This is a genomic window from Rhodococcus sp. FH8, assembly GCF_019266085.1.
In the GTDB taxonomy this organism is placed as follows: domain Bacteria; phylum Actinomycetota; class Actinomycetes; order Mycobacteriales; family Mycobacteriaceae; genus Rhodococcus_F; species Rhodococcus_F qingshengii.
Genome location: NZ_LPNQ01000080.1, coordinates 57482 through 518854 on the forward strand (window position 1 = coordinate 57482; position 461373 = coordinate 518854).

A 461373-nucleotide genomic window follows, 5' to 3' on the forward strand; every position below is an offset into this window, starting at 1 on the left:
ACGGCCGGCCTGCTCGCGCGAGAGCGTTGTCGAGTTCGCGAAGAACGGGGCCGAGTCCGGATCCGCGAACGTGGACGACACGGACGTTGCCGTGCGTGTCGCTCGCTTCGTCCAAGTACGACGGCACACCGTCCTCGGGGATTCGGCCGTCGAGTAAGAGCCCGAAAGCCATGGCGTTGAGTCGAGTTCGCTCGGCCCGCAGGCGAACCGGCTTCTCGAGTTCGAGAGTGAGCAGTGAGACCGCATGCCCGAGCAACACTCTGTCGATATTGCTCAGGGGCCCGGCGCCGGCCATTGCGAGGTAGCCGTGCCAGCTGTCGGTGACGCCGACCGGGGACAGTGTCAGCGTCCGTTCGGGCGTGCTCTGCGAGATCGACGCCGGAGCGTTGGGATCGCGAGTGGTGGCCGCGACCGCGCGAACCTCGGTGATCAACGACTTCTGGTTTGCCGGATGCACCGCGGTGATCCGATCTCCGACAAACGCCACCGAAGTTTTTGTGGCCGTGGCCAGTTCGCGCACGATGGCCGAGACGCCACCGCGCAGTGCAACGCGGGTGATGCGTGTCTGTACTTCTGCCGCGCGGAGTACCGATTCGTATTCCTGCTGGCTCAGACGGGTCATCACCGCGCGCGTGACTGCCGCGAACGGGGTCGTGAACGGCACTTCCAGCAGGGGGAGTCCCCGACTGCGGGCGGCGGCAATCAGGTCTGCGGGCACACTCTCGTGGGAAAGGCCGGTCCCGAAACCCAGAGCCGATACTTCTGCGGCGGCCAGACGGTCGATGTACTCGCTGTAGTCGGTGGCGTCCGCGCCCACCAGTGCCAGCCCGGTGGTGAGCACCAACTCGCCCCCGGAAAGCCACGGTGTGGGGTCCGTCAGCTCTGTGGCCTGCGCGAACGTGACGGGGTGGGTGGCAGCTGCTCGGTCGGTGAGCAGAGCCAGCGAGAGGTGTTTCTGGCGCAAGAGCCACGAGATCGGAACCGTCACCTGATCAAGGCTAGCTGTCGTTGCCGATATGGAGTAGCCCTGGAGCTCCGGGTATCCATTTCGGCAGTGCTTGCGATGCTTCGCGCGTCGCATACTCGAATGCAATACACAACCGAGAGGGTGGTCACATGAGTGCAATCGAATACCGGCTTCCGCAGGAGCGTCGCATCGTCACGGAGTTCCCGGGCCCGCGCTCGGCTGCGCTCGCCGAACGCCGTAAGAAGGTCGTCGGCGCCGGCGTCGCATCCACCCTCCCGGTCTACGTCGCCGACGCAGACGGCGGAGTCATCGTCGACGTCGACGGCAACTCGCTGATCGACCTCGGTGCCGGTATCGCGGTGACCAGCGTCGGCGCTTCCAACCCGGCCGTCGTGTCCGCCGTTCAGGATCAGGTCGCGCACTTCACCCACACCTGTTTCATGGTCGCTCCGTACGAGGGCTACGTCGAGGTCGCCGAGCGTCTCGCCGAGCTCACCCCCGGTGACCACGAGAAGCGTTCCGTGCTGTTCAACTCCGGCGCAGAAGCCGTCGAGAACGCCGTCAAGATCGCCCGTCACGCAACCGGTCGCGACGCAGTCGTCGTCTTCGACCACGCGTACCACGGCCGCACCAACCTCACGATGGCACTGACCTCGAAGTCCATGCCGTACAAGAGCGGCTTCGGTCCGTTCGCCCCCGAGGTCTACCGCGTCCCGATGTCCTACCCGTACCGCGAGGGCCTCAATGTCGACGGCTCCAAGATCACCGGTGAGCAGGCCGCTCAGCGCGCCATCACGATGATCGAGAAGCAGGTCGGCGCTGCCAACACGGCCGCCATCCTCATCGAGCCCATTCAGGGTGAGGGTGGATTCATCGTTCCCGCAGAAGGATTCCTCCCGACGCTCGTCGCGTGGGCCAAGGAGAACGGCGTCGTCTTCATCGCCGACGAGGTTCAGGCAGGCTTCGCTCGTACCGGCGCCTGGTTCGCCAGCGATCACGAGGGCATCGTGCCCGACCTGGTCACGCTCGCCAAGGGCATCGCAGGCGGCATGCCGCTCGCCGCTGTCACGGGCCGCGCCGAGCTCATCGACGCCGTCCACCCCGGCGGCCTCGGTGGCACCTACGGCGGTAACCCCGTCGCCTGCGCCGCTGCATTGGCGTCCATCGACCAGATGCGTGAGCTCGACCTCTGTGGCCGCGCACGCACCATCGAGTCGACCGTCGTCGGCCGAATGAACGCACTGGCAAAGGAACTCGACGTCATCGGCGACGTTCGCGGTCGCGGCGCCATGCTCGCCATCGAGCTGGTCAAGCCCGGTGGGCAGGAGCCGGACGCCGACATCACCAAGAAGATCGCCGCCGAATGCCTCGCTGCCGGCGTCGTGATCCTCACCTGCGGTACCTACGGCAACGTCATCCGTCTGCTCCCGCCGCTGGTCATCTCCGAAGAGCTGCTCGACGACGCGTTGACCGTCCTCGAGACCGCCATCCGCACTGCAGCACAGGGGAACTGACATGTCCAACGTCTCGGATCTTCTCGACTCGGTACCCAAGGGTCTCTGGCTCGGCGGCAAGCTCGTCCCGGCCGAGAAGACCTTTGCGGTCTACAACCCGGCAACGGGTGAGGAACTCGCCCAGGTAGCCGACGCCACCGCTGCCGACGGTATCCGTGCGCTCGACCTCGCCGCTGCGGCGCAGGAAGACTGGGCGGCCACTCCGGCACGTGTACGCGGCGAGATCCTGCGCACCGCCTTCGAATTGCTGCACGCCCGCGCCGAGGACTTCGCGCTGATGATGACCCTGGAAATGGGTAAGTCGTTGGCAGAGAGCCGCGGTGAGGTCAACTACGGCGGCGAATTCCTGCGCTGGTTCAGCGAGGAAGCAGTACGCATCGGCGGACGTTTCACGCAGGCTCCGGCCGGCAACGGTCGCATCCTGGTCACCAAGGAAGCCGTCGGACCGGTCCTCGCGATCACCCCGTGGAACTTCCCGCTCGCCATGGGCACACGCAAGATCGGACCGGCGCTGGCTGCCGGTTGCACCATCATCGTCAAGCCCGCCGAGGACACGCCGCTGACCATGCAGCTCCTCGGTCAGGTGTTCGCCGATGCCGGTCTGCCCGACGGTGTGCTCTCGATCCTCCCGACGTCCGACGCGGCCTCCATCAGTGGACCGCTGATGGAAGATGCGCGTCTGCGCAAGGTCACCTTCACCGGCTCCACTGGCGTCGGAAAGTTGTTGGTGCGCAATGCTGCTGACAAGCTGCTCCGCACGTCGATGGAACTCGGTGGCAATGCGCCGTTCATCGTCTTCGACGACGCCGACATCGACGCAGCTGTCGACGGCGCAATGCTCGCGAAGATGCGCAACGGCGGCGAGGCCTGCACCGCGGCCAACCGCATCTACGTCGCCAACTCGGTGCGCGAAGAGTTCACCGACAAGTTCACCGCCAAGGTTGCGGCCTTGAAGGTGGGCGCCGGTGACGCCGAGGGCACCAACATCGGACCGCTGATCAACACCAAGCAGCTCGCAACCGTCACCGGACTCGTCGACGACGCCGTGTCCAAGGGTGCTCGCGTTCGCACCGGTGGATCGGCACCCGAAGGCCCCGGGTTCTTCTTCACCCCGACGGTTCTCGACCAGGTGCCCGCCGATGCGCGCCTGCTGAAGGAAGAGATCTTCGGACCCGTTGCGGCAGTAGTCGGTTTCGACACCGAAGACGAAGCGATCGCGGCTGCGAACAACACCGAGTACGGTCTCGTGGCGTACTTCTACACTCGCGACATCGACCGTGCAATGCGCGTCTCGGCCAAGCTGGACACCGGCATGGTCGGCGTCAATCGCGGCGCGATCTCCGATGCTGCCGCGCCGTTCGGTGGCGTGAAGGAATCGGGCTTCGGCCGTGAAGGCGGAACCGAGGGTATCGACGAGTATCTCGATACCAAGTACGTAGCGCTCTAACTTGCTGTGCGCCTTTATTAACCGCGGGCGGTTAATAAAGGCGCACAGTTGTCTATTGACCTAACGGAGTCGGGCGGTAGTACTTGCCCTCGTGGTAGAGCAGCGGTGCGGCAGCGGATTCGTCGTCTTCTTCGGCGTGAACCCGCGTGACGAGTCCGATGACCAGCGTGTGGTCGCCGACAGGGATCAACTGGTCGACCTTGACGCGCATCCAGCTGGGGGTGCCGTGCAGCACCGGCTCCCCGGTGTCGAGCACTGCCCACAGTGACTCGTCTGCAAAACGCTGATCGGCACTACGCGCAAAGCGCTGGGCCAGATGCTGCTGATGTTCGCCGAGAAGGTGGATCACCAAGGACTCGGCTGCCTTGAGTGCATTGATGCTCGACGACGTCTCCGCGATGTTGAACGAGACGAGCGGCGGCTCGAGGGAGACGGACGAGAACGAGGTGGCGGTGAAACCCACCGGGCCGGTACCCGAATCGAGGGTCACGACGGTGACACCGGCGGGGTGGCGGCGAAGCGCAGCGCGGTAGTCACCGGCGCAGATGCCGGTGGACAACTCGGGCGTCGCTGCTACTTCGGGGACGTCGGGGGTGGTGTGGCTGGAAACGGCATTCGGCTTGTCAGACAACGGGAACTCTCCGGCTGGAACTCGAGGTGTGCGGTGTGGTCGAGGTGACTGCGCTCGGCATACACAGACAGGCGTCGGTGCGGCACAGATCTACGTGCCGTCGACGCCAGTGGTTGCCGGCCGGGGTCCTGGTTGCAGTGCACATGGTGCGTCCAACTATAGGTGGACGCACGTCTGAGTGGTTTCGGACCGGGTTGGCTGAAGTGCTTCAGTCCATGTCGACGGCGAGGCCGGCGGTGATTCGGAGGAGTTCGGAGTACGTCGTGCGAAAGACCGTGTTGGGGTGCCCGGCGGCTGCCCACAACTCGGGGTACTGCTCGAGGGCGGTATCGACGTACGTCGGCAGGTTGGTGGGATGCCCGAGCGGAGCGACCCCACCGATCGGCTGGCCCGTCGCGGACTTCGCCATCTCCAGCGGCGCCCGCGTGAGCTTGCCTTCGAGGCGTTCGCCGGTGGCCTTCAGATTCACCTGATGCGCGCCGGAGACCAGCAGCAGGACCGGATCGTCGTCGAGAAGGAACACCAGTGACTTGGTGATCGCGCCTACCTCCACCCCGACGGCCGCCGCTGCCTCGGCCGCGGTGTGCGTGGCGTCGGGCTGCGTGACGATGACGCCGTGGTGACCCCGCGAGATCAGTGTTTCGGCGACGTGCGAGGCGTTGGGGTGGAGGAGGCTCGTCATGAGTTCAGACTAGGACTAGTCGGCGTTCGCCACAGCTGGAGTCGGCGTCGTGTCGGTGGACTTTCGGTTACGACGGATCGTGAAGCCGAACAGCATGACCGCACCGATCAGCGCGTACAGGAACAGCGTCAGAGCAGGCTGGCCGACGCCGACGTTGTTGAAGTAGACGATGCTCCGCACGCCTTCGGTGCCGGCGCCAGGTGTGATCCATCGGCCGATGGCGGCATAGAACGAGGGAATCACGTTGGAGCCGAATGCGCCTCCCGCACTGGGATTGCCGAGAATCACGAAGACGGCGATAGCCAGCGGGACTGCCAGAACGCCGATGGCAGCGCGCAATCCGAGTGTGAACATGGCGGTGCCGAACACCACGGCTGTTCCCAGGATCCACAGCGGGAACCAGTGGCCCGCGAAAGTTCCGAGCACGTGTGAGGTGATGAGGGCGCCGAGGGCTCCCGAGATGATCGAGTAGATGGCGATCACGCCCGTGTGTGCGCTTGCCTGGCGGAGGGTCTTCGGCGCACCGATGAACAGTCCGATGGCTGCCGCAAGGAGATAGCCGCCGACGACCCAGCCGACCGAGAGGTAGAAGCCGGAGAGGCCGCGGTTGTCGTGGGCTCCGACGGGGATCTCGTCGCGGACGACGAACTGTCGGTCCTGTGTCGCCTCGACCTTCGTGAACACCGCTTCGAGTGACGTAGCGATGGAGCTGCCGCCCGCGCTCGCGGTGATCAGGGTGTCCGGTCCGGCCGGGTTGATGACAAACGCGCCCTGGATCTCGCGGTCGTTGATCATGCGGCGAGCGGTCGCCGTGCTGTCGACCACCTGAGCGTCGAGCGGGCTGCCGTCGATGGCGTTGAGTTTGTCGGCGATCTGCTGATCCATGCCGTCGGGTGTGCCCTGATCGGCGATGACCGCGATTTCGATGTCTCGCGGAGTCGGCTGATGGAAGGCGGCGACGTAGCTGAGGATGAAGCCCATCTGCAGCAGGAGCACGCCGACGAACAGCGCGGCCATCACCTTGGGTGCGCCGTATTTCACCAGCAGATTGTCGTGGTGGTGTTCGTCGTGGGTGGAGCTGTTGTCTGGTGCGGCGTGTGCCGGATGCGTAGTGGTCACGAAAGAGTCCTGATCTTGTCGAAAGTAAAGAGCTTGTCAATACCCGAGGTATTGAATACTCTAGGTATCGTGACTGAATCTCGTCAACCGGACTGGACGCCGGTAACCCGCCCCGGACGTGACGTGGTGCGGCAAAGACTGCTCGACGCTGCGGCGGAAGAGTTTGCGGAGCGCGGATTCAGTGCCGCACGTCTCACTGAAGTTGCTCGCCGAGCGGGCTTCACCAAGGGGGCTGTCTACTCCAACTTCGAGTCGAAACAAGATCTGTTCGCCGAACTGTTCGCGCAACGGTCTCTCGAACTGGCCGGCCGGGTGCTCGCCGAGATCGCCGGGATGAACCCGTCCGACGCGGCGGGCAAAGGTGGCGAGGCCATTGCCACGTGGATGGTCGACGACCCGGGGTGGTCGCTTCTCGTCCTCGAATTCGGAGTGCTCGCCGGGCGTGATCCGCAGATCGCTCAGGCGTACTTACGTGAGCGTCGCCACTTGCGCAGCCAACTCGTGGAGTTGATCGGCGAACGTGCCCGTGAATGGGGAGTGGACGATTCCTTTGACGTGCGGACAACCGCAATCTCGTTGATGGCGTTGATATCCGGGCTCGTTCTCGAACACTCCGTGGATCCGGAAGAGGTTGATCAGAGTGTCATGGGTGCCGCCGTGACGGCACTCTTCGCCGGCGCCGTCGCACGGGCAGGATTGTCCGCCGTCTGAGTTGCTCGGTTGACAGGCAACAGATTTGAGAACTACCCTCTGGGTGCAGTACCTCGTTAGGTGAGGCTTCTGCACGAACACAGGCCACTGATCTCACGACGTCGAGAGACGCCCAAGGTTAGGACAGATCTCCCCGGCTTAAGGGGTGATCCAAAGTGGCTTCCCGTTCTTGATCGGGACACGTCGTGCAGTGCCAAAACTCGGACGTGGAGGTGTTTTCGCAGCTTGATGCCGGTTTCTTCCGGCGAAGGCGAGAGTACGTCGATATTCGGTTCTCCTGGCGTGTGCTGTGCGCATGTACTTGTGTGGCGTCATCGGACGCCCCGAACTTTCAGGAGGTGACCATCGTGGACGACCCGCCGAGTCGATATTCGACCCATCCTTCAGTTCTTGCCGACGATGCTCACCCCGGTCTTTTGCTCTTCAGTCACTGACTCTTTGCATCCTCGGCTTCATCTGCGCGGCGTTGCCGCGACCGCTGACGACTTCCATTGTCGCTCAGCGCATTCTGCTGCCCTCATGCACTGGCATGGTCCGGCGTGTTCAGGCAGCCGAGGAGATTCGTCATGTCATTTTCCGTTCTCGCATTGCGGCCACGGCCCACGAGAAACATTGCACAACAAACACATTCAACAGTCCTGGCAAAGGAAAGCGCACAGGAATTGGTCGACTTCTCGGCCTCGGACACGCGCACCGTTCTCGCGGATCTGACCACGACGGCCAACGGCCTTCGTGACGATCAGATCGACGATCTTCGTCGGCAATACGGGCGCAACGATGTCCGCCACGACCGCCCGGCGCCGGCAATCGTGCAGTTCGCGGGAGCCTTCAAGAACCCGTTCATCCTGATCCTGGTATTCCTCGCCCTGATCATGGTCGGGACCGACGTGGTCTGGGCGGACCCCGAGGACGGTCCTTCCTACGAGGGCATCATCACTCTCGGGTTGATGATCTTTGTCAGTGTCTCACTGAGGTTCTGGCAGGAATACCGTTCGAGCCGCGCCGCCGAGGCGCTCAAGGCGATGGTTACGACGACCGTCGCGGCCACCCGCAAGATCAACAACACCGTGGTCACGGCTGAGATTCCGATCGAGCAGTTACTGCCGGGGGATGTAGTCCAGCTTGCCGCCGGCGACATGATCCCGGCCGATGTCCGCATCATCCGGGCCAAGGATCTACAGGTCAATCAGTCCATGCTCAGCGGTGAATCGATGCCGGCCGAGAAGTCGGCGGACCCGTCGTCGGGGATCGACGTCGATCGGCTGCTCGAAGCCGAGAACATCGGGTTCATGGGTACTTCCGTCGTGTCGGGCAGTGGCACCGCCGTCGCGGTACACACCGGCAAGCGGACCTACTTCGGTGCCATGACAGCACAATTGGCGTCCAAGCGGCCCGAAACCAGCTTCGACATCGGGGTGCGCAGCGTCAGCTATCTGCTGATCAAGTTCATGCTGATCATGGTTCCCGCGGTGTTCATCATCAACGGGCTGACCAAGGACTGGAGCCAAGCACTACTCTTCGGCGTCGCCACCGCCGTGGGGTTGACTCCGGAAATGTTGCCGCTCATCGTGACGGCGAACCTGGCCAAGGGTGCGCTCCACATGTCGCGCAAGAAGGTGATCGTCAAGCAGATCAACGCGATTCAGAACTTCGGTGCCATGGACGTTCTGTGCACGGACAAGACCGGAACTCTCACCGAGGACCGCATCGTTCTCGGTGAGCATCTCGATACTGCCGGACGTAAGTCCGAGGACGTATTGCGGCTAGCGGCGGTCAATTCCGTGAATCAGACCGGATTGCGCAGTCTTCTCGACGACGCGGTGATCGAGGCCGCCGGTCCCGAAGTGGTCGAGGAGATCTCGCGTCGGCACGGGTTGGTGGACGAGATTCCCTTCGACTTCAAGCGCCGTCGACTCTCCGTGGTGGTCGACCACGGAGACGCCGATCTGATCGTAACCAAAGGTGCAGTGGAAGAGCTCCTTTCGGTCTGTGAATCGGTGGAACTGGACGGGGTGACCCACCAATTGACACCGGGATGGCTGGCCCGAGTCGACCGTCTGGTCGCGGAGCTGAACGGTCAAGGCAAGCGAGTGCTTGCGGTGGCAACCAAGACAGTCGTCGAAGAGCAGCGCCGCGAGTACTCGACGGCCGACGAAGAGGGCATGACCCTGGTCGGTCTGCTGGCCTTCCTCGACCCGCCGAAGGAATCTGCGGCCGGGGCGATCGAAGCCCTCGCGAGCCACGGAGTCGCGGTCAAGGTAGTGACGGGTGACAACGAACTGGTCGCCGAAACCGTCTGCGGCAAAGTCGGTATCGACGTGGGGACCGTGGTCTCCGGCGCCGAGATCGAAGCGTTGAGCGACGACGCCCTCGACGAGTTGGTGCAGCGGACAACCGTATTCGCGAAGACGGATCCGATGCAGAAGGCACGCATTGTCGAATCGCTGCGCCGGGTCGGCCACACGGTTGGTTTCCTCGGTGACGGTGTCAACGACGCACCCGCACTGCGGGCTGCGGACGTCGGCATCTCCGTTGGCACAGCGGCGGACATCGCCCGCGAATCCGCGGACATCATCTTGCTGGAGAAGGACCTCGGTGTACTCGAACAAGGAGTCATCGAAGGGCGTCGTACCTTCGGAAACATCCAGAAGTACATCAAGATGACTGCGTCGTCGAACTTCGGGAACGTCTTCTCGGTGCTCGTCGCCAGCGCCCTGCTGCCGTTCATCCCCATGATTCCCGTAGTTCTGTTGTTGCAGAACCTGATCTACGATCTCTCGATGCTCACGATCCCGTGGGACCGTGTCGACGACGACTTCCTCGCGAAGCCCCGCAAGTGGGAGACCAAGAGCCTTCGCCGGTTCATGGTGTTCATCGGCCCGATCAGTTCGATCTTCGATATCTCGACGTTCGCGCTGATGTGGTTCGTGTTCGCCGCCAACTCTCCCGAGCATGCAGCGCTGTTCCAATCGGGTTGGTTCATCGAGTCATTGATCTCGCAGACGCTGATCGTTCACATGATCCGCACCCGCAAGATCCCGTTCATCCAGTCGCGTGCATCGCTGCCGGTACTGCTCAGCACGGGCGCTGCCTGCGTCTTCGCGCTGGTGTTCCCGTTCACGTCCTGGGGTCATTCCCTCGGGTTGGTTTCACTGCCGTGGAACTACTTCCCGTGGCTGGTCCTCACCCTCGGGGCATACTGCGTCGTCACGCAGGTGGCCAAGGGAATGTTCATTCGTCGATTCGCGACCTGGCTCTAGGAGTTCACCGTGGAAATCCACGTCATCCTTGTGCGGATAGCGCTCGGGCTCGTCCTCGGCGCTGCCGTCGGGATCGAAAGGCAATGGCGCGCAAGGATGGCGGGTCTGCGAACCAACGCGTTGGTGAGCTTGGGTGCGACGCTCTTCGTCATCATGGGCGCGTACGGGTTTCAGGGCCCGGACGCCGATCCGACGCGCGTCGCAGCGCAGATCGTCTCGGGGATCGGTTTCCTCGGTGCTGGAGTGATCATGAAGCAGGGTGCGTCGGTCACCGGCCTGAACACTGCCGCCACTCTGTGGGCCACGGCCGCCGTCGGCGCACTGGCCGGAGGCGGAATGTACTGGGTCGCGGTGTTCGGGGCCGGCGCAATCATGTTGGCGAACACGCTGTTGAGGCCGTTGGGTCGGATGATGGATCACCAGCCTGCCCGAACCGGACGCGAAGAACCGCCCGCGGACTACACCTTCGAGGTGACCTGTCACGGCGACGCCGAAGCTCACATCAGAGGTCTTACCGTGCAGTCCATTTCGAGGCCCGAGTTTCAGCTCCGGTCAGTGCAGTCCTTCGACATCCCGGACAGCGACCGCGTGCGGGTGGTGGCCGAACTGGCTGCCGCGGAGCGTGACGACGGACTCCTGGAATCCGCCGTCAGCCGACTTAGCCTTGAACCGTTGGTGACTCACGTTCGGTGGGAGGTGGAACCGTCGAAGTAGATTCAGGCTCGCTGTCAGTCAGCGCGCATGTTCTTGCGGCGCAAGTGAGTTCCCCGGTGCAATGTTCGCGCAGTTGGACGGTGCAGGCTTGCCGTTCAAGCGGTCGTCGACCCAGGCGAGCGCACCGGGGAGCCAGAGCATGGCGCCGAGGAAGTGGCTGATGGTGTCGTACTGGTCGTACTGAATCGCCAGGCCGGCGTCGCAGTACTTGCGTGCGAGGGTGCGGACGTCGCCCGTGATCATCACGCCGTCTCCCGCTCCGACACCGGGGCCGCCGGGTTGGGTGCCCTCGATGGTGCCGTTTGCCGCCTGCGCGATGAACATCGGAATGGTCGGTGTCGCCGCGGTGCCCATGTTGATCTTGTTCACGACATCGACGTACTCGGGAACCGTATTGGGATCGGCGTACTCGGGTTTGACCAGATCCTGCCAGGTCAGTCCGGGATACTGTGCCAGCACATTGCCGATGGACGCGTCTTCGAGTCGAGCCATGACGTCGCGTCCACGGTCGCTGAGATACTTCCCGAAATCGATGTCGTACGAGCGCGCAACGCCGACGACTGCCATGCCGACCACGCCGCCCCACCCGATGCTTCCGCTCGCGTAGCGAAGGTTGTTGGCCGGATTGACCAGCACGCCTCCCTGCGCGGCACCGATCAAGTTGTCGTTGATCTCCGGTGCATATGCGGGAGCGAGTATCGAAGCCCAGTTGGTGGCGATCGCTCCGCCGGAGTAACCCATCAGCGCGATCTCTGCGTCGTCGGTGATTCCGGTTTCCGGGACATCGCGGGCGGCACGCAGAGCGTCGAGCGTCATCATCCCGTATTCGGGTCCGGCAGCGAAGTTTGCATCCGGCCCCTCGGTGTCCGGGACGACGATCGTGTAGCCCAATGCGAAGAGCGGCCCGAACAGGGCTGCCTCGATGGACGTGAAGGTACCGCCGATGTTGAAGTTGCGTCCGCTGGGAGTCAAGTCGCCGATCGGGGTGTTACCCGCGATGGCTCGCGACGGGCTGTCGTCGGGGTTCAGCGAATCGTAAAAGGACTGGTACGAAACAACTTTGTTCGGTTGGGCGTTGGCCGGGCGCAGGATCGAGGTGACGTTGGCGGACGGCTGTCCCAGGGCGTCGGTTGATCGGTAGAGAACCTGGACTGCCTGTATCGGGGTCGGGATGTTGAGCACGGTGTACGGCACGGTGCGAGTCTCGAGTACCGCACCCGGGGCGTACGACGAGAGGGGTGCCGCGCCGTCGTAGCTGTAGAAACCGTCATCGGGGGACTTGGCAAGGACTGGCTGCGCGAGCGCTACCGGTGCGCCGACGCCTGTCAGTGCAAGCGCGAGTACTCCGACAACTGCGCGAGATAAGACCCTTGACGACATACTCGTCCTCCACATTGTGTGCCACGCCCCACCCTGAGATCGTGGTGTGACGACCACCATATATTACTCGTGGGTAATGTGGGGATCGGTCAGATCGGTCGTCGTATCGAGGTCTCGACGTAGGAAGATTTCGGAGGACTCGCCTGGGAGTAAAAGAACTCCCGCGTCGGTGTATCCCATTGCGCGATAGAAGTTCTGGGCTGATTCGTCGGCGAGTGTGGAGGTGAGGACCTGCGAGTGTCCCGCGCGGCTCATGCGTTTTTCCCAATCTGTGACCAAAGCGCGCCCGATGCCTTGGCCGCGGTTCGAAGACAGGACGGTCAGCATGTTCATGAACGGAATCTCGTCCCAGAACAAGCCCCAGCGCAGCCATCCGATTGGATTACCGTTGTCCTCGGCGATGAGTATCCGGCCGCGTTGGACCACTGACGCGAGTTCCTCGGCAGCGACGTGCGAGTCGTGCTCACGTAAGAACGGCAAGTCTGTCTGCGCTGCGACGCGAATGTTCACCACAGAAGTCAGTATCGCCGTTCAGTCGGAGTTGATGGCGTTCGGCTTGGACAGGTAGACGACTCCGGGGATGTGGCTGGGGTCCGGCGGCAATTGGGAGTAGCCCGCTCGGGTGTACAGGCGAATGTTCCGCAGGCTCCTGCTTCCGGTGAACAGATCGAAACGGGTGATGTGCTCCGGAGCGTTCTGTTCCACGTGCTGCAAGAGGCGTCGGCCGAGGCCGTTGCCCGCCAAGTCCGGCGCCACCATGAGGCGACCGATCTGCCATGCGGTTCCGTCCGCGGTTCCTCGCACGGCCCCGACGAGCCGGCCGCCGCGTCGTGCGGTCCAGACAGTCGACTCCTTAACCCAGGCTCGGACCGTGGGTAGGTCCTCGTGGAGCGGGGGTATGTCCATGCTGTTGTTGGAGATTGCTTCCGAAACCCAGCAACAGCGTTGTAGAACAAGGATTTCCGCGGCGTCCTCGTCCGTTGCGCGCTCTATGACTGTCTCGTTCATGGTTTCCCTTACGAATAGGTTTTTCGCACCCGCAGGGCAATTGTTCACCCGCAGGCTGAATTTGGCGCGCGGCTGAACAATTGGCGCGCGGTTGTGAATGCAGAGCGTTTCAATTCAGGCATAACAAACAAAACGCCCGCGACCAATTGGTCGCGGGCGTTTCGTGAAAAAGAACGTCAGACAGTTGCCGGAGTGTTCTCGTCCAACTTCGGATCTGCATTCGCGATTCGCTTGTTGCGAATGAGGCTGCTGATGAAAGCAGCGCCGATCAAGAAGACACCGACCAGGCCGGTGATGATCTCGTTGATGTGAACGCCGATGGACACCATCAAGATGACGGCCAGAGCGCCGATGGCCCAGTGCGCACCGTGCTCGAGGTAGACGTAATCGGAGAGCGTGCCCTTGCGGACCAGGAAGACCGTGATGGAACGGACGAACATCGCGCCGACGAAGCCGAGGCCGAGGGCGATGATGATCGGGTCTGCGGTGATGGCGAATGCGCCGATGACGCCGTCGAAGGAGAAGGACGCGTCGAGGACCTCGAGGTAGAGGAACAGGAAGAAGCCGGCCTTGCCGGTCGCCTTCGCGAGCTGCGTGGGGCCGCCGGACTTGGCGGTTTCTTCCTCTTCGCCTTCTTCCGGCAGGTTGAACAGTTCACCCAGTCCGTTGACCGCGATGTAGGTGATCATGCCCAGAACACCGGAGATCATGACGGTGGAAACCTTGTCGTCAGCGGCGAGGAACGAACCACTCAGTACCAGGACGATGCCGGCCACGACGACGGAGAGCTGATCGAGCTTGCCGATGCGAGCGAGGGGCTTCTCGAGCCAAGACAGCCAGGTGATCTCACGCTCTTCGAAGATGAAACCGAGGAAGAGCATCAGCAGGAACATGCCACCGAAGGCAGCGATCTGCGGGTGAGCGTCCGTGAGGATGGTTTCGTAGCTCGGCTCGTTCGTGCCGGGGAAGTACGCTGCACCGTCCGGCGGCGGGTTGAGCGCGAGGTCGAGTGCAGCTACAGGACCGAGTCCGGAAGCAGCCCAGACGATCACGAGCGGGAACACCAGACGCATACCGAAGACGGCGATGATGACGCCGATGGTGAGGAAGATCTTCTGCCAGAATTCACTCATTCTTTGCAGAACAGTGGCGTTGATGACGGCGTTGTCGAAGGAAAGCGAGATTTCCAGAATCGACAGGATGATGACGAGGAACAGTGCCTCGGGTCCGCCGTAGATGAACGCAACGATCATCGCGAGGATCGAAATTGCGATGGATAAACCGAATATTCGCAGTACCACGGAGCGTGGCCCTTTCTAGTTGGTCAATGCAGAGTGGTTACTGCAAGCGGTCTCTCACCGCATCCGAACGTGAAAACGGGGAGGGTTCCACAGACTACTGCGGAACCTTCCCCGAGTCAGCTCGTCGAGAGCGAAGATCAGACGTTGACGCCGTAATCGCGCGCGATGCCCGCGAGGCCGGACGCGTAGCCCTGGCCGATTGCGCGGAACTTCCACTCTGCACCGTTGCGGTACAGCTCACCGAAGACCATGGCGGTCTCGGTGGAAGCGTCCTCGGAGAGGTCGTAACGAGCGAGCTCGTTGCCGTTCGACTTGTCGACGACGCGGATGTACGCGTTGCGGACCTGGCCGAAGGACTGCGAGCGAGCTTCTGCGTCGTAGATCGAGACGGGGAAGACAACGCTCTCGACCTCGGCGGGAACCGCTGCGAGGTTCACGTCGATCTGCTCGTCGTCGCCTTCGCCTTCGCCGTCCGTGTTGTCACCCTTGTGCTCGATCGAGCCGTCGGGCGAACGGAGGTTGTTGAAGAAGATGAAGTGCTGGTCGGAGAGGACCTTCTTGTTCGAGCCTGCGCCGATTGCGCTGGCGTCGAGGTCGAAAGCAGCTCCGGTGGTGGAACGTGCGTCCCAGCCCAGGCCGACGACCACTGCAGTCAGGTTCGGGGCCTCCTTCGTGAGAGAGACATTGCCGCCTTTGGTCAAGCTGACGCCCATTCAGGGGTCCTTTCAAGAGGAGAGACAAGGCCCACTACGACGCGAAGTCGTCTTGGGAGTGTGTTTACCTCCACCACCCTAACCGCAGTTCCGGTGTGTTCGCCGTAACAGCAGAATTACGAACCGAGAAGCGAAGTGCTGGACCCGTAGGATTCAATCGTGGTGGGAAGATGGTCGGAGCGCTTCAATCGGGGGGCAAGAGTGGGGGAGTCGGTCAGTCGTGCGCGGGAGGCGCAGACGGCCATGGTTTCGGCGTTCCTCGACATGGACAAGCGGCAGACCATCGCGTCGGCAGCAGTCGACGCTTCCGCCGAGCTGTACCCCGAGCGAGGGCTGCGCGCTGCGTGGGAACCCGTTCGGGATCGGTGCTTCCAGGCTGCGTCGGACTACCTCGACACATCCGAGCGCTATGGCAACGATCAGGTACTTCACCAGAACCCGAACGGTGCTCGGGCGGCGTTCGAAAAGTCGGTAGTCGAACTCGTCGAGGCGGCGAAGGGCGTCGACGCCTTCTACAACGGGCATCGTGCGCACCTCGAGCAGGCGACGGTCACGATGTCCGCCATTCCCGTCCTCGGCCAGCAGGCCCGAACCCTGGCGAACGCCGTCCGGGAAAAACTGGCTGCCACCGATCAGCGCTATCGCGAGTACCCGTCGGTGGTGACGGCCTCCGAACACCTCGACGACGCGGTTGCAGCGCTCGACAATGCGCGCTCATCCGGTCGCGCCGACGCAGTCCGCACGCGGGCCGAGAGTGTCCGCGAAGCGGTATCGGCGCTCGAGGAAGCATTGGCAGAAGCCCCGTCGACCCAGCACCGTGCCGAGATGACGATCTCCTCCGTTTCGACCAGGTTGTCGGCAGTGCGCACTCGAGTGGACCGCCTGGATCCGGCGTACTCCGCATTGCTGCGCGAGTTCAACGCCGCGAGTTCCGCTGACCTCGTCGACAACAGCAGTCGCAGCCGAGCGCATATCGATCAGGCCGACATCGATCTCAAGGAAGCGAAGCAGTCGCTGGCTGCGGGAAACCCCGAACATGCACTGGCTTTGATGGCCGAAGCCCGCGTGCACCTCGCCGACGCCGAAGCGTGTGCCGACGCCGTGACGGACCGTCTCGCTACTCTGCGTGCAGTCCGGGCAGATCCGAGCCAAAAGGAACGTGAGGTTCGTTTCCGGCTGAAAGACGCCCAGATGTTCGCTGTTAACCAAGGGTTGGTGGCGGAGTGGGGCTCCGTACTCGATGCTCAACTAGCAAGGATCGAGCGAGCGAGTGCGTCACTGTCGGGAACTCATCCGGACTACTGGTCGTATGTATTACAGCTGGACTCGGTATCGACGTTCATCACCGAAGTTGTCGAGAAGATGCGGGCGCGAGCCGGCAAAAACTGAATGGTCGGGCCGATCGGGGGATCGGAGTTGCCCGACGCGTTGTCACAGGGGGTCGTTTCATGGACTTGATTGCGGTTACAGAGAGAAGAGAAATGCAGCACTTTCAACATCTCGAGGATGACGTGCGGGAGCAACTGTTCCTGCATGCGCCTCGATCGTTCGCGGATTCCGACGAGAGGGATCTGCTCGCGATTGCTCTGGGTGCAACTCTCTACGTTCCTGCCACCCGGGCCCGGTTGGCCGACATCGTGGTCAAGCGTGCGTCCGAGGGCGTCAGCTCGATGGTGCTCGATCTCGAGGACGCCGTCGCGGATCACGAGGTGGAGTCAGCGCGAGCGAACGCGGTTGACGCTCTCGACAAGATCGCGTCCACCGACGCCGTCGGCATGCTGCTGTTCGTGCGGGTTCGTGAAGTCGCGGACATCCACAAGGTCGCCGCGTCGTTGACCGAGGGGCGCGCCGCGCTCACCGGGTTCGTCATCCCGAAGTTCGGCAGCGAGTCCGGCCCTGTGTTCCTCGACGCCGTCGCGGACGCATCCGAGTTGCTGGGCAAGCATCTCTACGCGATGCCGGTACTCGAATCACCCGCGCTTGTGCACCGCGATACTCGCGATCTCGAATTGCGCACCATCAGTGGGATTCTCGCGCAACACCGCGATCGAATCCTTGCCGTCCGCATCGGCGCCACCGACATGTGCAGCACTTTCGGCATCCGTCGTGACCGCGATCTGACCATCTACGACGTGCGCGTGGTGGTCGACGTCATCGCCGACATCGTCAACTATCTCGGGCGCGCGGACGGTTCGGGTTTTGTCATCACCGGGCCCGTGTGGGAGTACTTCGCCGATCACGAACGCATGTTCCGGCCGATGCTGCGCGCCACCCCGTTCGAGGAACACGACGCCGTCCGGTTCCGTCAGCATCTCGTCAGCCGCGACCTCGACGGTCTGCTCCGTGAGATCGCGCTGGACCGAGCCAACGGAATCCAGGGCAAGACGGTCATCCACCCGTCGCACGTCGCAGCGGTCAATGCATTGTCCGCTGTCACGCACGAGGAATATCACGATGCCCTCGACATTCTCGGTGCCGACGCCGGGGGAGTTCAGGCGTCCGGCTACCGGAACAAGATGAACGAGATGAAGCCGCACCGCAATTGGGCCCATCAGACTGCGCTCCGAGCTCACGTGTTCGGTGTGACCAACAAGGGAATCACGTTCGTCGAGTTGCTGACGGCGTTGGTCGATCGATGACAGAGCTTGTCCAGTCCAAGGACGTTCCCTGGGCTACAGCAGAATTCGGCTTGGACCTCGTTCACGGTGATTCGTCACTCGGGCATTCGGTGCCCGATCTGGTGATCCCGGGACTTCGGCGGAATCCGCGTCGCGCTCATCTGCTGGTGTCCACCGTGCTGGGAAAGCACGTGCCCACCGAGCCGTCCGTGGTCATCGGCGCTGCCGACGACCTCGGCGATCTGGTGCGGACAACCCTCGGTGAGGGTGTCGACGTCGTCGTTCTCGGGTTTGCCGAAACCGCAACAGGTTTGGGTCACTGCGTCGCAGCTCGCCTGCACGCTCACTGCTACCTGCACTCCACGCGCCGAGACGTACCAGGGGCTACGACGCTCGCCGGATTCGAGGAGGGGCACTCGCACGCCACGAGCCATCTGATGCAGCCGACGTCCGCCGAACTGTTCGAGAACGACCTGCCTCTGGTCCTCGTCGACGACGAGATCTCCACCGGCGCCACCGCGATCGATGCCATCCGGGCGCTGCACGGGCAATGCCCGCGAAGCCGCTACGTCGTGGCCTCGCTGGTGGACATGAGAACCGAGGAACACCGAGTCGCCGGCGAAGCCGCGGCGGCAGAGTTGGGTGTGCGGATCGATTACGTCTCTCTCGCTTCGGGTTCGACGGTTCTGCCCGACGGCCTGACCGAGCGCGTCACGGCTCTGGATGCTCCGGACCTCAATCCGATCGGTGATCGCCGCGGCACGCTGTCTCAGATGGATCTGCCGTGGCCGGCACATGTCCCCGACGGTGGCAGGCACGGCTTTCTCGATGGCGACACCGCGGCATTCGAGTCAGCCGTCGAGGCAGCGGTGTCCATTCTCGGATCGTCGATCGACGCGTCGCGTGCTGTGATCGTGATCGGTCACGAGGAGTTGATGTACCTGCCACTGCGCATCGCTGCGGGCTTGGAAAGCTCTGGGCGAGCAGTTCGTTACCAGACCACAACTCGCTCACCCGCGTACGTCGTCGACGTGCCGGGATACCCGCTGCGTCGCGGGTTCACCTTTCCGGCACCCGAACTGGGTGAGAACGACCCTCGATACGTCTACAACGCGCAGTGGCCTGATGCGGCGGTCGACGCCCTTGCGTTGCTGGTCATCGACGAGCCCGCAGACACCGATCGGTTGACGGCGATGGACGGAGTGATCGAGGTGTTGCGGAACTCCGGCACCGACATCCTGGTCGCCACCGTTCGCGGGGCCGATCCGTCGGCGCTGCGAGAATCCAGAGCAGGGAGCTCGTCATGAACGAACCATTGGTCGGGCCCGAATTCGGTTCGTACGCGCCGGGCGAAGTGAAGTGGCTGCTCAAGGATCTTTCGCACGTGGATCTCGAAGCGGATGTATCCGTGCGCGAGAAGCGTATTCAGTCGGGTGAGGCGCACTATGCCGAGTCTCTCCCCATCGAGTACCAACCCGATCAGGCATACCGGGATCTTTTCGAGACGGTGCTCGCCGAGAGCGCTCCACGGTTGGCGCGCGCTGTCGGGACCGTGATGGACCTGGTCTTGGCCGAGCGGGGGAGTGACATCACGCTGGTCTCACTCGCCCGGGCCGGAACACCGATCGGGATTCTGATGCGGCGCTGGGCCCAGCAGACCCGCGGGCTCACGTTGCCGCACTACGCAGTGTCTATCGTCCGCGGCAGGGGCATCGATTCCGTCGCACTCGATTATCTTGCGCACCATCACGACTCGGAGAACGTCGTCTTCGTCGACGGCTGGACAGGTAAGGGCGCTATCGCCCGCGAACTCGACGCAGCGTTGACGGAGTACCACGAGGCGGGTGGAGCCAAGTTCGACTCCGATCTGGCTGTTCTCGCCGACCCCGGGCACTGCGTGCGAACGTACGGAACCCGCGACGACTTCCTGATCGCGTCGGCGTGCCTCAATTCGACGGTGTCCGGCTTGGTCTCACGAACTGTCCTCAACGACACCCTCATCGGGCCCGGCGATTTCCACGGCGCCAAGTTCTACGCCGACCTCGCCGACGTCGACGTTTCCAACAGGTTGCTCGACGTGGTCTCGGCCGAGTTCGATTCGGTTCGCGGCGACGCAGCGGATTCTCTTGCTGCAGTGCTCGATTCCGATCGGACGCCGACCTGGGCCGGTTGGGAGTCGGTGGAGAAGGTGCAGGCCGAGTACGGGATCTCGACGGTCAACTTCGTCAAACCCGGTGTCGGAGAAACAACCAGGGTGCTGCTGCGCCGGCTTCCCTGGAAGGTTCTGGTGCGCGAACTCGAAGCCCCGGAGCACGCGCACATCCGGTTGTTGGCACAGGCCCGTGGGGTCCCGGTCGAGGTCGTCCCGGATCTCGCCTACTCGTGTGTCGGCCTGATCAAGGACATCACGTGAGCCGTGTGGACACCGCTGCGTCCCAGGTCCTGATCGCCACGGATCTGGACCGCACGATGATCTATTCGCAGGCCGCGATCGGCGGCGATCCCAGTGGCTCCGACCTGGATTCGGCACCGAGCCCGCTGTGCGTCGAGTACTACAACGGCGGTCCGCTCTCGCACATGAGCGTCGAATCGATCGAACTGCTGACCGCGCTGAGCTCGCGGGTTCCGGTGATTCCGACAACCACCAGGACCATCGCACAGTTCCAGCGGATCGATCTTCCCGGCGGACCGTGGAAGTACGCCATTACGAGCAACGGCGGAAACATCCTGGTGGACGGCGAAGCCGATCGCGAGTGGCGAAACGAGATCGACCGTTCGACCCGTAAGTCCGGCGCCGAGTTGCCGCAGGTTCAGGCCGAACTGGAATCGCGGATCGACTCGAGCTGGGTCAGCTCCATTCGTGTTGCCGACGACCTGTTTCCGTACCTGGTCGTCGATCTGGCCGTGATGCCGAGTGAATTCGAAACCGAATGGAATCACTGGTGCGTGACGCGGGGCTGGAATGTTTCGCGTCAAGGCCGGAAGATCTACACGATGCCCGACGCCGTGTCGAAGTCACGAGCGCTGGCAGAGGTGCGCCGCAGACTGGTCGAGTCGGGTGATCTGGATCAGTCCGCCGTCGTGATCTCGGCTGGTGACGGCGCATTGGATGCGGACATGCTCGAATACTCCGATTTCGCGATCAGGCCCAGGCACGGTGAGCTGGAAGAACTGAATTGGCAACGGCCGACCGTTACTGTGACAGAAAGGTCCGGTATCGCAGCGAGCGCGGAGATCTTGCGGTGGTTCTCTTCCGCGCTCGGGTAATACACGCTCTCTATGAAGGGGATTTAGTTGTCTGTATCGCTTGCCAAAGGGCAGAACGGCCCGCTGGACGTCTCGGATGTAGTTGTCTCGGTTCAGCTGGCTGCGGCCGCTGACCTGTCTGCACTCCTCGTGACGAGCAACGGAAAAGTTCGTTCCGACGCCGACTTCGTCTTCTTCAACCAGCCGACCGGACCCGGCGTGCAATTGGTACCCAACCCGGGTGGCATTGCCTCACTCCGAGTCTCACTCGCCGGCGTACCCGCCGATGTCGAGCAGGTTCGCGCCGTCATCACGCTCGACGACGCTTCGTCGAACTTCGGGCGCAGCGCTGCACCGACCGCTCGGGTCTCCGATGCGGCCGGGAACGTGTTGTACGAGTACGTGATCGACGGCCTCACCACCGAGTCCATCGTCATCGCGCTCGAGGTGTACCGACGCCAGGGTGCATGGAAGGTGCGCGCCGTCGGCCAGGGGTACGCGGGTGGATTTGCCGCGCTGGTCACCGATCACGGTGTGTCCGTCGACGATGCGCCCGCGCCGCCGCCGCCCACTCCGGTCGCGGCTCCGGCGCCGATCACCCCGCCCTCGTCCGTCGCTCCTACACCGCCGGCGTACAACCAGCCGCCGCAGCAGCAGCCTTCGTACAACGCGCCGCCGGTTCCGCCGGCCCCGCCCGCGTACAACCAGCCGCCTGCCTACAACCAGGGACCGACGCCGCCGGCCTACCCGCCGGCGCAGCAGCCTGCGTACAACCAGCAGCCGACGTACAACCAGGCGCCCCCGGCGCCTCCCGTGCAGAACCAGCCGCCGGCCCAGCAGCCCGAGGTGAGCCTGGTCAAGGGACGCCCCGTCAGCCTGACCAAGGGACAGAAGGTCACACTCCGCAAGGAGGGCGGCGTCGCGCTCACCATGATCCAGATGGGTCTGGGTTGGGATCCGATCAAGAAGAGCGGCCTGTTCGGAAGCCGTACCGCCGACGTCGACCTCGACGCTTCGGCACTCCTGTACGCCGACGGCAACCTCGTCGACGTCTGCTACTACGGTCAGCTGACGTCCAAGGACGGCTCGGTCCGTCACATGGGTGACAACCTCACCGGCGACGGAGACGGCGACGACGAGGTCATGCTCGTCGATCTGCAGCGGGTCCCGGCTCACGTGACCACCGTGATCTTCACCGTGACCTCGTACCGCGGACACACGTTCGAGCAGGTCTCCAACGCGTTCTGCCGTCTCGTGGACAGCACCACCAACTCCGAGCTCGCTCGATACACGCTCCAGGGCGGCATGGCTTTCACCGGAATGGTGATGGCAAAGGTGTACCGCGTGAACGGTGAATGGAAGCTGCAGGCCATCGGTGAAGGTATCCAGGCCAAGCACGCAGGAGAAGCTGCGCCGCAGCTGGGCCGTTTCCTCACTGCTTGAGTCGAGACTGCATAGTCGAGATGAATCCGGTTCGGCGGTAGGTGATTTCGATCGCCGTCCGTCGAACCGGACATCGTTTCCCCCTCTGTGCGTTAACCTCATGCGGCATGTCGAGCCGTCAGTCGAGCGGCCGTGCGCGAGAGGACTTGGCACAGTAGATGATCATTCGAGGGAAACTTCTCGGTCGGGCGGCGGCTGTCGCAGGCGTTGTGCTGGCGCTCGTGAGCACCGGGATCGCGCAGGCTTCGGTGCCGCAGTCGGAAACGCTGTCAGGTGTATCCGGCACCGGGATCAAGTACGTCGCCCTCGGTGACTCCCGCGCCTCCGGCCCAAGGCTGGAACCGATGTACCCCGACGCCTGTTCGCGTTCGTACGAGAACTTCGCGGGCAAGATCTCTCGGGCACTCGAGGTCGCGGAGTTCGCCGACGTCTCTTGCAGCGCGGCACGCGCCGAGAACATCATCGACACTCCACAGCTGATTCCGAACTACTGGCCTGTCCAACTCGATGCCGTTCACCCGGACACCGACCTGATCACCATCTCGATCGGCGGCAACGACTCCAACAGCATCTTCCTCGGTCCCCTGTGCGTCGCTCCGGGGCCAGGAACCGATCGTGGATGCCGGTACGACCCGCTCGCGAATTCCGTCGCCCAATCCGGAATCGACCGGGCTGCCGGAGAATTGGATCGCATCCTGACTGCGGTCACGCAGCGCGCGCCTAACGCTCGCATCTACCTGATCGGAGAGGGCGGCATGATCTCCTCTCGCGGATGCTGGCCGAACATTCCGTTCTCAGACGCCGACGCATCCTGGTTCATGGACTACTTCGCTCGCTACAACACGAAGTTCGACGAGGTCGCCCACGCCCACGGTGTGCGCACTGTCGACATTGCGGCGGCGAGCATCGCCGGCGGGCACGACGCATGTGCGAGTGCAGATCAGCGTTGGTTCGAAGGCCTGTTCTCGGAGTCGACGGCGCAGCGCTTGCACTTCACGGACGCCGGGATGACCGCGGTCGCCGATCTAGTGGTGGCGGACCTGCAAGGCTGACCGAGAGAGCCCGGTCATGGCATAGTTCGCTGCTGTGGGTATGACTTTTGTTCCCGGACAGAACGCGCCGCTGCAGGCGCCCGTGGTGACGTTTCGAGCCGAGAGCCAGACGCCGTTCGACGTGTCGGCGCTGGTAGCGGACGCGAACCTGCGGGCATTGACGTCCGCGGACTTCGTGTTCTACAACCAACCGTCCACCGCTGGAGTGCAACTCGACCAGAGCGGCATCCGGGTGGAACTCGATCGACTTCACCCCGATGCGGCAGCGGTGTTGTGCATCGTGAGCGTGGATCCGGCAGCGACGGCCGCGGGAGCCTTTCGCACGGCCGGGCTCTCCGCCACCCTGAGCGATCAATCCGGTTCGGTCCTGGCCGAATTCGCGATCCCCACCGCAGGTACCGAGACAGCGGTCATCTGTTGGGAGCTGTACCGAAAGTCCGGTGCCTGGAAGATTCGGGCCGTAGGGCAGGGCTATGCGGGGGGTCTGGCGGAACTGATCTCGGTGCACGGCGTCGAGGTCGACGACAAGCCGGCACAACCAGCTCCGACAGCCGCGCCCGCGTGGGACTCCGCCGTGGAACCGTTGGAGGTGGGCCGAGGCCTCGAGCGCGCGTGGATGATCTTCGAGGACGCCTCGCGATCTGCCGCTTCCTTCGTCTCCAGCAGCGAGTACGCGCTTGCCCGTTTGGACGAGGATCTGACCGCAGCCGTCGCAGATCCGTCGTTGCGGAACTCGGCGGCGGGAGTGGCGGCGCGCGATGCCGCACAGAAGCGTCACGACGACCTCGTGTCACTCGCGCGGGACAATCACGCCCGCGACAGCGCTCAGCTTGCGCACGAACTCGGTGTGATCGACGGCGTGCTCCCACGGTCGATGGCGTCGTGGAAGTCGGTGTCGTGGGCGGGTACAACCGATCCGGCCCAGATCACAGCCGTCAGCGACGGAATGCGTCTTGGCGAGCTGTCGGCTCCGGACCGCGGCACACTCACCGTTCCGTACTGCGTCCCGTTGCCATTGCGCCGGCCGATCTGGGTGGACAGTACGTCGAGCAAAGCAGCGCTCGGTCTGATCAGTGCCGTCACCGTGCGTGTCATGGCCGCCGGCCCGATGCCGCTACTCGACGTCGTCGACCTGACCGGCTCGCTCACGCCACTGACCGACCGACTGGCACCGATGCTCGCGGGGCCGGTCATCACCGCTCACACCGAGATCTCGGCGCGCTTGCGGGCACTGGCCGAGGCCGTCGACATGGGCGAACTCGCGCGAATGAGTGGTGTCGCAGATGGCCCGAGTTCCCTGCGCCTGTTGATCCTCAGCGATTTCCCGCACGGATACTCCGCCGAAGACACACAGACCATCATGTTCCTCGCCGAACGCGGACCGGGAATCGGTTTGTCGATACTGATTGTCGGAGAGGATGAGTCGAACTTCGCGGAAGAATCCGTCGCCGCGCTGTCCGAGGGGTGCCAACATCTTTCGGCAGCAGGGCAGACGGAGGTTCACGATCCGTGGACCCGCACGCAATGGCACTTCACCCCGGACGTGCTCGACCCGATCTCCGAGTCGCGAATTCTGGCAGTGTTCGACCGCACCTAGCGGCCGATGGCGGATTGCCGAGCACACAGGCAGAGTGGTGGTACGACCACGCGCGGTGTGTGGCGGCAATACTCGAGGAGACTCATGGCATTCTGGGATCAGTTGAAGGCTAAGGCTCAGGAGATGAACGGCCAGCTCAAGACAAAGACCAGCCAGTTCCAGAACAAGGAATTCAAGAACGCGAGCATGGCAATGTGCGCGTTGATCGCCGCCGCAGACGGTTCGATCGATCCGTCGGAGCGTCAGAAGACCGCCGCGCTGATCATGAGCAACGAGTCGCTCGCGGTCTTCCCGCCGGACGAGCTTCGTGAGCAGTTCGACTGGTACTGCAGCAAGCTGTCCTCGGACTACGAGTTCGGCAAGGTCGAGGCAACCGCGACCATCGCCAAGCTCAAGTCGAAGCAGGATCAGGCCCGCGCGGTCATCCAGATCGGCATCATCATCGGCGGCGCGGACGGCAACTTCGACGAGCACGAGCGCGGCGTCGTACGCGACATGTGTTTTGCAGTCGGAATCTCTCCGGCCGAGTTCGATCTCTGATCGATTCAGAGCATGAAAGCGGGTGCGGCGCGAAAGCGCTGCACCCGCTTTTCTTTTCAGTACTCGGGATAGCCGTCCTCGGGTCCCAGCATCCGCTCGATCCTCGTCCGCGTGATCTTGGCGAGCTCGTCGACGCAGACCTTGCGCTCGACGGACCGTTCGTTGGACATGCGCTGGCCGATGTTCTCGAGCAGGTCGTCGGCGTCATGGCCGTGCGAGCACCACAGATACCGGAAGCCGAAGTTCCGCTCGTACTCCTCGCCGGCGCGATAGATGGTTGCCATGACGGCGTCGTCCGGAACCCAGATCGAGCATTGCTCGAGGTGGGACGGCACGCTGTTCCTACGGACGCCGACCGGTGGATGGCACTGCAGGGCGCGTTCGACGTCGACGTCCGAGAGGTTGAGAATCGCGTCCTCGGCGCGCGAGAGGATCTCCGCGTGGTCGGCGAACGGACGTCCGTCGCTGACCCACCCGGCCCACGTCAGCGAGCAGCAGCACTCGAACAATGCGTGAACCGCCTTCTGCCGCGGTAGTTCGTTGAAGCGCTCCAACCCGATCGATTGATGTAGCAGCATGTGACCTCCCGGCCCGTTGTGCCTTCAGGCGCGCTCGACATGCCGCGCGGTAACCAGATGCGCGACCATATCGATAATTCACTGCTTCACCTGGGAAAGGAAGGTTTGCTCACCGAGTTTTCAGGTTCTTAACGCGGCGTAACGAGCTGACCCACACAACGCAGAAGCCCCACCGGCGACAACCGGCGAGGCTCCAGACCGGGAATCTCTAGAAGGAAAGACCCGATCATGACTGACGCTATTCGCCGGCGGGCCTATATCCAGCCAAGGCGCTCGCGATCGCCATTGCCCTCGGCATCACCGCCTGGCGCATTCGTACATTGCTTCGGCCATCACCGGGACCGGTTCTACGAGCCGCACTCGAGGATGCGTGGAAGACGAGATTGCGGCCACCCACTGCTCCAGGAAACAAACGACGATCATCCACATTTCGCCACCATCGCTGCGGACGAGCGGCAATCGCGCAGATTGTTGCCGACTGCCGCATAGACGCCGTGCTCGACGACCCACGATTCGAGCAGCCCCTACTAGGCGTAGTGGTGCCTGTAGCGTCCATGCCATGGGCTCCCGAAATTCCCGGCGATGGGGATATGCGCTGACGGCATTGGCGGTCATCGCGGCCGGTATCTCGGTCTTCGGCCCACAGAGCTTTCCGGGGCGAGAGCCGACATTCACCGGGGCCACAGCCTGGAACATCGATCCCGACGGCACCATCACTGAGATTACGGATTCGGACCTCGTTGCCGAAACCACGTTCGAGGACCCGCCGCCGCTCCGGGCAAGCGCAGTCGTCCGTGAGTTCCACGCCGAGGAAGGCTGGGGTGTACTCGACGCAGCCGAAATTCCCGGCGGTTGTTGGGTGTTCTACTCCGAGATTGTGGCGACTGGGTACCGCGTCCTGACTCCAGGCCAGCTAGTGGACCTTGAATATGAGGACCTTGTTGCGCAGTACGGTTCCGACGCGCACCAGGATGGCTACCGTTATCGTGCTACGTCCGTCCATCCGTGAGCCGCGCTGGTCTGGTAACGCGGATTTGGACCGCTTTAGATGTGCGAAGTGGAATACCGGGAGTGCACCGACGGCGGACTCAGACATCCAGCATTCAAAGGTTTGCGCTCGACAAGTCCGCTGACGAAGTCAACCCGCCGGGTCGTCACTGTTTCAGTGCAACAGCACAATTGAGGAAGGTTCGTTGTGGACAATTGGTGGTTGTACTGGAGCCCGTTTCCTCAGCCTGTCCGTGAGTGGCTGTGGATGATCGTGCAGCAGGTTTGGCCTAGCTGAAAATGGGTCATGGCCATTATTCACGCCCTGCCCTCGTACAGATCAGCTGCGGTATTGATGGTCAACCCGGAACCGAAGTGCGGTCCACCGCCGAGGTAGTAGATCCCGGAAATCCGTTTGGGATAGGAGTTGGCATCGACGATCGCCTTGGACCAGGCGTCTAGATAGGAGAGCAGTTCGTCGAGGTCGTCGCCGAGCGCATCGAGTCGACAACCTGCGGTGTCGCTTCCATGCGTGGCGAATTGGGTTCGCGCCGTTGCGAAGCACGTGCCGCTTCAGTGCAAGGCCGCGAGGTCGGTAGTGAGAAGGGTAAAAATTACCGGGTGCGCGACAACTGAACTCCGCTGCGCCAGACAACGAACCCAGTGAGCGCTCCGACCGCAGCGCTGGCCAGTGGCCCGACGATGAGATACAGCGTCGGGCTCTCATCACTGCCAGGGCAGAGGGAGATCGTAGGTAAGTTGGTCGGATCCGTGATCTGCGATGTCAGAGGTGCGTACGAAGAGCAATGGGTCGGTTGTCCGAGCCACCAAAGCACGAAGCCAACGCAGATAAGACCGCCAATCAAGAAGGTTGCAGCCCCCGCTGCGATCAACGTACGCATCTCAGCATCCTTCCATGGTCCTCCAACATGAAGGATGATTGTGGAACAGATTTGGTCTGGCTGAGTCTGCAGCCGGTCGGCGGCGGAATACGATCTTGTAACACCCGGCGGCGAGAGGATCACAAGATGTCGGAACGTATCAATTTCGCCTACGTACGGTCCACTCCGCAGTGGGATGCGCACGTACTGCGCAGTGGTCAGGTCTTGCGGCTGGCTGGCGAACAAATTCCGGACCCGGTACTGAGGGAGAAGCTCGATGCCCTGAACCGTCCTGAACGATCTCGTACCGAACAACTGATTCGTAGCCGAGATCTCCCCGACTGGCGGCGACTCCCGCAAGCCGATTCCAACCTTCGCGCTTCATACGACATATCCCTACCGTTCCCCGCCGACCCCAGCTTCGATCTCCGGTTGACCAACCTGCAGCTATTTCGTACTGGGCTCGCATTCCATGTCGTAGCGCACGAACCCACGCCCGAGGAGATGCCCTCCCTCGCCCAGCCGAGCAACGAACAGATGAATTTCGGATCCCGGATCAAACCCGGTGAACCGCACAGAATTCGACTCATTATCGACACCATCACCGGGCCGATTCTCGCGAACTCGACCCACCCCGGCGACTACCCCGACGACCCGAATGAGCCGTGGTTGTACAGTGGCCGTTCGTGGCGTGGTATCGCCGAGAACCTGTTCGGCATCACCACCGGCGGCGAATACTTTCTCAGCCCGCCCCCTCAGGGGCCCTTGTGGATCACCGTGGCATATCCCGAGTTCGGCCTGGCTCCGACAACGATCGAATTCGAGTTACCGCAATTGCTGTGAAGGAATACTGTACGTTTCGAATGCTGCACATCCGCCAGTCAACCTCCCGGGGCCGTAGTCGGAGCGGTCGCGGGCCGCGTTTCATTGCGCGTCGGCTATCGCTTGAACCGTCTTCGTCAGAGGTTCTCCTGTGAGGGTGTTCTCCTGTCCCTCAAGATGACTGGGTTGCTGAGTGCGGCCATGTGACCGGTTCGTGAACGCACCTCTGCGCGGACGAACGTCGAAGTTGGAGGGACAGGACGCGACAGTTCGCAGGTTCCGCTGCCGGGCAACGATTCTGAGTGAATTGGTCCTGCATCGGTGTGAATGGTGACGGTGCCGAACGGCACGCCGTGGACGGTGGCCTGAACCGTGGCCGATTTGCCATGTGTATCGAGCTCGTCGCCGATCTGTGCGCACTGATCGTCAAAAGTTGCCATGAACGACAGGTCGACGGTGGTTGCGGCTGAGATCCAAGTCCGGACAGCTTTGATGGATGTCAGGAGATCGTCTGTGTTCAATCGTTCGGCTGCAACGACATTGTGGGGTAAGCCCATCTGGCTTCTCAGATGCGTATCGCTGTTGCCGATCGCGGGGGTCCAGCGCCCGGCTGGAACGTCGACAACTAACTGACGTGCCCAATGTGCAAGGGCTCGTTCGTTGTCTGCTTGCCACGGTAGATCGGACTCCCAAGTACCGTTCCAGACTTCGACGGCATCGAACCCGACGTGCGAGTAAGCGAAGGTACCTGACGGGTAGGGCGCGTATGGGTGTGCCACGACGCATATTCCTCCGGCGTCGTGGACGAGGTCACGCTGGGCGTGGAGACCGACGACGTCGGCGTACTGCCAGTCAACGAGATGTCCGGGTGGGAGTCCGAGAGCGAGCCAATGTCCGTGAGGGGTGGTGACTTCTTCTCCGAGGATTACTGCGAACTCCTGAGCGATGTTTTCTTGTTGCCACGCGTGGTGAGCCGCGGTTGTGTTGTGATCGGTAGTGGCCACGAAGTGCAATCCCAGTAGACGAGCGGTCTCCGCCAATTCCGGTGGAGTTTGCTCCCCATCGGAGTAGATCGAGTGGATGTGGCAATCACCTCGGAACCACAGAAGCTCAGTGGGCTGTACTGGGTCAACCTTGTCGGTCATCACCACATCGTCGCAGAGGTTGCTCGGCTATAGACCTCTCGGCCATGGCCCTTCTGCTCGATCTCGACAACACTCTCGTCGATCGAGATGGGGCTTTCACGAATCGGGCGTCAAATCTATTGCGCGCCTGGGGTGGTGACGCCACAGACGTGAGTGCGTCCAGACAGTACGTAATCCCTTCCCGCCGTTGGGTCCAGATCGCATGTTCAATCGCATCAGCCACCAACGATGTCATCATCGTCCTAGCCGTCCTAGCCGTCCTAGCCGTCCTAGCCGTCCTAGCCGTCCTAGCCGTCCTCCAGCCCGGAATCTGCCGTGAGTGCACATCCATCACGAACGCGACATAAACCCAACCCGACCACGCCGAAACGTAAGTAAATCGGCGACCCACAACATTTTGGCGTCACAGGGTTGAACCTCACTGCACCAGATCGTCCGCGCGATGTCCTTGTGGATCGGCGATGGCGGTGCGCTTGGTTGGTCATGCCTCTTCGTGCGCATTCGAGCCCGAAGACACCCATCAATCGTGCACCGTGCCACATCAATGCCCTCACTACGCATTTCCAGCCACACCTTGTGTGCACCGTAGACCGAATAATTCTCGGTATGCACACGGCTGACCTCGGCTTGAAGTTCTTCGTCGCGCACAGTCCGCTGGCCCCTCGACTGCAGGAGCGGCACCCGAAGATGGTCGAACCGGTGTACCGGCACCCCCGGTTCGCGCAGAATGGTAGTCGGCGTACACGCGGATGAATCCGGGGAGCGGTGCAATGATCCGACGACGGCTCGGCCAAGTATTGATGGTGATCGCGCTCGCCTTCGCGGCCGTCTCGACCGCGCCCGTCCACGCGCAGGAACCGGCGCCAATCACGACGCCGGGCACAGTGACCGCGGCAACTTCCCTGCCGCACTCCTTCTGGATTCCCGGCGCCGCCAACGCATCAAAGCTCACGTACTGGTCCACGGGACCGCTGAACCGGCCCGCGTTGAGTACGGGCGCGCTCTTCCTGCCCCCCGGCGACCCACCCGAAGGCGGCTGGCCGGTCATCTCGTGGGCTCACGGCACTGTAGGTATTTCCGACCAGTGCGCTCCCACCGTGACCGGGACCGTTGGCAGTCCGTACCTCACGAACTGGCTCTCGCAGGGCTACGCGATCGTCGCGACCGACTACGTGGGGCTCGGCACGCCGGGAATCCACGCGTACCTGGACGGACCGTCGGCGGCGCACAGCGTGATCGACATGGTGCGTGCCGCGCGTGCGGTCGAACCGTCGCTCTCACCGCGGTGGTTGGCACTCGGACAGTCTCAGGGCGGGCAGGCCGCTATGGTCACGGCAGCGATCGCCACACGGTACGCACCCGAATTGGACTATCGGGGCGCGGTCGCGACCGGGGCGCCGTCCAATCTGGAGAACCTTGCACCACTCGTGGGGCCGGACTTTCCCCGCTTGCCACTGACCGGCAGCACCGTGTTCGTCTCGTACCTCTTGGCCGGACTCCGGGCGGCGCGACCCGATCTCGACATCGATCGCTACCTGACACCACGCGGCACGGATGCCCTGGCCCGAGCCGAAACCGACTGCTACCAGGACATGGCATCGGGCCTCGGCGACGTCACGATCGGCGATCTGGTGAACCGGCCCCTCGACGATCCCGCGGTGCTGGCTGCTGCTCGCGGCATGCTGGAGATCCCGACGACCGGGTACGACCGGCCAGTGTTCCTCGGACAGGGGCTGACGGACGAGATGGTGCCGGCACCGCTGGCTTTGAAACTCGCGGCCGAACTCGCCGCCAACCGCCAGCCAGTTACATTCCGCACATATCCGAACGGTCATATCGAGACGATGCGGGCAGCGCTCCCCGAAAGCCTCTCCTTCGTCGGGAATCTCTTCCAGCCGTAGGTGAATCATGCGTTTCGTGAGAGCCTGTCCGACCCACTTTTCATCTTCTCAGCACCGTCAGGAGTGCGCGGCTGACCGAGGATCTGCCGAAGCCGAGCGTTGCAGCTATGGCGTCGAGGCTCTTGCCCCCGCCGCAGGTTGGACCGTCACCGAACATCGGGAGCGAGGCGCGTCAATAACCATAGACCTCAACATCGCATGTCCTGGGGGCCGCGGATCTAGACACGTACAGCGTCCAGGCGATCGACTTCGACGTTTCGGATCGCTTGGGGCCACAGTGCGATGCGACCAGGCGAACCGACTTTGGCCGTTCTGCTGAAATATTCTTCCTGGCAACAAAATTCGACTGAAGCTGGTCAGGAGATGACCTCGATCGCTAGTCCTCGTCCTCGTACTCCGGTTCGGGCTCATCCGCCCATGCCTGATATCCCGGACTCTTCAGATGCAGGTGGATCGCACTGACACCCAGGTTCAGTGTGATGACCGCTTTCGGCAGATCCCACCGGATAGTTGCCTCAGGTTCGGCGCTCGTGGCTGTCCCCAGGAGTGCAGTTAGTGCCACATCGAGGTTCGTGAATCTTTCGACCAGCAACGGACGCACCACGGTCATGGGCGTAGCATCATCTGCCACGTCCGTGACTAAGATCGAGATCGAATCCATTCTATGTTGCCGCCCGAACATGTTCGCCGTCGGCCGGCTGACATGAAAGTTCGTCCGAATCGAGCCGCCAGCATGCCTGAGTTCGACGAGCTCCCATCCAGCCTGTGCGCAGAATGGTTCCAGGTCGTCGACGGCCCAGTCCAGTCGAATTCTGCGGCGAGGCGGGCGATCCGGGTGGCGCCCTCGATGTCGACGTGCATGCGTGGATGCTATCTGCGAGTGTCAACATGACCTGCACCTGGAACGGACGCTCCTAGGAATTACACGCTGTCAGAGAACTCGGCCGCCGCGGAGGTAAACCTGCGCTGAACGCCGAGGTCAGAGATCCCGCGCCGAGTGTCGCAGCGGCGAGAACGCCAGTGTGCCTGCCGCGATTGCGAACACGATGGTGACGCCGATCAGGGTGGGGCGTTCGCCGATCGCGCCGACCAACAGTCCTGCTGTCACGGCACCGAGGGCGGCCATGGTGCGGTTGACGGAACGCCGGGCGGCATTCACGCGCCCGAGAAGCTCATCCGGAGTGAGCGCTTGCCAATAGCCCATCTCGTTCGCGTTCTCCGCGCCTGCTGCCAAGCCCTGCAGGCCAAGAGCTGCGAAGAGAAGGAGATGGCCAACAAGTGTGTCGGTCGCGAAGGTAACGAGAAGCCAGGTGAGGGGATACAGCGAGCGGGCGAGGATGACCGTTCGTCCTGGTCCGATTCGCGTGCCGATCGCATGTGCACTGGACGCTCCGAGGAGGCTTGCGACACCGAACGTCGTCAGAAGCAGGCCGTATGTGTAGGCGCTGAACCCGAGTGAGCGGAGGGCGAAGAGAGACAGCACAGTCAACGCGGCTCCGTTGGCGAGGAACCACACGTGTGTCGATATTGCGAGCGGGTTGAGAGTGCGGTGGCGGTAGGTGAATCTCAGACCCTCACGCACTTCGTTCATCAGGTTGCGGGAGCGAGAAGCGGGTCGCGGCTCGTCTACGTCGAGACCGGAATTGAGTGCGGCATCAGCGAGATAGCTGATTGCGTCGACTGCAATCACCACGGGAGCGCCGAGCAGGCCTACGAGTGCGCCTCCGACCGTTGGCCCCAATGTCGTTGCTGCTGCGTCGGCTTGGTCGAGTCGAGCGTTTGCTTTCACCAGTTGGCTGCGTGGAACCAGCCGGGGTAACAAGGACTGCATCGCAGCGAAGCCGAACACCGAGAATGAGCCGAACAACAGCAACGCGATGACCAGGACCCAGATGTGCAGAAGGCCGGCGAGCCACAGAAGCGGAACAGTGCCGAGTGCTACCGCTCGACCGACGCTGGCCCACACTAGGATTGGCTTGCGCCGCCACCGATCGACGTAAACCCCCGCGAACAACCCGAGCACCGCATAAGGAATCAACTGAGCCGCGTTCACCATACCGACTTCGAAGGGCGTCGCGTCTAGAAGCTGCACTACCAAAATGGGCATCGCCACCGCTGTCACCGACGAGCCGGCTGAACTGATCACCGCGGCCGTGAGGAAGCGGCGAAATGATGAACGATTGACGGCCGGAGAAACCTCACTCATCGCTTCTACTCACGATGCCGCCACATGTCCGACTCCGCAGGTCCGTCCCATGAAGGGAACTGTAGTCGAGCACGCCCGATATGGTGCTGAGCCCGGGACGGTTGTTTGGCATTGCGAAGTTGACAGAAGTACTCGACATGGCGACAGGGGGGCGACTCTACCGATTCGAGGGAAGGCATCACCATGATCGAAACAGGCTCTCCCGCAAGCATTTTCGTGATACCCCGCACTGAAGAACGCGACGGGTACGAGAATGAGTGCTTCACCCATTACGTCCAAGGCATGTTCCACCGCTGGATGTCAGGGCGCCACAGGATCTTCGGCCCTTTTCCTCGCACGCCAAGCCGTCGCCAGCGGCACCGTCGAATGCGCATTGGCTGTCGGCTTCGAGCAGATGAAACCCGGCGCACTCAAGCGGGTCTGGGACGACCGCCCAGCGCCGATGTTCCGTTTCGACGATCTGATGACCGAGATCCAAGGCGTCCACGACGCGCCGCGCACAGCCCAGATGTTCTATCGGAACCATGTCGACAATGCGGTGGCAAGACCGTCCTCGGTGCCTGGTGGGCAGATCTGGTCGGCTGCGGCAAGCACGGAAGCGGGTGCGTGACCCATGGCCACGCCGTGAGCTGCCCAGTCCAGCATTTCCAGATCGTTGATGCCGTCACCGACGGCTTGGGTCCGTGTTGCGGCGACGCCCAGCTCGATGCGCAGCCTTTCCAGCATCGCAGCCTTGCTTACGCCGGCTGCGGTCAAGTCGGCCAGTGGTTCGTCTTCGTAGCACAGGCTTCGAATGCCGGGGAGGTCGAGAGTAGACAAGATTTCGGTCAGCTCCTGCCCGCTGCGTCCAGGCCAGTGGATCGCCAGTCGGGTGGTCGGCGTGGTCGCAAGTTCGTCGATATCGACCAGCTCGACCTCGCCGTGGTGCATATCCGCGTCGTCGACAGGGCCGGTTGCTCTGACCCCGATGCCCGGGTTCTCGGCTACGAAGATCGCGCCGGGTAGTTGTTCGCGTAGTGCCGCGATGGGAGTGCGTAAATCGAAGACCACTTGCTCCGCGATTTTCCCGGTTGCGGCATCGATCAGCACGGCCCCGTTGGAACAGATCGCGAACCCCGTCATGATGTCGAGCTCGAGTAGGAACGGTCGTGTGGCGGGGGCGAGTCTGCCGGTGCACAGCACGACGTGGGCTCCGGATCGAACAGCTGCCCGCACAGCCGATCTCACTGCGATGCTGATCGTTTCGTGCGCGAGCGGATTCGTGTCCTCCGCGACGTGCAGGGTGCCGTCAATGTCGAGGGCAATCATCATCGGGTGGCCGGATTCGAAAACCAAGGGTCATCCTTCGATAGTGTCAACTCGACAAAATTCATCGGTAGACCGTGTGTGGGTCGGCTCGGGTGCAACATACTCGAATCGGTATTCGTCGCCCAAACAGAGACGGTGGGCGCACACAAATCGTGCTGAATAGCGACACCTGAATTTCGCCGGCGAGTCCAGAGCCGTATCGGGGACTGTCTCTAAATCGGTGTTTCGGCCCGACTAGCTGAGTGAATGCTCGGCGAGGAGGTGCCGAGATGACGACACTGGAAGATGTGACGAAGAAGAGGGCCGAGCCCTCCGCGGAAGCTGCGGCGGCCGCGGAGCTGGTCAGGTTGGCGAAGGAGCAAGGTCTGTCGCTGACCGGTCCGGATGGTTTGCTCAAGCAGTTCACCAAAACCGTCCTGGAAACCGCCTTGAACGAGGAGATGACCGAGCACCTCGGGCACGACAAGAATCAAGCCCAGCCGGAGCGGGAATCGTCCAACATCCGCAACGGAACCAGATCGAAAACGGTGTTGACCGAGGCCAGCGGCCATGTTCCGATCGAGGTCCCTCGTGATCGGGAGGGGACGTTCGAGCCGCAGATCGTCAAGAAACGCCAACGGCGATTGAACGGGGTCGACGAGATCGTGTTGTCGTTGTACGCCAAAGGATTAACGACCGGTGAAATCAGTTCTCACTTCGCCGAAATCTATGGCGCCTCGGTCTCGAAAGAGACTATTTCTCGGATCACCGACAAGGTGCTCGAGGAGATGCAGGACTGGTCTGCCCGTCCGCTCGACGAGGTGTACGCGGCGATCTTCATCGACGCGATAGTCGTCAAAGTCCGGGACGGGCAGGTCGCGAACCGGCCGATTTATGCCGCGATCGGCGTCAGTCTCGACGGACACCGTGATGTGCTCGGATTGTGGGCCGGCACCGGCGGCGAAGGCGCCAAATTCTGGATGTCCGTCTTGACCGACATTCGAAATCGGGGCACCCGGGACGTGTTCTTCCTGGTCTGCGACGGATTGAAAGGTCTACCGGAGGTCGTCGAGAACGTGTGGCCGGCCGCGACGGTCCAAACGTGTGTAATCCATTTGATCCGAAACACGTTTCGACTGTCGTCGCGGCAGCACTGGGATGCGCTCAAGCACGATCTCAAGCCGATCTACACCGCACCGACCGAGACGGCAGCGCGGGCAGCGTTCGACGATCTCGCAGACCGTTGGGGCAAGCAGTATCCGGCGATCATCCGATTGTGGAACAACGCCTGGCAGGAGTTCATCCCGTTCCTGGATTACGACACCGAGATACGGCGAGTGCTGTGCTCTACCAACGCGATTGAGTCCTTGAATGCCCGATACCGGCGGGCTGTCAAGGCTCGTGGCCATTTTCCCACCGAGGCTGCTGCGCTCAAGTGCCTCTATCTGGTGACGCGTTCACTGGACCCGACAGGCAAGGGCCAGGCACGATGGATAACGAGGTGGAAGCCTGCTCTGAACGCGTTTGCGATCACGTTCGCCGATCGTTGGCCGGGATCGGAAACTTACTGATGGAAATCCGCCGAAACACCGTTAGCGAGATAGACCCCCGTATCGCGTGGCTGCTCGGCTTATGGTGCGCGGATGATGGCATTCGGGGGATGGGCGCGGTGGTGTCGGTGGGTGTTGTTTGGTGTGGGGTTGGTGTTGGTGGTGGGGCGTTCGGTGCTTTCGCGTTCTTGGGGGTGGGGCGGTGTTCGTATGAGCTGTGTGCAGCCGATTCGGCTGTGGCGTTGGAGAGTGCGTCGAGGGTGTGGCTGCCGGTTGTCGTCTCTTCGTGTACTTATGCGCCGTCCTTCGACCAGAGGGTGGTGATGGTGGTGTTCGATGGTGTGGCGTCGGTGTTCGCGGTCGTCGGGTGGGTGTTGATGGGTGCGGCGCTATATTCGAGGCGGCGACAACCGCCGACTGAGCACAAGTGGTCGATGCCAGTTGATCAGGGGTAGCGGCATGTTCTCCTCGCGTGTGGCCCGGTGGGTGCTTCGTGGCGTTTTGGGCGTTGTATCTGTGCTCGCGCTGATTACCTGCGCCTTGGTGGTGTTCACTGATCGGCTTGTGCCGTCGTGGCTCCCGTGGACGGAATTTGTCGTGGTTGTGGGGTTGATGGGGGTGCTGGCGATTGGGGAGCGGCGGGATTCACCTTCACTATGAGCGGGTATCCGACCTGCGCGTGCCTGAGTGCTCGTTTTGTGGCGTTGAACTGGGGTGATGACACGTCCCCGGTTTGTGGTGGGTGTCGGTGAGCTGCGCACTCGGCTAACAGCGGCGGCGTTTAGTCGGTGAGCACCAGGAAGGAAACTTTTGCTTGGCCGGTCCGCGCGAAGGTGGCTTCGTTGATCAGCTCGCTCAGGGCTTGTGCGCCATAGTTCGCCATCCGTTGGGTGGCCAGCGGTGTTCGTCCGCGTGCTGTCACGACTTTTCCGGCGAAATCAATTGTGTCGGTGATGGTCAGGGTTGATTCGTAGTCGGATGTGTTGCCGCCGTAGGTGTTGACGATTCTGTCCGCGACGAGGCTGACCGTCTCTTCGGAGAACGGGAAGCTGGCGACGATTGTGGGAGTGATGTCTGCGAGATCGCCGCGCGGAACGGATCCGTGTGGTTCGGAACTGAAGGCAATGGCTAGTGATCGGGTGAAGACGATCGTTTTCGTCCACCACAGCGAGCCCACTACGACAACCATCACGGTGAACACGATCAGTATGCGATGGCGATTGGCGTAGCTCCTCATTGGTTAGTTGTACCGCGCGCAGCCCGGTGCCACCGCTGAACGTCCAAATACTGCAGTCGCGTTTATCTGGCCTGTTCGCGAGTTCGGTAGTGGCACAGTCGGGCTCGGTTCTGGTGACGTCGACGCCATTGGGATCGTGTGAGGACGTGGTCGGGGTTTATGCGTTTCCTGCGGGCAGGTTTGCGCCAGATCTCGCTGTGTTGCTCCTTGGCGGCCCTGGTTCGCGTGAGATTCGGGACTACCGGTCATCGCGACCCGCTGGTGGCGTTGTGGTTGTCGTAGCGGCAGATATGTTCTACGGCGAGAGAGACTATTGGGAGGACAAGCATGACTGCCGAGGGCTGGGAGAAGCTGCAGGCCGCGATTCCGGATCTGGTGGACGTCGACTTCGACGATGACGCCGAACCGATCCAGATATCGCAATTCGTCCGCTTGCGTGACAGTGGTACCGGCCGCGACATCACGGTCTACGAGAACGGCGGTGCAGTCGAGGCCACGCTCACGATCCCGTCGGATCCGGATGCCGCGCAGCAGTTGCTGAGCGTGCTACAAACCCAGCCGGTTTGGTTTCAGACCTCCAACGAGCAACGCTTGGAAACCAGCCGGTGGAGCCCGACCCATTCCGAACCCAGCGAACTTCGGGAGATATCGGCTTCGGTCGTCGCCATCATGCGCGACGGGCTCGGGATGGAATTCCAGCGCATCCGCTACACCGCCGGTGACGAAACCGGATACGACACCGGGCCGTGGGCCCTGCGCAACCTGTTGACTGCCGAACAACCGACGAAGCGTGGCGCACCCGACCGATGCACCGACTGGACGGATTTCGCCGAGCGACTGGAATGGGTGGTGCGCATTATGCCCGGCTACGACATCGTGACCCTCGATGCCCCTGCGGTGAAAGACCTCGGCTCGATCCAATTCCAGCAGGACAACGGGAGATTGGAGGCGAGCATGATCACGGCGGACACCGTTCCCGGTTCCGGTGGCCTGGACCTTCGGCTGCGGGCACTCGGCTGGCGGGTAACAGAAGGACCGGGAGCCCCCCACGTGGAATGGCTGTACGGCCCGTTCAGTTCATCCGCCGGTTTCGTCGACCGACGCCTCGACCGAATCCCACAGCTCACGGTCGACACCTTCCGCACTGTGCACGGCGTCAACAGCCCACAAGACCTCGCCGTCAGCGGCCATGAGGAGACCGTTGTCAACGGCCACCAGGCCCATATCAGCAGAGAACTCGGCATACCCTGCCTTCCGTATACTCTGACTCCCCCGTGAGAGGCCTGACGCAGCGACGGCGTAGGTATCCGACCCACAGTGGGGCACCGTCTCTCGGCGGTGCGCACCTGGCTCAAGTGCCTCGCGAACTCGGAGACGTGCTCTAGCCGTGACCCGCGCCTAGGTCGATGCTCAAGCGCATCATTGCGCACGAAGCAACGGAACGCTTCGATTGCGATCAAGGCTGATAGCGCTTAGTGCAGTTAAGAGCCTTCGAGTCGAAATGGGACGGAGTCAGAGCCATCGCCACCACCGGCACCAAACTGCCGCCACTGTGGTCGCGCAACGGCAACAACTAACGCCTCGTTGCCCGAGATCGTCGACGCACTCCGCGCCGTGCTCGACCACCGCGAAACCGTCCTCGACGGCGAGATCGTCGAACTCGGACCCGACGGTGCGAAAGAACTCTCGCCGCGACACCGCCTCTCCGGGTAGCACAGTAATCAACACCGAGCACTGGACGGACTACCCCGTGATCAGGACATTCGACGAGCCGAGGGCAGTGAAAGTCGACATCGGCCGGGCGCTCCCGCTCGGACGTGGGGGAGCATCGCGCGCTGATCATGTGAGCATGCGCGTGAAAACGTCCGCCCTGTACATGTCCGGATACCTGGACGGTATTTTGAAATTCTGGGCGATAATGCACGACGGGCAATGGCTGGCCGGAATACCGTGCGAGTCACCGATGCCGGCAGAACCAATCTCGTCGAGATCGACATGCTCGTGACCGCTGACGCCATCACCGAAGTGCCGTCGGTCGGCTGAGACTTGTTCAGCGTTGAATCCTGCAGCTTGGGTCGTGTCCGCTGGCACTGATGTCGCTGGTTCGCCTTGGTGGATGTGCTTCCTACACTTCGATGGGGCGATTCGGGTGTGGGCCTGTGGTTGGCGCGCTGATATCTGTGCGCCATTGCCTCGACCGCGGTGAGTGGGTAACGCAGCTGTCTGTCGAAGTGGGAGGGGCAGCTGCGTCGCGGGTTGCAGATCGTCAAGCCGCGGCCCTCGACGGCTCGTTGCGGTAACGCGACAGCCGGCCGTCGGTTCCGGTAAGCCGCCAGGACCAGAGGGTGAGCCGGGTGCGCATTCCGTTGGCGTCGGCGAGGCTCCGGACGTCTGCGCAGGACTCTGCAAGGAGTCGCCGGAAATCGGGGTTGCGCATCGAATAGGTCTCGCGCAGAACATTGCGGGGGATACCCAGCAACGTCGCGTCCTGCCGGCTCGGGACGACGATGGACCAAAACCCTATGCGCATGACTACAGGCGTGGTGAGGCCGAGTGTGAGGCGGTTGAATCGGCTCATGCGCGGAGCGTGATGGCGCAACCATGCATGGGCGAACCCGATGTGACGTGCTTCCTCGGCGAGATGGATCTGCATGATGCGGTCGGTGAGCGGGTGAATGCCACCGCCGCGCATGATGCTCTTCTGGATGTGGTCGATCGGCTCCTCTCCAGCGAGGATGATCTGAAAGAAGAAACTGGGCCACAGCGATCCCAGCGAACCGACCAGGGGGAAGGCCTTGACAAGCCACGTTGGGGCACCGTGGACCTCCGGAGCCACCCGGTTGGTGAACTCCTGAAACATCTGGATGTGGTGTGTCTCTTCGGTGAGTTCGTGCATGAAGTAGCGGAATTCGGGGTTCTCGTTCGCCAGGCCCATCAAGAACTGGGTACCGCCGAGAAGGAGCAGTTGCTCGAACTGGGAGCCGGTCTTTGTTATAGATGCGAGCCGAATCCGGGCAACCCGCCGTTGTTCCTGGGGTGAGAGCGCGCGGTACCAGTCGGTGTGGGACAAGGGGTCGACCGCGGGGAGTGTCCATCTTGGGTCGTCCGCGGGGGCGGCGAACTCGGGCGAATTCCAGGCGATGTCTTTGAACGCCTCGAAGTGGAGCCCTGTCGAGGATGCCTCGGACAGTGTGCGCAGAGTGTCGTGGTAATCGCGATGTTCGTTGACGGTATTGCGCCCCGGAGTTAACCGGACAGATGGCGCGTTACGCCGCGTGCGACGAAGTGTTAGGAACTGCATTTCAGGCTCCTTTGTGGCATCTATCTCAGATGTGCCCACAGTAAACTAAGTGTGACTACGCGTCCACAGTAACTGTATGGGTCTGCACGTCCACGGGTAAGTCCGGAAGGGCGAAAGGGGCACTCAATATCGCACCATGCACGCAGCTCTCGGCATTTGATGGTGGTGTGGGTCCTGCTGTCGAGACGACGGCGCTGGACGTGGTCGACGTTAGTCCGTTGTGTGCATCTGCCGACCTATACGGTGGGATAGGTGCAGGACGAGGTTCTCGCGATCTCGTCACGGTCGGTGTCCCGCTTGATCGGGTCGGAACTCACCTTGCCGAACTCGCGTCCCTGCACCGCGACGACATCCGAGGCGGCGCAGACAGTTGATCATGTGGATCGGCCCGCACGTCTCTCGTCATGCGACGGGGATCCGATGGCCCGTGGTTTTTTGCTCGGATGGCGATCGGTAACAGTGGAAATATCTCACCGGTAACTTTCAAGTTGTGTCAGTTCTCTTTCTTAAGTGACTGTGTAACAACCAGTTTCGATGGAAGTCGCTATCTGAATTGAAATTCTGGGCGGAAATGCACGACGACCAATGGCTCTGGCAGGGGTAACTGTGCGCGTCACCGATGGCGACGGAACCAACAGCGTCGAGATCGACATGCTCGTGACCGCTGACGCCATCACCGAAGTGCCGTCGGTTGGCTGAGACTTGTTCAGTGCCGAGCCCTGCAAGAGCGGAGTTTGCGTCGGGCGCTCCCGGCAGATCGGCGGTGGCCTTCATGGTGTGATCGCGCTCTATACGGCACTGGCTTTAGTGGTGGGTGCTGCTGTCGCGGCGCGCCGTCCTGTGGGCGGCAGGAAGAATCTGGCCGACGTGTTCGGCGGGACCGAGCATGAAGCGGTCCAAGCCGGAACGCGTTGGGCTGTAGACGAGGTGGGCGCCCCAGGTGTGCATCGCCACCGCTGTCACTGACGAGCCGGCCGAACTGATCACCGCGGCTGTGAGGGAGCGGCGAAACGGTGAACGATTGACTGTCGGAGAAACCTCGCCCATTGCTTCTGCTCACGATGCCGCCACATATCCGACTCCACAGGAGTGCTGAGCCGTGCCTCGTTTGGTGAGGCGCTATCGCCTTCACACGATTGGAGCTGCGGAACAGGACATTTTCACGGAGAAACTTTCGCGGGGATAAACGAATCGATTCTGGTCGAACCCATGAGGGGAAACATGACTATCTTCTTCGACATCATGCTCGTACTCTGCGTCGTCTCCATAATAGTGTTTTCTGGATACGTTCTTTATCGCTTGGTGACAGACGAATCGAACCTGCGATAGCCAGTCGCTTCGACGTGTGGGTGCAGCGGGGGCCGATCGTCCTATAGATCCGCACCATCGCAATGGGTTTCAGGGCGAGCCTCGCACGCAAGATGTGATATCCGCGAGTTTCGCCTGAATATAGGCACGCAGCACTTCTTTCTGTGCGATCTTCCCTGGTGCATGGCCTGGACCAACCCTCTGCTCATCGTTTGCCGCGTCAACCGACGTGGACGTGGGGCCGTCTGGACTGGTCGGGTTCGGCGCGACGGAGGACCTCACGGGTTACCGGAGCGGTTTCGCCCTCACCGATGAACAGGAACCGGAGCAGGTACATGATCGGGTTTCCCTCCGTCCACTCGAAGTAGACGTCGGGAATCACGCCGGTGATGTCCCTCGTCCGCAGGAGAACCGCCGCAATGGTGTTGGGGACGGCCGGGCTGTCGACCCACAGAATCCGGTGCTCACCGCGCTGTCGTCCGTGGACGAGGAGGTCGGTGCTGAATTCGGAGGAGTCCGTGACGTTTACCTCGATGAAGATGATCGACTCCGCCTCCGGGATGTTGCTTTCGGCGCGCTGCTGCGATTCCTTCCGCCGATACTCGTCCTCGTCGAGACGGTCGACGTCGTGCGCCACCACAGCGAGATAGCCCTTCTCGGCTGCCTCGGTGATGAATTGCAGCGCGGTCTCGTCGAATTCGACGGAGGTTGCCCGAAGTTCGAAGGCTCGCGAGATCCGGGAAAGGAAGGACACCACCATGATCGCGGCGATGAAGAACGACGCCACTTTCACACCGTCTGGACGTTCGAAGATGTTCGCGATCGTCGTGTAGACGAACAAAACTGCCACAAAACTGAACCCCACGAACAGTTTTCGCTGACCGTGCTTACGAGCGGACAGTGCAACCGCGACGGTCGCCGACGAGATGAGCACGAGGACACCGGTTGCGTACGCGGAACTCTGAGCGTCAACACCGGCGTCGAAGTAGATCGTGACGGTGATGGCGATGACGCTGAACACGAGGACCAGCGGACGCACGGCGCGGGCCCACGACGGCGCCATGCCGTAGCGAGGCAGATACCTCGGAACAAGGTTGAGCAACCCGGCCATTGCCGATGCACCGGCAAACCAGAGGATCAGGATCGTGCTGAGATCGTAGACGGTTCCGAAGATCTCACCCAGATAGTCGTGCGCGAGGAAGGCAAGGGCGCGACCGTTGGCAGCGCCTCCGGGCTGGAACTCGTTTTCTGGGATCAGGATGGTGGTGACCAGGCTCGACGTCAGCAGGAATCCACTCATGATCAGCGCCGCTGTGGTGAGCAGGCGCCGTGCGCCTTTGATGCGGCCGTGCGGATTCTGTTCGGTGTCGTGCGGCTCGCCCTTGATCTGCGGCATGACCGCGACCCCGGTTTCGAAGCCGGACAGGCCGAGCGCCAACTTCGGGAAGACGATCAGCGCGATCAGGATCATCATCGCCGGATTTCCGTGCTCGGTGGTCATGGCGCGTGTCCAGTCGGTGACCAACGACGGCGCGGTCGCGATGTGCCACAAACCTACGGAGATGACCACCACGTTCAAGGCGAGGTAGACGGCGACCAATCCGACCGCGATACCTATAGCTTCGGTGAATCCGCGAAGAAACACCGCGGCGAGGAGTGCAAGTAAAACGAGGGTAACGGCGACGGTGTGTCCGGAGAGAAAGGTTGGAGCAAAAGGATTCTCGACGAGGTGCGCCGTGGCATCGGCAGCCGAGAGCGTCATGGTGATGAGGAAATCGGTGGCTGCGAATCCGAGAAGAACGAGAACGAAGATCTTGCCGCGCCACTTGGGCAGCAGCTTCTCGAGCATGGCGATCGAACCCTCGCCGTGCGGACTCTCGCGAGCCACTCGCCGGTAGACCGGCAGCGCACCGAACAGCGTCAGCAGGATCAACACGACTGTCGCGATGGGAGCCAACGTGCCGGCCGCCAGTGCCGCGATACCGGGTTGGTAACCGAGGGTGGAGAAGTAATCCACACCCGTCAGGCACATCACCTTCCACCACGGGTGGCGCTTCTCCTTCTTCGGAGCCATCCGGTGGGGCCCCAGATGTCCGGCGGGTTCCTCGGTGATGTCCGCGAGCAGCCAGGCCTCGGTGCGTTGTTTCACGGACGGAGCCGTGTTTTCGGCCGGGACCTCGTTTTCGGCGGTGGTCACCACGGCGTCACGGCTTCAGATAGACATCGTTGAGCGTGACAGTCCGCAGGTTTCGGCTCCGGATGATGTCCACCAGTTGCGGATACACGTGGGTCACGGGCAGATAGTTGAGGTGTCCGATCACTATGGCCCCCGGATTGAAGTACTGGTTCGCCATCTGCAGGATGTACTCCTCGGTGATCAACGACGAATCCGACAGTGATCCGTACCAGAGGGTGGGCACGGTGTATCCGACACTCGCGGCCACGGAATCGACTGTCGCGTTGTGCCTTCCATACGGCGGTCGAAAATACGGTGCCGCGTCGATGCCGTAGGTGTTGCGCAGGAAAGTGCCGTTCTTCGTCAGCTCGTCGGCGATCTGCTGCTTCGACACGGATGTCAGATCCGGGTGCGAGAAGGTGTGATTGCCGAGCTGAATCTGCCCGCTCTCGACCAGCGGCCTGAGAAGTCCGGCGTTTTCGGTCCACGAGTTGTATTGCCCGTTGACGAAGTACGTCAAACGGATGCCGGTGTCTTTTGCGAACTGCGTGTAGAGGCGGACGACTTCGGAACTGGCCCCGTCGTCAACCGTCAGGGCGAGCAGATCCCCGCCACCGGGCAGGGCGGTCAGCGATCCGCCGGCGGGCAGGGGCACCCGGGCAGACGGCGGCGGAGGCGGCAACAAGGCAGGTGGGAGATCGGGGACAGGGACGAGGTCTGCTGGTTCGTCGGCTGCGGCGACAGCCGTCCCGACCGAACGTGACGAACAAGCGGTTCCCGTGGTCACCGCGGCGGTTCCGGTCAGAGTTGCTGCTGCGAGGGCACTGAGGAAGCGTCGGCGGTCCACAGGGCGGAGCCTAGAGCAGATTTGCCCAATTCGGACTTCATTCTCAGCGTTCTTTCAGCGAAAGACCAGCCGTGTCCGGTATCGACAGGTTCTGCTCAGGAACGGTGGATAGCGTGTCAGCCGTGGAACCGCGACCTCGACACTCGGCAACCAAGCACAGACGTAAGCGTCAACCGCAGCGGTCGACGCTCTCGGTGGGGCGCAAGCTGGCGGCGGCGTCCCTGTCGACGACGATTCTGGTGGGCGTCGGAATCGGCTGGTACGTGCAGTCGGATCTGACGTCGGGGCTGTACCGATCGGACGCGCTCTCCGCCCTCGGTGACGACGCCGGCAGTTCACTCGACGGGGATACCAACATCTTGTTGATCGGGCTCGACAGTCGCAAGGCGATGGACGGCAGCGACCTGCCGGCAGAGTTCGTCACCGACAAGTTGCACGCAGGGGATAGCGATGTGGGTGGGTACAACACGAACACGCTTATCCTGCTCCATGTTCCGGGCGACGGTGGCAAGGCCAGTGCGGTGGCGATCCCACGCGACGACTACGTCGCTGTTCCCGGCTACGGAATGGCCAAGATCAAGGAAGCCTACGGAATGGCGAAGGCTGATGCGGACGCCAAACTCGTAGCGGACGGTGTGACGGATCCTGCTGCACGAGAACAACAAGCACGGGAAGTCGGAAGACGGTCGACACTGACTGCCGTGCAGAATCTGCTCAAGGTTCCGATCGATCACTTTGCCGAAGTGAACCTGATGGGCTTCTACGACGTCGTCTCGGCTATCGGGCCCGTTCAGGTGTGCCTCAACAATCCGGTGCAGGACGACTTCTCGGGTGCCAACTTCTCGGCCGGGGTCCAGACTCTCGATGCGTCACAGGCACTTTCGTTTGTCCGTCAACGCCACGGTCTGGACAACGGGGACTTGGATCGCACGCATCGGCAGCAGGCGTTCATCAGTGCGGTGATCGCCAACCTGAAGAGCTCCGGCGTCATCGGCAACATTCCGAAGATGACGGCTCTGGCCGACGTGGTGAAGAAGGACGTGGTGATCGATTCTGCCATGGATCCCGTCCGATTCGCTTCTCAGGCAAGCGCTCTCGCGGGTGGGAACATCGACTTCTACACCCTGCCCATCGAGGGATACGAGACCGTCGACGGCCAGGACGTCAACATGGTCGATCCGGCCCGTCTGCGTAGTGAAGTGTCGAGGATCTTCGCAGGAGGTGACTCGGCATCCGCACCTGCGATGGACACCGCGATCTCGACCGGGAACGAAGTTGTGGACATCCGCAACGGAACCGCGACGGACGGGTTGGGCGCTGCATTGGCATCGGAGATGAAATCGTCGGGAGTCGAAGTCGGAGAGGTGAGCACCGCAGCTCCGACGGCAAAGTCGGAGGTCAGCTACGGGGTCGGCGCCAAAGCCGTCGCAGAGGCGCTGGCCGAGCAGTTGGGTGTGGTCGCGGTGCCGAACGATCAGGCAGCGGCCGAATCAGTGTCCGTACTGATCGGTGGGGACAACGCGCAGACCGCGTTCTCGGCCGCTCCGGCGCAGTCGGACTCGTCGGTATCCGCCGGCACCGTTCCCGATACGGGAGCACAGGGATCACCCATCCGGGCCGTCGCGAATGGCGGCATCCCCTGTGTGGACTAATTCTCAGGTAATTCGCACGAAACTCACGCTGACTTCTTCGATCCACGGGTCTACATTGGAGAAGTCGAACTCAGTCGGGTACTTCACCTTTGGAGTACCTGACTGAGATTGCGTAGTTGAAAGGATCACCGACATGGCTACAAGTGCAGCGGTACAGAATCCGACAAGCTCACGCGCCAGGACCATGTCCATGGCGGAGTACATCGCCGAGCATCCCGCGCAGCGCGTTTTCCCGCCCACGAGTGAGCGGGCGGCCAGGATGGCGATGCTCATCATGTTCGCCCTGATGGCCGTCACCCTCGTTGTACTGGTACTCGACGAGGCAGGAATCTTCGGATGAAGGCAGCGGTCTTCGGCTGAGCCCGACCTTTAGTTACTCTTGAGTAATGACTGAACAGAAGAGCTGGAATGCGTTCACCGTCGAGCGCGAAGACAACATCGCCCAGGTGACGCTGATCGGGCCGAGCAAGGGCAACGCGATGGGGCCAGATTTCTGGAGTGAACTCCCCGAAATCTTCGCCGACCTCGACGCCGACCCCGAGGTGCGTGCAATCGTCATCGCCGGTTCCGGCAAGCACTTCTCGTTCGGCCTGGACCTGCCCGCGATGAGCGGTGAATTCGGTGCAGTCCTCGCAGACAAGGCTCAGGCAGGTCCGCGCACCAAATTCCACGACATGATCAAGCGCATGCAGTCGGGCATCAATGCCGTCGCAGACTGCCGCAAGCCCGTCGTCGCGGCTGTGCAGGGTTGGTGCATCGGCGGCGGCGTCGACCTCATCACGGCGGCGGACATCCGCTACGCAAGTGCCGACGCCAAGTTCAGCATCCGCGAGGTCAAGGTCGCGATCGTCGCAGACATGGGCAGCCTCGCGCGGCTGCCCGCGATCATCGGTGACGGACACCTGCGTGAGTTGGCTCTGACCGGCAAGGACATCGACGCAGCGCGCGCCGAGAAGATCGGCCTCGTCAACGACGTTTTCGAAGATGCCGACGCGGTACTGGCCGCGGCGCGCGCGACCGCCAAGGAGATTGCGCTCAACCCGCCGCTCGTCGTCCACGGGATCAAGGACGTGCTCGATCACACCCGCAGCGCGAGCGTGAACGACAGCCTTCGCTACGTCGCAGCCTGGAACGCGGCGTTCCTGCCTTCGCAGGATCTGACCGAGGCCATCACCGCCGTCTTCCAGAAGCGCCCGCCGGTCTTCCAGGGTGAGTAGAAACTGCAAGGGTGAGTAGAAACTGCAAGGGTGAGTAGAAACTGCAAGGGTGAGTAGGAACTGCAAGGGCGAGTAAAAACAGCACAAAAATCCCCGCACATCTTCCGATGTGCGGGGATTTTCGTAAGGCCTGAGAACTCGAGCTCAGTGACCGCCGTTGGCAGCGAGACGCTTGATCGAAGCCTCGATCTCGGCCTCTGCCTCGGCGCGGCCGACCCAGTTGGCTGCCTCGACGTGCTTGTTCGGCTCGAGGTCCTTGTAGTGGACGAAGAAGTGCTTGATCGCATCGAGCTCGAACTGTGAGATGTCACCCAGATCCTGGATGTGATCCCAGCGGGGGTCGCCGGCCGGAACGCAGAGGACCTTGTCGTCTCCGCCGGCCTCGTCGACCATCTTGAACATCGCGACTGCGCGAGCCTCGACGATGACGCCGGGGAAGACCGACTCGGGGAGCAGGACCATGGCGTCGAGCGGATCGCCGTCCTCACCCAGGGTGTTTTCGATGAAGCCGTAGTCGGCCGGGTAGCCGAAAGCTGTGTAGAGGTAGCGATCGAGTTTGACGCGACCGGTTACGTGGTCGACCTCGTACTTGTTGCGCTGACCCTTGGGGATCTCGATGGTGACGTCGAACTCCACGCCGATTCCTCGCTGTCGTGTCGGTAATGATTCGTCGGAAGGATATCGGGTCAAGGATAAGGTTGCCTGACCACCCAGTAGGCAGAGCACAGACGGAGGGGCGTTGGCGGGCCAAGGAAAGAAGAAGATCGGCTCGTTGGAAGAGAGTCGACGGCGTAACTTCCGCATCCTTCTGGCGGTCGGTGCAGTGGTTGTACTGGCCGTCGCCGGAGTTGTCGTCGTGAAACTCGGTACGTCGAACGACACCGCGGGCAGCGCGACCGTGACTACGTCGCCGCAGCCGGCGCTCGTGACGCCGTCACCTCAGGTGGTGCCCGTCCCGACGGACGCACCGATCCCGAGCGCGTCGGGAATTGCAGCGGCGATCGGCCCGGCCGTGGCCAACCCGGATCTGGGGAAGTTCACCGGAGTAGTCGCTGATGCGCTCACCGGAAACATTCTCTGGAGCACGGACCCGTCGACGCCGATGACGCCCGCGTCCACGACGAAGGTGCTCACCGCATCGGCGGCACTGCTGAAGCTGCCGCTCGACCACCGGCTGTCCACGACGGTGGTTCCCGGAGCGAGCCCCGGGCAGGTCGTTCTGGTCGGCGGCGGTGACCCGACGCTGACGGCGACGCCGAAGGGGCAGAGCGGGTACTACGCCAACGCAGCGCACATCGCGGATCTCGTCGACCAGATCAAGGCTGCCGGTACGCCGGTAACCAGTGTCGTGGTGGACTCGAGTTTGTTCAAGGGCGACAACATGGCCACCGGCTGGTTCCCCGCTGACATCGCGGCCGGCTACATCACCCCGATCGAATCGGTGATGATCGAAGGTGGTCGGTACGACGGCACTCAAGACGAGTCGCCGCGTTCGGAAACTCCCGCGTTGGACGCGGGCAAGGTGCTCGCTCAGGCGCTCGGTGTCGATCCCGCCAACGTGAGTCTCGGCGCGGCGCCTGCCGGTGCCAAGCCGATCGCCACCGTGCAGTCGGCGCCGCTGAGCGACCGACTGCTGCAGATGATGGAACATTCCGACAACGTGCTCGCCGAGACCATCGGGCGTGAGGTCGCGATTGCCTCCGGAATCGAAGCCTCGTTCACCGGAGCAGTCGACGCGACCGGCAAGACCCTGCAGGCGGCCGGGTTCGACTACACCGGTGTATCGCTGCACGATTCCAGCGGACTGTCCGTCGACGATCTCATTCCCGCTCAGGTACTCGATCGCGTCATGACGGCTGCGGCCGGTGACGGTGATCCGAAACTGCGCCCTCTGCTGGACTACCTTCCGGTGGCCGGCGGAACAGGAAGTTTGTCCGACCGCTACGCGTCCGGAAACCGAACCGGTGCGGGTTGGGTGCGGGCCAAGACGGGAACTCTCTCGACGGCCAGCGCGTTGTCAGGGTTCGTGGTCGATCAGAACGGGCGAGTGCTCACCTTCGCACTGATGTCCAATGACCGGCCGCCAGAAGTGAGCCGTCCTGCCCTGGACGCGATTGCCGGAGCATTGAGGAATTGCGGGTGCCAATAGTGGCCGAAAAGACTCCACAAGATGATGAAGCCTCGGCTCCGCTCGGTGGTGCCGTCGACTGGAGTCTTGCCGCCAAAGCCGGGATAAAACTGGCGCGCGGCGGCCCCGCGATGTCTCGCTACACGGCCGAGACGGCAACCGCAGAACTCGCCGAAGCGTCCAAGCGCGCAGAACTGCCGGTTCGTGAAGTGACCGAACTGGCCGACGGTCTACCGGTCCCGGCCGCTGACGTGCTTGACCGGGCCGGGTGGATCACGGCGGCCTCGCGGTCGATGGCACATCTCACCGGCGCCGACCCTGACGGCAGTGGCAATCTCATCGTCGGAAAGCCGGCGGGCCTGCAGGCCGGTGCAATGCTGGCGTACCTGTCTTCGGCGATCCTCGGGCAGTACGACCCGTTCACCGGCGAGCACGGCACCCTGCTTCTGGTCACACCGAACATCGTCTCCGTCGAACGGTCCCTTCGGCTGAACCCGAGTGACTTCCGGTTGTGGGTCTGCCTGCACGAGGTCACGCACCGGGTCCAGTTCTCGTCCTCGCCGTGGCTAGCGGAGTACATGAAGGAATCCGTCGAAACGCTTGGTGCGACGGTGGACGAGTCGATGACCGACGTTGTCGGGCGCCTTGCTGCAGAACTGCGCTCGCGGAAGGAACCCGACTCCAGTGACGGTGCGACGGCGGGCGGGATCATCGGCCTGCTGCGTGCTTCGCAGGCGGAACCTCAGCGTGACGCGCTGGATCGGATGCTCGTACTCGGCACCCTCCTCGAAGGGCATGCAGACCACGTGATGGACGCCGTCGGCCCCGCCGTGGTGCCGTCGGTGGCAACGATCCGCGCGGCCTTCGACAAGCGTCGGCAGCGCAAGTCCAACCCCGTGCAGCGGATCATCAAGATGCTGCTCGGCATGGACGCCAAGATGGCGCAGTACGTACGCGGCAAGGCCTTCGTCGACGCGGTGGTTCTCAAGGTCGGCATGGAGCAGTTCAACACCATCTGGACCGGGCCCGAGACCTTGCCGTTGCTCGACGAGATCGACAATCCCGACGCGTGGGTAAAGCGCGTTCTCGGCTAGATGCTGCTGCCTGAGACGCCTGCCCTACTGGCGCTGCGACAGGCCGTGCGGGCGTGGACGCTCGCATTCGAGCCACGACGCCGTGTGGTCGTCGCGCTGTCCGGGGGCGCCGATTCATTGGCGTTGACCGCAGCAGCAGTGGCGGAAACCGATTCTGTCGACGCGTTGATCGTGGACCATCGGCTGCAGCCTGGTTCGGATGCCGTCGCACGCTCTGCCGCGGATCAGGCGCTGGCGCTGGGTTGCCGGACCGCGACGGTGCTGACCGTCGACGTAGCCGAAGGTGGGAGTCTCGAAGCCGCCGCGCGTGAGGCTCGGTACAGCGCTCTGCGCGACGCCAGGACTGACCTCCCGGTTCTGCTCGGACACACGCTCGACGATCAAGCCGAGACCGTGCTTCTCGGACTCTCGCGCGGGTCCGGTGGGCGATCGATTCAAGGTATGGCTGCATTCGACGCTCCCTGGGGACGGCCGCTACTCGGCATCCGGCGATCGGTGACCAGGGCGGCCTGCGTCGACCTGGGAATCACGCCGTGGGAGGACCCGCACAACAACAATCCCGAGTTCACTCGCGTACGTCTGCGGCACGAGGCGTTGCCGCTGCTCGAAGAAATTCTCGGCGGGGGAGTTCCCGAAGCGTTGGCCCGAACCGCGACGCAGTTGCGTGAAGACGGCGAGGCGCTCGACGAGTATGCCGAAGCCCTACTCCTACGGGTTGTCGTCGACGGAGAAGTGGAAGTGGACACACTTGCCGAAGCGCCCACCGCAATCCGCCGACGCGCTCTGCGGGCCTGGCTGCTGCAGGGCGGCGCAAAAGCATTGACGGACAAACAGTTACGGGCGGTCGACGCCCTGGTGACCGACTGGCGGGGGCAAGGCGGCGTCGCGATCGGGGGCGGAACACCGGAGGCGAGGTTGGTGGCGGCCCGGCGACGTGGCAGGCTGATCCTCGGATTCGAAGACCGACGAAGGGTTTGACGCGTGTACGAGGGCGACATCGCATCGGTACTGATCTCCGAAGAACAGATCCGTGCACGAACGGCGGAACTGGCTGAGGACATCGCCAAGCGTTACCCGGCAGGCGCCCCCGAAGGGGATCTCCTGCTGATCGGCGTCCTCAAGGGAGCGGTCTTCTTCATGACCGACTTCGCCCGCGCCCTGCCGATCCCGTCGCAGATGGAATTCATGGCCGTCAGCTCCTATGGATCCTCGACCTCGTCTTCGGGCGTCGTCCGCATCCTCAAGGACCTCGACAAGGACATTGCCGGTCGCCACGTGCTGATCGTCGAGGACATCATCGACTCCGGTCTCACGCTGTCGTGGTTGATGCGCAACCTCAAGACGCGTAACCCCGCTTCGCTCGAGGTCGTCACATTGCTTCGCAAGCCCGACGCGGTCAAGATCGACGTCGATGTCCGCGACGTGGGCTTCGACATCCCCAACGAGTTCGTCGTCGGTTACGGCCTCGACTACGCCGAGCGGTACCGCGATCTGCCGTACATCGGCACCCTGGACCCCGAGGTCTACGGCGGCTGAGCCTGCTCGCCGGTTAGAACTCTTCACATTTCGGCACCTCTGCATCAATCCGCCAAACGGACTACAGACAGGTCTCCGAGGCGTCGCTAGATTCACGGAATGCGCTACCGACGGCTTATTCGGTGACCCTTCCGCCGCCACCGCCACCGCCACCACCGCCCCCGCCTGGTGGGGAGCAGCAGTACTGGAGTGCCCAACCGCAGGGCGTTCTGTACCAACCTCCGACCACAAACGGCCTCGCAATTGCCGCCCTGGTCGGGGCGCTCGTGCTGGCGCCGGTCGGCATTGTGCTCGGCCACATTTCGCTGGCGCAGATCAAACGAACCGGTGAGCAGGGGCGAGGACTTCCAATCGCCGGTCTGGTCATCGGCTACATCTTCACCGCGCTTCTGGTGCTGTCGATTGTGTGGATGTTTCTCATTGCCAATGCAGTCACCCGCGCGTTCGACGACTACGACAGCGCGTCTTCTCTCTACTACACATCTGAATCGTCGAGTACGACTTATCCGACGTATGCGACCACCACATCCCGGACGGTGGCGCCGACGTACAGCGGAAGCGACACGGCGTCGGTCATCGCCAATGCCTCGGTAGGTGACTGCGTCGTACGAAGGCTCGGGGCAGACAAGGGCGACGGGACCAGCGAGACATACGTCAGTCCGGTCTCATGCAGCTCGAGCAGCGCCACTCACCGGGTAGTCAGCCGCGGCACGTCCACATCTTCGTGCACCGCCGATTGGGTTCGCAAAGAGAGTCCTGTCGTAGTGCTTTGCCTAGCGGACGAATGATCGACAGAGGGAGACACAACCGATGACGTTGCCGCCCCCACCTCCCCCACCACCCCCGCCTTCACCACCGCAGGCTCCGGTTGCCGGACATCCTCCGCCCTCTCGATCTCGTGGCCGAGGATGGATTGTTGCCGTTGCAGCCCTTACCGCCGTCGCGGCCCTCGCCGCAGGCGCCGTCACCGTTGTCACGATTCTCCGGTCGGGAGACACCGATGGACCGGTGGCAGGCCAGCTGGTCAACACTTACCCGACGCAGCCGACGCCAGGGTGGTCGTTGGACGTTGACGAGGTTCTGCCGGGCGGAAGATTTCTGTGGCCGGATTCGCTCGGTGCGAGCTATGGAACGGCGAGATTCATCGACGTGGGACAGACTCTGATCACTACGGTCGGTCCACAGCAGGGCCAGCAGTCCCAACTTGTTGCAGTCGACGCCGAGAGCGGATCCATTCGATGGCAAACGCCGGTCGCCGGCACGGTGTCGTGTGCGACCGCAGCGATCGATGCAGCCCTACCTTGTGTCGTCAGGAACCCTGGTGGAACAGCTCGAGTCGTTTCCTTCTCGCTCGACTCGGGGGCGATTCGTTCGAGTGTCGACACCGATACGGCCACCTTGGTCGAGGTTTCCGACGGAGCGGTCTTCACTGTCGGCGGTAGCCAGTCCGGGCTGGTGATTTCGCGCGGAACCCCCACCGACCTCGATGCGGCGTGGACAACGACAACTCCACCGGAAACCGACTGCGTCGGATCCGGCGATTCGCATTCGTTCGAGATCGTCGACGGCATCGTCTATTACTCGAGCATCGGATCTACGGCGCTCAACGCGGTCGATGGCGCACTGCTTTCGAATCCGAATCTGGGTGGCTACGAGGCACTTCCAGGACAAGGTTTTGCCGGCGTCCTCTGTGCGATGCCATTTCCGTCGGACGGATACTCCAGCATCGTGTCCGACCGTGACGGTGCCGAGAGATTTAGAGTTGACGAAGACGCACCGGCATCACCGTGGCTTGTCTCGGCATCGAACTCTCGTCCGTACATCGGCTCGCACGGTGCCTACGACATGAACGACGGCACCGAGCTGTGGTCGGTCATCGGCGGAGACCACTTCTCGCTACGCCGGATCATCGGCGACATCGTGTTGGGCAACGACTCGGACACGCTCTCGGCCTACCGAATCGACACCGGGGAACAGTTGTGGTCGACCAAGATCGGCGACTACTTCTCTTACTCGGTCTCGGACGGTGAGCGAATTCTCGTCCATCCTAACGACGGCAGGGTACTCGCCGTCGAACTCGACGACGGCTCTGTCAGTTGGTCCCTCGATTCACACACCAACCACTGGTCTTGGTCGAAGGCCCACGACGGACTCGCCTCGATCTCCAATGACAGATTCCTCTACTACCCACCGACCGGCGGACCGTCAGGAGCACCGGGCAGGCTGCCCGCTGTCCCTGAATTCGACGGAGGCAACGAGTACGTCACGAAATGCGGACGGACACCGACCCTGGCGCCGGTTGAATACCGCACGCAGGCAGAGGGTCTCGTCGTTCTAATGGAAATGAAAGCATCATGTCCCAGCGGAGACATCGTCTCCACCGACGCGCTTCGTGTATCGATCACCGACACCGGCCAGAGCGTTGCATCGGCGGTGTTCGACTTCTCCGATGCGCCGATCTTTCTTCCCCGAACCGATGGGACGAACACGACGAACTCGATCCAGCGCGAGTTCCTGTACGACCTCGGTAGCTTCTGGAGGCTGCCGAACACTCTCGGTGAGTCTTCGAGTCTGACCAATTCGAGAGCGTCAGGTGCTCAACTCGTCGAATGCGAGGACGAGGGGACGAGTGATACCAGCCTGACATCCGGGCCGGCATCGCGAAGTGACACCAATACGCCGATCCGACCCACACGTAGCGCGCAGCCGACAACGGGCGACGTCGAATCTGCGAGTCTCGACGCCCTCCGGGCTCAGGCCGACGCCGATCGCCCCTTTGTGATCGGTGACCTCGCGAACAGGTGGGTGGCTCAGATCTCCTCCAAGCGGGTCGGACTCGATGCGGCGGATATCAATGGCGCTCAGGTGCATTGGACTGCTGCCCAGATCCTGCGACAGCATCTCGAACTTCGTCTCATGTATCCGGAGGTGCGTCTGCTCTGGAGTAACGAATGGCGGACCTTCGATCTCCGGGGTTGGTGGATAACCGTCGCAGGCTTGACGTTTGCGGATGCGGATGCGGCCAACGGGTGGTGCGATTCGAAGCGGATTGCCAACGATCAATGCTTCGCCAAGATCGTCAGCAACGATCGCGATTCGTCGGGGACCACCAAATATCGGCGATAGTGCTTGACCCGTTCGGCGCACTTCCCACATCTGAGGAGCTTGGCGAATGACCGAAGACAACTCGCGTCAACCCGGTGAACCATCAATAAGCAGTTCGCCCCAGTCGCACGGCATGTATCCACCGCCACAGAGCTATTCACCGACGCGATCTGCGTTCGTGGATATTCGGATCGGTGACTACACCCGCGACGGGACAGCCGCGGCACTGCTGTTCGTGTCGCTCTTCTTGCCGTGGAGTGCGACCGTCGGAATAGCCCGCGTCGGTTCGAGTGCTCTTGTGCTGCTTCTGGTTCTGCCGACACTGCTGTCGCTGGCGTCGCTGTTACTGCCGTACGTGGCGCGACTCGGAATGCTCGGGCCGAATTGGAATGTCGGGCAGATACGTGTGCTGCGTCTGGTGGCCAACGGACCCCTCATTGCCACTGTTGTGGGTCTTGTCGTCTACGACGTCATTCGTGGAATGTTCCGATTCAGTGAGAGTTCGAGTGTTTTCACCGGCAACGGGGTTGGCGCTGGAGCGTGGTTCGGGCTTGCCGGCGCCCTGCTCGCAGCTCAACCGCGCGCGGCCGAAATTCGCATCGACCCTCGAACCGCGCCGCGATGGTTGGCGTTGGTGAAGCCGCTTGTGTTTGTGGCTTGGGGGTCGTCAGTGGCCTCGGCGCTACTCGCGCTAATCTACATCCTGGTCTCCGTCAGTCGCTACCGATATTACGACGGGCCGCAGACATTCGAGAGCCTGATCGTTCTCTTCGTGTCGTCGGCCGTTCCGATCGTCGTGGTGGGTGTTGCGGCAGTCGGTCTCGCCAGACGGTTTGCGTCCTGGCGCCTCACCATCGCCGCGCTCGGCATCGCTCTCCTCGCGGCCGGATTACTCCACTCGATCAGCGAGGGCACAAGTGTCGAGCTGTTCCACACGGTCACGGCTAGTCCCTACTACGGCATCACGTTCTTGATTGCCGCAGCCGCAATTACATTCATTCCATTCGGTGTTGCGTCCGTCGGCGACGGGACGCACCCCGGATACGTCTGGCTCGCAGCGGCACGAAACGGCATGCTGTTGATCGCGGTGTGGAGCTTCGGTGTTGGATTCTCTCAGATCGCAATGGCAGCAACGCAATTTGGCATCGTGCCGTGGGGAGATGCGTTAGTGCTCGCAGTTCTCGCGATACTCTTCGGGATTCTTGCCGTTGTCGGAGTCAGATCACTGTCGCTTCGGTATTCTTCGCTCGACCCTCGCCCGTCACGCGAGGTCGGTCTTGGAGTCTGTGTCGGCTTGCTCGTCCTGATGCTCGCTCGTCTCGTGGTGCAGTCGGCCATGTATGGCGAAATATATTATAGTGCATGGATATTCGATCTCGCCATGGTGGTGCTGGTGGTTCTGGTTGCTCTCGCTCTCACAGTCTCACCGGCTGTTCGGAATTTGTATGCGGGGGTGCAACTGTTCGCGTCGGCCACCACGGTTACAGCTGTGGTACCGAATCTCGGACAGCCCGTTCAGCCTTCGGGACGTGCTCTCGAGGCTGCGGATCCGCGGACTCCGGCGGCGGTGCTGTTCGAGATCGCGTCGAGTTCGCCGGAGTTGCGGCCGGCGATTGCTGCGAATCCGTCGACGTACGACGATCTTGTGACGTGGCTCGAAGCGCTGGGTGATCCTGCTGTGGATGCAGCGTTGGACCGAAGGGCTGCTGGGCAATTCGGTCTACCTGAACCTGAACCTGAACCTGAACCTGAACCTGGACCTGGCCGTGTGCCCGTGCCTGCGCCGGTGCCCGTTCAGCCTTCGGGACGTGCTCTCGAGGCTGCGGATCCGCGGACTCCGGCGGCGGTGCTGTTCGAGATCGCGTCGAGTTCGCCGGAGTTGCGGCCGGCGATTGCTGCGAATCCGTCGACGTACGACGATCTTGTGACGTGGCTCGAAGCGCTGGGTGATCCGGCTGTGGATGCGGCGTTGGACCGAAGGGCTGCTGGGCAATTCGGTCTACTCGGACCCGAACCCGAACCTGCGACCGAGACCTTCATCTCGAACGCACCGGAATCCCGCTCCGGTAGCGGCCCCGTGCAACTGGCCGCACCGCCACCGGCCGTGCCGCAACCGAACCCGGGGTATGCGCCGACCGGCGTTCCACTCCCGCCTGGTGGGTTTCGGCCGGCCGGAGCCGGGATACGAGTTGCCGCGCGGTTCATCGATTTTGCCATTCTCGCAGTTGTGTCGGTCGTCGGCGGAATGATCTCCACCGCGACGCTCGGAAACGGATTCGACTTCGATTCCTACCGGACAAGTTCGGGTCTGATTGGCCTGCTGATCGGGATCGGTTCGATCGTGTACTTCGTATGGGGAGAGTCGGCATTCGGGGTAACCCTGGGCAAACTCGCCCTCGGAATAGGCGTTCGCTCGGTAGGAGGTGCGCGTCCGGCCCTGACGCAGTCCTTCAAACGGAATGCATTCGTGATCCCCATGTACCTCGGATCGGCTGTTTCGGCGTTGGCCATGCTCGGTAGTGGTGACGAGCTCGTCGGCATGCTGAATTCGATGTCGTTGGGCAGTGTCGCGAGCATTCTCGGTTCTCTGGTAACAGTCGCTATTTCGATCGCGATCATCGTTTCGATCAGTAGCGCACCGGACGTCCGCGGCTTCCACGATCGGATGGCTGATGCTGTCGTCGTGGTCACCAGGCAGTGAGCGAGCACGCTTCGAGGGAAACAAGCACACCTTCAGGGCGTCAGCAGCTTCTTCTGGACTTTGCCCATAGCGTTGCGGGGCAAGCTGTCCACCAGACAAACCTGACGAGGGCGCTTGTGGATCGACAGTGATTCGGCGACGAAGTCCGAAACCACAGCGCAGTCGGCTACGTCGCCGACGATGAACGCGACTATGCGCTGTCCGAGATCGTCGTCCGGCACACCGACGACGGCGGCCTCGCGAACGCCGGGGTATGCCAGAAGTGCCTGTTCCACCTCGCCGGCACCGATGCGGTATCCACCGGACTTGATCATGTCGACCGACTCGCGACCTACGATGCGGTGGAATCCGCTGTCGTCGATCACCGCGATGTCGCCGGTGCGAAACCAGCCGTCTTCGGTCATGGATTCCGCTGTCTTCGAGGGGTTCCCGAGGTACTCGTCGAAGAGAACGGCGCCCGCAACTTCCAGTTGCCCAAGCTGCTCTCCGTCGTGCGCCGACAGTTCGCCGTTCTCGCCGCGCAACCTCGTCCTGACTCCCGGAACGGCGTGCCCGACCCAACCCGGGCGACGTTCGCCGTCGTGCGTCGTGCTGACGGTGATGAGGGTTTCACTCATTCCGTAGCGCTCGACGGGAGCCAACCCGGTCAGCGATTTCATCCGCTCGAACAATGGAACCGGAAGTGGTGCACTTCCGGACACGAGCAAGCGCGCGGATCGCAATGCTGCTGCCGCCGAGGGATCACCGCACACGCGTGACCAGACGGTCGGAACACCGAAGTACAACGAGCCACCCGCTGCGGCATACGAATCCGGAGTTGGTCTGAAGGTATGAATCAGCGGCGAACCCACGCGCAAGGCGCCCAACACGCCGAGAATCAACCCGTGGACGTGGAAGAGGGGCAGTCCGTGGACGAGTGTGTCCTCTGGCGTCCAATTCCACACATGAGCGAGCGCGTCGAGATCCGCAGCGATCGATGCTCGCGAGAGGACAACGCCTTTCGGAGCTCCGGTGGTTCCCGAGGTGTACATGATCAGTGCAGTAGCTGCCGCACTCGGTTCGGGATAGGACGTCGCGGATCGCGCGTGAATATCGATGGGAATCAACGGGATACTCGAATCCGTCGGCCCTTCTCCGAGTATCAGTTCGGCCTTGGAATCGGCGATGATGTGCTGACGTTCGAGCGGGCCGGAGTCGGGCGGGATCGGGACCACGGCAACACCGGCGATCAGTGCGCCGGCGACGGCGACCACTGTCTCGAGGCCGGCGGCGGCTTGTACTGCCACTCGCTGTGCACCATGTATTTGATCGGCGACCGCGGTGGCGGCGGCAAACAAGTCGGCGCGAGAGAGGGTTGCGCCTTCGCCGAAACTGACCGCCGCTCCGTGATCGTCGAAGATGCGGGGGTCGAGAGAGCGCAGAAGTGTGGATTCGCTGTTCATCGCGAGTTCCCTTTCTTTGAGCGAAGATTCAGACGGACCAGGGAACAACGAACAGCAGCCAGGCGAGAATCGGCGTCACCACCATGATGGTCATGCCCCACCGCATCGTCAGCCCGAACACCACGTCGCGTTCTTCCGGAGCGGCGTTCGCCACCACCAGAGCGCCATTGGTCGAGAACGGACTGCAATCGACCAGAGACGAGGAGATTGCCAGCGCGATGACCAGACCGGTTGCATTGACCTGACCGGTCATGAGGAATGGAATTGCCAAAGGGATGAGTGCGCCGAGGATTCCCGTGGTGGATGCAAACGCCGACACGATCGCGCCGATCAGACAGATCAAGAACGCCGCGAGAAGTGGAATCCCCACGTGTGCAACAGAATCCCCGAGCCACTGGACGGTGTTCTGGTTCTGCAGAAGAGCGACGTACGTGACGATTCCGCCGATGAGGAGCACGGTGCCCCAGCTGATCTTGTCGACGGCGCCGCGGGCGGAGGCCGGGAAGATCAGGGTGAGAAGTACCGCGACGGTCAGTGCGGTGAATCCGACGTCGAGGTCGAACACCAAGGCGCCGAGTGCAAGCGACGCCAGTCCGAGCAGGGTGAGTCGCCGCTCGAGATTGAGCGCTCCCTCGTGCGGAGCGGCCCCACCCGAGGACTTGCCGCCACCCTTCGAGCTGTCGCCGGAACCCGAACCGGTGATGGTGTCGCCACCGCCAGACGCATTGCCGACTGCGTTGACGAGCACGCGTTCGGAGGCGCCGCGCGCAATCAACGCGCGTCCGCCGAACGAGACGTACGCGATGGCAGCAACAACGGCCGCGGCCGCGAAGGTCGAGACGAACAGCAAGGCCGGGCTCGACGGGAGGCCGTTCTGACGCATGACGTCGTTGGTGATCACACCGAAGATTCCGATAGGGGAGAAGCTGCCCGCCGTTGCGCCCTGGACGACCATGAAGCCCATCAGCATGGGGTGGATCCGGTAGCGGGTGGCGAAGCCCATTGCCACGGGCGCGATGATGGCGACGGCAGCGGGACTGACCGCGCCCATGGCGGTGACGGCCGCGCACACCGCGAACATCGCCCACGGCACGAGGGCCACTCGTCCTCTGACCGCGCGGACTGCCGCGTGAATGATCCAGTCGACCGTGCCGTTGTTTCTGGCCAGCGCGAACAGGTAGGTGACGCCGACCAGGATGACGAAGAGGCTGGCCGGGAAGCCGTCGAGGATCTCGCTGGTATCGACGGTGAAGACCAGTGTTCCGACGACGAAGGCAGCCACCAGGGCGAGCGCACCCATGTTCACCGACCTCACGGTGGATATGACGAACACCAGGACAAGTACTGACAGGGCTATGACATTTGCCATCGAACTCTCAATCCGTTCGCGACCAGCTTGTGGTCTGCATCACTTGGAATTGGCCTAGCCTCTCTGCCACTGCTCCATTTGTCAAGTACACTCCGAGGCATGAATTCGACGTCATCGCCCGGCTCGCGCTCGGGCCTGCCCGGACGATTGAAGCGTCCGCGCCTGTACGAGCAGTTGGCCGAGCACATTTCGAATTTCATCGAGGCTCAAGGTCTTTCGCCCGGCGATCGGCTTCCTCCCGAACGCAGCCTGGCTGCCGAACTCGGCGTGAGTCGCGCGTCGCTGGCTCAAGCGCTCGTGGCCCTCGAGATTCGGGGCAGAGTCGAAATTCAGCACGGTAACGGAGCGGTGATTCGCGAAGCTCCCACGCCCGACGCGGGTAGGTCTGCGGATTCGGGAGTGCGGTTGCAAGACCGAACCGTCGACGAACTGACTGTCGCCAGGGAGGCGATCATGGCCGGCCTGGCTCGGGCGGCGGCGTCGAATCCCAACGCTGCGCTTCGGGTCGCGATGTTGACCGACGACGGGACCGCGAGAAACTTCGCCGAGACGTGGCGCTGCGTCAGGCACCTGGCCGGTGGCGGCTTATTGGCTGATCTCGACGACACCATCGCCCAGCAGGCGGACGTGCCCGAGTCCTCGGCGCGACTGTCTGCGCGACTCGATCAGCTCGCCCACCGGATCATCGACGGTGACCAATCGGGCGCCGCTGACGCTGTTGCGGGAATCCTCTCCGACACGGCCTGACGAATAACGACGGACAAGCGTCGGAAAAGCGCACGATAACCACTATGAGCATGTTCGCTCACAGGAAACTGTGCTGCGACGTAGCCCGGGAACCTGATCGGCAATGCGCACGTTGAACACAGTGACGACCGTTCCAACCAAGCGGCACGGCCGCTGGCGGGCATCGATGGGGCCGATCGCGGTAACCTGCAGGTGTCCGGTTGGCAGCCGGAAGGCGACCTGGCAGACCCGCACTCTCGAAAGGACCGGCCACATCGGCCGACCTGTATGAACCGTAAGACTGTGTTCCGTAACGTGCTACTCGTAGCCGTCGTGCTGTTGGTGATCTATGCCTTCAGCTACTTCAGCAACGACACCCGCGACTTCAAGACCGTCGACACCTCGGTCGCGATCTCCCAACTCGACGCCAAGAACGTTGAGTCGGCGCAGATCGACGACCGTGAGCAGCAGGTTCGTCTGTGGCTCAAGAACGGCAACGACGCCACCGACGGTAAGACGCAGATCCTGGCGAAGTACCCCGCGAGTGCGTCGGAGCAGATCTTCGACAAGGTCGAAGGCGCCGGTGCGGACAAGTTCAACACGACGGTCACTCAGGAGAGCTGGCTGACGTCGATCCTTCTGTTCGTGCTGCCGATGATCATTCTGTTCGGCATCTTCTTCTTCGTCATGAACCGGATGCAGGGCGGCGGTGGTCGCGGCGGAGTCATGGGATTCGGTAAGTCGAAGGCCAAGCAGCTCACCAAGGACATGCCGAAAACCACGTTCGCCGACGTCGCCGGTGCGGACGAGGCTGTCGAAGAGCTGTACGAGATCAAGGACTTCCTGCAGAACCCGGCTCGCTACCAGGCGCTCGGCGCCAAGATTCCGCGCGGTGTGCTGCTGTACGGCCCTCCCGGAACCGGTAAGACGCTGCTCGCTCGCGCTGTCGCAGGCGAAGCCGGCGTCCCGTTCTTCACCATCTCCGGTTCTGACTTCGTCGAGATGTTCGTCGGTGTCGGTGCGTCGCGTGTTCGCGACATGTTCGAGCAGGCCAAGCAGAACAGCCCCTGCATCATCTTCGTCGACGAGATCGACGCCGTCGGTCGTCAGCGCGGCGCAGGACTGGGCGGCGGACACGACGAGCGCGAGCAGACACTCAACCAGTTGCTCGTCGAGATGGACGGCTTCGGTGATCGCACCGGCATCATCTTGATCGCCGCAACCAACCGCCCCGACATCCTCGACCCCGCACTGCTGCGTCCGGGACGCTTCGATCGCCAGATTCCGGTCGGCGCCCCCGACCTCGCCGGTCGCCGCGCGATCCTGCGCGTGCACTCGCAGGGCAAGCCGATCGATCCCAACGCCGACCTCGAAGGTCTCGCCAAGCGGACCGTCGGAATGTCGGGTGCTGATCTCGCCAACGTCATCAACGAGGCTGCGCTGCTCACCGCACGCGAAAACGGAACCGTCATCACCGAAGCCTCGCTCGAGGAATCGGTGGATCGTGTTGTCGGTGGACCGCGGCGTAAGAGTCGCATCATCAGCGAGCACGAGAAGAAGATCACGGCGTACCACGAGGGCGGTCACACGCTGGCTGCTTGGGCAATGCCTGACATCGAGCCGGTCTACAAGGTCACGATCCTCGCTCGCGGTCGCACGGGTGGCCACGCGATGACCGTGCCCGAGGACGACAAGGGTTTGATGACGCGTTCGGAGATGATCGCTCGTCTCGTCATGGCAATGGGTGGACGCGCCGCCGAGGAGTTGGTGTTCCACGAGCCCACCACCGGAGCGTCGTCCGATATCGACATGGCGACCAAGATCGCCCGCGCGATGGTCACCGAATACGGCATGAGTGCCAAGCTCGGCGCGGTTCGCTACGGACAGGAGGGCGGGGATCCGTTCCTCGGCCGTTCGATGGGCGTTCAGTCCGACTACTCACACGAGATCGCCCGTGAAATCGACGAAGAGGTGCGCAACCTCATCGAGGCAGCGCACACCGAAGCGTGGGCAATCCTCAACGAGTACCGCGATGCGCTCGACCTCATCGCTACCGAACTGCTCGAGCGTGAGACGTTGACTCGCAAGGACCTCGAGAAGATCCTTGCCGGCGTCGAAAAGCGTCCGCGGATCACGGCTTTCAACGATTTCGGTGGGCGCACGCCTTCGGATCGTCCGCCGGTGAAGACTCCTCGCGAACTCGCGATCGAGCGCGGCGAAACCTGGCCGGAGCCCGCTGCCGCGCCTGTTCTCGTCAAGGCAGGTGCACCCAACAGCGGTGCCCCCAACGGTGGTCTCCCCAACAACGGCAACCAGGGACCCTCGAACGGCTACGCACAGCCTTCGTACCCGCAGCCGAGTGCTCCGCAGCAGACTCCGCAACCGGGAACACCCGACTACGGAGCGCCCGCCGGATGGTCGGCACCGGGTTGGCCTCCGCGTGAGAACCCGTCGCCGACGTACCCCGGACAGCAGTCGGGTGGGTACACCGGTGGACAGAATCCGACCCCGCCGAACCAGTCGCAGGGCCAGTACGGTCAGCCCCAACACGGTCAGCCCCAGCCCGATCAGGGGCAGTACGGTCAACCGCACCCGGGGCAGCAGGCGTACCCGGAGCAGCCGCACCCCGGCCGTCGTTACCCCGCGCAGCCCGACTACCCGGTGCAGTATCCGGACAGTGGACCCTTCGCCGATCCGAACCGGGGAAACCCGTCGGGTGAAAACCAGTGGCAGAGCCCCGCACCGGAACAGCCGCAAACTCCTCCTCCGCATCATTCGGCTGAGGACGAGGGACCGAGCACCGTTCGCTGGGACGGACCGGACGGATCTCGCTGACCTTGCGCCACTAGGCTCTGCGGCGGGGGACCTGTGAACAATTCTCGAGGAGAGTTCGGTTGTCGGTGAATGATGTGGCCAGTGAACTGGTGTCGCTCGGAACGGGCCGCCCGTTCGATCAGGCGCGGGCAGAGGCTGCCGTACGGGAATTGTTGATCGCGGTCGGGGAAGATCCGGAGCGCCCAGGCCTGCTCGATACGCCGGCCCGGGTTGCGCGCTCGTACAAGGAGATCTTCGCGGGTTTGTACTCCGAGCCCGACGACGCGTTGAACACAACTTTCGACGAGGGTCACCAGGAATTGGTGCTCGTGCGAGACATTCCGATGTTCTCGACGTGCGAGCACCACCTGGTGTCCTTCCACGGTGTTGCTCACGTTGGCTACATCCCGGGAAAGTCGGGCAAGGTCACCGGTTTGTCGAAGCTTGCGCGCGTCGTCGACCTGTACGCCAAGCGTCCGCAGGTTCAAGAACGCCTGACCAGTCAGATCGCGGACGCATTGATGCGCAAGCTCGACCCGCGTGGAGCCATCGTCGTCATCGAAGCCGAGCATCTGTGCATGGCGATGCGCGGTATCCGCAAGCCCGGAGCCAGCACGACCACGTCTGCGGTTCGTGGGCTCCTGCAATCCAGCGCGGCCTCACGGTCCGAAGCGCTGGACCTCATCCTGCGTAAGTGAGCAAGATGTCCGCGGCTCCCGTTGCAGGCAGCGATCCGGCCCGGATGGTCGTGATGGGGATTCTGAACGTCACCGCCGATTCGTTTTCCGACGGTGGTCAATTTCTCGATCGTGACGCGGCGATCGCTCGCGGGCTCGAACTGCAACGCATCGGCGTCGACATCGTCGATGTCGGCGGCGAGTCGACGCGCCCCGGAGCCACCCGCGTCGATCCGAAACTCGAGGCGGACCGAATTGCCCCGGTGATCGAAGAACTCGTGGCAGCCGGAATTCGCGTCAGCGTCGACACGATGCGTGCTTCCGTTGCCGCCGCCGCGATCGAAGCGGGCGCAGGCATCGTCAACGACGTATCGGGTGGTCGCGCAGACCCCGACATGGCCTCCGTTGTGGCCGACGCCGGAGTGCCCTGGATCCTCATGCATTGGCGCTCGGCCGGTGACTACGTCCATCGTGGCAGCGCCGATCACTACGACGACGTGGTCCGCGATGTCCGTGACGAACTGCTGTCGCAGGTCGATCTGGCGTTGAAGGCAGGGGTCGATTCGTCGTCGATCATCCTCGACCCCGGCCTCGGGTTCGCGAAGAACGCCGACCACAACTGGGCCCTGTTGCGAGCACTACCCGAGTTCAACGCGACCGGATTCCCGGTACTGGTCGGCGCTTCCCGCAAGCGGTTCCTGGGGTCTCTGCTCAGCGATCCCGACGGCAATCCGCGTCCACCTGGTGGCCGCGAGACTGCGACGGCCGTGGTCTCCGCCCTTGCAGCGCGCGAAGGCGCCTGGGGAGTTCGGGTGCACGACGCACAAGCTTCGCTCGACGCCATTGCCGTGGTCGACGCCTGGAACCGTGGACGAGAAAGGGCCTGACATGGGGGACCGAATCGAATTGCGCGGACTGAAGGTTCGCGGCAATCACGGAGTGTTCGACCACGAGAAGCGTGACGGTCAGGACTTCTTCATCGACATCACCGTGTGGATGGACTTGGCTCCCGCCGCGGCGTCGGACGACCTGACGCAGACCCTCCACTACGGCGAGTTGGCGGAAGCCGCCGCAGCGATCGTCGCCGGCCCGTCGCGCGATCTCATCGAGACCGTCGCCGCTGAGATCGCCGACGACGTCATGAAAGATTCGCGAGTCGAGAGCGTCGAGGTTGTTGTCCACAAACCGTCGGCACCGATTCCGCTGGTTTTTGCGGACGTCGCCGTCGTCGCACATCGGACCCGATCGGCATGACGCGCGCTGTTCTGTCGATCGGTTCCAACATCGGCGACAGTGTGGCTCACCTACAGTCCGTTGTCGACGGGTTGGGCAGCGCCGTCGTTGCTGTCTCACCGGTCTACTCGACCGCGCCGTGGGGTGGCGTCGAGCAGCAGGATTTCTACAACGCGGTGGTGGTGGTCGACGATCCCGAAGCCGATGCCGCTGAATGGCTTCGCCGCTCGCAAGCTCTCGAGGAAGCCGCAGACCGGGTGCGCGAACAGCGGTGGGGGCCACGGAGCCTGGACGTGGACGTAGTCGACTGCGAAGGCGTCGTCAGTTCCGATCCCGTGCTCACACTTCCGCATCCGCGCGCGCATCTTCGGGCATTCGTTCTCGTTCCCTGGCTGGACGTCGAGCCTGACGCGACGCTGATCGTCGACGGCCAGAAGTTGCCGGTGGCACAAATTCTCGACGGCCTCGATAGCACTGAGCGCGAAGGTGTCCGCACTACCGATGTGGTGCTTGCGCGGTGACCGAAAACGACAAGGGTTTGAAGCCGACCCGGATCAGTGAACTCGCGGTACTCGCCGCAGTGGCGGCCGTGGCCACCTGGATTCTGATTCGCGTGTTCTACGGTTCGATGCCGCCCATCCCCGTTTATGCGGGAGCATCGCTCTACTTCGTCGCCGTTGCCGAGGCCGTCTTCGCTTTTGTCATTCGTTCACGCGTCAAGAACCGGCAGGTCGGCGACGGACTCAGACAGCTTCATCCGATCACCGCCGCCCGAGCGCTGGCATTGGCCAAAGCATCCGCTTTGGTCGGTTCAGCTACCGTCGGTGTCTGGGTCGGAGTGCTGGTGTATCTCATCCCACAGCGTTCAGTTCTGCAGGCTGCAGCCTCCGACACGCCGGGCGCGTGGGTGGGGTTGGGCGCCGCAATTGCGCTGGTAGCGGCAGCTCTGTGGCTCGAACATTGTTGCAAGACGCCGGAAGATACACCTGACGAGCCTGCGCACTGACAGCCTGGTCGGCAAATCACCCACCGAGGTACGTGGCGACCCCGGTCTCGGCAAGTACCCTGGCAACCATGACAAATTCTGGTCGATCGAAGTCTGCGCGCCGAAGCAAGCGCAGCGCGAGCCAGATGATCATTGCTGCTCTTCTGGCACTTGCTGTCATTGCTTCGCTGTTTCTGATTTTCAGCAACAGCGTTCAGCTTCTTCGGGTGGGTCTGGTCGTCGCTCTGTGGGCAGCCACCCTCGGCGCTATCGCCATGACCAAGTATCGGCGTGAGTCGGCACTGGACAAAGCCAAGGTTGCCGATCTGCAGACCGTGTACGAACTGCAGCTCGAACGTGAAATTTCTGCTCGACGCGAGTACGAACTGAGCGTCGAAGGGCGCGTGCGACGTGAGGTGACCGCGGACGCGGAGGAACTGGCCGGCCTGCGCGCCGAATTGGTGGCGCTGCGCCGAAACCTCGAAGCACTGTTCGAAGGTGGGCTGCTGCCCGAACAGACCGCGCTCAAGACCGATTCGACGCGAGTGCCGGAACTTGGCGGTAGTTCGTACGGCGCGTACCAGCCGGCACCGTCGGGGTTGTACGTTCCCGGCGCCGGCCAGAGCGGGCCCAGCCAACCGGCACCGAACGTCGGCGGCTTGGCTTCGCCCAACGACGATCCGGTGACTGCTGAGACAACCGTCGTGTTCGCGGAGACGTCGTGGCGTGACAGCAGCTTCGTGGCGCCGCGCGTCATCCCGACCCAGAAGTCTCGAGAGACGCAGAAGCCACAAGAGACGCAGAAGCCCCAGAGCGGGAACCAAGCACCGAGTTCTCCGGTGAGTTCCTCGCCGACACGAACGGTGAAAGACGTTTCGGTGAAGAAGGATTCGGAGCCGGTCGCGCCGGTCGAGCCTGAAGTCAAGGCTCCCGCCCAGGCCCCGAACATCGAAGATGCCGTCATCGAAGACGCTGTCGTCGAAGAGGTGCCCGAGGTTGTTCGCGCGGTTGTTCCCGAAGCTGTCGCGGAAGCTGAACCCGAATCCGCTGCGGAGCCTGACGCGGAGCCGCGACGTCGTCGCCGTGCTGCTCCGGAAGATGCCGCCAGTGGTGCTCATTCCAACGGATTGACCGTCGCCGAAATCATGGCGAATCTGAGTTCGAACAACCCGTCCGAAGGCTCCGGTCGACGCCGTCGCCGAGAGGACTGAGTCGCAGATCACTCGCCCGGCCATGGCATGACGGTTCGGGCGAAGGATATCCTCGGACGCAGAACGTCTGGTACCCGCCGAGCGGGACTGGAACGAACGAGAGGAATCCGGTGACTTCCTTCGGGATCACTAATGGACCTGCACCTGCGCGATTGACGGTAGGAATTGTCTCCGCAGGCAGGGTCGGAACAGCTGTCGGTGCCGCATTGGAGCGAGCCGGTCATGTTGTCAGCGCTTGCTCCGCCGTTTCCAGCGCCTCGGTTGCCCGCGCTGTGAAGCGGCTTCCCGATACCGAAATTCTTCCGGCTGCCGACGTCGCAGCTCGTTCCGAGTTGCTGATTCTCGCCGTTCCTGACGATCAACTTGCGGATCTTGTTCGAGGTCTGGCGGCCACCCATGCCGTCAAGCCCGGCACGCTCGTCGCCCATACGTCCGGTGCCAACGGGATCGCGATCCTGACTCCACTCACCGAACTGGGCGCACTGCCCCTGGCTATCCATCCGGCGATGACGTTCACCGGTCACGACGAGGACACCGCACGGCTGTCGTCGGCCTGCTTCGGAATCACGGCTGCCGACGACATCGGTTACGCGATCGCGCAGTCACTGGTCCTCGAGATCGGCGGCGAGCCCGTCCGAGTGCGCGAGGAGAACCGCGCGCTCTACCACGCCGCACTGGCTCACGGCAGTAATCACCTGGTCACGCTCGTGGTCGACGCCGTCGAGGCACTGCGAGCGTCGTTGCAAGGTGACGAGCTGCTCGGTCAGCAGTTGGTCGACGGCGATCCGGGTGGAGTGGCCGAGCGAGTCCTGCAGCCGCTGCTGTCGGCGGCCTTGGACAACGCGCTACGACGCGGTCCCTCGGCGTTGACCGGCCCGGTGGCACGCGGCGACGCTGCTGCTGTCGACACACATTTGCGCGTACTGACAGACCTGGATCCGGAGCTCGCTGCCGGCTATCGGGCGATGTCCTTGCGATCGGCCCAGCGGGTGGGTGCCCCCACCGAATTGTTCGACATCGTGACTGAAACGGGAGGTGACCGTCGTGAGTGATCTGCAGGGCGGATACAAGCGCGGCGAACTGACGGTGCACCACGATCCGGACAAGCTTCGGCGCGTCTCGCGGGCACTGCGAGGTGTCGGGCGTCAGGTGGCGCTCGTTCCGACGATGGGTGCGCTGCATGCCGGCCACATCGAACTGGTTCGTCAGGCCAAGGTCACCGGCGCCGTCGTGATCGTTTCCATCTTCGTGAACCCGCTCCAGTTCGGTGCCGGTGAAGACCTGGACGCGTACCCGCGCACTCTCGATGCGGATCTCGACCTGTTGCGCGCCGAGGGCGTCGAATTGGTGTTCGCGCCGAGCGCCAAGACGATGTACCCGCGGGGCCAGCGCACCACCATCGTGCCGGGCCCGTTGGGTAGCGAACTCGAAGGCGGAGCGCGCCCCACTCACTTCGCGGGAATGCTGACGGTAGTGGCGAAGTTGCTGCAGATCGCGGCACCCAATCACGCGTACTTCGGTGAGAAGGACTATCAGCAGCTGACGCTCATCCGTCAGATGGTGTGGGATCTCAACTTCGATGTACAGATCATCGGAGTTCCGACGGTTCGCGAGTTCGACGGCCTCGCGTTGTCCTCTCGCAATCGCTACCTCGACGAGAACCAGCGCGCGGCAGCGGTCGCGCTGTCCGCCGCTCTGATCGCCGGTGCACACGCGGCGGCTGGGGGAGCGGAAGCAATCCTGGAAACCGCACGCGCTGTTCTGGCAGCTGTTCCGGAAATCGAGGTCGACTACCTCGAGGTTCGGGGCGTCGATCTGGGCCCCGCACCCGAGCGAGGTGACGGCCGACTGTTGGTGGCCGCCAAGCTCGGAACCACCCGTTTGATCGACAACGTCGGTGTCGCGGTGGGAACCGGCTTCCTCGAGCGTGACACCGACCCATCCGCCGACGCCATCGACGACCTGCTGTCTCACTGAGCACTTTTCACGAGTAAGGACCTGGATATGTTTCGCACGATGATGAAGTCGAAGATCCACCGCGCCACCGTGACTCACGCCGACCTGCATTACGTCGGCTCCGTCACCGTCGACCAGGATCTGATGGACGCCGCAGACCTCCTCGAAGGCGAACAGGTGTGCATCGTCGACATCGACAACGGTGCGCGTCTCGAGACGTACGTCATTGCCGGCGAGCGCGGAACCGGTGTCATCGGAATCAACGGTGCGGCAGCGCATCTGGTCAAGCCAGGTGACCTGGTCATCCTCATCGCCTACGGCGTGATGAACGAGCAGGAAGTCAAGGAGTACTCCCCGCGCGTCGTCTTCGTCGATGCCGACAACAAGCAGATCGAACTCGGTTCCGACCCGGCTCACGCGCCGGAGGGTTCGGGTCTGATCACCCCACGCATGCTGTCGACGCTCGAGGCCTCGCGCGAATCCAGCCTGGTGTAATCCATGCTGCTCACGGTCGACGTCCGGAACACCAACATCGTTCTCGGTCTGTTCTCCGGGACTGGTGAGTATTCGAAGCTGTTGCAGGACTGGCGAATGCGAACCGATCCTCGGATGACTGCCGACGAGTTGGCGTTGACCTTCCGTGGGCTGTTGGGTTCTCATGTCGATCAGATCACCGGCGTTGCGGCGCTGTCGACAGTGCCGTCCGTCTTGCGTGAAATCCGTGTGATGCTCGAGCGGTACTGGGGTCACGTTCCCCATGTGGTGGTCGAACCGGGTATTCGCACCGGAGTGCCACTGCTGGTGGACAACCCCAAAGAGGTGGGAGCCGACCGGATCGTCAACAGCCTTGCCGCTCACCATCTTTACGAGGGGCCGTGCATTGTCGTGGACTTCGGTACGTCGACCTGTGTCGACGTCGTTTCCGCCAAGGGTGAGTTTCTGGGCGGCTGCATCGCGCCCGGACTCGAGATCTCGACCGATGCCTTGGCGTCGCAGTCCGCTGCGCTGCGCAAGGTCGAATTGGTGCGCCCGCGTTCGGTGGTCGGCAAGAATACCGTCGAATGCATGCAGTCCGGTGCGGTATTCGGCTTTGCGGGCCTCGTCGACGGATTGGTCAACCGCGTCCGCGACGAACTACCGGAGTTCGGTGGTGACGACGTCTCCGTGATCGCGACCGGGGACAGCGCACCGCTGATCATTCCCGAGTCCGACACCATCGATCACCTCGAACGGGACCTCACCCTCGAGGGGCTGAGGTTGGTCTTCGAGCGCAATCAGGCGCGTCGTGGATCCGGTCGACGACCCGTCGCCTGATCGATGGTTTCGTTCCAGCGGTTTCGCGATTGCAAAAGTTATGCCACAATGGTGCTCGTGAATCGCTGCATGGGTGCTCAGGAGTGTTGTCGAGGCTGACCGCTGCCTTGACCAATTCACATTCCTTGGAGCTAGCTCATGCTATCCACATATTCTGCAGATCTCTCTGTTTTGGCCCCGACTCTTACTGCTGACCGTGCTGTTTCCGCAGGTCGTAGCGCTAATCGTGGGGCGTCCGGACGCCGCCCGAGTGGTGCGTCGTTGCCCACCCGCCTTCGCCCGGCCGATCTGCTGCGGCTGACCGACGAGGGAGCAAACGGCGTGCTCGACGGCCGTTTCGATCACCTCATCCCCGACACCTTCCCGACGCTCGACCGTTGGTCCACCCGCTTGCACGCGGACGACGACGTCGATGTGTGGCTCATCAGTTGGGTGCCCGAACGCAACACCGAATTGCACGACCACGCAGGCTCGTTCGGCGCCTTGACCGTCCTCAGTGGTTCGCTCACCGAATTCCGTTGGGCCGGTGACGCCCTGGTGGAACGCCAGCTCGACGCCGGCGATCAGGCTTCGTTCCCGCTCGGATGGGTTCACGATGTCGTGCGTTCGACGGATGCTCCCGGTGCTCCGATCGAAATCAGCTCTGATGCACCGACTCTGAGTGTTCACGCCTACTCGCCGCCGCTGACGGCAATGTCCTTCTACGAAGTGACGGATCACCGGACACTTCGCCGCACCCGTACCGAGCTGACCGACCTGCCCGAGGGGGGCACCAAATGACCATCGACCAAATGCTCGACGACGCTCGCGCACAGATCGATCGTATGTACGTCTTCCAGCTCACCGAAGCCTTCCACCGCGGCGCGATCTTCGTCGACATTCGCCCGCAGGCGCAGCGCGCCATCGAGGGAACTCTTCCCGGTGCACTCGCGATCGAGCGGAACGTGCTCGAATGGCGCCTCGACCCCACCAGCAGCGCACACCTCGCGTTGGCCACCGACCACGACGTCGAGTGGGTGATCGTCTGCTCCGAGGGTTACACCTCGAGCCTGGCCGCAGCGTCGTTGCAGCAGTTGGGTCTGCACAAGGCCACCGATCTCGTGGGCGGGTACCAGGCGATCAAGGCCGCCGGCCTGCTCGGTGCGCTCAGCGGAGTTCGTCATTGCTCCCGCGAGTTGGCGGCGGTTTCGGCTCATTGAGGTATTTGCTGTGCGCCTTTATTAACCGCGGGCGGTTAATAAAGGCGCACAGCGGGTCTGGCGGTACATCTTCGGGCTCATTCCGTGATGTCGGGTGAAGGCCGTCGTGAGCGCAAAGGGGCTCGAGTAGCCCACTTCTCGCGCGATCGAGGACACCGTTCGTGCCGGGTCTGCGAGTAGATCCGCCGCCACGGACAGTCGCCACTCGGTCAGATAGCCGACAGGTCCGAGCCCCATGAGGCTGGTGAACCGGCGCGCGAAGGCCGCTCGCGAACAGCCGGTCTCCTGGGCCAGGCTCGCGACCGTCCAGGGGTGCTCCGGCCGATTGTGTATGAGCCGCAAGGCATGCCCGATGACGGGATCCTCGTAGGCCTTGATCCATCGCGGCGATCGATCCGGGTTCGCCGCGAACCAGGTACGGACCGCCGAGATCAGAACCAGGTCGAGGAGCCTGTCCAACAACACTTCCTGTCCTGGCCCGTCCGCGGCGATTTGTTGTTCCAGAAGCGTCGTCATCGGCGTGGTTTCCATGCTGCGACGGACTACCGCGACGGGTATCAGGCTGTCGAGAATCTGCCCGCTGACGTAAGAGTCCAAACGGTATGTGCCCGTGAGCATGACGGTCTGACCACTGGTCGAGTTGCCCCAGGTGCGAACGCCGAGAACCGACATGTCCTCGAGCGGTGTGCCGTCGACCGCAGCGCAATTCTGTGCTTCGTCGATCAGTACGTGGACTGGTGTGTCCGGGTGATCGGCGACCGTATACGGATCGGGGCCGCGCAACAGTGCAACGTCGCCGGCCTCGAGATCTTCTGTCTGTCCGGTGTCGGAGACGACGACCGCGCTGCCTCGAACCAGAACCAGCACGGTGATCGGTGCGTGGTCCTCGATACGTAATGACCACGGTGGATCGAGCAGCGAGCGCAGTAGAAAAGCGCCCTCCGCCCGCGATCCGGCCAGCATCATCGACAATGCATCCATGCTTCGACCGTAGACGCTGGCGTATGTTTCTGCGACCTTCGGCTATGGATCGTATTGGTGCTCCGCGGTCGAATGAGTGCATGACGACAACAAGCGACATTCAATCGGCAGTAGTGATCGGTGGTACCGGTAAGACCGGTGCGCGCGTTGCGCAGAGGCTGACGGCGGTGGGAATCCGTACCCGAATCGCGTCGAGAACATCCGGGACGCGTTTCGACTGGAACGATCAGGCGACGTGGCAGCCAGCAGTGTCCGGCGTCGACGTGGCATATGTGACGTATGCGCCAGATCTGGCTGTTCCGAAATCGAGCACCCACATCGAGGAGTTCGCGGAGCTTGCGTACCGCGAAGGGGTTCGTCGCATGGTGCTCTTGTCCGGGCGCGGTGAACCGGCGGCGCAGAAAGCCGAGCAGGTTCTCGCCGACAGCGGTCTGGAATGGGCTGTGGTGCGGGCCAGTTGGTTTGCCCAGAACTTCAGTGAGGGGTACCTACTCGATCCGATTCGGGAAGGCCACCTGGCACTTCCGGTCGGTGAGGTGGGGGAGCCGTTCATCGACGTCGACGATCTCGCCGACGTGGCGGTGGCCGCATTGACTCGAACCGACCTCCTCGGCCGAGTTCTCGAGGTGACAGGTCCGGAGTTGCTCACCTTCGCGGCGGCGGTGGATGCGATTTCGACGGCGTCGGGTCGTCTCGTGACATTCGAAAGAATTGGACTCAAACAGTTTTCCGACGGCATGGCGGAGGTCGGCGTCCCGAGTGACGTCGTGGAGTTACTCAGGTACCTGTTTGCCGAGGTTCTCGACGGACGAAATCAAAGTGTGACCGGCGTCGTCGAAGAGGTCCTGGAACGACCCGCTCGAGATTTCACCACATTTGCCGCCGAGGCTGCTCGAACGGGGGTCTGGTCGTGAAGAAATCCGAGATCTTCTTGGAGTTGCTCGTCGGCGTGACTGCGCTCGGCGCGCTCGTTGCCGGTGGCGCGTTGTTCGCGTTCTCGGCCTTCGTAATGCCCGCTCTGCGGTCGGTCGATGCACACGCCGCGATCACGTCGATGCAGGCGATCAACGTCGAAGCACCGCGGAGCGCCTTGATGCTGCCACTCGTCGGATCGGCGCTCACCGCGATCGCCGCCGGAATCTGGGCAGCGATCTCCAGACCGGACGGCTGGGTCCTTGCCGTTGTCGGTTGCGTCGGGGTGCTCGCGTCCTTCGCGGTGACAGCGATCTACCACGTCCCCCGCAACGACGCTTTTGCCTCGGTCAGCGCTACCGATGCAGCCGCATGGGCGTCGTACGAGGCGGGTTGGACGGTGTGGAATCACGTCAGGGTTGCGCTGTACTTCCTGTCGGGAATCGTGCTCGCGGTCGCCGCGGTGCTACCAGCAACAAACGCGGTGGACACGGCCCAGTAGTCTTGTACCCCGTGAGTGATGTAGAAGCCCAGCCAGTCGACGACACCCCCGAGCAGCTCCGTATCCGGCGCGAGAAGCGTGAACGGATCCTGGCGCAGGGGCAGGAGGCGTACCCGGTTTCGGTCGATCGCACCCACACGCTCGCGCAGATCCGCGCGGAGTACCCGGAACTCGAGCCGGACACGGCGACTGGTGTGCTGGTCGGCGTCGTCGGCCGCGTCATCTTCATGCGCAACACCGGCAAGTTGTGCTTCGCGACTCTGCAGGAAGGCGACGGTACCCAGCTGCAGGCCATGATCAGCCTCGCCGGCGTCGGCGAAGAGGCACTGGCTGCCTGGAAGTCCGACGTCGACCTCGGCGACTTCGTCTTCATCCACGGTGAGGTCATCAGCTCCCGTCGCGGCGAGCTCAGCGTGATGGCCGACGCGTGGCAGATCGCGTCCAAGTCGCTGCGCCCCCTGCCGGTTGCTCACAAGGAAATGAGCGAAGAGTCCCGGGTGCGTCAGCGCTACGCGGATCTGATCGTTCGCCCCGAGGCTCGGGACAACGCCCGCAAGCGCGTCGCAGTTGTCCGTGCGCTGCGCAATGCACTCGAGAGCCGCGGCTTCCTCGAGGTCGAGACGCCGATGCTGCAGACGCTGCACGGCGGCGCGGCAGCTCGCCCGTTCGTCACGCACTCGAACGCCCTCGACATCGACCTGTACCTGCGTATCGCGCCGGAACTGTTCCTCAAGCGTTGCGTCGTCGGCGGTATCGAGAAGGTCTTCGAGATCAACCGCAACTTCCGCAACGAGGGCGTCGACTCCACCCACTCGCCCGAGTTCGCGATGCTCGAGACGTACGAGGCCTACGGCACGTACGACGATTCCGCGAAGATGATTCGTGAACTCGTCCAGGAAGTTGCGCAGGAAGCATTCGGCACGCAGGTCCTCACCCTCGCCGACGGTTCCGAGTACGACGTCAGTGGCGAGTGGCAGGTTCTCGAGATGTACCCGTCGCTGTCGGCTGCCATCGGCACCGAGGTCACGCCGGATACGACGGTCGACGAGCTTCTCGCTCTGGCGGAGAAGGTCGGCCTCGAGGTTCCCAAGGACAAGGGTTACGGCCACGGCAAGCTCGTCGAGGAGTTGTGGGAACACCAGTGCGGCGATCAGCTGTACGTGCCGACGTTCGTCCGTGACTTCCCGGTCGAGACGTCGCCCCTGACCCGTGATCACCGCAGCAAGAAGGGTGTCACCGAGAAGTGGGACCTCTACATCCGCGGATTCGAATTGGCGACCGGCTACTCCGAACTGGTCGACCCGGTCATCCAGCGTGAGCGCTTTGTCGACCAGGCGCGCCTCGCGTCGGCAGGCGACGACGAAGCGATGGTGCTGGACGAGGAGTTCCTCGCCGCGATGGAACAGGGCATGCCGCCGACCACCGGCACCGGCATGGGAATCGATCGACTGCTGATGGCTTTGACTGGTCTCGGTATTCGCGAGACGATCCTCTTCCCGATCGTTCGTCCGTCCGCTCGCTAGCTTTACTTCGATCAAGGTTCGGCCGCACATGTTGCGGCCGAACCTTTTTCAGTTGGGGCGCTCCCAAGGTATTCGATAGTTCCCAACGACATTCGCCTGCGGCAAAGGATTCATCCATGCGCGGTCGCCCGAGTTTCGGACTCTCGAATTGTTGCGATGATTTGGTCGATCGTGCCCTGGTTGAGTGCGTCAGGTAGTCCCTGATCCGACTGGACAAGGAAGACCATGACCTCGGCTGTGGAGTATCCGGGTGTGGTGACGACATCGAATTGTGCTGAGGGCGGATCGCATTCGTTGTCCGCCGGGATATTTGTGACGGTTGCGGTGTACCGGATCGCAGGGCGTCCGGAGATGGTGAAATTCGTGGGTCCGCTGTAAGCGATGCTGGCGAGAGTGCCGTTCTTGGAGGCGAAGATTGCGCTCGGTAGAGGTCTTTTCTCGAGTCGTCGTCTGTCATGATTCCCCCGTCTGGATGCATCCCCCGATGCGCCGCAAAGAATGTATCGGCACTGTCTTTGTCGCAAGACAAGTCGATCGGCATACCCGGCGGCGAGAAGTCCCAATCATCCTGGCGAGCCAAGACAGGACGTTTGTCCAGGTGCTATTGTCGCTGCTTATCGAAGGATCTGGGGAGGAATGGTCGTGGTGAAAAAGGTTGTTGTCACGATGGTTGACGATCTGGACAATAAATCGCCCGCCGACGAAACTGTGGAGTTTTCCGTCGACGGAGTTGCTTACGAAATCGATCTCACCGCCGCCCACGCCGCGGAACTGCGCGATGCACTGAAAAAGTGGATTCCCCATGCGAGAAAGTCGAATTCCGCAAAATCGGCCAACGGATCGGTGGCCAAGTCTCGCCCAGTTGCCGACCGCGATCAGAGTGCCGCCATCCGCGAATGGGCCAAGGGGGCCGGCTTCGAGATTTCGGCCCGCGGTCGTATTTCCACCGAGGTGCGCCGAGCCTACGAAAAGGCCGTCTGAAATGGATCGCGAATGGATTCGGGCGCATTTTGCCGAAACGGATTGATAACGCGTTCTAGTTTGTTAGCGTCTGCACGGTTCGCATCTCTCGTAGAGGAGTCGGTCGTGCACAGAAACAGGTTGTTCGGGGGCGTGGTTCTTGCCGCTCTGATGCTCGTCGGGTTCACCTCCGTGGCTTCGGCTCAGGCTCCGCTGCCCGTGCCCAATGCCTTCCTTGCCGGTGTTCCTCAGGAGTTGGGAAATCCTGGCGGTTCAGCTCCGGGATCCAATGACTTTTCGTGTAAACCGACTGCCGAACATCCCAATCCGGTTGTGCTCGTTCACGGAACGGGTGGAAACAGGCAGACCAACTGGGCCACCTATGCGCCGTTGCTCGCCAACGAGGGCTACTGCGTCTTCGCGCTGACATACGGCAACTTCCCCGAGCAACCGTGGCCGTTGTCGGCGATCGGCGGAATGCAGGAAATTCCTTCCAGCGCAGCACAATTGTCGAATTTCGTCGATCAAGTACTTGATGCCACGGGTGCTACATCGGTAGATCTGATCGGACATTCCCAGGGCACCATCATCAACGGGTACTACGCGAAGTTCCTCGGTGGTGCCGATAAAGTGGACAACATCGTCTCGGTGGCGTCGCTGTGGAAGGGGACGCTCGGAAACGAGCAGGCAAGTGTCGGCCGCAGCCTTCGCGAACTCGGGGTATCCGAGGCAGCGCAGGCCGGATTCCCGATCTGCAAGGCATGTCTGAACATGGGGGCAGGCTCGGAGTTCATCGAAAATCTCCGTGCGGGAGGCGTTTACGCGCCGGGTGTTCACTACACGAACATCACGACCCGCTACGACGAACTGGTGCTGCCGTATACAAATGGGCTGGAGCCTGGGCCGAACGCCACCAACATCGTCGTCCAGGACGGTTGTGAGCAAGACATCTCCGATCACCTGGCAATCGCGGCATCGCTGCGCGCCGCGACTTTTGCTCTCAATGCACTCGACCCCGCGCATCAGCGGCCGGTACCGTGCAACTCGGTATTGCCCGTCGTGGGTTGATCAATTTGCGGAGGCCTTCGGTGGGGATTCGAACATGCGTGGGCGCTCTCGCTGTGGCGGGGGCCGTGGCCGCGTCCGCGCCGTCTCTTGCGTCGGCGAACGAACCTCTTCCCGTTCCGTCCGGTTTCCTCAGTGGAATCGCCCTCGAAGCGACCAACCCGGGCGGATCGGCCCCTGGCACCAACGACTTCTCGTGCACGCCTTCCGCTGCTCATCCTGATCCAGTCGTCCTTGTGCACGGGACGGCGGCCAACCGTCAGACCAATTGGGGCGTACTCGCACCCGTACTGGTCAACGAGGGACACTGCGTTTTTGCGCTCACCTTCGGGAATCGAACGGACCAGCCGTGGCCGATTTCCGCAGCCGGCGGTCTCGCACCACTCGGAGACAGCGCAGGGCAGCTGTCGGACTTCGTCGACGACGTTCTCTCTGCGACGGGTGCCTCGAAGGTCGACCTGATCGGACACTCTCAGGGGACGACGGTCAGTGCGTACTACGTCAAGTTTCTCGGCGGCGACGCGAAGGTTTCCACGATCGTCTCCATCGCTCCGTTGTGGGACGGCTCGGAGGTCGGGCCGCCGGAAGGCATCGGGGGACCGGATTTCGACAACGCCACCTTCGTCACCGAACTGCGCGACGCGGGCGTCTACTCCGATGACGTCGAGTACACCAACATCGTGACTCGGTTCGATCAAGTGGTCGTTCCGTACAGCAGCGGAATACTGGCCGCGTCGAACGCGTCGAACATAGTTGTTCAGGACGGTTGCGAGCAGGACCTGTCGGATCACATCGCGCTGGTGGCGTCTCAGCGAACGGCGACTCTGACGCTCAACGCGCTGGATCCGTCGAATCCGCGTGAGGTGCCGTGCGCTCGGGTACTCCCGATATTCGGCTGATCAGGCGTCGAAAATCGCTGTTCGCTTCAGGCGTACAGGAACCGGGAAACGATTCCCTCAGCTGCGACGTTGTGAACGGTAAGCAGTCCGGCTTCCGCCGCCAATCGGGTGGAGGAGCAGCAGGTGGACTTCGCGCCCTCTAGAGTAATAAGTGGGGTCGTGCAACCTTTGTCGATTCGTGGACGTCAGTCCGCTGACCGGCGAGGCGATCAGTCTGTAGTGCCGGAGCGAAACGCGGCGACCAGGGACGAGACATCCGGTCTCGAACCTGCCCGCCGGAGAGTGTGAGGGAGAGCGATGTTCGAGAGGTTCACCGATCGCGCGCGGCGCGTTGTTGTCCTGGCTCAAGAAGAAGCCAGGATGCTCAACCACAACTACATCGGCACGGAGCACATCCTTCTCGGCCTCATTCACGAGGGCGAAGGTGTCGCAGCCAAGTCGTTGGAGTCGTTGGGTATCTCCCTCGAGGGAGTCCGCAGCCAGGTCGAGGAGATCATCGGCCAGGGCCAGCAGGCTCCGTCCGGTCACATCCCCTTCACACCGCGCGCCAAGAAAGTCCTCGAGCTGAGTCTGCGCGAAGCGCTGCAGCTCGGACACAACTACATCGGTACGGAGCACATCCTGCTCGGTCTCATCCGTGAGGGTGAGGGCGTAGCAGCCCAGGTTCTGGTCAAGCTCGGTGCCGATCTCAACCGCGTCCGCCAGCAGGTCATCCAGCTGCTGTCGGGCTACCAGGGCAAAGAGCCCACCGAAACCGGTGGCACCCGCGGAGAGGCCGGCACGCCGTCCACCTCGCTCGTGCTCGACCAGTTCGGTCGCAACCTGACGCAAGCTGCCCTCGAAGGCAAGCTGGACCCGGTCATCGGCCGCTCGAAGGAAATCGAGCGCGTCATGCAGGTTCTCTCGCGTCGTACCAAGAACAACCCGGTTCTCATCGGTGAACCCGGTGTCGGTAAGACCGCTGTGGTCGAGGGCCTGGCTCAGGCAATCGTCAACGGTGAGGTCCCCGAGACCCTCAAGGACAAGCAGCTGTACACGCTCGACCTCGGGTCGCTCGTGGCCGGCAGCCGTTACCGCGGTGACTTCGAAGAGCGCCTGAAGAAGGTTCTCAAGGAGATCAACACCCGCGGCGACATCATCCTGTTCATCGACGAGCTGCACACCCTCGTGGGTGCGGGCGCGGCCGAGGGCGCTATTGACGCGGCCTCCATCCTCAAGCCCAAGCTTGCTCGCGGTGAGCTGCAGACCATCGGTGCCACCACGCTCGACGAGTACCGCAAGTACATCGAGAAGGATGCTGCCCTCGAGCGTCGTTTCCAGCCTGTTCAGGTGGGCGAGCCGACCGTCGAGCACACCATCGAGATCCTCAAGGGTCTTCGTGACCGCTACGAGGCTCACCACCGTGTCTCCATCACGGACGGTGCTCTCGTGGCAGCGGCGACGCTGGCCGACCGCTACATCAACGACCGCTTCTTGCCGGACAAGGCGATCGACCTCATCGACGAGGCGGGCGCGCGAATGCGCATCCGTCGGATGACTGCACCGCCGGACCTGCGCGAATTCGACGATCGCATCGCCGACGCGCGTCGCGAGAAGGAGTCCGCGATCGACGCGCAGGACTTCGAGAAGGCTGCGAACCTGCGGGACAAGGAGAAGACCCTCGTTGCTCAGCGCGCTGAGCGTGAGAAGCAGTGGCGTGCGGGCGACCTGGACGTCATTGCCGAGGTCGACGACGAGCAGATCGCCGAGGTTCTGGGCAACTGGACCGGTATCCCCGTCTTCAAGCTCACCGAGGAGGAGACCACTCGTCTGCTCCGCATGGAAGAGGAACTGCACAAGCGGATCATCGGCCAGGAAGAGGCGGTCAAGTCCGTCTCGAAGGCGATCCGTCGTACGCGTGCAGGTCTGAAGGATCCCAAGCGTCCCTCGGGCTCGTTCATCTTCGCCGGCCCGTCCGGTGTCGGTAAGACGGAGCTCGCGAAGTCGCTCGCCAACTTCCTGTTCGGCGACGACGACGCCTTGATCCAGATCGACATGGGCGAGTTCCACGACCGCTTCACCGCTTCGCGTCTGTTCGGTGCCCCTCCCGGGTACGTCGGATACGAAGAGGGCGGCCAGCTCACCGAGAAGGTGCGCCGCAAGCCGTTCAGCGTCGTGCTGTTCGACGAGATCGAGAAGGCACACCAGGAGATCTACAACACCCTCCTGCAGGTGCTCGAGGACGGCCGTCTCACCGACGGTCAGGGACGTACCGTCGACTTCAAGAACACGGTGCTGATCTTCACGTCCAACCTCGGTACGTCGGACATCTCCAAGGCAGTCGGCCTGGGCTTCAGCTCGGGAACGGGCACGGAGTCGAACTACGAGCGCATGAAGCTCAAGGTTCACGACGAGCTGAAGAAGCACTTCCGTCCCGAGTTCTTGAACCGTATCGACGACATCGTCGTCTTCCATCAGCTCACGAACGAGCAGATCGTTCAGATGGTCGACCTGATGCTCGCTCGCGTCGAGGCGGCACTCAAGAACAAGGACATGGCCATGGAGGTCACCGACAAGGCCAAGTCGCTTCTGGCCAAGCGCGGATTCGATCCGGTACTGGGTGCACGACCGCTGCGTCGCACCATCCAGCGCGAGATCGAGGACCAGATGTCCGAGAAGATCCTCTTCGGAGAGATCGGACCCGGCCACATCGTGCTCGTCGACGTCGAGAACTGGGACGGCGAAGGCTCGGGCGAGGACGCGAAGTTCACGTTCACGCCTACCAAGAAGCCGATCGACGTGCCGGACGCACCGCCGATCGAGCTGACCAAGGCCGGCGAAAGCGAAAGCGCAGCAGAGTAGTACAGCAGAGTAGGTAACGAACGGGCGGCACCTCACCGGTGCCGCCCGTTTCGTGTATCACGGGAGAGGGCGTACACATGAACGACATCGAACTGGGTCACCTGCGTCGTTGCATCGAATTGGCAACGGAAGCATTGGATGCCGGCGACGAACCTTTCGGTTCCGTCCTGGCAGCGGCCGACGGAACATTTCTGGCGGAGGACCGAAACCGGATCGCGGGCGGCGACAACACTCGCCACCCCGAGTTCGAGCTGGCTCGGTGGGCGGCTCAGTACCTGACGCCGGAAGAGCGTTCGACGGCAACGGTATTCACCTCGGGAGAGCACTGCGCGATGTGTTCGGCCGCGCACGCGTGGGTGGGCCTCGGACGTATCGTCTACATCTGCTCTTCGGCTCAACTCGGCGACTGGCTCGCGGAGTGGGGTGTGTCCCCGGCGCCGGTGAAGTCTCTGTCCGTCAACGAGGTTGCGCCGAACGTCCCGGTCGAAGGCCCGGTGCCGGAGTTGGTTCCGCTGGTGCGAGAACTGCATCGGAAGTTGCATTCGCCGAGTGCTTGACGGGCACACACAAACGGGCGGCACCTCGCTGGAGGTGCCGCCCGTTTGCGTGTGAAGTCAGGAAACTGCGTCGACCGCTCGAACCTTCTCTCGCAGTTCACCCTTGACGACCTTGCCGCTTGCATTGCGCGGCAGTGCTTCCACGACGACGATGTCCTTCGGGTGCTTGTAGCGCGCGAGACGATCGTTGAGGAAGCTGCTCAGCTCCTCGATGGTCAGGTCCACGGCTGAACCTGGCGCCATCGCGACGATCGCTACCGGCAGCTCGCCCCACTTGGTGTCGGGGCGACCGACGACGGCCGCTTCGACGATCAATTCGTGTTCGTAGAGAACGTTTTCCACCTCCGCGCAGTAGATGTTCTCTCCGCCGGAGATGATCATGTCCTTCTTGCGATCCACGACGTAGACGAAGCCTTCGTCGTCGACTCGAACGAGATCGCCGGAGTGGAACCATCCACCGTGGAAGGCGTCAGCGGTGGCGGTGGGGTTGTTCCAGTATTCGCTCATCATCGTGGGCCCGCGGTAGACGATTTCACCGATTTCACCGGGTGCCACGTCGTCCATGTTCTCGTCGACGACCCTGGCCGAGATGGTCGGGATGACCCGACCGACGGATCCGAGCTTACGAATCGCATCCTCGCCGTCGAGAACGCAAGTGATGGGCGACATCTCGGTCTGACCGAAGACCGCGACATTGAATGCGTCCGGGAAGGTTTCGGCCATTGCCCGCAGGATCGTATCGGACGACGGTGCGGCGCCCCACGAGATGTTCTTCAGCGACAGTGCTCGAGGTTGCGCCTTCTGTACTGCGCACACGGCCTGCCATTGCACGGGCACGAGGAACAAGCTGGTGACCTTCTCGGCTTCCAGAATGTCGAGTAGTTGACCCGGGTCGAATGCGCCGACCGGATGGATCACCGTGGTCGTGCCGAGTTGCAGGCTCGGCGCTATGGAACCGAGGGCTGCGATGTGGAACATGGGCGACGCACAGAAGCCGATGGAATCGGCATTGAACAGGTGGAAGGCCCTGATACAGGTCAATGCTTGCGAAGACAGGTTGGAGTGGGAGAGCACCGAGCCCTTGGGGCGACCGGTGGTTCCCGAGGTGTACATGATGAGTGCAGGAGTGTCGTCCGGGATGTCGACGAACGCGTGCGACTCGCCCTCTTCGCTGATCAAGTCCTCGTAATTCAGGCTGTCACCCTCGGCGGGGGCGCCTACGGTGATGGAGATGTCGATACCCTCGGACGCGGCTCGCGCAGCTCCGGCCAACGGAGCCAACGGTCCTTCGGCGACAATGACTTTGGAGCCGGAGTCGTTTACCAGATAAGCGACCTCGGGTGGTGTCAGACGGAAGTTCACCGGAACAGCGATGGCGCCCAGTGCGTTGGTCGCGAGCACGACCTCGAGGTATTCGGGGCGGTTGAGCATCAGGATGAGCACGCGGTCGCCGAAGCTGACGCCGCGTCGGGCAAGAGCGTCCGCCAGCTTCTCGACGCGTGCGTCGAGGGTGCTCCAGGTGATGGAATCGCCCAGGAATCGCAGTGCGGTGCGATCGGGAATCATCTGCGCATGCCTGGCGATCTGATTGTTCCAGTTGGTGCGGCGTGAACGCTGCGCCTCGGAGACTGCATCGGTGGAGGCCATCGATGGGTTCCTCTCATGCGTGGGTGATTGTGTGACTCAGGCTACAGTGAGCCGTCGATTCGTACAGTGGTTTTGTTAACGAAAATTCGCAGTGATTACTTGAAGTGGGGCGCGCGTTTCTGCAGCATCGCCATCGCGCCTTCTTTGAAGTCCTCGCCAGTGAGAAGTTCTGCCTGACCGGTATTTTCGAGCTCCAGCGCAGCATCGAGGCGGTCCAGTGTCGCCGCATTGAGTGCGCGCTTGGTGAGTTCGAGGGCGCGTCGGGGAGCCTTCGACGTGCGATCGACGACGGAGTCGACGAGTGCGTCGAACGCGTCGTCGGCGACGGTGCGGGACACGAGCCCGAACCGCTCTGCGTCCTCGGCGGAAACTCGCTCGCCCAGCAATGCCATCTCGGCCGCTCGGGCGCGTCCGATCGCTGCCGGTACCAACGCACTGGCGCCGCCGTCGGGCATCAAGCCGATGTTGACGAAGGAGAGGAGGAAATAGGCGCTCGATGCGGCGTACGTCAGGTCCGCGGCTAGAGCGATGGACACGCCGACGCCGGTGGCCGGGCCGTTGACCGCGGCGATCACCGGGACCGGGGCGCTGGTGATGGCGCGAATCAGCGACGTCGCCGCATCCATGACGACTTTCGGGTCTGCGGGGTTGACGGCCGCTGCGGCGAGGTCGGCTCCGGTGCAGAACGCTCGACCGGATCCGGTGATGACGATGGTGCGAACGGCCGGGTCTGCGCCGCCGTCGTGGACGGCAGCTGCGAAAGCAGTCATCGTGGGCAGATCGATCGCGTTCATCCGCTTCGGGCGGTCGAAGGTCAATCGCAGTACACCGTCGGTGATTTCGGAGCGAAAGCCCGTCTCGGCGGTGGCGGTCATGCCGCGCTCACAGCGGTGACGAATCCGGAAAGCCGTGAGGTGATGAGGTGTTCGGCCTCCGAGACCATGCGGTCGATCATGTCGGCGACGGTCGGGATGTCGTTGATCAATCCTTGGCTCTGTCCGGCGGACCAGATGCCTGCATCGAGGTCGCCGTCCTCGAAGACCTTGCGTCCGCGGGCTCCGGCCACCAGATGCTGAATGTCGCTGAACTGCGCGTCGCCACGTGCTTCGATGTCGACGACCTCGGCACTGATCGCATTCGCGGCTACGCGCGCGGTGTTGTGAAGCGTCCGGAAGATCAGCTTGGTGTCGCGTTCGGTGTTTGCGACAATCTGCTCTTTAACCGATTGTGCGACAGGGGATTCCACGGTACACATGAAGCGAGTTCCCATGTTGACGCCGTCTGCTCCGAGCGCAAGCGCCGCGACGAGTCCACGTGAATCTGCGATTCCGCCTGAAGCGATCACCGGAATCGTGAGTTGCTGCGTGGCCGCCGGAATCAGAATGAGCCCTGGTATGTCGTCCTCGCCTGGGTGCCCGGCGCATTCGAAGCCGTCGATGCTGACGGCGTCGACGCCCAGTCTCTCGGCCTTGACCGCATGTCGAACTGCAGTGCACTTGTGGATAACCTTCACGTCCGCGTCCTTGAAATGCGGAAGATGATCGATCGGATTGGAACCGGCGGTTTCGACGATCTTGATCCCGGATTCGATGATCGCCTGGCGGTATTCGGCGTACGGCGGCGGCGTGATCGACGGCAGAATAGTGAGATTGACGCCGAAAGGCTTGTCGGTGAGATCGCGGGTTCGAGCAATTTCCTTGACGAGGTCTTCCGGTGTGGGTTGGGTGAGGCCCGTCAAGAACCCGAGGGCGCCGGAATTTGCCGTGGCCGCAACAAGTTCTGCTCGTCCCACCCACATCATGCCCCCTTGCACGATGGGATGGTCAACGCCGAACATTTCGGTGAAGCGAGTGCGAATCATCTGCTCACAACTACTTTCTTACGGTCGGTCATTCGGCATCGAACCCTCTTGCGGGCGAAGAAAACTTCACGCCGCAGGGAACGAGCCCGCCAGCGGACTACGTGCGAGGTTGTGCGAATCGTCACTAACATAACACCGCTGAGAGAGCGGGTGTCAAGACTCTTTTTCGGAATCCGTCCGCCGCTACAACTGCGTTGTAGGGTTTCGGGTGAAGCAGTACCGGGCGCGAATTGCGACCTTCGCGACGGTTAACATGATCCGTTCGGACTCGCGCCCGTGGAAGTGCGGTGCAGCGGACGAAGGCAGTGCAAGAGAAAGCAACGGAAGTGGAGGGTCAGGTGCCCGGACAGACACGCGTCTCCGTGCGTGGCGGCGACCCTGCACCACGGACGCGTCCGAAGAATCGGAAGGCGCAAATCGCGGCCGCTGCTGCGGAAGCATTCAGCGAACGTGGCTACCACGCGGTGGGCATCGACGAGATCGCAGCGAAGGTCGGAATTTCCGGTCCGGCCCTCTATCGTCATTTCCCCACGAAATACGCCCTGTTCGTCTACACCGTGAACAACCTGACGCAGGCGTTGTTGGATGCCAGCGATCCAGCTGTGCACGGAAACGAAAATCCACGCGAGCAGTTGAACTCCACAATGGTGGGTGTCATCCGCGCGACGATCGAGAATCGGCGCCGGGGAGGGCTCTACCGATGGGAGGGCAGGTATCTGGTCGACGAGGATCGTGAGCAATTGCGGGTGGGAATGCGCACGCTCAATCTTCGGATCGCCGAGCCGCTGGCAGCGGTTCGTCCGGAACTCGACCCGGCGGATGTAGAACTCATCGCGCCCGCCGTGCTCAGTGTGATCGCCAGTATCACCGGTCATCGATCCGCGTTGTCCGCCAAGCAGATCGAAGCGCTGATTCTTGCGGCATGCTGGTCCGTCATCGGCGTCGAATTGCCCGCTGCCGAGGAGGACGGCGCGAGGGCAGGGGCGTCCGAACGCAAAACAGGCCTCGTACGGACGTCGAAACGCGAAGTGCTGCTTCAGGAAGCAGTGTTGCTGTTCTATCAGCGTGGCTACCACGACGTGAGCATCGAGGAGATCGGTGCCGCGGCGGGTATCAACGCGTCGAGTGTGTATCGGCACTTCGCGAGCAAGGCCGACCTTCTTGCTGCGGCCTTCCACCGTGCGTCCGATCGTCTGACTATGACGTTGGGCTCGGCGTTGGCTGAGTCGGAGACTCCTCTCGCGGCCGTCGAGACGTTGGCGAAGATGTACGTCGAGGTTTCGTTCGGAACCAGCGAACTGTTGGCCGTGTACTTTGCCGAGATCGGCAGCTTGCCGGATCGATCACGGACCGAGTTGCGCAACATTCAGCGTTTGAACGTCGAGGAGTGGGCGCACTTGTGTGTCGAGGCGCGTCCGGAGTTGACGATCGTCCAAGCGCGGTTCCTCGTCCACGCGGCGCTCGGACTGGTCTTCGACATCGGCCGAATTGTGCACTTTTCCTCGGAGAACTCCGCGCAGGCCCGCGTCGAGAAACTGCTGTCCGCGACGCTCCTCGGGTAGTCCCGCCCGAAACAGTAGGTGTGACTTCACGTATCGCGGGTAGGTTCGTGATCGCAAGGCGTTCACCGAATCATGTGAAGACGGAAGTAGGGACAGCAATGCCAACTCGTACCGCACGCACCGCCTGGAACGGCACCCTCGAGGCCGGATCGGGACAGGTGGAACTCACCAGCTCGGGCGTCGCCACCTTCGACGTGTCGTTCCCCAAGCGCGCAGCTGAGGAGGCCGGCGGAACCACCAGCCCCGAGGAACTCATCGCCGCGGCGCATTCGTCCTGCTATGCGATGCAATTGTCGGCCCTGATCGCCGAGGCCGGCGGGACCCCGCAGAGCCTCGACATCACCGCGGACGTGTCACTCGGCCCCGACACGGTCGGATTCAAGCTCACCGGAATCAAGCTCACCGTTCGCGCCGAGGTCGACGGCCTCGACGCCGACGGTTTTGCCAAGGTTGCCCAGGCGGCCAAGGAAACATGCCCGGTCAGCAAGGCACTGACCGGCGTCGACATCACGTTGGATGCGGCCCTGGACTGATCATCTCGCGCTCGGGCGCCCCCTCCGGCGCCCGAGTGCGGTTGTGTGTGACGACCAGGTAGCTCGCGAACAGGATCGGGAGCACCCACAGGTCCGAGGGATCGCGATAGACCAGGATCGGCAAGAGATCTCCGCGGAATCCTCCTGCGGTCAGGCGGAGAAACCCGATCACCCACTCGTATGCGTCGCCGATCGGCGGTATCACCTTCACGGCGACGAAGCCGATCCCCGTGACCGCGATGGACCAGGCGATCGCTGCTCGCCCCACCAGACTTCGCCTGAGCACCTCGAGAACCGAGAGCAGAAGCAGGGGAAGCAGGAACACACCGGCGACGTCGGACAGCTTGCCCGTCATCGTGTTCCCGAATGCCCCTTTGAGTACGTGGTCGTTGATCAAGATGACGGCCACCGAGACCAGTGCCCACGGATTCAGCAGCAGATCGCCCGGACGATTCACGACAGGTTGATGGTTGCCGAGCCGGACGAGAACAGATCGCACTTGAACTGAAGGCGCAGACCGGTGGCGGCTTCGGGGACCTCGTACGCCAATTCGCCTCGTTTGGCAGCGCCCGGCGCGAGCTCTCCGTCGACACTCGACGTGCTGCTGTCGGTGAACGTGATGTTGTACGACTTGTTTGCCGAGTCCTGCAGTTCGAAGCACATCATCGACGAGACCGTCGACGGCTTGTCACTGTTGTTGGTGACCTCGGTGTCGACCACGACGTAGCGGTTTCCGGGATCAGCGGTGATGAACTGATTGGTCGAGACGTAGGGATCGACGACGCCGTGTACCTGGACGCGCCAGTCGCCCAGTTCGACGACGTCACCGATTCCGAAGGCGGCCGCAGGTGCGGCGGAAGAACCGTTGTCGTCGACCTTCTTCGCTTCGTCGGTCTCGCCCGAGGCGATGGTTGCGAACAGGGCTGCGCCGACGGCGAGGAGGGCGAGGGGAGTGCGGAGTGATCGCATGATGTGCGCCTTTCGAGAGTTGGTATGGCACAAGTCAACGATGTGAGGACTGCTCACCGCTTCGGTCGAAAGATCGGTCCGCCTCATCCTTTCGGTCGGAGCCTGGCGGTTCGTCCACCCGTTCGGCTGATTCGAGGCGTCGGTGGCGGTGGATACGCTTGCTCGGTGATCACCACCAAAGGAACCGTTGTGCGACGACGCGTATGGACTACCGCCGCTGTCGCGTTCAGCCTTTTCTGTTCCTTCATGACGGTGGGCATCGCAGGCGCGTCGGGAAATATGCCACCGGTATTGGTCGGTATCGGGTTCGTCCTGGGCGTGGCCGGTGGGATATCGCTTGTGTGGCGCCATCAGTATCCCTGGGTGGTTCTGGCGATCACGCTGGTCGGCCCGTTGTTCTTCCCCACCGATGCGACGGCGGCGCTCATCGCATTGTTCGCCGTTGCTCGGATCGCGCGTGGGCCTCGGCTTGCTGCCGCTGCGGCAGCTGTCTTCGTCGCGTGCGGAATTTCGTTGACCTACGACGCTTTTCGCAATCGTGAGTACTCCGTTCTCACGATGGGAACGATGAAACCCAAGGACGGTTCGGCGGTTGTTCAATACGATGTCGCCATCTGGATCCCGTGGCTCGTCGCAGCCGTCATGGTCGGCATCGTCGTGGCGCTCTCGCTCCTGATTCGGACCAGAACCGAACTCGTCGAGGCAGAGCACGTACGGGATCTTGCCACCGAGAAAACAGACGTGATGCGCGACGAGATGATTCGCACCGAGGAACGAACGCGGATCGCGCGCGACATGCACGACACGATCGCGGCCAGTCTGAGCCGGATTTCGTTGTTCGCCGGTGGGTTACAGGTCAGCGCGGCAGACAATCCCGAGAAGGTCGTCAACACCGCTGCGATGATCAGAACCACCGCGCACGAGGCTTTGGACGAATTGAAGGGAATCGTCGGAGTGCTCAGGGGAAGCGGTGATCGCCGCGAACACGGCGGGCACCAGGGGATCGACGCGATCGGCGATCTGGTCAACGGTGCACGCGCCGCGGGCATTCACTGCCGTCTCGAATCGGAGTTGCTCCCGGGTGATGTCGGAATGCTGGCGGGGCACGTCTGTTATCGCGTCGTTCAGGAATCGTTGACCAACGTCCAGAAGTACGCGAGCGACCAGATGCTCGTCGTTTCGGTGACCGGGTCGCCGCACGACGGAATTCGTATCCTCGCACGCAACAAGCTGAGCGAGCTTGCACCCATGACGTCGATCGGTTCGCGGTCCGGCTTACGCGGGTTGGCCGAACAGGCAAGAGAAATCGGCGGCAAGGTGGAGGCAGGCGCGCTGGGGGACGATTTCCTCGTCAGTTGCTGGGTGCCCTGGTCGTCGTAACCCTCCCACCCTCCGACTGTCGGGGGCTCTGGGTAATCTGAGCGCACTATGGACGCTGACTCGCGCATCACAGTTTTGATCGTCGACAACGACGCCTGGGTTCGGCGCGGAATGAAGGACATCCTGGAAGCAGCGCCGGACATCGTGGTGGTTGCCGAGGCCGAGGACGGCGATCAGGTCGCAGCCAAAGTCACTCGGTTTCGTCCGCACGTGGTGCTGATGGATCTGAAGATGGCACGGGTCGGTGGCTTGGAGGCCACCCGAGAGTTGATGACCATGAGCAATCCGCCGAAGGTCATCGCGATGACCGCCTTCGACGTCGACGACATGGTCGTGCAAGCGGTCGAGGCGGGCGCGCACAGTTTCCTGAGCAAGGACGCGGCCCCACAGGCGTTCCAGCAGGCAGTACGGGTGGTGGCGTCGGATCACTCGTTGTTCAGCTCCGATTCTCTACGTGCCATCGTGGCCTCGGCGCCGCGTCGGCAAACACCCGACCTGACTCCCCTCGCTTCGCTCACCGAGCGTGAGCGCGAAGTGCTGACAATCCTGGCGACAGGCGCGGCCAACAGCGTCATCGCGGAGCGACTGTACCTCGGTGAGACCACCGTCAAGACGCATATCTCCTCGTTGTTCGCCAAGCTCGGTGTGCCCAACCGGGTGAGTGCGTCGTTGATCGCGTTCCGGTGTGGTCTGGTCACGTGATTCTGTGACCTCGTGACGCGAGCCGGGACTAATCCCGGCCCTGTTCGTTGTTGCACCTTCGGTGACTGATCAAATCGTGATTGACCAAGACGTGACCATCGAAGTGTGGTCTGACGTCGCTTGTCCGTGGTGCTACATCGGAAAGACCAGGTTCCTTTCGGCGCTGGATCGTTTCGAGAACAAGGACCGCGTCAACGTCATCTGGCGCTCGTACCAGCTCGCTCCGGAGACCCCGGTGGGAGAGGGCCGAACCGAACTCGACGCCTTGGTCGAGATGAAGGGGATGGCGCCTGATCAGGTACGTCAGATGTTCGCCCACGTCAGCGCGACGGCAGCCGAGGTCGGCTTGACCTTGGACTTCGACACCGTGATCGCCGCCAACACCTTTGATGCGCACAGGTTGCTGCATCTCGCTGGTGAGCGGCAGAACGAACTCCTCGAAGCGCTGTTCAAAGCGCACTTCAGCGACGGCAAGGTGATCGACGACCGTGAGGTGCTGGTCGAGCTGGCCGTGAGCGTCGGCCTCGACGCCGACGTCGTGCGCGAGCAACTGGGCTCCGATGCCGCAGCCGAGGCTGTTCGCGAAGATCTGTCCATGGCCCGCCAACTGCAGGTCAGCGGCGTTCCGTTCTTTGTCGCCAACCGTGCGGTCGCAGTATCCGGCGCTCAGCCCGAAGAGGTGTTTCTGCAGTTGCTTACTCAGGCCTCCGAACCGGCCTGAGTAAGGCGAGCGGCACGAACTGCCGGGGCGTTCGAGAACGGCAACAGATGTGCACCGTCGTCGGGGCAGGAAAGCGTGACGTGCGCTGCATCGACGAACCGGTACGGCTGCGCTGCAACAACTCCGGCAAGGTTCTTGCGCAGACGCGACATCTCGGCCCGCGCGGTCACCGTGCGGGCCGGGTCACCGAAAAGATCCTGCGCCAACCGCGATGCGGTCAGTCCACGCCTCTCGGATCCGAGGAGAAACAGAATCTCCGCATGCCGCTGGGTCGGGGAGTAGGCCCATTCGCCCAACCCCGACGTGACGGTCACCGACATGTTCTCGGAATCGCGCAGATCGATATGCACCGTGGGCGCACTGATTTTCTCGCCGGTGACGATCGGCCGGACCACCCACCCGCCGGGAAGTGGATCCAGTTCGCACAGACCCAAAGCGGGGAACCACGTCCTGCCGGGAGCCAAAGCCGCGGGGAGCAGCACGCGCGAGCGATGAGGTAGCGCATCGACCGCCGCTACCCAGCCATGAGTATCGATCACCAATGCCGGTGATCCGCTTCGTGCAAGCATCGGCCCTGCAACAGAACGCAATTGATCGAGATTGTCCCGATGCTTGTCGCGTAGGTGTGATTGCGCGAGGCGTGCGACGGCGTCGACCAGAGCGAGTGTGGTGGGGTGGACGGTCTTGGCGGGACCACTGATGTCGACGACGCCGATGACACGGTCGTCCCGCGGATCGCGGATGGGTGCCCCCGCGCAGGTCCACGGATGATGGCTGCGCGCATAGTGTTCCGCCGAGAAGATCTGAACCGCCTGTCGTGACACCAATGCCGTTCCGATGGCGTTGGTGCCGACGCTGTCCTCGGCCCAGTTCGCACCCTCGACAAATCCCAGACGCGCAGCTTGGTCCAGTACACGATGGGACCCGCTGCGCCACAGAACAGTTCCGCGAAGATCTGCGACGACCATGATGTTCTCACCGCTCGCGGTGACCGATTCGAGTCCACGCGTCACGTCGTCGAGCACGTCGTACAGTCCGGACTCACGACGACGGAGATCGAGTTCGGCGACGTCCATGGACGGTTCGACCCGGTTGTGTTCGGGGTCGATACCTAACTCGCGCAGGCGTTGCCACGATTGGCGGACCACGTCCCTTGGGCGGGCCGGTGCGCGGTCTCCGGCCATCGTCGCGTCGTACACCGCGGCGAGGGTCCTCGCGTAGTCGCGAGGATCCTCGCCGGGCGGCATCGCAGGCTCGGGCAACCGCTTTTTCAGCGAAGACACCGCTTTCAGTGAAGACACCGCTTTCAGTGAAGACACCGCGGTCAGCGGTAGACGAGGCCGCCGTCGATGAGACCGGCCTGACCGGTCATGTAGTCGGAATCGGGCCCGGCAAGGTACGAGACGAAACCGGCGACATCGTCGGGGGTTTCAGCTCGACCCAGCGCAATTCCGCCGACGAACTTCTCGTACGTGGCGCCCTCTGGTGCACCGGTCAATTCGGCGAACCTCTTGTCGATCGTCACCCACATGTCGGTGCCCACGACGCCGGGGCAGTACGCGTTGACGGTGATTCCGTCGGACGCGTATTCCTTGGCTGCAGCCTGAGTGAGGGCCCTGACCGCGAATTTTGTTGCGCTGTAAACACCTAACATGGCGAACCCGTCGTGGCCGGCGATGGACGACGCGTTGATGATCTTTCCGCGCTGACCCAGAGCTTGGAACTTTGCTGCTGCAGCTTGAATTCCCCACAGGACGCCGTCGACGTTGACGCTCCAGATCTTGGAGACCTCTTCCGGCGTCGCGTCGGAGATCGGGCCGACGAGAGCGATTCCCGCGTTGTTGACGATGACGTCGAATCCGCCCAATTCCTGGTGTGCATGTTCGACGGCTGCGTGAACCCGCGCGCGATCGCTGACGTCGGCGACAAACGTCGTTGCACGACGGCCGATCTGTCTGATCTCGTCGGCAACCGCATCCAGCTTGGTTTGGTCGAGGTCGACCAACGCGATGTCGGCGCCGTCGTGGGCGAGGCGGAGAGCGATTCCGCGTCCGATGCCTTGGCCGGCGCCGGTGACCAGTACTACCTTGCCCGTGATGCTCATGCAGTTTCTCCTCGTAAGCAGTGAACCGGTTGCCTGGGAACCGGTGAGTGATTTGTATGTGACGGCGACCACAATGCGGAAGGGTTGCACTGTGTTGCAATTCCGCAGAATGGGGCAGCGGTTGCAACCCTCGGCAACCCTCCCGATGTCCCGCGCGACGGCTCCATAGTTGCGCAACCACTTCGCGAATCATCTTGCGAGACAATCTGGGAGAGGGAACATGACCGCTACAGTCGACACACCCACGGAACCGGCCACGCCGAGCCGACAACCGTCACGCCGCTGGATCGGGTTCGGGATCGCGAACCTCGTGATCGTTCTCGTGCTGGCGGTTGCGAGTTGGTACCTGCTCGCCGATCCGACCACCAGTCCCTGGAGTTTCTATCCTCTGCCGTTCAACGCGGCGCTTTTCTGGGCAATCCTTTTTGTGGTGTTCATCGGCTTCAATTGCGAGTTCGCCGGCTTCGACCGACTCCCGCAGCCGGCGAAAGGCCTGGCGATCATGGTCGCGACCGCGGTCTTCGCCGTCGTGGTGACGTGGCTCCTGGCAAACGGCTTGGGGAGTTTGTACCCGGATTTCGCGGCCGATCGTGAGGGCGGCCTCGGATATTTCGCGGGTGCGCTGTTCGTGCTCTTCGGCTTCGGGACCTGGGTGATGGTGGTCCTGAACTGGCAGCATTGGCCGTGGACTTCCCTAGGGATGAAGCAGCCGTTGGTGGGTTTGTGTGAGATCGCGTTTGTCGCCGTTCCGACGCTGGCGCTGTACTTCGTGTTCGGTCTGCCGTCCGTGTCGCTGTCCGCCACCGATCCGTTGATGACCGTCGACACCGTACTCGGGTGGTTCTACTGCGTCGTGGTGGTCGTGATCCTGACTGGCCAGACGCTCGACAACTGGCCGTGGCGACTGTTCGGCGGCGGCGGTAAGACGGCGCTCGCAGCCACGATCGGTAACTTCGCCGTCGGAACCGGCTTGTACTTCGTGGCACTTCCGGTCGTGAAGGTGTTGGTGGGAAGCGATGCCGTTGCCGAGTTGGGTGGTGTGGTCCATCAGTTCCCGGCGCAGCTCGGTGTGTGCTGGGCCTTCTGGATGATCTTCTGGGCCAACGCCTTCGGTAACAAACCCACGGGCTTTGCGGACGGGGTCAACCTGGCGATCCGCGCGCTGCTCACGTTTGTGCTCGCGGTGGTCACATTCTTGTTCTATTACCGCTTTGCAGCAGAGCACATTCTTCACGAGCCGGCAGTTGTCGACGGATTACACGGCAATGCACTGGGTTTCGTGGATTGGGCCGTGTTGTGGACGTTGTTCTACGTCGTGGGATTTCAGTCGCTGGGACTCGGCAAATTCACGCCTGCTGAGGGGTGAGTCGGTTGCCCGCACATCGGTGCGGGCAACCGGTGTCGGACGCCGGCACCGCGTCCACTGATTGCAACAGACTGCAACGCTTGTGACCGGGGCCACTTATGGGATGTGCTGTGTGTCACATTCACAAACAAGGAGAAGTGATGACGCAAACCATCGATTCCGCAGTCACCCCCGAGGTGAAGTTGACGGCGGTGACACCTCAGGAGCGCGTCGACGCCTGGCTGGCGGATTTCGAGTCGGCCCTCGCGGCTCGTGACATCGAGCGTGTGGCAGGCAAATTTGCACTCGACAGCTTCTGGCGCGACTTGGTGTCGTTCACCTGGAACATCAAGACCGTCGAAGGTCGCGAGCAGATTGCCGACATGCTCTCCGAGCGTCTCGACGACACCGATCCTTCGGGATTCCGGACCACCGAGACACCCGACGAAGCCGACGGCGTCACGTCAGCCTGGATCGAGTTCGAGACTGCAACCGGTCGCGCGCACGGACACCTTCGTTTGAAGGGAGATGAAGGTTGGACCCTGCTGACGTCGCTGCAGGAGTTGAAGGGGTACGAAGAAGGTAAGGGCACTCGTCGTCCGCGCGGCGCCAAGCATGGGGCAGACCCGAACCGCATCACGTGGGCCGAGCAGAAGGAGATCGAAGACCGCGAACTCGGTTACACCACACAGCCTTACGTCGTGATCGTCGGCGGCGGCCAGGGCGGCATCGCGCTCGGCGCCCGGATGCGTCAGCTCGGAGTACCGGCCATCGTGATCGACAGCCACGAGCGACCCGGCGATCAGTGGCGCGGACGCTACAAGTCCCTGTGCCTGCACGATCCGGTTTGGTACGACCACCTGCCATACATGCCGTTCCCCGACAACTGGCCGGTGTTCGCGCCCAAGGACAAGATCGGCGACTGGCTCGAGATGTACACCAAGGTCATGGAGGTTCCGTACTGGAGTTCCACGACCTGCACCTCTGCGTCGTTCGACGAGAAGACCCAGGAATGGACCGTCGAGGTCAACCGCAACGGCGAGAAGCTGACGTTGCGTCCCAAGCAGTTGGTGATGGCGACGGGTATGTCCGGCAAGGCCAACGTTCCGACGTTCCCCGGGCAGGACAAGTTCCTCGGCGATCAGCACCACTCGAGCAAGCACCCCGGCCCGGATCAGTACGTGGGCAAGAAGGTCGTCGTGATCGGGGCCAACAACTCCTCGCACGACATCTGCGGCGCACTGTGGGAGAACGGTATCGACGTCACGATGGTGCAGCGCAGCTCGACGCACATCGTGAAGTCGGATTCGCTGATGGATTTGGGCTTGGGCGATCTGTACTCGGAGCGAGCACTGGCCGCCGGCATGACGACACACAAGGCGGACCTCACGTTCGGTTCGCTGCCGTACCGGATCATGCACGAGTTCCAGATCCCGGTGTACGACGCAATCCGTGAGCGCGACAAGGATTTCTACGATCGCCTCGAGAAGGCGGGCTTCGAGCACGACTGGGGCGACGACGGTTCGGGCCTGTTCATGAAGTACCTACGCCGTGGCTCGGGCTACTACATCGATGTCGGCGCTGCCGAACTGGTTGCCAATGGAGACATCAAGCTCGCGCACGGCAATGTTCGTGAGCTGACCGAGAACAGCGTGATTCTCGAAGACGGTACGGAATTGCCTGCCGACGTGGTGGTCTACGCGACCGGCTACGGCTCGATGAACGGCTGGGTGGCGGATCTGATCGGTCAGGACACCGCCGACAAGGTCGGCAAGGTGTGGGGCCTGGGGTCGAACACCACCAAGGATCCGGGACCGTGGGAAGGCGAGCAGCGCAACATGTGGAAGCCGACGCAGCAGGAAGCGCTGTGGTTCCACGGAGGCAATCTGCACCAGTCGCGCCACTACTCGCTGTACTTGGCGTTGCAATTGAAGGCGCGTTACGAGGGCATCCCGACACCGGTGTACGGACTGCAAGAAGTGCATCATCTGAGCTGAAAAAGAACTGCTGTGCGCCTTTATTAACCGCGGGAGGTTAATAAAGGCGCACAGCAGGTTCAGCGAAGGGCGTACTTCTTTGCTACTTCGGTGTTCTTGGTCGCGCGCTCGGTAAGGAAGGCGAATGCCAACCCGAGTACGAGCCAGAGCGTCGCCTGCGTAGCGAGCGAGGAAAGTCGGAACTCCCACAGCAGAGTTGCCGGGAAGTCCTCGCCCACCTCGTTGATGCCGGGAAGCGAGACGTAACCGATCGTGGCGATCACCAGGAACGCAGCCACCGGAGCAGCGATGCGCACGCTGAGGAACTCGTGCCCGGAAACTGCCTTTGCCGCCGCTGCTGCCGCGGTGACGGACAGCAGCCCGAGAATCACGGCGGCCAGCCACAGCAGTGTGCGCTGGTTGATGGTGTCGGGATCTCCGACGGCCGGCGGATTGGCCGGGTACTTGAAAAAGGGGACAGCCTCGATAGCCAGCCAACCACCGACGGCGATGGTGATCGCCAACAACGGCCCGGACATTCCGGTGAGTCGTCGAGCGTAATTGGCAACGACCGAGAAGATCGCCCCGAGTGCCAGTCCGGCAAGCGCCGTGGCCAGGAACAGCCCGGCGCGCTGTCCGTCGCGGCTCACCAGTGGTTCTTCTTCGTCACCGTGCGAATGCCCAGCGGCTTCGCCGGAAACCTCACCGGTGGCGGTGTTGGCTTCTTCGATCGCAATGGCAGCGTTGACGTGCGGTTCACCCAGCACGAATGCAACTCCGCCGGCAAGGATGCCTGCGATCAGACCAGCCAACAAACCACGAATGAGAAGCTTCGTGAAATTGTCGACTAGTGGCACGGCAGGCCCATCAAGTGTCGACCGTCGTGCATCAATTCATGCATGTACATGCCGGTGCGAGAGATAGCGCCCTGGTCGAATCCGACCAGGTAGAGAGCCAGCATCGCGAACAGAACTACTGCAGCGGCGAGGAAAGCAAGACGAGTCGAATCGATCGACGTATCGGGAGAATAGGCGAGAGCCATCGAAGCCTCCTGGGATTTTCGCGTCCCCTAGGTCCATGCGATGGCCGAAGTGTCTGGCTGTCGAAATTGTCGTGCCGAAAAAGGCACTTCACCTCGAATTACAGTGGCGCGACCGCTCCGGGCTTTCACCGGATTCCTGTCGGACCATCGCGTTTACATGCGAACTTTTGCACTACAGCCCGCACCGTGTCAACGCGTGAAGCCGAGATGACCGTCGATTGTGCCCGCCAAGGCAGGCACAATCGCTCGAGATCAGCTCTTTGCGGCGACGTCCAGGACAACTTCGAATTCGAGCAACGACGCACCCGAAGCGACGGGCTTCGCGCGCTCGCCGGAATGGGCTTCACGGGCGGGGCCGTCACGCCAATCGGCGAACGCCTGCTCGGACTCCCACTGAGTCACCACGAAGTAGCGGCTCTCACCGGCGGTGGGGCGGAGGAGTTGGAATCCGAGAAAGCCCGGGGAGTTCTCGACTGCGTGAGCGCGTGCTGCGAAGCGCTTCTCCAGTTCGGGGCCGGCGCCCTCGGGGACCTCGATTGCATTGATCTTCACGACTGCCATGCAAGCGACATTACCCGCGCACCTTCACCGCGTACCGTGACACTCGTGTTGCATGACGAAGGTGGAACGGGACAACCGATTCTGTTGTTGCACGGCCTCATGGGCAGCTCCCGAACGTGGCGACGCCAGGTGCCGTGGATCCGCGAGTTCGGCCACGTCTACACCTTCGACGCTGCCGGTCACGGCAGGCCGGCGCCAGCGGCACTGACTACCGAGGCATTCGTCGAGGACCTGACATCGGCGGTTGCGTCCATCGAGGAGCCGATGATCGTGATCGGTCATTCGATGGGGGCTCTGCATGCGTGGTGCTTCGCCGCCGCGCATCCCGAAAAGGTTTGTGCGCTGGTCCTCGAAGACATGGCCCCGGACTTTCGTGGACGCACCGCTGCGGACTGGGCGCAGATGATCTCGGCGTGGCCGCAGCCGTTTGCTTCCGAGGAGGCGATGAAGGAATTCTTCGGCCCCGTCGCCGGCCAGTACTTTCTCGATTCTTTCGACCGCCGCGACGACGGGTGGTACCTGCACGGCGACGTGTCGACCTTCCGCGACATCTCGGAGGAGTGGGGCACGAGGCATTTCTGGGATCAGTGGAAGGCGATCGAGGTGCCGACCTTGCTGATCGAGGGAGAGTTCACCATCACCCCCGAGGGACAGATGCGAGAGATGGCCGAGAGGCCGGGAACTCGGTACGTACGTATTGCCGATGCAGGCCACCTGGTCCACGACGATCAACCGCAGCGCTATCGCGAAGTGGTGACGGAATTCCTTCAGACCGTGAGCTGACTTCGGATCGACGCGCCCACCTGCTCCAGCTCGACGGCTCGCCTGGCGAGGAGTCCAGCAGCGAACTTCGCCTTGTCGCCGCGATGGCGGGGGACGACGTGCAGGTGCGAGTGGAACACGGTTTGGCCCGCGGCACGCCCGTCGTTGACGAGAAAGTTGACTCCGTCAGCGGCGATGTCGCAGCGGCGTAGAGCTCCGGCGATGAGCGTGCCGACGCGGAACATCTCTGCGCCTTCGTGACTTTCGAGAGCATCGAGGTTCTCTGCATGACGCTTGGGGACCACCAGGGTGTGTCCGCGACTCACCGGCCGTGCATCGAGGAATGCGAGAGTTGTCTCGCTCTCGTGAACGAGAATCGCCGGCTCGGTCAGCGCGACGATCTTGCAGAAGACGCAGGAATCGGTGCTCATGCCTACAGAATGTAGTCCGAAATCAGATCCGACCCCGGACTACAGCAAGCGCAGTTGGCGTGCCCTCGTGATCGCTTCGTTTCGATTGTGTACGTCGAGCTTCTTGTAGAGAGTGCGCAGTTGAGTCTTGACGGTGTTGACGGACACGTACAGTTTGTCGGCCATCGCAGCCGACCCCATGCCGAGCGCCAGGAGTGAGAGGACTTTCTGTTCGCGTTCGGTCAGCTCCACGATATGTACGAATTCCGGAAAAGATTCCGCAGGAGCCCTTTTCGAGAATTCGGCGAGTGCACGCGATTTCGTTTCGGCCATCGATTCGAGTTTCTCGACGTCCGACGATGCGATGGTCGCGAACGAACGTAGAAGTCCGGTCTGATCCGCGATGCTGCACGCTCTGGACCACTCCTGAGAGGCGAGGCGTGGCTCACCCAGCTCGGAGTGTGCAACCGCTTGCACCAGAAGCGATTCCATCTGTGCCCGCGGATAGGATACGCCAGACCAGTCGAACTGGTGACACAGCGCCACCGCGGCCTCGTTCTGGCCGATCCGCTGACGTAAACGCGCCACCGACGTGAGCGTCCACGGGTTGGCTGCAGGATCGATGATCTCCTTGGCCAGTGCTACGGCATTGTTCCCCTGTCCGAGAGCGAGCAAGAGATCGATCTCTGCGGATTGCAACAGAGGAAGCGCGAAAGATGTAGCCGTGTACTGCTTGGAATGTGCTTCGATCGCATTGTGGAGCAACAGTAGTGCCGCAGTGTGGTCGCCGGAGGTCAAGGCGAATTGGCAATGCGCATAGACGACGAATGCCCACAGTTCCTCGGTGTCGGACGGAAGACCGAGTTCGGTCAATGCGAGACGTGCGTCGTCGAAGTCGAGTGTGTCGAGAGCAGTGAGCGCCCGTGCTGTCAGGCCGGCGATCTTGACCACAGGTTCGAGCCAACCGCCGGGGTCCGGATGCTTCTGTTCGAGTTCGGACCAGTGTGTGGCCTGCCGCGGCTCACCAGCCAGCGCCCAATTCAGGGCGGCACTTCCCGCAGAGTTACGAGCGATGAAGTCGACTCCATGAGACAGGGCGCCGTGGTACGCCATTCGAGCCTTGATCGTGGATTCTGTGAACCTGCCGCTCAATTGAAAATTGATCGCCCATTGAAGTCGCATGAGAGGGAGCTGTGCGCTGACCGCTTCCGGGTTGTTCTCCAGCGCACTGCGACTGAGATGAGACAGGCGCCTGGTGGTTTCTGCTGCGAGCCCGTACTCGCCTGCCATCCTGAGCATGATCGATTGAACGCAGGCAATGCTCAAGGCGTCCTTCGCGCCGGCTTCAGCGCCGAGAGCCCACAGTTCTGCCGGCGATTCGGGTAGCAAGTCGACTACCGTCGAGCGCTCGCTCGGATGCATCGTGAACAGTGCGCGCCCCGCCTCCACGGCAGAGTGTTTGTCCGCAGCTTCCGCCGGAATCCGTTGGAGAGCAGAGCGAACCGAGTCCAGATTGTGGACGATCATCGTCACCCAGTGTTGCTCGACGATGTCTACTGCCAGGGTCCAGTTCTGTGCCTCGACCGCGTAGTCCAGCGCCGACGCGTGATGACCGTGGTCGAGTCGGTTGTGTGCGAGGAACGAAAGACGTTGCGCCGGATCGACTCCAGCGCGCTTTTGGTGCGCGAGTATCGATCGACGAATGGCGGGAGGCAGCTCCCAGGTTTCTTCGGCTTCGGTCTCGACCCGTGACAACAACCCGGCTGTCTCCAGTATCGCCAGGCGCACGCGAATCTGATGAACGGTCTCGCCATCCTCAGGGTGTTGGGACTCGAACAGCATGGCGGCGATGTCGACGGTGATCGATCGCGCAAAGGCCGTCGCGAGCAGGAACTCGAGTTGTTCCACATGATCAGCGGTCATGAGAACGGATTTGTTCACGTAGTCGTCGATCGCCTGCGCGATGTTCTTCCTGATCATCTGCTCGCGGTTGCGGCTACCCGATGTCTGGACGGCGGGAACGGCGACACGAACCAGCGCTGGCAGCCCACCTGTCAGGGATGTGATTTGTTCGGCATCACCGTCAGTCGTGTGTACGTCAGCTTGTGCGAGCAAATGGGCGGTATCGGCTCTCGTGAACAACAGCTCACTCGCGCTTATCACCTCGTGGTCGGTGTCGAGCAGGTACGGCTCGGAGAACATGCCGAAGCCCGAGAGCGTGACCACGAGGTCCAGGTTGTGACAGAGGGCGAGGAGTTCGATCAACTGATCGTCCAACTCTGGTTCCGATATCAGATCCGGCCTGATCAGCACGAGCAGCACGGGGCGGCTGAGGGCGTTCAGGGATTTGGCGACAGCGGTGAAAGGATCGGCGAGATCGTCGACGTCGGGCAGTGCGATTCCGGCAGCGTGGATTCGATCGAGGACAACGGCCCAGAAATCTTCGAGTGTCGACGAGGGCCGTGGGGCCGAGACCCAGACGAGTATTCGTTCGGATGCCAAATGGGCGCGCAGCCACGATGCGATCAACGACGATTTCCCGTGGCCGTTCGGTGCACGGACGATGGTCAGCGCGGCACGTCGGTCAAGTTTGTCGAAGAGCGCTTGCCGGGGAATCGACGTCGCGAGGGTGCGCCTTTCGGGAATAGCTGCCCAGTCGTGGCCGTCCATCCCGAACATCAACGCGGACCCTTTCTGCTTTCGCGCCCCGCAATGATTGAAGAGTTTGGGCGGATTGTCTCGATCCATCTATCTACAGGGAGGAGCGTAGCTGGTGCGAATCCAGAGCGTGCCATCCCGGGCAATTCACCCGGGAATTCACCCCGGCTGAGAGAAGTTCACCCACACAATCACGCCGTCACCATTGGCTTTCGAGTCCCTCGAGCGACTTCTATTGAACGTAGCTCGGGATTCGCCAAATGTGGCCGCGAGCGCCTGTCGGAGGCCCGAGAGTCAGACATCGAAGGAGCGTCGTGAGAACTCGTCTGTCAGAGGTGCGGTCGAAGGCCGTTGTCGTCGGACTCCGGCCGAGAGCGTGGCGCCGAGGAGTGCGAGGTATCGGCATAGTTGTCGTGACCGGAGCTCTGGCGGTCGGCGCTGCTGCGCTCGGCTTGCTGCCGATGCAGTCGGATCTTCGATTGGCGGCCGAGGGAGAGTTCGTGCCTCCCTTCACCGTCGAGCTGACGGCGATTGACGGTGCACCGCCCTTCGATCCCGCTGACGGTCCAGGGCTCGATTCGGGCCCGTCCAACGGCATTGTCCGAGAGGGTGATCCGGTGACGTATGTCATCGACATCGGTGTCCGGGGCAACCCGCTCTCCGACGTGGTCGTGCAACTTCCGGTGCCTCGAGGTTTCGTTCTGCCGTCCGTGCCTGATTACTGCGGAGACGGCTCGGGTATCGACGAGGTCGGATTACATTGCCTGATAGGCAATCTGGAAGCGGACCGGTACTTCACCCGAACGGCGACGATGACTGCGGGAAAGCGGGAAGACGCCGACGGTCTACCGATCGCTGCACTGGTCACCGCAGATCGGGGGGCGGTTCGCGTGCGGTCGGGCGATGTCACGGTGCGGGTGGCGACCACCCCGGGAGTGTGTGATCCGTACGGGATTTCTGTTGGTGGTCAGAGAAGCCAGTGGGCTGCTGTCTCGGCAGATGGACGAATCTCAGGTCTGGTGACATCGGGCATCTCGGAGGCGGTGGTGATCGACGGCGTCGATCAATGCGGGCACGCGACAGCGCGGACGGTGAAACCGTTCGAGGGTCACTTCTCGTTTGTCGGACTGCTACCGGGGACGTATCGCGTCACGGTCGACGGCCGAGCGCCGGTGGAAGTGGTGCTGGAACCAGGTGCAATGGCGGTCGGTGGCCTGACGTTCTGATACAGCTTCGCAGGAATGGCAACACTCGTAACAGTCAGTAGCAGTCAATGGAGGATCCAGTGCGTGAATGCCTGGGCGTTGTATTCGAAAATCAGTCAATTTCAACAGCTCTCGTAGATGCAGACACACCCCTTCTTGGCTCGATCGACGAGTTCCGTCACCCCTGGGGTGCAGACGGGACTGTTCCCTCTCCGCAAGCGTCGGCGCGCGCACTCGCCTCCGCGGCCGAGGTCGCCACCGGTCGAGCTCTGCGCTCGAATCTGTGCCCCACCGTCGTCGGAGTGATGTGCGAGCGTGCGGACGTGCGCGAACTTGTCTCGGATTCGTTGTCCTCCAGTCCTTTCGAGAACATCGAGTTGGTCAACGGTCTCGACGCACGGCTTGCCTACCTGCGGACGGTCGACGCTCTCATTGGTGTTTCGCCGATTCTCGCGTTCTGGCCGGACGGCAGTGAGACCGTGATCGCGGCCGTCGACCCGAGAGCAGGCGTCGTGGACTCGGCGCATCGTTACGACACGGCCGAGTTGCTTGCGGACAGCTCGACATTTGCTGCGACATTGGACCTCCTCGTCGCCGAACGAGACCCTGTGCCCAAGATGCTCGTCGCGATGCTCGTGAAGGAAGACTCTCGGCAGCCGTCCGCGGAAGCCGCTGAACTGGCAGGTCTCGGCTTCCTGTTTCTCGGCGAGCGGACCCAACTGGCGATAGGGGCTGCGCTGGTAGCGGCCGATCGCGGAAGCGAAGTTCGGTCCGGTGACGGCATGGCTGTCCGGCCCGTCAACAGGGTCCGGTGGGCGGCGGCAATAGTGCTGCCGCTCCTGCTCATGCTGACGGGATTGCTGATCGCTCTGTCCCCAGACGGGTCGCGAGCGGTGTCCACTGATCGCCCGAACATCGGCGCCGAGTCGGCGACCTCCACCAGCGGGCCCCCGCCCGGCGCTGCCCTACAGATTCCGACACTTGCGCCTTGCGATCCAGTGGTGCCTGCCGTTCCTGCTGTACTTCGGCGTTCTGATCCGGAAGTCGCACCGCTCCAGACCGACGAACCCACAGCCGAAGAATGCACCCCGCTGCGAGTCGGCTAAGCCGTACCCTCTCCGGCCAGCGCAAACAGGCCGTCGTCGGTCTGCTCGACCAGTCCGTCGACCAGCAGTGAATGCAACGCACGGTCACGCTGACCCGGATCGGCCGGCCAGACGATGTCGAGTTGCGCGCGCTCGACCGGACGGTGACTCTCGCGAAGAACGGCCATCAATTTTCCACGAACCTGGCGATCTGTGCCCGCGAACTTCTGCACCTTCTTGGGTGGTCCGGTGTGTGCCGGTTTGCCCGAAGCGACCCACGCGCAGTTCGGCAAAGGGCAGTTCTCGCAGTTCGGGTTCCGCGCCGTGCAGATCAGTGCACCGAGTTCCATGAGAGCTGCGCTGTAGGTGGCGGCGCGCGCACGCGTCCTCGGCAGCAGCGCCGCCACGTCGGCGAGGTCTCGCGTGTTGGACGGGTTCCCGGGTTCCGCATTGCCGTGGACGGCTCGCGCAACTACGCGTCGTACGTTGGTGTCCACCACAGGCACTCGCTGTCCGTAGGCGAAACACGCGACGGCGCGGGCGGTGTACGAACCGATTCCCGGTAGCGAGAGCAAGGTATCGACGTCTTCCGGGACCACGTCACCGTGCTCGGCAGCCAGGACGCCCGCGCATTCGTGTAACCGCAGCGCGCGTCGTGGATAACCGAGTTTGCCCCACGCGCGAAGCACCTCTGCCTGGCTCGACGCTGCCATCGCCGACGGCACCGGCCAGCGCTCGACCCACTCTTCCCAGATTGGCGCAACGCGCACCACCGGCGTCTGCTGGAGCATGATCTCGCTCATCAGGATCTGCCAGGCACTGACGCCCTCGCGTCGCCACGGCAGGTCGCGAGCCGTCTCGGAGTACCACTTCAGCAGCACCGAAGATTCCACTGCCACTGCTACCGACACACTCCTCGAACCTGCGCTCCCGGTCGACGAAGGAGACGTCGACTTGTGGGGGCCACTTTATCGGCAGTCGCCGACAGTGATTCCTCGTACCCGAAAACCTGGGGTGAGTGGCATCGAGACCACTCACCCCAGGTTGATCATGATGCGTACTGAGCGTTCGCGGTCTCCACACGGGTGCTTGCGACGGTCGGCGAGGTTCCGGAGTATCGGCGAATGATCACGTAGAGGCAGATCAATCCGATAGCACCGGCAGCGGCGAGGAAGGAACCGACCTTCCATGCGTTGTCCGGATTTCCGTTGATCAGCATCACCATGATCATCGGCGCGAAACCTCCGATGATTGCGGAGATCTGATAACCGAGTGAAGCGCCGGAGAATCGAATCTCCGGTGGGAACAGTTCAGCGAATAGTGTTCCCTGCGTGCCAGTTTGGAGGGACATTGCTACTACGCCGACGATAACCGCGGCGGCAAACGGCCAGATCGTGTCCGGGCTGGATCCACCGATCATCAGCCACATCGGGATACCCCAGAGCATCATGGCTGCGGTGCCGAGGCCGAAGACCAGTTTGCGACCGTAGAGGTCGGACAGATATCCCGCCAGCGGAACCAGGGGAATCTGTATTGCACATGCGATCAGGATGTAGGTGAGGACCGTCGAGCGCGGTATTTCCAGGTAGGTGGTCGCGAACTGAACCGAACCGGTGATCATCGTGTAGAAGAAGATCACGCCGATGGCATTGGCGCCTGCTGCAGCGAGGACTGTGCCTGGATTCTTCTTGAGCACTTCGAGAATGGGGGACTTCCGAACGACCGGAGATTCGGCGAGTTTTTCTGCGAGTGCCTTGAACTCGGGGGTTTCTTCGAGATAGCGATGGATGAGGAATGCCACTGGAAGCATGACCAAGCTGATCCAGAACGGGATCCTCCATCCCCAGGAGAGGAACGAATCAGCCGCAAGAGTTGCTGTCAGGACCAGGAACACGATATTGCCCAGCACCACACCGATCGGAACACCCAGTTGGGCGAAGCTGCCGAAGAGCCCGCGGCGGTCCGCCGGTGCGTTCTCGGTGGCCAGCAATACGGCCCCGCCCCACTGTGCTCCCACGGCCAAGCCCTGGCAGATTCGCAGCGTCACGAGGATGGCCGGGGCAAGCCACACGACATTGGTGTTGGGGACGAAACCAACCAAGGAGGTTGCCACAGCCATGAGGACCACGGCGGCAACGAGCACCGGCTTTCGGCCGTACCGGTCACCGAAATGACCGGCGAGCACACCACCGATAGGACGGGCGATGAATCCGACTGCGACGGTGGCAAACGAACTCATTGCAGCGACCACCTCGCTGTCGGTGGCGAAGAACGTCGAGTTGAACACGAGCGCGGCGGCAGTCGCGTAGATGAAGAAGTCGTACCACTCCAGGGAAGTGGAGATAGCGGCTGCAAAGGACGCGCGCCGAGATCTGCCCGGGCGCTCCACCGCAGATTCGGTGTTGTTGGTCATCGCGATTCGCTCTCTGTGGGGTCGTTCAGTTGAGTTCGGTCAGGACGTGAGTTGCGGCAAGTTCGGTGTGCGGCCGACGACGAGCTTGTCCCGAGCGCCGGCACCAGACGGAATCGTGCTCGCCGGGTATTGGGTCGAAAGGTGGTGACGCAATATCCAAGTGCGAGTGGGTTCTTCGATACGAGAAGTCATATCTCGCCGCCATTGCCGTACCGGAGGCGCTCGCAAAGTCGGGTGGCGAAGGTGACCACGTCGAGGCCGCCGGCGACGTGTGCAGCGTCATCTCGTGGCAATGCGGAGGTGGTCATGTGGCCCGCACTCCTTCGTTCCGAATTTGCCAAACGATCGTTCGGCTGCGAGTCATCATTGACCTAGCGATCGTTAAATGTCAATAGCCGGGAAAAGTGCGCTTTTGCAGCGACTTTCTCCGCAAGGAGGGTGCGATTCGAAATCTGTTGCCAAACGATCGTTCGCCTGAGATGATGATTAGTCAGTGATGCAGGTCTCAGGAATGGAGATACCGATTCGAGCGGCGGGGGTGCGGACGAAAGTCGAGGCGCGCTGGTCTCGCACATCGACGGCGTTGAGTGGCTTCAGCCAATGCGACCCTTCAGATCTTCTTTGGCGGAGGTGTCGCCCAGCTCAGCTTGATTCGATCATCGCGGTCGCCAATGCGCAGTACCGAGACGCGATATCTTCCGCATTCATCGGTCCGTCGACGCGCCACCACACACAGACTTGCTGCCCCATGTTGATGATGGCGCGCACGGCATCTCGGGGAAACGGAGTGTGGAAAGCACCTTCTTCAATGCCGCGTTCGACTACGTCGCGAAACATGCTTTCCTGCTCGTCACGCAGGGTTACGACCAGACGGTGACCCGATTCGTCCAAGCTGCGCAATTCTGTCGCTCCTACGAGGGCGTCTTCGCGCCTGGTCGTATGGAACATGACCCAAGCGCGGACGATTGCTTGCAGTTGGTCTTTCGGGTCGCCGCCGGAGCGCAGCAGTGCACTGCGGGTCATGCTGATGGCGTCGTGGAGCGCCCGAATCATGATTTCCTGAAGGATTTCCTGCTTGGATTTGAAGTGGTGGTAGATGGACGCGACAGTGAGATCGGCGCCGGCGGAGATGTCACGCATGGACGTCCCGTGATAGCCGCGCTCGTTCATGTTTCGGACAGCGGAATCGAGTATGAGTTGCCGGACAACGACTGTCTTCGCCCCACTCATTGTTCGGTTTCCTTCTCATTTCCTCGGTGCCTGCGTCTTGCCCAGCTTAGAGCCGAACAGTCGCGGGACACACCTGATGGAAAGGAACCGTCTTGAACTGCCGATATGGGCAGAATACCGATTATCGTTCGCTGATCGCCACCCGGAGAAAGAGGTACCTGTGGAACACATATCGATGAGTATCGAAGACGGTATCGCCGTGATCACCCTCGATCGACCGGACAAGCTGAACGCATTCACCACGACGATGGAAAACGAGCTCATCGAAGCGTTCGACTCCACCGACGCGAACGACGCTGTGCGCGCGGTGATCCTGACGGGAGCGGGCCGCGCGTTTTGCGCGGGGGCAGATCTGTCCTCGGGGGCAGAGACATTCTCCGAATGGAGCGCCGAGTCGAACGGAACTGACGCGGACGGTGACGATCTACGTCGGGACGGTGACGATCTACGTCGGGACGGTGACGATCTACGTCGGGACGGCGGCGGACGCGTCGTCCTGCGAATGTTCGATTCATTGAAGCCGATCATTGCGGCCATCAACGGACCGGCGGTCGGCGTGGGTATCACCATGACTCTTGCGGCCGACTTTCGCTTGGCCGCCGACGACGCCAGGATGGGTTTCGTCTTCAATCGGCGAGGACTCGTGCCCGAGTCGTGTTCGTCGTGGTTGCTGCCGAAACTGGTTTCGCTCCAGCGAGCCCTCGACTGGATCTACTCCGGACGGATCTTCACTGCTGCGGAAGCATTTTCGGCCGGGTTGGTCTACCGACTGCATTCGCGCGAAGATCTTCCAGGGGAGGCGACGGCGCTCGCGCATAGCCTGACCCGTGACAGCGCGCCGGTATCGGTTGCCCTGTCGCGTCAGATGATCTGGCGCATGCTGGGAGTCGAACATCCCATGGTCGCGCATCGCGTCGAGAGCATCGGAATTAATGCTCGCGGTGCTCAGGCTGACGTTCGTGAAGGTGTTGCGGCGTTTCTGGAAAAGCGAGAGGCGGTGTTTCCCGACCGTTGCAGTGACGCAATGCCAGATCTGTTCTCATCCCATCTCCCACGCCCCCGGTGGTGAGCCGCTACGACCTTCGAACCGTCGGCGTTGTAGCTCATGCGGTCAACCAGTGCGGCGGGTAAGTGCCCTCCGCTTCTCCAGGGGCGTTGTGGAGAACCAACGCCTACAGCTTCGAGTGAGGGTGCTCGGTTCGGAATAGCCGAGTTGGCGTGACACTTCGGAGAGGGACACGTCTCTGTTCGAGAGAAGACCGAGAGCAAGTTCGCGTCGTGAATCGTCGACGAGCGATTCGAACGCCTTGCCTTCCAACGCCAATCGTCTCTGCAATGTTCGCGGGTGCAGCATCATCAATGTCGCGACTTGCTTCAGTGTGGCTGCACCCGCAGGCAGGGAACGCACGATCAAAGCCGACACCGCGTCGTGGAACGCGACATCCGGATCTCGACCCGCCATGAAACGCACGGCGAAGTCGTAGGCCAACGGATCCACCCGGGGCAGGTGGCGCTGCATGACTCCGCGCGGAAAGGTCAACAGATTCCGATCCGAGCTGAACTCGACGGAACAACCGAAATGCTCTACGTACCTGCGCATTTCGGAGATACGTGGATGTTGAAACGAGATGTGCGTCGGATGGAAATCCGGGCCGGCCATCATCCGGAACGTCTGAAGCGTTACGCCCATCGCCAGTTCCACGACGTGGGACCGATACGGAAGTCGATGCAGCACGGTATCGAGTCCGTAGGACACCTCGATGTCGCCGACTGTCAGATCGACCGCCAACGCCGGACTGTACACGTGCGCGTATCGGGCGACGTCATGCAACGCATCTCCGATTGTCTCGGCACTGCGGGCCGCGATGGCAACCGGACCGAGAATGTCCGGGTCCTGTCTGCCTGCGAGCCTGAGTGCGAAGTCGGGCGACTCCAATTCATCCGCGCAGAGTCCGAGCAGCGTGGACAAGGCACTGAACGGCAAGAAGTGGTCGTACGCGCCGATGATGGCCGGATCGATGCCCACACGGTCGAGGAATTCGTACGGATCTCCACCGAGTTCGGAGATCAACTCGGGCAGTCGCGTCAGCGACGAGGCACTGATCAGATCTGCCATGTGTCGAAATGTAAATAAATTGGCGCATGATGTCAATTTTCTCGTCGCCTGAGCAGTGATGATCAACACAGGTTGGCTGGTTCAACGTCGAGCGCCATCCCTGGAGGAGCCAGAAATGACAACACTCACCGACCGCACTGCACTGTTCATCGATGGACTGTGGAGAGCACCGGATACTTCCGAAATCATCCGAGCCGTATCACCTTTCACAGAGCAGCAGATAGGCTCGTTCCCCGCCTCCGTATCGACGGATTTCGACGCAGCTGTATCAGCGGCTCGAAAAGCGTTGCGACGGAATGACTGGGCCGATCTTTCCGCCGCAGAACGTGCGCGTGTCATCCGCAGGTTCGCCGACGAACTCGAGAAACGATCCGAAGACCGCGCGTCGGCGGTCACTCACCAGAACGGCATGCCTATCGAGCTCGCCCGTTTCGCCGAGGGGGCCGCACCCGTCCAGCTTTTGCGCTATTACGCAGGCCTCGCCGAGTCGATGCCTACCGAAGAGCGACGGGCCAGCCAACCGATGCCGGGTACGACAATCGTGCGACGCGAGCCGATCGGTGTCGTTGCTGCCATCGCGCCCTGGAACTTCCCGGCTGTGCTTTCGATGTTCAAGATCGCCCCGGCTCTTGCTGCGGGGTGCACCGTCGTGCTGAAACCCTCTCCCGAAACCACCTTGGACTCTTATATATTGGCCGAGGCCGCCATTGCGGCAGAACTTCCCGCGGGTGTCATCAACATCGTGACTGGCGGACCGGAGATCGGTCAGTATCTCGTGGCGCATCCCGGGATCGACAAGGTAGCCTTCACCGGATCCACTGCGGCCGGTCGACACATCGGCACGGTGTGTGGCGGTATGCTTCGCCCCGTTACCTTGGAGTTGGGTGGCAAGTCGGCGGCCCTGGTCCTCGACGACGCGGATGTCGAGGAGACGGTAACCGGTCTGGCAACTGCATCCCTGCTCAACAGTGGGCAGACGTGCTATATGTCGACTCGAATCTTGGTTCCCCGCAGCCATAGTCGGACGTACGTCGACGCCATTACCGCGATGGCCGAGGGTCTGCAGGTCGGCGACCCGATGGAACCGTCGACGTTCGTCGGCCCGATGGTGAGCGCAAGGCAACAGGAACGTGTGCTGTCCTTGATCGACCAGGGACGCTCGGAGGGCGGAACTGTCACCACGGGTGGCGGACGCCCCGCCGACCTCGACACCGGATTCTTCGTGCAGCCCACGGTGTTCGCCGATGTCGACAACGACAGCACCATCGCACGGCAGGAAGTATTCGGGCCGGTGCTGTCAGTCATTTCATACGACGACGTCGATGAGGCTGTCGCGCTTGCCAACAACTCCGAGTACGGCCTCGGTGGGACTGTATGGACCTCCGACGAGGAACGCGGTATCGCAATTGCTCGACGTGTCGAGACCGGCTCGTTCGGTGTCAACACCTTCAACCTCGACTGGGGTTCACCGTTCGGTGGAGTCAAAGCCAGCGGCCTGGGTCGTGAACTCGGTCCCGAAGGGCTCGCGGCGTACCAGCAGCTCAAATCCATTTTCCTCGCATCCTCGTAAGAATCGAGCCACCATGTCCGACGCAGGACTCGCCGGCGCTCGTGCGCTGGCAGAAAACACAGTGAAAATCGCCGAGCAGTTCGGCACGACCGAGTGGGAAGCAGACAGTGCGTGCCACGGTTGGCGCGTCCACGATCTCATCGGTCACATGGCGTTCTTCTTCAACTTCATCGCCGATCCGGATCTGGTGTTCCCGCCGAACCCCAGTGGAAAGTCCGAGCGGCTCAACGATGCTGCCGTCCGCGAGCGTGCCGATCTACCGCACGAGCAGATCCTGGACTACTACCGGGAACAATCCGAAGCGGGACTCGCGACGTTGGCCGCGCTGCAGACAGAGGAGCTTCGCAACAACACACTCGAGATGCTCGACCTCGGGACTTATCGCCTTCATCAGCTCAGTGACGCAGTGTCGTTCGACCATCTCGTCCATTTGACGTCGGATCTTCTGTCGCCGTTCGGACCGTTTCCTCACGGTGAGATCGACGTGGCGGCCGCTGTCGATCCGGCGATCGACTGGATGGTTGCGGGGCTCCCGCAGATGTGCGGCGAAGCTGTCGCCGCCTCCTTGACATCGCCTGTGGCACTGCGCCTCAACGGCGCCACCGAGCGCACTTTCGTCATCTCTCATGGCGATGGGGGAGTGACCGTCACCGAAGCTGACGACGTGCCGGAGAACGTCGCGACCACCCAGGCCACCGAATTCCTGCGGTGGGGGACCACCCGATCTGCATGGCGGTCTGCCGTCGAGGTTTCCGGCGACCGCAAGACCGTCGCCGCAGTCCTCGATGCCATCGACATCGTCTGACCCACAACGAACCCGAGATCCAGAACAAGAGGAAACAGCTATGTCTCAGTACTTGCAGGACAAGGTCATTCTCATCACCGGTGCAGGCGGTGGGTTCGGTCAACTCATCGCCGAGAAGGTGGCAGCGCAGGGCGCCAAAGTCGTCGGCGTGGACATCAACGAGGCGGGCCTGAAGACTGTATTCGACGGTATCGCGGCCGCGGGATTCACCGGTACCTACAAGATTGCCGACGTCACCGACATGGATCAGGTCATCGCTGCGGCGCAGCACGGCATTTCGGAGTACGGAGCGCTCGACGTACTCGTCAACAACGCAGGCGTCATGCCTCTCGCGTATTTCGCCGATCACGAACGTGCGTGGCAGAAGTGGCACAAGGCAATCGACATCAACATCAAGGGCGTCGTGAACGGAATCTCCGCCGTATACGACCAGATGATCGAGCAGGGACGCGGTCAGGTCGTCAACATCTCGTCGATCTTCGGAAACGCAGGCATCGACGGTTCCGGCGTCTACAGCGCGACCAAGGCTGCAGTCACCACGATCTCGGATTCACTGCGAATCGAAGCCAAGGGCAAGATCAAGGTGACGACGGTCAAGCCCACAGGCGTGACAGGAACAAACTTGGCGAGCTGGATCGTCAATGAGAACGCGATCCTGGGTCTCACCGGTCAACGTGCGGGAACCTACATGGAGAACGTCGGGCATCTAACCGACGGCACCCTCAGCCCCGGGCAGAAGGACGTCGACTCCATCGAATACTGGCTGATCAAGCCCGACGATCTGGCCGACGCTGTTGTTCACATCATTGATCAACCATGGGGTATCAGCATCAGTGACATAACCGTGCGCGCCAGCGGCGAGGATTACCTGTACTGACGACCTGATCGAAAACCGCTCCCTGCCAGTGTGGCTTCGCGAACATCGTCGAGGACGACGGCCCGGGGGCGTCCCGCGGGCAGACGCCATTGCCATGGTCTGCCTGTCGCCGTAGAGTCCTACTTAACGATCGTTAAACTGTTGCTACGGCGGATTCCGTTTGTCAACGAAGTCGCCGGGACCAGTCCGAGGAGTTTGAATGAAAGCAGTCCACTTGATGGAGGCGACGGGGCCCGGAGGTCTGTCGTTGGTCGATGTCGACGAACCTGTCGATCCGGCACTGGTGGTAATTGATCTGCACACCGCCGGAGTGAGTTTCCCCGATCTTCTCCAGACCACGGGCAGCTACCAAACGGTGCGCGAATTACCCTGCGCGCTAGGGGTTGAGGGCGCCGGTACCGTTCGGAGCGCGCCACCCGGGTCCGGCTTCACACCCGGGCGGCGCGTGGCCGTGCTTACGGCCGGGGAAGGTGCGTGGCAGCAGACCGTTGCGGTCGCGCCGTCCAATGTCTTTGCTCTGCCTGATGCGGTCTCGCTCTCGGCCGGCTCGGGATTTCTCCTGAATTATCTGACTGCGCATTTCGCCCTCGACGAACGCGCGCGATACCGTGCCAGCGAGACCGTCCTGATTCACGGCGCGGCCGGTGGATTGGGTACGGCCGCGTTGCATGTCGCGTCAGCGCTCGGTCTGGAGACCGTCGCTGTCGTGAGTACAGGCGAGAAGGAGAAAATCGCCGCGGAGTCCGGGGCAACGCACGTCGTGTCGGTCGACGGGTGGAAGGAACGCGTCCAAGGGATTACGAATGGGCGCGGTGTCGACATCATTCTCGATCCGGTCGGTGGTGACCGCTTCACCGACAGCCTGCGCAGCCTTGCGCCGAACGGGCGCCTGGTCGTTTTGGGATTCACCGGCGGTGATATTCCCACGGTCAAAGTCAATCGACTTCTCCTGAAGAATATTTCGGTTACCGGTGCAGGATGGGGTGAATATCTGAAAACTGATCCCAAGTATCTGGCGCGTCAATGGCAGGAGCTCTACCCCCTGCTCGAGTCGGGAGCTCTGAGGGTGCCCGAGCCCACCCTCTACCCCTTGGCGCGTGCCGCCGATGCATTGAAGTCGTTGCGTGAGCGTACGGCGGTAGGAAAAGTCGCGCTGTCTCTCGAATGATCTCTACACGAACAACTTTGTGAACAAACGACCTTAGCGAACGAACCTTGGAGTAAACCATGTATCCCGGAGCGTATGTTGCGACAAACCCGGATAAGGCCGCGGTAATCGTTGCCGAGACCGGTGAAGCGGTGACGTTCGCGCAATTGGAATCGAATTCGATTCGGATTGCGCGAGTGCTCCACGGACTCGGGTTGCGGCGAGGCGACAACCTGGCCGTGCTCGCCACCAATAACGTTCAGGTCTTCGACATCTACTGGGCGGCTATGCGATCCGGTGTCTACCTGACGATGGTCAACTGGCACCTGACCGCTCCGGAAGGTGCATACATCGTTGAGGACTGCGAGGCAAAGGTAGTCATCGTCGATGCTGCTCTGGGCGAGCTGGCAGAGACGCTGTCCGAACTCGTTCCCCGGCAGGTGACCAGGCTTTCCTTCGGCGGTCAACTAGACGGATACGACTCCCTCGACCAGGCTGCTGACATGGAGTCGGACATACCGCTCCCGGATCAACCGCGCGGCGCCGACATGTTGTACTCGTCGGGAACAACCGGCCGTCCCAAGGGCATCAAACCGGCTCTACCGAATCGCCGGATACAGGATCCCGGCGATCAGATGACGACAATGAACCAAAGTGTTTGGGGTGTAACCGAAGACGACATCTATCTGTCCCCGGCGCCGCTCTATCATGCCGCTCCGCTCCGGACGTGCGCGTCGGTCCAGGCGCTGGGTGGCACCGTAGTGATGATGAATCGGTTCGATCCGGAAAAGGCCCTGGAATACATCGAGCGTTATCGCGTCACGTACAGCCAGTGGGTGCCGACAATGTTCGTGCGCATGCTCAAACTGCCACAGGAAACCCGAGACCGTTACGACATATCGTCTCTGCGACTTGCCGTCCACGCAGCCGCACCGTGCCCTGTCGATGTGAAGCGAAAGATGATCGATTGGTGGGGAACGATTCTGGACGAATATTACTCCTCGACGGAACTCAACGGCATGACCATTGTTCACTCGGACGAGTGGCTGCGAAAGCCGGGCACAGTGGGGCGAGCCGCACTGGGAGTGCTCCACGTATGTGGGGAGAACGGCGAAGATCTACCCTCCGGCGAGGTGGGTACGCTGTACTTCGAACGTGACGAATTGCCCTTCAATTATCACAATGCGCCCGAAAAGACCAAGGAAGCACAGCATCCCGCCCACCCGACCTGGACGACTACGGGTGATGTCGGCTTCATGGATGAGGAGGGTTATCTGTTTCTGACCGACCGTAAGTCCTTCATGATCATCTCGGGTGGTGTGAACATATACCCGCAGGAGATCGAGAACGTGCTGATCGAGCATTCCTCGGTATTGGACGCGGCGGTGATCGGGTTGCCCGACGACGAGATGGGGGAGATAGTGATGGCTGTCGTCGAGCCAGTCCCCGAAGCCGAAGCCGGCGATGCGCTTCGCGACGAACTGCTTTCTCATTTGCGCGGACAGATCGCCAAGTACAAGTTGCCGAGGCGACTCGTGTTCAGTACGGATCTACCTCGAACTCCGACCGGAAAACTGGTCAAAGGGAAACTGCGCGAACACTATTCAGGGGAGGTATCCGTCGGATGAGCGGCCCGATGCACGGTGTTCGCGTGCTGGAACTCGCCGGGTTGGGGCCGGGGCCACACGCTGCGATGATGCTTGCAGATCTCGGAGCGGACGTAGTTCGAGTCGAGCGTCCGTCTGGTGGACTCGAGATCTCGCCACGGGAGCAGGACCAACTTTTGCGGGGGAGACGGTCGGTGGAAGCCGACCTCAAGACCGAGTCAGGCCGAGAGCTGGTGAGAGCCCTCGTCTCGAAAGCCGATGTGCTCCTGGAAGGTTTTCGGCCCGGTGTGACCGAGCGGCTGGGTTTCGGTCCCGACGTGTGCACCGAACTCAACAGCCGGCTGATCTACGCACGTATGACCGGATGGGGCCAAGACGGCCCACTCGCGCAGCGGGCGGGGCATGACATTACTTACCTGGCGCTGACCGGAGTCCTGCACGCCATCGGTCCGGCCGAGAAACCCACGGTTCCGCTGAACCTCGTCGGGGACTTCGGCGGTGGCTCCATGTTCTTGATCCTCGGAATCGTCTCTGCCTTGTACGAGCGAGAGAGTTCGGGCAAAGGACAAGTGGTCGATGCCGCAATTGTCGACGGAACTTCGGTGTTGGCGCAGATGATGTGGTCGTTGCGAGGGAGCGGACAGTGGAGTGACTCACGTGCAACCAACCTCCTGGACGGTTCCACGCCGTTCTACGACACCTACGAATGTTCGGACGGCAAGTTCGTAGCAGTCGGTGCCCTCGAACCGCAGTTCTACGCGGCGCTCCTCCAAGGCCTGGATATCGCGCCGGAATCGTTGCCTGAACAGATGGATCGAAGGGGTTGGCCCACAATCCGAGAACGGTTCACGGAGGCGTTTTCGTCGCGCACGCGAGACGCCTGGGCAGCGTTGTTCGAATCGACGGACGCTTGTGTTGCTCCTGTCCTGAGTCTCGCCGAAGCCGCGCTGCACCCGCATCTTGCCCAGCGGGGAACTCTTGTCGAGGCCGACGGAATAGTGCAGGCGGCACCCGCGCCGCGGTTCTCCCGTTCCAGGACTGAGCAGCCGTCAGGTGCTCGGCCACCCGGGGCCGACACCACCGTCGTGACGAAGGATTGGCTGGGCGGCTGAGGGAAGAAGTACAGGTGAGGAATGTCGCGACAGCCTCTCTCGATCGTTCTTACGTTGCCCCCTACTCATCGTCGATGGATCGCGAAGATCAACTTTTGTAGCACAACTCGATCGAGTCTGACTGACAAGGAATTTCAATGACCGAAACGCGACCGGATGTCTACGCGAGCCAAGACGGCGGGGTGCTCCGCATAGTTGTCAACAGGCCAGCGCGAATGAACGCGTTGACTACCGAAACCCTGGAGAGACTTGCCACGATCTTCGTCGAGCACGCACAATCCTCGGACGTGCGGGTGGCGGTTCTCGAAGGAGAGGGCAAGGCCTTTTGCACGGGCGCGGACCTCGCGGACGTGACGTTGTCCGGTCCGCCGTCGGCGGACACGATCGATGCCGCCAATGCCTTGGTGCAGACCATTCGAGAGTTTCCGTTTCCGGTGGTCGCTGCGGTACGAGGCCCTGCCGCAGGTGTGGGTGTTTCGCTGGCTTTGGCGTGCGACCTCGTGCTCGCGGCGGAGTCGAGTTACTTTCTGCTCGCGTTCACCAAGGTGGGATTGATGCCGGACGGTGGAGCTACCGCACTGGTGGCAGCGTCGATCGGTCGCGCGCGCGCGATGCGCATGGCGCTGCTGGCCGAAAGATTATCCGCTCGAGATGCTTTCGACTGCGGCCTGGTCTCACACGTGTGCGAGGACGACGCCTTCGCGGTGGAATTGGCAGACCTGACCCACCGATTGGTCGCCGGGTCGTCCCCTGCTTTTCGGTTTACCAAGAAGGCGATCAACGACGCTACGCTCACCGAACTCGGTGATGCGTTCACACGCGAGCGCGTAGGTCAGATCGACCTGTTGGGTAGTGGTGATTTTGCCGAAGGTGTTGCGGCGTTTCAGGAAAAGCGCGCAGCAGTCTTCGGATAGACGAAGCGAGAACGGCGCTTACAACGACCGTGGTCCCGAACACAGGATGTTCGGGACCACGGTCGTTCTCGGTGCTGATCAACTCTTTGCGATGTCGCGACCGATTATCTCCTTCATGATTTCGGTGGTTCCGCCGTAGATGGTCTGGATTCGGCTGTCTACGTAGGCCCGGGCGATCGGGTACTCCATCATGTAGCCGTATCCACCGTGTAGTTGTACGCAGCGATCCACGACGCGCTTCTGAAGTTCGCTGGCCCACCACTTCGCCTGTGCTGCTTCGACTGCTGACAGTTGGTCGTCGTTGATGGCCAGGACTGCGTTGTCGACGTATGCCTGTGTCACGTCGATCTCGGTCAGCATCTCGGCGAGGGCGAATCGAGTGTTCTGGAAGTCGCCGATCGGCTTGCCGAAGGCGGTGCGGTCGAACGCGTAGTCTTTGGTCCATTCGTAGGCCGCACGCGCGGAACTGATTGCGCTCGCGGCGATCGACAGACGCTCACGGGGAAGACGCTCCATGAGATGAATGAGGCCTCCGCCCTCCTCGCCCAGGAGGTTGCTTGCCGGGACTCTTACGTTGTCGAACGACAACTCGGCTGTGTCTTGACCCGCCAACCCCACCTTGTGGAGTTTGCGACCGCGGGTGAATCCGTCCATCCCGCGTTCGACCACGAGGAGGCTGAATCCCCGCGACCCCGCTTTGCGATCGGTGCGGGCCGCAACGATGACGATGTCGGCGTGAATTCCGCTGGTGATGAACGTCTTCTGTCCGTTCAAGATCCAGTCGTCGCCATCTCGAACAGCGGAGGTCTTGATGCCTTGCAGATCACTGCCGGTACCCGGTTCGGTCATCGCGATGGCGCAGATGAGTTCACCGGCAGCCATACCAGGTAGCCAACGTGCTTTCTGCTCGTCTGTGCCGAGGTCGGCGATGTACGGAATGACGATGTCATCCTGAAGGCCTAGTCCGGCGCCGAACGAGGTGGTGCCGGTACGGGCGATCTCTTCGGCGACCACGTACCGGTACCGGTAGTCGAGTTCACCCGAGCCTCCGTATTGTTCGGGGACGGCCAGGCCGACAATACCCATCTTGCCGGCCGCGAGCCACGCTGATCGGTCGACGAGCCTGGCTTCTTCCCAGCTGTCGTAGTGAGGCGTGATCTCGCGGGCAATGAACTCGCGCACAGTCTCTCGGTAGGCCTCGTGGTCGGCTGTGAACAGTGTTCGACGCATGGGTTGCTCTCCTGTCCTAGACGGAAACGCGTTCGGTCATCGAACGCAAGCGTGCCCCGATGATGGCCTCTGCTTCGGACACCATGCGCTGGACCAACTCGTCGACGGTGGGGATGTCGTGGATCAGCCCCTGTGATGTGCCGACCGTCCAGATACCGGCGTCGGGATTACCGGTTTCGTATACGCTTCGCCCACGCGCTCCTGCTACCAGGTCGCGCACATCCTCGAATTGTCCGCCGCGGGAGAGTATGTCGACAACCTCTCGGCTGACGATGTTGCTTGCCACGCGTGCAGTGTTGCGGAGTGGTCGGAAGATCAGTTCGGTCTGTGTTTCGTCTGCAGCGACGATGGCTTCTTTGATGTTCTGGTGGATCGGAGACTCGGTGGTGCACATGAATCGCGTACCCATGTTGATGCCGTCTGCTCCGAGCGCCAGCGCGGCGACCAGACCACGTGCATCGGCGAAGCCGCCGGAAGCGATCATGGGTATCGAAATCTTTTCTGCGGCAGCGGGAATCAAGACCAATCCTGCGACATCGTCTTCCCCTGGATGGCCGGCGCACTCGAATCCGTCGATACTGATTCCGTCGACACCGAGATCCTGTGCTTTGACCGCATGTCGGACTGTTGTGCACTTGTGGAGCACTTTGATTCCGGCGTCATGGAAGATCGGCAGGTGAGGACCGGGATTGGAACCTGCGGTCTCGACGATCTTCACGCCTGAGTCGACGATCACCTGGCGGTACTCGTCGTACGGCGGTGGCGTGATCGACGGCAGAATTGTGAGGTTGACGCCGAACGGTTGGTCGGTCAGGTCGCGGCATCGGGCGATTTCGTTCGCCAGGTCGGCCGGCGTCGGCTGCGTGAGTGCAGTGATGAATCCCAATGCGCCGGCATTGGCAACGGCTGCGACGAGTTCTGCTCTGCCGACCCACTGCATTCCACCTTGGACGATGGGGTGGCGAACGCCGAACGTTTCCGTGAATGCTGTCGAGATCATGAAAATCCTTGTTGTTCTCTCGGGACGAATGGTCAGAGGTGGGATATTCCGGCGAGGTCACTGACGTATTCGCGTGCCCTCGTCGGATCGAAGGAGCGTGAGATCTGCAGTTTCTCGGCCTCGAGTGATCCTTCTGCGTGCGTGGCCAGGACTGACTGATATCCGCCGTAGTCGCGGGCGGTCAGATCCGCAATGAAGTTGAGTAGACGGAGACGCTTTTCGGCAGGAACTGCTGCAGCGTAGTATTTTTCGAGAACTACACGAATTTCGGGATTCTCCCAGTCTTCACCGCCGGGGCCGGTGGCGAGGAGGCCACCTGAGAGATCGGTGAGGATGGCGACCGCGTTGTGGAATCCATGTGCGAAGTGGTATTTGGCCATGTTGACGGCAAGCGGATCTGGTTGCCTGACACCGTGTGCTCCTGGCTTTGATCGAACGGCGGCGAGTTGAGCCAGTCCGCGCACGGTCTCGCTCCAGGTGATCAGTTCGGTGATCTTGCCCTTCACGTGGCCTGCCTTGTTGATGCCGTTGGCCTCGGCGATCAGTGAAGCTGCTCCGACCATGATGTCGAGTAGGGGCAACTTGTAGTTGATGGCGGTGAAACGGTGGTAATCGACAAACGCCAACGCGAGTGGTCCGGCAAGTTCGGGTTGACGGTTGAGGAAGACTCGATTTTTCGGTACTCGGACATCGTTGAAGACGGTGAGCGATTCGAGGAGTTTGTGTTTCGTGGAGATCGGAAATTCGAAGGAGTTGCGTTCTCCGGCTGCGTAGGGAGAGACGTACAGCTCGAGACCTGGTGTGTCGATCGGGATGGCGAAGGACACTGCGTAGTCGGCGTCTTCGGGGCCCATTGCGCGGGTGGGCAGCACGATCAACTCGTCGGCGTTCGCCGAGAACGAAGTGTGGCACTTCGCGCCGCGCACGGTGATGGAGTCGGCGTCCTCGTCGACGATGTGCAGGTAGAGGTCTGGGTCTGCCTGTTGGCGCGGTCCAAGTGACCGGTCACCCTTGACGTCGGTTTGCGCGACGGCGAGTGCGAGATCGCCGTCGCAGACCCGCTTGTAGAAAGCGCGCGCGTTCTCGAGACCTTCACCGCTGGTTGCACGAAGAAGGGCGAACAGCGCATCGCTGCCCACCTCTTTGAGGACGATGGTTCCGCCGCCGCGCCGCGATACTTCCTCGATCAGGGCGCCGCGACGAATCAGGTCGTCCGCAGATGTCGGCGCCACGTAGAACGCGCTGACTGGGTCGCCGTCGACATCGGTGACCGCGAGGTCGGGTCGATCGTCGGCGATGTCGTAGCACAGTGCTGAATGATCTACTGCGAGAGTCAGTTCGGGTTCGGCGTAGACATCGGAAATCTTCTTGCCTCGGTAGAAGACTCGGCGATCGTCGCTGAGCCCTTTTCGGTACTGGTCACTGGATCGCACGGCCACTGGATACTTCCTTGATCTTCTGTCGCGGTTATTGCATTCAACTTAGATTAACGATCGTTAAGTAAGTGTGCAATCATCATGTGCTCGACGATTTCCGGCCATTGATGGCGCAGGTGACGAATCAGGCCGTGGTGAAGATCGATTTGGTCTGGAAGTATGCGGCCAGGCCTTCCGGTCCAAGCTCGCGACCGATGCCGCTGGCCTTGGTGCCTCCGAACGGTGCCCCGAAATCGAGTGTGTAGCCGTTGATCCCGAACGAACCGGTATCGACTGAGCGGGCTATTTCCATCCCGCGGTCGAAGTCGGCAGTCCACACGGTTCCACCGAGGCCGTACTCGGAGTCGTTGGCGATTGCGATGGCCTGTGCCTCGTCGGTGTATGGAATGACAGAGAGTACGGGGCCGAAGATCTCTTCGGTTGCAATCGTGTGGTTTGCGGAGACGTTACCGAAAACGGTTGGCTCCAGGAACCATCCGCGCTCGAGTGTGCGCGGTCGTGATCCGCCGGTCGTGATCCGTGCGCCTTCCGCAGTGCCTGCGGCGATGAAGGACTCGACACGTTCGCGCTGCCCGGCGCTCACGAGAGGGCCGATAAAGGTGGTGGGATCCAACGGGTCGCCCACCGGCAGCGACTCGACCATTGCGGTGACGGCATCGAGCACTTCCTCGTAGCGTCCGACGGGCGCGAGAATTCTTGTCGAGGTGTAGCAGGTTTGTCCAGTGTTGATCAACGATGCCGTCGCCAAACCTGCCATCGTCGCGTCGAGGTCCGCATCGTCGAGAATGACTGCGGCGGACTTGCCGCCGAGTTCGAGCGATACCGGACGCAGAAGTCGTCCGCAGGTTGCTCCGATGTGTCGGCCTGCCGGTGTAGAGCCAGTGAACGCGACCTTGTGTACACCCGGATGAGCGACGAGGTATTTGCCGATTTCGGGTCCGCCGGTGACGATGTTGAGAACACCGGCAGGAAGACCGGCCTCCATTGCGGCCTCGGCGAGGACGAACGCGTCGAGCAAGGTCTCGGGTGACGGCTTCAGTACGACGGTGCATCCCGATGCGAGCGCGGGGGCGATTTTCATCATTGCGAGAAGAGATGGGAAGTTCCACGGTGCAATCGCGGCAACAACACCGATCGGTTCTTTCCGAACGATGGTGGTTCCCGTTCCGGCCAGCGCGTGACGGGGTTCTTCGAGCTCGGTCGTGCGGGCAAGCGCGGCGTAATAGCTCAAAAGCCCTGAAGGTCCCTGTCCTTCAGCGACAGTGGAGATCGATACGGGCATTCCGTTCTGCTGGCTGACCAATCGGGCTGTGAGGTCGGCGCGACGCCCCAAGGCTGCGGCAAATCGATCCAAGGCGTCGGCTCGGTCGGCAGGCTCGAGTCGCGACCACGTCCGAAAGGCCCGGCCCGCCGCCGCGACGGCAGAATCGACGTCGTTTGTTGCGCTGCCCGGCACGCTGCCGATCTTCTCTTCTGTGCTGGCCGAGTGCACCGAGATGGCGTCCGAAGTCGTCGGTGATTGCCAGGTTCCGTCTATGTAAAGGGCGGAGTGAGTGAGAATCATGCAGGCTCCTTGCGGTGGGTGGGTGTGCGGGGATCGGGGCGCTCACGTGGACGTAGGCAAACCGCCACACTCATGACTTAGCGATCGTTACATAAGTCATTTGACTCACAAGCTATGTTGCTCCGCCTGTGGATGTCAATGGTCGAGGTGTCCGGCCGTGCATGAGAGTGGTGACCTGATCGGCGGCTTCACTCACGAGCTTGCCCAGTGCGGCGATCCGCTCCCCGGTCAGTGGTGACGGGGCATCGACCAAGCAGAGGATCAGCGCCGGTGTCGAGTCCTGGGCGAAGGCGACGGCATTGACGGACAGCAATTGATAATTGCCGTCGAGGTCGAGTGTTCCGACCGCGACATCCGCGGACAGAAGACGTCGCGCTTCTCTCAGTGCGAGTGCTGCCCTCTGGCCGCCGACTCCCGGGCCGCGCATCTCGGCGACGGCGTCGGAAATTGAACGTTCTTGTTGGCGAAGGCATTCCACGGCGAACCCGCGCTCTCGAATGGCCGTGAGGATTGGCTCGTACTCCGACCGTAGAAGTGCGGCCTCCGTGTCCAATGCCTCCTTGCCGAGGAGAAACCATTCGTGGAGGTCGTTCTCGTCGAACCATGCGGCAAGGCCTGCACCCAGTGGAGGTGCCATCAGCACATTGTCGCCGATGCGCAAGCCGAGAGTTCCGCTGCGCCTGGAGATCGGTTGAATTGCCTCGGCGACAACGAGGTCGGCGCCGGATCGGATGAATCCGAGACAGGCCAGTTCGGATGTGTCGGCCAGTTCTTGCATGACGGTGCGTGAAAGATCGACGACATCGATTGCGCGGGAAGCGGCTTGGCCGATGGGGACTAGCGCCGGGCCGAGTTGGTAGGTCTTGCGGATCGGGTGACGGACGAGCCAGCCGGCCTCGGCGAGAGCGACGACCATGGGGTAGCAGGTCGCCTTTGCGACGCCGAGGTGTCGTGCGATATCGGCGAGGCTCCGCCCCGCCGTGGGGTCGGATGCCAGCAGTTCGGTCAGCATGACGATTCGATCGGTTTGAGGGGAATTTCGTGCCATGTGTTCGCATAATGCCACTCTGGCGTCGCACTGTGACCCACGATACAGTGGAATGACTTAGCGATCGTTAATCAAGCGGCAAACTCCGGAAGGAAATACATGATTGTCAACGGTGGCGAATTACTTGCCAGAGCACTAGCTGAAGCGGGCACAACCGAGGTCTTCACCCTGCACGGAGGGCACTTGGATGCTTTCCTCGTAGCCTGTCGACGTCACGGCATCCGGCTCACCGACACCCGACACGAAGCCACTGCGGGACACGCTGCGGATGCGTACGCGCGAGTGACGGGCAATTACGGCGTTTGTGTAGTCACCTCCGGCCCGGGCTTCACGAATGTCTACACCGCGCTGACCAATGCACTCCTCGATCGCACGCCGACTATCTTCGTCGTCGGTGCTCCGCCGATGCGTGAGACCGAGACGAATCCGCTTCAGGGTGGTTTCGATCAGATTGCCGCAGCTGTTCCGGTGACCAAGTGGGCATACCGCATCACCGATCCGGCACGCGTCCCCGAGATAGTTGCTCTGGCAATTCGTAAGGCGACGACCGGAATTCCGGGGCCGGTGCTGCTCGAAGTGCCGATCGACGTGATGTTCGGTGAAGCCGACGAAGACACCGTGAGATTTCCGGTGAACTACACCGTGAGTGCGAGGTCGGGTCCGACTGCTGCAGCGGTCGAGGCCGCTCTCGATCTGCTCGGTGAAGCGACGAACCCCGCCATTGTGATCGGAGGTGGCGTCACTTTCTCCCATGCGAGCGCGGCGCTGGTGGCGTTCGCGGAAACGGTGGACGTGCCGGTGTTCTACCCCGGGAAGTCCGATGGAGCGGTACCCGCAAGCCATCGACTGGCCGGCGGCGGACTGTTGGCGATCGGCTCGTTACCTGCCCTTGGGTATCCGACCCCCGACGTGGTATTCGTTGTCGGTGCCCGAGCCGGGATGTTCACCGGCGGACGCACCAGCTTGTTCCCCGGTGCGCGGTTGGTCCAGATCGACGTCGACGCGTCCGAAATCGGGCGTATGCAGGACGTGGACGTTCCGATACTTGCCGACTGTCGAGAAGCGCTCGTCGCTTTGAAAACTGCTGCTGATCAACGTCAATGGCCCGATTGGAGTGCCTGGGTCGATGCCGCCACCAGTGCGAAACATGCGCACCGGCATGGTTTCGAGGACGAAGCGACGGAAAGCGGTAAGGCGCATCCGTACTTTGCAGCGCGCGCGATCGTCGAAGCCTGCCCGCCCGGTACTACTTTCGTGATGGACGGTGCCGAGGCGCCGTCGTGGGGCGAGTTCTTCACTACCACCGAAGAGGTTGGTGGTGTCTTGAGGCTCGGCTACCTCGGATGCCTGGGTGTGGGGCCCGGTTTCGCAATCGGCGCACATCGGGCACGACCGGAATCACCCGTTGTGCTCATTACCGGTGACGGCGCGGCAGGATTCCACATCCAGGAATTCGACACAATGGCCCGTCATGGAATACCTGTTGTGACAGTGATATTCAACAATGCAGTGTGGGGAATGTCGATCCACGGCCAGGAAGCGGTGTACGGGGACGAAGGAATTGTCGTATCCGAACTCGCAGACAGCGCATACGAGAAGGTCGCCGAGGCCTTCGGTGGATACGGTGAGCGTGTTAAGGATGTCGCCTCCATCGCCGACGCTATGAAACGCGCGTTCGACGCGGGAGTTCCCGCATGTATCAACGTCGAGGTGGACCCGCACGTAGTCCACCCCATCACGACGATGATGCTCGGTGACGTCACAAGTACTGACGAAATCGTTGTCCCGTACTACGAGAACATTCCTCGCTGATGCCGGGGCGAATGGAAGGTGCAGTAGCCGTCGTGATCGGCGGAGCATCCGGTATCGGTTGGGCAACAGCGCAATTGCTGGCTGCCGAAGGTGTGAGCGTCGTGATAGGCGACATCGACATCGAAGGCGGGCGGAAACGCGCCGTAGAACTCGGTGGGCGAGCTGAAGCAGTCCGGGTCGACGTCGTCGACGAAGAATCGGTCAAGGTGATATTCGAGGGGGCCCAGGCGCAGCATGGTCGGCTGGATATCGCGGTCAATTGTGCCGGGGTGAATCTGCCGGGCTACATAACGGATTTGGAGGCGCAAAGTTGGCGGCGAACCGTTGACATCTGTCTCACCGGAGGTTTCTTCGTGATCAAGCATGCGGCGCGTGCCATGACTGCCGGTGGATCGATCGTCTCCATTACCTCATTGAACGCACGCCAGGCGGCTGCAGGTTTTGCAGGATACTGCTCCGCCAAAGCTGGCCTCGCCATGCTCACCGAGGTTGCGGCACTCGAACTCGGAGACCGGGGGATACGCGTCAACGCGGTTTCGCCAGGTCTTGTCGAAACGCCACTTGTCGAGGGTCTCACCGGTGTGCCGGCTATTCAGGCGGACTTCACCGAGAACACTCCGCTCGGACGTAATGGGTTGCCACGCGACGTTGCCGAAGCGGTGTTCTTCCTCGCTTCTGATGCTTCTTCGTGGATCACGGGCGAGGTTCTCGATGTCAACGGCGGTGCCCACTTACGTCGGTACCCGGACGTGATGAAACACATCGAGGCGATGCAATAGCTCGTCGAGAGTTCGTCGGTTCTGATAGCGCCCGGTGTCGTCCACGCGCCCGGGCCGGAAGTTACGTCCAATCCAGAAAGGGCTTTTCACGATGTGCTCGCAATATCGCCTTGCCGATGAGTCTCGACGCCACGCTGCTGCACGACCAGACGCCCTCGCGTTGACAGGTCGAGACGGGTCGATGACGTTTGCCGAGCTCGACCTCCGCACCAGTCGGCTGGCCAACGTTCTTCTCGACCTGGGTTGTAGATCTGGAACCAGGGTGGCCGTGGTGGACAGAGGCTCGACTCAAGTCGTCGAGATCGTACTTGCGGCAGCGAAGATCGGGGCAGTGGCAATCCCGATCAATTGGAGGTTGTCCGGCGCCGAGGTTGCCGAGGTGCTCGCCGACGCGGACGCTCGTGTGTTGTTCTTCCACAGTGAATTCGAGGGTGTGGTCTCGGCGGTGCAGGCATCGGAAGGGGCGAAGCTGCGTGTCGTGAAGATCGACGGTTCCGAGGAGTTCGACTACGAAGCGCGATCGGCAGGCGCAAGTTCGGTCGATCCGGGATGGCGCGGAAGCCTGGACGACGTTGTACTGCAACTGTATACATCCGGAACGACGGCAAAACCCAAAGGTGTTCTCACATCCAACAGGAACCTGGAGGCATGCACGCGAACCGGCGGGCCATGGGGATTCGACGAATCCTCGGTCAGCTTGTGTGCGATGCCCCTGTTCCACATCGGTGGATTGGGTTGGGCGCTCGTGGGACTTGCGAATGGCGCCCATAACGTCGTTCTCCCAGAATTCACACCTGCCGGTCTGTTGGAAGTACTGGAAGGGATGAGTATCACCAATACCTTTCTCGTGCCTTCCGTCATCGGGATGCTGGTCGACGTACCAGGCGCGCGAGAGCGCAATTTCGCAACTCTCCGATCCATCGCTTACGGTTCCTCGCCGATCACACCATGGGTCTTGAAGCGAGCTCTCGAGACGTTCCGCAAGCCCCTGTTCCAGGTCTACGGGCTGACCGAAACGCATGGAGCAGTAACACAACTCGATTCTTGTGACCATGCGGTGGACGGCGAGAAGGTCGGACTGCTGCGCTCGGTCGGAAAACCCTACCCCTGGGTGGACTTGAAGGTGATGTCACCGGAAGGCGAGGAAGTTGCGGTCGGCGAGGCCGGCGAGATCTATGTCAGGTCTCCGCAAACGACCGAAGGTTACTACCGACGGCCGGAAGAGACTGCCGCTGCGATAGATACCGACGGGTGGTTCCATACCGGCGACGTGGGACGGGTCGACAGCGAGGGCTACGTCTACATCACCGATCGGATGAAGGACATGATCATCACGGGTGGAGAGAACGTCTATCCCATCGAAGTCGAATCGGTCATCGCCGACTATCCGGGAGTATCCCAAGTTGCCGTCATTGGAGTGGAGGATCCACTGTGGGGCGAGGCGGTCAAAGCCGTCGTAGTTGCTGCTGCAGGGCATCAACTCGATACCGACTCGATTTCAGGTTTCGTTCGAAGCCGACTTGCCGGCTACAAGTGCCCCAAGTCCATCGAGATAGTCACGGAACTTCCGTTGGGTGCTACGGGCAAGATCCTCAAGCGCGAACTTCGGGCGCGATATTCGACAGTATGAGAATCAACGTGCACGCTTGCGGCCGGGCTTGCATCCAACCGTATTCAGTGCGATGACGGCGTACTTCTGAGCTACCTCTTCCGGGGTGAGTTCTCCCTCGGCGTGATACCAGCGCGGAATCGACTGGCACATCGCGAGAAGTGCGCGGGTGGTCTCGGGCACGTCTGCTACTGAGAAGAGACCTCGTTCCGAACCCTCGGTGACTATGCCGAGCACCAATTCTTCGACGCCCTTGCGTACGACACGATATCGCTGTCGGTGTTCGGGGCTGAGGTAGCGCACTTCCCCCTCGAGGGCTGCCAACCGAGAGCGGGTCGTCATACGAAGCACGATCGCTTCGACGACGTTGGTGAGCTGTTGTCGAGGGTCGTCTCCGCCGTCGGCGTACGCGCTGTGGGCACGAGCGAGGACGTCACTGGTCGAAATCTCCAGCAGAGCAAGGAGGATCCCTTCTTTGCTCTGGTGGTGGTAGTAGAGGGCGGGGATCGTCACGCCGACGCGGCGTGCGATCTCGCGTATCGAAGTACCGTGGAACCCGTTGTCGTAGAATCCTTCGAGGGCGGCTTCCAGGATAGGAGTCAGCTCGAGCGGCTCGATCCGTCGCCAACTGGCTGTGGCGTCCTTCGCCGAATCTTTCGTGGCCATACGTGGTCCCCTAGCTATCGCTCGATAATGCTCGGGGAGATACTACGCCGCGACGAAGTCACAACAACTGCACGTTGCTCAGTTTCCACTCGCCGTCCTCGCGGACCAGCGAAAGTTGCATCCGGTTGCGGTCGATTCTCGGATCGGGGGAGTTGGTGTTCGTGATCGTCTGATCGAGGAACACGAGAACCTCGGCGTTGTCGCGATCACTGCTCGCCAGCCCGGCTGAAATGATCTGAGCGGACGAGGTCGCCTGATACTGCACGATCATATTCTGAAGGTTGGCTGCCACCTGGGCGTACTGACCGGCGAATTCGCCGACAGAATTGTCACGGACCACGGAGAGATTCTGATCGAGGTTCTGGAAGTTGTACGTCGCAAGATCAGTGGCGAATTGCCGTCCGCTGTCCAGGGCGCTGATACGCGCGTTTTCGTCGACCGATTTCTGCCAGGTCGCGAATGCGCCCCATCCGAGCGCCGCGACCACGACCAGGGCGCCGGCAACGATCGCTACGGTCTGCTTGCGAAGCCGCTTGGGCTTGTCGACGATTGTGGGCGTCTGGGGTTCGGTTGTCTCGGTCATTGCGTTCCTTGTACTAGTAGTGCGGCAAACGAGTTGTCACCGAGAACGGTGTTCTGACCACCGTTGAGGCCCAGACGAATCGACGTTCCGTCACCGGCTGCGACCGTTCCGAGGGCAGGATCGTATTCAGCAACCCCGTCGATCGTTCCAGTTCCGGTGGGGACGTTCTGCGATCCGCGATTCTGGATCCGGCCCGACTGGTCCGCGCAGTGTTGGTTCTTGTCGAGCGTGGTCGGTGAGGTGTCCTGTACCGATCGCCGGGGCGTGTCGTAGATACAGACCGGTCCGAGTGCTGTGATCAGATCAAGCTGTGCGCGGCCGTCTTTGACGATACTTCCGAACTTCTCGAAACCTTTGGGCACCACCACCAACAAGGCATCGACGGCGGGCATCCGTGCAGTGACGATCTGAGTGGAGACGAGAGAATTGGCCAACAGCAGACTGAACGGCTCACGACTCTGTTCGATGAGAGGCAGTATCTGATTGTCGAGAACACTCGGGCTTCGATCGAGGAGTGTGCGCAGTTGCGGATCGGAGTTTCGTACCTGATCTGTCAATTGGCGAAGTGTGAGTGCAACTTCGGGAAGAGCGTCAACATTTTCCTCGTTCGCAGTGAACAGTGAGCGCGAGTTCTCGACGAGTGTGTTGACACGCGGTTGATCGGATTGGACAGTGCGCGCGAGCACGTCGAAGTTGTCGACGAGCGCCTGCAGATCCGGACCCAATCCGTTCAATCCCTCGCCGAGTTCGTGCGAGAGGGTTCGCAGGTCTGCCGGATCGACGGTGTCGGCAGCAGCGTTGAAATTCGCAATCACGGTTCCCAACGCGACCGGGATCGAAGTGCGCTCAGTCGGAACGACGGAACCTTCAACCAGATACGGGCCGCCGTCGGTCTGCGAGGACAACTGAACTTTCAATACCGGAACGGCGGTGTCCTGGCTGATGGCCACATGCGAATCGTTGGGGATCTGTTTGTCGGCGGCGATGCTCAACGTCATCACGACGAGGTCCTGGGCAGAGTCCACCTCCACCGACTCGACGTCGCCGACGGTGACTCCGCGATAGGCCACTTCCGAACCGGGAGCGATTCCGGCCGCGTTCTCCAATTCGACGATGACCGAGAAGGTTCCGGTGAACGGATCTCCGGCACCGACTTGCCGGAGTACGTACGTCGTGCTGACCACCGCGATGAGGAGAAAGGCGGCGATCTCGAAATAGACGGTTCGGTTCTTCATCGCGTTCCTCCTTGCAGGGGTGTCGTGATCGGCAGTTCCCGATCGGAGGCGGGCAGAGGTGGCAGTGGCGGTGCGGCGCCCGGGATTATCTCGTTGAGCACTCCGGTCACGGTGCCCTCGACATCGACGTCGAGGTCGATGTTCACGTAATCGCCTGGGCTGGCACGCTCGAGGAGCACTCTTGCGTTGTCCAGGTTGGCCATCGTCTCACCCAGTGTCGGCCCCATTGCCGAGAACTGGTCGAGGATGGGTGACAGTCGTCCGGTGATCTCGGAAATCTGGTCGGCCGACTGGTCGAGTACGGAATTGGTTGCGGTACTGAGCCGATCGGTTTCGTCGAGTAGATCGAGGAGCGGTTGTCGTTGGTCGGCGATCACGCCCAATGCGGTTGTGAGTGTGCGCAAGCCTTCGTCGATGGTGGCGCTCTCGTCTCCGATCAGAGCGCTGAGCCGGTTCAGTGAATCCAGTGCCGAATTGATCGATTCCTTTCGGTCGTCAAGTGTTCCGAGAAAAGTGTCAAGGCGTGCAAGCAGATCGCGGATCGTCTCCTCCCTGCCGTCGAGAATCTGATCAGCCTCACTGACGATGTTCTTGACCTGCGCCAACCCACTGCCGTTCAACAGAGTTCCGACGGCGCCGAGCAGTTGTGCGACATCGGGTCCGCGCACGGTCTCCGATCGCTCGATGGTGGAACCTGGTTCGAGAATGGGGCCCGCTGGATCGACCGGAACTTCGAGGTTGACGAACGCATCGCCGATCGGGGTCGACAGTTCGATCCGAGCGCGGGTGCCGACAGGTAGTTCGATGTCCGACGCGATTTCGGTATGTACCACGGCTGCAAAGGTTTGCGCGCTCATCGACGTGACTCTGCCGACCACTGCCTGGCCGATCCGCACCTCGCCGCCGACGGGAAGTAACGACGCGTCGACGAATTCCATGTTCAGCGGGTACGACTCTCCTGGCAGACCGCGTCCGAGGGGGAGGTGCTGGAAGTTGAGACTGCAGCCGGTCAATGGCGCGGCGATGACAAGTGCCACGACAACGCTCACCACGGACTTGTTCGACGCCATCAGTTACCCCCACCGAGGATGCGTGCCAGGTCGGAGCTGCCTGCCGAAGGAAATTCGATGGGATTGACGATTCCCGGCCCTGTGCACAGCGGTATCGGCATCTTCTCGCACAGTTCTCTCGTCGTGTCGAACTGTGCGAGATCGGTGGCGACGTTCAATCGTGCTCTGGCTCGGCCTTCTTCGGTGACGAGGTTGGCGACGTTCTCGAATCCCGTTGGTGCCGTTTCGATGATCTCGCGCAGTTGATCCTGTTTGGTCGCGACTGCACCGGCCAACTGTGCGAGCGTACCCAGATCGGCGGTGACCGCCTCGCCGTGTTCGGCGAGTAGCGCTGAGACCTGTCCGAGCAACGTGGTCAGGGAATCGAGCGCCCCGCTGATGTCTTCTCGCTGGGCGCTGAACGTGCGGGCGGTGACTGTCACCGAGTTCGACAGAGAGTCGACCTTGGTCTGGTTGTCCGCGATCAACTGCACGAGGGTGTTCAGGTTCTTCACCAGTTCGGAGATGTCGGGACTTGCACCCGCCAGTACCGAACTGGCCTGTGAGATGGACCGAACGGCATCGTTGAATGCTTGCCCGTTGCCGTCCAACGCGTGGGCGCCTTCTCCGATGAGGTCACCGATCCCGCCGCCGTCGGCGCCAGGGCCGAGCGCCACCGTCAATTCGTTCACCGATGCGGTGAGTTGGTCCCACGTCAGCGGGGAGTGAGTGCGTTCGAGAGGGATCACCGCGCCGTCGGTGAGGAACTCACCGTCCTCGTAGCCGGGGCCGAGTTCGATCGTGCGGTCACTGATGACCGAGGGAGACAGGACCCAGGCCTGCGCGTCGGCGGGTATACGTGTTCCGGATGGCAGGCTCAGCGCCACTCGTACCCGGGACCCTTCCGGCGTGACGCTCTCGACCCTCCCGCTGGGAACTCCCAGAATCGTCACTGTGTTCCCGGTGAAGATAGCGTCGGTCGAGGTGAATTCGGCGGTGAGAGTGAGTCTGTGTTCGTCACGCGTGACGACCAGGACGGCACCGATCGCGCAGATCACTATCGCTGCCAGCACGGCGAGTTTCTTGACGGTCGTGGTCATCGACACCCCTGAACGAGCCCGACGACGCACAACCAGTTGTCCGGGATGAGGGTGGAGGGTGAGTTGAGGTCGAGCCAGTTGCCGTTACCGGTTGCGTTGGTGACGTAGCGGACGCTGGGGGCGAAGTTGTCGAGCAGTGTGGTCAGTGATTGTTCGTTCTCGGACAGAACTCCCGTCACCACGTGGATGTCTCCCATGACCGAGTCGATCAAAGCCTGGTTGTCGCCCAGGAACTGGGCAAGTGTGGTGCTCAACTGATTGAGGTCTTGTACAAGCGCATTCAGCACATCTCGCCGGTCGGCGATCGTGGACATCACCAGATCCGCATTCCCCAGAAGGGTTTCCAGAGTGTCCTTCTGCTCGATCAGTGTTGCGGTCGTCTGCTGCGCTCCGGTGAGAAGGGAACGGAGCGCAACGTCGTTGTCGTTGACTACTCCGGAGAGTGCGTCGATTCCCTCGAGTGAGCGGCGAATGAGTTCGGGATCGTCCGGTGAGTTGTCGGACACCACGGTCAGCATGTTTCGCAGTTGTTGCAGATCAAGGTTTTCCGACGTGGATTGTGCTCCTCGACCGAGATCGTCGAGAGTGAAGGGAACGCTCGTGTTCTCGATGGGGATGGTCGAACCTGCGGGTAACGAGCGCGATCCGTTCGGAGTGACGTCGAGCGAGCGTCGGCCGAGCAGAGTCGAGATCTTGATGTCCGCACGGGAGTCTTCGCCGAGAGTGACGCCGTCGTCGAGTCGGAAGGTGACTTCAACCGAGTTGCCGCTGACCGCCAACGAGGTGACCACCCCGCTCGGGACTTCCGCGACGTTGACCGGATCGTCCTGCGTCAACCCGGTGGCGTTGGCAAAGACGGCGTGGTACTCGTTGGTCTTGACCTTCAAGATCAGTTGAGGGACAACGAGTGCGGCCAGAACCACACCGACTCCGACGAGGATGCAGATGATTCCGTTGCGGACCGGGTTCTTGACGGTGAGCCAGTTCATCGGCACACCGCCGAACGCTCGGGGCCGCCGAGGGTCACCGATTGGTCCAGCGCGCTGAGCCGGAAGTTGCAGATGTAGATGTTCGCCCAGCTTCCGTAGCTCATCGCGATCCCCAACTGGGTGAACAGTTGATCGAAAGCGGTGATACCGGTCGCCAGCGACTCACGATTGTCGACGACGACGCGAGCCGACTGATCGATCGAAGTCAGCGCGCCAGCCAAGTCCGGTTCCACGCCCGTCACCAAGTCCTGAAGTGAAGAAGTCAGTGCGCCTGCGGAATCCACTGCGGCCGAGATCTGTTGGCGGTCCTGTGCCAAACCGCCGACCAGTGTGTCGAGCGTGTTGATCATCTCGACGAAGTTGGGTCGATTCGTCGTGGTCACGGTAAGGACCCGGTCGAGGTTGTTCAGTAGTTGGTCCAAGATCGCGTCCCGGGACGTCAAGTTCTCGGTGACGGCAACAGTGCGCTCCAGCAGGCTTTCGATGGTGGAACCTTGTCCTTGGAATACCTGGACGACCTGTGCGGCAAGCTCGTTGACTTCTGCGGGGTCAAGTGCGTCGAACAGGGGACGGAATCCGCCGAGGATGTCGGTGAGGTCGATCGCCGGCTGAGTCTGTTCCACGGGAATTGTGGCCCCGGGGGAGAGGTAGTTGCCTGTTGCGCGTTCGGCCTGTCCGGGTTCGATCGAAATTGTTCGCGCTCCCAACAGGTCTGCGTACCTCACCACAGCGCGACCGTCGGACGGAATACGTTGTGCAGATTCGAGTTCGAAGCCGACGACGGCTTGGTTGTTCACCAGCTCGACGCTGTCGACGCGCCCTACTCGCACCCCGGCGATCTGAACATCGCTGCCGGTGACCAGGCCGGAGGCATTGACGAAGACGGCCCGGTACTGCGAACTCGACCCGGAGACTGGGTTGATCAGGGTGCTCACCACAACCACGGTGGCGAGAATCGACAGTGCAGCAAACAGTCCGAACCTGATCAGAGATTTCTTCACGCTCATCCGCCCACCACCGTCGTGCCGCGAAATACCGGCCCCGCCACGAGAGTGTCCAAAGCTGTACCGCCCTGGGTGAGAGCCGAGATCAGGGACTGTTCGGCAGGGCTGCCGACCGGGCCGACGGTTCCGCCGAACGCGGTCGCGGCGGCAGGACAGTTGGGTCCGCGGGTTCCGTCGTACTGTGGGCAGTCGGTCTTTCCGTACGGATACAGATCTGTGACGGACAGCCGTAGATCGGTGCTGAGCCACGGACCATGCGCCAACGCGGGCGGGAGCTTGATCGTGAGATTGCGCAGGCCGTTGTAGAAGGTGGTGATGTGGTCCGGCCGCGAAGTGATTGCGCCGGTCAGGGAATCGGCGTCGTCGACCAAGGTGATCATGCGGTCGCGATTGTCACCGGTCAGACTCGTGGCAGCAGCTCCCGTGCTGGTGCCGGCACGCAGAAGCCCCGCCAACCCGTCGGATTTCTCGACGACGGTCTTGGATGTGGTGATGGAGTTCTCGAATGCGGCGAGCATGTCCGGCGCACTCGTCGAGAGACTGTCGGCGAGGGTGGCTATGTCGTCGAGGTCGTCACCGAGTCCGTCGATGACGGGCTGCGCACCGACCAACGCTTGGTGGACTGAATCGAGCGATTCGCCGATCTGGTTTCCCTTGCCGCTCAACGCGTCCGAGACTGCCGTGAGTGCGACGTTGATGTCGGCGGGGTCGAGGGAAGAAACGAGCGAGTAGATCCGTGAGATCGATTGGTAGAGCTGGACCGCGACTTCGGACTGATCGGATACCAATTCGGTACCCGGCACGAGAGCAGGACCACGCGAGAGTCCGTCAGGTTGAATCAAGTCTACGAAGAAGTCACCGAAGATGTTGCGGGGCATCAGTCGCACCTGACTTGTCGACGGTATGTCCTCGAACGCTCCCTCGTCGATCGCGAGTGAGACAGTCGAAGCGGTGGTGCCCGGCTCGATCTCGGCCACAGCGCCGACGACGACGCCGCGGTACTGTACCGAGGATCCGACTCGCAGCGCACCGGCACTGGCGGGGACGACAGCACTGACCTGCGGTGTGGAACCGGTGGAGTCCGTACCTCTGCTGAACAAGAAGACGTAGGCGAGGATCAGGATGACCACGGCGAGTAAACCCCGCAGTGCCAGGGTGATTCGGCTGGAATTCGTGACGATCATCCGGTCAGCCCGGGTACGTGAGGTTTGAGTCCCCACAGCGCAATGGTCATCGCGACGTCGGTGAATGCAAGGAAGACGATGCTGGTGCGCAACGCTCGTCCGGCGGCTCGTCCGACGCCTTCGGGTCCACCCGTCGCGGTGTAACCGTAGTAGCAGTGCACGAGGGTCACGACGACCGCGAACACCATGACTTTTATCAAGGACAACCAGATGTCGTTGGGAGAGAGGAAAAGACTGAAGTAGTAGCCGTACGTTCCCTCCGACTGTCCTTTGACCCGGATCACCGCAAGCGCCGTTGCCATGTACGAAGCAAACAGGCCGACCAGGTACAGCGGGACCACCGCGATGAGCGCCGCGATCATTCGGGTGGTGACCAGGTACCGCAGCGAGGGAATCGCCATGACTTCGAGCGCGTCGATTTCCTCGGAGATCCGCATCGCTCCGAGCTGCGCGGTGAATCCGGTTCCGACCTTGGCTGCCAGGGTGATTGCGGCAACGAGTGGTGCCACCTCGCGAGTATTCGCGATGGCGGACATCACGCCGGAAAGCGGTGCGAGGCCGACGAGGTTGAGTCCGCGGTAGCCCTCGAGTCCGATCTGGGAACCGGCGAAGAACGAGATCGCGAAGATCACGACGACGCTGCCGCCTCCGGCGAGCAGGGTGCCCGAACCGAATGCCACCTGGGCGACGAGACGGGCGACTTCACGCCAATAGCGCTTGAGGGTTGCGGGAATCGAGGTGATGACACGCGCGTGGAACGTGAACTGATCGCCGAGTCGACTCAGGCCGTCGACGGTCCGCGAACTGACCCTCTTGGCACGAATTGCGATGGGCAGGTGCATCAATAGGCACCTTTCACCGAGACGAACAGTGGGTAGAACTGAGTAATTGCGAGGTTGGCGACAAACACGAGGACAAACGAGAGCACGACGGTCTCGTTGACTGCGTCGCCGACGCCTTGAGCTCCGCGCTTGACGGTCAGGCCCTTGTAGCAGGCCACGATTCCCGAGATGAGAGCAAAGGCAACGGCTTTGATGCCGGAGACGACGAAGTCGCTGGGTTGACTGAATTGAACGAGATTGCGCAGGAAACTCTGTGCGTTGCCGTCGAGTATCAGGACGTGACCGAAGAGGCTTGCGCCCAAACCGATTACGAGAACTATCGAGTTCAGTAGGAGGCAGACGACGGCAATGGCAATCATCCGGGGTACGACCAGGCGTTCGAGCACGGGTAGACCGAGCACTTCGAGTGCATCGATTTCCTCGCGTATCGTTCGCGCTCCCAAATCTGCGCAGATTGCGGAACCGCCGACACCGGCGATGATCAGGGCGCACACCAGGGGGCCGGCCTGTCCGATGATGAGGAACGCGACGACGGCACCGCTGTACGCACCCGCGCCGATTTGATCTGCGAGCGCACCGATCTGCAGTGCTACCCCGACACCGAGGGGAATCATCACCAGAGCGGACGCGACCGAGGTGACGTGGGCGAGAAACCACATCTGGTCGAGCGCCTCACGCCAGGCGAGGCGCTTGTGTCGAAGAGATGTGAACGCCGCAACGCACACGCGAACGGTGAAGGTGAAGAGCAGTCCGATCTCGGAGAGCAGGTTCGAGAACATGTTCGTCTTGGCGGGGGAGACAGCAGTTGTTTCCCCGGTTGTTCCATTCCCGGTCGTCGTAGCTTCGGTGCTCACGCCATCCCCCTCTCCGGCCGAATCGTTCTGGTCGGGTTTCTTCGATCACACTCGGGAGCTCGAAGTGCTCCAGATCACGTTCGGAGACGGTATCAGGAAACTGACTCTGAAGTAAGTTCCATTTCGGCCACTTCATCACCGGGCGCGAATGTCGACGCGGAACTTTCGTTTGCGTCCACGCAACCTTCCCGGCGAGAGCCCGAAATGCGGCGGGTGCACAATGAGTGAATGCCACGATCAAGCCCCATTTCCGCTTGGAAGTCCCTTCGCGAGGGCAACGAGCGATTTGTCAACGACGCGTCCATTCACCCCAGCCAGGGAATCGCGGACCGCGCGAAACTCGTCGATGGGCAGCACCCCACAGCGGTGCTGTTCGGTTGCGGTGATTCGCGCGTAGCCGCCGAGATCATCTTCGACCAGGGTCTCGGCGACATGTTCGTCGTGCGCACTGCAGGTCACGTGCTCGACGATTCGGTGCTCGGTTCCATCGAGTACGCGGTTCACGTGCTCAACGTGCCGCTCATCGTCGTCCTCGGGCACGACGGTTGCGGTGCCGTGAAGGCAACGCTCGACGCCCTGGACGAGGGCGCAGTTCCCGACGGATTCATCCGCAGTGTGGTCGAGCGTGTTGCTCCGTCCATCCTGATGGGCCGCAACGAGGGCTTGTCCACCGTGGACGAACTCGAAGGCCGTCACGTCGTGGAGACCGGCTCGCTGATCATGCAGAGGTCGCGGATCATCGCCGACAAGGTGGACAAGGGTGCGTGCGCGATCGTCGGCGTCACGTACACGTTGTCCGACGGTCACATGCGAGTTCAGGGCGCGGTCGGCGACATCGGCGAGAGCGTCGAGACCGTCGAGGGTTAGATCTTCCGGGGCAGTGGTACCTGGCAGCAGACAATGGGTACCGACACGCCGCCTCAGCTGACGGTTAGTGGACCCTGCGCCAACTACCGTTGAGTCCGTGTTGGAACCTAATGGACCACTGCCCCCCGAGATCTACTGGCGTCGCCGGGCGCTGGCCATTGGTGCCGCCGTCATTGCACTGGCGTTGATCATCTGGGCGGCATCCGCCCTCTTCGGCGGTGGAAGTGATACCCCGGAGGCCGATTCGGCCGCTGCGAGTTCCTCGCTGACGACGGACGTCTCCTTCACCCCCAACCCTTCCGGCTCCAACGCGCCGGACGGTGGCGGTGGCTCGGGTGGCGGCGCTGCCGGTGGATCAGGTGGCTCGGGCACGCAGGCTTCGGGATCGTCTTCGTCTTCTTCCTCTTCGTCGACCACCGGGGCTCCGGTCCCGGCCGGTCAGTGCGCCGACTCGTCGCTGGCAGTCAAGGCCACCGCAGACAAGGCGACCTTCGCTCCCGGCGAAGAGCCGTCGTTCACGATCGTCATCACCAACATCGGTTCGGCACCCTGTGATCGAGATCTGGCGGGCGGCCTTCAGCAGGTGCTCGTCTACAGCATCGACGGCAAGACCCGGTTGTGGTCCAACGTCGACTGCTACCCACAGCCCGCAGCCGACGTACGCAATCTCGCGCCCGGCGAGCAAGCTGCGTTCAAGGTCGCCTGGTCGGCCACGACGTCGACCCCCGAGTGCGCGACCGCGCAGAACCCCGAGCGCAATCCGGTGGGCGCAGGCGCTTACACGGTTGTCGGGCAGCTCGGTGCACTGCGAAGCTCCCCGGAGCCGTTCAACATCGCATGAGCGCGGGCAAGCCCGAACAGGCCCGCTAGTTGAAGGATCCGGTGATCGACGTCTCCGCGAGCCGGGAAAGTCCCTCACGGATGTGACGAGCCCACAGCCCGCCGATGCCCTCGACCGACTGCAGATCGGCAGCCGTAGCGGCCAGCAGCGACTGGAGAGTGCCGAAGGATCCGACCAACCGGTGGATCTGATGGAACTGCAATCGAGGTACACGCATCAGCACGCGATATCCGCGAGGAGTCATCGGAGTGTCGAGGGCTTCGATCGTGCCCGGATAACCGAGAACACGCGCAAGAGTCGTGAGATCGAGTAGATCGGCGTCGGTGACGCGATCGAGTGCGACGAGGACGTTGTCCATCGCCGCGGTGCCGATGGGTTCGGGACCGGCAAGATAGTCCCGAACGATGAGTTGACGTGCAATGTCGTTGTCGCCGACCAGTTCTTCGAGCTGCAGTGCCAACTGGCGACCGTCGGTGCCGAGTTCGAGGACATCCTGTTCGATTTCGATCGACACGCGGCGAACCATTTCGAGGCGCTGTACGACGGTCAACGCGTCGCGCAGAGTCACGAAATCCTCGATCTCGACGACCGACAGTTGCCGTGTCACTTCGTCGAGTCGCGCTTTGTATCGTTCGAGCGTCGCGACGGCCTGGTTGGCGCGCGAAAGTATGGTGGCCGAGCCGTCGATGACGTGCCGGATGCCGCCGACGTACACACTGACGATCGACATCGACTGACTGACCGAGACCACGGGATAGCCGGTCTGAATTGCCGTGCGCTCGGCAGCGCGGTGCCTCGTGCCGGATTCGACGGTGGGAATCTTGTGATCGGGAACCAGCTGGACGTTGGCACGCACGATGCGTGTGCCGTCCGTCGAGAGGACAACCGCGCCGTCCATCTTCGACAGCTCACGCAATCGGGTCGGTGCGAACTCCACGTCGAGGTTGAATCCGCCGTCACACAGCGCTTCCATTTCCTCGTCGTATCCGAGGACGATCAGCGCGCCGGTACGGCCGCGCAGAATTCGTTCGAGCCCGTCTCGCAAAGCGGTACCCGGCGCCAACCTGGCGATGGTCTCTCGCAATGCCGACGACGACTGTGTGTCCGCCATCGCACTGATCATTGAGAAACTCCCTGCTGAGGTCGATGTCACTTCGGTCGGGTCCGATGCCTGCGCCGGACGGATCCCCGTTTAGATTACCTATCCATGAGTAGTACCTGGACCCTGCCTGATGACCTGACTGTCCCGGAGCCGGTCGAATTCTTTCCGGCCGCCGGCGAGAAGCTGCCTCAGCACTGGTCGAAATGCTTCGGCTGCGGCGACGACCAGCCTGCGGGAATGGCGATGAGTTTCAGGGCTGGTAACGGACTGGAAGTGACCGGTCGTCTGGAGGTCGCCAAGAAGTATCAGGGCGGTCCAGGTGTCATTCACGGCGGCATTCTGTCGACGGCATTCGACGAGGCTCAAGGTATGGCATGTATGGCTCTCGGCTCGCCGGTGGTGACCGGGCACCTCGAGATCGACTTCGCCCGGCCGATCCCGTTGGGATCGGTGCTCGAATTCCGGGCTCGCATCGACGGTGTTGTACGCCGCAAGGTCTACACCAGTGCAGAAGCGGTGATCGTCGAAGGTCCGACAGCGGATCCGGACACGGTGGTGGGAACCTCCCGCGGACTGTTTCTGACCATCACCTCGGAACACTTCGCCAAGACCAAGGAGTTCGTGGACGGCGAACCGACGTCCCCGTTCGGCACCTCGTCGGTCTGACGAGGTAGTCGGCCGAACGACGATCACTTCACCGGCGTGAGCTTGGGGCGAGACGGGGCTTGTTTGCCGCCCATCAATCCGGCGTAGGCCAGTGCCTCGGCCAGATTCGCCACTTCGTTGACGCGCATGCCGGGAATGTTCGGGCCGGAATCGACCGGCACGATGGCGCTGGTGAATCCCAGTCGGGCAGCTTCGATCAGCCGTCGGTTCACCCCGGCAACCCGTCGAACCTCCCCGGCGAGTCCGACCTCGCCGAGGATGACGAGCCCCTTGGGGACGGGTTTGGCTTTCACGGCGGAAGCGACCGCAATGGCGAGAGCCAGATCGGCACCCGGCTCGGTCATCCGCATACCGCCGACGGTCGCGGCGTAGACGTCGGCCTTCGAGATCGACACTCCGACGCGGCGTTCCAACACGGCGAGAACCATGGCCACACGGGCGGTGTCGAGCCCGCTGACGGCTCGGCGGGGTGTCGGTAGCGGCGTGGCGGCGACGAGCGCCTGAACTTCACCGAGTAGAGGTCGCTTACCGTCCATCATCACGGTGACGGCAGTGCCTTCCACAGCTTCTTCACGGTGATGCAGGAACAGGCCGGACGGATCGCTGATCTCGTTGATGCCCTGCTCGCTCAGCTCGAAGCATCCGACCTCGTCGGCCGCACCGAATCTGTTCTTGACGCCGCGGACCATGCGCAGGGTGGAGTGCTTGTCACCTTCGAAGTGCAGAACCACGTCCACGAGATGCTCGAGCGAGCGCGGACCGGCGACGGCGCCGTCCTTGGTGACGTGGCCGATCAGAAGCACCGGGATTCCACTGGCCTTGGCCAGGGAGGTCAGGGCGCTGGTGACGGCCTTGACCTGAGTCACGCCGCCGACGACCCCGTCGACGTCGGCAGCAAGCATGGTCTGCACCGAGTCGACGATGACCAGTGTCGGTTTGACCTGCTCGATGTGGCCGAGGATGGTCGCGAGATCGGATTCGGCCGCCAGATACATCCGTTCGTGGACAGAGTTGGTGCGATCTGCCCGAAGCCGAACCTGACCGGCAGACTCCTCGCCCGTGACGTACAACGCTCGATCATCCGCGCTGCGCATCGCCCAGCGGTAGACGACCTCGAGAAGTAGCGTCGATTTTCCGACGCCGGGCTCGCCCGCGAGCAGCACCACCGAACCCGGTACGACGCCACCGCCGAGGACGCGGTCCAACTCACCGATCCCCGTGGGTTTGGCCTGCGTCGAGGTGCTGTCGATCTGTGTCAGCGGTGTGGCCGGCGTCGTAGGCAGCACGGCGCTTGATCCTGCTTTGGCGAGTGAGGCGCCGGCGCGACTGGCGACGGGTGCCACTACGGCGACCTCGGTCATCGAGCCCCACGAATCGCAGTCCGGACATCTACCGACCCACTTGGGCACTACCGACTGGCATTCGGAGCAGCGGTAGTTCGATTTCACTTTGGCCACCGGGACAGACTAGAGGCGGGGTCCGACATGGACCCCGCCTCTGGTGTGATTCTGAATTTGTTCTGCGAGGCGCATTGTGCGCCTTGATAATTCGAGGCTCAGTGCCCAGCTTCTGCAACGTCGGGTGACTTGTCCGACTCGTTGCGCTCGAGCTGCGGGCCGGCGTCGACAGGTACGTCGACGGTGACCGATCCGGCCTTCTCGAACTTGAAGGTGATCGGGACGGTCAAGCCGGGGCGAACGCCTGCCTTGATGTCCTGCAGAACGACGAGAGAGAGCGCAGCGGGTGCGTCGTCGTTCTCTTCGTTGTTCTTGATCTGGGTCTCGGCCTCGGTCGCGGCGCCTTCGCCTGCGGGCAACTGACCGGCCTGCAGCGACGTCTGCGGCTTGATCGTCAAGCCACCTACCTCTTCACCTGCGATGACGCGTGCTGCGTAATCGGTGGTGATGCTGACGAGCTTGTCCGTGGTCTCGGCGCTGTCGTTCACGACGGTGAACGCGAGCACGGCGTTGCCGCCCGGCTCGATGCTGTACTCCTCGGACGAGGGGTAAGCGATGTGCACGTTGCGCAGTGCGATCTCACCGAGGTCGGCGCTGTTGCCGTTCACGGCGGCCTGCTGGACGGCGGTCTGGCTCACCTGTCCGGAACCGCAAGCGGACAGCGCGATGGCTGCGCCTGCAGCCAGTGCAATGGCGGTAGCGACTCGACGAGTCGGCTTACGGATAGCAGTCACGATTTGTCCTCCACGGCGTCAGGTTCGCACTCCACTAGGCAGAGTAGTAGATAAGGTCCCGCGGGCTGGCCGTCGGGTCGCCACAACGGTTGTCTGCGTGGGCTTTCAGTCCGTTACGCAGGGGTGCTCCAGACCAGTTGAATGCACGTACAACAAGCCCTGTCAACCCCTACGCTCGAGCAAGGATGCCCCTGACCTGCACAGTTGATGAGTGGTCGGTTCTTTCACGTGTTAAACTAGTGGAATCGAAAGGGGCACGGGACACATGATTTTCAAGGTCGGAGACACCGTCGTATACCCCCATCACGGTGCGGCGCTGATCGAAGCTATCGAAACCCGCACCATCAAGGGTGAGCAGAAGGAGTACCTGGTTCTGAAGGTCGCTCAAGGCGATCTCACAGTACGGGTTCCTGCAGACAACGCAGAGTACGTCGGAGTTCGTGACGTGGTCGGCCAAGAAGGCCTCGACAAGGTTTTCCAGGTTCTGCGAGCACCGCACACCGAAGAGCCCACCAACTGGTCTCGTCGATACAAGGCAAATCTCGAGAAGCTTGCCTCAGGTGACGTGAACAAGGTTGCAGAAGTTGTTCGTGACCTGTGGCGTCGTGAGCAGGACCGCGGACTTTCCGCTGGTGAGAAGCGCATGCTCGCCAAGGCTCGTCAGATTCTCGTCGGAGAGCTCGCGCTCGCCGAGGGCACTGACACCGAGAAGGCAGAGACCATTCTCGACGAGGTCCTCGCGGCCGCGTCCTGACTGCAACACAACAAAGCTGACAGTGGCAGTAGTAGCCCTGGTACCTGCCGCAGGTCGGGGAGTGCGATTGGGCGAGAAATTGCCCAAGGCATTTGTCGAACTCGGTGGGTGCACCATGCTTGCACGCGCGGTCGATGGACTCCGGAAATCCGGAGCGATCGACCGCGTTGTTGTCATTGTGCCGCCTGAACTGGTCGAATCCGTCGTAGCCGACCTCGGTCGTGCAGCGGACGTCGACGTCGTCGGCGGTGGTGCCGAAAGAACCGATTCGGTTCGAGCCGGCCTCAGCGCTGCCGGCGACGCAGATTTTGTACTCGTGCACGATGCCGCACGGGCATTGACACCGCCGGCGTTGATCGCGCGCGTCGTCGACACTCTCCGAGCCGGCAGCTCCGCTGTCATCCCGGTACTTCCGGTTACCGACACGATCAAGTCGGTCGACGTACTCGGCGCAGTCACCGGTACGCCTCTGCGTTCGGAGTTGCGTGCGGTTCAAACTCCCCAAGGATTCTCCACCGACGTCCTGCGCAGTGCGTACGACGCCGGTGACGTCGCCGCGACCGACGACGCCGCTCTGGTCGAGCGTCTCGGTGTTTCGGTGCAGACGATTCCCGGCGACGCCCTCGCCTTCAAGATCACCACTCCGCTCGACCTGGTCCTTGCACGGGCGCTCCTGAGCTCGGAGACAGCGTTGAGTGCGGATTCACAGGACGGAAATTAGATGCGCGTCGGTCTCGGCACGGATGTTCATCCCATCGAGGTCGGTCGTCCTTGCTGGATGGCCGGGTTGCTGTTCGAGGAAGCAGACGGGTGCTCGGGCCATTCGGACGGCGACGTCGCCGTCCACGCGCTGTGTGACGCGTTGCTCTCTGCGGCGGGCCTCGGTGACCTCGGTTCGGTTTTCGGCACCGGCAGGCCCGAATGGGACGGCGTGAGCGGCGCTCGAATGCTTGCCGAGGTTCGCCGACTGCTCGAAGAGAACCAGTTCGCCGTCGGCAACGCCGCGGTGCAGGTCATCGGCAACCGTCCGAAGATCGGGCCACGTCGCGACGAGGCACAGAAGGTGCTCTCGGACATTCTCGGCGCGCCTGTTTCGGTGTCCGCGACCACCACGGACGGCCTCGGCTTGACCGGTCGCGGCGAGGGGATCGCCGCCATGGCCACCGCGTTGGTCATGACAACCGAACACGACAGGTAAGATCGCTGGTCGTGACCCTGCGCCTATACGACACCGGTACGCGGGCCCTTCGGGATTTTGTTCCGTTGGCCCCCGGACATGCATCGGTGTACCTGTGTGGGGCGACAGTTCAGGGCGATCCTCACATCGGACACGTTCGTAGCGGCGTCGCTTTCGACGTGCTGCGACGCTGGCTGTTGGCGCACGGCAACGACGTTGCCTTCGTGCGCAACGTGACGGACATCGACGACAAGATTCTCAACAAGGCCGCCGGCGCCGGTCGACCTTGGTGGGAGTGGGCGGCGACGTTCGAGCGGTCGTTCACGTGGGCCTACGACCAACTGGGTGTGCTGCCACCGTCCATCGAGCCACGGGCCACCGGCCACGTGACGCAGATGGTCGAGATGATGGAACGTCTGATCGAGAACGGCCACGCGTACGCGGCGGGCGGCGACGTCTACTTCGACGTGCAGAGCTACCCCGAGTACGGCGCACTGTCCGGCCACAAACTCGACGACGTTCATCAGGGCGAGAGTGCGGCCGAGGGCAAGCGCGATCCTCGCGACTTCACCCTCTGGAAGGCCGTCAAGCCCGGTGAGCCCTCGTGGCCGACACCGTGGGGACCCGGCCGTCCGGGCTGGCACCTCGAGTGCTCGGCCATGGCGGAGTTCTATCTCGGGGCGGCATTCGACATCCATTGTGGTGGACGCGATCTCGTCTTCCCGCACCACGAGAACGAAATTGCGCAGGCCAAGTGCGCCGGCGACGATTTCGCTCAGTACTGGTTGCACAACGGCTGGGTCACGATGAGTGGCGAGAAGATGTCCAAGTCGTTGGGCAACGTTCTCTCGGTGCCGAACGTGCTCAAGAAGGTTCGTCCGCAAGAACTTCGGTACTACCTCGGTAGTGCGCACTACCGTTCCAATCTCGAGTACTCGGACGAGGCGTTGGACGAAAGTGCGAAGTCCTACCAGGGGCTCGAGTCGTTCGTCCTGCGCACACACAAGCGTGCGGGCGGCGTCGAACTCGGTACGTGGACCGAAGGTTTCGCGGCGGCTCTCGACAACGACTTGTCGGTGCCGATCGCGTTGGCCGAGATTCACGGCAAGGCGAGCGAGGGTAATTCCGCGCTCGCTGCCGGTGATCTCGACGCGGCTCGGGTGGCTGCCGGCCAGGTGCGGGCCATGCTCGCGATCCTGGGCGTCGACCCACTCGACGAGCATTGGACGCAGTCCGGTGGCGACACCGAGACGGCAATGGAAGCTTTGGACGTGTTGGTGCGGGCCGATCTCGATCGTCGGCAGCAGGCACGTACGGAAAAGAACTGGGCGGTGGCGGACGAGGTCCGCGATCGCCTCATCAAGGCGGGTATCGAAGTAACCGATACTCCCGACGGACCCGAATGGTCCCTTAAGGCAGGGCAGTAACAATGGCTGGAAACTCGAGCAGGCGCGGCGCAGTCCGTAAGGGCGGCACCAAGAAGGGCCAGGTTGCCGGTTCCGGCGGTAAGCACCGTCGCGGTCTCGAAGGGCGTGGCGCTACGCCGCCCGCCGAGGCACGCACCAAGCATCCCGCGGCAAAGCGTGCAGCGCGCGCCGCACGTGCCGACGAGAAGCAGGGCCGCGGTGGCCGTCCGGGTCCGGGCCGCAAGGTTCTCGACGGTCCCGAGACAGTGCTCGGACGCAACCCGGTGGTCGAGTGCCTACGCGCCGGCGTTCCGGCGACTGCACTGTGGGTCGCCGTCGGCACCGAGAGCGACGATCGACTGAAGGAATCCGTTCAGCTCGCTGCGGATGCCGGCATCTCGATCCTCGAGGTCCCCCGCACCGATCTGGATCGCCTCAGCGCCAACGGTCTTCACCAGGGCATCGCCCTGCAGGTTCCGCCGTACCGCTACGCGCACCCGGACGATCTTCTGTCGGAGGCACGCAAGCATGCCGAGCCGCCGCTGCTCGTCGCGCTGGACAACATCACCGATCCCCGCAACCTGGGTGCCGTCGTGCGCTCGGTCGCAGCTTTCGGTGGACACGGCGTCGTGATTCCGGAGCGTCGTAGCGCGAGCGTGAGTGCTGTCGCTTGGCGTACCAGCGCCGGCGCTGCCGCTCGTTTGCCGATTGCTCGGGCAACCAACCTCACCCGCACGCTCAAGGACTGGGCATCGAAGGGTGTTCAGGTCGTCGGTCTCGACGCCGAGGGCGACACCACTCTCGACGATTTCGACGGCAGCGGTCCCGTTGTGATCGTGGTCGGTTCCGAGGGCAAGGGCCTTTCGCGCCTCGTCCGCGAGAACTGCGACGCGATCCTGTCGATTCCGATGGCCGGTCCGGTCGAGTCGCTCAACGCCTCGGTTGCCGCCGGAGTCGTCCTGGCGGACATCGCCCGCAGGCGTCGTAGCAGCTGAGTTGTAACGGCTTTCGGGTGAGTCTGGCGGGGTTCTAGCTCCGTACCGACCAGGCTTCCCACAGTGCAGCGTAGGAACCGTCCGCGCCGATCAGTTCGTCATGTGTCCCGCTCTCGACTACGCGGCCACCGCTCATGACGAGTATGCGATCGGCGCGGACTGCTTGGCTCAGCCGGTGTGCGATCACCACGGCGGTCCTGCCGGCGACTGCGAGCTCGGCTGCCTGATCGAGTAGACCGGCTGCGGTGGTTCCGGCTTCGGCAGTCGCCTCGTCGAGGATGACGACGGGAGGATCGAGCAGAGCCAGTCGGACGAGGGCTATGTGCTGTGCCTGCGCCGCCGTCAACTGGTACCCACCGGCCCCGACCCTGGTCTCGAGTCCGTCCGGAAGTTCATGAATCCATTGAGCTTTCATCGTGTCGACGGCTTCGGCGATCTTCGCATCGTCCGAATCTGGTGCACACAACCGGAGATCGTCGGCGATCGTCCCGACGAACACGTGAACTTCCTGGCTGACGAGGACGACTTCGTGCCGAAGTTCGGCATCACTCAGGTCGTCAATCAGTGTGCCGTCGACGGTGATTCGCCCGTCCCCGACGGGAATGATGCCGGCAATCAGTTTGGCGAGCGTGGTCTTTCCGGCGCCGCTGCTTCCGACGACGGCGATTCGTTCCCCCGGTGCGATCGAGATCGAGATCGAATCGATCACCGGGGTGGAGTTGTCGTACGAGTAGGAAACCCGGTCCACCTCGACGCCGATGGGTTCGGACCGAGCCGAGGCAGGAATGCTCGTGGGCCGCCCGGGCATCGCGGTGACTCCGATCAGGCGAGCCAGGCTGGCACCCGCATCCTGCAATTCGTCGATGTTCGAGAGAAATACCGCGATGGGGCTGAACAGACTGTGGAAGTAGAGGGCGGCGGCGGTAGCGGCCCCGATGGACACCGAGTCTGTGGTCACGAGCCAGTAGCCGACGCTCAGGACGGCGGCCAGTCCGAGCAGTTCGGCGCCGTTGAGTTGGGCGAAGAAGTTGGTGCGCAGGCGAACTGCCTGCATGTCGAAGCTGATGGCATGCTCGGAGGTCTCGGCGATTCGGTCGATGTGCTCGTCTGTTCGCCGCAGGGCAGTGACAGTGCCTGCGCCTCCGAGAGTTTCGATGAGCTGTTGTCCCCGCCTGGCCTGCGCAGCGCGAGAGCGTCGGTAGACGGGTCCGGAGCGTCGGAGGAAATGACGAAGAGCGAAATAGTGAATCGGCGCAACGGCAACGATTGCCACGGTGAAGCGCCAATCGATCACTCCCACACCGACAAGCGTCAGTGAAATCATGAACAGGGCAGACACGGTGGCGGGTAGTACTCGCGCGATGACGGTGTTTACCGCTTCGACGTCGCCCGAGACCCGGGAAATCAGATCACCGGTTCCGGCATCCTCGACCAGTGACGACGGCTGCGCGAGGGTGGCGGCGAACACGTCCTCACGAAGATCGGCCAGCACGTTCTGCGCGACGTTCGCCAGAAGCTGTGTGCTCCACCAGGTCAGCGCAACCCCTGCTGCCGCTGCGCCGAGCATGAACGCGGTGATACGCAGGAGTGAGGCAAACGGTTTGCCCTCCGTGACCGCATCGACCATGAGTCCGAGCAGTGCCGGGGTGGACAGGCCGCAGGCCGTAGCAGAGAGAAGCACGACGGTCGTGAGTGCGAGCGCTCGCTTGCGTGGCCGAAGCAGTGCGATCAATGCGCGGACGGTCTGCTTGGTCGACGCGATCGGCAGGGCAGATACAACCGGAACAGCAGATGCATCCGGAAGGGTATCGGTCACAGCGACTCTCCCTCCCGAACGCCGTGGTCGATCGTGACGACACGGTCACACGAATGGAGCAGGGTCGGGCTCGAGGTGATCACCAGAATGGCCTTGTCGGGGAAGTTTCTCAGCGAGTGTGCAATTCGATGCTCGGTGACAGAGTCCACGGAAGTGGTGGGTTCGTGGAGGACCAGGATCGGCTGGGGTTGATGGAGAGCGCGGGCGAGGAGAAGGCGTTGGCGTTGACCTCCGGAGAGTTTTTTTCCTTGCTCGCCTACCTCGGAGAGGTGGCCGTCGGGCAGATGCGTCAACACGTCGTCGAGCGCAGATGACGTCATTGCCGACGAGTCGACGTTCGGTGCAGCCAGATTGTCGAAGACGGTGCCGGTGAACACGGTTCCTTCATGGGCGGAGACGAACACCTGATCACGAACTCCGTCCGGGCCGAGGTCGGTTGCATCGGTGCCGAATACGAAGTAAGAGTCGGGGGCGAGCGGGGTCTGATAGGCGAGTTGTCGTGCCAGTCGGTCGGCGGAATCGTCAGCGCGCACACCCACCACTTCTCCGCGGCGAGCTGAGACGACGGTTCCGTTGTCCGCCGAAATCAATAGGGCGTCTTCAGTTCTGGCAGGTTCGGTCGCGGCCGTGGGGGCCAGCGATTCGATCAGGTGTGGCTCGGCCAACAGTTCGGACAGTCTGCGCGCGGAACCTCGCTTGGCAGCGAGTTCGGCACCGAAGAACCCCAGCGTTTCCATCGGACCGGCAATCACTCTGCTCAAGCCGACAACGGTGACGAAGTTGCCCACGGTGATCGTGCCTTGATGCGCCATCCACGCGGCTCCAAGCGCAACCGAAGCCAGCACCAACGCGGAGACCCCGGAATTGAGCGCGGTCAGGCTGGACATTGCTCTGACCGTCCGGATCGCTGCCTTCATCGACTCCCGGCTCGCGTTGACGTATCGCGACAGGGCGGTGGGTTCAGCCCCGAAACCCTTCAGTACCCGCAGTCCCAGCGTGAAATCCGTTGCAAGCATGCCTGCCTCGGCTGCCTTCTTCTGCTCTGCATACACGCGCTCGTCCAACGGACCGCTGATCTTGTGGATGAATATGAGCTGCGCAGCGGTGATGAGTACGACGATCAGTGCGAGCGGCCACGAAACGAAGGCAAGCGAAATCACTGCCGCGGCGAGCCCCGCAAATGCCGAGCCCTGTTCGGCGACAACCCAGGAGAAGCCCGAGACGTGTGAGGCATCCGAGGTAGAGATGGTGAGAACTTCACCGGTCGAACGCTGAGCTTTCATCCCCCTGGCATCGAGTACTCGTCTGGCAGCATTCAGTCGTAGGTCGTGTTCGCCGTAGACGAAGACCTGCGTGTTCAGGCGAACTGCGATGCGCCACGACAGAGCGAGTCCCACGAACAGAGCACACAGCACCGCAAGCCACACGAGAAGTGCTGTGCTGTCGGACTTTCCGATTGCCCGGTCGACGACGGTGCCGATCAGCACCGGGATGAGGGCTTGAGCTACCTGATACGACGCCTGCCCGGTGACGGCTGCAACCAGTCGCGGGCCGCGTCCGGAGGAGAATGATCCGACTCGGATCATCTCCATCGGACCGGAACGAGTTTCGGGCAGCGCTGACACTCGTGAAACTCCTCGCCCAGATCTGAACACTCGTTGTGCAGTTCTACGGTAGAGCCGGTGCGAGTGCGGAAAGTGCTCGCAGATGCCAAGGGCTACGCGGCAGCGGCCAGATGGAGTATCGACACCCCATTACCGGGATCGGGTCTCGATATACCTGGCTGGTCGAAACAAAGTACGTTTGCGAAGAGAGCTGACAGAAGATGAAGAGCACTACCCGAATAGTGGCTGCGTTGGCCGCGACTGCCCTGCTCGCAGGCTGCCAGAGCAGCACCGAGTCAACAGCGTCGGAGGGCACGACGCAGTTGGCCGAGGCCGGCGCGCTGCCGGTCACCGTTGATCACGCGTACGGGTCGACCACCATCGAGACCGAACCTCAGCGGATCGTGACGATCGGCTGGAACAGCCAGGATTCGGTCCTCGCACTGGGCAAGACACCCGTCGCCATGGAGTCGTTCAGTGGGGCAGGCTTGGAGAACGGCATCCTGCCGTGGGACGAAGAATTGTTGGGCGATATCGAACCCACGTTGCTCGACAGCACGTCCGGTGTGCCGTTCGAGCAGATCCTGGCGTTGGAGCCGGACGTGATCATCGCAGTGGTCTCGGGAATCACCGAAGACGACTATGCACGTCTTTCCCAGATCGCACCCACCATTCCGTTCAAGGAGACCGCATGGGCGACCACGTGGCAGGAACAGTTGTCGACCATCGGATCAGTACTCGGCCAACCGAAGCGGGCTGCCGAGCTGATCGAGGAAACTGACGATTCCATAGCCGACCTGGCTGCCGGATCCCCGAATCTGAACGGGAAAACCTTGACCTTCCTCTCGGGAAACATCGACGGCCTCACCAATTACTGCGCTGACGACGGCCGAGTCATCCTGATGTCCCAGCTCGGACTGAAGCAGTCGGCCGGAAGCGCAGAGCTGTGCGGCGACACCCAGGGGTCGGTGACTGCATCGCGCGAACAGTACAACGAACTGGACGCGGACGTGATCGTGCTCAACGACGCGAGTGGTCAGGGGCTACCCGGATTGATGGGGGACAAGTTGTTTGCCGACCTGCCGGCAGTCAAGGACGGCAGGCTGATTCAGCAGCTCGGTCTGGCGCGAGTCATGGCCTTGGCGTCACCCACGTCGCTGAGCGTCAAATATGCTTTCGCGGAACTGGTCTCGAAGATGAACGGGTTCTGACCAGTTAGGCTGACAACTCGCACGCGTCCGAGTAGTAGTTCTTCGGTGTGCGTCCGGTGACCTTGCGGAACACGCTGGTGAAGGCGCTGGGGGTTTCGTATCCGACGCGACGGCTTACCGTCGAAACAGGAACGCCCGCAGCGAGATAGGACATCGCAGCGCGGACGCGAACTTGAATTCGCCACTCGGTGAAGGACATCCCCGTGCCTTGAGAGAACACGCGGCTCAGGGTGCGGGGGCTTCCGCCGACCACGTAGGCCCAATCGGCAAGCCCGCGTTGATCGGCGGGGTCGGCGATCAGGCGGCGTGCGACGGCGAGGGCCCGGGGATCGGCGGGCATCGGTACTGCGACATCAGCCGCCTCGATGGGCGCGAGCGTGTCGAAGACTACGGATTCGGCGCGCAAGCGAGCCTCGGTAGGCATATTTCGCTGGTGCAGATGGATGAGCATCGTCTTGACGACGTCGTCGATGCCGATGATCGCGGGTTTTGTCCACGGGTGGGGGAACGACTCGGGCCGGAAATAGGTGAAACGAGCCTCGGTGGATGCGCCGAGCGTGATGCGCCGTGGAGTTCCAGCCGGAATCCACATGCCGACCGTCGGTGGTATCTGCCAACGAACGTCGTCGATGTACGCGCTCATCTCGCCGGAAGCGCCCCAGAGGAGTTCGTGTTCGGGATGGCGGATCTCACGCCACGCGCGCTTCTGATCACGCCCGATGGTGGACGTCGTCATCGAGAAGGGGAGCGGAACGTACCGGCCTGCCGGCACAGCCCAGTACGGAAATCCTGTGGAACTCATCGGTGGATCATACCGCGAATGACTTAGGTAATGCTTTCCTATTTGGTTCTTTGATGCAGGCGCGACGGAGTGTGATCGCCACAAAAGATCGAGGGTGGCACCGAGTCCGAAGACTCGATGCCACCCTCGAACACATTCCCCGACGGAGTGTTTACAGGTGGAGCAGGCGGAGCGAGTGAATCAGCTGCCGTTGGCCAGGACACCGCTGATGATGTCGGAGATGAAGCCGGCCGGGTTGTCGAGGATGGAGGATCCGGCCGAACCGGTTCCGCCCTCGCCGTCAGAAGAGCCGAAGCCCAGATCTGCCGAGCCCGATGCGGCCGCCTCGCCGGGGTTCTTGGCGCGGATCTTGGCGTAGACGCCGCTGATGTTCTGTTCGGTATTGAACGTCGAGATACCGATCGAGCTCGACATTTCCTGGTACGAGCCGATCGGTGCATCGTCGGCGACGAGGTACTGCGCCTCGATCGTCACGGTCTTGCTTCCGGTGGGTGAGATCAGCCAGCCGGTGCTGGGCACATTCACGGTTCGGGCGGCAGTGTCAACCGAAGGCGTGACGGATTCGGTCTTCTGACCGCCGATCAAGTGCCACGCGTTGACCGTTGCCGTGCCCTGGATGTACTTGAACGTGGCGGGGTAGCGGTCGACGAACTGGTCGACGTAACGCTCGGGGTGGCCTGTTGTGGAGATGACCGTGCGCACAGTGACTTTGCCGCCGGGTGCAACTTCGCCGTCGCCCACGATGCTCTTGGTGATTCGGACGTTGGAGGAGTTGACCGTTGCCGCGGACGGGTGGGTGGCATCGGCGCTCGCGGTGCCTGCGGTCATCACGAGTCCGCTGGTGGCAAGTGCAGCGATTGCGATTCCGGTGAGTGTTTTGCGCATTGAAAAACGTGACATGAAATTCTCCGTTCGAGGGGTTCACGCTGACGGCGATGGGATGACTCTTCAAAGGTTGCGCCGCGGTAACCATTGAAACCTATCGGACGCTTGCCTATGTATCAGTTCGGCAGAATTTGCGGAAAAGTCCGAATTAAGAGGACTTTTTCGGTGTCGATTGCCTGCCGTTAACTGATTGTCGACTATTTCGACGAAAAGCTGGGCGAATGTCCAGGTCGACTGTATCGTACTTCGAGAGTCGGTTTGCAACAAGTTCCAGTAATCAATGAATTCGGTTGTCCTGGAACCACACAGAGTGGAGATTGTTCGTGGCAAAGTTTGGATCCAGGAATCGTAGTCTGTCCACCGTTGGAGCTGGTTTGGGGGTGATTGCTCTTGCTGTGGGCGCAAGCGCGCTGGGTGCGGGAGTCGCGACTGCCGAGACAGCAACTTCCGGTGCCTACACATTTACTCGCACCGTGGACAATGCGTCGCCGAAGATCGGTGACACGATCACCTACACGACAGTGTCGAAGAAGAGCGGAATCGACGGGTATATCAGCAGGTTCACCGAGACGCATGCCGCATGCTTGACCTTTGTCCCGGGCTCGGCGAAGGTCACGAAGTTTCACGTTGGCGGGACGATGACCGAAACCACTGAAACGCCGGAACTGACACCCACGACGCTCGAGGTGACCAGTGCCGGCTGGATCAACAACGGCAGCAAACCGGTGACCATGAAGACCAGCTACACGGTTACTGCTTCGTGTGCGCCGGGAACCGTGTACGGAAGTGGATTGGCGGTAGGTGCCACGGTGATGGGCAACGGATTCCAGTCGAGTGCGAATTTCGCCAACTTGGGCCCGTCCATCACTGTCCGCGCCGCGGATGTGGTCGATCCGGTTGACCCGGTCGATCCCGTTGATCCGGTTGATCCCACTGGCCCCGGAACCGGTGGCGGAATCGGATCGCTCGGCTCGTTGAGTGGTGGCCTCGGTTCCCTCAGCGGCCTGTTCGGTTCGAGCTAGGCGAGAGTTGTGAAACGGCGGGCCGAGACTGTCGTAGTCTCGGCCCGCCGCGGTTGTTCGGAGATCGGGTATTCAAACCATCAGGTGCTCAGCCGAATTCGATCGAGGTGTTGATTTCTTCCACCTGGTTGGAGGTCTGCATGTTCGTCGTGTCGGTGAACTGGTTTGCAAAGCTGACCAGGTAGACCGGCGAGTTGTCGTCGGCTTGGTAAGCGACGACCGTCATGACGGCGTAGAGCGGAACGTCCAGGTTTGGGGCGGTCCAAGTTCCGGAGAGGCGGAAACCCTGCTGTCCGTCGACGTCGATCTCGGTGTACTTCACCTCGGTCCACCCGTCGAGAGTGGCGATCGTTTCACGCGCAGCGGCAAGAACCTCGTCTTTTGTTGCGGTGCCTTGATTTTCGACCGTCACCGTGGTGTTCGGCATGAAACCGCTGGGTTCCTGGCTGTTGCTGGACAATGCGTCCGTAACGCCGGCAGGGATGTTCTCGCCGTGAGTCCAGCTCGGCGGGAGGCTGACGCTGATGCTCGGCGCTTCGGGGTCGTCGCCGGTTTCGATCGTCGTCCGCTCACCGATGAACGGTGTTCCGTCCCGTAAAGTCGGCGTCGCGGCAGCGGCAGACGGCGAGGATGCAGAACTTTCGGAAGCAGTGGTCTCACTGGTGTTGGTATCACTGGAGACGGCGTCGCCGCTTTCCGAACTGCTGCATCCGGACAAGACGAGTGCAGCAGTGATCAGTGACGCTATTCCGAGAGCAAGTGTGCTGCTCTTAGGGCTCATAGTGTGACAGTCCTTCAGGTTCTGGCGACGGCCGAGCGCCGCCGGCAGCATTGCTGGCGCGGCTGAGACTATCAGCGCTACGACGGCCGAGTAGTGGCCTTGAAGGTAATGGTGCTGCCGGGCCGCAGCTGTGCCAGCGACGCAATCCCGGCGTCGGAAACGACGGCGATGACCGGGTATCCGCCGGTCACGGGATGGTCGGCGAGGGACACGACGGGCTGGCCGCCTGGTGGCACCTGGATGGATCCCGTCACGACGCCTTCGCTCGGCAATTCCCCGGTGCGTGAGCGATGCAAAGGCCCTTGGCCCTGTAGCCGGACCCCGACTCGGTTGGTGTGTTCGGTGACTTTCCACGTGGTGTGAAGGAGCGCGTGAACGGATGCGGCGGTGAACCAGGAATTTCGGGGGCCGAGCGTGATCTCGATCGGAACCGCGCCGAGTGCAGGTGCGGGCGGTGGAATCAACTCTTCGGTGGGCCACGTCCCTTCCTCGGCCCCGAGGAGGAGCAGATCGCCGGCGGCGAGCGGCGGCGGCCCGAGTCCGGAGAGCGTGTCGGTGGATCTGCTGCCGAGTACCTGCGGGACGTCGACGCCACCGCGTGCAGAGATGTACGTTCTCAACCCGGTTGTGCTGTAACCCAATTCGAGAATGCTGCCACTACCCAGATGGATGCTCGCGTAGTCAGGTGCCGGCCGTCCGTCGACGGCCAGCGGCACCCGCGCGCCTGTCGCTGCCACCGTCATCGAACCGACGGCCCGCATAGCGAAACCCCCAGCGGTGACTTCGATGGTTGCTGCTCGAAAAGTGTTGCCTACGAGTCTGTTAGCGCTGTCGTGCGAGATCATGTCGACGGCGCCGGATCTGCCGACCCCGAGAGCGCCGTAGCCTCTCCGCCCGCGGTCCTGAACTGTGGCGAGCGGGCCGGTACGCGCAACCTCGAGCCAGGCCATGAATCCATTGTCCCGCAACAGCGCGGTGAAGACACCAAAATCATGCTTGCACCAAAATCATGCACGGACAAAGGTGACTGTGGTGCCGGGTAGAAGCAGCGCCGGCGGGCGGCGCTCGGCATCCCACACCGACAGTTCCGTCGTTCCGATCAACTGCCAGCCGCCCGGGGAGCTACGCGGGTAGACGCCCGAGAACGGTCCGGCCAACCCGACTGCACCGGCCGGGACCTGCCTGCGCGGGTCCGATCGACGTGGAACTTCGAGCTTTCTCTCGTTGCTGGTCAGATACGCGAAGCCGGGGGCGAAACCGATGAACGCGACGGTCCACGACGCAGACGTGTGAGCATCGATCACACCGTCGACCCCGAGTCCGGTCAGCTTGCCCACCTCTACGAGATCGGGGCCGTCGTAGCGGACCGGAATCTCGACAGCAGACCCGCTCTCGTCTGCTGTGAGTTCGATCGGTACGGCCCCACGTACCCATTTCTCCACCAGTTGGTGCGCGGTGATCGTGTTGTCGTACTCGATCAAGATGGTTCGCGCCGCGGGAATCAGGTCGATCACGCCGGGGATCCGACTGGCGTCGAGAGCCCTGAAGTTGCCCAGCACGCTCGGCAGTTCGTCGTACTCGACGAGGACTGCGGATTCACCGGCGGGCAGGATCGTGATCATGTGAACGGCGTGATCTCGACGTCGGAAGATTCGAGGAGAGCACGGATTGCCACGGCCATGTCGACGGCTGCCGGACTGTCACCGTGCACGCACACCGATGCGGCAGCGACTTTCAACGTGCTCCCGTCGACTGCGTCCAACTCGCCGTCGACGACCATTCGCCGAACCCGTTCTGCAACAAGCGTCGGGTCGTGCAGAACGGCGCCCGACTCGGTGCGGGGGACCAGGGTGCCTTCCGCCGTGTACGCACGATCGGCAAAAGCCTCGGCGACCGCGTCGAGACCGGCCTCGCGCGCCTCTTCCAGAAACACCGAACCAGGTAGTCCGAGAACAGGTAGCGAACTGTCATAGGCAACGACGGCGGCGACCACGGCCCGCGCCTGCCGTCGGTGATGGACTATTGCGTTGTAGAGCGCGCCGTGGGGTTTGACGTACGTGACCCGCGATCCGGCGACACGAGCCAAACCGTCGAGTGCCCCTATTTGATAAATGACGTCGGCGGTGAGGTCCTTCGGGGACACGTCGATGAAGCGTCTGCCGAAACCGGCGAGGTCTCGGTACCCCACCTGCGCGCCGATCCGGACGCCGCGGGCGGCGGCGGATTCGCAAGTCGCCAACAGCGTTGTCGGGTCGCCGGCATGGAATCCGCAGGCGATGTTCGCGCTGGTGACAAGTTCGAGCATGGCGTCGTCGTCGCCCAGGGTCCAGGCTCCGAAGCCCTCGCCGAGGTCGCTGTTCAGATCAACGCTGTAGCCCATACCTCGATTCTAGGTAGGTATGGGCTCTCGGTGTTCAGGCCTGCGCCGGAATCCGTCCGGCATTCTTGCGACGTGCGGATCCGAAGAGTCGGCATATCAGGTAGATCACGAACGAGACCGAGGTGACGAAACTCGAGACGGGAACGCCGGGGGCCAGCGAGAGAAGGATGCCGCCGACGGCTGCCAGTTCGGCGAACACGACGGAGAGGATCGTGGCCTTGAGTGGGCTTGCCGTGACGTACGCGGCGGCCGCTGCGGGGGTGATCAGCAGCGACATCACCAGCAGAGCACCGACGATCTGTACGCCGAGTGCTGCGGTGATGCCGACCAACACTGCGAACACGATCGACAGTGCCCGGACCGGAACACCGCGAGCTGCAGCAACTTCGGGGTCGGTGCTTGCGAACAGCAAAGGGCGGTAGATGAATCCGAGTGTGCCGATCACGATGACCGCGCACAGCAGCAGAAGTTCGAGACCACTGTTTCCCGGCGCCACGATCTGTCCGACCAACAACGAGAAGCTGGTTCCCGTGCGACCGTCGTACGCCCAGAGGAACAACACCGACAGGCCGAGGCCGAAAGCCATGATCACGCCGATCACCGAATCTCGGTCGCGCGCTTTGGCTCCGAGCAGTCCGAACAGCACTGCCGCGACCACGGATCCGACGATGGCACCGAAGCCGACGCCCACACCGACGAGAAGTGCGGCGGATGCGCCCGTCAGTGACAGCTCACTCGTTCCGTGCACCGAGAACGACATCTGACGGCTCACGATCAGCGGCCCGATGATGCCGGCCAACAATCCGAGGATGGCACCGGCAATCAACGCCTGTTGGACGAAGTCGTACTGCAGTAGGTCGACGGTGGCGGACACGTCGAACATCCGCGACATCGCGTCGGTGAACTTGTTACTCACTGGTGGTGATCCTCATCAGAATGGTGAACGCCTTCTCCCGGGCGTAGTCCGCCTGCGCTGCCGAGCGCGTCGATGGCGTCTCCGGTGCCGATCACGACGAGGCGGCCACGAACCTGCAACACTTCAACGTCGGTGTTGTACAGATCCGAGAGAACCTCGGACGTCATCACTTCGGCCGGCGTCCCGATCCGGAATTTACCGTCCACCAGATAGAGCACTCGATCCACCAACGGCAGGATCGGATTGATCTCGTGCGTCACGAACAGCACCGCGGTGTCATGGCTGCGCCGCCGCTTGTCGATCAGCGTCGAGACCAGGTGCTGGTTGGCGAGGTCGAGGCTGAGCAGCGGCTCGTCGCACAACAGTATCCGCGGGTCGCCGACCAAAGCCTGTGCGATCCGCAGTCGCTGCTGCTCACCGCCGGACATGGAACCGATGGGAGCGTCGGCGAACGACTGGGCGCTGACCTGTGCGATGGCGTCGTCGACGATCTTGCGGCGACGACCCCGACGCAGTAGGCCCGTACCCCACTGGTGACCGTCGACGCCGAGGCCGACCAGGTCGCGGCCGCGGAGCGGGAGGCCGTCGTCGATCGATTTCTGCTGCGGGATGTACCCGACGTGTGAGTTCCCGGCCCGTGCCGGCGTGCCGACGATCTGTGCACTACCGCCGCTGAGTTGTAGTTGGCCCAGCAGAATCTTCAGGAGCGAGGTCTTGCCCGACCCGTTCGGCCCGAGTACGGCGATGAACTCACCTGGCTGTACCTCGAGATCGAGCCCGTCCCACAATGTGCGGGCGCCGAAGGACAATCGAGCGTCCTTCAGCGTCACAGCGGGCACGGAGGCCTCTGAAGGCGCGGAATTACCAGAAGGCACGGTGTTACCAGGGGGCACAGGAGTATTCGCGGAAGTTTCTGTCACAAGCCGATCGGTTCTTCTCGGAAATGGTGGGGCAAATAATTACTGGGCAGAGAGGGCGTTTGCGAGCGACTCCGCGGTCTGCGTCTGCCACTGAATGTAGTCCAGGCCCTCGGGGAGAGTCTCCGTAACCTCGACGACGGGCACGCCGGCGGTTTCGGCTGTGGTGCGCATGTCCTGGGTCACTTTGTCCTGCGTCTGGATGTTGTAGACCAGTGCGCGGGCCTGCTTCTCCGAGAGGAGCTGGCGCGTTGCGGCGATTGCGGCCGGTGAAGGATCGTTGCCGTCTTCGATGGCACTGGTGAACTCTTCGGGAGTTGCGTCCTTCAGTTCAGCTGCGACCAGGAGGTAGTGCGCGATCGGCTCGGTCTGCGCCACCGGTGCGCCTGCGTGGGCAGCGGCGATGGAATCGGTGATCGCTGTGACGCCGGCGAGCTTCTGGCTGTATGCCTTCGCGTTGTCCTCGTAGGTCGCCGCGTTGTCCGGATCGAGAGCGCTCAGCTGATCGGCCACCGAATGTGCGACGGCGTCGACGGTCGGGATGTCGAACCAGACGTGTTCGTTGACTGCGCCGTGGGTGTGACCGTCATGCGATTCGCCCGCGGTTTCGCCGGCGTGGATGCCGCCGTCGAGCAGGTTGTAGGCGTTGACCGTCTTCTGCTCGCCCTTGCCTGCGTCGAGGACGTCGGTGATGAACTGGTCGTAGCCGCCACCGTTGTAGACGACGAGCGATGCGTCGGTGATCTTGGCGGCATCGGCGGGAGTCGCTTCGAACGAGTGCGGGTCCGCGGACGGCTCGTTGATGATCGACGTCACGGTCAGCTTGTCGCCGGCGACGGCCTGCGCGACGTCGCCCCACACGTTCGTCGATGCGACGACGGTGATGCCGTCGTCCTTCGAGGAGGTTGAGCTGCACGCGGTGAGCGCGAATGCTGCGGCGACCGAGACGGCCGCGAGGGCGGTGGCGGTGCGGAATTTCGACGACGAACGCACGTGCTTTTCTCCTGAACAAAGGCTGGGCTAAATGCTATTGGAAACCGTTACCGTTACACATTAGCGCATAGTCGCTGGTAGTTCACCTTCGGTTCAGCCCCAACGCGCCGTCTGCGGGCACTACGGCTAACGTCCGTTTATGCCCCGGTCCCGTCAGCCACGCCGTCAAGCCACTTTGGCGTCGCTTGCCGCCGAGCTCAATGTGTCGAGAACTACAGTCTCGAACGCGTACAACCGACCCGATCAGCTCTCCGTCGAGCTGCGGGATCGAGTGCTCCAAGCGGCCAAGCGACGCGGATACCCCGGACCTGATCCGGTCGCCCGCTCCTTGCGAACTCGCAAAGCCGGCGCCGTCGGTCTCCTGCTCACCGAAGCACTCAGTTATTCGTTCCGTGACCCGGCCGCCATGAGCTTCCTGGCCGGTCTCTCGGAATCATGTGAGGACGCCGGCCAGGGCTTGCTGCTCATTCCGGCCGGGCCCGGGCGCGACGAGGTGGATGCTGCGGCCGTGGTCCAGCAGGCGGGCGTCGACGGCTTTGTCGTCTACTCCGTGGCCGACGACGACCCGTATCTTGCCGCCGTGCTCGAGCGTCACATTCCGATCGTCGTCTGCGACCAGCCCCGCGAGATTCCCGGTGCATCCCTCGTGGGCATCGACGACCGCGCTGCCATGCGCAAGGTCGCCGACTACCTCATCGGTCTCGGACACCGTGACATCGGCGTGCTCTGCATGAGGCTGGGGCGCGACCGGATGGACGGCGTCGTCAGCCAGGAACGACTCAAGTCCCCACACTTCCACGTCCAGCGTGAGCGGATCGAAGGAGTGCGCGACGCGATGGTGGCGGCCGACATGGACCCACTCTCACTCACCGTGATCGAGCGGTACGTCCACACATCGCAGTCCGGGCACTCGGCGGCGGCGGAAGCTCTCGCGACCAACCCCGAGATCACCGCACTGGTCTGCACCACCGACGTGCTGGCTCTCGGCGCCTTGGACTGGGCGCGCTGGCAGGGCATCGATGTACCTGGCCAACTGTCGATCACCGGATTCGACGGCGTCGACGAGGCGCTGCGCGAATCACTGACAACGGTGCGCCAGCCCCAGGAAGAGAAGGGCCGGCGCGCCGGTGCGCTCCTGATGTCGCCGTCTGGATCCGGCGTTCCGATAGTCGAGATGCTCGACACTGAACTACTGGCCGGGCGAACATCAGGTCGGATCAAGGGGTAGCGCTCACGCCAGGAGTTGGGCGCAGCGCAACAATCCCAGATGGCTGTACGCCTGGGGATGGTTGCCCAGCGAGCGTTCCGCGATGGGGTCGTACTCCTCCGCGAGTAGTCCGGTAGGACCCGCTGCCGCGACCAACTGATCGAACAGTGCCTCTGCTTGCAGGCGTTGCCCGATCAGCAGGTAGGCCTCGACGAGCCAGGCGGCGCAGAGGTGGAACCCACCTTCGATGCCGGGCAGACCGTCGTCGTGATGGTATCGGTATACCGTTGAGCCGCTGCGTAGTTCAGCCTCGGTGGCTACGACGGTCGCTGCAAAGCGCGGATCCGTCGGATCGATCAGCCCCGACAGTCCGATGTGCAGAGTCGCCGCGTCGAGATCGGTACCGTCGTAGGCTGCGGTGTACGACTGGACGTCGTCCTTCCAGCCTTTGTGTCGTACTTCGTCGGCGATCTGGTCACGCAGTTCCGCCCACTCGGGCAGGGCCTCGCGAGAAAAGCGGGTCGCAAGATCGACGGCGCGGTCGACGGTGACCCAGCCCATAACCTTGGAATAGACGTGGTGGCGCGGGTTGTCGCGAATTTCCCAGATGCCGTGATCGGGTTCGAACCAGCGCCGCTGCACTGCTTCGACCATGGCGCACACCAGTTCCCAGTCGCGGTCGCTCAAAGGATCGGGATCACCGGCCTTTTCGCGTGCATTCGCCAGTTCGACGATGAGCTCGACGATCGGGCCGAACACGTCCAGTTGAACCTGCTGATTCGCGGCGTTTCCGACGCGGACCGGCCGGGAGCCGGCGTATCCGGGAAGTGAATCGATGACGGCCTCTGGCGGTAGCGAAGTCCCGTAGAGCGTGTAGAGGGGGTGCAGGCGCTCGGGTCCCGGCAGTGTTTCGAGCACGCGGTGGACCCAGTCCAGGTAGTTCTCGGCCTCGTCGGTGGATCCGACGCTCACGAGAGCTGTTGCGGTGAGGGCGGCGTCGCGCAACCAGCAATAGCGGTAGTCCCAGTTGCGGACTCCGCCGATCTCCTCCGGCAGGGACGTCGTCGCGGCAGCCATGATGGAACCGGAATCGGCGTGGACCAGCCCGCGCAAGGTCAGTGCAGAGCGTTTCATCAAGTCCGGCTTCAGCTTCGGGAGTTCGAGCGTCTTGGCCCAATCGGACCAGTAGGCCTCCGAGGTCGCTCGACGCTCCAGCTCCGGAACGTCGGAAGGGCCGATTTCTTCTGTTCCGCAGCGCAATTCGAGGACGACGTCACCCTTGGACGGCTCGACGATGGCGTGGGCGGTCTGCTGGTTTCCGTCGGTGGCGATGTTCCACAGCACACCGGGGGAGCGGAGCACGTACGGCTCGTTGGTGCCGAGGACCCGAATGCCCTCGTCGACGACCTCGAGCGTGACCTGACCCTGGCCGAACTCGGGACGGGGTGCAAACGAGACGATCGCGTCGGCCTGACCGGAAATGATGCGGGTCAGGTCGGTTCGTCCCTGTGGGACGTCGTGGGGGAGGTAGTCGGTGACGGACAGGCTCGCCCAGCGGGTCTGAACTGTCATCGTGCTGTCGATGTACTTCTGGCTCAGTGGTAAGGCTGTGCGTCGAGGCCCGACCGAGAAGTGGCCGGCCCCGGTTCCGCCGAGAAGGTGTGCGAAGACGGCCGCTGAATCCGGTTCCGGGTGACACAACCAGGTCAGCGTCGCATCCGGGGTCACCAAAGCGACGGTGCGCGGACTGGCGAGCATCGAGAGTCGCTCGATGGGCGGAGCGTCGGCGCCGGAAAGCCACGTACGACGCTCGTCGAGCAGGAACGCCAGAGCGGCAGCGACGTCCTCGGTGCTGTCGACGCGATAGTCGGCGACGGTGTCCCCGCTGCCGACCTTGATTCCGATGTCCGGCCCCTGAAGCCTGCTGAACGCCTTTTCGTCGGTCACGTCGTCGCCGATGAATACGGCAGCGGTTGCGCCGTCCTGATGGCGAATCAAGTCGAGTGCGTGCCCCTTGTCGGTGGCGATGACAGCCAACTCGACCACTGATTTGCCCTCGGTGACCTGAACGCCTGGCCAGAGTGCCGATTCGGTGCGGACGGCGATGAGCGCCTTCTCGGCGTCGTCGGCACTGGTGTTGCGTACGTGCAGTGCAACGCTGGCGGGCTTCTTCTCCACCGTTGCCCCAGGGGTGTCGGCGGCGATTCGGCCCAACTCGGTGACGATCTCGTCGAGCAGTTTCCTGGCGTCGGCGTCGATCGCGTGAACGAATCCGATGTCGAACTCGGAGCCGTGGCTGCCGACCAATTGCACTTCGGCGGGAAGTCGGGACAGCGCAGCCAGATCCTTGAGGGCGCGGCCCGAGATCACGGCAGCCGTCGTCGACGCGAGGCTGGCGAGAGAGCGAAGCGCACGCACCGTTTCCGCCCGGGGATACGCCTTGTCCGGGTTGGCGACGATGGGTGCCATCGTCCCGTCGTAGTCGGAGGCTACGAGCAGACGCGGCGTGCGTGCCACGCCTGACAGCGCTCGGCGGAGTTCGATGGACAGATCTTGTGCGCTCACCTCTTCAAATCTAGGTGATGCAGCGACTCCTGGCTCGATACGTTTCCGGCCGATCAGTGCAAAAATGACAGATGCGACAAAGGATGTCTATTCGGGTTTCCGAGTTCCGTCACCGAGCAGCAGTTCAACCGTCAATTCCAGTCGATTGGCGACATCGGTAGCCGAAGAGCGTCGCGTGAGCCATGCCACCAAATTGGACAGCCACACATCGGAGATCACGCGCGCGATCGCCAACTGCTCTTCGGTTGGCTCCTCTTCGGTCATCGCTCGTGCGAAGAGGCGGTCCATCAACTGGCCCACCTGATCGACCTCGGCCGCTGCGGAGGCGTCGGCGAACATGAACGCGCGAGTCATCGCTTCGGTGAGGAGCGGATCGCGCTGCATCGCGCGGGTGATGAGGCTGAGGATCAGCTGCATCCGCTCGAGCGGACTGGTTCCAGGCGGGATCTTGCCCTTGGAATCGATCTTCTCGAATTCGCGTGCCAGGGCGGACACCAGTAGGTGAACCTTGGACGGGAAGTAGCGATAGAGCGTTCCGACTGCGACGTCGGCACGCTCGGCCACGGCGCGCATCTGAACAGCCTCGTAGCCCCCCTTGGACGCCAAGGCGAGTGTTGCGTCGAGAATCCGCTTGCGGCGTTCACGTTGCGCGTTGGAGCTGAGATCGTCGTCCCCGAGCGTTGCAGAAGCAACCGTGTTGGAGCGGGATCGGGATGTTGTGGTCATCGACAAATTCCTTCGCGCCTTGACTCTTGGCCAGGTGTCATATTAGAACACGTTCTAAACAATTGTGTCACTTATCGAGAGGCGGGAACCAGTTGTGACAATCGCCACGACCGATGAACAGCGGGCGGTCCAGGAATCGATAGAGGCCTGGGCTCGCTCGGCCACGCCGATGGACATGGTACGCCGTGGACCAGCAGTTTCGTGGCGGGAGAAATGGTCCGAGTTCGCGTCTCTCGGGATATTTTCGGTCGCCGTTCCCGAAGCGGTAGGCGGAGCCGGGGCCGAAATCGTCGATCTCGCAGCAATGCTCGAGCAGGCGGCAATCGAACTCGTGCCGGGTCCTGTTCTCACGACTGCACTCGCAGCTCTGGTGGTGGGGCGTAGTTCGTCGCCCGCTGCCAAGCGATGGTCCGAAACGCTCGCCGACGGTGCGCTGCCGTGTGCCGTCGTATTGGACGAAAGTCCAGTTGCGGCAACGGCGAATGCGTCCGGCGGCATCGAGCTTCATGGCGAAGGAGGTTACGCCTGGGGCGGCGATTCGGGCGTATCGGTACTCGTGTCGGCGGGCGTGGTGTCCGAAGACGAAGGCTCGCGTGTCGTCTGGGCTCTCGTCGACGGAGACAGTGAAGGCGTGACCTACGAAGCGGTCGACACGATCGACAAGTCGCGACCACTCGCGCGAGTCTCCTTCGATCGAGTGACGGTCGACGCCGACCGAATCCTCGATGACATTGCGCCAGGATCGGTTTCCGACCTAGCGGCGGTACTTGGGGCTGCCGAAGCTGCCGGAATTGCGGCGTGGAGCCTGCGTACTGCGGTGGAGTACGCGAAGATTCGCGAACAATTCGGAAAGCCCATCGGCTCGTTCCAGGCGATCAAACACATCTGCGCCGAAATGCTGTGTCGCGTAGAGAATGCCGGAGCCGTCGCCTGGGATGGTGCGGTCGCTGCCGAGTCGGGCGACGAACTTCCGATCGCCGCAGCAGTGGCCGCCGCGGTGTCGCTGGATGCCGCTGTCGACACGGCAAAGGACTGCATTCAAGTGCTCGGCGGCATCGGATTCACCTGGGAGCACGAGGCGCACTTCTACCTTCGTCGAGCACTGTCGCTCCGGCAGATTCTGGGCGGATCGTCTCATTGGCGCGCACGCGTCGCGGAATTGACGATCGGCGGCGCACGGCGTCATCTTCAGATCGACTTGAGCGAGCTCGAATCCGACCGGTCCGAAATTCGCGAAGAGGTAGCGCAATTGGTGGCGCTGCCCGAATCCGAGCAGCGCAACGCGTTGGCCGAATCGGGCTACCTTGCACCGCACTGGCCCAAGCCGTACGGCCGGGGCGCCAAGGCCGCGCAACAGATTCTGATCGAAGAGGAATTGGCGGCCGTCGGTATCGGCCGACCCGATCTGGTGATCGGCTGGTGGGCAGTGCCGACCATCCTCGAGCACGGCAGTGCGGAGCAGATCGAAAGATTTGCGACTCCGACGCTCAAGGGCGAGATCACCTGGTGCCAGCTCTTCAGTGAACCCGGCGCAGGTTCGGATCTTGCGGCACTGCGCACGACCGCGGAAAAGGTCGACGGCGGTTGGAAGCTGAACGGCCAGAAAGTCTGGACTTCGCTTGCGCGTGAAGCTGACTGGGCCATCTGCCTCGCCAGGACCGATCGCGAGGTTCCCAAACACAAGGGCATCACGTACTTCCTTCTCGACATGAAGACGGCTGGGATTCGGATCTCGCCGCTGCGCGAGATCACCGGAGATGCCCTGTTCAACGAAGTCTTCCTCGACGACGTCTTCGTCCCGGACGAGTGCGTCGTCGGCCAGCTCGGTGGAGGCTGGAAACTGGCCCGAACGACCCTCGCCAACGAGCGGGTCGCAATGAGCGGTGGCTCTTCGCTCGGCGGTGCGATGGAGGAATTGCTCGAGCTGGCCGGCGACCCCGATCCTGTGGTGGCAGACAAGCTCGGTGGGCTGATCGGAACCGCCATGGTGGGCTCACTGCTGGAATTGCGCACGACACTGCGGCAATTGGACGGTCAGGATCCGGGTCCGGCGTCGAGCGTCCGCAAGCTGGTGGGCGTGCGCCAGCGTCAGAATGTCGCGGAGTTCGCCATGGAATTGGGTGGTACTGCCGGGTGGGTGGAGGGCCCGCTTTCGCGTGAGTTCCTCAACACGCGATGCCTGTCGATTGCCGGCGGAACCACGCAGATTCTGTTGACCGTCGCCGCGGAGAGAATTCTGGGCCTGCCCCGTGATTAGACGGCGTGAGTAGAGGCCTTTAGAAATGTCCACGTTGGTGATACAACTAGAACACGTTCTACATCAGAGACAGGATTGCCAGCGTGGACTTCACTCCCGATGAAACCCAGGAAGCGGTAGCCGAGGTGGCAACCGCGCTCCTTGCCCGCGAACTGGAGCCGGACGCGCTCTGGGCGGCATTCGCCGATGCCGACCTGCTCACGTTGGCCCTGCCCGAGCGTCTGGGCGGCGAGGGACTCTCCGTCGCCGACGTCGGTTCTCTCCTCGTCGAGGTCGGCCGGGCCGCCGCTCCAATTCCGGCTCTCGCAACCCTCGGCTTCGGTGTACTCCCCATAGTCGCTCTGGGGACCGACGCTCAACAGGACGAATTGCTCACCGGAGTCGGCGCCGGACGGGTGTTCACCGCGGCGCTCGGTGAGCCGGGTCAGCAGTTCCCGGCACAGCCGTCGACCACCGCCCATCAGTCGGGCGACTGGTATCGCGTCAGCGGGACGGTGCTTGCCGTGCCTTTCGCGGCGAGCGCACACAGAATCCTTGTGCCCACCGACGCCGGAGTCGTTCTCGTCGATCCGACCGCCGCCGGCGTCGCATTGACGCCGACTCCCAGTGCGTCCGGCAGTCCGGAGTTCGCAGTCACCCTGGACGAGGCCGTCGGTGAACTTCTCGGTGCCGGCGAGGAAGCCGTCCAGACGCTGTACCGGATCGCCACGGCAAGCATCGGAGCCGTTGCAGACGGTTTGGTGTCCGGCGCCGTCGATCTCACTGCGGCACATGTCGGCTCGCGTGAGCAATTCGGTAAGCCGCTCGCCACGTTCCAGGCAGTCTCACAACAGATAGCCGACGCGTACGTCACCTCCCGGACCCTTCATGTCGCGGCGTTGTCGGCGTCCTGGCGCGTGTCGGAGGGCCTGGACGCCCAGTCGGACCTCGACGTCATGGCGTACTGGATCGCCCAAGAAGTGCCTGCCACGATGCAGGTGCTTCACCACCTGCACGGCGGTCTGGGCGTCGACGTCACGTATCCACTTCATCGTTACTACTCGACTGCAAAAGACCTGGCACGCCTGCTCGGCGGTGCTTCGCAGCGACTCGACCTCGTGGGGGCCCGGTGTTCATCGATCTGACCGACAGTCAGCGCGCATTGCAAGCTGAACTTCGACGCTACTTCTCGACGCTGATCTCGCCCGAAGAGGCCAAGATCATGCGCGTGGAGCGGCATGGCCCTGCCTATCGCGAGGTCATTCGTCGTATGGGCAAGGACGGCTGGCTCGGCGTCGGCTGGCCGGTGGAGTTCGGCGGACGTGGGTTCGGTGAAGTCGAGCAGCAGATTTTTGTCAACGAGGCTGTGCGGGCGGATGTCCCACTGCCTTCGGTGACGTTGCAGACCGTCGGTCCGACCCTGCAGAAGTACGGCAGCGAGGAGCAGAAGCAGAAATTCCTGCCCGCGATCCTCGCCGGTGAAGTGCACTTCGCGATCGGCTACACCGAACCGGAAGCCGGCACCGACCTTGCAGCATTGCGCACTTCGGCGGCACGAAATGGTGACGAGTACGTCGTCAACGGCCAGAAGATTTTCACCACCGGCGGGCATGACGCCGATTACGTGTGGCTCGCCGTGCGGACAGGGTCTGCCGATTCACGGCACCGCGGCATCTCCATCCTGATCATGGATACCAAAGATCCCGGCTACACTTGGACCCCGATCATCACCTGCGACGGTGCGCATCACGTCAACGCCACCTACTACGAGGACGTTCGCGTTCCGGCGAACATGCTTGTGGGTGAGGAGAATCAGGGCTGGCGCTTGATCACGACGCAGCTCAACCACGAACGCGTCATGCTCGGTCCGGCAGGTCGTGTCGCAGGGATTTACGACCACGTCTTCGATTGGGCCAAGCGTGAAAACCTGCTTGATCACGTTGACGTACGGCGCGCGCTCGGCGAAATTCATGCGACGTACCGCCTCAACGAACTGCTCAACTGGCAAGTGGCGTCGAGTGATTCGGATTCGGTGGATATCGCCGACGCTTCGGCAACCAAAGTGTTTGCGACCGAGCGTATCCAGCGGGTCGGTCGACTCGCGGAAGAGATCGTCGGGCGGTACGGAAATCCGATCGATCCCGAAACTGCTGATCTCATGGAGTGGCTCGACATGCAGATCAAGCGCAACCTGGTGATCACCTTCGGCGGTGGAGTCAACGAGGTGATGCGCGAATTGATCGCCACCGCCGGCCTGAAGCTTCCTCGCGTTCCGAGATAGGAAACAAATCGTGTCAGATCCCATTCTCACTGCTGCCGAGCGGGTTCGAGAGGACGGGCCAAGCGCTCCTCGCGCCGGCCGGGACCCCGTGAACCTGCCGATGATCCGCAACTGGGTCGAGGCGATCGGTGACGAGAACCCGATCTACGTCGACGAATCGGCTGCCCGCGCCGCCGGACACGACGGAATAGTCGCACCGCCGGCGATGGCGCAGGTATGGACGATGCGCGGTCTGGGGGCAATTCGAGAAGCCGACGATCCGTTGGGACGGATGACGGACATTCTCGACGAGGCCGGATTCACGTCCGTCGTCGCGACCAACTGCGATCAGATCTACCACCGCTACTTGAAGCCGGGTGAAGAAGTCACCATCTCCTCGGTGTTGGAAGACGTTGTGGGACCCAAGAAGACAGGTCTTGGTGAAGGATGGTTCTTCACTACTCGCAGCTTCTGGCGGGTCGGCGAAGAACTGGTCTCGGAGATGATGTTCCGGATCTTGAAGTTCGCGCCGCCAGTCAGCGAGAGTTCCTCCACTGACGTGCCTGCGGACCTGGACGCATCTCGAATGCTGCGTCCGACAGCATCCCTCGACACGCAGTTCTTCTGGGACGGTGTCGCCGCACACGAGTTGCGTATTCAACTGCGTGCGGACGGTTCGGTACAGCACCCGCCGGTGCCCGCGATCTGGAAACACAAGTCGGAGCAGACCGACTACGTGGTGGCGTCAGGTCGGGGAACGGTCTTCAGCTTTGTCGTTCACCACGCCCCCAAGGTTCCTGGTCGGTCGTTGCCGTTCGTCGTGGCCCTGGTCGAACTGCCCGAGGGTGTGCGGATGCTCGGCGAATTGCGCGGTATCGATCCGTCGAGTGTGTCGATCGGGATGGAGGTGGAGGCGATCTACCTCGACTTCCCCGGAGACGAAGAGACCGGGGGAACTCCCTGGACTCTGTACGCCTGGCAGCCGGTTTCTGTGTCTGCGGTGTCTGCGGTTTCTGCGGTGAAGGAGTGACGATGACTTCGACGACGGATATCACTGTGGGAGAGGTTCTTCCGCAGCTCTCGATTTACGGCGACCCGACGTTTGTGGTCTCGGCGGCGCTCGCTACCCGCGATTTTCAAGATGTTCACCACGACCGCGATCTCGCACAGAAACGCGGCTCGAAGGACATCTTCGTCAACATCCTCACCGACACCGGCTTGGTGCAGCGATTCGTGACCGATTGGGCAGGACCGCGGGCTGTACTCACGTCGATCAAACTTCGCCTCGGAGTCCCCTGGTACGCCTACGACACCTTGACGCTCTCCGGAACGGTGACCTCCTACGACGAGGATCTCGTATCGCTTGCGGTGGTCGGCAAGAACAGTCTGGGAGATCACATCACCGCACAGGTCACACTGGCATTTCCGGCGTCGGGCTCGAATGGAGACATTGAAAACGGAGACATTGAATGAGCGCATTGTCCGGCAAGGCAGCGATCGTCGGAATCGGAGCCACGGATTTCTCGAAGGACTCCGGTCGCAGTGAACTGCGACTGGCCGCCGAAGCTGTTCAAGCCGCGTTGGACGACGCCGGTCTGACACCCGCCGACGTCGACGGTCTTACCTCGTTCACCATGGACACCAACACCGAAGTGGCAGTAGCTCGTTCGGTGGGGATTCCGAACCTCAAGTTCTTCAGCCGCATTCACTACGGAGGCGGTGCCGCTGCGGCGACGATTCAGCAGGCCGCCATGGCTGTTGCCACCGGCGTCGCAGACGTCGTCGTCGCTTACCGCGCGTTCAACGAGCGATCGGGTGCCCGTTTCGGGCAGGTGAACTCCGGCCTTGTGGCGCAGGTCAATTCGTCGGGCACGGATAACGCTTTTTCCTATCCTCACGGATTGGGTACTCCTGCATCGTTTGTCGCGATGGTCGCGCAGCGATACATGCACGTATACGGAGCGTCCAGCGAGGACTTCGGTCGAATCGCCGTCGCCGACCGTAAGCATGCAGCCACCAATCCGAAGGCGTTCTTCTACGGGAAACCGATTACCCTCGAGGACCATCAGAACTCGCGATTCATCGCTGAACCTTTGCATCTCCTCGATTGCTGCCAGGAATCCGACGGCGGCATCGCGATCGTCGTCACCTCGGCAGAACGAGCCAAAGATCTGAAGAACACCCCCGCCGTTATCGCTGCCGCCGCACAGGGCAGCGGGGCAGATCAATACATCATGACCAGCTATTACCGCGACGGTTTGACCGGCTTACCGGAGATGGGCCTTGTCGGCGATCAGCTCTGGTCACAAAGTGGGCTGCGCCCGTCGGACATGCAGACGGCGATCTTCTACGACCACTTCACGCCCTATGTTCTGATGCAGCTCGAGGAACTCGGTTTCTGCGGTAGGGGAGAGGCCAAGGACTTCATCGCCGGTGGCGCAATCGAACTCGGAGGCAAGCTTCCGATCAACACCCATGGTGGACAGCTCGGCGAGGCATACATTCACGGGATGAACGGTATCGCCGAGGGTGTTCGGCAGATCCGCGGTACTTCGGTCAACCAGGTCGACTCCGTCGAGAATGTACTGGTGACTGCGGGAACGGGCGTTCCGACATCGGGGCTTGTGCTGACTCGCTGATTATCGTGGGCACAGCTTCATCAAGCGTCACGGCCGGTTGGCACCGCATCGGGGTCTCCTTCGATGCGGTGCTCGGTCCGTGTTCTGTTGTCGCCAAAGAGGTTTGACCTCTCAGGTTTTGAAGGTGGTGTTCGCCGGCCTGGGTTGCTGTCCGGGGTCGATCGAGGGTGGTGGGATGAACCAGGGTTTGTTGTCGGCGCCTATTCGGATTTCCCATTTCCCGACGAACCCGGATTTGCGGTGCATCAACCGGTGATGTGAACGGCACAGCAGGACCAGGTTGTTCATCACCGTCGGGCCACCGTTCGCCCAGTGCCGGATATGGTGCGCATCAGTCCAGGCGGGCACGCATGTGCAGCCCGGGAAGGCGCAGCCTTTGTCTCGGGCGATGAGGGCGACGCGTTGTTCGGCGGTGACCAACCTCTTTCCTGGTTTCGCATCCAAGGGCGCGCCGTGATCGTCGAGCAGGACGGTGGAGAGGAAGCAGTCACACCCGAGGAGTCTGGTCTGCGATACGGACAGTGGTCCGAGCCAGGGCATGTGCCCGACATCAAGATCCGATACAGCCATTCCGTCATCAGAAGTGGAGGGTGTTGCGGCGCAGTCCCGGTGCTCGGCCAGATCCCGAGCATTGATGTGCACATTCACGTGTGGACGCTGCCCACCATCGGTACCGGTCTTGGCGCAGTCCAGATAGCGGCGGATCAGTTCGGTGAACCCGTCCGCCGTGCGTTTCGCCGCCGACCGAGCATCCGGCGTCCCATCCGGTGCCGGGGTCGGCATCGTCAGATTCGACAACGCCGACAACAGCATTTCACCGGTCAGGGCATCGAAATCGCCGCGCACCACCACTCGACCGTTCAATGTCGAGGCGATCCGCAACTCGTTGAGATCGACATCCTCGGCGGGCGGGATCTCATCTGATTCGAACAACCGCTCCAAGGTCGCGATCACGTTCCGCACTTTCGTCGTCGTCGCTTCCACACCCGACGCAGCTGCCAACAACAAATCGATGCACTTCGGTAGCGCCTCCTCCGGCATGCCTTTCGGTGGTGATTCACAGAACGCCACGATCAACACGGCATGATCGAACGAACAGTCCCCGCCATCGAACCGAGCCGCCACCGCCGGAAACGGCCGCAAAGCTGCACCTAACGCGGCGATCTTCTTCCCGTCCCGAACCTGCAGCATCGTGTTGCCCGCCAACCACGCACCCACCCCGCGGCTGGCAATCACCTGATCATCCGGCCGCATCGACAACTCGTCCACCACCGCCACCCGCACAGCCTCGAGACGAAGAATCTCCGCACTCGCGTCGATAGCAGCAGCACGCAACTCAGAAGCCGTCAACTGCCACAGGCGTCCGCGCAACCCCACCGCAGAACCAGACACCACATCCGACAACAAGACGCTCATTGAATCCCCCGATCCCCTCCCCAAATCATACTCGAACATGCGTTCGAGTCAAGAGGTGCTTTTGGGCTCGCTCTAGGATCGCTGGATGTTCACGTTGACTACGGAACGCCTTGTTCTTCGAGATTTCACTGCCGCGGATGAAGGTGCCGTCCATCAGTACGCGTCCGACCCTGCCGTCTGTAGATATGTTGATTGGGGGCCGAACACCCCCGCGGTGACCAGGGCATTCCTGGCTGACGCGGCACTCGAAGCTGCGCTCGTCGAACGTCGCACGTTCACCCTGGCCATCACGTCGAAGGCCGATGGAGCGGTCATCGGTTCGGTAGCTGTGTGGGAAGTATCCGCCGCGCACCGGCGGGCGGAACTCGGTTTTGTCGTGAACCCGAAGTTCCAAGGGCGAGGCTATGCGTCGGAGGCGGGGCGCGCGGTTCTGGAATTCGCCTTTGCTCGCTTCGGAGCGCAGCGAGTGCAAGCAACGTGTCGTCCCGAGAACTCGGCGTCGGCGTCGGTGCTCACCAAAATCGGAATGGAGGAGGAGGGGCGAATGAGGGCACACATGGTGATCCGGGGGACCGCGGTGGATTCGCTGCTTTTTGCTGCAACACGACCCGCCGCCGTACAGCCAGAGATCACGTCATCTCACTTCGCGTGACCTTCCCGGGCCCTGGTGCGATACTCGAACCATGTTCGAGGATGCCTTGCTCATCGACGCGGCCGGCCGGCCCACTATGCAGCATCACCAGGCCTTTTCTCGGGACTGGGACCGCATCAAGGAGTGGTCCGACAACATCTACATGCCGTATACGGTCACGCCGATCGGAAGTCGGTTGAAGCCGGCTTCGGACATGTACTCCGCGGCAGTCGGCAAGATCGACGTCACCAGATTCTGTTACGGGATTCCGGTCTCCGTCGGTGAATGTTCGCCTGAGGCCGGAAACATTCTGGTTCTGACGACTATCAGAGGCAACGGTCGACATGCCCTCGGCGGAGGAACTGCGGTGAATACTGCCGTGGGGGAGACCTTTGTCGCCGACTGTAGCCGGACCGACTACTTCGTCGAATTCGACGAAGATCATCTGCAGCTGAATCTCACTGTGCCGCATCAGCTTGTCGCCGATCACGCCATGCAATGGTTCGGGTCGGTTCCCGACGACCGTCTGTGGCGGCACAAGTGCACCATTGGCGGGCGGGGCTCGAGTTGGCTGGCATTGATGGACTACGTCGTTCGCGCAATTGCAGAGTCGCCTGAGGCGATGTCGAGCGAAAGGCTGGGTGCCAGGGTTCAAGAACTCATCGCGGCTCAGCTTCTCGACGAGTGGGCGACGCAGGCCGGGCTGCAACTCGGCGTCGACGTCGCCTCCGCCGAACCTGCCTACGTGCGATCGGCAGAGGAGTACATCGATACGTTTGCTCGCTCGGTGCCGACGGCATCGGAGATCGCGGCTGCGGTGGGTGTCAGTGTCCGGGCGCTCACTGCGGGATTTCGACGGTACCGAGACACCACGCCGGGGCAACGATTGCGCGCGCGTCGGTTGGAGGGTGTACGCGGCGAACTGTTGCGTTCCGACGGGAGAACCGTCTCCGAAATCGCCAACGCCTGGGGCTACGTCAATCTGGGCATGTTTGCGGCCACATACCGGAAACGGTTCGGAGAGTTGCCTTCCGAGACCCGGAATCGACTCTGAGGACAGTTGTTTGAACGGTCATGACGATCGTTTTACGCACTCGATGAACTGCCGTGATCCGTTGTTTCGTGTCGGAGCGTTCTGCAAGGATTGAAATCGAACGTGACAGCAATCCCACGAGCTAGGAGTACGTCATGGCAACTCGACTCAATCCGTACATCAGCTTCAACGGCAATGCCCGTGAGGCGTTGGAGTTCTACAAAGAAATCTTTGGTGGCACGCTGGCGCTGAGCACGTTCGGTGAGTTCGGCAATCCCGGTGAAGGCGGCGACAAGATCATGCACGGAATGCTCGAAACCGATCAGGGATACACCCTGATGGGTGCCGACACTCCGCCCGGCATGCCGTACAACCCCGGCGACAACATCACGGTCAGCCTCAGCGGCGACGACGGCGATGTGCTGCGCGGGTACTGGGAGCAGTTGTCGGGAACGGGAACGGTGAGCGTTCCACTCGAGAAGCAGATGTGGGGCGACGAATTCGGCGCCTGTACAGACAAATTTGGCATTTCCTGGCTGGTGAATATCGGAGCGCCCCAGAGCTGACTCCAATCTCTGCCCGGTTCTGCCGAAACGAGACAGTTTTCCTGCCGTTTCGAGGCAGAGCCGGGTGTGTGATCGCCGTTACATTCTGTTCGACAAGACAAGTTGCAAGTCGGATGGAGAAATGCAGTGACGATCGAAGATATTGCGCGGAAGCCCCTTTCGAAGCAGCGCCTCGACGACGTGCTGGCGCGAGCAACTCAGGGGGCTGATCGCGTCCCGGGTGTGGTCGCGATGATCACGGATCGAGAAGGCAACATCTACGAGGGTGCTGCGGGCGAGCGGACTCTCGGTCACGGCGAACCGATGACCCTCGATACAACCTTTGCGCTCTTCTCCACCACCAAGGCGATCACCGGTACCGCTGTCCTGCAATGTGTGGAGGAGGGATTGCTCGATCTCGATGCACCTGCAGCGACCTATGTTCCCGACATCGGTGAGCTGAAGGTCCTGGACGGTTTCGACGCCGGCGGAAACCCCGTTCTTCGGGAACCCAAGCGTGACATCACCACTCGCATGCTGCTCCTTCACACTGCAGGGTTCGGCTACGACTTCTTCAACGAGTCGTACAACCGGCTCTCGCAGGAACATGGGCAGCCCAGCGTGATCACGTGTAGCAAAGCGGCGCTCACGACACCGCTGCTCTTCGACCCGGGTGAGAAGTGGGAGTACGGCACCAACATCGACTGGGCCGGACAGGTCGTCGAGTCGATTCGAGGTCAGCGACTCGGCGATGTCATGCGCGAGCGCATCTTCGAACCTCTCGAGATGGCCGATACGGCATTCACGATGAGCCCGTCGATGAAGGATCGACTTGCGCCGATCCATCAGCGTGAGAGCGACGGAAGCCTCACTCCGCTCATCGGATTCGAGCTTCCGGCCGAACCCGAGGTGCACATGGGTGGTCACGGTTTGCACGGCACTGTCGGCGACTACATGAAGTTCATCCGTATGTGGCTCAACGACGGCGCGGGCACTTCGGGTCGCGTGTTGTCGTCGGAGACGGTAGCTGCAGCCGTTCAGAACGGGCTCGAAGGCCAGCACGTGGGGTTGTTGCCCGGAGTTCTCCCGACGCTGTCCAACGATGCGGAATTCTTCCCCGGTGTACCCAAAGGATGGGCATACTCCTTCATGACAAATGAAGAGGTGGCACCCACCGGTAGGCCGGCCGGATCGCTGGCTTGGGCGGGTCTTGCCAACCTCTATTACTGGATCGACCGGCAGACCGGCGTCGGCGGGTTCTGGGCAACGCAGATTCTGCCGTTCGCGGACGCTGGATCCATCAACGGATACCTGGAATTCGAGACCGCCGTTTACCAGTGATCGGCTGGATTCCCGCTGTCCGGGATCGACTGTTTCTTTCGGGCGGGTTCGGAGTACGCATGCAGTACAGCGCACGCTTGCATACGACGAACTAGGAGACGGCATGAACAGCCTCGAAGGCAGCTTCGAAGGAAAAGTTGCACTGATCACCGGCGCCGCACGCGGTCAGGGGCGCGCCCACGCTGTCGCATTCGCGGAGCGTGGCGCGGACATCGTGATCTGCGACCGGTGCGAGAACAGTGATGTCGTCGCCTACCCCCTCGCAAACGAGGAGGATCTGAAGGAAACCGTTCGTTTGGTGGAAGCCACCGGTCGTCGGTGCATTGCCGTCAAGGCAGACACTGCTGATCGCGACGCAATGGACGCGCTCGTTGCCCGCGCTGAAGCCGAGTTCGGCCGTGTCGACATCGCCGTCGCGAATGCCGGTGTGTCCGTGCCCGCTCCGATCACGTCGATGACGTCGGCACAGTGGAACGAAGTCATCTCGTCGAACCTGACTGGTGTGTTCAACACCGTTGCGGCCGTGTCAGGTGGAATGGCGGAACGTGGTTACGGTCGCATCATCACGATTTCCTCGATGATGGGTCGCTCCGGTGGCACCCAGATGGCTGCGTACGGCGCCTCCAAGTGGGGCGTCATCGGTTTGACGAAGAGTGTGTCGCTCGAACTGGCAAACTCGGGTGTGACCGTGAATGCTATTGCACCGGGGAACATCTCGACGCCGATGATTCACAACGACATGATGTACGCGATGATGCGGCCTGACCTCGAATCGCCGACGGCAGACGACGTCGAACCCGTGTACGCGACTCTGCATGCGCAGCCGGTCGGTTGGCTGGATCCCTTCGAGATCACGCGAGCAGTCCTGTTCCTCGCCGCCGACGCGAGTGCCCACATGAGTGGCATCGTGGTTCCTGTCGACGCCGGAGTCGCCGCTCGCTCGAACGCTTGACGGACAAGACCGTTCGCGCGAAAGCGCGGACCGGGTGGGTCGTCGGCGTCCTGAGTCTGAGCGGCGTGGTGGTCGCGCTGCAACAGACCTTGGTGGTGCCGGTCCTGCCTGCGTTCGCGACGGCATCGGGAGTATCGTCCTCCACCGCTTCCTGGCTGGTGACCTCGACGTTGCTGACCGGTGCCGTCGCGACCCCTCTCATCGGCAGACTCGCCGACATGTTCGGCAAGCGCGCGATGATGCTCGTCTGTCTTGCCGTGATGATCGTCGGCTGCATGGTTGCTGCGCTCAGCCAGAGTTTCTGGTTACTGATCCTCGGGCGCTCGTTGCAGGGGTTCGCGACGGCACTTCTGCCCGTCGGAATCAGCATCATGCGCGATGTCCTTCCTCCGGAAAAGCTCAGTGGTGCAGTAGCTCTCATGAGTGCGACGTTGGGGATCGGTGGCATGTTCGGTATGCCGATGGCTGGGGTGATCTCGGCGCACTGGGGACTACCCGCGCTTTTCTGGGTCACCGGTGGATTCGGGGTAGTACTGATAGTCGTCTTGCCGCTGGTGGTGCCGGAATCGGCTGTGAAGAGTCGCGGACGCTTCGACTTTCTGGGAGCCACAGTCCTCACGCTCGCTATGACTGCACTGCTGCTGGCCGTTTCGAAAGGAACCGAATGGGGCTGGGCAAGCCCCGAGGTTCTGGTTCTGATCGCGTCCGGCGTGGTCTTGCTCTGTGGATGGATTCCGTGGGAACTGCACACGCCGGCACCGCTGGTCGATCTGCGGACTTCCCTTCGCGCTCCGATTCTGGTTTCGAACGTCTGCGCAGTATTACTCGGTTTTGCCATGTTCATCAGCGCGTTGGCGGCAACGCAGGAACTTCAGTTGCCCCTGGCGTCGGCGGACGGTCTCGGACTCTCGGCTGCCGAAGCCGGACTGGCGATGATGCCGGGCGGAGTCCTGATGATCGGATTGGCGCCGGTGTCGTCGAAGGTGACGAGGCGATGGGGAGCGAAGGCCACGTTGGCCTCAGGAGCGATCGTCATCGCAATCGGATACGTCTTGCGTGTGCTGTTGACGCCGACGCTGGTCAATATCGTGATCGGCGCTGCCGTGGTATCGGCCGGTGTGGCATTTTCCCTGGCAGCCATGCCGACTCTGATCACCGAATCTGCGCCGATCCATCAGACTGCCTCGGCCAACGGATTCAACAGCCTGCTCCGTTCGGTCGGTACCTCCACCGGAAGCGCCGTTGCGGCAGCGGTATTGGCCGGTTCGACGGTGGTGATCGGTGCGAGCACTGTGCCGACCCTGCATTCGTTCGCGGTTTTGTACTGGATCGGAGCGGGCGTATCGGCACTGGCGGCCGCGGTGACCTTGGCAGTGAGGGTGGAGCGGACGGGGGCGGTATCGCGGCCCGAGTTACCAATTGCCGCTGAAACCGATGGCGCAACGAAGATCGGGTGAGTCGACGGACTCACCCGATCTTCGTCACCGTTATCTCCGACTGGAATCGACCAGGTACTCGAGATTCTGGTTGTACGGCGTGGCCGTCACCGCCGCGTGCGAACTCACCCGAGACACCTCGGTAGTGCCGCGAACGACAGAGGCCTTGATGGAACCTACTTTCAACGGGGCGATGCAGCTGCTCATCCCGGCCGGGGCATTGCAGGTGGTTGTCGTGGTTCCCACCGTCACTTTGACGACCGCCGGCGCCGTCAAGAAGGAAAGGACTTCGACGGTATCGCGAGCGGGGGATGACCATTGGCGCAGTGTCATAGGGGCAGCAGAGCGATTGACGGGGACCGCGGAGACCGACTGATTGCGGTAGATGAGATACGCGGTGTCGCGAACAATCGCGGGTGAGGCGCCGGAGCGGAAGCTGTACAGCCCGTAGGAACTCATGTCGAGTAACGCGCGCCCATGACCGGCGCTGGGTGCGAACGACGTTCCCTCGCTGTAGTCGTTCCAGGTGACGAGCTGTACCCATTCACTGTTGGACGCAATCGCAATCTGCCACATGTTCTGCAGATTCTGTGAATTCTGTGCCTCGTCGTAGATCGACTGACTTGGACGAACATCTTGGAAGGCGACTGGTTGCATCCATATCTTTCCCAAGGAGTGAGCGGCAGCGGCAAGTCCCATCGGAGAGTTCGGGTTCGATCCCGAGAGCGGATTTCCTGCCGGATTTCGATTACCCCAATTCGACATCCCGTAGCTGATCGATGCAAAAGAATTCCGGTTGGCTGCAGCGTCGAGGAAAACCGGAACAAATGCCACATTTATGCCGTAAGAATTCTTCATCAGAGTGATGAACTCCGACCACCAGCCCGCAGTCTTGTTTTCGGCAAGGAATGGAGATATCACGAGCCGTCCGTCGTTCAATTTGAACGATGATGCCATGGTCGAATACGGTTTCATCTCTGCTGCCATTTGAGCTGCGGTCATGTTTTTGAACGCGCCGTTCATATCAGGCATGAGCATGATCTTGAAATTCGGATCGACTGCTGCGGCCGCTTTGATCAGGGCGGTGGGCACGGTGGAACCCCACCAACTGGTGTCGGTTGCCTTGGCGATGATGTCGACGGAGAATCCGTCGATGCCCGTGGCGATTGCCGAACGAACTTCGTTTTCGAGGTCGCGTTGGCGCCACTGCGTATCGGCGATGGGTTGCCGCGGTGTCGGCCGATCGCGGAGGAATCCTCCGTAGCGAACGTGTTTGTTGTTCTCGCCGTTGAACGTAAGATATTGTGTCGCATAGTAATCGCCAGACGGATTCGCATTGTCGATCGAAACCGGATAGGGCGGGAAGTAGTGAGCGAAAACCAACTTTCCGTTCAGTGCTGACTTGGGTGGAATGTCGAAGGGCAGCGCTGCAGATTCAGGATTCGCCGAGAACGAGGCCGGCGTGTACGTCGACGCGGAGCGTGGTTGTGTGTTGTACGCGGCGATCAGTGCGGCCGCGACAATCACGGCCAGGGTGAAGCAGATGGTCTCGAAGGAATATTTCGCCGTTTTTCGGATCCACGGAGTTCGGATGTATCGAGTTCTGATACTCATGGCACAGTCAGCCTTTCTCGATCCCCCGAAGTGTGAGTCTTCCCCGCGTGCACTGAATCGGTGATTCAATTCTTTTCGGCCTCTGTCTGATTTGTAATTCGAGATTCGACACCATAAGTCAACCGTCACCGGCCCGAGTGTCACTTGCTGAACGAGTGTAACGCTGCCGCGTTCATCATGAATACCTGAAAGCGGTCTTTGTTCAAGAATTTCGGGTTTTTCTTTCCGATATATATCCGTCGAAAGGTCGGTGAAATTTATCGGCTGTATTGGACAGGACTGGGACGTGTGGTCTGTTCCGTACCTCGTGGCCGAAAGGCACCGGCGAAACCAGGGAGGTGATTGCAGCCGGGCAACTGACGAAATTTCCTGGAATGTGTCGGCCTCCTGGGTCACACTGGGGAACGGACTACCGACGGATTACCGACGCGGGAGGGCTCATGACCGAAGCGATTGTGGCCGAGGGGCTGGTCAAGAAGTACGGCGACGTCACGGCATTGGACGGCATCGACCTGGAAGTGCGCGAGGGTTCGGTGATGGCCCTGTTGGGCCCCAACGGCGCCGGAAAAACCACTGCGGTAAGGATATTCACGACGCTGCTCATTCCCGACGGTGGACGCGCCAAGGTTGCCGGGCTGGACGTGGTCGAGGATGCGCGGGCGTTGCGATCCAAGATCGGTGCTTCGGGTCAGTACGCCGCGGTCGACGAGTACCTGACGGGCTATGAGAACTTGGACATGGTCGGGAGGCTGTATCACCTCGGCGCCCGAAGCAGTAAGGCCCGAGCGCGTGAATTGCTCGAGCAGTTCGATCTCGTCGAGGCTGGAGATCGGCCGGTCAAGGGCTATTCCGGCGGAATGCGGCGACGTCTCGATCTCGCCGGCGCATTGGTTGCTCGGCCGCAGGTGTTGTTTCTCGACGAGCCGACCACCGGCCTCGATCCTCGGGCGCGACTCGGTCTCTGGGACGTCATCGAAGGGTTGGTGGCTCAGGGGACCACGCTGTTGCTCACGACGCAATACATGGAGGAAGCCGAGAGGTTGGCCGACCAGATCGCCGTCATCGACCGCGGCTCGGTCATTGCGCGCGGTACTGCAGATCAGTTGAAGGCGCGGGTCGGGGGTGAGCGCATTGAACTGAGTGTGCACGAGGTCGAGCATCTCGACATCGTCCGCGAGGAATTGCGCTCGCTTGCCGTGGGGGACATTCAGGTTCAAGAGAATGTCCGTCGCGTCACCGTTCCTGTCGACGACGGCACCGACGCGTTGGTCGCGGCGCTGAATCTTCTGTCGGCACGAGGCATCCGCGTATTCGACGTCGGCCTGCGCAGACCCACTCTCGACGATGTCTTCCTCACACTGACCGGGCACCAGGCTGAACTGGAGGATCAGAAATGACCGTGCAGATGGCGCTCGAAGACGGTTTGACCATCGCCAGGCGAAACTTGATCAAGATCAAGCGCGTTCCGGACCTGTTGGTGTTCACCACTTTGTCGCCGATCATGTTCGTGCTCTTGTTCGCGTATGTGTTCGGCAGTGCGATCTCCGTCCCGGGCACGTCGTATCGAGAATTCCTGATCGCCGGAATCTTCACGCAGACGGTCATATTCGGTGCTACCTGGACTGGTTTGGGGATGGTCGAAGACATTCAGAAAGGAATCATCGACAGATTTCGATCGCTGCCCATGGCTCCGTCTGCCGTGCTGACCGGCCGAACATCGAGTGACGTGTTGATCAACGTCATCAGTTTGGTGGTCATGTCGTTGACCGGTCTTCTGGTCGGGTGGCGGATTCACTCCAGTTTCCTCGAAGCGGTGGCGGGTTATGCGCTGCTTCTGTTCTTCGCGTACGCGTTGTCGTGGGTCATGGCTGTTGTCGGGCTTTGGATCCGGACACCGGAGGTATTCAACAACGCGAGCTTCATCGTCATCTTTCCGCTGTCGTTCATCGCGAACACTTTTGTCGAGACCACCAATCTTCCCGGCCCGCTCAAAGTGATCGCCGAATGGAATCCGGTGTCGGCGGTTACCCAGGCGGTGCGTGAATTGTTCGGCAATACCAATCCTGCAATGACGGTTCCGGATGCGTGGCCACTGCAGAATCCGGTCATTGCGTCGTTGTTGTGGACTTTCGGTTTGCTGATCGTCTTCGTGCCGTTCGCTATTCGTCGGTATCAGAAGGCAGTCAGCCGCTGACCTGGTGATTCCGGCCGGTAGGGTGGATATGTGCCGGAGCCCGAACGCATCGACAAACGCAGCCTGAGATACGCCGGGCGACGTGAGGAGTTGCTCGACGCGCTGACCCGCTACGTCATCGACAACGGTGTCGGGGAATTGACGGTGAGGCAGCTCGCCAAGGCCGTGGGTGTGTCGCATGCGTCGCTACTCAACCATTTCGAGAGCAAGGAGAATCTGCTCTCCGAGGTCATCGAGAACATGCGTGGTGAGTCCATTCCGATTGCGGTGCCGATGAAACCGGGGGTCGATCCGGCGACAGTGCTGACTGCGTGGTGGACCGAACGTACGACGCCGGAGGTCCTGCCGCGGTTCCGGGTGATGGTCGAGATCTACGCCCTCGCGCTCGGCGACCGCGACCGCTACGGACGGTTCCTGGACCGTTTTGTGGGCGATTGGATCGAGGCACTGGAAGCCGGTCTACGACAAGCGGGTTGCCCCGAGGACGATGTTGCCTCTGTCGCTACTCTGTTGCTCTCGCAAATGCGGGGTCTGTCGATGGATCTTCTGGCCACCGGCGACCGGGCCCGCGTCGATCGCGCGTTCGGGCTTTTTGTCGACGGCTTTGCCGCCCGCGCTCGGGAGTGGTCCACGCCAGGATCCGATCGCCTTCAACGCTGACCGATCACCACGGTCGACGCGGTCTCGCTGTAGGTTGCCACCCGAGTGAGAAACCCTCCCCGAGTGAATGTTTCAACAGTCATTTCGACCTGCTCCGTACTCGTCTCGACGAGAAGACAGCCACCCGGTCGTAGCCACGGCGCGGCGTCCGCGATGATGCGACGCTGCAGGTCCAGTCCGTCGGTACCGCCGTCCAACGAGACCAGCGGTTCGTGAAGACGGGCTTCGGGCGGCATCAGCCTGATCGATTCGGTGGGGACGTAAGGTGCATTGGCGACGACGACATCCACGCGACCGAGTAATTTCGTCGGCAGTGGTTCGAATAAATCGCCTTCGAGTACACGCTCGGGCGGTGTGATGTTTCGGCGAGCGCACCGCACTGCGGCCGGTTCCACGTCTACCGCGTACAAATCGACGGCGTTGAGCGTCGACTGCAGGACAACACCGACAGCTCCTGAGCCGCAACACATGTCGACGACGACGCTTCCTGGGGTGACAAGTGAGCAGGCCTGCCGGGCGAGGAACTCGGTGCGCCGGCGTGGGACGAAGACTCCGGAGTCGATGTGAATGCGCAAGCCGCAGAACTCGGCCCATCCGAGGACGGGCTCGAGTGGTTCGCCGGCAACTCGTCGGTCGACCATCGCGTCGAGTTCATCGCGAGAGCGTGCGGTGTGAAGAAGTAGGCGAGCCTCGTCTTCGGCGAAGACGCAACCTGCTGCTCGGAGGATCGCGGCCACCGACTTCTGCTGCGAAGCAGGGAAGGTCGGGAGATCAGGTGCTGACATGAGAGAGCCTTTCGGCCTCCTGATCTCGCGGGGGACCTGCACGTATCGAACACCGCCACCCTACCCGAGCAGGCGTGTCACGACGGTCGATGCGCAGCGGAAATTTAGGTTGACCAAATGGTAAGGCTGTTCTATGGTCTGAACTCGATCAGCTGATGTGGGGCCGATCACCACATATGCACCGTCACCGCAATCGGTAGGAGAAGTACGTGAGTAAGCGACTGTGTAGGACGCTCGTCGGACTGAGCGCGAGTGCGTTGGTGGCGTTGACAGTTGCGGCGCCGGCCGGAGCGGAACCGAACGATGCTCCGGGTGCTGTCGTGAGTCAGGAGTTGCTCGGTCCCGACCGGGTGATCCCGGGTGCCGTGAGCGCAACGAAGGTGACGTACTGGTCGACGGGCCCGAAGGATGCGCCGATGACGAGTACCGGTGTGGTGTATCGCCCAGAGGGAGCTCCGCCCGAGGGTGGTTGGCCGGTCATCTCCTACGCGCACGGGACGGTGGGTGTCGCGGATCAGTGTGCGCCGAGCAGCAGTGTTCCACTCGAACGGACCGCGACGCATCTGGGTCACTGGCTGGAGCAGGGATACGCGGTCGTGACCACCGACTACGTGGGGCTCGGAACACCCGGTGTTCACCCGTATCTCGACGGTCGTTCCGCTGCACACAGCGTTGTGGACATGGTGCGTGCCGCTCGTGCGGTCGACGACGACCTGTCGAGCGCATGGGTTGCGATGGGGCAGTCGCAGGGCGGGCAGGCGACTATGTTCACCGCTTCGCTTGCCACTGCTTACGCGCCGGAGTTGGACTACCGCGGCGCTGTCGCCACTGGTGTCCCCTCGAGCATCGAGAATCTTCTACCGCTCGGTGGTCCGGCTTTCCCGGCGCTTCCGCTCAAGGGTTCGACGGTCTACATCGCGAACGTTCTTGATGGACTGCGTGCTTCGCGGCCGGATATCGACATCGACTCGTATCTGACCCCGCTCGGCAAGACCATCCTCGACGACGTCGAGAACAACATGTGCTACACCGAGGCGCGCACGAAGTACGGCACCGTCACGCTCGGGCAGGTGCTGACGAAGTCGCTGGACAATCCAGTATTCATGGAGGCTGCGCGTGACCTGCTCACTGTGCCGACCGCAGGATACGACCGCCCGTTCTTCATCGGTCAGGGGTTGTCGGACATCGATGTTCCGGCACCGCTGACACTGAAGTTCGCGGCCGACCTTACTGCCAACGGTGTCGACTTTGCATTCCATACCTATCCCACTGATCATCTGGGAACCGTTCCGGCTTCGGTTCCAGACAGTACCCCGTTTGTCGCGGCACTGTTCTCTGGTCAACGGCCCTGCACCGGAAGCCTCTGCTGACCAACATCTTTCAGGCGGCACCAACTCCGCGCAGATAGATGTCGATCGGGATCCGAAGTTGCCGAACGGTTTCGGAGGAGCGGGGATCTCGGCTACGCGCTCCGAGGCAGTAGTCGAAGATCAAGCCCTCCAGAAGGCTCAGAAAATTTGCGGCGGCGACGTCAGGATCGTCAACGCCAACGATGTCGAAGACAGGCCTTGCCTTCTCCCGTGAAAACAGGCTGTCTTCGAGGAGTTGGTGCAATGCCGAATCTCGGGGAGTTTCCAAGAGCAGTGCATATCTCGCGATCAATTCGTGTCTGCGGTGCGAAAGAAGATCATCGAGATACTCGGCCGTCAGGGCAGCAGGATCGCTGGGCCTCTCGCGGAGTTCGTCGAATATCGAACGTGACCGGTGCACGATGTGCAATGCGGTTGCTTCGAGTAGTGCCTCGCGAGTGCGGAAATAGTACGACGTCGAACCGGCAGGAAGTTCCAGGGACTGATCAACCGCCCGATGGGTGAGTGCACGCGGGCCCTGCTCGGCGATGATCGTGACGGCGGATGCCGCGATGAGGGCTCTGCGATCAGGCTTCATGTCGTTCCTTGTTGTCGATGTTGCATGCTGCAGATGGTGCGTAGTGAGGGTCACATTGACTCGATTTGCCTTCGATCACTAGCCTCGACTCTACAGACGTAGAGGAGTCTTATGCTACTGGACGAAGAGCAGTTGGCGGCACGCGAAGCCCTCGACGCACTGCAGGCCCGGATCTCGGGCGGTGAGGTCGGGGGTGGGATCTATCTCTGGGGTAGCGTCGGCCGCGGGAAGACGATGCTCATGGACGAGTTCTACGACGGGCTCCCGGTCGGCAAGCGGCGCATTCACTTTCATCGGTTCTTTGCAGATCTGCACTCTCGGGCGCATGAACTCGGCTCGATGGGCGTGGCACTGGATCACGTCGTCGATGGAATCCGTGTGCTCTGTTTCGACGAGTTCCACCTCGACGACGTCGCCGACGCCATGTTCATGGCAAGGGTTCTCGACACAATCGTCGCGAAAGGCGTGACTGTTGTCGTCACGTCCAATGTTCCGCCGACCGATCTTCTTCCCAATCCGCTTTTTCACGAGCAGTTCGTTCCGTCGATCGAGTTGATGGAGCGGACTCTCGAGGTGATCGAGTTGGGTGGCTCCGTCGACTATCGGACGGCAGGACAGCCAGGTGCCGGGGACTACCGATTTGCGACAGGGGAATTCCTCGTCGGCTCGGGAATTACGCGGCCTTCGGGCGAAAGTGTCGAATTGACGATAGGCACACGCACATTGGAGTGCTCGGCGATTCGAGACGGTGTCGTCTGGTTCGATTTCGAGGTGCTGTGCGCTGGTTCGACCGCGGCTGCCGATTATCTCGCGCTCGCCGCCCGCTTCGACGACTGGGTGATCTTCGGAGTGCCGGTGCTCGCCGAGGCGTCGGAATTTGCCCTTCGCCGTTTCGCGAATGTCGTCGATGTTCTCTATGACGTCGATGCGCGGCTGACGATCTACGCCGACGCTTACGTCGAAGAAGTGGCAGGCAGCCTCCGGGACGTGCCGGGGTTGGCGCGCCTCTACAGTCGTCTGTCGCTACTGGCGAGGTCGGCGGTGGGCAGCATCAGTTGAGGAGCAGCGTCAATTCCAGGTGAGATCGCCGGTCGCGGCGCTGGGCGTGAGTCCGAACATGCTGTGGCAGATCCGGTTGAGATGGGCGCTGTCGGTGAAGCCGGCCTCGTGGGCACTGGTTGTCAGGCTTGCGCCACCGCTCATCACTTCCATGGCGCGTCGTAGCCGCAACCAACGAATGTAGGTCGAAAAACTCATCTGCAGTTGATCGTTGAAGATTCTTCCCAATCGGCCGGGCGAGATGGAGACCAGCGCGGCGGTGTCCGTCACCGTTATCGGCCCCGAAAGTCGCTCGGGCAGTATCGTCAGAGCATGCTCGAGTGCAGGGTGAAGAGCGCCTAAGTTCGACGGCTGTCTACTTTCGGACAGTGAATCGATCAGCCTCGCTGCGTATTCCAGATCCGAATCAGCGCCACGGTCCGTCATCGCTACTGCGGTCCGCCCACGGTCCGACCAGTCGGCCACACCACCGTGCTCGGATACAGGCGGCCTGATGCGCCGGCCCATCCCCGTGGTGGAGTCCACGTAGATCGCTCGTCCCCGCGCACCCTCGGAGGCGGACAACGCGTGGACCGCCCCGGATGGAATGACCACGGACCGCACGACTTCACTGTGGCCGTCCCCGTCCGTGACCGTGACGTCCCCGTCGTCGACGATCATGATCTGAACGGCGGCATGCGAATGCATGTGCGCGGATCCCACTGCGCCGGTGAACATGAGAATTCCGGGCTCCATGTGGACGGCGCCGGACCAGGTCATGTCGGAAATCATAGTGACGACCCTGACAGAGCTCGGGGTCCGGTCATCCTCCGGTAGGACCGCACTCGGTTCGAAGATCGTGCGCTGGGCCGATGTGCTGGCGAGGGGTTCACGAGAAGGTGGAATCATGAACAACGCACAAGCACCCGCAGTCCTGTCGGTCCACGCGCTGGGCAAGTCGTACGGCGACGTTCCAGTGCTCCGAGGTGTATCGCTGGAAGTGCGCGCCGGTACTGCTACGGCCATCATGGGTCCTTCAGGGTCGGGCAAGTCGACTCTGCTGCATTGCATGTCAGGAATCGTCAAGCCCGACTCGGGAGCAATCCTGCTGAGCGGCAGGCATATCGAGAACCTCGGTGAGAACGACCGCAGCCGCCTCCGACGCGAGTCGTACGGATTCGTTTTTCAATCGGGCCAACTGTTGCCGGAGCTTCCGGCGATCGAGAACGTCGCTTTGCCCTTGGTGCTCAACGGGTTGTCCATCGCCGAAGCCAAGCGGACGGCGCACGGCTTCTTCGCGCCATTGGGACTGGACGGGCTGCAGGACCGTCGCCCGGGTCAGATGTCGGGTGGGCAGTCGCAACGTGTGGCGATTGCGCGAGCGTTGGTGACCAAACCCGCCGTTCTCTTCGCAGACGAGCCGACCGGTGCCCTCGACGCGCAGACGAGTTGGGAAGTGATGAGGGTGTTGCGTGATTCGGCTCAACAGATCGGTTCTGCGTTGGTCGTCGTCACTCACGATGCCGAAGTCGCTCGGTGGTGTGATCGCACGATGATGATGCAGGCCGGTTCGCTCGTCGGGACACAGGCGGCGGCATGAAGGCCACAGCGCGCGTTGCATTGATGACGGTGCGAGGTGAAGGCCGAAAGGCCTTGAGTACCTTCGCGCTCCCAGTGTCCGCATTTGCCGCCTCGACGACGTTGTTGCTGACGGTGCTCGGCGGCTACGGTGCATTTGCGGGCAGATCGAGCGAACCCGAAGCCGAGGCGTACCTAGCGCTCGCAGGGGTTGCTTCGGTGTTGATGATCGTTCCAGCCGTCACTCTCGGTCTGGCGGCGGCCCGCTTGGGCGCGCGCCGTCGCGACGAACGACTTGCCTCGCTGCGACTCATCGGATCCACCCCTCGCCAGATCGTTGCGCTGTGCGCTGCGGAATCGGGTATCCAGGGCTTGGCTGGTGCGTTGATCGGTGTGGTGGGATACCTCCTCGCGTTGCCGCTCGTAGCTCTCTTGAGATTTCAAGGTCGGACATTCGAGTGGAGTGAGCTTTGGGTAGGCGCACTTCCGCTGGTGGGCATCGTATTCGGAATGACCATCCTGGCTGCTTTGACGTCGATGCTCGGGATGCGCCAGGTGTTCGTGAGCCCGTTGGGCGTCACGGCGGGCAATCCCAGCGCCGCACCGAAGATGATCTTCGCGGTGGCTGGGGTGGGGGTTCTTCTGGGGTGGAGTGCATTTGGGGGCTCCGCGGCAAGCATCGCGGCAATCCTGGTGGGCCTTGGTCTCTGCTTCGGCGTTGTTGCGTTGGTCGGTCCGTTCGTCATTTCGCTGCTTGGACGGATCATGCTCAAATGCGCCAAAGACGGTGCTTCGCTGATTGCGGCGCGTCGGGTCCTGGATAATCCGAAGGCTGTGTGGCGCACGGTCAGCGGTGTGACGATGGCCAGCTTCGTTGCCGCAGGCACATCTCTCCTCGCCGCGATAGGCAACGGGGAAGGGCACGATTTGCAGCCAGGGCAGGAGTTCCTGTTCGCGGACATGAGAACCGGGGTGTTGTTCACTCTCGGAGCAACATTCACGTTGGCGGCCATCTCGTCTGCGCTCACCCAGGTATCCGGGATCCTCGACAACCGTGAGCTGTATCGGAGTCTGACTTTGGCCGGCACACCTGTCGAGGTGATGGACAGCGCCCGCATGAGGCACGTTCGCACTCCCGTGGTGGTGATGGCACTGGCCGGCGCCGGCGCTGCACTGCTGTTCCTCTTCCCGCTGGCAGGGGCAGCCGTATTGACCACTCCAATGGCGCTGGTTCAGTTGGGCGTCACCCTGGCTGTGGGGATCGCGTTGGTGTTGGCCAGTGCGTTTGCAGCCAAGCCCGTCATGCGACGGGTACTCGCGGGCTGAATCTCCACCCCTCGTCCGTCAGTTCTGTCTCCGGAACGGTTCGGCCAACTGGCCGAGGTAGTCGTCCGGGTAGTCGGGCTTGGCCGCCATTCCGAGATCGTCACTGCTGAAGCGCTTTTCCGGATCGAAAGAATAAGTGCGGAACAGGTGATCCCAGATCAGAGTGAACAAACCGAAATTGACGTCACCGATTCCCGCCCACTTCAGGTGATGGAATCGGTGGCCGGCGTTGAGGGCGAGTATCGGACGCAGGGGGCCGATGCGGTAGTCGGCATTCGAATGCTGAAGCAGGAGTTGGACAGCGACACAAACCGCGAGCGCCGAGGCAACTGGAACGGGCATCCCGAGGAGGATCAGTGGCAGGACGCCACCGGCGGTTTCGAAAGTCTGATGCACGGGGTGCTTCATCAGTCCGTTCATACCGTAGAACCGTTCGAGGCTGTGATGAACCGCGTGGAAACGCCACAACCATCCAACCTTGTGGCTGATCAAATGCACCACGGTGATGCCGAAATCGGCAACCAACACTGCGAAGACGACCTGAAGGACAAACGGAAGACCGCTCGGCCACAGCCCGTCGAACGGAATCACCGCGGCCATCAACGGGATTACCGCGACGCTGACCAAGATGAGGGATTCGTTGACAAACGCATGGACAGCGTCGCGAAACCTGTCCGGTCCCGGGGCATTCCACGAAGATTCGTAGGGAAGCGCCCGTTCGGCCGCGAAAGAGCAGACCACTGCGAAGAGAATCAATGCCACCAGTGACCATTTCGGCGCACCGGATGCCGCCAGCGCGATTGCGGCTCCGTTGATTCCCAAGAGCATGAACGGGACGTACCCGTATCTGACGATGAGGGTGAGCATGTATTCGATGGTGCACGGCGCGGGTGGTCCTCGACTTGTACGAATCGGTCGACTTTCAGTCAGCCGAACAAGCGGTGTCGCGTTACTTCGTCAGCACGGTGGCGAGTGCAGCGCTCAGATACGGAGTGATGTTCTCGACGACCCGTGTCACGATCGCAGTGGCGACGTCAGCCGGTTGCAGTGGCACCGACGGTGTCTGCGGCAGCGCCGGGGGAGCAGGCGGAGCGGGCTCGGACATCATCGGCGTGTAGGTGTTGTGCTTCGTGAAGTAGCCGAAGACCGAATCCACGAACACCTCGGGCGCATCACGCGGCTTGGGCATGTTGCAGATGCCGTCACCCTCGATGCAGACTTCCTGCACTGCGATGTCTCCGAATCCGCCGCGTGCTCCGGACATCGTCGCTCCCGGAACGACATTGGGCACTACGGTTTCGATGCCCCCGGCCGAGTTGCGAGGGTCGGCGTAGAGGACGCCTTCGACTTGCGATTGGGGAATGGATCCGTCACGTGCGATGTCACCGAGAACGTCGCCGGCAATCCGTGCTCCCTGTGAGTATCCGGTGACGACGATCTCGCTGCCCGGGCACTGAGCGTGGAAAGCGTTGACTTCGGTGCGAAGCGTCTGGGCGCCGGCGGCAACGCTCTGGTCGTACGTCTGTTCGCCGAGCGGCCAGAAGCTGGCGGGGTAGGTCACCGGCTTGGAGGCGTAACCCTGGGCGACGTAGCGGTCGGTGACGGGTTGCGTCGTTTGTCCCGTCGGATCCCACGTTCCGCCGACCGCGAATACCGCACCGGCCGGGCACGACCCACCGTCATTCGGGTCCGCTCCGGCAGGTACCGACATCACAAGAGTCACCCCCGCTGTGACTGCAACCGTGCATGCCACTGACATCGCGTATTTCCTCATCGGGCCTGTCCCCATCTATCTACGTTCTCGTTCACTGGCGAGACAACCCGCGGTCCGACGCGTTTCGTTCGGTACTGAAGAGAATGGTGATGGGGCGATAAGTCCTGGAGGTAATCCGTGCGTAAACAGGAAGTTGCCGACCGGCGCTGTTTACTACCAGCGTGTGTGGGGCGTCACGGCGTCGGTACCTGCGGCGGGTGATCCGGCTCGAGGAGGGTTCCGATCTCCTTCCCCATCGACACGGTGTTGTTGAGGTCCGCGTTGGTTGTCGGCCCGAGTGTGGCGTAGACGACGATCGTCGTCTTCGAATCGGGGTAGTAGAGCGCGAGACCGTTGTAACCGCCGTACGACGGGTTCATCACCAGCCAGCCGTCGAGGTGCCCGGTCCCGAAGGAAAAGAACTTGTCCGCCGTCATACTTCCCAAGCCCGCAGTCGTCGGCGCCATCTGCTGCTCGAAAGCCTTGTCGGAGAGTAACTCTCCCGTTCCCAGCGCGCGCACCCACTTTCCGACGTCGGCGACAGGCGCGTTCATGTTTCCGCTGTGCAGGAACGCCGTCGGATTCCAGAAAGTGGAGTCTTCGAATACTCCACGTTCATTGGTGTAACCGTGCAGGATCGGTTCGTCCATCTGCGACGTGAGTACAACGCTGCTGTGGTCCATCCCGAGTGGATCGAAGACGCGCTGCTGAAGTAGTTCGCCCAGCGGTTTTCCAGTCGCTTTCTCCATGACGTCGCCGAGCAGCGTCAGGTCGCTGTGCGCGTACGCCCAACTGGTGCCGGGTTCGAACAACGGCGGGCGGGAGTTGGCAAGATCCAGGATCTCTCGAGAAGTCCAGCCCTTCATCGGGTTGTCCGTGAAGAGTTTGAGGAACTGTGGATCGGTCACGTAGTCGGAGATGCCCGACGTGCTGTTGGCCAGCATTCGCGGAGTGATGGTGTCTGCGCGTGGAAAGTTCGGTTCCCACTTCGCGATCGGTTGATCGAGGGGAAGCGTTCCCTCTTCGTCGAGTTGCAGCAGGACTGTCGAGAGCATCGGTTCCATCGGTTGGCCGACGCGCAACAGCATGTCGGTTGTCGCCGGAACTCCGACAGGGGACTCTCCGACGGCGCCGAGAGCAACTTCGTCGTCGCCTCGCCACACCCCGAACACAGCGGCACTGAGGCCCAAGTCGGCCACTTGGCGGCGGACGATGTCCGTGATCTCGGTGGATTCCCGACTGCTCGAGGTGCTGGGAGAGGCGCTGCCCGTGTTTGTTGCGGAGTCATCGTCGGAACTGCACGCAGCGGTTGCAATGGCAACGGTCAAGGCGATCGACAGAGCAGACAGCCGCACCCGAGCGCGGTGGTGGGAGGAAGTCATGCCTGCGATCCCTTCGATGTGGAAATCGAGCAACCGACGCCGAGCAATGTCCCAATTGGCCGAATTTACCGCAGTTGGAAGGAGGAGGGGTCAGATCGACCGTATAGGCGCAACTGCTGTTCCAGTGCAGTCCTCATTCGGGTGCCGCGTCCGGTTCCTCTCGCAGGTCCTGCGCTTGCTGAAGCTCGGCGTTGATGCGACGGGCTTCGGTGAGTTGGTCTTCGAGGATGATGATGCGGCAAGCAGCGTCGAGCGCCGTGCCGTTGGCTACGAGTTCGTGCGCGCGGGCTGCGATGCGCAGCTGGTAGCGGGAGTAGCGGCGATGTCCGCCCTCAGAGCGTTGTGGGGTAAGCAGTTTCGCGGCATCGAGGCTACGAAGGAAAGCTTGCCTGACACCGAGGATCTCGGCCGCATGTCCCATGCTGTACGCAGGATAGTTCTCGTCGTCGAATCTGCCGGAGGGGTCCCCCGGTGGTGTATCTGCCGGAATGGCTCGCTTCTTTCGCTGAACGGACGGGGCCCCCGGCGCGAGGAGCGCCGGGGGCCGGATGGGGTTGAACTTACTTACATAACTGCATTCTTTCGAACTTCCGGACTCGCACAAGACATCCGGTAGCCGCTTTGAAGGGGGGTGCCGGGTCCGACTACACACTCACACACGAATTCGGCCCCGGCACGTCCCTGCCCTGCGGTACTGCTTGCGGGTAGTTCATCTCTCCCGCATCTCTTGACTCGTTCCTTGCTACGAGAAAAAAGATACAACAGCCTCGCGAGAATGTCTACCCTGACCGCTGTAGATATTTTGTTGCGAACATTCTAGGTGTTGATATTCAGGAACGACCTGGTCGCCGGGGGTGAGAGCGCTCAATGTGAGTCATAGGAGATGGATCTGGGACAATGCTCCGATGCGAAATACCCCGAAGTCCGAGTCGTTGTTGCGCGCCCGCGCGGAGAGGGAAGAGCGCACCGGCTCCTCCGAGCATCCAGCTGGTGGCGCGCCGAACCCCGGAGAGGACTCGTCGTCGTCCGAGCCGGGGGCACGCAGCGACAGCGCCACGATTCGGTCGGCTCGGTCCGAGCTCTCAACTCACGCCAGGGCAGTGGAAAGTATGCACGAGGCGATCCATCCTGATCGCGATTGAGGCAGCTGCCTCGTCGGGATGCGGGGGACTCCTTCATCCCGCTCACTGCAACGCACGACGGCCGCCGCACTCCCGAAAGTAAGGGGAGTGGCGACGACCGTCGAGTTGTCAGAGTGTGCGCTCAGTACTTGAACCTCAAGGCAGCAACTGGTCCAGGAAGGTGTTGCTGAAGACCTTGTGCGGATCCAACGCGTTGAATGCGGCGTTGGCGGTGTCCCAGTTGTCGCTCGATGGGACGCCGTCGCGGTAGGTCTGGGGGAGGCCCTGGGTGATGATCGGGGTGTCGGTGTACGGCTTGTCGGGGCCGAACGCCCAGCCCTTGGACCACTCGGGGCGGAAGGTGGCGTCGTTGTTGTTGTAGTGATTACGCATCCACTGTTCCATTTCGCGGTAGAACGCGAACATGCCGGGGGTTCCGGGGACGCCGAGGACGTTGAGCCAGATGGCGGTGTCCCATTCCGGATGGTCGGGGCGCGGGCGCATGGCCGAGATGGTGGGGGCGCCTGCCGAGTCGACCTCGACCTCGGATGGTTGATCGAGGCCGCAGCAACGGATTTCGACGGGGCCGTTGAGGGGGAACTGTCCGATGGAGCGGTAGTACTCCATGCGACCGTTGAACCACTGGGTGAAGTCGTGGATGACCTGGCCGATGTTGGCGCGCGAGGTGATGACGGCTCCGCCGCCCTCGGTCAGACGAAGGGTGGTGGCCCGGATGTAGAACTGGACGTCCTTGGACCATCCCCACAGGTCGTTGGAGAACGTCGCGGCGAGTCCGGCAACGGTGGTGGCGTACATGATCTGCCCGAATGCCGGTGCGATGCCCGGGTTTCCGGAGTTGATCTGGCCGATCATGTCGGTGACCGGCTCCGGGAGGTTGTCGGAGAAGATGTAGTTGTACGGTCCGGTCACCTCACGCGAGAACGGCGGCTTGGTGGGGGCAAGTGACCACACCTTCATCCACGGGCGTTCGGTGAAGGGGTACCAGATTGCTTCTGCGCGACCGTTTTCGCGGACGAACTTCTCGAAGGTGCGTCCGGACGCTCCGCGGGCGCCGAAGAGTTCCTGCCAACCGATGTCGGTGTGGCTGACGCAGCGCATGCGGTAATTGGGGGCGGCCTGCAAGGTGACGGAGGTGAGGAAGGTGCGTCCGAGGTGAGTCAGCAGCGGCTTGATCGCCGCGTCGCTACGCGCGTACGTCTTCAGTGCGTACTCGCTGCCGTTCCAGACCACTGCGGTCAGGGAGGTGACGAGGTTGGAGAGTGAGCCGAAAGTCTGTCCGGGAACGTGTGCTTCGCCTTCGGCGGGGAGAGCTGCGCCGTGAGCGTCGACGGCGAGGCAGCCGGCAATGGTCAACACACCCGGCGCCGGCAGGTTCGCGAACCCGAGGCCCTGTGCCTGCAGTGCGGTCGTGATGGCGTCGAGGGTCGCGCCGGGTCCTGCGGTGACGGTGGCTGGGCTGCCACCGGCGTTGACGGAGACTCCGGTGAGGTGGACCGTGGTGTCGGCGAGGATGACCTTGTCGACCGGCGCACCGTTGACGATGGTCAGCGGCGTCCAGCCGTGCATGGCACCGCGGGGACGAATGGTGTAGCCGTTGGCATGACCCCAGTTCGCGAGGCGGACTACGTCTTCGGGCGTCTTGGGCGAACAGGTCCAGATCGCGTCGAGCATGATCTCTTTGGACCAGTTCTGATATGCCTGCTGGTACAGCGCGATGCCTTCGGGGAAGGCAGGCGGCGGTGTGAGGGTGGACACGGGACCACCCGCGGAGCCGGAAGAGCCGGCGGGGACGGCGTAGGCCGGCGTCCAGCCGGCGAATGCGGTCGCTGCCACGGCGCCGGCTCCAGCGGCCATGAAACCTCGTCGGGACAGTCGGAACTTTTCGTCTTGTGCCGTCATCTTCGGGCTACTCCATCGGGTTCGAGAACTACGGTGAGTTCTAACAGGTGGGTATCAGACAGGTTGGTATCAGACAAGAGTGAGAACTACGTCAGCCAGGGCAGGAGCTTCGCGCTCCAGTACAGAAGCTGAGATCAGGAGTCGCCCATTGTCTTTCCAGATCTGGATACTCAAGTTCTCGCCGGGAAATACGACCCCGGCAAAGCGGGCCCGAAATCCGGCTACCCGACTGCTGTCGCCGTCGAGCATGGTATCCACTGCGGTCTTGCAGACCATTCCGTAAGTACACAGTCCATGCAGGATAGGCGCTGGAAAGCCTGCCGCGGAGGCGAATTGCGGATCCGAGTGCAACGGATTCCGATCACCACACATCCGGTACAGCAAAGCCTGCTGTGGAAGCACAGGCGTCACCACTGTCTCATCTGCTTCGCGATCCGGAAGCGTAATCGACTCCGACGGACCACGTTCACCCCCGAAACCACCCTCGCCGCGGGCGAAAATGGACGAGCGAGCTGTCCACAGCGGGTTGCCCTCGGCGTCAACCGTGACGGATTCCTGCACGATCACCGCGGCCTTGCCCTTGTCCCAGACCTCGGCGATTCGAGTTGTGGTGCGGCCACTTCCACTTGCCGGGATCGGCTGATGGACAGTCACTTCCTGGCTCCCGTGGACTACCTTCGCCAGATCGATTTCGACGCCGGGGAACGACACCTTCGGTGCTTCGGTGGCGTGGAAGTTGGCGGCGACGGTGGCAAAGGTGGGTAGTACCTGAGGCTTTTCGTCGTCGAGGTATCGAAGCTCGTTCGGATCAAGCGGACGAGCACCTGCCCCCAGTGCCAAGTGGTAGTGCTGCACGTCCGACGGGGTCCACGAGAACTCTTGTGGCGCAAGCTCGGCGCCGAGTGCGATCTTCGGATCAATTGGCATGGTCGACCGCCGTCTTTTCAGCTGCAGGTGCTTCGGTTGTCTCGGCCTTCTTCGCACGCTCGACGATGTCGAGTACGGCCAAGTAGCCGAAAGTCATTGCGGGACCGATGGTCGCGCCTGGTCCGGCGTAGGTGTGGCCCATGACCGGAGCGCTCGCGTTGCCAGCCGCGTAGAGGCCGTCGATGACGCTTCCGTCTTCGCGTAATGCTCGGCCGTTGACGTCGGTGCAGATTCCGCCCTTGGTGCCGAGGTCACCCGGAACCATCTTGATGGCGTAGAACGGAGCCTTGCTGATTTCGGCGAGGCTGGGGTTCTTCAGTCGGGGATCGCCGTAGTACGCGTCGTAACCACTGTCACCGCGTCCGAAGTCCTCGTCCTTGCCGTTGCGCGCGAAGCCGTTGAACCGATCGACGGTTTCGGTCAGCGATGCGACGGGAAGCCCTGTCTTCTCTGCCAATTCGGCGATGGTTCCCGCCTTGACCACGATGCCGGCCTTGAGCCAGCGGCCGGGGAAGGGGGAGCGGGGAGTGATACCGGCAAACGTGTAGCGGTTGCGGTAGCGCTGATCGAGAATCATCCACGTCGGGATGTTCTCGCCGGGGCCCTCGCCCTGACCGTACTCACCGCCGTACATCGCATGGGTTGCCTCGACGTACGGAGCCGCCTCGTTGCCGAAGCGCTTGCCCGACATGTTGACCATCATGCAGCCCGGGAGGGTGCGCTCGGAGAGAGCGAACCACGGTCCGCCGGTCAGCGGAATGGACGGGCCCCACCAGGCGTCGTCCATGAAATCGACTGCAGCGCCCACTTCTTGGCCTGCGCGGATACCGTCGCCGGTGTTTGCCTTCGCGCCGACGGTCCATTCGGTGCCGATAGGTGCGCGCTGGTACTTCTCACGCATTTCCTTGTTGTGCTCGAATCCGCCGGATCCCAACACGACTCCGTGGCGAGCGCGGATGACCTGATCCTCGCCGTCGACGATGACGTTGACGCCGCGAACTGCGCCGTCTTCGGTGTACAGGGAGGTCAGCGGGGTGTTCAGCAGGATGGGTACTCCGGCGGACTGAAGTCCGAGTCGAATACCGGCGACCAGTGCCTGGCCGCGAACCAGCAGATCCTTCTTGGTGGCCTTCGCTGCGAGGAATCGCATGCCGACCTTCATGGCGCGCAGGGGTCCGCGAGGATTGCGCATCAGCAGGTTGAGCCACTTGTAGTCGGCCTGGGTGATGACGAAGTTCTTGGGGGCCTTGACGTAGTCGGGCTCGAGGTTCTTGCGGTCGGCGCCCAACTTGTTGCCGTCGAACGGGGTGGGCTCGACACTGCGGCCACCGAGGCGTCCGCCGGGTGCTTCCGGGTAGTAGTCGGAGTAGCCGGGAACCCACTGCAGCTCGAGCGGGCTGTTCTTCAACACGAACGAGAGCATCTCGGGACCGCGCTCGAGATAGGTGTCGATGCGTTCGGGAGCGACAACGTCGCCGATGATGCTGTGCAGGTAGGAACGTGCGGCCTCCGGTGTATCGGTGACACCGTCCGCTTGAAGTGCCTCGTTGTTGGGGATCCAGACCCCACCACCGGAACGGGCGGTCGATCCGCCGTAGTGGGCGGCTTTCTCCACGATGACCACACTCAAGCCCTGGTGGGCTGCGGTCAAGGCCGCTGTCATACCTGCGGCACCACTGCCGACGACGACGATGTCGTATTCCTGCTTGCTCATGTAGAACACGTTATAGAATGATGGGGGTGTCAGTCCATGCTTTCTGCCAGGAAGTATTTCCGGACGTTGTCATTGATAACGAAACACGTTGCAGTGAGATTGAGGATGGTGCGGTGTGACCTGGGATACTTCGGTTGACGTCCTTGTGGTCGGGTTCGGTGTGGCGGGCGCCAGTGCGGCGCTCGAAGCTGTAGCGGCCGGTTCGTCGGTTTTGGCAATCGACCGAGCACTCGGTGGTGGTGCCAGCACGATTTCCGGAGGAATCTACTACGCCGGCGGCGGCACCGTGATTCAAAAGGAAGCCGGTGTCGAGGACAGTCCCGAAGCCATGCTCGCCTACCTGAACCGCGAGGTCGGTGACGCGGTGACGCCGCAGACTCTGCGCCGGTTCGTCGACGAGAGCCCGGCGTCGATCGACTGGCTGCGCAATCACGGCGTGCCGTTCGAGGCCTCACTCTGTCCGTACAAGACGTCGTACCCGAGCAACAAGCACTACCTCTACTTCTCGGGTAGCGAATCGGCCGGCGGGTTCCGTGACATCGCAAAACCTGCTCCGCGTGGTCATCGCGCCAAGGGGCGTGGCACGTCGGGAAAGATGCTGTACGGCCCGCTCGCGAAGTCCGCGGAGGCGAAGGGCGTCCAGTTGCTCGGCCAGACGCGAGCGGACCGGCTGATCATCGAGGACGGCCGGGTGATCGGCGTCGAAGCACTGACGCTGCGTGACGCACCCGCCGGAGTTCGTCGCCGTCACGCGACGCTCGGGTCCTTGTCCTCCAAGCCCGGCGTCTACGCACCGCAGTTGCGCACGATTCTCGACGCACTGATCGCGAAGATCGAGAAGAAGCACGCCAAGCGGATTCGTATCCAGGCACGCGGCGGCGTGATCCTCAGCGCCGGCGGCTTCGTGTCCAATCGCGAGATGATGCGTACCCATGCTCCCGCCTACAAGGGCGGTATCCCGCTCGGCACCTCCGGGGACGATGGCAAAGGCATCAACCTCGGTGTCGAAGCCGGGGGAGCCACCGACAAGCTCGGCAATGTGTCCGCCTGGCGATTCATCGTCCCGCCGAGTGCTTTTCTCGGTTCCATTTTGGTGGGTGAATCCGGTGCGCGAATCGTCGACGAGTCCCGTTACGGTGCCGCTCTCGGTCAGGCGATGGCGGAGAAGAGCAGCGGAATCGGTTGGCTGCTGGCAGATTCCGAACTCGTTCGCGAAGCGAAATCGCAGATAAGTGACCAGTCGATGTGGTTCCAGCGGGTACAGACCACCGGAATGATGCGTACTGCATTGCGTGGCAACACCATTGCCGAGGTCGCCCGCAAAGCGGGGATAGACGTCGCCGGCCTTCAAGCCACCGTCGACGCGCACAACTCCGCTGCCGCTGCCGGACAACCTGATCCGATGGGTAAACCGTCGGACTTCGTCAGGCCGATACTGTCTGCGCCGTTCACGATGTACGACGTCTCGATCAAGCCCAACATGATGAATCCGTGCCCGATGCTCACGCTCGGTGGATTGGTGGTCGACGAATCGTCCGGCATGGTGAAAAACGAGGCCGGGGAGGGTATCCCTGGTCTGTACGCCGCCGGCCGCACCGCGGTCGGTATCTGTTCCAACTCGTATGTGAGCGGCTTGTCGCTCGCCGACTGCGTGTTCTCCGGACGACGAGCCGGTCAGCATGCAGCCGCATTCTCCACAGTCGGAAAGGCCTGAACGATGCTCTCGACGCAGATCCGCGGCGAACTTGCCGACCATCTCGACTCGGCGGAACGGGATCGCGCTCCGATCAGCCCGCTGATCGCCACGTATCCGGACATCGACGTCGTCGACGCCTACGAGATCCAGCTCATCAACATCAGGCGTCGTGTTGCCGGTGGCGCAAAGGTGGTCGGACACAAGGTCGGACTCTCGTCACTGGCGATGCAGCAGATGATGGGCGTCGACGAGCCAGATTACGGTCACCTGCTCGCCGAGATGGAAGAGTTCGAGGACCGTCCGGTCGACACGTCGCGCTTCTGCTTCCCACGCGTCGAGGTGGAGGTCGCCTTCATTCTGGGAGCAGATCTGCCGGGCGCCGGGTGCACCGAACAAGACGTCATCGACGCCACTGTCGCCTATGCGCCGTCCATCGAGTTGATCGACAGCCGGATCAAGGACTGGAAGATCGGCCTCTCGGACACCATCGCGGACAACGCCTCATCCGCCGGGTTCATTCTCGGCAAGGAACGAGTTCGCCCGTCGGACATCGACATCAAGGCGATCGATGCGGTGCTGACCTGCAACGGCGAGCGGATTGCGGAGGGGCGCAGCGATGCGGTTCTCGGTAACCCGGTCACCGCTGTCGCATGGTTGGCGCAGAAGGTCGACACGTTCGGAGTTCGGCTCAAGGCCGGCGACATCGTTCTGCCGGGTTCGTGCACGCGAGCGATCGACGCTCATCCAGGCGACAACTTCCGAGCCGAGTTCAGCGGCCTCGGTTCCGTCTCTCTTCAGTTCACGTAGGAGTAGTCATGACCAAGGCAAGTGTGGCGATCGTCGGATCGGGAAACATCAGTACCGATCTGTTGTACAAACTGCAGCGTTCCGAGTGGCTCGAACCGCGATGGATGATCGGAATCGATCCCGAGAGTGAAGGATTGGCGCGCGCCCGCAAGATTGGACTCGAGACCTCCGCCGAGGGCGTCGACTGGTTGCTGAACCAGGCGGAGAAACCGGACCTGGTCTTCGAGGCGACGTCGGCATACGTGCACCGCGAGGCAGCACCACGCTACGAGGCCGCCGGTATCCGTGCCGTCGACCTGACTCCGGCCGCGGTCGGCCCGGCTGTGGTTCCGCCCGCGAACCTGCGTGAGCACCTGGACGCACCCAACGTCAACATGATCACTTGCGGTGGGCAGGCAACCATTCCGATCGTCTATGCGGTGTCGCGTGTCGTCGACGTGGCGTACGCCGAGATCGTCGCCTCCGTTGCATCATTGTCCGCCGGCCCGGGAACTCGCGCGAACATCGATGAGTTCACCAAGACCACCAGCCGCGGTATCGAGACCATCGGCGGCGCACAGCGCGGCAAGGCGATCATCATCCTCAACCCCGCGGACCCGCCGATGATCATGCGCGACACAATCTTCTGCGCTATCCCCGAAGACGCCGATCAGGCCGCGATCACCGACTCCATTCACCGCGTCGTCAAGGACATCCAGCAGTACGTGCCCGGCTACCGGTTGCTCAACGAACCGCAGTTCGACAAACCGAGCGTCGTTTCCGGTGGCTATGCAACGGTCACCACGTTCGTCGAGGTCGAAGGCGCAGGCGATTTCCTGCCGCCGTACGCGGGCAACCTCGACATCATGACGGCAGCAGCCACCAAGGTGGGCGAGGAAATCGCCCAGAAGCTTCTGAGTGTGAAGGCATGAGCGACATGATTCATTTCGATTCGAGCTGGGACATCCGCGTCACCGACACGTCGCTGCGCGACGGCTCCCACCACAAGCGTCATCAGTTCACCGTCGACGAAGTACGAGCCATCGTCGGTGCCCTCGACGGAGCCGGAGTGCCGGTCATCGAGGTCACTCACGGCGACGGCCTCGGCGGATCCTCCTTCAACTACGGCTTCTCGAAGACTCCCGAGCAGGCACTGATCAAAGCTGCAGTCGAGACGGCGACCAACGCGAAGATCGCCTTCCTGATGCTGCCCGGATTGGGCATCAAGGACGACATCGTCATCGCACAGGACAACGGTGCGTCCATCTGCCGCATCGCAACTCACTGCACCGAGGCAGACGTATCCATCCAGCACTTCGGCCTCGCGCGTGAGCGTGGACTCGAAACAGTCGGATTCCTCATGATGGCTCACTCGATTCCGCCGGAGAAGCTGGCCAAGCAGGCTCGCATCATGGCCGACGCGGGTTGCCAGTGTGTGTACGTGGTCGACTCGGCCGGCGCGCTGGTACTCGAGCAGGTATCCGATCGCGTCGAGGCGCTGGTTCAGGAACTCGGCAACGACGCTCAGGTCGGCTTCCACGGCCACGAGAACCTGGGCCTGGGCGTCGCCAATTCCATTGCGGCAGTGCGGGCGGGCGCCAAGCAGATCGACGGTAGTACCCGTCGGTTCGGTGCCGGCGCCGGCAACGCCCCGGTCGAGGCCTTCGTCGGTGTCTGCGACAAGATCGGCGTCAAGACCGGTATCGACTTCTTCGCCATCGCCGATGCAGCCGAAGATGTTGTGCGCCCGGCAATGCCGCAGGAATGCCTGCTCGATCGTCAAGCGCTGATGATGGGCTACGCCGGCGTGTACTCGAGCTTCCTCAAGCATGCCGAGCGTCAGGCCGAGCGGTACGGAGTGTCGTCCGCGGAACTGTTGGTGCGCGCAGGTAAGCGCAAGTTGGTCGGCGGCCAGGAAGATCAGTTGATCGACATCGCGCTGGAACTCCAGCGCGAAGCAGCGGCTTCCTAGCCCATGGCAGACGTACTGGCCGGAAAAGTGGCCTTGGTGACCGGCGCGTCCTCAGGGTTGGGGCGCGCCGTCACCGAGATTCTCCACCGCAGGGGCGCACAGGTTTTCGGTATCGCCCGCGACAAGGAAAAGCTGCGACAGTCGATGGTCGAGGTGGTCGGCGCGGATGGAGAGCGTCGTTTCGCGGCGACGGACGTCTCGGATTCCGCTCAGTGTGATGCGGCCGTGCAAGCGTGTGTCGACGAACTCGGTGGTATCGACATCCTCGTCAACGTGGCGGGATCGCACTCGCTTCGTCACACGGCGGATATTGCGGATTCCGAATGGGCACATGACCTTGCGGTCAATCTGAACGGACCGTTCTTCCTTTCCCGAGCAGCACTGCCGCACTTGCTGGAACGGGGCGGCAACATCGTCAACGTCTCCTCGATCGCGGGACTGGAAGGGCAGGCGTACTCGGCTGGATACTGTGCTGCCAAGCACGGACTCATCGGACTGACCCGAGCGATGGCGATGGAGTTCACCGGAAAGTCTCTGCGTGTCAACGCAATCTGCCCCGGCGGCATGATGACTCCTCAAGTCACCGGATTCACCTTCCCCGACGGAGTCGACTTCGACCTCGTCATGAAGGTTGCCTCGCCGCGTGGCTTGATGGAAGCCGAGGACGTTGCGAAGATGGTGGCTTTCGTTGCCTCCGACGACGCCTCGGCGATACACGGGGCCGTTTACTCGGTCGACAACGGAAAAATGGCATGACCCCGTTGGTCTCGGGACCGATCTTCCAGATCTGCTGGGTGGTCGAGGACATCGAGGCCGCCGAACAGGAGTTCACTCGGCAGTGGGGAGTGGAGCGATGGCTACGTATGCCAGACATCACCTTTGGTCCCGAGACCACAACGTATCGAGGTGAGCCCGCGGACTATGTCGTTCACGTGTCGATCGGATATGCGGGCAGCCAACAGCTCGAGTTGATCCAATCAGTGTCCGGACGCAACCTGTACACGGAGTTCCTGGAGACTCACGGCGTCGGAGTTCATCACCTGGCCTGGGTTCCAGGCGATTACGAGGCGACGTTGCTCGAGGCCGAGCGTCGCGGAATGTCGGTGGTGCAACAAGGTCGGGTAGAGGGCGTCGGCATGGAGTTCTCCTACCTCGATGCCGGGCCGTTGGGTGGATACGTCGAGTTGATGAAGCTCTCGCCCGAGATTCGGTTGATGTTCGCTTCGCTCATTCCTGATTGACGGCAAACACTTTCGTGAAGTAATCGGAAACGTTCTCCGGGTGACCACGGAATCCGAGGTAGCCGTCGGGGCGAATGACCAGCGCCGCCGTACCTTCGACCCCATACGCGGCGCACAGTTGCGAGGCGTTGTCCTCGATGATCGGCACCAGCGAGTCGACGGTCACGGTTCCCGGTGGCACTATCGCGTAGACGTCCAGCAAGCCGTGCGCTGATCGAATTGCGGCGTCGGCGACCTTCTCCAAGCTGTTGATGCTCTCCGCGGATCCGTCCGAAGTCAGCAGTAACGTGTGGTCGACTCCTGACAGCAAGTCGAACAACCGAATTGGATACTGCACACCGTCTCGGCGCATTCCGCGTGCATCGGGTGCACGCTCGCCCGGTTGAACGTGTGGACTCGAAGAATTACGCCCGGTGTTCAGCGGACTCTCCGAGTAGTCGATCAACAATTGAGCCTGGCGCCGCATTGCCGTGTCGATGGAAGACTCTCCCGAACCGATTCCTTCTCGAGCATTTCGGACGGTCATCCCGACGACTTCTTCACCGACCGGCCGTCTTTCGGCATCGTAGGTCTCGAGAAGATCTGCTGTTGCAACGCCTTTGACGGCGAGCGCTATCTTCCACGCAAGATTGTGGGCGTCCTGGATCCCGGTGTTCATGCCCTGCGCGCCAGTCGGGGGATGGATGTGCGCGGCGTCGCCGGCGACAAAAACCCGTCCGCGACCGTAAGCGTCGACGATGCGGTGGCTGATGCGGAAGACCGAGGACCATCGCAGCATCGAGGCGGTTGTCGGTTCTGGGGACAGTCTGTCGAGCACGGCCTGGATGTGATGGAGTTCCGGTGTCTTGCCGGTTGAAAAACCGTGTTGTACAGAGGCTTTGTTCGACGATTCGTCCGGCATCAAATCGTCCGGAACGAGCATCGACATGCGGTACCGCTTGTGTCCGGGAAGTGGGATGCAGACGAGTAGGTCGTCGGTGGTTCCGTCGTCGGTGGTGTGGTTGGCGCGGACGGAGTAGCCGCTGGGGATCGACCAGTCGACTTCGACGTCACCGAGCATGTAGCTTTCCGCAAACGCGCCGCCCTCGAAGCTCAGGCCAAGCCCTTTGCGGACCACGCTGTGAGCGCCGTCGGAACCCACCAGATACTGGACGTTCACGGTGCTGCCGTCGCTGAGGGTGCAGGTGACGGCGTCGTCGGATTGTTCGAATGCAGTGAGGCCGACTCCGCGTTCGACGGTTGTTCCCAACTCGGTGAGGCGCTCGGTGAGGATGCGCTCCGTCGAGTACTGAGGCAGGCAGAGAAACCAGTAAGGAACGTCCTCGGGGAGGGTGAGGTCGACGCGGCCGACCTCGACGCCGTTCGTGTACATGATCTGACCGCGCATCAATGTCGAGGCGTCGAGTGCCTGGCGGAGCACCCCCATGTTCTCGAAGAGTTCGAGAGTGCGTGGCTGAATCCCGACGGCTTTCGCGTATTGCCGCGGTTCGTCGAGGGGGTCGACTATTCGACAGGAGATACCGCGTCTGCGCAGCTCGATCGCGGTGGTCAAGCCGATCGGGCCGGCGCCCGCTACCAATACGTCGGTATCCATGAGGACCCACTCACGTCGGGGACAGTCGGTCATTTCAGTATGGGTAAGCGAACTTTCGTTTTGGGGAAATTCGCGCAAATCGGACATCGAGAGGTTGTGTCTCGCGCCGACTGTCCGTCCGCGCACCGACTGTTTTGCGCTATTGCTCGTCTTCGAAGCCGAGCGCGATTCTCCTGCACAGAAGCGTGAGCTCGACCTCGTCGACGCGTGGCGCGTCGTCCCATGAATCGACGTCGTTCCAACTCACTGAACTCGGAGCGCCGAAAGGCCTGACGAAAACGTGCTGATGAAAGTGGGGGACGCTTAGCCCAGCGATCGCGGAGAACACGAATTCCGGAGTCAATTCCGAGTCGAGGGCACGTGAGACGCACCAGACCGCGTGTGCGATGGCGAGTGCTTCAGGTTCGGATAGTGAAGGCAACCCGGACACGTGTCGACGGGTCTCGACGAACACATATCCAGGAACCGAACGTCCGTGTGGTGGAGGGGGCCGATGGGAGACAACGACGAAGTCGTCCTCGAATATTCGAGGGCTGACGAGCGGGCCTGTTCCTCGGTGTTTGGCGCATATTGCGCACGTTGACGTCCCCATTCCACTTTTGTAGCGAGTGTGGCGCGGTGGCGGAAGATTTGCGATCAGCCCGAACGGAGGGTTCATCTAGATGTACAAATTGACATGTTTGTAAAAGTTTTACCTTGAAAATCGTTGACAAAACGCCATCATTTGTCCACTCTCTATACATAGATGTTGTTCGTGTCGCGGATTACCGCGCAGGACGCACTCACTGATCCGAACGAGAACTGGAGAATTCGATGGCGGCGTTGGTGTACACCGAGCCAGATGGTCGGCTCGCAACTTGGAGAGACCGGAAACGCTACTTGTGGCTGTTGGCGCTGATTCCGTCATCGGCAACTTTCATCGCCGTGGGGCTTGTTACCGCCACCGGATGGAATGTCTTCTGGTGGACCGGCCCACTGATCGCGTTTGCTCTCATTCCCGTCATCGACATCCTGGCGGGTGAGGACGGGAAGAATCCGCCCGACGAGGTGATCGACGAACTCGAGAACGACCGCTTCTACCGGTGGTGCACCTACGCCTATCTGCCGCTGCAGTACACGGCCTTCTTCCTGTCCTGCTACATCTGGGCGCGTTGGGATTTGAGCGTTCTCTCCAATATCGGACTCGCAGTGACGATCGGTGTGACGGCCGGAATCGGCATCAACACAGCCCATGAACTCGGGCACAAGAAGGAGAGCGTCGAGCGCTGGTTGTCCAAAATCGTTCTCGCACAGAGTGCTTACGGTCACTTCTACCTCGAGCACAACCGTGGCCACCATGTGCGAGTGTCGACTCCGGAAGATCCGGCGACCTCGCGCTTCGGTGAGACCCTCTACGGTTTCTGGCCGCGCAGCGTCGGCGGGGGATTGAAGTCGGCGTGGCATCTCGAGAAGACCCGCTTCGAGCGTTTGGGCACCACGCACTGGAGCATCAAGAACGACGTGCTCAACGCCTGGCTCATGTCGGTTGTTCTGTTCGGTGTCGCGCTTGCAGTGTTCGGGATCGGCATCGCGCCGTACCTCGTGATCCAGGCGTTCATCGGGTTTTCGCTGCTCGAAGCGATCAACTACCTCGAGCACTACGGACTCCTACGTCAGAAAACCGCAAGCGGACGGTACGAGCGATGCACGCCGGCACACAGCTGGAACAGTGATCGCATCTGCACCAACGTCTTTCTCTATCACCTGCAGCGGCACAGCGATCACCATGCGAATCCGACACGTCGTTACCAGGCGCTTCGCAGTATGGAAGAGGCCCCTCAGCTCCCGAGCGGCTACGCCAGCATGATCATGCTCGCCACCGTTCCACCCCTGTGGCGCAAGGTGATGGACCACCGCGTCCTCGAGCACTACCGAGGTGACATCACCCAGGTCAACATCGCGCCGAAGAAGCGCGCCAAGATCCTCGCGTCCTACGGGGTGAATGCATGAACTCCTACATCTGCCCGATCTGCGACTACACGTACACCGAATCGACAGGCGCTGCGCGAGAGGGCTTTCCGCCAGGTACGCCGTGGTCGAGTATCCCGGACGACTGGTGCTGCCCCGACTGCGGCGTCCGCGAGAAGGTCGACTTCACGCTCGTCGCGCAATCCTGATCGAACTATTCACAGGCGAAAGGAAAACCGATGTCCGAGACTGCCACTGCTTACAAATTGTTCCGCTGCCTCCAGTGCGGGTTCGAGTACGACGAAGCGATCGGCTGGCCCGACGACGGTATCGAGCCGGGTACTCGCTGGGACGAGATTCCCGAAGACTGGTCTTGCCCTGATTGTGGTGCTGCCAAAGTCGATTTCGAAATGGTGGAGGTGGACCGCTGATGACAGCGGTCCGCGAGTCCGACACACGCACCGTGGTGATCGTGGGCACGGGCATCGCCGGTGCCGGTGCGGCGCAGGCCCTGCGCAAGGAAGGGTTCGGCGGCAGCATCATCCTGATCGGCAGCGAACCTGAGGAGCCGTACCGCCGCCCAGCGCTGTCGAAGGAGCTACTGTCCGGGAAAGCGTCGATCGATCGGGCTCGGTTGCGGCCGTCGACTTTCTGGACCGAGCAGAGTATCGATCTTCGGATCGGCGCAACTGTCACGAGTATCGACACAGATTCCCGCACAGTACTTTTAGCCGACGGTGACAGCATCGACTACGACGTTCTGATTCTTGCCACGGGTGGACGGTCCCGACGGTTGGAGAACGAAGATTCCGAGCGCGTTCACTATCTTCGGGATATCGCAGACATGCGACGCTTGCAATCCCAGCTGATCGAAGGATCCTCGCTACTGGTGGTCGGCGGTGGCTTGATCGGATCGGAGGTGGCGTCAACGGCACGCGACTTGGGTTGCAGTGTGCAGGTTCTCGAAGCGCAACCGGTGCCCCTGTCCAGGCTGCTTCCACCGTCGATAGCGGAGAAGATCGCCGCGCTGCACGCCTCGGCGGACGTCGCCTTGCAGACGGGAGTCGACCTCGAGACGCTCACGACGGGTGCCGACGGCGTCACCGCACGTGCGCGTGACGGACGCGAGTGGACAGCGGAGTTGGCCGTCGTCGCAATCGGATCCTTGCCCGATACCGATGTGGCTGCTGCTGCGGGTATTGCGGTGGACAACGGGATTTCGGTAGACGGATACCTCAGGACGTCTGTCGATAATGTGTACGCGATCGGCGATGTGGCCAACGTGCCCAACGGTTTTCTCGGCGGCATGCACCGTGGTGAGCACTGGAACACTGCGCAGGACCACGCAGTTGCAGTTGCCAAGACCATCGTCGGGAAGGAAGAACCCTTCGAATCCGTCCCTTGGAGTTGGTCGAACCAATTCGGCCGCAACATTCAAGTAGCTGGTTGGCCAGGCGCGGACGACACCGTAATAGTTCGAGGAGACTTGGACTCCTATGACTTCACTGCGATCTGCATGCGCGACGGAAATATCGTCGGTGCTGTGAGCGTGGGCCGGCCGAAGGACATTCGTGCCGTGCGAACCCTTATCGAACGCTCCCCGGACATCAGCGCCGACGTACTCGCCGATACAAACAGGGATCTGACCGAACTTGCGGCGGGTCTTGTCGCCTCACCGGTGCTCTGAGTGCACTCGTGACTTCTGTGGCTTGCGTGTCCACCGTTTTGACACCGAGCACGGGCGATGGAAATCTTCCCGATATGTCCACCGCTCGTGCCCGTGTCCCGTACCACGAGGCAGCTCGTCAACTCCTCCGTGCGTCAGCGCTCGACGCCACACGCGAACTCTTGACCGAGAAATCGTGGAACGACATCACGATGGCGCATATCGCGGAAGCTGCGGGCATGAGCCGGCAGACGTTGTACAAGGAGTTCACGTCCCGCCAGGGATTGGCGTCCGGATACCTCATCCGTTTCGTTGACGAGTTCCTCGAAGAGGTGGAACGCGAAGTAACGCTCCATCATTCGGATCCGCGGGGCGCGGTCTCGGCAGCCTTCCGTGCCTTCTTCGACGCCGGTGCCCGGGATCCGATGGTGGTCAGCATTGTCGGTCCCCGGCCGCAGCACGACCTGCTGAGCTTGGTCACCACTGACGGGACTCCGCTGCTCGAACATGCGAGCGCGAGGTTGGCCGAGATCTTCATGACCAGTTGGGCGAACGTCGACCGCATCCATGCCGAGATGTTCGGCAGCACGATAGTGCGTCTGGCGATCAGTCACGTGACGTTGTCTTTCGGTACCCCCGATCAGATCGCCGAGAACCTGGGGGAGATGTTCGGGCCGTTCCTCGATCAGGTCATCGGTTCGGGCACAGTCGAACCGAACTGAGCCGACAGGATCGATACGGTTTCCGGGCTAGGACGGAAGTTCGATCGAGCGTGATCGCCGTAGTTCTTTGGTGGGAAATATCGTCGTTATGTGTGAATCCGCGTCTCACTTCTCGGTAGCGTGCCGGGCGTAGATCGAGGTGCGATCCGCAGGGGGTGGCTCTCGTGAATTTCCGTCAACGGTGGAGGAATTCGAAGATGAAGAGCCGCAACAAATCTCGAGTGATGTCGACAGTCGCGCTAGTTGCAACATTTGTCATGGCCGGTGCAGGTGTGGCAATTGCCGACGAATCATCGTCAGGGTCTTCCGGCAGCGGATCGCTCGGTTCCTCCGGTGCGGCAGCGGTTGATCCGTTGACCTTCGACGGTTGGGGCACGTGCCCGATCGAGGATCTCGAGGTGACGACGTGCGCCAGCGTCGTAGTTCGCGGAGGGACCATGAAATTGGGCGCACTTTCGGTGCCGATCCCGGACGGAAGCCTCAAGGTTGCGGGCGGAGTGAAATACGCGACCCAGCCGGACAACAGTTTCATCGAGACGTTCGTCGCCAAGCAGGACGGGTCCAACGGGGTCTATTCCAATCCGATTTCGGTACCCGGAGGTGCTCTCGGGATCGATACTCCGCTGGGACTGACTCAGATCAGCGCGACGGTGGAATCGGTGGGAGTCCCGGATCTGAAGGTTCTCGAGCAGGAACTCACCATGCCTGTTCGATTGAAGCTGTCTAATCCCTTGCTCGGTGACGATTGCTACATCGGTTCGGTTTCGAATCCGATCAACCTTCACCTGACCACAACCGGAAACCCTCCGTCGGAACCTATCGGTGAGTTCCCCGGTGCAGTGTTCCCGGCAGTCCCACATTCGGATGCGGTGTTTGCGGCGCCGGGAGCCAGCGGGTGTGGACCGCTGGGTGCGCTCAACTGGGCCGTGAATCTACGCGGGGGAGTGCCGGCGGCCAGCGGAAAGAACTCTCTCACCACGTCGAGCGACGTCTACGCGGTGGCTGCACGAAAGGTACGACCGCCTGCCTGACGGACACGCGGGCGCTGGAACGTAAAACGAGGGCCGACCCGTGGGTCGGCCCTCGTTCTACACAATCAGGTCAGCTGACCTCGGGATCACGCACCGTGATGGTGCCGTCCCTAACCGCGTCGGCGATGCTGTCGTGCAGTTTCGGGCATCCGTCTTTCAATGCCGACGACTGCCCGGAAGCAATTGCCTCTTTGAAGGTGTGGCAACGCAGCGCCGGGTCGGAAGTCCACTGAACGCTGGTGTGTTTGTACGTGTTCTTGCGAACCAGTACGCACGCGCCGCATGCCTTGCAGTCGACTTCCTGCAGACCCGAGTCGAGGTATTCGTGCTTGTCCTCGATCGTCTGGGCCGCGATCGCCTCGAGCCGTTCCGTTTGCCCGGCAAAGTCCGGTGCCTTGGCCCAACGAGCCCACCGTGCGTCGGTTCCGATCGAGGCGCTCACGACTAGACCTCTGCTTCCTTCTTTGCCGCTTCTGCTGCAGCTTCCTTCTCGGCCTTCTGGCGTGCGAGGTTTTCCTCGACCTCGGCGTGCCAGGCTTCGTTTGCCTTGGTGGTGTCCACCTCGAACTCGAAGCGCTGCGTCATCTTCTCGGTGACGTCGGCCTTGTCCACGTAGAACTGCTCGTACCAGCGTCGTAGCTGGTAGACGGGGCCGTCTTCTTCGCAGAGAAGGGGATTCTCGATCTTGGTCTTGTTCTTCCAGATCGCGACGTCCTGCAGGAATCCCTCGCTGATGCCCTCGGTGAACTTGCCGGCCAACTTGTCGGCCATCTCGTCGGAGACACCCGTCGGCTTCTTCACCGTCACGCCCCACTGCAGCACGAACGAGTCCGGGCTGATCGGGTAGTGGCAGTTGATCAGAACACTCTCGACCTCGTATCCGCTGTAGCTGTTCCACAGGGGATTGACCATGTACGACGGTCCGTAATACGCAGCTTCGGAGCGAAGCAGCGTGTCGCCGCCGTACTGGGAGGCCATTCCGATGTCGGGACGGCCCGTGGTGTTGAGGTACTGAGTGGCGATCTCACCTTCGAAGACGTTCTTGAAGTACGTCGGGAAGGCGTAGTGGATGTAGTAGAAGTGCGCCATGTCGACCACGTTGTCGATGATCTCGCGGCAGTTGGACCCCTCGATGACCATGGAGTTCCAGGTCCAGTCGGTCCATTCGTCGCTGTACGCGCCCTCGATACGAGGAATCACGATCTCTTCGGGCGGCGGATTGCCCTCGGGGTCGTTCCAGACGAAGAGCTGACCGTTCTGCTCGAGGGTCGTCCACGCGCGGGTGCGTGCGAGCGGAGGCACGCGGCGGGCATAAGGAATGCCGGTGCACTTGCCGTTGCCGCCCCAGCGCCAGTCGTGGAAGGGGCAGGCGATGGAATCGCCCTTGACCTCGCCTTGTGTGAGGTCACCACCCATATGACGGCAGTATCCGTCGAGAACTTTGATGTCGCCCTTGCTGTCGGCGAACACCACGAGCTTCGTACCGAAAGCCTCGATCGCGTGCGGTTTGCCGTCCTTGAAGGTCTTCAGTAGACCCAGGCAGTGCCAACCGCGGGCGAAACGAGTTTGCACCGTTCCGACGTCGATCTCGCGAATCTGCGCCATTGTGACCTCACATCCCTTCTAGCTGTTAGTAGAACACGTTATAGAACTCGATCCGGTTCCGCCAGATTTTGGGGGCACTTGTTACAGCATTGCGGCCACAAACGGGACCTTTGTCAGCGTCTCGACAGAAAAGAGAACGTGTTCTAGTCTCAAGTGTAAGTGAACCAACCGATCGAGGAAGACGGGAGCGTCGAAGTGGGTAACCATGACAGCCACGAGGTGATGCAGAGGCTCGACGCACTACTGCCGGCACTGCGCGAGCGCGCACAGGAGACCGAGGATCTGCGTCGTATCCCCGACGAGTCCATCAAGGCTCTTCAGGAAACAGGCTTCTTCCGCTTGCTGCAGCCAAAGCAGTGGGGCGGATACGAAGCCGATCCGGTGCTGTTCTACTCCGCGGTCAAGAAGATCGCCAGCGCGTGTGGTTCCACAGGGTGGGTCTCCTCGATCATCGGGGTACACAACTGGCACCTCGCCCTCTTCTCTCAGCAGGCGCAGGAAGACGTGTGGGGCAACGACACTGACGTTCGCATCTCGTCCTCTTACGCCCCGATGGGTATGGGTGAAGTAGTCGAGGGCGGATACAAGGTCAACGGTGCGTGGGCGTGGTCTTCGGGTTGTGACCACGCCAGCTGGGCCGTTCTCGGTGGTCCGGTGTTCAAGGACGGCCGCGCAGTCGATTTCGTGAGCTACCTGATTCCTCGCGAGGACTACCAGATCGACGACGTGTGGAATGTGGTCGGTCTGCGTGGAACCGGCTCCAATACCGTTGTGGTCAAGGATGTTTTTGTTCCCAAGCATCGCGTTCTGAGCTTCCGGGCGATGAGCGAACTGACCGCCCCGGGCCTCGAGAACAACACCGCGCCGGTCTACAAGATGCCGTGGGGAACCATTCACCCCACGACGATCTCGGCACCGATCGTCGGAATGGCTTACGGAGCTTACGAAGCGCACGTCGAGCACCAGGGCAAGCGTGTGCGCGCTGCGTTCGCCGGCGAGAAGTCGAAGGACGATCCGTTTGCCAAGGTGCGCATCGCCGAGGCGTCCAGCGACATCGACGCCGCGTGGCGTCAGCTCTCCGGCAACGTCGCCGACGAGTACGCGTTGATCCTTGCGGGCGAAGAGGTTCCGATGGAACTGCGGCTGCGCGCTCGACGTGACCAGGTGCGCGCCACGGGCCGCGCGATCGCCTCGATCGACAAGCTCTTCGAGAACTCCGGCGCCACGGCGCTGCAGAACGGCACTCCTATTCAGCGTTTCTGGCGCGATGCTCACGCTGGTCGCGTCCACGCCGCCAACGATCCCGAACGCGCCTACGTCATGTTCGGAACCGGCGAATTCGGTCTGCCGATCACCGACACGATGGTCTAGAGGAGGCTCAGTGACAACCACCGAAGAAGCCCTCACCTACGAGTCCACTTCACGGTTCGCGCAAGTGCGCCCCGATCTGAAACTGCACTTCCACGAGGCGGGCGTCGGAAACGACAAGACCATCGTGCTGCTGCACGGCGGTGGCCCAGGCGCGTCGTCGTGGTCTAACTTCGCCCGCAACATTCCGGTGTTGGCGAAGAGCTTTCACGTCATCGCGGTCGATCAGCCCGGTTACGGGCAGTCCGACAAGCCGACGGAGCATCCGCAGTACTTCGTGCACAGTGCGTCGGCGCTCAATGATCTCCTGGACACGCTCGAGATCACCGGTCGCGTTGATCTGCTGGGCAATTCGCTCGGTGGTGGCGCTGCTGTTCGCTTTGCGCTCGACTACCCGGACCGTGCGGGTCGCCTCGTTCTGATGGGCCCCGGCGGTCTGAGTGTCAACCTGTTTGCGCCGGACCCCACCGAGGGCGTCAAGAACCTCGGAAAGTTCAGCTACCAGCCCACCCGAGAAAACCTCGAAGCATTCCTGCGGATCATGGTCTTCGATCAGAAGCTGATCACGCCGGAACTCGTCGACGAACGTTTTGCTGCCGCCAGCACTCCCGAGTCGCTGGCTGCGGCCAAGGCGATGGGTAAGTCCTTCTCCAGCGGTGACTTCGAGCTCGGCATGCTCTGGCGCGAGGCGTACAAGCTTCGTCAGCGTGTGTTGCTGATCTGGGGCCGTGAGGATCGGGTCAACCCTCTCGACGGCGCACTGGTCGCGCTCAAGATGATCCCGCGCGCGCAGCTCCACGTCTTCGGCGGTTGCGGTCACTGGGCGCAGCTCGAGAAGTTCGACGAATTCAACCGGCTCGCAACCGACTTCCTGCTCGACGGAGGTAAATGATGGGTATTCGATCTCTGGCGTACATGCGCATCGGGGCCACCGACATGGCTGCGTGGCGCGAATACGGACTCAAGATCCTCGGAATGATCGAGGGCAAGGGCGTCGACGCGGAATCGCTGTATCTGCGTATGGACGACTTCCCGGCGCGTCTTGTCATCGTTCCGAACGACACGGACCGTCTGCTCGTCTCGGGTTGGGAAACCGCGAATGCCGCTGAGCTGCAGGATATCCGTGACAGGTTGTCGGCAGCCGGTGTTCCGTTCAAGGAAGGCACGGCGGAGCAGCTCAAGGACCGTCGCGTCGTCGAGATGATCGCGTTCGAGGACACCTCGGGCAACTCCCTCGAGGTGTTCCACGGAGCTGCTCTCGAACACCGCCGGATCGTGAGCCCGTACGGGCACAGGTTCGTGACGGGTGAGCAGGGCCTCGGCCACGTCGTGCTCACCACCGATGACGACGATGCTTCGCTGCGGTTCTACCGCGACGTACTCGGATTCAAGCTTCGCGACTCGATGCGTCTGCCTCCGCAGATGGTCGGCCGGCCCGCGGACGGCGACCCGGCGTGGCTGAGGTTCCTCGGCTGCAACCCGCGTCACCACAGCTTGGCGTTCCTGCCGTTGCCCAACCCGACGGGCATCGTGCACCTGATGCTCGAAGTGGAGAACTCCGACGACGTCGGACTGTGCCTCGACCGGGCACTGCGCAAGAAGGTCAAGATGTCGGCGACTCTCGGTCGCCACGTCAACGACGAGATGCTCTCGTTCTACATGAAGACTCCAGGCGGGTTCGACATCGAATTCGGTTGTGAGGGGCTAGAGGTCGAGGACGAAAACTGGATCGCGAGGGAAAGCACGGCCGTGAGCCTGTGGGGTCACGACTTCACGGTGGGAATGAAGCCGTGAGTTCGCCCGACGCGTCGGTGAGTGCGGAGCAGGCGATCGATCCACGCCAGTTCCGCACGGTTCTCGGGCAATTCTGCACGGGTATCACCATCATCACGACAGTCGACGACGGTGAGCCTGTCGGGTTCGCATGTCAGTCTTTCGCGGCCCTGTCACTCGACCCGCCTTTGGTGTTGTTCTGCCCCACCAAGGGTTCTCGGTCGTGGGCGGCAATCGAGCGGACCGGTAAGTTCGCCGTCAACGTGTTGGCGGAGGAACAGCAGGCGGTGTGTGCTCGTTTCGGGTCACGTGAGCCGGACAAGTTCGCGGGCATCGATTGGACGCCATCGCCTCTGGGCTCGCCGATCATCGACAAGTCCCTTGCACACATCGACTGCACGGTGGAAACCGTCCACGACGGCGGCGATCACTACGTCGTCTTCGGTCGGGTTTCGTCGATGAGTGAGATCAAGACCGAACGCCCGCTGCTCTTCTATCGCGGGCAGTACACGGGCATCGAGCCGGACAAGACTGTTCCGGCTACCTGGCGTGACGATCTGGAAGCGTTCCTGACGACCACGACAGAAGATACCTGGCTGTAGGGGGCAAGCCCCCCTGTGCGCCTTTTTGGTAGCGGTAACTACCAAAAAGGCGCACAGGGCCGGAGGCCCTACAGAGAAAAACAGGTATGACAGAAGTCGTCACCGAACGGCGTCAACAGGATGCTACGACGCACTATCTTGTTCGATCGGCCGGCGCGCTTGACCGCCTCGATCACCGATGGCTGCACCTCGACCACCTGGTACCGGTCGGCCTCGACGGGCTCGCGTGAGAATGCCACCAAACCGAGCCGATGCAGGTTGTTCAGGTACGCGCTGATGCGGTCCAGATGACGACAGCCTGCCAGTTCTCCGATCATCGACAGACCCTCGTCGATCATCTCCGAGCCGACACCGAACGGCCGCGCCGTGCGTACGTCCACGCTCGGTTGCGCACCGGAGGTGGCCAACAGCCGAAGAATTCGAGCTTCGTCGGGTGCGATCTCGTCAAGGATCCGGTCGTAGGCCGGGTGCAGATCGTCGCGATCGGTCACGTCCGCGGAACGGTCCAGCAACCTGTCGCCGCGTGCCCGCAGCGCCGCGAGAGTGGCCTCGACGCTCTGCTTGCGATTGGTACGAGTTGCCATTGCTGCCCGTAGGTTCTCGGTCCGCGAGCCGTCTCCGTTGGTGTTCTCGGCCCGACGTTCGGATTGAACATTGGCCGATTCAGCGGCCTCTGCCGCGGCTTCGGCGGCAGCCTGAACGATCTGCCGCGTCGCCTCCTTCGCTGTTCCGAAAGCCCACCCTGTCAGCTTGATCGACGTGAGCGTCGTCGTGGCGGTCAGCCCGACGAGGCTACGGATCAGACGCTTTTCGACGGATTCGACCGGCGTGATGTCCGCAGCCCAGTCGTACGATTCCGCTTCGACGATCATGCGATGGTCGTGCTCACTCATGCTCATACTCCGAATATTGCGAGGTGTAGGAAACCGGCAAACGAGCCCAGCACGGCCCCGTGTACGAACAACAGCCACTCGTCCTGCTTGACGGCTGAGCGTAGTAGTTCGCTGAAATCTTCCGGTGAAAGGATGCTCATGCGTTCGGTGACGAAGACACGAATCTTCTCCGACTGGTTCTCGGCGAACTCCGCGTCCTCGAAGACCCGGGGGTACAGGTCGAGCACTTCGGTGGTGGCCAGGCCGGGCAGACGCTTGTAGCTCTGCGAACCGACTGTCATCTTGACCACTGACTTTGCCCAGCCGGCTGCGTCGTCGACGGATTCGCGCAGTACCTGATCGAGCATCCGCCGCGTTCGGTCCGAGCGGGGACCTTCGAGGAGTTCGGTGCCGATGTTCTCGAGCGTTACGACGTGATCGGCGAGGGTTTTTGCGTACCCGGCGATGATCTCGGTGCGGCGTTTCAGGAAGAGTCCCTGCCGCCACGGCACCCAACGGCTGGGGGTGATCGGTTCGAAGATCATCGTGATGCCGAGGTAGTTCACGATGTATCCGATGATCACACCGCCGATGGGAAGCACCCACCACTGCGGAACCAGGTGGAGGATCCCGACGAGCACGAAGCCCATCGGGAAGCCGAAGTAGAAGCCGAAGTTCTGCATGAACCTGAGCTCTTTGTTGCCCATCGTGCGGAAGATGTCGTTGAGCAGTTTGGGGTGCGAAGAGAGGTAGCGGATCACCATCAGCTTCGCGTCGATGAACTCGTCGATGTCCTCTTCGATGCGGTCGGTGATCATGCGCACGCTGGCCGGCAGATCGTCCTCCACTTTGCGGAAGACGGCTTCCTTCACCGACGTCGGAAGGTTGTGCCAGAGCTGAGGATTCTCGGCCGTCATGATTCTGGTGACCACACCGCGCACTTCACTGCGCGAGATGTTCACCAAGTGCTCGGCGATGCTGTCCGGGTCCAGAACGCGGTAGAAGTCGGCGATGCTGCCGACTTTCGCGAGGGATTTGTCGACGGCGATCGACGCCATCTTCTCCGCCCTCGAGGGGACGATGCCTTGCCAGCCGAATCGGCCGTCGCTCGTGATCGCCGGGATCACCTGGACGCGCCGGGGGAGGAACGGGAAGAGCAGTTTGAGGCCGGGCACTTTGATCCCGTGGAAGTTGATCGGCGCAAACAGCATCAGGACGCCCGACCAATTGGTGATGTACCCGATGATTCCCGTGAACAAAGGAATGGTGATCAACTGTTCGAGCAAGTGGTCCGGCACCGTCGCACATCCTCCTCATATCCGAGAACCTCACGTTCGGACATGATTGCCGAAACTTCGCTCTTCGTGGGTGTTTCGTTGGCTACTGCTGCGCCTTCCCAGTTGCGTCAGCATAGAGGCCCGACAATTCGGGCTGTAGGTGGGTAGGAAGTTGATGTAACCTCACGTACATGGTCAGTATTGCGCACAACACGACGACGCCGGTTCTCTTCCGGCGCATCGTTTAGCAACTGCTGACCGAACCCTTTCAGCCCCGGGAGTTATCGCCCCGGGGCTTTCCTGTTTCGTCGCTCCGTGTGCGTCTCCCCTTGAACGATTCGGAGAGCTCTCATGAGCGTTGACCACCGCGAACTCGGGCGCGACCTGGAGTTTTTCGCCACCACCCCCACCGTCGGGGCCGGCCTCCCACTCTGGTTACCGGACGGCGCGATCATCAGGAACGAACTCGAAAAGCTCGCCGCCGAACAAGCAGCGCGATCCGGATGCCGGGGTGTCTATACCCCCGTTATGGCGAAGAAAGAGTTGTACGAGAGATCTGGGCATTGGTCCAAGTTCTCGGACGACATGTTTCCCGAAATGAAGATAGGCGGAGAGTCATTTCTCCTTCGTCCGGCTAACTGTCCCCATCACGCTCAGGTATTCGCCGCTCGCGGTCGTAGTTATCGCGAGCTACCTTTCCGCGTTCGTGAACTCGGCTCGATGTTCCGTAGCGAACTCTCCGGAGTTCTCAGCGGATTGAGTCGAGTCTGGCAGATCAATCTCGACGACGCACATGTCTTCTGTAGTCGTGAACAAGTGCAAGCGGAAGTGATAGTCGCGCTCGACGCGATCGAGCGCTGCTACTCGACTCTGGGGATTGCCGAACGGAAGTACCGCCTCTCGATCAGAGGGGGAGAGGGGCAGTACCTCGGCACCGACGAGCAGTGGGCGGACGCCGAGGATCACCTTCGCGGGGCGCTGAATGAACGCTCGATCGAGTACGTGGAAGCGAAGGGGGAGGCAGCGTTCTACGGTCCCAAGATCGACGTCCAGGTGCGAGACGCGCACGGCCGCGAGGAAACACTCTCGACCGTGCAACTCGACTTCAATCAACCGGAGCGGTTCGACCTCGAGTACACCGCTGAGGACGGATCCAAGGCTCGCCCCGTCATGATCCATCGGGGCTTGCTCGGATCGATGGAACGCATGACTGCGCTTTTGATCGAAAGGTTCGAAGGGCGGATGCCGCCGTGGCTGGCACCCAACCAAGTCTCGATTCTGCCCGTCGGCGACCGGCACCAGGTTGAGGCCGAGCGTTTGCGGGCCGATCTCGAGGCTCGCGATGTTCGAGTGGCGATCGCGCCTGACGGATCGTTGGGACGTCGCATCCGCGAGGCACGCACTCACCGTGACCCGTACATCGCGGTGATCGGAGACAACGAGGTGCACGGCGGCACCGTCGACGTTCTGGTCCCCGCGCGTGGTGGGCGGGTGGTCGTCGATGCGAGTGTGTTTGTCGCTCAGGTGGTCTCGGGCATCAAAGAGCGTGCCCTGCTTCCGGCAGACTTCTAGCCGACGGGAAGCTCGTGGAGGGCGCGCACCAGTGGCGCGAGTTCGGGTGTCTTGCATGCCTCGTCGAGTGCGGCTTCGAGGGTGGCGTCGTGCGTCGGCCGTGCGCTTTCGAGAAGCTCGCGGCCGGCCGGCGTCAGCTCGGTGTAGATGCCTCGACGGTCGTCGGCGCACAGGATGCGCGTCAATAGTCCTCGATCTTCGAGTCGATTGACCAAGCGCGTCGTGGCGCTGCTGCTCAGTGCGGCAGCGCGAGCCAACTGAGCCATCCGCATGTGCCAGCCATCCTGGCGGCTCAGTGCGTCGAGCACGGTGTATTCGACGACGGACAGTTTGTGCTCACGCTGGAGCGCGCGTTCCAGTTCGGTGTCGAGGGCGCCGTGCAGTGCTGCGAGCGTGCGCCACCCTTGCGAACGGATTTCGACGGCGTCGTCGGCGATCCCCATGTGATTCTCCTTGTCCGTTTCCTGCGCCTCCAGGTTACCAGCTTGCGCATGTAGCGCGCGCGTGCAACTATTTATAGCGCGCCTGCAACTAATGCACACGCCCGCTAACGGCTTACGCGTAAATCTGTGAAAGGAACATCGAGATGCCATTGGGTCTCATTGCCCTCGCTATGGGCGGGTTCGGGATCGGCCTCACCGAATTTGTCATCATGGGCCTCCTGCCCGAGGTCTCGGCTGATTTCGAGGTCACCGAGTCCGTCGCGGGCTACCTGATCTCGGGCTACGCACTGTCGGTGGCGATCGGCGCGATCCTCCTGACCGCTGCCGTCACCCGCTTCGAGCGCAAGAAGGTCCTTCTCTCGCTCATGGTGCTGTTCATCATCGGCAACCTGATGTCCGCGCTCGCTCCCTCCTACGAGGTCATGATGGGCGGACGCATCGTCGCGGCGCTGTGCCACGGTGCGTTCTTCGGAATCGGCTCGGTGGTTGCCGCCGACATGGTCGCGCCCAACAAGCGCGCCGGCGCCATCGCGATGATGTTCGCGGGCCTGACCATCGCCAACGTTCTCGGCGTTCCGTTCGGCACGCTGCTGGGCCAGCAACTCGGATGGCGCTCGACGTTCTGGGCCATCACCGTTATCGGCGTCATCGCCCTGATCGGAATTGCAGCACTCGTCCCGACGACACCCGCCAGCACGACCGGCGGCGGATTGCGCGGAGAGTTGGGGGCGTTCCGCAACAAGCAGGTATGGCTCTCGATCATCATCACCATCCTCGGCTACGGCGGAATGTTCGGAGCGTTCACCTACATCGCCTTCACCCTCACCGAGGTGACCGGCTTCGCGACGTCCAGCGTTCCGTGGCTGCTCATCCTCTTCGGCTCGGGCCTGTTCGTCGGCAACTTCCTCGGCGCCAAGGCGGCCGACCGTTCGCTCACGAAGGCGCTGGTCTGGATTCTCGCGATCCTGACCGTCGTTCTGATCGTGTTCGCCGCCACCGCGGAGAGCAAGGTCATGACTGTGATCTCGCTGTTCTTCATGGGCGCCTTCGGTTTTGCGACGGTACCCGGGTTGCAGATGCGGATCATGAACTACGCGTCGGCCGCACCGACCATGGCATCGGGTGCCAACATCGCCGCCTTCAACGTCGGCAATGCGCTCGGGGCGTGGCTGGGCGGAATCACCATCGCCGCGGGACTCGGCTTCACCTCCCCGATCTGGATGGGGGCGGCGGTCACCGTCGCCGGTCTGCTGGTCCTGATCGTCGCGGCGAAGATCGACCGCCCGGCAGCGTCAGAGCAGTCGACGATGAGCACCTCGCTGTACCCGACCGCCGCCTGAACCTGGCCATTGCGCTCTGACCCCATCGCGTGAACGTATCGCTCCCCTTGTCCAACAAGGGGAGCGATACGTTCACGCGGGTCAGGTGAGACGGAATTCGGCGGTCACCCCGGAGAAAGGCGTGATCGCGCCGCTACCCCGAGCCTTCGACGCACCGAAGTGTTGGACTCGATACGTACCCGCCGGAGTATCGGCCGGAACATCCCACGTGATGCGCACGACGGAACCGTTGCTCCCGACCCGGCGCCAGTGCAGTTTGGTGGACCAGTCGTTGTCGTCGGCGACCCGTGTCCAGGATCCGCCGGTATTGCGCTGGATCTCGTAGAAGGTCCCGTTTCGGTGAGTGTCGTTCTTGGGGTGGCCGGTGACGAACTCGACGGCAACCTGCCCACCCGGTGAGGTGTCGCCGGGTTGGACGGTTGCGTCGCCGAATTGTGTTCCCGGCAAGGGCTCGTCGAAGTCGACGCCAGGTCCGAAGCTGGGTTGGAACCCGGACAGGTCGGCCGGAGCGGGGCCGCGAGGAGGTTCGGTGCCGTCGCGCATCGCGGCTGCAAGGGCGGCATACCCCTGCTGATAGGCCGGCAGTGTGTAACGACCGAACATCGTCGAACCGCCCTCGTACTGCTGCGAATCGTATTCCTGTGGTGTGGTGCAGTAGCTCGAGTACGAGTTCGCGTATCCCTGGAAGATGACGTTCTCGAGGGGAACCCCAAGCTCCTCGGCGACGGTTCGACGCACTCGTAATCCGGAGACGATGGTGAATTCCGCAGGGCCACCGACGATGTAGAACTGACCGATCCGCAGGATCTGGATCTTGAGTACGTTCGGCACCCATCCTCCCGGTGGCAGCAGGCCGACCGGAACGACTACGAGTTTGGGCGCCTGTGCATCCTGAAGCCATTGAGGCACAGGAGCATCCATACCGCCCAGGGCGTCGATCATGGGGTTTCGGGTGCCCTCGGGGAAGATCGGGATTGCCGGTCCGTCCTCGACGCTTCCGGCGCTCATTGCCGCGCCGATCGCGGCCGGAGCGGTGCGGTGCTCGCGTCCGTCGGGGGTGAATCTTCCGCTCACCACCTGATTTGCCATGTCCAGGTACATGATCCGACTGTCGACGCCACCGGTGACGGTGTCGGACGCCGCGTCGAAGGCAGTTCGAGCTGCCGCTACCTGGCGCAGCCCGATGATGCGTGCGTTCTCGAATTCGTCTTCGGTCGGTCCGCGTCCGGGCTCGAGGAAGAGGTTGGGTGACATGTCGCCGCTGTTGGTCTGCGGAAACGCAGCAATGAAGCTGGTGTCGCCGTCGAGGTAGCGCACGCCCTGGTCGTCGTGCTCCCAGAAGTACGCCGCGGCGCCCTTGTTGTCCCCGGAGATGAGATGGTTCTCGTTCGTGAGCGAGGCGCAGTGGGTGGCGAACCAGTTGATCGCCCCGATGTCCTTGCTGCCCCGACTGATCCGCATGACACGCATGTGGTGGTCGTTGCCACCGGGGTAGTAGGCCTTGTCCTCTTCGGGATTGAGATCGAACGCCACTCGCGATCGGTTGACGCTGGCATCGGTGAGATCGGACCGCCCGAAACGGACCGTGCCTGGCGCCAGGTTCTCGTGCGCAGCGCTGATCGCCTCGACCATGCCGTTGACCTCGGCTTCGAACACCTGCAGTTCGAAGCCGAGAACTGCGAGGTTGTACGCGTAGTTGTGCGAGGCCCCACCACATGCCGCGTGTGAATGGATGGCCGTCAACATGACGTTGCGTTCGGTGTAGATGTCACCGAACCTCCCGGCCAGTCGGCGCAGGACCTCGTCGTGAACGGACTGGAAGATCATGCAGTTGTCGACGCACACGTAGGCGACCCGCGACCCGCCGGACTCGAAGATGAAGGCGCGTGCGCGCATTCGCTGGTGCAGGCCTTCGGCGCGTTGATCGAAGCTCGAGTAGCCCATCATGCCGACTTCGGCGACCGGTCCGGTCACGTCGGAAATTCCGACGCCCACCTGCAGTGACGCCGACGACTTGTCGGTGCGTGCGGGTGAAACGGTGCGTGCCGGCGAAGCTGCGACGGCCTGGTTCGTCGACAGAGCGGCGAGCGCAGGTGCGGCGGCAGCGCCTGCCAGTACGGTGCGTCGGGTGATCTGCACGAGTGTCCTTTCGGGCGGTCTGACGCGAGTTGGTCAACCGTCCAGGAGTGTAGCCCGAGTCACACGTGACCGAAAGGGGTGCCGTCGGCCGACACTCAGATTGTTGTGGCCTCCCCGAACGTCATCGCCAGGTTCTTGATGGTCGTGGTCATCAGGGCCCGGCGGGGGAGTCCCAGTTTCCGAAGCTCCGCCGCCATCGGGTGACTGCCCAGTTGAACCTCGGCTCCACCAGGGCGCGATTTGACGCCGGTCGGTGCCATGTCCCACGACGTGCACCTGGTGGCGCCGTCGAGATGTGAGTACGCGGCCAACGACATGTTGGCTCCGCCGCCCGGCACGCTGACGCCGGATTTCACACTCAACTGTGTGATGAGTTTGCCGTCGCGAGAGACCGATCCGCGCTTGACCGAGCCGACGTGCTCGGTGTCGAACTCGGCGAGCACCTTCGGGAATCCCCAGATTTCCCGGCCGGCGGCCTTGGTGAACTCGCCGTCCACCGGCAACTCGTGAATGAGTGCCCCTGCAGTTCCGGCAGCGAGCGAACGTAGATCTCCCAGCACCGAGGTTTCGGGAGGCGCAGTGTGGCTGCGCACCATGTACGTCACTCCGAATTCGTTGTACGGCCCCAGATCCCCGTCGATGTAGTCGACAAAAACCAGGCCGCACAGCGCCCGGCCAGGACGGTACTGGAGCACGGTCAAGCCGGTGTAATCGATGATCGACTGCGCGGTTGTGCTCGGTACCGAGTACAACGCCATGAAGGCAGACGCGGTGCGAACTTCGACGGGCATCTCGACCCTCTTGCCCAGAATCGTGTAGCTCATGGCGCTACCACCCCACGGAGTCCGTCGGAGCCGTAGACGGGTTCGAGCATCGAGCGGAAATCCGGTCCGCGGCGCAGCATTTGGCCTCCGTCGACGTTGATGATCTGCCCGGTGATCCAGGTGGATTGCGGTCCGAGTAGGAAAGAAGCGAGTCCGGCGACGTCCTCGACCTCGCCGACGCGTTCGAGCGGCGTGTTGGCCAGGTAGTCGTCCAGGATGGGGCCACCGTCGGTGATGAGCGCGACCAGATCCGTTCGGGTCAGACCCGGCCGGATCGCATTGACACGAATGTTGCTGGCGCCCAGTTCGTCTGCCGCCAATTGCACCAGGTGGTCGACGCCGGACTTCGAGACGCCGTACGCGCCGAACCAGCGATGTGTGTTGCTGCTGGCGATCGACGAGATCGCGACGATGGATCCACCGCCTCCTGCCACCAGTGCCCGCGCGCCGTGCTTGATCGTCAGCATGGTCCCCGTGACGTTGAGGTCGACGGTGCGGCGCCAGGCGTCGACGTCGAGTTGCGTGACCGGTGCGATGGTTTCGTTCCCGCCGGCGCAGGCCACGACTCCGTCGAGCTTTCCGGTGACGGACACCGCCGCGGCGACAGCGGCGACGACGTCTGTCTCGATCGTGACGTCGGCGGGGGAGACGCTGACCGATCCTGCGGCAGTCGCCTGCCGGATCGATTCGGCGGCAGCATCGAGTTTCTCCTTGTTGCGTCCGCAGATCGTGACGTGAGCGCCGGACGCAACGAGCGAACGAGCGATGCCCAGGCCGATGCCACTACCGCCGCCGGTCACCAGTATCGATGTGCCGGTGAAAGTGGGTATGCCCGCTGAGGCGGTGTCGTCGTCCATGCGTGTCTCCTGGTCGTTGCTCCGGCGGGCTCGCGTGCTGCTTCTGGAGGTTTTCCGGTCCGGCTTCGGTGAAAACGCCCCACGCTATATAGGAACAGGTTCTACTTATTGAGGCAAGGGTTGTGCGAGAGGTGGAGTGATGGCTACCAGACCGACCTTCGATTTGATCGACGGACGCTTCTACAGCGGAGACCTCGGGAATGTGCGCGACGCATACGCCTGGATGCGTGATCACGAGCCCGTGTACCGAGACGACGCCAACGGAATCACCGCGGCCGCGAGTTACGACGCCGTCGTCGCAGCCGAGCGGGATCCCGAACTGTTCTCCAACGCCGGTGGCATCCGCCCCGAAACCGGTCCATTGCCGCAGATGATCGACATGGACGACCCGCAGCACCTCACACGTCGACGCTTGGTCAATGCGGGTTTCACACGTAAGAAGGTCGAAGCCAAGGCCGGCCGTATCCGGGAGATCTGCGATCAACTGATCGACGCCGTCTGTGAGAAAGGAGAAGCCGACTTCGTCGCAGACCTGGCGGCACCGCTGCCGATGGCCGTCATCGGCGACATGTTGGGTGTCCGTCCGGAGGAACGCGCGTTGTTTCTGCGGTGGTCGGACGATCTGGTGAAGGCATTGGGAAGCAACGCTTCCCAGGATCAACTGCAGGCCATGATGGTTGCGTACGTCGATTTCACCGCGTACATGATGCGAACCATTGCCGAGCGGAGGAGCGACCCGGCCGACGATTTGGTGAGCACGTTGATTCACAGTGCGGTCGACGGCGAAGCCCTCTCCGATCAGGAAATCGTCAACGAATCCCTGCTGATCCTGATCGGCGGTGACGAGACCACACGGCACGTGCTCAGCGGCGGCATGGAACAGCTACTGCGCCATCCGGACCAGCGCCGGGAGCTAGTCGACGATCCCGATGCCATTCCCTTGGCAATGGAGGAGATGCTGCGGTGGTCGTCGCCGATCAAGAACATGGCTCGAACTCTGACCCGTGACACCGATTTCTTCGGTGCGCAACTGAAGGCGGGTGAGAAGATGCTGCTGCTCTTCGAATCGGCAAATTTCGACGAGTCCGTGTTCCTGAACGCCGAACGGTTCGATGTCGGCCGCACACCGAATCCGCACGTGGCCTTCGGCTTCGGAACTCATTTCTGTCTGGGCAATCAGCTGGCCAGGTTGGAGGGACGGATCATGTTCGAGCAACTCTTCGCCAGGCTGCCGGACATGGAACTTGCCACCGACGCGCCGTTGCAGCGGCGTGCGGCCAACTTCGTGTCCGGGCTCGAATCGATGCCGGTGCGGTTTAACTCTTCTGCCCCGTCAGCCGGGTAGTTGGCAGTTAGGAGGCGCAGCATCTTCGGAGAGGGGGCTGCCCGCCGGATTGACGTAGACGACCTCGAGCACCAATGGTGTTGTCTGCGAGTTGTTTCCGATGTGCACATGATCTGAACCGCTCGGTTCGATCAAAGTATTTCCGGCGCTGTAGATCCCGTCGACGGAGCAATCGGATCGGTAGTGGCTCAACGTGCCCTGCGCGATCAGCGCGTAGAGCGTCCCGTCGTGGAAGTGCCAACCGGTGGAACCACCGGGGTCGATGGTGATCTGGCGCAGGATGTAGTCCTTGCCGTCGAAAGTCACCTGCCCGAGGATTTCACCGTGTACTCCAGTGCTCGGTGTTGCCGACGCATTGATCGGCGTCAGCGACAATCCGATCGCTGCGGACACTGCAAGCAGAACCTGATGGCGTTTACGCATGAGCGGCCCTCCCAGACGGATGTGCTCCTGAGTGTCCTCCGACAGTGTCCGATTTATCCCGGTTTTCGTGGATCTTGCAGGGTGAAGGCAGAGGTATGCCCTTGAGAGGCGGTTACGCTCGTGTCATGCAGCAAGTCGCGACGAGGCGCCGGAGCCAGCCGCCGCCTGCGCGCTTCATGTTCGAGGCATTGATCGATCCGTACCGCCAGCCCGACCCGACGCCGTCATCCGATTCGACATCGAGGCGGTCGGAAACAGCACGATGCTGCGTTGGACGCTCTTCTTGGACGATCCTATACCGCCCGAGGCAGAGGTTGTCAGCATGCGAAAGCGGCTCAACACCTTGATAAATGCGAATCTCAGGTTCAACTTCGGCCAATAAGTTGGATCACTGCCGCATTACTTGGTGTCGACTCGGCCGATCGGGTCGGCGTTGTCGCTGAATGCGGCCCGGGCCGCTGGCCAGCTGGTCTCATCGATGCGCAACGCGGTCCGAAGGTAGGCAGTACTCATCCGTTGGATGGCGGCGACCCGCTCTGGGTTCTCGTCAGTGGTCTCGGCGACTTCGTATCCGACGATTCCGCCGAGTGCGTGCTCGGCACCGTAGAAGGTCAGGAGGTCGGTGGCTCCGGGGCTGTGCGTGTAGGCGTCGGTGAACCAGTCAGGTCCGCGGCTGGACATCTTGGACTGGTCGTGGTCGCCCGCGACGACGAGTGTCGGCGTCGTCAGTTCCTGGAACGAGGGGCGCATGAACGGGAAGTTCGCCTGCGCGAACGGATGCAGGTTCTCGCCGCCGAGACCGGTTGCCGCGAAAAGGATTCCCGCGGTGACGCGACTGTCGGACATGTCCTGGCCGACCTGGCCGGCCTCGTCGAAGATCCTTGCTCCGAGGAGTGACTGAGCGGTTTGCCCGCCCCAGGAGTGACCAGTGGCGGCAACTCGACTGCGGTCGATGCGGCCGGCAAGCCCGGGCACGGCAAATTCGATGGTGTCGAGCTGATCAAGGATGCGTGTGAGATCCGCGATTCTCTCGGTCCAGATCGTCGGGAAAACCGGGTGGTCGAACCCGAAACCGTTCCGGCGCGAGTCCAGATGTGTCGGCTGGATCACCACGAATCCGTGGGATGCCCAGAATGCCGTGAGTGGCGAGTATCCATCGAGGTTCCAGCCGTTGCCGTGGGAGAACACCACAACGGGGAGGTTCGTGCCTGCTGCCGGAGCAGACACACGTACTTCCAGCGGGACAGGTCGATCGGGGGCGAACAACTCGACGGGGGCAACGGAGACGACCGGGGTGCCGGCGCCGATGATGCCGTTCAGAGTGTCGATCATTGATGAGGTCATGGCAAGTTCCTTGCTGAGGCTGCACCCTGCGATACTGTTTATCGGAGCGTCGCTCCGCAACATTACGGAGCGTTGTTCCGTAATGCAAACATATGTTGTGAGTCAGCGAGGAGTGCACATGGCTGATGCCCAGGACGAGCAGTCGCGCGTCGCGTCTCCCAAGCAAGTCGGTCGCCCACGTCGAAGCGAGCAGGCGCTGCTCGACGCGGCGGCAGCAGTGTTCGTGGAGTCCGGAGTCGACGCTCCGGTGCGGGAGATTGCGGCGAAGGCCGGCGTCGGCATGGGGACGATCTACCGCCACTTCCCGACGCGTCCCGAGTTGGTGGTCGCCGTATACCGACACCAAGTCGAGGCGTGTGCGGACGCGGGCCCACAGATGCTCGCGGAGAGTGCAACGCCCGAGGCGGCTTTGCGGGCATGGGTGGCTTTGTTCGTGGAGTTCCTGGTAACCAAGCATGGGCTCGCCGGTGCACTGCAAGGAGACAGCGCCGGGTCCGACGCTCTGCATACCTACTTCGTCGACCGCCTCGTCCCGGTATGTGACTCCCTCCTCGCGGCAGCGCTCGAGTCCGTTGGCACTGCTTCGCGGGTCGATGCGTACAACGTGCTCAAAGGCATCGGGAACCTTTGTATCGGTGCTGGGTCCGATGACCGGTACAAGGCCGAGGTCCTTGTACAGCTATTCATCTCGGGCGTACTCGCGCGGGAGGTTCGCTGACGCTCGGCTCAGTCAGATCAACTCCGGATTCTCGGCGTACACCTCCTCGAGGATCGACATGTCGAACAGTTGCTCCGCCGTAATCTCCAGCCCCGCTTTCGACAGTGCCGCGATGTTCTGTTCGATCAGTTGGGGTGTCATCGTGAACAACCCGTTGGCTTTGGTATCTGCCGACACCACCAGATCATTCTGTGCGGTGGCTTCCTTGATCTGCTCTTCGAGTTCGAGGTTCTGGTCCTTGCCGTAGACCTCGACGGCAAGCCGTGCCGACTCTGCCGGATCGGCGACCGCATCCTTCCATCCTTGGATCTCGGCCTTCAGGAATGCCTTGAGTTTGTCCCTCTCGTTGTCGATGGTGGACTGGAGAACCGTGAACGATTCGGCGACCAACGGCAGGTTGTAGTCCGCGAAGAGGAAGTGGGCGTTGGGGAAACCTTTGGCGGCCAGTGTGATCGGCTCGTTGGTCACGTAGGAGACCCAGCCGTCCACCTCGCCGTTCGCCAAGGGGCTCGGATCGAACTGCGCGGGCACGATCGTCATCTGGCTTTCGGTCAGGCCGTTTGCTGCCAGGAGAGCTCCGAAGACGAGCTGATTGGAATCCTGGACGCCGATCTTCTTGCCGATCATGTCCTGTGGTGAGTTGATCGGTGCCGCAGCGGAACTGACAATCGCAAACGGGTTCTTCTGGAATGTCGCACCGACGATCTTTGCCTCCAGTCCGTCGAGTACGGCGGGGGCTGTGAGCTGCGGTGCGGACATTCCGATCCACACCTTACCGGTGTCCAAGCCGGCTTCGACGCCGGTGCCGGCTGCGCCGCCTGCCACCAGGTCGACATTTCCGAAGCCGGCATTCTTGTAGTACCCCTTGTCGAGAGCGAAGTACTCACCGGCGAACTCGATGTTCTTGATCCAGGACAACTGCACTGCAACTGTTCCGAATTCGGAACCGTCGTCCGTGGTTCCGCCACTCGAACTGCTGGAGTCACTGCTACACGCGAGCAATGACGCACTACCGGCGACTGCGATGCCGGTCAGCGCGGAGTAGCGGAAGAAGGCCCTGCGGTCCAGCTGGCGGACGGGCTTGAATGGCGTCATGAATCGGAACACTAGGGCCAGTCGGTTTCGTTCAGTTTGCTTGGGAGAGAGAGTTTGTTGAGGTCGTGTTAACAGATGTCACGACTTGCCCGCCGAAGGACCGAAACGAGACAGAGCGATGCTTTCGAAGATCCCGACCACGGCGTAGAGGACGATCGACACCACGGTGATCACCACGATAGATGCCCACAATTCGTTGTACTGGTAGCGCGGAATGGCTTTGATCATGCTCGAACCCAAGCCTTGGCCGCTACCGAGCCATTCGCCGATCAGTGCTCCGATCAAGGCGCCGGGTACGGATACTCGTGCAGCGGCGAACACAGCCGGAAGTGCGGACGGTACGGACACCATTCGCAATGCGGTCCAACGACTCCCGCCGTACGCAGCGATGAGGTCTTGTGCCTGAGCTGGAGCGGCGCGCAGACCGACCATGATCATGACCAGGGCCGGAAAGAACACCACTATCGCAACCATGACCGTCACACCCACGATTCCGCGGCCGAATATCGGGACGATGATCGGGGTCATCGCAACGAGAGGAACAGATCGTAGAAGCATTGCAACGGGCATGAAAGTCTGTTCGACAGTGCGGGAAACGACGAAGATCGATGCCACCACGAGCGCGGCAGTCATTCCGACGGCAAAGCCGACACCGGCGTCGCGCAGAGTGATGAACAGGTTGTCGATGATGCCCGAACGAGCGTCGGCGGATTTTGGGCCGGAGAACAGGTACTCCCAGACGTCGGCCGGCGTCTTTCCCACACGCGGGCCGACCTGGGGGAAGGCGTTGAGGAAGACCACCCAGATGACAAGCAACAGCGCCGAGGCGATGGCAATCGGGGCGAGGAATCTCAATGTTCCTCGTACCGCGGTCATTTCTGTGCTCCCGGAGCGCTCGTCCACGGGGTGACGAGCCGGGCGATCGCTGCGACGACGGCGTACCCCAGACCGGCGAGCAAGGCGGCGGCGATAGCCATTCCCCACGTTCGCGGGACGTTGTACGACGTCTGAGCGGCCGTTAGTGCGACGCCGATCCCGCTGTCCACCCCGCCGAGATACTCGCCGAGAATTGCACCCAGTACGGCCGAAGGTGCAGCAATCTTGAGGGCAGCAAAGGTGCTCGGAAGTGCGCTCACAAGTTGAACTTTGGTGAACTTCTGCCAACGCCCACCGCCGTAGGCGGCGACGAGATCGAGGCTCGTCTTGTCTGCCGATCTCAGGCCTGCGAGTGTGCCGACCATCGTGGTGAAGAAGCAGTACATTGCGGCGAGAAAGATTGTGGGGGTCCGGCCGCCGAAGACGACCAGGATGATTGGGCCAAGCGCCAAAAGCGGTGTGCAGTAGCTCAGGATCGCCAGTTGTGTGGCCAATCCCTCGATGGGCGGAATGAGAACGACAAGCACGGCAAGCGTGATCGCCAGCAGGTTTCCCCAGAGAAAGCCCTGCAGCGCACCGGAAGCCGTGACGGTGAAATTGGGTCCGTACAGCGACCAACCGTCGTCGAACATCGTCGAGACAACCACCCACGGCGTCGGAATCGTGCCTCCCGCAACACCGGCCGCCGCCAGAATCCACCAGAGAGCGATCAGTCCGCAGATGCCGACTGCACCACCGAACCACGTCGGACGCTTCAATCGGATCCGGCGCGGCACAGATGGCTGCGCCGCCGCGGTCGCGACGTTCTCGATATCGGTAATTGTCATGCGACGCCTGCTTTTCCGAAGAGCAGTCCGGAGAGGTAGTCGTGGATCTCGTGGAACTCGGGTGTACGCATCATCTCGGGTGTACGCGGGCGCGGCAGGTCGATCGGCACGACTTCGAGGACGCGTCCGGGCCGCGGCGTCATGACGGCAACGACGTCGGAGAGGAACACGGCTTCGGCGATTCCGTGAGTCACCATCAACGTGGTCGCCGGTTTCTCGGTCCAGATCCTGAGCAATTCGATGTTGAGCCGTTGACGGGTCATGTCGTCCAGCGCGCCGAAGGGTTCGTCGAGTAGCAGGACACTCGGCTTGACCACGAGCGATCGCGCGATTGACACACGCTGACGCATACCGCCGGATAATTGAGCGGGCTTGGCCTTCTCGAATCCTTCGAGGCCGACGAGCGCGATCAGGTCGGCGATCAGGTCGGGGTCAGGATCGATGCCGGCAACCTGAAGGGGCAGTTTGATGTTGGAGGCCACTGTTCGCCACGGCAGCAAAGCCGAATCCTGGAAGGCGATTCCGAGTTCGCGGCGCTTGCGTAACTCGGCGGGCGACTGCCCGTTGACAAGGGCCGTTCCCGACGTCGGACTATCGAGGCCCGCAAGGATGCGGAGAACGGTGGACTTCCCGCATCCGGACGGCCCGAGCAGAGACAGGAAAGAGCCTTCGCTGGTTTGAAGGGACACGTCGGTCAGCGCGGTCACCGACCGACGACCCATCTCGAAGGTCTTGCCGAGGCCGGAGATGTCGAGACCGGTTCCAGCGGGGCGAGGTGTGGTGACGGGACTGGTCATTCCCGCACAGTACGAACGTCCGGTTGCGGTCATGTTGCCTGCGCGTCACCGCTGCGTGAGGCTGGTTCGGCGTCTCCTGTCACAGCGCCGTGGTGAGATGGACGTCTGGACGGAGTGAGGGGAGCGAAGATTGCTGAAGTTGTACCGGGCCGAGCGTTCGGACACCTTGGTCTCGGCGTTGGCCACGCTCCTCCGTACCCCGCTGTCGGATCCATTCGCCAGGGAAACTGTTGCGGTGCCGGCCAAGGGCGTCGAGCGTTGGCTCAATCAGCGGCTGTCCTCCCAGCTAGGCACGTCCGGACCGTCAGCAGTGGACGGAATTTCTGCGAACATCGCGTTTCCTTCACCCGCGCGCCTGGTCGCGGAGTCCGTGGCCGCGGTCAGTGGAATCACGGCTGACGACGACCCATGGTCGCCGACGCGATTGGTGTGGACGGTTCTCGATGTGATCGACGAGTCCCTCGGCGAGCCCTGGTGCGGAGTCCTGGCGAAACATCTCGAAGGCCATCGTGAAGGTCGACGGTTTGCCTCCGCCACACATGTCACCGAACTCTTCCGCAGTTATGCCGCGCAACGCCCGCAGATGCTGATCGACTGGGCCGCCGGGTGGTTGACCGACGGACACGGATTGGCGCTGTCGGAGGATTTCGAATGGCAGGCACGTCTGTGGTGCATCGTCGCGGACAAGATCGACGTTCCGGGGCCCGCAGAGCGACTGGGGCAAGTGAGCCGCGCGCTGGTCGAGGACCCGGCCTTGGTCGACCTACCGGAACGTCTGTCGGTCTTCGGGCCGACCCGGCTGCCGGTCGATCAGCGAATGATCTTGAGCGCACTCAGTGCGAATCGGGACGTGCACATCTGGCTCCCGCATCCCAGCCCCGCGCTGTGGACCAAGATGAGCTCGCGCATGCAGCCTCGAAGTGAGAGCACGATCCGACGTTCGGAAGACGGGTCAGCGCTGATATCCGCCAATCCGTTGCTGTCGAGTCTTGCTCGCGACGTTCGTGAACTTCAGATCAGCCTCGGTGCCGCCGAGTTCGAGTCGGTGCATCTTCCCGAACCAGCCGGCCCGAAATCCCTCCTGGCGACGGTCAAAGCCGACGTCATCGCAGATCGTGCTCCCAGCGTTGCAGCGGAACCGGATGGGACAGTTCAGGTCCACGCTTGCCACGGGCCGGCACGGCAGGTCGAGGTGCTCCGCGAATGCTTGCTCCGATTGTTCGAGGACGACCCGACATTGCAGCCACGCGACGTACTCGTGATGTGCCCGGACGTCGAAACGTACGCACCCTTGGTTCGTGCTGCATTCGGGCAAGGCGTCCATGGCCACCCCGGGCATCTTCTTCGAGTAAGGCTGGCAGACCGCGGATTACGTCAGACCAATCCAGTCCTGGCCATTCTCGGCTCTCTCCTCGAATTGGCCGACGGCCGGGCCACAGCCAGTGAGGTTCTCGACCTGGCCGCGACCGAGCCTGTCCGCACACGTTTTTCGTGGGGCGACGACGAGTTGGAAAGACTGCGGGAATGGACGACGGAAGCGGGTGCTCGCTGGGGAATCGGTAGTCGGCAGCGTGCCACGTTCGGCCTCGACGCATTTCCGCAGAACACCTTCAACACCGCCATGGACCGAATCTTGTTGGGGGTCAGCGCGGACGAATCGGAAAATGCCTGGTTGGATCTCGCGCTACCACTCGATGACGTGGACGGCACAGACATCGACCTGACTGGACGTTTCGCAGAGTTCGTCGATCGCCTGGCCGTCTCGCTTCGCGATCTTGCCGGCCCACATTCACCGGCCGAATGGCTTCGTGTGCTGATGCGGGCCCTGGATCTGCTGACCGACACAGCGCCCGCAGATTCCTGGCAGAGCGCGGGGGCCCACCGCGAACTGGTAGCTGCTGTCGAATTCGGCGGAGAGACGGTGTTACGTCTGGCCGATGTTCGCGCGATGCTCTCGCGCAGCCTCGCGGGCAGACCGACGCGTGCCAACTTCCGAACCGGCGAACTGACGGTGTGCACGATGGTTCCGATGCGTTCGGTACCGCATCGCGTGGTCGTGCTGATCGGACTCGACGACGAGGTGTTCCCTCGAACCGGTGGAGTCGACGGCGACGACATCTTGTCCCGTGATCCCGTTGTGGGGGAGCGTGATCTGCGCAGTGAAGACCGGCAACTGCTTCTCGATGCCGTGATGTCTGCGGGCGAACATCTGATTCTGTTGTATACCGGTGCCGATCCGGTCACCGGTGTCGTCAGACCACCGGCGATCCCCCTCAGTGGCCTTCTCGACGTACTCAGTGCGACGGTGGGTCCGGAAGCGATCAACGGAGTGCTGACACGGCATCCGTTGCAATCGTTCGACAATCGAAACTTCGCGCCGAACAAGCCGTTCAGCTTCGACACGGCAGCGCTGGCCGGTGCGAGGGCTGCCTCCGGAACACCGGTCGAATTGCCGACAGTCTTGTCGGCCGAGCTACCCGAGGTGCATCCGAAGGAAGTGAACCTCGCAGACTTGGTGAACTTCCTGGTACATCCCGCGCGTGGTTTTCTGCGCCAACGCCTCGGCGTCCGGGTACCGGAACTCGACGACGACATCGCGGATTCGCTGGCAACCGAGCTCGATCCACTGTCCACCTGGGCTCTGGGTGACCGAATGCTTCTCTCGCGCTTGGCTGGACGCAGCTCGGCGGATTTCCGTGCAGCCGAGTGGCGCCGCGGTACTTTGCCGCCCTACAACCTGGGCGCCACGGTTCTGGGCAACGTCGAGTGGGTGGTAGACCAACTTGCCGGTCTTGCATTGCCACACCTCGAGGGCGACTCCGAGGCTGTCGACGTCGACATCGACCTCGGTGACGGGCGTCGTCTCACCGGAACGGTAACCGGTGTGCACGGCAATTCAGTGGTGGGAGCGTCGTATTCCTCACTGGCGCCTAAACATCGGATGACGGCCTGGATAAACCTGCTCGCCTTGAAAGCGCACGGACGACCCGGTGCGCTCGATGCAGTCTCGATCGGACGGGGTCGGGGAAAGATCGCAGCGGCACGGTCGGTGCTCGATGCGCCAGGCAATGCGGTCGAGATCCTGCAGCAACTGGTGGACCTACGCGAGCGGGGGCTGCAGCGTCCGTTGCCGATGTGGGCCGCTACTTCAGCCGAATATGCGCGCCGACGCTTTGGTGGCGAGTCGGTCGACGATGCGACAAACGGTGCGGACACCCAGTGGACCGGGCAGTACGGCGAGATGATCGATCCAAGCAACGCTTACGTTTTCGGAGAAGCTCGAACACTGGCGGAGTTGGCTGCGGATCCGCCGTCGGACGACGAATTCGTCTGGGCCGAGGAACCGACTCGATTCGGAGTTCTCGCCCGACGACTGTGGGATCCGTTGCTGACCAACGAAAGAGCGGAGTAACCCGTGGACTTCGATCTATTGGGGCCACTGCCTACCGGCACTACGGTGTTGGAAGCGAGCGCCGGAACTGGCAAGACCTACGCGATCGTCGGACTCGCGACCCGTTGTGTTGCCGAAGGTCTCGCCGACATATCGCAAGTTCTGCTGGTGACATTCAGTAGGGCCGCCACTCAGGAACTTCGTGAGCGTGCCAGGGAGAGGTTCGCGGGAGTGTCCGCCGCTCTGGTCGACCCGGAGGCGGCGAGGCGGTCGGATGATGATCTGGTGGCGTACCTCGCCACAGCTGACGACGAGGAGATCGGCGTGCGGCGTCGCCGACTCCTGCGCGCTCTCGCGGAGTTCGACGCCGGCACCATCACGACCACCCACAGTTTCTGTCAGAGGATGCTCGACGGGCTGGGCATCGCCGGGGAACGTGAACCGGACACAACTTTTGTGGAGTCGGTCGACGACCTGATCAGTGAGGTCGTCTCGGATTTGTACCTCAGCCGCTACAGCCGGACGGACTCGTCTCCACCGTTCTCCACGAAGGACGCGCTGGCCATCGCCCGAAGCGCAGTCGGCGATGGTCAGGCAATTCTCGAACCCGACGGCGAGGAGGAGACCGCACCCGGTCAGCGCGTCCTCTTCGCGGCTGCTGCTCGCCTCGAGGTCGAACGACGTAAGCGGACCAAAGGAATTCGCGACTTCAACGATCTGCTGACGCTGTTGCACGGTGTATTGACGGATCCGGAATACGGTCCCGTCGCGTGTCGTCGGGTGCGCGAAAAGTTCAAGGTTGTGTTGATCGACGAGTTCCAGGACACCGATCCGTTGCAGTGGGACATTCTGCGGTTGGCCTTCCACGGACACACCACCCTGGTCCTGGTCGGTGATCCCAAACAAGCCATCTATGCGTTCCGCGGGGCAGAAGTCCTGAGTTATCTCGATGCGGTCGATCAGGCGGATGCGCACCAGGAGTTGACCACCAATTGGCGTAGCGACCCAGGGTTGTTGGCGGCACTCGAACACCTCTACGGTGGTGCCGCACTCGGCAACGAAGGCATCGTCGCGCATTCAGTGGAGGCTTCGCACAAGAACTCTCGGTTGTTCGGCCCGGTGCCGATGCGTGTACGCCATCTGCCCCGTACCGGAGCCGGACCGCTCAATCGTTCGGGATTTCCGGCCGTAGGCAGACTTCGCAGTCGCGTCGCGGACGACGTCGCAGCAGACGTGGTCGCGCTCCTGGGCGGCGATGCCCGCTTGGCAGTCGACGGTGATCCACGCCCGGTCGAACCAGGAGACGTCGCGGTGTTGGTGCGCACCCACAAGCACGTGGCGATGATCCGCGATGCTCTCGATGCCGTCGGTGTACCTTCCGTATTGACCGGAGGGTCCAGTGTTTTCGCGACACCCAGTGCGACCCAGTGGCTGTGGCTGTTGCAGGCGATCGAGCAGCCCCATCGCTCCGATCGTGTCCGGTTGACGGCCCTCTCGCCGATTTTCGGGCGCACCTCCGAAGAACTGGACAAGGACGGCGACAACGTCGTTGCAGAACTTGCAGGTCAACTGCGCTCCTATTCCGGGCTGTTCGCACGCGTCGGGTTTGCGGCTGTGTTCGAAAGAATCTCTGCCGAAACAAATCTGGAGAAGCGTGTACTCGCGGCCCCGTCCGGCGAACGAGATTTCACCGATCTGCGGCACGTCGCACAACTCCTCGGTCGCGTCGCGACCGAGGAAGCGTTCGGGTTGAGCGCACTGGTTCGCTGGCTTTCCGATCGGATCAAGGACCCGACGTCCGGGAGCGCCACCGATCGAAGCCGCCGCCTCGACAGTGACGCTGCCGCAGTGCAAATCGCTACGGTGCATGCCACCAAAGGGCTTGAGTTCCCGATCGTCTACGTCCCGTTCAGTTGGGAGAGCGTTGGCGGCTTCAACTCGCCGACGCAGCTGTTGCACGACCCGGAGGGACGCCGCATCCTCGACGTCGGCGGGCAGGAAGGCCCGGGGTACAACGCCAGAAAGACTGTTGCGGAGGCCGAAGAAGCGGGCGAAGAACTGCGGCTGCTGTACGTGGCGCTGACCCGGGCGCAGTGCCAACTCGTGCTCTGGTGGGCACCCAGCTACGGGACCTCCCGCTCGCCGCTGCACCGGTTGATGCTCGGACGTACACCCGGCATCGCCGAACCTGCTCGGGTAGTGAAGGTGCTCGACGACGGTACAACCGCAGCACGGCTCGCAACCTGGCCGGCAGCAGCGTCCGACGTGATCTCGGTGGAACCTGTTGGTCCCCATCCGCCCTCGCCCGTCCACTGGTCCAGAGCGGCTGCGGACGTGACCGAACTGGCCGCGGCGCGTTTCGATCGAGACCTGGACACTCTGTGGCGTCGTACGTCGTACTCGGCACTCACCGCCGGAGCGCACCACGCGGTCACGACCACGGGCAGTGAGGTCGAGGATCCCGAAAAAGACGACGAGCCAGAGGATTCCGTAGACCTCGGGAGCATTACCCCCTCGCCCCTGGAGGCGTTCCCTTCACCCATGAACGGACTTCCCGCGGGCGCCGCATTCGGCACGCTGGTGCATGAGGTGCTCGAGGTGGTGGACACGGCTGTGGCAGATCTGAGAGCGGAACTCGGGATGCGTTGCGCCGAGGCGGTCTCGGTACGGGCGGCCGAGGTCGACTCCGAAGCACTCGCGGATGCGCTGTATCTGGTGATGCAGACTCCCTTGGGATTCGGAACCTTGGCCACGATCGCGCCGAAAGATCGTCTTCCCGAACTCGATTTCGAACTCCCACTGGCCGGTGGCGACGATCCGGTGTCGATGAGTGTCACACTCCGCGGAGTATCGGAACTGTTGAGGCGCCACCTTTCCTCCGACGACATTCTGGCGTCGTACGCCGACTATCTGGACCGTGTCGAGACGTCACCGATGCGCGGATTCCTGACGGGCAGTATCGACGCAGTCTTGCGGATCCCGGGCCCGTCGTTCGTGATCGTCGATTACAAGACCAACCGGATCGGTCGCGGCGATCTGACGGCTGCCAACTACACGCGTGAACTCATGGCGACGGAGATGATGCGCTCGCACTATCCGCTGCAGGCACTGCTGTATTCGGTTGCACTGCATCGGTATCTGCGGTGGCGCCTGCCCGACTACGATCCGCACCGTCATCTCGGGGGCGCGCAGTATCAATTCGTGCGTGGGATGCTCGGCCCGGACAGCCCGCCGGAATGCGGTGTCTTCGAATGGAAACCGCCTGCTCAGCTGACGGTTGAACTATCGGATCTGCTGGCCGGTCTTGATGCGTCCCACACAGTAGGGGAGAAGATTCGATGACCGAGGCGCAATTGGCGCAGCGCGCCAAAGGGATCGTGCGAATCTTCAACGAAGCCGGGGTTCTGGTTGCCGCCGATGTTCATGTCGCGACGAGAGTGTGCAGCCTGGGCGGTGAAACTTCCGAAGAAGTGATGCTGGCCGCGGCGTTGGCAGTTCGGGCCGTGCGATCAGGTTCGGTGTGCCTCGATCTACGACGGATGCGTGATGTGAGCGTCGACAATGCGACGGAGGAGGAACTTACGTCGTTGCCGTGGCCCGAACCGTCGGAGATCGTTGCCGCCCTTCGGCTGAGCCCTCTGGTGATCGGCGGAAACGCCGGACCTCTCAGACCGCTCCGGTTGGTCGACACGGACGACGGTGAACTCCTCTACCTCGATCGATATTTTCTGCAGGAGCAGACGATTCGGCGAGTGCTCGACGAGCGGGCGTCCACGTGGCCGCCCGCCGACCTGAAAGCGGTCCGATCGCGGCTGGATTCGCTGTTCGTCGACGAGAACGGGCCGACCATCGCGCCGGATCGTCAACGGATAGCAGCTGCTCTCGCCGCGACACAGTGGACCACCGTCATCGCCGGTGGGCCCGGAACCGGCAAAACCCATACGGTCGCACGTATTCTCGCTCTCCTGTCGGAGGAATTGGGTTCGAATGCTCGCATCGGTCTGGCCGCACCGACGGGTAAAGCCGCAGCACGGCTGCAGGAGTCCGTACGTGAGCAGACCGCGAGCCTTGGCCTTCCCGAAGAACTCGCGGCCATGACCCTGCACCGCCTACTCGGTTGGCAGCGGGGGAGTTCGAGTCGTTTCAAATACAATGCGACCAACAGACTTCCCTACGATGTGGTCGTCGTCGACGAGACGTCGATGGTCTCCCTCACGTTGATGGCGCGCCTGCTCGAAGCCGTTCGCCCCGATGCCCGGCTACTGCTCGTCGGCGATCCCGATCAGTTGACCTCAGTCGACGCGGGCGCTGTTCTTGCTGATCTTGTCGCCCGCCCGGTAAAGGTCAGTGGAAATCCGACGCTGACACAGTTGGTGGGTGACGATCTCACGGCCACTGGTTCCGAAGAGGCATTGAGTGCGGATGAACAGGATCGTCTGCGGGGCGGGATCATTCAACTCTCACGCGGGCGCCGCTTCGACGGAACCATCGCGTCGTTGGCCAGGGCAGTTCGAGCGGGAGATTCCGCTGAGGTTCTGCGTATCCTGCGCAGCGGTGATCCAGCCGTCTCCTTCCATTCGCCCGAGGATGTTGACGCATTGCGCGCCGACATCGTTGCGAGTTCAGAGGTGGTGACGGCGTCGGCCGAGGTGGGTGATGCGATCGGCGCGCTGAAAGGCTTGGAATCGCACCGCCTTCTGTGCGCCCACCGTGACGGACCGTACGGTGTCGGGAGGTGGGCGCAGCAGGCGATGGAGTGGGTCGGCACGGCATCAGGGCAGTTTCTTGACCCGACGCGGTGGTATCCGGGCCAACCCCTGTTGGTGACGGCCAACGACTACGAGGCGAAGATCTACAACGGGGATGCCGGGGTGATCGTGCAGCGTGAGGATGGCGTGCCTATTGCCGCATTCCAGCGGGGCAGTGATGCGTTTCTGATTCACCCGAGCCAACTCTCGTCGGTCCAGACGGTTTACGCGATGACGATTCACCGGAGCCAGGGCAGCCAGTACGACACCGTATCGGTGATGTTGCCGGCCGAGGCGTCGTCACTGCTGACTCGGGAGTTGTTGTACACGGCGATCACTCGCGCCAGAAACCATGTGAGAGTAATCGGCACCGAGGATTCCGTGAGGGCGGGAGTGCAGCGACAGGTACTCAGGGCAAGTGGGCTGCGTCGTGAGATCCGTCCGTACGACGGGCCGTGAAAGTCGGATGTTGCGGATTCTCTCGGTCATACGTTGTATACGACGAACACCTTGCGTACGGTCTCGGTGACCGTCCACGTACCCTTCCATCCGATTGGGAAGATTGCACTCGTACCGGCAACGAGATGTACGGGATCGCCGTCGTCCTCCTCCACGGTCATGGCGCCGGAGACGATGGTGATGATCTCGCCGCGGGTGAGGAACTCCCACCGCGACTTTCCCGGTTCGCTCTCCCAGACTCCGGATTGAATGCGGCCGTCGTCACTGGTGAACTCGACATCTGCACGAGTGATGATGTCTCCGCCGAGTGGCTCTGCACTGGGTTGGCCGAGCAGTGCTTGCTGGAAGATCCCACTTGCGCTGTTCAACTCTGCGGCACGGAAGGCAATGGTCACAATTCAATCCTGACTTTCGAAACTCATGTGAATCATCGGACTTGTCGATGATGTCGTGTGTCTGCTGAGCCGGGATACATTCACTTGTCGCATCTTTCGGCGTTTCGCTCGTACAGATGTCGAAAGGGTGATCGACCATCATTCAACCGGGGCTCAGGGAACCGTCTCACGCCGAAACATGCCCGAGCCCAGGGAAAACGCCCCCGCGCCGGTGATCTCGAACGGGGGTGATCGGTTGTGTATGAGGGGTTTACGTGGTGGACGCTGTCAACGAGGTGATGAAGCGCTCGGCTGCCGCGTCGACCTCGGCGTCGGGGGTGAGCAACCTCTGTAGCAACAGTCCTCGCAGACATGCGGTTGCGATGATGCTCTGCTGCTTTGCGTCCACCATTGTGAACCCTTCGCGGAGGGCCGCCGCTTCGAGGAGGTGCGCCAAATCGTCGAGGTCGGCGGCGAAATCTTGAAATGCTTTGTGCTCGTAAACCGCAAGTCCGGCCAGGTGAAAAAAGGTGCGGCTTCGATCTTCGTGCTCGGCGTTCGAGTAGAAGGTCCAGATCGCCCTGCACAGGGCCGCGAACCCGAGATCCTTGCCCATCGCGGCGATGACGAGGTTGTCACGGCGGCGAGCTTCCGACAGCACGGCGCTGAGGAGCCCCGGTCGTGATCCGAAGTGATAGGTCAGCAGCGTGTGGTGCACTCCGAGTCGCTCCGCTACTTGGCGCATCGACAGCTTCGGGCTTGGGCCGGTTTCACCGAACTCGTCGAACAGTGCCTGCAACAGTCGCTCTCGACCCTCCCCAACCGGCGATCTCACGCTACCTCCATTGACGGGTTCACCACTGTTGAGTACGGTACCGCATATCGAATTCACCAGTGTTTAGGAGAGTGGTTTCCAATGCTCGGGAGGTCCCTTTGACTGACGTATGGTTTGCCGGCGGCATGGTCGCGGATGGATCGGGCACCGACCCGGTCGAAGTCGACGTGTGCGTGAGTGGCGGCATTGTCACCGCGATCGGACAGGCGCCGTCGGGTTCGACGACAGTTGACTTGGACGGCATGCTTCTGACTCCGGGGCTGATCGATGCTCATGTGCACCTGGGTATTTCGAGTCCGATCCGAAGGCAATTCGGGTTTGAGCTCTCGGCAGCCGAACTGGCTGCGGGCATCTTCGCCACCGCGGGCGATGCCCTCGACGCGGGCTTCACCACGGTGCGAGACGTCGGTGGCATCGACGGCGGAGTCGTCGACGTTATTGCGAGCGGCAAGGTGCGTGGTCCGCGTGTCCTCTCGTGCGGTCCTGTGCAGTGCCAGACCGGTGGACACGGCTACTACGGGGCCGCATGGGAGCCGACCGAGCTGTGGAACATGCACCACATTCCCGGGCTCTGCGCCTTGTCCTTGATGTCGGGTAATGCCGACGAGCTACGACGCAACGTGCGCGAATCGTTCCGCCGAGGCGCAACATTTCTGAAACTGTGCGTCACCGGCGGTGTCGTCGGAGGCCATGACAGCCTCACCGACACACAGTTCACCGTCGAGGAAATCTCCGTGGCAGTGGAAGAAGCAGCGTCGCGGGGCACCTACGTCACGGTGCACGCGCACAACAATGCGGGCATTCGCAACGCAGTGCGAGCCGGTGTCCGGTGCGTGGAACACGGCACCGACATCGACGAAGAGACCGCCCAGCTGATGCGCGAGCATGACGTGGCTCTGGTCCCTACCTTCGCCGTGGTCGAGCAGTTGACGGACACCGAGAGCATGGACCTGGACCCTGCAATACGAGACCGCGCCGCCGGAGTACGTCAACGCATGGCCTCGGCACTCGCGGTCTCTCGCGCAGCAGGCCTGAGGATCGGCCTGGGCTCGGACCTCATCGGGCCGCACCAGCAGCGCCGAGGCGAGGAGTTGCGCTTGCGGGCCGAGTTGGAGTCGCCGATGCATGCTCTCGTATCGGCCACCAGCGTCAACGCCGACATCCTCGGTATCGGGGAAAGCGTCGGAACTATCCGCGTCGGAATGCAGGCGGACATGGTCGCCTGGCAGCAAGACCCGCTCCACGACGCCAAGGTGTTCGCCGATCCGGACATGGCTGTTCTCGTCGTGAAGGCCGGCCACGTAGTGAAGGGAGAGGTTCGATGAGCGCAATGCTGCACGGATGTTTTGCAGACACGGAGTACTTCGAAATAACGGCGAAGTCGGGGTACAGCTACGGCATCTGGGTGACCACACCCCCCGGCTACGCGGACTCCACGGATCCCTTACCGCTGATATACGTGATGGACGGCAACTGGGCTGTAGGTCTTACCGCCCCGCTCATCGTCACGCAGGCAGACCCGTATCTGACGATCGCCCCGTACATCCAGGTCAGCGTCGGTTATGCCGGTGAAGAAGCTGCCAACTGGGCACGACTACGCAACCGCGATCTCGTGCCGCCCGGGGAACCGGTAGGCGACGAAATGACGGCCACTCTTGCCGCTGCTCGCGACTCGGGTGCAATGACCCAGGAGTATGTGGACGCCTACCTCGAGGAGCTGGCAGACACCCACGCGGACGTCTTCCTCGACTTCCTGACCAACGAACTCCACCCTCGCCTGTACTCGTCGGAGCTACGTGTCAGCGAGTCCGGGCACGGACTCTTCGGGTACTCGTACGGAGGCCTTTTCGCCCTCTACGCATGGCTGCGCGACGCGCCCCCATTCGCGACCTTCGGTGCGGGTAGTCCCGGAGTTGTGAACGCCGACAGCCAGATCCACACACTGGTCGAGGCACTGCCCGAGCGTGGCGTGGGCTCAGTTGTTCCGCAGCTGCACGTCACGCTGAACGAAGCCGAACTGACTGGACCCATTCCGATCTATCGCGGACTGTCACGCAACGTTCTCGCCGTCGTGGAGCAGTTGCATGGCAAGGGACGGTCGCAGGATGTTTCGACCGCGTTGTTGCACGAGACGCACGTAACCGGGCTGCAGGCATCGTTCCTGAGCTACTTGAAGAGCTGCCATGCACGTTAGCTCTCCGTCCCGGAGGCGATGTGCCGCTGACACGTTCTAGGGCGATTTTCCGTAGACGCCGTTGAAGGAGAAGTCGGCTGTGGGTGTCCACCACGTAGCGGACACCCACAGCCGTGTCTATTCAGTTGTCGCGGCTATCGATTCTCCAAGCCGGACAAGACTTCTAACCCATGACCGTCCCGGTCGACTCGGCATTGGGTGCCCGAAGGCGGGAGAATGCGCCGAGGTCGATTTCGAGCCCGGTGTGCATCCCGACATAGGTCAGGGGATCAGCGTCGTGATCGTGTCCAGCTTCCACCTGGTCGATGATCCTGGACATGAGGCGCCCAGCGATGGGCGCATTTTTGAATTGGTTCCCGCTGGTGCCCATGGCGACGTAGAAACCTTGCCTGTCTGTCTTGTCATAGATCGGGGTCCAGTCGGATGCTGCGTCGTACACGCCGGCAATACCTTTCGGTTGTGACGGGACCTCCAGGGTGGGGAAACGCCTGGCGGCGCGGAAAACCTGCGCTTCGAACCGGGCAACAGTGCGATTCGGGTTGGCGGTATCAGGGTCGTCGATCCACTCGAGCGGATCGCAATCCGGTTCGGTTCCGCCGACAAGGAAACCGTTTCCAGGTTCGGCTCGCATGTAGGTTCCGAGATCCAAATCGGCGATCATCGGGCCGAGGATCTCGTCGTCGTTGTAGCCAGTGGGTGCGGTGACGTGATGAACTTCCTGGCGCAAGGGCCGAACCGAAACCTTGAAGTCGGCCCCGACGTTCGACAGCTTGTTGAACGCTCCTGACCAGGGGCCGGCGGCATTGACGACAATCTTGGATTTCACACTTTCCCCGTCGTCGAGCCCTAGCTGCCAGATGCCGTCAGGCAACTGCTCGACTGCCACTACACGCGTGTTGTATGCGAAAACCGCACCGTGCGAACGTGCTGCCGCAGCAAGATTCGCGGCAGCCAGTTGCGGGTCGTCGACGAACCCCGCCTGAGGTGTGTACAGCGCGCCGAGCGTGGTTTCGGCATCTGCGAAGAAGGACTCCGAGTCGACTGGCTTCGGAGGATAGTATTTGCCGGCGTCGATACCGGGAATCTTCTCGACGAGTGTCGTTGCGTCCCAAAGCTGGTAATCGATTCCTATCTTCTCGAATAATCCGATCGTGCGCGCGTGGGGCGCGACGTCGACATCGAGCAGTGCCATCCCGCATTGCCGAAACTTCGCAAGCGCGCCGTCGACTGTCGCGTTGAGATGCTCGCTCCAGTTTTGCCAGCAATGCAGCGACTCCCAAGCCGCAGCCATACCGTCGAATGTGGAGTAGTTGAACCGGATAACCGCACTGGATGCACTGGTCGAGCCGTAGCCCGGACCACCAGACTTGTCGATGACCAGGACTTCGTAGCCTCGAGCGGCCAGTTCGTAGGCGATGGAGCTGCCGATCACTCCAGCTCCGACCACAACTGCATCGGTCTTGTCGGTAGGCACTTTCGGCCTCTCTTTCTACTGATGGCTTCGCCGGATCGAAAGCACAGCTGTTCGATCCGGCAAGCTTGGGTTCTGGTAATTCCGACGCCGTCGACTTCCTCTGGAGAGCTTCATCCCGACTTCTCGGATTCGGCTCTGTCTTAATGAATTTGGCACCTGAAAGTCCAGAGGTGTTCGTCGTCCTCAACTCTCTCGTGGCGGCCATCGGAACGCTATCGACAGCTGCGCAAAAAATCACACCCGTGGCGCGTCCGTTGTCAGAAATGTTTCGTCGGGCTGCCCTGCGTGGCAGACCAGTTTTTCGTTTCCGGAATCCCTCGCCACAGAATGGGAAGCGCGATCAAAGCGATGGCGGTCGCATAGAAGGCAGGCGACAGATCGCTTCCAGTGGCGTTGACCAGTGCTGCGCACACCAGAGGAGCGGTCCCTGCAAAAAGTGCATATGCGATGTTGTAGGGGATTGCCGTGCCGGTGAATCGCGCATGCGTCGGCATCATTTCGAGAATTACGAGCAAAGCGGACGCGAGTAAGGAAAGCGCGAGGACCAGAGAAGCCAGTGCAACGGCAATCGCGAAAATGTTTCCGGTACCGATGAGCATGTAGCTGGGCACCGAGACGAAAACTGACATCACCATGCCGATTCTGACGAGTGGCCTCCGGCCGATTCGGTCGACTGTGGCGCCGAAGAAGATGAACAGCGGTACTGCGAGAACCAAAGCGCCGGTTGTCATCAGCAGTGCAACCGTGCTCGGAACATCGGCTGAGAGAACCAGAAATGTCGGCATGTAGCCGAGCAGCATATGAGTAACGACACCGAGCGAGGCGAAGTACACGAAGGACGTGAGCAGAGTCCGCCAGTGATTGCGGAACAGATCTGCGAGTGGGCGGGTTGGAAGGGAATCGTTTTCTTGCATTTCCTTGAACGCCGGAGTCTCCTCGACGGCAAGCCTCATGAACAGGCCCACCATGGCGACAACGCCTCCGATGATGAACGGCCAACGCCATCCTCCGTCGGCGAAGTGCTCAGCGCCGACCGAGCTGAATGACAAGACTGTGACCGTGGCCAAGATGCTGCCGACAAATGACGAAGAGCTGATTATCCCTGCGTACAAGCCTCGGCGGTGGGACGGCGCATGCTCGACGACGAAGGTGGCAGCTCCGGTGTATTCGCCCCCGGCCGAGAATCCTTGAACCAATCGGCACAGCAGCAGCAACAGCGGTGCGGCAACACCGATCGAAGCGTACGTCGGTAGGAGACCGATTGCCGCCGTCGAGCAGCCCATGAGCGTAATTGCCAGGGACAGTGACCTCCGTCGGCCGAGGCGGTCACCAAGCCGTCCGAAGAATATGCCGCCGGCAGGTCTGGCCAAGAAGGCGACTCCGTAAAGAGCGAAGGTGGCAAGCAGTGCGCCACTGCCGAACTCCGGAGGGAAGAACACTGTCGCGAGAACTGCGGCAGTGAAACCGTAGATCGTGAAATCGAACCATTCGACGATGTTGCCTGTCGCCCCGGCGATCAGGGCCCTACGGCGCGCCGATCGACGTCCAGGTGGAGTCTCGGTTTGATGCCCTGCAGGAGCATTCGCTGTGCCGGTCATGATGATTCCTCTCGGGATATGCTGAATGGCAACGGCTTTGCGACATCACGGTCACCGATGTCATTCGAGGTATTCGACATTGAAAGAGGTCGGTGGGATTCGATGTTGAACTGGCGAACGAAGGTCGTTTGTCGATTTCGGGTCGGAGGCGACCTCGTCTGAGGGAGATCGTGCCGGCCGGCCTCGCGCCCCACTATGCAAATCCCACGGCTGCAACAGCTCTCGTCGCTGCCACTTCTGCCGGTTTGTGGACCGAGTGAAGACGTCACGGGTCTCGAGTGCTTGGCATGAAGCGAGCCTATGGCGCAAAAGTTAGTTGCATCACTGTCATGTGTTCAATTTTCTACGTAGAAATTTGGGCATATGTTGCAAACCGGAGAGGGGGCTCGTACAGTTCGACCATGGTCGGAGAACTACAGCATTTGGTGGACACTACCGGGCGCCGACTGGACCGTTCCGTTGCGATCGATGATGTACAGATTCGTCTGCTCGCGTACAACTCGCATGACAGTGCCGTCGATTCAGTCAGAATGAATTCCGTTCTACAGCGGAATGTTTCACGCGAGATCGTAGACTTCATCTACGCGAGTGGAGGCCGTGAAGCCCTCGATCTCTTCACTGTTCCCGTCAACGAAGAACTAGGGCTGACCCTTGGCCGGGTCGGGATGCCGATCCGGTACCGCAATGCGCTGCTGGGCTTCGTCTGGCTGTTGACTTCGGAGGGCGAAGTTGACGAGGATCAAGCCGAGGTCTTGAGGCGCACGGCTGATGCGGCAGCGATGATCCTCCACCGCGAACAGTTGCTGGACGAGTTGTCCCGAAGTCGGGAGCGGGAACTTACTCGAGACGTCCTGTCGGGCGAGCGGTCGCTGCGCGAGGACGCGGCAAACAGGTTGGCCGAGGAGGGCTTGTTGGCTGCGGGTCCAGCAGTCGTGGTCACTGTGTTGCTCCGTCCTGGCGACCAGTCGACATTGACCGAAAGAGATCGTCTGAGTGTTGCCGTCGGCGTCGATCAGCTTCGTCGGAGGCTCCCGCGGAACAGTGCAATCCAACTCGACCGCCCCGACCACAGTCTGTTGATCGTATCGGTGGCCGAACGCTCGACTCAAACCCATCTGGACTCGCTGATCGTGGCAGCCCGGGAGCGAGTCTTGTCTGAAAGTGGGCGCCAGAACATCGAATGTTGGGTCGGTATCGGTGAACCGCGAACCTCGGTTGCGGATGTGCGCGAATCCTACGAAGAGTCCAGACGTTCCGCAGATGTGGCCCAGGTCGTCAAGGTGCTCGGAAATGTTGTGCGTTATCGGGATCTCGGCGTCTACGGACTTCTGGCCGAACTGTCGGAGGATCGACTCGAGAACAGTATTCACTCAGGTTTGCAGTCCTTGCTCAGCCATGAGGACTCGAAAAGTGAGGCTCTTCTCGCGACGCTGGAGAGCTTTTTGGACAATGCCGGTGACGTAAAGCGAACGTCAGAGGCGCTCTGTGTGCATCGAGGGAGCTTGTACTATCGCTTGCGGCGAATTCAGGAGATAACACGAGCAGACTTGGCAAACGGCGACGACCGGTTGGCCTTGCATTTGAGCCTGAAAGTCGCGCGGCTGTTGGATCTCCGATGATCCCGATCCGAGAAGAGGGGACTGCGGAAGAATCCAGCGGCTGAACGTAGTTGGCGGCTTTCGATCGTCAAGCATGATGGTTCTGGGGTGGGAAAGGAAGCGCGTCGTACATCGGCCGGGGTGGGTTGGCTTGACCTGCTGAGACGTTCATACGTTTGATCGGGCACCTTCTATCCTCCTGTCGGCAGATGCGGCGGAGTGCAACTTTTTCGGGCATTGAAAGTGCAGAATCGTCCAGATGGGTGTCGAGCTGCGTGAAGAACGCGCGTTTTTGCAAACCGAAATGACGACGAATTTGGTCTGAGTTCGGTCCCCCGGTACGCAGATGTTTGCGCGCAAACTGGACTATTTGTTGCCGACTGCAAATTGGGGATTTCGCGACCATCCCGTTGGCTCCCTTTACGGTTGGGTTGGATCAGATACCTGAGTCGGTGCGATTTTTACGCACCCCTCACTGCAGGTCTGGTCTGATCTTTCCGAAATGGGAGTCGCGGAGATATATGCAGTTGTTCGAGATCGTTCCCCCGAAATTGAACAAACGCGCCAGACTGGATTGTGGCCATTGATGCTGCACGTCTAGCCATTTGCTTGCTGCTGAACTGGCTGGTCAGTACGACACGGTATCGGTGATGTTGCCGGCCTAACGCCAAACGGTGAAGTGGTTTTGCCAGGAGAACGACACGTTTTTGCCGGCATTCGAGACGACGACTCCGCGCGGATCGACCTCTGGCGGAAGGGGGACCGACCACATCATCTTTCCGTCGCGAGCCCTGATCGAATGCATGCCGGTGTAGTCGCTGAAGACGAAGTGATCGCCATCAGTCGCACCGCTTCGAACCCAGTACGCGTCTTGCCAGGGTGTTTGCCACAGTTGTCGGCCACTCTCGACGTCGAGACCCGAGATTGTGCGGGTCTCCGGCGACGTGACGAGGATTGTTTTTCCTACCACTGCGGCGATGGCGCTTCCTGTCCCGGCCGTCGCGGTGTTGACGATTTGTGAACTGCGCCAGAGTTCGTCACCCGACTCCGGATCGTAGGCGCCGTCGCCGAGAAACATCGGCACCGCCGTCGAGGGCTTACTCGGGTAGGACGACGATGAGTACGAGGGAATCGGTATCGCACGAATCGTGGATCCGTCGGAAGCCAAGAGGTTTTGGGTTCCGGCATATCCCGACCGGCCGCCGACACTGGTGAGGAACAATCCGTTCCCGGTAGGGACAAGCGAATCGCCCTCGAATCGGAATCGCTCGGCGCCGGACTGCAGATCGTAGATTCGATAGCGGTACTTGCGGGTCCCCGCCGTCGCCCTGTTCCATCGCAATGACAGTGTCGGTGTGAGGGACCGTGTAGACGGCTCCGAACTTCTCACTTGGTTCGAAGGTACGCACGAAGTTGGCAGTCAAATTGGTTGTGGTGCCGCTGGCAAGAATTCGTGTTCGAACCGTTCCGTCCATCCTTTCGCCGGACGTGTACACGGTGTCTCCGGCGATGGTGGCGCCATTGAGATCGAAGTCGGTTCCGAGGTCGGACATCAGAGTTCCGGTCGCGGTATCGACAAAGATCATCCGTCGATCGCCCCAGCACGCGATGATCGTGGATTCGTTCTGCTGACTGCACTGGCCGATGACTCCGCCGATTCGCGTTTTCCACAGCGGACTTCCGTCGTCGGGATTCACCCCGACGAGTGTGACGGCACCGACTCCCTGACTCGACGAAGACTCGTCGGTCTTGGGAAGCGGATAAGCAGTCGCGGCCACCAGCACGTCACTGACTTGGTACGTGTTGCCGTAGCCGTAGTAGCTATCGAGCGTGGAAGGCATCGACAGCAGCACGTCCCCGGGGTTGTCCGTGAGCGCTCGGACATCGAGTTCCCAGGCTTGTTGCGGAGGATCGGAGAGGTCTACGTCGACAACGCCTTGCTCGACGATCGGACCGCCTGTCTTCTGCTTCGGCCATGCCGCATCACTGGAGTCGGAGATTACCGATACGACGATGAACGCGATCGCCACGAGCAATGCCAGTCCGAGTGCGACCAGTTTCCAATGTTCCTTCAACCGAAGCTGCATCGAAAGACCGTAACCGATCGATCAAACTGATCGGTTCGTTTCGCGGACGGCCGGCACGATGTCGATCGCGAGATCGAGCCCACGTGCTCGGTGTGACGAAGTGTGGTGGCCTCGTACGCACGAGACCACCACACCGACGGCGTCAGACGTAAGGCGAGTACGCCGGAAGATCCAACTGACCGTTGCCGGACAGCCCGATCACGATCACCTCGGGTTCGGTGACGGCACGGGCGTGAGCGATAGCGCCGGCAACCGCGTGGGTTGATTCCGGAGCCGGGATGATTCCTTCGGCGCGGGCGAAAATCAGACCTGCCTGGAGTGCGTCGTCCTGATCGACGGCAATTGCATCCATGAGTCCGAGGTTGACCGCGTGCGAGACCATCGGCGACATGCCGTGGTAGCGGAGGCCACCGGCATGGATGGCCGGCGGTACGAAATCCTTACCCAGAGTGTGCATCTTGAGCAGCGGCGTCAGGCCGGCGACATCACCGAAGTCGTAGCGGTACTCGCCCTGGGTGAGGGACGGGCATGCCGACGGCTCGCAGGCGACCAGACGAGTCTTGGTGCCTTCGCGAAGGTTTCGTCCCAGGAACGGGAAGGTGAGTCCGGCGAGGTTGGAACCGCCACCGGCGCAACCGAACACGGTGTCGGGGACGGCGTCGCCGGCTTCTTCGAGCTGGACCATTGCTTCCTGACCGATCACGGTCTGGTGCAGCATGACGTGGTTCAGCACGCTACCGAGTGAGTAGTGCGTGTTCGGATCCTGCGCAGCGACCTCGACGGCCTCACTGATGGCCATACCGAGCGAGCCGGTGGTGTCGGGATGCGACTTCAACAGTGCGCGTCCGGCTTCCGTCAGGTCCGAAGGCGACGGGTGACAGATTCCGCCGTACGCCTCCATCTGGATGCGTCGGTACGGCTTCGAATCGAAGGACGAGCGAACCTGCCATACCTCGACGTCGAGTCCGAGCAGCGCGCCCGCGAACGACAGCGACGCACCCCACTGTCCCGCACCGGTTTCGGTGGTGAGCTTGGTGGTTCCCTCGATTGCGTTGTAGTAAGCCTGCGCGACAGCAGTATTCGGCTTGTGTGAACCGACCGGGCTCACGCCTTCGTACTTGTAGTAGATGCGAGCAGGTGTGCCCAGAGCGCGCTCGAGTCGGTGCGCGCGGAACAAGGGAGAGGGCCTCCACATGCCGTAGATCTCGCGAACCGTCTCCGGGATCTCGATGTAGCGCTCGGTTGCGACTTCCTGCGCGATGAGGTTCATCGGGAACAGCGGCGCCAAGTCCTCGGGGCCGAGCGGCTCACGAGTGCCCGGATGCAGGTGCGGGGGAACAGGCTCGGGGAGGTCAGCCGCCAGGTTGTACCAGTGCGTCGGCACTTTCGACGGGATGGAGACGCCCAAAGGCTCGAGCGAACGGTTGAGTGGGGTGGTGGTCAACTAACTCTCCTTCGTGGATTCGGTACCTGATCTTGGCGGTCGTAGCGACGACGCGTACGGCATTTGCCGGATCGGGGATCCTGAGAGGAGCCTGCTGGACCACCCGATATCGGACCGGGCAGCACGCAGTTGCGGCTGACCGTCAGCGGTCGGGCCACCAGAGGTGCGCAGTGAGCAGGGTCACGAGCCGATCGTACATCGGTACTCGCACCCTGCTCACGTCGGGCGCGGCTACATTCTCGCCATCCTTCGTCGGCTCAGCGAAAAATCATGCACGTCGTGGTTCCATGCGCCACCAACTTGCCGTTCTTGTCGAGGACCTTGCCCTCTGCGGTCGCGGTGCGCCCGCCCACGTGAATGACACTGCCGTGGGCTGTCAGCTCGTCACCGTCGAGAGGCACAGTGCGGATGTAGTTGAGCTTGAGTTCGAGGGTCGTGTAGCCGACGCCCGCGGGAAGCATCGTGTGTACCGCGCAGCCCATGACCGAGTCGAGCAGCGTTGCGCAGATGCCGCCGTGCACAGTGCCGAGCGGGTTGCTGAAATCGGCGCGCGGGGTCAGGGCGAAGCTCACGGATCCTTCGTTGACCTCGCGCATCTCCATGCCGAGGAGGCGTCCGATGCTGGGTCGGTCGTTGACCTGCGTTCCCATCCAGCGGAGAAGTTCGAGGCCTGTCATCTGCGCCGGATCGACGGTCGCGGTTGTCTCGTCACTCATTGTTTCATCCCATCACTATGTAGGTCGTCATACATAACGTAGCGTATGAGTCGACAGGTGTACCGACGGCCGAAGGATCTGTGACATGGCAGAGCTGAGCTCACGTGATCGCATGATTCGCAGTGCGGTTGAACTGATCAGCCGCAACGGTGTCGACGCGACGTCCTTCAGCGACGTCATCAAGCACAGCGGCGCACCCCGTGGGTCGATCTACCACCACTTTCCTGGCGGTAAGACCGAGTTGATGGTCGAAGCCGTGCGCGCGGCCGGTGCGATCATCACCAGACGGATCAGCTCGGCTGCGGCTACCGGTTCCACGGCCGACGTGATCGAAGCGGTCGGAGACATCTGGCGACTCAATCTCACACGCTCGGACTTCGCGATCGGCTGCCCGGTGATTGCCGGCGGGTTGGCGCGTGCCAGTGAGCCAGAAGTCGCGGAAGTGTCGGCTGAGGTCATGCTGGGATGGCAGAAGTTGATCGAATCGCAACTCGAAACTGCGGGTTATCCTGCAGTGCAGGCAAAATCGATGGCAAACCTGACGATCACGTCGGTCGAAGGTGCAGTGGCGGTGTGCCAGACGACTCGAAGTATCGAGCCGCTCGAACAGGTCATCGCTTCACTGCAGGGGCTCTCTCGTTCTGAGGCTTGGTCCCGCTGAGCCTTCGGGGGTTGACTTCGGTCGTCAAGTATCCGTAACTTCATGTAACGGCTAATTGGGCAGGAGTAGGCGATGGCACATTGGTTCGACCTCGAACCGGTCGGTGTCGATTTCTTCGACACGGCACCGCATATCTTCACGTACTCGATCGATCTCGCCGCCGAACCTGACGCCGTCTGGGCCGGTCTGACCGCCGACGAGCCTTTGTCGTGGTGCCGACTGCTCACAAAAGTGCACTACACCTCGCCGCGCCCCTACGGCGTCGGCACGCGCCGAATCGCGGAGGTGGGCGGCGGTGCGATGCAGATGCGCGAAAAGTTCATCACCTGGGACGACGAAACGCGTCGGCACTCGTTTTACGTCGAACAGTCCAATGTTCCGCTGTTCCAATCCTTCGCGGAGGACTACCGCGTCGACGAGCTCGCAGTGGGTTCGAGACTGCAGTGGAATTTTGCATTCTCGCCGCGTCCGAAGCTGTCGCTCGCGGTGCGCGGCGGGCTACCGGTCAACTCGCTGATCTTCTCGAGCTTCGTGCGCGATACCAAGCGGCACTTCGGTTCTGCGCCACGCCATTGACTTTCTTCCCTTCATACGAGAGGCATCCATGACCACGCTCGGAGAATCATTGACTTTGCCCTGCGGGCAGATCATGCGGAATCGCACGATGAAAGCTGCGCTCAGCGAGGCTCTGGGTGACCGCACTCATGGACCGTCCACTCGCTTGGAAACGCTGTACGGTCGTTGGGGCAGTGGCGGGTTCGGTTTGCTGATCACCGGCAATGTCATGGTCGATCGATCGCAGATCGCCGAACCGGGCAATGTCGTCGTCGACGACGATCGTGATGCCGAAGCACTGACTGCCTGGGCCAAGACCGCCAAGAACGGCGGCGCCGAGATCTGGATGCAGCTGAACCACCCAGGGCGGCAATCCAACCCGATTGCCAGCAGAGGTAGACCGGTCGCCCCGAGCGCGATCGCGCTGAAGATTCCGGGAATGGCGACGCCGCGAGAACTCTCGACCGCTGAGATCGACGAGATCATCGACAAGTTCGCGGAAACCGCTCGCGTCGCCGAGTCCTCCGGCTTCGGGGGCGTGCAGATACACGCAGCGCACGGTTATCTTGTTGCGCAGTTCCTTTCGCCCTTGTCCAATCAGCGGACGGACGAGTGGGGTGGAGATCCTGAGCGTCGACGACGTTTTCTGATCGAGATCGTTCGGCGCATACGCTCTGCCGTTGCTCCGGGATTCGCGGTCTCGGTCAAGCTCAACTCGGCTGATTTCCAACGAGGTGGATTCTCGGAAGACGAGTCGCGAGAAGTAGTGCGCGCGTTGACCGAAGAGTCGGTGGATCTCATCGAGATCAGCGGTGGCAGTTATGAATCGCCGGCCATGATGGGTAAAGCGCAGAAGCAGAGCACTCGCGATCGAGAGGCATATTTCCTCGAGTACGCCGAGACAGTCCGAGCGATTGCCGGCGACATTCCCTTGGCGGTCACCGGCGGCTTCCGCTCGCGATCGGCGATGGTCGAGGCACTGGCTTCCGGCGCGTGCGACGTGATCGGCCTCGGCCGGCCGACGATCACGATCCCCGACGCGGCAACCGTTCTCCTGGAATCGGATCGGGAACGATTGACCGTGCCGACTGTTGAGTTCGGAGCGCGGAAGTTGTTGGGGAAGGTTGCCGACATCTCGATGCTCGACGGTGCACTCGACCTGCAGTGGCATACCGATCAGCTGCACCGGATGGGCGACGGAAGCGAGCCGGATCCGGCTCGGCCGTGGTGGAAGACCCTCGGAACGATGGTGAGGCGAAACGGATTCGATGCGCTTCGCCCCACCAAACGAGCGGCTTGATCAGTTCGGTGCACCGATGTTGAGTTCATCGGGATGCGCGCCGACGCGGGTACCGTCGTCGAGCGTATCGATTTCGCTCAGGTCGAGATCGGTGAGTTCGAAGTCGAATACGTCGATGTTCTGAGCGATTCGAGCATCGTGTACGGATTTCGGGATGACGATCAGGCCGTTCTGAAGGTGCCAACGGATCAGGACCTGCGCGGCAGTCTTGCTGTGGCGGTCACCGATTCGAGTGATGATCGGGTCGGTGAGCAGGGTGTTGGGCTTGGACGCCTTACCCCAACCTGCGTTACTGGTACCGCCGAGTGGGCTCCACGATTCGACCTTGATCCCGTGCTCGGCGGCCTTGTCGCGAATGGCGTGCTGCGTGAGGTGCGGGTGCAGTTCCACCTGATCGACTGCGGGCAACAATCCACCGCGTTCGACGAGAAGCTGCAGATGATGCGGCTCGAAGTTGCACACCCCGATTGCCTTGGCGCGGCCCGATTCCGCGATCTTTTCGAGTGCGTCCCACGTGCGGAGGAGTCGGTCGTTGTCCTGCAGAGGCCAGTGGATGAGGTAGAGATCGACGTAGTCGACGCCGAGCTTGTCGATGCTGGTGTCGAAAGCCTTCAACGCCGGCTCGTAGCCCTGATCTGCATTCCAGAGCTTCGTGGTGAGGAAGATGTCCTCTCGCGCGACGGACGAGTTGGCGATACCTCGTCCGACGCCCTCTTCGTTTCCGTAGGCGGCAGCGGTGTCGATGTGCCGGTAGCCGGCCTCGTCGAGTGCGAACCGTACTGCATGCTCGGTTTCGTCGTTGGTGGCCTGCCAGACTCCGAGGCCGAGTTGCGGGATCGTGGTTCCGGAATTCAGCGTGATGTCAGGAATGCTCATGGATCAAGGCTAGCGATCTCGAGCTGTCCTTGCCTGGGTCAGAACTGCCTGGGTCAGAGCTGCCTGGGTCAGAGAGTGGTAGCCGAGTACCCATGCGCCGATGCAACACTGTCGGACAGGAGCAGGCCGTCGTGTGTGCTCAGACCTGACCCCAGGCCGGGAACTGTCGCGACCGCGTCCTTCCACCCCTTGTCGGCCAAGGTGACGACGTACGGAAGCGTCGCGTTGGTGAGTGCGTAGGTGGACGTACGGGGGACGGCTCCGGGCATGTTCGCAACGCAGTAGAAGACCGAACCGTGAACCTGGTACGTCGGATCAGCGTGCGTGGTCGCGTGTGAATCCTCGAAGCAGCCTCCCTGGTCGATGGCGATGTCGACCAGGACAGAACCCGGCTTCATACGCGCCACCAGGCTGTTGGAGACGAGAGTCGGCGCCTTCGCCCCGGGGACCAGCACCGCGCCGATGACGAGGTCGGCGTCGAGTACAGCCTGTTCGAGTTCGAGGCTGTTGGACGTGATGGTCTTGACCTGGCCGTGGTAAAGCTCGTCGATTTCCCGCAGGCGAGCGATCGACAGATCGAGAACGGTGACGTCGGCCTGCATGCCGTAGGCCACGGCGATGGCGTTCTTACCGGAGACTCCCGCACCGATCACCACGACCTTGGCGGGGCGCACTCCGGGGACGCCGCCCATCAGCACTCCGCGTCCGCCGCCGTGACGCATCAAGTGATAGGCGCCCGCCTGCGGTGCCAGGCGTCCGGCTACTTCACTCATCGGGGCGAGGAGGGGCAGTGAACCGTCGGAACCGACAACTGTTTCGTAGGCGATGGAGGTGGTCTTCGACGTCAGGAGCGCGTCGGTGCATTCCTTCGACGCCGCCAGGTGCAGGTAGGTGAAGAGAACCTGATCCTTACGGAGTCGCGAATACTCCTCTGCAATAGGTTCTTTGACCTTCAGGAGTAGATCTGCGTCCGTCCAGACCTGATCGGCAGATCCGAGGATCTGCGCGCCCGCGGCCTTGAAATCCTCGTCACTGAACGAGGAGCCGACGCCTGCACCCGTTTCGATGACGACCTCGTGCCCTCGGCCGACCAGTTCGTGGACGCCTGCTGGGCTGATGGCCACGCGGTACTCGTGGTTTTTGATCTCGCGGGGGATTCCGACCTTCATGACACGGCTCCGAACTGAGTCTGTTGTTTCTTCGAATGGCAGGTGCCAAGCATGAAGTTTCGTCGCCAGATAGTGAAGAGAAGTGAAGATAATTCTCTACGCTGTATGCATGGTGCGTGAAAGTTCAAAAATCGGTATTCAGACGGCTGCCTCGCCGAAGCATGTTCGGGCAGCAATGAAGTTGGACGAGATCGACCGGGTTCTGCTCGAAGAGCTGGCGAAGGACGCGAGGATTCCGAACAATGCGCTGGCTGCGATCGCGGGAATTGCGCCGTCGACATGCCTCGGACGTGTGCGCGCCTTGGTGGACAACGGCGTGATCAGGGGATTCCATGCGGACATCGACCCCGCCGCTCTCGGAATGGATCTGCAGGCGATGATCGCAGTTCGACTGCAGGCCAACGCACGGTCGCACCTCAGCCGGCTCGGCGACGATTTCGCCAAGCTGGACTCGGTGCTCAACGTGTACTTCGTTGCCGGTGTCGACGACTACATGCTGCACGTCGCAACGACGGATTCGGCGCAGTTGCGTGACTTCGTCGTCAACAATCTCTCGGCGCATCCGGCGGTTGCTGCGACCGAGACGATTCTGATCTTCGAACATTTCAGGCCGCGAGGCGGTACTGCCTGATTAGTTCTCACCTGATGGCGGGTCGACGCCCGGACCAGGCGTTCTCGAGGAGTTCGCTCAGGCCTGCCGGGGTGATCTCACGCGGGTTCGGATACGCGGCGGAGGTGGCGAGTTCGACTGCATTTTCGATTTGATCGTGACTCATTCCCAGTTCTCGCAGAGTGGTCGGTCCGCCGCACGCGGTGACGAGGTCGAAAACGCCGGTAGCGGCATCGGATGCGCCCAGAGCAGTCGCTATTCGAGACATGACTTCCGGGACGCCAGGCGCGTTGAACGCCATTGCCTGGGGAAGGACAACGGTGTGGGTGGGAGCATGCGGCAAACCGAAGCTGCCACCGAGGGTGTGGCACAACTTGTGATGAAGCCCCATACCGACCGTGCCCAAGCAGGTTCCGGCCAACCAGGCTGCTTGCAGTAGTTCGGCCCTACCTTCCAGATTTTTCGGATCATCGACAATGCTCGGCAGCGCACGGGCGATCCCGGAGATCGCCTCGATCGCCATCAAGTCCGTGATCGGGTTGGACTCGGTGGAGTACAACGCTTCAACCGCATGCGCCATCGCGTTGACGGCACTGGTGACCGTGGTGTCCAGCGGCAGATCGAGAGTGAGGTCGACATCGTATACGACGGTTTCGGGTCTGATGTCGGGCGACGAGCGAGTTGTCTTGCTTCCGTTGTCTGTTTCACCCAACACCGGAGTGACTTCTGAACCCGCATACGTCGTCGGAACGATGATCTGATCGACCCCCGCTCGTAGTGCCAGTGCCTTGGACAACCCGGTTGCCGAACCGCCGCCGATCGCGACGACGATGTCCACGTGATGGGTCTCGGCAAGCTTCAGCGCGGCTGTCGTGACTTCGGTCGGAGTATGCATCACAGCGCCGTCGAAGCGGACGACGGCCATGTCGCCGAGAGATTCGGTGACGTCGGCGGCAAGCGCGTCCAGTCGACGGCTTGCCAGCACCATCACTCGGCCGCGGCCGAGCCGCCGCACTTCTTCGGCGATCTCGCGGATCGTCCCTTGGCCGAAGACAATTCGAGCCGGTGAAGCGTCGTACGAGAAGGACTTCATGTCATCCCTGCGAAACGGTGGCGTGCATTTCCCAGACGATGACCTCGGCACCGGTATCGGAACTGACCTGCTGGCCTCCGCCGCCGGATACTCGCACCGCGTCACCTTGTTCGAGCACGCCGACGCCTTCCATGGCCGCCTGACCGTCGGCGACAAAAACATGCAGGAACGGTGCGTCCGGCAGGGTCACGGGCTGTCCGGGTTGCAGACGCGCGACGTGCATCGCGGCGTACTTGTTCTTGATCCGGATTGCCGAGTGATCGGCGTACGCGTCCATGCCCGACGCGACGGGAACCAGACCACCGGCAAGCAATTCGGCGTCGATCTCCAACTGCTCGTAGCCGGGAGTGATTCCGGCTTCGTCGGGGACGACCCACATCTGGATGAAGTGAACCGGGTCGCTGTGCTTGTCGGAATGGCTGCCGGCCACGTCACCGAGTCGCCACGAATCGTTCTTCTCCGAATGCAGGATTCCCGTTCCAGCGCTCATCCGCTGGGCAAGACCGGGGTAGATGACGCCCGAATGCCCCATCGAATCCTGATGTACGAGAGAACCTCTCAGTACCCAGGTGACGATCTCCATGTCCTGGTGGGGATGGGTGTCGAATCCCATTCCGGGCGTGACGATGTCGTCGTTGTTGACCAGGAGAAGACCGTGGTGAGTGTTCTTCGGGTCGTAGTGATTGCTGAACGAGAACGAGTGCTTCGAGTCCAGCCAGCCGGCATTGGACTTGAAACGATCCCCGGATCGACGGATATCGAGGTTCGGCTGCGACAGAGCGGAGGTCATGGTGTGCCTTCCGAAGGGTGTGGGGGAGAGCAAGTTTTCAGAGGACGTGATTGCCGTACATCTCGCCGAGAGGGTCGGCGATCAGCTCGAGTCGAGCGCCGTCGGGATCGCGGAAGTACAACGAGACCTCGCTGTGCTCGATCAGTTCGACGCCGGCCTCGGTCAGTTGGGTGCGCAGCTTCGCCCACTTGGCAGGTTCGACGCTGATCGCGATGTGGTGGAGGCCGCCGAGTACTTCTTGGTACGGGCCCACGTCGAGACCCGGGAAGTCGAAGAAGGCCAGAAGGTTGCCATTGCCGATGTCGAAGAAGAAGTGCGACGACCCGGGATAGTCACGGTTCTCGATCAACTCGGTGAGTGGGAATCCGAGGAGATCCTGGTAGAACTTCACGGTTCGTTCGACGTCACTGCTGATCAGGGCCGTATGGTGCAGGCCGCGTGCGGTCGATGCGGGTCGTTTGTCGGCGGGGAGCAGATGTCGATCCCTGATCTCGGCCCGGCGTTCCTCGAACTGCACTGCGTTGTTGTCGCTCATAGCGCCCGCCTCTCGGTTGAACCTTCTCTTCGAACAGGTAGTTGACTGATCAACTACATTGAGAATAGATCATTTGATTTCGTTGTCAACTACTTCGGATATGCTGGTGTCATGGAATCGACGCGGTGGTTGAGCGACTCGGAGCAAACGGCCTGGCGGGCTTACCTGGACTCGACCCGACTGCTCCAGCGTGTTCTCGATCAGCAGTTGGTGCGAGACTCCGACATTTCCTTCACCGATTTCGAACTGCTGGTCGCTCTCGCCGAAGCGCCCGGCCGGCAACTGCGCATGAGTGAGCTCGCCGACGCTGTGATGGCTACCCGAAGTGGTGTGACCAGGGCCGTCAATCGGCTGGTCGGTGCCGGGTGGGTGCGCCGGGTCGAGTGTGTCGACGACAAGAGGGGCGCTAATGCGGAGCTGACCGACTCGGGTGCCGAGAAATTGGCGTCGGCAAGCCCGGCGCACGTGGCCGCTGTACGGGAGAGCATGTTCGACCTGCTGAGCCCGCGAGATGTCGAGCGGCTGGGTGTGGTCTTCGGTGAGATGCGTCGGCACCTTCTCGAGGCCCAAGCAAGTAATTGACAGAGCAACGGCCCATGTCACGTAGTTGGTGAGGGCTGCGAACGGACTGCCATCATTGTCTGGTGACCCGTATTCGTATGTTCGCAACCGACCTCGACGGCACCCTGCTGCGCTCCGACCGAACGATTTCGGCGCGCACCGCGCAGGCCATGGAGAACGCGCGGCTCGCGGGGATCGAAGTTGTGTGGGCGACGGCCCGGGCCAGGCATTCGGTACACACGTTGGCGAGCTCGTGCGGATTTCGCGGTAAAGCTGTGTGTGCCAACGGAGCTGTCATTCTCGACCTGGCGGACGGGACTCCGGAGATCGTCGACACCGTTTCGATCGAAACATCTTTGGCTGCAACAGCTATGGAGCAGGTTCGTGCTCTGATTCCTGGCGTCGTGTTCGCGAACGTCGGACCCACGCAGTTCTTTGCCGAGCCGGAGTATGCCGCTCTGTGCGAGTTCGCGGACCATCACCGGCACCTGCACGAGATGGTGCTCGCCGATACGCTGCCGCTGGACGTGGAGCCGATGGTCAAGATCGTGGCCCGGCATGCCGAGGTTCCCAGCGCCGACCTGTACCGAACTGCGGTCGCTGCGGGCATCGAGGGTGTGGAGTTGACCCACTCCGGGGCTCCGTACATGGAAATGGCTGCAGCGGGCGTCTCGAAGGCCAGCGCTCTCGCGCAGTTGTGCGCGATCGACGGCATCGACGCGTCGGAAGTTGCCGCGGCCGGTGACGCCTTCAACGACGTTGCGATGCTGACCTGGGCCGGAACGGCTCTGGCGCCCGCCAACGCCAGAGCCGAGGTCATCGAGCTCGCCGACCGAATTTTGCCCACGAACGACGAGGACGGGGTGGCGAGCTACCTCGAAGAGCTGGTTGCGGGGAGCTAGTTCAGCTGCTGACGGCCTTGGGTCCGGTGCCGATACCGACTCCGCAGTCCGTCATGAATTCGGAGAAGACACGGTCGAAGCGATCCGGATAGTCAAGGTGCGGGAAATGCCCGGCGCGCTTGAATATCTCCACCCGCCCCAGCGGTAGTTCGGCGCGAGCATTCTCGGTGTGGGCGTTGGGGATGATGGTGTCTTCCTCGCCCCACACCAGTAGTGCCTGCAGGTTCTTGAAGTTGGCGAAATGCGGAGTGGCATTGACGGTTTGGCCGTTGTAGTTGATGACCGATCGCGCGGTCGCCAGAAATGCCTGACGTGTCGACGCGTCCGACACCGAAGCAAAGCTCTTACGGGCCTCACTCGCGCTGGCACCGAGCTTGAACAGGCCGATCTTGTTGAAAAGTCCGAGCGCTTTGTCCGTCACGTCGGTCAGCGTCCTGGACGCGAGAACGGGAAGTACCAGTTCGCTGCCGGGCAGAGTCGCCGCGCGCAGGAGTGGGCTCACCTCGGGGCCGAGTCCGCCGCTGGCCACCAGGCACAGCCGCTCCACCCGGTCGGGGAACAGGTACAGCGTCTGCATCGCGATCCCACCACCGAGGGAGTGACCGACGAGGGTGGCCGACGGAATATCGAGGGCTTCGAGGAGGTCGCGAACGGTGGCGGCGTGAGCACTGAGTGAATAGTCGCCGGCAGGCTTGTCCGACGCACCATGTCCGAAGAGATCAGGGGCGATCACGCGGTAATGACGCGAGAGCGTCTCGATCTGCGGCTCCCAATTGGAGTGCGCGCCCAGTAGGCCGTGAATGAGCACCACAACGGGGCCACTGCCTTGGTCGACGTACTTGAGCTGGTCGCCGTGCAATACAACCGTCTGTAATTGGTCGGTTGCCATGATTGAACCTTTCGGAGCCGCCAGTGTCTGTGGCAGCTCGCGTGTTGTCGGACCGCACCCGCCCCGACGCGGATCCACGGGTATTTGTGACCGGGAGTAACCCCAGTTCCCTCAGTATGCCCACCGAGGGGCCCGATGTCGTCGCCATCGGGCGTGTTGTGACGAACCGTGAGCCGTCGGCTGAGGGGAGACGTACAACTCACCGCCGCGTGTCGGCGCCGCTGATCAGGCGAAATCGACCAGTTTGCCGAAAGTGAGGTTGATGTCCCACGGTGTGACGCCCCACGTCTCGATCGCTGATACCGCGAAGATTCCGGCAGCCTCGATGGTGTCCTGTGAGGCTGGTGCCGAAACGGAAACGCCGGTTTGTCCGCTCGGAACCTCCGGCCAGACGCCGGTTCCGGCGGGCGCGGGGGTGGCCTCCATGACCGCGTTGGCCAGTCCCGATTCGTCGACGGTCGTGAAGAGGCAGTTCGGCTCGTGCGGAGAATCCCACCCGCCGAGTTCCGCGAGCCAGAATTCGCCACGTCCAGCAGCGGAGATCGCGACCGACGCGAGTACCGATTCGAGATCTTCCCAAGCGTCGGACGTCGGGGCCGACGCCTCGGTGAGCTTGAACGGTGCGGCAAGTGCAGTGCTGTCAGGGGAAGCGAAGCGCGGCTGCACAGTGAGGGCCTGGGTCTGGGTATCCAGAAACGCAACCTCTCGGAACTTGTTGTCCGGCAGGGTCGTACGGGCTACGAGACCGCGTCCCAACAGTGCGCCGAGCGCCGCGGGATCGTCGACGCTCCACAAGCGGGTCTCGTCCTCGGACCAGGTGCGGATCTTTCCGCCGACGACGGGACTGATCAGCACGGGCTCGAGGTTCGTAGTGCCTGTTGACTCGCTCACCGCTGGCTCCCCACCGCACGTCGTACCGCCGGACGGGTTCCCGGCGGCCAGTTAAGTATGCCGCCTCGCTGCTGTGCGCCTTTATTAACCGCCGGCGGTTAATAAAGGCGCACAGCAAGTGGTCACATATGCGTGCCGCCGTCGATGCGGATTTCCGTTCCGGTGACAAACGAGCCGTCCTCGGAAGCGAGCATCGCGATCACGCCGGCGACCGCGGACGGGGGAGCGAAACCCTCACCGATTGCCGGGGCCAGCTTGCCGAGCAGCGTGAAGTCGATGTCGGCCGGGAAGCCGGGATCGGAGGTCATGCCCGAAGCGATGCTGCCGGGTGCGACGGCCACGGCGCGAAGGCCCTGCTTGCTGTACTCGAGTGCAAGTGCGTGCGTGAAGGATTGGATTCCGCCCTTCGACGCTGCATATGCCGTCATATACGGGTGGGCGAAGGTGGCCGACGTGGAACTGAAGTTGACCACGACGCCTGCCCCGCTTTCGAGCAGTGCCGGCAGGGACTCCCTCGTCATGAGGAATGTTCCGGTGAGGTTGACCCCGATGACGGTGTTCCAGAAATCGAGTGTCATCTCGTGGGTGTGTGCGGAGCGCAGAATGCCCGCCGCATTGACCAGCACGTCGAGGCCGCCCAGAGCCTTGAGCGCAGCGCCGACCTGTTCGCGAACAGACTCTTCGCTGGAGATGTCGACCTTCACCGTGGTCAGGCGATCGGAGTGTCCTGCGTCCTTCGCGGTGTTCAGCGTCTGTTCGAGGCCGGTCTCGGAAATGTCGGCGGCGACGACGGTGCCACCTTCTGCCAGGATGCGGGCAACGGTGGCCTGGCCGATTCCGGATCCTGCGCCGCTGATGAGGACGCGCTTGTCGTCGAATCGATTCACGAGAAAACTCCGGTCTGTGGGATGGACAGCTGTCTGGTGACCGATTCTGCGCGATCCAGAGCTATTAATCTGCTGGGCATTCCACTGACTGGGCACCAGTGGTGCTTGTTCGCTCGCAATCCCGAGCGAACAAGCACCGACGTCTCCTAGAGGCCCGCTGCCTGCGCGAGGCTCGGCAGGTAGGTGCTCGGCTGACCGAAGAGCTGAGCGCTGCCGTGTGCACGCTTGAAGTACAACTGAGCGTCGTGCTCCCAGGTGATTGCGATTCCGCCGTGCAACTGAACTGCTTCGGAGGTGATCTGCTGCAAGGCTTCCGAGCAGTAGACCTTCGCCACTGCCGCGTCGTCCGCCGACTGCGTCGCCACGGCGGCGTACGTCATCGACCTCGCCGTCTCGACCAACGTGTACATGTCGGCCATCCGGTGCTTGAGGGCCTGGAAAGAGCCGATCGCGCGACCGAACTGCTTGCGCGACTTGGTGTATTCGACGGTCTGCTCGACGATCGCTGAGGCCGCTCCGACCTGTTCCGCGGACAAGGCGATCAGAACGACGGTTCGGATCCGATCGACCAGATCTTCGGACCACTCCAGTGGCCGACCACGAACACCGGAGAACGTGACCTCCGCCAGCGTTCGCGTCGGATCCATGGTGGGGACGCGTCGGCGGGAGACGCCTTCGGCCGCTGGATCCACTTCGTAGAACCCGTCGGCCGTGAGAACGAGCAGGGTGTCTGCGACGTGTCCGTCGAGGACGTACGACGCCGTGCCGGTCAACGCGTCTTCGGTTGCCTCGACGCCGAAGGTGCTCCAACCCGCGGCACCTGCCCAGCACAGAGCGAGCGTGCTCTCGCCGGACGCGACACCGGGCAGCAGTCGCGAGCATGCGTCGTTGTCACCGGAAAGCAGCAGTGCCTGTGCGGCAAGAATCGCCGAACCCAGCATCGGTGACGGGGTCAGCGTGCGGCCCAATTCCTCCTGGACCACGTGTACTTCGCCCAAACCTGCTCCGACGCCGTCGAACTCCTCCGGAATCGCCAACGCGGCGACGCCGATCTGCTCGCACAGCTTGCTCCACAAAGCGGCGTCGTAGCCGATCTCTGTGGTGATGGCGGCGCGGACGGCAGCGGAGTCGGAATGCTTGCTCAGGAGATCGCGTACCGATGCGCGCAATGCTGCCTGGTCTTCGGTGTCGATGCTCATGATGCAACCAGCGCTTCGACGACGCGTGCGCGATGCTCGGACGGTGTGCCCCACGCGGTGAGCAGCGCCCGTACCTTGGTGAGCCACAAGGAGAGATCGTGTTCCATCGTGTAGCCGATGGCGCCGTGAACCTGGAGTCCGACGCGAGCGGCCTTGTACGCAGCATCCCCGCACGCGACCTTGGCCGCAGAGATGTCACGCGAGGCGTCGGCCGACTGATCGCGAACCGACAGTGCGGCGCCGTGCAGCAGGGGGCGAGCCATCTCGAGGGAGACGGCAACCTCGGCCAGGTGGTGCTTCATGGCCTGGAACTGTCCGATGACCTTGCCGAACTGCTTGCGCTGCTTCGCGTATTCGGTGGTGACCTCGAGCAGTGTCTGGCCCAGGCCCTGCAACTGCGCGGCAGTGGCAAGAGCGCCCATGTCGAAGGCGGCCGAGAAGTCGGCGGAGCCCAGCGATTCGCCGGCTGAAACCTCGTAGAGCTTGCGGGAGAGATCCACCGATGCCTTGGCTTCGCCAGGGACGCCGAGTGATACGGCACCGTCCTGCGCGAGCAGAACCAGATCCACCGCATCGGCGTCGAGCGCGAACGGTGTGCGCGGGGGAGCTGCGACGGTTGCCAGCGAACCCTCGGCGAGAGCAGAGAGACGTTCCGGTGCAACGGAAGCCAGGAGCGTCGGCGCCACGGCGATCGTTTCGACGACCGGTCCGGGTACTGCGTGCCGACCGAGCTGTTCGAGCGCAACGACCAGGTCGACGGCGTCGGCGCCGAGTCCGTCGTGCTCTTCGGAGATGACGAGACCGTTGACGCCGGTCTCGGCGAGGCGCTGCCAGAGCTTCTTGCCCGGCTCGGTGTCACCGTCGTTCCACGAACGGATGACGGCGGGCATGTCGGACTTGGTCAGCAGCGCATCGATGCTTGCAGCGAAGTCCTGGTGGGAGGAGTCGAGCGCGAATCTCATCGGTCCGCCTTCGGTAGGCCGAGCAGACGCTCAGCGATGACGTTTTTCTGAATCTCGTTGGTGCCTGCGTAGATCGGGCCGGACAGGGAGAACAGGTATCCGTCCATCCAGTTGTCGGCCAACTCGGCTTCAGGGCCCTGAAGTTCGAGAGCAGTCTCGTGGGTGGCGATATCCCACTCGGACCAGAAGACCTTGTTGATCGAGGACTCGGCGCCGAGCTGTCCACCGTCGGCCAGACGGGTGACGGTGCCGAATGTGTTGAGTTGGTAAGCGCGAGAGCCGATCCAGGCGTCGGCGACCTGGTTGCGCAGAGCGCTGTCGTCGGTGCGTCCGCTGGACTTGTACAGCTCGAGCAGGCGGTCGACGGTGGCGAGAAAGCGGCCGGGGCTGCGCAGCGAGAGACCACGCTCGTTGCTCGCGGTGCTCATCGCGACCCGCCAACCTTCGTTGACGTTTCCGATCACACCCGAATCACCTGGGTTGGCCGGGTCGTCCGGAACGAAGACGTCTTCGAGGAAGATCTCGGCGAAGCCGGGCTCACCGTCGAGCTGATCGATCGGGCGAACGGTGACACCCTTCGACCGGAGGTCGAACATGAAATACGTGATGCCCTTGTGGCGCTGCGCATCCGGATCGGAGCGGAACAAGCCGAAGCCCCAGTCGGCGTAACTCGCGCGTGAGCTCCACGTCTTCTGACCGTTGAGCAGCCAGCCGCCGTCGACCTTCTTCGCACTCGAACGCAGGCTAGCGAGGTCGGAACCGGATTCGGGCTCGGACCAGGCCTGGGCCCAGATGTCGTCGGCACGAGCCATGCGCGGCAGGATGCGAGCCAACTGCTCGGCATTTGCATGCTCGAACAGTGTGGGAGCCAACAAGAAGATGCCGTTCTGGCTTACGCGGCCGGGCGCGCCCGAGCGGTAGTACTCCTCCTCGAAGATGACCCACTCGAGCAGGGACGCATCGCGTCCACCGAGTTCCTTGGGCCAGGAGACGACGGCGTAGCCGGCGTCGGCGAGAGTGTGCTCCCACTGACGGTGCTCTTCGAAGCCTTCGGCGGTATCCATCGACTTCAGGGGAGTCGCGGGCACATTCGCTTCCAGGAACGAGCGAACCTCGTCACGGAATGCGGTTGTGGCGTCGTCGAATACGAGATCCACTAGTTTGTTCCTTCCTGCGGTGCGCGAGCACTGGCAGCCATAGCTTTGGCGTCGAGACCACCAAGCGAGTCTTTGCCGACTTCGGCGTTGTGAGCGTGAGCGAAGTGATGCAGACCGAAGACGGAGTCGATGCCGTTGCGCATCCCCATCTGATCCTCGCACTGATTGACGGCCTTCTTGGTCAAAGCCAGTCCGAAGCGCGGCATCTCGGCGATACGTCCGGCGAGCTCGAACGTCTCCTTCTCGAGATGCTTGCGGGCGACGACGCGGTTCACCATGCCGATTTCGTATGCACGTTGCGCGGTGAACCTATCGCCGGTGAAGAGCATTTCCTTGGCGAATCGTGAACCGACCATCCACGGGTGAGCGAAGTATTCGACGCCGGGGATGCCCATGCGGACAACGGGATCGGAGAAGAAGGCGTCGTCGGCCGCGACGATCATGTCGCAGACCCAGGCGAGCATGAGCCCACCGGCAATGCAGGCGCCTTGCACCATCGCGATGGTGGGCTTGGGGATCTCCCGCCAACGGCGGCACATGCCCAGGTAGACCTCCATCTCGCGGGCGAAACGCTGGTCACCGCCTGGCTTGTCGACGTGATCCCACCACATGGTGGCCTTGTTCTCGTACTCGACGTGATGGTCGCGTCCCGGAGTTCCCAGGTCGTGACCGGCACTGAAGTGAGGTCCGTTGCCTGCCAGGACGATCACCTTCACCTCGTCGTCTTCGACAGCGCGCTGGAATGCCGCGTCGAGGGCGTACGTGACCACCGAGTTCTGGGCGTTGCGGTAGTCGGGTCGATTCAAGGTCACGACGGCGACCGAGTCACGAACCTCGTAGGTCACGACGTCGGCTTCGAAGGGAACGGTCATGATTGTTCCTCGCGCAGAACCGTTTTGAGGACCTTGCCCGAAGGGTTACGGGGCAGGTGATCTACGAAGCGCACCTCGCGGGGCACCTTGAAGCCTGCGATCTTCTCCTTGAGGAAGGCGATTACCGACTCTTCGGTGAGGCCGGCACCGTCGAGTTGGGCGATGTAGACGCGGCCCACCTCTCCCATCCGGTGATCGGGGATGCCGATGGCAGCAGACTCGTGGACGCCGGGCAGGCGAGCCAACATGCCCTCGATCTCGGCGGGGTAGACGTTGAATCCGCCGCTGACGTACATGTCTTTCAGACGGTCGGTGATGTCGAGATATCCGCGCTCGTCGAGGGTTCCGACGTCTCCGGTGTGCAGCCAGCCGTCGACGTCGATTGCCTTGGCGGTGGATTCCGGGTCGTCGAGGTACCCGAGCATGACGTTCGGTCCGCGAAGCAGGATCTCGCCTTGGTCGCCGATCTTGACCTCGAAATCGGCTGTCGCGCGGCCGGAACTGGTGGAGACGGTGACCGGGTCGTCGTCGGTGCGGCACATGGTCGCGACCACTGCCTCGGTCAAACCGTATGCCGTGAGGACGGCGTCGAAAAGCTCTGCTTGCATGCGCTCGACGAGAGCAACCGGCACGGGTGCTGCGCCCGTGATCGCGATGCGGAGCGAGGACAGGTCGTATTCGCTGCGGCGGGGATGATCGAGGATGGTCTGGTAGATCGTCGGGGCGCCAGGCAGGATGCTGATCTTCTCGCTGCTGACCAATGCGAGGGTGTCGTCGATGTTGAAGACGGACACCGGCACGATCGTCGCACCGTTCAACAGGCAGACCAGGATTCCGGCCTTGTACCCGAAGGTGTGGAAGAACGGGCTGATGATGAGGAAGTTGTCGTCGGCGGTGACCTCGGCGCATTCACCCCACGACTTGGCGACGGCGATGGACTGACGATGCGCGGTGATCGCACCCTTGCTGCGTCCCGTGGTGCCGGAGGTGAAGAGGATGTCGCTGATGTCGTCGGGCTGTACCTTCGCGGCACGCGCATCGGCTTCGGTGCGGGCGGCGTCGGTGGCGAGCGCAAGGAAGTCCTCGAACTCGATGACGCCGTCACGGTCGTCGTCCCCGTCGATCGGTACCTGGATGACGGTGGGGATCCTCAGGTCCGGATTGGCGTCGAGCAACTGCTGGTACCGATCGGCCTTGAGGAACGTGCCGACGACCACCAGGGCAGCTGCGTCGACGCGCTCGATGATGTCGAGTGCTTCGGTGCCGGTGTAGCGCGTGTTGATCGGGATGATGGCTGCGCCGGCGTACTGAGCGCCGAGCAGGGCGATCACCCAGTGGTACGTGTTGGGCGCCCAGATGACGACGCGGTCGCCTGCCTTCACCCCACGGTTGATCAGTGCGCCGGCGAAATCGCGGACGCGCTGATGTAGCTGTGCGAAGGTCAGTCGGGTGTCGCCATCGGCGATAGCCGCGCGCTCACCGAACTCCTCGGCGGCCCGGATGAGGGCTGATGGGATGGTTCTCGGTTGTTCGGTCACTGGACTCCTACCTGACACGCTACCTAGCAAGTGCTTGGTAGGTTATCTTACATATGTGGACCAGAGCGAGAGCCCGGACGGGCAGATGACGGACGACGAGTTTGCGGCCACGGTCGCGCAGTGGTTGGCCGAGAACTTGACGGGCAAATTCGCCCAGCTCAAGGGTAAGGGCGGCCCCGGCAGTGAGCACGAGTTCTTCGAGCAACGACTCGAGTGGGACAAGCACCTCGCAGCGTCGGGGTGGACGTGCCTCGGGTGGCCGAAGGAGTTCGGCGGGCGGGGAGCAAGCATCTCCCAGCAGGTCATCTTCCATCAGGAGTACGCGAAGGCCGGTGCGCCCGCTCGCGTCAGCCACATCGGTGAAGAGCTGCTCGGCCCGACGCTGATCGCGTACGGCACCGACGAGCAGAAGCGCCGATTCCTTCCTGGCATCAACACGGTCAGTGAACTGTGGTCGCAGGGCTACTCCGAGCCCGGCGCCGGTTCCGACCTCGCGAACGTCTCCACGACCGCACGCCTCGAAGACGGCAAGTGGATCATCAACGGCCAGAAGGTGTGGACCTCACTGGCTCACGTCGCGCAGTGGTGCTTCGTGGTCTGCCGCACCGAGGTGGGCTCCAAGCGTCACCAGGGGTTGAGCTTCCTGCTGGTCCCGCTGGATCAGCCCGGTGTGACAGTTCGGCCCATTCAGCAGCTCACCGGCACATCGGAGTTCAACGAGGTCTTCTTCGACGACGCCGTCACCGATGCCGATCTGGTGGTCGGGGAACCCGGCGAGGGCTGGAAGATCGCGATGGGGCTGCTCACCTTCGAGCGCGGTGTATCCACGCTCGGACAGCAGATCGGATTTGCCCGCGAGCTCCAAGGCGTCGTCGACCTGGCGAAAGCCAATGGCAGTGACCAGGATCCGCACATTCGTGAAAAGATCGCCCGCGCGTGGGTCGGACTGCGCGTGATGCGCGCCCACGCGATGCGTACTCTCGACGCGGTCGACGCCGGAACCGGTGGCGGAGAAGCGTCCGTCGCAAAACTGTTGTGGGCCAACTGGCATCGTGATCTGGGACAGCTGGCGATGGACGTGCAGGGTGCGTCGTCGTTGGTTGCACCGTGGGCGGATTCCGAAGGCAATGCCTCGGACATCACCGATCCCGAGCACCTCGAGCTCGACGAATGGCAACGCCTCTTCCTCTTCACCCGCGCCGACACGATTTACGGCGGCTCCAACGAAATTCAGCGCAACATCATTTCCGAGCGCGTGCTCGGTCTTCCCCGAGAGGCCCGTTAATGTCTGACACCAAAGCCGCGTCCCCGCTTTCCGTTGCGCCGGAGGAAACCCCGGGCCACGGACTGCTCGCGGGCAAGAAGGCGATCATCACCGCCGCAGCCGGAACCGGCATCGGTTTCTCCACTGCGCGCAGGGTGCTTCTCGAGGGCGGCGACGTTCTCGTCTCCGACTTCCACGAGCGTCGACTCGGCGAGACGGTGGAGAAGCTGAAGGCCGAATTCCCCGGTCAGCAGGTCGAATCGATCATCTGCGATGTATCGAGCACCGAGCAGGTCGACGCGTTGTTCGTCGGCGCCGCCGAGAAGTTGGGACGTATCGACATCGTCGTCAACAACGCGGGCCTTGGCGGTGAAACTCCCGTCGTCGACATGACGGACGATCAGTGGGATCGCGTTCTCGACATCACCCTCAACAGCACCTTCCGTTCGACGCGCGCCGCCCTGCGGTACTTCAAGAGCGTTCCCCACGGCGGTGTTCTGGTGAACAACGCGTCCGTTCTCGGTTGGCGCGCGCAGCATTCCCAGGCGCACTACGCCGCAGCCAAGGCCGGCGTCATGGCGCTGACTCGGTGCAGCGCCATCGAAGCAGCGGAGTACGGAGTCCGTATCAACGCGGTCTCGCCTTCCATTGCGCGTCACGCGTTCCTGGCGAAGGTCACCAGTGAGGAACTGCTCGACCAGTTGGCTTCCGGTGAGGCCTACGGCCGCGCCGCGGAGGTCTGGGAGATCGCAACGGTCATCGCGATGCTCGCCAGCGATTACTCCACTTACATGACCGGCGAGATCGTCTCCGTTTCTTCGCAGAGGGCCTAGCGTCCCCGTGCGCGGTTAAGGAGTCCCTGGACTCGCTGACCGCGCACAGGGGAAGGCCCTGGATAGGATTGAATACATGACGCCACCTCGAAATTCCGACGAATCAAACGGCAAGTCCGGGCGCCGCGACGAGCTGCTCGAGATCGCGGCGGGGCTCTTCGCCGATCGCGGAGTGCGCGCGACGACCGTCCGCGACATCGCCGACGCCGCCGGGATCCTGTCCGGCAGCCTGTATCACCATTTCGATTCCAAGGAGTCGATGGTCGACGAGATCCTGCACCAATTCCTCGACGAACTCTTCGGAAAATACCGCGAGATCGTCGCGGCGGGGTTGGACAGTCGCGCGACGCTCGAAGCGCTGGTCGTGACGTCGTACGAGGCCATCGACGCCTCACATTCGGCTGTGGCGATCTACCAGGACGAGGTCAAGCACCTCGTCGGGAACGAGCGCTTCGCTTACCTGGCCGAGCGCAACACCGAATTCCGGGACCTGTGGGTCGGCGTCCTCGAAGCCGGCGTCGCGGACGGGACCTTCCGCTCCGACATCGACGTCGAATTGGTCTTCCGCTTCATGCGCGACACCGTGTGGGTCGCGGTTCGCTGGTACCGCCCGGGTGGATCCCTCTCGGCGCACGCCGTCGCGGCTCAATATCTCGCGATCGTGCTCGACGGGCTCTCCGATCCGGCCACAACTTCAGACGCTATTGCTGAATCAACTTCAAGAACTATTGCTGCACAACGAAACTAGGAGCTAACGCTATGTCCGAGGTTTACATCGTCGACGCCATTCGCACACCGATCGGCAAGAGGGGCGGCGCGCTGTCCGGCGTGCACCCCATCGATCTCGGTGCGCACGTCGTCAAGGCACTGGTCGAGCGCACCGGTATCGACCCCAGTGACGTCGACGACGTGATCTTCGGTTGCGTCGACGCCATCGGCGGCCAGGCCGGCAACATCGCCCGTATGTCCTGGCTCGCAGCGGGATTCCCGGAGCACGTTCCCGGGGTGACCGTCGACCGTCAGTGCGGTTCGAGCCAGCAGGCAGTGCACTTCGGCGCTCAGGCCATCCTGTCGGGCACCGCGGATCTGATCGTTGCCGGCGGCGTTCAGAACATGAGCCAGATTCCGATCTCGGCAGCGATGATCGTCGGTCAGCAGTACGGATTCGACACGCCGACTTCGGGTTCGGTCGGTTGGACCGAGCGCTACGGTGACCAGGAAGTCTCGCAGTTCAAGGGCGCCGAAATGATCGCCGAGAAGTGGGACATCAGCCGCGAAGAGCTCGAGAAGTGGGCCCTGCAGAGCCATGAGCGCGCCAAGGCTGCAATCGCCGCGGGTCGCTTCGACAACGAGATCGTTGCCATGGGCGACGCGACCGTCGACGAAGGACCCCGCGAGACCAGCCTCGAAAAGATGGCGACGCTCAAGGTTCTCGTCGAAGACGGACGCATGACCGCGGCAGTGGCCAGCCAGATCTCCGACGGTGCGAGTGCGCTGCTGCTGGCGTCGGCGGAAGCGGTGGAGAAGTACAACCTCAAGCCCCGCGCCCGGATTCATCACCTCAGCGCACGCGGCGACGACCCGATCTTCATGCTCAGTGCGCCGATCCCGGCCACGAAGCATGCTCTCGCGAAGGCCGGCCTGAGCATCGAGGACATCGACATCGTCGAGATCAACGAAGCTTTCGCCCCGGTCGTCCTGGCCTGGATCAAGGAAATCGGCGCAGATCCGGCCAAGGTCAACGTCAACGGCGGCGCGATCGCACTCGGTCACCCGCTCGGCGCGACCGGCACCAAGCTGATGGCAACCCTGCTCAACGAACTCGAGCGCACCGGCGGTCGTTATGGCCTGCTGACCATCTGTGAAGGTGGCGGCACCGCGAACGCGACGATTATCGAGCGGCTCTGACGCCTTGCTGTGCGCCTTTATTAACCGCCGGCGGTTAATAAAGGCGCACAGCAGTTAGTTGTTCGGCACATCCGCAACCTTGATGTCGAAGTTCGCACTTTCACCGTCAACGCTGGTCACGGTAGCTGTGACGTCGTATTCGGTGCCCTGCTCGGTCAGGATGCACGTGATCGATGCGCCGACTTCGGCGTCGAGGTTCTCCGGACACGTCACGTCGTCGGGTGGCTCGCCGATCTTCTCGGCTAGTTGAGTGGAGATCTGACTTGCGACTTCGGACTTGTCCACTTGCGGCGTCCCGACGCTTGCCGAGCAAGCTCCCGTGGCCAATGCCGCCGAGAGTAAGACGATTCCCACTGCAGGCCTCTTTGTCATGTGAACTCCCAGGGTGCGCCGGTGCTCGCTGCTGCCACCTCAGGGATTACCGCATTCGGGACTGTTCAACCGAGTTGCGCGACGCAGTTTTGCGAGGTCAGCGTCGGCGGACCGTCAAGTTGAAGCCTTCGGGCATCAGGGTGAGCCGTTCGGCTACCTTCAACTCGTAGTCCGGATCGGCCTCGATCGTGTATTTCTGCAAGATGGTGCCCAACACGAGGACCGCTTCGTGAATGGCGAATTGTCTTCCGATGCAGGCGCGTTCACCCGTTCCGAATGGCTTGTACACGTGCGCCGGCCTGGCTTTGATGTTGGCAGGCAGGAAGCGATCCGGATCGAACGCCTCGGGATCGTTGCCCCACACCGGATCACGATGAAGTGACGGGATGAGCACGAGCATCCAATCGCCCTTCTTCATCGGATACTTGCCGACGAGCGTCGTGTCTTCGAGCGCCGCGCGCCCGTAGGCGGGAGCGGTCGGCCACAGACGCAATGATTCGTCGAGGACGCGTCGTACGTATCGAAGTTTCGCGATCTTCTCGAAGGCGGGCTCCTCGCCCTCCCATACCTTGTCGACCTCGGCTTGCGCCTTGGCCAGCACGTCAGGGTTTCGTGACAGGTAGTACAGCGCGAACGACAATGCGCCGGAGGTCGTTTCGTGTCCGGCGACGAGGAAGGTCACGACCTGATGGCGGATGTTCAGTTCGTCGATACGGTTGGGATCGTTCTCGCGTGCCGCCCGCAGCATCAGTTCGAGAAGATCTTCGGGCCCCGGTTCGGTACTTGTCCGCCGGGCACGGATCACTTCGTCCACAACCTCGGCCATGTACGCCTTGCGGACCTCGTCACGTTGATCGGCGCGACGTGCGAGCACTCGCCCGAGGGCGGTCGACTTCAGGAACGTCGTGCGCTGCGAATGGGAGAGTGCGCCGACCATTGCCTTGACGAACGGATGCTGTTCTTCACGTTCGAAGGAGTCGAACGAGTAGCTGAATCCAGTGCGTCCGATGGTCTCCAGCGTCAGCTTGGTCATGTCTGCGGAGACGTCGATGGGGGAGTCACTTTCACGACTGTCCCAATGGTCGACCAACTCGCCGGCTACGTCGAGCATGGTGCGGTGGTACGAGCGCATCGCAGTCTGGCTGAACGCCGGTGCCAGGAGATTGTGCGCCTTGCCCCAGTTGGGTTCGTGGTTGTACGCCGTGAACAGGCCGTCGCCGCCGATTCCGCGGAGTGCTTTGACTCCAGGTGCAAGGTGCTTCGCGAACCGGGACTCGTCGGACAGTTCTGCCACCATGTCCGCGCCCGAGGCGAAGACGAAGCGATTTCCCAGGACATTTCTCTCGAAGATCGGGCCGAGTTCGCGGCCGATGCTCACGGAGTTCTGCAGCGGTGTCCGGATATTGATCCCGAGAACGTCCCCGAGGACCGGCAGGCGCCACGCCGGATGCGGGATCCGAGCATCGGTCGTCGCCTCTGGAGTGGTGTCGACGCTCATTTTGTGTCCCCCGGGGTGAGATCGCTTACTGAATTGATGTCTAGTACGCAAAGTACGCCTTACTGAATCGGTGTCAAGTAGTAATCTGACTTGCCTATGGTCGCACCACGAAAACGCCTGGACCGAGAGCAGCGGCGCACGCAGTTGCTCGACATCGGCGCGCAACTTTTTGCCGATCGCTCGTACGAGGATGTGTGGATCGAAGAGGTCGCCGAGATTGCGGGCGTCTCGCGCGGGTTGATGTACCACTATTTTCCGACCAAGCGAGACTTCTTCGCCGCAATCGTCGAGCGCGAATCGCAGCACCTGCTCGAGGTGACCGCACCCGATGCGACGCTACCGGTGCGCGAACAGGTGGCAGCCGGGTTGGACGCCTACTTCGCGTACGTGAAGTCGCACAGCAGGGGAGTGCGCGCCATCAACGTCGGGACGCTGTCGGCCGAGGCCGGTATCCGGGCGATTGTCGAGCGCGAACTCGAACAGCAGCAGATTCGAATCCTCGATGCACTGGGATTCGAGGGCGAAAGAAGACAGCTCGCTGCCGTTGCAGTTCGGGGATGGATCGCGTTCGTCCGAGCTGTCTGCCTCGACTGGCTCGATCAACCTTCCATACCGCAGGAAGAGTTGAGAGTGATCTGTCTGCGGACCCTCTCCGGAGCGTTGGGCATCGACCTCGAAACGTGAAAAGCCGACCGCGCGGGAGCGGCCGGCATTTCCACGGACAAGGCTGATCAGTCGAGCGTCGAATAGAGATCGTCCCAGCCCTTGGCGACGTACATGTTGGTGTAGATGGACCCGTAGTACGTACTTCCTTGCAGAACGGTGACGTTCCCGGCCTGCACAGCCGGAAGTCGTTGCCACAACTTGTTGTCCGAGAGTTGATCGAAGGTGGTGTCACTGCTGTCGGTGACAGAAACCATGAACGCGTCGCAGTCTTGCAGACGATCCATCTCTTCGATGCTCAGTCGTCCCTGATTATCGAAACCGGTTGTGCTCAATGTTCTTCCGCCGATATCGGCGAGCGTCATGTCGGTGGGTTGACGATTCTTCTTACCCGTTTCCTCCGACACGGGCAGGCTGTCGATGTAGATCGTGGCCTTGTCCGGACTGTAGGACAAGCTTGCGACGGTTTTGCCCGCGATCGCCGAAGCGTGTCGAGTGCGAATGTCGGTGATCAGAGCGTCGTAATCGGTGATCAGGCGATCCATGGTGGGTGTTCGGCCCAGCCAATCGGAGAGCCGGGTCAGGTTCTCCCGCCACGTCTGCTTCGATTCGGTCGTCAGGACAGGAGCGATGGCTTGGAGCTTTGCAGCGGGCCAGTACTCGTTGTCGGCGTTGACGCAGATGATGAGATCGGGTGCGAGTCCGAGGATCTGCTCCAGATTGGGCTTGTCGCTGAGGTATTCGGCCGAGCCGTCGACGGGAACCCACTTGGTGACGGGCGAGATGTTGTATCCGAACACCGGTAGTTCCAGGGCAATGGCGAGCTCGAGGTCGGTTCGGGCGTCGACGGCCAAGACCCGCTTCGGGTTGGTAGGTATGTCGTAGGTCCCCAACGGCGTGGTGACGGTGCGCATTTGAGCGTCATCATCGGTACCTGAACCGTCGCTGGAACTGCAGGACGACAGAATAGTTGCGACTGCTGCCATCCCGGCTCCGATGCCGAATTGGCGACGGGTAAGTGCGTCGACTAGCTCTTGCCAGACGCGTTCGTCCGGCACGGTAGGTGTGTTGGTCAGCATTTTTTCGATACCCTTCGGTCTGAGTCCGTATCGATCGTAGGGTTGGCGATACCAGATCACCTATATCGAAAACCGCCTGATATTAGTCGATTTCGGCCATGGTCCGTGACTTTCGGGTGATGGCGGCGCCGAAGGCTGCAGCGAGCGGGAACATCAGAACGCCGTACACCGCGGCCGGCACTGCCAATTGCACGTTGTCGAGGAGACTGACGGCGATGGTGATCGCCAACGTGCTGTTGTGGATGCCGATTTCCATGGAACTGGCGATGGCCTGACGATCCTCGATGCCGAATATCCGGGGAACGACGTAACCGATCGAGAGGCTCAATAGGCAGAACAAGGCAGCGACGACGCCGATGTCGACGAGATAGTCCGCGATGTTCTCGCGCTCGGAAACAACCGTTCCGACGATCACCAGTGCCAGAACCACCGCGGATCCGATGCGGACGGGCTTGTCCATGCGCTCGGCAAAGGCGCTCGAGCGCAATCGAACCCACATTCCGAGGGCGACAGGAATCAGTACGACGGCAAAGACCTGAAGTACCTTCGTGAACTGCAGTCCGAGGGTGCCGTCCGCGTCCTCGGGTTCGAAGTAGCCCAACGCGAAGTTGGTGATGAGCGGAAGGGTGACCACCGCTATCACCGAATTGACCGCAGTGAGTGTCACATTGAGAGCGACATCGCCGCGGAACAGATGGCTGAACAGGTTTGCCGTGGTGCCGCCCGGTGATGCGGCGAGGAGCATCATGCCGACAGCGAGCAGTGGGTCGAGGTCGAACAACGTGACCAGACCGAAGGCCGCGGCCGGGAGCAACAACAACTGACAGATCAGGGCAATCGAGACGGCTTTCGGCGCTTTTGCCACGCGGGCAAAATCTCCGACCGTCAAGGAAAGCCCGAGGCCGAACATGATGATGGCGAGTGCGGCGGGTAGGCCGACGGAGGTGAGTGCAGAGTCCATGAGTTAGTGGCTACTTCCAGTCACTGGGGGAATTTCACTGAAACTACCGTGATGCCCGGATCTGCGTGGCAGTTTGGATACATTGATGTATCGAACCGTGACGGCGTCGGTGAGCAGGGTTATCGTCGAATTATGTGCCGAAACATCACTGAACTTCGTGGACTCGAGCCCGCTGCTACGCCGGAGGAGATCGAGGCGGCCTCTCGCCAATACGTACGTAAGGTGAGCGGAATAGCCAAGGTGTCCGACGCGAACCGAGACGCCTTCGAACAGGCGGTGCGTGAGGTGACCGAAACGACGACGCGCCTGCTCAGTGCGTTGCCGCCTCGCAGACAGCCACCTCAGACCGTCCCTCCGTTGCGTCGCCCGGAAGTACAGGCTCGGATCGCTGCTCGTTCGTCCTGACCCGAGTGGATCTCACAGATATCGACGTATGGGACGTCGAAGCCTTGGATCAACTGTCTGCTGGGTTGGAAGGCGTTCTGGTCGCTCACCGCGTTCGCGACATCCGTCGACGGCTGGATACGCTGCGCAAAGAGGCCGTCGCCGACGACTTGCATATTCGTCAGGATGGGACCGTCTCTGCTGTTGCGCCCATCGCCGACGGTCACCCGCTCCACGTGCACGCCCAGTTGCTCGAGGTCGCAGTTCGAGAACTGATCGGTGAGGCACTGCTGGTCAGCGCGGATCTTCATCATGCGTTGTCTCTGCGGTCTCAGGTCGGCACCGACCTCCGTGACAAAGCTGTGCGTGTGGGGGAGGAGTGGCGAGCGTTCAGCCCTGATCGGCAGCGTCAGATGTTGCGTCATGCACCAGGCCTGATCGCCAACCTCGACGGCATTCCTGCTGCGATTCGCAGCCCGGCCAACCTCGATCGAATTCAATCGGAACGAGCACGGCTGCAAGATGATTCAGTCCGAATATCGCAAGAACTTCACCGCGAGTTCTTCGGCGGCAGACTGAGTAACACCGGGGCGGGCCAGTGGTACGCCGAACGCAAACTCGAGGATCTGGACGCGCTCGACGAGTTGTTTCGCGCCGAACCTGATCGACGGTTACTGCTCATGGACATGCGCTCGGGCGAACGCGGCTTCGCTGCAATTGCGATCGGTGATCCGGACACAGCGGATCACATCTCCGTGACGATTCCCGGACTGAACACCAACGTCAAGGACTCGATGCGCGGAATGGTCGGCGAGGCAACGCGATTACGAGCCGAGGCGATGCGGCAGCTCGAACTGGCCGGCCGAAAGGAAAGCGTGGCCACCATCGCCTGGATCGGATACGACGCGCCACAGGTGATCGGGCCGGGAAAGTTCGACATCGGTCGGGCCAGCTTCGACGTCAGTCGATCGTCCAAGGCCGGCATAGCCGCCGACGCATTGGGCAGCTTTTTTCACGGTCTTCGTTCTGCGTCGGTCAACGACGGAGTCCATATCACCGCGTTGGGCCACTCCTACGGATCCCTCGCGACTTCTCTTGCGCTGCAACGCGGGGCAAGCGCAGCGGTCGACGACGTGGTGTTCTACGGTTCACCCGGGGTGCGAGCCAAGGTGGAGTCGGACCTCGGTATTGCCGACCGCCACGTCTACGTCATGAAAGCGGAAGGCGACAGTATCGCGGGGTTCGGCCGTTTCGGTGGCGATCCGACGCGCACCGAGTTCCATCGGTTGTCCACGGCCGAGGGGATCACCCCGGATGGAGTGAAACACGAGCGGGCGTTCGGGCATGCGGAGTACGCGAGGACAGGGGACAACGGAGAACTGCGGATGTCGGGATACAACCTCGCGGTTGTGGTTGCCGGACTGCCGGAGTTGGCCGTCATGGCCTGACCTGCTGACTTACAGTGGCACTCATGCGTCTGAGGCATTCGGCCAGGGGGTTGGTCGTTGACGACCAGTCCCGTCTTCTGCTTTACCGATTCATCGCGCCCGGGGGCGGGCTGACGGTCTGGTGTCCTCCGGGCGGAGGCTTGGAAGGAGACGAAACCCCGTCCGAGGCGCTCGCGCGCGAATTGGACGAGGAGATCGGCTTGCGCGACTACGGCGCAGCCACCCATGTGTGGCATGAGGAGATCCGTGACCCGGCGATATTGCCGGGTTGGGGTGGTGCGATCAACGACTACTTCCTCGTGCCGGTGGCGACCGCATTCGAGCCCTGTGGGTCGTTGGGGCGCGAAGCGCTGGCCGCCGAGCTGGTCGAGCACTTCGAGTGGTGGAGCGTTGACCGTCTCTTGTCACACAGTGGTCGAGAAGTGTTCGGGCCACGCGATTTACCCGACCGGTTTGCACGCCTGGTCAAGGATGGGCCATCGAGTGCGCCGGATCGATTTGTTCGGTCGCCGTGAGGGATGCGAGGTAGCGATTGAAAACGAACATTTCGGCATCGAAACACGGCTACGCTGGGGTTATGGAGCACTACGTGCGTAAGGACCCCATCCCGTACGCATCTACGGCTGCGCCGGTCAGTTCTCACAACCGGTTGGCGAGGGCGGCCCAAAAATTGTGGATGGCTCTCCGAGGGCTGATGCGTGATCGGAAGGCGAGTCAGTACACCTCGCTCGCTCCGCGTCATCCCGACGGATCACGTACCGCCGTAATGTCTTTCAACAGCAGCGGCGGAGGGGCCGGATCAGGCGGGGCATGAAGGTCGCTAGTGCGACGCTGCCCGGGGCCCGTCGAATTCTCGACGAACACCGGGCAGTGACGCACTACTCGAACTGGGGTCAGCGGAGGTACTGTCCGCACACCGGCCACGCGCCGGCGCCCTGACCGGCAAGGACGTTTTCAGCAACGCGGACCTGTTCTGCCTGGCTGGCGTTGGCGGCGCTGCCCGCTCCGCCGTAGGCCTCCCACGTGCTCTGGCTGAACTGGAGTCCGCCGTAGTAGCCGTTTCCGGTGTTCGCGGCCCAGTTGCCCGAAGATTCGCATTCTGCGACACCCGACCAGTCGTGGGTGGCTGCGGATGCGGTGCCTGCGCTCAATCCGAGGGCTCCGGCTGCGAGGGCTCCGGCTGCGGCGACAGAGGCAAGTGCACGGGTAACGGTGGTCTTGGTCATTTTCGGTAAATCCTCTCGAGTCCCGCCGACGGAGGACGGTGACCGTCTCAGCTCCGCTCCCACCACTAGGAATGTTGTCGAGTCCGAACCGCGGGGTGGGACGGGCGGTGGCGATTCGGTAATGCCCGGTTGATCGGGCTGTCACCAACCATAAGAGATGATTACGGATTGGTCACGGGTCGGCGTGTCGACACATGTTTGTGCAACAGAAATGCATCAAAGAGTGTTTTCCCAGGTCGCATGGCGATATGCCACCTCTCCCGGCGTTACATAAACGAGATAAAATGTGATGTAAGTCACCTGAAACGTGCCTCGACGGCGTCGATATGCGGCGAATGTGACACTCAATCAGCCCGGTTTGTCGGCTTTTCGACCCGGTTTTCAGTCGTGCTGGAACCCATGTCCAGCCGTGATCTGTTGTCGACCGACCGGCCCGATTTACCTGTAGGGCAGCAGAATTGACAACGAATAACGCGCCGCTGGCTCAGACGAGATTCTTGCTCGCCTTGATCCGGCGGCGAATGTCGCGCATCTGAATGGTGTTGCCGGCCTGACGAACGGAGCGTGGGATGAACCTGTGGACGAACGACACGAAAATGAAGAGGTGTTCGAACCGGCGGCGGTCGTCTTCGGTCCACTCGAGATCGAGTTGGTCGCGGTAGATCGGTGGAAGGAATCCGACCGTCAGGAACCGCAACAAGTTTCGGAACACCAGGCGTATCGGCCACGCGATCATCTGTAGGTTGACCAAGTCGATCAGGTACTGCTTGGTGCGTTCGTCGATGACGACGCGTTCGCAACCGAGGTTCCAGTAGCGCTCGAAGTCGGCACGTGTGGCCGGCCACATCTCTTCGGTGACCTGCAGCGTCGTTCCCAAAGTTGACGCGGACTTGTAGAACGACTCCGCCTGTTCTTCGGACATCTTGCCGTGCAGCAACTGATGACTGTCTTCGAAACCGATGAACAGGCATGCAGCAACCCATAATTGGAGTTCGCGATTGAAGGCGTTGTACTTGACCGGGCTGTTTGAATCCGACTTCACATGTCGGTGCACCGAGTTCACGGCCTCGCGGTAAGCCTTTCGCTCTTCCTCGTCACCCAGGATCGCGACCGTCAGGTACTGCGTCGTGGTTCGTGCACGCTTCCACGGATGCGCTGTCAGAGCACCCGATTCGACCTTGCTCTCCATGACGCCGTACGCCACCTCGGGCCAACCGAGTTGCAGGATGACGTTGGCAGCGGCTCCGGCGAACGACCAGAAATCGAGTGCGTCGGTGATGTGTGCGGGCTTACGTGCCCACCGTCTACGCTCGGCCGTGATGGTGATGCGTGTCTGATCGGTGCGAAGCGACGACTCGGACTTTTCCGAATCCAGGTAGTGAGTGGGCATGGATCTTCCTCCGCGTGTGGTGAGTTACTTGGTCTCGACGTTGCTCACGAGCCACCGGTCGCCCGAGCGGACCAGGGACACGACCATGCGGTACTTCTGTGTGTTTCCCTCTGGCGCTGCGACATTCTTGGCTTGTTGGTCGACGAACACGAGCACCTTGGCCGACGAATCGTCCAGTGATCCGATGCCGACGTCTGTCGCCGTCGCGCTCGCCTGGCCTTGGCCCCCGGCAACGACTTCCCTCAGGGAATCCACCATCGTTCGGTAGGTGCCGGCAAACTCGTCGGTCGACATCGAGGCGATGGTGTCCTTGTTGACATCGAGGTTCTGATAATCGAAGGAGGACATGATGGTTGAGTAATCCCGTGCGGTGTCCAAAGCCTCCTGCCGCAGCGTGTCTTCCTGATTCGCCGAGTACATCTGGAATCCGAGCACCGCCAATGCTGCGACCAGCGCTACCGCCATTAGTGAGATCAGTGCGTTGCGTGGCTCCTTCAGGCGGTGAAGTAGCGACGGAGAAGTCGGATGTTCGGCCACCTCGGCTTCTGTCTCGTCGAGTAGTGCGTTGTCACCGTGTGCCATTTCCCAGTCCTTCCAACATCAATCTCCAGTAGTTCAGGGCGTCGACTCCGGTCGGGACGAGAATCGGATCTGCGACGACGGGCGGTCCGATCGGAGTGCCCGGGACGGTCGAGTTCTGCAAACCGAGGTCGTTCGGACGCGGAGCATTCTGTGCTCCGCGTTGGACGAGGTCGTCGGCGGGGGGACAGTACATCGCCAGACTCGGACTGGTGGGAGACAGATCGCCGACCTCACGCCGAGGGGTGTCGTAGTTGCAGACCGGCCCCTGGGTCGCAACCAAGGCAAAGTCGGCGCGATCGCCTTTGACGATGGATGCCAGTTTGGCGAGACCTTCAGGAATCGTGACAAGTCCGGTTTCCAGGGCCTCTGTGCGGTCGGAGATGATCGGTGCGACAGTGACGAGATTGGCCAGGACCGCTCCGAAAGTGTTGTGGTACTTGTCGAACAACTGTTGAGCGCTGTTCAGGGCGGCGGGCGAATGATCGGTGAGGTAGATCAGCACCGGCGCATTGGATTCGAGTTGTTCGGTGAAGTTCTTGGCAGCTGCCATTCCCCGGACGAACGAATCCGATTGTGTCGCCATGGAGTCCACCAACGTGGAGGTTCGCGACAGCAGCGCAGCGAGTTCGGCCGACTGGTCGTTCAACTGCGCCGACATGGTCCCACCGTTGTCGATCATCGTCGCCAAGCTCGGGCCGAGCCCGTTGAACGAATTCCCCAGCTCGGTCCCGATGTCGCTGATCGCTTGTGGATCAATCCCTTCCAAGACACCGGACGCCTGAAGCATCAACTGGCTCATCTGGACCGGTTGCTGATCCGCGGGCATGGCGATCTCGTCGCCGTCCCTAAGATACGGGCCGTGGTCTGTGTTGGGGTAGATGTCGACATTCTGAATTCCGGCTGCGGTCCCCATCGTCACCTTGGCGACGCTGTCGGTAGGTATCTCGGTGTTGTCGTTGAGTGAGAGTTCCACCCGAGCCGTGCGGGTGCCTGCGTCGAGTTCGACTTCACTCACTTTCCCCACCTGTACGCCGCGATACGTGACGACCGTGCCCTTGGTCAGTCCGAAGGCGTCGGACATGTTGGCGTGCAGCAGGATTTGACCCCCGAAACCCTGAGGGCCGACCACGTAGACGATCCCGAAAGGGATGACCACAGCAGCGATCAGAGCGAACAGGACAAGTTGAACAAGCGCAAGGCGATTCAACGCAGACCTCCCTGAAGTAGATCGGTGAGAGTTCCCGCTGGTGCGATCGATTGACCGGCCATACCGCCGCTCCAGAGCTTGTCGATCGTTCCCGGAATATCCAGGGCGCCGTCGAAAACGAGGTAGTCGCCCTGCACTGCACCGGTGAAGTTTTCGAGCAACCCGTTCATGTTCGTCAGCGTCTGGCCGATCTCCGAGTTGAACGAATCCAGAGTCCCGACAACGGTCGACGCATCGTGCAGCATCGCGTCGAGGCCGTTGGGAGACGAGTCGAGAATGGTGTTTGCGTTGGTGGCGAGCTGAACGGTCGAGTTCAACAGGCTCGCAATCTGATCCTTCTGTCCCACGAGAATCGACACCACCTGTGGAACGGAATCGAGGTAGTTGTCGACAACTACGCGTTGGCCGGCCAGTTGGGAGGAGACCCGGGCAGCGAGGTCGACGGCCTCGTCGAACTCGCTGCGGTGACTGCTTGCCTCTGCCATGAGCGAGGTGAGGGTCTCGGTCAGAGAACGAACTTCACCGGAGCGCCCGGAAAACGCGGTGTTCAGCTCGCGCACCACGGTATCGAGTTGGTCGATGCCGCTTCCGGTCAGAACCGTGCCGAGGGTGGCAAGCGCACTTTCGACCTGCGGACCGATCTCGGTGCGAGACTCCGGAATTGTGTCTCCGTCGCTGAGCGTGGAGCCGGACGGAACTTCCGGCACCAAGAGTCTGATGAACGGATTGCCAAGTGCGGACGGGAGTTCGACGGAAGCTTCGACGTTGTCGGGCAATGGCGTCGCGGCGTCCAGACTCAGAGTCACATCGGCTCCGACGACATCGGCTGACAGCGCGGATACTCGACCGATGACTTTCTGGCCGCTGCGGACGTCTGCTCCCAACACCAGGCCGTCGGCGCCGGCCAGCTGCAGCGCCACGTTGTACGCGTCACCGTCGGCCGAACGACCCAGGGGTAGGTCTTGAATGCCTGCGCTACAGCCGCCGAAGGCGAGCACGGCCGCAGAACCCACACCGATGATCACGATACCGGCGATTATTCGAACCGATTGCCGCGTCAATTGCCACCTCCGGGGACGGCTCCGCCGGAAATCGCGGAGGCGATGCCGAGCGGATCAGAAGTGCTGAGGGGGAAGGAAATCGGATTCGTGAACCCGGCTCCGGTGCAGATCGGCAACTTGTAGGTGTCGCACAGCGGTTTCGCCACCGCGAACTGAGTCAATGCAGTCGAGACGTTGAGCCGAATGCGCCCGCGCTGATCAGGACCGATTGTCTGGGAGAGGTTCTGCATCATCAACGGCACCAGGTCCATGAACTCGGCGAGGCCGGGTTCTTTGGCAGCCAGAGTGTCACCGAGAACTCGCACGTTGTCGGCTATGGCACCGACATCATCGCCGTGAGTTGTCATGAAACTGTTCAACTGGTCGAAGACCACCTGCAGATCCTGCAGAGGCTGTGAGATGTCCATGTTCTGGCTCGCCCATTGATCACCCAGGACGCCGAGGTCGCCGACAAGTTCGTCGAGGCTGACCTGCCGTGCGTCCAGAGCATTCATCAAAGTGTTGAGATTGTCGACAAGGGCACCGATGTCTTCCGACCGAGCGCCGACAACTCCGGTTGCTGTGCTGAGGTTGCGAATTGCGGTGTTGAATTGATCGCCCTGGCCCTGCCACCCGGCGGCGCCGCGGCTCACGAGATCGCCGAGATTGCCCCCATCCCCGGCAAATGCGTCGGCCAAAGTGCTGACGCTTCCCATCAAGCCGTCGAAATCTATGGGGGAGTGGGCACGTTCGATCGGAATCTGGTCGCCGTCTTTCAGTGTCTCTCCGCCGGTGTACGCCGGGCCGAGTTCGATGTGTCGATCGCTGATCACCGATGGATTGAGGACATAGGCCGAGGCGTCGGCGGGCAGGTCCACGGAGTCGGGCATCGACATCGCTACTCGAACAGAAGTTCCGCGAGGTTCCACCGACGTGACCGTCCCGACGCCGACTCCGAGGACGGTGACCTTGCTTCCCTCGTAGATTCCGCCGACGTAGCTGAAATCGGCGTAGACGGTCTTGGACTGATCTGTTCGTCCGAATATGTACCAACCGGGCAGGGCGATCGCCAAGGTCACTACCAGCATGGCCGTGACGGCTTTTCGTGTATTCACTTGCAGCCCTCCATGATGCCGAGCGCGCAGAGCAGATTGTCCGGGATCACGGCCGCCGGCGCGTTGACGTCGGTCCAATTGCCGGTGCCGGTTGAATCGGTGACCGAACGCAGCGCGGAAGGAAGACGAGTCAACAGCAGGTCGATCTGATCTGCGTTGTTCTTCAGCGTGGTGGTGACCGCGACGAGGTTGTCGGTCATGGCTCCGAACTCGTCCTGACGATCGACGAAAGTGGTGGAGAGCTTCGAGATGATGATTGTCAGGTTGTCGACCAGCTGAGTCAGTGCGTCCTTGCGCATCGCAAGAGTTCGAACGATCGTCTGAGCATTGGCCGCAGTACCGACGATCGAATCGGTTTGTGCCGCAGCCATGTCCGACAGCTCACGAGACATGATGAGAATCTGGTCGATCTGTTCACTGTTCTGCGCGAAAGCCGCCGAGGCGCCGCTGATTCCGGCCAGAGCCCGGCCCACCTGATCGGAATCAGTGGGAATCACCTGCGAAAGGGTGTTCATCATGGACTCCATCGCCTGTAGGTCGACGCCTGTTGCCGCAGTGGTGGCATCACTGCTGACGTCGTCGAGGCTGTACGGCACGGTTGTGCGGGAGAGCGGGATGACCCGCGCCTCGGAGTCGTCGACCACTCCGGCCGGCACGATCTCCAGGTAGCGCTTGCCGAGGACCGTCTTGAGCCTGACCGTCGCCGTGCTCTGGTTTCCCAAAGGCTGGTCCTTGTCCAAGCGGAAGTTGACGACGACGTGGTCGCCGGCAAGGTCGATCGAATCCACTCGGCCCGCGGGAACCCCGGCCACGTAAACCGGATCGGTGTCGGAAAGCCCGCTGGCATTGGCTAACTCGGCTGTGTATGCCGACGTGCGTACGTTGTACCAGAGCTTCGGAATGCCCAAGGCGGCGCCGAGTCCCACCACCAGAACGAAGATTCCGAGACTGCCCAGGGCGAGAGCGGTGCCGCTACCGCTGCGACGGCGATCCCCTTTGAACAGGAAGAGCATGATGCCGACGAACACGTCGATCAGCTTGACCAGGAACATCATGAGCACACCGGCGAGTGTGTCGGACCGAAGATGTTGGCTTCCATGTCGCCTGCCTTCAGAGTGAAATTGCACAGATACAGGCTGATGAAACTTCCGTAACTTCCGATCCGGTTGGCGGCGTCGGCGAACTGGGGAAGGTTGACGAGAAGTCTGTTGAACTCGTCGGTGCTCGCAATCCAACTCCCGGTGACACTTTCGAGTTGTTGCACGGTCTGACCGAATGCACCGTTCGACCCGGCCATGATCTGAGCCAACGACGAGACAGTGCGGTTTCCCTGATCCAAGAGCGAGACCAGTTGATCGTTCTGCCCGACGACGGAAGTACTCAGATCGTTCAAACCGTCCAACAGGCCGACCAATTCGGGTTGACGCTCGTCGACGGAGGTGAGAAGAGTGTTCATGTTCGTGAGTAGTTGCGCGAAGACGTCCTGACGGTCGACCAGGCCGGAACTCATGGTCGCGATCTGGTCGAGCAGGGTGGTCATTGCCTGGCCCTGGCCGTTGAAGGTTTCGACAAAACTTCGCGTGAGCGTGTTGACCTGCTCGGGCTGCAGCGCGGCGAACAACGGTTTGAACCCGTTCATCAGGGCCGTCAAGTTGATCGGCGGTGTTGTCTGCGCCAGCGGTATCGTGTCACCTGGTTCGAGCTGTCGTGCGGATACCGTTGTTGCGCTGTCGTCCTGCGTCAGTGCCAGATATCGAGCACCGAGCATGTCGCCGTAGCGCACGGCGGCACGGACATCCGACTCGAGGGAATATCGCGACTCGATTTCGACGTCGACGATCGCCTTGCTCGTCCCGCCTCCGTTGTCGGCGAACGCAACCGAGTCCACGCGGCCGATACGCACACCCGACATGGTGACCGGGTTGCCCGGGTTGAGTCCTTCGACGTCGGTGAACTCGAACGAGTACGAATCGGTGCTTCCGCGAACCGGGACCGACAACGTGTTCGCCACGAACGACGCGCAGGCGACGCCGGTGAGACAGAAGAGTGACAACCGAATTACCTGGCCAGGACGGACCTTCACGGGACGGTCACCTCGTTACCTCTGACCATCGGCCCCAACATCAGTGTTGTTGCCGGGTTGGGGGTATCCGAGGGTTCCGGCGATCCGCCCAGTAGTTGATCTTCGAGGTACCGCAGGGGGGCCGCTTCGGCTACGCCGCCCACGACCGGGGCACTGACGGGTTGTTCAGGCGTCAGGTTGGAGCCCGAACACTGTGCTCCGCGCGAGTCACCGTACTGCGGGCAATCATCACCCGTGTATGGGAGCGGTTCGGCGAACGTGGCAACTGCTGTGATGTCGAACTTTCCGGTGGCGAAGACCCGAGCGCCCGCGGCGCCGAACGTACTGGCATTCGCGAGGGTGGAACGCAGTCCTCCGGGATTGGCCGCGGTGGTTGCGAGTATCTTTCCGGCGGAATCGATCACAGTGATGATGTTTCGGTTGTTCGCCCCGACAAAATCGTCGACGGTAGCGGCGAAGACTGCGGCCGCGCCGATCGAGGACTCGAGATTCGCTCTGTTGGCGACCATGTCGTTCGAGACAGTTGTGGCGGCTGCCAAGGTATCGAGAATGTCGGGGGTCGCACGGTCCAACGCGTCGACGACCGACTTGAATTCGGGTGTCGATTCGAGGAATTGGTGTGCGGCGGGTGTCAGTACGCCGGACGCGGCACTGAGATTGTCTATCGTGGTACCGATCTCGGCTCCGTTTCCGTCGAGCGCCTGGCCCAGCGCAGTCAGGGCTGTCTGCAACTTCTCGGGCTGCATCGCAGTGAGGACGCCCACCAACTTGGTGTACACGTCGTAGAGCGCAACGGCTTCGGGACCGTCGTCCATGTGGATCTCGTCTCCGTCCGCCAGAGTCGTCTGGCCCTGCTCATTCGGACTGTCCACGAGCTGCATGTAGATGTCGCCGAAGAACGTGCGTGGAACAACGCGAGCCACCACGTCAGCGGGAATCTTCGACGCGTCATCGGTCTGAATCTGCAACTGCACAACGGATTCGGCGGTTCCTGATTCGATTTCGCCGATTCGGCCGACGTTGACGCCGTGGTACCGAACCGGAGCTTCACCGCTGATGAGACCGGCTGTGGCTGGAACAGCGACGAAGATGTCGGTGCTCTGCTCGAGATTTCCCGAACCGCGTAGAACCATTGTCACGGCGGCGGCGACGGCTACGACTATGGCGATCGCGCCGCGAAGGGCGTACACGATCTTCGTGCGTGTAGTGAGTCTGTCCACGGCTCAGACCCCCATTCCCGGGATCTGGGGCACGAGGCCCCACAGCGCGAAAGTCATCAGTACGTCGAGGATTCCGATCGCGAGGATCGCAGTTCGGAGCGCGCGCCCGGCCGCTTGCCCGACGCCGGCCGGACCACCGGAGGCATAGTAGCCGTACGCGCAGTGAACCAGCGCGACAACAGCGGCGAACACCACGGCCTTGAGACCCGAGTACAGGAGATCCTGCGGAGAGATCGCCAGATGGAAGAAGTAGTCGTAAGTACCGGCCGATGCGCCGTTGAAGAACACGACGACCAGTCGGGTCGAGAGGTAACTGGCCAGGAGTCCGATCATGTAGATCGGGATGACACAGATCATGGCAGCGATCACCCGGGTACCCGCGAGGAAGGGGATCGATCGGATCGCCATCGAGTCCAGCGCGTCGATTTCGTCGGAGATACGCATGGCCCCGATCTGGGCGGTGAAACCCGTTCCGACCTTGGCGGCCAACGCGATCGCGACGACAACAGGGGCCAGTTCACGGGTGTTGGCAACCGCGGACAGCATGCCGGAGAGCGAGGTCATCCCGACAAGCTCGAGGCCCCGGTGGGTCTCGACGCCCAACATCATCGCCGCGGCCAGCGACATCGCGAAGACGATCCCGATGGTGCCGCCGCCGGACAACAAGGAATTCGTGCCGAAGCTGACCTCGCTGATCTGACCGAGTACATGCTTGCGGTACTTGGTGAGCGCAAAGGGGATCGATGCGATAGTGCGGACGTAGAAAGTGACGTGCTGACCGAGGGAGACGAGGCCGTCGCCCGCGGTTCGCAGGGGTCTGCTCGCTTGACGTGCTCGAACACGGAGATCGACGAGCGACATCAGAATTCACCGACTGCCGGGACGATTACGGTGTAGAGCGCGGACAACACTGTGTTCACGATGAAGACGAGCGCGAACGCGATGACCACGGCTTCGTTGACTGCGTCGGCAACGCCGCGTGGGCCACCTTTTGCATGTAGACCTTTGAAGGTGGCGACCAAAGTCGAAGCGATGCCGAAGACCGCAGCCTTCACCAAAGCCATGACGAAGTCGGAAGATCGCCCGTACTGACTGAACGTTGCCATGAACGTTCCGGCCGGAAGATGCTGGACGTAGATGTGGTACAGGTAGCACGCGATCACACCGCCGAAGGTGACCATCGAACATAGTGCAAGGGAGACGATCACTGCCGCAACCAATCTCGGTGCGACGAGGCGCTCGATCACGTCGATGCCCATCACTTCCATCGCGTCGATCTCTTCCCGGATCTTTCGTGAACCCAAATCCGTGCAGATCGCCGATCCTGCGACACCGGCCATCATCAACGCGCACACCAGCGCCGCGGCCTGACCGACGATGATGAAAGCTACGACAGCTCCGGAATATCCACCGGCTCCGATCCGGCCGGCCAGTTCACCGACCGAGACGGCGATGAATACACCGATCGGAATCATGAGAAGCAGCGACGGGCCGGTGCTGACGCGACCGATGAACAGGGTCTGAGTAACCGTCTCGTGCAATGAGAGTCGTCTGCGCAGGATTGCCGTGAACAGGCCGAAGAGTGCCTGAACCGAGAATCCGATCAGATAGCCCCCCTGTAACGCTACGTCTCGCACCGGGCCCTTCGCGGCTGGCAGCTCGTACGTCATCTAATTGAATTCCTTTGCAGATCAACAGTGTTCGGCACGGAGTTCGAACTGTTCGAGCGCTGGCGGTCGAGCGAACTGCCTGTGAAGCATCTCACACATATATGTGTCCAAGCAAGCATTATGTGAACCGAAATTCTCGTCGAACTGTCAGCCCTGTTGACCGAGTTTCCTTCATTGACGTGGAGATATCGGAACTGTTCATATCGACATCCTGTGTATGTTTACGAATATTCCGAATCTGTCAGTCGGATTGCTTCGTGGATGCGGGCTGGATGCTTCGAGCGGTGACCCTACCCACTGCTGGTGGCCACAGACAACGTTTTGTTAACGAAGATTCTCGGTGGAAGCAACGGGGGAGGTGGCGAAGGGCGAGTGGTGTGTTCTGATCAAAGGCAGCGTTACCTGCATGTATGAAACTCTAGACGCGCGATGTGCTGAAATCGGTGTACGAGATTTCAGAATCATGCTTATGCTGATTCTCGTCTGATGAGCAGGCGGATCGAAGTGCTTTGTGCGTGAGGGCTGGAGAGTGGGGTACACGGTGAGCCTGAACGATCAGTTCGTCGACGCGCAGACGTCGAATGGGATTGTTCGGCAGCCGAGGTCCGACTCCGTCAAGAGGCGACCGAAGGACCGCAAGGCGCAGATCGCGGCTGCAGCGGCAATCGCGTTCAGTGAGCGCGGATATCCTGCTGTCAGTGTCGACGACATCGCGTCGGCGGTCGGTATTTCGGGTTCGGCGCTCTATCGGCACTTTCCGAACAAGTACGCGATGTTCCGCCACGCGGCACTGGAGTTGACCGGAGCGCTCGCCAGTGCCCTCGATGCCGTTTCGGTTGCGCCTGCGGCAACCGATGCGCAGCGGTTGCGCGAAGATCTGATTGCAGTGATACGAACGACGATCCGCAATCGGCGTACGGCCGGAATCTATCGTTGGGAGAGCCGGTTTCTCGACACCGATGATCGGAAATCCGTTCGAGCGCAAGCCAGTACGGTCAATCGCCGAGTAGCCCGGTATCTTTCGCGCTCCGAACCCGCGATGACGGCGAGGGACGAGACCCTTGTCGTGGCAGCGATGTTCAGCGTCATCGGCAGTATCACCGTCCATAACCTGTTGCTGCCCCAGCGAGCGATGGAGAAGGTTCTGCTCGACGCGTGTCTGGCGATAGATCAAGGTGAGGGTGCAATCACCGCTAGCCGCTTGGAGCAGTCCTCGTTACCTCGAACCGTGACCACGAACAAACGTGAACGTCTCTTGCAGGAAGCCGTGCGCCTTTTCGACTCTCGCGGGTATCACGACGTCAGCATCGAAGAGATCGCCGCGGCCGCCGGCTTGAACGCGTCCGGTATGTACCGCTACTTTCCCAGCAAGGCAGAGCTTCTCGGCGCCGTGTTCTATCGAGCTGCAGATCGCTTGGACTTGGCGACGGCAGCGGTCTTCGACTCCGCGACTTCGCACGAACAAGTGCTCCGGTCACTGTCGGCGATGTACGTGGAGTTGTCGTTTGCACAGCACGAATTGATGTCGGTCTACTTCTCCGAGATGAACAACCTTCTGCCGAGTCATCGAAGCGATCTGAAGAATCGCCAGAAGCTTTACGTGGTCGAATGGGCGCGAGTGCTCGGCGAGATTCGTCCTGAGCTGTCGGCAGTAGAGGCGAAGTTCGTAGTTCACGCTGCGCTCAACCTGGTCCCGGATGTCGGCCGCATGATGAAGTTCGACGCTGCCGCAGAGAACGCGGCCATGTTGCAGGTGTTCATGTCGGCAGTACTGTTCGGCCGTCGGGCTTCGGCCGCCTGAAGCGTGTCGGTGGGTGTGCGTAGTCTGGCCCACTATGAGCGAAGTCGTGTCACTGGCAGCTGCCCGTCGCATAGCGCTTGCCGCTCAGGGATTCGGCAAATCGCATCCCACGACGGTGACGCGTCGCAATCTGGTCGGCGTGATGGACCGGCTGCAGGTGCTGCAGATCGACTCGGTCAATGTCTTCGAACGCAGTCACTACCTACCCGTTTATGCGCGATTGGGCGCATACGACAAATCCAGACTCGATCAGCTTGCCTTCACCCCCGGTTCGGGATACCTCGAATACTGGGGTCACGAAGCAACGTTCTTGCCGGTGGACATGTGGCCGTTGTTCCGCTGGCGGATGGACCAGTTTCGCGCCAAAGCGTTGAGTGACAAGGACGGGTGGGCTTCCGATCGGCGCGTCTTCCTCGATTGGTTGCGGCAGGAGTTGCGCGACAACGGTCCGATGGCGGCGAGCGAGATCGAACACGAGGCGAACACGCGGCGCGGTCCGTGGTGGGGGTGGTCCGACGTGAAGGTCGGGCTCGAGACGCTGTTCCGTTGGGGCGAGGTGGTCTCGGCGGGGCGCGCCGGTTTCGAGCGTCGTTACGGCCTGGCCGAGCAGATGCTTGCACCCGAGATACTCGACGCACACGTCGAGCGGTCGGAGGCGATACGCGAACTGGTGCTGCGGGGTGTGAAGGCACACGGTCTCGGCACCCTCGACGACATCGCCGACTACTTTCGTCTGCCCAGCGCAGAAGCACGAACGGCCTTGCAGGAACTCGAAGACGCCGGCAGCGTGCGCCGGGTGTCCGTCGACGGCTGGGAGCGTCGAGGCAAGGCAAGGGAGGTGTGGATCGATCCGCGAGCGAAGCGTCCCAGGTCCATCCGTGCGGATGCGCTGTTGTCACCCTTCGACCCGGTAGTGTGGGCACGCGATCGAGCGTTGCGGCTCTTCGACTTTCACTACCGGATCGAGATCTACACTCCGGCGCACAAGCGAGTTCACGGATACTACGTGCTCCCGGTGTTGATCGACGACAAGATCTGCGCCCGAGTCGATCTGAAGAACGACCGTCAGAACCGTCGACTGCTTGTCCGCGCGGCGTGGGCCGAACCCACCGCGGACGCCGACACTGCGCCGCGGTTGGCGGAACTCCTTCGGAGAACTGCGCGTTGGCAGGGCTGCGACACCGTCGAGGTGGAGAACAAAGGTACGTTGTCTCAGCAGTTGGCCGCCGCTATGACGTGAGCCTTCAGGTCGCGAGGACGATTGTCATTCGGGAACTGTTATGCGTCCGTCGGTAGCTGCCTGATTGATGGAATTTCTCAATGCGGAACAACTTCCGGATCGAATTCTCGGCGGTTCAGCATCGTCGCGGTACTCCAAACATGCCGTGCGCGAATCTGATCGCCACTGGGTCGACGTGTGATGCCAGCTGTTCTTCTCCACCAGGACGTATGTTCCGCACCGCTCGCAGTCCAGCGGTTCCATGGTCATTGCCCTACTCCTGCGGCGGCCCTGCGTGCGATGTTGTCAGCGACTTCCTGCTTCCACACTTCGATGGGTTTGCTTGTGTCCATCTCGAATTCGAAACGGTCGACCATGTCCGGGGTGATGTCGGCGACGTCCACGTAGAACTGTTCGTACCAACGGCGTAGTTGGTAGACCGGGCCGTCCTCGGTGCAGAGCAGTGGATTGTCGATACGGGTCTTGTTCTTCCAGATCTCGATGTCCTGTTCGAATCCGACGCCGATGTACCCGATCATCGCGTCGACAAGTTGATCGGCGAACTCGGCGGGCATCTCTGCGGACTTCTGGACGGTAATGCCGTACATGAGTACGAATTTGTTCGGGCTCACCGGGTAGTGGCAGTTGATCAGCACCGAATCGGTCGTGAAGTTCTCGTAGACGTAGCGCAAGTCGTCGATCATGAACGACGGTCCGTGGTAGGCCGCTGTCGAAAGATTCGACACCAACTTCGGTACGTCGGGGTCGGTCCAGGTCACGATGTCGTCGCGGTTGATGCCGCTCTGCTCCTGGATGGCGACGTGTCCTTCGAAGACGTTCTTGAAATAGGTGGGGAACGAGAAGTGCACGTAGAAGAAGTGCGCCATGTCAACGACGTTGTCGACGATTTCTCGGCAGTTCGTATCGATGACTATCGACTTCCAGACCCAATCGGTCCACTCGTGCTCCGCAGACTTGATGATCGGTATAGCGACTTCGGCAAGAGGCGGATTGCCTTCGGGGTCGTGCCAGACGAAGAGCAGCCCGTCTTGTTCGAGCGCAGTCCAAGCGCGGGTCTTGGCAAGCGGGGGGACACGTCGAGCATAGGGAATCGCGGTGCACTTACCGTTGCCTCCCCACCTCCAGTCGTGGAAGGGGCACGCGATCGAATCGCCCTTGACCGTGCCCTGACTCAGGTCGCCGCCCATGTGACGGCAGTACGCGTCGAGGATCTTCAGTTCGCCATGCGAGTCGGAGAAGACGACCAGTTTGGTACCGAAAGCTTCGACGGAATGCGGGTTCCCGTCGCTGTAGTCCTTGGCGAGGCCGAGGCAGTGCCATCCGCGGGCAAATCGAGTGGGAGGTTCTCCCTGGTCGATGATGCGAACCTCTTCCGATTCATTGACATCCGCAATTGTCATGTTCTTCCTTTCGTGAGTGCACCCGGTGGGCTGGACCGAGCGACGTTGTACGACAGTCGAAGGGGTGTGAATCTCTGGGCAAGTCACATACGTTGCGACGAGATGTTGCCGCCGTCGACAACCAATTCCGTTGCGGTGATGTAACTTGCTTCGTCGGACAGCAGGAAGCGGACAGCGTGTGCGATTTCCTCCGGGCGACCGAGCCTGCCGAGGAGGATGCGTCGTTCGAATGCCCCGTCACCCAATGCGTCTACGGTCGGCTGAAGCAGAGGGGTCAGAATCTGTCCGGGAGAGACGCAGTTGATCCGAATGCCGTCCGGGCCCAGTCGGTCCGCCAGCGATCGGACCATCGACAACATCCCACCCTTTGCAGCGGAGTAGACAGGGTTGATTGCATTGCCCAAAGTTGCGTTGATCGAAGCGATTCCGACTATTGCCGAACCGGGATTGGCCGTGAAATCAGGCATCAACTGTTGAACCAACAGGATGAGCGGACGTAGATGGGTGTTGATACCCGTCTCCCACACGTCGAGCGTCACTCCTTCGAGGGATCCGATATCGACGACCCCGGCGGAGTGAACAAGTCCGCCGATGGAGGGAAGTGAGGAACGGGTTGTGGCCAATGCGGCCGCGTAGTCGTCCGCTCTCGTGAGATCGATTCCCACTCCGATGGCGTCGATGCCGAATTCGGAGGAGATCACTGCTGCCTGATCGACCGCTTTTGCCTCGTCGATATCCCAGAGAGCGACTGGTCGTCGGATCGCCGCGAGCGCGCGGGCGGAGGCCAATCCGATTCCGGATGCGCCGCCGGTGATGATCACGCCTGTCGACGGGGATGAAGCATTCATGTGTCCTCCTGATTTTGAAGCGTTCTGCTCGGCGCCGCATGATCTGATGGGCTCCGGTCATCACTGTGACGAGGGATGGATTCGGGCTCAACGAACATGACCGATCATCGGTATAGGTGCTGGTGAGAGCCCATGCAGATGCATCTCCCGCTGCGTGGGAAACGTACTGGCGTCGTGTGTCCACGGAAGCTCAGATGGGCGGAACGAATGTTGGCTGCCGAAGCGGCGGGCCACCGGAACGGAGACATCGATGTTGGTCGGACCGATCACCGAAGAGTCCATCCCCATGTCAACTCTCGACAGACTGTCGGTGGTGGTGGACTGCTTTCGTGACGCGCCTCGGCTGACATTGGGGGAGGTGGCGCGCCGAACCGGGATTCCGCGATCGTCCGTGCACCGGATGCTACTGAAACTCGTGAGGATGAACTGGCTACGCCGCGAAGGACTCGAGTACGAGATAGGCGACAAGCTAGGAGATCTGGGCGCGCTCTCGCTGTATCGAAACAAAGTGGATCGAGTGGTTACGCCCCTACTTCAGCAATTACATTTCGTGACTGGACACGCCGTGCACCTCGGGGTGTTGGAAGGAAACCATGTGCGCTACATCCAGAAGATCGGGAGCCTGATGGTCCCCGACCTTCAGACTCGCGTCGGCTCACGTATCCCAGCGCAAGCGTCGACCATCGGGAAGTCACTGTTGAGCGCCGGCAACAGATCGGTGGCATCGTCGCACAACGCCAATGGCGTTCGCCAACACTCAGTTGCGTTCGGAATCTGCAATTCCGGGATGGGCTGTATCGGTGCGCGAATCGGGGTGCTCGACCACATGCCAGTAGGTCTCTCGATTTGTGGGCCCTTGATTCGCGGCACGATAGACAAGCGGAACGCCGCTCCCGTACAGATGGCGGCAGCAGCGATCTCGCAGTATTTCGGAATGATCGACGGGTTCGAGCAGGAGAAGACGGGATAGTCCGACAAACGCAAAGAGTGCGCCTCCCCCCACTACGCGTAAAGCGCAGTGGGGGAGACGCACTCGGATAGAGCTGTGTCAGCGAAGAGCCGCAAGCGCGTCGATACGCCCCGCGGCACCTTCCATGATGCTTTCGATCAGTTCCTTGCAGCTGGGCAGATCGTTGATCATGCCGACAACCTGACCCGAAGCAAGAACACCGGCTTCCGTGTTGCCCTCGACCAGTCCGGCCTTGAGCAACATCGGGGTGTTGGCTGCCATGATGATCTGCATCAGCGTGCGGTCACCCGACCGCTTCATCGCGAGACCGTCCTTGGCGAGGGTCGACCACTTCATGCCCGTCATGGCCTTGAACTTTGTGGCATTCTTGGCCGCGGCGATCAAACCGGTTGCATAGCTGGAACCTTCGAGGCTGTTGACCAGGTCGGTGTTGAGCACACGATGAGGCATGCCATCGACCTTGCGGGAGACAGTCGTATCCGTCAGTCCGCGCTTGAGATACTCCTGTTTGACGGAATCGGGCACCGAAGAGTCGCTGGTGAGAAGGAATCGCGTTCCCATCGCGACACCGGCAGCGCCGTACGCCAGTGCGGCAGCCAGCCCGCGGCCGTCGAAGAATCCGCCACCGGCGATGACCGGAATATCGACCGCGTCGAGAACCGAGGGGAGAAGCAATGTCGTGGCCACACCGCCGGTATGGCCACCACCTTCGCCGCCTTGGACGATGACGGCGTCCGCGCCCCAGGATGCAACCTTGACCGCGTGCTTCGCGGCACCGATCGAGGGCACGACGACGATGCCGTGGTCCTTGAGCTTGGCGATCAGTTCCTTCTTGGGAGCCAACGCAAACGACGCGACCTTGACGCCTTCACGGATCAGCAGATCCGCGCGTTGCGGGGCGTCAGTGGCGTCGGCACGCATGTTGACGCCGAACGGCTTGTCCGTGAGCTGCTTCGTCTTCTTGATCGCGTGCTCGAGCTCGTCGTACGTCATCGTGGCCGAAGCCAGGATGCCGAGACCACCGGCGTTAGCCGTTGCCGACGTGAGAGCGGGACCGGAAACCCAGCCCATACCCGTCTGCACGATCGGGTACTCGACACCGACCAGTTCGGTCAGCGCGGTCTTCAGGGTGGGGGTCATGCCGAGACCTCACGGTCCCGGAGGTTGCGCGGATCGAGGGTTTCGCGGATGAGGTGAAGTTCTTCGACGGTGGGGTCACGGGTGATACCGGCCTCGGCGAGTCCGGCAACCTCGAACGAGGTGTTCTCGGCTACCTCTTCGGCGGTGACGCCGGGGTGAAGGCTCAACGCGCGGAAGGTGTTTCCTGGTCCGCCGAAGTCGAAGACACCGAGGTTGGTGACGACGCGGGGGATGTTCAGGTACTTGTAAGCCGGATTCTCGGGATCGATCTGGTCGTAGCCGACACCGCACACCACGTCGACCTTGTCGACGAACACTCGCTTGGAGTGCTTGGGGACGAAGTAGCTCGTCGCGTGGTTGATGGTGTTACCCGGGGCGCCGCGCACACCGAACATCTGACGCGTCGGCTGCTGAAGCGGGCCGAAGGCGGAGAGGTTCTGGTTGCCGTGGCGATCGAGCTGATTGGCGCCCATGACTACGTGACGGCGGCCGGAAGCGACGACGTCGAACACCTTGCGGAAAGGCATCCATCCTTCGACGGGGCCCTTTGTTCCGACGGCCGGAGTGTCCTCGAGAATGAGGGCTTCACCATCGGTGATCAGCAGGTCGGGTTCGGTGGTGAGTCGAGCCAGGCGAGCGCCGATGGTGGACGACGTCGACATCGGGCTGGCCATGATTTCGCCTGCACCGGAGAAGATTTCAGCGCAAGCGAGAACAACGTACTCTGCGCGGGTGACGGTGGATTCGCTCATTTTGCCTGCTCCCCTGCCTTTGATGAATCGGCAAACTTCTTTACTGCGGCTTGGTAGTCCTCTTCGCTGCCGGAGAGGAAGGTGTCGACGAACGCCTGCCACGACTCGGGGGTCTTGGCGGACTCGGCGTAGTGACGCTGGAACTTCTCGTCGCGGCCGTAGCTTTCGCCGGCCAACGTGAAGTGCGCACCATTGGGTGCCTCGACGACGGCGTCAACCATCATGCGGTTGAGCAGAAGGTTCTGCAGTGGAACGGATTTGACCAGTTCCTCGGTCTCGACAATGCGTTCGACGGAGACGTATCGCTTTTCGGCGGCCATGCAGTACAGGTCGTCGAAGTACGGGTCGACGCCGTTGTACGCGGCATTGCCGTGCTTGTCACCGAGATTGAGATGAACGAACGACGCATCGAGGTTGAGCGCAGGCATCGCGATCAAGGTCTCGGAGCGGCCGTCGGCCTCGGGGTACGGGGAGGTGACGGTCTTGAGTTCGTCGCCCCAGAAGTTGCGGACATCCGAACCCAGGCCGGCGCGGATCGGGAGGAAGGGAAGGCGAGCGGCAGCTGCTTCGAGGCCACACTTGACCATGCCCTCGTCCATCTCGCGGACTTCGATCTCACCGGCGGTGCGTGCCTTGGCAAACCACGGGTCGTAGAACGGCGCGGAGTCGAGGGACACGAAACCGTAGTATGCCTTCTTGACCTTGCCGGCCGAGCACAGCAGTCCGAGATCCGGTCCGCCGTAGGTGACCACGGTCAGGTCTTTGACGTCCGAACGCAGAATCGCACGCACGAAGGCCATCGGCTTGCGGCGAGATCCCCAGCCGCCCAAGCCGATCGTCATTCCGCTGCGGAGTTCGCCGACTACCTCGTCGAGCGACTTCGTCTTGTCACGCTTGCTAGCCATGTTTGTCTCAGCCTTCCTTCTGGGTTGCGTTCTCGCGCGGCTTGCCGGTGGCGACGAACTCGTCGCGGTGTTCGTCGGACACGCCGAGGAGGTTGAGTTCGAAGGTGTAGCCCTGCTCGAGGCGGTAGCTGCCCTTGACGTCCACCGGGTCGATGCCGTTGATGGCTTCCTTGGCGCACCGGATGATGCGGGTGTCCTTGGCGGCGATCTTCGCGGCGATCTCGCGAGCGCACTCGTCGAGCTTCTCGCGCGGGACCACGTCGTAGACGCTGCCGAACTGCTTGAGTGTGTGTGCGTCGACGCTCTGTGCGGTGTAGTAGAGCGTGCGCATCATGTGCTGTGGCACCAGCCTCGAGAGGTGTGTGGCAGCGCCGAGTGCGCCGCGGTCGACCTCGGGGAGGGAGAAGATCGCGTCGTCGGAAGCGACGATCACGTCCGCGTTGCCGACGAGTCCGATGCCGCCGCCGACACAGAATCCGTTGACGGCCACGACGACGGGTACAGCACAGTCGTAGACGGCCGCGAAGGCCGCGGCGCAACCGCGGTTGGCGGCGACCAGCGCGTCGAATCCCTCGGTGGCCTGCATCTCCTTGATGTCGACGCCGGCGTTGAATCCGCGTCCCTCGGCTCGCAGGATCACCACGTGAGTGTTGAGATCCTTGCCCGCGTCGAGGATGGCGTCGGCAAGCTCGAACCATCCCTTGGACGGGATTGCATTGACCGGCGCGTAGTCGATGGTGACCGTGGTGATGCCGGTTCCCTCGGAGGAGGTGCTGATGCCCATATCGGGATTCCTTACGTCTGTGTACCAAACCAAGCGATTGCTTGGTAAGTTAGCACACAAGCGGAGCCGACAAGCCCGAGCAGAGTGCATTAGGAGACAAATATGAGTGGATTGGTCGACGGACGCGTAGTCATCATCACCGGGGCTGGCCGCGGTATCGGACGTGCGCATGCATTGGCATTTGCTGCCGAGGGCGCCAAGGTTGTCGTCAACGACATCGGTGCGGGTGCCGACGGTTCCGCGACCGGTGAGAGTCCGGCCGAGCAGGTTGTCGCGGAGATCATCGCCGCCGGTGGCCAAGCAGTGGTCAACGGAGACGACGTCGCCGACTGGGCGGGCGCCGAGAATCTGATCAAGACCGCGATCGACACCTTCGGTGGCCTGGACGTACTCGTGAACAACGCAGGCTTCCTGCGGGACCGCATGCTGGTCGGTATGAGCGAGGGCGAGTGGGACGCGGTGATCCGCGTGCACCTCAAGGGGCACTTCGCGCCGCTCCGTCACGCAGCTGCCTACTGGCGCGCCGAGGCCAAGGCAGGCAAGACCGTCGACGCACGCATCATCAACACCAGTTCGGGTGCAGGACTGCAGGGTTCGATCGGCCAGGGCAACTACGCCGCGGCCAAGGCCGGCATCGCCGAGATGACCATCCAGGCCGCCGCCGAGCTCAAGAATTACGGAGTCAGTGTCAACGCGATCGCGCCTGCTGCGCGCACACGCATGACTGTCGGCGCGGGCGGGGCGATGGCAGAAGCGATGGCAGCTCCGGAAGAGGGCTTCGACGCCATGGCTCCCGAGAACATCTCGCCGCTGGTCGTCTGGCTCGGTAGCGCCGAGTCCAAGGACGTCACGGGCCGGGTGTTCGAGGTAGAGGGCGGAAAGATCACCGTCGCGGAGGGCTGGCGTCACGGCCCGAGCGAGGAGAAGGGAGATCGCTGGGACCCGAAGGAGATCGGGCCCGTCGTGGCAACGCTGTTGGAGAAGGCGGAGATTCCGACGCCGGTGTACGGGGCGTAGGGCCTCCGGCCCTGTGAGTGGTTAAGGAGTGCAGGAACTCCTCAACCACTCACAGGCGGCGTGCCGCCTACGCGGGCGCCCGAACCACCAAGACGGTGCCGGGGAACTCAGCTGCGAGTTCGCGCCGCGAATGCTTCACGCAGGCGGTGCCGTAGCCCTTCTTGCGAGATTCCGGCGCGATCCAGATCGCCACGTTCACCTCTTGGCCGTCGAGTTCGCCGAATACCAGGCCGACGCTCTTCGGGCCGTCACCGGAGACGTCCTCGGCGACGAACCAGGCAGCGCTCTCGTCGTCGATCCGACCGAGACCGCCGACGCGCTCGGCTTCGATCCGATCCTCGCTCCACGGCTTGCCGTCTTCGCCGAGCTGCTCGGCCGAGCGAATCGTGAACAGTGCCTTGTCTTCTGCGCTGTCGCTGAACGGACGCAGGGTGAAGTTCTGCCCGCTGCTCGCGGGACGATCGAGCGTCGTCCATTCGAGAGTGGCGTCGAGATTCTCCAGCTCGCCCTGGATGCGATCGCGCGCTGCCTTGGTCAGTGCGCTGAACTTGAGGCTCAGAACTGCTTCGGCATTTGCTTCCGACGTGCCGAGGAGTTCCGCGACGGTGGTCAGTGCCTCCTGGTGGTCCTTGCTGTCGACCACTGCGTCCAGCACCTCGTGGCGACGCTCCAGCGCACGCACGAGGGCTGAGGTGATCTCGCGTCGGTCCAGGATTTGATCTTGAATATGCGTCGTCATATATGCGACTCCTTGCTGTGTTCGAGGCTCTGTCGAAACGCCGTGCGGACCGTACGAGTCAATAGTGCTCCAACTCGCCGGTTATGGCACGCGTTCAGCCTCCGGTGCGGCGAACGAGCCGTTCGTAGCGCTGGCGGGCGGCTTGAGTGCTTCCGAGTCCCAGTCCGAAAGCGATGTCCTGCCAGGTCATGCCCCGTTCGCGGGCAATCCCGAGGAACAGTGCTTCCAGCTGTTCCATTTCGGCTCGGGCCTTGGGGATCAGAGTCAACGCAGCCATGACGTCGGCATCGTCGACCTCGGGTTCGTTCGGCTGCGGTGTGTCGGTGCCACCCGCAAGACGAGCCACGACGCGCACCGCGCCGTAGGGCTCGAGCATCTCCGGATGAGATTGCCGCGCGCGCTGGCTTGGGGTCGCGCCGTGGCGCTCGCTGATTCGAAAGAGTCCGGCGTACTCGCGATGTGCGCGTTCGCGGCCGGAATCGATCGGTCTGAACTGGTCATCGGTCATGAACCCAGGGTGGCACGAACCCGGGTCGATGTAAACGTTTTGTTGTAAACAGTCCGTTTAATTCTTCAGTGGCTCGCACACGATGACGGGAATGACCCGGTCGGTCCAGGCCTGATAGTTGTCGAAATCCGGATACATCGCCCTCAACATCGGCCACAGCCGAGCACGCTCGTCCTCGGTCGCGACGCGGGCTTTCATCGAGCGGATCCGAGACTTGATCTGCACCGTCACCACCGGGTCTGCCTTGATGTTGAGGTACCACATCGGGTTCTTCGGAAGACCGCCTTGCGACGCCACCAGAATCACGTTCTCGCCGTCCTCGAGGAACAGCAACGGACTGATCCGCTCCTCGCCGGATTTGCGACCGGTGGTGGTCAGCAGGCAGATCGGCAGCCCGCGAGGGAACGCGCTGCCGACCCGCCACTTGCTACCCAGCCGCCCGTCGGTGGCGCGATACATCGCGACGTTCGCCTTCGACATCCACTTGATGATCTTGACCGTCGCCGGAGCGTCGAGTCCCTTGGGTTTGGCTGGGGGAGTAGTCATCTCAGATACGCTCGATGATGGTTCCGGTGGCCAGTGCGCCGCCGGCGCACATCGTGATCAGAGCCGTCGAGCCGCTGCGACGCTCGAGTTCGTGCAGTGCGGTGGTGATCAGGCGAGATCCCGTGCTGCCGACCGGATGGCCGAGAGCGAGCGCGCCGCCGTTGACATTGACGTTGTCGAAGTCAGGTTCGTGAACCTGAGCCCAGGACAGTGCGACGGATGCGAATGCTTCGTTGATCTCGAACAGATCGAGATCGCCGATCTTCATTCCGCTCTTCTCCAGGACACGGCTGGTTGCCTGCACCGGTCCGTCGAGGTGGAATTCCGGTTCCGAGCCGACCAGCGCCTGGGCGATGATGCGGGCTCGCGGCTTCAATCCGAGCGCGCGAGCCTTGTCCTCGTCCATGAGCAGGACTGCGGCCGCGCCGTCGGAGATCTGGGAAGACGTTCCGGCCGTGTGAATCCCGCCTTCGAGGACGGGCTTCAGTCGGGCAAGGGACTCCGCCGTCGTATCGCGCAGGCCCTGATCGCGATTGACGACCTTGGTCTCGCCCGTGAGGTTTCCTTCCTTGTCGACCTGGGGTGCCGAGAGTTCGAGAACCTCGCGGTCGAAACGTCCTTCCTCCCAAGCCTGCTTGGCCAGCGCCTGCGAGCGGACGCCGAGGGCTTCGACGTCGTCGCGGGTCAGTCCGCGTCGACGCGCGATGCGTTCTGCAGCTTCGAATTGGTTGGGCATGTCGATGTCCCACGTCGCGGGTCGGCGCGGTCCGGCCTGATCGCCGACGTTGGCGCCGAGGGGAACCTGGCTCATGGCTTCGATGCCGCAGGCGATACCGGCGTCGATGGCGCCGGTGGCGATCAGACCGGCGATCAGATGGTTCGCCTGCTGGGCCGAACCGCACTGGCAGTCCACGGTGGTTGCGCCGGTCTGCCACGGAAGTCCGGCGTGCAGCCAGGCCGTGCGCGTGATGTTGTTGGACTGAGCGCCGGCCTGGGTGACGCAGCCGCCGATCACCTGCTCGATCAGCAACGGGTCGATTCCCGACCGGTCGAGAACTCCCTTTTGTGCAGCTCCGAGGATCTCGGCGGCGTGCAGACCGGCGAGCCAACCTCCGCGCTTGCCGATCGGTGTACGGACAGCCTCGACGATTACTGGTGTGCCCACAGCGGGCTCCTTTCCTTGTAATGAAAAAGTAGAACAGGTTCTCTGCGGGAAGCAAGACCTGCCGACGTTTCCTTTCCTAGTAAGCAGGCTTGTGTTTCAATGAGAGTAGAACGTGTTACACATCACGGATCCCCATCACCCCTGTGATGAAAAGGCTTAGGGCAGGAGACATCAGTGGCACAGCCCGCATTCCCCGAGGGAATCGACTTCACGGACCCCGACATCTACGCGGAACGCATGCCGTTCGAGGAGTTCGCCGAACTCCGGAAGACGGCCCCCGTGTGGTGGAATCCGCAGCCCCCGGAAATCGGTGGATTCCAGGACGAGGGCTTCTGGGTGGTCACCCGTCATGAAGAGGTCAAGGAAGTTTCGCAGCGAAGCGACATCTTCTCGACCCACGAGAACACTGCGATTCCTCGCTTCGCCGACGACATCCCGCGTGAGAACGTCGAGATGCAGCGATTCATTCTCATCAACAAGGACGCTCCGGAGCACACCAAGCTGCGCAAGCTGGTATCTCGTGGATTCACCCCGCGCGCCATCAACAGCCTGCGCGAGGAACTGACCGAGCGTGCCGAAAAGATCGTCACGACCGCGGCTGCCGGCGGTGCCGGTGACTTCGTGGTTCAGGTCGCGTCCGAACTTCCGCTGCAGGCAATCGCCGAGCTTCTCGGTGTGCCGCAGGAAGATCGAATGAAGCTCTTCGACTGGTCCAACCAGATGACGTCGTACGACGATCCCGAGTTCGACATCGACCCGCAGGCAGCCTCGATGGAGATTCTGGGATACGCGTACCAGATGGCGGATCAGCGCAAGAAGTGTCCCGCCGATGACATCGTCACCAAGCTCATCGAAGCTGACATCGACGGAAATGAGCTCTCCCCAGAGGAATTCGGCTTCTTCGTGATCCTGCTTGCGGTCGCGGGTAACGAGACCACTCGCAATGCCATCACACACGGCATGGTTGCCTTCCTCGACAATCCCGACCAGTGGGAGCTGTACAAGAAGGAACGCCCCAAGACGGCGGCCGACGAGATCGTTCGTTGGGCGACCCCGGTGACTTCCTTCCAGCGCACCGCGCTCGAAGACACCGAACTCGGCGGACAGAAGATCAAGAAGGGCGATCGCGTCGTGATGATGTACGCGTCGGCCAACTTCGACGAGGACGTCTTCGAGAACCCGACGAAGTTCGACATCATGCGTGACCCCAATCCGCACCTCGGATTCGGCGGCACCGGTGCGCACTACTGCATCGGCGCCAACTTGGCCCGTCTGGAAATCGATCTGATCTTCAATGCGATCGCCGATCACCTACCCGACATCACCAGGCTCGGGGATCCCCGACGCCTTCGCTCGGGCTGGCTCAACGGCATCAAAGAGTTTCAGGTTGATTACAAGACATCGGGCTGCCCGGTCAAACACTGATCCGGACATATACTGACCTGGTAACCGGCGAGTAGGTTCTGTGTAAGTTTTCGGGAGTTGCCTCTGCACTCTCGAACACGCAGAACTACAGTAGACGTTCCGGGGAGCCACTTGTTGGCAACCTGGAACTGCGGCGGCGTCTGCGGGATCCCTCATCTCCCGTAGGCGCCGCCGTTTGTAGTTCAATCTCCAATTCAGCCGCCGTACGGTTTGGTGATGGCTTCCAGGAAATGTCCCGACGGGTCGAGGAAGTAGACCCCACGCCCACCGTCGTTGGTGTTGAAGCCGGTACTCGACTGGCGCGGATCGGCCCAGTGATCCAGTTTCAGCGCCTGTATCCGCTGGTAGATGCCGTCGAAGTCATCCTCGGAGACGAGGAAAGCATAGTGCTGAGACGCAACCTCGGCGCCTTCTTCCACCTGTGCGAAGTCCAACGTCACGCCGTGCTCGAGTTCAACGCCGAGAAAGTAGCCGGCTTCGACCGGGCCTGGAAGGCCGAACATGTGAGTGAAGAACCACGCAGACTCTTGTCGGTCTTTTGCGGCGATGATGGTGTGATTGAACGAAATGGTCATGAGTGACCCCTTGCGGTACGACGCCTCCATGCCTGACGCAGTCCGTCATCGACACGCGACGTTGGGAACCAGGAAACCATTTCGAGCTTCTCGGTGCAAGTACGACGGGCTGATTCGAATACGACGAGCGCGGCCCCGGTCGATGACCGGGGCCGCGCTCGTACTGTGGGTTCTCAGGCTTTGCGTGCCGTCTTCATTGCACGGTCCACTTCCCAGAATGCTCGAAGCGACGCGATCTTGCCGTCGTCGTTCACCCGGTAGACGAACACGCCCTCGGCGTCGATGATCGAGCCGCCGATGGTGGTTCGGATCTTGCCGATGTTGACGTTCTCGTTGCCGCACACCAGGGAATCGTCGATCAGAAATTCGAGCTTGTCCGCGTTCGCGATCGTCATGTCGTAGAACTTGGAGATCGCTTCGCGCCCGTGATGGCCTTTGCCTTCGGGATCGAAGCCCGAAGGCCCGACCGGATCTTCCACCCAACCGTCCTCGGCGAAGAGGTCCAGCCAGGCTTCCTTGTTCTTGCCACTCGCTGCGGCGCGCGAAGCGTTACCCGCGACGCGGGCGGGGTGTTCGTCGGTCATCGCGGCTCCTCAGTTGATGTACTGCTCGGCGAATTTGCGCATCGAATCCTGCTTTGCCTCCAGTGGGGCATCGAATCCGATTCCGTCGAAAACCCAAGGCACGGTAATGATGTCCGTGACGCCGGCATCTTCGAGCTCTGCGTAACCGTCCTTGCCGAAACGGTCGATGCACACCGTCTGGATTTCGAACGGCTCGTTCTCGCGGCCGTACTCGGCGCGCAGTTCGCGTAGTCGTGCGATCACACCCACCAGGTCGTCGAACTTGATCATCGCCGAGGTCCAACCGTCGCCGACTCGCGCAGCACGCTTGAGTGCGACCTCGGTGTGGCCGCCGACGTAGAACGGAACCGGCTTGGTGGGGGCCGGGCTCATCTGCAGGCGATCGAAATCGAAGAACTCACCGTGATACTCGACCATGCCGCCGCCGAGGATCAGTTTGAGGACGTCGATCATCTCGTCCACACGTGCGCCCCGACGCTTGTACGGAGCGCCGCACCACTCGAACTCTTCCGGAGCCCAACCGATTCCGACGCCGAAGCCGAAACGGTTGTTCGTCAATGCCGCCACCGAACCGACCTGCCGCGCGAGCAGGACGGGATTGCGGCTACCCAGCTTGAGCACCTGGGTGTAGAACTCGATCTTCTCGGTCACCGCGCCCATTGCAGCCGCGGCGATGAGCGGATCGACCCAGGGGGTCTCGGCATTCCACATCCGAGACCCGTCCGGGGTGTACGGGTAATCCGCCGCCTGTGTTTCCATGAAGAACAGTGAATCGGGGAGAGCGATCGACGAGAAGCCGCATTCCTCGGCAGTTTTGGCGATACCGGCTAACTGGTCCAAGGGGTTCATGGCAACCCCGACGGTGTACTTCATCTTCGGCCTCTTCCTGATCGGCGTGTGTGCTGCTGCTTACGTGGTGGGACGTTCGGAGCCGACGACCCACATCGAGAAGTACTGCGAGCCACCGCCGTAGGCATGGCCGAGAGCCTTGCGCGCGTCGGCTACCTGGTGATCGCCGGCGCGGTGCATGACCTGCATCGCCGACTCGGCAAATCGGATCATGCCCGAGGCGCCGATCGGGTTGGAGGAGAGAACACCGCCCGAGGCATTGACCGGGAGCTTGCCGCCGATCGCGGTTTCACCTGCCTCGGTCAGCTTCCAGCCCTGGCCTTCCTCCGCGAAGCCGAGGTTCTCGAGCCACATCGGCTCGAACCACGAGAACGGGACATAGATTTCGGCGCAGTCGATCTCGTTCAGCGGATCGGTGATTCCCGCTGACTTCCACAGTGCTGCTGCAGCGTCACGGCCGGCTTGCGGATTGACCTGATCGCGTCCGGCATAGAAGGTCGGCTCGGTGCGCATGGCCGTCGCGTGGATCCACGCGACCGAACGACCCTCGGCCTCGACCTGTGCGGCCGCTTCCTCGTTGCCGATCACCAGAGCGCACGCGCCGTCAGAGGACGGGCAGGTCTCGTCGTATCGGATCGGATCCCAGAGCATCTGAGATGCCTGTACCGATTCGAGAGTGATGTCCGGCTGCCGCAAGTGCGCATACGGATTGAGGCTGCCGTTGAGCCGATCCTTCACCGCGACGAGGTAGCCGATGTGCTCCGGTGCGCCCGATCGACGAATGTACGAACGGACGTGCGGGGCGAAGTATCCACCGGCACCGGCGCCGACGGGCATGTTGAACGGAACCGGTACGGACAGCGCCCACATGGCGTTCGACTCGGACTGCTTCTCCCAGGAAACCGTCAGAACCCGCTTGTGGACACCGGATTTGACCAGGCTGGAGGCGACGATAGCCGTCGAACCGCCCACCGAGCCGGCAGTGTGAACACGCAGCAACGGCTTTCCGTTGGCGCCCAGAGCATCCGACATGGCGAGTTCGGGCATCATCGAACCCTCGAACAAGTCGGGGGCCTTTCCGATGACGACGGCGTCGATGTCGTCCCAGCCGACGTTGGCGTCGAGCATCGCGGCGTCGATGGCTTCACGAACCAAGCCCGCCATCGAGACATCGTGACGCTTTGCGACGTAGTGAGTTTGGCCGGTGCCGAGCACGGCCGCGAGTTGAGGCGTTCCGGCCATCAGTTCCGTCCCTCCAAGACTGCTACCAGGTTCTGCTGCAGCACAGGGCCGCTTGTTGCATGGGCCAGAGCGCGATTCGCCTGGCCGTCGAAGATTGCCTTGGCGGCGTGGCCGATTCGTTCCAGACCACCGGCGAACAGTGGGTTGCCGCTGAGCGGACCGCCGGACGGATTGATCGTGGTGGCGTCGGTCAGGCCGATCGCTTCCTTCAAGATCAATTCCTGGTGAGTGAACGGTGCGTGCAGTTCGGCGACGTCGATGTTGCCGACCTCGCCGCCCGTTGCCGCCTTGGCTGCGGACGTAGTGGACGGTGAGGTGGTCAGGTCACGTGCACCCAGGTTGGGGGAGTCGATGCGATGCTCGAGTCCGGTGATCCACGCCGGCCGCTCGCAGAGATCGCGGGCGCGGTTACCCGAGGCCAGGACGATTGCTGCCGCGCCGTCGGTGATGGGCGCACAATCGTGTGCGCGCAACGGATCTGCGAGGAAGGGGCTGGCGAGAAGGGCCTCGATGTCGACCTCGCCTGCGAGCTGAGCCTTCGGATTGCTCAGCGCGTGACGACGGCTACGAGCGGCAACCTCCGCCATGTCCTCGTGCGTCCACTTACCCGCGTCGAGTCCGAGTCGGGCTTGAAGTCCGGCGATCGAGACGGAGTCCGGCCACAGCGGAGTGACGAGGTACGGATCGAGCTGCATGGACAGGATCTTGCGCAGGTGCCCGGCGGAGGACTTGCCGAATCCGTACACCAGCGCGGTCTCGACCTCACCGGTCAAGATCTTGATCCACGCTTCGTAGAAGGCCCACGCGGCGTCCATCTCGACGTGAGATTCGTTGATCGGCGGGACCGCTCCGATGGAGTCGATGGCCGAGATGAAGGAGAACGCTCGTCCGGCCAGGTAGTCGGAAGATCCGGAGCACCAGAAGCCGATGTCTGACTTGGTGATTCCCAGATCGCTGTAGAGCTGCTGGAAGCACGGGACGAGCATCTCGACGCCGTTGGTGGTGCCGTTGGTTTCGCGGACGTGGGGTGCCTGAGCAAAGCCCACGACTGCGATGTCTGCAGAAGTCATTTCAGGAGCCTCACAGGTGGTGTTGGAAGGTGGAGTACTCGGCGTCGGGTTCACCTGTCGGCCGGAAGTATTCGATGTTCTCGAGGGTGTAACCCCACTCTTCGCGAGGCTTCCACTTGGCTTCGACGCGCATGCCCATCCGTACGTCCGCGGCATCACATTCGAGAATCAAGTGCAGGAACGGAATGTCAGCCCCGTCGAGAAGCACGTAGGCGGCCACGTAGGGCGGTTTGATTCGCTGCCCGAGGAACGGGACGTTGACGATGCAGAAGGTGGTGACAATTCCCTTGTCCGGCAGTTCGATCTGCTCGCTCGTCGGCTTCCCGTTGGTGGGATTCGCGCCGCGCGGTGGGATGTAGATCTTGTCTTCGGGTCCGCTGCGACCACCGATGAGCTTGCCTTCTGCGAGACCGCGGAGGTAGAAACTCTCCTCGGCCGAAGCGGAATGCATGAAGTGCAGATCGACAGGCGTCGTGATCATGGTGACAGGATCGGCGCTGGAATCGACTGTCGCGATTCCATTTTCGCTCTCACCTGGTTCGAAGCACTCGATGTCCTTGATCTGCCCGATCCGCTCCGACGCCCAGCGAGCACGAACCCGCAGGCCGGTGCTGATGTCGTCGGGGGAGTCGACGTCGACCGCGTGGAGCATGGACGTGTCCGCGCCGTCGAGCTTGATCAGGGCCCACGCGAAAGGCTTCGTCAGGGGTTGACCCTCGATGGGTTCGGGCATCCACGTCCAACTCACGACCGTTCCGCCGTCGGAGACTCCGACGAAGTCGGTCAGTGGCTCGGCCGTGTCCGGATCGAATTCCGGTGGCGGCACGAAGACACGACCGTTCGACCCGCGTGCGCCGATCACCTTGCGATCACGCAGGGCAGTCACGAACGCGCCGATGGTCGGTCCCGTCGATCTGGTGTAGTCGAAATGGAGATTCAATGGTGCGCTCAGGGGCTTGTCGGCCACCCCGCTCTTTCCGATGGTCACAAGATCGAGTAGAACAGGTTCTAGAGATTGTGGCAAGAGTCACTTCTGATCACCGGCAATGTGGAGGCCTGCGATGAAGCTTGGGTTGCAACTCGGATACTGGGGCGCACAGCCGCCGGCAAACGCCCCGGAACTGATCGAGGCCGCGGAAGGCGCCGGATTCGACGCGGTCTTCGCGGCGGAGTCGTGGGGCTCGGACGCTTTCACCCCGCTCGCCTGGTGGGGATCGCGCACCGAGAACGTCCGTCTCGGGACCTCCGTCGTACAGATTTCGGCGCGAACACCGACCAGCTGTGCCATGCACGCGCTCACTCTCGATCACCTCAACGGTGGGCGAACGATCCTCGGGCTCGGCGTATCCGGACCGCAGGTCGTCGAAGGTTGGTACGGCCAGCCGTTCGAGAAGCCGCTCGCGCGCACCCGCGAATACGTCTCGATCGTGCGCCAGGTCCTCGCCCGTGAAGCGCCCGTCACCAGTCCCGGTCCCCACTACCCTCTGCCGTATGCGGGACCGGGCAGTTCGGGACTTGGCAAGCCGCTCAAGCCCATTACGCACCCGCTGCGTGCGGACATCCCGATCTGGCTCGGCGCCGAAGGGCCGAAGAACGTCGCGCTCGCCGGTGAAATCGCCGACGGCTGGCTGGCGATCTACTACACCCCGCGCCTGGCCCCGATGTACAACAAGTGGCTCGACGAAGGCTTCGCTCGCGCCGGGGCCCGTCGTAGTCGCGAAGATTTCGAGGTGGCCGCCACGTGCCAGGTCATCGTGACTGACGATCGCGCCGCTGCCATCGCCGCTCTCAAGCCGATGACCGCCCTCTACGTCGGCGGAATGGGCGCCCCGGAGTTGAACTTTCACGCGCAGGTCTACAAGCGGATGGGCTACGAGAAGGAGGTCGACGAGATCGGTCGCCTCTTCATGTCGGGCCGCAAGGACGAAGCTGCTGCCGTCGTCCCCGACGAGATGGTCACCGAGACCATGATCATCGGCAACGTCGACGAGGTGCGCGCAGACGTGAAGCGTTGGGAGGAAGCCGGAGTCACGATGCTGCTGGTGACCTGCCGCGACGCCGACCATGTGCGAGAGCTCGCGGCCGCGGTGGGTGGTTGAGCGGGGCACCCCCCATTTTCGAGCGGTACCCCCCTTTTTCTTCGAGCGAACGGCACGTTCAGCGCATCTGAGGCGCTGAACGTACCTTTCGCTCGCCCAAAGTTATCCACAGGCGCACCGAAACCCCAGTTCGCCGCCGGGGCCCGCGCTGATGCTCGAGTCATGCTGCAACCATGCGGCGAGGAACGTGGGGCGATGATCTGGACGCGATTTACCGCGTCAGTCGAAGCGGAGTGATCCGAACGGCGGAGTTGGCGCGATTGGGCGTGTCCAACTCCGCAGTGCACACCCGGTGTCGGGTAGGTGGACCGTGGCAGCGCATATTGCCGGGGGTCATTCTGCTCAGAAACGGTCAACCGACGCCACGTCAACGCTCGATCGCTGCGCTCATGTTGAGCGGTGACGATTCCCTGCTGACGGGGCGATCAGCCATGTCGGAGTACGGATATCGAACGCACTCGGGGGATGTGCAGGTGCTCATCCCCATCGACCGTCGAGTTCAATCGGTTGGGTTCGTCACGGTGGAGCGCACTGTTCGACTGCCCGAGCCGGAGATTCGGAACGGTCTGCGCTGTGCTCCGCTGCCGCGAGCGTTACTCGACGCTGCGAGGCGGTACAAGGCGCTCGATCCCACACGGGCACTCATCGCTGAGGCTGTTCAGCGCGGCGATGTCTCGGTGCGCGAACTTGCGAAGGAACTCGAAGCCGGTAGCAGTCGGGGTTCCGCGCTACCTCGGGTCGTGTTGCGCGAAGTGAACGCGAACGTCCACTCGGTTCCGGAGGTTCACGCGCGAAAATTGTGGCAGCGGAGCGGGCTGCCGGAAATGTTGTTCAACCATGAGATCCGGGATGCCAACGGGGACTTCATCGCAGTTCCGGACGGATGGATCGATTCGGTTGCCTTCGCGTGGGACATCGACTCCTTGGAATGGCATGCCGCGCCGACGGACTACAAGCGCACGGTGGAGCGTCGGACGCGTATGCAGAATGCGGGAATCATCGTGTTGCCGACGGTGCCCAGTGCACTGCGAACGGACCCTGATCGCGTGATCGAGGACCTGCGTGCGCACTACAGATTGGCGCAGTCACGTCCCCGGCCGCAGGTGTTCGCGAGGTCGAGATGGGTGAAATTGGACGAAACCGGCTGAGCGAAAGTGCCTTTCGGCGCACTGAAGGCGCCGAAAGGTACGTTCGCTCGAAAAGGGGGTGGGTGGGACCGAGAGCGGACAGGAAAGGGGGCTCAGGCGGGGGTCGGTCAGACGGGGGTGGCTCAGACAGGGGTGGGTCAGACACCCTTGAACTGGGGCGCCCGCTTCTCACCGAAAGCCCGCGGGCCCTCCTTGGCGTCGGCGCTCATGAACACCTTCATACCCAGCTGTGCGTCGATCTGGAAGGCCTCTTCCTCATGCATGCCCTCGGTGTCGCGGATGGTCTTGAGAATCGCCTGCACGGCGAGAGGGCCGTTTGCACTGATCAGGTCCGCGAGCTCCAGCGCCTTGTCGAGGGCCTGGCCGTCCGGGACCACGTGGCCGATGAGCCCGATCTCCTTGGCCTCGGGAGCCTTGATGTGACGACCTGTGAGCAGGATGTCCGCCGCGATCGTGTACGGAATCTGTCGCACCAGACGCACTGCGGAACCGCCGAGCGGGAAGAGCCCCCACTTGGCTTCGGAGACGCCGAACTTGGCGCTCTCACCCGCGACGCGGATGTCGGTGCCCTGCAGGATTTCGGTTCCGCCGGCGATAGCTGCACCCTCGACGGCGGCGATCAGTGGCTTGGTCAACCGACGGCCCTTGAGGAGGCCTTCGATCTTGGACATGTCGACGCCACCGCCCGCGAAGGAATCTCCCGGCGGCTTGGCGGACATGTTCTTGAGGTCGGCGCCGGCGCAGAAGTCGCCGCCCGCACCGGTGAGGATGGCGACACGAATTTCGGGGTCGTTGTCGACCTGATCCCAGGCGTCGACCATGATCGCCATCATCTCGCCGGTGATGGCGTTCTTACGCTCGGGGCGATTCATGGTCACGATGAGAACGTGGCCACGCTTCTCCACGAGGCAATGCGGCGCGGTTTCCGAAATGTCTGATTTTTCGGTCGTCGAAGTGGACACTGATGGCTCCTGGCGGGTCTGTGAGCTGGCTCTCAAATTGGGTCTTGCCAGAAACGGTAACACGTTCTACTTTGAACTCGTGGCCCTTAACATCGCAGACTTCGTAGAGCACGCAATCGACCTCGTTCCGGACCGCGTTGCGCTGGTCTCGGACAACCGCGAGATGACTTATGCACAGTTGGAGGACCGAGCAAACCGCCTCGGTCACTACCTGCGTGAACATGGCGTTCAGCCGGGTGACAAGGTCGGCATCTACTGCCGGAACGTCATCGAGGCGATCGAGGCCATGGTCGCGGTTTTCAAGATCCGGGCCGTGATGGTCAACATCAATTACCGGTACGTCGAGAACGAGTTGCAGTACATCTTCGACAACTCCGACATGGTTGCGCTCATTCACGAGCGCCGCTACTCGGACAAGGTCGCGAACGTCCTGCCGAACACTCCCAAGGTCAAGTCCGTCATCGTGGTCGAGGACGGCACCGATCTGGACTTCAGTGCTTTCGGCATCGGCTACGAGGACGCACTCGCGCAGAGTTCGGGTGAGCGTGATTTCGAAGAGCGCAGCAACGACGACATCTTCATGCTCTACACCGGCGGCACCACCGGAAGTCCCAAGGGCGTCATGTGGCGTCACGAGGACTGGTGGCGTGTTCTCGGCGGAGGCATCAACTTCGTCACCGGAGTTCCGGTCGAGGACGAGTACGAGATGGCGAAGGTCGGCGCCGCCAACCCGAGCATGATCCGCTACCCGATCCCTCCGATGATTCACGGCGGTTCGCAGTCGGCGGTATTCCACAGCCTCTTCGGCGGCGGAACCTGTTTGATGCACCCGGAATTCGACGCCCACGAGGTGTGGCAGAACATCGACAAGCACAAGGTCAACCTGATCTTCATCACGGGTGACGCGATGGGCCGTCCGATGCTCGACGCACTCATCGCCGGAAACCCGGAGACCGGTGAGCCGTACGATCTTTCGACGCTCTACGTGATGGCCAGCAGTGCTGCACTCTTCTCGCCGAGTATCCAGGAGCAGTTCCTCGAACTGTTGCCCAACCGCCTGCTGACCGACTCCATCGGAGCATCCGAGACCGGCTTCGGCGGACTGGCCGTGCTGAGCAAGGGTCAGAAGCACACTGGCGGTCCGACGGTCAAGATCGACGCCTCCACAACGGTTCTCGACGACGACGGCAACGAGGTCGAACCCGGATCGGGCAAGCGCGGCATGCTCGCTCGCAAGGGCAACATCCCGCTCGGCTACTACAAGGACGAGGTCAAGACGGCCGAAACCTTCCGCACCATCAACGGCGTTCGCTACTCGATCCCCGGCGACTATGCGCAGGTCGAAGCCGACGGCACGGTCACGATGCTCGGCCGCGGGTCGGTGTCGATCAACAGCGGCGGCGAGAAGGTGTACCCGGAAGAGGTCGAGGGCGCTTTGAAGGCGCACCCGGACATCTTCGACGTCCTGGTGGTCGGTATCCCCGACGAGCGCTTCGGTCAGCGCGTTGCCGCAGTGGTCCAGGTACGCGAAGGCACGTCGCCGACGCTGCACGACATCGCCACCGCAGCACGCAAAGAGATTGCCGGATACAAGGTTCCGCGCAGCGTGTGGTTCGTGGACCAGATCAAGCGCAACCCGGCAGGCAAGCCCGACTACCGCTGGGCGAAGGCCGAAACGGAATCGCGCGAGGCCGATGATCACAACGGAAACGGCGCTCCTGTGGCGTCCGCAAACGAAAGCGTGGAAGCCTGATGCGTTCGGATCTCGCCGACAAGTTCGGCATCGAATACCCGATTTTCGGATTCACTCCTTCCGAGCACGTCGCGGCCGCGATCAGCCGCGCGGGAGGTCTGGGCGTGCTCGGTTGCGTCCGGTTCAACGACCCGGAAGAGCTCGAAGCCGCACTGACGTGGATGGACGAGAACACCGACGGTAAGCCGTACGGCGTCGACATCGTCATGCCGGCCAAGGTGCCGACCGAGGGCGGCGCCGTCGATCTCGACAAGCTGATTCCGGAGGAGCACCGCGCTTTCGTCAACCGCACGCTCGACGAGCTCGGTGTGCCGCCGCTTTCCGACGACGTCGAGCATGCGACCGGCGTACTGGGATGGCTTCACTCGGTGGCGCGGTCACACGTCGATGTTGCTCTGGGACACCGGATTGCGTTGATTGCGAATGCACTGGGATCACCGCCGAAGGACGTCATCGATCAGGCACACGAGAAGGGCGTACCGGTAGCAGCGCTGGCCGGCGCCGTCGAGCATGCACGTCGTCACGTCGAGAACGGTGTCGACATCGTGATCGCGCAGGGCTACGAGGCCGGCGGTCACACCGGCGAAATCGCATCGATGGTTCTCGTTCCGGAAATCGTTGATGCACTGGGTGATTCAGCTGCCGTACTGGCTGCCGGGGGTATCGGCAGCGGCCGTCAGGTGGCTGCCGCACTTGCACTCGGTGCGTCCGGAGTGTGGATGGGCTCGTACTGGCTCACCACGTCCGAATACAAACTCGGCAGTGCATCGGGCGAGGGCCCGTCCGCTATTCAGCGTGCACTGTTGGGCGCGACGTCGGCCGACACCGTTCGTTCGCGCATCTACTCGGGTAAGCCCGCTCGGTTGCTCAAGACCAAGTGGACGGAAGCCTGGTCGAACCCGGGAGCACCGGCGCCCTTGCCGATGCCGCTGCAGAACCTTCTGGTCAGCGACGCTCATCAGAGAATCGCTGCATCGGAGAACCCGGAAGTTGTGGCAATGCCCGTCGGTCAGATCGTGGGACGGATGAACGAGATCCGCCCGGTCGCCGAGGTCATGGCAGAGCTGGTGTCCGGGTTCGAGGACGCGCGAACCCGACTGGATTCGATGAAGTAGTAGATGACACGTGCGTGTGCCCTCGGCCGAGTTTCGGCCGAGGGCACACGTCGTTCAGCCGGCGAGGTCGTCCGGTCCGACGGTGTCCGACAACCATTCTCCGCGGCTGAGGGCGCCGTCGTCGCGGCGGCGTGCGATCACGAAAATGACCAGGGCGGCAGCGAGAACAACTGCGAGAACGCGCGAAGGCGTCAGGTTCGGGTTCTTCATACCTGTAATTTTGCCGGAAGAACGGGCGCGATGGTGAGCCAGCGGAGCAAAATCACGTGTTTCGAAATTACTGCGCTTCGGACGCATGGAGACTCGCGATCCGCTCGCGCAGGCCACCGAAGTGCACATCGAGAGTGTGCGCCGCCTCGACTGCATCACCCGTACGGATCGCGTCGAGAATCGCACGGTGCTTCGACGCGATGTCGATCAGTGGCGTATCCGAATGCCCGATGGCCTGCTGGATCTCGCTGTACACCTGCCAGAAGACGTCCATCAATTGAGCGAGGACCTGGTTGTCCAGCGGGGAGTACAGGCGGGAGTGGAAGGTCGCGTCGATGTCGGAGAAGTTCTTCCCGGCAGCGGCACGGACCTCCATGCCGGTGACGAGTTCGTCGAGGTCGGCGTGGTCGGCCGACGTCATCTCGGCCATCGCCGCACCGATCAGTCCGGTCTCGAGTGCCTGACGAATGTCGACCAGTTCCATCGCCTCGTGCCCGGTGCCCTGCAAGGACAACCGGCCACGGAAGGTCAGGCCGTCGGCGAGAGCGTCGAAGTTGCTAGGGGCGACGAACATTCCGAAGCCGTGACGGATCTCGACGACACCCAAGGCCTGCAGAACCTTGAGCGCCTCCCGGAGCGTGTTTCGGCCGATACCCAATTCCTCGGACAGTTCGGCCTCGGTGGGCATCGGGTCGCCGGGGGAGAGCCTGCGTTCGAGGATCAAGTTCATGATGTCCGTCTGAAGTGCGCGCATGCGGTTTTGCGCGCTGAAACGAGCGCCCTGTGTGCCACTCCGGACAGACATCGATTCCCCTTTTCTGATACGAACGTCCTTCATCCTATGTCCGGTCATCCGCTCCATTGGTCAACCCACGTCAACGGTGCGTTGCAGGAGGCTGGGCGCCGCACCCAGCAGTTTGGCCGTGTACGCATCGGACGGGCTGTCGAATACTTCCTGGGCCGTTCCCTGCTCGACGATCCGCCCGGCGTTCATGACGACGATGGTGTCGGAGACGTACCGCACCGTCTGTATGTCGTGCGAGATGAACACCATGCCGAGCCCCAACCGAGCCTTGATGTCGCTGAGCAGATTCAGGATCTGCGCTCGCACCGAGACGTCGAGCGCCGACGTCGGCTCGTCGGCCACGATGACGTCAGGTTCGAGCGCGAGTGCACGCGCGATCGCGACACGTTGCCGCTGACCGCCGGAGATCTGGCTCGGGATGACTTCGAGCGCAGATTGGGGGAGTCCGACCAAACCGACCAGCTCGCGAACTCGGGCGGTTCGGCTCGCGCGGTTGCCGATGCCGTGGACGTCGAGTGGATCGGTGAGGATGTCGGCCACCGTCATTCGGGGATTGAGCGCGGTAGCCGGATCCTGGAAGACGATCGAGATCGCTCGGCCGAACTCCTTGCGCACGCCGGCCGACCGGGTCAGAGCGCTTCGGCCGCGAAAGACCACGTCGCCCGACGTCGGCTTCTGCAGTCCGACCATGACTTTGGCCAGAGTGGACTTGCCACAACCCGACTCGCCCACGATGCCGATCGTCGTCCCTCGTCGTACGTCGATACTGACATCGTTGACCGCGTGAACCGTGCCCGGTTTGAACAGTGATCCCGAACGGGTCTTGTGGACGACGTGAATGTTCTTCAGTTCCAGGATGGGTGCTTCAGCTGTAGTCATCGCACGCTCTCCAATTCCGATTCTGTACGTACGGGAGTCGCGGACTGGCTGGCGAACCAATGCTCGGTCCCGTCGACCCGGACCATCTCCGGCTTTCGGAGGGGGTCGGAGTCCGGGCGAGTGGAACGCTCGGCGAAACGGTCACCCGGCGCGAAGTTTCCGGGCGAGGGAACAGTTCCCTGAATCTGATGCAGCCGCGGCGCTTCGTCCTCGATCGAGAGAACGGCCCCGAGAAGGCCCTGGGTGTATTCGTGGCGGGGATCGACGAGCAGATCACTCGTGGGCGCCGACTCGACGACCTGACCGGCGTACATCACCGTGATCTTGTGAGCGAGTGAAGCAACGAGTGCAAGATCGTGGCTCACGAAAACCATGGCAAACCCCAGCTTTTCCCGAAGGGCGTTGAGCAAGTCCACGACCTGGGCCTGGACGGTGACGTCGAGAGCGGTGGTGGGCTCGTCCGCGACGATCAACCGCGGACTGCGGGTGAGCGACATGGCGATCAGAACGCGCTGACGCTGACCACCGGAAAGCTCGTGTGGGTAGCTGGAGAGAGTGCGCACCGGATCGAGTCCGACGAGTTCGAGCAGTTCCTCGGCTGTGCGGGTACCGCCGCGCTTGGTGAGCTGCTTGAACTGCGCGCGGATCAGCATCGCCGGATTCAGTGAACTCAGCGCATCCTGGTAGATCATGGCCATGTCGTGCCCGCGCAGCTTGTTTCGCTCCCGGTTGTTCAGCTCGAGGACGTTGACTCCGTCGAACAGGATCTCGCCGGTCACCACTGCCGTCTTGGGTAGCAGACCCATGATCGCCAGCGAGGTGAGCGACTTTCCGCAACCGGACTCGCCGACGAGTGCCATCGTCTCGTTCGGGCGGACGGTGAAGCTCACGTTGTCGACGATCGCCGTGTCTCCGTAGCGTTCCGGGAACCGGATCGTGAGATTGCGGACCTCGAGGAGTGGCGCGGCATCGCCCTCGTACACAAGACGATCGGAGCGGGACCGCTCGGTTTCCGCCAGGATCTTCAGGTGCGTTTCGAGAGGAGTCGGCTCGGCGGCCGGCTCGAGAACATCTTTCACGACGCTCGGATCGGCGAAGTCGTCTATCAACTCCGGAGTGTCGGTGACCGATGCGGCTTCGTCCTCCAGAATGAGTTCGTTGGAGGTCTCCTCCGCTGCAGCGGTCTGCGCTGCTTGGAGCGCGGAGGGCGTCTTCTTGGTCTTCTTCAGACTCGGATCTGCCATCGCGTCCGTCAGGCCCTCGGCGAGCACGTTGAGGGAGAGCACCGTCAGCAGAATGAGCAGGCCGGGGAACACCGTTGCCCACCAACCACCGAGAAGCACCATGTTCTTGCCGTCGGCGATCACCGATCCCCACGACGGATCCGGGGGACGCACACCGGCGCCGATGAACGACAGGCTGGCTTCCAGCACGATGGCGTCGGCGACCATGACAGTGCAGAAGACGAGAACGGGCGCAGCACAGTTGGCTACGACGTGCTTGACGACGATGTGTGAAGTTCTTGCGCCGATAACCTTTTCGGCCGCGACGTAGTCCTCGCCGTACTGAGCGAGAACGTTCGCGCGAACGACGCGAGCCACCATCGGTGTGTAGAGGAACGCGATAGTGACGATCAGAACTGGAATCGAACCACCGAAGGCTGCGACGAGTACGGCAGCGAGCGCGATGCCCGGGAACGCCATGACCACGTCGAGCACACGCATGATGGTCTCGTCGACGCCTTTTCGGCTCGTTGCGGCCACCGATCCGATGAGAGCGCCGGCGCACAGTGCGAGGAAGGTGGAACCGAGACCGATGGTCAGCGACCAGCGTCCGCCGTAGAGCAAGCGGCTGAACAGATCTCGACCGAGACTGTCCTGACCGAACCAGTGGTCGGCGCTGGGGCCCGCGGTACCCACCGCCTGTTCGAGCGGGGTGTACTGCGTGATCAGCGGCGCGAAGAGGCAGGCGAGCACGATGATCGCGAGAACCGCCATCGACAGCCAGGCCGAGAGGGGGAAGCGAGAAAAGGTGATGCCGGGTCGCGAAAGCTTCTCGGTGAGTTTTCTTCTCATCATGCTGCGCTCCGAAGTCGTGGATTGACGAGCAGGTAGAGGATGTCGACGGCGAGGTTGACGACGACGAAGCCGACCGCGATGACGATGACAACTCCCTGAACGACTGCGGGGTCACCGTTGGTGACGCCGTTGATCATGAGCTGACCCATGCCGGGCAGGCCGAAGATCTGCTCGATGACCACAGCGCCACCGAGGAGGTAACCGACACGGAGGCCCAGGACGGTGAGCGGGTTGATCAGCGCGTTACGCAACACATTCCGTCCGATCACCACGTGATAGGGCAGGCCGCTGCCGATCGCGGTCCGGACGTAGTCCTTGTCCAACTCCTCGACCATCGACGTGCGGATGATGCGCGTGAGTTGTGCTGCGACGGGCAGTGACAGGGACAGCGCCGGGAGCGCCATGTACCAGAGCCAGTCGCTGACGGAGTCGCTCGGATTGACGTAGCCACCGGTAGGGAACCATCCGAGTTGGACAGCAAGGTACTGAATCATCAGCAGTGCCAACCAGAATGACGGTGCCGCCACACCGCCGAGGGAGATCACTCGGATGACCTGATCCGGCCAACGATCGCGGAACAGTGCGCTGGTGACGCCGAAGATCAGCGAGAGCACGATGGCGATCACCAGTCCGAGAACCGTGAGCTGAATGGTCAGTGGCAGAGCGGTGGAGATCGAATCCAACACCGGGGTACCGGAAATCAGACTGTCACCCATGTTGCCGCTGACCAGATCGGTCACGAAGTGAACGTATTGCAGCGGAAGCGGATCGAGCAGTCCGTTCTCTTCCTTGAACTGCTGCAACTGTTCCGCAGTCGGGTTGCCACCGTTGAACGCCGCGGTTGCGGGATCGGTGGGCGCGAACTGCATCACGATGAAGACGAACGCGATGATGCCGAGGATCAGGGGGATCAGTATCAGTAATCGCCTGATCAGCCTGGGGAGGACTCTTGCCATCGGGGGATCTCTCAGTTGTGGGAAACGGCCGAGCGGGCGGGTATCAGGCCGGCTTCGCCTGAAGCAGGTTGACGCCGGGGTACGGCAGCGGAGTGACGTCGGCGATCTTCTTCGGATCCCACGCAGTCAGGAGCTCCTGATGGAGAACCGGGTAGTAGACAGCATTTTCGGCGATCTGGTTCAGGTACGACTGCACGAGGGTGCTGCGCTTTGCCGGGTCGGTCTCGCGGGTGGCTTCATCCATGGTGGCGTAGATCTTCTGCGCTTCGGGGGTGTCGTCCCACTTGGCGTAGGTCTTCGTCCACAAGCCGCCCTTGCTGTACGTGTAGCGGACGAGAAGGTCGACGTCGCTGCCGAATGCCTGCGGGTTGGACGTACCGGCGGCGATCTGGAACTTCTGGCCGCTGTTGAGCTTGCTCACCATGGCGCTGGTGTCCTGCGGTTCGAGTGTCGTGTTGAATCCGACTGCGTCCCAAGACTCTTTGATGGTCGGCAAGCAGTCGGCCAACCAGCTGACGTTGGTGGAGAGCAGCGTGAGGTCGAGGCCACTGACACCGGCGGCAGCGAGGAGCGAGCGGGCCTTGTCCGGATCGTACGAGTAGACGGTGGACGCTCGCGCGTAGTCGGGGTTGCGCTCGTACAGGTAGCTCGTGGCCGGTGCTGCCTTGCCGCCGAGGGCGATCTCGATCATCTTCGGGGTGTTGATCGCATAGAACATCGCCTGGCGAACACGAACGTCGTCGAACGGTGCCTGAGTCGTGTCGAAGAGCAGGTACATGAGGTTCATGCCCGGGTTGCCCTCGACGGTGCGCCCACCGGAGGTCAGAGTGGGGACGTTGGCGACGGGGATGTTGTCGGCGAGTTGTGCACCGGCATTGTTGCCCGAGACGCGCGCGATGCGTGAGGAGGTGTCGACGATGGAGAGCCAGTTCATGGTCGCGAAGTTGGCCGGACGCGGCCCGTTGTACGCCTCGAAGGCCTCGAAAGCTGTGTTGCTCTTGGGGGTGTGGCTCTTGAGCTTGTACGGACCGGAACCGACGACCAGCGTTCCGGACTTGGCCTCGTCCCAGTGGCCGTCGAAGACGTGCTTGGGCATGATCTTGGCGATCGAGAGACGCTGTGCGGCAGCGCTGAACGGGTAGTTGAAGTTCAGGGTCACCGTTTGGTCGTCGACCTTGGTGACGGACTGCAGCCAGGAGGAGAAGAAGGAGCGGATCAGTACGTTCTGCTGTGGATCGAGGATGCGATCGAAGGTGAAGACGACGTCGTCCGAGGTGACCGGAGTGCCGTCGTGCCAGGTTGCTCCCTCGCGGATTTTCATGGTCCAGCTCGAGGCGGTGGCGTCGGTCGGGACGGCCTGTGCGAGCGCCGCATACGTCTCACCGGTGCCTGGATCGTTTTCGAGCAGTCCCTCGTAGACGTGGTTGACCGCTGCCATGAGGAAACCGGATGCAGTCTGCATCGGGTCGAAGCTCTGGTCGTTGCCGTATCCGATGGCGGTGGTCAGATCGCCGGTGCTCGCGGAACCGCCGACAACCGAGGTCGACGACGGCCCGCCGCCACAGGCCGCGAGAGTCGCGGTGATACCTGCTGCAGCTCCCAGTAGCCCGGTGTACCGGAACAGGTCTCGGCGGGTGAACGCGGAGCTCAGCGGTCGTTCGTTCTTCAAGGCGGCCTCCAAGGCGGGGAGCGGGACATCAAGGGAGTGGATAGGGGATGTCCTATGTTCGACGTCCGATGTTGCGTAACTTACATTGTGGATCAGAAAGCGTCTAGAGAATCTTCGGAACTGGCGGCGCCGAACTTCGACGTTTCGCCGGATTCGAGCCAAAAATAGTGCGCTCACCTGCATAGATGAAGACTGTGTTACCGGCGTCGAATTGACGAGCGATGACGCTGGCCGTATAACATAGGACATCCCTCATCCAATCTTTGGAGACTTCATGACCCGATACAAAGTCGGTGTGGTCGGTTGCGGATTCTTCGGTAGTTCCCTCGCTCGCGAGCTGGCTGCCCATCCACGTTTCGAACTGACGATGCTGTGCGACCGTGACTTCGAGCGGGCCAAGGACGTCGCCGCAGAGTTCTCGGCAACCCCGACAGACGATCACGACGCGGTGGCCGCTCACCCGGAGTTGGCCCTCGTTGTCGTCGCGACGCCCAATCACGCGCACGCCGAACCTGCCATCGCGGCGCTCGAACACGGCAAGGCAGTTTTTGTCGAGAAGCCACTCGCCGTCGAACTGGTCGATGCGCAGAACATGATCGCGAGCGCCGACGCGAGCGGTTCGCCGTTGATGGTCGGGCACATCATGCGGATGATGCCGGGTGTACGACGTCTGGCGGACCTGCTGGCGTCGGGGGAGCTCGGCGAGGTCGCTGCGATCGAAACGTCTCGCTCACGCTGGATCGACACCGACGGCGCAGATCCACAGTGGTGGAAGCTCGACAAGAGCCGAACGGGTGGAGAACTGACTCACGAGATTCACGAACTGGACCTGATGTGCTGGCTCGGCGGCGAGGTGACTGCCGTGTCGAGCATCGCCACCGCGGACGACGGCTTCCGCAACACAGTGGTGTCGTTCGCCGGCGGCGCGATCGGCAGACACACCATTTCGACGCGGTCACACACTTCGTCGTGGCAGCTGACCGTCGATGCCACCGAAGGTTCGGTCCACGCGGACTTCCACACCGGCCGGGTCACCCGACTGCGCGGGGGACAGGTCGTAGAGTCGTGGCCGATCTTCGACGTCGACGCCGAGAACCAATCGTTGATCGACGCTGCGAGCAGGACGCAGAAGTACAACTCGGGCAACGGAGGATCCTCGCTGTGGATGCAGGCTGCGATTCGTCACGAAATCGACGAGATGGCAGCAGTTCTCGACGGCAAGGCTGATCCAGACTCGCCGTTGACGTACGCACGTGAACGCGCACTCGTCGTCGCCGAACAGGTGCGACTCGGTGGCGGCGAACCGGCAGCGCTCTCGGGAAGTGCCAAGTGACGGTGCGTGTAGCCGTCATCGGTAGTGGCGGAATCGCGCGGGACCACGTCAGCGCCTTGGCGCGCATCCCGTCCGTCGAAGTCGCCTACGTATTCGGCAGTGACTTGGACCGGGCCGCATCGGTTGCGGCGTTGGCGCCGGGCGCGAAGGCCAGTACCGATCTGGCGAAGATTCTCGCCGACCCGAGCGTGCAGGCGGTCAACGTCGTCGGGGCCACTCCCGACCACGCACCCGTGACGATAGCCGCGGGCCGCGCGGGAAAGCATGTGCACGTGGAGAAGCCGGCCGCGCTGACAGTCGCGGACTTCGACGCCATGGTCGAGGCCACCGAAGGTGGCGGCACCTCACTGATGGTCGGACAGACCGTACGATTCCAGCCGTCGATCACCTCGATCGGAAACTCGGTTGCACAAGGTGCCATCGGCGACCCCCGGTTGATCCATCTCAGTTGGTACACCGGCCATGTCTGGCCAGGGGGCTGGCGAGGCTGGCAACACGACAAGGAACGTTCGGGTGGTCACCCCGTTCACAACGGAACCCACGCACTCGATCTGGTGACGTGGCTGATCGGTCGTCGTCCGACCCGTGTGTTCGCTCGTAGTTTCCCCACCTTCGCGGCGGGGATGCCCGTGCACGACAGCTTCCATCTGACCGTTCGCTTCGAGGACGGATCGCTGGCTCTCATCGAATTGGCCTACGCGCTACCACAATCGGGAAAGATGGTACGCCGGATCGTGGTGTCGGGGACTTCCGGCACGCTCGCGCACGACACCGGCGACGACCCGGGACTGATGACGGACACGACCAACGCGCCGCCGTCGTCGATCGAGGACGCGATGTCGCATCAGATGCGCCACTGGATCGCCACTCTCGACGGTTCAGCGACCCCGATAGTCGAGAACTGGCAGGTGCGTGCAGCTCTCGCTACGGCCATCGCTGCACAGCAATCACTCGACACCGGCCGCGCGATCTCGATCGGAGAACACCAATGACCGGCACCGCTTCGATCCGCGTCGGATTTGTCAGCGGCGTAAGGCATGCCGGCTCCTATGCAGACCTGTTGCGTTCCGATCCTCGAGTGAGCCTGGTCGGGGCCTCCGACGAATCCTCGGTCCCCGATTGGATTCGTGAGGACGGAATCGCGATGGCAAAGGCCGCAGACATCGAGTGGATCGACGAACTCGGCGAGCTGCTCGACCCCGAACGGATAGACCTGGCGATCATCTGCAGTGAGCCGACCAGGCATGCACGGCTTGCGATTTCCGCACTGAACGCGGGACTCGACGTCCTGGTGGACAAGCCGGTGGGTATCGACGAGTCGGAGGCCGCGGCGGTCGAGGAAGCGGCACGGTCGAACGGGCGAATCTGTACGGTGGTGAACCGCACTCATTCACCTGCGCTCCGGCGACTGCGCCGCTGGATCGACGCCGGAAATCTCGGACTGCCGCGCCACGTGGACATCGAGTTCCTCGCAAGCGGAACACATTTCGCGACGTCCGTCGAGCGTCCCGAACTGGTGGTGGATCCCGCGCTTTCCGGCGGGGGAGAAGTAGTGAACTTCGCCGGTTACGCCGCCGACTACCTCAGATACCTCACCGGCCTGGACGTCACCGAGGTGTACGCCGAGACGAGCACACTGTACGGCGGGGCCCACCAGCAGTTCGGCGTCGAAGACACGGCGTTGATCTCGCTCGCCCTGGAAAACGGAGTCACCGCGACGGTGACCGTCGGAAGAATCCCCGCAGCACCGGGTTTCGGCGCGAATACCGCGACGGTTCGGGTCCTCGGCTCCCACGGATACGCGAGTTCCGACGACGACAAACCTGCCGTGACCCACTTCGCGGCCTCGGGAGACGTGACCGCACTACCCATCGGCGGCTTCGGTTCGGACAACGCGGTGTCGAGCTTTCTCTCTCACGTGCTCGATCGACTTCCCACACGGACCGAACCCGACTACACCGTGGCAGACGCCCGCGCGTCGATGCGCGTGATCGATGCTGCCTATCTGTCCGCCTCGAGCGGTCAGCCGGTCTCCGTTTCTCCCTGACAGCCGCACCCACAACGCAATCCGACAACCAACATATGGAGACCCCATGAGCACGGAAACCACCACCTTCAGCGGAATCGTCCCGCCGATCGTCACACCACTGACGCTCGAGGGCGAGGTCGACACCACGTCGCTCGAACGCCTGCTCTCACTGCAGATCGAAGCCGGAGTCGACGGCTTGTTCGTCCTCGGTTCCTCGGGTGAGGTCGGTTACCTCACCGACGCTCAGCGCGCCCAGGTGGTGCAGACGGCCATCGGTCACGTCGGCGGCCAGGTACCGGTCCTCGTCGGAGTGAACGACATGACCACCAACCGGGTCATCGCCGTCGCCGAGCAGGCGCGCGAGGCTGGTGCGGATGCCATCGTCGCGACGGCGCCGTTCTACGCGATCACCGATGCAGCCGAGACGGCAACGCATTTCCGCTCCATCCACGCCGCAGTGGATCTTCCGTTGTTCGCCTACGACGTCCCGGTTCGTGTCCACAGCAAGCTCAGCCCGGCAATGCTGGTCGAGCTCGGTCGCGAGGGAGTCATCGCCGGCGTGAAGGATTCGAGCGGCGACGACGTCAGTTTCCGTATGTTGATCCGTCAGTCGGCCGGGCTCGAAAACTTCGCCGTCTTCACCGGGCACGAGGTAGTCGTCGACGGATGCCTGCTGATGGGTGCTTCGGGCGCAGTGCCCGGCCTGGCCAACGTGGACCCGCACGGCTACGTACGACTGTGGCGCGCTGCGCAGGCAGGAGACTGGGCCGCAGCGAAGGCCGAGCAGGATCGACTCACCGATCTGTTCTCCATCGTCGAGGCGCCGACACCGGGTCGCGTCAGTGCCGGTGCCGCGGGTCTTGGCGCGTTCAAGACGGCTCTGGCCCTGCGCGGCGTCATCACCGGCAACACGATGTGCGCGCCGATGCTCTCGCTCGACGAGTCCGAGACCGCAACGATCAAGGTCGTTCTGGAACAGGCCGGGCTCCTCTGACATGACATCTGGGCAGAAGCGATGGATCGGTATCGACATCGGCGGCACCAAAGTGGCTGCCGCGGTGGTGACGTCCGACGGAGACGTGATCGACACCGTTCGTGCGGCAACACCGACGGCGGGTAGGGAAGCCGTTCTCGGGACCGCTACCGCGTTGATCGACCGTCTGAGGGCGAATCACACGGTAGCCGGAATCGGAGTCGGTGCACCGGGAATCATCGATCGGGTGCGTGGCCGCGTCGTCTTCGCCTCCGACATTCTGTCCGGATGGAGTGGCGCCGAGGTTCGCGGAGAACTCGAGGCACACTCAGGCCTACCGGTGACGGTGGACAACGACGTGCGCGCGATGGCTCACGGCGAGAACATGATCGGCGCCGGTCGCGGTCGAACCTCTGCACTGTTCGTCTCGATCGGTACCGGAATCGGTGGCGCGTTGACCGTGGGCGGTCAGCTGTACCACGGTGCCCACGGAACAGCCGGCGAGCTCGCGCATCTGTTGGTTCCGGTCTCCGGGGCGATAGGTTGCGGTTGCGGCAGAACCGATCACCTCGAGGCAGTCGCGTCTGGCCCGGCGATGGCAGCCGAGTACGCAGCGCGGGCGGGTGTGCCCACTCAACCGTTACAGGCAGTGGTGGCGCTCATGCACTCGGGCGATCCGATCGCCCGTGCCGTGGTCTCCGACGCCGGTACTCTGCTGGGCCGCGTCCTGGCCGGCATCGCGACTGCATTCGATCCCGAGGTGATCGTCATCGGCGGCGGCGCAGCCCAGATCGGAGCCGACCTCCTGTCTCCGCTGACGTCCGCTTTCCGGGTGGAAGCGATGGGCCCCATTGCCGAAACCGCCATTCTTCCTGCCCGTTTGGGGACCGATGCGCCGCTCGTCGGCGCTGCGCTCCTGGCCGCCGCAACACGAATCGAGGTAACACCGTGACTGTCGAAGAATTGCTCACGATGATCAGCGGGAAGCTGATCGTGTCCTGTCAGGCCGGACACGGCCATGCCCTGCGCGACACCGGGACCATCGAGAGGATGGCCCGCGCTGCGGTCGACGGGGGAGCGGTGGCTATCCGCTGCGGCGGTGTGGGCGGAACCCCGGATGTCGCAGCAGTCGTGTCGGCAGTGAAGGTACCGGTGATCGGTTTGACGAAGATCGGCTCGGAGGGCGTGTTCATCACGCCGACAAGGGAATCAGCCCTCGAAGTCGTGGATTCGGGTGCGCAGATCGTGGCTGCCGACGCCACGCTGCGGCCTCGTCCGGACGGGCTGACCTTTGCCGACACCGTCGACGCGGTCCATGATCGCGGCGGCCTCGTCATGGCCGACTGTGGAACACTCGAGGACGGCATCGCTGCCGCCGCGGCGGGCGCCGACGTCATCTCCAGCACACTGGCGGGATATACCGAGAACAGCCGACGGCTGGCCGGCCCGGACCTGGAGCTGATCTCGGAACTGCGGCAGGCACTTCCAGATGCAGTCCTCATCGCCGAGGGGCGGTACCACAGCCCGGAGGATGCGGCACGCGCCATCGCCCTGGGTGCAGACTCGGTGGTTGTCGGAACCGCAATCACGGATCCGGCGTTCATCACGTCGAAATTTGCAGCCGCAGTATCGGGCGCCGGAAGGCAGAGGGTGTGACCCCGACGTCGAAGGGTTTGAAGTCCAGGACTGCTGAACGGATTCGACTGGAGACTTTGCTCGTAGACTCCTCGACGCCGATACGGTGGGTCTTCACCGGCGACAGCATCACTCAGGGATTGACGCACACCGACGGTCATCGAAGTTACGTCGAACACTGCGCCGAGCGCATCCGTGGTGAGCTTTCCTTGTTCAACCACGTCCTTGTCAACACCGGGGTGAGCGGCAATCGATCCTCCGATGTGCGTGCGGGTTTCGCACACCGCATCGAGGTGTTCGAACCCTCGGTGGTGTTGATCATGCTCGGTACGAATGACGCATTGGATGGCGAAGAAGGACTGGAGCGGTTTCGAGACGACCTCTTGGACACGATCTTCCGGACACGAGCGATCGGTGCGGTGCCGATCCTGCAGACGCCGCCACCGATCGACGTCGAGAATGCGCCCACCAGAGCGGGATTGGTTCAGTACGTCGAGGTCGTGCGGCAGGTTGCCGCCTCGACGCGCGTGGTGTTCGTCGACCACTACGCGCAGTGGACGGCCCATTCTCCCGAGGGCCCACCGCCGGCTCTCCTGGCTGACGCATTCCATCCGAACGAACAAGGGCACTACGTGCTCGCGGACGCCGTGCTCCGTGAGTTGTCGATCGCGGATACCGAAGTTCCCGTTGTACCGCAGGTGATGTCGTGATGCATCGTAGACAAATTCTTCGTGGACAACTGGTGACCGGTGGGCAACTGCTTCCGGACGGTGTCGTCGAGATTTCCGGTGATCGTGTGGTGTGGGCCGGGCCCGCGTCGCAGCGAACCGACCCGTTACCCGAACGGGCAGCTGCGGGGACAACGATCATCCCGGGGTTGGTGGACGTTCACTGCCACGGCGCCGGCGGATTCGGTTTCCCCGAGGCAGACGAGTTCGGATCCACCGTGGCTGCCGATCACCACCGGACGAACGGCACGACCTCGGTGATCGGCTCGCTCGTCTCCGCGCCGCCGCAGATCCTGCGCAGTCGCATCGAGCTCCTGGCAGGACTGGTGGACGAGGGCACGCTGGCCGGAATTCACCTGGAAGGTCCATTCCTGTCGGTACTCCGTTGTGGCGCCCAGGATCCCGACAGCATTCTCGACGGCGACCCGGCTCTGCTCGAGTCGCTGCTCGAAGCCGGCCGCGGGCACATCCGCTCGATGACGATCGCTCCGGAGACAGCACACTTCGGCGAACTTGCCTCATTGCTGGAGCGTCACCGGGCCGTCGTGAGTATCGGACACACCGATGCGTCCAACCCGATTGCGACACGTTCGATCGCACACTCGGCGCATGCACCGCTCAGTGCCACTCACCTGTTCAACGGTATGGCTCCGATGCATCATCGCGCTCCCGGCGCAGTGGCGGCGTGTCTTGCCGCGGCCGCGAAAGGACAGATGGTGGTCGAGTTGATCGGGGACGGAGTACATCTCGCCGACGAGACGGTGGCGACGGTGTTCGATCTGGTCGGTCCGCATCAGATCGCGTTGGTCTCCGACGCGATGGCTGCGGCGGGAATGCCCGACGGGCGCTACCCACTCGGACCTCTCGACGTCGACGTGGTCGGTGGCGTGGCGCGGCTGGCCGGCCAGGGGGACACGGCCATTGCCGGCGGGACGAGTCGGTTGATGGACATTGTCCGCAGAGCCGTCAATCACGCGGGCGTCGATCTGCTTTCGGCTGTCATCGCAGCGACGGCAACGCCTGCTGCGCTGATGGGGCTGGCCGGAATAGTCGGCGATCTCGTGCCGGGTTGCCGGGCCGATCTGATCGTCACCGGTCCAGAACTCGAAACGCGCGCCGTCATGGCCGCTGGGAACTGGCTCATGAACTACACCGAAAGCTGAGGAATCAACCGATGGAAATTGTCATTGTCGACAGTGCGGAGGCGGCCGGCACCGTTGTTGCCGACGTCTTCGAACACGCGGTGCATTCAGGTGCACGGACTTTGGGCCTGGCGACAGGATCTTCACCGCTCTCGGTGTACCGCGAACTCGCGCGCCGTCACCGCGAGGAAGGGTTGAGTTTTGCCGGCGTGCAGGCGTTCCTGTTGGACGAATACGTCGGCCTGCCGGAAGGCCATCCGGAGTCGTATGCCCAGGTGATCCGCACCGAGCTGGTGAATCACCTGGACCTGGACGCGGCAAGGGTATTCAGCCCCGACGGAACCGCGCCGGATCCATTTGCCGCCGCGGCGGCCTACGACCGGGCGATTGCGTCGAATGGTCCGGTGGACGTTCAACTTCTGGGCATCGGCGGCAACGGTCATATCGGTTTCAACGAACCGACGTCCTCACTGAATTCGAGGACCAGGGTCAAGACGCTGACGGAACAGACTCGAACCGACAACGCCCGATTCTTCGAGAGTCCGGACGACGTACCACGGCACGTGATCACCCAGGGCCTCGGAACTATCTGCGAAGCAAAGCATCTGGTGATGATCGCGACCGGCGAGCACAAGGCCGCTGCGATTGCCGCTGCCGTCGAGGGGCCGCTGGCCGCGGTGTGCCCGGCATCGGTCCTCCAACTGCATCCACACGCGACAGTGGTGATCGACGAGGCAGCGGCGTCACAGCTTCGGCTCACCGAGTTCTACAAGACGGTGTCGGCGCACAAACCGCTTGCTCAGCACTACTGAGACATCGGACTAGACGGGCTCTCGCGTTTTCTCGAGTCCGAGTGCCATTTCGGGAGTGAGTAATTGGAAGTCGGATTCCCCACGCCGACGGATCCACACCGGATCGGAGGTGTTCCAGCGTTCGGCGCTCTGCGTTCGAGTGACCACCTTGAACGTCGCCGTTCTCGGGAACTCACTGCACACTCGGATCAAGGTCGGCTTCTGCTTCGGCCCGAGTTCCGGCCGGGAATCGATGTATTCGGCGACGGCTGCCGGGTCGAAGTTGTCGACATCGCCGACCGGAATCACCGACGCCATGACGCGGTCGCCGACGTCGCTGTCGGGGACTGCGTACACGGACACCTGCGCGAAGCCCGGGTAACCGACCAGGGAGCGTTCGATGGGTGCGGCACCGATGTTCTCGCCGTCCACTCGCAGCCAACCGGAACTGCGTCCCGCGAAGTAGACGTAACCGTCGACGTCGGTGTACGCCAGATCGCCACTCCAGTACTGGCCGTTGCGCATTCGCTCGGCGTCGGCTTCCGGGTTCTTGTAGTACCCGGCGAATGTGCCTGGGCCGGTGACATTGACCAGTTCACCAGTTGCCTCGTCGGCGTTGGTGATCCGGCCGTCGGCATCGAAGACTGCAGGCGGGCATGGCGCTCCGGTCTCGGGATCGAGGATCTTGACGCCGTCCGGGAGCAGTCCGAGGGCGCCGGGCCGGGGAACCGGTGCCGCGGAGATCGAAATGCCGCCCTCGGTGGAACCGAACCCGTCGATGACGCGAGCGTCGAAGCGCCGGACGAAGGTGGCGACGGCGGGCGCCGAACCCTCGTTGCCGTACATGATCTTCAAGGTGTTGTCCCGCTCGTTCGGCACCTCGGGGGTGGAAGCGATGAAGGACAACGGCTTTCCGACGTAGTTGGAGTACGTGATTCCGTACTTGTGAACGTCGGGTAGAAAACCCGAAGCGGAGAACTTGCGTCGCATGGCAATTCCCGCACGAGCGTGCAGCGCGACCGTCCACGCCGCCATCATCGCGTTGGAATGGAACATGGGCATCGCCATGTAGACGACGTCGTCGGCGCCGAGCCCGAAACGATCGGCAAGCATGACGCCGGGAGAGGCCAACTTGTGGTGCGTGCACCGAACCGCTTTGGGATCACCGCTGGTTCCGGAAGTGAAGATGAGCATCAACAGATCGTCGGGCTGCGCCGTCGACGCGTAGGCCGGCGTATCGGCGAAGGGCGCCAACAATTCCGCCCAGGCCGGAGAATCCACGTTGATCACCCGGACGTCGCCGAGATCGATGTCGTCGAGTAGATGTGCCTGGTTGTTCTCGGTGAAGATGACCTGGCAGTCGGAGAGCGCAATGTCTCGCGCCAATGCCGGGCCGCGCCTAGTCGTGTTCAGCCCGGCGGCGACCGAACCCGAGAACGATGCCGCTCCGAGCAGCAACGAGAACTCGGGGACGTTCTCCATCAGAAGTCCGAAATGCCTGGGGTGCGTTCGATCGAGCAGCGTGTCCAGCAGCGCTGCTCGATCGAACGAGCCTTGAACGTGCTCGCGCCAGGTGATGACCTGGTCCTCGAAACGGAGACCGCGGTCGTCGATCTCGCTGACTCCGAGGAGTAGATCGGAAACAGTGGGGCTCTGACTCATAGCTGCATCATCATCGATTCGTCTCGGACCAGGTCATGGATTTCCACTCGGTGGGACGCACTCAGGCAGGGACTGCGGCAAGTACCTTGCCGAGCGCGCGAAGCTGATCCGTTGCGTTGCCGAGCAGGAACTCGTGATGCTTGGCCGCGAGGAAGTAGCGGTGAACCGGATGGTCCTCGTCCAGACCGACACCGCCGTGAACGTGAACCGCAGTGTGCCCGACACGGTGTCCCGCATCTGCAGCCCAGAACTTGGCCGTCTGTACAGCGCCGTCGGAAGGAAGTCCTTCGCTCAGACGCCACGCGGCAGCCCACAGAGTCAGACGGACACCCTTGACGTCGATGTATCCGTCTGCGAGGCGCTGGGCCACGGCCTGGAAACTACCGATCGGTCGACCGAACTGCACACGCTCGGTGGCATATTCGGCGGTCAGCTTCAACGCTTGATCGAGCACTCCGTACTGGTAGGCGGTCGAACCGAGCTGAATTCGCTCGACGATCCACGCCGCGATGTCCGATCCCTGGGCAACCGAGCCGAGAACACGATCGGCCGGGATCTGCACCGAATCGAATTCGACGAGACCCGCGCTCGAGAAATCTGTGGTCGATTGCCTGGTAATGCTCACGCCCGCGTCCGACGGTTCGACGAGGAAGACCGCGACGCCGTCCTCGGTGATGGCGGGGACGAGGAACAGATCTGCGAGCGGTGCACTGTCGACGGTGATCTTGGCTCCGTCGATGCGCCAACCTTCGGCGGTCTTCTCGGCACGCGTGATCGGGTGCGCCGGGTCGTCGTTGTATTCCTCGGCGAGGGCCGCGGTGAGTATCTTCTCACCGGCAGCGGCAGCGCTTGCCCAGTCGTCGCGCTGCTTGTCCGAGCCGAATTCGGCTATCGCTGCGGCGGACCCGACGATGGACGTCAGGAACGGAACAGCTGCGACGCCGCGGCCAAGTTCGGCCAGGATGCTGCACTGCTCGAGGACACCGAATCCGTCGCCGCCCACCGATTCCGGAAGGGCCGCACCGAGGACGCCGGCCGAAGCCAGCGCATTCCACAAGATGGCGTCGAAGCGGTCTTCCGCGGCGTCGAGTTCACGAAGGCGATCGTTGGTGACCAGTTCGGTGACTACGGATCGTGTCAGGCCGGACAGGTCCTGCTGGGCCTCGGTAAGGGTGAATTCCATGATCGTGGGTCCTTATCGCTTCGATGCGGGAAGCCGCAGAGCTGTCATTCCGATGATGTCGCGTTGCACTTCGTTGGTACCGCCGCCGAACGTCAGGATCAGCGAAGAACGATGCATACGTTCGATGCGGCCGCGCAGAAGGGCGCCGGGGGAGTTCTGCCTGATCGTGGCGGAGGATCCGAGGATTTCCATCAGCAAGCGGTAAGCCTCGGTGGCGAATTCGGTACCGAACACCTTGTTGGCGGACGCAGCTTCGGGGCCGGGAGCGTGATCGGTTGCGGAGGCGATTTCCCAGTTCATCAACTTCAGGTACTCGGCTTTGGCATGCACGCGAGCCAGATTGATCTGCACCCATTCCTGGTCGATCATGCGTCGGCCGTCGGGCAGCTTGGTGTTCTGTGCCCACTCACGGACCTCACGCTGCGCGGTCAGAATCGGTCCGGCCGAGGTGAGGGCAACGCGCTCGTGGTTGAGCTGATTGGTGATCAGTGCCCAGCCGCCGTGTTCCTGACCCACGATCGACGACGCCGGGACCCGTACGTCCTGGTAGTAGGTGGCGCTGGTGTCGGGGCCGGCCATGGTGTGAACCGGTGTATAGGAGAAGCCTTCTGCCGTGGTGGGGACGATCAGCATGCTGATTCCCTTGTGCTTCTTGGCTTCCGGATCGGTGCGGCACGCCAACCACACGTAGTCGGCGTACTGGATCAGGCTGGTCCACATCTTCTGCCCGTTGATGACGTAATCGTCACCGTCACGGACCGCCGACGTGCGCAGAGAGGCCAGGTCGGTGCCGGCCTCGGGCTCGGAGTAGCCGATCGCGAAGTGGAGCTCACCGCGAGAGATCTTGGGCAGGAAGAAGGCCTTCTGCTCGTCCGTACCGAAATGCATGATTGTCGGCGCTACCGAATTGATCGTCAGGAACGGCACCGGCGCACCGGCGATGGCGGCTTCGTCGGTGAAGATCAGCTGGTCCATCGCGGAGCGTTCCTGTCCGCCGTACTCTTTCGGCCAACCCAGGGTGAGCCAGCCGTCCTGGCCCATCTGCGCGACGACTTCGCGGTACACATTGCCTTCGCCGTACTCACCCGTCGTGGCGGCGAGCGCTTCACGCCGCTCGGGAGTCATCAGTTGTGCGAAGTAGGCACGCAACTCCTCCTGGAGCTGTTGCTGCTCAGGGGTGTAGGTGATGTGCATGGTTACCTCTCCATAGAGATACGAATCAAAGCGTCAACCATTCGATTGACACAGGTTCTATCGATGCGTTCATCGGCGACAAGGGGCGCCCTCGCCGTCTCCGGCGGATCGTTCGACGTCCGTTCTCGGTACTTTTTCGAATCATTGCACACGACTGAAACAGGTTCTAGTGTTATCGCCAGGAACGGTGTGCGGCACAGCCCTGCGGCACTCGTTTCGTATCCGTGTTCGTGTGAGCAGTTGTGAGTAGAGAAGAGGAATCGCCATGGAGGTCAGGGTTGATCTGGACCGTTGCGAGGCAAACGGTGTGTGCGTCGGGATCGCGCCCGATATTTTCGACCTCGACGACAACGAGGAGCTCGTGATCAGTTCTGTGCGCCCACCGGAGGATCGCTGGGAGGATGTCCGTTCCGCGATCGCTCAGTGCCCGCGCGCGGCACTGACCGAACATCCGTGACGATGGTTGCCCAAAACAAGAACACGTTCTAAAGTTGCGAACTCGTGGGTCACGGCAATCGAGCCGGGTAACTCGACACACGACCGCAGAGAACCGGGAGAGCGCTTCGATGAATGCTGTGAACAGCCCAGAAACCAGTCTCGAAGGCAAGGTCGCCATCGTGACCGGTGCCGGATCGGGGCTCGGAAAGTTCGAGGCCATCGGTCTGGCGAAGGCCGGTGCGTCGTTGGTCGTCAACGATCTGGCCCCGAACGAGGCCGTCGAAGCAACGCTCGAGGAGATCCGCGGTCTCGGCGCCAAAGTCGAATTCGTGGCAGGCAACGTCGGTGAGCGTTCTACCGCCGACGCACTGATGGAAGCAGCGCAGGGGCAGTTCGGCAGTGTCGATATTGTCGTCAACAATGCCGGCGTCGTACGCGACCGGATGCTGTTCAACATGTCCGACGAAGACTGGGATCTGGTACTCGAAGTTCATCTTCGCGGCCATTTCCTCCTGTGCCGCAACGCCGCTGCCTACTGGCGGGCGAAATCCAAGGAAGCCGGGGCGCCGGTGTACGGGCGCATCGTCAACACTTCTTCGGAGGCGGGCCTTCTCGGACCGGAAGGGCAGCCCAACTACGGCGCTGCAAAAGCCGGAATCACGGCGCTGACGTTGTCGGCCGCACGTGGGCTCTCGCGCTACGGCGTACGGGCCAACGCGATCTGCCCGCGGGCACGGACGTCGATGACCGAAGGTGTGTTCGGTGACGCGCCGGCCGACGGCATCGATCCGCTCTCGCCCGAGCATGTGGCATCGCTCGTCTCGTACCTGGCATCACCAGCGGCCGACGCCGTCAACGGTCAGGTATTCGTGGTGTACGGACCGATGGTTGCGCTGATGGCGGCGCCCGTCGTCGAGCAGAGGTTCGATGCAGAGGGAGATTCCTGGTCGCCGGAAACGCTGTCCGCAGTGATGGGTGACTACTTCGCTGACCGTGACCCGGCAAAGATGTTCTCGGCATCGGCGGCCCTGCGCGCGTTGGGCTGATCGACGGCGCTGATTCTCGGGTGCGCGACACGTAGAACCGTTGTTCACACTCAGACGGTCTACGTGTCCACTTCCTGGTAGAAATAGCGTGTTCACGAGTCGGTGGGCGCGGCAGTTTGCCTGCGTTCTGTAACGAGACCAACGGTCTCGAAAAAACTGGACTGTGTTCCAATTTTGCATTCCTGCGAACGATGCGATATTCGATCGGCGTGCCCAGTCAAGGCTCTCGCATGGCTGAATTGCGAACCTGGCGCCGAAAGGCGCCGATCATTCAAAAGTATTAATTTCCAGGATATTTCGGCGAAAATCACATCGAAAAGGGATGCTTCCCATGTCTCCGATCTTCCGGTTTCGGATCGGCGCAGTGAGGCTACTCCTCAGAGTTGGACACTTGTTTTTGACAGGTGAACACGTTCTAGTTAATATGACCTGAGTCACAAGCTGTCGGGGGCTGGACTATGAGAACAGACAGTACTGCGGCAACCAAGGACGAGGAGGGCGAATGGTAGACCTCGTCGAGGTGCCATTACGAGCGGTCGGTGGCTTCTTTCAGATGTCCGCCCAAACCTTGAGGGCAGTCTTCTCCCGCCCTTTCCAGCGGCAAGAGTTCATCGATCAGGCCTGGTTCGTGGCCCGAGTCTCGATGGTGCCGACGGTGCTGGTCGCAATCCCGTTCACTGTGCTGGTCAGCTTCACCATCAACATTCTCTTGCGCGAGATCGGTGCAGCCGACCTCAGTGGTGCCGGAGCTGCCCTCGGCACCGTCACGCAGGTCGGCCCCATCGTCACCGTGCTGATCGTCGCCGGCGCCGGCGCAACCGCCATCTGCGCGGATCTTTCGGCCCGAACCATCCGCGAAGAGATCGACGCCATGAAGGTGCTCGGGATCAATCCCATCCACCGGTTGGTCGTTCCCCGAGTGCTCGCGTCGACAGGTGTGGCGCTGCTCCTCAACGGACTGGTCTGCACCATCGGCATCCTCGGCGGTTTCGTCTTCTCCGTGTTCATCCAGGACGTGAACCCCGGCGCCTTCGTCAACGGCATCACACTGCTCACCGGATTCGGTGAGCTCATGCTCTCCATGGTCAAAGCAGGGCTGTTCGGCATGATCGCCGGCCTGGTTGCGGCCTACCTCGGACTCAACGTCAAAGGCGGCGCCAAGAGCGTCGGTGACGCGGTCAACCAGACCGTCGTGTTCGCATTCATGGCGCTCTTCGTCGTCAACGTGCTCATCACGACCATCGGTATCAAGTTGACGGCCGGATGAGGCCCACGGCAGTCGGAGAGATCGAAGTGGACAGAACGACAAACGACAGACGGGAGGAGATCTGATGGCGTTGGCCGCAGCGGGACGCTTCCCGCGCACACGTCGACAGATCGGCTCGATCTCTCGCAGTATCGACAGCATCGGTGATCAAGCGCTGTTCTTCGCGAAGGCTCTCGGTCACGCTCCCAAGGCGCTGATGCGCTATCCACGTGAAACTCTGCGACTGATCGCCGAGATCAGCATGGGCACCGGTGCGCTCGCCGTCATCGGTGGCACCGTCGTGATCGTCGGATTCCTGACACTGTTCACCGGTGGCACCATCGCCGTTCAGGGCTACAGCTCGCTGGGCAACATCGGCGTCGAAGCACTGACGGGCTTCTTCGCCGCCTTCATCAACGTTCGCATCGCAGCGCCGGTCATCGCCGGAATCGGCCTCGCCGCGACCATCGGCGCCGGCTCCACCGCGCAGCTCGGTGCGATGCGCGTCTCCGAAGAGATCGACGCGCTGGAGACGATGGCGATCCCGTCGATTCCGTATCTGGTCAGCACCCGCGTCATGGCCGGCATGATCGCGATCATCCCGCTGTACTCACTGGCGGTCATCGCGTCGTTCGTCGCCAGCCGCTTTGCGACGGTGTTCCTCTACAACCAGTCCGGCGGCGTGTACGACCACTACTTCACGACCTTCCTGATACCCACGGACATACTGTGGTCGTTCGCCCAGGCGATAGTCATGGCGCTGGCCGTCATGCTCATCCACACCTACTACGGCTTCAACGCAACCGGTGGCCCGGTCGGCGTCGGTGTCGCGGTGGGTAACGCAGTGCGCGCCTCGTTGATCGCGGTCGTCACGGTCACCCTGCTCATCTCACTCGCCATCTACGGCGGGTCCGGCAACTTCAACCTGTCGGGATAGGCGGGCAAGCGATGACCGTACCCAGATGGCACAAGAAGTTGGCCGCAGCCGGCCTGGTCCTCGGACTCGTGGCGATCGTCGCCGTTGCTCTCACCATGTTCTCGGGTGGGTTCACCAAGAGCACGCCCATCACCGTGACGTCCACGCGTGCCGGCCTCGTCATGGAACCCAATGCCAAGGTGAAGTTGCGCGGAGTGCAGGTCGGCCGCGTCGAATCGATCTCCCTCGACGGGGACCAGGCAAACCTGAAGTTGGCGATGGACCCGGGCCAGATGTCGAAGATTCCGTCGAATGCCCGGGTGGAGATCAAGACCACCACGGTGTTCGGTGCGAAGTACGTCAACATCGTGATCCCCGACGATCCGTCGACCCAGCCGATCCAGGAGGGTGCTGTCATCGCTTCGGACAGCGTCACCGTCGAGTTCAACAGTGTCTTCGAACATCTTTCGGACGTACTCGCGAAGATCGAACCGGAAAAGCTCAACGCCACACTCGGCGCGATCTCCACCGCACTCAACGGGCGCGGCGAGTCGCTGGGTGAGGTTCTCGAGCTCGGTGACACCTATCTGAAGAAGATGAATCCGGTTCTGCCGCAGCTCCAGGAAGACTTGGTCGGCGCCGCCGATGTCACCAATCTGTACGCCGACGTGGCACCGGATCTGATGCGCATTCTCGACAATGCCACCGCGACAAGCGGATCGATCGTGGCCGAGCAGGCAAACCTCGACTTGCTGTTGCTCAACGTCACCGGCCTCGCGGACACCGGCAACGCGTTGTTGACCGACAACGAGCAGAACCTGACCACCGCCCTCGACACTCTGACCGCGACGACGACCCTGCTCGACAAGTACTCGTCAGGTCTGACGTGCTTCATCGTCGGGTTGAACGACGGCCGGATCAAGTTCGAGCCACTGGCAGGCACCGGGGACAAAGCGGCGCTGATGCTGAGTGCGAGCTTCATGTACGGCGCCGAGGCGTACCAGAATCCGCAATCTCTCCCCAAGGTCGCGGCCTCCGGCGGACCCAATTGTTATGGTCTGCCCGAATTCGATCCGAAGGTCGACGGGCATGCACCGTTCGCAGTCACCAACACCGGCAACGTGCCCTTCGTTCCCAACACCGAACTGCGCGTTACCGTGCCGACCATTTTCCAGTATCTCTTCGGTGACTCCTACGAGCAGGAAGACGGGAAGTGATGAGACCGACCACGGTCAAGCTGCTGATTTTCACCGTCGTCATGGCGGTCATCTTCGCCGGACTGGCGATCGTCTTCAGTCAGGTGCGCTTCAGCAGCAGCAACGGATTTCACGCCACCTTCTCGGACGTCTCGGGACTCAAGTCCGGCGACAAGGTCCGCATCGCCGGTGTTCCGGTCGGGTCGGTCACCGGAGTGTCCATCGGTGACTCCAACCAGGCCGAGGTCGAGTTCGACGTCGACACCAAGTACTCGCTGATGAAGAGCACCAAAGCGACTGTGCGCTACGAGAACCTGGTGGGCGATCGCTACATGGAACTGCTCGAGGGCGCCGGTTCCACCGAGACGCTTCCGTCGGGAGGATCCATTCCGGTCGATCAGACGTCGCCCGCTCTCGATCTGGATCTGCTGCTCGGCGGATTCAAGCCGCTGCTTCGTTCGCTCGACCCGCAGCAGGTCAACGACCTCTCCGGGGCCCTGCTGCAGGTACTCCAGGGCCAGGGCGGAACGCTGGTTTCGTTGCTGGGAAACACCAGTTCGTTCACCAGCACGTTGGCGGACCGAGACCAGCTGATCGGGGACGTCATCACCAATCTCAACGATGTACTCGGCACCATCAACGACAAGGGCGATCAGTTCTCCACCACGATCGATCAGCTCCAGCAGTTGGTCAGTGGATTGGCGAAGGACAGTGGCCCGATCGGTAATTCGATCACCGAGATCGCCGGTGCCACGGGAGATCTCGCGTCGTTGCTGCAGGCGACACGTCCGGACATCCAGACGCTGATCGGGGAGACCAACCGAACGATGACGCAGCTGGACCTGGGCAAGGACGACATCAACACCGCTCTCGATCGTCTGCCGTCCGACTACCGGAAGCTGATCCGAGTGGGCACGTACGGAGCGTTCTTCCAGTTCTATCTGTGCGCCAACACTTTCAAGTTCTCCGGACCTGACGGAACGACGATCATCTTGCCCACGGCAGTCCAGGACACGGGAAGGTGCGCAAAAGTCTCATGACCCCTACCCGTGAACGTAATCCGGTACAGATCGGTGTCATCGGTCTCGTCCTGGCGGTGGCAACCGTCGGTGCCACGCTTCAATACGATCAACTCCAGTTCATCAACGGCGGCATTCGCTACTCGGCGTACTTCCAAGATGCCGGCGGCTTGGTCGCCGGCGACAACGTGACCATGGCCGGCGTGAATGTCGGCAAGGTCAGCGACGTCGAACTCGACGACCAGAAGGTACTGGTCACCTTCACCGTTCAGGACGGCGTCGCCCTGGGCGAGCAGACAGCGGCCGATATCAAGACCAACACGGTTCTCGGCCGAAAGTCGTTAGCGGTGCGGCCGGAAGGATCCGGACTGCTGCGGACGGACACGCCGATTCCTATCGAGCGCACCAACTCCCCGTACTCGCTCAACGACGCTCTGGGTGACCTCGGGACAACGGTGTCCGAACTCGACACGGAACAGATCAACGATTCGCTCAACGCGATCTCGGACACCCTGGCCGATACTCCGCCAGAACTTCGCACCGCATTGGACGGAATGACGCGGCTTTCGCAGAGCATCAACTCACGCGACGAGAGCCTGCTCCAATTGCTCTCGCGGGCCGAAGATGTCACCAAGATCCTTTCCGACAGAAGCGGTCAGATCGATTCGTTGCTGGTCGACGGCAACAAGTTGTTTGCCGAACTGAGCTTGCGGCGTGACGCGATCAGCGAACTGATCGTCAACACCGGCGCAGTCTCACGTCAACTGTCAGCGCTGGTGCAGGAGAACGAGGCCCAGATGGGGCCGACCCTCGAGAAGCTGAATTCGGTCGCCGAGGTTCTCCAGCAGAACAAGGACAACATCGCGGGAGCGCTCGACGGACTCGGACCGTACATCACCGCGCTCGGTGAGACCGTGGCCAGCGGCCCGTTCTTCGACGCCTTCATCATCAACATTCTGCCGAGCAACTGGTGGAAGACCCTGGTGGACACCAGCGTCGCGCCCGAGCAGGTTCCGGGCGACCTGGAAGACTTCTTCCCCGGTATTCCACCGACGATCAGGGGGCCGGGAGAATGACCGAGACCATGACTTCACAGGATCCACAGGGCTCCACCAACCCACGCAAGAAGTGGGTGCTGATCGGAGCGGGTGTGCTGGTCGCTCTGCTCGTCGCCGGTGCGGCCTACCTCTTCATCCCTGGCCTGGGCAAGACCAAGATCTCCGCGCACTTCGTCTCGACCACCGGTCTCTACGAGGGCGATGTCGTGCGAGTGCTCGGTGTCAACGTCGGCAAGGTGACCAAGATCGAACCGCGTGATCGGGACACCTACGTCGAGATGAAGATCGATTCGAGCGTCGACGTTCCGGCAGATGCCAAGGCGCTCATCGTTGCTCAAAGCCTCGTGTCCGCACGCTTCGTGCAATTGACCCCCGTGTACTCCGGCGGGGAACAGATGCCCAACGGCGGCGAGATCCCGATCGAGCGCACCGCCGTTCCGGTGGAGTGGGACGAGATCAAGACCGAACTGACCAAACTGTCGGACGCACTCGGACCGGAGGGTCTGGACGATCAGGGTTCCCTCGGTCGATTCATCGACACCGTGGGAACGAACCTCGACGGTAACGGTGAGTCGATTCGGTCGACGCTGCGCGAACTCTCGGCCACGATGCACACGCTGTCCGAAGGCCGGACCGATTTGTTCTCCACCATTCGGAACCTGCAGGCGTTTGTCACTGCGTTGTCCTCGAGTAACGAGCAGATCGTGCAGTTCAGCGGTCACCTCGCTTCGGTGACAAGCGTTCTCGCAAGCAGCTCCGACGAGTTGGGTACCGCCCTCAGTGATCTCGACCTGGCCGTCGGCGACGTCCAGCGGTTCGTCAAGGACAACAGCGAGGGACTGAGCGAATCGGTTGCGCGTCTCGCCGATGCCACTCAGGTACTGACTGACAAGCGCCCGGAGATCGAGCAGGTTCTGCACTCCGGACCGACGTCGCTTGCCAACTTCTATCAGATCTACAAGCCGGCTCAGGGCAGTATGACCGGCGCAATTGCACTGAGTAACTTCAAGAATCCGATCCAGTGGATCTGTGGTTCCATCGAAGGTATCGAGAGTGGTAACTCCCAGAACAGTGCCGACCTGTGTAAGCAGTACCTCGGGCCGGTGCTCAGCACCATGATCGGCAACTACCCCGGATTCCTGTTCAACCCGGTCGCGGGCGTGCAGGCTTTCCCGGATCAGATCGTCTACACCGAGCCGGGATTGGAAGCGGCAAGTCAGAATCAGCCGGAAACCGTCGCAGGACCGATGTCAGGTGCTCCCATGACGAGTGTTCCCAAGGATCTCGCCGAACTCTTCAACATGGGCGGAGGGAACTGATGCGGGTAGCTCGCAAGACCACGGTTGCGGTGTTGGCCACGGCAGTGGCTCTCGGCGCCAGCGGTTGTGAATGGAACGGTCTCAACTCGGTGCCGATGCCAGGCACTCAAGGCCGGGGCGAAGGCGCATACGAGGTTCAGATCGAGATGCCGAACGTGACTACGCTGTCGCAGAATTCGCCCGTCCGGGTGGATGACGTGGCAGTGGGAAGCGTTTCGAACATCGAGGTTCAAGGCTGGCACGCTCTGGTGACGGTGTCGCTGAATCCCGAGGTTCAGTTGCCGGCCAACGCGACGGCAAAAATCGGTCAGACCAGCTTGCTCGGCTCTCAGCACATCGAGTTGGCGCCGCCGGTTGGAGAAGAGCCCGAGGGCCGACTCGAAGCCGGTGACCTGATTCCGATCGAGCGAGCGGGCGCTTACCCGACGACGGAACAGACGCTGTCGTCGCTGTCGGTTGTTCTCAACGGCGGCGGTCTCGCTCAGGTTCAGGACATCACGAAGGAACTCAACGCCGCTCTCGGTGGGCGTGAAGATTCCGTTCGAGACCTCCTGCCTCAGCTCGATCAGCTGGTCGGAAGTCTGGACAAGCAACGAGGCGACATCGTTTCGGCGATGGAAGGACTCGATCGACTGTCCTCGACCGTCCAGGCACAGCACGACACCTTGAACAAAGCGCTCGAGGGTATTCCGCCGGCACTCGAGATTCTTGTCGCTCAGCGTCAGGACATCACCAACGCGTTGACCTCCCTCGGTGGTCTCAGCGAGGTGGCCAGTCGCGTCATCCAGGAGAGCGGCGACGATTTCGCGACCAACGTTCGGGCTCTTTCGCCGACTCTGAAGGCCTTGGCGGATTCGGGTAACGCTCTCACTCAGGTTCTCGGAGTCCTCTTGACGTTCCCGTTCCCACAGAACGGAATCGACAACGTCATCCGCGGTGACTATGCCAACCTGGCGATGACCATCGACATCTCGCTGCCCCGACTCGACGCGAACTTCCTCACCGGAACTCCGTTGGCCGGAACACTCTCCGGACCAGAAGGCGTGTTGGGTAAGCAGGCGGGGCTCGCCGGACAGACAGGCAACCCGTTGAGCGATCCGCTCAAGCCTGCCGCACCGCCGGCACAAGCTCCCGCCGGACAGGCTCCCGCTGCGCAGGCCCCGGCAGCGGATCCGAATACCATTCAGATTCCGGGACTTCCGCCGATCAACATTCCAGGACTTCCTCAGGGGGCACCGGCACCATGATGCTCACAAAGTTCGTCCGTATCCAGCTCACCATCTTCGCCGTCTTGACGGTTGTCGGTTTGATCGTGATGGCCACTCAGTACGTGCGTGTTCCGGCGATGGTCGGTATCGGCCGTTACGACGTCACTGTCGAATTGCCCGCCACCGGTGGGCTGTACAAGAACTCGAACGTCACCTACCGCGGTCAGACCATCGGCGTCGTGAACGCGGTGGAGTTGTCGGAAACGGGCGTGAATGCGCGACTGTCTCTCGAGAGCGGCGTCAAGGTGCCCTCGGACGTCGACGCTGCGGTCAAGAGTGTGTCGGCGATCGGCGAGCAGTTCGTCGATCTGATTCCGCACACCGACAGCTCCGGAGCGATCGTGGTCGACGGGCATCTGGAAAACGGATCGGTGATTCCCGAAGACCGAACCAGCATTCCCCAAGATGTCGGCGCGATGCTCGATCAGGCAGATCTGTTGCTGCAGAGCATTTCCGACACCAAGCTCAAGACCGTCATCGACGAATCCTTCAAGGCGTTCAACGGTGCCGGCCCGGATCTGCAGAAGCTGATCGACTCGGCTCGGCTGTTCGTCGAGGAGGCGAACAACAACTCCGACGCGACCAAGACCCTGATCGAGCAGGCCGGTCCACTCCTGGACACTCAGGTGGTCAGCAGCGATGCCATCCGTTCCTGGACAAGCAATCTGGTGACGTTCACCGATCAGCTCCGAGCCAGCGACCCTGATCTGCGTGCCGTCATCCAGAAGGGGCCGGCGGCAGCGGCGGAGGCGAATGCTCTTCTGCAAGACATGCAGCCGACATTGCCGATTCTTCTGGCGAACCTCGTGTCCGTCGGACAGGTCGGCGTGATCTACAACAACGCGATCGAGCAGATTCTGGTCATCTACCCGCCGCTGGCCGCAGCGCTGGTCACGGTGGCAGGCTCCGGCCCGGCTGCGGATGGTGCACTGGTGGACTTCCACATGGAGGTCAACGACCCGCCGCCGTGCACTACAGGATTCCTGCCCGCAGAGCAGTGGCGCAGTCCGAAGGACGAATCACCGATCGAGACGCCGTCGGATCTCTTCTGCCAGGTTGCCCAGGATTCGCCGATCGCCGTGCGCGGCGCGAGAAACCTTCCCTGCGAGGAGTATCCGGGACGTCGTGCGCCGACGGTCGAACAGTGCCGTTCCGGCTACGTACCGATGGGCACGAACCCGCAATCCGGGCCTCCGGAACCGATTACCGCGACCCCGAGCTCGTACACGTCGACGCCTTCGGTCTCGGCTCGTCGGTACGATCCGATTACAGGCACGTACATCGGGCCGGACGGAAGGACGTACTCGCAACCGAATCTCGGTGGCGGCGACGTCAGTCTCGAACAGTTCATGAAGGGTCAGCAGGGTTGATGACAGACGAAGATCCACAGGCCGGGCAGCGGGTGCGCCGTCGCGCGTCTCGCAGCGCCGGACCCACGGGTGCGGATGCAGACGCTGCCGCGGTAGTAGTGCCCACCGAAAAGAAGTCGGCCGAACAGAAGTCGGCTGAGCAGAAGCCAGATGAGCAGAAGGCGGCGGCGCCAGTTGCTTTGGGCAAGCCCGATACTCCACCTGAGAAGGTCGTCAGCGGTGATCAGGTCGCGACCAAGGCCGAGCCGACCGGTACCGCCGAAACCCCCGCAGAAACTGCTGTGGACACCCCTGTTCGTTCGAAGTCCAAGGCCGGGTTGGTAGTCGGGATCGCCGTTGCTTCGGTGATCGCTGTTGCTCTTGCGGCCTTGACGGTGTTTCTTCTCGTCGACCGGAACAAGGCGTCCAATGCCGACGAGGACCGAGCCCGCTACGTGGCCGGTGCCCGGACCACCGCACTGAATCTGACGACACTGCACGCGGATACAGCGGCTGCCGACCTCGACAAGTTTCTCGCCGGCACCACCGACGAGTTCAAGTCGCAGTTCGACGGACGCAAGGATTCGTTTGTCAACGTCCTCGGGCAGGCCGGAGTTCAAACCGACGGCGAGGTGCTCGAGGCCGGGTTCGAGAAATCCGACGGCGATTGCGGGACTTCATTGGTCGCGGTGCGCGCGATGCAGAAGAACGGCGACGAAGCGCCCGCCGAACGCAACTACCGACTCCGAATCACCATGTGCGGCGTCGACGGGCAGTTGCTTGCCTCGAATGTGGAGTTTGTGCCATGACCCCAGAAGTGAACCCCGAGACGTCCAAGCAAGTTTCGCCGAAGCCGAAGCGCGCCGCACCGCTCGCCATCATCCTGTGCGTCATCAGTGCAGTGGCCATCGCGTTGGCGGCAGTGTCGGCGTATCTCTACTTCGGTCCGGACGGAACGCGTGACACCGCAGCGATCGATCAGACCAGAGACGAAGTGGCACAGGCCTCTTCCGATCAGGCGGTTGCGATGTTCCAGTATGACTACAACAACGTCGATCAGCAGTTGCACGCGGCCACAGACGGTTTGACGGGCGATTTCCAGGGCACGTTCACCAACCTGATCGAATCGGTGATCATTCCGGGAGCCAAGGAAAAGTCGCTGACCGTTCAGGTAGTCGTCCAGGGTGCCGCGGTTCTCGACGCCGAGGCAGACAGCGCGACGACGATGCTGTTCCTCAATCAGATCACGACGTCTTCGGAATCGCCCGAAGCCGTTGCCAGTGGCAGTCGCGTGAAGATGAGTCTGGAGAAGCAGGACGGGCGTTGGCTCGTGAACAACGTCCAACCCTTCTGATCAAACACACGAAGGCTGGAGTCGGGTACGAAAGAGGCTGGGGCCGCGGAGATTCACTCTCCGCGGCCTCAGCCTTTGTGCACTGTCCTCAGTGGTCTTGTGCTTCGGCCGGGGCGATCAGCGCCGGGCCTGCGGCACCGCCGTGTGCGAGCGCGTCGAGGAACGAGCGCGCCCAGCGGTCGACGTCGTGCGTCAGGACCTGACGACGTAGCGCACGCATGTGGCGCCGGCCGTCCTCGCGCGGTTGATTGAGGGCCTTCTCCATCGAATCCTTGACGTCGTCGAGGTCGTGAGGATTGCACAGGAATGCCTGGCGGAGTTCTGCTGCGGCACCGGTGAATTCGCTGAGCAGCAATGCACCACCCAGATCACTGCGGCAGGCGACGTATTCCTTCGCGACGAGGTTCATGCCGTCACGCAGCGGCGTGACGAGCATGAGATCGGCGGCGACGAAGAACGCGACCAGTTCGTCGCGTGGGATCGGCCGATGGATGTAATGGACGACGGGGCGGCCGACTTCGCTGAACTCGCCGTTGATCCGGGAGACCTTCTGCTCGATGTCTCCGCGCATCTGTACGTAGCTTTCGACGCGTTCGCGGCTCGGGGTCGCCAACTGCACCATGACGGTGTCGGCGGGATCGATGCGCTTCTCCATGAGAAGTTCGTGGAGCGCAGCGAGCCTGACGTCGATGCCTTTGGTGTAGTCGAGGCGGTCGACGCCCAGCATGATGTGCTTGGGGTTTCCGAGTTCTTTGCGAATCTGCTTGGCGCGGTCTCGAATTGCCTTGGTGCGCGAGAGCTCGTCGAGCTGGCCGGAGTCGATGGAGATAGGGAAGGCGCCGACGCGGACGCTACGGAAACCTACTTGCACCACACCGAGTTTGGAGCGGACGCCGACGGTTCCACGTGAAGTCTGTTGCCCGGCAAGGCGTCTGGCCAGGTACAGGAAGTTCTGTGCGCCACCCGGAAGGTGGAAGCCGATGAGGTCGGCGCCGAGGAGGCCTTCGACGATCTCGGTGCGCCACGGCATCTGCATGAACAGCTCGACCGGGGGAAACGGAATGTGCAGGAAGAAGCCGATGGTCAGGTCGGGGCGCAGCATCCGCAGCATCTTCGGTACCAACTGCAGCTGGTAGTCCTGGATCCAGACTGTCGCGCCCTGTGCCGCTGCCTTGGAGGTGGCTTCGGCGAATCGCCGGTTCACCTCGACGTAGGCGTTCCACCATTCGCGGTGGTACTCGGGTTTGACGATGACGTCGTGATAGAGCGGCCAGAGGGTGGCGTTGGAGAATCCCTCGTAGTACTCGTTGATCTCCTCGGCGCTCAGCGGCACGGGGTAGAGCTCGAGTCCGTCTTCGACGATGGGGTCGAGCTCGGCGTCCGCCACCCCCGCCCAGCCCACCCACGCGCCCTGATTGCTGCGCAGGATCGGCTCGAGAGCGGTGACCAGTCCGCCGGGGCTTCGCTTCCAGCGGGTGGTGCCGTCGGGAAGCCGTTCCAAGTCGACGGGCAGGCGGTTCGCTACGACAACGAACTCAGCCTGACCGGACACGGCTTCACCGGTCGAAGAAGCAGGTGCGCTGTCAGAAAGGGTTGAACTGGTCGAATCCGGACTGACAGGCACGTGGTTCCTTCTCGGTCGGTGAGGGAAAGATTCAGTCGAGCTTGGCGGCGGGGGAGATACCGAGCATCGAGAGCAGCATCCTGCACTCGTCGGCATCTTCCGCGTAGGCAGCGACGACGCGCTGTGCCTGACGAGCAGTTTCGTCCGCTACGGGCTCGAGGTCCTCGTCCGCGATCTCGGTTTCGACGGTCGTGTTCTCAGCCATCATGTTCCTCTCGTGCTTGCCTGCACGGCGCAAGCAATGGTTCTTACTCGCGACTCTATGAGAACTGGGCGTGTCGACGCTAGTTGCTCATGTATTAGGGTCGACTTACTTATCTCTGTACTCAACTTTATCGCTTCCATCGATGCTTGGAGTTCCATGAGTTCGACCCCCTCGAGTGTGACCGTCGACTCGGACGAGCCGGATAGTGGCAATCACAGCGGTGCTGCGATTTTGCGACGTGTCCTCGTCCGTAACCGTGGTCCGCTCGCCATCGGCACGGTTCTGGTCTGTCTGCACCAACTGACCGAGACGGCGGTGCCGATCTCCATCGGTGTGATCATCGACCGTGCGGTGGAGACTTCGGACACCACGGCCCTGATCGTCTCCATCGTCGGTCTCGCGGCTCTCTTTCTCGTTCTGACGGCCGCCTGGCGCTTCGGCGCACGCTTCATCGTCACCGCGATGCAGCAGGAGGCTCATCGCCTCCGGCTCGAGGTGGCGCACCGCGTCCTCGATCCGCGTGGGGTGCGCACCGATCTGCGTTCGGGTGAATTGCTGACAGTCTCGACATCCGATGCCGAGCAGACTTCGTGGATCGCGGACATCGTCCCGCGCGCCGCTGCGGCCCTGACAGCTGCGGTGGCGTCGGCGGTGGCGTTGGTGTGGATCGACCTCTGGCTGGGGCTGGCCGTTCTGATCGGAACGCCGGTCATTCTCGGTCTGCTGCAATTGGCGGCGCCTCTCATCACGTCGAGGGCCACCGGTCAGCAGGCGTCGATCGCTCGGGCGTCGGCGATGGCTACGGATCTGGTCAGCGGATTGCGTCCGCTGCGCGGTGTCGGCGGCGAGAAGACCGCGTCGGCGCGCTACCGCACGGTCAGCCGTCAAGCGCTCGCATCGACGATCGGCACGGCCAAGGCGACCGGTATCTACACCGGCGTTGCCGCGACCGTCAGTGCGTTGCTCGCGGTCGGTGTTGCGGGCTTCGCGGGATACTTCGCGTTGCAGGGCCGGATCACGGTCGGTGAACTGATCACCGTGGTGGGGCTTGCGCAGTTCATCATCGAACCGCTCGGCTTGCTTGCGTCCATTCCCGGATACTTCGCGGTGGCGCGAGCGTCGTCGGATCGACTGGCACTGGTCTTGGACGCGGAGCCACTGCGTGGCGCGGGTTCGCAGACCGAACTCGAAGGCACCGACCTGACTCTCGACGGAGTCGAGTACAAATCGCTCAAGGGCATCGATCTGCATCTGCCTGCCGGAGAACTGCTGGGCGTCGTGGCTTACCAGCCGCAGGACGCCGACGCCCTTGTCGCGGTCCTGTCCGGTCAGCTGGCGCAGGACGCGTATCGCGGAGTGGTGAGGGTTGGCGGAATCAGCCTGTCCGACATGGACTTGCGATTGGCACGTCGGACGGTGTTGGTGGAGCCGCACATCACCGATCTGTTTTCCGGGTCGCTTGCGTCGAACGTCACCGCGGGCGCCGGTGATGGCGCTGCTCTCGACATCCAGAGCGCTCTGGTGGCGTCGGCAGCGGCGGATGTCGTCGATGCACATCCGGACGGTCTCGACCTCGAAGTGACCGATCGGGGCGCCAGTTTGTCGGGAGGCCAGCGGCAACGCGTCGCCCTCGCGCGCGCCTTGGTGGCACAGGCACCCGTGATGGTCCTGCACGATCCGACGACGGCGGTGGACGCGGTGACCGAGGCGTCGATCGCCGAAGGAATCGCAGAACTGCGGCACGAGGGTGCCAGTGGCATCCACACGACGGTATTGATCACCAGCAGCCCCGCCTTGCTGGCCGTGACGGATCGGGTGATCGTGTTGAACGACGGAGTGATCGCCTCGATCGGCACACATTCCGAACTCTCTCGCGGCGACGCGAACTACCGAGGAGCGGTGCTGCGGTGACGGCCACGGACATGACAACCGAAATGCCGGCCGGGGAGAACGCCGAGAAGGTGACAGAGCGCGAGTTGTTGCCGATCGCGAGTGGTCGCCAGACCTGGAGGTGGTTGCGGGCGGCGTTGGCCGAACACCGGATGCAGAGCCTGCTGGTCCTGATCGTCGCGGCTTCGGCGTCGGCGATGGCCCTGGTGCCGATTTACGTCTTCGGTGTCCTGGTCGACCGGGTCCGGGAGAACGCGCCCACGTCGACGATCGTCGGGGTGGTCGTGATCATCGCCGCTGCCGCAATCGTGGGCGGTGTGTTCACCGGTGTGGCTGCCTATCTGATCAAGCGGCTCGGTGAGACGATCCTGGCGGATCTGCGAGAGCGGACCGTGGACCGGGCACTGCGACTGCCGATCCAGACCGTCGAGAAGGTCGGTAAGGGCGATCTGCTCTCGCGCGTCGGCGACGACGTGTCGGTGATCGCCAAGGCCGTGTCCGACGTGGTTCCCGGCATGATCGCGGCGGTTCTGCTCGTGGCTCTGAGCATGGTGACCATGCTCGGACTCGACTGGCGACTCGGTCTGGCCGGAATGGTCGCGCTGCCGATGTACGCGCTGGCGCTCAAGTGGTACCTGCCACGCTCGGCTCCCGTTTACGCAGCCGAGCGGGTAGCGATGGGCGCTCGTTCACAAGCGCTGATCAGCAGTCTCCAGGGTGCGAAGACGGTCCGTGCGTACAGCCTCGAGAAGGAACACCTCGGGCAGATCGATGCGGCGTCGGCAAAAGCGCGCGATCTGGCAGTCGGAGTGTTCGGCCTGTTCACGAGGTTCGCCGGTCGAGGTAACCGCGCCGAATTCGTGGGCCTGTCCATGATTCTCGTCGTCGGATTCCTGCTGGTCCGTGAGGACGTCGTGACAGTCGGCCAGACGACGACTGCTGCGCTGCTGTTCCACCGCCTGTTCAACCCGATCGGCTCACTGCTCTACACCTTCGACGAAGTGCAGTCGGCCGGCGCCAGCCTCGCGCGACTGGTCGGCGTCGTCGAGATCGAGGAAACGGAGCCTTCGACGGATGCAGGTTCCGTTCCGGCCGACGGTTCGCTGCGTCTGGATGACATTCGGCACAGCTACGACGGTGGTCATGAGGTTCTCCACGGAGTGAGCCTCACACTGCGAGCGGGGGAACGCGTGGCGCTCGTCGGTTCGACCGGAGCCGGAAAGACGACGCTCGCGGCGATCGCTGCCGGTTCGATCACTCCGACGTCGGGCCGGGTGTCGATCGGCGGTGTCCCGCTTGCCGACCTCGATGACCTACGACGCCACATCGCGATCGTGAGTCAGGAGGTTCATGTCTTTGCCGGACCTCTGATCGAGGATCTGAGATTGGCGGCTCCCGAATCCTCGGACGAGGACGTTGCCGCGGCACTGCGTACGGTCGGCGCGTACGAGTGGGTGGAGGCTCTCGACGAGGGAATGCTGACCGTCGTCGGCGAAGGCGGGCACGAGATGACAGCGGCGCAGGCGCAGCAGTTGGCTTTGGCGAGACTGGTGTTGGCCGATCCCGCCGTCGCCGTACTGGACGAGGCAACAGCGGAGGCGGGCAGCGCCGGAGCGCGGGAACTGGAAGCGACTGCCGACGCCGCTACGGAGGGACGCACCACTCTGGTTGTCGCACACCGGCTTACGCAGGCTGCGGGCGCCGACCGAGTGATCGTGCTCGAACACGGACAGATCGTAGAAGAAGGCCCGCACCGCGAACTGGTGTCCGCGGGCGGGCGTTACGCACAACTGTGGGCGGCCTGGGAAGGTCGCGACTGAGGGGTTTGTACTGGATTTTGTACTGAGGGGGTCTGATCCGGCGATCAGGTGAGGTACCCGCCGCCGTGGGGGAAGAACTCGGCGGCGGTGTACTCGCTGCCGTCGTCGAGTCGGACGCGCTCGATCCGCAGTCCCTTGTTCTTGCCCGACCACGCGTCGGGGCCCGCGACGATCACCATGCCGTCGTCTTCCTGGATGAACACTCGGCCGGGGGTTCCGCCGTAGTGCCCGCGTGAGACGGACGCCTTCAGGATGCGGATGCGCTGGCCCTTGAACTCGGCGAAAGCGTTGGGGTACGGATCGGACTGTGCCCGGACGAAACGCTCGATGACCTCGGCGGGCCAGGACCAGTCGACGTGGCTGTCCTGCGGTGCGCGCTTGTGGAAGAACGTGGCCTGCGATCGGTCCTGCGGCGTCCAGTCGGTACGGCCGGACGCGATCAGATCCAGGGCGTCGAGTGTGATGGGGCCGATCATGTCGATCGTGCGGTGGAACAGATCGGTGACGGTGTCGGTCGGGCCGACCGTCGTCGAACGCTGCAGCACGATGTCGCCCGCATCGAGTTCCTCGTCCATCAGGTGCGCCGTGAGCCCGACTTCTTCTTCGCCGTTGATCAGAGCCCAGATGAGCGGGGAGAATCCCGTGTACTTGGGCAGCAGCGAATCGTGGATGTTGAGGGTGCCGTACTTGGGTGCGTCGAAGACCTCCGCAGGCAACCAGGTACGCCAGTTGTTGGCGACGATGATGTCGGGAGCTGCTTCGGCCAGCGCGGCTTTGAAGGCGTCGTCAGGCTTGTTCGCCACGTGAACGGGTACACCGTTCTCGGCCGCCAGATCTGCAACCGAGTCCGCCCACATCTGTTCGTAGACGTGTTCGCTCTTCGGGTGTGTGATTGCCAGCACGACCTCGTGATCGGAGTCGATCAAGGCCTGCAGGGTACGGTGGCCCCAGGTTTGGTATCCGAGCGTAGCGACTCTCAACGGGGGTCCTCCTGGACGAGCATGGGCTGGGGTTGCGGTCACACGACCGCCCATCAGCTTAGGCTATCCAACCAAAATTGTTGATCACACGTACGAGGAGGAAGGCTGACATGACGGTCGCCACAATCAACGGAATCCCCATCAATTACCAGGTCAAGGGTGATGGAGATCTGGTGGTGCTCATCATGGGGACCGGCAGCCCCGGCCGCGTCTGGGATCTGCACCAGACCCCGGCACTAGTGGCCGCCGGCTACCGAGTCTGCACCTTCGACAACCGCGGAATCGCACCGTCCGGCGAGAGCCTCGGCGGCATCACGATGCCCGACATGGTCGCAGACACCGCCGGACTGATCGAGCACCTCGGTGGCGGTCCGGCCCATGTCATCGGAACCTCGATGGGCGCCCGGGTGGCGCAGGAACTGACGCTCGCCAGGCCCGATCTGGTTCGCAAAGCAGTGTTCCTCGCCGGTCACGCCCGGATGGATCATTTCCAGCAGGTCCTGACCGAGGGTGAGCGCCAGTTGTTCGACAGTGGCGTCGCTCTGCCGGCCAAGTACCGTGCCGCAGTGACCGCGGTGATGAACCTTTCGCCGGCCACGCTGGCAGACGATCACTCGGCGCGCGACTGGATGGATATCTTCGAGTTCACCGGCGGCGCAACGTCACCGGGTGTTCGCGCACAGCTCGGTATGGACCGCGCCTTCGATCGACGGGGTGCGTACAAGTCGATCATGCGCCCGTGCCTGTCCGTCGCTTTCGCCGACGACCGCATGATCCCGCCCTACCTCTCCCGCGAGGTGGCGGACTGCATCGCGACGGCGTCGTACGAAGAGATTCCCGACGCCGGGCACTACGGCTACCTCGAGCGTCCGGAGGCCGTGAACAAGGTGCTGATCGACTTCCTGGCGAAGTAGTTCTTTCGCACGCGAGAAAGGGCCTGACCTGCTAACTGCAGGTCAGGCCCTTCTCATGTTTCAGGCCAGTGCCAGGAACAGCTTCTCGAGTTCGGCCTCGGTCATCGGTTCCTGACCTTCCGCGCTGTCACCGCTCAGGCATTCACGCAGCCCGGAAGCGACGATCTTGAACCCTGCTCGGTCCAGCGCCTTGGACACGGCGGCGAGTTGCGTGACGACGTCCTTGCAGTCGCGGCCGTTCTCGATCATCGAGATGACCCCGGCAAGTTGGCCGTGGGCACGACGCAGTCTGTTCAATACGAGCGCAATGCTCTCTTCGTCGCCGGTCATGGTGGCCCCTTCTCGAGTGTTCGTGCTGCGGTCAAGGGTACCCCTGGGGGCATGTCACTGCTTGATTCAGTGTTTGATCCGACTGCGGTGTCAGATCAGCGAGTCGACGGCCGCGCGCAACTTGACGGCTGCGTCGGCTGCCACGGACTCGAGGCCGGGTTCGCCGGAAAGATGAACCATGAGAGCAGGGTTCATCGCTTCGACGAAGAACGAATTCTCGGTAGTCGTATCTTCGCGGACGACGACGTTGCACGGCAGCAGGAGGCCGATCTGACGATCCACCGAAACTGCCCGATGGGCCAACGGCGGGTTACAGGCACCCAGGATCAGGTACTTTTCCATGTCCTCGTCCAGCTTCGCCTTGAGTGTTGCCTGCATGTCGATCTCGGTCAGGATGCCGAAGCCCTGCTCGGCGAGAGCGCCACGCGTGCGGGTGACGACGTCGTCGAAGGTTCCGGTGACCTTGGTTGCGATCGCTATCGGTTCTGTGGGTGTTGTCATTGCGCACTCCTCGTCGTGGGCTGTCACTGTCGCCGGCTTTGATTTCTCTTGTCCCCATTATACCCCTGGGGGTATCAGTAGGACAGTGATGTCGGGTACACGATCAGCCATGCGAGAAGCTGATGTTCGGCAGGACGCGACGCAGCCATGCCGGCGCCCACCAGGCTGCCCGGCCGGTGAGGCGTAGGAGAACGGGCAGCAGTACCAAGCGGACGAGCACTGCGTCCAGGAGGACAGCTACGCCGAGAATGATGCCCATTTCCTTGGGTGGCAAGGGATCTGCGAGCGCAAAAGTGAAGAAGACCGCAACCATCACCGCTGCTGCCGCCGCAATGACCCGACCTGAATGCGCGAGGCCGTCGATGTGTGCGATCGCGGGGTCGCCTGTGCGTTCGTAGTGCTCCTTGGCACTCGAAAGCAGGAACACGGTGTAGTCCATCGCGATCGCAAAGATCATGGCGAAGAAGAAGACCGGACCCCACCCGTTGAGGAAACCCTGGGGGGTGAAGCCGAGTAGGCCTGCTCCGTGACCGTCCTGGAAGATCAGCTTCGCGATTCCGAATGCGGCCCCAGTGGACAGCAGGCTGACCAGCGTGCCGATCAAGGCGATCAAAGGCGCCTGGAGGGCGATCAGCAGCAACAGGAATCCGAGCGTCAGAATCACGACCACGACGATGGGAAGGTAGTCGTCGAGTGCCTGCTGAAGGTCGAGATTTTCGGCCGGAGCGCCGCCGACGAGCGCCGATTCCGGCAGTTGCGACCGAAGGTCGGCGAGGATGGTTTCCATCGCAGGATCTGACGGGTCGACGGTGGGAACTGCTTGCAGCATAACAAGATCGGACCCGTCGGCAGCTTGTTGCGCTGGGGTGACCATGGCCACGCCGTCAACGCTCATGGTAAGACGTGAGGTGTCGGCTGCATCGTCGGCGGACGTGACGATCTGCAACATCCCCGGGGCGCCGTCCCCGAATTGCTGCTGCACCAGTTCATAGCCCTGGCGAACCGGGGCGTCCTCGGGAACCACGGCGATGGAGGGCATTGCCACCTTCAGTCCGAAGACCGGAACAACGAGTGCGATCAGGATGAGTAAGGCGCCGAAGCCGAATGGCCACGGGTGCTTGTGCAGCAATGATGCCCAACCTGCGAACATCGGGGAGCGGTGCTGCTGGCGCTTTGCATACGGTAGAGAACCGCCGTTGACCTTCGCGCCGATCCTGCCGAGCACGGCAGGCAACAGGGTGAGTGTTGCGGCGAGAACGAAGATCACAGCGAGCATGATTCCGACAGCCATCGTGCGTACGGCCGGGGCTGGAACGATGAGAACCGCAGACAAACTGACCAGAACTGTGAGGCCGGAAAGGACCACAGCCTTGCCGGCGGTGTCCATGGTTTGAGCCACGGCGGCCCTTGGATCCGGATCGGCTCGCAATGCATCCCGGAACCTGGCGACGAGGAAGAGTGCGTAGTCGATGCCCAGCGCGAGAGCGAACATCATCGCGAAGTTCATGGCCCACACGGAAATCGGCGTGATCTCGTTGAGGATTACAAGCCCACCCGCCGAAGCGACCAGGCCCGCAAGCGTCAGCAGTAGTGGTAGACCCGCGGCAACCAGGGAGCCGAAGGCCAACACCATGATCGCGAGAGTGACGGGCCACGACATCATTTCGGCTTTGATCATGGCTTCGTGATTGGCCTTGTTGAAATCGCTCCACAACGCCGACGCACCCGTCGGGTACACCTCGATCGTGTCGGTGGACAAGCCCGTGAGCTTCTTGCCGAGTTCGTCTACCGCGCTGACCATCTCGTCGGTACTCGCGTTGGCGCCCGCGACCATGATGCCGGTATGTCCGTCCGGGCTGATGGTCATACCGGGCTGCGGGGCGATCACTTCGCCGAAGCGAGGGTCCGCGGAAAAGATTTCCGTTGCCGCGGCCAGGGTTTGCTGCATCGACGGATCCGTGATGGGTAGAGAATCCGAGTGAACGACCACCTGTACTGCGGCGGAGGAATTTCCACCGAAATGCTGCTCGGCCAACTCGCGAACTTGCACGGATTCGGATCCGTTTGCCTGCCAACCCGCGCCGGCCAGAGAGGTGAACACGCTGGGTGCTGCGGCGCCGAGTGCGATCAACGCGATCAACCAGACGCCGACGACGAGGCGGGTGTGAGTCGCCATCGATCGACCGAGACGCGCAAGTATGCCGTCGGCTCGGGTGGGTGGGTCCGCGGTGACTGTTCTGGTCGCTGACATCTTCACTCCTGATACGGGTGGGGGTATTCCTGTCCGTCACTGTATACCCCCAGGGGTATCGATCTGTCACATTCGAGGGTTCTCTATGCTGCTGGGGGCACCGTCCGATCTGAAACGGTGAAACGGATATGGGAGAGCAATCATGGACGCACGCGACTGGGACGAGCGATACCGAGCGGTGACGGAGCCATGGGGAGTCGACCCGGCGGGAACCGTCGCAACAAGAATTTCCGATCTGAGACCGGGCACCGCGATCGATCTGGCCTGCGGCGACGGCCGTCACGCGCGGTGGATGGCTGGGCAAGGTTGGTCGGTGACTGCGGTCGACTACTCGTCGGTGGCGATCGATCTGGCACGGGCGAGTGACGGGGACAAGGCTGTCGACTGGCAGGTCGGCGACGCGACCGAGTGGCAGCCGGAAGGGCTGGTCGACCTGGTGTTGGTCAGCTTTCTTCACCTCGAGGTCGACCATCTGGCCGCAACCTTGAAGCGCGTCGGGGAGTGGCTGACGCCCGGCGGACGGGTCCTCTATTTGGGGCATTCCATCGAGAACTTCCATCGTGGTGTGGGTGGTCCACCCGAACCGACCATTCTGCCCGGTATTTCCGATCTCGCTCGCGCTGCGGAGGGATCGAGGGTCTATGCCCTCGAACATGTCGTTCGGCCGCAAGACGGTAAGACAGCAATTGACGTTTTGCTCGAATTCGGTCCGTGGGAACAGGTCTGACCAGGGCGGGAGCGCACCTTCACGTTCCTGGGTAGCCTACCCTAAACTTGCGAGGGTGTTCGTCGTTCGATGAGCATGAACGACGATGATCGGATTCTTGATGTCTGACCACTCTCAGGTAGCTCACCCGGCGGTATCGGGCGGTGCCGATCTGGACGCAGCGCTCCCGGCGACGGCCGCTCAGCGTGAGGTGTGGGTTGCTCAGAACGTGGATCCGAGCAGTCCGGTCTACAACATCGGACTTGTCGTCGAGGTCGACGGCACGATCGACGTCGAGCGCGCGGCAGCGTCGATCGAGGCCAGCGTCGGACGCGTCGAAGCGCTGTTCGTGCACTTCGAGGTCGATGCCGACAACCAGCTGATCCAGGTGCCGATTCCGGATGCGCGCTGGGACGTGGAAATTCTCGACCTTCGGGCCGAGGCGGATCCCGATTCGACTGCGCAGTCGTGGATGGACACCGACATGGCTCGGGTCTTCGGTCCGGACGATCTGCTGTTCCGCCAGGTGCTTCTGCTGACCGCTGACGACCGAGTCATCTGGTATCAGCGCTATCACCACAGCGTGATCGACGGGTACGGCATCTCGCTCATCGTCGCCGACGTCGCCGAGCGATACGACGATCCGAATCTCGGGACTGCCGCGCCGCAGTGGTCACTCGACGCCGTGGTTGCAGCCGATCTGGATTACCGGAACTCTCCGCGATTCCAGACCGACCGTCAGTACTGGGTCGAACGCGTTGAATCGGGACCGGAAGCGACGCGTATTCTGCATGGGCAGGTGGATGATTCGCTGCCGCCGATCTCGGCGATACTCACGCTCGACGCTGATCGCGCGGCACAGCTCTACCGCTATGCGGCCGACGCCGGGATTCGACGAACTCGTCTCCCCATGGCCGTGCTGATCGCGTACATCGCACGAACCACGGGACAGCACGACGTTGTCGTCTCGGTACCGATGGCCGCTCGGGTGGGGCGCGACATGCGTCGCACTCCTTCGATGGCGTCGACGATTTTGCCGCTGAGTATTCGGGTAGAACGCTCGGAAACCATCGGCCAGTTGGCAACTCGTCTCGACACCGCCCTGGTCTCGATTCTCAAGCACGGGCGGTACCGAGGTGAGGATCTCGCTCGCGACATTCGGGCGATCGATCCCGACCGTCAGGTCTTCGGCCCCGGCATCAACTCGATGATGTTCGAACACACACTCACCTTCGGCGGATGCCCGGTGCGCGTGCGTAATTCGGTAACCGGTCGAGTCAGTGACCTGGATCTGAGTGTGCGCGGTGGTCAGGACGGGGAACCGATCGAGATCGACGTCCGCGCCCCGGCCGGATTCGACAGGGAGTTGGCCGATCACACCGCCAGAATCGAACAGTTCCTCGATCGATTCGTAGCAGAGCCGCAGCTTCCGATCTCGGCACTCGACCCCATGTCGCTCGCGGAGAGAGAACTCGTGCTCCACGGGTGGAACGACACCGCAGAGCCGCAGCCCGTCACGACGGTGCCGGATTTGTTGCGCAGCAGCTTCTCTGTCGATCGGAGCGTTGTCGCCGTGGTCGACGGGGACGTCCGGCTGACGTACGGCGAACTCGAAAGTCGGGTATCACAGCTCGCCGCGCACTTGATCTCTCGCGGTGTCGCGACCGAAACCGTTGTGGCGATCGGGCTTCCGAGATCCGCCGAGATGGTGGTGGGGTTGTTGGCCGTCATGTGTGCCGGTGGTGCCTTCGTGCCCCTGGATCCGTCATGGCCTGCCGAACGCCGCGAATCGGTACTTGCCGACGCGGGCGCCACACTGGTGCTCACCTCGGACGGTGTAGACGACTCCGTTCCGGTCGATCTCTCCGCGTGGGCGTACGAGGACGGGCCCTCGGACCTGTCCGAGACGATGACCTCCGACATTCGTAGTCACGGTGCCCAACTCGCATACGTCATCTTCACGTCCGGTTCGACCGGACGTCCGAAGGGCGCCATGATCCGCCACGAGGCAATCTGCGCAAGGTTGCTGTGGCAGCGGGAGCGGATTCTCGGGTTCGGGTCCGGCGATGCCTCCTTGTTCAAAGCCCCACTCTCGTTCGACATCTCGATCAACGAGATCCTGCTCCCGCTCGTCTCCGGCGGTCGATTGGTGATCGCGAAGCCCGAGGGGGAACGCGACCCGCAATACCTGCTCGACCTGATCGCCGGAGAATCGGTCACTTTCGTCTACCTGGTCTCGTCGATGCTCGACATCCTTCTGGATCTGGCGAACGGGACCGATCAGCTCGATTCGTTGAAGCACGTGTGGTGCGGCGGTGAGGTTCTCACGCCTGAACTCTTCGATCGGTTCCGCGATCAACTGTCCACGACGCTGTATCACGGCTACGGCCCGGCCGAAGCGACCATCGGTGTCTCCCATGTGATCTACCGCGAGGACGCGGAACGAATCGCCACATCCATCGGTCGCCCGAACCCCAACACTCGTCTGTACGTGTTGGACGGCGACTTGCAGCCGGTTCCGATCGGCACCGGCGGCGAACTCTACGCCGCGGGCTTCCTGCTGGGACGCGGATACGTGGGTGCTTCGGCACTGACCGCATCTCGTTTTGTCGCGGATCCCTTCGTCTCAGGTGATCTGGCCGGATCCCGCATGTATCGCACCGGTGACTTGGCCAGATGGACCGCCGACGGCACCCTCGACTTCCTCGGACGCACGGACAATCAGGTGAAGATCCGCGGCATGCGCCTGGAACTCGAGGATGTCGAAGCCGCCGTGATTTCGCACCCCGCAGTGCGTCACGTGGCAGTTCTGGTGCGCCAAGCACCAACAGGTGCAAAGTATCTCGCCGCCTACGTGAGCGCAGCGTCGGGGACGAACCTCGCGATCGACTCACGTGAGCTTCGCGAGTGGGCTGCGAGCAAGCTGCCCGACTACATGGTCCCGACCACCGTCACCGTCCTCGACAAGTTTCCGCTCACGGCAAACGGCAAACTCGACCGTCGCGCGCTACCCGAGCCCGATCTCGCCGAACTGAGTGCACATGTCGCTGCGAGAAACGAAGTCGAACAACAGTTCTGCACGTTGATTGCGTCGGCAGTCGGCCTCGATTCGGTCGGCGTTACCGACGACTTCTTTGCACTGGGCGGCGACAGCATCGTCGCGATCTCACTCGTGACCGCGGCTCGTGCTGCCGGTTTGTCGATCAGTCCTCGCGAGGTGTTCCAACTGCGCACCGCCGAGGCTATGGCGCGTGCCCAGTCCTCCCGAGTGGCTGAGATCGTCGACCACGCGGACCAACCGATCGGCCACGTAGCCACGACGCCGATTGCCGCCAAGGTTCTCGGAGTGTCGGACGCAGTACGAACCTTCCACCAGCGTGCGCTGATTCAGACCCCGTCAGCTTTGACCTCCGAGCACGCCGAGTCGGCGCTCGACGCCCTGGTGGCGCGCCACGATGCACTTCGTGGGACGTTGACTTCCGAAGGAACGCTGCTTGTTCCGGAGACAAACGAAGCGGCTGTGGTCTTCGAGACCCGTGCACTACCGGCACCGCTCGAAGAATGCGGACCGTTGATCGTCGCCGAGACCGAGCGAGCTGTCGGCCGTCTGAATCCAGCCGACGGCACGATGGTCAGCGCTGTTCTGTTCCGCCCTGTGACCGGTCCCGGACGGCTGTTGCTGGTCATCCACCACGCGGTGGTCGACGGCGTCTCGTGGCGCATCATCCTCGAGGACCTCGCGCGCGCCGGCATCGCAGCGATGAATGGCGACGAACCCGCACTCGCTCCGGTCGGCACGTCGGTGCGAAGGTACGCCGAACTCGTCTCGGAGGCGGTCGGAGCCGGGCGACTGGACTCGGAAATCGAGTTCTGGGACTCGGTGACGTCCGCACAACGGGCATCTCTCGGCCGTCGGGCACTCGACCCGGCAGTTGACCTCGCGCGCACCGCTGCGGCGCGGTCGATCACCCTACCTCCAGAACTTGCAGATCAGCTGTTGGGCAGTGTCCCACGGGCGTTCGGAGCCGATGTGAGCGAAGTGCTGGTCACCGCACTTGCCGTGGCGCTGACCCGTTGGAGCGGTGCCGGATCGGTGACGATCGATCTGGAGGGGCACGGACGCGACGAGGACATCGTTCGCGGTGACGGCGATGCGCACGTCGACCTGACTCGTACCGTCGGATGGTTCACCACAGTGTTTCCGGTGGCGCTCGAGATCGGCACAGCCGCTCCCGATCTCGACGCGAGCGGCGAGTTGGCGGGGGTTCTCAAGAGCGTCAAGGAGCAACTTCGACGGGTCCCGAACGCCGGCTTCGGGTACGGAGCATTGCGATACCTCGGCGGCTCGGATCAGTTGCGTAGTTTCGCAGCGCCGGAGGTGGTGCTCAACTATCTGGGACGCACTGCCGCAGCGGAGGGGGACTGGTTCCCGGTGTCGATGGACGGTGCTGCCGATCCGTCCATGCCGATGGGTCACGCGTTGTCTGTCGACGTCGTAGCCGAGGACGCCGCCGGTGGACCACGCCTGCGAGCCACCCTGACCTGGGCGTCGAACATCTTCCTGCGTAGCGATATCGACAAGTTTGCGCGGTTGTGGCTGGACTCGCTCGAGGCCGTGTCCGGGCTCGCAGCCTTCGGCGGAGCCACACCCTCGGACTACCCTCTGGTGGCGCTCGCTCAGGCAGACGTGGACGGGTTACCGAAGGCTGAAGAGATTCTCCCACTCACTCCGCTGCAGGAAGGGATCTACTTCCATTCGGCGTTTGCCGATCCGGGGGCCGATCAGTATGTCGTGCAACAGGTTGTGGAACTGACCGGAGCCGTGGACAGTGCGGCGCTGCACCGCGCGCTGCAATCCGTCGTCGATCGGCATGAGGCGCTGCGCACCGGATTCTCGGTCCTGGGTGACGGCCGGGTCGTGCAGGTGGTGCACCCGAGCGCTGTCGTGGAGATGGCGGTAGTCGAGGTGGCCGGCGCCGATGTCGATGAACTGCTTTCCGCCGACCGCGCGCGCGGGTTCGACCTGGCGCAACCGCCGCTCGTCCGTTACACGCTTGTCCGTGCCTCTTCGGAGAAGTACCTTCTGCTGCAGTCGATTCACCATGCGGTCGCAGACGGATGGTCGGTTCCGGTGATGCTGCGGGAGCTGATGGCGTCGTACAGCGTTGGCGACTCCGGCGCGGTGCTCCCGACTCCGGCGCCGTACCGCAGCTATCTCGAATGGTTGGCCCGCCACGATCACGAGGCCTCGGCAGCGGTGTGGAGAGAAGCGCTGAACTCTCCCGGGCCCGCGGTCGAACTTCCCGCGCCGAGCGCGGGCAGCAGCGGCGTCTGTGCCACCCGAGTCGAGCTGTCCGACAGTGATACTCGCGCACTGGCGATCAACGGACGCTCCCATGGCCTGACGCTGAGTACGCTCGTGCACGGCGCCTGGGGGCTGGTGCTCGGCCGAATGACCGGCCGAACAGACGTGCTGTTCGGATCGACCGTATCGGGACGCGGTGGAGACCTGCCCGGCATCGAGTCCATGGTGGGCTTGTTCATCAACACCGTGCCGGCTCGGTTGCGGTTCGATCCGGCAGAGACAGCCGCGCAAGCGCTTTCCCGTTGGCAGAGGGAACAATCGGAACTACTCGACCATCAGTACCTGGGGTTACCCGAACTGCGACGGACCGGCGGACTGGAGCAGGACTTCGAATCACTCGTCGTGTTCGAGAACTATCCACTCGGTGACACGGCAATCGCTGATCCGACGAACTCGGTGCGACTGACGGGAATTCGATTCGACGAGCGACCGGCCTACCCGCTGACCCTGATCGTCGTCCCCGGCGATCGATTGGCGTTGGAGCTCAAGTACGACGCTGCTCAGGTGGACGGCGATGCCGCTGCGTCGCTGGCCGAAACTCTCGCAGTCGTACTCACCGAGCTCTCGCGCGATCTCGATCAGGTCATCGGCCGGATCGCGCTGGCACCTGCACAGCCGGGAAGCGTCGGCACGGCCTTGGATCGGCCGCGCGCAACGCTGACCGAGCTGCTGAAGGATCAAGCCGGGCGTACGCCCGAAGCCACCGCAGTGATCTTCCGTGAAGAGTCGTTGACCTACGCCGAACTTCACTCTCGCGCTGATCGTTTTGCGCATCTGCTGCGCGAACGTGGCGTCGGACGCGAATCGTTGGTAGCGGTTGCCTTGCCTCGCTCTCTTGATCTGATAGTCGCGATACTCGGCATCGGAAAGGCCGGGGGAGCATACGTTCCCCTCGACACCGGCTACCCGGCGGAGCGGCTGACGTACATGCTGGGTGACGCCGATCCTGTGTGCGTCGTGGTGTCGGAAGACTCTTCACTCGATTCGGGTTCGGTTCCGCGGGTGACGGTATCGGAGTCGGCGCAGTTCCCCGCCGATCCGCTGAGTGTCCCAGGAACGCCCGCGGATGCCGCGTACATGATCTACACTTCGGGTTCGACCGGTCGCCCCAAAGGCGTTGTGGTCAACCACGAGGGTGTGGTCAACCGATTGCTCTGGGCACAGCAGATACGTCCGATGGACGTCTCCGACCGGATGCTGCAGAAGACCCCGTCGAGTTTCGACGTCTCCGTTCCCGAATTCTTCTGGCCGTTCCTGGCGGGGGCAACTCTCGTGATGGCCGAGCCGGACGGGCACAAGGACCCTGGCTATCTGGCCGACGTCATCGTCGAACATTCCGTGACCCGCGTGCATTTTGTTCCGTCGATGCTCGACGTGTTTCTCGCGGAGCCGAAAGCAGCACTGTGCTCTTCGCTCGAGATCGTCAACTGCAGCGGTGAGGCACTGCCCGTTCACGTTGCACGCAAGGTCGCCGAGATCCTGCCGAATACTCTGGTGGACAACCTCTACGGCCCCACCGAGGCCGCCGTCGACGTCAGTTGGCAGCCGTCGGTGCAGGAAACTCCGGCAGACGCCGTCAGCGTCCCGATCGGCGCACCTGCCGCCAACACCGGCCTGTTGGTTCTCGATCCCTACCTGCAGAACGTCCCGGCCGGTGCCACCGGTGAGCTCTATCTGGCAGGGCCACAACTGGCGCGTGGTTACCACGGACGTGGGGGATTGACCTCCGAACGATTCGTGGCGAATCCGTACAGCGACGGCGGCTCGCGGATGTACCGGACCGGTGACATCGTGCGGTGGAATGCCGACGGCGTTCTCGAGTACCTCGGCCGTGCCGACGAGCAGGTGAAGGTTCGTGGATTCCGAATCGAACTCGGCGAAATCGACGCGCAATTGGCGCTGTGCCCCGGAGTCACGGCAAGTGCCGTGATCGTCCGAACCGACGGTCCGAGCAACCGCGCACAGGTGGTCGCCTACCTGGTCGGAGATGCTGATGATGTTGCGGTTCGAGCTCAGTTGTTGTCAGTGCTACCGGAGTTCATGGTGCCAAGTGCCTTCGTGCGGCTCGAGTCGCTGCCGCTGAGCCCGAGTGGCAAGCTCGACCGAAAAGCACTACCTGCACCGGATTTTGCGGCACAGGTGGGCGACTTGACGGGAGTGGTTTCCTCGGGCGTTGCAGACCTCCTCGCCGGGCATTTCGCGACGGTTCTCGGACTGCCTCGAGTCGGGGTGCGCGATGACTTCTTCACTCTCGGCGGCGACAGTATCCTGGCGATCCGACTGGTCAACCTGGCTCGTCGTGATTCGGTAGTGCTGACCCCGCGTCAGATCTTCGAATTGCGCACTCCCGCTGCGATCGCTGCAGCGGTGGGTGATGTCGCCACCTCGGATGCCACCGTCACGGCCGACATCGGCGTGGGTGAGCTGGTTCCGCTGCCGGTGGTTCACCGCTTGTCCGAATGGACGGGTGGTACCGACCGCTTCAACCAGGCAGTTCTGATCCACTCTCCGGCAACATCTCTCGGTTCGATCACCGGCGCATTGCAGGCCGTGCTCGATCACCACGACGGACTTCGCCAAACCTTGATCCGACATGACCGCGGGATGTGGTCGGCGCGGATCGAGGAACCCGGTAGTGTCCGGGCAGCGAACCTGGTCGAACGCGTTGATGCTCGGGGACTGGATGACGCCGAGTTGCGAAGACTCGTCACTGAGCACTCTGAAACTGCGACCAGTCGATTGGATCCGTCTGCAGGGCGGATGGTCTCGGTGGTCTGGTTCGATTGCGGCGCTGAGAGTCTGGGCAGACTCGCGATAGTCGCGCACCACCTGGTCGTGGACGGGGTTTCCTGGGGAACCCTGCTCGAGGATCTCGCGATGGCCTGGGTGGCAGTCGAAGCCGGAGAGCCCGCCGCACTGGATGCCGTCGGAACTTCGCTGCGTACCTTCTCCCGTACGGTGGCCGAACACGCATACAGTGCTCATCGATTCGCCGAACTCGATCACTGGCTGACCGTGACCGCTCCGGGCGCGCAGTTGATCCCCGACGCCGCGGGCGATGCCGTCGTTTCCGGAGGCTCGAGGCGCACGGTCACGGTGGACGGAGCAATCTCCGAGGCAGCACTTGGATCGGTTGCGGCAATGGTGGGTGCCGAGGGAACGGATGTTCTGTTGGCAGCGCTGACGATGTCGGTCGATCGCTGGCGTCGCTCCACCGGCCGCAGTGAGCACGAACTGCTGGTCGATCTGGAAAGGCACGGCCGCGAGGAGTTGGTGGCGGGCATCGATCTGTCGCGAACAGTCGGCTGGTTCACCACGATTGCCCCGATGCGGCTGCACGGCGGAATCGACCCGGTGGACACGCTACGCGAGGTGAAGGAGAGCCTGCGGGCGGCTCCGGACGGCGGTATCGGCTACGGGATGCTGCGATACGTGAATGCCCGCACGGCATCGACATTGTCGGGGCGCTCCGAATCTCAGATCCTGTTCAACTATCTCGGACGTACGACGACAGCTGGATCGACAGCATGGTCCTTGGCAGCGGAATCCGAAGCCTTGTCCACCGATCCCGACGCAGACATGGGAGGCCCGTACCGGCTGATCGTGAATGTCGTCAGCGAGGATTCGGGGCTCCGCGCCGACTTTGCCTGGGCAAGTGAAGATTTGTCCGAGGAGGATGCGCAGTCACTCTCCGACGGCTGGGTTTCGGCGCTCGGCGATCTGGCGGCTGCGGCCGCGCGTCACGCCGGGTCTCCCATTCTGACCCCGTCCGATGTGACGTTGCTCGACCTGAGTCAGACCGAGATCGACGCGATAGCCGATGCGAGTCCGGCAGGTGTCAGCAGCATCCTCCCACTCTCACCGTTGCAGGAAGGCCTGTACTTCCAAGCCGGCTACGCGGGCAGCAGCGACAGCAGCAGTGGTGGGGACATCTACACGGCACAGTTCTCGATGGACTTCGGGCACACCCTCGATGTCGACAGGTTGGCTGCGGCCGCCCGGACACTTCAACGACGAAATCCCACGTTGCGAGCGGGTTTCGTGAGCGAAGGGCTGAACGAGCCGGTGCAGTTCTTCAGCGCTGGACTCGATGTTCCGGTCGTCGTCCACGATCTCCGTGAACTCGACGACTCGGTTGCTCGTGAGCGTGCCGAGGCCGTCGCCGCCCAAGACCGAGTGACGCCATTCGACCTGACCGCGCCGCCGCTGTGGCGTATGAGTGTGCTGCATCTGCCCGGCGGCCAGGATCGTCTGGTGATCAACAGGCAGTTCCTGCTGTGGGACGGCTGGTCCAACGGCCTTGTCGTCAGTCAGCTTCTGGCGCTTTACGATACCGGCGGCGACGACAGCGCATTCGGCGAACCCGAGGGGTCGTTCGAGACATACCTCGCCTGGTTGGCCGATCGCGACGGTGCAGCCGCCGACGAGGGGTGGCGCGGAGCGCTCGCAGGACTCGAGGAGCCGACGCTTGTTGCCGAGCCTGCGCCCGGCGTCGAAGTTCAGCTTCCGGATCGCCGCGATGCGGTTCTGTCGGAAACGCTTTCGCGTGCGTTGCGTGAGCGCGCTGCCGCGTCCGGCGTCACGTTCAACACGGTACTGAATGCAGCGCTGGCTCTCGTGCTGGCGTCGGCCACCGGTCGACAGGACGTCGTCTTCGGCTCCACGGTTGCCGGACGGCCGCCGGAGGTACCGGGAATCGACACCGTGGTGGGCATGTTCCTCAACACCGTTCCCGTTCGGCTGCAACTGGATCCGAACGAGAGCGTCGAGGAACTTCTTCGTCGGACACAGGCGGATCGACTTTCGCTGATGCCGTTCGACTACCTCGGTTTGGCATCGATCCAGCGTGTTTCCGAGCATCGTCAACTCTTCGACGTGCTGATGGTCCTGCAGAACTTCGTGGACGAGAAGCAAGTCCACGCGCTCAACGCCGCTCACGACGTGAGTGGAAGCGACAGTATCGATCACACGCACTATCCGCTGACCGTCGTGGTCACACCGGGTGCCACCGTCAACGTCAAGTTCGAGTTCCATCCGCGTCTGGTGACCGCGCGCCGGGCCGAGGACCTACTGGGTCACTTCGTCGACCTGCTGCAGAGTTGGTCGCAGGACATGACGGGATCGGTTGTTGCGTCTCCGGTTCCCGCAGTAGCGCAGCAGACGCAGATCCGGGAGTTGCCGGAGCGCACCATTGCCGACCTGTTCGAAGAAGTCGCGTCGGCGCAACCGAACGACACGGCACTCGTGTTCGGGAAGCGCCGGATGACCTACGCCGATCTCGACGGCGAGATCAACCGGATGGCGCGGTTGCTGATCAATTGCGGCGCCGGCCCGGAAAAGATTGTCGCTCTTGGCCTACCACGTTCGGTGGACATGGTCGTCGCGCTCTTCGCGGTATTGCGCACGGGTGCTGCCTACCTACCCCTCGAACTCGACCATCCGGCCGAACGGTTGGCCGTGATGATCGACGACGCGGATCCTGTCGTGTTGCTGACAACCGTTTCGGCCTCAGGGAGGTTCGAAGGTGCCGACGTCCGCACTATCGTGATCGACGAACCCGATACAGCAGCAAGGAGACTGACGATCTCGGCGCGGGCGCTCTCCGCGTCGGAACTCGGAGCATTCGCTCCGGGGGCACCGCATCGACTCGACCACCCCGCGTACGTCATCTACACCTCCGGTTCGACCGGCAAGCCCAAGGGCGTGGTCACCGGTTACCGTGGCTTGACGAACATGCAGTTCAACCACCGCGAGGCGATTTTCGAACCCGTGATCGCCGCGGCGGGCCGGCGCCTGCGGATCGCGCACACCGTGTCCTTCGCCTTCGACATGTCGTGGGAGGAACTTCTGTGGCTCGTGGAAGGCCACGAGGTGCACATTTGCGACGAGGATCTGCGTCGTGATGCCGAGGCACTCGTTGCATACTGCGACGCACTGGACATCGACGTCGTCAACGTGACACCGACCTACGCGACGCACCTGATCGACAGCGGGCTTCTCGACGACGGTGTGGGACACCACCGCCCGCCGTTGGTCCTGCTCGGCGGTGAAGCCGTTCCGGATTCGGTGTGGAACAGGCTGCGCGACACCGAGGGAACCGTGGGGTACAACCTCTACGGTCCGACGGAATACACGATCAACACGCTCGGTGGCGGAACGTTCGACAGTGACACCCCGACCGTCGGCAAACCGATCTGGAACACCGCCGCGCATATTCTCGACGGCTGGCTGCGTCCGGTCCCCGATGGAGTTGCCGGCGAACTGTACATTGCCGGAGCCGGTTTGGCTCGCGGCTACCTCGGACGCTTCGCGCTCACGTCCGAGCGCTTCGTCGCAGATCCGGCTGGGACCGGAGAACGTATGTACCGCACCGGGGATCTCGTGCGGCGACGCGGTGACGGCAACCTGGACTTCCTCGGCCGCACCGACGATCAGGTGAAGATCAGAGGTCACCGCATCGAGCCGAGCGAAATCGTCTCCGTTCTCGAATCCGACGAACATGTGCGGCAAGCGGCAGTGGTGGTCGACGTCGGGGCAGGTGGAGTCAAGAGGCTCGTCGGCTACGTGACGCCCGTGCGACTCGGCGCCGGGCACGACTACCGCGCGCAGGCGCGAGTTCTCCTACCCGACTACATGGTTCCGGCCGTGGTGATCGAGGTGGAGACGCTACCGATGACCGTCAACGGCAAGCTCGACGTCAAGGCACTGCCCACCGCTGATTCGGTGCTGGGGGAGCGGAGTGGGGAGTCGATCGCACCGCGTAACCACACGGAAGAGGTCCTCTGCGACCTCTTCTCCGACGTACTCGATGTGGGCGATATCGGGGTCGACGACAACTTCTTCGACCTCGGTGGGCACTCGCTTCTGGCCACCAAGCTGATCAGTCGAGCTCGGATCGCCATTCCGAACAGTCTGACCATGCGTGATCTCTTCGAAGCGCCGACCGTCGCGGAACTCGCGGAACGTATTGCGGCCGAGCAGGGATCGACGCGACCGGTACTGGTAGCGAAGCCGCGGCCGGACCACCTTCCTCTTTCTGCCGCTCAACAGCGATTGTGGCTGATCGGACAGATGGAGGAGAACTCCGCGGCCTACAATTTCCCGATCGTGCTCCGTTTGGACGGCGCACTGGACGCGGACGTCTTCGCCGCGGCGCTCGGCGACGTCGTGGAACGACACGAATCCCTGCGTACGGTGTTCCGGTTGGTGGACGGATCGCCGGAGCAGATAATTCTCGAATCGGCGACGATTCCGGTCGAGACAGTTCATCGAGACGAATCCGGTGTCGCCGGTGAAATTGCCGTGGCAGTGGGTCGTCCGTTCGACCTGTCTGACGAGATTCCGATCCGCGCACGTCTGATCCGGGTGGACGGTGCCGAGGTGGACGGTGCCGTAGTGGTCGTGATCGTCCTGCATCACATCACGACGGACGAATGGTCCGATCGGCCATTCCTGCGCGATCTGATGTCTGCATACTCCTCTCGGATCCAGGGCGAAGATCCAATTTTCGAACCGCTTCCGGTTCAGTACGCGGATTACACTCTGTGGCAACGGGAATTGTTGGGCAGCCCCGACGATCCGTCGAGCATCCTGAGCACGCAGTTGGACTTCTGGGCGAAGAGTTTGGACGGAGCCCCCGAAGAACTGCTGCTTCCCGCCGACCGGAGTCGACCGGCCAGACCGAGTTTCTCCGGTGGTGCAGTGGTGACACGGTTGGGCGTGGAGACAACTGCTGCACTGCGAGATCTGGCGCGCGAGAGCCAGAGTTCGATGTTCATGGTTCTGCACGCGGCGTCGGCGGCGTTGCTGACTGCGCTCGGAGCGGGTGAGGACCTTCCCCTCGGCGCTCCCGTCGCCGGACGTAGTGAGCAGGGACTCGACGAACTGGTCGGCTTCTTCGTCAATACGATTGTGCTGCGCACGGATACGTCGGGTAACCCGACGTTCCGGGAGTTGGTGGATCGCGTTCGCGAGGGAGATCTCGAGGCCTTCGCCAACGCTGACGTTCCCTTCGAAACGGTGGTGGAGCGCCTCAATCCGTCGCGTACTTTGGCACGTAATCCGCTGTTCCAGGTCATGGTCGGCTATCACAGCCGGGAGGAGATGGGAGGGGATCCGTTCGAACTCGAGGAGTACACAGCCAAGTTCGATCTGGTGTTCAACTTCACCGAGTACCTCGGCGACGAAGGCTGCATCGACGTCCGACTCGAATACGGCAGCGACCTCTTCGATCGCGAAACAGCACAGCGGATTTCGAACCGATTGGAATCGGTGATCGCGGCAGTCGTGGAATCGGCCGACATCGAGATCGGCGACATCGACATCTTCTTGCCAGGCGAACTCGAGCAAGTTGTCACCTCGTTCAACGACACCGCCGTCGACGTGCCGGAAGAGACGTTCTACGACGCTTTCGCGCGTGGAGTCGTTGCTACGCCCGAGGCGATTGCGGTGCGCGACGAGGCGGGGCAGGCCACGTACCGCGAACTCTCCGAGCAGTGTGATCGGATCGCCGGCGTGCTGTATCGCCGCGGAGTGTCGGTCGAAGACGTGGTGGGGCTTGCCGTCCCGCGCTCGGTGGAAATGGTCGCGTCGGTCCTCGCCGTGCTCAAGCTGGGGGCCGCGTATCTACCCCTGGATTTGAGTCACCCGAGCGAACGCATCGCATACATGCTCACCGATTCCCGCGCCTCGGTACTTCTGTCCACTGCGGAGGAAAGCTCGCGGATCGAGGATGTGGTCGGCGTCGAGCGAATCCTCCTGGACGATCCGCTGATCCGTGCGGAACTGGACGAGGCAGTGATCGTCGAAACTCCCCGGCCACCAGTTGGCGTCAGCCACGCTGCCTATGTCATCTACACCTCGGGATCGACCGGCAAGCCGAAGGGAGCCGTCCTCTCCCATGACGGTATTCCGAGTCTTGTTGCCACAGCCGAGGTTCGGATGCGACTGGTACCGGGTTCGGTGGTGATGCAGTTCGCTTCGGTCGGCTTCGACGTCGCGGTATTCGAGCTGGCGATGGCACTGTGCACGAGCAGCACCCTGGTGATCGTGCCGCAGAATGCACGAGTTGCCGGTCCGGCGCTGACCGATTTCATGACGAGCAATCGTGTCACCCACGCGATCATCCCTCCCTCGTTGCTGGCCGCTCTGCCGGCAGGATGTGAAGTGCCGCAGGGCTGCACCGTGTTGGTCGGAACCGAGACGGTGCCACCGGAGCTGATCGGGCGATGGGCGGAGCGGCTGAATTTGCTTGCCGCGTACGGACTCACCGAAGCCACGGTGAACAACACACTGTGGCAGGCGGAACCCGGTTGGAACGGTCCCGTGCCCATCGGAATCCCTGACCCCAACGAACAGGCGTACGTGCTCGACGATCAACTCCGTCCGGTTCCGCCGGGAGTATCCGGCGAGCTGTACATCGCGGGACGAGGCCTGGCGAGAGGCTATCTGGGCCGATTCGATCTGACGGCGCAGAGATTCATCGCCGATCCCTTCACCGCGGGCGATCGCATGTATCGCACCGGGGACCGCGCGCGGTGGCGCACTGACGGGAACATCGACTTCCTCGGCCGCGTCGACGATCAGGTCAAGATCCGCGGTTTCCGAATCGAGTTGGGCGAAATCATCGGAGCTCTCAGTGCCCATCCTTCGGTGAAGCAGGCAACGGTCGTCGCGGATCGGCAGGGCGAAATCACGCGCCTGGTCGGTTACGTGTCACCGGAACCCGGTGTCGTCGTCGACACGACGGCAGTGCGGAACCTCGCGGCACTGTCGTTGCCCGACTACATGGTTCCGACCATGGTTGTCGCCCTTGACGGTCCGCTGCCGTTGACGCCCAACGGAAAGCTCGACCGCAAGTCGTTGCCCACTCCGGACTGGTCGGAGCTGGCGGGTGATGTTGCTCCTCGCACGGCAGTGGAGTCCACGGTTGCGGCTGCGTTCGCGGAAATCCTGCAGCTACCGAGCGTCGGAGTCCACGACAGTTTCTTCGAACTCGGCGGCCATTCGATGGCTTCGATGAAACTGGTCGGTCGCATTCGGGAAGCGTTCGGCGTGGACGTCAGTATTCGAGACGTATTCGACGCGCCGAGTGTTGCGGAGTTGGCGGCCGTCGTCGCGCGTTCGGAAGGTGGGCGTCCGATCCTGGCGCCGGCGGTGAAACGTCCCGAGACGATGGGTCTGTCTGCGCCGCAACGTCGTCAATGGGAGTTGTTCCGCGTGTCCGGCGCACAACCGCAAGCAAGCCACGCTCTGGCGCTGACCCTGAAATCGAAGATCGATCCGGAGATTCTCGGGCACGCCTTGGACGATGTGACTTCGCGGCACGAACCCCTGCGGACCACCTTCGTCGAGGTCGACGGCATCGTCGTGGCAAGAGAATCGGTGCGACCGACTGTCGATGTGGTCGATGTCGGCGCCGGCGATGTGGGTCGAGTGGTGTTCGAACTGGCTCAACTTCCGATGGATCTGCGTGAGCAATCACCGTTGCGGGTTCATCTGGTGCTCGGTGAAGACGGTTCTCGGACACTGCTTCTCGTCATGCATTACATCGCCGTCGACGAGTGGTCCGTAGTGCCGCTGCTGGGAGATCTGGTCTCTGCTTATGCAGCCCGGTCGCAGGGAGATCAACCGGTTTGGGACGAGCTTGCATTGACGTACGCCGATTACACCGTGTGGTCGGACGAGCTGTTGGGAGACCCCCGAGACGTCGACAGCCGTGCGTCGAAGCAACTTGCATATTGGCGGGATGCGCTCGACGGAATACCGACCAGTGTGAATCTTCCGTTGCCGGAAGGTGACTCGGAGCCTCGAGGTGACGTGATCGCCGTCGACATCGACGCGGGTCTGCACGCCGGAATCGACGCGCTGGCTGCGCGCACCGGCACGAGCATGTTCATGGTCCTGCAGGCCGCATTGGCCAGCGTTCTCACGAAGGCCGGCGCGGGTACTGATCTTCCCATCGGTTCACTGGTTGCGGGCAGGTCGGATCCCCGTCTCGAACCGATGATCGGATCCTTCTTCAATGTTGTTCTCCTGCGCACGGATACGTCCGGTAGTCCGACGTTTGCAGAATTGCTGGCTCGCATCCGGGAAAACAATCTGGAAGCGCTGAGCAATCAGGACGTCTCATATGTGTATGTCGAGCAGGCACTGGGTAATCCGGCGTCCATGAGGCCTCAGGTGATGGTGATCCATCATCAACAGGCCGATTTGGACGGGCTCGGCGACTTCGGTTCTCTCGTACCGATTCCGGTGGGAGTGCCCCATGCGGATGTGACGTTGAGTTTTTACGAGCCGGTGGGCGATGGGCCTGTCTTTGCAACTCTCGGGTTCCGTGCCGACCGCGTCGATGCGGGTGCAGTCCGCGTATGGGCAGGTCAGTTGGTCGACGTGATCGAGGCTGCAGTCGCCGCCGAAGGGGATGACGCGAGCGAGGGGGCGAAACTATGACATACGTCGCATCGCTCCGTGGGGTCGACCGCTATACGGGGGCTCACAGTGTTGATACCCTCACCTCATTAAGGGTAGCCTTTGCTACTTACTTCGGGACATCGATTGGCGGCCGTACCAGGTCGTTCCGTCGGGGATGGACTACCTGTAATGAGTGAATCACCAAGAGACTCCAGCGCCGAACCTGCCATTGTCGACATCGTCGGCGTCGGGTTCGGTCCGGCCAACCTCGCGTTGGCCATTGCTGTCGAAGAACACAATGCAAATTGTGCGGCCGTTGATCGGGTGAACGCGCGGTTCTTCGAAAAGCAGTCTCAGTTCGCGTGGCATCCCGGGATGCTGCTCGACGGTGCCACCATGCAGATCGCGTTTCCGAAGGACCTGGTGACGTTCCGGAATCCACAGAGCGGATACAGCTTCTTCTCGTATCTGTTCGAGCAGGGTCGACTGGTCGACTTCGTCAACCACCAGACCTTCTTCCCCACGCGCCACGAATTCAACGACTACCTGTGCTGGGCAGCTCGACGAGTCGACGCGGACGTGCAGTTCGGTACAACCGTCGACGGGGTCGAGGGCATCAAGAACTCCGACGGCGTTGTCGATCGCTTTGCGGTTCGCACCGCCGACGGTGAAACGGTGATCGCGCGCAACATCGTTGTCGGAGCCGGACTGAAAGAGCGGATCCCGGAGTGGGCGACGCCTTCGTCCCGGTGCTTCCACAATCACCAGTTCCTCTTCCATCTCGAAGCAATGCCGGAGCCCGTACACAACCGGTTCGTCGTTCTCGGCGCCGGCCAGAGTGCCGCGGAGATCGTGGACTACCTGCACGCGAACTACCCGAACGCCGAAGTTCACAGTGTTTTTGCCCGCTACGGCTACAGCCCGGCAGACGACAGCCCGTACGCGAACCGCATCTTCGATCCCGAAGCCGTCGATCAGCTGCACGGTGCAGACGCCGCGGAACGACGCCGACTGCTCGATCTGCACCGCAGTACCAATTACTCGGTCGTCGACATCGAACTGATCAACAAGCTGTATGCCACCGAATATCAGGAGATGGTTCGTGGGCCGCGGCGACTGTTCATGCGTCGGGCCTCGGAGATCACGAGTGCCGTGGAGACCGAATCCGGCATCGAACTGGCTGTCCGTAGCAATCTCGACGGCTTGACCGACACGCTGGCGTGCGACGCACTCATTCTGGCCACGGGTTTCACCCCGGCACCTCTGGACGATTTGTTGGGTGAACTCGTGCCGGATTCGTCCGTTCCGCGTAACGTCAGTCGGGATTATCGACTGGCTGTAACGGAGGACGTGACAGGCGGTATCTATCTGCAGGGTGGGACAGAACAGACTCACGGATTGACGTCGTCGCTGCTGTCGAACGTGGCAGTGCGGGCGGGGGAGATTCTGGCGTCGGTGCTGAGCCACCAGAACCGAACTGGTGCGCTTGCTAGTCTGGGCGCACAAGACACGTACGTAACGAGTGAGGCGAGATGAGCACTAACCCTTTCGATGACGAAGACGGCCGCTTCTACGTGCTGGTGAACGACGAGGACCAGCACTCGCTGTGGCCCACGTTTTCCGAGGTCCCCGCCGGCTGGCGAGTGGTGTTCGGTGAAGACAGCCGCAAGGCGTGCCTCGAATACGTCGAGGCCAACTGGACCGACATGCGTCCGAAGAGCCTGCGTGAGGCCATGGAAGCCGATCAGGCTGCCGGTGGAAAGCACGCAGTCGAGAGCTGATTCTCTCACCGCTCGGAACCCCCGAGTGAACAGAAAAGAGCTGGGCACCGTCAGGTGCCCAGCTCTTTCTGCTTGAACGACGCCTACTTCTCGGTGACGGGAACTCGACGCCTGCGCTTGCGGACCATCGGGCGACGTAGCGAGTCCACGCGCATCAGAATCCGTGGACGACGCAGCGTGCGCGCTCCCCATTCGCCGAGCGTGACGCCCGCGGCCAGGGCGCAGCCGATGCCGAAGGCCGACAGCAAGGCAGTCAATCCGATCAGTACCTGGTCGTTGAGCAGCGCGTACAGGCCTCGGTACAGCGACAGACCGGGGAGCAGGGGAGTGATGCCTGCGACCGCGACAACCAGCGGAGGCGTCAGTGCGCGGCGAGCCATCAGGCCACCGGCAAGACCGACCACGGTTGCGGCGATTGCGGCGGCGATCACGGGACCGACGTCGAGTGTCTGCACGAAGATCGACACACCACTGCCTGCCGCACCGCCCAGGAACGCCGCGGTGAGTGCACGCCGCTCGGCGTAGCAGGCGAGCGCGTAGAACACCGACGCACACGCACCGGAGAGCATGAGGATCGGCAACTGCGTGATGGTGGAGACTTCCACATTGATCGGTGGAAGCGTCGAACCCAACATCCCGGTCATTCTCAACGAGATTGCGACGCCCGCGATGATGCCGCCCGTCATCATCACCACTTCGAAGAATCGCGCGACAGCTGTAATGGGTGCACCCATGATCGCGTCCTGGACCGAGCCCACCAACGACAGCCCGGACAGTAGAACGACCACTCCGGCCGCGATGACCAACGACGGCCGGATACTGATCCCCAGCTGGTCCTGAAATGTATAGAGCGTGGCGGCGGGCGCAGCCGCGATGAGACCACCGACAACCTGCTGGAAGAAGAACGGTAATCCGAACCGGTTCAGTACGCGGTTGACTCGATCGATGACCATCGTCGTCAGAAACGCGACTGTGGCAACGAGGAACCCGCCGCCGAGCAGGACGGAGACCGAAGCCGCCATCGCAGCCCAGGCCATGGTCGCGGTCCATCGGTTGTACGGGTGCGGCGCCGTCGTGATGGCTGTGAGCGCGTCGTGCGCTTGGTCCGGTGTGATCGCCTCACGGCGGATACGACGTGTCAGACGGTCGACGGCCGCCAGCCGCGTGAAGTCCATCGAGCGGTAGTGGACGATGCGCATCGTGCTCGCCGGCGGTCGCGTCGGGCCGCGATAGGCAGAGAGCACAATCGAGTTGTAAGTGACGTCGACGTCACACTGGGCAAGGCCGTACGTGGCGGCGATGAACTGCACCTGCTCAGCGGTGTCCATGGCCGCGGTTCCGGATGCGAGGAGGACTTCGCCCACCCGAACCGCGAGGTCCAGGACCTCTGCGACGACGGCGTCGTCTGTCAGGTCGATCGGTTGAAGCGGTGCGGGAGCCGACGTGACCGTGTCGACGGTGGCTTGCCGGTTTCCCGTCAGGCGTGTGAGTACTTCGGTGAATTTCGCCATCAGGGGGCGGAGTGGGAGTTGCGCATGGGGCCCACGCTATCTAACGTGACCCGCGCGCGGCCACCGCGACGGCTTGGATATGATGGCTCCGCAAAGTCAGTCGCGGCAACGCGTCGGTCTTCGCCTCCTTAGCTCAGTGGTAGAGCACTCGCCTTGTAAGCGAAAGGTCGTCGGTTCAATCCCGACAGGAGGCTCCGAAAGAGGAGGCACTCATCAACGTGGTGGGTGCCTCTGTATTTGCTGAGGTGCCGATAGGCGCCCGGTTCAGTTGGTCTCGGGCTTGTTCGTAGCCTGGCGCGGGTCGATCGCGCCGTCGATGTACTGCTGGGCGATCACTCGCAGTTTGACGTTGCTGCGCTGCGAGTCCTGGATGAGAATGCGGAAGGCTCGGTCGGCGTCGACGTGGTGGGTGCCCATGATGATGCCCTTGGCCTGTTCGATGACGCCTCGCGATTCGAGTGCTCGCTCGAGGTCCATTGCGTGCTTTCTGGCGATGTCGAGGCGCTGCGAGCTGTGCAGCGCGTAGGCCGAGGTCACGGCGAACAGTTGGAGCAATGCCACGTCGGCGCCGGTGAAACCTCGGAGGTCGTGGCTGTAGAGATTGAGGGTTCCGAGCGGGCGTTCCCGGCCAGGCAGTGGCATGGACAAGAAGCTGACAGCGCCGACTGCCTTTGCCGCGCTTGCGAATTGAGGCCACCGGCTGTGGGCTTCGCTGGCATGTGCGCGGACAACGGTTCCCGTGCGTGACGACGTCACACTCGGTCCGTAGTCCAGTCGGAATTGGATCGAGTCGACGGTGCGAACAAGTTGGTGGGTGGCGGCGACGGTTCGGAATGTCGTGTCCGAACCGCCGATGGTAATTCCGGCCATGTCGGCGTCGGCGATGAGATCGACGGCATGCCTGCAGACTTGTTCGAGAAATTGCTCCGCCTGGGCATGTGGATCGAGGTGCGCGTACAGCGATTGCAGGGCGTCCGAGGCGGCGTCCAGGCTGTCCTGCGACGCGGAATTTCGGCCCCCGGTGGGGCCGCGGTGTCCTCTGGCGATGCGCGGCGCCGTCATTGTCTCAACCACCCTTCCCCATCACGTCGCAGGCATGTCCGATTCGTCTCATTGTTGCACCGGACTAACTGTTGTGCACTCTGTTTCGGTGGACAAGTGTCTGATGGGGCGGACGGTTATGTGAAGTGGTCTGCGTATGCCCAATCGTGATGTTTGATTCGGCCGTTAGCGGGTAGTGCGCCGATCTTGGAATTATGTTGTCCTGCAACAGTTAACGTGGAAACTGCGACCGGGGTACAAGTTTTCTCCGCAATGGCGCGCAGGTCACGAACTTGGCCTATTGTCAGCGCCAGCGCACAATCTTGTACGCGTAACCCGTAGACAGTGAAGGGGATACGACGATGAACGGACTGATCGCGGCTCTGAACAGTGGAATGACCGTTGGCTTGGCCAACACGATCCTGACTTTCGGCGGAATCATCATCAACCTCAACATCGTGATCAACAACTGACCGCGTAATCGGCGAGTAACCGTTTGTTATGCCGATTCGATCGGAAGGTCAGGCCCTGGGCGGTCGCTCTTGCTCTTGAGCCACCGGTTGGGAAGTTTGCCGGCAAGTTCTCCGAGTGGACCGACTGCAGCGCTGAGGATTCCGACGGTTTCCTGAAGGACCTCGATGCTCGCGCTCATCCGCTCGAGGTTGGGGGCGAGGGAAGTCAAGGTGTCGGACAGTGCAACGATCTGGTCAAGCGGGCCGCCTTCGGCGATGAGCCGTTCGAAGGCGCCGTTCTCTGCCAGGAGTGTTTCGAGGATGCCGTTCTCGGCCAGTGCGCGATCGATGACACCGTCCTTGGCAGTCAGGCGTTCGACGGCACCGTCTTGCGCTGTCAGGCGTTCCAGCGGACCGTCCTCCGCCATCATTCGGTCGAGGAGACCGTCCGGCGCGAGCAAGCGTTCCAATGCGCCGTTCTCGGCGAGCACCCTATCCAGCGGTCCGCCGGGGGCAAGAAGTCTTTCGAGTGGTCCGCCGGGAGCGAGCAGTCGTTCGAGAGTGCCGTCGGGTGCAGTCAGTTTGTCGACCGGACCGCCGGGAGAGAGAAGTCGATCGAGTGGCCCACCGGGGGCCAAGGCCTGCCCGATGGGCCGATCGTCAGCGGTGAGTGATGACAACTGCTGGATCATCTGCATGGGTCCGCGGGGGCTTGCCAAGCCGGCAGCACCCGCCGTCACCGCGCCGGTATTACCGACGGCGATACGAACTGTCGTGACCGTCAGCTCGGCGATTCCCAAACTGATCTCTGCGGCTGCAATGCCCGCGCGTAGGGGAAGCGTGAGCATCTCCAGCAGTTTCATGCGTTAACTGTAACCGGTAACACACAAACACTCACCAGGATCGCCGGTCAGTGAAGGACCTTCAGACCGACGACACAGCCGACGATGCCCAGGATCAGCAGTATCTTGACGATCGACGTGGACTCCGCGCCGGTGATCATCGCATATCCCACGGTCAGGGCGGCGCCGATGCCGACCCAGATCGCGTAGGAAGTCCCGATGGGAAGGGTACGCATTGCATACGCGAGGCCGGCCATACTGACGATCAGGCCGAGGACGAAGACGATGGTGGGCGACATCTTGCTGAATCCGTCGGACTTACCGAGTGCGGTAGCCCAGACAGCTTCGAAAAGTCCGGAAATGACGAGCACGATCCATGCCATGGTGAACAACTCCCAAGGCACCGTCTTTTCGCTGGCCGGGTACGGTGCGCTCGTCCGGATGTCGTCGTTGACCACCCAACCATAGCAACAGAATTCTGCGTTCCGACCCGATCAGCTGGCGATTTAGGTCACCACCGCCGTTCGAACTCTCTTCAGATGGATGGTCGACACGGACACCACGATCGTCGCCGTCGCAGCGAGAACAGTCAGAGGAATCGGCGTGTTCACGGCGGCCGGTCCGTGTTCGACGAGCACACCGGTAGACCACCCGAATTCCCGCGAGCCCAGGTCCAAGAAGGTCGGTGAAACCGAGAACAACGTGAAAGCGACGGGCAGCATCGCCCCGCTCGAGACTGCTTCGACGGCAACAGGCATGCATGACGTGACGGCCAGTCCCAGCGCAAGCGGGAGGATGAGGACGTAGGCAACCGTGGTCGGGGCGGCATCCAGCAATCCCGAGAGTGCAGTCACGGCAAGGAGTCCCAGCCCGAGTTGCGGCATCGGTCTTCTCCAGCCGACGACGACGCCCAACGCCAGGGCAGCAGCTCCCGCGGGCATCGCCCAGGTCCAGTCGGATGGAAAGGAAATCGAGCTGACCGAAACCGCGCTGACTGCCAGTCCGACGAGTACGAAACGACCGTCGTGTGGCGGCAACCGCCAAGCCAGTGCGACGGTAACGGCAACCGCCGATACCACCGCGATCACCCATGACCCAGGTGATGTCGTCGAGCCCAACCACACATAGAGAGCCGTGAATACCAGGGGCAGAACAACTCCCAGCTTCACCAGGCGTGCGTCGATGTCGCCCGGCTCCTGATTCGGTCGTGCGAGTGCGGCGACTCCACCCACGAGAAGAGTTGCGGCGAGCAGAATCCAGACGGGAACCGTGGACGGCACGGGGTAGGAATCGCCCGGAAGTGTGAGCGACCACCTGGGGACGCGATCGCGCCATAAGTCCGCTGCGCCGAAGTACAGGGTCGTCGTGGTTACGCCGAGTCCGAGAGCGGTTTGTGCTCCGCGGTGACCCTTCGTCGGAAATGCCGCTGCCGCGAGGAAAGCGCCTGCTCCGATTGCGTTCAGAGTCACCGAAATCTGGGCGGAGACGGGGACGAATGCAGGTAGCGCGATGGCGAGGGCGCCGACTACAGCGAAGACACTCGCGAGACCGCCACGTCCCCAGCGATGCAGTAGCGCTACGCCGACGGCCGCAACCACAGCGGCAGTTGCTCCCGCCCACTGCGGCGTGATCACCACCGAGATAACGCCGGCGTCGGAGAAGGAGAAGTCGTCAACTCGGGACTCGGCCACTGCGTACGCGGCTACCACACCGCCGACCAGCGCGGACGCCACAGGACCGTAGAGCTGAGCGATTTGAACTGGGCTACGTTGCTGCATAATTCGTCGAATTTTTGCACAACCCGCCGATACGACTGATCGTCACATCGCCGTGCGGATCCATCCACACCGGTTCCCCGTCTCGAAGTCGAGGAACCAGCAGATGGCGTCCTCGACTCGGCCACTGAACGAAGTCGTAGCCGGCCAAATTTGTCTGAACTGCGTCGGCGACCCACACCGCAGCGTCCGCGAATACAGTCTCCATCGACAGTGCGTTGAAGTAGCTGAATCCGCTGATGTCACGTGTGCCTTGCCAGCCGATCGAAGCCTGGATCCTTGCCGGGATCCTGCTGTCAGCTTTCACCTGCACCCGGCCGTTCACAGGAAGCTCCCAGGGAACATACAGCGGGAATCCAGTGGCAGGGGAGAAGATGGTTCTCGTGACCGACAAGACCCCCGAAGCCCGCATCCTCGTTGTCGACGACGAACCCACCATCGTGGAGTTGCTCTCCGTGAGCCTCCGATTCCAGGGTTTCGAGGTGGCAACTGCTTCGAGCGGCGCCCAAGGCCTGGACGTCGCACGGACATTCCGTCCCGACGCGATCGTTCTCGACGTCATGATGCCCGGGATGGACGGCTTCGGTCTGCTTCGACGCCTGCGCGCCGACGGTGTGGACGCGCCCGTCCTGTTTCTGACGGCGAAGGATTCGCTCGACGACAAGATCAGCGGCCTGACCCTCGGCGCGGACGACTACGTGACCAAGCCGTTCAGCCTCGAAGAAGTCGTGACGCGGTTGCGGGTCATCCTGCGCCGCGCCGGTCGCGGTGTCGCGCCGGAGCAGTCGCCGCGGGTGAAGTTCGCCGACATCGAACTCGACGACGACACCCGCGAGGTCTGGAAGAAGGGCGAGTTGGTTGCACTCTCGCCCACCGAGTTCACACTGCTCCGATACTTCATGGTCAACGCCGGGACGGTTCTCAGCAAACCGCGGATTCTCGACCACGTCTGGAATTACGACTTCGGTGGGGAGGTCGGAGTTGTCGAGTCCTACGTTTCCTACCTGCGGCGCAAGGTGGACACGGGGGAGACACCGCTGATTCACACATTGCGTGGGGTCGGCTACGTGATGCGTGAACCGCGGCAATGATCGCCGCCGCGGAAAACGATCAGCTTCCGAAGCGGGGTCGTTTCCGTCTCCATTCACTGCCGCTGCGCTTCACCCTGGTTGCGGCCTTGCTGGTGTTGGCCGCGCTGGGTCTGTTGGCGTCGGGTGTAGCGGTCACTTCTGCTCTCGAGAATTCACTGACCCAGCGAACCGACAAAACGCTGTACGAAGCGGTCGACGGTTGGGCAAAGCCGCACAGCAGAGACCTGCAGCCGCCCAGTGACGTCGGCCCGGGCACCCGCCCACCCAGCCCCTTCTTCGTTCGGACCGTGACCCCGGACGGACGGGTGATCATCCTGAACGACAAGTCGACGACGACCGAACCCGACCTGTCGAAAGATTCCACCAACGGCCCGATCACCGTCGGATCGAGCGACGGTTCGGACGTGAACTGGCGGGTTCTCACGACGGTCCGCGACGGCACGACCACGACTATCGGTGTGCGACTGACAGATAACGAGCAGACCGTCGACGACTTGGTCGGCCTGCAACTCGGCATCGGCCTCGTTGTCCTGCTGATCCTCGGCGGCGCAGCGTATTTCGTGGTTCGTCGGAGCCTCCGTCCGCTTGTCGAGGTGGAGGAGACCGCCGCTGCCATTGCCGCCGGCGACCTTCATCGACGTGTTCCGGAGCGCGATGACCGCACCGAGGTCGGTCGACTGTCCGTGGCGCTCAACGGAATGCTCGCGCAGATTCAACACGCATTTGCCGCGACCGAGGCTTCGGAGGAATCGGCCCGGCGTTCCGAGGAGAAGATGCGTAGGTTTGTCGGCGACGCGAGCCATGAGTTGCGCACACCCTTGACGACTATTCGTGGGTTCGCCGAGTTGTATCGCCAAGGCGCCATGACTGATACGGAAACGCTGATGAACCGGATCGAGGGCGAGGCGTCGAGGATGGGACTTCTGGTCGAAGATCTGCTCATGCTGGCAAGACTCGACGAACAGCGTCCACTCGAGAACAAGCCTGTGGATCTGCTTGCAGTTGCGGCGGATTCGGTACAGGCGGCACGAGCGATCGCACCGGATCGAACTGTCGAACTTCAGATGACCGGCGGCCCAGGCCTGCCCGAAGTGCATGGTGACGAGGCCAGGCTGCGTCAGGTAGTCGCCAATCTGGTGGGCAACGCGATCAAACACACGCCGCCGGATGCGCAGGTCACCGTTCGTGTCGGTACGACCGAGAACTCCGCGGTGGTCGAGGTTTCGGATACCGGTCAGGGTTTGAGTGACGAGGATGCCGCGCGGATCTTCGAGCGTTTCTACCGCGCCGACACCTCTCGCACCCGTGAGACCGGGGGCGCCGGTCTCGGCCTGTCCATCGTTTCGGCTTTGGTTGCAGCGCACGACGGAACCGTCAGCGTCGAGACCTCCCTCGGGCAGGGGACGACGTTCCGCGTCGAATTGCCGCGTGACCCGAAGGACGACTGACGCCGGATTACCGCAACCGGCCCCTCAGAAGTAGGTGTGCACCGTACCGACGACGCGGTAATCCGAATCGACCTCGGGAATCAGTGACCACTTGTCGAATGTGGTGCAGGGATGCGAGATTCCGCAACCGAGCAGATCGCCGACCTTCACGTCGAAGGCAGCCGGAACGTCGACGTACGCGTGCTGGTCGTTGAGTGCGGTGATCGTCAGCTCTCGTGCTGATCGGTTGGATCCGTCGCGTCGGCGCCACAGGACTATGGGAAAGCCTGCGTCGGAACCGACATCGCGGCGGCCGAAGCCCAGGATCACCCGTCCGGGTTCAGGTATGGAGAGCACTACACCCCAGACCTCTGCGGCTCCCTGCAGAGTTCGCGGACCGTCAGCCCACGGCGAAGTTTCGGCATAGAGACCGTGATCATGGGTGATATAGCAACCGCTGCGCAGCACGATGCGTACACCGTTGTCGAGTGCCCACCGTCCGGCCAGTTCGCGCACAACGAGATCGTGAAACGCACTGCCGCCGAAAGTGACCAGTGGCTGGGGAGCCTTCGCGGAGTTGTTCTCGAACAGGTTCTCGGCCACACAGATTTCCGTGAAAACCCGCGCGGATTTGAGATACGAATCGACGGAGATACGGCGGGCTGCTACCGAGGCTCCGGGCATCATGCCCTCGAACCCCTCGACTCCGGTGAGTATCAACGAAGGTGCCTGCGATGCTGCGCGTGCGACGTCGAGTGCTTGCTCGACAGTGCGAGCGCCCGCGCGTCCGCTGTCGTAGCCGAGTTCGACGAGAACCCGGATACGGCTGGCCGGTGAGACTTTTGCGATCAACTGTTCCATCAGGCGGACGCTCTCGACCGAGTCCACGAGGGTGGTGACGAAGAAATCGGGGTCGGTGGCCTGGGCGTCGCAGATCCACCGAATACCGGCGGGATCGAGAACCTGGCTGGCGATGATGATGGTGTCCACACCGAACTCACGCAGAATGCGTGCCTGCGCAACGGTTGCCGCCGTCATCGCCCAAGCCCCGGCGTCGAGCTGCCGTCGAACCAGTTCGGGGCTCATCGTGGTCTTCGCGTGAGGCGCCAGATCCACATCGTGGTCGGAGCAGAACTGCGCCATGAGGTCGACATTGTGCGCGATCGCTGCACGGTTGAGTGTCATCACGGGTAGCAGGAGGTTGCCGTCGAGTGCCGAGATCCCCAGCGGCTCGAGGTCGGAACCGTCGCGACCTTCGAGGTCGGTGCCGAAGGCCTTGTGCTGCCAACCGATCGGGGGGTTCGCGAAATCCGTCATGGCATCGATTGTGCCGTTGATTGCAGACGATGTGTTCATGTGTGGTGACTTTCTGTCAGAACTATGCAGGTCAGAATGAGATCCGGCTACGAGCGGCGTACCGGGCGACCAGGCAACGCGTCCTGGACCACGACACCGTCTTCGACGACGGGTACTCCGCCGACCAGCACGCGGCTGATACCGGTGGAGGGGCGGGTGCCGTCGATGTACGTGGCGTTGTCGGTGATTCGCTCGGGGTCGAAAACGAGGATGTCCGCGTCGCTACCGGGGCTGATCCGGCCTTTCGTCGCCATCGAGGGAACCGACTCCTCCAGAATCTGCGCAGGGATCAACGAGCAGCGCGCGATGATCTCCGACAGCGACAGCAGCCGACGCTCGCGGTACAGCGTACGAATCGCACGTGCATAGGTGCCGGCGCCGCGGGGGTGGCCGAGCGCCTTCTTCGGCAGTGGCCACTGCAATGCGTCGGCAGGCGAACGGCCGGGCCAGGTCAGTGGCATCGCGTCGCTCGCGATGGCGGCGCGATCGAAAGTCATCGCCCGTTCGAGGAATTCGCGCTGCACGGTGTCGTTCTCGTCGAGGAACTCCACCAGCACCAACCCACCGGGGTCGGTGGCCCGAAGATGTTCCAGCTGCTTGCGGTCCGCGATACGTTCACCGGTGGGTACGAATGTCAGCGACCGTGGTGTCAGATTCATCAGGTGCAGCTTGTCGGGATCGAGAAACGCAGCTCCGACGGCCGTCGACCCGGAACCGTACGGATACGCCTCCGTCGTGACGCGCGATCCGGCTGCCTGAACCTGTGCCACCACCGACAGCGCGTGGTCGACGTGCATTCCCGAGGTGCTGTTGACGTGGCAGTAGTGCATGTGTGCGCCGGTTTCGGCTGCTGCACGGGCGATTTCGACGGCACCATCCACCGGGCTCGACGGATCGGCCGAGATGAGCGGGCGCGCATGGGTATAGGTGGGAACGCCGGCTCGGGCCGCGAGATCCGCCACCTGTAGGTACTCCACCGGATCGGATTTCGGCGCGTACCCGACCACCACGCCGATGCCGAGAGCGCCTGCGGCCAGATCGTTTTCGAGGAGTTCGAGAATGTGGGCGCGCTGGGAGGCGGTGGGCTCGCCCTGCCAGCTCGGGGAACCGAGATGGTGCAGGAGCGTTCTGATGTCGCCGTCGGGATCGGCCCCTGAGAGTTCGATCATTCGGGCGTGCGCCCACGACGTCGCGTAGCCGTAGTTGATCGGGCGGCCCTCGGCGCCGGCCCGGGCATATGCCTTTGCAACAGGAATGACGCCGGCTTCCAGTTCGAGGGCCGTCGTGACTCCGTCCAATGCCTGAAGTCGCTGCTCGGCGATTTCCTGTCCGTGGCTGTGCAGGTCGATGAATCCGGGGCAGATGACCTGACCGGTCACGTCGATCGTCTGCCGGGCTTCGATCGCGTCGCGACCCCACGCCGAGACCTTGCCGTCGGTGATCGCGATGCCCCGAACCTCGTCGGTCCCCGATGCGGGATCGACGACACGGCCGCCGGTGAACACGATGTCGTGGACCTGCATCAGCGCTGCACTCCTGTCGTTGGTCGAACCGCCTGGCCCGGCGAATGTCCCGATGGTTTCACGGCTCGGGTATCGGATTCTGGTGTGAACGTCCCAAATGGAGGCCGACTCACCGTTCGAGCGGACAAGAAACGGATGCGCTCGAGTGTGAAGGTGAAAGCGAAGTTATCAATTCAGCCGATTGAGATCGATGGAGGACAGGAATGCACGTCTATATTTCGGTGGACATGGAGGGTATCGCGGGTATCGCGACGCTCGATCAGACGATCCGCGGCGGTGGCGGCTACCACCGTGCGCAGATGCTCATGACCGCCGAGACCAATGCCGCGATCGCCGGTGCGTTCGACGCCGGTGCGACGAGCGTCCTGGTCAACGACAGCCACGGAACGATGGACAATCTGCTTCACGCCGACCTGGATCCACGGGCGCGTCTGATCTTCGGAACACCGAAGATGCAGTGCATGGCGGAGGGACTGACGTCCGATCACGACGTCGCTCTGTTTGTCGGCTATCACGCACCAGCCGGTGGGCCCGGCGTCCTGGCGCACACGTTCTCGAGCTTGTTCGCCGACGTCCGCCTCGACGGCAAGTCCGTCTCGGAGACCGACGTCAACACCCTCTACGCTGCCACCCAGGGCGTTCCCGTCGGCCTGGTGACGGGTGACGACATCATCTGCGGCTTGGTCGACGCGGCCTCGCCGACAACCGAGACCGTCGAGGTCAAGAAGGCACATGGATGGTCGGCAACCAATTCGCTGCCGCCGTCGCTGGCGTGCGAGCAGATCCGAGCAGGAGCCGAGCGCGCAGTGCGTAAGGCCGACACACTGAAGCCGGTCGAGCTGCGTGACGAATGGACCCTCGAGATCGTTCACCCCACCACCACGGGAGCTGAACTCGCCGAGGCTGTTCCCGGCTCGCGACGGATTTCGGATCGTACGATTTCGCACACACTCGGCAGCGTCGACGACATTCTCGGTCTGATCACTGTCAATGCCCGGCTTGCAGCCGCAGGCGTCTCGACGATCGTGGCAGTCGCCAATCGCACGTGATGAAGTAGCGACTCCATCGCGAAATGCCGCCGACGCCGTGTGCGCCGGCGGCATTTGTCATCTCCTGGGGCAGAACATGTTCCGACCGACCAAACGTTGCTTCGGCTATTGGTGAAACGGACCAATGCGGTAGACGTGTTCGCTGTCACACTTCATCAGTCTTTTCAATGTTCCAGTCCATGCGACACAAGACAATTCGGGAGGCTTGATGAAGGCGGAACGCGTCACAGTGGAAGCACCGTCGCGGGTGAGCGACGGTTCGGTTCGAAAAATGATGGACAACAAGTCGATTCGTCGCACGACCACCGTTACGGTGGGGCTGCTCAGTACCATCTGGTTGATCGACATGGTGGATCGCGTCATGATCGGGCTTGCGCTTCCGATGATCGGCGACGAATTCTCGCTCAGCAGTACGCAGTTGGGTGGCGTGGTCTCGGTATTCGCGATCTTCTACATGCTCGGGCAGGTCCCCGGCGGAATGTTGGCCGACCGCTTCGGACCCAGGCCCCTGTTGATCGTTGCTTTGATCCTGTGGTCGGTGTTCACAGCGTTGACAGGGTTCGCGTGGGGTCTCGTCTCGCTGATGGTAATGCGTGCGATGTTCGGCATCAGCCAGGGGCTCTTTCCAGCGGCGTCGTTCAAGGCTTTGGCTGAGCGGACGCGTCCGAAAACCAGAGCGACCGCGATGGGTTTCATGCTCGGCGCCAACAACCTCGGCCCCGGCATCGCACCGCTGATCATCGCGCCGGTCCTCATGGCCGTGGGGTGGCGTGACGCGTTCTGGCTGGTGGCGATCGTCGGCGCAGTGATCGGCACGGTGGTGTGGTTGGTGCTGCCCGCACCGCTGGACACCGAAATCTCGGAAGATCCCGAGGCAGCCTTGCAACCTCTGGCGAGCGAGCACTCTCGCGCCGCCGTGTTCAAGTCCGCGTCGGTGTGGAAGTTCGCGATTCTGTTCTGCCTGGCCAACATGTCCGCGTACGGGCTGATGACCTGGGTGCCGAGTTATCTGCTCAACGACAAGGGACTCTCGCTGATCGACACGGGAATCTTTGCCGCAATCCCCTTCATCGTCACGGCGCTGGCCACGATTGTGGGCGGGCGGTTGGTGGACAAGTACTTCCACGACCGGGCCAGGATCCTTCTGGTTCCGTGTATGGCCACGTCGGCAGTCCTTTTGTTCCTGATGACCACCGCTGACACCGTCGCGATGTTCACGTTCTACGAGACGTTGGCTCTAGGCATCAGCGGTCTGTGTTCGATGTCGATCTTCGCGATGCCGTTGCGGGCACTTCCGGCCGAATTCCTCGGTTCCGGAATGGGTTTGATCAACGGTTGTGGTCAGTTCGCCGGTTTCATCACCCCGCTCGTGATGGGATGGATGGTGGACCAGTTCTCGTACATGGCTGCATTCGGAGTCCTGGTCGGAGCGACGAGCGCTGCCGCATTGGTGGCCATGATCGTTCCTCAGACCCCGGCGAAATTCTGACAAGGAGACCGAAGATGTCGGCAACGGACGGCACACGAAAGATCGAAGACGACGTCGTCACCGATTTTTCCGGGAAGATGAGTTACGGGGCCTACCTCGGACTCGACACCCTCCTGGATTCGCAGCACCCGGTGAGCGAGCCGGAACACCACGACGAACTCTTGTTCATCATTCAGCACCAGACCAGCGAGTTGTGGCTCAAGCTGTTTCTCCACGAGATTCGGGCGGCCAGAGCAGCGATCGCTGCCGACGACATTCGGGTTGCGTTCAAGCGGATCGCACGTGTCAAACATATTCAGGCCACCTTGACCGAGCAGTGGTCGGTGTTGGCGACACTGACGCCGGCGGAGTATGCGGAGTTCAGGGGCGTTCTCGGCAACTCGTCGGGGTTCCAGTCGTACCAGTACCGCGCCGTGGAATTCGTGCTCGGAAACAAGAACGCGGGCATGCTGAAGGTGTTCGAATCGGATCCGTCCGCCCATCGATTGTTGGAGACCCTGCTCGGGGAGCCGACACTGTACGACGAGTTCTGGCGGTACCTGTCCAGGCAGGGGTACGACGTTCCGGCGTCGGCTCTCGAACGAGACGTCAGCGCGCCCTACGTGCGAAACGACGAACTGATTCCGCTGGTCAAAGCAATCTACGAGAACGTCGAACAGCACTGGACGGCGTACGAGGCGTTCGAGGAGTTGGTCGACCTCGAGGAGAGCTTTCAGCTGTGGCGGTTCCGGCACCTTCGGACCGTGCTGCGGGTGATCGGCATGAAGAAGGGGACCGGCGGTTCGAGTGGTGGTGCCGGCTTCCTGCAACGTGCGCTGGAGTTGAGCTTCTTTCCCGAGCTGTTTGCCGCCCGAACAGAGATCGGTACCTGACACACCTGCTTGATGACACCCAGCTGCTTGATGACACCCAGCTGTTCGTGACACACGACGAATCCGAGCCCGAAGGACAGGAGTCTTGGACAAGATCCGACAGGGTCGCTTCGACCAAGCTTGACTGCGAAGTTGCAAGTCGGTGACAGGAGAGCGTCGGAGTGGACAAGAAATCAATGGTGGCAGACCTGGCGGCGTTGGTAACCGCCGAGTCGCCCAGTTCCGATCTCGGCGCAGTCGATGCATGTGCGGACGTGGTGGCCGAAATCGGCGAACGCCACCTCGGAAGCACCCCCGAACGTATCCGCATCGACGGGCGCCAGCACTTGCGTTGGTCGTTCGGCGCGGAGCCGAAGGTGATGCTCCTGGGCCATTTCGACACCGTCTGGCCGCTCGGAACGCTCGCGGAGTTGCCCTGGTCTGTCACCGACAACATCGCCACCGGACCCGGAGTCTTCGACATGAAGGCCGGCATCGTCCAGCTCTTCCACGCGCTCGCATCGCTTCCGTCGCTCGACGGGGTGGTCGTGCTCCTCAATTCCGACGAGGAAATCGGCTCCCCGACCTCGCGCGCACTGATCGAGGAGCAAGCACGTCAGGTCGACGCGGTGCTGGTCCTCGAAGCCGCAGCCGACGGCGCAGTGAAGACCGCGCGCAAGGGTATGTCGCTGTACTGCGTCGACATCGAGGGACGCGCTGCACACGCCGGACTGGAACCGGAACGAGGTGTGAACGCTGTAGTGGAGCTCGCACACCAGATTCAGGCCGTGGTGGAGCTCGCGGACCCGGCGGCGGGAACGTCGGTGGTGCCGTCCGTGATCAGTGGCGGCACGACCACCAATACTGTTGCAGCGCAAGCGCAACTGTGGTGTGACGTTCGCATGTGGTCGGCGAAGGAACAGGAACGCATCGACCGTTCGATCCGTGCACTGACACCGGCGCTGGCCGAAAGTCGAATTTCGGTGTCCGGAGGCCCCAACCGTGGACCACTGGAATCAGTGTCTTCGGAGAAGCTGTACTTTCTCGCTCACCAGGTCAGCAGTGAGAGCGGTTTGGGGATGCTGCGCGACTGCGCCGTCGGCGGTGCATCGGACGGAAATTTCACTGCCGCAGTAGGAACTCCCACGTTGGACGGCCTCGGTGCCGTCGGCGGTGGCGCCCACGCAGCGACAGAACACGTAGAGATAGATCAGATGATCCCGCGCGCCACTTTGTTGGCCGGTCTGGTGACTCGAATCCTGGAGGGAGGACTGTGACTATGACGTCGCCGAACAATGTCCAACGCAAGACCGTTCAACCATTCGGAGGTGTATCGCCTTCACGGATGCGGCAAGCAATCAGCCAGGCCGAGCAGGCCGCCCTGCTTGCATGTGTGACTATCGAAACCGTCACCGGGCATGCCGAGTTGGAACAGGTATTCGGTCTGTTCGAGAAGGTATGGCAGCCGGAGAGCGGTAACCCTCCCGTCCATCGGGACATGATGAAAGCACTCGCACACTCCGGTAACTACGTCGCCGGCGCGTTTCGTGGCGGGGATCTGATCGGCGGCTCGGTTGCATTCTTCGAGGAACCGCAACACCGTTCGTTGCATTCGCACATCACGGGGATCCTCCCGAACGTGCAGAACGGGCACATCGGCCTCGCGTTGAAACTGTTCCAGCGTGCGTGGGCACTGGAACGGGGAATTCTCCACGTGCGGTGGACTTTCGACCCGCTCGTCGCACGCAATGCCTACTTCAACGTCTCGAAACTCGGTGCGTTCCCGATCCAGTATCTGCCGCGTTTCTACGCGCCGATGAACGACAGTCTCAACGGCGGCGCAGACAGCGACCGATTGCTGATCGACTGGGAAATCGGTAGCAGCAAGGTTGCCGACGTCGTCGCCGGTTCGGGAGAAGTCCCGACTCCCGAGTCCTTGGGGGCGAGCGAACTGCTGTCCGTCTCCGAAGCCGGCCTGCCCGTGTTGAAGTCGACCAAGAATCGATTCGTCACGGTGGCTACACCGAATGACGTGTACACACTGCGTAAGTCGGACCCGGCGGCGGCGAACGACTGGCGCCTGGCAGTCCGCGAGGCTCTCGGTGGTGTGCTCGCCGAGAACGGAGTGGTTCTCGCAGTTACCAGAACCGGAAAGTACGTGCTGGACCGTGCGCCGGGAACACAGGCAGGCAGGACAACAGCGGAGGTTACATCGTGAAGATCGACGGAGTTGAATTACGCCGGGCGGCAATGCCGTTGAAAGCGCCGTTCCGTACCTCGTTCGGCACCGAGACCACCAAGGACGTGTTGTTCGTCAAGGTGGTCACCTCGGAGTCGGTGGGCTGGGGCGAGTGCGTGGCGATGTCCGAGCCTCGCTACTGCTCCGAATACACGGACGGCGCCGCCGAAGTCCTTCGTAAGTTCCTGATTCCGTCTCTGGGTGAACTCACCGATCCCGACGTGCACGCACTGAGCGCGACGATGGAACAGTTCGCCGGGCACCCCATGGCCAAAGCGGCACTGGAAACCGCATTTCTCGACGCCGAGTTACGGGCTGCCGGGACGAGCATGTCTTCGTACCTGGGTGCAGTAGTCGATCGCGTACCCGCGGGTGTTTCGGTGGGTATCAAGAATTCGATCGATGAGCTGCTAGAGGAGGTAGGCGGGTTCCTCGACGCCGGATACCTGCGCATCAAACTGAAGATCGAACCGGGCTGGGACATCGAGCCGGTTCGCGCAGTCCGCGAGAGGTTCGGCGACGACGTACTCCTCCAGGTCGACGCGAACACCGCGTACACCCTGGCTGACGCCCGTCATCTCCAGCGACTCGACGACTTCGACCTCCTGCTGATCGAGCAGCCGCTTCCCGAAGAGGAACTGCGTGGCCACGCCAGGCTGGCCGAGATGATGCGGACGCCGGTCTGCCTCGACGAGTCGATCACCTCCGCGAAGGTCACCGCCGACGCGCTGGCAATCGGTGCGTGCAGCGTGGTGAACATCAAACCGGGACGTGTGGGCGGTTATCTGGAATCGCGTCGTATCCACGATGTCTGCAAGGCCAACGGAATTGCCGTGTGGTGCGGCGGAATGCTCGAGACCGGAATCGGCAGGGCCGCCAACGTCGCGCTTGCCGCGCTCCCCGGATTTGCCCTACCAGGCGATACATCGGCTTCCGACCGGTACTTCGCCGAAGACATCACCGAGCCGTTCGTACTCGACAACGGTTACGTGAAGGTTCCGGAAGGACCGGGTATCGGCGTCGAACCGATCCCCGACCTGCTCGAAGCAATTACCACGTCGGTCGAATGGATCGGCATGGATCGGCTTTGACGAATCACTATGACACACTTCGTTCACCGGACGAAGGAGTGATAGACGTGGGCACCGTACGACCTCGCATCAGTTTGGTGCGGCTTCTCGAAGACGTGGGAACTACGGTGCTGAATCCGGTTGTCGGCGACCCGGAGGCGGTCCAGGAGATCGCCTCGGTGGTCATTCACGACCCCGACGACGACTCACCCTCGACACCGGACTCCATGGTGCTGCTCGTCGGCGTCACCGGAGGCGAACGTATCGCGGAGTCCGTGGCCGGCCTGGCCGAGCGCGGAGTACGCGTGGTGGTCGCGCGAGTGACCACCGAGGTCAGCGATGCGGACCGCGAATCCGTCATCGCCTCGGGCGTCGTGCTGTTGGCCTTGGCGCGAGGAGTCTCGTGGGTTCAGCTGACAAGCCTGCTTCATTCGGTGCTCTCGGCCCGAAACGAAGTCGGGCACATCCACTCACGCGGAGGCGGCCCGGCCGGCGATCTGTTCGCCTTCGCCAACGCTGTCAGCGCACTTCTCGATGCGCCGATCACGATCGAGGACCGCAGCTCACGGGTCATCGCCTTCTCCGGCCGCCAGGAAGAAGGAGACGGTCCACGTATCGCGACCGTTCTGGAGCGGCAAGTTCCTGACCAGTACATTCGAGTGCTCGAAGAGGCCGGGGTCTTCGACCGGCTCTATCGCAGCGACGATCCGGTGTGGGTCTCGGCCGAGACCCTCGGTACCAAAATGGGTCGTATCGCCGTGTCCATCAGAGCCGGCGACGAGTTCCTCGGCTCCATGTGGGTGGCAACCGGTGAGCCGATGTCCGACGACCGGATGCGTGCTCTGCGCGATTCAGCTGGGTTGATCGCGCTGCAGATGTTGCGGTTGCGCGGCGGCGCCGACGCCGAGCGCCGACTGCGCGCAGACCTGATCGCAACCCTTCTCGACGGTGGGTCAGGTGCGGTCGACGCGATGAATCGCCTCGGCCTCGGGACCGGCCCCGCACTCGTGATGGCTTTGGGTCGTAGGTCTTTCGAGGGATCGTCGAAGCCGGACGATGCCGCCCACGTGGTGCGACTGACCGACGCTCTGGCCATGCACCTCGGCGCCGTCCACTCGCAGTCGGCGGCAGCCTTGGTCAACGGAACCGGCTACGCGGTGCTGTCTGTACGAGGGCATTCCCCGGCCGAGGCCGAGTTGCAGGCGTTCCGTGTGGCCTCGGACTTCCTGGACCGGACCGGAGCGTCCGGCGACACGATCATCGGGATCGGCCGGGTCGTGACCAGACCGGCGCAGCTGAGCCGATCGAAGCGCGACGCCGAACATGCCCTCGAAGTGTTGTTGGCGGGACGAGCGTCGGGCAGCGTCGCCACCTTCAGTAGCGTCCACGTCGATGCCATCCTGTTGGAGATCGCGTCGGAAGCTGCAGCCGAAGGGTTCTCGGACCTCGGACCGATCGAGGCGATCGCCAGCCACGACGCCGCTCATGCGACCTCGTTCGTGGACACTCTCGATGCGTGGCTCAACGCGTTCGGTGATGTCGGTGACGCCGCGGCGTCATTGCACGTGCACCCCAACACCTTTCGGTATCGCCTCAGCAAGTTGAAGGGTATGGCCGCGTTGGATCTCGACGACCCCAACGTCCGCTTCCGGTTGATGGTGCATCTTCGTCTGCGCGGTCCACGTTAGCTCGAAAGCCGAAAAATGCGGGTCGCACTGATTTCTCAGCGCGACCCGCATTCTTTGTCAGTGGGTTCGGATCAGCTGTTGTTGCGAAGTGCTTCGACAGCGATGCGGCCGACGGTTCCGATGGAGGCGTCGATCTTCGGGGCGCGGTGGGTGAGCTCGTGGGACTTGGTGAAGACACCGACGGCGTAACGCTTGCCGTCCGGGTACGCCACGACGCCGGCTTCGTTTCGTACCAGTCCCAGCGTTCCGGTCTTGGCGGCGACAGTGACCTCGTCGGGGAAACCGGACGAAAGGCGGTGCGGCCAGACCTGCTTGCTCATGATGGTTCGGACCTCTTCACAAGCCGATGCGGGGCCGGCTTCGTCCCTCCAGATTGCAGCCAGCAACATTGTGATCTCACGAGGAGTACTGGAATTGGAGCGGGCGGGATCCATGACGGAAATTGTCCGAAGAATTTCGATGGGGGGCATTTCCAGCAAGGTGCCCTTGTCGACGCCGAGGTCGTCGTAGACCGTCTTGAAGAGGCCTCGGCAGTCACGGACCAAGTTGGTCTTCTCCAAACCGAGCCCGCGCAGCGTTGCGACGATGTTGTCGAGTCCGAGACGTTCGTACAAGAAATCCGTGGCGGCGTTGTCGCTGAAGCTCATCATGAGCAGAGCGAGGTCTCGCCAGCTTGCAGTCACGTCGTCGGCGCAGCCGCCGATACCGATGCCGCCGGAGCGGAACTCGGAGGTCACCGTGGCGTGCTCGGTCGGATCAAGGGTGCCTGCCGCTACTTCACGGGCGTACTGAAGCACAACAGGAATCTTGAAAACGGAGGCGAGGATGACACCTTCGTCCGCGCCGTAACCGAACTCTTCGCCGGAATCGATGTCGCGTGCGTGGACGTAGGCATCGGTCTTCGCTTCGGCGAGTACAGCAGCGATCTCCTGCTGTGCGCTCTCAACGTACGTGGCGGTTTCGGTCATTCGAGAAGCCCTTTCGTCGGTATCCATGTATCTGGGTTATTCGTGGATCTGACGATAGTGAGTCGACGACGGGGGGTCTTGTACGAATCGACGAAGGTTGGCGCACGGTTCGGTGCTGATGCGCCGAATCATCCGGGCGTCGGGGTGTTCTCCGGATCAGGACGCATAAGTTTCGAGGCGACATCCGACCAGTTCGGCGACGGCGCTGCGTCGCTTGTCGGAGACCACGCCTGCCAACAGGAGGGTGAACAATTCGTCGATACGGTCGTTCAAATCGCTTCGTCTGGTGAGAACGTTCGAAACCAGTTGAACGCCGGTGAATGCCGAGATCACCACGCGACCCACCGATTCCGGCTCCACATCGTCGCGGATGTCGCCTTCGAGCTTCGCGGCCTCGGCCAATTTTCGAAGCTCGCGGATCCACGCGACGTACGGGCCTTGCGAACCGTCGGCAGAGGCCAACTCGAGGGTAAGTCGGATTCCCGCACGAACAATAGGCTCTGCGACGAGTTGGCGGCCCATCTCGTGGCACACCATGACGAGCTGTTCCAGTGCCGGTGCGCCTGTGGCTGCAACTGCGGTGAAGGCACTGATCGAGATCTGGTGCTGTTCTTCGATCACCGCCTGAGCCAGTTCGTCTTTGGACGAGAAGTGAAAATAGACCGCGCCCTTGGTCATCTGCGCCGCGGACACGATGTCATTCATGCTCGTGCTGCCGTACCCCGTGACTTCGAACCGATCAGCAGCACCTTGAAGAATCTGTCGGCGACTGATCTTGGCACGTTCCTGCATTGCTCCCTTGTCCTCCGACTGTTAACACGTGAACCAGTTTTAGGGCCCTAGGTCCCGGACCAGCGACCCACGGTAGCAGCGAATCTCGTGCTCGCGCGACAGCGCGAAACGGACTGTTCGGTGTGCAATCGCAGGTCACGGTCGGTAGGAGCGACAAATGCGACCGCCGCAACCTCCGTTGGAGGCTGCGGCGGGGAGTCCAGTTATCGGCCAGCGAAATTCGGTCGAAGGTATGCGATCAACGAGTCGAGACAGTTGCCTCGAAGCCGAGGTCGCGTAGCGCCGACTTGAGTTTGGTCTGTGCCTCGTCGAGAGATTCGGGTGACGGCGAGGTGTCGGCGCCACTGATGTCGAAGTTCCCCATGTCGTATGCGGGGAAAACATGAACGTGAAGATGCGGAACTTCCAGACCTGCGATGAGGAGACCCGACCGAGGCGCGTCGAACGCCTTCCGCACGGCTTGGCCGAGGTTGCGGGCAACAGCGGTGACCTTGGCAAAGAGTTCAGGATCCACGTCCTGCCACTGATCGACCTCGGCTCGCGGAACCACAAGCACGTGGCCCTGCGTTACCGGCGCGATGGTCAAGAACGCGACGACGTCCTCGTCCTCCCACACGAAACGTCCTGGTAGATCCCCGTTGATGATGGCACTGAAGACTGAAGGCATACCCCGAGATTAGCCCGCGTCCGGTTGCCAGGAAACTCCCAGGCTGGACGCAGGTTCGTCGGAGCCGGCCCGACAAATCTAGGACGCATGACGACAGAAGCCATGCAGACCGCGGGCAGCACGGACGCAGAGGAGGTCTCCGCGACGACTGTAGTGCTGGACGTGGTCGTCCCGGTATACAACGAAGAGGCAGGCCTCGAGACGTGCGTGCGGCGCCTGCGCCGGCATTTACGCACGCAGGTGCCATTCTCTGCACGAATTACCATCGCGGACAACGCCAGTGTCGACGGCACGTTGGCACTGGCACGTTCCCTCGCCGAAGAATTCGACGACGTCCGGGTCGTCCACCTGGATGCGAAGGGCCGTGGTCGAGCACTGCGGCAGGTATGGAGCGACTCCGATGCCGACGTGGTCGCGTACATGGACGTCGACCTCTCGACCGACCTCAACGCCCTGATGCCGTTGATTGCTCCGTTGCTCTCCGGACACTCGGACATCGCCATCGGTTCCCGGCTGGCACGATCGTCCCGCGTGGTGCGCGGCCCCAAGCGTGAGTTCATCTCACGTAGCTACAACCTCATCCTCCGAAGCGCACTGCATGCTCGCTTCTCCGACGCCCAGTGCGGATTCAAAGCCATGCGCGTCGATGTTGCACGGCAACTACTTCCGCTGGTGGAGGACACCGGGTGGTTCTTCGATACCGAATTGCTGGTGCTGGCCGAGCGAGCGGGCATGCGGATTCACGAGGTCCCTGTCGACTGGGTGGACGACCCGGACAGTCGGGTGGACATCATTGCCACGGCAGTTGCCGACCTCAAAGGTGTGGTCCGTGTCGGGCGAGCACTGTCTACCGGTTCCCTTCCATTGGCCGAGCTCAGGGCAAGTTTCGGACGTGAACCGTTGGTTCCCGGAGTTCCACGAGGAATGGTCGGGCAGCTCTCACGCTTTGCCGTGGTGGGAGTCATTTCGACGCTCGCGTACGCGCTGCTCTACCTCGCTCTGCACTCGATCATGGGTGCGCAGTGGGCCAACGCCGTCGCATTGCTGGTGACCGCGGTATTCAACACCGCCGCCAACCGGGCCTTCACCTTCGGGATCCGAGGGTCGGAAGGATCCGCTCGTCACCAGATGCAGGGCCTGCTCGTGTTCGGGTTCGGTCTACTGCTCACCAGCGGATCGTTGTTCGTGCTCGACGTCATGGCGCCCGACGCTTCCAAGCACGTGGAGCTTGCCGTACTCGTCATCGCCAATCTTGTTGCCACAGTCAGTCGATTCATCGCACTGCGCTGGGTGTTTCGCACCGCACAATCCGTAGGAGCCAATCGATGACCGCCACTGCAGAGACACTCGCCGCGCCGCTGCCAGCGCCGGAACCGCAACGTCAGGTGCGCTGGGAACCGTGGGCACTGGGAGTGTTGTTGGTGGGCACCGGAGTCGCCTACATCTGGGGCCTGGGCGCGTCCGGATGGGCCAACTCGTTCTATGCCGCTGCGGTACAGGCAGGTTCGGTGTCGTGGAAGGCTTTCTTCTTCGGCTCCTCGGACGCTGCAAACTCGATCACCGTCGACAAGCCGCCCATGTCCCTGTGGTTGATGTCGCTGTCGGTTCGCATCTTCGGACTCAATTCCTGGGCGATGTTGGTGCCGCAGGCACTCCTCGGGGTCGGATCGGTTGCACTGTTGTGGGGAACGGTTCGACGGTATTTCGGTGCGGCCGCCGGCCTCCTCGCAGGCCTGGTACTTGCGCTCACACCCGTAGCGGCGCTGATGTTCCGGTTCAACAACCCGGATGCTCTGCTGGTGCTCCTGATGATCGCAGCAGTGTGGGCGATGATGCGCGCCGTGCAGGACGGCCGCACCCGCTGGCTCGTGTTGGTCGGTATCTTCTGCGGATTCGGTTTCCTGACAAAGCAATTACAGGTCATGTTGGTGGTTCCACCGCTGGCGCTCACCTATCTGATCGCCGGACCGCCGAAACTGGGTAAGCGCGTACTCCAACTGTTCGCGGCACTGGGCGGACTGATCGTCTCCGCCGGATGGTGGTTGGCAATCGTCGAACTGTGGCCGGCCGACTCGCGTCCGTGGATCGGTGGTTCACAGAACAATTCGATTCTCGAACTGACGCTCGGCTACAACGGGCTCGGGCGCTTGAGCGGCAACGAGACCGGAAGCGTCGGCGGCGGCGGAATGCGCGGTGCTGGTGATGCTGCGGCCGGCGCTGCTGCGGGCGGTTTCCCCGGCATGGGCGAGGCCGCAGGTGGTATGGCCGGGGGAGGTATGGCACCAGGTGGTGGGGCCGGCGGTGGTATGTGGGGGAGTACCGGCATTACCCGACTGTTCGAATCGGCCCAGGGCGGACAGATCGCCTGGTTGATTCCTGCTGCACTGATACTTCTGGTGGCTGGAATCGTGCTGCGAGGCAAGGCACCCCGCGCTGACACACAGCGTGCGTCATTCATCGTCTGGGGGCTCTGGCTGTTGGTGACCGGACTGACCTTCAGTTTCATGGCGGGAATCTTCCACGCCTACTACACCGTTGCGCTGGCGCCGGCGATCGCCGCGCTGATCGGTTCAGGATCGGTAGTGGCGTGGCGTCATCGTGACGTCCTCTGGGTTCGCATCATTCTGGCGGTGTCCTTGGCCGCAACCGTCGCGATGGCGTGGGTACTGCTCGGACGCTCGCCTACGTTCGTACCGTGGCTTCGCTGGACCATTCTGGTGGTCGGCATCGTCAGTGCCGTGGCAGTGCTGATTCCGGCAGTGACGCGAGGTCGATTGGCTGTGGCAGTGATTCTCGCAGCGATCTTCACCGGTCTGGCGGGTCCGACTGCATACGCGATCGACACGATCAATACTCCGCATACCGGTTCCATAGTTTCGGCCGGACCGAGCGTCGAAGGTGGAATGGGCGGGCCCGGCGGTGGCCGCGGAGGCTTCGGTGGATTCGGTGGCACGGCTGATGGCGGTAACCGTCGGACTGACGGGGCTGGGACCGGAATGCCGGGCACGCCCCCTGTAGGAATGGGTCAGATGCCCGGTGGTGCAACAGTTCCGGGTGGTACCACGCCGACCACCGACGGAACGCGAGGCGCAATGGGAGGCGGTGCCGGTGGTCTACTGCAGGGCAGCACGCCGGGAGCCGCTGTTGTGTCCACTCTCGAAGAGAACTCCGACCAGTTCACGTGGGTAGCCGCGGCAATCGGGTCCAACAGCGCCTCGGGTTATCAGCTTGCGACGCAGTCACCGGTCATGGCTATCGGAGGGTTCAACGGGAGCGATCCGTCGCCGACGCTCGCGCAGTTCCAGCAGTACGTGGCAGAGGGCAAGATTCACTTCTTCATCGCCGGCGGTGGGATGGGTGGCGGTATGAACGCCGAAGGCACCGCTACCGCCATCTCGACGTGGGTGACCGAAAACTTCACCGCCACAACGGTGGACGGGGTGACCCTCTACGACTTGACGGTTGCAGGTTGACCAACAGGAACGCACGCCAGGTCCGCATCGGAGGTGCTTCCTCCGATGCGGACCTGGCGTGAAGTTGTATGCCTGAGGTTCGTCCTCAGGTTTTGAAGGTGGTGTTCGCCGGCCGCGGGTGCTGCTGCGGGTCGATCGAGGGTGGCGGGATGAACCACGGTTTGTTGTCGACACCGATCTGAATCGCCCACTTCCCGACGAACCCGGCTTTGCGGTGCATCAACCGGTGGTGTGAACGGCACAGCAGGACCAGGTTGTTCATCACCGTCGGGCCGCCGTTGGCCCAGTGCCGGATATGGTGCGCATCAGTCCACGCCGGTACACATGTGCAACCCGGGAACGCACAGCCTCTGTCTCGGGCAATCAACGCAGTCCGTTGTTCGGCGGTGACCAACCTCTTCCCTGGTTTCGCATCGAGCGGCGCGCCGTGATCGTCGAGCAGAACGGTGGAGAGGAAACAATCACACCCGAGAAGCCTGGTCTGCGACACCGACAGCGGTCCGAGCCAGGGCATGTGCCCGACATCAAGATCCGACACAGCCATTCCGTCATCAGCAGTGGAGGGTGCTGCGGCGCAGTCCCGATGCTCAGCGAGATCACGGGCGTTGATGTGCACGTTCACGTGCGGGCGCTGACCACCGTCGGTGCCGGTTTTGGCGCAGTCGAGGTACCGGCGGATCAGTTCGGTGAACCCGTCGGCCGTCCGCTTGGCCGCCGACCGAGCATCCGGGGTTCCATCCGGTGCCGGGGTGGGCATCGTCAGATTCGACAACGCCGACAGCAGCATTTCACCGGTCAGGGCATCGAAATCACCACGCACCACCACCCGACCGTTCAACGTCGACGCGATCCGCAACTCGTTGAGATCGACATCCTCGGCGGGCGGGATCTCATCCGATTCGAACAACCGCTCCAAGGTCGCGATCACGTTCCGCACTTTCGTCGTCGTCGCCTCCACACCCGACGCAGCCGCCAACAACAAATCGATGCACTTCGGTAGCGCCTCCTCCGGCATCCCCTTCGGCGGTGACTCACAGAACGCCACGATCAACACAGCATGATCGAACGAGCAATCCCCGCCATCGAACCGAGCAGCCACCGCCGGAAACGGCCGCAACGCCGCACCCAACGCGGCGATCTTCTTCCCGTCCCGAACCTGCAGCATCGTGTTAGCCGCCAACCACGCACCCACCCCGCGACTGGCAATCACCTGATCATCCGGGCGCAACGACAACTCGTCCACCACCGCCACACGCACAGCCTCGAGACGAAGAATCTCCGCACTCGCTTCGACAGCAGCAGCACGCAACTCGGCAGCAGTCAACTGCCACAGGCGTCCGCGTAACCCCACCGCAGAACCCGACACCACATCCGACAACAAGACGCTCATTGAATCCCCCGATCCCCTGCCCAAATCATACTCGAACACGTGTTCGAGTCAAGAGTTGATTTTGCAGGGGCTAAGCGCTGATACTGTCGAGGTCGTGGACCACGTCGCAGCAGGCGTCGAGTAATTCGCGATCATGGCTGATGAGTAATACGCCGACGCCGGTTTCGGAGGCGCGACTCTCGATCAATCGAATGAGCGCGGCCGTCGTGGCGGCGTCGAGCATCGCAGTCGCCTCGTCGCAGATGAGGTATTTCGGTTGTTGCGCCAGCGATCTCGCCAGGCAGGCGCGCTGTAGTTGGCCGTCGCTCACCTGGTGGGGTCTACGGGACAAGAGATCGGGAGTGAGGCCCACTTCTGCTGCCAGTGCAACCACATCGATTGACCTACTGGCAATATCGCTGGGTTGACCGATGATCGAGGCGAGCGTCTGCCGAGGGTCGGTTGATGCGCGAGGTGACTGAAACAGCATGGACACCGTCCCGCGTAGTGCCGCGGGTACCGAGAATTTGGTACCCACAACGGGTGATCCGTCGATCCGCACCTCGCCTGACCACGGTGCGTCCAACGTGGCGAGAATCCTTGCAAGTGTTGTTTTTCCGGTGCCCGAAGTCCCGCTCAGGCCGATCAGCCTTCTCGGCGGAATTTCGAGCGAGACGTTCTCGAGCACCGGTCGGTTCCGGTGGTAACCGCTGGTAATTCCCAGAGCTTGCAAACTCATGTCAGCCCACCTTCCGCAGCGTTCGGTACGTGCGGTCACCCAATGTGACGAGTTCGGTCGGGCCACCGGATTGTTTCGACTCCGGGCGTCGTAGGTGATAGACGCACTCCTCGGGGAGATCGGTGAGTTGCGGTGGCGATCCCGGCATGGGAGTCAAACCTCTGGAAGGTAAGGCGCCGAGAAGGTCTCGGGTGTAATCGTGAAGCGGATCTTTGAACACCAGCGCGGCCGGGCCGGTCTCCATGATGCGTGATGCGTACATGACGGCAAGTCGATCAGCGACACCGCTGCGGGTGAGGGATGCCAGGTCATGGGTGATGAGCAGGACCGCCGCTCCGGCGTCCGCGCACTCTCGAAGTAATCCCATGACGTGGTCGGTGAGTTCGCGGTCGAGGTTGGCGGTGGGTTCGTCTGCGACGATCACCGACGGATTCCCGGCCAGCGCACCGGCAATGGCCACGCGTTGCGCCATGCCGCCCGACAGTTCGTGCGGGTAGCAGTCCAGGGCCGACGGTTCGAGTCCGACGCGAAGTGCCAAGGCATCGCAAGTGTGATCGCTGCCGAGTGCGTCGATCGTCTCCTGTAGCTGCGATCGCGCAGTGCGGACGGGGGTGAGATGTGTTGCGGCGGATTGTGGAACGAGAGCCACGTGCCGCCCACGGAACGCGGCGCCGGAGAAGACGTCGATCTCGAGGTCCGGTGTTCCGACGGTGACCGTTCCGGTTCGAGAAGCATTCGGCGGCAACATGTTCATGACCGAGGTGGCGATGATCGACTTGCCACACCCCGATTCCCCGACAAGTGCGGTCACCGTGCCAGCTTGAACGTCGAGGTCGATGTCGCTCGCAGCGTGAACTACCGATCCTCCGAGTAGAGGGATCCTGACGGTGAGAGATTCGATGCGCAGGCCGTGGTTCACAGTCGCAACTCCGAAGGTCGAGGGGGCGTGAGCATCGACCGCAGGGCCGAACCGGCGACGGCAACTGCGACGGTGGCGATCACGAGAACTGCGGCGGGGAATACCAGCGTCCACCAACCGCCGAGGAGCAGAGAACTGCGTGCCTCTTCGAGAAGCGTCCCGAGACTGGGCTTGTGCGGGGGAAGGCCGAATCCCAGGAAGGACAACGTCGATTCGTGCCAGACGGCGTGGGGCAGCAGGAGAACGACTGCGATCAAAGCCTGCGGCGCCGTCGCCGGCACGAGGTGGCGCATGATCACGTGACGTCGACTGGCTCCCGCGAGAATGGCGGCGTCGATGTAGGGACGCTCGCGCAGACTCAAGATCTCGGAGCGGATGATCCGGGCCACTTGGGTCCAGTGGGTCAGTGCGATCGAAAGCACGATGGCGGCAATGCTTCCACGGAACATCGCGACGATGACGATGCCGAGCAACAGGTGGGGGAGTGCGTTGACGGCATCGGTGCCGCGCATGACGAACCTGTCCACCCAGCCACCGACCAGTCCGGCCGTAGTGCCGACGGCGACGCCGATCACCGTGGCGAGCAGCGCGCAGGCGAGTGCGATCAGAAGTGAGGTTCTGATGCCTGCAGCTATGCGCACGAATAGATCTCGGCCCGCCGAGTCAGTTCCGAACGGGTGATCGAACGACGGAGCCAGGCGAGCTGCCGAGAAGTCTGTGACTCGGTCGTCGACGTCGGCCAACCATGGGACCAACGCCGCGTACAGCGCCACGAGGATCAGCACGCCGACGGCGATCTTGAAGCGTCGTTCAGCCATCGGTACTCACTCTCGGGTCGAGTACTGCAACGAGGACGTCGGCAATCAGTGAGCCGAGCATGACCGTCAATGTCGTACCGACGGTGAGGAACGCGAGCAGTGCCATGTCGAGGTCACGGGCTGACGAGACGATGGCGCCGGCGATCCCTGGCCAACTGAAGACCTCTTCCACCAGCACTGCCCCGACTATCAGCTCGGGCAGTCGCACGCCGACGATGTTCACGAAAGGCGCCAGTGAGGTCGGCAGTATGTGGCGTTTCGTGATGGTCGGCGTCGGGATTCCGCGTGCTACGGCGCCCGCGACAAATCCCTCACTTTTCGAACCCACGACGGATTCTCGGACCGCGAGTAGGAGCCACGGCATCTGCGAGATGGAGAGGACCGTCACCGGTAGCACCAAGTGCCGGATCACCTGTCCCGGTGTGGGATCGGCACCCCCGTCGGTCAACCCGGCGACCGGGAGCCAGCCGAGAGTCAACGCGAAGAGCGCGATGGCACCCAGCGACAAGACAAACGGCGGAAGTCCTTGGACCACGACGCTCAGCCCGGACACGGTCTTGTCCAAGAATCCTCCACTGCGGATTCCGGCGAGAACACCGAGTGTCAGCGAGGCGAGAATCGCGATGAGGAGTGAGATACCGACCAGCAGCAGGGTCCATGGCAGACGCTCGGAGATAACTTGGGAAACAGGCTGATTGAACGATCTGGAGATCCCGAGATCACCGGTGAACACGCCCTGGAGCCAATTCCAGTACGTGCTGTACCAGGGGTTGTCGAAACCCATCTGATCGGCGATCAACGCTTTGTCCGCGTCGCTGGTCGTCATATATCGCGTGCCCAGGTAGCCGACAAGTGGATCGAACGGTGAGATCGCGGCGGCGGCAAAGAGTCCCGCGGACACCACGGCGATCACCGGCACGATGAACAACGCCCGCCGACCGACCATCGTGAGGATGGCCTTTCGGCGGGAGTTGCCACGGTGGTCGAGCGATTGCCGCGCGTCTACCCGAACGTCGACCGCTGTCATTGCCCTCTGGCCCACGTCTGCAGTGACCACCACGGGCCCCAGGTCACACCGTGTGAGTGTGGCTCGAGTACAGGTCCGGACATCTGCCAGTCGGAATCCTTCGAAACGTACGTATGGTCGAGGAATACGAGGATGACAAATCCGGGATCCTCGACGTACGCCTGCTGCACGTCGCGATACGCGGCGTCACGCGTTGCCTGATCCAGGCTGCGGCGTCCTACTTCCAAGCCTGCGTCGACTGCTGGATTGGAGTAGTCGCTGGCGTTGTCGTAGATGCTGCCGACCCCGGGCGCTATGTACTTCGAGTTCAGCGCGTCGTACGCCTGCGTGTCTGGATCGAAAGGTTCGTCTCCACCACCGAGAAGCGTCGAATCCTGGTTGATTCGAGGGTCTATGCGGTCCCAGGAGAGCGCTTCGAGATCCACCTCGATGCCGACAGCGAGAGCATCGGAGGCAAATGCCTGAGCGAGATCACGTCGAACGGTGTCGACGGAGTTGTACATGATCGTGAACTGCGCCCGCTGACCGTCTTTCGAACGGATTCCGTCGGCACCTTCGATCCAGCCCGCTTCGGTGAGAATTCGCTCGGCCTCGGCCGGGTCGTAGGCGAAGGTTGCTTTCGGGTTGTACGAATCGCCGTAGACCTCGGGGATCGGAGTGGCGGCGACGCGGCCGTGTCCGCCCAGGACGTTGTCGATCATCGACTGGCGATCGGCGGCGAGGTTGAGCGCCATCCGTACGGCTTTGTCGCCTGCCACGGGATTGTTCGTCGGAAGTGAGAGACCGCGCCAGTCCGCTGACTGATGGGCAGTCACCGACATGTTGTCTTTGCCTGAGAACGTATTGGCAAGCAGTGGAGGGAGATTGGTTCCGTCGATCTCGCCCGACACCATACGTTGGGCGCGGGTGTTGTCGTCCGGAACGTAGAGGAGAGTGAGCTTCTTGATCTCCGGTGCACCGTCCCAGTAGTTCTCGTTCGCCTCGAAGACCGCTCGATCCGGTGAGAGATCGACGAGTGTGTACGGACCCGTACCGACAGGCGCGGTGTTCAACGGCGATTCGGCGGCAAGTCCGGGTGTCGCGAGGGATTCCGACGGGACCATGCCGATCAGCATCTTCGTCAGCAGGGGCGCATACGAGTAGGCGAGACGAAACTCGACTGTGCTGTCGTCGACGGCCGCGACGTCGCTGATCATGTCGTACGACGACCGCGCTTCGGAGGCGGAAGCCGGATCGAGGATCGCCTTGTACGTGGCAACCACGTCGTCGGCGTCGAAGGTCGATCCGTCGGAGAAGGTGACCCCGTTGCGGAGTTTGACCGTCCAGACTGTCGCGTCGGCGTTGGCAGTGGGCATCTCCGCGGCCAGAGACGGCTCGAATCCCGGCATGCCGGTACCTCCGGTGAGTCGGACGAGGCCGTCGTACATCTTGGCCTCACCGGCAGCGCCGAAGCCTGCGACCGGGTTGTAGCCGCCCAGCTCGTAGCCGTCGGCCAAGACCAGGCCGTCGTTGTTGCCCGAGGAGTCGGTGCCAGTCGGGCTACTGCACGACGTGATCAGAAGTGCGCCGATTGCGGCGGTTGCGGTGAGCGTCAGAACGCCTGGTTTGTGGAGTTTCACGGGTGTCCTTTCCTTGGTGGACAGGTGTACGAAAACATCTGTTCACCTATTCAGGTATTCATATGATCTCATCTCGAAACGGATATTTCGCACAAAGGCCGAACGCTGGGACCTTGGCCCCGCCAGTGGCACTCCGAGAGCCCTGTTATCGCAGGCCGTAGTCTGTTCACCGTGCGCGTACTAGTAATCGGCTCCGGAGCCCGTGAACATGCCCTCCTTCTCTCTCTTGCTCGCGATCCAGGTGTCACGGCCCTGATCTGCGCGCCTGGCAATGCCGGGATCGCAAAAATCGCCGAGCAGCACCCCATCGACGTCGCTTCGGGTGACGCGGTTACCGCGCTGGCCCAGAAGGTCGAAGCCGACCTCGTCGTCATCGGACCCGAGGTTCCGCTGGTCCTCGGTGTCGCAGACGCGGTGCGCGCAGCAGGTATCGCCTGCTTCGGGCCTTCGGCCGACGCCGCCCGCATCGAGGGATCGAAGGCTTTCGCCAAGGACGTGATGGCTGTCGCCGGCGTCAAGACCGCTCACAGCGAGATCGTCGACAATCCGGCCAAGCTCGACGAAGCACTCGACCGCTTCGGTCCCAACTGGGTGGTCAAGGACGACGGACTGGCCGCGGGTAAGGGCGTAGTCGTCACGACGGATCGTCTCGCCGCGCGCGATCATGCCGCAGAACTGCTCGAGACCGGACACCCGGTTCTCCTCGAGTCCTTCCTCGACGGTCCGGAAGTTTCGCTCTTCTGCCTCGTCGACGGCGAAACCGTGATCCCGCTGCTCCCGGCTCAGGACCACAAGCGAGTCGGCGACGGAGACTCCGGACCCAACACCGGCGGCATGGGCGCGTACACCCCATTGCCGTGGCTGCCCGACGAGATGGTCACGCAGATTGTCGACGACGTCGTCAAGCCTGTCGCTGCCGAGTTGGTCGCGCGCGGTAGCAGTTTCTCCGGCCTTCTCTACGCCGGTCTGGCGATCGGTGTCGACGGCCCGGCCGTCGTCGAATTCAACTGCCGGTTCGGTGACCCCGAAACTCAGGCCGTGCTTGCTCTCCTCGAAACGCCGCTGGGCGGTCTACTCAATGCAGCCTCGACCGGAACACTCGATTCGGTCGGTCCGTTGCAGTGGCGCGACGGTTCCGCTGTCACGGTCGTGATTGCCGCGGAGAACTACCCGTCAACCCCACGCACCGGCGACGTGATCACCGGAGCCGACGCCGACGGAGTCCTGCACGCCGGTACCAAGAAGCGTGAAGACGGTGCCGTCGTCTCGGCCGGCGGGCGTGTGCTGAGTGTTGTCGGAGTGGGCAAGGATCTGACCGAAGCTCGCGACGACGCCTACGCAAAGATCGCCGACGTCAAGCTTCCCGGCGGTCATTTCCGCAAGGACATCGGGCTCGGCGCCGTCGAAGGTCGCATCTCAATTCCCTGACTCGTTCTTTCGGAGGGCCGGTGAACTTTCTGTTCATCGGCCCTTTTCATGGAAAATCAACGGTTCCTCGAAGTTACCCACGAGTATGGACTTCTCGTTCGGTTTCTCCCGGTATATCTCAGCGCGGGGGTCACGGAAAGAGAAGGGCACACTTGAGCATTCGCGCTGGATCCAACGAACGGCACGCACGTACCAATTCCACGCTCTCGCGTAGAAACTTCTTGGCAGCAACAGGATTAGCTGTGGGGGCCGCCGCACTCTCGTCCTCGTGGACCACGGCGGCCGCTGCGCCCAGACGAGCATTGAACGACGGAGACCGTGTCCCCGCGCTCGTGATCGGCAGTGGATACGGCGGTGCCGTTGCGGCACTTCGCCTGACACAGGCCGGTATCGACACGCACATGGTCGAGATGGGGAAGTCGTGGACCACACCAGGGTCCGACGGCAAGATCTTCTGCCCGATGCTCTCGCCCGACGGTCGGTCCTTCTGGCTCAGAGACCGTACAGTTCAACCGGTTTCACACTTCTCCGGCGGCTCGGTGGACAAGAACATCAGCCGCTACGTCGGTGTTCTCGACGCCGAGGACTTCGGCGGGATCAAGGTCTACCAGGGCCGAGGGGTCGGCGGTGGGTCGCTGGTCAACGGCGGTATGGCCGTCACACCCAAGCGTAACTATTTCGAAGAGATCCTGCCCGGTGTCGATTCCAACGAGATGTACTCGACGTATTTCCCGCGCGCGAACGCTGCGCTCGGAGTCAACAACATCGACCCGGCCTGGTTCGAATCGACCGAGTACTACAAGTTCGCGCGGACGGGGCGAAAGACCGCTGAGAGATCCGGTTACACAACAACGTTCGTGCCGAATGTCTACGACTTCAACTACATGAAGCAAGAAGCTGCCGGCCAGGTCACCAAGTCCGCTCTGGTCAGTGAGGTCATCTACGGCAACAATGCCGGAAAGAAATCTCTGGACAAGACGTACCTCGCTGCGGCATCCGCCACCGGCAAGCTCACCATTTCAGCTCTGCACGTCGTGACCTCGGTTTCCCCGGCCGCGACCGGCGGTGGCTATCAAGTGGTGATGAACCAGATCAACGAGCAGGGCAATACCGTCGGCACCAAGACAGTGACGGCGGACAAGGTCTTCTTCGCGGCCGGCAGTATCGGGACCAGCAAGCTCCTGGTCGCGATGAAAGCGCAAGGGCAGCTGGCGAATTTGCCGGGTGCAGTTGGACAGGAATGGGGTCACAACGGCAACGTGATGGTGGGCCGCGCCAATCACATGTGGGACGCCACCGGTGCGAAGCAGTCGGCGATCCCCGTGATGGGTATCGACAACTGGGCCGACACATCCGCTCCCGTCTTTGCGGAAATCGCACCCTTCCCGGCCGGTACCGAACTGTGGGTCAGCCTGTACTTGGCGATTGCCAAGAATCCGCAACGTGCTCAGTTCCAATTCAACTCGGCAACAGGCAAGGTCGGATTGAACTGGCAGCGCTCGCAGAACCAGCCGTCGATCGACATGGCGAAGAAGCTCTTCGACAAGATCAACAAGAAGGAAGGCACGATCTACCGGACCGACCTCTTCGGCCCGACGCAGACGTGGGGCGATCAGTTGACGTACCACCCCCTCGGCGGTTGTGTGCTCGGCAAGGCGACCGACGGCTACGGTCGTCTGCCGGAGTACCCGGGTCTGTACGTCATGGACGGATCCCTCGTACCGGGCAATGTGGGAGTCAATCCGTTCGTCACCATCACCGCTCTGGCCGAACGGAATATCGAGAACATCATTGCGAACGACATGAACTAGGGCGGTAACTCGTCAGCAGGTGCGGTGCGGTGCGGCAGGTGCTGCACCGCACCGCTTCTGTATGTCCCGGAGTGTCATCGCGGTGCGTGATCTCGCAATGATCGATTGACTCGGTCGAGGATACCGACGGCAGTGGTCAATGTGTCGAGGTCGCCCTCGTCGAGGGCCGCCAATTCTTCGGCGAGAACGCCGATGCGTAGTTCGGATCGACGGTCTCGTCGCGCGCTTCGCTCGTCCTTCACGAAAAGTGTGCTCACTCGGCCGTCCGTGGGATCGGGTCGCCGCTCGATCAGGTCTTTGTCGGAGAGGATGCGCACCAGCGTGCTGACGGTGTTCGGGCGTCTGGAGAGGCGATCGGCCACGGCCCCGATGCGAGTGCCCGGATGGTGTGCGACATCGTGAAGTACTTCGGATTGTGCCTCTGGCAGAGTCGCGTCGGTACCCGACGTATCCATGTATTCCCGCAGCGCTCGACGCAATTCGAACGCCGCAGCGATGAGTGATCTCGATGCTTCTTCCGCGGTGGGCACGCGATCGGAGTAGCGATCGACCTCGTGTGATCCACGCCCTGGAACTGTATCTGACACAGATATAGTTTACAGTTCTTCAAAGGGTAGGGTCACCTAACCATGACGGAAGATGAAGCTGTCATGCTTCACGACGTACGGGACACGATCATGAATTTTCGAAAGAAGTCACGCAGTGTAATGCTGATCGGCGCACTGACATTGGTGGCAGCTCTCAGTGGCTGCTCGAGCGAGGACGCCTCGCCCACAGATGCCGAGATCAGTGCGTCGGCTCCGGCGGACTCTGCGTTTGTCGCTCCGCGAGAAGTCCCGGTTGGAATGGGGAGCGGAAAGTCGGACGGCGAGTTCCCTCGTACCGTCTCACACTTCAAAGGGGACACCACGATCGAATCGCAGCCCGAAAAGGTTGTCGTCATCTCGACCGGGCAAGCAGATGCTCTCCTGTCGCTCGGTGTCGTGCCCGCAGGTTCGACGCGTGGTGACGGTGCGGACCTGGTGCCTCCGTACTTGTTGTCTGCATACCCCGAATTCCGTACTCAGCTAAGTGATGTCGTTGACGCAGGTGGACGCTTCACACCGAATTTCGAAGCGATCGTCACGCTCGATCCTGACCTGATCTTGATGAATGTTGCAGGAAAGGACGCTGATTCGCTGTACGACCAGCTTTCTGCCATCGCACCCACGGTGGCAACACAGGGAACCGGCGTCTACTGGAAGCAGGACTTCCTGCTGGTTGCCGACGGGGTAGGTAAGACGCAGCAGGCGACGGTACTGCTGGATACCTTCAATACCGATGCCGCGGCCCTCGGTGCTTCCCTCTCGTCGCCGCCGACGGTGTCGTTCACGCGCCAGAACGGAAATCGTCTGCGCATCTTCGGTATTCCTTCGTTCACCGGCAGTATCGCCGAGGATGCCGGCTTGACCCGTCCGCAGTCGCAGCAGTTCGACGACACTTCCCGAGACATCAGTGAAGAAGAGTTGAACGTGGCGGACGCCGACTGGATCTTCTACGGCGTGCAGGGCGGGGACCCGGCGACATTGACGAACGCGCCGTTGTGGGCGCAGTTACGTGGTGTGGTCGCCAACCACGCCGTCGCTGTTGACGATGACGTCTTTTACCTCAATACCGGGCCGACTGCGGCTCGTGAAGTGCTGAAGGTTCTGCAGAGCGCATTGCAGCAGTAGTCGATTCAGCTTGGTTGTGAGTGCCGACGAATCGGAAGAGGGCTCCACCCACCGTGACTGCAAGCGTCGCGAGAATAGCTCCGGCGATGACGTCGGTGAGCCAGTGCGCACCCAAGTAGAGGCGAGTCAGCGCGACGACGACGGTGACCGTCACGGCGAGGAGCATCAGAAGGCGTTTGACGGCCGGTGTTCGGTCGACGCTCACAACGAGAACGGCAATGCCGAACAGCGCTGCTGTGCCCGTCACGTGACCGGAGGGGAACGAGTGGCCGGTCTCGAGAAGAACCTGGATGTTGGTCGGCGGACGTTCGCGACCGACGAGCGCTTTGATTACCGTGCTGGCGACCGCCGCCCCGCCAACGGTTCCGATCACGATCAAGCCCGGAACGACCGAACGCGCTCGCCATGAGATGAGCACTCCGCAGGTGATCCCGAGTAGCGCGGTGGCGACCGGGCTACCGAGATCTGTGACGGCGACCGCGATCTGGTTCAGGGCGCCGCTCCGATGATCGACCATCCAGTCGGTCACCGGCCCGTCGAAGCTCGTCAACCACCCGCTTCCATACACCTGGATCGACAGCGTCACCAGTGCAAGCACGAGTCCGCACGTGCGAAGGGCTGTAGACCGAACGCCGGAAGCTCGGTAGATCGAACCGAACGCGAACAGAGCTGCGGCCACCACGATTGCGGCAACCGCGATCTCTGCGGTGGTGCTCTCGGTCAGGACTTCGGTGACCACGTTTCGCACGGTCGACACAGTTGCAGGCATGAATGCAGTGTGACGAGCCGAAGCTGAAGAAACGCTGAACGGAACTCGGCTCTGGGTCTACCGTCTGCTCTACTGGGTGCATCCGAACAACTGCGTGGCGACGAAACGGGGCCGGTGGTGCGAGTACTGGTGGTCGAAGACGAAGTGCGCCTGGCCGAGACGATCCGGCGGGGATTGGTGGCCGAGGGATTCGTGACCGCCGTCGAACTCAACGGTGACGACGGATTCGCGACTGCGTGCAGTGACGAATTCGACGTGATCGTTCTCGACATCATGTTGCCGGGCAAACACGGGTACGACATCGTGCGGGATCTACGCGCCCGGGAGATCTGGACGCCGATCCTCATGCTCTCGGCAAAGGACGGCGAATACGACCTGGCTGATGCATTCGATCTCGGCGCCGACGACTACCTGGTCAAGCCATTCTCGTTTGTCGTGCTTCTCGCTCGGCTGCGCGCACTGGTGCGTCGCGGCGCTCCACAACGTCCGGCGATACTCTCCGTTGGAGACCTGTCCCTCGACCCGGCCAAACATCAGGTGAGCAGAGCGGGAATCGAATTGACCCTGACGCCAAGGGAGTACAGCGTTCTCGAATTCTTGATGCGCAACAATGGTGTGGTGGTCACGAAGACCGAGATCGTTCGCTCTGTCTGGGACACCAACTACGAAGGTGACGAGAACATCGTCGAGGTGTATATCGGTTACCTTCGTAAGAAGCTCGACCTCCCGTTCGGAACTCAGAGCATCGAAACGGTCCGAGGCGTCGGGTACCGCTTTGTCGGCACTGCCTGATCTTCAGTCGTTCGGTACCGGAATCGTCACCTCGAATCGACTTCCACCGCCCGCCCTCTCGCTGACGGAAATGGTTCCGTGGTGCGCCGCAACTATTTCCGACGCGATGGCGAGTCCAAGTCCGGACCCGCCTCCCTGCCTCGACCGCGGCTGGTCCAGGCGGACGAAGCGTCCGAAGATTCGTTCGCGTTCTGCTTCAGGGATTCCGGGCCCGTCGTCCTCGATCACGATGTGGGCTTCGTTTCCGGCTTCGGAGCACTCCAGATACACGAGGGTCTCCGCATGCCGCACTGCATTGTCCACGAGGTTTCGCACCATCCGCGTCAATGCTCTCGGGTCTCCGGAGACCCGAACCGGAGCCACGGCAGCGGCGACCGTAACTGCGGAGATACCGTCGATCCTTTTCTGCTCGGCGAACAAGATGTCATCGAGGTCGACGTCGACGACGACGCCGAACTTTTCGAGTTCGCTTTCGTCAGAGCGCGCGAGAATCAACAGGTCTTCGATCAACTGCCGCATTCGGCGCGCCTCGGGAAGTAGTGCGTCTTCGATCAACGCGTCGTCGAGGAGATCCGGGCGTCGGTGTGCCAGTTCGAGGGCCGTCGTGATCGTCGAAAGCGGACTGCGTAACTCGTGTGAGGCATCGCTGACAAATCGTTGCTGGGCCAGCGCACCTTCGTCGAGGCGCGCCAGCATGTCGTTCATTGTTGTTGCCAGTCGGGCTATCTCGTCGTTCCCTGACGGGACAGGCACTCGTTCACCTTGACGCCCACTCGAAATCGACGCTACCCGAGCGCGGATGCGTTCGACGGGAGCGAGGGCCGAACCGACAAGGCGGTAGGTGGCAAACGCTGCCAGCCCCAGGACCAGAGGTCCGACTATGGCCAGCAGAACGGCAACGGTCGTCACCACGGTTTCAACCGGTTCGCGGTCGGCGCCGACGAAGACGGTGACTGGTCCGGTCGGCGTCTGAGCGCCTCGCCCGATCAGCCAGTAGTCCTCGTCGTCGGACTTCTTGACCCTTCCGAGAGCGTCCGACTCGTCAGGGCCGAGAAAACGTTCGGACAGGAGGTCGCTGTCGGTTCCCGGTGATTGGGCGACTATTCGGTGATCGGCGTCGACGATCTGCACGATTCCGATCTGACTGTCTGTGGACAGAAGCGAAGGGTCGAGATCGGCCGGATTCTTTCCGTTGAGCTGCTGGACCAATTGCGTGGCGCGAGCGTCGGAGCTGTTCAGCGCGGACAGATGCAGGGAGTTTGCCAGCACGAAAACCAGTGCAAGCCCGGCGATCACCAGGCAGAAGGCGATCACGAGTGTCGAAGCCACGGTCGAACGGGCACGCACGCTCCACCGGGAGGGGTGCAGAATCGACTCGCCGATGAAGTTCATGGCGTCCAGTCTGTACCTTCTCGGCTGTGCATTTACGAAGACGGGTGACGCGGTCCCGTAATCGGACCGCGTCACCCGTCTAGAGGATCAGGCCACTCGCTTGGCGGTGCGGCCGCCGAATTCGAGCATCACGGCGCGACCGGTGTCGTCGGTGACGAAGCGGCCCAACGCCCGGGTGGTGTCGGCGCGAGCAGCGAAGTCACGGTCGTTGAGGAAGGCGATCGGGATTGCCGGCGGCCAGACGATGTCCTCGTATTCACCGAGATCCTGCGCGCTGCCCATCCGGATGCCGATTCCCTCGTCACCGGGGGCGACGGTCATCGTCAGTGAGCCGGCCTGATACTTGCCCAGGACTGCGTCGACGGCAGCGGGTTCGGGCTCGACCACGTCCAGGGATGCCGGCGTGGGTAGTTCAGTGAGGTTGGCCATGCACCAGTCGACGATCTTCTTGCCGATTCCGCCGCCGAGGGCGTTGGTCAGCACGGTGACGGCGAAGTTCTTCTCGGGCACTGTCATGAACTCGGAGACCTGGAGGTTGCTCACGTTTCCGCCGTGCCGGACTACCTGTGTGGTTCCGTATCGAGTCAACAGCCATCCCAGGCCGACTTCTTCGAACATCATCGCGGCGGGACGCTGCGGCTTCTGCATCAACAACCGGGTGGACTCGTCGAGTGGCTGTCCTTCGCCGGGGTGTTCGCCAGACAGTGCGTAACGTGCCCAGACGAGTTGGTCTCGCACCGAGGACCACATTCCGCCGCAAGGGATCATGCCGCGGTCCAGTCCGGTTTCGTTGGACACGAACGGCACACCGTCGCGGATGTAGTGACCGAGTGCGAACCGGTGGGTCATCACGTCCCAGGGCAGGAAGGCCGAGTTCTTCATTTCGAGGGGGTCGAGCACGCGCTGCTTGACCAGCTCTTCGAAGGTCAGTCCGCTGATCTTGGCCACGACATGTCCGGCGAGAACGAATCCGGAGTTGCTGTAGGAGAAGACTTCTCCGACGGGAAATTCTTGTCGCAGTTCGTTCAGCCGTGAAACCGAGCGTCCCAGGGCGTCTTCGCCCCAGCCTGCCGAGAGGCCCGCGTCGCCGGTGAATCCGCCGGTGTGGGTGAGGAGGTGACGCATCGTGACTGTGCGCGTGGCTGTTTCGTCGGCGAAGGTCAGTTCGGGGACGTACTCGACCAAAGGGGTGTCGAGATCGAGTAGGCCGTCCTCGACGAGTGCCATCGCGGCTGTTGCGGCGAACACCTTTGTGGTGGAGCCGATCATGAACATCGTCTTGTCGGTGACCGGGAGTTGGGTTTCGACGCTCTCGATGCCACTGGTGACGACGATGTCCTTGTCGCCGTGAACGATGCCGACCGAGACGCCGGGGATGTTTGCCTCGACCCTCCACTGATCGACGAGTTCTTGAAGCTGTTCTTGCATCTTTGATTCCTCGAGTTCGCTGGCGTTCTGTGTTTCGGCGTTCTGTGTTTCCGTCATCGTATGTGTATCGGTCATCGTCACGCGTTAACCCGTGGTAGGAAGCGGAATCCGACGTACACTCCGTCTCGGTGCGGCCGTACCGTCGTCCAACCGGCGGCCCCGGGTTGACGGGTGGTCCAGGTCCCCGGGATCTGCGACGGTACGAGAGTGGCTACCGTTGCAGGCTTCTTCGGAGCTGTTTCGTCTTCCTCGGGATTCGGGATTACGTCGCCGATGACGGTGATCACGGCCTCGTCAGCGGACTCTCCACGACGGAACTCGATTGCTATCCCGCCCGAGCTGTACTTTCCCAGAACCGAATCCGGAATCGACTCCACACTCGCGGGGTTCGGGGCGAGGGCTTGCGGAGGTTCGAGTCCGACCAACGCGGCCGCGGCTTCGGTGAAGAGATCACGGTAGAGGCCGTCGGCCTTGCCGCCGCTGGTCAGCAGTGCGATCGCGACATTGTGGCGGGGGAAGATACGCAGATATGCGTGTTGCCCGATGGTGCTGCCGTCGTGCCCGAAAATCTCTTCGCTCGACCAGGTTTCGTGGAACCAGCCCAAGCCCCAACCCGACTTGTCCGGGAACAGTTCACTGATGTCGATTTCCGGTGTGCGCATCGCGGCGGCCGATTTTTCCGACACGATCCGTACGCCGTCGACGCTCTGTCCTTCGAGAAGACCGAGTTCCGCGAACGTGAGTAGATCTCCGATGCTGGCAGTGATGCAGCCGGCGGGCCCCATCGAGCGGGTGATCGGCCAGACGGGCATCACGACGGAGTTCCCCGTATGACCCGCTGCCACAGAGTATCTCGGTGTATCTCCGGTCAACGTGAGTGTGTGCGCGAGGCCGAGCGGATCGATGATCCGCTCCTTGAGGATGTCGTCCCAGATGCCGCCGCGAAGAACCTCGACGATACGAGCTGCAAGGACGTACGCGGAGTTCGAGTACGCGAAGCCGTCCTCGAGTGGATGAACCTGACGGAAGTCACGCAGGCCCTCGACGTAGCGTTCGACGACGTCGTCGCCGCGACCCTTGTCGATGAACAGGTCACCGTCGATTCCGTTGCGATGGTTCAGAAGTGCGCGAACCGTGATGCGGGCAGCTGTTTCCTCGTCCTGCAGTGCGAAATCGGGCAGGATCGACCGGACGGTCGCGTCCAGGTCGAGCAAGCCTTCGTCGACAAGCTGCATGACCAGCATCGCGGTCCATACCTTGGTGATGGATCCGATCTGGAACAGGGAGTCGGTGGATACCTCGACCCCGGTGTCTGCATTGATCACGCCGGAAGCCACCGTCGTACGGGTGATTTCCTTGCCGTTGGAATCGAGTGTGAGAATACCGAATTGAGCACCGGTGACGCCGTAACGCTCACACAGTACGTCCAGCGAACGCTTCCACGCGTCGGCTCCGGCAGACGCGTTGGCCAGGCCGGTCTTGGGCAGCTTCGCGGAGGTGTATCGCTTGACCCATTCGATGAGTCGTGTGCTGTAGTCGATTCGGTGCGAGATCGAGCCGTTGACGAGGAACCCGTGGCTTGCACCGGGATACGCCACCAGACGGGTGGGTACGTGCTGCTGGCGCAGTGCGGCGAACCAGGCCTCGGCTTGACCCAGCGGGCACCGCTCGTCCGACTTTCCGTGCAGGATCAGCGTCGGGGTCACCACGTTCTTCACGGCGGCGAGCGGTGAGGCTGCCAGGAGCCCCGCGGAGTTCTCGGGAACAGTCGTGCCGGTGGCGAGTGACGCGAGGTGCGGACCGAAATCGCAGACTCCGGCCATGGCGTTGAAATCGCAGATCAGCCCGCCGGCAACCGCAGCGGCAAAACGATCCGTCGCGGACGTCAGGTGACACGTACTGTATCCGCCGTAGCTGTACCCGGTGATCGCCAGACGGTCCCCGTCGACAAGTCCCTCGGCGACAAGCGCGTCGATCGGCTCGAGGAAGTCGGCTTGGTCGGAGGTACCCCAGGCGCCGTTGACGGCGTACATGAAGTCTGCGCCGTACCCGTCCGACCCACGTGGGTTGAGGGTCAGGATGCGCCAACCCTGGGCGGCGAGAACCTGGTGGGCGGGGTGATAGGTATCTGCAACGCCGGTCCACGCGTTGTGCGGTCCGCCGTGAATGTCGAGCAGAAGGGGTGCGGCACCACTGGTTTCGGGAGCGGACAGTAACCAACCATGCACGGTGCGGCCGTCGGAGATGGTGAACTCGCGTTCCTCGGCGGCAAACAGTGTCACCTCGGGGAGTGCTTCTGCGGTGAATTTCGTCAGCGTGGTGACCGCGCCGCTGTCGAGATCGACGAGTGCGATCTCGCCGAAGGACTGCTGCGTGGTGACGATGACGGAGGCGACGCGGGCGTCACGGGCAACGGAGAGCGCCGAGACGACCTCGTTGGGATTGGCGACGAGGGATCGAGAGGTGCCGGTTTCGATGTCGGCCGCGTACAGATGCGTCCATCCACGATCGCGTAGGCAGAACACGATTTCGTCGCGAGTATTCGACAGTGCCGGTGTGCCGCCGGGGTAACCGGGTGCACCGGGCATCACGTTGCGATCGAGATGAGCTGTGAGGGTGACGTCGACCGGTGTCTCGGTTGGGCCGGGGACGGACAGCCGGATCAGGTCTGCAGTTCCGACACGGACCTCGGGAGTGCCGATGGCGACGACCGAATCTCCCTGCGGATGCCACAGTGTGGAGCCCTGCACTCCGGTGGCATGACCGAGTCGCTGCGGGGGAACCGACAGATCGTCGACGAGGATGCGGTAAGCGCTGAACGTGAGGTTCAGATCGCTGTCCGGTTCGAGATTCGCGGTGAAGGCAAGGGCCGTGCCGTCGGGCGACCAGGACGGAACGTCGGCATTCCAATCACCGTCGGTGAGCCGTCGAACTGCCTTCGTCTCCAGATCGACGGTGTGAAGGTGGCGACGGAAGGTGCCGAGCCAACCGGCACCGTCCACCTTGTATCCGAGTCGGTCGGTGACGATGGGAGCATTCGGATCGGCGGAGTCCGAGCGTGAGACCACAGCGGCGAACGCGATGGCATTTCCGTCCGGGCTCCAGGCTGCTGCACCGGCGCCGAGGGGGAGTGATGCTGATGTGGTGAGAGTTTCGGCCTCGCCACCGGCGAGCGGGATCAGGTGCAGCTGCGCGGAGTCGCCGACCTTACGCAGGAAGGCAATCGAGGTTCCGTCCGGAGAGAACCGAGGGGCAGAATCGGCGGGCCCTGCGGTGAGGCGGCGAGCCTGGGAATCGCGGGACACCGCCCAGAGCGATGTAGTTGCCTTTCCGGCAACAATTTCCGAGCGAACGAAGACGACCACGGTGCCGTCGGGAGAGATTGAGGTCTCAGTGGGTGTGACCACACGGTGGAGGTCGTCGAGAACAAATGGACGGTCAGTCATGTAGATCCTTCGAATCGGAGAAATAGATGCAGACGTAAAGCTTTGTCTTCCGGCTTATTTCAGAACGCGAATGCCAGGGCCGGCCAGGGTGCCGCCAACTGGTGCATACAGGGCCGTTGCGCCGTTGAAGAACATGAAGTTCGGCGACGTGGACACCGGAATGACGTCGGACGAGGTGAACAGTGCTTGTTCCGCTTCCTTCCACACCGAGCAGGATTCCTGCCCGGGCAGAACCGAGGCCTTCGCCGCCAGTTCGGCGTACTTTTGATTGTCGATCGATGCGAAGTTGACACCCGACGGTGGGGTGGGGCCGGCGAAGTACGGAACGAAGATGCTGGGGGTATCGCTCTGGACGGTCAGTCCGATCGAGATCGACCATGACGTCAGGTCTTTCGCTGCGAATGTGTTGGAAATGATGAAGTTGTTGTCACCACCACGAAGCTCTACCTTCGCACCGAGCTCCTGCCACTGCTTCATCGCGTATTCTGCTGCTGCAGAGGTGGTGTCGCGGTAGTTGGCAAAGATGACCGTCAATTGCAGCGCTTGACCGTCCTTGGTCAGGACACCGTCGGATCCGGGCTTCCAACCGGCGTCCGCAAGAGTCTTTTTCGCAGCGGCCATGTCGAACTTCGGAACTACACCGGTAACGCTGTCGAAGTCACACGCCCGCGGATCGACTACTGCCAGTGCCGTAGCTCGTGAGCCTTTGCCACCGGTGTTGATGTCCGTGTAATCGTCGAGATCGATCGCCTGCACGAGTGCGGTGCGTACGGCCTCGTCCTTGGTGGGGAGAGCCGCATTGTGGTTGAAGATGAACTGTCCGCTCAGGGTGTTGGACGTCATCGACTCGAGGCCTGAAGCTTCCACACGTTCGATATCCGCGCCGGCAACCGGGGCCGCGTTGACCGTTCCGGTGAGGACGAGATTCGCCGTCGTCGCGGCGTCGGTCACGACCTTGATCGTGACCGTCTTGGGCACTCCGAGCGTGTCCGACGTGGTTTCGCCGTTCGGCCCCCAGTTGTATCCGTCGCGGCGTTCGAGCGTGACGTGATCGTTGGCCACTACTTCGGTGATCTTGAACAGTCCGGTTCCGTTGCTGCTGCCTCGAACACTGGCAGGGTCGTCGAGGGCTGCCTGGCACGCCATCTTGAGAGCGCCGATGCGCTCGAGGAGGAAGGGCGCGGGTTCCGTTGTCTTGATCGTGAGCTCGTCACCATCAGCGGTTGCTACCGCAGTTTCGGGTACGGATGCTCCCAACCACGGCGAGCCGTTGGTCGTGTCGACGACCCAGTTGATGTTGTTTGCCGCTGTCTGGGCAGTGAAGGTCGTGCCGTCTTCACACGTGATCCCCTTTTTGAGGGTGAAGTTCAGCGAAGTTCCGTTCTCGCTCCATTTTTCGGCCAGATACGTGCCCGCTGCGCGGGTTTTGGGGTCGATGGCCAACAACGAGTCATTCGTATAGCTGTTGATCGCCTGCGTGGCAGTCAGATTGGTGATCAGGGGATGAAGGTTGCCGGGATCGGTGTTCACGATCGTGGTGAAACTGCCGTCCTTCGCGTAGTCGCCGGAAGAATTGCCGCCAGGATCAGAGGTGCTTCCGCACGAGGCAACCGTGAGAACGCCGATCGTGACCAGAGCCGCAGTGGGCACTGAGCGAGCTTTCATCTGATGCACCTTTTGATCGAAGGAAGTCGTTGATCAATGTTGCGCGAGGGACGTGGCCCAGGTCTCGTTGAATCGACTCATGCTGAGCGCCTGAATCTGTCGGATCGTCACAATGGGTGGTCGTCGTTTCTTGTCGCACCACGGTTCGACTACCGTCGGAGTGTGCGCTCAGAATCTCGTCGATCAGATATCCAGACCTTCCATGTCATGGATGTATGGAAGGCCGCGACCGAACGTCAGCGGACACATGGTGACGTCCTGACCTTGGCGGCAGGTCAACCGTCGACGCCCGCGCCGGCACCGGTGCTACGTGCGACGCGAGAGATTCTGGGCACCGAACTACTCGGGTATACCGAGACTTTCGGGATCCTGCAGCTACGCGAGGCTATTGCGCGCTACCACAGCGAGCGATCGGGAATCGCCGTCGACGCCGAAGACGTGGTGGTGACGACCGGTTCGTCCGGGGCGTTCACCTTGCTCTTCCTGGCCGCGTTCGACGAGGGCGACACCGTGGTGGTTGCTCGACCCGGATATCCCGCGTACCGCAATACCCTTGCCGCTCTCGGCTGCAACGTCGTCGAACTCGACTGCGGGCCGGCAACTCGATACCAGCCGACAGTGGAAATGCTCGAGGCTTTGCCGTCGCCGCCTGCCGGTCTGATCGTCGCGAGCCCGGCAAATCCCACGGGCACGGTGATCTCGCCCGAGGAGCTCGCTGCATTGGCGACGTGGTGCGAGCAGCACGGAACTCTTCTGATCTCGGACGAGATCTACCACGGCATCGGATACGGCGATCAGCACACGTCGAGCGCCTGGGAGACCTCACGCGAATCCGTCGTGATCGGCTCGGTGTCCAAGTACTTCTCGATGACGGGTTGGCGACTCGGGTGGATGTTGGTGCCGACCTATCTTCGGCGCCCGCTGCAGAGACTCGCGTCGAACATGACCGTGTGTCCGCCCGCGATCTCTCAGTACGCCGCCGTCGAGGCGTTCTCGGACGAGGCGAAGGTCGAGTTGGACGGGCACGTTCAGCGGTACGCCGTCAATCGTGAACTGTTGTTGACCGGGTTGCCGAAACTGGGCATCACCGAGTTGGCTCCCGCCGACGGTGCGTTCTACGTCTACGCGGACATCGGCCATCTGTGTGGCGACGAGGGCGCCACCGCGTGGTGTGCCCGGTTGCTGACAGATACCGGGGTCGCGCTGGCACCTGGAATCGATTTCGACACCGTCCACGGAAACCGGATGGTCAGACTCTCGTTCGCAGGTGCGACAGCCGACATCCAGGAGGCACTGGCCCGCCTCGAGAAGTGGCTCGGGTAACAAACAGCAGGGTCTTCGAGCTGTTTCGCCATGCGGAGGTGCCCTCTGCTGGCACGATGTCGTGGTGTCTTCTGCAGCTACGCCCAAGGGCGAACGACGTCGCCAAGCTCTGGTGGCGTCCGCTGCTGAACTTTTGCTGGAGGGCGGGTTCGACGCCGTTCGTCACCGAGCGGTGGCAACCAGAGCTGACCTTCCACTGGCTTCGACGACCTATTACTTCGACTCACTCGACGATCTGATCGCGTGTGCCGTCGAGCTCAACGGCAACGCCGACATGGAAGCGATGCGCGCCAGAGTGGCTGCGGTGACCCAACGTCGGCGGGGCGCGGAATCAACCGTCGAACTGTTGGTCGAGCTGCTGCTCGGAGACGAAGAGAAGCGGCCGGAGAGCCGCGAGCGTTTGATCTCGCGCTACGAACGATTCGTCGCGTGTGCCCGTCATCCCGCACTTCGTGACGTGCAGTTGCGCCTACGAGCCCAGCTCGACGACCTGTTGACCGATGCGCTTCGACGCTCGGGCCGGTCGGCTCCCGAGGGGCAATTGCGCCGTCTTGTCGCGATGGTCGACGGTGCGATGATCACGGCTCTGGGGGAGTACGACCCGGACCCACGGGGGTTGGCCAGGGGAATGCTCTTGGAATCGATCGACGTGATGGCGCCGCCGGTCTAGCTCGGTCTCTATCGGGGGTAACGGCACTGCTTGGCCCCCGTTAGACTGAGGCCTCGTGAGCCGCATCCCGAATGTCCTTGCCAACCGCTACGCCAGCCCGGAGCTCGTTGCTCTGTGGTCTCCCGAGTACAAGATCGTGCTCGAGCGTCAATTGTGGGTGGCGGTGTTGCGTGCGCAGGCAGAGCTGGGCATCGACATTCCGGCCGACGCCATCGACGACTACGAGCGTGTCATCGACAACGTCGACCTCGAGTCCATCGCGGACCGCGAGCGGGTCACCCGCCACGACGTGAAGGCACGCATCGAGGAATTCAACGCACTTGCCGGGCACGAGCAGGTCCACAAGGGCATGACCAGCCGCGACCTCACCGAGAACGTCGAGCAGCTGCAGATCGTGCGTTCTCTCGAACACGTCTACAACCACGGCATCGCCGTCGCCGCCCGTCTGGGTGAGCGCGCTGCCGAGTACTCGTCCATCGTTATGGCCGGCCGCTCGCACAACGTCGCAGCTCAGGCCACCACCTTGGGCAAGCGTTTCGCTTCGGCCGCCGACGAGCTGCTGGTTGCACTGACGCGTCTGCGCCAGCTGATCGACCGGTACCCGCTGCGCGGGATCAAGGGCCCGATGGGGACCGCTCAGGACATGCTCGACCTCCTCGACGGCGATGCGGCCAAGCTCGAGCAGCTCGAAGCGAAGGTTGCGGAGCACCTCGGATTCGCTCACGTGTTGACCAGCGTCGGCCAGGTGTACCCGCGTTCCCTCGACCACGACGTCATCTCCGCGCTCGTTCAGGTCGGCGCGGGCCCGTCGTCGTTTGCACACACGATCCGCCTGATGGCCGGCCACGAGTTGGTCACCGAAGGCTTCCAGCCCGGCCAGGTCGGCAGCTCGGCGATGCCGCACAAGATGAACACCCGCTCGTGCGAGCGAGTCAACGGACTTCAGGTGATCCTGCGCGGATACGGCTCCATGGCAGCCGAGCTTGCGGGTGCACAGTGGAACGAGGGCGACGTCTTCTGCTCCGTCGTGCGCCGCGTCGCGCTCCCGGACGCGTTCTTCGCGATCGACGGCATGTTCGAGACCTTCCTGACCGTGCTGATCGAGATGGGCGCGTACCCGGCCGTCATCGAGAAGGAACTGACCAGGTATCTGCCGTTCCTCGCCACGACGCGCGTGCTCATGGCCGCCGTCCGCGCCGGCGTCGGACGCGAGACCGCACACGAGGCGATCAAGGAGAACGCCGTCGCAGTTGCGCTGGCGATGCGTGAAGAGGGCAAGGAGCCCGACCTGCTCGATCGCCTTGCCGCCGACGACCGTTTGCCGCTCGACCGCGTTGCACTCGACGAGGCCCTGGCCGACAAGGCTGCTTTTGTCGGTGCCGCTTCGGCTCAGGTCGATGCCGTTGTCGCCGAGGTGCAGAAACTTGTCGACGCCAACCCCGAAGCTGCGGCGTACGCGCCGTCGCCGATTCTGTAAGGGATACGCCCCCGTGCGCCTTTTCGGTGGTCACCACTACCGAAAAGGCGCACAGGGGCCCGAGACCATGGACTGCATCTTCTGTTCCATCATCGCCGGTGAGGCCGAGGCCAGTGTCGTCTACGACGATGCGAACGTTCTTGCCTTCATGGATATTCGGCCGTTCACATCCGGCCATCTCCTGGTCGTGCCGAAGCGCCATGCCAGTGGATTGTCCACGCTCGATCCCGACGACGGTGCCAGGATCTTCGCCGTCGCGCAGAAGATCGCCGCGGCGATGCGTACCGGATCTCTTCCCGTCGACGGAGTGAATCTGCACCTCTCCGACGGAGCTGTTGCGGGGCAGGAAGTCTTCCATGTTCATCTGCATGTCATTCCGCGAAATCGCGGCGACGGCTTCGGCCTGCGCGCCCTACCTCGCACGCCCAATCGGACAATCCTCGACAGCACGGCTGCCGTCATTCGAGGCGCACTGAACTAGAGGTTCACCCGGTGTGGGTGATTCGCGCCGAGGTTTCTCCCAGCACTATCTGGGTATGGCCGACATCGAACTGACGTATTCCTCCGGACTTGTCCCGAGGGACGGAGAGCTTCCCGCTCGCGAAACCATCGCAACGGTCTTCGACGAGCTCGACTTCCAGACAGCAGTGCAGGCGTACTTGTGGGCCATACCCATCGTGTCCTGGGCTCAGTGGATGGACGTGCATACCAACATCTTCGGAGCAACTGCCTCCGATATCGTCGTCTACCGCTCATATCGTGACCGACTAGGCCTGATCACCGCCAACGCGACGACTCCGTACATCTTGAACTTTTTCGATCTCGGTGCAACGGGGCCGTTGGTGATCGAATTGCCGCCAGGGCCGACCGCCGGGGGCATCGCAGATTTCTGGCAACGAGAATTCGCGGTGCTCGGTGAGATGGGCCCCGATGCAGGCAAGGGTGGCAAGACCCTGGTAGTCGGCCCAGGCCAGAGTGCCGAGGACACAGGTGATTACACCGTTGTCCACTCCCCGATGATGCACATCATGTTCGGCTTCCGCACGCTCGATCCCGACCCGGCGCGCTCGGGCGCGTTGGTCGACGCCGTCCGGGTGTACCCGTACTCCGATCGTGAGAATCCGACTCCGACGCGTCTGGTCTCACCGGACGGCAAGCCCTGGAGCGGAATTCAGCCGCGAGACCTTCGATACTGGGAACTCCTGCACGACATCGTGCAGGACGAACCTGTCGAAGAGCGCGACCGCTTCCCGATGGCGTGGCTTCGGCAGCTGGGGATTGAGAAGGGCAAGCCATTCGCCCCGGATGATCGAGCGAGAAAGATCTTGCAACGGGCCGTCGAAGTGGGGGAGGTGTTCGCCCAGGCGAATGCGTTCGTCAAACGCTTCCCCGGTTCGCGCTACTGGCCGGATCGCCAGTGGGACTTGGCGATTGTCCTGGACAACTCAGCTCAGCGAGGGGACAACTACGACGAGTTCTATGAACGCGCGTCGTGGTTCTACGAGGCGGTCAGCTTCTCCGAGGCGATGAAGAGTACGACGCCCGGACTCGGGCAGGCGTATCTGGGTAGCTACGCCGACGCCGAGGGGCACTGGTTGGACGGAGGAAAGAGTTACACACTCCACGTACCCGCCGATGTCCCGGCAAAGTTGTTCTGGTCCGCGACGGTCTACTCGGTCGACACACGCTGCCTTGTCGACAACGAGCAGGGCCGAGGCGACCGTGGCTCGCGAGATCCCGATCTTGTTGTCAACGAGGACGGTTCGGTGGATCTCTACTACGGACCTACAGCTCCGGTAGGGAAGGAACCCAATTGGGTTCAGACCATTGCGGGTCAGCACTGGTTCTCGTACTTCCGCTTCTACGGACCGCTCGAACCGTATTTCGATCGGACTTGGAAGCTTGGTGACATCGAGCCGGCCTAGAGCGTGGTCTGTCTCACGGACTGCCGATCAGTTCGACAACGGAGTCCAGAAGGACACTGCGCCAGCACAACCAGTCGTGGCCTCCGTCGAAGATCCGACACGACACTTGCGCTCCTGCGGCCTCCAGTGCCTGTGCGACCGCTGCGCTGTGCCCGACCATGTCGGACTCGTGCTTACCTACTTCGAGGACAACGCGTAAACCGTCCGGCACGCCATCGCGCTCGATGCGTGCGGCTATGTCTCCACCCGGCGGGCCGTCTTCCCCGCGCTTCAAGCCGGTTGGCCACCAGAACGAACCGGACCCGCTGGCGACCAGCGCGAAGTGTTCGGGGAATTCGAGTGCTGCGAACATCGAAGCCAGGCCGCCGAAGCTCTGCCCCGAGACCACCGTTCGCGTTCGATCAGACGAGAAGGGTGTGACGGCGCGCACCTGCGGAAGCAGTTCGTCGACGACTGCACTCCAGTAGCCGCGGTTGCACGGCAATTCCTGCGAACGGCGTTGATTGTCAACGGAATCGATGGCAAGCAGAACGCAGGATTTCAGTTTGCCGGTCTGGACCGCACGATCGAACGCGGCGCCTGCCGGCATGACCTCGGCCCAGTGACGCCCGTCGAGAAGTATCACGAGCGGCCGTTCTTCGAGCGGTGTCAATCCGTCGTCCACGGTCTCGTAGATCCACACCGGCCGCTCGACGTCCAACGTCGAACTGGCCCAGGTGAGCTGTATCGACTTCCTGAAAACTGGAGCATCCCAACCGAACTGGACCGGCGCCGAGGGCATCTCGGCGACGGAACGCCTTGTGTCCGCACCTGCGGAAAGCGGATTGAGTGGGTCGGCAATTCGGTGCTCGAGCAACCCCAACCAGCGGGTGCGGCGGGTCGAGTCTTCCTTGCCTGCTCCCGGATAGTCGAACTCGTCGACTACGGACTTCGGTACCGGGATGATGCTGTAACTGCTACGCCAGGTGTTCGAGACTTCGGCGGTGTAGAACCACACCGGACTGTCGCCGAGTCGCTGCATCACGCTGAGTTGTTCTGCGTGATGGTCGGTCAGCGAATTTGCATCCAGGTAAACGCGCTCGACCTCGGTCTCCTCGGGCTGACGCCAGAGGAACGTAACTCGAACAGTCTGTGTATCAACGCTTTCGATGATCGGCGTTCCTTGTTGCACTATCCGATTCCAGGACGTCTCGATGTCGGGCGAGGCTGCGAGGGTAGCGGACAATTCGGTCACCGCCTGAGTTAGCATGAGCACAGCCTAACCTAATTTGATGGGCTTTTGAATTCGAGGAGTGGTCCGCCAGTGGGCGTCACAATGAAAAAATCACGCACCCTGAAGGTGCTCTCCGCAGTCTTGGTAGCAGGGTTCGCCCTCGTCGGTTGTAGTTCTGCGGATGCCGATTCCGATGCTGACTCAGCTGCATCGCAGGGTAATTGGCCGCGTACCGTGGAAACGCCGAAGGGGCCGGTGGAGATCACGTCGAAGCCGGAGAGGATCGTCTCGACCAGTGTGACGCTGACGGGCACGCTGTTGTCGATCGACGCTCCGGTGGTGGCTACCGCATCGACGGGACCGAACACCGACGTCTCGGATGCGCAGGGGTTGTTCACACAGTGGGGCGACATAGCAGAAGAACGCGGACTTGCAGTGTTGCCGATGGGCGGTGCGAACGCGGAATCCGTTCTGGCGCAGAACCCGGACCTGATCGTCGTCTCGGCAACTGGAGGTGACTCCGTCGTCGATCTGTACGAACAGTTCACGGCCATCGCGCCGACAATCGTGGTGGACTACGGCGGAAGTAGTTGGCAGGAAGTCGCCGCTGTGCTGGGTAAGGCGACAGGTCTCGAAGACAACGCGGCGGCCACGGTCGCGAAGTTCGACAGCGCAGTAGAGGCCGCGAAGGCCAAGATCACACTTCCCCCGCAGCCGACCACTGCGCTGGTCTACTACGAGGACGGCAGCGGTGCCAACATCTGGACGCACGAGTCGGGGCAGGCGAAGTTGCTCACGGCGATGGGTTTCACGGTCGCCGACATTCCCGAGTCCGCGAAGAGCAGTGAATCCATGGGTAAGCGCAAGGACATCATTCAGGTCTCGGCGGAGAACCTCTACGACGGTATCGCGGGCAACACCCTGATCTTGGTCAGTGCCGACGACGGTGCGGTGAAAGCGGTCGAGGCACTTCCACTGTTGGCCCAGCATCCGGCAATTCGTGATCACCACGTCTATGCCGTGGGTCTGGACACTTTCCGTCTCGACTACTACAGCGCAACCAACATGGTGAACCGGTTGGTCGAGCAGTTCAGCTGAGCCATAAGTACTAGGCCTTTCACCTTCAACTAGTGCTTTGGTAGGAGTCGGGAATCGAACATTCCCTTCACGTTCGCCGAATGTGGGACCAAGTGGTGCGCGCATGCCACCATGAACGTCAATCATCGGATGCGGAATGGGGAGTGGATGTTCGACTCGGCTGGTCAGAATGCCCCGGGGCAAGCCCTGGCATCGCGAGGGTGGGGACGTTTCAACCTGAACAACCCGGCCACGGCGGCCGTGATCGTCGGCCTGCTGAGTGTGCCGTGGGTGTTCGGTCTCGCCAGTCTCAAGACTGAACCCGAGACGAGCAATCGAGTGCTGAGCGATCCGGGAACCGTCGTCGGCATCATGGGTTTCCTGACGGTGTTGACCGTTGTGGCGTGTGCGCGCCGGCGGTACCCGATCGCGTACTACCTCCTGACGTTGGCAGGATCCGGCGGATTGATGCTCTTCCTCGGCAGTCGATCGCTGGGGGCCACGCCGCTTTTCTGGTTCGCGATCATGGCAGTGTCCATCCGAGTGACAGGCATGCGCCTGGTCGGACTGCTGGTCCTCGGAATGGCGATGGACGTGATCTTGGCGATGTATCTCACCGAACGGGACGGGCTGACGGTCGCCGAGGTTCAGGTGGGGGAGTTGCCTCACTTGTTCCTCGAACCGGCGGCAAACACCGTCACGAGTTTCCTGGTCGTCGCAGCCATGGGAAAGATCGTCGCGCGCCTGCGAAAACAAGCAGTGGAGAACAGTCAGGCAGTAGCGGATCTGCACCGGGACCGCGAACGCAAGATCGCGAATGCCGTTGTCGCCGAACGGCAGGACATGGCACGTGAACTGCACGACGTCGCTGCCCACCACATGACGGGCATGATCATCCAGGCTCGTGCCGCCGACAAGTTCTTCTCGAGCAATCCCGAACAAGCGCAAGCCCTTCTGGGTGGCGTCATCGAGCAGGGACAGCGGGCCCTCAACAGCTTGCGGCAGATTGTGGGGATACTTCGCCTGGGTGAGGAAGACCCCGATTTCCCGACGCCCATGGTCTCCGACATCGACGAGTTGGTGGACGACTGCAGGCGCACCATCTCGTCGATCTCGCTGGAGAAGGTCGGCCGCTTCGACGACCTGGACAGCGGAGTCCAGTTGACGTGTTACCGCATCGTGCAGGAGGCGTTGTCGAACGTCCTTCGCCATGCGCCGGGTAGCGAGTCCAAGGTGTGTCTGAGTCGAGAAGCCGGTGCGGTGAGGGTACGGGTGGTCAATACTCTCGGGAATGCTCGCCCGGCCTCCGACGGGCAAAACCTCGGAATTGTGGGAATGCGCGAACGCGCGACGCTCATGGGTGGTCAACTGGACGCCGGACCGAATTCGGAAGGTGAGTGGGCTGTGCAGGCACTGGTGCCGGTGAACGGGAGGATCAACGCATGATCGATGTCCTTATTGCAGACGACCAGCAGGTGGTACGGCAGGGGTTCGAGCTGTTTCTCTCCGGTCACCCCGAGATTCGCGTCGTCGGGCATGCCAAGACGGGAGTCGAGGCGTACGAGCAGGTGCGTGCACTGCGTCCGGACGTCGTGCTGATGGATATCCGAATGCCGCACGGCGACGGGTTGACTGCGACCCGGGAGGTCCTTGCCGAGTTTCCCGGGACCCGCGTCATCGTGATCACCACGTTCGATCTCGACGAGTACGTTTTCGAGGCGCTCGACAGCGGTGCCGCAGGGTTCCTGCTCAAAGATGCCGATCCCGAAGAGCTCTCGTCGGCAGTGTTGACCGTGGCCGAAGGCGGTTCGGTGCTCTCGCCGAGATTGACGTCGAGACTGATCGTGGAGTTCGCGAGGCGTAAGCCGGCACCGATGTCCACGGCGCGCTCCGGATCGGATCACGGTCTCAGTGCGCGTGAAATGGATGTGGTGCAGTTGCTGTCACAAGGCTTGGGAAACAACGACATCGCAGATTCCCTCAGCCTCGAACAGAGCACGGTGAAGTCGCACATCAGCAACATCTGCAAGAAGCTGCAGGTGCGTACCCGTGTGCAGATCGTCATCTGGGCGTACCGAAACAATGTGATCGCCGTATCGCGCTGACGCACGGGACGCTGCGGCGCATCCGCCGCGGCACGGGCAGAGAAGTACACGTGCCCCGGGTCCGATCCCTCGTCGAACCCGGGGCATCCGTGCCACTCAGCCCAGCAGTTTGGCTTTGAGCGTCATGACAGTCGCCGGGCTCAGACCCAAGCCCTCGGTCAGGTATCGATCGACCGACCCGTAGGTCTGGTCCAACTGGGCGAGACCGGCATCGAGATAGCTTGCCTCGACACCCAACAGGGGCTCCATGTTGACGGCCATCTGTTCGCCCAGGCTCGCCGCGATGCCCGCGCGCGTGGCCTTCATGCCTTCGGCTGTGTACTCGTTGGTCAGCAAGTAGTCGTTCATGATCACCGCGCGGTCGACACCGGCGATACTCAGCAGCAGAAACGACGTCCAGCCGGTGCGGTCTTTGCCTGCGGTGCAGTGGAAGACCTGTGCACCTTCGGTTTCCGCGAGACCCGTGAGCAACTGCGCGAACCCGGCTCGCTCCGTCGCTCCGGTGACGAAGGCGCGGTTCATGTCCTGCATCATCGATCGTGAGTCCTCGGGGGACTTGATCTTCGCGACCATCTCGGCGATGTTCCCGGACAGGATCGGAATGTTCTCGTACGCAACCCCGTCGGGCAAGACATCGGGCTTACTGGCGATCTCGGGTTCCGTGCGCAGATCGTAAACCTTTGTCAGTCTCAGCTTTTCGAGATTGCTCATGTCATCGCCCTTGGGCGTGATCGCGTTCGCGCGGTAGAAGACTCCCTTGTTCACGGGCCGGCCGAAAGTTCCCGAGTATCCGGCACCGGTGCCTGCGACGTCGCGGAAATTGTCGATCCCGGTCAGCCGCGGCGCATCTGGGGTCTGCTCGGAACTGCCGAAGTTGCTGGATCCGAAATCCAGCGAGCCGAACAGCGGAGCCGAGGGGCCAGGTTCTGCCTGCGCGATCGAGGCGCCGAAACCGGTGATGAGAAAGCTACTGGTCAACGCAATGGCCGCGGCAGACCGTAGTGAGCAGGTACGGGTGGATCGGGACATGTGTGAGCCCTTCGTCGAGCGGAGAGAGTGGCGAGTCGATGAGGTATCGCGAAGGCAAGGTAGCGAGTTCGCGTGTCCGATTCGAGAGGAATCTTGCTTTGCTCCCTCTCAGTGGGAGGCGTGCTGCTGTGAGCGTGGGCGGCTCGGGAGGCGCAGTTCATTCCTCGGGAGCTGTGTTTGTGTAAAGGTCCACTGCCCTGATATTGGTTAGCCTCACCAAATCAATTCCGGAGCAGTCCGGTGCGTTCAGATGGAGTTCAACATGCGGGTTCAAGGTCTGTCGCGGTTTCGCCGCGCAGTGGTGATCGGCGCAGCAGCTGCGCTGGCGGTCGGCGTCGCCGGCTGCAGCAACTCCGAGGAGGCGTCGTCCGAATCGTCGACGTCAGCCGCGAGCTCGCAGACCCGTGTCTTCGAGGCACAGAACGGATCCATCGAGATCCCGAGCGACCCGCAACGGATCGTGGCCTGCGGATACGCAGTTCTGCCGCTGATTCAGGCGGGAGCGAACCTGGCAGCAGTATGTGAGTGGACCCGTGAACTCGGCAACATGGACGACAAGACCAAGGCCGCTTACGAAGCTCTGCCGAAGGTCGCACCCGACGGCAACGTCTCCCAGCTCAACTACGAGGGAATCGTCGCTGCCGAGCCCGATCTGATCATCATGGGCGTTCCCGCTCGAGTCGAAAGCCAGCTGGACATGGCGCAGCTCGAGGCGGCCGCTCCCGTCGTCTTCCTGGGACCGACGGTTCCTGCTGATTGGCGAGTGCTGGGCGAGCAGTTCGCCGATGCCGCGAATGTCTCCGACAACTACGGCGAGTTCAAGGACGACTACGACGCCAAAACCGCCGAACTGGCCGCGAAGTACAAGGACAAGCTCGGCTCGCTGACCTTCGGCGGCGTGTGCAACGTCTGCAAGCCGGAAGCCGGCACCTTCTCACGCGAGTACGCGTCCTCGTACACGACCAATCTCTTCGACGGACTCGGACTGCAGTTCCCCGGCACCCCCGCAGACCCTGCCGACATCCACGTCGAACAGGTATCCATCGAGAAGATCGGTGAAAATCTCGGAAATGTCGACGTGATCGTCTACGGCCTCAATGCCGACGGCTCGATGTCGCCCCAGTTGCAGGAGCTGGTCAATTCCGAGCTGTGGAAGGAATTGCCCGCAGTGAAGGCCGGCAACGTCGTCCAGGTTCAGCATTCGTTGGCCGCGACCTATCAGACGGCCCTTCTGACGCTGGATTCGATCGACGAGGGCCTGTCGAAGCTGCCCGCAAACCAGTAGTTCATCGACTGTGACGGTGGCCTCTCGCCTGATGGCGAGGGGCCACCTGCATATCCGGATGAGCAGGGCGGACAGCTCTCCGATCGGCGAGGACGCTTACCTGTCCCGGCTACCGGGGTTCTGTACGAACTGCGAACGCCCGATAGGGTGACCGGGTGCGTCCTACACTTGATTCCTACACTCATCTGGCCGGTGGCAAGGTCCGTGACCTTTACACGATCGACGACGAGCATCTGCTGCTTGTCGCGAGTGATCGGATCTCGGCCTACGACCACGTGCTCAGCACGCCGATCCCGGACAAGGGTCGCGTGCTCACCGCGATGAGCGTGTTCTTCTTCAACGTCCTCGGTGGCACCAACCACCTGGCCGGCGAGCCCGACGACGATCGTATCCCGGAAGAGGTACTCGGCCGCGCTCTCGTCGTGCGCTCCCTCGACATGGTTCCCGTCGAATGCGTCGTTCGTGGCTTCCTCACCGGCTCCGGCTTGGTCGACTACAACAACACCGGCGCAGTGTGCGGCGTCGCGTTGCCCGAGGGCCTCGTCGAGGCGTCGCGTCTGCCCGACCCGATCTTCACCCCGGCGTCCAAGGCGGCTCTCGGGGATCACGACGAGAACATCAGCTTCGATCAGGTAGTGGAGAAGGTCGGCCAGAAGCTGGCAGTGCAGCTTCGCGAGGACACTCTCGACGTCTATGCCCGCGCCTCCAACTTCGCAGCCGATCGCGGAATCATCCTTGCCGACACCAAGCTCGAATTCGGTCTCGACTCCGCTGGAAACCTCGTGCTCGCCGACGAGGTGCTCACCCCCGACTCGTCGCGCTACTGGCCTCTCGAAGGCTACGAAGCGGGCAAGGTGCAGCCCAGTTTCGACAAGCAGTTCGTGCGCGACTGGCTCACGAGCCCTGAATCCGGCTGGGACCGTAGCTCGGACACGACACCGCCGCCGTTGCCGCAGGAGATCGTCGACGCGACCCGTGCACGCTACATCGAGGCGTACGAGCGCATTTCCGGTCTGTCCTTCGACGATTGGGTCGGTCCCAGCGCATGAGCCTGATCCCGCCGGTCGCAAAGAAGGTCCCCACCGAACGTACCCATCACGGACACACGTTCGTCGATGACTACGAGTGGCTGCGGGACAAGGACAACGCCGAGGTAGTCGCATACCTCGAAGCCGAAAACGCGTACACCGACGAGCAGACGGCCGCGCTCGAGCCGTTGCGCGAGAAGATCTTCCAGGAGATCAAGTCGCGGACGCAGGAAACCGACATGTCGGTGCCCACTCGCATGGGTAAGTGGTGGTACTACTCGCGCAGCGTGGAAGGCAAGTCGTACACCGTCCAGTGCCGGTGCCCCATCGCCGGTGAAGACGACTGGACTCCGCCCGACCTGACGCCCGGCGTCGAGCTGGCCGACGAGCAGATCCTCATGGACGGCAACGTCGAAGCCGAAGGGCACGAGTTCTTTTCGCTCGGCGCGTTCTCCATCAGCGAGGACGGCACGTTGCTCGCGTACTCGGTGGACATCGTCGGCGACGAGCGGTACACCTTGCGGTTCAAGAACCTCGAGACCGGTGAGATGCTCGCCGACGAGATTCCCGATACCGCGCCTGGCGCCACCTGGGCGATCGACCACAGTCACGTCTTCTACATGACGGTCGACGACTCCTGGCGTCCGGACACGGTGTGGCGTCACAAGCTGGGAACGCCGCAGAGTCAAGATGTTTCGGTGTTCCACGAGCCCGACGAACGGTACTGGGTTTCGGTGGGGTCCACCCGCAGCGAGAAGTACCTGATGATCTGGGTCGGTTCCAAGGTGACCAGCGAAGGCTGGATGCTGGAATCGGCGAACCCGGAAGGCGACTTCCGCGTCATCATCCCGCGTCGCGAGGGCGTCGAGTACGGGGCCGAGCACGCCGTGATCGGGGGAGAGGACCGCTTCCTGATCCTCCACAACGACGTCGTCGACGGCATCAAGGCAGAGAACTTCGTGTTGGTGGAAGCTCCCGTGTCGGATCCGACGAACATGACGACGCTGATCGAGCACAGCGCAGACGTTCGTCTGGAAGAAGCCGAAGCCTTTGCCGGACACCTCGTCCTGAGCTACCGCCGCGAGGCGCTCACTCGGGTTGCCGTGTGGCCGTTGACGGATGACGGCTACGGCGAACGTCACGAAATCGACTTCGACGAAGAACTCTTCAGCATCGGCATGGGGTCCAACCCGGAATGGGCGCAGCCCACCATCCGGCTCGGATTCACCTCATTCATCACTCCCGGGCAGGTGTACGACTACTACGTCGCCAGTGGTGAACTGGCACTGCGTAAGTCGCAGCCCGTTCTCGGTGACTTCGATGCGAGTAACTACGAGCAGCGTCGCGACTGGGCAGTGGCCGACGACGGAACCCGCATTCCGCTCTCGATCGTGAGGCGCGTAGGTGCGCCGGAAGGTCCCGCGCCGCTGCTGTTGTACGGCTACGGTTCCTACGAGGCGAGCATCGACCCGTCGTTCTCGGTTGCCCGCTTGTCGTTGCTCGATCGCGGTGTCGTCTTCGTCGTCGCACACGTGCGCGGCGGCGGCGAGATGGGTCGTCACTGGTACGAAAACGGCAAGACGCTCACCAAGAAGAACACCTTCACCGATTTTGTCTCTTGCGCAAAGCATTTGATCGACACCGGTGTAACGTCGGCCGACCGGATGGTTGCCGACGGCGGTAGTGCGGGTGGACTGCTGATGGGCGCTGTCGCCAACCTCGCTCCGGAACTGTTTGCCGGCATTCTCGCCAACGTTCCGTTTGTCGACCCGTTGACGTCGATTCTCGATCCGTCACTGCCGTTGACGGTCATCGAGTGGGACGAATGGGGAGATCCGCTGCACAACAAGGACGTCTACGACTACATGCGCTCGTACAGCCCGTACGAGAACGTGGAAGCCAAGGACTATCCCGCCATTCTTGCGATCACGAGCATCAACGACACCCGTGTTCTGTACGTGGAGCCGGCCAAGTGGGTCGCAAAACTGCGCGCCACCAAGACCGGTGATGCTCCGCTACTTCTCAAGACCGAGATGAGCGCCGGACACGGCGGTGTCAGCGGTCGGTACGAGAAGTGGAAAGAGGTCGCGTTCGAGTTCGCCTGGGTTCTCGACACGGTTGGCGCAAACTAGCTTCTGTGTCAATCAGGTTCGGTGACTGTCAGGTTCTGTGTCAATCAGGTTCTGCGGTAACGAACTTGAGGGCGCCCAGCGCGCCCGTACTCGGTCTCCCGGGTGAGCATGCCGTCGTCTGCCAGTTTTTCGAGGTAGCGCCAGGCTGTCACCCGGGACACGCCGACCGATGCTGCCACCTCGGCGGCGGTCACAGGACCTTCCGAATCCCGGACTGACGCTGCGACGAGTCCGAGTGTTTGAGACGCAAAGCCTTTCGGTGCCGCTGCTCGATCGTCGGACGTTCGTAGCGCGGACATCGCGCGGTCGATGTCGTGTTGACTGACCGCAGACTCTCCAGCGGGAAGCGCTGCACGATATTCGAGGTAGCGCTCGAGCTTGTCGCGGAATGCTGCGAAAGTGAACGGCTTGAGAAGATAGAGGACGATCCCGCGAGCCACGGCGCTTCGGACCACCTCCAGATCGCGCGCCGAGGTAACCGCGATGATGTCCGGACTGGGCCGCAAACCGCCCAGGGCGGAAGCCACGTCGAGACCGCTGGCGTCGGGCAACCCGATGTCGAGCAGGACCAGGTCGATGGGCTGGTCGGTGGCGTTGGCCGCCGTAACTGCACGCACGGCGGCGTTCCCGGAATGAACCACGCCGTGGACCACGAATTCCGGCACTCGCTCGACGTACGAACGGTGCGCCTGGGCGATCAACGGTTCGTCGTCGACTATCAGTACACGGATCATCGCGGTGCTTCCGCCTCGCGCAGCGGGATTCGGACAACCAGCATGGAGCCCATCGCCGGTTCGCTGGTGAGCGTGCCGCCGTGCCGTTTCACCACTTGAGAGACGAGTGCGAGCCCGAGTCCGCGAGAGCCGGATTTTGTGGAGTAGCCACGGCCCTTGGCCTTTTCGAGTGCTTCGGGTGTCATTCCCGGGCCGCTGTCGGCGACGGCAACAACCATCATCGAATCCTCTTCCATTACCGTCACTTCCACCCACGGAGACTCGCTCGCGCGCGATGCGTCAATAGCATTGTCCACGAGATTGCCGACCAGCGTGACCAACTCGCGTGCATTGAGCGAAGGAACCGGACCGAGCGCGGTGTCTTCGGTGATGGTCAGGTCGACCCCGCGTTCGGTCGCTTCACTCATTTTCCCGAGCAGCAGTGCGGCGAGCGCCGGCTCGTGGACCGCATTCATCAGACGATCTATCAACTGTTGGGACACTCGCAATTCATTGGTGGCGAAGGCCACTGCGTCGTCGTTCCGGCCCAACTCGACCATCGTGATGATCGTGTGCAGACGATTTGCACTCTCGTGGGCTTGCGATCGAAGCGACTCGGCAAAACTGCGTACCGAATCCAATTCCCCGAGTACGTTCTGCAATTCGGTGTGATCGCGAATTGTCAGCACGGTGCCAATTCTGTTGCCCTCCCACTCAACCGGGTGTTGGTTGACCACCAGCACACGCTTGTCGGTGAGGTGCACTTGATCCTTCGCGGGAGAGGCGTCGTCGACTCGCATGGTCTCGGGGATGGACGAAAGTGGCACGGGCCCGTCCGGTAGATCGAGGAGGCGACGCGCTTCGTCGTTGACGATATCCACTCGCGCATCTCTGCTTCGGCCTCGCCCGATCACCACCAGACCCTCACCGATGCTGTGCAGGACGGCGTCGTGGTGTTCGTACATGGTGCGCAGTTCATCCGGCGCCATCCCCAAGGTCTGTCGCCTGATACGCCGACTCACCAGAAGTGAACTCAGGAGGGCGGCAAGAAGACCCCCGCCGGCAACGAACAGGATGACCGGAACACTTTGGGCGAACTGCTTGCTGATCTGCTCGCGGGTGACACCGGCAGAAACCAGACCGACCAGGGTTCCGCCGGAATCGTAGACAGGAGTGACTGCGCGGATCGACGGCCCCAGCGACCCGGCGTACGTCTCCGTGAAGGTCGCGCCGGCAAGTGCGCGGTCGATGTTCCCGGTGAAGAGTTGACCGATCAGCTCCGGGCTCGTGTGGGTGAACCGAGTGCGATCAGGCGCCATCACCACGATGAAATCGACGCCGGTGGCCTGTCGGATCTTCTCGGTCTGTGGTTGCAGAATCGCGGTCGGGTCCGGACTCGTCAGGGCTGCCGCCGTCGAATCCGACAGGGCGAGAGTCTGCGCTATCGAGCTCACCTGCCTGCGGATCGCGTCGTCGCTGTCTCGGCGTTCGTCGACAACTGCGAGCGCGGCTCCCGCACCGATGACCAGCGCCAACAACGCCAATTGCAGGAGCAGGATCTGCCTGGCGACGCTCATACGTCGGCCGGTCTTTCGTTCGACCATCGAGCGCCTCCTGAACGTAATGAACACAAACTTCCGGGCCCACCTGTTTGCAACAAGAATTCTCCACGACTCGAAGTGATCCCGATCACTTCACAGATATCCGATCCAAAGGACACCCCATGAGCAGCACGGCAACAGGGACAGTAGACGGTTCCCCACAGCCCGAGGGCACCAAGGCAAAGCGCGACAAGACGCATTGGCTCTACATGAGCGTCATCGTCGCGGTCATCGGCGGCATCCTCGTCGGTTGGCTCGCACCCGAGTTCGGTAAGTCCGTCGGTGTACTCGGCACGTTGTTCGTCAGCCTGATCAAGATGATGATCAGCCCGGTCATCTTCTGCACCATCGTGCTCGGCATCGGCTCGGTTCGAGCGGCGGCCAAGGTCGGCAAGGTCGGCGGCCTCGCACTCGCCTACTTCATCGGGATGTCCACCATCGCACTCGCGATCGGCCTGGGCGTCGGCAACCTGCTCAACCCGGGCAGTGGCCTGAACATCACGCCCAATGCGGCCTCCGTGGCCAAGCTTGCAGATCAGGCCCACAGCGCGGGCGGTACCTGGGACTTCATCGCGTCCATCATTCCGACGTCGATGCTGTCCTCCCTCACAGCCGGCAGCGTGCTGCAGACTCTGTTCGTCGCCCTTCTGGTCGGCTTCGCGATCCAGTCGCTCGGCAAGTCGGGTGAACCGATCCTCAAGGCTGTCGGATACATCCAGAAGCTCGTGTTCAAGATCCTGACGATGATTCTCTGGCTCGCCCCGATCGGTGCTTTCGGCGCCATCGCCAGCGTCGTCGGCCAGACCGGTTTGAACGCCGTCGTCCAGCTCGGAACCCTGATGATCGGCTTCTACCTGACCTGCCTGATCTTCGTTTTCGGTGTTCTCGGAACGCTGCTGCGCGCGGTCACCGGATTCAACATCTTCAAGCTGGTCAAGTACTTGGCCCGTGAGTACCTGCTCATCTTCGCCACGTCGTCCTCCGAATCGGCACTGCCGCGTCTGATCGCCAAGATGGAGCACGTAGGCGTCGAGCGCACCACGGTGGGCATCGTCGTTCCCACCGGCTACTCGTTCAACCTCGACGGCACCGCGATCTACCTGACGATGGCCTCGATCTTCATCGCCGACGCCATGGGACAGCCGCTCGCCTTCGGTGAACAGCTCTCGCTGCTGGTGTTCATGATCATCGCCTCCAAGGGCGCTGCGGGAGTCAGCGGCGCCGGTCTGGCCACGCTGGCCGGCGGACTGCAGAGCCATCGCCCCGAACTTCTCGACGGCGTCGGACTCATCGTCGGAATCGACCGCTTCATGTCGGAAGCGCGAGCGATCACCAACTTCTCGGGCAATGCGGTCGCGACTCTCCTGGTCGGCGCGTGGACCAAGACGATCGACAAGGAACGCGTCATCGAGGTGCTCGACGGGAAGATTCCGTTCAACGAAGCCACGATGCTCGACGACGAGGACGAAGAAGAGCAGCACAAACTCGAAACGGCTCCGACCGGCACCAAGCAGTCATTTGTGAGCCATCACTAGATACTTCCGCGCTGCTGAACGTTTGACCGCACAGCAGGCGCGGAACCCGATCTACGATCAGTGATCCTGGTCGTAACGATGAAAGAGACCGCCGCACCAACCGTGCGACGGTCTCTTTCTGTTCGTGGGTGCTATGTGTACCAGGTGGGTTCGGGAATCTCGCCGGTCAGAAAACGACTACCGACTTCACGGCGCTTGTACGCGAGCGGATCGTGAAGGGTATGCGTCCGGATGTTGCGCCAGTAGATATCCAGGCCGACATCGTTGGACGTGGCTCTGGCACCGGTCAGTTCGAAGATCTTGTTGCTGATCTCCAAGGAGACGTCGGCGGCGCGAAGTTTTGCGGCCGCGATGCGTACGGCGAGGTCGCCGCGAGCCTGCTCGGTGAGGTTTTCGCGAGCGTCGTGGAGCACTGCGTCGGCCTCACGGCTGACCTGATCCACGAAGGCCTCCGCCGCCCACAGCTTCGATTGCAAGTCGCCGTAGCCCTCACGGAGGTACCACTCGTCGGTTGCGATTTCGCGGTTGTCACCGCCGTACGGCCATGGACGCGTACGGGTTCGGGTGTACTCGGCCGCAGTGTCCAGTGCGCCACGGGCGATCCCGAGGTAGAAGTTCGCGAACACGATCTCGATCGCGGGGAAGTTCAGGGTGTTGTAGACCAGAGGTTGGAATTCCTTGTCGACAAAGCCTGCCGCACTTGCCCAGTCGACCTCGACGTCGTTGATCTCGACACTGCCGGAATCGGTGAGGCGCTGTCCGAGATTGTCCCAATCACCGCGGAAGACTATGCCGTCCTGAGCAGTCGGCACGATAGCGAACACATGCGTCGCAGTTCCGTCGATGATTCCTTCGAGCACCGTGAGGTCGGTGACTCGGCCGCCGGTGGAAAACGACTTGACACCGTTGAACACCAGGGTGTCTCCGCGGTCCGCGACGGTGAGGTCGGTGTCTCGAGGGTTGACTGCGCCGCCGAAGAAGAATCGGTTGCTCGTGTACAGCTCCTCGACAGCGGAGATCTGCGGATCGGTTCCGACCAATCTGGCTGCCCATGCCCACAGGTAGTGGTATCCGAGCAGTTGTCCGATGGAGCCGTCGGCGCGGGCGATCTCCCGAACCACCTTGTAGGCGGTCTCCCATCGCTGCCCGCCGCCGCCGAACTCGACCGGGCCCAGGAGCGTCACAAGACCACTGTCCTTGAGCAGCTGAACTTCTCGGAACGGTGGTTCGCCGGCTCGGTCGCGGGCGAGTGCGTCGGCGGCAAGGATGTTGCTCACCTCGCGAGCCCGGTCGATCCAGCCCTCGGATGTGTCGGGAACGCCGACGAAGACTTCGGTTTCACTGGTCACGGTCATGCCTGTTCATCCTTTTCGGTCGGTGCGGTCCCGATGGCCCACACGTAAATCGGTTCGGTTCCGTTGATTTCGTAGTCGCCGACAACTTTGGATTTGAAGACGACCGGATTATGACTGGCCACGGTGCGGGCGTTGCGCCAGAACCGATCGAGATCGAGGTCGCGGCTCACTCCGGAAGCACCGAGTGCGTCGAAGATCTTGGCCGTGGCCGGAACGACGAGTCCGATCGAGGCGACCTGCCCTCGCCCCGAATCGATTTCGGCTGCGATGTTGGCGGCCTTCTCTTCCTCCGGCGAGCCGGAGAATGCAGCTTCGTATGCCCATTGGGACGACTGTGCTGCGTGCAGTGCCACGGCCTCGGCTGCAAAGGCAGCAGAGGACACCTCGCCGACAACTTGCTGGATCTGCGAATCCTGCGCGTATCTCGGATCGTTGCCGTGACTGAAGGTTCGAGTGCGAGCGGCGACTCGACGAGAGATCTCGGTTGTCGCAGCCTTGGCGATGCCGGCGAGAGTGGCGAGATGGAACAGTTGGTAGAACGCGGTCTGGTATTTGAATCGCGTCGAGAAGTCGAAGATGTTCTCCGGCTGTACAATTGCGTCCTCGTAGGCGGACGAACCGGAGCCAGTCGTCTGCTGACCGAATCCGTTCCAATCGTCACTGTGTGTGACACCGGGTTGTCTCGCCTCGACCGCCGCGATCACGAATGCGCCGGTGTCGGTGCGCTGCGAGTACAGGTCGATCCAGTCGGCGAAGATGGAACCCGTGCTGTAGAACTTTGCCCCGTTCGCCAGGAAATGGTCGGCATCGGGTGCGGGCGAGACCTTGGTGTTGGCTTCGCCCAATGCAACGTCGCCGATTTCGGTCCATGCGTTGCCGACCAACTGTCCCTCCGCGAAGCGTCGGAGCCAGATGTCACGCTCCGGGCCGGGGTCGGCGACCAGTCGGTCTTCGACAAACGCGAAATGTCCGCGCAGGGCCTGGGTGATATTGGAATCGGCGCTCGACAGCTCGACTAGTAAGCGGATCAATTGCGGGATGCTCGCACCCGATCCACCGTGTGTTGTCGGCACCCGAACGGCGCCGAAGCCTGCATTCTTGAGTGCGTCGATCTGTTGGAAGGGAAGCACGTGATCGCGTTCGCGTTCGACGACGCCTTGTGCGATGTCCGCGAAGATCGGACGGAATTTCTCTGCCAGTGTTTCGTAGTCGACCTCACTTTTGATCGGATCAGCAGACCGGGGTACGGCATTCGGCGTCAGTGCGGTGGTCATGGGAAGAATGCAAGCTGTAAACACCAGGGGCGTCGATCCTTCATCGCGACCTGATTCGAAGTGTTGTCAGTCCGCGCAAATCTCGGTTCGATGGCCTGCCGGGCACTCTTGTCGAAATCGAGTGGTCAGTGAGGTTGCTCGTGAACGTGCTCGACGGTCCATCCGCTCCATTCGACGGTCCCTCCGGCACCACAATCATGTCGGAACGGCAGCCCTGGAGGACCGGAGCGAACGACGACGCGAAAGTCTCTCCCCTCCAACCGAAGATCGACAGTTGTGTGTTCTCCGTCGACACTCTCGCTGATGCTCTCGAGTGCGTCCGTGGCGACGATGTCGGTGGCGCGTCGGACAGCATGTTCGGCTGCCTGAGCGGCCTGTGACAGTGCCGCCCGGCCGCGCAGGTGCAGCAGCTCCAATTCTCCGGCTAGGTATTTCTCGGCAGCACCGATTGCGGAGTTGCCGTCCAGTCGGCTGAAATAGACTGCGGCAGGCCACGCAATCATGTTGGCCGCGAAACGATCTCCGCCGATGTGGCTGCACTCCCACACATCTGCGATCTGTGCCGCGTTCAGCGCAGACACGACCGGGCGGCCGAGTTCCGCGCAGCACGCATCTTTCTTTCCATGTGTGCAGACTGCGAAGAGCGGTTCCGTGCGGGAGCGGCCGAAGTCGGGTTCCGCTCCGGTGAACATCGATTCGAACGGCAGTACCGACAGGTCCTCGTATCGGTCGACCGCCCCTTCCCGCATCCATTGGCGTGTGCCGTCCGTCCAGGCGAGTACGCACGTCGGGGTGAGGACTCGGCGGTTGCGGGTCCGCCGGATCACCACGACACGGATACGGCCCTGCGCTGCGTAGATTTTTTCGGTGAGCGCGACGGGGAGAATGTCGTCAGGGGCGGACGCCGGCCAGGGGCCGGGGTGCTCGATCAATACCCACAGATGTGTCATTCCGGCGCGACCGACCATCGGTTCGCCGGCGGTCGACGACTGCCGTGTACAGGCGTGAGGGCGTCGACTGGTTTGCGGATTGGCGACAAATTCCGAAAGGCACTGCATAGATCCTTTCCCCAGGACACCGTCGCTGTGGCAGGGGAGGGAAGACATGATGAGGCTCCAGTCTCGTAGGTTAGGCTCACCAGACTATTGGATGGTGAATCCTTTGCTCAGCCGTGGTGAATGCGCGTGGCTGTGACGGTCGGAAGCAGTCGGTAACAGGAGTGTTGGGAATGAAACGCAGTAACTCGCGGGCGAAGTACGTGCTGGGTGGTTTCGTCCTCGCCGCCATCGTGGCAACGACAACGGCGTGTGGCAGTGACGACAAGACGGATACCGGCAGTCAGTCTGCCGACACCGTGCACGCGGTCACCCACGCCCGCGGAACCACCGACGTACCGACGGATCCACAGCGAGTTGTCGTGCTCGAGCCGGTTCAGCTCGACACGTCGGTAGCGCTGGGCGTGGTTCCCGTGGGCACCGCGGTACTCAGCGAGACGACCGGCGTTCCGGCGTACCTCGGTGAGAAGGCGGCGGAGATCGAGATGGTCGGAACCGTCGCGGCACCGAACCTCGAGAAGATCGTCGCACTGAGCCCGGACCTGATCATCGGAACGGAATCGCGGCACGGTGATATGTACGAGCAGCTCGCTGCCATCGCGCCGACCGTCTACATGGCAACTCAGACCGATCCGTGGCAGGACAACGTCCAGTTCGTCGCAGAGGCGTTGAACAAGACCGATCAGGCAGGTGAACTGCTCGGTGACTACACGGCACGCTGCGAGGAAGTGGCGAGCAAGCACAGCACCGAGGGCAAGACCGCTCAGCTGATCCGCCCACGCGACGACGTTCTGACGCTGTACGGACCCACGTCGTTTGCCGGAAGCACTCTCGAATGTGCTGGACTCACGATTCCCGCACGCGACTGGGAGAACTCGATCTCCGTCGACCTCTCCCCGGAATTCGTCTCCGGAGCCAACGCCGACCTCATCCTGGTCACCTCCGCGAAACCGGCCGATGCCGGCACGATGCCGAAGGCCGTGGCAGACAACGCCGGATTCTTCCCGAACCCGCATCTGGTGGACATGTCCTACTGGATCACCGGCGTCGGACCGCTCGGCGGCCTCACCGTTCTGGACGACCTCGATCGCATTCTCGGAGCGTCGAATTAGCAGTGCGCGAAGGAGCAGTGCGGGAGAGAGTCGCTAAGTTGGAGCCTATGACAACTCCAGTACAGAACATCGCGATCAACACCCTCGGTGGCGTGCCCACCTCTTTGGGTGAATACGACGGCCGCGCCGTCCTCGTGGTCAACGTCGCGTCCAAGTGTGGACTGACCCCGCAGTACTCGGCGCTCGAGAAGCTGGCCAGCGAGTACGCCGATCGCGGTCTGACCGTGATCGGTATCCCGTGCAACCAGTTCATGGGGCAGGAACCGGGTACCGCCGAAGAGATCGAGACGTTCTGCTCCACTACCTACGGCGTCACGTTCCCGCTTCTCGAGAAGATCGAGGTGAACGGCGAAAACCAGCATCCGCTGTACGCCGAGCTCACCAAGGCGGCCGACGCCGAAGGCGCTGCGGGAGACATTCAGTGGAACTTCGAGAAGTTCCTGATCGGACCGGACGGCACCGTCGTCAACCGCTTCCGTCCGCGGACCGAGCCTGACGCACCCGAGGTTGTCGCCGCGATCGAAGCTGCGCTTCCCAAGAACTAGAGGTTTCCAAGAACCAGTAGGTGCGCTGAAAACTGCCGCCGGATGATCATCCGGCGGCAGTGTGCTGTTCACCCACAGCTGCCACTATCGGAGTATGTCCGCAGAACTGATCGTGTCGGTATCCGGAATCAGAGACGAGACATGTTATCTCGCTGCCGGATTCGCAGACGAGATGGACACTCGAGGTGTCCGCTTGTCGCTCCTGGTGGCGCCGCGACTGAAGGACAAATACCGACTGGCCGACGACGCGGTGACGACGGCTTGGCTGCGTGAGCGTCGCGAGCACGGCGATGCCATCGTTCTGCACGGCTACGACCAGGCCGCGACCAAGCGTCGCCGAGCCGAGTTCGCCACTCTGTCGAAGCACGAAGCGAAACTGCGACTACTCGCTGCGGACCGCGTTCTCGAGCATGCAGGCCTTCGGACGCGGGTGTTCGCACCGCCGCGCTGGGTGGCATCGCCCGGTGCCATGTCGGTGTTGCCGGAGACGGGCTTTCGCACGATGGCAGGCCTCGGGGCAGTACATGATCTGACCCGCGGAACCTTGCAACGGGGAAGGGTTTTCGGGATCGGCGAAGGCTTCAAGGCCGAGCCGTGGTGGTGTCGCGCATTGGTTCTCGGAGCCGGGCGTGCCGCCAAACGTGGGGGACTGGTCAGATTGTCGATCACGGCCAAGCAGTTGGGAAACGAGGGCCCACGTCAGGCCGTCCTCGACGCCGTCGACCTTGCCCTCTTCCACGAAGCCGACTCGCAGGTGTATCGGTGGAACTCCCCGTCTCAGGAGCTCGGCGCTGCCTGAATTCGGCAGTTGGCAACTATTTGATAGCTACGAGACTATGTCGTCTGTCCGGGTTGTCCGAGCGGGCAGACTCTTCGCGTTTCTCCACTTCCTTGCTGGTAGTAGTGTAGAGTGGGTCAAAATCGCATAAAACGGACGTTCAGTTAGAGCGCTGGGTCAGCCAACTCTCCCACTGCTAGAGTGCGTGCAGTTAATCTGCCGCTAGTAGATGGGATCGGAATCTCGCCATGCGCACGAGAGTGTTCTCCAAGTCGGCCGAGGGTCTTGTCGCCGTGGCTGTGGGCGCAGTCGTCTGTGCTGCGTTCGTTCCGGCGCTCGCGTCTGCCGCTCCGACCGGCGCGGTTCACACGCTGCCGACGGGCAGTGTCGACGGCGGGTCGAGCGGGTCGAGCGATGGCGTCCGCACCGCAACCGTCGACGATCAAGGTGAGCAACTCACACTGCGCCTTCACAAGATGAACCTGCGGGGATCCGAGTTCTCGATGGCTGTGCAAGACAGCGACGGAGAGCTGACCGACGCGGTGATCCCGGCGCCCCGTTCGTACATCGGCAGCGTGGAAGGGCGTCCGGACGCAATAGTCTCGGCCATCGTCGACTCCGCCGGAACACTGCGCGGGCAGGTGATTTTCGATCGTGGTGCTTCGATAGAGTTCGTCGGATCCGACGTGGTCGGTCGCAGCACGGCGCCGATCGACGCAAAGCCCAAATGGCCCACCGCGGCCATTGCGCCGGCCTCGGCTGCAAGCGTCGGCAAGACTGTGAAGCAGTTCGTGGTGGGACTGGACCTCAGTGGCGAGTGGTACTCCGCGCACGGCGCAGGCAGTCCCGCCGTCGCTCTGGATCGGGCCGAGGAATCAATGGCCCGCACCGCTGCCATCTGGATCAGAGACGTCGGGATTCGGCCGGTCCTCGGTCGAGTTGTCCTACGGGCAGATTCCGCCAGCGATCCGTACTCGAGCAGTTGTGAAAATCTCGAGCAGTTGGAAGATCTGTGGTCCGATCAGGTCGGGTCGAGTGTTGATCAGGCGACCGTCGTGTGCGCATCCGGTGGCGGAAATGCCTACTACTCGAAGTTCGAACTCGACCACAGCTACGCGCATGTCGGTGCCGAGTCCGACGGCAACTTCAGCCGCGTTCTCCGCCACGAGTTGGGCCACAACTTCTATGCCGACGACTACCACGGCGGCGGCGCCGAGGGATCGACCATCATGAACGGCAACGACCTCTCGCGCTTCGACGGCACCGAATTCGCTGCCATCGTCGATGCGGCGGAGGTTGCCTCGGCTCGACTCGACGACGTCGGTCGGTACACGGCAAGCCCAATCCCGCCGTACGCCGCACTCGACACCGCGCGGGTCCGCTCAGGCGGCACAGTCACCGTCGACGCCGTCGCGAATGATCATGACAGCAACGGAGATTCGATCAAAGTGACCGGCGTCGGGGCGACGTCACTTCTCGGTGGCACCGTGAAGCTCGAAAACGGCGAAGTGGTGTTCGAAGCCGGAACGAAGGCAGGCACCGACAGGATTCTCTACACACTCACCGACGCAGCCGGTGGCACGAGCACCGGCTGGATCATCGTCGATGTGAGTGCGTGAGAACCGAATCAGGCGACTTCGACGCTCGACTCCTCGCCGAGAACTCGGAACTCGGTGCCGTCGGCAGCCATTTCCGAGTAGCGACCGTAGAAGATGCCTGCGGCCTCGTCGCGGATGATCGCTTGATGAATGGGAACCGCAACGCGCGGCGCCACCGCGCGGAGGTAGTCGATGGCCTCCGAGATCTTGAGCCACGGTGCGGCGGCGGGGAGGGCGAGAACGTCGATCTTTTGTTCGGGGACGTAGAGGGAATCGCCGGGATGCATGAACCGTGCCGGGTTGGTGGCGTCACCGAGGAGGAACGCGGTGTTGTCGATCATCGGTAGGTCCGGATGGATGATTGCGTGCTCTCCGCCCGTTCCGGTCACCTCGACGTCGCCGATGCTGAACCGGTCGCCCGGCCGGACGCCGGTCCAGCGCCCACCGAGCTTTTCAGCCGTCTGCGGATCGCTGTAGAGCACGGCGTCGGGATTCGCTTCGGCCAGTTCGGGCAGCCGCGCAGGGTCGGCGTGATCGGGGTGTTGATGTGTCACGAGGATGGCGTCGAGGTCGGTGATGCCTTCGAATCCGTGCGAGAAGTTGCCGGGATCGAAGAGGATCTTCGAGCCGTTCAACTCCACGAGCACACAGGAATGGCCAAAATGTGTCAGTCGCATGATTTCGAGTATGCGCCGCCCCGAAGGGGCTCGCAGGCGGGTTTCACAGGTGGTGGCCGTCACGCCCCGATCACTCGATGCGAACCATCTCGGGTCCGCCCGGTAAACTGGCCATCACCCGAGCGTTTCACTCCGGGTTCGCGCACTAGTACCGAGGAGCAGCACGTGGCCCGTGTCGTCGTCGAAGTCATGCCCAAGGCCGAGATTCTCGACCCCCAGGGACAGGCAATTGTCGGGGCACTGTCTCGCCTGGGCTTTGCAGGAGTATCCGATGTCCGTCAGGGCAAGCGGTTCGAGTTGGAGATCGACGGCAGTGTCGAAGACGCCGAACTCGAGAAGATCGCCGAAGGCCTGCTGGCCAACACGGTGATCGAGGATTGGACCGTCAGGCGAGTCGAGGCATGAGCGCACGTATCGGAGTAATCACTTTCCCCGGCACGCTCGACGACATCGACGCGGCTCGGGCAGTGAACCTGGCCGGCGGTGAAGCTGTCGAACTCTGGCACGGCGATGCAGACCTCAAGGGTGTCGACGCGGTCATCGTGCCCGGCGGATTCTCGTACGGCGATTACCTTCGTTGCGGCGCGATCGCACGTTTTGCTCCCGCGATGGGCAAGGTTGTGGAAGCAGCCAAGGGCGGCATGCCGGTCCTGGGCATCTGCAACGGTTTCCAGATCCTCTGCGAAGCAGGATTGCTGCCCGGTGCCCTGACCCGTAACCAGGGTCTGCACTTCATCTGCCGCGACGAGTGGTTGACGGTCGAAGCCAACAACACGGCGTGGTCCTCGCGATACGAGGCCGGCGCGCAGATCCTCATCCCCCTGAAGTCGGGTGAAGGTCGCTTCCAGGCGTCCGAGAAGGTTCTCGACGAACTCGAGGGCGAAGGCCGCGTCGTCTTCCGTTACTCGGAGGAGAACCCCAACGGCTCGCAGCGTCGTATCGCCGGCATCTCCTCGGCCAACGGCCGGGTCGTCGGTTTGATGCCGCACCCCGAGCACGCCACCGAGGCTCTCACCGGTCCCAGTGACGACGGATTGGGCTTGTTCTACTCGGCCCTCGACGCGATCGTCACTGCCTGATCGCCTGCTGATTTTCACCACTGAACGCCGACCGGAAATCCGGTCGGCGTTCAGTCGTATGTGGGCCCGGTACCCAGAGCTACTGGCTGTAGGAACTGAGGAAGTTGCCGAGTCGCTCGAGTGCCGTCGAGAGATCGTCGGTGTTGGGGAGAGTCACCAACCGGAAGTGATCGGGTTCGATCCAATTGAACGCGCGACCGTGGCTGACAAGAATCTTCTCCGATTCCAGTAGATCGAGAACGAACCTCTCGTCGTCGAC

At 62.3% G+C, this 461373-nt stretch carries 412 protein-coding genes, 1 tRNA gene, 2 pseudogenes and 3 riboswitches (2 of these 418 only partly in view); of the genes and pseudogenes, 217 read left to right on the plus strand and 198 right to left on the minus strand.

The genetic code is table 11. From position 1 onward, the window contains the following. Nucleotides 1-988 carry the 5' portion of a PucR family transcriptional regulator gene (locus ATN38_RS26995; RefSeq protein WP_218749018.1) on the minus strand. The gene continues 530 nt to the left of window position 1, outside the view, so the window shows 988 of its 1518 coding nt (coding positions 1-988); it begins with the start codon at nucleotides 986-988; its stop codon lies off the left edge, out of view. Between the two features lie 128 nt (nucleotides 989-1116). On the opposite strand from ATN38_RS26995, the gene gabT reads away from it, so the two are divergent. Continuing rightward, nucleotides 1117-2481 (plus strand): 4-aminobutyrate--2-oxoglutarate transaminase, encoded by a 1365-nt coding sequence (gabT, locus tag ATN38_RS27000; protein ID WP_007727077.1) that lies wholly within the window; start codon nucleotides 1117-1119, stop codon nucleotides 2479-2481. A 1-nt stretch (nucleotide 2482) separates the two neighbouring features. Continuing rightward, complete coding sequence (locus tag ATN38_RS27005; RefSeq protein ID WP_042922728.1) at nucleotides 2483-3928, plus strand: NAD-dependent succinate-semialdehyde dehydrogenase; 1446 nt, start codon at nucleotides 2483-2485, stop codon at nucleotides 3926-3928. A gap of 52 nt (nucleotides 3929-3980) precedes the next feature. Here the strand turns inward: ATN38_RS27005 and dszD are convergent, their stop codons facing one another. The 3 genes from dszD to ATN38_RS27020 all read right to left on the minus strand — a co-directional run bounded on the left by dszD (nucleotide 3981) and on the right by ATN38_RS27020 (nucleotide 6360). After that, nucleotides 3981-4559: an NADH:FMN oxidoreductase DszD gene (gene dszD, locus ATN38_RS27010; protein WP_003941189.1), complete on the minus strand. Its 579-nt coding sequence runs from the start codon at nucleotides 4557-4559 to the stop codon at nucleotides 3981-3983. 208 nt (nucleotides 4560-4767) lie between these two features. Next, a complete protein-coding gene (locus ATN38_RS27015) occupies nucleotides 4768-5241 on the minus strand; it encodes a YbaK/EbsC family protein (RefSeq protein WP_047269684.1) in 474 nt (157 codons plus the stop codon). A 15-nt stretch (nucleotides 5242-5256) separates the two neighbouring features. After that, nucleotides 5257-6360 (minus strand): membrane protein, encoded by a 1104-nt coding sequence (locus ATN38_RS27020; RefSeq protein ID WP_003941129.1) that lies wholly within the window; start codon nucleotides 6358-6360, stop codon nucleotides 5257-5259. A 126-nt stretch (nucleotides 6361-6486) separates the two neighbouring features. Here ATN38_RS27020 and ATN38_RS27025 point away from each other — a divergent pair, with 126 nt between their 5' ends. From ATN38_RS27025 to ATN38_RS27035, 3 genes are all read left to right on the plus strand, one after another. Next, nucleotides 6487-7071 (plus strand): TetR/AcrR family transcriptional regulator, encoded by a 585-nt coding sequence (locus ATN38_RS27025; protein ID WP_037129354.1) that lies wholly within the window; start codon nucleotides 6487-6489, stop codon nucleotides 7069-7071. 45 nt (nucleotides 7072-7116) lie between these two features. Then, nucleotides 7117-7290: riboswitch (M-box (ykoK) riboswitch) on the plus strand. Between the two features lie 347 nt (nucleotides 7291-7637). Beyond that, complete coding sequence (gene mgtA / locus ATN38_RS27030; RefSeq protein WP_218749023.1) at nucleotides 7638-10331, plus strand: magnesium-translocating P-type ATPase; 2694 nt, start codon at nucleotides 7638-7640, stop codon at nucleotides 10329-10331. 9 nt (nucleotides 10332-10340) lie between these two features. Beyond that, a complete protein-coding gene (locus ATN38_RS27035; RefSeq protein WP_003941187.1) occupies nucleotides 10341-11045 on the plus strand; it encodes an MgtC/SapB family protein in 705 nt (234 codons plus the stop codon). Nucleotides 11046-11063: 18 nt separating this feature from the next. Here the strand turns inward: ATN38_RS27035 and ATN38_RS27040 are convergent, their stop codons facing one another. From ATN38_RS27040 to ATN38_RS27060, 5 genes are all read right to left on the minus strand, one after another. Further along, nucleotides 11064-12425, minus strand: coding sequence for a lipase family protein (locus tag ATN38_RS27040; RefSeq protein ID WP_054831721.1), 1362 nt, complete (start codon nucleotides 12423-12425; stop codon nucleotides 11064-11066). Nucleotides 12426-12488: 63 nt separating this feature from the next. Continuing rightward, the gene (locus ATN38_RS27045; protein ID WP_007727049.1) at nucleotides 12489-12938 is read right to left on the minus strand and encodes a GNAT family N-acetyltransferase; all 450 of its coding nucleotides are present in this window, start codon (nucleotides 12936-12938) and stop codon (nucleotides 12489-12491) included. Between the two features lie 18 nt (nucleotides 12939-12956). Beyond that, entirely contained in the window at nucleotides 12957-13433 is a 477-nt protein-coding gene (locus ATN38_RS27050; protein ID WP_218749024.1) for a GNAT family N-acetyltransferase, read from the minus strand. 176 nt (nucleotides 13434-13609) lie between these two features. Beyond that, on the minus strand, nucleotides 13610-14734 hold the full coding sequence (locus ATN38_RS27055; RefSeq protein ID WP_054781742.1) for a DUF475 domain-containing protein: 1125 nt from the start codon (nucleotides 14732-14734) through the stop codon (nucleotides 13610-13612). Nucleotides 14735-14871: 137 nt separating this feature from the next. Beyond that, nucleotides 14872-15447: a TerD family protein gene (locus ATN38_RS27060; protein WP_003941199.1), complete on the minus strand. Its 576-nt coding sequence runs from the start codon at nucleotides 15445-15447 to the stop codon at nucleotides 14872-14874. A 243-nt stretch (nucleotides 15448-15690) separates the two neighbouring features. Here ATN38_RS27060 and ATN38_RS27065 point away from each other — a divergent pair, with 243 nt between their 5' ends. The 9 genes from ATN38_RS27065 to ATN38_RS27105 all read left to right on the plus strand — a co-directional run bounded on the left by ATN38_RS27065 (nucleotide 15691) and on the right by ATN38_RS27105 (nucleotide 25943). Next, nucleotides 15691-16836 carry a hypothetical protein gene (locus ATN38_RS27065; RefSeq protein WP_081305460.1) on the plus strand — a complete coding sequence of 382 codons (1146 nt, stop codon included), beginning with the start codon at nucleotides 15691-15693 and terminating at the stop codon, nucleotides 16834-16836. A 92-nt stretch (nucleotides 16837-16928) separates the two neighbouring features. Then, nucleotides 16929-18086 (plus strand): HpcH/HpaI aldolase/citrate lyase family protein, encoded by a 1158-nt coding sequence (locus ATN38_RS27070; protein ID WP_256932186.1) that lies wholly within the window; start codon nucleotides 16929-16931, stop codon nucleotides 18084-18086. Next, nucleotides 18083-19372 carry a phosphoribosyltransferase family protein gene (locus ATN38_RS27075; RefSeq protein WP_218749027.1) on the plus strand — a complete coding sequence of 430 codons (1290 nt, stop codon included), beginning with the start codon at nucleotides 18083-18085 and terminating at the stop codon, nucleotides 19370-19372. Before ATN38_RS27070 ends, ATN38_RS27075 begins: the two co-directional genes overlap by 4 nt. Beyond that, nucleotides 19369-20478, plus strand: a complete 1110-nt coding sequence (locus tag ATN38_RS27080) for a cysteine protease StiP family protein (RefSeq protein WP_204856106.1) — start codon at nucleotides 19369-19371, stop codon at nucleotides 20476-20478. Before ATN38_RS27075 ends, ATN38_RS27080 begins: the two co-directional genes overlap by 4 nt. A 56-nt stretch (nucleotides 20479-20534) precedes the next feature. Continuing rightward, nucleotides 20535-21332: an HAD family hydrolase gene (locus ATN38_RS27085; protein WP_218749231.1), complete on the plus strand. Its 798-nt coding sequence runs from the start codon at nucleotides 20535-20537 to the stop codon at nucleotides 21330-21332. Between the two features lie 27 nt (nucleotides 21333-21359). Then, complete coding sequence (locus ATN38_RS27090; protein WP_218749028.1) at nucleotides 21360-22754, plus strand: TerD family protein; 1395 nt, start codon at nucleotides 21360-21362, stop codon at nucleotides 22752-22754. 158 nt (nucleotides 22755-22912) lie between these two features. Continuing rightward, nucleotides 22913-23806, plus strand: a complete 894-nt coding sequence (locus tag ATN38_RS27095) for an SGNH/GDSL hydrolase family protein (protein ID WP_209448313.1) — start codon at nucleotides 22913-22915, stop codon at nucleotides 23804-23806. Between the two features lie 40 nt (nucleotides 23807-23846). Continuing rightward, nucleotides 23847-25403: a TerD family protein gene (locus tag ATN38_RS27100; protein ID WP_218749036.1), complete on the plus strand. Its 1557-nt coding sequence runs from the start codon at nucleotides 23847-23849 to the stop codon at nucleotides 25401-25403. 84 nt (nucleotides 25404-25487) lie between these two features. After that, the gene (locus ATN38_RS27105) at nucleotides 25488-25943 is read left to right on the plus strand and encodes a tellurite resistance TerB family protein (RefSeq protein ID WP_003941110.1); all 456 of its coding nucleotides are present in this window, start codon (nucleotides 25488-25490) and stop codon (nucleotides 25941-25943) included. 56 nt (nucleotides 25944-25999) lie between these two features. Here the strand turns inward: ATN38_RS27105 and ATN38_RS27110 are convergent, their stop codons facing one another. After that, the gene (locus ATN38_RS27110) at nucleotides 26000-26521 is read right to left on the minus strand and encodes a 2-oxo-4-hydroxy-4-carboxy-5-ureidoimidazoline decarboxylase (RefSeq protein ID WP_003941084.1); all 522 of its coding nucleotides are present in this window, start codon (nucleotides 26519-26521) and stop codon (nucleotides 26000-26002) included. Nucleotides 26522-27080: 559 nt separating this feature from the next. On the opposite strand from ATN38_RS27110, the gene ATN38_RS27115 reads away from it, so the two are divergent. Beyond that, nucleotides 27081-27530: a hypothetical protein gene (locus ATN38_RS27115; protein WP_003941092.1), complete on the plus strand. Its 450-nt coding sequence runs from the start codon at nucleotides 27081-27083 to the stop codon at nucleotides 27528-27530. 1006 nt (nucleotides 27531-28536) lie between these two features. Further along, complete coding sequence (locus ATN38_RS27120; RefSeq protein ID WP_204856109.1) at nucleotides 28537-29232, plus strand: hypothetical protein; 696 nt, start codon at nucleotides 28537-28539, stop codon at nucleotides 29230-29232. Between the two features lie 116 nt (nucleotides 29233-29348). Here the strand turns inward: ATN38_RS27120 and ATN38_RS27125 are convergent, their stop codons facing one another. Both ATN38_RS27125 and ATN38_RS33455 read right to left on the minus strand, forming a co-directional pair. Further along, nucleotides 29349-30356 (minus strand): CehA/McbA family metallohydrolase, encoded by a 1008-nt coding sequence (locus ATN38_RS27125; protein ID WP_218749040.1) that lies wholly within the window; start codon nucleotides 30354-30356, stop codon nucleotides 29349-29351. Nucleotides 30357-30686: 330 nt separating this feature from the next. Beyond that, nucleotides 30687-31067, minus strand: coding sequence for an IS3 family transposase (locus ATN38_RS33455; protein ID WP_374104628.1), 381 nt, complete (start codon nucleotides 31065-31067; stop codon nucleotides 30687-30689). A gap of 59 nt (nucleotides 31068-31126) precedes the next feature. Here ATN38_RS33455 and ATN38_RS27130 point away from each other — a divergent pair, with 59 nt between their 5' ends. Beyond that, nucleotides 31127-32257, plus strand: coding sequence for a lipase family protein (locus tag ATN38_RS27130; RefSeq protein ID WP_256932187.1), 1131 nt, complete (start codon nucleotides 31127-31129; stop codon nucleotides 32255-32257). 376 nt (nucleotides 32258-32633) lie between these two features. Here ATN38_RS27130 and ATN38_RS27135 read toward each other — a convergent pair whose 3' ends face one another. Next, complete coding sequence (locus tag ATN38_RS27135; protein ID WP_308256665.1) at nucleotides 32634-33131, minus strand: DUF6301 family protein; 498 nt, start codon at nucleotides 33129-33131, stop codon at nucleotides 32634-32636. A gap of 105 nt (nucleotides 33132-33236) precedes the next feature. Beyond that, on the minus strand, nucleotides 33237-34463 hold the full coding sequence (locus ATN38_RS27140) for an MFS transporter (protein ID WP_218749042.1): 1227 nt from the start codon (nucleotides 34461-34463) through the stop codon (nucleotides 33237-33239). 307 nt (nucleotides 34464-34770) lie between these two features. Here ATN38_RS27140 and ATN38_RS32955 point away from each other — a divergent pair. Beyond that, a pseudogene (locus tag ATN38_RS32955) lies at nucleotides 34771-34977 on the plus strand (lipid-transfer protein); the annotation flags it as partial. On the opposite strand, the gene ATN38_RS27145 reads toward ATN38_RS32955, so the two are convergent. Next, the gene (locus ATN38_RS27145) at nucleotides 34977-35798 is read right to left on the minus strand and encodes an HAD-IIB family hydrolase (RefSeq protein WP_218749043.1); all 822 of its coding nucleotides are present in this window, start codon (nucleotides 35796-35798) and stop codon (nucleotides 34977-34979) included. The pseudogene ATN38_RS32955 and the gene ATN38_RS27145 overlap by 1 nt on opposite strands. 242 nt (nucleotides 35799-36040) lie before the next feature. On the opposite strand from ATN38_RS27145, the gene ATN38_RS27150 reads away from it, so the two are divergent. Beyond that, nucleotides 36041-37321 (plus strand): IS256 family transposase, encoded by a 1281-nt coding sequence (locus ATN38_RS27150; protein ID WP_007732099.1) that lies wholly within the window; start codon nucleotides 36041-36043, stop codon nucleotides 37319-37321. Between the two features lie 760 nt (nucleotides 37322-38081). On the opposite strand, the gene ATN38_RS27155 is transcribed toward ATN38_RS27150, so the two are convergent. Further along, complete coding sequence (locus ATN38_RS27155) at nucleotides 38082-38537, minus strand: hypothetical protein (RefSeq protein WP_003941153.1); 456 nt, start codon at nucleotides 38535-38537, stop codon at nucleotides 38082-38084. A gap of 327 nt (nucleotides 38538-38864) precedes the next feature. Between ATN38_RS27155 and ATN38_RS27160 the strand changes: the two genes are divergently transcribed. Then, entirely contained in the window at nucleotides 38865-39815 is a 951-nt protein-coding gene (locus ATN38_RS27160; RefSeq protein ID WP_003941115.1) for a hypothetical protein, read from the plus strand. A 306-nt stretch (nucleotides 39816-40121) separates the two neighbouring features. Further along, a complete protein-coding gene (locus ATN38_RS27165; protein ID WP_003941138.1) occupies nucleotides 40122-40250 on the plus strand; it encodes a hypothetical protein in 129 nt (42 codons plus the stop codon). A 553-nt stretch (nucleotides 40251-40803) separates the two neighbouring features. Here the strand turns inward: ATN38_RS27165 and ATN38_RS27175 are convergent. From ATN38_RS27175 to ATN38_RS27195, 4 genes are all read right to left on the minus strand, one after another. Beyond that, nucleotides 40804-41838, minus strand: a complete 1035-nt coding sequence (locus ATN38_RS27175) for a diiron oxygenase (protein WP_218749044.1) — start codon at nucleotides 41836-41838, stop codon at nucleotides 40804-40806. An 804-nt stretch (nucleotides 41839-42642) separates the two neighbouring features. Beyond that, nucleotides 42643-42885, minus strand: coding sequence for a hypothetical protein (locus ATN38_RS27185; RefSeq protein WP_218749045.1), 243 nt, complete (start codon nucleotides 42883-42885; stop codon nucleotides 42643-42645). A 481-nt stretch (nucleotides 42886-43366) separates the two neighbouring features. Continuing rightward, on the minus strand, nucleotides 43367-45346 hold the full coding sequence (locus tag ATN38_RS27190) for an amino acid permease (protein WP_218749046.1): 1980 nt from the start codon (nucleotides 45344-45346) through the stop codon (nucleotides 43367-43369). A 4-nt stretch (nucleotides 45347-45350) separates the two neighbouring features. Next, nucleotides 45351-46169 (minus strand): polysaccharide deacetylase family protein, encoded by an 819-nt coding sequence (locus tag ATN38_RS27195; RefSeq protein ID WP_218749047.1) that lies wholly within the window; start codon nucleotides 46167-46169, stop codon nucleotides 45351-45353. Nucleotides 46170-46291: 122 nt separating this feature from the next. Here ATN38_RS27195 and ATN38_RS27200 point away from each other — a divergent pair, with 122 nt between their 5' ends. The 3 genes from ATN38_RS27200 to ATN38_RS27210 all read left to right on the plus strand — a co-directional run bounded on the left by ATN38_RS27200 (nucleotide 46292) and on the right by ATN38_RS27210 (nucleotide 49038). Next, a complete protein-coding gene (locus tag ATN38_RS27200; RefSeq protein ID WP_308256591.1) occupies nucleotides 46292-47821 on the plus strand; it encodes an LCP family protein in 1530 nt (509 codons plus the stop codon). Nucleotides 47822-47954: 133 nt separating this feature from the next. Further along, nucleotides 47955-48161 carry a hypothetical protein gene (locus ATN38_RS27205; RefSeq protein ID WP_218749252.1) on the plus strand — a complete coding sequence of 69 codons (207 nt, stop codon included), beginning with the start codon at nucleotides 47955-47957 and terminating at the stop codon, nucleotides 48159-48161. A gap of 46 nt (nucleotides 48162-48207) precedes the next feature. Continuing rightward, nucleotides 48208-49038 (plus strand): crotonase/enoyl-CoA hydratase family protein, encoded by an 831-nt coding sequence (locus ATN38_RS27210; protein WP_007727023.1) that lies wholly within the window; start codon nucleotides 48208-48210, stop codon nucleotides 49036-49038. Between the two features lie 144 nt (nucleotides 49039-49182). On the opposite strand, the gene ATN38_RS27215 is transcribed toward ATN38_RS27210, so the two are convergent. Beyond that, nucleotides 49183-49674 carry an inorganic diphosphatase gene (locus tag ATN38_RS27215; RefSeq protein ID WP_003941181.1) on the minus strand — a complete coding sequence of 164 codons (492 nt, stop codon included), beginning with the start codon at nucleotides 49672-49674 and terminating at the stop codon, nucleotides 49183-49185. 103 nt (nucleotides 49675-49777) lie between these two features. On the opposite strand from ATN38_RS27215, the gene dacB reads away from it, so the two are divergent. From dacB to ATN38_RS33130, 7 genes are all read left to right on the plus strand, one after another. After that, a complete protein-coding gene (dacB, locus tag ATN38_RS27220; RefSeq protein ID WP_218749048.1) occupies nucleotides 49778-51187 on the plus strand; it encodes a D-alanyl-D-alanine carboxypeptidase/D-alanyl-D-alanine-endopeptidase in 1410 nt (469 codons plus the stop codon). Continuing rightward, a complete protein-coding gene (locus ATN38_RS27225) occupies nucleotides 51187-52260 on the plus strand; it encodes a zinc-dependent metalloprotease (protein WP_218749235.1) in 1074 nt (357 codons plus the stop codon). Before dacB ends, ATN38_RS27225 begins: the two co-directional genes overlap by 1 nt. Continuing rightward, a complete protein-coding gene (gene tilS / locus ATN38_RS27230; protein ID WP_218749050.1) occupies nucleotides 52261-53238 on the plus strand; it encodes a tRNA lysidine(34) synthetase TilS in 978 nt (325 codons plus the stop codon). 3 nt (nucleotides 53239-53241) lie between these two features. Next, nucleotides 53242-53796, plus strand: coding sequence for a hypoxanthine phosphoribosyltransferase (hpt, locus tag ATN38_RS27235; protein ID WP_003941159.1), 555 nt, complete (start codon nucleotides 53242-53244; stop codon nucleotides 53794-53796). A 122-nt stretch (nucleotides 53797-53918) separates the two neighbouring features. Beyond that, complete coding sequence (locus ATN38_RS27240) at nucleotides 53919-54584, plus strand: DUF4190 domain-containing protein (protein ID WP_218749052.1); 666 nt, start codon at nucleotides 53919-53921, stop codon at nucleotides 54582-54584. 22 nt (nucleotides 54585-54606) lie between these two features. Beyond that, nucleotides 54607-56922 carry a PQQ-binding-like beta-propeller repeat protein gene (locus ATN38_RS27245; RefSeq protein ID WP_218749054.1) on the plus strand — a complete coding sequence of 772 codons (2316 nt, stop codon included), beginning with the start codon at nucleotides 54607-54609 and terminating at the stop codon, nucleotides 56920-56922. A gap of 46 nt (nucleotides 56923-56968) precedes the next feature. Then, nucleotides 56969-59602 carry an RDD family protein gene (locus ATN38_RS33130; RefSeq protein ID WP_218749056.1) on the plus strand — a complete coding sequence of 878 codons (2634 nt, stop codon included), beginning with the start codon at nucleotides 56969-56971 and terminating at the stop codon, nucleotides 59600-59602. 32 nt (nucleotides 59603-59634) lie between these two features. Here ATN38_RS33130 and ATN38_RS27255 read toward each other — a convergent pair whose 3' ends face one another. Together ATN38_RS27255 and ATN38_RS27260 are read right to left on the minus strand one after the other, a co-directional pair. After that, nucleotides 59635-61044, minus strand: coding sequence for an acyl-CoA synthetase (locus tag ATN38_RS27255; RefSeq protein ID WP_218749058.1), 1410 nt, complete (start codon nucleotides 61042-61044; stop codon nucleotides 59635-59637). A gap of 28 nt (nucleotides 61045-61072) precedes the next feature. Next, entirely contained in the window at nucleotides 61073-62413 is a 1341-nt protein-coding gene (locus ATN38_RS27260) for an SLC13 family permease (RefSeq protein ID WP_058039267.1), read from the minus strand. 99 nt (nucleotides 62414-62512) lie between these two features. Between ATN38_RS27260 and ATN38_RS27265 the strand changes: the two genes are divergently transcribed. The 14 genes from ATN38_RS27265 to ATN38_RS27330 all read left to right on the plus strand — a co-directional run bounded on the left by ATN38_RS27265 (nucleotide 62513) and on the right by ATN38_RS27330 (nucleotide 74528). Further along, a complete protein-coding gene (locus ATN38_RS27265; protein WP_218749060.1) occupies nucleotides 62513-63160 on the plus strand; it encodes a FadR/GntR family transcriptional regulator in 648 nt (215 codons plus the stop codon). A 267-nt stretch (nucleotides 63161-63427) separates the two neighbouring features. Further along, nucleotides 63428-65974 carry an ATP-dependent zinc metalloprotease FtsH gene (gene ftsH, locus ATN38_RS27270; RefSeq protein ID WP_218749065.1) on the plus strand — a complete coding sequence of 849 codons (2547 nt, stop codon included), beginning with the start codon at nucleotides 63428-63430 and terminating at the stop codon, nucleotides 65972-65974. 59 nt (nucleotides 65975-66033) lie between these two features. Beyond that, nucleotides 66034-66651, plus strand: coding sequence for a GTP cyclohydrolase I FolE (gene folE / locus ATN38_RS27275; RefSeq protein ID WP_019746783.1), 618 nt, complete (start codon nucleotides 66034-66036; stop codon nucleotides 66649-66651). A 5-nt stretch (nucleotides 66652-66656) separates the two neighbouring features. Next, nucleotides 66657-67517, plus strand: a complete 861-nt coding sequence (gene folP / locus ATN38_RS27280; RefSeq protein ID WP_020968349.1) for a dihydropteroate synthase — start codon at nucleotides 66657-66659, stop codon at nucleotides 67515-67517. 1 nt (nucleotide 67518) lies between these two features. Next, complete coding sequence (gene folB, locus ATN38_RS27285; RefSeq protein WP_003945780.1) at nucleotides 67519-67884, plus strand: dihydroneopterin aldolase; 366 nt, start codon at nucleotides 67519-67521, stop codon at nucleotides 67882-67884. Then, on the plus strand, nucleotides 67881-68384 hold the full coding sequence (gene folK, locus ATN38_RS27290; RefSeq protein ID WP_042923562.1) for a 2-amino-4-hydroxy-6-hydroxymethyldihydropteridine diphosphokinase: 504 nt from the start codon (nucleotides 67881-67883) through the stop codon (nucleotides 68382-68384). Before folB ends, folK begins: the two co-directional genes overlap by 4 nt. Nucleotides 68385-68401: 17 nt before the next feature. Continuing rightward, on the plus strand, nucleotides 68402-68869 hold the full coding sequence (locus ATN38_RS27295; RefSeq protein ID WP_153213529.1) for a DUF3180 domain-containing protein: 468 nt from the start codon (nucleotides 68402-68404) through the stop codon (nucleotides 68867-68869). A gap of 68 nt (nucleotides 68870-68937) precedes the next feature. Continuing rightward, nucleotides 68938-70059, plus strand: a complete 1122-nt coding sequence (locus ATN38_RS27300) for a DUF6779 domain-containing protein (protein ID WP_193595660.1) — start codon at nucleotides 68938-68940, stop codon at nucleotides 70057-70059. 110 nt (nucleotides 70060-70169) lie between these two features. Next, nucleotides 70170-71111 (plus strand): Rossmann-like and DUF2520 domain-containing protein, encoded by a 942-nt coding sequence (locus ATN38_RS27305; protein ID WP_218749066.1) that lies wholly within the window; start codon nucleotides 70170-70172, stop codon nucleotides 71109-71111. Then, a complete protein-coding gene (panC, locus tag ATN38_RS27310) occupies nucleotides 71104-72036 on the plus strand; it encodes a pantoate--beta-alanine ligase (protein ID WP_003945953.1) in 933 nt (310 codons plus the stop codon). The genes ATN38_RS27305 and panC overlap by 8 nt, the downstream gene beginning before the upstream one ends. A gap of 27 nt (nucleotides 72037-72063) precedes the next feature. Then, nucleotides 72064-72510, plus strand: coding sequence for an aspartate 1-decarboxylase (gene panD / locus ATN38_RS27315; RefSeq protein ID WP_003945761.1), 447 nt, complete (start codon nucleotides 72064-72066; stop codon nucleotides 72508-72510). A gap of 3 nt (nucleotides 72511-72513) precedes the next feature. Then, complete coding sequence (locus ATN38_RS27320) at nucleotides 72514-73329, plus strand: type III pantothenate kinase (protein ID WP_007726991.1); 816 nt, start codon at nucleotides 72514-72516, stop codon at nucleotides 73327-73329. Nucleotides 73330-73590: 261 nt separating this feature from the next. Then, nucleotides 73591-74109 (plus strand): cysteine dioxygenase family protein, encoded by a 519-nt coding sequence (locus ATN38_RS27325; protein WP_007726989.1) that lies wholly within the window; start codon nucleotides 73591-73593, stop codon nucleotides 74107-74109. Further along, nucleotides 74106-74528 carry a rhodanese-like domain-containing protein gene (locus ATN38_RS27330; protein WP_003945445.1) on the plus strand — a complete coding sequence of 141 codons (423 nt, stop codon included), beginning with the start codon at nucleotides 74106-74108 and terminating at the stop codon, nucleotides 74526-74528. Before ATN38_RS27325 ends, ATN38_RS27330 begins: the two co-directional genes overlap by 4 nt. A gap of 21 nt (nucleotides 74529-74549) precedes the next feature. Here the strand turns inward: ATN38_RS27330 and ATN38_RS27335 are convergent, their stop codons facing one another. Then, a complete protein-coding gene (locus ATN38_RS27335) occupies nucleotides 74550-75509 on the minus strand; it encodes an AraC family transcriptional regulator (protein ID WP_218749067.1) in 960 nt (319 codons plus the stop codon). 80 nt (nucleotides 75510-75589) lie between these two features. Between ATN38_RS27335 and ATN38_RS27340 the strand changes: the two genes are divergently transcribed. The 9 genes from ATN38_RS27340 to ATN38_RS27380 all read left to right on the plus strand — a co-directional run bounded on the left by ATN38_RS27340 (nucleotide 75590) and on the right by ATN38_RS27380 (nucleotide 84768). Beyond that, nucleotides 75590-76423 carry an NAD(P)H-binding protein gene (locus tag ATN38_RS27340; protein ID WP_218749068.1) on the plus strand — a complete coding sequence of 278 codons (834 nt, stop codon included), beginning with the start codon at nucleotides 75590-75592 and terminating at the stop codon, nucleotides 76421-76423. Beyond that, complete coding sequence (locus ATN38_RS27345; RefSeq protein ID WP_042451953.1) at nucleotides 76420-76923, plus strand: DUF1772 domain-containing protein; 504 nt, start codon at nucleotides 76420-76422, stop codon at nucleotides 76921-76923. The genes ATN38_RS27340 and ATN38_RS27345 overlap by 4 nt, the downstream gene beginning before the upstream one ends. 11 nt (nucleotides 76924-76934) lie before the next feature. Further along, nucleotides 76935-78446 (plus strand): lysine--tRNA ligase, encoded by a 1512-nt coding sequence (gene lysS / locus ATN38_RS27350; protein ID WP_003945834.1) that lies wholly within the window; start codon nucleotides 76935-76937, stop codon nucleotides 78444-78446. Nucleotides 78447-78671: 225 nt separating this feature from the next. Continuing rightward, nucleotides 78672-78824 carry a hypothetical protein gene (locus tag ATN38_RS27355; protein WP_167548962.1) on the plus strand — a complete coding sequence of 51 codons (153 nt, stop codon included), beginning with the start codon at nucleotides 78672-78674 and terminating at the stop codon, nucleotides 78822-78824. 264 nt (nucleotides 78825-79088) lie between these two features. Further along, on the plus strand, nucleotides 79089-79427 hold the full coding sequence (locus ATN38_RS27360) for an Lsr2 family protein (protein WP_307848877.1): 339 nt from the start codon (nucleotides 79089-79091) through the stop codon (nucleotides 79425-79427). 105 nt (nucleotides 79428-79532) lie between these two features. Next, nucleotides 79533-80474 carry a triacylglycerol lipase gene (locus ATN38_RS27365; RefSeq protein ID WP_007726972.1) on the plus strand — a complete coding sequence of 314 codons (942 nt, stop codon included), beginning with the start codon at nucleotides 79533-79535 and terminating at the stop codon, nucleotides 80472-80474. Nucleotides 80475-80500: 26 nt separating this feature from the next. Beyond that, a complete protein-coding gene (locus ATN38_RS27370) occupies nucleotides 80501-81370 on the plus strand; it encodes an esterase/lipase family protein (RefSeq protein WP_374104629.1) in 870 nt (289 codons plus the stop codon). A 297-nt stretch (nucleotides 81371-81667) separates the two neighbouring features. Next, complete coding sequence (locus ATN38_RS27375; RefSeq protein WP_003945604.1) at nucleotides 81668-84211, plus strand: ATP-dependent Clp protease ATP-binding subunit; 2544 nt, start codon at nucleotides 81668-81670, stop codon at nucleotides 84209-84211. Nucleotides 84212-84288: 77 nt separating this feature from the next. After that, entirely contained in the window at nucleotides 84289-84768 is a 480-nt protein-coding gene (locus ATN38_RS27380) for a nucleoside deaminase (RefSeq protein ID WP_209911245.1), read from the plus strand. Between the two features lie 57 nt (nucleotides 84769-84825). Here the strand turns inward: ATN38_RS27380 and fadD5 are convergent, their stop codons facing one another. The 3 genes from fadD5 to ATN38_RS27395 form a co-directional block, all read right to left on the minus strand. Continuing rightward, a complete protein-coding gene (gene fadD5 / locus ATN38_RS27385) occupies nucleotides 84826-86415 on the minus strand; it encodes a fatty-acid--CoA ligase FadD5 (protein WP_218749070.1) in 1590 nt (529 codons plus the stop codon). Nucleotides 86416-86510: 95 nt separating this feature from the next. Continuing rightward, complete coding sequence (locus tag ATN38_RS27390; RefSeq protein WP_218749071.1) at nucleotides 86511-87290, minus strand: enoyl-CoA hydratase; 780 nt, start codon at nucleotides 87288-87290, stop codon at nucleotides 86511-86513. Continuing rightward, complete coding sequence (locus tag ATN38_RS27395; RefSeq protein WP_063315059.1) at nucleotides 87287-88276, minus strand: nitronate monooxygenase family protein; 990 nt, start codon at nucleotides 88274-88276, stop codon at nucleotides 87287-87289. The genes ATN38_RS27390 and ATN38_RS27395 overlap by 4 nt, the downstream gene beginning before the upstream one ends. Before the next feature lie 338 nt (nucleotides 88277-88614). Between ATN38_RS27395 and ATN38_RS27400 the strand changes: the two genes are divergently transcribed. Then, complete coding sequence (locus ATN38_RS27400) at nucleotides 88615-89838, plus strand: TetR/AcrR family transcriptional regulator (RefSeq protein WP_039972781.1); 1224 nt, start codon at nucleotides 88615-88617, stop codon at nucleotides 89836-89838. Nucleotides 89839-89936: 98 nt separating this feature from the next. Continuing rightward, nucleotides 89937-90371 (plus strand): OsmC family protein, encoded by a 435-nt coding sequence (locus ATN38_RS27405; protein ID WP_007726950.1) that lies wholly within the window; start codon nucleotides 89937-89939, stop codon nucleotides 90369-90371. On the opposite strand, the gene ATN38_RS27410 is transcribed toward ATN38_RS27405, so the two are convergent. Both ATN38_RS27410 and ATN38_RS27415 read right to left on the minus strand, forming a co-directional pair. Beyond that, complete coding sequence (locus tag ATN38_RS27410; protein WP_218749072.1) at nucleotides 90346-90828, minus strand: hypothetical protein; 483 nt, start codon at nucleotides 90826-90828, stop codon at nucleotides 90346-90348. The genes ATN38_RS27405 and ATN38_RS27410 overlap by 26 nt on opposite strands. Then, nucleotides 90825-91340, minus strand: a complete 516-nt coding sequence (locus ATN38_RS27415; protein ID WP_003945701.1) for a DUF4352 domain-containing protein — start codon at nucleotides 91338-91340, stop codon at nucleotides 90825-90827. The genes ATN38_RS27410 and ATN38_RS27415 overlap by 4 nt, the downstream gene beginning before the upstream one ends. 24 nt (nucleotides 91341-91364) lie before the next feature. Here ATN38_RS27415 and ATN38_RS27420 point away from each other — a divergent pair, with 24 nt between their 5' ends. From ATN38_RS27420 to ATN38_RS27430, 3 genes are all read left to right on the plus strand, one after another. Next, the gene (locus ATN38_RS27420; protein ID WP_218749073.1) at nucleotides 91365-92720 is read left to right on the plus strand and encodes a sensor histidine kinase; all 1356 of its coding nucleotides are present in this window, start codon (nucleotides 91365-91367) and stop codon (nucleotides 92718-92720) included. Nucleotides 92721-92768: 48 nt separating this feature from the next. Then, nucleotides 92769-93422 carry a response regulator transcription factor gene (locus tag ATN38_RS27425; protein ID WP_218749079.1) on the plus strand — a complete coding sequence of 218 codons (654 nt, stop codon included), beginning with the start codon at nucleotides 92769-92771 and terminating at the stop codon, nucleotides 93420-93422. Between the two features lie 76 nt (nucleotides 93423-93498). Beyond that, a complete protein-coding gene (locus ATN38_RS27430) occupies nucleotides 93499-94143 on the plus strand; it encodes a DsbA family protein (protein WP_223304575.1) in 645 nt (214 codons plus the stop codon). Here ATN38_RS27430 and ATN38_RS27435 read toward each other — a convergent pair. After that, nucleotides 94122-95390: a GAF domain-containing protein gene (locus ATN38_RS27435; protein ID WP_058039317.1), complete on the minus strand. Its 1269-nt coding sequence runs from the start codon at nucleotides 95388-95390 to the stop codon at nucleotides 94122-94124. The two genes, ATN38_RS27430 and ATN38_RS27435, sit on opposite strands and share 22 nt — an antisense overlap. 77 nt (nucleotides 95391-95467) lie before the next feature. Then, on the minus strand, nucleotides 95468-96247 hold the full coding sequence (locus tag ATN38_RS27440) for an acetoin reductase (protein WP_054826788.1): 780 nt from the start codon (nucleotides 96245-96247) through the stop codon (nucleotides 95468-95470). 220 nt (nucleotides 96248-96467) lie between these two features. On the opposite strand from ATN38_RS27440, the gene ATN38_RS27445 reads away from it, so the two are divergent. Further along, nucleotides 96468-97613 carry a hypothetical protein gene (locus ATN38_RS27445; protein WP_218749081.1) on the plus strand — a complete coding sequence of 382 codons (1146 nt, stop codon included), beginning with the start codon at nucleotides 96468-96470 and terminating at the stop codon, nucleotides 97611-97613. Between the two features lie 140 nt (nucleotides 97614-97753). Next, a complete protein-coding gene (locus ATN38_RS27450; RefSeq protein ID WP_003945504.1) occupies nucleotides 97754-99589 on the plus strand; it encodes an NAD(P)/FAD-dependent oxidoreductase in 1836 nt (611 codons plus the stop codon). Between the two features lie 59 nt (nucleotides 99590-99648). Here the strand turns inward: ATN38_RS27450 and ATN38_RS27455 are convergent, their stop codons facing one another. From ATN38_RS27455 to mhuD, 3 genes are all read right to left on the minus strand, one after another. After that, nucleotides 99649-100425 carry a CbtA family protein gene (locus ATN38_RS27455; protein ID WP_058039257.1) on the minus strand — a complete coding sequence of 259 codons (777 nt, stop codon included), beginning with the start codon at nucleotides 100423-100425 and terminating at the stop codon, nucleotides 99649-99651. After that, the gene (locus tag ATN38_RS27460; RefSeq protein ID WP_003945915.1) at nucleotides 100416-100610 is read right to left on the minus strand and encodes a CbtB domain-containing protein; all 195 of its coding nucleotides are present in this window, start codon (nucleotides 100608-100610) and stop codon (nucleotides 100416-100418) included. Before ATN38_RS27460 ends, ATN38_RS27455 begins: the two co-directional genes overlap by 10 nt. A gap of 24 nt (nucleotides 100611-100634) precedes the next feature. Then, nucleotides 100635-100774: riboswitch (cobalamin riboswitch) on the minus strand. Between the two features lie 88 nt (nucleotides 100775-100862). Continuing rightward, nucleotides 100863-101171: a mycobilin-forming heme oxygenase MhuD gene (gene mhuD, locus ATN38_RS27465; protein WP_007726927.1), complete on the minus strand. Its 309-nt coding sequence runs from the start codon at nucleotides 101169-101171 to the stop codon at nucleotides 100863-100865. Nucleotides 101172-101216: 45 nt separating this feature from the next. Here mhuD and ATN38_RS27470 point away from each other — a divergent pair, with 45 nt between their 5' ends. After that, complete coding sequence (locus ATN38_RS27470; protein WP_042453393.1) at nucleotides 101217-101954, plus strand: alpha/beta fold hydrolase; 738 nt, start codon at nucleotides 101217-101219, stop codon at nucleotides 101952-101954. Here the strand turns inward: ATN38_RS27470 and ATN38_RS27475 are convergent. Continuing rightward, nucleotides 101939-102364: an HIT family protein gene (locus tag ATN38_RS27475; protein ID WP_003945905.1), complete on the minus strand. Its 426-nt coding sequence runs from the start codon at nucleotides 102362-102364 to the stop codon at nucleotides 101939-101941. The genes ATN38_RS27470 and ATN38_RS27475 overlap by 16 nt on opposite strands. Nucleotides 102365-102403: 39 nt before the next feature. Continuing rightward, nucleotides 102404-105091 carry a LuxR C-terminal-related transcriptional regulator gene (locus ATN38_RS27480; protein WP_082893266.1) on the minus strand — a complete coding sequence of 896 codons (2688 nt, stop codon included), beginning with the start codon at nucleotides 105089-105091 and terminating at the stop codon, nucleotides 102404-102406. Nucleotides 105092-105315: 224 nt separating this feature from the next. On the opposite strand from ATN38_RS27480, the gene ATN38_RS27485 reads away from it, so the two are divergent. Further along, nucleotides 105316-106227, plus strand: a complete 912-nt coding sequence (locus ATN38_RS27485; RefSeq protein ID WP_158171001.1) for a hypothetical protein — start codon at nucleotides 105316-105318, stop codon at nucleotides 106225-106227. A gap of 47 nt (nucleotides 106228-106274) precedes the next feature. Next, nucleotides 106275-107312 carry a hypothetical protein gene (locus ATN38_RS27490; RefSeq protein ID WP_218749083.1) on the plus strand — a complete coding sequence of 346 codons (1038 nt, stop codon included), beginning with the start codon at nucleotides 106275-106277 and terminating at the stop codon, nucleotides 107310-107312. Here ATN38_RS27490 and ATN38_RS27495 read toward each other — a convergent pair. The 3 genes from ATN38_RS27495 to ATN38_RS27505 all read right to left on the minus strand — a co-directional run bounded on the left by ATN38_RS27495 (nucleotide 107309) and on the right by ATN38_RS27505 (nucleotide 110934). Continuing rightward, entirely contained in the window at nucleotides 107309-108190 is an 882-nt protein-coding gene (locus ATN38_RS27495; RefSeq protein WP_007726916.1) for an A/G-specific adenine glycosylase, read from the minus strand. The two genes, ATN38_RS27490 and ATN38_RS27495, sit on opposite strands and share 4 nt — an antisense overlap. Nucleotides 108191-108339: 149 nt before the next feature. Further along, a complete protein-coding gene (locus ATN38_RS27500) occupies nucleotides 108340-109704 on the minus strand; it encodes an MFS transporter (protein WP_218749085.1) in 1365 nt (454 codons plus the stop codon). Between the two features lie 642 nt (nucleotides 109705-110346). After that, nucleotides 110347-110934, minus strand: coding sequence for a TetR/AcrR family transcriptional regulator (locus tag ATN38_RS27505; protein ID WP_042451920.1), 588 nt, complete (start codon nucleotides 110932-110934; stop codon nucleotides 110347-110349). 160 nt (nucleotides 110935-111094) lie between these two features. Between ATN38_RS27505 and ATN38_RS27510 the strand changes: the two genes are divergently transcribed. After that, nucleotides 111095-112003 (plus strand): crotonase/enoyl-CoA hydratase family protein, encoded by a 909-nt coding sequence (locus ATN38_RS27510; RefSeq protein WP_218749091.1) that lies wholly within the window; start codon nucleotides 111095-111097, stop codon nucleotides 112001-112003. Nucleotides 112004-112045: 42 nt separating this feature from the next. Here the strand turns inward: ATN38_RS27510 and ATN38_RS27515 are convergent, their stop codons facing one another. Continuing rightward, the gene (locus ATN38_RS27515; protein WP_218749092.1) at nucleotides 112046-113050 is read right to left on the minus strand and encodes an AraC family transcriptional regulator; all 1005 of its coding nucleotides are present in this window, start codon (nucleotides 113048-113050) and stop codon (nucleotides 112046-112048) included. 115 nt (nucleotides 113051-113165) lie between these two features. Here ATN38_RS27515 and ATN38_RS27520 point away from each other — a divergent pair, with 115 nt between their 5' ends. The 7 genes from ATN38_RS27520 to ATN38_RS27550 all read left to right on the plus strand — a co-directional run bounded on the left by ATN38_RS27520 (nucleotide 113166) and on the right by ATN38_RS27550 (nucleotide 121082). Beyond that, nucleotides 113166-114620, plus strand: a complete 1455-nt coding sequence (locus ATN38_RS27520) for an aldehyde dehydrogenase (protein WP_218749093.1) — start codon at nucleotides 113166-113168, stop codon at nucleotides 114618-114620. 13 nt (nucleotides 114621-114633) lie between these two features. Then, nucleotides 114634-115425, plus strand: a complete 792-nt coding sequence (locus ATN38_RS27525; protein WP_218749094.1) for a maleylpyruvate isomerase N-terminal domain-containing protein — start codon at nucleotides 114634-114636, stop codon at nucleotides 115423-115425. A 40-nt stretch (nucleotides 115426-115465) separates the two neighbouring features. Then, nucleotides 115466-116302: an SDR family oxidoreductase gene (locus ATN38_RS27530; protein WP_019749697.1), complete on the plus strand. Its 837-nt coding sequence runs from the start codon at nucleotides 115466-115468 to the stop codon at nucleotides 116300-116302. A 199-nt stretch (nucleotides 116303-116501) separates the two neighbouring features. After that, on the plus strand, nucleotides 116502-117470 hold the full coding sequence (locus tag ATN38_RS27535; protein WP_218749096.1) for an NADPH:quinone oxidoreductase family protein: 969 nt from the start codon (nucleotides 116502-116504) through the stop codon (nucleotides 117468-117470). Between the two features lie 59 nt (nucleotides 117471-117529). After that, entirely contained in the window at nucleotides 117530-119077 is a 1548-nt protein-coding gene (locus tag ATN38_RS27540; RefSeq protein ID WP_064111573.1) for an acyl-CoA synthetase, read from the plus strand. Next, the gene (locus tag ATN38_RS27545; protein WP_042451899.1) at nucleotides 119074-120168 is read left to right on the plus strand and encodes a CaiB/BaiF CoA-transferase family protein; all 1095 of its coding nucleotides are present in this window, start codon (nucleotides 119074-119076) and stop codon (nucleotides 120166-120168) included. The genes ATN38_RS27540 and ATN38_RS27545 overlap by 4 nt, the downstream gene beginning before the upstream one ends. A gap of 137 nt (nucleotides 120169-120305) precedes the next feature. Continuing rightward, the gene (locus tag ATN38_RS27550; protein WP_042451896.1) at nucleotides 120306-121082 is read left to right on the plus strand and encodes an enoyl-CoA hydratase; all 777 of its coding nucleotides are present in this window, start codon (nucleotides 120306-120308) and stop codon (nucleotides 121080-121082) included. 78 nt (nucleotides 121083-121160) lie between these two features. Here the strand turns inward: ATN38_RS27550 and ATN38_RS27555 are convergent, their stop codons facing one another. The 5 genes from ATN38_RS27555 to ATN38_RS27575 all read right to left on the minus strand — a co-directional run bounded on the left by ATN38_RS27555 (nucleotide 121161) and on the right by ATN38_RS27575 (nucleotide 127360). Next, nucleotides 121161-122312 carry an acyl-CoA dehydrogenase family protein gene (locus tag ATN38_RS27555; protein ID WP_054826793.1) on the minus strand — a complete coding sequence of 384 codons (1152 nt, stop codon included), beginning with the start codon at nucleotides 122310-122312 and terminating at the stop codon, nucleotides 121161-121163. 16 nt (nucleotides 122313-122328) lie between these two features. Continuing rightward, complete coding sequence (locus tag ATN38_RS27560) at nucleotides 122329-123312, minus strand: nitronate monooxygenase family protein (RefSeq protein WP_042451892.1); 984 nt, start codon at nucleotides 123310-123312, stop codon at nucleotides 122329-122331. Between the two features lie 32 nt (nucleotides 123313-123344). Then, a complete protein-coding gene (locus ATN38_RS33240) occupies nucleotides 123345-124751 on the minus strand; it encodes a 4-hydroxyphenylacetate 3-hydroxylase N-terminal domain-containing protein (protein ID WP_064443079.1) in 1407 nt (468 codons plus the stop codon). A gap of 121 nt (nucleotides 124752-124872) precedes the next feature. After that, nucleotides 124873-126312, minus strand: a complete 1440-nt coding sequence (locus tag ATN38_RS27570) for an aldehyde dehydrogenase (RefSeq protein ID WP_218749097.1) — start codon at nucleotides 126310-126312, stop codon at nucleotides 124873-124875. 112 nt (nucleotides 126313-126424) lie between these two features. Continuing rightward, nucleotides 126425-127360, minus strand: a complete 936-nt coding sequence (locus ATN38_RS27575; protein ID WP_070161922.1) for a helix-turn-helix domain-containing protein — start codon at nucleotides 127358-127360, stop codon at nucleotides 126425-126427. A gap of 99 nt (nucleotides 127361-127459) precedes the next feature. On the opposite strand from ATN38_RS27575, the gene ATN38_RS27580 reads away from it, so the two are divergent. The 3 genes from ATN38_RS27580 (at nucleotide 127460) to ATN38_RS27590 (ending at nucleotide 131581) form a co-directional block, all read left to right on the plus strand. Further along, the gene (locus tag ATN38_RS27580; protein ID WP_218749099.1) at nucleotides 127460-129172 is read left to right on the plus strand and encodes a thiamine pyrophosphate-binding protein; all 1713 of its coding nucleotides are present in this window, start codon (nucleotides 127460-127462) and stop codon (nucleotides 129170-129172) included. Continuing rightward, nucleotides 129172-129951, plus strand: a complete 780-nt coding sequence (locus ATN38_RS27585) for an SDR family NAD(P)-dependent oxidoreductase (protein WP_064443083.1) — start codon at nucleotides 129172-129174, stop codon at nucleotides 129949-129951. The genes ATN38_RS27580 and ATN38_RS27585 overlap by 1 nt, the downstream gene beginning before the upstream one ends. A 91-nt stretch (nucleotides 129952-130042) precedes the next feature. Beyond that, a complete protein-coding gene (locus tag ATN38_RS27590; RefSeq protein ID WP_054826798.1) occupies nucleotides 130043-131581 on the plus strand; it encodes a long-chain-fatty-acid--CoA ligase in 1539 nt (512 codons plus the stop codon). Nucleotides 131582-131584: 3 nt separating this feature from the next. On the opposite strand, the gene ATN38_RS27595 is transcribed toward ATN38_RS27590, so the two are convergent. Genes ATN38_RS27595 through ATN38_RS27640 form a run of 10 tightly spaced genes read right to left on the minus strand, consistent with a single transcriptional unit; the run spans nucleotide 131585 to nucleotide 141066 of the window. Beyond that, nucleotides 131585-132226, minus strand: a complete 642-nt coding sequence (locus ATN38_RS27595; RefSeq protein WP_042451878.1) for a TetR/AcrR family transcriptional regulator — start codon at nucleotides 132224-132226, stop codon at nucleotides 131585-131587. A gap of 58 nt (nucleotides 132227-132284) precedes the next feature. Next, nucleotides 132285-132809, minus strand: a complete 525-nt coding sequence (locus tag ATN38_RS27600; RefSeq protein WP_042451875.1) for a hypothetical protein — start codon at nucleotides 132807-132809, stop codon at nucleotides 132285-132287. Next, nucleotides 132806-134044 carry an MlaD family protein gene (locus ATN38_RS27605; protein WP_042923604.1) on the minus strand — a complete coding sequence of 413 codons (1239 nt, stop codon included), beginning with the start codon at nucleotides 134042-134044 and terminating at the stop codon, nucleotides 132806-132808. Before ATN38_RS27605 ends, ATN38_RS27600 begins: the two co-directional genes overlap by 4 nt. Continuing rightward, nucleotides 134041-135114, minus strand: a complete 1074-nt coding sequence (locus ATN38_RS27610; RefSeq protein WP_204856133.1) for an MCE family protein — start codon at nucleotides 135112-135114, stop codon at nucleotides 134041-134043. Before ATN38_RS27610 ends, ATN38_RS27605 begins: the two co-directional genes overlap by 4 nt. Next, nucleotides 135114-136193, minus strand: coding sequence for an MCE family protein (locus ATN38_RS27615; protein WP_218749101.1), 1080 nt, complete (start codon nucleotides 136191-136193; stop codon nucleotides 135114-135116). Before ATN38_RS27615 ends, ATN38_RS27610 begins: the two co-directional genes overlap by 1 nt. Next, nucleotides 136190-137182 (minus strand): MCE family protein, encoded by a 993-nt coding sequence (locus tag ATN38_RS27620; protein ID WP_256932189.1) that lies wholly within the window; start codon nucleotides 137180-137182, stop codon nucleotides 136190-136192. Before ATN38_RS27620 ends, ATN38_RS27615 begins: the two co-directional genes overlap by 4 nt. Beyond that, nucleotides 137179-138189: an MCE family protein gene (locus ATN38_RS27625; RefSeq protein ID WP_050656749.1), complete on the minus strand. Its 1011-nt coding sequence runs from the start codon at nucleotides 138187-138189 to the stop codon at nucleotides 137179-137181. Before ATN38_RS27625 ends, ATN38_RS27620 begins: the two co-directional genes overlap by 4 nt. Beyond that, nucleotides 138186-139370: an MCE family protein gene (locus ATN38_RS27630; protein ID WP_218749107.1), complete on the minus strand. Its 1185-nt coding sequence runs from the start codon at nucleotides 139368-139370 to the stop codon at nucleotides 138186-138188. The genes ATN38_RS27625 and ATN38_RS27630 overlap by 4 nt, the downstream gene beginning before the upstream one ends. Then, entirely contained in the window at nucleotides 139367-140212 is an 846-nt protein-coding gene (locus ATN38_RS27635) for an ABC transporter permease (RefSeq protein WP_003945610.1), read from the minus strand. The genes ATN38_RS27630 and ATN38_RS27635 overlap by 4 nt, the downstream gene beginning before the upstream one ends. Beyond that, on the minus strand, nucleotides 140212-141066 hold the full coding sequence (locus ATN38_RS27640; RefSeq protein ID WP_308256604.1) for an ABC transporter permease: 855 nt from the start codon (nucleotides 141064-141066) through the stop codon (nucleotides 140212-140214). Before ATN38_RS27640 ends, ATN38_RS27635 begins: the two co-directional genes overlap by 1 nt. A 228-nt stretch (nucleotides 141067-141294) precedes the next feature. On the opposite strand from ATN38_RS27640, the gene ATN38_RS27645 reads away from it, so the two are divergent. After that, a complete protein-coding gene (locus ATN38_RS27645) occupies nucleotides 141295-141933 on the plus strand; it encodes a carbonic anhydrase (RefSeq protein WP_003945421.1) in 639 nt (212 codons plus the stop codon). A gap of 97 nt (nucleotides 141934-142030) precedes the next feature. Then, complete coding sequence (locus tag ATN38_RS27650; RefSeq protein WP_007726893.1) at nucleotides 142031-142774, plus strand: DUF4232 domain-containing protein; 744 nt, start codon at nucleotides 142031-142033, stop codon at nucleotides 142772-142774. 25 nt (nucleotides 142775-142799) lie between these two features. Here the strand turns inward: ATN38_RS27650 and disA are convergent, their stop codons facing one another. Further along, nucleotides 142800-143885 (minus strand): DNA integrity scanning diadenylate cyclase DisA, encoded by a 1086-nt coding sequence (disA, locus tag ATN38_RS27655; protein ID WP_024487741.1) that lies wholly within the window; start codon nucleotides 143883-143885, stop codon nucleotides 142800-142802. 96 nt (nucleotides 143886-143981) lie between these two features. On the opposite strand from disA, the gene ATN38_RS27660 reads away from it, so the two are divergent. Next, nucleotides 143982-144542: a PaaI family thioesterase gene (locus tag ATN38_RS27660; protein ID WP_003945494.1), complete on the plus strand. Its 561-nt coding sequence runs from the start codon at nucleotides 143982-143984 to the stop codon at nucleotides 144540-144542. A gap of 23 nt (nucleotides 144543-144565) precedes the next feature. Here ATN38_RS27660 and radA read toward each other — a convergent pair whose 3' ends face one another. Continuing rightward, nucleotides 144566-145999 (minus strand): DNA repair protein RadA, encoded by a 1434-nt coding sequence (radA, locus tag ATN38_RS27665; protein ID WP_003945739.1) that lies wholly within the window; start codon nucleotides 145997-145999, stop codon nucleotides 144566-144568. 98 nt (nucleotides 146000-146097) lie between these two features. Then, on the minus strand, nucleotides 146098-146733 hold the full coding sequence (locus ATN38_RS27670) for a lipoprotein (RefSeq protein WP_007726888.1): 636 nt from the start codon (nucleotides 146731-146733) through the stop codon (nucleotides 146098-146100). 265 nt (nucleotides 146734-146998) lie between these two features. Here ATN38_RS27670 and carD point away from each other — a divergent pair, with 265 nt between their 5' ends. The 5 genes from carD to rlmB are packed head-to-tail and all read left to right on the plus strand — an operon-like array spanning nucleotide 146999 to nucleotide 151065. Continuing rightward, entirely contained in the window at nucleotides 146999-147487 is a 489-nt protein-coding gene (gene carD, locus ATN38_RS27675) for an RNA polymerase-binding transcription factor CarD (RefSeq protein ID WP_003945666.1), read from the plus strand. A gap of 22 nt (nucleotides 147488-147509) precedes the next feature. Beyond that, nucleotides 147510-148208 (plus strand): 2-C-methyl-D-erythritol 4-phosphate cytidylyltransferase, encoded by a 699-nt coding sequence (ispD, locus tag ATN38_RS27680; protein WP_003945606.1) that lies wholly within the window; start codon nucleotides 147510-147512, stop codon nucleotides 148206-148208. Further along, the gene (ispF, locus tag ATN38_RS27685; RefSeq protein WP_047269647.1) at nucleotides 148209-148685 is read left to right on the plus strand and encodes a 2-C-methyl-D-erythritol 2,4-cyclodiphosphate synthase; all 477 of its coding nucleotides are present in this window, start codon (nucleotides 148209-148211) and stop codon (nucleotides 148683-148685) included. Between the two features lie 11 nt (nucleotides 148686-148696). Continuing rightward, nucleotides 148697-150091 (plus strand): cysteine--tRNA ligase, encoded by a 1395-nt coding sequence (gene cysS, locus ATN38_RS27690; RefSeq protein ID WP_003945830.1) that lies wholly within the window; start codon nucleotides 148697-148699, stop codon nucleotides 150089-150091. A gap of 2 nt (nucleotides 150092-150093) precedes the next feature. Beyond that, nucleotides 150094-151065 carry a 23S rRNA (guanosine(2251)-2'-O)-methyltransferase RlmB gene (gene rlmB, locus ATN38_RS27695; protein WP_003945749.1) on the plus strand — a complete coding sequence of 324 codons (972 nt, stop codon included), beginning with the start codon at nucleotides 150094-150096 and terminating at the stop codon, nucleotides 151063-151065. A 34-nt stretch (nucleotides 151066-151099) separates the two neighbouring features. Here the strand turns inward: rlmB and ATN38_RS27700 are convergent, their stop codons facing one another. Both ATN38_RS27700 and ATN38_RS27705 read right to left on the minus strand, forming a co-directional pair. Continuing rightward, the gene (locus tag ATN38_RS27700; RefSeq protein WP_218749109.1) at nucleotides 151100-152881 is read right to left on the minus strand and encodes an ABC transporter ATP-binding protein; all 1782 of its coding nucleotides are present in this window, start codon (nucleotides 152879-152881) and stop codon (nucleotides 151100-151102) included. Then, nucleotides 152878-154506 (minus strand): ABC transporter ATP-binding protein, encoded by a 1629-nt coding sequence (locus ATN38_RS27705; protein WP_007726874.1) that lies wholly within the window; start codon nucleotides 154504-154506, stop codon nucleotides 152878-152880. Before ATN38_RS27705 ends, ATN38_RS27700 begins: the two co-directional genes overlap by 4 nt. A gap of 200 nt (nucleotides 154507-154706) precedes the next feature. Between ATN38_RS27705 and ATN38_RS27710 the strand changes: the two genes are divergently transcribed. Continuing rightward, nucleotides 154707-155696 (plus strand): iron-siderophore ABC transporter substrate-binding protein, encoded by a 990-nt coding sequence (locus tag ATN38_RS27710; RefSeq protein WP_256932190.1) that lies wholly within the window; start codon nucleotides 154707-154709, stop codon nucleotides 155694-155696. 4 nt (nucleotides 155697-155700) lie between these two features. On the opposite strand, the gene ATN38_RS27715 is transcribed toward ATN38_RS27710, so the two are convergent. Further along, nucleotides 155701-156498, minus strand: a complete 798-nt coding sequence (locus ATN38_RS27715) for an AraC family transcriptional regulator (protein ID WP_031332820.1) — start codon at nucleotides 156496-156498, stop codon at nucleotides 155701-155703. A gap of 180 nt (nucleotides 156499-156678) precedes the next feature. Continuing rightward, nucleotides 156679-157398: a hypothetical protein gene (locus tag ATN38_RS27720; RefSeq protein ID WP_003945935.1), complete on the minus strand. Its 720-nt coding sequence runs from the start codon at nucleotides 157396-157398 to the stop codon at nucleotides 156679-156681. A gap of 365 nt (nucleotides 157399-157763) precedes the next feature. Between ATN38_RS27720 and ATN38_RS27725 the strand changes: the two genes are divergently transcribed. Then, nucleotides 157764-158405: a hypothetical protein gene (locus tag ATN38_RS27725; RefSeq protein WP_054187920.1), complete on the plus strand. Its 642-nt coding sequence runs from the start codon at nucleotides 157764-157766 to the stop codon at nucleotides 158403-158405. Between the two features lie 88 nt (nucleotides 158406-158493). Here the strand turns inward: ATN38_RS27725 and ATN38_RS27730 are convergent, their stop codons facing one another. From ATN38_RS27730 to ATN38_RS27760, 7 genes are all read right to left on the minus strand, one after another. After that, nucleotides 158494-159186 carry an LpqN/LpqT family lipoprotein gene (locus tag ATN38_RS27730; RefSeq protein WP_039973380.1) on the minus strand — a complete coding sequence of 231 codons (693 nt, stop codon included), beginning with the start codon at nucleotides 159184-159186 and terminating at the stop codon, nucleotides 158494-158496. Between the two features lie 77 nt (nucleotides 159187-159263). After that, entirely contained in the window at nucleotides 159264-160136 is an 873-nt protein-coding gene (locus ATN38_RS27735) for a biotin-dependent carboxyltransferase family protein (protein WP_209911285.1), read from the minus strand. Between the two features lie 57 nt (nucleotides 160137-160193). Continuing rightward, nucleotides 160194-160808 (minus strand): 5-oxoprolinase subunit PxpB, encoded by a 615-nt coding sequence (gene pxpB / locus ATN38_RS27740; protein ID WP_083197630.1) that lies wholly within the window; start codon nucleotides 160806-160808, stop codon nucleotides 160194-160196. Beyond that, nucleotides 160805-161566, minus strand: a complete 762-nt coding sequence (locus ATN38_RS27745) for a LamB/YcsF family protein (RefSeq protein WP_209911288.1) — start codon at nucleotides 161564-161566, stop codon at nucleotides 160805-160807. The genes pxpB and ATN38_RS27745 overlap by 4 nt, the downstream gene beginning before the upstream one ends. Before the next feature lie 34 nt (nucleotides 161567-161600). Then, nucleotides 161601-162482, minus strand: coding sequence for a metal ABC transporter permease (locus tag ATN38_RS27750; RefSeq protein ID WP_209911291.1), 882 nt, complete (start codon nucleotides 162480-162482; stop codon nucleotides 161601-161603). Beyond that, the gene (locus ATN38_RS27755) at nucleotides 162479-163357 is read right to left on the minus strand and encodes a metal ABC transporter ATP-binding protein (protein WP_209911295.1); all 879 of its coding nucleotides are present in this window, start codon (nucleotides 163355-163357) and stop codon (nucleotides 162479-162481) included. The genes ATN38_RS27750 and ATN38_RS27755 overlap by 4 nt, the downstream gene beginning before the upstream one ends. Before the next feature lie 84 nt (nucleotides 163358-163441). After that, the gene (locus ATN38_RS27760; protein ID WP_042920537.1) at nucleotides 163442-164392 is read right to left on the minus strand and encodes a metal ABC transporter solute-binding protein, Zn/Mn family; all 951 of its coding nucleotides are present in this window, start codon (nucleotides 164390-164392) and stop codon (nucleotides 163442-163444) included. Nucleotides 164393-164531: 139 nt separating this feature from the next. On the opposite strand from ATN38_RS27760, the gene ATN38_RS27765 reads away from it, so the two are divergent. Continuing rightward, complete coding sequence (locus ATN38_RS27765) at nucleotides 164532-165620, plus strand: LacI family DNA-binding transcriptional regulator (protein WP_003945452.1); 1089 nt, start codon at nucleotides 164532-164534, stop codon at nucleotides 165618-165620. A gap of 3 nt (nucleotides 165621-165623) precedes the next feature. Here ATN38_RS27765 and otsB read toward each other — a convergent pair whose 3' ends face one another. Both otsB and kstR read right to left on the minus strand, forming a co-directional pair. Further along, on the minus strand, nucleotides 165624-168164 hold the full coding sequence (gene otsB / locus ATN38_RS27770; RefSeq protein WP_003945932.1) for a trehalose-phosphatase: 2541 nt from the start codon (nucleotides 168162-168164) through the stop codon (nucleotides 165624-165626). Between the two features lie 87 nt (nucleotides 168165-168251). After that, entirely contained in the window at nucleotides 168252-168890 is a 639-nt protein-coding gene (gene kstR / locus ATN38_RS27775; RefSeq protein WP_218749116.1) for a cholesterol catabolism transcriptional regulator KstR, read from the minus strand. 94 nt (nucleotides 168891-168984) lie between these two features. Here kstR and ATN38_RS27780 point away from each other — a divergent pair, with 94 nt between their 5' ends. From ATN38_RS27780 to ATN38_RS27805, 6 genes are all read left to right on the plus strand, one after another. After that, nucleotides 168985-171147, plus strand: a complete 2163-nt coding sequence (locus ATN38_RS27780; RefSeq protein ID WP_064075133.1) for an acyl-CoA dehydrogenase — start codon at nucleotides 168985-168987, stop codon at nucleotides 171145-171147. An 83-nt stretch (nucleotides 171148-171230) separates the two neighbouring features. Continuing rightward, nucleotides 171231-172271, plus strand: a complete 1041-nt coding sequence (locus ATN38_RS27785) for an acyl-CoA dehydrogenase family protein (RefSeq protein WP_209911302.1) — start codon at nucleotides 171231-171233, stop codon at nucleotides 172269-172271. Next, complete coding sequence (locus ATN38_RS27790) at nucleotides 172256-173407, plus strand: acyl-CoA dehydrogenase family protein (RefSeq protein ID WP_218749118.1); 1152 nt, start codon at nucleotides 172256-172258, stop codon at nucleotides 173405-173407. Before ATN38_RS27785 ends, ATN38_RS27790 begins: the two co-directional genes overlap by 16 nt. Nucleotides 173408-173414: 7 nt before the next feature. Continuing rightward, entirely contained in the window at nucleotides 173415-174416 is a 1002-nt protein-coding gene (locus ATN38_RS27795) for a bifunctional MaoC family dehydratase N-terminal/OB-fold nucleic acid binding domain-containing protein (RefSeq protein ID WP_052027939.1), read from the plus strand. A gap of 2 nt (nucleotides 174417-174418) precedes the next feature. Further along, nucleotides 174419-174859 (plus strand): MaoC family dehydratase, encoded by a 441-nt coding sequence (locus tag ATN38_RS27800; RefSeq protein WP_007734018.1) that lies wholly within the window; start codon nucleotides 174419-174421, stop codon nucleotides 174857-174859. Next, nucleotides 174856-176025: a lipid-transfer protein gene (locus tag ATN38_RS27805; protein ID WP_003945661.1), complete on the plus strand. Its 1170-nt coding sequence runs from the start codon at nucleotides 174856-174858 to the stop codon at nucleotides 176023-176025. Before ATN38_RS27800 ends, ATN38_RS27805 begins: the two co-directional genes overlap by 4 nt. A gap of 111 nt (nucleotides 176026-176136) precedes the next feature. On the opposite strand, the gene ATN38_RS27810 is transcribed toward ATN38_RS27805, so the two are convergent. Beyond that, nucleotides 176137-177441, minus strand: a complete 1305-nt coding sequence (locus tag ATN38_RS27810) for an HNH endonuclease signature motif containing protein (protein WP_218749121.1) — start codon at nucleotides 177439-177441, stop codon at nucleotides 176137-176139. 85 nt (nucleotides 177442-177526) lie between these two features. Here ATN38_RS27810 and ATN38_RS27815 point away from each other — a divergent pair, with 85 nt between their 5' ends. From ATN38_RS27815 to ATN38_RS27840, 6 genes are all read left to right on the plus strand, one after another. Then, nucleotides 177527-178093, plus strand: coding sequence for a GNAT family N-acetyltransferase (locus ATN38_RS27815; RefSeq protein ID WP_058227269.1), 567 nt, complete (start codon nucleotides 177527-177529; stop codon nucleotides 178091-178093). A 31-nt stretch (nucleotides 178094-178124) separates the two neighbouring features. After that, entirely contained in the window at nucleotides 178125-179126 is a 1002-nt protein-coding gene (locus ATN38_RS27820) for an AraC family transcriptional regulator (protein WP_007734026.1), read from the plus strand. A gap of 134 nt (nucleotides 179127-179260) precedes the next feature. Beyond that, complete coding sequence (locus ATN38_RS27825) at nucleotides 179261-179671, plus strand: VOC family protein (RefSeq protein WP_047269632.1); 411 nt, start codon at nucleotides 179261-179263, stop codon at nucleotides 179669-179671. A 180-nt stretch (nucleotides 179672-179851) separates the two neighbouring features. Then, nucleotides 179852-180991: a serine hydrolase gene (locus ATN38_RS27830; protein ID WP_260646520.1), complete on the plus strand. Its 1140-nt coding sequence runs from the start codon at nucleotides 179852-179854 to the stop codon at nucleotides 180989-180991. Between the two features lie 103 nt (nucleotides 180992-181094). Next, complete coding sequence (locus ATN38_RS27835) at nucleotides 181095-181943, plus strand: mycofactocin-coupled SDR family oxidoreductase (protein ID WP_218749123.1); 849 nt, start codon at nucleotides 181095-181097, stop codon at nucleotides 181941-181943. Then, nucleotides 181940-183400 carry an MFS transporter gene (locus tag ATN38_RS27840; RefSeq protein WP_047269629.1) on the plus strand — a complete coding sequence of 487 codons (1461 nt, stop codon included), beginning with the start codon at nucleotides 181940-181942 and terminating at the stop codon, nucleotides 183398-183400. Before ATN38_RS27835 ends, ATN38_RS27840 begins: the two co-directional genes overlap by 4 nt. Before the next feature lie 30 nt (nucleotides 183401-183430). On the opposite strand, the gene ATN38_RS27845 is transcribed toward ATN38_RS27840, so the two are convergent. Next, a complete protein-coding gene (locus ATN38_RS27845; protein WP_270923001.1) occupies nucleotides 183431-185389 on the minus strand; it encodes a glycoside hydrolase family 71 protein in 1959 nt (652 codons plus the stop codon). Between the two features lie 44 nt (nucleotides 185390-185433). Between ATN38_RS27845 and ATN38_RS27850 the strand changes: the two genes are divergently transcribed. From ATN38_RS27850 to ATN38_RS27860, 3 genes are read left to right on the plus strand one after another with little or no spacing between them, the layout of a single operon-like run. Then, the gene (locus ATN38_RS27850) at nucleotides 185434-186390 is read left to right on the plus strand and encodes a daunorubicin resistance protein DrrA family ABC transporter ATP-binding protein (RefSeq protein WP_003945489.1); all 957 of its coding nucleotides are present in this window, start codon (nucleotides 185434-185436) and stop codon (nucleotides 186388-186390) included. Beyond that, nucleotides 186387-187187: an ABC transporter permease gene (locus ATN38_RS27855; protein ID WP_003945537.1), complete on the plus strand. Its 801-nt coding sequence runs from the start codon at nucleotides 186387-186389 to the stop codon at nucleotides 187185-187187. Before ATN38_RS27850 ends, ATN38_RS27855 begins: the two co-directional genes overlap by 4 nt. A gap of 30 nt (nucleotides 187188-187217) precedes the next feature. After that, complete coding sequence (locus tag ATN38_RS27860; protein WP_007734052.1) at nucleotides 187218-187847, plus strand: TetR/AcrR family transcriptional regulator; 630 nt, start codon at nucleotides 187218-187220, stop codon at nucleotides 187845-187847. Here the strand turns inward: ATN38_RS27860 and ATN38_RS27865 are convergent. Continuing rightward, nucleotides 187838-188632, minus strand: a complete 795-nt coding sequence (locus ATN38_RS27865; protein WP_208689889.1) for a putative protein N(5)-glutamine methyltransferase — start codon at nucleotides 188630-188632, stop codon at nucleotides 187838-187840. The two genes, ATN38_RS27860 and ATN38_RS27865, sit on opposite strands and share 10 nt — an antisense overlap. Nucleotides 188633-188841: 209 nt before the next feature. Between ATN38_RS27865 and ATN38_RS27870 the strand changes: the two genes are divergently transcribed. Beyond that, a complete protein-coding gene (locus tag ATN38_RS27870; protein ID WP_208689888.1) occupies nucleotides 188842-190002 on the plus strand; it encodes a lipase family protein in 1161 nt (386 codons plus the stop codon). A 10-nt stretch (nucleotides 190003-190012) separates the two neighbouring features. Here the strand turns inward: ATN38_RS27870 and ATN38_RS27875 are convergent, their stop codons facing one another. Beyond that, nucleotides 190013-190579, minus strand: a complete 567-nt coding sequence (locus ATN38_RS27875; protein ID WP_047269626.1) for a TetR/AcrR family transcriptional regulator — start codon at nucleotides 190577-190579, stop codon at nucleotides 190013-190015. A 111-nt stretch (nucleotides 190580-190690) separates the two neighbouring features. On the opposite strand from ATN38_RS27875, the gene zapE reads away from it, so the two are divergent. After that, entirely contained in the window at nucleotides 190691-191638 is a 948-nt protein-coding gene (gene zapE, locus ATN38_RS27880; protein WP_208689887.1) for a cell division protein ZapE, read from the plus strand. Between the two features lie 9 nt (nucleotides 191639-191647). Here the strand turns inward: zapE and ATN38_RS27885 are convergent, their stop codons facing one another. Next, nucleotides 191648-192397 carry an AraC family transcriptional regulator gene (locus tag ATN38_RS27885; protein ID WP_058227273.1) on the minus strand — a complete coding sequence of 250 codons (750 nt, stop codon included), beginning with the start codon at nucleotides 192395-192397 and terminating at the stop codon, nucleotides 191648-191650. Between ATN38_RS27885 and ATN38_RS27890 the strand changes: the two genes are divergently transcribed. Both ATN38_RS27890 and ATN38_RS27895 read left to right on the plus strand, forming a co-directional pair. Continuing rightward, nucleotides 192372-193217 carry an ABC transporter ATP-binding protein gene (locus ATN38_RS27890; RefSeq protein WP_218749124.1) on the plus strand — a complete coding sequence of 282 codons (846 nt, stop codon included), beginning with the start codon at nucleotides 192372-192374 and terminating at the stop codon, nucleotides 193215-193217. The two genes, ATN38_RS27885 and ATN38_RS27890, sit on opposite strands and share 26 nt — an antisense overlap. Then, nucleotides 193214-194521 carry an FtsX-like permease family protein gene (locus ATN38_RS27895; protein WP_209448346.1) on the plus strand — a complete coding sequence of 436 codons (1308 nt, stop codon included), beginning with the start codon at nucleotides 193214-193216 and terminating at the stop codon, nucleotides 194519-194521. Before ATN38_RS27890 ends, ATN38_RS27895 begins: the two co-directional genes overlap by 4 nt. An 18-nt stretch (nucleotides 194522-194539) precedes the next feature. Here ATN38_RS27895 and ATN38_RS27900 read toward each other — a convergent pair whose 3' ends face one another. The 4 genes from ATN38_RS27900 to ATN38_RS27915 form a co-directional block, all read right to left on the minus strand. Further along, a complete protein-coding gene (locus ATN38_RS27900) occupies nucleotides 194540-195388 on the minus strand; it encodes a sterol desaturase family protein (RefSeq protein ID WP_054826812.1) in 849 nt (282 codons plus the stop codon). An 82-nt stretch (nucleotides 195389-195470) separates the two neighbouring features. Beyond that, on the minus strand, nucleotides 195471-196280 hold the full coding sequence (locus ATN38_RS27905; RefSeq protein ID WP_003945630.1) for a PE-PPE domain-containing protein: 810 nt from the start codon (nucleotides 196278-196280) through the stop codon (nucleotides 195471-195473). Between the two features lie 188 nt (nucleotides 196281-196468). Next, nucleotides 196469-197656 (minus strand): serine hydrolase, encoded by a 1188-nt coding sequence (locus ATN38_RS27910; protein ID WP_042449391.1) that lies wholly within the window; start codon nucleotides 197654-197656, stop codon nucleotides 196469-196471. 133 nt (nucleotides 197657-197789) lie between these two features. Further along, on the minus strand, nucleotides 197790-198077 hold the full coding sequence (locus tag ATN38_RS27915) for a MerR family transcriptional regulator (RefSeq protein ID WP_003945791.1): 288 nt from the start codon (nucleotides 198075-198077) through the stop codon (nucleotides 197790-197792). Between the two features lie 484 nt (nucleotides 198078-198561). Between ATN38_RS27915 and ATN38_RS27920 the strand changes: the two genes are divergently transcribed. Next, nucleotides 198562-198798 (plus strand): hypothetical protein, encoded by a 237-nt coding sequence (locus ATN38_RS27920; protein WP_007734072.1) that lies wholly within the window; start codon nucleotides 198562-198564, stop codon nucleotides 198796-198798. A 135-nt stretch (nucleotides 198799-198933) separates the two neighbouring features. Here the strand turns inward: ATN38_RS27920 and ATN38_RS27925 are convergent, their stop codons facing one another. The 3 genes from ATN38_RS27925 to kstD form a co-directional block, all read right to left on the minus strand. Beyond that, nucleotides 198934-200697, minus strand: coding sequence for a cholesterol oxidase substrate-binding domain-containing protein (locus tag ATN38_RS27925; protein ID WP_042449392.1), 1764 nt, complete (start codon nucleotides 200695-200697; stop codon nucleotides 198934-198936). A 69-nt stretch (nucleotides 200698-200766) separates the two neighbouring features. After that, the gene (locus tag ATN38_RS27930) at nucleotides 200767-201624 is read right to left on the minus strand and encodes a MaoC/PaaZ C-terminal domain-containing protein (protein ID WP_003945880.1); all 858 of its coding nucleotides are present in this window, start codon (nucleotides 201622-201624) and stop codon (nucleotides 200767-200769) included. Beyond that, nucleotides 201614-203338 (minus strand): 3-oxosteroid 1-dehydrogenase, encoded by a 1725-nt coding sequence (gene kstD / locus ATN38_RS27935; protein WP_197523639.1) that lies wholly within the window; start codon nucleotides 203336-203338, stop codon nucleotides 201614-201616. Before kstD ends, ATN38_RS27930 begins: the two co-directional genes overlap by 11 nt. Before the next feature lie 115 nt (nucleotides 203339-203453). Here kstD and ATN38_RS27940 point away from each other — a divergent pair, with 115 nt between their 5' ends. Genes ATN38_RS27940 through ATN38_RS27965 form a run of 6 tightly spaced genes read left to right on the plus strand, consistent with a single transcriptional unit; the run spans nucleotide 203454 to nucleotide 209033 of the window. Beyond that, entirely contained in the window at nucleotides 203454-205052 is a 1599-nt protein-coding gene (locus ATN38_RS27940; protein WP_208689884.1) for an FAD-binding protein, read from the plus strand. A gap of 3 nt (nucleotides 205053-205055) precedes the next feature. Continuing rightward, nucleotides 205056-205841: a 2-keto-4-pentenoate hydratase gene (locus ATN38_RS27945; RefSeq protein ID WP_003945480.1), complete on the plus strand. Its 786-nt coding sequence runs from the start codon at nucleotides 205056-205058 to the stop codon at nucleotides 205839-205841. An 8-nt stretch (nucleotides 205842-205849) separates the two neighbouring features. Beyond that, complete coding sequence (locus ATN38_RS27950) at nucleotides 205850-206752, plus strand: acetaldehyde dehydrogenase (acetylating) (protein ID WP_208689883.1); 903 nt, start codon at nucleotides 205850-205852, stop codon at nucleotides 206750-206752. Further along, nucleotides 206749-207792 carry a 4-hydroxy-2-oxovalerate aldolase gene (dmpG, locus tag ATN38_RS27955; protein ID WP_208689882.1) on the plus strand — a complete coding sequence of 348 codons (1044 nt, stop codon included), beginning with the start codon at nucleotides 206749-206751 and terminating at the stop codon, nucleotides 207790-207792. Before ATN38_RS27950 ends, dmpG begins: the two co-directional genes overlap by 4 nt. 3 nt (nucleotides 207793-207795) lie before the next feature. Then, complete coding sequence (locus ATN38_RS27960) at nucleotides 207796-208548, plus strand: SDR family NAD(P)-dependent oxidoreductase (RefSeq protein ID WP_019746895.1); 753 nt, start codon at nucleotides 207796-207798, stop codon at nucleotides 208546-208548. Next, nucleotides 208545-209033, plus strand: a complete 489-nt coding sequence (locus tag ATN38_RS27965) for a VOC family protein (RefSeq protein ID WP_208689881.1) — start codon at nucleotides 208545-208547, stop codon at nucleotides 209031-209033. The genes ATN38_RS27960 and ATN38_RS27965 overlap by 4 nt, the downstream gene beginning before the upstream one ends. On the opposite strand, the gene ATN38_RS27970 is transcribed toward ATN38_RS27965, so the two are convergent. Then, nucleotides 209020-210627, minus strand: a complete 1608-nt coding sequence (locus ATN38_RS27970) for an FAD-dependent monooxygenase (protein ID WP_218749242.1) — start codon at nucleotides 210625-210627, stop codon at nucleotides 209020-209022. The two genes, ATN38_RS27965 and ATN38_RS27970, sit on opposite strands and share 14 nt — an antisense overlap. An 813-nt stretch (nucleotides 210628-211440) precedes the next feature. Between ATN38_RS27970 and ATN38_RS27975 the strand changes: the two genes are divergently transcribed. The 6 genes from ATN38_RS27975 (at nucleotide 211441) to ATN38_RS28000 (ending at nucleotide 215993) form a co-directional block, all read left to right on the plus strand. After that, nucleotides 211441-212616: an alkane 1-monooxygenase gene (locus ATN38_RS27975; protein ID WP_042449407.1), complete on the plus strand. Its 1176-nt coding sequence runs from the start codon at nucleotides 211441-211443 to the stop codon at nucleotides 212614-212616. Continuing rightward, complete coding sequence (locus ATN38_RS27980; RefSeq protein WP_073512034.1) at nucleotides 212613-212783, plus strand: rubredoxin; 171 nt, start codon at nucleotides 212613-212615, stop codon at nucleotides 212781-212783. Before ATN38_RS27975 ends, ATN38_RS27980 begins: the two co-directional genes overlap by 4 nt. A gap of 30 nt (nucleotides 212784-212813) precedes the next feature. Next, nucleotides 212814-213005 carry a rubredoxin gene (locus tag ATN38_RS27985; protein WP_007734094.1) on the plus strand — a complete coding sequence of 64 codons (192 nt, stop codon included), beginning with the start codon at nucleotides 212814-212816 and terminating at the stop codon, nucleotides 213003-213005. Continuing rightward, nucleotides 213005-214261, plus strand: a complete 1257-nt coding sequence (locus tag ATN38_RS27990) for an NAD(P)/FAD-dependent oxidoreductase (RefSeq protein ID WP_073512033.1) — start codon at nucleotides 213005-213007, stop codon at nucleotides 214259-214261. Before ATN38_RS27985 ends, ATN38_RS27990 begins: the two co-directional genes overlap by 1 nt. A 74-nt stretch (nucleotides 214262-214335) precedes the next feature. After that, entirely contained in the window at nucleotides 214336-214962 is a 627-nt protein-coding gene (locus ATN38_RS27995) for a TetR/AcrR family transcriptional regulator (RefSeq protein ID WP_007734097.1), read from the plus strand. 197 nt (nucleotides 214963-215159) lie between these two features. Next, nucleotides 215160-215993, plus strand: a complete 834-nt coding sequence (locus ATN38_RS28000) for a hypothetical protein (RefSeq protein ID WP_003945441.1) — start codon at nucleotides 215160-215162, stop codon at nucleotides 215991-215993. 70 nt (nucleotides 215994-216063) lie between these two features. On the opposite strand, the gene ATN38_RS28005 is transcribed toward ATN38_RS28000, so the two are convergent. Next, on the minus strand, nucleotides 216064-216435 hold the full coding sequence (locus ATN38_RS28005; protein ID WP_003945499.1) for a hypothetical protein: 372 nt from the start codon (nucleotides 216433-216435) through the stop codon (nucleotides 216064-216066). Nucleotides 216436-216437: 2 nt separating this feature from the next. Next, nucleotides 216438-217598 carry a Rieske 2Fe-2S domain-containing protein gene (locus tag ATN38_RS28010; RefSeq protein ID WP_003945847.1) on the minus strand — a complete coding sequence of 387 codons (1161 nt, stop codon included), beginning with the start codon at nucleotides 217596-217598 and terminating at the stop codon, nucleotides 216438-216440. A gap of 195 nt (nucleotides 217599-217793) precedes the next feature. Here ATN38_RS28010 and hsaA point away from each other — a divergent pair, with 195 nt between their 5' ends. The 4 genes from hsaA to hsaB are packed head-to-tail and all read left to right on the plus strand — an operon-like array spanning nucleotide 217794 to nucleotide 221341. Next, nucleotides 217794-218969 (plus strand): 3-hydroxy-9,10-secoandrosta-1,3,5(10)-triene-9,17-dione monooxygenase oxygenase subunit, encoded by a 1176-nt coding sequence (hsaA, locus tag ATN38_RS28015; protein ID WP_039973406.1) that lies wholly within the window; start codon nucleotides 217794-217796, stop codon nucleotides 218967-218969. Between the two features lie 10 nt (nucleotides 218970-218979). Further along, nucleotides 218980-219858 (plus strand): 4,5:9,10-diseco-3-hydroxy-5,9,17-trioxoandrosta-1(10),2-diene-4-oate hydrolase, encoded by an 879-nt coding sequence (gene hsaD / locus ATN38_RS28020; protein ID WP_003945808.1) that lies wholly within the window; start codon nucleotides 218980-218982, stop codon nucleotides 219856-219858. Further along, on the plus strand, nucleotides 219858-220760 hold the full coding sequence (gene hsaC / locus ATN38_RS28025; RefSeq protein ID WP_003945585.1) for an iron-dependent extradiol dioxygenase HsaC: 903 nt from the start codon (nucleotides 219858-219860) through the stop codon (nucleotides 220758-220760). The genes hsaD and hsaC overlap by 1 nt, the downstream gene beginning before the upstream one ends. Beyond that, a complete protein-coding gene (gene hsaB, locus ATN38_RS28030; RefSeq protein WP_003945677.1) occupies nucleotides 220757-221341 on the plus strand; it encodes a 3-hydroxy-9,10-secoandrosta-1,3,5(10)-triene-9,17-dione monooxygenase reductase subunit in 585 nt (194 codons plus the stop codon). Before hsaC ends, hsaB begins: the two co-directional genes overlap by 4 nt. 68 nt (nucleotides 221342-221409) lie before the next feature. On the opposite strand, the gene ATN38_RS32975 is transcribed toward hsaB, so the two are convergent. Together ATN38_RS32975 and ATN38_RS28040 are read right to left on the minus strand one after the other, a co-directional pair. Then, complete coding sequence (locus ATN38_RS32975) at nucleotides 221410-222234, minus strand: Abi-alpha family protein (RefSeq protein ID WP_054188052.1); 825 nt, start codon at nucleotides 222232-222234, stop codon at nucleotides 221410-221412. A 2-nt stretch (nucleotides 222235-222236) separates the two neighbouring features. Then, on the minus strand, nucleotides 222237-223511 hold the full coding sequence (locus ATN38_RS28040) for a DUF445 domain-containing protein (protein WP_007734105.1): 1275 nt from the start codon (nucleotides 223509-223511) through the stop codon (nucleotides 222237-222239). 330 nt (nucleotides 223512-223841) lie between these two features. Between ATN38_RS28040 and thrS the strand changes: the two genes are divergently transcribed. Further along, the gene (thrS, locus tag ATN38_RS28045) at nucleotides 223842-225062 is read left to right on the plus strand and encodes a threonine--tRNA ligase (RefSeq protein ID WP_218749125.1); all 1221 of its coding nucleotides are present in this window, start codon (nucleotides 223842-223844) and stop codon (nucleotides 225060-225062) included. Here the strand turns inward: thrS and ATN38_RS28050 are convergent. Then, the gene (locus ATN38_RS28050) at nucleotides 225059-225505 is read right to left on the minus strand and encodes a MarR family winged helix-turn-helix transcriptional regulator (protein ID WP_003945852.1); all 447 of its coding nucleotides are present in this window, start codon (nucleotides 225503-225505) and stop codon (nucleotides 225059-225061) included. The genes thrS and ATN38_RS28050 overlap by 4 nt on opposite strands. A gap of 143 nt (nucleotides 225506-225648) precedes the next feature. Between ATN38_RS28050 and ATN38_RS28055 the strand changes: the two genes are divergently transcribed. Further along, nucleotides 225649-226845 carry an MFS transporter gene (locus ATN38_RS28055; RefSeq protein WP_020906161.1) on the plus strand — a complete coding sequence of 399 codons (1197 nt, stop codon included), beginning with the start codon at nucleotides 225649-225651 and terminating at the stop codon, nucleotides 226843-226845. Between the two features lie 81 nt (nucleotides 226846-226926). Here ATN38_RS28055 and ATN38_RS28060 read toward each other — a convergent pair whose 3' ends face one another. From ATN38_RS28060 to ATN38_RS28070, 3 genes are all read right to left on the minus strand, one after another. Continuing rightward, the gene (locus ATN38_RS28060; RefSeq protein ID WP_042449415.1) at nucleotides 226927-228984 is read right to left on the minus strand and encodes a neutral/alkaline ceramidase; all 2058 of its coding nucleotides are present in this window, start codon (nucleotides 228982-228984) and stop codon (nucleotides 226927-226929) included. 95 nt (nucleotides 228985-229079) lie between these two features. Further along, nucleotides 229080-229808 (minus strand): acetoacetate decarboxylase family protein, encoded by a 729-nt coding sequence (locus ATN38_RS28065; RefSeq protein ID WP_042920495.1) that lies wholly within the window; start codon nucleotides 229806-229808, stop codon nucleotides 229080-229082. Next, nucleotides 229805-230665 (minus strand): SDR family oxidoreductase, encoded by an 861-nt coding sequence (locus ATN38_RS28070; protein WP_064075148.1) that lies wholly within the window; start codon nucleotides 230663-230665, stop codon nucleotides 229805-229807. The genes ATN38_RS28065 and ATN38_RS28070 overlap by 4 nt, the downstream gene beginning before the upstream one ends. 139 nt (nucleotides 230666-230804) lie before the next feature. Between ATN38_RS28070 and ATN38_RS28075 the strand changes: the two genes are divergently transcribed. After that, nucleotides 230805-232010: a cytochrome P450 gene (locus tag ATN38_RS28075; RefSeq protein WP_007734124.1), complete on the plus strand. Its 1206-nt coding sequence runs from the start codon at nucleotides 230805-230807 to the stop codon at nucleotides 232008-232010. Here ATN38_RS28075 and ATN38_RS28080 read toward each other — a convergent pair. Next, entirely contained in the window at nucleotides 231999-232433 is a 435-nt protein-coding gene (locus ATN38_RS28080; protein ID WP_003945598.1) for a cupin, read from the minus strand. The genes ATN38_RS28075 and ATN38_RS28080 overlap by 12 nt on opposite strands. A gap of 399 nt (nucleotides 232434-232832) precedes the next feature. After that, a complete protein-coding gene (locus ATN38_RS28085) occupies nucleotides 232833-233777 on the minus strand; it encodes an alpha/beta fold hydrolase (protein ID WP_042920492.1) in 945 nt (314 codons plus the stop codon). Nucleotides 233778-233895: 118 nt separating this feature from the next. On the opposite strand from ATN38_RS28085, the gene ATN38_RS28090 reads away from it, so the two are divergent. Next, a complete protein-coding gene (locus ATN38_RS28090; protein ID WP_031332839.1) occupies nucleotides 233896-234495 on the plus strand; it encodes a TetR/AcrR family transcriptional regulator in 600 nt (199 codons plus the stop codon). 12 nt (nucleotides 234496-234507) lie between these two features. Here the strand turns inward: ATN38_RS28090 and ATN38_RS28095 are convergent, their stop codons facing one another. From ATN38_RS28095 to ATN38_RS28110, 4 genes are all read right to left on the minus strand, one after another. After that, nucleotides 234508-235590, minus strand: a complete 1083-nt coding sequence (locus tag ATN38_RS28095) for an ABC transporter substrate-binding protein (RefSeq protein ID WP_058039310.1) — start codon at nucleotides 235588-235590, stop codon at nucleotides 234508-234510. 78 nt (nucleotides 235591-235668) lie between these two features. After that, nucleotides 235669-236466, minus strand: coding sequence for an ABC transporter permease (locus tag ATN38_RS28100; protein WP_218749126.1), 798 nt, complete (start codon nucleotides 236464-236466; stop codon nucleotides 235669-235671). Further along, entirely contained in the window at nucleotides 236463-237293 is an 831-nt protein-coding gene (locus tag ATN38_RS28105) for an ABC transporter permease (RefSeq protein ID WP_003945560.1), read from the minus strand. Before ATN38_RS28105 ends, ATN38_RS28100 begins: the two co-directional genes overlap by 4 nt. After that, complete coding sequence (locus tag ATN38_RS28110) at nucleotides 237290-238123, minus strand: ABC transporter ATP-binding protein (RefSeq protein ID WP_003945415.1); 834 nt, start codon at nucleotides 238121-238123, stop codon at nucleotides 237290-237292. Before ATN38_RS28110 ends, ATN38_RS28105 begins: the two co-directional genes overlap by 4 nt. A 97-nt stretch (nucleotides 238124-238220) precedes the next feature. Here ATN38_RS28110 and recC point away from each other — a divergent pair, with 97 nt between their 5' ends. Genes recC through recD form a run of 3 tightly spaced genes read left to right on the plus strand, consistent with a single transcriptional unit; the run spans nucleotide 238221 to nucleotide 246688 of the window. Next, on the plus strand, nucleotides 238221-241502 hold the full coding sequence (gene recC / locus ATN38_RS28115; RefSeq protein ID WP_218749127.1) for an exodeoxyribonuclease V subunit gamma: 3282 nt from the start codon (nucleotides 238221-238223) through the stop codon (nucleotides 241500-241502). Between the two features lie 3 nt (nucleotides 241503-241505). Beyond that, a complete protein-coding gene (locus ATN38_RS28120) occupies nucleotides 241506-244823 on the plus strand; it encodes a UvrD-helicase domain-containing protein (RefSeq protein WP_218749133.1) in 3318 nt (1105 codons plus the stop codon). Next, nucleotides 244820-246688 carry an exodeoxyribonuclease V subunit alpha gene (gene recD / locus ATN38_RS28125; protein ID WP_069146985.1) on the plus strand — a complete coding sequence of 623 codons (1869 nt, stop codon included), beginning with the start codon at nucleotides 244820-244822 and terminating at the stop codon, nucleotides 246686-246688. Before ATN38_RS28120 ends, recD begins: the two co-directional genes overlap by 4 nt. A 26-nt stretch (nucleotides 246689-246714) precedes the next feature. Here recD and ATN38_RS28130 read toward each other — a convergent pair whose 3' ends face one another. Continuing rightward, the gene (locus tag ATN38_RS28130; RefSeq protein ID WP_058039220.1) at nucleotides 246715-247083 is read right to left on the minus strand and encodes a cupin domain-containing protein; all 369 of its coding nucleotides are present in this window, start codon (nucleotides 247081-247083) and stop codon (nucleotides 246715-246717) included. 250 nt (nucleotides 247084-247333) lie between these two features. Continuing rightward, nucleotides 247334-247897 (minus strand): TetR/AcrR family transcriptional regulator, encoded by a 564-nt coding sequence (locus tag ATN38_RS28135; protein WP_007734140.1) that lies wholly within the window; start codon nucleotides 247895-247897, stop codon nucleotides 247334-247336. A gap of 98 nt (nucleotides 247898-247995) precedes the next feature. On the opposite strand from ATN38_RS28135, the gene ATN38_RS28140 reads away from it, so the two are divergent. Together ATN38_RS28140 and ATN38_RS28145 are read left to right on the plus strand one after the other, a co-directional pair. Continuing rightward, on the plus strand, nucleotides 247996-249222 hold the full coding sequence (locus ATN38_RS28140) for an amidohydrolase family protein (protein WP_235867743.1): 1227 nt from the start codon (nucleotides 247996-247998) through the stop codon (nucleotides 249220-249222). Next, the gene (locus ATN38_RS28145; RefSeq protein WP_020906257.1) at nucleotides 249219-250091 is read left to right on the plus strand and encodes an alpha/beta hydrolase; all 873 of its coding nucleotides are present in this window, start codon (nucleotides 249219-249221) and stop codon (nucleotides 250089-250091) included. Before ATN38_RS28140 ends, ATN38_RS28145 begins: the two co-directional genes overlap by 4 nt. 163 nt (nucleotides 250092-250254) lie before the next feature. Here ATN38_RS28145 and ATN38_RS28150 read toward each other — a convergent pair whose 3' ends face one another. Next, nucleotides 250255-251565 carry an FAD-binding oxidoreductase gene (locus ATN38_RS28150; protein ID WP_042449434.1) on the minus strand — a complete coding sequence of 437 codons (1311 nt, stop codon included), beginning with the start codon at nucleotides 251563-251565 and terminating at the stop codon, nucleotides 250255-250257. Between the two features lie 257 nt (nucleotides 251566-251822). Beyond that, nucleotides 251823-253163, minus strand: coding sequence for an MFS transporter (locus ATN38_RS28155; RefSeq protein ID WP_058039219.1), 1341 nt, complete (start codon nucleotides 253161-253163; stop codon nucleotides 251823-251825). Between the two features lie 401 nt (nucleotides 253164-253564). Between ATN38_RS28155 and ATN38_RS28160 the strand changes: the two genes are divergently transcribed. Next, nucleotides 253565-254782: a CdaR family transcriptional regulator gene (locus ATN38_RS28160; RefSeq protein WP_041814672.1), complete on the plus strand. Its 1218-nt coding sequence runs from the start codon at nucleotides 253565-253567 to the stop codon at nucleotides 254780-254782. Nucleotides 254783-255422: 640 nt separating this feature from the next. Here the strand turns inward: ATN38_RS28160 and ATN38_RS32980 are convergent. From ATN38_RS32980 to ATN38_RS28175, 4 genes are all read right to left on the minus strand, one after another. Beyond that, on the minus strand, nucleotides 255423-255839 hold the full coding sequence (locus ATN38_RS32980) for a PQQ-binding-like beta-propeller repeat protein (RefSeq protein WP_256932192.1): 417 nt from the start codon (nucleotides 255837-255839) through the stop codon (nucleotides 255423-255425). 19 nt (nucleotides 255840-255858) lie between these two features. After that, a complete protein-coding gene (locus tag ATN38_RS28165) occupies nucleotides 255859-256848 on the minus strand; it encodes a hypothetical protein (RefSeq protein WP_256932193.1) in 990 nt (329 codons plus the stop codon). A 142-nt stretch (nucleotides 256849-256990) separates the two neighbouring features. Beyond that, on the minus strand, nucleotides 256991-258292 hold the full coding sequence (locus ATN38_RS28170; protein ID WP_003945451.1) for a TrpB-like pyridoxal phosphate-dependent enzyme: 1302 nt from the start codon (nucleotides 258290-258292) through the stop codon (nucleotides 256991-256993). 257 nt (nucleotides 258293-258549) lie between these two features. Continuing rightward, nucleotides 258550-259008: a PaaI family thioesterase gene (locus tag ATN38_RS28175; RefSeq protein ID WP_003945940.1), complete on the minus strand. Its 459-nt coding sequence runs from the start codon at nucleotides 259006-259008 to the stop codon at nucleotides 258550-258552. A gap of 85 nt (nucleotides 259009-259093) precedes the next feature. On the opposite strand from ATN38_RS28175, the gene ATN38_RS28180 reads away from it, so the two are divergent. The 3 genes from ATN38_RS28180 (at nucleotide 259094) to ATN38_RS28190 (ending at nucleotide 261524) form a co-directional block, all read left to right on the plus strand. Then, nucleotides 259094-259669, plus strand: coding sequence for a TetR/AcrR family transcriptional regulator (locus ATN38_RS28180; RefSeq protein ID WP_007734151.1), 576 nt, complete (start codon nucleotides 259094-259096; stop codon nucleotides 259667-259669). Between the two features lie 72 nt (nucleotides 259670-259741). After that, nucleotides 259742-260245 carry an SRPBCC family protein gene (locus ATN38_RS28185; protein WP_218749135.1) on the plus strand — a complete coding sequence of 168 codons (504 nt, stop codon included), beginning with the start codon at nucleotides 259742-259744 and terminating at the stop codon, nucleotides 260243-260245. A gap of 28 nt (nucleotides 260246-260273) precedes the next feature. Further along, on the plus strand, nucleotides 260274-261524 hold the full coding sequence (locus ATN38_RS28190; RefSeq protein WP_218749136.1) for an NADH:flavin oxidoreductase/NADH oxidase family protein: 1251 nt from the start codon (nucleotides 260274-260276) through the stop codon (nucleotides 261522-261524). Here ATN38_RS28190 and ATN38_RS28195 read toward each other — a convergent pair whose 3' ends face one another. Both ATN38_RS28195 and ald read right to left on the minus strand, forming a co-directional pair. After that, complete coding sequence (locus ATN38_RS28195; protein WP_007734162.1) at nucleotides 261525-262400, minus strand: aldo/keto reductase; 876 nt, start codon at nucleotides 262398-262400, stop codon at nucleotides 261525-261527. It abuts the gene before it with no gap. 68 nt (nucleotides 262401-262468) lie between these two features. After that, nucleotides 262469-263569, minus strand: coding sequence for an alanine dehydrogenase (gene ald / locus ATN38_RS28200; RefSeq protein WP_218749137.1), 1101 nt, complete (start codon nucleotides 263567-263569; stop codon nucleotides 262469-262471). A gap of 109 nt (nucleotides 263570-263678) precedes the next feature. Here ald and ATN38_RS28205 point away from each other — a divergent pair, with 109 nt between their 5' ends. Next, nucleotides 263679-264200: an Lrp/AsnC family transcriptional regulator gene (locus ATN38_RS28205; RefSeq protein ID WP_218749141.1), complete on the plus strand. Its 522-nt coding sequence runs from the start codon at nucleotides 263679-263681 to the stop codon at nucleotides 264198-264200. Between the two features lie 7 nt (nucleotides 264201-264207). Here ATN38_RS28205 and ATN38_RS28210 read toward each other — a convergent pair whose 3' ends face one another. Genes ATN38_RS28210 through ATN38_RS28220 form a run of 3 tightly spaced genes read right to left on the minus strand, consistent with a single transcriptional unit; the run spans nucleotide 264208 to nucleotide 266597 of the window. Continuing rightward, nucleotides 264208-265272, minus strand: a complete 1065-nt coding sequence (locus tag ATN38_RS28210; protein WP_218749142.1) for a maleylacetate reductase — start codon at nucleotides 265270-265272, stop codon at nucleotides 264208-264210. Between the two features lies 1 nt (nucleotide 265273). Continuing rightward, nucleotides 265274-266062 carry a pirin-like bicupin family protein gene (locus ATN38_RS28215; protein WP_218749144.1) on the minus strand — a complete coding sequence of 263 codons (789 nt, stop codon included), beginning with the start codon at nucleotides 266060-266062 and terminating at the stop codon, nucleotides 265274-265276. Between the two features lie 37 nt (nucleotides 266063-266099). Next, complete coding sequence (locus tag ATN38_RS28220; protein ID WP_054781329.1) at nucleotides 266100-266597, minus strand: VOC family protein; 498 nt, start codon at nucleotides 266595-266597, stop codon at nucleotides 266100-266102. Nucleotides 266598-266708: 111 nt separating this feature from the next. Here ATN38_RS28220 and ATN38_RS28225 point away from each other — a divergent pair, with 111 nt between their 5' ends. Together ATN38_RS28225 and ATN38_RS28230 are read left to right on the plus strand one after the other, a co-directional pair. Beyond that, on the plus strand, nucleotides 266709-267179 hold the full coding sequence (locus ATN38_RS28225) for a MarR family winged helix-turn-helix transcriptional regulator (protein ID WP_007734171.1): 471 nt from the start codon (nucleotides 266709-266711) through the stop codon (nucleotides 267177-267179). 62 nt (nucleotides 267180-267241) lie between these two features. Further along, a complete protein-coding gene (locus ATN38_RS28230; protein WP_003945542.1) occupies nucleotides 267242-268060 on the plus strand; it encodes an HAD family hydrolase in 819 nt (272 codons plus the stop codon). A 1-nt stretch (nucleotide 268061) separates the two neighbouring features. Here the strand turns inward: ATN38_RS28230 and ATN38_RS28235 are convergent, their stop codons facing one another. The 8 genes from ATN38_RS28235 to ATN38_RS28270 form a co-directional block, all read right to left on the minus strand. Further along, nucleotides 268062-268949 carry an alpha/beta fold hydrolase gene (locus ATN38_RS28235; protein WP_003945464.1) on the minus strand — a complete coding sequence of 296 codons (888 nt, stop codon included), beginning with the start codon at nucleotides 268947-268949 and terminating at the stop codon, nucleotides 268062-268064. Nucleotides 268950-269174: 225 nt separating this feature from the next. Continuing rightward, nucleotides 269175-269840 (minus strand): hypothetical protein, encoded by a 666-nt coding sequence (locus ATN38_RS28240; protein ID WP_064075164.1) that lies wholly within the window; start codon nucleotides 269838-269840, stop codon nucleotides 269175-269177. 122 nt (nucleotides 269841-269962) lie between these two features. Beyond that, the gene (locus ATN38_RS28245) at nucleotides 269963-270727 is read right to left on the minus strand and encodes an SDR family NAD(P)-dependent oxidoreductase (protein WP_054827265.1); all 765 of its coding nucleotides are present in this window, start codon (nucleotides 270725-270727) and stop codon (nucleotides 269963-269965) included. Nucleotides 270728-270873: 146 nt separating this feature from the next. Beyond that, nucleotides 270874-271926, minus strand: a complete 1053-nt coding sequence (locus tag ATN38_RS28250; protein WP_218749145.1) for an acyl-CoA dehydrogenase family protein — start codon at nucleotides 271924-271926, stop codon at nucleotides 270874-270876. Next, complete coding sequence (locus ATN38_RS28255) at nucleotides 271923-272888, minus strand: acyl-CoA dehydrogenase family protein (protein WP_007734178.1); 966 nt, start codon at nucleotides 272886-272888, stop codon at nucleotides 271923-271925. The genes ATN38_RS28250 and ATN38_RS28255 overlap by 4 nt, the downstream gene beginning before the upstream one ends. Then, the gene (locus tag ATN38_RS28260) at nucleotides 272885-274045 is read right to left on the minus strand and encodes an acyl-CoA dehydrogenase family protein (protein ID WP_073512012.1); all 1161 of its coding nucleotides are present in this window, start codon (nucleotides 274043-274045) and stop codon (nucleotides 272885-272887) included. The genes ATN38_RS28255 and ATN38_RS28260 overlap by 4 nt, the downstream gene beginning before the upstream one ends. Next, nucleotides 274045-274917, minus strand: coding sequence for an enoyl-CoA hydratase (locus ATN38_RS28265; protein ID WP_007734183.1), 873 nt, complete (start codon nucleotides 274915-274917; stop codon nucleotides 274045-274047). The genes ATN38_RS28260 and ATN38_RS28265 overlap by 1 nt, the downstream gene beginning before the upstream one ends. Further along, the gene (locus ATN38_RS28270) at nucleotides 274914-276455 is read right to left on the minus strand and encodes a FadD3 family acyl-CoA ligase (protein WP_073512011.1); all 1542 of its coding nucleotides are present in this window, start codon (nucleotides 276453-276455) and stop codon (nucleotides 274914-274916) included. Before ATN38_RS28270 ends, ATN38_RS28265 begins: the two co-directional genes overlap by 4 nt. A 55-nt stretch (nucleotides 276456-276510) precedes the next feature. On the opposite strand from ATN38_RS28270, the gene ATN38_RS28275 reads away from it, so the two are divergent. The 4 genes from ATN38_RS28275 to ATN38_RS28290 all read left to right on the plus strand — a co-directional run bounded on the left by ATN38_RS28275 (nucleotide 276511) and on the right by ATN38_RS28290 (nucleotide 280460). Then, the gene (locus ATN38_RS28275; RefSeq protein ID WP_007734188.1) at nucleotides 276511-277740 is read left to right on the plus strand and encodes an acyl-CoA dehydrogenase family protein; all 1230 of its coding nucleotides are present in this window, start codon (nucleotides 276511-276513) and stop codon (nucleotides 277738-277740) included. Then, nucleotides 277740-278552 carry an SDR family oxidoreductase gene (locus ATN38_RS28280; RefSeq protein WP_003945582.1) on the plus strand — a complete coding sequence of 271 codons (813 nt, stop codon included), beginning with the start codon at nucleotides 277740-277742 and terminating at the stop codon, nucleotides 278550-278552. Before ATN38_RS28275 ends, ATN38_RS28280 begins: the two co-directional genes overlap by 1 nt. A gap of 76 nt (nucleotides 278553-278628) precedes the next feature. Beyond that, nucleotides 278629-279300 (plus strand): TetR/AcrR family transcriptional regulator, encoded by a 672-nt coding sequence (locus tag ATN38_RS28285; RefSeq protein ID WP_003945807.1) that lies wholly within the window; start codon nucleotides 278629-278631, stop codon nucleotides 279298-279300. A gap of 11 nt (nucleotides 279301-279311) precedes the next feature. Continuing rightward, nucleotides 279312-280460 (plus strand): acetyl-CoA C-acetyltransferase, encoded by a 1149-nt coding sequence (locus ATN38_RS28290; RefSeq protein WP_003945727.1) that lies wholly within the window; start codon nucleotides 279312-279314, stop codon nucleotides 280458-280460. Between the two features lie 54 nt (nucleotides 280461-280514). Here ATN38_RS28290 and ATN38_RS28295 read toward each other — a convergent pair whose 3' ends face one another. Next, on the minus strand, nucleotides 280515-280832 hold the full coding sequence (locus tag ATN38_RS28295; protein WP_020906277.1) for a DUF4333 domain-containing protein: 318 nt from the start codon (nucleotides 280830-280832) through the stop codon (nucleotides 280515-280517). A 97-nt stretch (nucleotides 280833-280929) separates the two neighbouring features. Continuing rightward, a complete protein-coding gene (locus tag ATN38_RS28300) occupies nucleotides 280930-282330 on the minus strand; it encodes a cytochrome P450 (RefSeq protein WP_007734205.1) in 1401 nt (466 codons plus the stop codon). A gap of 96 nt (nucleotides 282331-282426) precedes the next feature. On the opposite strand from ATN38_RS28300, the gene ATN38_RS28305 reads away from it, so the two are divergent. Next, complete coding sequence (locus ATN38_RS28305; protein ID WP_003945528.1) at nucleotides 282427-283014, plus strand: TetR/AcrR family transcriptional regulator; 588 nt, start codon at nucleotides 282427-282429, stop codon at nucleotides 283012-283014. A 47-nt stretch (nucleotides 283015-283061) separates the two neighbouring features. On the opposite strand, the gene ATN38_RS28310 is transcribed toward ATN38_RS28305, so the two are convergent. Both ATN38_RS28310 and ATN38_RS28315 read right to left on the minus strand, forming a co-directional pair. After that, the gene (locus tag ATN38_RS28310) at nucleotides 283062-284072 is read right to left on the minus strand and encodes an ABC transporter substrate-binding protein (protein WP_073512099.1); all 1011 of its coding nucleotides are present in this window, start codon (nucleotides 284070-284072) and stop codon (nucleotides 283062-283064) included. Between the two features lie 82 nt (nucleotides 284073-284154). Beyond that, the gene (locus ATN38_RS28315) at nucleotides 284155-285033 is read right to left on the minus strand and encodes a bile acid:sodium symporter family protein (RefSeq protein ID WP_003945620.1); all 879 of its coding nucleotides are present in this window, start codon (nucleotides 285031-285033) and stop codon (nucleotides 284155-284157) included. A gap of 132 nt (nucleotides 285034-285165) precedes the next feature. On the opposite strand from ATN38_RS28315, the gene ATN38_RS28320 reads away from it, so the two are divergent. From ATN38_RS28320 to ATN38_RS28330, 3 genes are read left to right on the plus strand one after another with little or no spacing between them, the layout of a single operon-like run. Then, nucleotides 285166-285438 (plus strand): DUF2277 domain-containing protein, encoded by a 273-nt coding sequence (locus ATN38_RS28320; protein ID WP_003945457.1) that lies wholly within the window; start codon nucleotides 285166-285168, stop codon nucleotides 285436-285438. Nucleotides 285439-285443: 5 nt separating this feature from the next. Continuing rightward, entirely contained in the window at nucleotides 285444-286865 is a 1422-nt protein-coding gene (locus tag ATN38_RS28325) for an alpha/beta hydrolase (RefSeq protein ID WP_007734212.1), read from the plus strand. Nucleotides 286866-286888: 23 nt separating this feature from the next. Next, on the plus strand, nucleotides 286889-287380 hold the full coding sequence (locus ATN38_RS28330) for an NUDIX domain-containing protein (RefSeq protein WP_080961083.1): 492 nt from the start codon (nucleotides 286889-286891) through the stop codon (nucleotides 287378-287380). Nucleotides 287381-287764: 384 nt separating this feature from the next. Here the strand turns inward: ATN38_RS28330 and ATN38_RS28335 are convergent. The 11 genes and pseudogenes from ATN38_RS28335 to ATN38_RS28385 all read right to left on the minus strand — a co-directional run. Continuing rightward, nucleotides 287765-288091 (minus strand): annotated as a pseudogene (locus ATN38_RS28335) (transglycosylase family protein); the annotation flags it as partial. A gap of 484 nt (nucleotides 288092-288575) precedes the next feature. Beyond that, nucleotides 288576-289481 (minus strand): oxygenase MpaB family protein, encoded by a 906-nt coding sequence (locus ATN38_RS28340; protein WP_218749146.1) that lies wholly within the window; start codon nucleotides 289479-289481, stop codon nucleotides 288576-288578. 24 nt (nucleotides 289482-289505) lie between these two features. Further along, nucleotides 289506-290063, minus strand: coding sequence for a hypothetical protein (locus tag ATN38_RS28345; RefSeq protein ID WP_047269603.1), 558 nt, complete (start codon nucleotides 290061-290063; stop codon nucleotides 289506-289508). Next, a complete protein-coding gene (locus ATN38_RS28350) occupies nucleotides 290050-291270 on the minus strand; it encodes an MlaD family protein (RefSeq protein WP_218749148.1) in 1221 nt (406 codons plus the stop codon). The genes ATN38_RS28345 and ATN38_RS28350 overlap by 14 nt, the downstream gene beginning before the upstream one ends. After that, nucleotides 291267-292331 (minus strand): MCE family protein, encoded by a 1065-nt coding sequence (locus ATN38_RS28355; RefSeq protein WP_054827260.1) that lies wholly within the window; start codon nucleotides 292329-292331, stop codon nucleotides 291267-291269. Before ATN38_RS28355 ends, ATN38_RS28350 begins: the two co-directional genes overlap by 4 nt. Then, the gene (locus tag ATN38_RS28360; protein WP_003945762.1) at nucleotides 292328-293425 is read right to left on the minus strand and encodes an MCE family protein; all 1098 of its coding nucleotides are present in this window, start codon (nucleotides 293423-293425) and stop codon (nucleotides 292328-292330) included. The genes ATN38_RS28355 and ATN38_RS28360 overlap by 4 nt, the downstream gene beginning before the upstream one ends. After that, the gene (locus ATN38_RS28365) at nucleotides 293422-294477 is read right to left on the minus strand and encodes an MCE family protein (protein ID WP_007734231.1); all 1056 of its coding nucleotides are present in this window, start codon (nucleotides 294475-294477) and stop codon (nucleotides 293422-293424) included. The genes ATN38_RS28360 and ATN38_RS28365 overlap by 4 nt, the downstream gene beginning before the upstream one ends. Further along, a complete protein-coding gene (locus tag ATN38_RS28370; protein ID WP_042449469.1) occupies nucleotides 294477-295508 on the minus strand; it encodes an MCE family protein in 1032 nt (343 codons plus the stop codon). The genes ATN38_RS28365 and ATN38_RS28370 overlap by 1 nt, the downstream gene beginning before the upstream one ends. Next, complete coding sequence (locus ATN38_RS28375; protein ID WP_007734237.1) at nucleotides 295505-296728, minus strand: MCE family protein; 1224 nt, start codon at nucleotides 296726-296728, stop codon at nucleotides 295505-295507. Before ATN38_RS28375 ends, ATN38_RS28370 begins: the two co-directional genes overlap by 4 nt. 3 nt (nucleotides 296729-296731) lie before the next feature. After that, the gene (locus ATN38_RS28380) at nucleotides 296732-297589 is read right to left on the minus strand and encodes an ABC transporter permease (RefSeq protein ID WP_003945491.1); all 858 of its coding nucleotides are present in this window, start codon (nucleotides 297587-297589) and stop codon (nucleotides 296732-296734) included. Beyond that, complete coding sequence (locus ATN38_RS28385) at nucleotides 297589-298398, minus strand: ABC transporter permease (RefSeq protein ID WP_003945485.1); 810 nt, start codon at nucleotides 298396-298398, stop codon at nucleotides 297589-297591. The genes ATN38_RS28380 and ATN38_RS28385 overlap by 1 nt, the downstream gene beginning before the upstream one ends. A 541-nt stretch (nucleotides 298399-298939) precedes the next feature. On the opposite strand from ATN38_RS28385, the gene ATN38_RS28390 reads away from it, so the two are divergent. Together ATN38_RS28390 and ATN38_RS28395 are read left to right on the plus strand one after the other, a co-directional pair. Then, on the plus strand, nucleotides 298940-300199 hold the full coding sequence (locus ATN38_RS28390) for a TetR/AcrR family transcriptional regulator (protein ID WP_007734242.1): 1260 nt from the start codon (nucleotides 298940-298942) through the stop codon (nucleotides 300197-300199). Between the two features lie 34 nt (nucleotides 300200-300233). Next, a complete protein-coding gene (locus ATN38_RS28395) occupies nucleotides 300234-301439 on the plus strand; it encodes a winged helix-turn-helix domain-containing protein (protein ID WP_007734244.1) in 1206 nt (401 codons plus the stop codon). Nucleotides 301440-301684: 245 nt separating this feature from the next. Here the strand turns inward: ATN38_RS28395 and ATN38_RS28400 are convergent, their stop codons facing one another. Then, nucleotides 301685-302839, minus strand: a complete 1155-nt coding sequence (locus tag ATN38_RS28400) for a Rieske 2Fe-2S domain-containing protein (protein ID WP_007734246.1) — start codon at nucleotides 302837-302839, stop codon at nucleotides 301685-301687. A gap of 83 nt (nucleotides 302840-302922) precedes the next feature. Beyond that, a complete protein-coding gene (locus ATN38_RS28405; protein ID WP_007734247.1) occupies nucleotides 302923-303687 on the minus strand; it encodes an SDR family NAD(P)-dependent oxidoreductase in 765 nt (254 codons plus the stop codon). 250 nt (nucleotides 303688-303937) lie between these two features. Here ATN38_RS28405 and ATN38_RS28410 point away from each other — a divergent pair, with 250 nt between their 5' ends. After that, nucleotides 303938-304657 carry an IclR family transcriptional regulator gene (locus ATN38_RS28410; protein ID WP_007734248.1) on the plus strand — a complete coding sequence of 240 codons (720 nt, stop codon included), beginning with the start codon at nucleotides 303938-303940 and terminating at the stop codon, nucleotides 304655-304657. A gap of 78 nt (nucleotides 304658-304735) precedes the next feature. On the opposite strand, the gene ATN38_RS28415 is transcribed toward ATN38_RS28410, so the two are convergent. From ATN38_RS28415 to echA20, 4 genes are read right to left on the minus strand one after another with little or no spacing between them, the layout of a single operon-like run. Next, complete coding sequence (locus ATN38_RS28415) at nucleotides 304736-305797, minus strand: nitronate monooxygenase family protein (protein ID WP_007734249.1); 1062 nt, start codon at nucleotides 305795-305797, stop codon at nucleotides 304736-304738. Next, on the minus strand, nucleotides 305794-306549 hold the full coding sequence (locus ATN38_RS28420) for a CoA-transferase subunit beta (RefSeq protein WP_042920450.1): 756 nt from the start codon (nucleotides 306547-306549) through the stop codon (nucleotides 305794-305796). The genes ATN38_RS28415 and ATN38_RS28420 overlap by 4 nt, the downstream gene beginning before the upstream one ends. Continuing rightward, complete coding sequence (gene ipdA / locus ATN38_RS28425; RefSeq protein WP_042449482.1) at nucleotides 306546-307454, minus strand: cholesterol ring-cleaving hydrolase subunit IpdA; 909 nt, start codon at nucleotides 307452-307454, stop codon at nucleotides 306546-306548. The genes ATN38_RS28420 and ipdA overlap by 4 nt, the downstream gene beginning before the upstream one ends. A gap of 7 nt (nucleotides 307455-307461) precedes the next feature. Further along, entirely contained in the window at nucleotides 307462-308238 is a 777-nt protein-coding gene (gene echA20 / locus ATN38_RS28430; protein WP_218749149.1) for a (7aS)-7a-methyl-1,5-dioxo-2,3,5,6,7,7a-hexahydro-1H-indene-carboxyl-CoA hydrolase, read from the minus strand. 102 nt (nucleotides 308239-308340) lie between these two features. On the opposite strand from echA20, the gene ATN38_RS28435 reads away from it, so the two are divergent. After that, on the plus strand, nucleotides 308341-309255 hold the full coding sequence (locus ATN38_RS28435) for an SDR family oxidoreductase (protein ID WP_218749150.1): 915 nt from the start codon (nucleotides 308341-308343) through the stop codon (nucleotides 309253-309255). Nucleotides 309256-309322: 67 nt separating this feature from the next. On the opposite strand, the gene ATN38_RS28440 is transcribed toward ATN38_RS28435, so the two are convergent. The 4 genes from ATN38_RS28440 to ATN38_RS28455 form a co-directional block, all read right to left on the minus strand. Next, on the minus strand, nucleotides 309323-309994 hold the full coding sequence (locus ATN38_RS28440; RefSeq protein ID WP_003945460.1) for a GNAT family N-acetyltransferase: 672 nt from the start codon (nucleotides 309992-309994) through the stop codon (nucleotides 309323-309325). A gap of 94 nt (nucleotides 309995-310088) precedes the next feature. After that, nucleotides 310089-310502: a hypothetical protein gene (locus ATN38_RS28445; RefSeq protein WP_007734258.1), complete on the minus strand. Its 414-nt coding sequence runs from the start codon at nucleotides 310500-310502 to the stop codon at nucleotides 310089-310091. Between the two features lie 57 nt (nucleotides 310503-310559). Continuing rightward, nucleotides 310560-311048, minus strand: a complete 489-nt coding sequence (locus ATN38_RS28450) for a nitroreductase family deazaflavin-dependent oxidoreductase (protein WP_054188074.1) — start codon at nucleotides 311046-311048, stop codon at nucleotides 310560-310562. A 1-nt stretch (nucleotide 311049) separates the two neighbouring features. Next, entirely contained in the window at nucleotides 311050-312213 is a 1164-nt protein-coding gene (locus ATN38_RS28455) for a steroid 3-ketoacyl-CoA thiolase (RefSeq protein ID WP_218749151.1), read from the minus strand. Nucleotides 312214-312387: 174 nt separating this feature from the next. Between ATN38_RS28455 and ATN38_RS28460 the strand changes: the two genes are divergently transcribed. Next, a complete protein-coding gene (locus ATN38_RS28460) occupies nucleotides 312388-313638 on the plus strand; it encodes a cytochrome P450 (RefSeq protein WP_007734267.1) in 1251 nt (416 codons plus the stop codon). A 194-nt stretch (nucleotides 313639-313832) separates the two neighbouring features. On the opposite strand, the gene ATN38_RS28465 is transcribed toward ATN38_RS28460, so the two are convergent. The 6 genes from ATN38_RS28465 to ATN38_RS28490 form a co-directional block, all read right to left on the minus strand. Beyond that, nucleotides 313833-314213 carry a VOC family protein gene (locus ATN38_RS28465; RefSeq protein ID WP_020906296.1) on the minus strand — a complete coding sequence of 127 codons (381 nt, stop codon included), beginning with the start codon at nucleotides 314211-314213 and terminating at the stop codon, nucleotides 313833-313835. 173 nt (nucleotides 314214-314386) lie between these two features. Next, nucleotides 314387-314797 (minus strand): nuclear transport factor 2 family protein, encoded by a 411-nt coding sequence (locus tag ATN38_RS28470; RefSeq protein WP_007734269.1) that lies wholly within the window; start codon nucleotides 314795-314797, stop codon nucleotides 314387-314389. Between the two features lie 9 nt (nucleotides 314798-314806). After that, nucleotides 314807-315670, minus strand: a complete 864-nt coding sequence (locus ATN38_RS28475; protein WP_019746978.1) for a TIGR03619 family F420-dependent LLM class oxidoreductase — start codon at nucleotides 315668-315670, stop codon at nucleotides 314807-314809. A 36-nt stretch (nucleotides 315671-315706) separates the two neighbouring features. Beyond that, nucleotides 315707-316888: a thiolase domain-containing protein gene (locus tag ATN38_RS28480; protein WP_007734272.1), complete on the minus strand. Its 1182-nt coding sequence runs from the start codon at nucleotides 316886-316888 to the stop codon at nucleotides 315707-315709. Beyond that, entirely contained in the window at nucleotides 316888-317958 is a 1071-nt protein-coding gene (locus ATN38_RS28485) for a thiolase domain-containing protein (RefSeq protein ID WP_007734273.1), read from the minus strand. Before ATN38_RS28485 ends, ATN38_RS28480 begins: the two co-directional genes overlap by 1 nt. 10 nt (nucleotides 317959-317968) lie before the next feature. After that, nucleotides 317969-318946 carry a Zn-ribbon domain-containing OB-fold protein gene (locus ATN38_RS28490; RefSeq protein ID WP_019746979.1) on the minus strand — a complete coding sequence of 326 codons (978 nt, stop codon included), beginning with the start codon at nucleotides 318944-318946 and terminating at the stop codon, nucleotides 317969-317971. Nucleotides 318947-319019: 73 nt separating this feature from the next. Between ATN38_RS28490 and ATN38_RS28495 the strand changes: the two genes are divergently transcribed. Both ATN38_RS28495 and ATN38_RS28500 read left to right on the plus strand, forming a co-directional pair. Continuing rightward, on the plus strand, nucleotides 319020-320057 hold the full coding sequence (locus tag ATN38_RS28495; protein WP_019746980.1) for an LLM class F420-dependent oxidoreductase: 1038 nt from the start codon (nucleotides 319020-319022) through the stop codon (nucleotides 320055-320057). Between the two features lie 173 nt (nucleotides 320058-320230). Next, nucleotides 320231-321205, plus strand: coding sequence for a hypothetical protein (locus tag ATN38_RS28500; RefSeq protein ID WP_042920440.1), 975 nt, complete (start codon nucleotides 320231-320233; stop codon nucleotides 321203-321205). A 137-nt stretch (nucleotides 321206-321342) separates the two neighbouring features. Here the strand turns inward: ATN38_RS28500 and ATN38_RS28505 are convergent, their stop codons facing one another. Continuing rightward, the gene (locus ATN38_RS28505) at nucleotides 321343-322167 is read right to left on the minus strand and encodes a crotonase/enoyl-CoA hydratase family protein (RefSeq protein WP_007734275.1); all 825 of its coding nucleotides are present in this window, start codon (nucleotides 322165-322167) and stop codon (nucleotides 321343-321345) included. Between the two features lie 79 nt (nucleotides 322168-322246). Between ATN38_RS28505 and ATN38_RS28510 the strand changes: the two genes are divergently transcribed. Both ATN38_RS28510 and ATN38_RS28515 read left to right on the plus strand, forming a co-directional pair. Beyond that, on the plus strand, nucleotides 322247-323920 hold the full coding sequence (locus ATN38_RS28510) for an acyl-CoA synthetase (protein ID WP_039973409.1): 1674 nt from the start codon (nucleotides 322247-322249) through the stop codon (nucleotides 323918-323920). Further along, the gene (locus tag ATN38_RS28515) at nucleotides 323920-325035 is read left to right on the plus strand and encodes a nitronate monooxygenase family protein (protein WP_003945863.1); all 1116 of its coding nucleotides are present in this window, start codon (nucleotides 323920-323922) and stop codon (nucleotides 325033-325035) included. Before ATN38_RS28510 ends, ATN38_RS28515 begins: the two co-directional genes overlap by 1 nt. 54 nt (nucleotides 325036-325089) lie before the next feature. Here the strand turns inward: ATN38_RS28515 and ATN38_RS28520 are convergent, their stop codons facing one another. The 6 genes from ATN38_RS28520 to ATN38_RS28545 form a co-directional block, all read right to left on the minus strand. Further along, nucleotides 325090-325245: a hypothetical protein gene (locus ATN38_RS28520; protein ID WP_003945810.1), complete on the minus strand. Its 156-nt coding sequence runs from the start codon at nucleotides 325243-325245 to the stop codon at nucleotides 325090-325092. Nucleotides 325246-325312: 67 nt separating this feature from the next. Beyond that, entirely contained in the window at nucleotides 325313-326050 is a 738-nt protein-coding gene (locus ATN38_RS28525; RefSeq protein WP_007734278.1) for a FadR/GntR family transcriptional regulator, read from the minus strand. Nucleotides 326051-326110: 60 nt separating this feature from the next. Next, complete coding sequence (locus tag ATN38_RS28530) at nucleotides 326111-326929, minus strand: ABC transporter ATP-binding protein (RefSeq protein WP_003945888.1); 819 nt, start codon at nucleotides 326927-326929, stop codon at nucleotides 326111-326113. Further along, nucleotides 326926-329004 (minus strand): dipeptide/oligopeptide/nickel ABC transporter permease/ATP-binding protein, encoded by a 2079-nt coding sequence (locus tag ATN38_RS28535; RefSeq protein WP_218749244.1) that lies wholly within the window; start codon nucleotides 329002-329004, stop codon nucleotides 326926-326928. Before ATN38_RS28535 ends, ATN38_RS28530 begins: the two co-directional genes overlap by 4 nt. After that, a complete protein-coding gene (locus tag ATN38_RS28540) occupies nucleotides 329004-329963 on the minus strand; it encodes an ABC transporter permease (protein ID WP_218749152.1) in 960 nt (319 codons plus the stop codon). The genes ATN38_RS28535 and ATN38_RS28540 overlap by 1 nt, the downstream gene beginning before the upstream one ends. 43 nt (nucleotides 329964-330006) lie before the next feature. Further along, nucleotides 330007-331632, minus strand: coding sequence for an ABC transporter substrate-binding protein (locus ATN38_RS28545; protein ID WP_007734285.1), 1626 nt, complete (start codon nucleotides 331630-331632; stop codon nucleotides 330007-330009). A 274-nt stretch (nucleotides 331633-331906) separates the two neighbouring features. On the opposite strand from ATN38_RS28545, the gene ATN38_RS28550 reads away from it, so the two are divergent. Genes ATN38_RS28550 through nagB form a run of 9 tightly spaced genes read left to right on the plus strand, consistent with a single transcriptional unit; the run spans nucleotide 331907 to nucleotide 340284 of the window. Then, on the plus strand, nucleotides 331907-332965 hold the full coding sequence (locus ATN38_RS28550) for a Gfo/Idh/MocA family protein (protein ID WP_218749153.1): 1059 nt from the start codon (nucleotides 331907-331909) through the stop codon (nucleotides 332963-332965). Continuing rightward, entirely contained in the window at nucleotides 332962-333957 is a 996-nt protein-coding gene (locus tag ATN38_RS33245) for a Gfo/Idh/MocA family protein (RefSeq protein ID WP_042449501.1), read from the plus strand. Before ATN38_RS28550 ends, ATN38_RS33245 begins: the two co-directional genes overlap by 4 nt. Next, nucleotides 333954-335012, plus strand: a complete 1059-nt coding sequence (locus ATN38_RS28560) for a Gfo/Idh/MocA family protein (protein ID WP_042920434.1) — start codon at nucleotides 333954-333956, stop codon at nucleotides 335010-335012. The genes ATN38_RS33245 and ATN38_RS28560 overlap by 4 nt, the downstream gene beginning before the upstream one ends. A 46-nt stretch (nucleotides 335013-335058) precedes the next feature. Next, a complete protein-coding gene (locus tag ATN38_RS28565) occupies nucleotides 335059-335988 on the plus strand; it encodes a dihydrodipicolinate synthase family protein (protein ID WP_218749154.1) in 930 nt (309 codons plus the stop codon). A 1-nt stretch (nucleotide 335989) separates the two neighbouring features. Further along, nucleotides 335990-336919 (plus strand): ROK family protein, encoded by a 930-nt coding sequence (locus tag ATN38_RS28570; protein WP_007734314.1) that lies wholly within the window; start codon nucleotides 335990-335992, stop codon nucleotides 336917-336919. Further along, on the plus strand, nucleotides 336916-337623 hold the full coding sequence (locus ATN38_RS28575) for an N-acetylmannosamine-6-phosphate 2-epimerase (protein WP_218749156.1): 708 nt from the start codon (nucleotides 336916-336918) through the stop codon (nucleotides 337621-337623). Before ATN38_RS28570 ends, ATN38_RS28575 begins: the two co-directional genes overlap by 4 nt. Then, nucleotides 337620-338312, plus strand: coding sequence for a GDSL-type esterase/lipase family protein (locus tag ATN38_RS28580; protein WP_047269587.1), 693 nt, complete (start codon nucleotides 337620-337622; stop codon nucleotides 338310-338312). The genes ATN38_RS28575 and ATN38_RS28580 overlap by 4 nt, the downstream gene beginning before the upstream one ends. After that, on the plus strand, nucleotides 338312-339493 hold the full coding sequence (locus tag ATN38_RS28585) for an N-acetylglucosamine-6-phosphate deacetylase (RefSeq protein WP_042449511.1): 1182 nt from the start codon (nucleotides 338312-338314) through the stop codon (nucleotides 339491-339493). The genes ATN38_RS28580 and ATN38_RS28585 overlap by 1 nt, the downstream gene beginning before the upstream one ends. Before the next feature lie 11 nt (nucleotides 339494-339504). Then, nucleotides 339505-340284: a glucosamine-6-phosphate deaminase gene (gene nagB, locus ATN38_RS28590; protein ID WP_042449513.1), complete on the plus strand. Its 780-nt coding sequence runs from the start codon at nucleotides 339505-339507 to the stop codon at nucleotides 340282-340284. A 9-nt stretch (nucleotides 340285-340293) separates the two neighbouring features. On the opposite strand, the gene ATN38_RS28595 is transcribed toward nagB, so the two are convergent. The 3 genes from ATN38_RS28595 to ATN38_RS28605 all read right to left on the minus strand — a co-directional run bounded on the left by ATN38_RS28595 (nucleotide 340294) and on the right by ATN38_RS28605 (nucleotide 344302). Beyond that, on the minus strand, nucleotides 340294-341925 hold the full coding sequence (locus ATN38_RS28595) for a long-chain-fatty-acid--CoA ligase (RefSeq protein ID WP_218749157.1): 1632 nt from the start codon (nucleotides 341923-341925) through the stop codon (nucleotides 340294-340296). 61 nt (nucleotides 341926-341986) lie between these two features. Further along, nucleotides 341987-343108, minus strand: a complete 1122-nt coding sequence (locus tag ATN38_RS28600) for an acyl-CoA dehydrogenase family protein (RefSeq protein ID WP_058039188.1) — start codon at nucleotides 343106-343108, stop codon at nucleotides 341987-341989. A 12-nt stretch (nucleotides 343109-343120) separates the two neighbouring features. Further along, on the minus strand, nucleotides 343121-344302 hold the full coding sequence (locus ATN38_RS28605; RefSeq protein WP_003945878.1) for an acyl-CoA dehydrogenase family protein: 1182 nt from the start codon (nucleotides 344300-344302) through the stop codon (nucleotides 343121-343123). Between the two features lie 265 nt (nucleotides 344303-344567). Here ATN38_RS28605 and ATN38_RS28610 point away from each other — a divergent pair, with 265 nt between their 5' ends. From ATN38_RS28610 to ATN38_RS28665, 12 genes are all read left to right on the plus strand, one after another. Continuing rightward, on the plus strand, nucleotides 344568-344759 hold the full coding sequence (locus ATN38_RS28610; RefSeq protein WP_007734330.1) for a ferredoxin: 192 nt from the start codon (nucleotides 344568-344570) through the stop codon (nucleotides 344757-344759). Between the two features lie 109 nt (nucleotides 344760-344868). Next, nucleotides 344869-345786, plus strand: coding sequence for a 3-oxoacyl-ACP reductase (locus tag ATN38_RS28615; protein ID WP_007734334.1), 918 nt, complete (start codon nucleotides 344869-344871; stop codon nucleotides 345784-345786). Between the two features lie 502 nt (nucleotides 345787-346288). Then, nucleotides 346289-347053 carry an ABC transporter permease gene (locus ATN38_RS28620; RefSeq protein WP_003945687.1) on the plus strand — a complete coding sequence of 255 codons (765 nt, stop codon included), beginning with the start codon at nucleotides 346289-346291 and terminating at the stop codon, nucleotides 347051-347053. Nucleotides 347054-347117: 64 nt separating this feature from the next. Next, nucleotides 347118-347969: an ABC transporter permease gene (locus tag ATN38_RS28625; RefSeq protein WP_003945759.1), complete on the plus strand. Its 852-nt coding sequence runs from the start codon at nucleotides 347118-347120 to the stop codon at nucleotides 347967-347969. A gap of 11 nt (nucleotides 347970-347980) precedes the next feature. Then, nucleotides 347981-349165, plus strand: coding sequence for an MCE family protein (locus tag ATN38_RS28630; protein WP_042449518.1), 1185 nt, complete (start codon nucleotides 347981-347983; stop codon nucleotides 349163-349165). Next, nucleotides 349165-350184: an MCE family protein gene (locus ATN38_RS28635; protein WP_007734337.1), complete on the plus strand. Its 1020-nt coding sequence runs from the start codon at nucleotides 349165-349167 to the stop codon at nucleotides 350182-350184. Before ATN38_RS28630 ends, ATN38_RS28635 begins: the two co-directional genes overlap by 1 nt. Next, nucleotides 350181-351239: an MCE family protein gene (locus tag ATN38_RS28640; RefSeq protein WP_021342936.1), complete on the plus strand. Its 1059-nt coding sequence runs from the start codon at nucleotides 350181-350183 to the stop codon at nucleotides 351237-351239. Before ATN38_RS28635 ends, ATN38_RS28640 begins: the two co-directional genes overlap by 4 nt. Then, nucleotides 351236-352540: an MCE family protein gene (locus ATN38_RS28645; RefSeq protein WP_007734341.1), complete on the plus strand. Its 1305-nt coding sequence runs from the start codon at nucleotides 351236-351238 to the stop codon at nucleotides 352538-352540. Before ATN38_RS28640 ends, ATN38_RS28645 begins: the two co-directional genes overlap by 4 nt. Then, nucleotides 352540-353787, plus strand: a complete 1248-nt coding sequence (locus ATN38_RS28650; RefSeq protein WP_007734342.1) for an MCE family protein — start codon at nucleotides 352540-352542, stop codon at nucleotides 353785-353787. The genes ATN38_RS28645 and ATN38_RS28650 overlap by 1 nt, the downstream gene beginning before the upstream one ends. Beyond that, on the plus strand, nucleotides 353784-355178 hold the full coding sequence (locus tag ATN38_RS28655; RefSeq protein WP_019747002.1) for an MCE family protein: 1395 nt from the start codon (nucleotides 353784-353786) through the stop codon (nucleotides 355176-355178). Before ATN38_RS28650 ends, ATN38_RS28655 begins: the two co-directional genes overlap by 4 nt. Then, entirely contained in the window at nucleotides 355178-355966 is a 789-nt protein-coding gene (locus ATN38_RS28660; protein WP_218749158.1) for a hypothetical protein, read from the plus strand. The genes ATN38_RS28655 and ATN38_RS28660 overlap by 1 nt, the downstream gene beginning before the upstream one ends. After that, complete coding sequence (locus tag ATN38_RS28665; protein ID WP_209911421.1) at nucleotides 355963-356511, plus strand: twin-arginine translocation pathway signal; 549 nt, start codon at nucleotides 355963-355965, stop codon at nucleotides 356509-356511. The genes ATN38_RS28660 and ATN38_RS28665 overlap by 4 nt, the downstream gene beginning before the upstream one ends. 88 nt (nucleotides 356512-356599) lie before the next feature. On the opposite strand, the gene ATN38_RS28670 is transcribed toward ATN38_RS28665, so the two are convergent. Together ATN38_RS28670 and ATN38_RS28675 are read right to left on the minus strand one after the other, a co-directional pair. Continuing rightward, a complete protein-coding gene (locus ATN38_RS28670) occupies nucleotides 356600-358063 on the minus strand; it encodes a trehalose-6-phosphate synthase (RefSeq protein WP_218749159.1) in 1464 nt (487 codons plus the stop codon). A gap of 103 nt (nucleotides 358064-358166) precedes the next feature. Then, nucleotides 358167-358340 carry a hypothetical protein gene (locus tag ATN38_RS28675; protein ID WP_164490548.1) on the minus strand — a complete coding sequence of 58 codons (174 nt, stop codon included), beginning with the start codon at nucleotides 358338-358340 and terminating at the stop codon, nucleotides 358167-358169. A gap of 156 nt (nucleotides 358341-358496) precedes the next feature. Here ATN38_RS28675 and ATN38_RS28680 point away from each other — a divergent pair, with 156 nt between their 5' ends. Both ATN38_RS28680 and ATN38_RS28685 read left to right on the plus strand, forming a co-directional pair. Next, nucleotides 358497-360251: an ABC transporter ATP-binding protein gene (locus tag ATN38_RS28680; protein ID WP_161120925.1), complete on the plus strand. Its 1755-nt coding sequence runs from the start codon at nucleotides 358497-358499 to the stop codon at nucleotides 360249-360251. An 11-nt stretch (nucleotides 360252-360262) separates the two neighbouring features. Continuing rightward, a complete protein-coding gene (locus tag ATN38_RS28685; RefSeq protein ID WP_374104630.1) occupies nucleotides 360263-362050 on the plus strand; it encodes an ABC transporter ATP-binding protein in 1788 nt (595 codons plus the stop codon). Between the two features lie 44 nt (nucleotides 362051-362094). On the opposite strand, the gene ATN38_RS28690 is transcribed toward ATN38_RS28685, so the two are convergent. Beyond that, nucleotides 362095-363030 carry a methionyl-tRNA formyltransferase gene (locus ATN38_RS28690; RefSeq protein WP_007734348.1) on the minus strand — a complete coding sequence of 312 codons (936 nt, stop codon included), beginning with the start codon at nucleotides 363028-363030 and terminating at the stop codon, nucleotides 362095-362097. Between the two features lie 110 nt (nucleotides 363031-363140). On the opposite strand from ATN38_RS28690, the gene ATN38_RS28695 reads away from it, so the two are divergent. Next, complete coding sequence (locus ATN38_RS28695) at nucleotides 363141-363944, plus strand: alpha/beta fold hydrolase (RefSeq protein WP_003945829.1); 804 nt, start codon at nucleotides 363141-363143, stop codon at nucleotides 363942-363944. 60 nt (nucleotides 363945-364004) lie between these two features. Here the strand turns inward: ATN38_RS28695 and ATN38_RS28700 are convergent, their stop codons facing one another. From ATN38_RS28700 to ATN38_RS28710, 3 genes are all read right to left on the minus strand, one after another. Beyond that, nucleotides 364005-364274, minus strand: a complete 270-nt coding sequence (locus ATN38_RS28700) for a metal-sensitive transcriptional regulator (RefSeq protein WP_007734349.1) — start codon at nucleotides 364272-364274, stop codon at nucleotides 364005-364007. A 90-nt stretch (nucleotides 364275-364364) separates the two neighbouring features. After that, nucleotides 364365-364775 (minus strand): DUF302 domain-containing protein, encoded by a 411-nt coding sequence (locus ATN38_RS28705; RefSeq protein WP_125050330.1) that lies wholly within the window; start codon nucleotides 364773-364775, stop codon nucleotides 364365-364367. Nucleotides 364776-364878: 103 nt separating this feature from the next. Continuing rightward, nucleotides 364879-367026, minus strand: a complete 2148-nt coding sequence (locus ATN38_RS28710) for an MMPL family transporter (RefSeq protein WP_128637857.1) — start codon at nucleotides 367024-367026, stop codon at nucleotides 364879-364881. Nucleotides 367027-367168: 142 nt separating this feature from the next. Here ATN38_RS28710 and ATN38_RS28715 point away from each other — a divergent pair, with 142 nt between their 5' ends. The 4 genes from ATN38_RS28715 to ATN38_RS28730 all read left to right on the plus strand — a co-directional run bounded on the left by ATN38_RS28715 (nucleotide 367169) and on the right by ATN38_RS28730 (nucleotide 386290). After that, the gene (locus ATN38_RS28715) at nucleotides 367169-367753 is read left to right on the plus strand and encodes a bifunctional 2-polyprenyl-6-hydroxyphenol methylase/3-demethylubiquinol 3-O-methyltransferase UbiG (RefSeq protein WP_003945672.1); all 585 of its coding nucleotides are present in this window, start codon (nucleotides 367169-367171) and stop codon (nucleotides 367751-367753) included. Nucleotides 367754-367838: 85 nt separating this feature from the next. After that, on the plus strand, nucleotides 367839-384548 hold the full coding sequence (locus ATN38_RS28720) for a non-ribosomal peptide synthetase (protein WP_218749161.1): 16710 nt from the start codon (nucleotides 367839-367841) through the stop codon (nucleotides 384546-384548). A 150-nt stretch (nucleotides 384549-384698) separates the two neighbouring features. Then, nucleotides 384699-386045 (plus strand): lysine N(6)-hydroxylase/L-ornithine N(5)-oxygenase family protein, encoded by a 1347-nt coding sequence (locus ATN38_RS28725; protein WP_007734359.1) that lies wholly within the window; start codon nucleotides 384699-384701, stop codon nucleotides 386043-386045. Further along, nucleotides 386042-386290, plus strand: a complete 249-nt coding sequence (locus ATN38_RS28730; RefSeq protein WP_003945538.1) for an MbtH family protein — start codon at nucleotides 386042-386044, stop codon at nucleotides 386288-386290. The genes ATN38_RS28725 and ATN38_RS28730 overlap by 4 nt, the downstream gene beginning before the upstream one ends. An 83-nt stretch (nucleotides 386291-386373) precedes the next feature. Here ATN38_RS28730 and ATN38_RS28735 read toward each other — a convergent pair whose 3' ends face one another. Continuing rightward, nucleotides 386374-387801, minus strand: coding sequence for a threonine/serine exporter ThrE family protein (locus tag ATN38_RS28735; RefSeq protein WP_007734361.1), 1428 nt, complete (start codon nucleotides 387799-387801; stop codon nucleotides 386374-386376). 122 nt (nucleotides 387802-387923) lie between these two features. Between ATN38_RS28735 and ATN38_RS28740 the strand changes: the two genes are divergently transcribed. Continuing rightward, nucleotides 387924-387995 (plus strand) — tRNA-Thr (locus ATN38_RS28740). A gap of 70 nt (nucleotides 387996-388065) precedes the next feature. On the opposite strand, the gene ATN38_RS28745 is transcribed toward ATN38_RS28740, so the two are convergent. The 5 genes from ATN38_RS28745 to ATN38_RS28765 all read right to left on the minus strand — a co-directional run bounded on the left by ATN38_RS28745 (nucleotide 388066) and on the right by ATN38_RS28765 (nucleotide 392236). Next, nucleotides 388066-388863, minus strand: coding sequence for a GAF and ANTAR domain-containing protein (locus ATN38_RS28745; protein WP_003945473.1), 798 nt, complete (start codon nucleotides 388861-388863; stop codon nucleotides 388066-388068). 478 nt (nucleotides 388864-389341) lie between these two features. Next, nucleotides 389342-390157: a hypothetical protein gene (locus ATN38_RS28750; protein WP_003945831.1), complete on the minus strand. Its 816-nt coding sequence runs from the start codon at nucleotides 390155-390157 to the stop codon at nucleotides 389342-389344. 47 nt (nucleotides 390158-390204) lie between these two features. Beyond that, complete coding sequence (locus ATN38_RS28755) at nucleotides 390205-390519, minus strand: multidrug efflux SMR transporter (RefSeq protein ID WP_007734365.1); 315 nt, start codon at nucleotides 390517-390519, stop codon at nucleotides 390205-390207. A 14-nt stretch (nucleotides 390520-390533) separates the two neighbouring features. Continuing rightward, nucleotides 390534-390599: riboswitch (guanidine-III (ykkC-III) riboswitch) on the minus strand. A gap of 43 nt (nucleotides 390600-390642) precedes the next feature. Further along, a complete protein-coding gene (locus ATN38_RS28760) occupies nucleotides 390643-391914 on the minus strand; it encodes a hypothetical protein (RefSeq protein WP_218749163.1) in 1272 nt (423 codons plus the stop codon). Next, entirely contained in the window at nucleotides 391901-392236 is a 336-nt protein-coding gene (locus ATN38_RS28765) for a hypothetical protein (protein WP_007734367.1), read from the minus strand. Before ATN38_RS28765 ends, ATN38_RS28760 begins: the two co-directional genes overlap by 14 nt. Nucleotides 392237-392285: 49 nt before the next feature. Here ATN38_RS28765 and ATN38_RS28770 point away from each other — a divergent pair, with 49 nt between their 5' ends. Together ATN38_RS28770 and ATN38_RS28775 are read left to right on the plus strand one after the other, a co-directional pair. After that, nucleotides 392286-393002: a response regulator transcription factor gene (locus ATN38_RS28770; protein ID WP_007734368.1), complete on the plus strand. Its 717-nt coding sequence runs from the start codon at nucleotides 392286-392288 to the stop codon at nucleotides 393000-393002. Continuing rightward, on the plus strand, nucleotides 392999-394450 hold the full coding sequence (locus tag ATN38_RS28775; protein WP_003945873.1) for a cell wall metabolism sensor histidine kinase WalK: 1452 nt from the start codon (nucleotides 392999-393001) through the stop codon (nucleotides 394448-394450). Before ATN38_RS28770 ends, ATN38_RS28775 begins: the two co-directional genes overlap by 4 nt. A gap of 24 nt (nucleotides 394451-394474) precedes the next feature. Here ATN38_RS28775 and ATN38_RS28780 read toward each other — a convergent pair whose 3' ends face one another. Both ATN38_RS28780 and ATN38_RS28785 read right to left on the minus strand, forming a co-directional pair. Continuing rightward, complete coding sequence (locus ATN38_RS28780) at nucleotides 394475-395746, minus strand: alanine racemase (protein WP_231782955.1); 1272 nt, start codon at nucleotides 395744-395746, stop codon at nucleotides 394475-394477. A gap of 86 nt (nucleotides 395747-395832) precedes the next feature. Further along, nucleotides 395833-397308, minus strand: a complete 1476-nt coding sequence (locus ATN38_RS28785) for an amidohydrolase family protein (protein WP_064443145.1) — start codon at nucleotides 397306-397308, stop codon at nucleotides 395833-395835. A 203-nt stretch (nucleotides 397309-397511) separates the two neighbouring features. On the opposite strand from ATN38_RS28785, the gene ATN38_RS28790 reads away from it, so the two are divergent. From ATN38_RS28790 to ATN38_RS28820, 7 genes are all read left to right on the plus strand, one after another. Next, a complete protein-coding gene (locus ATN38_RS28790; protein WP_007734371.1) occupies nucleotides 397512-398357 on the plus strand; it encodes a M55 family metallopeptidase in 846 nt (281 codons plus the stop codon). Between the two features lie 208 nt (nucleotides 398358-398565). Then, on the plus strand, nucleotides 398566-399846 hold the full coding sequence (locus ATN38_RS28795) for an MFS transporter (RefSeq protein ID WP_099697015.1): 1281 nt from the start codon (nucleotides 398566-398568) through the stop codon (nucleotides 399844-399846). A 14-nt stretch (nucleotides 399847-399860) separates the two neighbouring features. Further along, the gene (locus ATN38_RS28800; RefSeq protein WP_003945883.1) at nucleotides 399861-400718 is read left to right on the plus strand and encodes a tryptophan 2,3-dioxygenase; all 858 of its coding nucleotides are present in this window, start codon (nucleotides 399861-399863) and stop codon (nucleotides 400716-400718) included. A gap of 161 nt (nucleotides 400719-400879) precedes the next feature. After that, nucleotides 400880-401974 carry a M20 family metallopeptidase gene (locus ATN38_RS28805; protein WP_003945833.1) on the plus strand — a complete coding sequence of 365 codons (1095 nt, stop codon included), beginning with the start codon at nucleotides 400880-400882 and terminating at the stop codon, nucleotides 401972-401974. 68 nt (nucleotides 401975-402042) lie between these two features. Further along, nucleotides 402043-402915: a GNAT family N-acetyltransferase gene (locus ATN38_RS28810; protein ID WP_256932197.1), complete on the plus strand. Its 873-nt coding sequence runs from the start codon at nucleotides 402043-402045 to the stop codon at nucleotides 402913-402915. Then, nucleotides 402912-404027 (plus strand): o-succinylbenzoate synthase, encoded by a 1116-nt coding sequence (gene menC, locus ATN38_RS28815; protein ID WP_218679730.1) that lies wholly within the window; start codon nucleotides 402912-402914, stop codon nucleotides 404025-404027. The genes ATN38_RS28810 and menC overlap by 4 nt, the downstream gene beginning before the upstream one ends. 47 nt (nucleotides 404028-404074) lie before the next feature. Continuing rightward, nucleotides 404075-405694: a CdaR family transcriptional regulator gene (locus ATN38_RS28820; protein ID WP_003945928.1), complete on the plus strand. Its 1620-nt coding sequence runs from the start codon at nucleotides 404075-404077 to the stop codon at nucleotides 405692-405694. Between the two features lie 71 nt (nucleotides 405695-405765). Here ATN38_RS28820 and ATN38_RS28825 read toward each other — a convergent pair whose 3' ends face one another. From ATN38_RS28825 to ATN38_RS28835, 3 genes are all read right to left on the minus strand, one after another. Continuing rightward, entirely contained in the window at nucleotides 405766-406662 is an 897-nt protein-coding gene (locus ATN38_RS28825; RefSeq protein WP_054188096.1) for a serine hydrolase, read from the minus strand. Nucleotides 406663-406818: 156 nt separating this feature from the next. Beyond that, complete coding sequence (locus ATN38_RS28830; RefSeq protein ID WP_007734383.1) at nucleotides 406819-407454, minus strand: ScbR family autoregulator-binding transcription factor; 636 nt, start codon at nucleotides 407452-407454, stop codon at nucleotides 406819-406821. A 238-nt stretch (nucleotides 407455-407692) separates the two neighbouring features. Continuing rightward, nucleotides 407693-408121 (minus strand): HIT family protein, encoded by a 429-nt coding sequence (locus ATN38_RS28835; protein ID WP_042449536.1) that lies wholly within the window; start codon nucleotides 408119-408121, stop codon nucleotides 407693-407695. 87 nt (nucleotides 408122-408208) lie between these two features. Here ATN38_RS28835 and ATN38_RS28840 point away from each other — a divergent pair, with 87 nt between their 5' ends. Beyond that, nucleotides 408209-409450 (plus strand): glycosyltransferase, encoded by a 1242-nt coding sequence (locus ATN38_RS28840; RefSeq protein ID WP_007734387.1) that lies wholly within the window; start codon nucleotides 408209-408211, stop codon nucleotides 409448-409450. Further along, nucleotides 409447-411594, plus strand: a complete 2148-nt coding sequence (locus ATN38_RS28845) for a glycosyltransferase family 39 protein (protein ID WP_218679729.1) — start codon at nucleotides 409447-409449, stop codon at nucleotides 411592-411594. The genes ATN38_RS28840 and ATN38_RS28845 overlap by 4 nt, the downstream gene beginning before the upstream one ends. Nucleotides 411595-411679: 85 nt before the next feature. Here ATN38_RS28845 and ATN38_RS28850 read toward each other — a convergent pair whose 3' ends face one another. From ATN38_RS28850 to ATN38_RS28875, 6 genes are all read right to left on the minus strand, one after another. Continuing rightward, nucleotides 411680-412984 carry an HNH endonuclease signature motif containing protein gene (locus tag ATN38_RS28850; RefSeq protein ID WP_218679728.1) on the minus strand — a complete coding sequence of 435 codons (1305 nt, stop codon included), beginning with the start codon at nucleotides 412982-412984 and terminating at the stop codon, nucleotides 411680-411682. Between the two features lie 70 nt (nucleotides 412985-413054). Beyond that, complete coding sequence (locus ATN38_RS28855) at nucleotides 413055-413702, minus strand: ABC transporter ATP-binding protein (RefSeq protein WP_218749165.1); 648 nt, start codon at nucleotides 413700-413702, stop codon at nucleotides 413055-413057. 1 nt (nucleotide 413703) lies between these two features. Beyond that, a complete protein-coding gene (locus ATN38_RS28860; protein ID WP_054188025.1) occupies nucleotides 413704-414621 on the minus strand; it encodes an ABC transporter ATP-binding protein in 918 nt (305 codons plus the stop codon). Then, nucleotides 414618-415439: an ABC transporter permease gene (locus ATN38_RS28865; RefSeq protein ID WP_070162105.1), complete on the minus strand. Its 822-nt coding sequence runs from the start codon at nucleotides 415437-415439 to the stop codon at nucleotides 414618-414620. Before ATN38_RS28865 ends, ATN38_RS28860 begins: the two co-directional genes overlap by 4 nt. Continuing rightward, nucleotides 415432-416466, minus strand: coding sequence for an ABC transporter permease (locus ATN38_RS28870; RefSeq protein WP_007734398.1), 1035 nt, complete (start codon nucleotides 416464-416466; stop codon nucleotides 415432-415434). The genes ATN38_RS28865 and ATN38_RS28870 overlap by 8 nt, the downstream gene beginning before the upstream one ends. After that, on the minus strand, nucleotides 416463-418085 hold the full coding sequence (locus ATN38_RS28875; protein ID WP_218749167.1) for an ABC transporter substrate-binding protein: 1623 nt from the start codon (nucleotides 418083-418085) through the stop codon (nucleotides 416463-416465). The genes ATN38_RS28870 and ATN38_RS28875 overlap by 4 nt, the downstream gene beginning before the upstream one ends. Before the next feature lie 171 nt (nucleotides 418086-418256). On the opposite strand from ATN38_RS28875, the gene purD reads away from it, so the two are divergent. Next, a complete protein-coding gene (gene purD / locus ATN38_RS28880; RefSeq protein WP_007734401.1) occupies nucleotides 418257-419513 on the plus strand; it encodes a phosphoribosylamine--glycine ligase in 1257 nt (418 codons plus the stop codon). Between the two features lie 242 nt (nucleotides 419514-419755). Then, nucleotides 419756-421324: a GMC oxidoreductase gene (locus ATN38_RS28885; RefSeq protein WP_197487702.1), complete on the plus strand. Its 1569-nt coding sequence runs from the start codon at nucleotides 419756-419758 to the stop codon at nucleotides 421322-421324. Between the two features lie 74 nt (nucleotides 421325-421398). Here the strand turns inward: ATN38_RS28885 and ATN38_RS28890 are convergent, their stop codons facing one another. Further along, nucleotides 421399-421911, minus strand: a complete 513-nt coding sequence (locus ATN38_RS28890) for a MarR family winged helix-turn-helix transcriptional regulator (RefSeq protein ID WP_231917207.1) — start codon at nucleotides 421909-421911, stop codon at nucleotides 421399-421401. A gap of 42 nt (nucleotides 421912-421953) precedes the next feature. Here ATN38_RS28890 and ATN38_RS28895 point away from each other — a divergent pair, with 42 nt between their 5' ends. Further along, a complete protein-coding gene (locus tag ATN38_RS28895; protein WP_231917208.1) occupies nucleotides 421954-423036 on the plus strand; it encodes an ABC transporter substrate-binding protein in 1083 nt (360 codons plus the stop codon). Here ATN38_RS28895 and ATN38_RS28900 read toward each other — a convergent pair. Further along, entirely contained in the window at nucleotides 422972-423805 is an 834-nt protein-coding gene (locus ATN38_RS28900; protein ID WP_207624134.1) for a phosphatase PAP2 family protein, read from the minus strand. The genes ATN38_RS28895 and ATN38_RS28900 overlap by 65 nt on opposite strands. Nucleotides 423806-423922: 117 nt before the next feature. On the opposite strand from ATN38_RS28900, the gene ATN38_RS28905 reads away from it, so the two are divergent. After that, nucleotides 423923-424597 (plus strand): response regulator transcription factor, encoded by a 675-nt coding sequence (locus ATN38_RS28905; RefSeq protein WP_037132434.1) that lies wholly within the window; start codon nucleotides 423923-423925, stop codon nucleotides 424595-424597. A 3-nt stretch (nucleotides 424598-424600) separates the two neighbouring features. Here ATN38_RS28905 and ATN38_RS28910 read toward each other — a convergent pair whose 3' ends face one another. The 4 genes from ATN38_RS28910 to ATN38_RS28925 all read right to left on the minus strand — a co-directional run bounded on the left by ATN38_RS28910 (nucleotide 424601) and on the right by ATN38_RS28925 (nucleotide 432528). Then, nucleotides 424601-425989, minus strand: a complete 1389-nt coding sequence (locus ATN38_RS28910) for a cell wall metabolism sensor histidine kinase WalK (protein WP_208689855.1) — start codon at nucleotides 425987-425989, stop codon at nucleotides 424601-424603. Nucleotides 425990-426076: 87 nt separating this feature from the next. Continuing rightward, on the minus strand, nucleotides 426077-427492 hold the full coding sequence (locus ATN38_RS28915; RefSeq protein WP_235171365.1) for a serine hydrolase: 1416 nt from the start codon (nucleotides 427490-427492) through the stop codon (nucleotides 426077-426079). A gap of 2 nt (nucleotides 427493-427494) precedes the next feature. Next, a complete protein-coding gene (locus ATN38_RS28920; protein WP_218749169.1) occupies nucleotides 427495-430863 on the minus strand; it encodes a serine hydrolase in 3369 nt (1122 codons plus the stop codon). 54 nt (nucleotides 430864-430917) lie between these two features. Further along, nucleotides 430918-432528, minus strand: a complete 1611-nt coding sequence (locus ATN38_RS28925; RefSeq protein ID WP_039973390.1) for an ABC transporter substrate-binding protein — start codon at nucleotides 432526-432528, stop codon at nucleotides 430918-430920. A gap of 162 nt (nucleotides 432529-432690) precedes the next feature. Between ATN38_RS28925 and ATN38_RS28930 the strand changes: the two genes are divergently transcribed. The 5 genes from ATN38_RS28930 to ATN38_RS28950 all read left to right on the plus strand — a co-directional run bounded on the left by ATN38_RS28930 (nucleotide 432691) and on the right by ATN38_RS28950 (nucleotide 437923). After that, entirely contained in the window at nucleotides 432691-433851 is a 1161-nt protein-coding gene (locus tag ATN38_RS28930) for a pyridoxal phosphate-dependent aminotransferase (RefSeq protein ID WP_037132442.1), read from the plus strand. 64 nt (nucleotides 433852-433915) lie between these two features. Beyond that, on the plus strand, nucleotides 433916-434521 hold the full coding sequence (locus ATN38_RS28935; RefSeq protein ID WP_003945736.1) for a TetR/AcrR family transcriptional regulator: 606 nt from the start codon (nucleotides 433916-433918) through the stop codon (nucleotides 434519-434521). 55 nt (nucleotides 434522-434576) lie between these two features. Beyond that, the gene (gene purB, locus ATN38_RS28940; protein WP_003945775.1) at nucleotides 434577-435998 is read left to right on the plus strand and encodes an adenylosuccinate lyase; all 1422 of its coding nucleotides are present in this window, start codon (nucleotides 434577-434579) and stop codon (nucleotides 435996-435998) included. A gap of 67 nt (nucleotides 435999-436065) precedes the next feature. After that, nucleotides 436066-436479, plus strand: coding sequence for an HIT family protein (locus ATN38_RS28945; protein WP_042920316.1), 414 nt, complete (start codon nucleotides 436066-436068; stop codon nucleotides 436477-436479). 13 nt (nucleotides 436480-436492) lie between these two features. Continuing rightward, nucleotides 436493-437923 (plus strand): DUF1254 domain-containing protein, encoded by a 1431-nt coding sequence (locus tag ATN38_RS28950; RefSeq protein ID WP_003945617.1) that lies wholly within the window; start codon nucleotides 436493-436495, stop codon nucleotides 437921-437923. A gap of 13 nt (nucleotides 437924-437936) precedes the next feature. Here ATN38_RS28950 and fes read toward each other — a convergent pair whose 3' ends face one another. Beyond that, entirely contained in the window at nucleotides 437937-439172 is a 1236-nt protein-coding gene (gene fes / locus ATN38_RS28955; RefSeq protein WP_218749171.1) for an enterochelin esterase, read from the minus strand. A gap of 66 nt (nucleotides 439173-439238) precedes the next feature. Between fes and fepB the strand changes: the two genes are divergently transcribed. From fepB to ATN38_RS28970, 3 genes are all read left to right on the plus strand, one after another. Next, nucleotides 439239-440234: a Fe2+-enterobactin ABC transporter substrate-binding protein gene (gene fepB / locus ATN38_RS28960; protein WP_037132295.1), complete on the plus strand. Its 996-nt coding sequence runs from the start codon at nucleotides 439239-439241 to the stop codon at nucleotides 440232-440234. A gap of 111 nt (nucleotides 440235-440345) precedes the next feature. Then, entirely contained in the window at nucleotides 440346-441659 is a 1314-nt protein-coding gene (locus tag ATN38_RS28965) for a sensor histidine kinase (RefSeq protein ID WP_256932198.1), read from the plus strand. Beyond that, nucleotides 441656-442318, plus strand: a complete 663-nt coding sequence (locus ATN38_RS28970; protein WP_003945911.1) for a response regulator transcription factor — start codon at nucleotides 441656-441658, stop codon at nucleotides 442316-442318. Before ATN38_RS28965 ends, ATN38_RS28970 begins: the two co-directional genes overlap by 4 nt. 96 nt (nucleotides 442319-442414) lie before the next feature. Here the strand turns inward: ATN38_RS28970 and ATN38_RS28975 are convergent, their stop codons facing one another. After that, on the minus strand, nucleotides 442415-443347 hold the full coding sequence (locus ATN38_RS28975) for a tyrosine-protein phosphatase (RefSeq protein WP_065456104.1): 933 nt from the start codon (nucleotides 443345-443347) through the stop codon (nucleotides 442415-442417). Between the two features lie 250 nt (nucleotides 443348-443597). Between ATN38_RS28975 and ATN38_RS28980 the strand changes: the two genes are divergently transcribed. The 3 genes from ATN38_RS28980 (at nucleotide 443598) to ATN38_RS28990 (ending at nucleotide 447792) form a co-directional block, all read left to right on the plus strand. Then, nucleotides 443598-444632, plus strand: coding sequence for an ABC transporter substrate-binding protein (locus ATN38_RS28980; RefSeq protein WP_081305444.1), 1035 nt, complete (start codon nucleotides 443598-443600; stop codon nucleotides 444630-444632). Between the two features lie 155 nt (nucleotides 444633-444787). Next, on the plus strand, nucleotides 444788-445681 hold the full coding sequence (locus tag ATN38_RS28985; RefSeq protein WP_003945463.1) for a phosphoribosylaminoimidazolesuccinocarboxamide synthase: 894 nt from the start codon (nucleotides 444788-444790) through the stop codon (nucleotides 445679-445681). Then, entirely contained in the window at nucleotides 445678-447792 is a 2115-nt protein-coding gene (locus tag ATN38_RS28990; protein WP_065351976.1) for a S9 family peptidase, read from the plus strand. The genes ATN38_RS28985 and ATN38_RS28990 overlap by 4 nt, the downstream gene beginning before the upstream one ends. A gap of 44 nt (nucleotides 447793-447836) precedes the next feature. Here the strand turns inward: ATN38_RS28990 and ATN38_RS28995 are convergent, their stop codons facing one another. Continuing rightward, the gene (locus ATN38_RS28995) at nucleotides 447837-448526 is read right to left on the minus strand and encodes a response regulator (RefSeq protein ID WP_003945570.1); all 690 of its coding nucleotides are present in this window, start codon (nucleotides 448524-448526) and stop codon (nucleotides 447837-447839) included. Next, nucleotides 448523-450109 (minus strand): sensor histidine kinase, encoded by a 1587-nt coding sequence (locus ATN38_RS29000; RefSeq protein ID WP_218749173.1) that lies wholly within the window; start codon nucleotides 450107-450109, stop codon nucleotides 448523-448525. The genes ATN38_RS28995 and ATN38_RS29000 overlap by 4 nt, the downstream gene beginning before the upstream one ends. A gap of 119 nt (nucleotides 450110-450228) precedes the next feature. Here ATN38_RS29000 and ATN38_RS29005 point away from each other — a divergent pair, with 119 nt between their 5' ends. After that, the gene (locus tag ATN38_RS29005; protein WP_003945501.1) at nucleotides 450229-451641 is read left to right on the plus strand and encodes a C4-dicarboxylate transporter DctA; all 1413 of its coding nucleotides are present in this window, start codon (nucleotides 450229-450231) and stop codon (nucleotides 451639-451641) included. Between the two features lie 131 nt (nucleotides 451642-451772). Here the strand turns inward: ATN38_RS29005 and ATN38_RS29010 are convergent, their stop codons facing one another. The 3 genes from ATN38_RS29010 to ATN38_RS29020 form a co-directional block, all read right to left on the minus strand. Further along, complete coding sequence (locus ATN38_RS29010) at nucleotides 451773-452996, minus strand: acyl-CoA dehydrogenase family protein (protein ID WP_054188015.1); 1224 nt, start codon at nucleotides 452994-452996, stop codon at nucleotides 451773-451775. Then, nucleotides 452993-454270, minus strand: a complete 1278-nt coding sequence (locus tag ATN38_RS29015; protein ID WP_218749175.1) for an acyl-CoA dehydrogenase family protein — start codon at nucleotides 454268-454270, stop codon at nucleotides 452993-452995. Before ATN38_RS29015 ends, ATN38_RS29010 begins: the two co-directional genes overlap by 4 nt. A gap of 125 nt (nucleotides 454271-454395) precedes the next feature. Continuing rightward, nucleotides 454396-455220, minus strand: coding sequence for a sucrase ferredoxin (locus ATN38_RS29020; protein WP_256932199.1), 825 nt, complete (start codon nucleotides 455218-455220; stop codon nucleotides 454396-454398). Nucleotides 455221-455498: 278 nt separating this feature from the next. Here ATN38_RS29020 and ATN38_RS29025 point away from each other — a divergent pair, with 278 nt between their 5' ends. The 4 genes from ATN38_RS29025 (at nucleotide 455499) to ATN38_RS29040 (ending at nucleotide 459379) form a co-directional block, all read left to right on the plus strand. Further along, nucleotides 455499-456437, plus strand: coding sequence for an ABC transporter substrate-binding protein (locus ATN38_RS29025; RefSeq protein WP_218749177.1), 939 nt, complete (start codon nucleotides 455499-455501; stop codon nucleotides 456435-456437). A gap of 47 nt (nucleotides 456438-456484) precedes the next feature. Continuing rightward, a complete protein-coding gene (locus ATN38_RS29030; protein ID WP_003945816.1) occupies nucleotides 456485-456982 on the plus strand; it encodes a glutathione peroxidase in 498 nt (165 codons plus the stop codon). A 94-nt stretch (nucleotides 456983-457076) separates the two neighbouring features. Beyond that, entirely contained in the window at nucleotides 457077-457781 is a 705-nt protein-coding gene (locus ATN38_RS29035; protein WP_007734443.1) for a DUF2334 domain-containing protein, read from the plus strand. A gap of 227 nt (nucleotides 457782-458008) precedes the next feature. Continuing rightward, nucleotides 458009-459379, plus strand: coding sequence for an Ig-like domain-containing protein (locus ATN38_RS29040; protein ID WP_218749179.1), 1371 nt, complete (start codon nucleotides 458009-458011; stop codon nucleotides 459377-459379). Between the two features lie 8 nt (nucleotides 459380-459387). Here the strand turns inward: ATN38_RS29040 and ATN38_RS29045 are convergent, their stop codons facing one another. Continuing rightward, nucleotides 459388-460035: an MBL fold metallo-hydrolase gene (locus ATN38_RS29045; protein WP_218749184.1), complete on the minus strand. Its 648-nt coding sequence runs from the start codon at nucleotides 460033-460035 to the stop codon at nucleotides 459388-459390. Nucleotides 460036-460200: 165 nt separating this feature from the next. Between ATN38_RS29045 and purS the strand changes: the two genes are divergently transcribed. After that, nucleotides 460201-460440 (plus strand): phosphoribosylformylglycinamidine synthase subunit PurS, encoded by a 240-nt coding sequence (purS, locus tag ATN38_RS29050; protein WP_003945817.1) that lies wholly within the window; start codon nucleotides 460201-460203, stop codon nucleotides 460438-460440. Next, nucleotides 460437-461114 (plus strand): phosphoribosylformylglycinamidine synthase subunit PurQ, encoded by a 678-nt coding sequence (purQ, locus tag ATN38_RS29055; RefSeq protein ID WP_003945887.1) that lies wholly within the window; start codon nucleotides 460437-460439, stop codon nucleotides 461112-461114. The genes purS and purQ overlap by 4 nt, the downstream gene beginning before the upstream one ends. A 79-nt stretch (nucleotides 461115-461193) precedes the next feature. Here purQ and ATN38_RS29060 read toward each other — a convergent pair whose 3' ends face one another. Continuing rightward, on the minus strand, nucleotides 461194-461373 hold the 3' end of the coding sequence (locus ATN38_RS29060) for a pyridoxal phosphate-dependent aminotransferase (protein WP_003945423.1). Its footprint extends 1041 nt past the window's final position; 180 of the gene's 1221 nt are visible here — the last part of the coding sequence; its start codon lies off the right edge, out of view; its stop codon occupies nucleotides 461194-461196.

What these genes read in the sequence shown, in the direction of transcription:
- gabT (WP_007727077.1), top strand. Translation starts at nt 1,117, where the DNA reads ATGAGTGCAATCGAATACCGGCTTCCGCAGGAGCGTCGCATCGTCACG.
- ATN38_RS27005 (WP_042922728.1), top strand. Translation starts at nt 2,483, where the DNA reads ATGTCCAACGTCTCGGATCTTCTCGACTCGGTACCCAAGGGTCTCTGG.
- ATN38_RS27015 (WP_047269684.1), bottom strand. Translation starts at nt 5,241, where the DNA reads ATGACGAGCCTCCTCCACCCCAACGCCTCGCACGTCGCCGAAACACTG.
- mgtA (WP_218749023.1), top strand. Translation starts at nt 7,638, where the DNA reads ATGTCATTTTCCGTTCTCGCATTGCGGCCACGGCCCACGAGAAACATT.
- ATN38_RS27040 (WP_054831721.1), bottom strand. Translation starts at nt 12,425, where the DNA reads ATGTCGTCAAGGGTCTTATCTCGCGCAGTTGTCGGAGTACTCGCGCTT.
- ATN38_RS27050 (WP_218749024.1), bottom strand. Translation starts at nt 13,433, where the DNA reads ATGAACGAGACAGTCATAGAGCGCGCAACGGACGAGGACGCCGCGGAA.
- ATN38_RS27060 (WP_003941199.1), bottom strand. Translation starts at nt 15,447, where the DNA reads ATGGGCGTCAGCTTGACCAAAGGCGGCAATGTCTCTCTCACGAAGGAG.
- ATN38_RS27065 (WP_081305460.1), top strand. Translation starts at nt 15,691, where the DNA reads ATGGTTTCGGCGTTCCTCGACATGGACAAGCGGCAGACCATCGCGTCG.
- ATN38_RS27070 (WP_256932186.1), top strand. Translation starts at nt 16,929, where the DNA reads ATGCAGCACTTTCAACATCTCGAGGATGACGTGCGGGAGCAACTGTTC.
- ATN38_RS27075 (WP_218749027.1), top strand. Translation starts at nt 18,083, where the DNA reads ATGACAGAGCTTGTCCAGTCCAAGGACGTTCCCTGGGCTACAGCAGAA.
- ATN38_RS27080 (WP_204856106.1), top strand. Translation starts at nt 19,369, where the DNA reads ATGAACGAACCATTGGTCGGGCCCGAATTCGGTTCGTACGCGCCGGGC.
- ATN38_RS27085 (WP_218749231.1), top strand. Translation starts at nt 20,535, where the DNA reads ATGATCTATTCGCAGGCCGCGATCGGCGGCGATCCCAGTGGCTCCGAC.
- ATN38_RS27095 (WP_209448313.1), top strand. Translation starts at nt 22,913, where the DNA reads ATGATCATTCGAGGGAAACTTCTCGGTCGGGCGGCGGCTGTCGCAGGC.
- ATN38_RS27100 (WP_218749036.1), top strand. Translation starts at nt 23,847, where the DNA reads ATGACTTTTGTTCCCGGACAGAACGCGCCGCTGCAGGCGCCCGTGGTG.
- ATN38_RS27105 (WP_003941110.1), top strand. Translation starts at nt 25,488, where the DNA reads ATGGCATTCTGGGATCAGTTGAAGGCTAAGGCTCAGGAGATGAACGGC.
- ATN38_RS27110 (WP_003941084.1), bottom strand. Translation starts at nt 26,521, where the DNA reads ATGCTGCTACATCAATCGATCGGGTTGGAGCGCTTCAACGAACTACCG.
- ATN38_RS27115 (WP_003941092.1), top strand. Translation starts at nt 27,081, where the DNA reads ATGGGCTCCCGAAATTCCCGGCGATGGGGATATGCGCTGACGGCATTG.
- ATN38_RS27120 (WP_204856109.1), top strand. Translation starts at nt 28,537, where the DNA reads ATGTCGGAACGTATCAATTTCGCCTACGTACGGTCCACTCCGCAGTGG.
- ATN38_RS27125 (WP_218749040.1), bottom strand. Translation starts at nt 30,356, where the DNA reads ATGACCGACAAGGTTGACCCAGTACAGCCCACTGAGCTTCTGTGGTTC.
- ATN38_RS27130 (WP_256932187.1), top strand. Translation starts at nt 31,127, where the DNA reads ATGATCCGACGACGGCTCGGCCAAGTATTGATGGTGATCGCGCTCGCC.
- ATN38_RS27140 (WP_218749042.1), bottom strand. Translation starts at nt 34,463, where the DNA reads ATGAGTGAGGTTTCTCCGGCCGTCAATCGTTCATCATTTCGCCGCTTC.
- ATN38_RS27150 (WP_007732099.1), top strand. Translation starts at nt 36,041, where the DNA reads ATGACGACACTGGAAGATGTGACGAAGAAGAGGGCCGAGCCCTCCGCG.
- ATN38_RS27155 (WP_003941153.1), bottom strand. Translation starts at nt 38,537, where the DNA reads ATGAGGAGCTACGCCAATCGCCATCGCATACTGATCGTGTTCACCGTG.
- ATN38_RS27160 (WP_003941115.1), top strand. Translation starts at nt 38,865, where the DNA reads ATGACTGCCGAGGGCTGGGAGAAGCTGCAGGCCGCGATTCCGGATCTG.
- ATN38_RS27175 (WP_218749044.1), bottom strand. Translation starts at nt 41,838, where the DNA reads ATGCAGTTCCTAACACTTCGTCGCACGCGGCGTAACGCGCCATCTGTC.
- ATN38_RS27185 (WP_218749045.1), bottom strand. Translation starts at nt 42,885, where the DNA reads ATGGGCGAGGTTTCTCCGACAGTCAATCGTTCACCGTTTCGCCGCTCC.
- ATN38_RS27205 (WP_218749252.1), top strand. Translation starts at nt 47,955, where the DNA reads ATGGCTACAAGTGCAGCGGTACAGAATCCGACAAGCTCACGCGCCAGG.
- ATN38_RS27210 (WP_007727023.1), top strand. Translation starts at nt 48,208, where the DNA reads ATGACTGAACAGAAGAGCTGGAATGCGTTCACCGTCGAGCGCGAAGAC.
- tilS (WP_218749050.1), top strand. Translation starts at nt 52,261, where the DNA reads ATGCTGCTGCCTGAGACGCCTGCCCTACTGGCGCTGCGACAGGCCGTG.
- ATN38_RS27245 (WP_218749054.1), top strand. Translation starts at nt 54,607, where the DNA reads ATGACGTTGCCGCCCCCACCTCCCCCACCACCCCCGCCTTCACCACCG.
- ATN38_RS33130 (WP_218749056.1), top strand. Translation starts at nt 56,969, where the DNA reads ATGACCGAAGACAACTCGCGTCAACCCGGTGAACCATCAATAAGCAGT.
- ATN38_RS27255 (WP_218749058.1), bottom strand. Translation starts at nt 61,044, where the DNA reads ATGAACAGCGAATCCACACTTCTGCGCTCTCTCGACCCCCGCATCTTC.
- ATN38_RS27260 (WP_058039267.1), bottom strand. Translation starts at nt 62,413, where the DNA reads ATGGCAAATGTCATAGCCCTGTCAGTACTTGTCCTGGTGTTCGTCATA.
- ATN38_RS27265 (WP_218749060.1), top strand. Translation starts at nt 62,513, where the DNA reads ATGAATTCGACGTCATCGCCCGGCTCGCGCTCGGGCCTGCCCGGACGA.
- ftsH (WP_218749065.1), top strand. Translation starts at nt 63,428, where the DNA reads ATGAACCGTAAGACTGTGTTCCGTAACGTGCTACTCGTAGCCGTCGTG.
- folP (WP_020968349.1), top strand. Translation starts at nt 66,657, where the DNA reads ATGTCCGCGGCTCCCGTTGCAGGCAGCGATCCGGCCCGGATGGTCGTG.
- folB (WP_003945780.1), top strand. Translation starts at nt 67,519, where the DNA reads ATGGGGGACCGAATCGAATTGCGCGGACTGAAGGTTCGCGGCAATCAC.
- folK (WP_042923562.1), top strand. Translation starts at nt 67,881, where the DNA reads ATGACGCGCGCTGTTCTGTCGATCGGTTCCAACATCGGCGACAGTGTG.
- ATN38_RS27300 (WP_193595660.1), top strand. Translation starts at nt 68,938, where the DNA reads ATGACAAATTCTGGTCGATCGAAGTCTGCGCGCCGAAGCAAGCGCAGC.
- panD (WP_003945761.1), top strand. Translation starts at nt 72,064, where the DNA reads ATGTTTCGCACGATGATGAAGTCGAAGATCCACCGCGCCACCGTGACT.
- ATN38_RS27320 (WP_007726991.1), top strand. Translation starts at nt 72,514, where the DNA reads ATGCTGCTCACGGTCGACGTCCGGAACACCAACATCGTTCTCGGTCTG.
- ATN38_RS27330 (WP_003945445.1), top strand. Translation starts at nt 74,106, where the DNA reads ATGACCATCGACCAAATGCTCGACGACGCTCGCGCACAGATCGATCGT.
- ATN38_RS27335 (WP_218749067.1), bottom strand. Translation starts at nt 75,509, where the DNA reads ATGGATGCATTGTCGATGATGCTGGCCGGATCGCGGGCGGAGGGCGCT.
- ATN38_RS27340 (WP_218749068.1), top strand. Translation starts at nt 75,590, where the DNA reads ATGACGACAACAAGCGACATTCAATCGGCAGTAGTGATCGGTGGTACC.
- ATN38_RS27355 (WP_167548962.1), top strand. Translation starts at nt 78,672, where the DNA reads ATGACCTCGGCTGTGGAGTATCCGGGTGTGGTGACGACATCGAATTGT.
- ATN38_RS27375 (WP_003945604.1), top strand. Translation starts at nt 81,668, where the DNA reads ATGTTCGAGAGGTTCACCGATCGCGCGCGGCGCGTTGTTGTCCTGGCT.
- ATN38_RS27380 (WP_209911245.1), top strand. Translation starts at nt 84,289, where the DNA reads ATGAACGACATCGAACTGGGTCACCTGCGTCGTTGCATCGAATTGGCA.
- fadD5 (WP_218749070.1), bottom strand. Translation starts at nt 86,415, where the DNA reads ATGGCCTCCACCGATGCAGTCTCCGAGGCGCAGCGTTCACGCCGCACC.
- ATN38_RS27390 (WP_218749071.1), bottom strand. Translation starts at nt 87,290, where the DNA reads ATGACCGCCACCGCCGAGACGGGCTTTCGCTCCGAAATCACCGACGGT.
- ATN38_RS27395 (WP_063315059.1), bottom strand. Translation starts at nt 88,276, where the DNA reads ATGATTCGCACTCGCTTCACCGAAATGTTCGGCGTTGACCATCCCATC.
- ATN38_RS27405 (WP_007726950.1), top strand. Translation starts at nt 89,937, where the DNA reads ATGCCAACTCGTACCGCACGCACCGCCTGGAACGGCACCCTCGAGGCC.
- ATN38_RS27415 (WP_003945701.1), bottom strand. Translation starts at nt 91,340, where the DNA reads ATGCGATCACTCCGCACTCCCCTCGCCCTCCTCGCCGTCGGCGCAGCC.
- ATN38_RS27420 (WP_218749073.1), top strand. Translation starts at nt 91,365, where the DNA reads ATGGCACAAGTCAACGATGTGAGGACTGCTCACCGCTTCGGTCGAAAG.
- ATN38_RS27425 (WP_218749079.1), top strand. Translation starts at nt 92,769, where the DNA reads ATGGACGCTGACTCGCGCATCACAGTTTTGATCGTCGACAACGACGCC.
- ATN38_RS27435 (WP_058039317.1), bottom strand. Translation starts at nt 95,390, where the DNA reads ATGCCGCCCGGCGAGGATCCTCGCGACTACGCGAGGACCCTCGCCGCG.
- ATN38_RS27440 (WP_054826788.1), bottom strand. Translation starts at nt 96,247, where the DNA reads ATGAGCATCACGGGCAAGGTAGTACTGGTCACCGGCGCCGGCCAAGGC.
- ATN38_RS27445 (WP_218749081.1), top strand. Translation starts at nt 96,468, where the DNA reads ATGACCGCTACAGTCGACACACCCACGGAACCGGCCACGCCGAGCCGA.
- ATN38_RS27450 (WP_003945504.1), top strand. Translation starts at nt 97,754, where the DNA reads ATGACGCAAACCATCGATTCCGCAGTCACCCCCGAGGTGAAGTTGACG.
- ATN38_RS27460 (WP_003945915.1), bottom strand. Translation starts at nt 100,610, where the DNA reads ATGGCTCTCGCCTATTCTCCCGATACGTCGATCGATTCGACTCGTCTT.
- mhuD (WP_007726927.1), bottom strand. Translation starts at nt 101,171, where the DNA reads ATGGCAGTCGTGAAGATCAATGCAATCGAGGTCCCCGAGGGCGCCGGC.
- ATN38_RS27475 (WP_003945905.1), bottom strand. Translation starts at nt 102,364, where the DNA reads ATGAGCACCGATTCCTGCGTCTTCTGCAAGATCGTCGCGCTGACCGAG.
- ATN38_RS27480 (WP_082893266.1), bottom strand. Translation starts at nt 105,091, where the DNA reads ATGGATCGAGACAATCCGCCCAAACTCTTCAATCATTGCGGGGCGCGA.
- ATN38_RS27490 (WP_218749083.1), top strand. Translation starts at nt 106,275, where the DNA reads ATGGAGGATCCAGTGCGTGAATGCCTGGGCGTTGTATTCGAAAATCAG.
- ATN38_RS27500 (WP_218749085.1), bottom strand. Translation starts at nt 109,704, where the DNA reads ATGACCAACAACACCGAATCTGCGGTGGAGCGCCCGGGCAGATCTCGG.
- ATN38_RS27505 (WP_042451920.1), bottom strand. Translation starts at nt 110,934, where the DNA reads ATGAGTGGGGCGAAGACAGTCGTTGTCCGGCAACTCATACTCGATTCC.
- ATN38_RS27515 (WP_218749092.1), bottom strand. Translation starts at nt 113,050, where the DNA reads ATGGCAGATCTGATCAGTGCCTCGTCGCTGACGCGACTGCCCGAGTTG.
- ATN38_RS27520 (WP_218749093.1), top strand. Translation starts at nt 113,166, where the DNA reads ATGACAACACTCACCGACCGCACTGCACTGTTCATCGATGGACTGTGG.
- ATN38_RS27525 (WP_218749094.1), top strand. Translation starts at nt 114,634, where the DNA reads ATGTCCGACGCAGGACTCGCCGGCGCTCGTGCGCTGGCAGAAAACACA.
- ATN38_RS27530 (WP_019749697.1), top strand. Translation starts at nt 115,466, where the DNA reads ATGTCTCAGTACTTGCAGGACAAGGTCATTCTCATCACCGGTGCAGGC.
- ATN38_RS27535 (WP_218749096.1), top strand. Translation starts at nt 116,502, where the DNA reads ATGAAAGCAGTCCACTTGATGGAGGCGACGGGGCCCGGAGGTCTGTCG.
- ATN38_RS27540 (WP_064111573.1), top strand. Translation starts at nt 117,530, where the DNA reads ATGTATCCCGGAGCGTATGTTGCGACAAACCCGGATAAGGCCGCGGTA.
- ATN38_RS27545 (WP_042451899.1), top strand. Translation starts at nt 119,074, where the DNA reads ATGAGCGGCCCGATGCACGGTGTTCGCGTGCTGGAACTCGCCGGGTTG.
- ATN38_RS27550 (WP_042451896.1), top strand. Translation starts at nt 120,306, where the DNA reads ATGACCGAAACGCGACCGGATGTCTACGCGAGCCAAGACGGCGGGGTG.
- ATN38_RS27555 (WP_054826793.1), bottom strand. Translation starts at nt 122,312, where the DNA reads ATGCGTCGAACACTGTTCACAGCCGACCACGAGGCCTACCGAGAGACT.
- ATN38_RS27560 (WP_042451892.1), bottom strand. Translation starts at nt 123,312, where the DNA reads ATGATCTCGACAGCATTCACGGAAACGTTCGGCGTTCGCCACCCCATC.
- ATN38_RS27570 (WP_218749097.1), bottom strand. Translation starts at nt 126,312, where the DNA reads ATGATTCTCACTCACTCCGCCCTTTACATAGACGGAACCTGGCAATCA.
- ATN38_RS27575 (WP_070161922.1), bottom strand. Translation starts at nt 127,360, where the DNA reads ATGGCACGAAATTCCCCTCAAACCGATCGAATCGTCATGCTGACCGAA.
- ATN38_RS27580 (WP_218749099.1), top strand. Translation starts at nt 127,460, where the DNA reads ATGATTGTCAACGGTGGCGAATTACTTGCCAGAGCACTAGCTGAAGCG.
- ATN38_RS27585 (WP_064443083.1), top strand. Translation starts at nt 129,172, where the DNA reads ATGCCGGGGCGAATGGAAGGTGCAGTAGCCGTCGTGATCGGCGGAGCA.
- ATN38_RS27590 (WP_054826798.1), top strand. Translation starts at nt 130,043, where the DNA reads ATGTGCTCGCAATATCGCCTTGCCGATGAGTCTCGACGCCACGCTGCT.
- ATN38_RS27595 (WP_042451878.1), bottom strand. Translation starts at nt 132,226, where the DNA reads ATGGCCACGAAAGATTCGGCGAAGGACGCCACAGCCAGTTGGCGACGG.
- ATN38_RS27600 (WP_042451875.1), bottom strand. Translation starts at nt 132,809, where the DNA reads ATGACCGAGACAACCGAACCCCAGACGCCCACAATCGTCGACAAGCCC.
- ATN38_RS27605 (WP_042923604.1), bottom strand. Translation starts at nt 134,044, where the DNA reads ATGAAGAACCGAACCGTCTATTTCGAGATCGCCGCCTTTCTCCTCATC.
- ATN38_RS27610 (WP_204856133.1), bottom strand. Translation starts at nt 135,114, where the DNA reads ATGGCGTCGAACAAGTCCGTGGTGAGCGTTGTCGTGGCACTTGTCATC.
- ATN38_RS27615 (WP_218749101.1), bottom strand. Translation starts at nt 136,193, where the DNA reads ATGACCACGACCGTCAAGAAACTCGCCGTGCTGGCAGCGATAGTGATC.
- ATN38_RS27620 (WP_256932189.1), bottom strand. Translation starts at nt 137,182, where the DNA reads ATGAACTGGCTCACCGTCAAGAACCCGGTCCGCAACGGAATCATCTGC.
- ATN38_RS27625 (WP_050656749.1), bottom strand. Translation starts at nt 138,189, where the DNA reads ATGAGCGTGAAGAAATCTCTGATCAGGTTCGGACTGTTTGCTGCACTG.
- ATN38_RS27630 (WP_218749107.1), bottom strand. Translation starts at nt 139,370, where the DNA reads ATGATCGTCACGAATTCCAGCCGAATCACCCTGGCACTGCGGGGTTTA.
- ATN38_RS27635 (WP_003945610.1), bottom strand. Translation starts at nt 140,212, where the DNA reads ATGCACCTGCCCATCGCAATTCGTGCCAAGAGGGTCAGTTCGCGGACC.
- ATN38_RS27645 (WP_003945421.1), top strand. Translation starts at nt 141,295, where the DNA reads ATGCCACGATCAAGCCCCATTTCCGCTTGGAAGTCCCTTCGCGAGGGC.
- disA (WP_024487741.1), bottom strand. Translation starts at nt 143,885, where the DNA reads ATGGCGGACACACAGTCGTCGTCGGCATTGCGAGAGACCATCGCCAGG.
- ATN38_RS27660 (WP_003945494.1), top strand. Translation starts at nt 143,982, where the DNA reads ATGAGTAGTACCTGGACCCTGCCTGATGACCTGACTGTCCCGGAGCCG.
- carD (WP_003945666.1), top strand. Translation starts at nt 146,999, where the DNA reads ATGATTTTCAAGGTCGGAGACACCGTCGTATACCCCCATCACGGTGCG.
- ispF (WP_047269647.1), top strand. Translation starts at nt 148,209, where the DNA reads ATGCGCGTCGGTCTCGGCACGGATGTTCATCCCATCGAGGTCGGTCGT.
- rlmB (WP_003945749.1), top strand. Translation starts at nt 150,094, where the DNA reads ATGGCTGGAAACTCGAGCAGGCGCGGCGCAGTCCGTAAGGGCGGCACC.
- ATN38_RS27710 (WP_256932190.1), top strand. Translation starts at nt 154,707, where the DNA reads ATGAAGAGCACTACCCGAATAGTGGCTGCGTTGGCCGCGACTGCCCTG.
- ATN38_RS27715 (WP_031332820.1), bottom strand. Translation starts at nt 156,498, where the DNA reads ATGAGTTCCACAGGATTTCCGTACTGGGCTGTGCCGGCAGGCCGGTAC.
- ATN38_RS27720 (WP_003945935.1), bottom strand. Translation starts at nt 157,398, where the DNA reads ATGTCACGTTTTTCAATGCGCAAAACACTCACCGGAATCGCAATCGCT.
- ATN38_RS27730 (WP_039973380.1), bottom strand. Translation starts at nt 159,186, where the DNA reads ATGAGCCCTAAGAGCAGCACACTTGCTCTCGGAATAGCGTCACTGATC.
- ATN38_RS27735 (WP_209911285.1), bottom strand. Translation starts at nt 160,136, where the DNA reads ATGGCCTGGCTCGAGGTTGCGCGTACCGGCCCGCTCGCCACAGTTCAG.
- pxpB (WP_083197630.1), bottom strand. Translation starts at nt 160,808, where the DNA reads ATGATCACGATCCTGCCCGCCGGTGAATCCGCAGTCCTCGTCGAGTAC.
- ATN38_RS27745 (WP_209911288.1), bottom strand. Translation starts at nt 161,566, where the DNA reads ATGGGCTACAGCGTTGATCTGAACAGCGACCTCGGCGAGGGCTTCGGA.
- ATN38_RS27765 (WP_003945452.1), top strand. Translation starts at nt 164,532, where the DNA reads ATGCCCCGGTCCCGTCAGCCACGCCGTCAAGCCACTTTGGCGTCGCTT.
- kstR (WP_218749116.1), bottom strand. Translation starts at nt 168,890, where the DNA reads ATGACCACAACATCCCGATCCCGCTCCAACACGGTTGCTTCTGCAACG.
- ATN38_RS27800 (WP_007734018.1), top strand. Translation starts at nt 174,419, where the DNA reads ATGACTTCGACGACGGATATCACTGTGGGAGAGGTTCTTCCGCAGCTC.
- ATN38_RS27805 (WP_003945661.1), top strand. Translation starts at nt 174,856, where the DNA reads ATGAGCGCATTGTCCGGCAAGGCAGCGATCGTCGGAATCGGAGCCACG.
- ATN38_RS27810 (WP_218749121.1), bottom strand. Translation starts at nt 177,441, where the DNA reads ATGAGCGTCTTGTTGTCGGATGTGGTGTCTGGTTCTGCGGTGGGGTTG.
- ATN38_RS27815 (WP_058227269.1), top strand. Translation starts at nt 177,527, where the DNA reads ATGTTCACGTTGACTACGGAACGCCTTGTTCTTCGAGATTTCACTGCC.
- ATN38_RS27820 (WP_007734026.1), top strand. Translation starts at nt 178,125, where the DNA reads ATGTTCGAGGATGCCTTGCTCATCGACGCGGCCGGCCGGCCCACTATG.
- ATN38_RS27825 (WP_047269632.1), top strand. Translation starts at nt 179,261, where the DNA reads ATGGCAACTCGACTCAATCCGTACATCAGCTTCAACGGCAATGCCCGT.
- ATN38_RS27835 (WP_218749123.1), top strand. Translation starts at nt 181,095, where the DNA reads ATGAACAGCCTCGAAGGCAGCTTCGAAGGAAAAGTTGCACTGATCACC.
- ATN38_RS27850 (WP_003945489.1), top strand. Translation starts at nt 185,434, where the DNA reads ATGACCGAAGCGATTGTGGCCGAGGGGCTGGTCAAGAAGTACGGCGAC.
- ATN38_RS27855 (WP_003945537.1), top strand. Translation starts at nt 186,387, where the DNA reads ATGACCGTGCAGATGGCGCTCGAAGACGGTTTGACCATCGCCAGGCGA.
- ATN38_RS27865 (WP_208689889.1), bottom strand. Translation starts at nt 188,632, where the DNA reads ATGTCAGCACCTGATCTCCCGACCTTCCCTGCTTCGCAGCAGAAGTCG.
- ATN38_RS27875 (WP_047269626.1), bottom strand. Translation starts at nt 190,579, where the DNA reads ATGAAGCCTGATCGCAGAGCCCTCATCGCGGCATCCGCCGTCACGATC.
- zapE (WP_208689887.1), top strand. Translation starts at nt 190,691, where the DNA reads ATGCTACTGGACGAAGAGCAGTTGGCGGCACGCGAAGCCCTCGACGCA.
- ATN38_RS27890 (WP_218749124.1), top strand. Translation starts at nt 192,372, where the DNA reads ATGTGGACGGCGCCGGACCAGGTCATGTCGGAAATCATAGTGACGACC.
- ATN38_RS27885 (WP_058227273.1), bottom strand. Translation starts at nt 192,397, where the DNA reads ATGACCTGGTCCGGCGCCGTCCACATGGAGCCCGGAATTCTCATGTTC.
- ATN38_RS27895 (WP_209448346.1), top strand. Translation starts at nt 193,214, where the DNA reads ATGAAGGCCACAGCGCGCGTTGCATTGATGACGGTGCGAGGTGAAGGC.
- ATN38_RS27900 (WP_054826812.1), bottom strand. Translation starts at nt 195,388, where the DNA reads ATGCTCACCCTCATCGTCAGATACGGGTACGTCCCGTTCATGCTCTTG.
- ATN38_RS27905 (WP_003945630.1), bottom strand. Translation starts at nt 196,280, where the DNA reads ATGTCAGTGGCATGCACGGTTGCAGTCACAGCGGGGGTGACTCTTGTG.
- ATN38_RS27910 (WP_042449391.1), bottom strand. Translation starts at nt 197,656, where the DNA reads ATGACTTCCTCCCACCACCGCGCTCGGGTGCGGCTGTCTGCTCTGTCG.
- ATN38_RS27915 (WP_003945791.1), bottom strand. Translation starts at nt 198,077, where the DNA reads ATGGGACATGCGGCCGAGATCCTCGGTGTCAGGCAAGCTTTCCTTCGT.
- ATN38_RS27920 (WP_007734072.1), top strand. Translation starts at nt 198,562, where the DNA reads ATGCGAAATACCCCGAAGTCCGAGTCGTTGTTGCGCGCCCGCGCGGAG.
- ATN38_RS27925 (WP_042449392.1), bottom strand. Translation starts at nt 200,697, where the DNA reads ATGACGGCACAAGACGAAAAGTTCCGACTGTCCCGACGAGGTTTCATG.
- ATN38_RS27930 (WP_003945880.1), bottom strand. Translation starts at nt 201,624, where the DNA reads ATGCCAATTGATCCGAAGATCGCACTCGGCGCCGAGCTTGCGCCACAA.
- kstD (WP_197523639.1), bottom strand. Translation starts at nt 203,338, where the DNA reads ATGAGCAAGCAGGAATACGACATCGTCGTCGTCGGCAGTGGTGCCGCA.
- ATN38_RS27945 (WP_003945480.1), top strand. Translation starts at nt 205,056, where the DNA reads ATGCTCTCGACGCAGATCCGCGGCGAACTTGCCGACCATCTCGACTCG.
- ATN38_RS27950 (WP_208689883.1), top strand. Translation starts at nt 205,850, where the DNA reads ATGACCAAGGCAAGTGTGGCGATCGTCGGATCGGGAAACATCAGTACC.
- dmpG (WP_208689882.1), top strand. Translation starts at nt 206,749, where the DNA reads ATGAGCGACATGATTCATTTCGATTCGAGCTGGGACATCCGCGTCACC.
- ATN38_RS27960 (WP_019746895.1), top strand. Translation starts at nt 207,796, where the DNA reads ATGGCAGACGTACTGGCCGGAAAAGTGGCCTTGGTGACCGGCGCGTCC.
- ATN38_RS27965 (WP_208689881.1), top strand. Translation starts at nt 208,545, where the DNA reads ATGACCCCGTTGGTCTCGGGACCGATCTTCCAGATCTGCTGGGTGGTC.
- ATN38_RS27970 (WP_218749242.1), bottom strand. Translation starts at nt 210,627, where the DNA reads ATGGATACCGACGTATTGGTAGCGGGCGCCGGCCCGATCGGCTTGACC.
- ATN38_RS27975 (WP_042449407.1), top strand. Translation starts at nt 211,441, where the DNA reads ATGGCGGCGTTGGTGTACACCGAGCCAGATGGTCGGCTCGCAACTTGG.
- ATN38_RS27980 (WP_073512034.1), top strand. Translation starts at nt 212,613, where the DNA reads ATGAACTCCTACATCTGCCCGATCTGCGACTACACGTACACCGAATCG.
- ATN38_RS27985 (WP_007734094.1), top strand. Translation starts at nt 212,814, where the DNA reads ATGTCCGAGACTGCCACTGCTTACAAATTGTTCCGCTGCCTCCAGTGC.
- ATN38_RS27990 (WP_073512033.1), top strand. Translation starts at nt 213,005, where the DNA reads ATGACAGCGGTCCGCGAGTCCGACACACGCACCGTGGTGATCGTGGGC.
- ATN38_RS27995 (WP_007734097.1), top strand. Translation starts at nt 214,336, where the DNA reads ATGTCCACCGCTCGTGCCCGTGTCCCGTACCACGAGGCAGCTCGTCAA.
- ATN38_RS28000 (WP_003945441.1), top strand. Translation starts at nt 215,160, where the DNA reads ATGAAGAGCCGCAACAAATCTCGAGTGATGTCGACAGTCGCGCTAGTT.
- ATN38_RS28010 (WP_003945847.1), bottom strand. Translation starts at nt 217,598, where the DNA reads ATGGCGCAGATTCGCGAGATCGACGTCGGAACGGTGCAAACTCGTTTC.
- hsaC (WP_003945585.1), top strand. Translation starts at nt 219,858, where the DNA reads ATGGGTATTCGATCTCTGGCGTACATGCGCATCGGGGCCACCGACATG.
- ATN38_RS32975 (WP_054188052.1), bottom strand. Translation starts at nt 222,234, where the DNA reads ATGAGTGAGCACGACCATCGCATGATCGTCGAAGCGGAATCGTACGAC.
- thrS (WP_218749125.1), top strand. Translation starts at nt 223,842, where the DNA reads ATGAGCGTTGACCACCGCGAACTCGGGCGCGACCTGGAGTTTTTCGCC.
- ATN38_RS28050 (WP_003945852.1), bottom strand. Translation starts at nt 225,505, where the DNA reads ATGGGGATCGCCGACGACGCCGTCGAAATCCGTTCGCAAGGGTGGCGC.
- ATN38_RS28055 (WP_020906161.1), top strand. Translation starts at nt 225,649, where the DNA reads ATGCCATTGGGTCTCATTGCCCTCGCTATGGGCGGGTTCGGGATCGGC.
- ATN38_RS28065 (WP_042920495.1), bottom strand. Translation starts at nt 229,808, where the DNA reads ATGAGCTACACGATTCTGGGCAAGAGGGTCGAGATGCCCGTCGAAGTT.
- ATN38_RS28070 (WP_064075148.1), bottom strand. Translation starts at nt 230,665, where the DNA reads ATGGACGACGACACCGCCTCAGCGGGCATACCCACTTTCACCGGCACA.
- ATN38_RS28075 (WP_007734124.1), top strand. Translation starts at nt 230,805, where the DNA reads ATGGCTACCAGACCGACCTTCGATTTGATCGACGGACGCTTCTACAGC.
- ATN38_RS28080 (WP_003945598.1), bottom strand. Translation starts at nt 232,433, where the DNA reads ATGCGTAAACGCCATCAGGTTCTGCTTGCAGTGTCCGCAGCGATCGGA.
- ATN38_RS28085 (WP_042920492.1), bottom strand. Translation starts at nt 233,777, where the DNA reads ATGACCTCATCAATGATCGACACTCTGAACGGCATCATCGGCGCCGGC.
- ATN38_RS28090 (WP_031332839.1), top strand. Translation starts at nt 233,896, where the DNA reads ATGGCTGATGCCCAGGACGAGCAGTCGCGCGTCGCGTCTCCCAAGCAA.
- ATN38_RS28095 (WP_058039310.1), bottom strand. Translation starts at nt 235,590, where the DNA reads ATGACGCCATTCAAGCCCGTCCGCCAGCTGGACCGCAGGGCCTTCTTC.
- ATN38_RS28100 (WP_218749126.1), bottom strand. Translation starts at nt 236,466, where the DNA reads ATGACCGCGGTACGAGGAACATTGAGATTCCTCGCCCCGATTGCCATC.
- ATN38_RS28105 (WP_003945560.1), bottom strand. Translation starts at nt 237,293, where the DNA reads ATGACAATTACCGATATCGAGAACGTCGCGACCGCGGCGGCGCAGCCA.
- ATN38_RS28110 (WP_003945415.1), bottom strand. Translation starts at nt 238,123, where the DNA reads ATGACCGCAACCGGACGTTCGTACTGTGCGGGAATGACCAGTCCCGTC.
- recD (WP_069146985.1), top strand. Translation starts at nt 244,820, where the DNA reads ATGACCGAGGCGCAATTGGCGCAGCGCGCCAAAGGGATCGTGCGAATC.
- ATN38_RS28145 (WP_020906257.1), top strand. Translation starts at nt 249,219, where the DNA reads ATGAGCGCAATGCTGCACGGATGTTTTGCAGACACGGAGTACTTCGAA.
- ATN38_RS28155 (WP_058039219.1), bottom strand. Translation starts at nt 253,163, where the DNA reads ATGACCGGCACAGCGAATGCTCCTGCAGGGCATCAAACCGAGACTCCA.
- ATN38_RS28160 (WP_041814672.1), top strand. Translation starts at nt 253,565, where the DNA reads ATGGTCGGAGAACTACAGCATTTGGTGGACACTACCGGGCGCCGACTG.
- ATN38_RS32980 (WP_256932192.1), bottom strand. Translation starts at nt 255,839, where the DNA reads ATGTTTCTCGGCGACGGCGCCTACGATCCGGAGTCGGGTGACGAACTC.
- ATN38_RS28165 (WP_256932193.1), bottom strand. Translation starts at nt 256,848, where the DNA reads ATGCAGCTTCGGTTGAAGGAACATTGGAAACTGGTCGCACTCGGACTG.
- ATN38_RS28175 (WP_003945940.1), bottom strand. Translation starts at nt 259,008, where the DNA reads ATGAGTGACGAGACAACCGCGACCGTCGATCCGGCGCAGATGACAGGC.
- ATN38_RS28180 (WP_007734151.1), top strand. Translation starts at nt 259,094, where the DNA reads ATGGCAGAGCTGAGCTCACGTGATCGCATGATTCGCAGTGCGGTTGAA.
- ATN38_RS28185 (WP_218749135.1), top strand. Translation starts at nt 259,742, where the DNA reads ATGGCACATTGGTTCGACCTCGAACCGGTCGGTGTCGATTTCTTCGAC.
- ATN38_RS28190 (WP_218749136.1), top strand. Translation starts at nt 260,274, where the DNA reads ATGACCACGCTCGGAGAATCATTGACTTTGCCCTGCGGGCAGATCATG.
- ATN38_RS28195 (WP_007734162.1), bottom strand. Translation starts at nt 262,400, where the DNA reads ATGAGCATTCCTGACATCACGCTGAATTCCGGAACCACGATCCCGCAA.
- ald (WP_218749137.1), bottom strand. Translation starts at nt 263,569, where the DNA reads ATGAAGGTCGGAATCCCCCGCGAGATCAAAAACCACGAGTACCGCGTG.
- ATN38_RS28205 (WP_218749141.1), top strand. Translation starts at nt 263,679, where the DNA reads ATGGTGCGTGAAAGTTCAAAAATCGGTATTCAGACGGCTGCCTCGCCG.
- ATN38_RS28210 (WP_218749142.1), bottom strand. Translation starts at nt 265,272, where the DNA reads ATGAAGTCCTTCTCGTACGACGCTTCACCGGCTCGAATTGTCTTCGGC.
- ATN38_RS28215 (WP_218749144.1), bottom strand. Translation starts at nt 266,062, where the DNA reads ATGACCTCCGCTCTGTCGCAGCCGAACCTCGATATCCGTCGATCCGGG.
- ATN38_RS28220 (WP_054781329.1), bottom strand. Translation starts at nt 266,597, where the DNA reads ATGAGCGACAACAACGCAGTGCAGTTCGAGGAACGCCGGGCCGAGATC.
- ATN38_RS28225 (WP_007734171.1), top strand. Translation starts at nt 266,709, where the DNA reads ATGGAATCGACGCGGTGGTTGAGCGACTCGGAGCAAACGGCCTGGCGG.
- ATN38_RS28235 (WP_003945464.1), bottom strand. Translation starts at nt 268,949, where the DNA reads ATGGCAACCGACCAATTACAGACGGTTGTATTGCACGGCGACCAGCTC.
- ATN38_RS28250 (WP_218749145.1), bottom strand. Translation starts at nt 271,926, where the DNA reads ATGAGCATCGACACCGAAGACCAGGCAGCATTGCGCGCATCGGTACGC.
- ATN38_RS28255 (WP_007734178.1), bottom strand. Translation starts at nt 272,888, where the DNA reads ATGAGATTCGCGCTCGACTCCTCCCACCAGGACTTCGCTGCAAGCATC.
- ATN38_RS28265 (WP_007734183.1), bottom strand. Translation starts at nt 274,917, where the DNA reads ATGACCGTTCCCTTCGAAGCCGACGTCGTGACCTACGAGGTTCGTGAC.
- ATN38_RS28280 (WP_003945582.1), top strand. Translation starts at nt 277,740, where the DNA reads ATGTCTGACACCAAAGCCGCGTCCCCGCTTTCCGTTGCGCCGGAGGAA.
- ATN38_RS28285 (WP_003945807.1), top strand. Translation starts at nt 278,629, where the DNA reads ATGACGCCACCTCGAAATTCCGACGAATCAAACGGCAAGTCCGGGCGC.
- ATN38_RS28290 (WP_003945727.1), top strand. Translation starts at nt 279,312, where the DNA reads ATGTCCGAGGTTTACATCGTCGACGCCATTCGCACACCGATCGGCAAG.
- ATN38_RS28295 (WP_020906277.1), bottom strand. Translation starts at nt 280,832, where the DNA reads ATGACAAAGAGGCCTGCAGTGGGAATCGTCTTACTCTCGGCGGCATTG.
- ATN38_RS28300 (WP_007734205.1), bottom strand. Translation starts at nt 282,330, where the DNA reads ATGAGCGTCGACACCACTCCAGAGGCGACGACCGATGCTCGGATCCCG.
- ATN38_RS28305 (WP_003945528.1), top strand. Translation starts at nt 282,427, where the DNA reads ATGGTCGCACCACGAAAACGCCTGGACCGAGAGCAGCGGCGCACGCAG.
- ATN38_RS28310 (WP_073512099.1), bottom strand. Translation starts at nt 284,072, where the DNA reads ATGCTGACCAACACACCTACCGTGCCGGACGAACGCGTCTGGCAAGAG.
- ATN38_RS28315 (WP_003945620.1), bottom strand. Translation starts at nt 285,033, where the DNA reads ATGGACTCTGCACTCACCTCCGTCGGCCTACCCGCCGCACTCGCCATC.
- ATN38_RS28320 (WP_003945457.1), top strand. Translation starts at nt 285,166, where the DNA reads ATGTGCCGAAACATCACTGAACTTCGTGGACTCGAGCCCGCTGCTACG.
- ATN38_RS28330 (WP_080961083.1), top strand. Translation starts at nt 286,889, where the DNA reads ATGCGTCTGAGGCATTCGGCCAGGGGGTTGGTCGTTGACGACCAGTCC.
- ATN38_RS28340 (WP_218749146.1), bottom strand. Translation starts at nt 289,481, where the DNA reads ATGCCCACTCACTACCTGGATTCGGAAAAGTCCGAGTCGTCGCTTCGC.
- ATN38_RS28345 (WP_047269603.1), bottom strand. Translation starts at nt 290,063, where the DNA reads ATGGCACACGGTGACAACGCACTACTCGACGAGACAGAAGCCGAGGTG.
- ATN38_RS28365 (WP_007734231.1), bottom strand. Translation starts at nt 294,477, where the DNA reads ATGTTCCTGGTCAAGCTGATCGACGTGTTCGTCGGCATCATGCTCTTC.
- ATN38_RS28380 (WP_003945491.1), bottom strand. Translation starts at nt 297,589, where the DNA reads ATGTCGCTCGTCGATCTCCGTGTTCGAGCACGTCAAGCGAGCAGACCC.
- ATN38_RS28385 (WP_003945485.1), bottom strand. Translation starts at nt 298,398, where the DNA reads ATGACGTACGAGCTGCCAGCCGCGAAGGGCCCGGTGCGAGACGTAGCG.
- ATN38_RS28395 (WP_007734244.1), top strand. Translation starts at nt 300,234, where the DNA reads ATGAGCGAAGTCGTGTCACTGGCAGCTGCCCGTCGCATAGCGCTTGCC.
- ATN38_RS28400 (WP_007734246.1), bottom strand. Translation starts at nt 302,839, where the DNA reads ATGACAATTGCGGATGTCAATGAATCGGAAGAGGTTCGCATCATCGAC.
- ATN38_RS28405 (WP_007734247.1), bottom strand. Translation starts at nt 303,687, where the DNA reads ATGAATGCTTCATCCCCGTCGACAGGCGTGATCATCACCGGCGGCGCA.
- ATN38_RS28410 (WP_007734248.1), top strand. Translation starts at nt 303,938, where the DNA reads ATGTTGGTCGGACCGATCACCGAAGAGTCCATCCCCATGTCAACTCTC.
- ATN38_RS28415 (WP_007734249.1), bottom strand. Translation starts at nt 305,797, where the DNA reads ATGACCCCCACCCTGAAGACCGCGCTGACCGAACTGGTCGGTGTCGAG.
- ATN38_RS28420 (WP_042920450.1), bottom strand. Translation starts at nt 306,549, where the DNA reads ATGAGCGAATCCACCGTCACCCGCGCAGAGTACGTTGTTCTCGCTTGC.
- ipdA (WP_042449482.1), bottom strand. Translation starts at nt 307,454, where the DNA reads ATGGCTAGCAAGCGTGACAAGACGAAGTCGCTCGACGAGGTAGTCGGC.
- echA20 (WP_218749149.1), bottom strand. Translation starts at nt 308,238, where the DNA reads ATGGGCATCAGCACCTCCTCCGAGGGAACCGGCATCACCACGGTCACC.
- ATN38_RS28435 (WP_218749150.1), top strand. Translation starts at nt 308,341, where the DNA reads ATGAGTGGATTGGTCGACGGACGCGTAGTCATCATCACCGGGGCTGGC.
- ATN38_RS28440 (WP_003945460.1), bottom strand. Translation starts at nt 309,994, where the DNA reads ATGACGACGCATATTCAAGATCAAATCCTGGACCGACGCGAGATCACC.
- ATN38_RS28445 (WP_007734258.1), bottom strand. Translation starts at nt 310,502, where the DNA reads ATGACCGATGACCAGTTCAGACCGATCGATTCCGGCCGCGAACGCGCA.
- ATN38_RS28450 (WP_054188074.1), bottom strand. Translation starts at nt 311,048, where the DNA reads ATGACTACTCCCCCAGCCAAACCCAAGGGACTCGACGCTCCGGCGACG.
- ATN38_RS28465 (WP_020906296.1), bottom strand. Translation starts at nt 314,213, where the DNA reads ATGACCATTTCGTTCAATCACACCATCATCGCCGCAAAAGACCGACAA.
- ATN38_RS28470 (WP_007734269.1), bottom strand. Translation starts at nt 314,797, where the DNA reads ATGACCGACGAACACCCCGCCCGCGTCGCGGGTAACGCTTCGCGCGCC.
- ATN38_RS28475 (WP_019746978.1), bottom strand. Translation starts at nt 315,670, where the DNA reads ATGAAGTACACCGTCGGGGTTGCCATGAACCCCTTGGACCAGTTAGCC.
- ATN38_RS28480 (WP_007734272.1), bottom strand. Translation starts at nt 316,888, where the DNA reads ATGGCCGGAACGCCTCAACTCGCGGCCGTGCTCGGCACCGGCCAAACT.
- ATN38_RS28485 (WP_007734273.1), bottom strand. Translation starts at nt 317,958, where the DNA reads ATGACTTCTGCAGACATCGCAGTCGTGGGCTTTGCTCAGGCACCCCAC.
- ATN38_RS28495 (WP_019746980.1), top strand. Translation starts at nt 319,020, where the DNA reads ATGAAGCTTGGGTTGCAACTCGGATACTGGGGCGCACAGCCGCCGGCA.
- ATN38_RS28500 (WP_042920440.1), top strand. Translation starts at nt 320,231, where the DNA reads ATGCGGCGAGGAACGTGGGGCGATGATCTGGACGCGATTTACCGCGTC.
- ATN38_RS28515 (WP_003945863.1), top strand. Translation starts at nt 323,920, where the DNA reads ATGCGTTCGGATCTCGCCGACAAGTTCGGCATCGAATACCCGATTTTC.
- ATN38_RS28520 (WP_003945810.1), bottom strand. Translation starts at nt 325,245, where the DNA reads ATGAAGAACCCGAACCTGACGCCTTCGCGCGTTCTCGCAGTTGTTCTC.
- ATN38_RS28525 (WP_007734278.1), bottom strand. Translation starts at nt 326,050, where the DNA reads ATGTCTGTCCGGAGTGGCACACAGGGCGCTCGTTTCAGCGCGCAAAAC.
- ATN38_RS28530 (WP_003945888.1), bottom strand. Translation starts at nt 326,929, where the DNA reads ATGACTACAGCTGAAGCACCCATCCTGGAACTGAAGAACATTCACGTC.
- ATN38_RS28535 (WP_218749244.1), bottom strand. Translation starts at nt 329,004, where the DNA reads ATGAGAAGAAAACTCACCGAGAAGCTTTCGCGACCCGGCATCACCTTT.
- ATN38_RS28540 (WP_218749152.1), bottom strand. Translation starts at nt 329,963, where the DNA reads ATGGCAAGAGTCCTCCCCAGGCTGATCAGGCGATTACTGATACTGATC.
- ATN38_RS28550 (WP_218749153.1), top strand. Translation starts at nt 331,907, where the DNA reads ATGACCCGATACAAAGTCGGTGTGGTCGGTTGCGGATTCTTCGGTAGT.
- ATN38_RS28560 (WP_042920434.1), top strand. Translation starts at nt 333,954, where the DNA reads ATGACCGGCACCGCTTCGATCCGCGTCGGATTTGTCAGCGGCGTAAGG.
- ATN38_RS28565 (WP_218749154.1), top strand. Translation starts at nt 335,059, where the DNA reads ATGAGCACGGAAACCACCACCTTCAGCGGAATCGTCCCGCCGATCGTC.
- ATN38_RS28570 (WP_007734314.1), top strand. Translation starts at nt 335,990, where the DNA reads ATGACATCTGGGCAGAAGCGATGGATCGGTATCGACATCGGCGGCACC.
- ATN38_RS28585 (WP_042449511.1), top strand. Translation starts at nt 338,312, where the DNA reads ATGCATCGTAGACAAATTCTTCGTGGACAACTGGTGACCGGTGGGCAA.
- nagB (WP_042449513.1), top strand. Translation starts at nt 339,505, where the DNA reads ATGGAAATTGTCATTGTCGACAGTGCGGAGGCGGCCGGCACCGTTGTT.
- ATN38_RS28595 (WP_218749157.1), bottom strand. Translation starts at nt 341,925, where the DNA reads ATGAGTCAGAGCCCCACTGTTTCCGATCTACTCCTCGGAGTCAGCGAG.
- ATN38_RS28600 (WP_058039188.1), bottom strand. Translation starts at nt 343,108, where the DNA reads ATGGAATTCACCCTTACCGAGGCCCAGCAGGACCTGTCCGGCCTGACA.
- ATN38_RS28605 (WP_003945878.1), bottom strand. Translation starts at nt 344,302, where the DNA reads ATGCACATCACCTACACCCCTGAGCAGCAACAGCTCCAGGAGGAGTTG.
- ATN38_RS28610 (WP_007734330.1), top strand. Translation starts at nt 344,568, where the DNA reads ATGGAGGTCAGGGTTGATCTGGACCGTTGCGAGGCAAACGGTGTGTGC.
- ATN38_RS28615 (WP_007734334.1), top strand. Translation starts at nt 344,869, where the DNA reads ATGAATGCTGTGAACAGCCCAGAAACCAGTCTCGAAGGCAAGGTCGCC.
- ATN38_RS28620 (WP_003945687.1), top strand. Translation starts at nt 346,289, where the DNA reads ATGGTAGACCTCGTCGAGGTGCCATTACGAGCGGTCGGTGGCTTCTTT.
- ATN38_RS28625 (WP_003945759.1), top strand. Translation starts at nt 347,118, where the DNA reads ATGGCGTTGGCCGCAGCGGGACGCTTCCCGCGCACACGTCGACAGATC.
- ATN38_RS28630 (WP_042449518.1), top strand. Translation starts at nt 347,981, where the DNA reads ATGACCGTACCCAGATGGCACAAGAAGTTGGCCGCAGCCGGCCTGGTC.
- ATN38_RS28635 (WP_007734337.1), top strand. Translation starts at nt 349,165, where the DNA reads ATGAGACCGACCACGGTCAAGCTGCTGATTTTCACCGTCGTCATGGCG.
- ATN38_RS28640 (WP_021342936.1), top strand. Translation starts at nt 350,181, where the DNA reads ATGACCCCTACCCGTGAACGTAATCCGGTACAGATCGGTGTCATCGGT.
- ATN38_RS28645 (WP_007734341.1), top strand. Translation starts at nt 351,236, where the DNA reads ATGACCGAGACCATGACTTCACAGGATCCACAGGGCTCCACCAACCCA.
- ATN38_RS28650 (WP_007734342.1), top strand. Translation starts at nt 352,540, where the DNA reads ATGCGGGTAGCTCGCAAGACCACGGTTGCGGTGTTGGCCACGGCAGTG.
- ATN38_RS28655 (WP_019747002.1), top strand. Translation starts at nt 353,784, where the DNA reads ATGATGCTCACAAAGTTCGTCCGTATCCAGCTCACCATCTTCGCCGTC.
- ATN38_RS28660 (WP_218749158.1), top strand. Translation starts at nt 355,178, where the DNA reads ATGACAGACGAAGATCCACAGGCCGGGCAGCGGGTGCGCCGTCGCGCG.
- ATN38_RS28665 (WP_209911421.1), top strand. Translation starts at nt 355,963, where the DNA reads ATGACCCCAGAAGTGAACCCCGAGACGTCCAAGCAAGTTTCGCCGAAG.
- ATN38_RS28675 (WP_164490548.1), bottom strand. Translation starts at nt 358,340, where the DNA reads ATGGCTGAGAACACGACCGTCGAAACCGAGATCGCGGACGAGGACCTC.
- ATN38_RS28680 (WP_161120925.1), top strand. Translation starts at nt 358,497, where the DNA reads ATGAGTTCGACCCCCTCGAGTGTGACCGTCGACTCGGACGAGCCGGAT.
- ATN38_RS28685 (WP_374104630.1), top strand. Translation starts at nt 360,263, where the DNA reads ATGACAACCGAAATGCCGGCCGGGGAGAACGCCGAGAAGGTGACAGAG.
- ATN38_RS28695 (WP_003945829.1), top strand. Translation starts at nt 363,141, where the DNA reads ATGACGGTCGCCACAATCAACGGAATCCCCATCAATTACCAGGTCAAG.
- ATN38_RS28700 (WP_007734349.1), bottom strand. Translation starts at nt 364,274, where the DNA reads ATGACCGGCGACGAAGAGAGCATTGCGCTCGTATTGAACAGACTGCGT.
- ATN38_RS28705 (WP_125050330.1), bottom strand. Translation starts at nt 364,775, where the DNA reads ATGACAACACCCACAGAACCGATAGCGATCGCAACCAAGGTCACCGGA.
- ATN38_RS28710 (WP_128637857.1), bottom strand. Translation starts at nt 367,026, where the DNA reads ATGTCAGCGACCAGAACAGTCACCGCGGACCCACCCACCCGAGCCGAC.
- ATN38_RS28715 (WP_003945672.1), top strand. Translation starts at nt 367,169, where the DNA reads ATGGACGCACGCGACTGGGACGAGCGATACCGAGCGGTGACGGAGCCA.
- ATN38_RS28720 (WP_218749161.1), top strand. Translation starts at nt 367,839, where the DNA reads ATGATCGGATTCTTGATGTCTGACCACTCTCAGGTAGCTCACCCGGCG.
- ATN38_RS28725 (WP_007734359.1), top strand. Translation starts at nt 384,699, where the DNA reads ATGAGTGAATCACCAAGAGACTCCAGCGCCGAACCTGCCATTGTCGAC.
- ATN38_RS28730 (WP_003945538.1), top strand. Translation starts at nt 386,042, where the DNA reads ATGAGCACTAACCCTTTCGATGACGAAGACGGCCGCTTCTACGTGCTG.
- ATN38_RS28735 (WP_007734361.1), bottom strand. Translation starts at nt 387,801, where the DNA reads ATGGCGAAATTCACCGAAGTACTCACACGCCTGACGGGAAACCGGCAA.
- ATN38_RS28745 (WP_003945473.1), bottom strand. Translation starts at nt 388,863, where the DNA reads ATGACGGCGCCGCGCATCGCCAGAGGACACCGCGGCCCCACCGGGGGC.
- ATN38_RS28750 (WP_003945831.1), bottom strand. Translation starts at nt 390,157, where the DNA reads ATGAAACTGCTGGAGATGCTCACGCTTCCCCTACGCGCGGGCATTGCA.
- ATN38_RS28755 (WP_007734365.1), bottom strand. Translation starts at nt 390,519, where the DNA reads ATGGCATGGATCGTGCTCGTCATTTCCGGACTTTTCGAAGCTGTCTGG.
- ATN38_RS28760 (WP_218749163.1), bottom strand. Translation starts at nt 391,914, where the DNA reads ATGCAGCAACGTAGCCCAGTTCAAATCGCTCAGCTCTACGGTCCTGTG.
- ATN38_RS28770 (WP_007734368.1), top strand. Translation starts at nt 392,286, where the DNA reads ATGGTTCTCGTGACCGACAAGACCCCCGAAGCCCGCATCCTCGTTGTC.
- ATN38_RS28775 (WP_003945873.1), top strand. Translation starts at nt 392,999, where the DNA reads ATGATCGCCGCCGCGGAAAACGATCAGCTTCCGAAGCGGGGTCGTTTC.
- ATN38_RS28780 (WP_231782955.1), bottom strand. Translation starts at nt 395,746, where the DNA reads ATGACGGATTTCGCGAACCCCCCGATCGGTTGGCAGCACAAGGCCTTC.
- ATN38_RS28785 (WP_064443145.1), bottom strand. Translation starts at nt 397,308, where the DNA reads ATGCAGGTCCACGACATCGTGTTCACCGGCGGCCGTGTCGTCGATCCC.
- ATN38_RS28790 (WP_007734371.1), top strand. Translation starts at nt 397,512, where the DNA reads ATGCACGTCTATATTTCGGTGGACATGGAGGGTATCGCGGGTATCGCG.
- ATN38_RS28795 (WP_099697015.1), top strand. Translation starts at nt 398,566, where the DNA reads ATGAAGGCGGAACGCGTCACAGTGGAAGCACCGTCGCGGGTGAGCGAC.
- ATN38_RS28800 (WP_003945883.1), top strand. Translation starts at nt 399,861, where the DNA reads ATGTCGGCAACGGACGGCACACGAAAGATCGAAGACGACGTCGTCACC.
- ATN38_RS28810 (WP_256932197.1), top strand. Translation starts at nt 402,043, where the DNA reads ATGCGGCAAGCAATCAGCCAGGCCGAGCAGGCCGCCCTGCTTGCATGT.
- ATN38_RS28825 (WP_054188096.1), bottom strand. Translation starts at nt 406,662, where the DNA reads ATGACCGAAACCGCCACGTACGTTGAGAGCGCACAGCAGGAGATCGCT.
- ATN38_RS28830 (WP_007734383.1), bottom strand. Translation starts at nt 407,454, where the DNA reads ATGCAGGAACGTGCCAAGATCAGTCGCCGACAGATTCTTCAAGGTGCT.
- ATN38_RS28835 (WP_042449536.1), bottom strand. Translation starts at nt 408,121, where the DNA reads ATGCCTTCAGTCTTCAGTGCCATCATCAACGGGGATCTACCAGGACGT.
- ATN38_RS28840 (WP_007734387.1), top strand. Translation starts at nt 408,209, where the DNA reads ATGACGACAGAAGCCATGCAGACCGCGGGCAGCACGGACGCAGAGGAG.
- ATN38_RS28845 (WP_218679729.1), top strand. Translation starts at nt 409,447, where the DNA reads ATGACCGCCACTGCAGAGACACTCGCCGCGCCGCTGCCAGCGCCGGAA.
- ATN38_RS28850 (WP_218679728.1), bottom strand. Translation starts at nt 412,984, where the DNA reads ATGAGCGTCTTGTTGTCGGATGTGGTGTCGGGTTCTGCGGTGGGGTTA.
- ATN38_RS28855 (WP_218749165.1), bottom strand. Translation starts at nt 413,702, where the DNA reads ATGAGTTTGCAAGCTCTGGGAATTACCAGCGGTTACCACCGGAACCGA.
- ATN38_RS28865 (WP_070162105.1), bottom strand. Translation starts at nt 415,439, where the DNA reads ATGGCTGAACGACGCTTCAAGATCGCCGTCGGCGTGCTGATCCTCGTG.
- ATN38_RS28870 (WP_007734398.1), bottom strand. Translation starts at nt 416,466, where the DNA reads ATGACAGCGGTCGACGTTCGGGTAGACGCGCGGCAATCGCTCGACCAC.
- ATN38_RS28895 (WP_231917208.1), top strand. Translation starts at nt 421,954, where the DNA reads ATGACGGAAGATGAAGCTGTCATGCTTCACGACGTACGGGACACGATC.
- ATN38_RS28900 (WP_207624134.1), bottom strand. Translation starts at nt 423,805, where the DNA reads ATGCCTGCAACTGTGTCGACCGTGCGAAACGTGGTCACCGAAGTCCTG.
- ATN38_RS28910 (WP_208689855.1), bottom strand. Translation starts at nt 425,989, where the DNA reads ATGAACTTCATCGGCGAGTCGATTCTGCACCCCTCCCGGTGGAGCGTG.
- ATN38_RS28915 (WP_235171365.1), bottom strand. Translation starts at nt 427,492, where the DNA reads ATGACCGATACACATACGATGACGGAAACACAGAACGCCGAAACACAG.
- ATN38_RS28920 (WP_218749169.1), bottom strand. Translation starts at nt 430,863, where the DNA reads ATGACTGACCGTCCATTTGTTCTCGACGACCTCCACCGTGTGGTCACA.
- ATN38_RS28925 (WP_039973390.1), bottom strand. Translation starts at nt 432,528, where the DNA reads ATGAAAGCTCGCTCAGTGCCCACTGCGGCTCTGGTCACGATCGGCGTT.
- ATN38_RS28945 (WP_042920316.1), top strand. Translation starts at nt 436,066, where the DNA reads ATGGACTGCATCTTCTGTTCCATCATCGCCGGTGAGGCCGAGGCCAGT.
- fes (WP_218749171.1), bottom strand. Translation starts at nt 439,172, where the DNA reads ATGCTAACTCAGGCGGTGACCGAATTGTCCGCTACCCTCGCAGCCTCG.
- fepB (WP_037132295.1), top strand. Translation starts at nt 439,239, where the DNA reads ATGAAAAAATCACGCACCCTGAAGGTGCTCTCCGCAGTCTTGGTAGCA.
- ATN38_RS28965 (WP_256932198.1), top strand. Translation starts at nt 440,346, where the DNA reads ATGAACGTCAATCATCGGATGCGGAATGGGGAGTGGATGTTCGACTCG.
- ATN38_RS28970 (WP_003945911.1), top strand. Translation starts at nt 441,656, where the DNA reads ATGATCGATGTCCTTATTGCAGACGACCAGCAGGTGGTACGGCAGGGG.
- ATN38_RS28975 (WP_065456104.1), bottom strand. Translation starts at nt 443,347, where the DNA reads ATGTCCCGATCCACCCGTACCTGCTCACTACGGTCTGCCGCGGCCATT.
- ATN38_RS28980 (WP_081305444.1), top strand. Translation starts at nt 443,598, where the DNA reads ATGGAGTTCAACATGCGGGTTCAAGGTCTGTCGCGGTTTCGCCGCGCA.
- ATN38_RS28990 (WP_065351976.1), top strand. Translation starts at nt 445,678, where the DNA reads ATGAGCCTGATCCCGCCGGTCGCAAAGAAGGTCCCCACCGAACGTACC.
- ATN38_RS28995 (WP_003945570.1), bottom strand. Translation starts at nt 448,526, where the DNA reads ATGATCCGTGTACTGATAGTCGACGACGAACCGTTGATCGCCCAGGCG.
- ATN38_RS29000 (WP_218749173.1), bottom strand. Translation starts at nt 450,109, where the DNA reads ATGGTCGAACGAAAGACCGGCCGACGTATGAGCGTCGCCAGGCAGATC.
- ATN38_RS29005 (WP_003945501.1), top strand. Translation starts at nt 450,229, where the DNA reads ATGAGCAGCACGGCAACAGGGACAGTAGACGGTTCCCCACAGCCCGAG.
- ATN38_RS29010 (WP_054188015.1), bottom strand. Translation starts at nt 452,996, where the DNA reads ATGACCGTGACCAGTGAAACCGAAGTCTTCGTCGGCGTTCCCGACACA.
- ATN38_RS29015 (WP_218749175.1), bottom strand. Translation starts at nt 454,270, where the DNA reads ATGACCACCGCACTGACGCCGAATGCCGTACCCCGGTCTGCTGATCCG.
- ATN38_RS29020 (WP_256932199.1), bottom strand. Translation starts at nt 455,220, where the DNA reads ATGACACATCTGTGGGTATTGATCGAGCACCCCGGCCCCTGGCCGGCG.
- ATN38_RS29025 (WP_218749177.1), top strand. Translation starts at nt 455,499, where the DNA reads ATGAAACGCAGTAACTCGCGGGCGAAGTACGTGCTGGGTGGTTTCGTC.
- ATN38_RS29030 (WP_003945816.1), top strand. Translation starts at nt 456,485, where the DNA reads ATGACAACTCCAGTACAGAACATCGCGATCAACACCCTCGGTGGCGTG.
- ATN38_RS29035 (WP_007734443.1), top strand. Translation starts at nt 457,077, where the DNA reads ATGTCCGCAGAACTGATCGTGTCGGTATCCGGAATCAGAGACGAGACA.
- ATN38_RS29040 (WP_218749179.1), top strand. Translation starts at nt 458,009, where the DNA reads ATGCGCACGAGAGTGTTCTCCAAGTCGGCCGAGGGTCTTGTCGCCGTG.
- ATN38_RS29045 (WP_218749184.1), bottom strand. Translation starts at nt 460,035, where the DNA reads ATGCGACTGACACATTTTGGCCATTCCTGTGTGCTCGTGGAGTTGAAC.
- purQ (WP_003945887.1), top strand. Translation starts at nt 460,437, where the DNA reads ATGAGCGCACGTATCGGAGTAATCACTTTCCCCGGCACGCTCGACGAC.